Raw genomic sequence first — 423,617 nt, 5'->3', positions numbered from 1 at the left:
AAATTCCGAAACCCCTATCTGCTGATGCAGGTAGGGGTTTTGTTTTGCCCGTAGGAAAAGTTTGTAGGAAAGTTCGTTACGAATTTGCACGGTTATTTTCGAGCCGGAGCACTAGAATAGCCTCACCTTAGCTGAGCCAGAGCTCTTTATGTCAGATCCGTTGGACACTCGCGAGTTGTCAGATCTCCCCCTGAATGATCTGGTGGCTTGCCATGAATGCGATCTGTTGATGCGCAAGCCTCAATTGGCCCATGGTGAAAAAGCCGAATGTCCCCGTTGTGGTTATGAGCTCTACGCCCACCGTCATAATGTGGTCGAACGCAGTCTTGCCTTGGTCATCGCCGCTCTGTTGTTGTATGTGCCGGCGAACTTTTTACCCATCATGCAACTCCATCTGCTCGGACAATCCTCTCAGGACACCGTCTGGAGCGGTGTGGTTGGTCTGTACGATACCGGCATGCAAGGCATAGCCGTGGTGGTATTCCTGTGCAGCATGGGCATACCGTTGCTCAAGCTGCTTTGTCAGCTGACGGTGTTGCTGACCATTCGCTGTAATGTCGGCCGTAGTTATGGGTTATTGCTCTACCGCATTTATCACCATCTACGGGATTGGGGGATGCTTGAGGTTTACCTCATGGGCGTACTGGTGGCCATCGTCAAGCTGGCGGACATGGCGGCTATCACCGTAGGTCTTGGCCTGGTGTGCTTTATCAGTTTACTGCTGGTTCAAGTCTGGCTGGAGGTGGTGATGTCACCCCATCAGATTTGGCAAGCATTATCAGGAGAGGACGATCATGCGGGCGATTGATGCAGGGATTCTGATCTGTACCGAATGCCACGAATTGAATCGGTTGAACGCCGATGCCCACGGACAGACCTGCACCCGTTGTGGCGCGCTGGTTCATCCCCGCCGCCCCAACAGCCTCATGCGCACCTGGGCCTTGTTGATCACCGCCGCGATTCTCTACATACCCGCCAATATGTTGCCGATCATGACGATCAACTCACTGGGCCAAGGTGCCCCGAGTACCATCATGGCCGGTGTGATCGAGTTGGTGCAGCATGGCATGATTCCCATTGCCGCTGTGGTGTTCATCGCCAGTATCCTGGTGCCGACTTTCAAGCTGGTGGGCATTGCCTTGTTGCTGATCTCCATACAGCGACACCAGCCCATGTCCGCACGGCAACGCATCCTCATGTACCGCTTTATCGAGTTCATCGGTCGCTGGTCGATGCTCGATATTTTCGTGATCGCCATTTTGGTGGCAGTGGTGAATTTCGGACGACTCGCCAGTGTCGAAGCCGGGCTCGGCGCGATCGCTTTTGCCAGCGTAGTGATTATGACAATGATTGCCGCAGTAACCTTCGATCCCCGACTGATTTGGGATAACACGGAGTCGGATAACGACCATGACTGATTTGCCAACCGCTAAAACCCGACCGGCCTCCAATTGGTCGGCCATTTGGGTCTTGCCGCTGATTGCCCTGATCATTGGGGGCTGGCTCGCCTGGCGGGCTTATAACGAAACCGGGATTGAAATCAGCGTGCGCTTTGAAAGCGGCGAAGGTATCCAGGTCAACAAGACCGAAGTTGTCTACAAAGGTATGACGGTCGGTAAAGTGAAGGACCTTACGCTCGATGACGAAGGCAGCTCCAAGGGCGTGGTTGCGACCGTCGAGATGAACAAAGACGTCGAGCAGTACCTCAAGACGGGTACACGTTTCTGGCTGGTCAAGCCAAGCGTTACCCTGGCAGGGATCACTGGCCTGGAAACCCTGGTATCGGGTAACTACGTGGCGATCAGTCCGGGTGAAGGAGAGTCCAGTCGCAAGTTCAAGGCCTTGGCCGAGGAGCCGCCGCTGTCGGATGCCAAGCCAGGTTTGCATTTGACCATCAAGGCTGACCGCCTGGGCTCGCTGGACCGGGGCAGCCCCGTGTTCTACAAGCAGATTCAGGTCGGACAAGTGAAAAGCTATCAGCTGTCCGAAGATCAGAATACGGTCGAAATAAAGGTTTTCATCGAACCGACCTATGCCAGCCTGGTGCGCAAACACACGCGCTTCTGGAATGCCAGCGGCATCAGCATCGATGCCAACCTTTCGGGTGTGAAGGTGCGCAGCGAATCCCTGGCCAGTATCGTGGCCGGTGGTATTGCATTCGCCACGCCGGAGAGCCGCAAGGACAGCCCTCCGACGGACCCGAGCCTGCCGTTTCGTCTCTACGAAGACTTTGACGCAGCGGCCGCCGGCATTCGGGTGAAGGTCAAACTCAGTGACTTCGAAGGCTTGCAGGCCGGTCGGACGCCGGTGATGTACAAAGGCATTCAGGTAGGTAGCCTGAAGACCCTCAAGGTCGATCCAGACCTCTCCAGCGCCACCGCCGAATTGACGATGGACCCGTTGGCCGAAGATTACCTGGTGACGGGAACCCAGTTCTGGGTAGTCAAACCTTCGATCTCCCTGGCCGGTATTACGGGCCTGGAAGCGTTGGTCAAGGGGAATTACATTGCCGTGCGCCCAGGGGACAAGGGCAGCGCACCACAGCGCGAGTTCGAAGCCCGGGCCAAGGCGCCGCCGCTGGACTTGCGTTCGCCGGGCTTGCACTTGGTGCTGCTCACCGAGAATCTCGGATCACTGGAGGTCGGCAGTCCGGTTCTCTACAAGCAGGTCAAAGTCGGGTCGGTGCAGAGCTACCAGTTCTCTCGCAAGAAGAAGCAATTGATTATTGGCGTGCACATCGAGAAGGAGTACGAAGGGCTGGTCAACGGTTCGACGCGATTCTGGAACGCCAGCGGCGTCACTCTCACGGGCGGCTTGACGGGGGGCATCCAGGTCAAGAGCGAATCGCTGCAAAGCCTGATGGCCGGTGGTATCGCTTTCGAGACGCCGGAGCCGAATGTACCGTTGAAAAGACGTATTCCGCGCTTCCGCTTGTTTGAAGACCGCGAGGCCGCGCAGCAAAAGGGAACCGTGGTCACGATCAAGGTCGATCGTGCCGACGGTTTGCGCAGCGGTACTCCGATTCGCTTCAAAGGACTGGATGTGGGCAAGGTCGAGGACGTGGACCTTAGCCCCGACCTGCAATCGGTGCTGCTCACCGCACGTATCACCGAAGTCCCTGAGCGTATCGCCCGGATCGGCAGTCAGTTCTGGGTAGTCAAGCCCGAGCTGGGCTTGATCAAGACGTCGAACCTGGAGACGCTGGTGACCGGTCAATACCTCGAGGTGCAGCCTTCGACGAAGAATCTGGGACCGCAGAAAAACTTCGTGGCCCTTGCCAGCCCACCGGAAACCGCTGTGCCCGAGGCTGGTTTGAGCCTGGTATTGAGCGCGGCCCGCCGAGGCTCGTTGAAGACGGGCGTGCCGGTGACGTATCGCGAAATTACCGTGGGCAAGGTTACGGGTTATGAATTGGGGCAGACGGCGGATCGGGTATTGATCCATATCCTGATCGAGCCCAAGTACGCGCCGCTGGTGCGCAGTGGCACGCGCTTCTGGAACACCAGTGGATTTGGCCTGGACTTCGGTCTGTTCAAGGGCGCAACGGTGAGGACCGAGTCGCTGGAGACGTTGATCCAGGGCGGTGTTGCTTTCGCAACACCGGATGGCGAGAGCATGGGCAGTCCGGCCCGGCCGGAGCAGACCTTCCCCCTGTTCGATAAGTTTGAAGATGAATGGCTGACCTGGGCGCCGAAGATCAAGCTCGGTAAGTGACGGGTCTGGCGTTTCGACGCCATCGCGAGCCTGCTCGCGATAGGGCCATCAGACCACAGGCGATAAAAAGGCCGCGATCCAATGGATCGCGGCCTTTTTTCATTCCCGGCTCTTCACCTTACACCGGATCCAGCTCCGGCTCGTCGGCTTCTACGTTCACCGTGGCCTTCACCGCATCACGACGACGGATGTACTTCCAGTCCGCTTCGTCGATGTAGATACCGTTCGGGCCACTGCCGCCTTCCAGGTCGATGGCGACACTGGCGCAGACCTGCGGCTTCACGCTGGCGAGAATCGGTACGAAGCCCAATTGGAGGCTGGTTTCCAGCAGGGCTGCCTGGTTCTTCTCGTCGATGTCCGCCGCCTCGTCCAGGTAATACGGCAAGCGCACGCGGCCGGCTTGTTCGCGGTCCATCAGGTGCAGCAACAGGTACATGTTGGTCAGCGCCTTGATGGTCATGGTCGTGCCGTTGGACGCTGCGCCGTCGATGTCGGTGTGGATCACCGGCTGGCCGTTGACCTTGGTGATCTCGAACGCCAGTTCGAACAGGTCTTTGAGACCGAGCTGGTTGTGGTTCGCCGCCACCAGCCGCGCCAGGTATTCCTTGGCTTCTTCGTTCTTGTTGTCCTGCTCGGCACTCTGGCTGAGATCGAACACCGACAGGGTTTCGCCTTCTTCGTACTGGCCGGCGCTGTGGATGATCTGGTCGATGTGCTTTAGGGCTTCCTTGTTCGGCGCCAGGACGATGCGGAAGCTCTGCAGGTTGGACACCTGGCGTTTGTTGATCTCGCGGTTGAACAGCGCCAGTTGATGTTCAAGGCTGTCGTAGTCGCTGCGAATGTTGCGCAAGGTCCGGGCGATGTCGGTCACCGCTGCACGGCGAGCCTTGCCCAGGGTCAGGGCTTCGTCGGTGCGGTGGGCATAGGCGTTGATCAACAGCTGCAGGCGCCGCTCCATGTCGTCTTCGCTGTCGAACTTGGCCACGCCCTTGAGGCGCACCTGGGCGTACAGCGCTTCGATCTGGCCGTCGATGCGCAACAGGCCCTGCCAGCTGTCCTGATAGTCATTGAGCAGTGGCAACAGGTTGTCCATGGAATCATCGACCGGGTCCATGAACGGCGTGCCGAACGGCAGGTCCGCCGGCAACAGGTGGCGACGGCGCAGGGCATCGTCGAGGGTGCGTTGCTTGGCTTCCAAGTCGGCGATCTGCCGGCCCACCAGTTGCAACTTGGCCGACAACTGCTGGACGCGTTCGGTGAAGGCGTCGCTGGAGCGCTTGAGTTCGTCCTGGGCCGCTTCCATCTGCGCCAATTGCTCGAGCTTCTCGCCTTCTTCGGCGCTCAGGGTCTGGGTGCGGCGGAAGTCCTCGAGGGCTTTCTGTGCGTCCAGGACCTGCTGGTACAGCGCCTCGGTCTGGGTCTTGCTAGCGGCACGGTCGGCGGCCACGGCTTGCTGGGTCTTGAGCTGCTTGAGCTCTTTCTCCAGGCGTTCCTTTTGATCCCGCAGCGCGGCGCGGTCGGCCAGGGCCTGCAATGCTGGCGGCTCGATGTGGGACAGGTCAATGGACAGGCCCGGCACTTCGAAACGCTCGCCCTTGAAGCCGTCGAGGATCAGTTCCACGGATTTGACCCAGTCGCCGTTCTCATCCAGGGCGATGCCATGCTCGCCCAGCGGCAGGCTGAACAGGGCACTGTTGAACAGGCGCATCAGACGCTCGACGTCCTGTTGTGAGAATTCTTCCCGCAGGCGGGCATAGCTGTTGTTGTCGGCGTGATCGAGTTGCTGCTTGACCGACTTCAAGCGCTTTTCCAGGTCCCGCAGGCGTTCTTCCAGGTCTTCAGCGCTGAACTGCCGGGACTGGGCCAGGGCGCCGGCCAGCTCATCGTGGGCGTCCTTGGCGGCGAGCAGTTGCTGCTCCAGCACCTTGACGTCATCCACCAGGGCAAAGCGATGCTTGAGCACCGACAGCTCGCCGAGCCAGCGTTGGATGCCTGTGATCTCACGCTCCAGGCGCATCAGCTCCTGGGTGCTGCCGCGCTGGTCGTTCTGCAGCGAGTCCTGTTCGTTGCGGTAGTGTTCGGCCTGGATGGTCAGCTCTTCCTTGCGTGCACTGGCGTAATCCGACCAGGTGCCGAGCAGCGAGTCGAGCAAGGGAGAGAGGCGATGCAACTTGCCGCGCAGGATGTCGCGCTGCTTCACGCCGCTGGCCAGGGCCTCCACCAGCGGACCAGCCGCCACCAGAGAGTTGTAGTCCTGCTCCATGCGTCGTACGTCGCGGAAGGCCTCTTCGCACGCGGCGATGTAATCCACGCTGCCGGAACGCAGGCTGTGTTCGAACGCATCGAGGAACAATTGCTTGAGCTTGGCCGCGGTGATTTCACGCATGTGCAACAGGTTGATGAACAGTGCGCGGAAGGTCTTGAGGCTTTGTTCGCTGGTGGAGCGCAGTGGGATCAGCGTCAGGTCCAGGGGAATGGATGTGTGACCACCCACCAGCAGGCGCCGCAGTTCATCCGGTTTGAGCTCGTAGGCCTTGAGGCCTTCGCGCTCCAGGTTGGTGAACAGCTCTTTCTGCCGCAGGCACGTGTCATTTTTTTGATAGTGGGCCAGGTCCAGTTTGCCGGCATAGGCAAAGAACTGGTGCCCGAAACCGCCGCCGGGGCCGCGACCGACCACGCCAATCACGTGCGGGCCATGGGGCAGGGCGACTTCCACCAGGATGTAGCTGGTGTCCGAGGCGAAGTAGAAACGCCGGGATTGTTCCAGGCTGTACTTGCCGAAGCTCATGTCCGACATGCGCGCCAGGATCGGGAACTGCAAGGCGTTGATCGAGGCGGATTTACCTAGGTTGTTCGCGCCGTACACCGACAGCGGTTCTTCCAGCGGGAACAAGCCAAGGCTGTAGCCGGCGGTGTTCAAAAGGGCAAAGCGGCGGATGCCGTAGCGTTCCTTGCTCATGCGTCGGTCTCCTGTTCTTCGGCAATGGCGCGGGCCAGTGCGTCTTCTTCGCTTTCACCTTCGAATTCGCTGAGGTCCAGCGGATCATCGGTTTGCAGCAGTTTTTCGTCGCTGTCTTCGTCGACCAATACCGGTACCGGTAACGGCAACACACTGTGCAGGCTGGCGGCCAAGTCGCGGTCCTGCTGGACCGACAGGCAGACGTCGAGGAACCGATGCATCGGCGGCAGGAAGCGATACACGCCGTTTTCCTCGCTGGCGAAGCCCAGTTGAGTCATGCGGCGCATGATTTTTTCTTCCAGCTCTTCCTGGGTCTGCACTTCGGCCTGGATAAACAGGTCGCGGTACTTTTCCAGCAGCGACGGCAATTCGTCGCGGCCCAGGCTGCCACCGTCGAGCACGGCGATCGGGTCGCGGCCCTGGTCGGCCAGGTGCTCGACCAGGATGAAGGTGAACAGGGCCAGGCGCTGGGCGGTCTTGTTCACCGCAGCGGCGGCCAGGTCCGGTACGAAGTAGTAGAAGCCACGGGTGTCGCACACCAGCTCGAAGCCCAGGGCCTTGAACAGCGTGCGGTACTGGTCCTGGAAGTTCGACAGTTGGGCGTACAGCTCCGGGTCGCGGCGGCTGATGTGATAACCCTTGAACAGCTCGCGGAAGATCGGCGCCAGCTGGGACAGTTCGGATAGATCAAGATGCATTTGGGATGCTCGCAGAATCCTCGGCGGCGTCGCCGGCCGAGAGCAGGGCGAAGGAGCGCAGGCTGACCTGATGCTCGTGTGTGTGGTATTCGCGGCGTTCCAGACGCTCGCGCTTGAAACGTTTTTCCCGCGACAGGCGCGAGAACCAGTACAGCAATTCGTCGGTGGCGCCGTCCGGCTCCTGCTCCAGCAACCAGGTCATCAGGTCCGGCATCGGCAGGGCCTCTTCGCAACGTTCGACCATTTCGCGAACGGTGCGTGGCGCGCGTGGTGCTTCGCCACCCTTGTGGGTCTTGTGGGATTTGGGGAAGCGCGCCGGTTTCGGCTCGAAGCGGGCCAGGGCATAGACATAGGCTTCGACCTGGCTGGCACTGCCCAGGAAGGTGCTTTGCGGCCGGGTGAACAACGGCATGGCGGCTTGCGGCACGGCGTCGATGCCTTTGCGGCGAATGGCGGCCAGGGCCAGTGCGGCGCCACGGGTGACAGCGTTGTGGCGGCGGGCTTCTTCGCGCAGCGGCAGGAGCAGCTCGCGGGCATGGCGCAGGGTCAACTGGGCGCTGGTCTGCATCTCCAGGATGCGCGCGTGGGTGCGCAGCAGCATGTCGTCATCGACGAGGTGACCGAGACGCTGCTGTTCGGTGAGCATGCGCAACAGCACGTTCTCGACCTTGCGCACGCCTTGCTCGAACGCGCCGTCGGCGTTCACCAGTTGGATCATCGGCTCGACGTATTCGTCCCAGGTCGCCAGGACTTCGGCGTAGCGCTGGCGCAGAGGAATCTGCCGGTCGCTGGTCTTGGCGCGTTCGGCGACCGACACCAGCGCCTGCTCATCGTTGGCGAGTTTTTTGAGTACGTCGCGCACGCGCATGTCCAGCAGGCGCAGCTGGCGGGCCAGGTCGTTGCCGTCGCGCACGTCGAAGGCGTCCTGGATGTAGCCGGCCAGGCGTTCGAGGTGGCGCAGGTAGGCTTCGATCTCCAGGCACAGGCCCAGGCGGTGCTCGCGGCGCAGGTACGCAAGGAAATCATGGATCTGGGCGTTGAGCTCGAAGCGGTTCGGGCTTTTCGCCACCGGTACGAGGATATCCAGGCGGATCCACACGTCCAGCAGGTTGGTGATGTCCTGGGGCGTGCTGTCCAGTTGTTGGGCGGCCAATTGTGAACGCAATTCGTTGAGGCTCAGGGTGCCCTGGTCGAAGTGCTCGCACAAAGGTTCAAGCAATGCCCAGTGTTCGGCAAGGGCGCGCAAGACGCGCTTGGGTTCGATCATCGCAATGGCCGTCGGGTTGGCAATTAAAAGCGGTAATTGTACTGCATCGGACCGGTTGCGATTCACCCCTGAGACGGACTGTCGTTTTGTATCGTTCGACGATTGAATCAACGGGGAAGCGATTCGCGTCGAAGGGCGGTAGAATCCCTCCCACTTTCAGTTATCCACAAGTGGCCGACCCTTGCTTATCGAGTCCCGTCGCCGCGCCTATCTGACCGCCATGCAGGTGGTCACCTGGCTGCCGCGTACCGAATTGCCATTTGCCGCCCCGTCGCGGCTCGAGCTGCTGGAAGCGCTCGAGCCGGCGCACGCCGAGCCGGCCGTGACGACGCCTGTCGCCAAGACCGTTGCCGAACCGCCGCCATCGGTCGAACGGCCGAAAATCGAGGTTCCTCGCCCCTCGGCTGCCGCCCGTGCGCCTGTCAAACCGGCAGAGGAGGTACAAGAGACGCCTGTCCCGGTCAGGGTCGCCCCGGTCCCGCCACCGCGCTTCAGCCTGCAATTGCTGCGGGCCGGGCGTTGCCTGCTGTTGGTGGAGCTGCCCACGGGGGAGCCGTTCCAAAGCCGTGATCCGGCCTACCTGCTGCTCAAGGACATGCTGCGCGCCGCCGGCCTGCCGGACAGCCCGCAGATCGTCGGCGAACCGGTGCGCTGGCCGTTGTTGTCCCGTGGGACGATGGACCAGGGACCGGAGGCGGCGCGGGATTTCGTCCAGGGCTTCGTGTCGGCGCGGCTCGAAGACGCGCCCTGTGTATGTCTTTGGTTGATCGGCCTGCCGGCGGTGAAATTTGCCGGGGAGGCAGATGCCGAAGCGTTCAACCGCGAACTGCAGATCGAGGGGCTGGGCTCGGCTTGGGCACTGCCTGGATTGGAACTGTTAATGGAAACGCCACAGCGCAAGGCTGAAGTCTGGCAAGCCATGCGCCGGCTGATGGCGCGCTGGAAAGAATCGAATGAGTGACGCTGTATCGTTCCGCCCGATGACCGAGGCGGACCTCGACGCTGTGCTGAAAATCGAATACGCGGCTTATAGCCACCCTTGGACCCGAGGGATCTTTCTCGACGGGTTGGGCAAATACCAGATCTGGTTGATGTTCGAAGGCCAGCAGCAGGTAGGCCATGGTGTCGTGCAGATCATTCTCGACGAAGCGCACCTGCTCAACATCACCGTCAAGCCGGAAAACCAGGGCCGGGGACTGGGCTTGCGCCTGCTGGAGCATTTGATGTCGATTGCCTGCAAGGCCGAGGCCCGGGAGTGCTTCCTGGAGGTGCGCGACAGCAATCGCACGGCGTTCCGCCTATATGAGCGCTATGGCTTCAACGAGATCGGCCGGCGGCGCGATTACTACCCGGCGGTGGGTGGGCGTGAAGATGCGGTGGTGATGGCCTGCACATTGGTGGAGTGATGCCCCAACGGCATGAAGCGAGCCCCTGTGGGAGCGGGCTTGCTCGCGAAAGCGGTGGGTCAGCTTGCATCTTTGCAACATGTGACGCCGCTTTCGCGAGCAAGCCCGCTTGCACAAGGGATTTACGGTGACTGTCGGTATTTAGCGCTTGCCATCCAGCGGATCGACCTGCGCCATCTCCGCCTCGTCCAACCCATCGCCCCCGCCGATGTCATTTTCACCCACCACGCTCAGATCCCAGTCAGCCTGTTCGTCTTCGCCGGCCTCGTGGGCATCCCGGGCGCCGTCTTCGCGGATGAGGGTTTCGGGGCTCATGTCATCGTCGGTCGGTTGGCGATCGTCCATGGACGCGCCCGTCAGGCCTGCTTCGCGTACGCGTTCAGGGGGGATCAGCTGTTCGCGCTCGTCTTCCGGCAGTTCGTCACCGATTCTCGCACTGGGCTGTTCGTCATCGAACTCCAGCTCATGCATCGAGCCCATGCGGTCTTCGTTGTCGTCGATGGGTTCCGGTTGCGCCGCATCGAAAGGACGTCGTGAATCATTCATGGCTATTCCTCATGCTGTGGGCCTCTAATGGGTGGACCCGCAGCCAGGCCGGGAATTCCAACGACATTAATGAAGTGACCTCGACCGGCGGTGTGGTGTCCAACATGCGGACTATTCTCGAGGGCTGGATAGCATGAACGAACTACAAGATCTGATTGATAACAACGCGCGCTGGGCCGATGCGATCAAGCAGGAGGATCCTGACTTCTTCGCCAAGCTGGCCCGTCAGCAGACCCCGGAATACCTGTGGATCGGCTGTTCCGATGCGCGAGTGCCGGCCAACGAGATCGTCGGCATGCTGCCGGGCGATCTGTTCGTGCACCGTAACGTGGCCAACGTGGTGCTGCACACCGACCTCAACTGCCTGTCGGTGATCCAGTACGCGGTTGACGTGCTCAAGGTCAAACACATCCTGGTCACCGGCCACTACGGTTGTGGCGGCGTTCGCGCCTCGATGCAGGACCGGCAACTGGGCCTGATCGATGGTTGGCTGCGCTCGATCCGCGACCTGTACTACGAACATCGCGAGGCATTGGCGCAATTGCCAACCGAAGAGGAACGCGTCGACCGTCTGTGCGAACTCAACGTGATCCAGCAGGTGGCCAACGTCGGCCATACCAGCATCGTCCAGAACGCATGGCACCGTGGACAGAAACTGTCGATTCACGGTTGCATCTACGGCATCAAGGACGGGCGCTGGAAAAGCCTGGACACCACGATCAGCGGTTTCGAGCAATTGCCGCCGCAGTATCGCCTGCGTCCGGTGGGCGCGCCCTGATCCCAGGTTCCGTGGCAGCAGGCGTCAGTCGCGATGGCAGCGACGGCGCCAGCGCTTGAGGAACTTCATGCCTTGCTCGTTGGGTGGTTCGTCATAACCGGTGATCCACCCGTGGCAGTTGGAGGAACCGCACCGGCAGGCAAACTGCCGGTACAGTTTCGGCTCCGTGCTGGCGTAGTCCATGCTCAGGCTGTCGCCTTCCTGTATGGGCGTCAGGGACCATAGCCATAATTCGCTCATGTCCAAAAAGACATTCGGATTGCAGGAGTGTGCCAGCAATCCGGCGAAGCGTGGGTCATACATGTGGATTTCCGGCAGGATCTGCAGGGTGTGCAGGCGTCGTCGCCCCAACAGAAGCCCTGATACACGACACATTCGTTCCATGGGGGCGAAGCGCTTGAGTGAGACGATTCCGCTGCCGCGCCCGTTGGCGGTGCGTAGCACTTCGAAATCGCGCGCAGACGGATAACCCAGGCGAGTGCTGAGTTCTTTTTCCGGGTAGATACAGTCCCGGTTCTGTGAACTGGCTCTATCGGTCACAAAAATGCTCATGACGGTCCTTGTCGGTGCGCAACACCCGACTTACTGGCGCTGGATCCTTCCAGCGTCGTGATTGACCCGAATAGTGTCGCCCCGATCAAGGGCGCTATCTACTGTCAACTCTGACAGGTGCCCATAGGGCTTTTCCCGCATGAGCGCAGGCTGATGCGGGAAAGCCATGAGATTTACACCGGTTCGGACGGCAATGGCATCGGCGTTTTCAACTGCGGGAGCTGCGATTTGATCGCCGGCGTCTCGCATTTCTGGGCCGCTTCAGCCGGCGTCAATTTGCGAACCGAGGTGTAGAACAACTCGCAGGTCTTCTCCTTTTGCGTGACTTGCCAGGTCTGGGTGCATTGGTTCAGCAACGTGGTCGGATCGGTGCCCGGCTTGCTGCCCATCCCGGCCTGCCAGCACGCTGCGCTCAAATCCTGACCCATGACCTTCAGGCCCGCCGCATCCGCCTTGGCCTGGTCCCCGTCATAGCTCTCCGGATCGGCGGCGTACCAGATGTAGCTGGGGTGGTTGGAGCCTAGCACCGGCACCTTCAGCCCCGCCGCCGGGGTGATGGTCGCCAGGCCAAGCACGCCGACCGTCGGGCCGTATTGTGTCTTGATCCAGTTTCGCACCGGGGCACCGAAGGCCACCATTGGCAACGCGGCTCCGCTGGTGCCCTGGCTGACTTGCTTGACCATGGTGGTCTGGTAGTCAGTGAAATAGTCGTAGACACCTTCCAGCGCCGAACCGGCATTGGACGGGGCGGCAATCGGCGCGATGTCGATGATGGTCTGGTAGGCCGGTGTCTGGTCGGCGGCGATGCCGTTGACGGTGAGCAGCGTGGCCCAGCGATCCGTGGTGGCCGATTCCAGGTAGTCCTGGGCCTGGGTCAGGGAGTAATCCGGCGGGAAGTGCAGCAGCTCGACACTCTTGCGGTTTTCCAGGGCCATGCCCAGCGGGAGGAACAGGTACCAGTTGTAGGCCCATTTCTTGTCGCCGTTGAGCTTGGTGGCGCCCGTGTAGGCCAGGTCACCGGCGTTTAGCAATGCGGTCAATGGCTGGCCGTAGCTTTTCGGCACGCCGGCTATGTGGGCGTAGACCGTATCATTGTCGCGTTTGACGCTGACCTTGGCCGTGCCGTAGCCGTCGCGTTGCACGCTTTGGGTCAGGTAATGCTCGACGGTCTGTTCCAGGGTCCAGTCGCGAAAGCAGATGACATTGCAGTTGTTGGGATAAGCGAAGAGGCGGGTCACGCGTTCTGTGCTGCCAAGCTGTACATCGATGTCGGCGTGGGCGGTGGCGCTCATGGCCAGGGTGGCAAGAGGAAGCACTGCGAGTTTGAACATGCTCAGATCCTTTTCAGCGTATGGGCCCCTCGAAACAGGGCGCCCCCATACTGAAACAGACCGGGCCGAAGAAAAAGTGGGCCGATGTAAATATCGGCCCTTTTTTATGGCCTTATGGCATCACTGGTGGCAAATAGGTCAAAGTCGTTCCCAGCGCCCACAGCAATACCAGCACCAGAGGGGTGTGGACCAGCAACTGCACGAAGGAAAACCCGATCAGATCCCGAGCCTTCAACCCTAGTACCCCCAACAGCGGCAACATGTAGAACGGGTTGATCAGGTTCGGCAGCGCCTCGGCGGCGTTGTAGATCTGCACCGCCCAACCCAGGTGATAGTTCAAGTCGTTGGCCACCTGCATCACATAGGGCGCTTCGATGATCCATTTACCGCCGCCGGATGGAATGAAGAAGCCCAATACCGCCGAATAGATACCCATCAACAAGGCGTAAGTGTCATGGGAGGCGATCTGGACGAAAAAGGTCGAGATATGGTGGGCCAGGGTCTGGGCATCACTGCCCTTGACCGTGGTCAGCAGCGCGGCGATCGAACCGTAGAGTGGGAATTGGATCAAGACGCCGGTAGTCGTCGGGACAGCCCGGGCCACCGCGTCCAGGAAACTGCGCGGACGCCAATGCAACAGCGCGCCAAGCATCAGGAACAAGAAGTTGTAGGTGTTGAGCCCGGAAATCGCGCTAATGGCGGGCTTGCTCGAAAACTCGTGAAACAGCCATCCGGAGGCCAGCAATACCAGGGCAATGGTCAGCAATGGGCTGTGTTCCAGCCATTCGCCCGGACGGGTGCGCGGTTGCAGGGCCGGCATGCTGAAGCTTGGGTCGATTCCACAGGCGGCGGCATCACGGGCGCTGTTCGGGCCTGGGGCGGTCGCGTAGGCAACGATCAACGAGATCACGATCAATGCCAGCAACATCACTCCGGACTGCCACAGGAAAATGGTCTGGGTGAAAGGTATGACACCAGTGATCGACAGGATCGATGGCGGCAGGCTGGCCGGGTTGGCCTGCAATTGCGCCGCCGATGAGGACAGGCCCAGGGCCCATACCGCGCCCAGGCCCAGGTAGGCGGCGGCGCCGGCGGCGCGATAGTCCATCTTGAGGTCGGTTCGACGGGCAAGGGCTCGTACCAGCAGGCCGCCGAACACCAGCGACAGGCCCCAGTTGAGCAACGACGCAACCATGGAGATCAGCGCCACCCAGGCCACCGCCGAACGGCCGTTCTTCGGAATCCGTGCCAGCCGGTCGATCAGCTTGACGGCGGGCGGCGAGCTGGCAACCACATACCCGCCGATCACGACGAAGGCCATTTGCATGGTGAACGGGATCAGGCTCCAGAAACCGTCGCCGAACGCCATGGCGGCGGCCGTGGGCGTGGCGCCAATGAATTGCGTTGCCACCGCGACGACCAGCACTGCCAGCGCGACGAAGACCCAGGAGTCGGGAAACCAGCGCTCGGCAAAGCTGGAACAGCGCAAGGCGAAGCGGGCGGAGCGGCTGTCTTCAATGTCGGTGGTCACGGTAGTTACCTCGGTTTTATGGTTGGTTTTATGGAGGAGGGTATCTGGAGCGGTAGGGCCCCGGCGATCAGCGGCAACAGTAGAACAATCCCAATGACCTTGGGAGGGAGGACAGGGTTCGCAAGGGGCCTGGAATTTTTGCAGGCCGACCAACGGCACTCTTTAGAAAAAAAATGTCAAGCCGATGGCAAGGGATGGATCCATTCACTTTTCCTGCCTGTCGGAGCATGCCTATGTTCAATCAACGTTTGAAACAGGAGTTGTCGGCTCTTCGCCAAGAACTGTCCAGTCTCATGCAGGTAAAGGAAAGTCTGGACCGCGAAATGCTGGCGTTGACCTTCGACGCAGAGGGGCGTGTGAAAACGGTCAACCAGAAGTTCCTGGATGAAATGCATTACAAGGGCCAGGACCTTATCGGCCGGTCTATCGAAGAGCTTGTTCCGGCCTATTTGAAATCCAATGAACACCAGCGTCGCTTCACGTCGGCGCTGACTCGTGGCGAGCATTTCTCCGGTGCCGTTCGTCTGCTGCGCGGCAATGGAAAGGAAGCGTGGCTGCGTTCGATCCTTCAGCCGGTACGGACCGTCGATGGCCGGATTCGCTATTTCTCCATGTATTCCAACGATCTGACCCGCACCATCGAGGGCTCTCGCGAGCATGAAAACCTCATTGGTGCATTGGTGCGTTCGACGGCTGTGATCGAATTCGACCTGAACGGCCAGGTGCTGACAGCCAATGATCGTTTTCTCAGTGCCATGGGTTACAGCCTGGCGCAGATCAAGGGCAAGCACCACCGCATGTTCTGCGGACCGGAAGAATGCAACAGCCCGGAGTACCAACAGTTCTGGAAGCGCCTGAACAGTGGCGAATTCGTCGCCGGTCGTTTCAAACGCATCGACAGCAACGGCCGTGAGGTGTGGCTGGAGGCGTCCTATAACCCGGTGGTCGATGCCAACGACCGGCTCTATAAAGTGGTCAAGTTCGCTACGGACATCACCGATCAGGTCAATCAGGAAAAAGCCGTCGCCGAGGCGGCAAATATCGCTTACAGCACTTCGCTGCATACCGACAACAGCGCACAGCGCGGTACTACCGTGGTGACTCAGGCCGTGGAAGTGATGCGCGAGCTGGCCCGGCACATGCAGACCGCCGGCGAGGGCATTGAGGCCCTGAATGAGCAATCCCTGGTGATCGGCACCATCGTCAAGACCATCAGCGGCATCGCCGAACAGACCAACCTGCTGGCGCTCAACGCAGCCATCGAGGCTGCTCGGGCCGGTGAGCAAGGCCGTGGTTTCGCGGTGGTGGCCGATGAAGTACGGCAACTGGCGTCGCGCACCAGCCAGGCGACCGATGAGATCGTTGGCGTAGTCCGCCAGAACCAGGACATGGCGCGTAATGCCGTATCGCTGATGAACGACGGCCAGCACCAGGCCGAACAGGGTCTGGCCCTGGCAGCCGAGGCGGGAAGTGTGATCGTCGAGATTCAGGACGGGGCGAAGAAAGTGGTGGATGCGGTGAGCCAGTTTGCCAATCAGCTGTCGACCTGAGGGGCGAACTGAAGACTCCGAACCAGCATCGGATTCCCCGAACAACGGTGGTGAATCCTGCGCCGTCGTTTGTACAAATCGCAATCGCAAGCAGGCCCGCCCACAGAGGATGACGTCAACAACTCCCCGTGTTCACGCCGGATAGATGTGGGGGCGAGCCGGCTCGCGATGATGACGACTCGGTATCAGTCCATTCCGAATTTCAATCCCCCAGCGCTTCACCCTCGCGCCGTGGATCCGCCCCACCGGCCAATGAGGTTTTCCCCTGCGCGTCGCGTACCCGGACAATCGCCTGGGTCCCGCTGGTCATGTCGATTTCGCTGACCGCATGGCCCTTGTCTTTCAGCGCCTTGATCAGAGCCGGGCTGAACTGGCCCTTTTCCAGTTCGGTGGGGCCGTTGCGGCTGCCGAAGTTCGGCAGGTTGATGGCGGTTTGTGGGTCCAGGTTCCAGTCCAGCAAGCCGACAACTGACTTGGCGACGTATTCGATGATCTGCGAGCCCCCCGGCGAGCCGACGGCCGCCAGCAGCTTACCGCTCTGGCGATCGAAGATCAGGGTCGGCGCCATGGACGAGCGCGGGCGCTTGCCGGGCTCGACACGGTTGGCAACTTTTTGTCCGTTCTCTTCGGGGATGAACGAAAAGTCGGTCATCTGGTTGTTGAGCATGAAGCCTTGAACCATCAGGTGCGAGCCGAACGCCGATTCCACTGTGGTGGTCATCGACACGGCGCCGCCCTGGTCATCCACCGCCACCACCTGCGAGGTGGAGATGCGCAACGGCGAACGGTCCGGCGCATAGGCCACTTGCACACCCGGTGGCGTGCCTGGCTTGGCGACGCCCATGCTGCGCGGCCCGACCAGGGCGGCGCGGCTGGCCAAGTAACCGGCGTCGACCAAACCTTTGACTGGAACGGGCACATAATCCGCATCGGCGACGTATTGGGCGCGGTCGGCGTAGGCCAACCGCTGCGCTTCGGCAATCAGGTGAACCGCTTCGGGCGCGGGTTCCAGGCCGGCGGGTTTATCGCTCTTCCGCGGTTTCAAGGGCGCGAGGGCCATATGGCTGTCGCGTTGCTCCAGGGCCTGCAGCGTGCCAAGAATCTGCGCCACGGCGATGCCTCCGGAAGAGGGCGGCGCCATGCCGCAGACCTGCCAGCGTTTATAGTCGGTGCACAGCGGCGCTCGCTCCCGGGCGGTATAGCCCTTGAGGTCGTTCAAAGAAAGGCTGCCCGGGTTGGCATGGCCCTGCACCTTGGCGACGATCTCCCTGGCAACGGGCCCCTCGTACAACGCATCCGGGCCTTCGCTGGCGATGCGCTTGAGAACACCGGCCAATGCAGGATTCTTCAGCCGCGTGCCGACCGCTTTCGGGCTGCCATCGCTATTGAGGAAGTAGGCGGCCATGTCCGGTGAGCCCGACAGAGACGGATCGCTGGCGATCATGGAATGCAATCGTGGCGAGATAGCGAAACCGTTCTGCGCCAGGGCGATGGCCGGTTCGAACAGCGTGGCCCATTTCAAGCGACCGTGTTTACGGTGGGCCAGTTCAAGCGCACGTAACACACCCGGCGTACCGACCGAACGACCGCCGATCTGGGCGGCAGTAAACGGCATGGGTTTGCCGTCGGCCTGCAGGAAAAGCTTCTCGGTGGCGCCGGCCGGTGCCGTTTCGCGGCCATCGTAGGTGCGTACGGCCTTGCCATCCCACAGCACAATGAATGCTCCGCCGCCGATGCCGGAAGATTGCGGCTCCACGAGTGTCAGTACCGCTTGCATCGCAATCGCCGCGTCGATGGCCGAGCCCCCGCGTCGCAACATCTCCCGTCCGGCCTCGGCGGCCAGCGGATTTGCCGCCGCGGCCATGTGCTTACCGGCGTGTCGGGTCTGCAGGTCGGTGCGGTAGCCTGAAGCGTTCTCCGGTGCGGTGGGTAATGGCGCAGTGGCGGTAGAGGAGGTGGGAGTCTTACAGGCAACGAGAGAGAGAGCGACAGCCAGCAGCGAAACGGCTGAGAAACGATGAAGATTCGAACTGAAATTTGTAAGCACGTGTCGCTCCATCCGTGGCGGGGGATAGAGATCGACTGTAGCGATGCGAGGCGCGGGGTGCAATCGACGGGAACGGCACGGGAAATTCCGCGCTGTTTTCTTGAGACATAAAAAAACGGCTTATCTTTCGATAAGCCGTTTTTAGTACTTGGTGGCTACACAGGGACTTGAACCCCGGACCCCAGCATTATGAATGCTATGCTCTAACCAACTGAGCTATGTAGCCAAGTGGCGCGCATTATTCGCCGGTAGCGAGGATGTGTCAAGCGTAAATCTGAAATATTTCTCTGCGCTTTCAACCGCTTATCCATCCTCGCCGCAAATGCCCCTCAACCGAGTTGAAATCTTCCTGTGTTTGCGCTCAAGGCCTGGCTTCCCTGGCTCAGGGTGTCCGCCGCGAGGTTAACGGCCCGTGCGCCATCGAGCAGGCGCATCGCCGCCTGGTCGACCTGCTGGATATTGCCGCTCACCTCATCGGCGGTGCTGGCTTGTTCGTCCACCGCCGTGGCGATTTGCGCGAGGGTATCGGTCACGCTCTGCACGGCGTTGGCGATTTCTCCCAATCGTTCGCCCAGGCTGGTGACGGCTTGTGCATCGGTCTGTGCCTGTTCGCAGGCGGCTTCCATCAGGCTGACAGCCTCGTTGACCGTGGCGCGCAGGCTGTCGACGGTGCCGGCGATCTGCTGCGTGGAGGACTGGGTGCGTTGTGACAGGCTGCGCACCTCGTCGGCCACCACCGCGAAGCCTCGACCCTGTTCTCCGGCACGAGCGGCTTCGATGGCGGCGTTGAGGGCCAGCAGGTTGGTTTGTTCGGCCACGCCACGGATGGTGTCGACCACCATCTGGATCTGTTGCCCCTGTTCACTCACTCGGCCCAGTGCGGCGGCGGTGTCGTTGAGCCGCTGGTTGAGTTGCTGGATGCTGGCCGTGGTCCGTTGGCTGTCTCGGCTGCTGTCCGCGGCGATGCGCCGGGTCTGCTGGGCGCTGCCGGCAGCCTGTTCGCAGCTTTTTGCTACGCCCTGTGAGGTAGCGGCCAGTTGTGTTGCGGCGGCGGCAATCTGGCTGATCTGCATCTGCTGGGCTTCGACTTCTCCCAGTGCATCGCTGGAATGGACATTGAGGGTGCGCACAGCGTTGCTCACCTGAGACGTCTCGTGATCCACACCCAGCAGGCTGTTGCGCAATTGCACCACGGCGACGTTCAGGGCGGTGCTGATGGCCGCCAATTCATCACGCCCTTGCACTGGCACTTGCAGGCTGAGGTTGCCATCACGCAAGGCTTCGGCCAGCAGGGTGATGCCGCTGGCGCTGCGACGGATGGAGGCTTGCAGGCAGATGAACAGATAGAGCGCTGCCAGCACCAGGCAGCCCAGCACCGTTGCCACCAGGATGAATTGGCGGACCGCTGTGCCGTGATAATGGTCCAGGCGGGTATCCAGGGCCACCAGGGATTGCTGGCGCAGGGAGGCCAGGTCCGTCAGGAGGGTGTCCATGTGTTTCTCGAAGTCTTCCGGCTTGAGACTGATGGAGCCGCCGAACACACCGTCGTCCAGTACCTTCAGTTCGGCATCCAAATGCTTGAGGCTGCCCTGATATTGTCCGGCCCAGCCTTGCAACTCGCTGGGCAGGCGAGCCTCGAGGAGTCCGCCGGTCTTGAGCAATTGATCCCGGGAATCGCCGATCCGGCTGCGCAGGTCTCGCAGTTGCAGGCGGCTTTGCAAACTGAATTGACCCGACACAACCGAAGCCTGGCCGACGCTGGCCAGGCGGCCGACCCGTTCGATCAGGTCGGGTGTCTGCTGGGTCGAGATCTGGGTCAGCAAATAGGTTTCCAGCCAGGAGGCGAGGGTCAGGCGATTGTCCATGACGATCTGCTCGCGCAGGGATTGCAGGGCATTGAGCGATGCAGTGAAGCGGTCGTAGCCATCCGGCCACCAACCCACGGAACCCAGGCTTTTCGAATCCAGGACCTTGAGGCTGTCTTGCAGGGCTTGATAGCGGGCGAGGGTGGCGCCTTCGGCCCCTTCGGTCTGCAAGGCTGTGCCTAGCTCGCTGGCTGCCTGGTTGAGGGCCGGTTGCACGGCGTCGAAAGAAGCCATCGCCGCCAGCGTGGCGGGGGTGGGTTGGCGATTGGTTTCCGTGGCTCGCCAACGGGCCGCGCGGTTGCGCTGGGCGGTGAGCAGATTGTCCAGGTTGTCCAGCGCCAGCAATTGACGCACCCCGGCGCGCTCACCGGAGATCAGGCTTAATTTGTCACGATAGTCCTGGCCAATGATCCACAGACTACCCATGAGCGGCAGAATGAAAAGCAGGAACAGCAACTGGAATTTACGGGCGAAACCAAAACGTCCCAGCCATCTGATGCCCGGTGATAGAAAAGCGTGCATGCCCATACTCCCCTGAACACCTTGCACTGTTTTTGTGCGTTTCTACACAAGTGCTGAAACAGGTGTTCTTTTAAAAGGCCTCGAAAGTTCGTTCAGATCCGCTCTGTGGGCGGGTTTTGTAGCGAAACTTCCCATTCTCGGTCCCCTTTGTAAGGGGCCGCATCGTAGGTGATAAGCAAGGCAAGATTCAGACCATGGCGTTGAGCTATCACCTTGTTCAGCGAGAATTTTTACGGTCGATAGCAAGCTAAGGGGATAGCTTTGCTGCACCGAAAAATGGCACATTGACGCACCTGCCCGTGCGCACCCATCCGTTGTATGGAAACTTCCCATGGCTCTCAGCAATACCCAGGCTGGCACCTCGTCCACTCCGGCCGCAGCCCAAAGCAGCCCATTGGTCATGCGCATCATTGGCGCCGTGGCACTGGCGCATTTGATCAATGACTTGATCCAGGCAGTGCTGCCCTCGATCTACCCGATGCTCAAGGACAGTTATGGCCTGACCTTCACCCAGGTGGGCCTGATCACGTTGACCTTCCAACTCACTGCTTCTCTGTTGCAACCCTGGGTCGGCTACCACACCGACCGGCATCCCAAGCCCTGGCTGCTGCCGGCCGGTACGGTGTGCACGTTGGTCGGCATCGTAATGATGTCCATGGTTGGCAACTTTGCCTTGATCCTGCTGGCCGCCGCGCTGATCGGTATCGGCTCCTCGACCTTCCACCCGGAAGCTTCGCGAGTCGCCCGGCTCGCCTCGGGCGGTCGTTATGGTCTGGCGCAATCGACATTCCAGGTCGGCGGCAACGCCGGTTCGGCATTCGGTCCTTTGCTGGCGGCGGCGATCATCATTCCCTATGGGCAAGGCAACGTAGCCTGGTTCGGTGTGTTCGCGCTGTTTGCATTGTTCGTGCTGTACCGGATCAGTCGCTGGTACGCCAACCACCTGAACTTGTTCAAGCTCAAGCAGGGCCAGGCGGCCACCCATGGTTTGTCCAGGGGCAGGGTCCTGGGTGCGCTGGTGGTGCTGGGCTTGCTGGTGTTTTCCAAGTATTTCTACATGGCCAGTTTCACCAGTTACTTCACGTTCTACCTGATCGAGAAATTCGACCTGTCGGTGGCCTCCTCGCAGTTGCACCTGTTCCTGTTCCTCGGCGCGGTGGCGGCGGGCACGTTCTTCGGTGGCCCGATTGGCGACCGGATCGGGCGTAAGGCCGTGATCTGGTTCTCGATTCTTGGCGTGGCGCCGTTCACCCTGGTCCTGCCTTATGTCGATCTGCTGTGGACCAGCATTCTCAGCATGGTGATCGGCTTCGTCCTGGCCTCGGCATTCTCGGCCATCGTGGTGTACGCCCAGGAACTGGTGCCGGGCAACGTCGGGATGATCGCCGGCGTGTTCTTCGGACTGATGTTCGGCTTCGGCGGGATCGGTGCGGCGCTGCTGGGGCACTTGGCGGACATACGCGGCATTGAGTACGTGTATTGGTTGTGCTCGTTCCTGCCGTTGTTCGGGGTGTTGGCGATTTTTCTGCCGAGAACTAAAAAAGCCTGAGCCGAGCCGTGAGTGCTGCGAAGGCCAGCGGGACTGCGTGATGGCGCTGTCTCTGCTGGCTGCGCAGCAACTGCGTTTACCAGAATGTCTTCCTCGTCCTTGCGACTAAAGTACTGCCTCGTCTAAGCCTCAAGTTGATAGGGTCGAAATATGTCCCATGTTAATTTGCTGCCGTGGTTATTGGTTTGAATGGATTCTGCGGCCGTATTCAAGGGTGACCCTGTGGTTACAGCAAAAGCGGGCTTCACATTCTTTCCATCGATTGCCCTTATCCCCAGGGAGCAGCCTGCTCTGGATGAGGCCCTCTGTTTTTGATTCGAATATCTCTTCTTCTTTCCGAGCGGAAAGAGATGGATTTGTGCCCCCAACCCGCCACGTTTCAACGCTTTGAAGCTGTATCGCCATGCCCTTGAAGGCGTTCGCCCGGGGACCGCGTAAGCAGCAGTGATCGATTGTTACTCGCCGAGTCGTGCACCCGTTGGAAGGCCGTCGTCGTTGACGCTGGCAATAAATAGAATCAGGCAGGGGTTGATATGAAGTTCAAGTCATTGCAGGCACGTATTTGTGTCACGGCAGGCGTATGCCTGTTTGTTTCGTCCATCAGCCTGGTGGTTTACGGGCTCTTCAGCGCTCGCTCCAATGAACATTACGTTTCCAAGGAAGTTTCCGCGCTGGTTGAGAAGGCAACGATCCGGGAAATTCAAAACCTGGCCGAATCCCGCGCCAATGCCATCCAGGCCAAACTGCAAAATGCACTGGATGCGGCGCGCACCATGGCCAATACCTTTGCCGCCAGCAAGGCTTCGCAAAGTCACCTGGCGTTGGGACGGGACCAGATCAACAGCGTGTTGCTCAGCGTGCTCAAGGATAACCCTGACTTCAACGGCACCTATTCCTGCTGGGAGCCGGATGCCTTGGATGGGCAGGACCTTGCGTTTCGTAATGCCCCGGACGGCAGCAATCCGTTGACGGGACGTTTCACCCCCTACTGGACACGCGGCGCTGACGGCCATGTTGCGGTGCAACCATTGGTTGAGTACGACTCTGCGGACCGCCATCCTAACGGGGTGCTCAAGGGCGGTTGGTACAGTGGTCCACGCGATACGTTGAAGGAAAGCGTATTGGACCCCATTCCCTATGTGGTCCAGGGGAAAAACGTATGGTTGACCACGTTGTCGGTCCCCATCGTGTCCAATGGCAAGTTCTATGGTGTGGTCGGGGCTGACTTCGATATCGCCTTCATTCAGAAACTCAGCGAGCAGATGTCTGCCGATCTGTACGGCGGCCAAGGCACAGTGTCCATCCTGAGCAACCAGGGGCTGGTGGTCGCGGACAGTCGACGTACCGATCTGATCGGCCAACCTCTCAAGGCCTTGCTGCCTGACGCCTGGGAAAAAGTGCTCCAGGATATCCAGGGGGCACGTGGTAACGGTCTGCTCAACGCGCAAACGCAGGACATCGAAGTGTTGATGCCCATCACGCTCGGTCGCACCGGTAAGCCCTGGGCGGTGTTGATTCGTTTGCCCAAGGCCGTGGTCATGAGTCAGGCCATTGCATTGGAGCAGGAGCTGCAGGCGCGCAGCATCGACAACAGCATCTGGCAGGTGTCGGTAGGGTTGGCTATCTCGCTGCTGGCCCTGGTCGCCCTTTGGTTTGCCAGCGCGAAAATCGTCGGGCCGATCCGCGAAGCCGCTGCCTTGGCCGCCAACATCAGCCGGGGGGATCTTTCCCGTCGCCTGGTGCAGAAATCGGAGGACGAAGTCGGACAATTGTCCGTGGCGCTCAACGATATGTCTGACAGCCTGCAACGGCAGGTCATCGTGGCCGAGCGCATTTCCGAAGGCGACCTGGACCTGGAGGTCCGGCTCTCCTCACCTCACGATACGCTGGGCAAGGCGCTGGAGAAGATGGTCAGCAACCTCAATCAATTGATTTCGGAGGTCCAGACCAGCGCCACGCGGATCACCGGCAGCTCGGCGCAAGTCACTGACCTGAGCCAGTCGTTATCAGAGGGAGCGTCCAATTCAGCGTCGTCCATCACGGAAATCAGTGCGGTGATGACGCAAATGGCCGCCCAGACCCGGGACAACGCCGCCAACGCCAGAAAAGCCGATGAGCAATCCCAGGCGTCGAGGGCGGATGCGGGGGAGAGCGACAAATTGATGAGCGAACTGATTGCCGCCATGGCCGAGATCGACAGCTCGGGCAAGGACATCACGGCGATCATCACTACCATCGACAACATTGCCGCGCAAACGAACCTGTTGGCCCTGAACGCAGCCATCGAAGCGGCCCGGGCGGGTGAACTTGGGCGTGGTTTTGCCGTAGTGGCCGATGAAGTGCGCAGCCTGGCCGCCCGCAGCGCCGAAGCCGCCCAGCAAACGGCCACGCTGATTGCCGACTCTTCGAGCAAGACACAGCGCGGCATGGTCATCGCGGCCCGGACTGCCGAGTCGCTCAAGAACATCGTCAGCGGAACCAGTTCGGTGTCCAATCTGGTTTCGCTGATCTATCAAGCCTCCAGCGAGCAGGCTTCGGGCTTGCAGCAAGCGAGCATCGGGCTTGAGCAGATCGATGAAGTGACGCAGAAGAACCAGTCGAACTCACAGGAATGCGCGGTGGCGGCAAAGGATCTTTCAGAGCGGGCTTCATTAATGCAACGGGTGCTGAGTCGCTTCAAGGTCAAAAGGGTTTAGCCCCTCCAGGCTGGAGTCCCCGCGTCGGTGAATTTGAGCGCGCATCCAGTCGATAAACACCTGCGTTTCAGCGGCGGTGTCTTGGGCGACGCCGTAGTAATAACGGGTCAATGGCAGGCGCAAGGAGGGAAACGGGCAGGTCAGTCGCCCTGTGGATAAGTCCCTGCCCAGCAACGATGCGGGACACAGGGCGACACCCAGGCCGTCGACGGCGGCTTGCAGCACCAGATGCATGTGATCGAATTGCAAAGTGGGTTGAGTGTGTCGCTGAGTGATACCCGCGTGTCTGGCCCAGTCCTGCCAGTCACTGCTGCGGGTCCTGCCAGCCAGCAGCGTGTGTTGGATCAGGTCGCCGGGGCTGTCCAGCGGCTGGCTTTGCAGCAGTGACGGTGCGGCGACCAATACCAGATCATCTTCCAGTAATGCGTGAGGTTGGACGTTGGCTGACCATCCAGCCTTTGCGCGGCGTATCACGACATCAAATGTCTCACGCGCGTGATCCGGCGGCAGGGTGCTGGTGACCACTTCAGGTTGGATATCCGGATACAACGCCATGAAGTTCGGCAAGCGCGGGATCAACCAGCGCTCCGCAAAGGAAGGGCGCACGTTGATTCTGACTTTGCGCAGCGAAGCGCCTCGGGTCAGGGCGGTTGTGGCATTGGCGATCTGCGCCAGGGCCACGCTGACCTGCTCATAAAATGTCCGGCCAGCCGGCGTCAGCAGTGATTGCCGGGTTCGACGCTCGAAAAGCAGCACCCCCAGGCGTTCCTCCAGCAACTTGATATGACGGCTGACCGCGCTGTGGCTGACATGCAACTCTTCGGCCGCACGGCTGAAGCTCTGGTGGCGAGCGGCAGCGGCGAAGGCGCGAACGGCGTTCAAAGGGGGCAGGTTGGAAATCATGTGTCTAATTTAGTCACATCCCTGGTGCAATTAAAGCGTTTGTCAGCGATGCCAGTTCACAACACTCTGAGCCCCGCCGCTTTGATGGAGTGATTCATGGTCAATTACGAACTGTTTCTGATTCTGGCTACCCTGACCGTGCTCAGCCCCGGACCAGGGGTCGTGCTGACAGTTTCCAACGCCTTGCGCCATGGTTGGACCGGTTCGCTGCCCGGCATCTGCGGTATCGCGCTGGGTGCTTTTGTCGTGGCGGGTATCAGCGCCAGTAGCGTCGGGCTGATCCTTGCCACGTCGGCTACGGCGTTCACGTTTCTCAAATATGCCGGTGCCCTGTATTTGTTGTACCTGGGGGGCAAGATGTGGCGGACGAAGCGTTTTCTCCCCGAGCTCAACGCCACCTCGTCGCGACCGTGTCGACGATTTGTCGAGGCACTGTCAATCCAGCTGTTGAACCCCAAGGCGGGATTCTTCTTTCTCGCTGTGTTTCCTCAGTTCATCAAGCCGGGGGCTGACTATTTCGACCAGTTTTTCCTGCTGATCTCTTCCTATGGCTTGCTCGTCGTATTGGTTCATAGCGGCTACGCCCTCATGGCCAATGGTGCAAGGCGCTGGCTCTCCACCAACAGGGCAGCCGGGATTGTAGGCAAGCTGTCGGGCATTACTTTTTTCTGCTTTGGCGTGTTGATGGCTACCGCAAGTAAATGAAGGAGGTGTGTATCGCAGGTGGGAGACGGCGAAACATCTTGTTATCCTGAGCCCCCTTTTTCATGGACGAATATCGAGACCTGCCATGGTTAACGACACCCGTCACCCATCGGGAAGATACTGCTGGGCCTGCTTTTCGCCCTGATCGGTATTGGCTTGTTGGGCATTGCCCTCAATCTCACCCTGGATCGCCGCGAGTTCCTGACTCGCGCAGAGGTCGCCGATGGCATCGTCAGTCACTTGAATGCCGGTGGATCGCATCCTGAAATCGCCTTTACCACGGCTACTGGCGAAAAAATATCTTATCCCCAGGGGCGGTTCGATCATCCTGCGTTCACCCGAAGGCAAGGACGTCAGCTATCGCTAAGGCGGCGTCGGCGTCGGGGCTGGATTCGGCGCGCGACTGCCGCGTTTCGGCAAGGTCAATATCCAGATCAAGGGCAAGAGCGTGGGAGCGGCCGGCGCGGCAGAGGCTTTCCCCAGCTTCGGCAAGGTGTTTGTCAGCGACGCGCTGGTCAGCCGTGACCTGACCGAAGACGACATCACCGGCCCTTGCATGTACACCGAAGTGGGCGGTGGCCTGGTGGTGGGCGGTTCGGCCACGGCCCTGTTGTTCGGGCTCGATCCCAAGCTGCTGGCATTGTCGGTGGCCTTGAACGCCAGCCCGGCGGCTTCTCATTGCTGCCGGCACAGTCAACCGGCAACTGCTGCAGTCGGCCAAAGGAGCGGTAGTGATGGCGGGTATGAATGCTGACGCGCAGGCCGGTGGTGGTGCGGCGATCTACATGGAGTATCTGTTCTAGCGACGTACCACAAGGGGCATCTCTCAGGATTGAGCAAGCCCGCAGGTCGCAATTGGTGGGAACGATGGGAAAGCGAGCAAGTCCCAATTGCTCTACTGGAGCGATGGATCCAGGACTTCTTAAAGGACTATCCCATGGCAAACACCGACAGCACGACGGCAAGTACCCATACCGTAAGAACCGGCCCTGGCACTGTCCAAGTCGACCTCACCGGTCAATTCGACGAGAACCAGAGCATCATTATCCAGCCGGACGGCAAGATACTGGTTGGCGGCTATACCGAGTACCTTGCATGGGGGTACCCCGGGGCGCCGGGCGAGGAAAGCTACGGCTACGAACAAAACCATTCAATTATCCGCTTGAACGCCGATGGCAGTCTGGACACCACCTTCCATGAAGGTGGTGTCGACATGGTTCCTGCCGCGATAGCCCCGGCGTCTCGCTACGAGCTGACGGCAGTGCAGTCCGATGGCAAGGTGCTTGTTGCCGTCGCCCTGGATACGGGCGTACAGGTGGAGCGCTACAACAGCGATGGGACTCGCGATGCCGCCTTCGGTCAGAATGGTGTCGTTACGGTCGACATCAACCACAGCTTCAAGAACATTGACCTGACGGCCAATACCGATGGCACCTTCCAGGTCAGCGCCCGAGGGTTTGACCAGGCAACAGTGACCAGGCTCGGCAATAACGGCTCTTTGGTCGAAGGCTTCGGCGACGGTGGCGTGCTGACGGTCAGCATTCCCGCCGACGAACACTACAACGGCGCAATTTCGACTGCGGTGCATGCAGATGGAAGCGTGGTCGTCGGGGCTGCATACAATGCCGCTGGCATGGGCGATCCGACATATGTCCTGCAGCGCTTCACCCCCGATGGTCAACCCGATACCCGCTTTGGTGACGACGGTGCCCTTTACTTGGACCCCGCCATGGGCTTTGGCGAAGATTCGGTGGTTACCCTGCAAGCCGACGGCAAGATCATCGTCATGGGCCATGGTGACGGCGACACCCGCACTACCGTAGCGCGCTTTAATGCCGACGGCTCCTTCGATACCACTTTTGGCGCCAATGGTACGGTGACTTTCGAGACCGGCACACCTGTGGCTTTGACGGTGCAAGCCGATGGCAAGATCCTGGCGGCCGGCACGAACAACGGCGATTTCAGCATCATCCGCCTGAACGCCGATGGCAGTATCGATACCGGCTTCGGCAGCCAGGACGGCAAGCTACACGTGGACGGATACGCCGGCAATGAGATCTTGCAAGGTACTGACGCCAGCGAAATCATCCACGGCCTGGGGGGAGATGATGTGCTGCAAGGCAATGGCGGGCGTGACGTCCTGCAAGGTGGCACGGGCGCTGACATCTTTCGCTTCACCGAACTCGGCGACAGTTTCCGCACGGCGACACACAGCAGCAGCGACCGGATCCTGGACTTCGACGTCTCCCAGGACCGCATCGACCTGACTGCCTTGGGCTTCACCGGGATTGGCAACGGCCATGACGGCACCTTGGCTATCCAGGCCAGTGCCGATGGTTCCCATACTTATCTCAAGAGTTACGACGTCGATGCTTCCGGGCATCGGTTTGAACTGGCTTTGGACGGCAATCTGGTGGGGCAGTTGAACAACACCAACCTGGTGCTCGCCGCGCCTACCGTTGAGGGTACGTCTGCCAACGATACGATTACCGGTTCTGCGTTGTCGGAAGTCATTTATGGGCTGGACGGCAATGATCGTATCAACGGTGGCGCCGGAGCTGATGTCATCGTTGGTGGTGGTGGCGCTGATCGCCTGAATGGTGGAGACAGAGCCGACATTTCGTTGTGGACAGATAATCGGCAGAACGCCGATGTGTTCCGCTACACCTCAGTAGAGGACAGCTACCGGACGGACAGCCATGGCGCGGTCGACCTTATCGAAGGTTTTACGGTCGATGACAAGATCGATGTATCGGCCTTGGGGTATACCGGCTTCGGAGACGGCACGGACACTACGCTGAAGATGATTTACAACCAGGCGCTGGATCGCACCTATGTGACGAATGTGGAAGCAGACACACAAGGCCACAGGTTCCAGATTGCGCTGGCGGGGGACTGGCGGGAAAACCTGGATGACGACAACTTGATCGTGGCGCCCGACGCTGGGGTAGGGCTGATCGGGGTCGCGCCCGAGGTCGATCCAGGGCATCTGTTGGGCTGATCGTCGCCCACAAAAAAGCCGCGAATCATCGCGGCTTTTTCGTTTTCAGCAGAGTCAGACGTTAAAGCGGAAGTGCATCACATCGCCATCCTTGACGATGTAGTCCTTGCCTTCCAGGCGCCATTTACCGGCTTCCTTGGCACCGGCTTCACCTTTGTACTGGATGAAGTCGTTGTAGGCGATGACTTCGGCACGGATAAAGCCTTTTTCGAAGTCGGTGTGGATCACGCCGGCGGCTTGCGGGGCGGTGGCGCCGACGCGGACGGTCCAGGCGCGGACTTCTTCGACACCGGCGGTGAAGTAAGTCTGCAGGTTGAGCATTTCGTAACCGGCGCGGATCACGCGGTTCAGGCCAGGCTCTTCCAGGCCCAGGGCCTCCAGGAACATGTCCTTTTCTTCGCCGTCGTCCAGTTCGGCGATTTCCGCTTCGATCTTGTTGCAGACCGGAACCACCATGGCGCCTTCTTCTTCGGCGATGGCCTTGACCACGTCCAGGTGCGGGTTGTTCTCGAAACCGTCTTCAGCGACGTTGGCGATGTACATGACCGGCTTGGTGGTCAGCAGGTGGAAGCCCTTGATCACCAGCTTCTCTTCGGTGCTCATGTTTTTCATCAGGCTGCGCGCCGGCTTGCCTTCGGTGAAATGGGCGATCAGCTGCTCCAGCAGGCCTTTCTGGACGACGGCGTCCTTGTCGCCACCCTTGGCGTTGCGGGCGACTTTCTGCAGTTGTTTCTCGCAGCTGTCGAGGTCGGCGAAAATCAGTTCCAGGTCGATGATCTCGATGTCGCGTTTCGGGTCGACGCTGTTGGAGACGTGAATCACGTTCTCGTCTTCAAAGCAGCGGACCACGTGGGCGATGGCATCGGTCTCGCGGATGTTGGCGAGGAATTTGTTGCCCAGACCCTCGCCCTTCGACGCGCCAGCCACGAGGCCCGCGATGTCGACGAATTCCATGGTGGTCGGCAGGATACGCTTGGGATTGACGATGGCCGCCAGGGCATCCAGGCGCGCATCCGGCATCGGCACGATGCCGCTGTTCGGCTCGATGGTGCAGAAGGGGAAGTTCTCGGCCGCGATGCCGGATTTGGTCAGGGCGTTGAACAGGGTGGACTTGCCGACGTTAGGCAGGCCGACGATGCCGCAATTGAATCCCATGGTGTTTCCCCTCGGTAAGAGTCAGGCCTTCTGGCTGTGCAGGTTCTTCATCGCGCGGTTCCATTCACCGGCGAGAATATCCGGCAGCACGCCGAGGGCAAAGTCGATGCTGGCATCGAGTTTTTCCTGTTCGGCGCGAGGCGCACGACCCAGGACGAAATTCGACACCATACTGGCAACGCCCGGGTGGCCGATGCCGAGCCGCAGGCGGTGAAAGGTATTCTGGTTACCCAGCTGCGCAATGATGTCGCGCAACCCGTTGTGACCGCCATGGCCGCCGCCCTGTTTGAGCTTGGCAACGCCCGGAGGCAGGTCGAGTTCGTCGTGGGCCACCAGGATTTCTTCGGGCTTGATGCGGAAGAAACCGGCCAATGCCGCCACGGCCTGGCCGCTGCGGTTCATGTAGGTGGTGGGGATCAGCAGACGAACATCCTGACCCTGATGCGAAAAGCGCCCGGTCAGGCCGAAATACTTGCGATCGGCCGCCAGGCTGACGCCTTGTGCGTGCGCGATGCGCTCAACAAAAAGGGCCCCTGCGTTATGCCGGGTCTGTTCGTATTCGGTGCCTGGATTTCCCAGGCCAACGATCAGTTTGATGGCAGTCACGATAGGGGCCCTTCCTGGAGTGTGGATAACAAGTCGCGGTCAGGTACTTTGGCGACAGTGGACGAAAATTGCGGATCTACCCTTGAGTAAACTTCGCGTTCCCGCCCGCTGCCTCGCTACGTTCCAGTCCGCGATGTTACCGGTCACTCCGGCGACAGAGTGAAATTACTCTGCTGCGCCTTCTTCGGTAGCTTCTGGAGCAACACGTGGAGCGTGGACGTTGGCAACAGCCTTGTCGTCGCCGTGTGCCAGGGCCACGAACTCAACGCCTTTAGGCGCTTTCAGGTCGGACAGGTGAATGATCGTGCCGATTTCGGCGTTAGCCAGGTCGACTTCGATGAATTCAGGCAGGTCTTTCGGCAGGCAGGAAACTTCCAGCTCGGAAGTGACGTGCGAGATCTCGCCGCCTTTCTTGATCGGAGCAGCTTCGTTGATGAAGTGCACTGGAACGGTTGCGGTCAGTTTCTGGCCAGCCACGACGCGAATGAAGTCAGCGTGCATGATGAATTGCTTGGCCGGGTGACGCTGCATCGCTTTAACGATAACGTTTTGCTTCTTGCCATCGACGTTCAGCTCGATCACGTGGCTGAAGGCAGCCTCGTCTTCGAACAGCTTGGCCACTTCTTTGGCCAGCATGGTGATGGACTCAGGGGCCTTGTCACCACCGTAGACAACGGCAGGAACCTGGTTGGCGAGACGACGCAGGCGGCGGCTCGCACCTTTCCCCAGGTCGGTACGCGCTTGGGCGTTCAGGATGAAATCAGTCATTTTGTATCTCCAAAATAGCCATTCCGGGTGACGTCTGCGACCGACGTCAAAGCGGATGGGCAAAAAAGCCCCGCCCCAACATGAGTGTTGGGGCGGGGCGCTTTTCGTCAACGGGATGTCATGGCAAGGGCAGGGCCCTTAACGGAACATCGCGCTGATCGATTCTTCATTGCTGATGCGGCGAACCGCTTCGGCAACCACCGGTGCGATATCCAGTTGGCGGATACGCGCACAGGCTTGTGCTGCTGCGGACAGCGGGATGGTGTTAGTGACCACCAGCTCGTCCAGCACGGAATTTTCAATGTTCTCGATCGCCCGACCCGACAGCACAGGGTGTGTGCAGTAGGCAAAGACCTTGGCCGCGCCGTGCTCTTTCAGAGCCTTGGCCGCATGGCACAGGGTGCCGGCGGTATCGACCATATCATCGACAAGGATACAGGTACGGCCTTCGACGTCGCCGATGATATGCATCACTTCGGAGTGATTGGCTTTCTCGCGGCGTTTGTCGATGATACCCAGATCCACGCCCAGGGATTTGGCAACGGCCCGTGCACGCACGACGCCACCAATGTCCGGGGACACGATCATCAGGTTCTCGAAGCGCTGATCTTCGATGTCATCCACCAGGACCGGGGAGCCGTAGATGTTATCCACGGGAATATCGAAGAAGCCCTGAATCTGGTCAGCGTGCAGGTCAACCGTGAGGACACGGTCGATGCCGACAACGGTCAGCATGTCGGCGACGACTTTTGCGCTGATCGCCACGCGCGCGGAACGCGGGCGGCGATCCTGGCGGGCATAACCAAAGTAAGGAATAACAGCAGTGATACGAGTAGCCGAGGAACGGCGGAAGGCATCAGCCATCACGACGAGTTCCATCAGGTTATCGTTGGTCGGAGCGCAGGTCGGCTGAATAATGAAGACGTCTTTACCGCGAACGTTTTCATTGATCTCGGCAGTGATCTCGCCGTCGGAAAACTTACCGACAGAAATGTCACCGAGAGGGATATGCAGCTGACGTACGACACGCCGAGCCAGATCGGGGTTGGCGTTCCCCGTAAAGACCATCATCTTGGACACGCGCAGTACCTGGAGGCTGAGGGTATGCCTGGATGAGTATAGGAAAATGGCAGGGGCGGCTGGATTCGAACCAACGCATGGCAGGATCAAAACCTGCTGCCTTACCGCTTGGCGACGCCCCTGTATCTGTTGCTGCGAGTGCCTAACACTCGATTCCTTTTAGAGCAGGCTTTGTAGCTTGCGATGCAACATCGAAACGTTGCTTCCTTTTGCCACAAACCCTGTAAGGGTCTCTGTAAGAAGGGCCGAGACTTTATCAGCTTCAGCTTTGCTTGGGAAGCCCCCAAACACACAACTTCCAGTTCCGGTGAGTTTTGCTTCGGTAAATTTACCTAGCAAATTCAAAGCGTTACGAACATCTGGGTAACGCCTCGCTACCACCGGTAAGCAGTCATTTCGACTGTTTCCCTTGGGAACGGGGCGCACTTTAATGGGAGGAGAGTTACGTGTCAACAGCGGATCTGAAAAAATTTCTGCTGTACTTACAGATACTTGCGGCACCAGCACGAGGTACCAGGGTTCCTCGGGTTCTACCGGAGTGAGTTTTTCCCCTACGCCTTCGGCAAAAGCCGCGTGGCCACGTACGAAAACCGGTACATCGGCCCCCAGCGTCAGGCCCAGGGCGGCGAGGCGATCCGCGTCCCAATCCAGCTGCCACAAATGGTTGAGCCCGAGCAGCGTGGTCGCCGCATTCGAACTGCCGCCACCGATACCGCCGCCCATGGGCAGGATTTTTTCGATCCAGATGTCGACGCCCAGCGAACAACCGGATTGCTCCTGGAGTTTTTTCGCGGCTCTGACGATCAGGTTGCTGTCGTGGGGGACGCCTTCGAATTCGGTGTGCAACTGAATCACGCCGTCGTCGCGCACGGCAAAGGTGATTTCATCGCCGTAGTCCAGGAACTGAAAGATCGTCTGCAGCTCGTGATAGCCGTCCGGGCGACGACCGAGAATATGCAGCATCAAGTTGAGCTTGGCCGGGGAGGGCAGGGTCAGGCGCGGGGCGGTCATGTCATTGCCCCAGCTTGCGCGGCTGCCATTGCTTGATCACCAGCGTGACGTCGAGATCGCTGCCGTGCAGTTTGATGCGTTCGGGCAGCCAGTAGCCGTTCTGCTGGGCATAACTGAGGTATTCGATCTGCCAGTCGTCCTGCTCCAGGTTGGACAGACGACTGTCGGCGTCGAGGGTCAGGCGGCTCTTGCTGTCCGGTGCCGGCAGCCCACGAACCCACCAGGTCAGATGCGAGACCGGCAGTTTCCAACCCAATTGTTCTTCCAGCAGGGCTTCGGGCGAGGGCGCGTCGTAGCGCCCCTGGTTGGCGACTTCCAGCGAGACCTGGCCGGGGCGTCCGGTCAGTCGCGCCGCGCCGCGACCCAGCGGGCCGGAGAGGCGAATGTCGTAATAGTCCTGGCGTTGCAGCCAGAACAGCGTGCCGCTGCCGGAGTCTTTCGGGGCGCGAATGCCGATCTTGCCGTCGATCTGCCAGCCGTCGAGGCCGCTCAGTTGTGCCTTGTGCTCACGCCATTGGGTCGGGTTGCCGTGGCCCTGGACGGATTCACGGGCGCCGAAGCCCGCGCAACCGGCGAGCAGGGCAATGAAGCTGAAAACGATGAAGTGGCGCAAAAACATGGTCTTAAAGGGTCTCTGATCCGGTCAGGCGTTTGATGGTGCCGCGCAGGATGGGGCTGTCAGGCTGTTCCTTGAGGAATTTGTTCCAGATCTGCCGGGCTTCGCGTTGCTTGCCCTTGGCCCACAGGACTTCGCCCAGGTGAGCAGCGACTTCCTGGTCGGGAAAGCGCTCCAGGGCCTGGCGCAGCAGGCGTTCGGCTTCGTCGAGGTTGCCCAGGCGATAATTCACCCAGCCCAGGCTGTCGAGCACCGCCGGGTCTTCCGGGTTGATCTGGTGGGCCTTCTCGATCAGTACCTTGGCCTCGTCATAGCGCGTGGTACGGTCCGACAGGGTGTAGCCGAGGGCATTGAGGGCCATGGCGTTGTCGGGATCGCGCTGGATGATCAGGCGCAGGTCTTTTTCCATCTGCGCCAGGTCATTGCGTTTTTCCGCCTGCATGGCCCGGGTGTAGAGCAGGTTCAGGTCGTCCGGGTATTGTTTCAGGGCTTGCTGCAGCACACCCCAGGCCTTGTCGCCCTGATTGTTGCTCGACAGGGTCTCCGCTTCGATGAGGTATAACTGGATTCCGTAGTCGGGTTGGGCGTCGCGCTGAACGGACAGGCGGCTCTGGGCCTCGGCTGTCTTGCCATTACTCATCAGGATATCGGCCTGGCGCAGCTGCGCCGGCAGGTAGTCATTCCCCGGACCGACCTGGGCGTACTCGATCAGCGCGGTCTCCGGGTCGTCGCGTTCCTCGGCGATGCGCCCCAGGTTCAGGTGGGCCGAATCGACGTGGCTCTCCCGGGCGATCAGGTCTTCCAGATAACCCTTGGCTTCTTCCCAGGCCTTGGCTTCCAGGCAAACCAAGGCCAGGGAGTAACGCAGTTCGTCGTCTTCGGGGTATTGCTGGACCAGGCTGGAAAACTCCACCTTGGCGTCGTCCATGCGGTTGTTTTCCACCAGCATGCGGGCGTAGGTGAGGCGCAGGCGCTTGTCGTCCGGATATTTCTTGATACTTTTTTCCAGCAGCGGCAGGGCTTCGTCACCCCGGTTCATGCCTTGCAGCAGGCGCGCCCGCAGCAGGATCGGCGCTACTTCGCCGGCTTCCGGCGGGTTGTCCTCGAGCAACGTGAGGGCACCCTTGGAATCGCCGTCCTGCTGCAGCAACAGCGCCTTGCCGAAAATCAGCTGGCCGTTGTTCGGATGGCGTTGCAGCAGGCGGTCGAAGCTTTTCATCAGGCCGCTGCGGGTTTCCTGGTCGGTATCGGCAGCAGACAATGCAAGGAAATCGAAGTGGGTGTCACCCTTGCCCAGCAGCACTTTCTCCATATACATCATGGAGTCGTCATAACGGCCGGCCCGTGCCAGCTGTACGGCGGCGGCGCGCTGCGCTTCAAGGTCATCCGGCGCATTCTTCGCCCAGATCATGGCGGTATCCAGCGCCGCCTGGTCGGCCCCCAGGTATTCGGCAATGCGAAACGCCCGCTCGGAGATGCCAGGGTCCTGGGTATTGATGGCCTGGGTCACGTAGTTATCCAGCGCAATGTCGAAGCGGTTGCGCTGGCCTGCCAGTTCGGCGCTCAACAGGCTGAAGATGGTTTCTTCGCTGAACGAGCCGTAGACCTTGGGCTTTTCAGGGGCCTGCGTGCTGTCTTCGACCGGCGGCGAACCGTCCGTCGATACGGGGGCCATGGACTGGCAGCCGCTGAGCAGGGCAAGAGCGAGGAGCAACGCGGAAGATCTATTCATATAGGAAGAGGACGACTAACCTGCGGTCGGATCATCATGACACAAGCCTTCGACCAAACATAACCGCCCCGTCGATTTACGCTGTCAGGCGAGGCGATAGAGATCGAGTGGTTGTCCTGAATCTGGCGAAGTAGGACAATTGCCGGCTTCACGTCACCATCAGCGACCTTGAATGGCCTTCCTTGCACTTGGTATTAACCACAAGACTGCTTCAGTAGACGTCCGCGAGCGCGTGGCCTTTACGCCTGAGCAGCTGGTTGAGGCCCTGCAGCAGCTCTGCCGGCTCACCGAGAGCCGCGAGGCTGCGATCCTCTCCACCTGCAATCGCAGCGAGCTTTATATAGAACAGGATCACGTTTCGGCCGATGCGGTGCTGCGCTGGCTGGCCGAATACCATGATCTGAGCCTCGAAGAGCTGCGCGCCAGCGCCTATGTGCACGAAGACGATGCGGCCGTTCGTCACATGATGCGCGTCGCGTCCGGGCTCGATTCCCTGGTACTGGGCGAACCGCAGATTCTCGGCCAGATGAAATCGGCCTACGCCGTGGCCCGCGAAGCCGGCACCGTCGGGCCGCTGCTGGGGCGGCTGTTCCAGGCCACGTTCAACGCCGCCAAACAGGTGCGCACCGACACGGCTATCGGTGAAAACCCAGTGTCCGTGGCGTTTGCCGCTGTCAGCCTGGCGAAGCAGATTTTCAGTGACTTGCAACGCAGCCAGGCCCTGTTGATCGGTGCCGGCGAGACCATCACCCTGGTCGCTCGTCACCTTCATGACCTGGGTGTGAAGCGCATCGTGGTCGCCAACCGGACCCTGGAGCGCGCCAGCACCCTGGCCGAACAGTTCGGAGCCCATGCAGTGTTGCTGTCGGACATTCCGGCGGAGCTGGTGCATAGCGACATCGTCATCAGTTCCACCGCCAGCCAATTGCCGATTCTGGGCAAGGGCGCGGTGGAAAGCGCCCTGAAGCTGCGCAAGCACAAGCCGATCTTCATGGTGGACATCGCCGTTCCCCGGGACATCGAGCCGGAAGTCGGCGAGCTGGATGACGTTTATCTCTACAGCGTCGACGACCTGCACGAAGTGGTCGCCGAGAACCTCAAGAGCCGGCAGGGCGCGGCCCAGGCGGCGGAAGAGATGATCAGCGTCGGCGCCGAGGACTTCATGGTGCGCCTGCGCGAGCTGGCAGCCGTGGATGTACTCAAGGCGTATCGTCAGCAGAGCGAGCGCCTGCGCGACGAAGAGCTGCAAAAGGCCCAGCGTCTGCTGGCCAACGGTGGCAACGCTGAAGATGTGCTGGCGCAACTGGCTCGCGGCCTGACCAACAAACTGCTCCACGCCCCCAGTGTCCAGCTCAAGAAGCTGACCGCCGAAGGCCGCCTCGATGCGCTGGCCATGGCCCAGGAACTCTTTGCCCTCGGTGAGGGTTCACCGGATAGCTTTTCGGATAAGAAATCGTAATGAAAGCGTCACTGCTCAATAAACTGGACGTTCTCCAGGACCGTTTCGAGGAACTGACCGCCTTGCTGGGCGATGGCGAAGTCATTTCCGACCAGAACAAGTTCCGCACCTACTCCAAGGAGTACGCGGAAGTCGAGCCGATTGTCGCGACATATAAACAGCTGCTCAAAGTGCAGGAAGACCTTGCCGGTGCCCAGGCGCTGCTCAAGGACAGCGACCCGGACCTGCGTGAAATGGCCGTCGAGGAAGTCCGCGAAGCCAAGGAACAGCTGGTTGAGCTGGAGAGCAACCTGCAGCGCATGCTGTTGCCCAAGGACCCGAACGACGGGCGCAACGTTTTCCTCGAGATACGTGCCGGTACGGGGGGCGACGAGGCGGCGATTTTCTCCGGCGACCTGTTCCGCATGTATTCGCGTTACGCCGAGCGTCGCGGCTGGCGCGTGGAAATTCTGTCCGAGAACGAAGGCGAACACGGCGGCTTCAAGGAAGTCATTGCCCGGGTCGAAGGCGAGAACGTTTACGGCAAGCTGAAATTCGAGTCCGGTGCCCACCGTGTGCAGCGCGTGCCGGCCACTGAATCCCAGGGCCGCATCCATACCTCGGCCTGCACCGTGGCGGTATTGCCCGAGCCGGACGAGCAGGAAGCCATCGAAATCAACCCGGCGGATCTGCGGATCGACACCTACCGCTCCTCCGGCGCCGGCGGCCAGCACGTCAACAAGACCGATTCGGCGATCCGTATCACTCACTTGCCTTCGGGCATCGTGGTCGAATGCCAGGAAGAACGTTCCCAGCACAAGAACCGTGCACGGGCCATGGCCTGGCTGTCGGCCAAGCTCAACGACCAGCAGACCAGCGCCGCGGCCAATGCCATTGCCAGCGAGCGAAAATTGCTGGTGGGTTCGGGCGACCGCTCCGAGCGGATCCGTACCTACAATTTCGCCCAGGGTCGGGTCACCGATCATCGAATCAACCTGACGCTGTATTCCCTCGACGAGATCCTTGCCGGTGGCGTCGAGGCCGTGATCGAGCCGTTGCTGGCCGAATACCAGGCCGATCAACTGGCCGCGATTGGCGAGTAAGCAGAGGTGACTCCATGACCATCATCGCCAGTGTATTACGCGCCGCCCAGCTGCCGGATTCGCCGACACCACGCCTGGATGCCGAGTTGCTGCTGGCGGCAGCCCTGGGCAAGCCCCGCAGCTTCCTGCACACCTGGCCCGAGCGGATCGTGCCGAGCGAAGCGGCGCTGTTGTTCTCCGAGTACCTGCGTCGTCGTCGCTCCGGCGAGCCGGTGGCTTATATCCTGGGGCAACAGGGGTTCTGGAAGCTCGACCTGGAAGTCGCGCCCCACACCCTGATTCCCCGTCCGGACACCGAGCTGCTGGTGGAAACCGCGCTGCAATTGCTGCCGGCCACCCCGGTCAGGGTTCTGGACCTGGGCACCGGCAGCGGTGCGATTGCCCTTGCGTTGGCCAGTGAACGCCCGGCCTGGACGGTTACCGCGGTTGATCGTGTGCTCGAGGCTGTGGCCCTGGCCGAACGCAATCGCCAGCGCCTTGACCTGGGCAATGTCACGGTGATGAACAGTCATTGGTTCAGCGCCCTGGCCGACCGGCGTTTCGAGTTGATCATCAGTAATCCACCTTATATCGCTGCCACCGATCCGCACCTGGCCGAAGGCGACGTGCGTTTCGAGCCGGCCAGTGCGCTGGTGGCGGGCCAGGATGGGCTCGATGACCTGCGCACGATCATCGCCCAAGCGCCGGATCATCTTGCTCCGGGTGGATGGCTGATGCTCGAACATGGATACGACCAGGCCAATGCGGTGCGTGACCTGCTTCAAACCCAGGGATTTGCCGAAGTCCACAGTCGCAAGGACCTGGGCGGCCATGAACGCATCAGCCTGGGGTGTCTGCCGTGCTGAATGACCAGGAGCTGTTGCGCTACAGCCGGCAGATCCTGCTGCAGCACGTCGACATCGACGGCCAGGTACGGCTCAAGCAGAGCCGCGCATTGATCGTCGGTCTTGGCGGCCTCGGCGCCCCGGTGGCGTTGTACCTGGCCGCCGCCGGCGTCGGCGAGTTGCATCTGGCGGATTTCGACACGGTTGACCTCACTAACCTGCAACGCCAGATCATCCACGACACTGGCAGCGTGGGGTTGAGCAAGGTCGATTCGGCGATGCGTCGCCTGGCAGCGCTGAACCCGGAGATCGGGTTGGTCCCTCATCCAACCGCCATGGACGAAGACAGCCTGGCCGTCGCAGTCGGAGCCGTGGACGTGGTGCTGGACTGCTCCGACAATTTTTCTACCCGCGAAGCGGTGAATGCAGCGTGCGTCGCAGCGGGTAAACCGCTGGTCAGCGGCGCGGCGATCCGCCTGGAAGGGCAACTGTCGGTATTCGACCCGCGCCGCGCCGACAGCCCTTGCTATCACTGTCTCTACGGCCATGGCAGCGAAGCCGAGCTGACCTGCAGCGAAGCGGGCGTGCTCGGTCCGGTGGTGGGGGTGGTAGGAAGCCTGCAAGCCCTCGAGGCGCTGAAGCTATTGGCGGTGTTCGGTGAACCTCTGGTAGGACGTCTGCTGTTGATCGATGCCCTGGGTTCACGTTTCCGCGAACTGAGGGTCAAGCGCGACCCGGGCTGCAGCGTGTGTGGTGACAGGCATGAATAACGCGCCGGTCGGGGTGCTTGACTCAGGGGTCGGCGGGCTTTCGGTGCTGGCAGAGATCCGTCATCTGCTGCCCAATGAATCGCTGCTGTACGTCGCCGATTGCGGGCATATTCCCTATGGCGAGAAAACACCGGAATACATTCGGCAGCGCAGCTCCATCATCGCCGACTTTCTTTTGGGGCAGGGCGCCAAAGCCCTGGTGGTCGCTTGCAATACCGCAACGGTGGCTGCCGTGGCCGATCTGCGCCGTGACTTCCCCGATTGGCCCATTGTCGGCATGGAGCCGGCGGTCAAGCCGGCGGCTGCCGCTACCCGTAGCGGCATCGTCGGGGTACTGGCCACCACCGGCACCTTGCAGAGCGCCAAGTTCGCCGCGCTGCTCGATCGCTTCGCCACCGATGTGCGAGTCATCACCCAGCCGTGTCCCGGATTGGTGGAGCTGATCGAAACGGGGGATTTGCACAGCCCGGCCTTGTATGAACTGTTGCGTCAGTATGTCGACCCCTTGTTGGCCGCCGGTTGCGACACGCTGATCCTGGGCTGCACCCACTATCCGTTTCTCAAACCCATGCTCAAGCAGATGATTCCGGCGCATATCAGCCTGATCGACACTGGCGCCGCCGTGGCTCGCCAGCTGCAGCGGTTGTTGGCTGAGCGGGGAGCGTTGGCGGAGGGGCCTGTCAGCGAAACTCAGTTCTGGAGTAGCGCGGATCCGATACATTTAGGAAAAATCCTACCAATGTTGTGGCAATCGTCTGGCATTGTGCGAAGCTTCGATCTGTAAAAAAACGTGAAAATTGCGTAAATGGGGCTGAACTTCTGTTTCAACGGAGATTTCTATAGCTCTGTCTGGTTGTAAGAAAAAACTAACTAAGTCTGTTCGGAAAAGGATGTTTCTAATGAAGCGCTTATTCTGTTTTGCCGCCATTGCGGCTGCGTTGCTGGGGCACACTTACACTGCGCAAGCGGCGGGTGTGGAGTTCGGGATCGGTCAGACCAGCGATTCGACCATGACCTATCGCTTGGGCATGCAGTTCGATTGGGACAAGAGCTGGCTGCAAAGCGATGTGGGTCGTCTGACGGGCTACTGGAGCGGTGCCTACACCTATTGGGAAGGGGATGAGACTTCGAGTAACCACAGCTTGTCGTTCTCGCCGGTCTTCGTGTATGAATTTTCCGGCCAGAACGTGAAGCCTTACATCGAGGCGGGTATCGGCGTTGCGTTGTTTGCCAACACTGAGTTGGAAGATAACAAGCTGGGCAGTGCGTTCCAGTTCGAAGATCGAATTGGTTTCGGCCTGCGCTTCAATGGTGGACATGAAGTGGGCATTCGCGCCACCCATTATTCCAACGCGGGTATCGCGTCGGACAATGACGGTGTGGAGAGCTACGCGCTGCATTACACGATGCCGCTGTAATTCCCGACAGCCCTGTGGGGGCCGGCCCCTACGTGCTACGTGAGCAAGCCTGCTCCCACAAGTCTGTCGAGGCTCCCCGCAACGGGACCTCGCCTGAATTCCATGTGGGAGCGAGCCTGCTCGCGATAGCGCCCGTTCAGCATCAGCAAGATCGATCCCGCCGCCCATCTCGGCGAGCTGGGCCTCATCAAGGGCGTGCTGTTCTTTATCGATACACCGTCGCAATGCCTTGGCGTTCTTCAACGCATTCTGGCGCACCCATTTCGAACTCCCGGCAAATCAACGGACGCTTTTCGTAGATCGTGCACCTCATGCTGTCGCGATCCAGCGCCGCGCACCAGCCATCATCCAGCCGCAACATGGCTTCTGCGCCCCAATCGTCCACGGCGATGAATCGTTGCGGGACGCCGGTGTCGGTGATCAACAACACTTCCAGTCGGCAGCAGCATGCCGCACAGCTCGAACAGGTAACGGCCGGCGCAGGGAGATCTACAAGAGGGATGTTTTTCATGGCCGGCAGTGTAAGGCAACCGGGTCCTTCAAGGGCGACCCTTGATCGGTGACCAAGTATCGGGCTGGCAAGGGGCGATGTCCGTCTGCCCGGTCCGGGCCGATTCGGGCAGCGGCCAGAGCGCTGCCAGGGCGGCGACCGGGAGGATCAGCTCAGGGGGTCTTTCGGCCAGGTTGGCCAGAATGTAGGTCGCTGCTTCGTCTGTCGAGCAGACAGTAGGCAACACACCATCCTCGAGGCACAGCGAGACATGGTCGAACCCCGGGCGGACCAGCGTCACGTCGATGCCCCTGGGGGCGAGCCTCACGCGAGTCGATTCAAACAGAGAGCCCATGGTGCTGCCGCTGGCCTCGGTGTGTGATGGAGACAAGTAAGTCGCCGGGCTGGCAATCCCTGTCAGATGGGGGAGGACGCCTGCCTGTAACAGCGGCAAAGCCGTTTCGATGCAAAAACTGGCCGCCAGCAGATTACTGCGTACCAGCTGTTCGATGAATGCCTGGGGGGTAGGATGGGCGCCGGCGTATTCGGTGGTTCCGGCATTCAGGATGACGGTGTCCAGGGCGCCCCACTGCTGGGCGATTCGCTCGCCGATCTCGCGCACAGTCTGGCTGTCGGTCAGATCGCCGGGCACGATCAGTAGCTGGTCCGGATATCGTGCACAAAGGGCTTCGCAGGGTTGGGCCGAGCGCGAACTGATCGCCAGGTGCGCACCGCTTTCAAGCAGCTTTACGGCAAGCGAAGCGGCAACGCCGTCACCCGCCCCTGTCAGCCAGTATCGCCGTGGCGGTTTCACACCCATTCCTTGCTCCTTCCGCTAGGGTTGCGCCGTGTCTGCTACAAGGCTTTACGGCTAATCCATGATTAAGTAAGACTATATCCCGAGTGGTGGAAAGTGCATCCGCATTCAATCAATTTCATGTTCGTTGATCGCCCAACGGTTCGGCGGCGCGGCGTTGTTGCGTTGGCAGCTGTCTGAAAGCGGCCAGCGCACGCGCTCGTGATCGGCCGAGGTCGACGATCGGAGCGGGATAATCCACACGGTCAAACAATCCACAGGGGGCTTTGGGGTTATGGACCTGTTGCCTGTCCAGATCGTTCAGTTCCGTTAACCAGTGTTTGATGAACGATCCTGTGGGGTCGAATTTTTCCGATTGACTCAATGGATTGAAAATCCGGAACCAGGGCGCCGCGTCCGTGCCGGTGGAGGCGCTCCACTGCCAACCGCCATTGTTGGCGGCCAGATCGCCGTCGATCAGGTGCTGCATGAAAAAGCGCTCGCCTTCGCGCCAGTCGATCAGCAGGTTCTTGGTGAGGAACATTGCCACAACCATCCGCAAGCGGTTGTGCATCCATCCTGTCTCCAGCAGTTGGCGCATGGCCGCGTCAATGATTGGCAGGCCGGTGCGGGCCTCTTTCCAAGCGGCCAGTTCTTCAGGGGCATCGCGCCATGCCATCGCCTCGGTTTCCGGGCGGAATGCCCGGTGACGGGATACCCGGGGATAGCCCACCAGAATGTGTTTATAGAACTCACGCCAGAGCAATTCATTGATCCAGGTCACAGCCCCGACATTACCGCTTTCGAATTCGCCCTGGTTGGCTTGCAGTGCGGCGTGCAGGCACTGGCGCGGCGACACCACGCCGGCCAGCAGGTAAGCCGAGAGTTGGCTGGTGCCGGGTTTGGCCGGAAAATCCCGATCGGTCTGGTAATGGTCGAGGTGCTGCTCGACGAACGTCTCCAGGCGTCGTCGGGCTTCGCTTTCGCCGGCGGGCCAAAGGGCACGCAGGGCTTCGCCGGAGGGCGCAAAGCCTTCGATGTGCAACGGCACCGGATCGCTGGCGATGCCGGTGTGTGCCTGCCGGGCCGGTGCGCGAACCAGGCTTGGCAATGAGACGTGCAGCCGGCCGTAGCAGACTTTGCGAAACTGGCTGAACACCTGGAAATAGTTGCCGGTTTTGGTCAACACGCTGCCGGGCTTGAACAGCAACTGATCGAGGTAGCTGTGAAACGCGATGCCCTGATCGTCCAGCGTGCGAGCGACTTCAGCGTCGCGCCGGGTTTCGTTCAGGCCATATTCTTCATTGACATGGACTGCATCGATCTTCAATTCGCGGCATACCTTGAGCAGCACTTGCGGTGCCTCGTCCCAGCGTGGCGCCGGACGGATCAGTAATGGGATGTTCAGTTCGCCCAGGGCCGCGCTCAAGGAAGCCACGTTGCGTAGCCAGAAATCGATCTTGCACGGCGCATCGTCGTGGCTGCGCCATTGTTCCGGACTTGGCAGGTACACCGCCACGCAGGGCCCACGTGCTGCGGCAGCGGCCAGGGCGGTGTTGTCGTGCAGGCGCAAGTCGCTGCGCAGCCAGATCAGTTGCATTGGGTTTTCCATTCAGAGAAGGGCTCTGCGGCTCAATTCACGGTAGGCCGTCAAGGGATCTTCGGCCCAGGTGATGTTCATCATCGCTGCGCCGGTGGATAACCTGGCGTGGTGAATCGATGCGGGAGTACCGGCGATAACGACCGGGCAGTCGATACCGCTCAGCAGCCTGGGCAGTTGGGACAGGTTCAGGGCGTGACTGGAATACAACAGCACGCCGCGAGCCTTGAGGCGTTCGACGGCCACCGCCAGTTCACCCGCCGGTATCGGCCCATCGAATACCTCCACCGGGCAATCGGCGTTGCTGGCCAGCCAGGCGGTGAGCCACAGGAGGGGTTCCAGGGGCTCGTCCGAATGGTTGACCAGTAGCAACGGCGCGCCGCGTAGCTGGCGGTTGTTGTGGTAGATCCGGCTGCCAAATTTGCTGCGTAGCCAGGAGTACAGGAACACCCGTTCCAACTGCGCCCCGAACTGCCCCTGCCAACGCAACTGCAGATCGCTCAGCAAGGGCAGCAGTAACTGTTCGCACACTGTCAGGGGCGGGTAGAGCGCCATGGCCTGGTTCACCCGCTCATCGACCTGGCGCTCGGCCAGTTGCGTGACAGCCACGATGAGGGCGTTGCGCTGGCGATGCCAATCATTTTCCACAGGCTCGGCTGGCGGTTGCGGTGCATCGAGCAAGGGCTTGATCTTGCTCACCGCCATCCCTCGGTTGATCCAGGTGAGGATGGTCTGGATACGTTGTACATGTTCGGCGCTGAACAACCGGTGGCCCTTGGGCGTGCGGTGCGGCACGATCAAGCCATAACGGCGTTCCCAGGCCCGCAGCGTGACGGCGTTGACACCGGTCCGGCGCGCGACCTCGCGTATCGGAAGCCACCCCTGTGCCAAAGCCTCGGCGAAGTCCGCACCGAGGTCTTCTCGTGCGCTCGAATCCGGCTCGCGCGCCATCAGATAGCGTTCCGCAAGCTGAGGTTTTCCGGGTGCGGTTGCAGGTAGGCCTGCTGCGCCAGATAGGGATCGGGATGCTGGCGCAAATGGTGCTTGAGCAAGGTCAGCGGTACCACCAGCGGTACGATGCCGCGCCGATATTGACCGATGAGGTGCTGGACTTCCTGCTTGTCTTCACTGTCGATGACATGCTTGAGGTAACCGCTCAGGTGTTGCAAGACGTTGGTGTGGGTGCCTCGGGTGGCGCATTTTTTCAACGCGGCCATCAGCGCACTGAAATAGCGTGGCCCCAGTTCGTTTGGATCGGTCTTGCCCATGCTGCCCAGCAGGTTGCCCAGCGCCTTGTACTGCACCGGATTGTGGGCCATCAGCAGATATTTGTAGCGGGAGTGAAATTCAATCAGATCCCGGCGGGTCAGGTGCTTCTGGCGCAACGGTTGCCAGGCTGCGTAGGCGAAAACCCGGGTCAGGAAATTCTCCCGCAGCACTGGATCGTTGAGGCGGCCATCCTCTTCCACCGGCAGGTCCGGATGACGGTTACAGAACGCCTGTGCATACAGGCCGCGTCCACCACCGCCCTGCGGCACGCCGTTATGATCGTAGACCTTGACCCGCTCCAGCCCACAGGACGGTGACTTCTGCATGAAGATGTAGCCGCAGATGTCACCCAGTGTGTCAGCCATTTGCTGACCGTATTCGGCCAGCGGCCGTGTCACGTTCAGGTCAGGCGTCACCGTGCCGACCGCTTCGGGATGCAGCGGGTTACCCACCAGCCGGATCGCTTCTCTCGGAATGCCCAGCCCGATGGCGACTTCCGGGCACACCGGTACGAAATCGAAATGCTCCGCCAGCAGTTGGCTGCACAGTTGCGACTGTTTATGCCCGCCATTGAAGCGGACTTGTGCGCCCATCAGGCAGGCGCTGATAGCGATCTTCGGCTTGGCGACGGTTTCGTTGGACATGGGCACCTCTGATTCCATGATCTTGTACAAATTTATATTTCTGTACAATTATTTCATCATAGATTTGCCAGCGCGCAAGTCAACCGGTTTCAGCGTGCAGGGGAGAAGCGGCGTGTTCGCAGACAGGCTGCTGTCTGTTGCGACAGCAGCGGTAGTGCGGGGTGAAGCGAATTACTGCAGGCTGGCGTGCAGGCGGCGGGCGGCATCCTGGCCGCTGAGCCATGCACCTTCGACCCGGCCGGACAGGCACCAGTCGCCACAGACATACAACCCCAGGTCGGCATCGGCCAGAGCGCCCCATTCGTGGTTGCCGGCGGGACGGGCGTACAGCCAGCGATGGGCCACGCTGAAGCTGGGAGCAGGCATTGCGCTGTGCAGCAGTTCGGCGAATGCACCGTGCAGATGTTCAATCACCGCTTCCTTGGACAGGTCGATGTGCTGCCGGCTCCAGTCGCTGGTGGCGTGCAGCACCCAAGTGTCGAGCCGGCTGTCGCGTCCCGGCTTGCTGCGGTTGCGCGCCAGCCAGTCGAGGGGACTGTCTTGTACGAAGCAGCCCTCCAGGGGAGTGTCCAGCGGTTTTTCGAAGGCCAGGGCCACGGCCCAGGTCGGGTCCATTTTCACTCCGGCCGCCACGCTGGCCAGCTTTGGCACGGCTGCCAGCAATGCAGTGGCCTGGGGGGCGGGCGTGGCAATGACAACCTGGCCGAAAGGGCCGTGGGTGAAGCCTTCCGCATCCTGCAGGTGCCAATGCTCCTGGCCGCGGTACACCTCGGTGATCCGGCAGGAGAACTGCACTTGCAATTTGCCGAGCAAGGCGCGGGTGATGGCGCTCATGCGCGGAGTGCCGACCCAGCGGGTCTGTTCATCCGGCGAGGGCGTCAGTTGCCCACCCTGGGAGTTGTATAGCTGCGGGTTCCATTCCGCCGCCCAGCCATTGGCCTGCCAGCGCTGCACTTCGGTCACGAAGCGGCGATCGCGGGCGGTGAAATATTGCGCGCCCATGTCCAGTGAACCGGCGTCGCTGCGTTTGCTGGACATGCGTCCGCCGCTGCCATGGCTTTTATCGAAGAGTTGAACGACATGCCCGGCCTCCGTCAGGGCCTGGGCGGCTGAGAGTCCGGCGATGCCGGTGCCGATGATTGCGATAGGTACAGTCATGAGGGCCTCGTTTACCTTTCTGTACAGACTACGCCGTCGTTTAAACCTGTACAATTCGGGTTTTTGGTATAAGTTTTTACCGTTCGCGTTCGACAGGTTGTCCTATTGTTAAAACAGACCCTGTCCGATACGAAAAATCCCTGCTTATAAAAATAGACTAATGGGCCGGGTAAAACGCGATGAGAGGATCACCTCATGCACATATTGCTGACCGGCGGTACTGGTTTAATCGGACGCGCGCTTTGCCGTCACTGGCTGGCGAAGGGGCATCGCCTGACGGTGTGGAGTCGTCGGCCCGAACAGGTGGCGGAGCTCTGTGGAGCGCAGGTGAGGGGGATCGCCAAGCTCGACGAGATCGACGATCCGGTGGACGCTGTGATCAATCTCGCCGGCGCGCCGATTGCCGACCGACCCTGGAGCCACAAGCGCAAGTTGCTCTTGTGGAGCAGCCGCATCACCCTGACGGAAGTGTTGCTGGCCTGGTTGGAGCGTTGCGAACAGAAACCCCGGGTGTTGATTTCCGGTTCGGCGGTGGGCTGGTACGGTGACGGTGGCGAGCGTGAGCTGACCGAAGAATCGGGGCCGGTGAGCGAAGATTTTGCCAGTCAACTGTGCATCGCCTGGGAAGAGACCGCGCAACGGGCCGAGGCCATGGGGGTGCGTGTCGTGCTGGTGCGTACCGGCCTGGTCCTGTCCGCCGACGGCGGCTTTTTGTCGCGGCTGCTACTGCCCTTCAAACTGGCGCTGGGCGGGCGTATCGGCAATGGTCGGCAATGGATGCCGTGGATTCATATCGACGATCAAATCGCCCTGATTGATTTTCTTCTGCACCGCGATGATGCCAGCGGTCCTTATAATGCCTGCGCGCCGAACCCGGTGCGCAATCGCGACTTCGCCAAGGCCTTGGGTGAGGTATTGAACCGGCCTGCGGTGGTGCCGGTGCCGGAGCTGGTGTTGAAAGTCGCGTTGGGAGAAATGTCATTGCTGTTGCTGGGCGGGCAGCGTGCCATGCCGGCCCGATTGCAGGCGGCGGGTTTCATTTTCCGGTTCACTGATTTGCCCGCGGCGCTGGACGACTTGTCCCCCCGCTTTTGAAATAGGACATTGCATGACCGATCACGCGTTGCTTCTGGTGAATCTGGGTTCGCCTGCTTCCACCTCGGTGGCCGATGTGCGCCGCTACCTCAATCAATTCCTGATGGACCCTTACGTCATCGACTTGCCCTGGCCGGTGCGGCGGTTGCTGGTGTCGCTGATCCTGATCAAGCGCCCCGAGCAATCGGCTCACGCCTATGCGTCGATCTGGTGGGAGGAAGGGTCGCCGCTGGTGGTGCTCAGCCGCCGGTTGCAACAGGCGATGACCGCACAATGGACCCAGGGCCCGGTGGAATTGGCGATGCGCTATGGCCAGCCGTCCATTGAGTCGGCGCTGGTGCGCCTGGCGAGCCAGGGCCACAAGAAAATCACGTTGGCACCTCTGTATCCGCAGTTCGCCGACAGCACCGTGACCACGGTGGTCGAGGAAGCCAGGCGTGTCGTACGGGAGAAGGGGCTCGATGTGCAGTTCTCGATACTTCAGCCATTCTACGATCAGCCGGAATACCTCGACGCGCTGGTTGCCAGCGCCAAGCCCTATCTGGCGCAAGACTACGATCACCTGTTGCTCAGCTTCCATGGCCTGCCGGAACGGCACCTGACCAAGCTCGATCCAACGGGTTTTCACTGCTTCAAGGATGCCGACTGCTGCAAGAACGCGCCGCCTCAAGTCATGGCCACCTGTTACCGCGCCCAGTGCATTCGCAGCGCCGAATTGTTCGCCAAGCGCCTGGGGCTGGCGGATGGTCAATGGTCGGTGTCATTCCAGTCGCGATTGGGCCGCGCCAAGTGGATCGAGCCTTATACCGAAGCACGGCTGGATGAGCTGGCCAAAAGCGGGGTGAAGAAGGTGCTGGTGATGTGTCCGGCATTCGTGGCGGACTGCATCGAAACCCTGGAGGAAATCGGCGACCGTGGGCGTGAACAGTTTCGCGAGGCGGGTGGGGAGGAACTGGTGTTGGTGCCGTGTCTCAATGATCAGCCGCAGTGGGTAAAGGCATTGAGCACATTATGCGAGCGGGCACCGATCGCTCTATAGAGTTCAAGGGTCCTTTCGCGGGCAAGCCCGCTCCCACATGGGGTCTCTGGTGTACACAAGTCCTGTGACCACCCAAGATCCACTGTGGGAGCGGGCTTGCTCGCGAAGAGGCCCCGTCAGATAACACACCTATCAGATCAGCGGTTCATCCGCCTTCTTGTGCTTCCAGCTGTCATTGCCCGGCAGGATCAGGTTCAACCCTATCGCCACCACCGCGCACAGTGCGATGCCCTTGAGGCCGAAGTCGTCCGGGCCGTTGCCGGTGCCGATCAGCACGCCGCCGATACCGAACACCAACGTCACCGAAACGATCACCAGGTTGCGTGCCTCGCCCAGGTCGATCTTGTGGCGGATCAGGGTGTTCATGCCCACCGCTGCAATCGAACCGAACAACAGGCACAGGATCCCGCCCATCACGGGTACCGGGATGCTTTGCAGCAGCGCGCCGAACTTGCCGATGAATGCCAGGGCGATGGCGAAGATCGCTGCCCAGGTCATGATCTTCGGGTTGTAGTTCTTGGTCAGCATCACCGCGCCGGTGACTTCGGCGTAAGTGGTATTGGGCGGGCCACCGAACAGGCCGGCGGCGGTGGTGGCGATGCCATCTCCGAACAGGGTGCGGTGCAGGCCAGGTTTTTTCAGGTAGTCGCGACCGGTCACGCTACCCACGGCGATCACGCCGCCGATGTGCTCGATGGCCGGGGCCAGGGCCACCGGTACGATGAACAGGATGGCCTGCCAGTTGAACGCCGGCGCGGTGAAGTTCGGCAGCGCGAACCATGGCGCGGCGGCGATCTTCGCGGTGTCCACCACGCCGAAGAAGAACGACATGGCGAAGCCCACCAGTACGCCGGAAATGATCGGTACCAGACGAAAAATGCCTTTGCCGAATACCGCGACGATCAGAGTAGTGAGCAGGGCCGGCATGGAGATCATCATCGCGGTCTGATAGTGAATCAGCTCGGTGCCGTCACCAGCTTTGCCCATGGCCATGTTCGCGGCAATCGGCGCCATCGCCAGGCCAATGGAAATGATCACCGGACCGATCACCACAGGCGGCAGCAGTCGGTCGATGAAACCGGTGCCCTTGATCTTCACCGCCAGGCCCAGGAAGGTATAGACGAAACCGGCCGCCATCACGCCGCCCATGGTCTCCGCCAGGCCGAACTGGCCCTTGGCGAGAATGATCGGGGTGATGAATGCAAAGCTGGAGGCCAGAAACACCGGCACCTGGCGCCCGGTCACCACCTGGAACAGGATCGTGCCCAGGCCGGCGGTGAACAGTGCCACGTTGGGGTCCAGCCCGGTGATCAGCGGCATCAGCACCAGCGCGCCAAAGGCGACGAACAACATCTGGGCACCGGACACCACCTGCCGCCAGAGCGGATCGTTGAACTCATCCTGCATGTTCAAGCGTCCTTCTGCTTGGTGCCGAAGATCTTGTCACCGGCATCGCCCAGGCCCGGGATGATGTAGCCATGCTCGTTGAGCTTCTGGTCGATGGAGGCGGTATAGATGGTCACGTCGGGGTGGGCGTCTTCCACAGCCTTGATGCCTTCAGGCGCGGCCACCAGCACCATGGCGCGGATGTCCCGGCAACCGGCTTTTTTCAGCAGGTCGATGGTGGCGACCATGGAGCTGCCCGTGGCGAGCATCGGGTCGATGATCATCGCCAGGCGCTCGTCGATTTCCGGCACCAGTTTTTCCAGGTAGGTATGGGCTTGCAACGTTTCTTCATTACGGGCCACGCCCACCGCGCTGACCTTGGCACCCGGGATCAGGCTCAGCACGCCTTCGAGCATGCCGATGCCGGCACGCAGGATCGGCACCACGGTGATCTTCTTGCCGGCGATTTTTTCCACCTGGACCGCTCCGGCCCAACCGTCGATGCTGTAGGTTTCCAGCGGCAGGTCCTTGGTGGCTTCGTAGGTGAGCAGCGCACCGACTTCCTGAGCGAGCTCGCGGAAGTTCTTCGTGCTGATGTCGGCGCGGCGCATCAGGCCGAGTTTGTGTCTGATCAGCGGATGGCGGATCTCGAGGATGGGCATGGGAAGGCTCCGGCGGCGGGCAAAAAAACCGGGCTAGATTAATCTATCCGGGGATGTTGTCCTATAGACAATACAGAACGTTAGTCCACAAACGCTTGATCTGGCCTCGCTTGATGCGTACCTTTGCCGGCTTTTCCGAACCCGTCCCTCCCCTCAAACGCCACTGGAGAGCGCCATGTCCGCTGATCTCGAGCATATCCGTCAAATCATGCGAGAGGCTGACTGCCTGTACACCGAAGCCGAAGTCGAAGCGGCCATCGCCCGTGTCGGTGCGCAAATCAACGACCAATTGGCCGATAGCAACCCTGTGGTGTTCTGTGTCATGAACGGCGGGCTGATTTTCTCCGGCAAGCTGCTGACTTATCTGAACTTCCCGCTGGAAGCGTCTTACCTTCACGCCACCCGCTACCGCAACGAAACCAGCGGTGGCGACCTGTTCTGGAAAGCCAAGCCGGAAGTCTCGTTCATCGACCGCGATGTCTTGATCATCGACGACATCCTGGACGAAGGTCACACCCTGGGCGCGATCATTGACTTCTGCCGGCATGCCGGTGCCCGCGCGGTGCACACCGCCGTACTGATCGACAAGGATCATGACCGCAAGGCCCGTCCAGACCTGAAGGCCGATTTCGTGGGCCTGCCCTGCGAGGACCGTTACATCTTCGGCTATGGCATGGACTACAAGGGCTACTGGCGCAACGCCAACGGTATTTTCGCCGTCAAGGGGATGTAATCGATGAACCAGCCGAGCTTTCTGGATGAGGCGCTGTTCGGTGCGTTAGCCGAGAAAGCGGCGGCCAATCCCCGCGGGCGACAACACCACAATTTCCACCAGATGGACGAGCCGTGCCACCGCATGGCGGTGGGGTTGCAGCCGTCCACGTACATCCCGCCTCATCGACATCTGAGCGCCGACAAGGCTGAAACCCTGCTGGTCCTGCGGGGGCGTCTCGGTGTGTTGATCTTCGACGAGGCGGGTGCCGTGATCGACAAGCGCGTTCTGCAAGCCGGGGGCGATTGCCTCGGTGTCGACTTGCCGGCGGGTGTGTATCACGGTCTGGTGGTGCTGGAGGCCGATAGCCTGATGTTCGAATGCAAGGCCGGTCCTTACCGGCCTGTGGGCGAGGGTGAACTGGCTCATTGGGCGCCTCGCGAAGGCGAAGCGGGCGTGGCCGAATATCACGCCTGGATGCGCGCCCAGTTCGACTAAAGGTGCGGTTCATCCCGTGGGAGCAAAGCTTGCTCGCGATGAATGATTACGCGATCTTCTGACCGAGCGAGGTGTTTTCATCGCGAGCAAGCTTTGCTCCCACAGCCTTGCTCTCAAGCCTCAAGCCTCAAGCCTCAAGCCTCAAGCCTCAAGCCACTGCTCACTCTTGACCCGTGCCTGTTCCAACGTCTGCACATACGCTAATTGGCGCTGCTCGCGATGGACACCGGCGCGGCGCAGTTTCAGGCGCACCCGTGGGGCGGTCGCCACCAGGATCAGGCCGATGCCCTGCCTGCGGTAATCCTTGAGGATGTTGTCAAATGCGGCCAATGCGGTCATGTCCAGCATCGGCACGGCACTCATTTCCACGACCACCACCCGGACACCTGGATCGAACTTGCGTAGTACGTCCAGGGCTTTTTCCGCCGCGCCGAAAAACAGCGGGCCGCGAATGGCGTAGCAGCGTACATGTTCTGGCATGTCCAGCAACGCTTGATGAAACTGGCGCGGCAATTCGGCACTGTCGGTCAGTTCGCTCATGCGCTTGATGAACAACCCGGCGGCCAGCAGCAGGCCGACAGCAACGGCCAGGACCATGTCGAACAATACCGTCAGGCTCAGGCAGGTCAGCAACACCAGTACGTCGCTGCGTGGGGCAATGCGCAGGGTGTGCAGCACATGCCCGGCCTCGCTCATGTTCCAGGCCACCATCACCAGCAATGCGGCCAGCGCGGCCATGGGCAGGTAGCTGAAGAGCGGCGCCAGCAGCAACATCGCCAGCAGCACTACGAGGCTGTGGATGATCGCGGCCAGCGGAGAAGACGCGCCGCTGCGCACATTGGTGGCGCTACGGGCAATCGCCGCCGTGGCGGTAATGCCACCGAAGAGCGGCGCGACCAGGTTGCCCAGGCCCTGGCCCATCAGCTCGGCATTGGGATCGTGCTTGTTGCCGGTCATGCCGTCCGCCACCACGGCGCACAACAGCGATTCGATGGCGCCGAGCATGGCGATGGCGAATGCGGGCGCCATCAGCTGGCGAATCAGGTCGTAGGAAAGCTGCAACGGTCGACCGTTGCTGTCCGGCAGGTTCCAGGGCCAGTCGAAGGTCGGCAAGAATGGCGGAATACCTGGGTGGCTGACGCCATCGACCATATAGCTGAAGCGTTCGCCCAGCGTCGCGATCGGCCAGCCAGCGAGCTCCAGCGCTACACCCAACAAAGCCCCGACGAGCAGCGCGACCAGATGCCCCGGAACGCGAGGGACCCAGCGTGGCCAGGCAATCAGCACCGCCAGGCAAGTGACGCCGACGACGCCATCGCCCAATCGGGCGCTGGGCAGCGCCACGATCAACGCGCCCAACTGTTCGATGTAGTGCTGGGCCTGGCCTGCGGTGCTCAGGCCGAGCAGATCCTTCAACTGCAATGTGGCGATGACCACGCCGATGCCGGCGGTGAAACCGAGGATGACCGGATAGGGGATGTACTGGATCAACCGTCCGGCGCGCATCAGCCCCAGGGCGATCAGGATCAGGCCGGCCAGCATCGTGCACAACAGCAGGCCGCCCACTCCATATTGCTGGGTAATCGGGAGCAGGATCACCACGAACGCGGCGGTCGGCCCACTCACGTTGAACCGCGAGCCGCCAGTCAGGGCAATCAGCGGCGCGGCCACCAGCACCGTGTACAAGCCATGTTGCGGCGGTACGCCGACGGCGATTGCCAGGGCCATGGCCAGGGGAATGGCAATGATGCCGACGGTCAGCCCGGCCACCAGGTCGCCGCGCAGGCGTTCCAGGGTGTAACCGGCGCGCCAGGATTGGCGAAAGGCGGCGAACAGAGGCAGGGCGGAGAAGGACATGGGCACTCCACACAGAGGATTGGGCAAACGCCTGACCCGTGGCGAGGGAGCAGGCTCCCTCGCCACAAAAGCCATCACCACATCTTGCGCAATGATGGCCCTTTGAGTATGCCGCGCTCGGGGCCCGGATGTATTGATCCGGATCGTTTATTTTCAACGACCATGCCCATGCTAGAGTGCCAGACCAAGATTCCGGAGCCTGCCAATGAGTGTATCGACCCGCCGCCGCACCGCTTTGCTGTTGCTATCCAGCCTGACCCTTGCGGTCGAAGCCGCGCCGATGCACAGCCAGTTCCTGCCACCCGATGACCTGACGGTGCGCCAGGAGCAACCTGATCAGCAGCAACTGCTGCAAGTCACCGAATATTCGGTGGTGCTGGGTAACCAGCGCCAGTCCAACCAGCAACCGATCCCGGTCACGTCGCCTTTGCTGGTACGCCTCAAAGGCAAGCCCCTGAACAAGGGCGCCACCATCAGCCAAGTGATCCTCAACTTCGATGGTGAAAGTAAAAGCCTGAAGAAGCCGGTCTTCGACGAGACGAGCAAAACCCTGACATTGTCTTATCCACAGGCCCATTACCGGGCAGTCATCGATTTATTGCGTAACGACACGGTGTATGTGCAGTTTCTCAGTTACCCCAACGGCCACATCTGGGCCGACCTGCATACCGGGGCCGTACGCCCGCGTTGAGCCCCGGGCCCTGCCGGGGGTAAACTGCCCGCCCCCGTGAACTGTGCGAGTTGGAGCCGGCAATGCGTAAAGACAAGAAACAGGTGATTGGCGATGAAATTGGCGATGAACAGATCAAGCTGTTCCTCAATTTCGAACCGGCCGATGCTACCTCGCCGTCGCTGCACAAACTGATCAAGGGCTACCGTGGCCTGCGGGTCGACGATTTCGAACGGTTCCTGACGTTTTTCGTCGAAGCCGGCTATGACCTCAACGGCAAGGATGAGCACGGTAACGATTTCGTTGCGCTGATCCAGGACCAGCGTAATGCCGAAGAGTACATCGAACTGTTCAACAAGGCGCGTGGTTGATTGATCCCGGGCCTGTGCAGCAGGCCAGCGGGAGCGAGTGTCCTCGCCTCGGCGCAATGTCCAGATAAAAAAACGCCCCGCTCTCGGAAAAGAGCGGGGCGTTTTTCATGGGGGGGCGAATCAAGCGTAGCTCGGGGTCTCGCTGCTTTCTTCAACCAGGCCCAGCGCAATGTTGTTCTGCGCATTGATCTTGCGATACAGCGCCGCATCGGTTTCCAGCACCTTTTCCCGGGCCGGGAAGATTTCCGCGAGCTTGGCGGCCCATTCACCCTTGGCCTTGTCCGGGAAGCAGCGCTCGATCAGCTCGAGCATGATCGAAACGGTGACCGAAGCGCCTGGCGATGCGCCGAGCAGGGCGGCGAGGGTGCCGTCCTTGGCTGCCACCAGTTCGGTGCCGAATTGCAGGACACCGCCTTTCTTCGGGTCTTTCTTGATGATCTGCACCCGTTGGCCGGCCACTTCCAGGCGCCAGTCCTCGGCTTTCGCCTCGGGGTAGAAGCGACGAAGCGATTCCAGGCGTTGCTCCATGGACTGCATCACTTCGCTGATCAGGTATTTGGTCAGGTCCATGTTGTCGCGGGCCACGGCCAGCATCGGGCCGATGTTGCCGGCGCGTACCGACAGCGGCAGGTCCATGATCGAGCCGTGCTTGAGGAATTTGGTGGTGAAACCGGCGTACGGCCCGAACAGCAGAGATTTTTTGCCATCGACCACGCGGGTGTCCAGGTGCGGTACCGACATGGGCGGCGAACCCACCGCGGCCTGGCTGTAGACCTTGGCCTGGTGATGCTTGACCACGTCCGGGTTGTCACAACGCAGCCACTGGCCGCTGACCGGGAAGCCGCCGAAGCCCTTGCTCTCCTCGATGCCCGAAGCTTGCAGCAATGGCAATGCCGCGCCGCCGGCACCCAGGAATACGAACTTGGCGTCTACATCACGGCTGGAGCCGGAGTTGACGTCCTTGATGCTCACGGTCCAGCCACTGCCGTTGCGCTTGAGGCCGGTGACGCGCTTGCAGTACTTGACCTGGGTATCCGGGGCGCTGGTCAGGTGCTTTAGCAATTGATTGGTCAGGGCGCCGAAGTTGACGTCGGTACCGTTCATGACGCGGGTGGCGGCGATGACTTCATCGGCCGGTCGGCCTGGCATCATCAGCGGCATCCACTCGGCCATCTTGCCTTTGTCTTCGGTGTATTCCATCTCGGAAAAAGCGTGATGCCGGCTCAGCAGTTCGAAACGCTTCTTCAGGAACGACACGCCTTTCTCGCCCTGTACGAAACTCAGGTGTGGCACCGGGGCGATAAAGGATTTGGATGAGCCGAACGTGCTTTTCCTGGTCAGGTACGTCCAGAACTGCTTCGACACCTCGAACTGGGTGTTGATGTGCACAGCTTTCTTGATATCGACAGTGCCGTCGGCCGCCTGGGGCGTGTAGTTCAGTTCACACAGCCCGGCGTGGCCGGTACCGGCGTTGTTCCACGGGTTGGAACTCTCCGCGGCACCGGAATCCATCAGCTCGACGACTTCCAGCGAAATCGCGGGGTCGAGCTCCTTGAGCAGCACGGCCAGGGTGGCACTCATGATGCCGGCCCCTACCAGAACTACGTCGACTGCTTCGTTATGCGCCATTTAACGCGTCTCCAAAATCTGCAGCACCAAATTGTCGGCATGGCGGCCAGGATTGGCGGGGCAGGTCGGTTGCGCCCCAGGTTCCCATGGCCAGTTACGCCATGTCCGAATCTTCGCAATTTTTCGCAACACTGCGGATGCATGCAGCCTGGCCTCAAGAGTCCCATGAACTCATTTAAGCGCCGGGCGGGCAATTCGACTTATGGCCGAGACATCCGTTCGTGCAACCAAATCCGTAGCGGACAGGCTTCAGGCGACGGTTCTTGAGCGATATCCGGTCCTGTGTCGTTGGGCTGTTCCAGACGCCAATGGTGCTTGTTCAGACGCAAAACTATTCATTTGCTCGCCACACTCTTGTGAAGTTGTGAAAACCCGTTTTTTCACGCTCTTTTGAAGACGTGAACCTCAAAAAAGGGCTGTCCCAGCCTGGCACCGCGCCCGGTTGACTCGCCCCCATGTAGTACATGACAGGCAAAACGGGCAGACAGCTCAGTGACCGAGCGTAATGACAGCTCTGCAGATTCGCGAAAAGTGGTGACTTGCCCGGAAACAGGGGGCGCGCCAGCTTCACTCGATCTGTGTGGGCGGCTCTCTGTGGGCGATGCGGGGTGCCGATGACAGTGCATCAGCGGTGTTGCGAGGCCCGATCAGGAGACGTCCTTATAATCGGGGGGAGATTGTAACGAAGAAACGCAGGGAAATGGTCGTGTTTTATGACTTTTATTAGCCGTCCGGTCAGATGGCCAACAGTTGGCGGTTGCGGGCACGGGCACGAAGCGGTTGTACCCGAGCGCTGGCAGGCAACGGCTGGTTCAGCCAGTTGAGGCGAATTTCGTCGATTTCCACCCAGCCTTCGCCCATGGGTTGCAGGCTGCATTGCTTGAACGCTTGGCAGCGGCCGTCGCGGTCCAGCAGGGCGAAGCTGCGGTGTTGCGGGCGTGGGGTGAACAGCGAAATGAAAAAACGCATGATCGAATACCGTATAGGGGAGCTTGGAGTCAGCCTGACAGCGGGCCATGACATGTCGGTGTAAGGACCGTGACAATGGAGTGACAGGAACCGGAATTGGCGGTTCATGTCATAGATTTCGGTATTCGTCGGCTAGTTCGCCGCCCTGGCGCACCGCTATACTGCGGGCCTGTCAGTGCCCGATTCTGGAGAGAAGAGCATGTTGCAACGCCTGTTGTTCGGTTTGATCGCTGTGACCAGTCTGACCCTCGTCGGCTGTGCCCACAGCCCGCAACAACTTAACCCGGAACCCAAGCTCAACGCCCAATTGGCGCCTGTGGGGCGCGGCCAGCCGGTGGTGGTGCGGGTGGTGGACGGTCGTCCGTCGCCGACCCTTGGCACCCGTGGTGGCCTGTACCCGGAAACCAGCGTGATCACGGTGCAAGGCGCACAGATCCTGCCCAAGCTGCAGGCCCAGGCCGAAGCGGCGGTGCGTTTGCTCGGCTTCACCCCGACCCCGAATGCGATGAACGCACCGCAACTGACGGTCACCCTGGCCGAGCTGAAATATCAATCGCCCAAGGAAGGCATGTACGTGACCGAAGCCACCATCGGCGCGACCTTCCGATCCGATGTGCAGAATGCCAACCGTCGCTATAGCGGTCGGTATGGCGCTTCGCTGGACCAGCGCTTCGGCATGGCACCCAACCAGGACACGAACACCAAGCTGGTCAGCGACGTATTGAGCGACGCTCTGACCCGACTGTTCAAGGATCCGACCATTGGCCAGGTGCTGGCTGAGTAGGATTTCCCGGTCTTCCAGGCAATTCCACCCGGTGGGAGCGAGCCTGCTCGCGATGGCGATGGCACATTCGAAATCAATGTGACCGATAAATCGCTATCGCGAGCAGGCTCGCTCCCACAGTCGTTTTCATGCAGCCTGCGAGTACAACTCCAGCACACTGATGCCGGTCAGCAGGTCGGTCTCGGGCAGGTCGGCATGTTGATGGCCGCCAAGGGCGCAATACACCAGCCAGTGCCGATCCTGTACGTTGAAGGACAGGCTTCCGACAAGGTTCTGTTGTTCCTCGCTCGGGGTGATGAGGTAGAGACGATCCTGGTTTTCAGCGTGGAGCATGGTGGGGTCCGTGCAGGTTTTTGACGGGCGACAGAGTGGCCTGCTCAGATGACGAAATCGTGACGGCTGAAATTAATCTGTGGCTCAGTCCAGCGGCAAGCGAGCCTTGCTCCACAGGTCGGAAAAAACAGGGCAGGGCTGCGTGCTTTCGGTAGAATCCCCGCCCCGTTCGTCTGGTCGCGCTCTTTGAGGTTTTCGATGTCGCTGCATCTGCTTTCGCTGTTCGCCAATCATCCTGCCAAGCTGATCAACCTGATCGCCCTGCTGTTTGCCTGCCCTGGCGGTTGGTTGCTGCACGCCACGCGCCGTCGTGAACTGCGGGCGCGGGCCAGCCTCGAAGCGCGCAATGGCAATGGCGAAGAACGGTTCGAAGCGCTGCTGGACCTGGCGACCCAGCGCATGAACCGATTCTTCTACCGATTCGGTTTCGGCTGCCTGGCGCTGGCGTTGTTGGTTTCCTGGATCAGCACGCAGATCCGTTGAGGCAGCATTTGGCGCCTTACAGCGCCAACCCCGCCTTGACCCGATATTGATTACGCACCGGTGTCGCATATTGCAGCACCAGGAATGGACGGTGTTCCGCCGGGCAGGCGTCCAGCCGGCGTTGCCATTCTTCCTGGGCCTTGGCCAATTCCTCGGCGCCAAATACCTCGGCCGCTTTCGGAACCTCCAGTTGCGGGTCGGCGTCGGCCCACTGGGCGTAAGCCAGGTAATGCACCGGGAACAGGCGATAGCCACCGAGAATCTGCCGGTCCATTTCCTGGGCCAATTGCTTGGTGTCTTCGAACAGCTCGGTGATCGGCGCGGCAAAGTTCACGTGTACCCGACCCTTGTAGCCGGTGATGCCCTTGGCGATGCTCACGTCATCTTCGCCCGGGGCCTTGGTGTAGGTGCCGGTGGTGGCGCGGATATACAGCTCCCGCGCCTTGGCCTGGTCGCACGGGTCGTATTCATAGCTGATGGACACGGGAGTGAGGTTCAGCGATTGGATGACCTCACCGAACGGCTCGTCCTTGCGACTCATATGGAACATCTTGAGGATCGCCGACTCGGTACGGTCGTCGCCGTCCTTGGCCCGGCCCTCGGCCTGGGCGATCCAGATCGAAGCGCAGTCGTTGCGGATCGAGTGGTTGATGTAGGCCGAAAGCAATTGATACGCCGCCAGCTTCTCCTTCCGCCCGGTGAGGGAGCGGTGCACGATGAAGCTCTTGTTCAGGCGCATCAGGTCGCTGACGAAGGGTTTTTGCAGCAGGTTGTCGCCAATGGCAATGCGTGGGGTCGGCAGGCCAGCGTGGTAGACGGCGTAGTTGACGAAGGCCGGGTCCATGACGATGTCGCGGTGGTTGGCGATGAACAGGTAAGCACTGCCTGACTTGAATTGCTCCACCCCGGTGTAGGTCACGCCATCGGTGGCGCGTTCGATGGTGTGGTCGACGTAGAACTCCACTTTATCCTGCAAGGTGGCGACCGAGGTCACGCCGGCGAACTCTCGACGCAATCTTTGCGCTATAAGAGGTTTGAGCATCCAGCCGAAAGCACCGGCCAGGCGCGGAAAGCGGAAGTGGGTGAGGATATCTAGAAACGCCTTGTCGCCGAGCAACCGTGCCAGCACCGCTGGGACTTCGCTGTCGTCGTAAGGTCGGATGGCATCGAATTCGCCCATCATGCTCTCTTGTTGGAAACGGCTAAGGTAAGTTAAGGGTTCGATCAAAAAAACGACAGGGCACGGCCTGGAAAACAAGCCAGACGAAAATAGCCCTGCAAATAGACCGGCGATTATACGCACAAGTCACCTGGGAGACCGCGATGCTGGAATCTGCTCTTTACGATTGTCCCTATTGTGGTGAAGAGGTTGAGACGACCGTGGACCTGTCCGGTGGTGACCAGACCTATATCGAGGACTGCCAGGTTTGTTGCAAGCCCATCACCTTCGTCTTGCAGGTTCACGAAGAGGAGTGGCATCTCACGGTCTACAGCGAAAACGAATGACGGGGGCGCCGATGCAGCGAATCTACGAACTGGAAAACCTGATGGAGGGCGAGCTGCTGCAAGGCATGCTCGCCAGCGAAGGCATTACGGCGTATCTGGTGGGGCGTGATTTGGTCGGCGGGATCGGTGAGTTGCCGGTGCAGGGCCTGCTGGGGCTGGCGGTGGAGGACGACCAGGCGCAACGCGCCAGGGAATTGATCGCTGTCTACAATGTCGCGCTGCCATTGCCTGGCGATGAACCCGACAGTTATCCCGGCACGCTGGTCTGTTAGGCTCTGTACGAAAAGTCTTGATACTCGTTCATGCTGCGTTGAATACAGCCTCGCAATGCTCATGTACTCCAGTACACTGCGCTCGCTCGGCTGTTTTCGCCTCGCCTGACCTGCGTCTCAAGGCTTTTCGTACAAAGCCTAGGCTGGCGGCCCGTTTGATCAAGAGTTGTGTTGCCCCATGTGTGGACGTTATGCCCTGTTTCGCTGGAACCCCGCTTTCGCGGCCTTGCCCGGCTTCCCCGCCGACCAGAAGGCCCAATGGAATATTTCGCCCAATGACTCGGTGCTGATGCTGCGGGCCGACGCCGAAGGCCGGCGCGAACTGGCGCGGGCGCGTTGGGGGCTGACGCCGCCATGGTTGACCGACTTGTCGCGCACGCCCGCCCATGCCCGGGCCGAAACCGTGGCCGAGCAACCAATGTTCCGTGAAGCCTTGCGCCTGCGCCGCTGCCTGTTGCCGGCGAACGGTTTTTATGAGTGGCGTGGTGGCACGCGCAAGCGGCCTTTCTGGCTGACGCCCGGAGAAGGTTCGTCGCTGTTCTTTGCCGCGATCTGGGAAGCGTACCCGGTGCAGGAACAGGTGTGGCTGAGCACCGCGGTTATCACCCAGCCGGCGGCGGGGCAACGCCGGCCGTTGATTCTGAATGAAGAGGGGCAGCGGATATGGCTCGACCCCGAGACGCCGTTGCATGCCTTGCAAGGGCTGCTGGCGAGCGAGCCGGCGCAACTGCGCGAGCGGGTGCTGGCGAACCTGGTCAACGATCCGAAGCTCAACGGGCCGGAGTGCCTGACTCCGGCTTGAGTATGCGGTGCCTGGGCTGGTCCCATCGCGAGCCTGCTCGCGATGGGACCCTGGATCAGACCCTGAACTGATTGATCAACCGCCGCTGCTGTTCCGCCAACTTGGTCAAACCCGCACTGGCTTCACTGGACTCATCCGCGCCGCCCGCCACTTCGTTCGCCACCTGCCCGATGTTGATCACGTTGCGGTTGATGTCGTCGGCCACGGCGCTTTGCTCTTCGGCGGCGCTGGCGATCTGGGTGTTCATGTCATTGATCACCGATACGGCCTGGGTGATGGTTTCCAGGGCCTGGGCTGCTTTTGACGCGTGTCGCACACTCTCATCGGTACGGTGCTGGCTGTCTTCCATCACCCGCACGACGTCTCGTGTGCCCTGTTGCAGTTGCTGGATCATCGATTGTATTTCTTCCGTGGCCTGTTGTGTCTTCTGCGCCAGGTTGCGTACCTCGTCGGCTACTACCGCGAAGCCGCGACCCTGTTCGCCGGCCCGGGCTGCCTCGATGGCCGCGTTGAGGGCCAGCAGGTTGGTCTGCTCGGCGATCCCGCGGATCGCGGTGAGAATCGCATTGATGTTCTCGCTGTCCTTGGCCAGGTTTTGCACCACGCCCACCGCCCGGCCGATTTCCACGGCCAGGGCGCCGATGGCGGTGGAGGTGTCCCGCACGATCTGCATGCCCTGGCTTGCGGCCTGATCCGCGTGGCTGGCGGCCTGGGCGGCCTGGGTCGCGTTGCGCGCCACGTCCTGGGCGGTGGCGGTCATTTCCTGCACGGCAGTGGCGACCTGATCGATCTCCGACATTTGCTTGTGCACGCCCTGGTTGGTGCGGATCGCGATGTCGGCGGTGTGCTCCGAGGAATCGCTGACGCTTTGCACTGAAATCACCACTTGGCTGATCATGCCCTGCAACTTGCTCAGGAAAGTGTTGAAGCCTCTGGCGATTGCGCCCAGTTCATCGGCACGGTCGCTGACCAGGCGACGGGTCAGGTCGCCTTCGCCCTGGGCGATGTCATCGAGCATCGCCACCATCTGCTTGAGTGGCCGGGCGATGCCATGACCCACCAGCCAGATCACCAAGAGGCCAATACCGGCAATCACCAGCCCCACCATGGCCATGCCGAAGATGTCGGTTTCGCGTTGTTGGTCGAGGTCATGCTGCAAGGCTTGCAGGTCGGCCATCACTGCATTCAGTGGCAGCTGCAGCATCAGCGTCCAGCGAGCGCTGGTCTCGCCGATGCCGAACGGCATGTACACCTCGATGTGCCCGTGTTCTTCATCGATGTCGTAGCGCACTTCACCGACGCCGAGCCGGGCCAGGTTGTCCAGCTCACTGGCGTCCAGCAGGTCGCTGGCCTTCTCTCCGAGTTTGCTCGGATCCTTGGTGAACGCCACCAGCCGGTTATTGCTGGACAGCAGCGCCATTTCCCCTGCGCCGTTGTACAGTTTGCCATCAGCGGCAACGAGCATGTCCTGGATGAAGTTCACCGACAGGTCGGCCCCGACGATGCCCTGAAACTTGCCATCGACCATGATCGGTTCGATGAACGAGGCGAGCATGGTCATGGTGCTGCCGACGCGATAGGGCGCCGGGTCGATGACGCAGGCTTTCCTGCTTTCCTGGGAGCACAGGTAGTACTCGCTGGCGCGGATACCCGTGGACAGCATTTTCTGGTCGGTCACGTCGGCGAGTTTTTCCAGGCCCAGGGTGCCGTCCTGGTTGCGGAACCACCACGGCAGGAAACGGCCGTTGGTTTCCATGCCCACCACCTGGCTGTTCACGTAGCTGGCGTCGTTGTGGTCGATGGCGTTCGGTTCCCAGGCGATGTAGGCGCCCAGGACTTTCGGATTGCGCACCACGGTTTCGCGCAACAGACTGATCATCTGTTCACGGGGAATCTTCAATTGCGGGTTGCCGTCCGTGCCGTTCATGCCCATCAAGGCATTCGTAGTGGCCACGCCTTTGGCAAGCAGCAGTGGCGCTTCCAGTTCCCGCTGGATCAGGCTGGCCTGGGTATGGGCCAGGGCGCTTAGGCGTTGCTCGATGAGTTGCTCGAACTGCGCCTTCGTACGCTGCTGCACCATCTCCTGGGTGCGGGCGCCGGCAAACAGCGCGTACAGCACCAGGGCACCGACCACGCTGAGTACGATGGCACCGGCCAGGGCTGCGACGGAAAATTGGATCGATTTGAATTTCATAAAGGCTCCGGACGCGGGAATGACGTCTGAAGCTTGTATCGGCATCTTCGGGGCCCGGCATGAGAGGCTGCTCGTCGGATGGCTTTTTTGCGATTGTGGATGTCGTAAATGACGCGAGGTGAGATCTGTCTGAAATAGCTGTAATCCCTCGCTGTGTATCTGGCGCGGATACAAAACCCCGAATAGGATACGCCCACGATTCCAGGGAGCTTCCTTTCATATGAACAAGACATTGATGGTAAGTGCGCTGAGCGCGGGCCTGTTGCTTGCCGGTTGCCAATCGGTCAATACCACCAGCGGCGGAGCCGTGGGCGTGGAGCGCAAGCAGTACATGTTCAGCATGCTGTCCAGCGCCGAGGTCAACCAGATGTACGCCCAGTCCTATCAGAAGACCATGGGCGAGGCGAGCGCCAAGGGCGTGCTGGACAAGACCAGCGCCGATGCCAAGCGCGTTCAGGTCATTGCCGACCGGCTGATTGCCCAGGCCCCGGTGTTCCGCCCGGATGCGGCGCAATGGAACTGGGAAGTGAACCTCATCAAGAGTGACGAGCTCAACGCCAACTGTGGCCCCGGCGGCAAGATCATGTTCTACACCGGGCTGATCGACCAGTTGAAGCTGACCGACGCTGAAATCGCCGCGATCATGGGCCATGAAATCGCCCACGCCCTGCGTGAGCACGGCCGTGAAGCGATGTCCAAGGCCTACGGTATCGAGATGGCCAAGCAGGGCGCCGGTGCGTTGTTCGGCCTGGGCCAGGACAGCCTGGCGTTGGCCGACACCGTGGCGAACTATGGCATGACCTTGCCCAACAGTCGTGGCAACGAGAACGAAGCCGACTTGATCGGCCTCGAGCTGGCCGCCCGTGCGGGCTACGATCCGAATGCCGCGATCACCTTGTGGAACAAGATGAGCAAGGCCTCGGAGGGCGCGCCGCCGGAGTTCATGAGCACCCACCCATCGTCGTCCAGCCGGATCGCCTCGTTGCAGGCGGCGATTCCGAAGGTGATGCCGTTGTATCAGCAGGCCAGGAAGTAACCATTCTTATGTGGTGAGGCTGCTGACGCTATCGCGAGCGGCCTCGCTCCCACATTGGCCGCGGGTGCTCACAAAAAAAGTGGTCACTGCAAATCCCCTGTGGGAGCGAGCCTGCTCGCGATGAACGATGACACGGAATTACTGGCTTACCAGTCAAACCCACCCACTGCTCTGCATCGCCTTGTACCCCGCCACGACCGCCAGGATGAAAAAGGCCGAGGCGGCCAGGCGGCGGATCAGCGTCAGGGGCAGTTTCTCGGCGGCAAAGTTGCCCGCCAATACCACCGGCACGTTGGCAATCAGCATGCCCACGGTGGTGCCAATGATGACCAGCCACAACTCCGGGTATTGAGCGGCGAGCATCACGGTGGCGATCTGGGTCTTGTCACCGATTTCTGCCAGGAAGAACGCGATCAGCGTGGTCACGAACGGCCCGAACTTGCGGGCGGTGGTGGTTTCTTCATCGTCCAGCTTATCCGGGACCAGGGTCCACAACGCCGTGGCGGCGAAGCTGGCGGCCAGAATCCAATGCAGCACCGCGTCCGAGAAAATGCTGCCGACCCATGCGCCCACCGCTCCGGCGGCCGCGTGGTTGGCGAGGGTCGCGGCGACGATACCGGCAATGATCGGCCACGGCTTGCGAAAGCGAGCCGCCAGAACGAGTGCGAGCAACTGCGTCTTGTCGCCGATTTCGGCCAGCGCAACGATGGCGGTTGGTACGAGGAAAGAATCCAGCATCAGGGTTCCTAAAGGGGCGGGTCGACACGGCTATGACACGTACAGCCTTCCCGCCCCGGGTAAGGTGTGCGTGTCATAGGTCTTGTCAAACCCAGCATCCCTCTACGTGGACGCTTGGGTCGCATACGCCATGGCCTGCTGACCAAGTATGTTGACGTACGCCGGGCGAGCAGGGCGCTCGCGGGAGACTACTCCCCTAGGACGGAGCGGATTCTGCCTAGGCAAATCCGATAGGGCAAGTGCTGTCTCTGAAAAAGCTTCAGCCGCGCTTGGCCCGATAGATGCGAAACCCCTGGCCTTCGGCCTTGATGGCGCACACGCCCAGATGCTCTTCGATCAGTGGTTGGTACTTGAGGAAGCTGTTCGCCACCAAGCGCAATTCACCGCCATTTTTCAGATGTCTGGCTGCTTTTCGCAGCAGGTCCTCCGTGGCCTGGTAATCGGTGTGTACTCCGGTATGGAACGGTGGGTTGCTCAAAATCGCGTTCAGCCCCGTGGGCGCGGCATCGATACCGTCGCCTGTCAGCACCTCGGCTTCCAGGCCGTTGGCGGCCAGGGTCAGGCGGCTGCTGGCGGCGGCGAAGGCGTCCACGTCCAGCAGGGTCACCGTGGTATGCGGATAGCGACGCTTGACGGCTGCGCCCAACACGCCGGCACCGCAGCCGAAGTCCAATAGATGCCCACTGGGCAATTTATCCAGATGTTCGAGCAGCAGCGCACTGCCGCGATCCAGTCGACCGTGGCTGAACACGCCTGGCAGGCTGACGATTTTCAATGGGCCTTCGGCCAGGGGCAGTTCATAGGTCTGGGCCAGGCTTTCCAGGGATTTGACTTGCGGCGCTTCGGCAACGGTGACCTGCCACAGCTGGCAGTGCCGGGCGCTGTCGAGTTTGCGCGGCTTGCCAAACGGGTTGAGTTGCTTGGATGCACCCTCGATGCCGCTGCGTTTCTCGCCCACCAGATACACCTCCCGACCGGCCAGGCGCGAAGCCACGGCATTGAGAAGGTAGTCGGTGAGGTCCTTGGCCTTGGGCAAGAACACCACGGCCGTGTCGAATGCCCGTTCGGGTACGTTCACGCCAAAATGGCTGCGCCCTGGGAAGCGAGCCTCCAGCGCGGCCTGATCGCCCGCGTGCCAACACCAGCCATGGGCCTCCGGCAGGCGTCCGAGCAGGTCGTCGGCAGGCAGGCCGGTCAGCAGGACCTCGCCCTGGAATAATTCGGCCTGACGAAGCAGTACTTCACTGCGCGGATCCATGGTCTGCTCCTTGAAAAAGTGCGGCAGTTTATCAATTGACGACTCGTTGCGCTGTACCACCGAAAAAGGCCCGAGCGTTTTCGGTCAGTTGGCCGACGATCCGCTGGCGGGCCTCCCGACTGCCCCAGGCGTTGTGGGGCGTGACGATCAGGCGGGGAATATCCGCGGCCAGCAGAGGGTTGCCCTGGGCGGGTGGTTCCACGCTCAGCACGTCGGTTGCGGCACCGCCCAGATGACCGCTGCGCAGTGCATCGGCCAAGGCCTGTTCGTCGATCAGGCCGCCTCTGGCGGTATTGACCACGAAGGCGCCGGGCTTGAGCAGCGCCAGTTCCCCAGGGCCGATGAAATGGCGGGTGTGCTCGTTGAGCGGGCAGTGCAGGGTCAGGGCATCGACTTGCGGCAACAGTCGATCCAGTGGCAAACGGTCGGGGCGGGCGGGGCGTCCGGGGATCTGCCCCAGCAACACACGCATGCCAAAGGCTTCGGCCAGTCGTCCGACGGCGCTGCCCAGCTCGCCATGACCGAGCAAGCCCAGGGTTTTGCCCTCCAGTTCGACGATGGGATAGTCCAGCAGGCAGAACTGTGACGCCTTTTGCCAACGCCCTTCGCCCACCGCTCGTTGATAATCGGTCAGTCTTGTCGCCAGGTTCAGCAACAGCATGAGGGTGTGCTGGGCCACAGACGGCGTGCCGTAGCCCTGGCAGTTGCAGACGGTGATGCCGTGGCGGCGAGCGGCCTGCAGGTCGACATTGTTGGTGCCGGTGGCGCTGATCAGGATGAGCCTGAGGTCAGGGCTGGCGGCGATGGCGGCTGCATCGATCACGACTTTGTTGGTGATCGCCACGGTGGCGCCCTTGAGTCGCTCGATCACCACGTCCGGTGTGGTTCGGGCAAACAACTGCAGCTCGGTGAAACAGCTGCGCAGTGGATCCAGGTCGAGGTCGCCGAGGTCCAGGGAAGGATGATCGAGGAAAACTGCGCGGCCGGTGTTCGTCATCAGCTGTACCTGTTCGATGGGGGCTTGAAGGCGTAATGTGGCGAGCCTATCAGATGAACTGTGGTTGTGGCCTGGCTCGGTGAGTCCTCATGGACAGAACCTGTGGCGAGGGGATTTATCTCCGTTGTACCGCGCGGCAGTCCTGCAGTGGTCGGGGTTGCTTCGCAACCCAGCGGGGATAAATCCCCTCGCCACAAATAACTTCCCTTGCACCATGAATTGATGTTTCGAGATTGAGTTAAAAGGAGCCCTCATGTACCTCGCCGAATTCCTCACCGTTGTCCTGATCCATCTGCTGGCGGTGGCCAGCCCCGGGCCGGATTTTGCCGTGGTGGTGCGTGAAAGCGTGACCCATGGTCGACGCGCCGGAACCTGGACGGCGCTGGGCGTCGGCACGGCGATTTTCCTGCACGTCGGGTATTCGCTGTTGGGCATCGGCCTGATCGTGTCGCAATCGATCGTGCTGTTCAACGCACTGAAGTGGGCTGCCGCGGCGTACTTGCTGTACATCGGCTTCAAGGCGTTGCGGGCGCAGCCGGCCAAACCGACCGAAGACAACCTGCACAAGGAGGCCGGCGAACGTACTGCTCGCGGCGCGTTTGTTTCCGGCTTCGTCACCAACGGCCTGAACCCCAAGGCAACGCTGTTTTTCCTGTCGCTGTTCACCGTCGTCATCAATCCCCATACCCCGCTGGCGATCCAGGCCGGTTACGGGGTTTACCTGGCGGTCGCGACGGCCGCCTGGTTCTGCATGGTGGCCCTGTTGTTCAGTCATCAACGCGTGCGCGCCGGCTTTGCCCGCATGGGGCACTGGTTCGACCGGACCATGGGCGCGCTACTGGTCGCCATTGGCGTGAAGCTGGCGCTCACGGAGATGCGCTGACGGCAACGGGCCGTGGTTGACACCAGCGGCAGGGTTGGCGGAACGACGTGCCGGCAAGGTCCGGCACGCAATCGCCGGCAGGTGGCTTATGGCTAGTATTTGCAAGCTGAATAAATCATTCCTTTGGCTGATTTGATCCGTGTATAAGCGCTCTAGAGTGCTTACCTCCACTCACGACCATGCAGTCAGAAAAAGGGATTCTTATGTTGCAGACTCGCGTTATTCCTCCAGCCGAAGGCGCTTATCAATATCCGCTCTTGATCAAGCGACTGTTGATGTCCGGTGTGCGTTACGAGAAAACCCGCGAGATCGTCTATCGAGACCAGTTGCGCTACAGCTATCCGACGCTGATCGAACGGGTCGCTCGGTTGGCCAACGTGCTGACCGAGGCCGGGGTCAAGGCGGGCGATACCGTGGCGGTGATGGACTGGGACAGCCATCGCTACCTGGAGTGCATGTTCGCGATACCCATGATCGGTGCGGTGATCCATACGATCAACGTGCGCCTGTCGCCGGAGCAGATCCTCTACACCATGAACCATGCCGAGGACCGCTTCGTGCTGGTCAACAGCGAGTTCGTCGGGTTGTACCAGGCCATTGCCGGCCACCTGACCACGGTGGAAAAGACGCTGCTGCTGACCGACTTGCCGGAAAAGACCGCCGACCTGCCGAACCTGGTGGGTGAATACGAGCAACTGCTGGCTGCGGCGAGCCCCGTCTACGACTTCCAGGACTTCGACGAGAACTCCGTCGCAACCACCTTCTACACCACCGGCACCACGGGCAACCCCAAGGGGGTGTACTTCACTCACCGGCAGTTGGTGCTGCATACCCTGGGCGAGGCGACCATCATGGGGGCCATCGACAGTGTGCGGCTGCTGGGCTCCAATGATGTGTACATGCCCATCACGCCGATGTTCCATGTGCATGCCTGGGGCTTGCCGTACGTGGCGACCATGCTCGGGCTCAAGCAGGTCTATCCCGGCCGGTACGATCCGGAGTTCCTGGTCCAGTTGTGGCGCAATGAGAAGGTCACGTTCTCCCACTGCGTGCCCACCATCCTGCAAATGGTCCTCAACGCCAAGAGCGCCCAGGGCGCCGATTTCGGTGGCTGGAAAATCGTCATCGGCGGCAGTGCCCTGAACCGTAGCCTGTATGAAGCCGCCAAGGCCAAGGGCATCCAGCTCACCGCCGCCTACGGTATGTCGGAAACCGGTCCGCTGGTGTCCTGTGCCCACCTGAACGAAGAACTGATGGCCGGCAGTGAAGACGAACGCATCACCTATCGCATCAAGGCCGGCGTACCGGGGCCGTTGGTGGAGGCAGCGATTGTCGATGCCGAGGGCCGCTTCCTGCCCGCCGACGGCGAGACCCAGGGGGAGCTGGTGCTGCGCGCGCCCTGGCTTACCGAGGGCTATTTCAACGAACCGCACAAAGGCGCCGAACTCTGGGCCGGTGGCTGGCTGCACACCGGTGACGTCGCCACGCTGGACGGCATGGGTTTCATCGACATCCGCGACCGTATCAAGGACGTGATCAAGACTGGCGGTGAGTGGATCTCTTCCCTGGACCTGGAAGACCTCATCAGCCGTCACGCGGCGGTACGTGAAGTAGCAGTGGTGGGTATTCCCGATCCACAGTGGGGCGAGCGTCCGTTTGCCTTGCTGGTGATTCACGAAGGGCACCAGATCGGGGCTCGGGAGCTCAAGGATCACCTCAAGCCGTTCGTCGAGCAGGGGCACCTGAGCAAGTGGGCGATCCCGAGCCAGATCGCCCTTGTTACGGAAATTCCCAAGACCAGCGTCGGCAAGCTCGACAAGAAGCGTATACGGGTCGACATCGCCGAATGGCAGAGTAACAACAGCACCTTCCTTTCGACGCTTTGAAGCGTTCCTGCCGTGCCCGAAAGGGCACGGCAGCCCCACCAAGCAAGCGCTTGCCTTGTCAAACCGGAAAAATCAGCCATCCTTGCGGTGCCGATATCTGTCGGCCTGGCGAAAGGACTGTTCCAGAGTGGTCGAAGGCTGCAAATCACACTTTAGAGGGATCAAGCCGTACTACCTGCTGGCTATAGTCCGTTCACGGATTTTTCAGGAACGGGGCGCACGCACGAAAGAGCGATGCGACTTCCACGGAGTATCGGGGCGTTGCCGCGTCCGCGCCGTCGAAGTGTTCCTGGAGCATTCACTGCCATAACAATAAGCACATGGAGTAGCGTCGATGACCACAGCAACCACGTTCTGGCGCCGGGCAAAATTGCCTCTGGCGGTCAGTCTCGCCTCTTCGCTCGCCGGGCCGGCATTCGGCGTCAGCTTCAATATCGGTGAAATCGAAGGCCAGTTCGACTCATCCCTGTCGGTGGGGGCAAGCTGGTCCACGGCCAAGCCCAACCGCGACCTGATCGGCGTCAACAACGGTGGCAAGGGGTTGTCGCAGACCTCCGATGACGGGCACTTGAATTTCAAGCGTGGCGAAACCTTCTCGAAGATCTTCAAGGGCATCCATGACCTTGAGCTGAAGTATGGCGATACCGGCGTGTTCGTGCGCGGCAAGTACTGGTACGACTTCGAGCTGAAGGACGAACACCGCCTGTACAAGGACATCAGTGACAGCAACCGCAAGGAAGGCGCCAAGTCTTCCGGCGGGCAGATCCTCGATGCGTTCGTCTACCACAACTACGCCATCGCCGATCAACCGGGCTCGGTGCGCCTGGGCAAGCAAGTGGTCAGCTGGGGTGAAAGCACCTTCATCCAGGGCGGCATCAACTCCATCAACCCGGTCGACGTGTCCGCGTTCCGCCGTCCCGGTGCCGAGATCAAGGAAGGCCTGATTCCGGTCAACATGTTCTACGTGTCCCAGAGCCTGACCGATAATCTTTCGGCCGAAGCGTTCTATCAGATTGAATGGGACCAGACCGTGGTGGATAACTGCGGTACGTTCTTCTCCCAGCCGGATGTGATTGCTGACGGTTGCACCGACAATCTTCGGGTGCTGAACAAGCGTTCGAGCATTCCGTTCCCGGGCCTCATTCTTCCGATATTGGAAGGCCAGGGTGTCGATATCAACGAAGAAGGCGTGCTGGTACGCCGTGGCCCGGACCGCGATGCCCGCGACAGTGGCCAATGGGGCGCGTCGTTGAAGTACATGTTCGAACCGCTGGACACCGAGTTCGGTGCGTACTTCATGAACTACCACAGTCGTGCGCCGATCTTCAGTGCCACCGGTGCGCCTCAGTCAGTCTACGACGCGGTCAATGGCTCGCCGCTGGCGCCACTGATCGTCGCGGGTAATTCCCAATATTTCGTCGAATATCCGGAAGATATCCGTCTCTACGGCTTGAGTTTCTCCACCACCCTGCCAACCGGTACGGCGTGGAGCGGCGAGATCAGCTATCGGCCGAACGCGCCGGTGCAGTTGAGCACCACCGATATCCTATTCGCCGGCGTTCGCCCGCTCGGTGGTACTACGTTGGGCAATGCTTCGCTGCTCCCGGGAGTGCCAGGCCAGGATCTGCATGGTTATCGCCGCAAGGAAGTCACTCAGTTCCAGACCACCTTCACTCACTTCTTGGATCAGGTCATGGGCGCCAGTCGCCTCACACTGGTAGGTGAAGTCGGCGTTACTCATGTTGGAGGCTTGGAAAGCAAGTCGGACGTTCGCTACGGTCGTGACCCTGTCTTTGGTCCGGGTCAACTGCCCGACGGAGCCTGTAACAGGCTCAACGGCTCTACTGCCGCAGGCGGCGGCCAGACCATCAACGACGTGAACAGCAACTGCAACAACGACGGCTTCACCACCTCCACCTCGTGGGGCTACCGCGCACGGGCCATCTGGGAATACCCGGATGTCTTCGCCGGTGTGAACCTCAAGCCCAACGTGGCCTGGTCCCATGACGTCAAAGGTTACTCGCCGGGCCCTGGCGGCAACTTCGAGGAAGGCCGCAAGGCCGTCAGCCTCGGGCTGGATGCCGAATACCAGAACACTTACAACGCGAGCCTGGCCTACACCAACTTCTTTGGTGGCGACTTCAGCACCGTGGACGACCGCGATTTCCTGGCGCTCAGCGTCGGCGTGACCTTCTAAGCACCGTATTTCAGGATGAGCACTATGAAAATAACAAAGAATCTGTTGCAGGTCGGTGCGCTGGGGTTCTCCCTGCTGGCCACCAGCGTCATGGCAGCGGTGCCTGCCGCCGAAGCCGACAAACTGGGCAAGAGCCTGACGCCGATGGGCGCCGAGATGGCCGGCAATGCCGACGGTTCGATCCCGGCTTGGAAACCCATGGCCAAGAACGCCGGTAGTGTGGACAGCAAGGGTTTCCTGTCCGACCCGTTTGCCAGTGAAAAACCGCTGTTCACCATCACTGCCCAGAACGTCGACCAGTACAAGGACAAACTCGCGCCGGGTCAGTACGCGATGTTCAAGCGCTACCCGGAAACCTTCAAGATGCCGGTCTATCCGTCCCATCGTGGCGCCACGATACCGGATGAGGTGTACGCCTCCATCAAGAAAAACGCGGTCAACACCAAGCTGGTGTCCGGTGGCAACGGTCTGGAAAACTTCGAAACGGCCATCCCGTTCCCGATTCCCCAGAGTGGTGTCGAGGTGATCTGGAACCATATCACCCGCTATCGTGGCGGCAGCGTGACCCGCCTGGTGACCCAGGCCACTCCGCAGCCCAATGGCTCCTACAGCCTGGTGTACTTCCGCGACCAGTTCGTGTTCCGCGACAAGATGAAGGATTTCGATCCGGCCAACCCCGGCAACATCCTGTTCTACTTCAAGCAGCAAGTGACCGCGCCGGCACGGCTGGCCGGTGGCGTGCTGCTGGTGCACGAAACCCTCGACCAAGTGAAGGAGCCACGTTCGGCCTGGGTCTACAACGCCGGCCAGCGCCGTGTGCGCCGCGCACCGCAAGTGTCCTATGACGGCCCGGGTACCGCCGCCGACGGCCTGCGTACGTCCGACAACCTGGACATGTACAACGGTGCCCCGGATCGCTACGACTGGAAGCTGGAAGGCAAGAAGGAACTGTACATCGCCGCCAACAGCTACAGGATCGATTCGCCACAACTCAAGTACGCCGACATCCTCAAGGCTGGCCACATCAACCAGGACCTGACTCGCTACGAGTTGCGTCGTGTCTGGCACGTGACCGCGACCCTCAAGGAAGGGCAGCGCCACATCTACGCCAAGCGTGACTTCTTCATCGATGAAGACACCTGGCAAGCTGCAGTGATCGATCACTACGACGGTCGCGGCCAACTGTGGCGTGTCGCCGAGGCCCATGCCGAGAACTACTACGACAAGCAAGTGCCGTGGTACGCCCTGGAAACCCTCTATGACCTGCAATCCGGCCGCTACCTGGCGCTGGGCATGAAGAACGAAGAGAAACAGGCCTACGACTTCGGCTTCACCGCCAGCACCGCCGACTTCACCCCGAACGCCTTGCGCCAGGACGGCATCCGCTAAACCGCCTTACCCCGAGGCCGCATCCTCGAATAAACGCCCCGACTGGTTCGGGGCGTTTATTATTTGAAGGCGGTTCACCCCATAGAAGCAAAGCTGTAGTCTTTTTGTAGCCATTTGTAGCACTCCCTTCAATACCTCCCCGTTTAACGCTAGTCTGCGGACATCTGCAACGCCGCCATTGCCATTCAACAAGAGCCGGCCATGACTGATCTGTCTGCACTTGCGCACCCTGACCGCGCAGCCATCGCGGTACGGGACGGGCGCTTCTACCGACCGCCTTTGCCTGACGGCCATGTCATGCGGCCTCGTTTGTGCGAGCGTTTGAGTGCGGGGCTGGGTGGTCGGTTGCTGCTGGTGAGTGCGCCCGCGGGGTTCGGAAAAAGCTCCCTGGCGGTGGAGTTCTGCCAGAGCCTGCCGGCGCATTGGCAAAGCCTCTGGCTGGGACTCAACACCCGGGACAGTGACCCGGGGCGTTTCCTGGAGCGATTGCTTGAAGGGCTCCAGGCGTTCTATCCCCAGCTGGGAGGCCGGGCGCTGGGGTTGCTGAAGATGCGGCAGCGCCACCAACCCTTTGCGTTCGAAGAATGGCTCGATGGCTTGCTGGATGAACTGAGCTCACACCTGTCACCCCGCTTTCCCCTGCTGCTGGTGCTCGACGATTACCACCTGGCCCAGGGCGCGGTGCTGGATCGCTGCCTGCAATTTTTCCTCAATCACCTGCCCGACGGTTTGCTGGTGCTGGTCACCAGTCGTCAGCGGCCGGATTGGCATCTGGCGCGTTTGCGCCTGTCGCGGCAACTGCTCGAACTGAATGAGCAGGACCTGCGCCTGACCCATGACGAAGCCCAGATACTGCTCGAGCATCACAGTATTTCGTTGCGCGGCGAAGCCCTGGAAAACCTCATCCTGCGTAGCGAGGGTTGGGTGGCCGGGCTGCGTTTCTGGCTGCTGGCGGCCTCCGAAGCCGGTACCGAAGGCCGGTTGCCCCAGACCCTTCATGGCGGGGAAGGGTTGATTCGGGATTATTTGCTGGAGGAAGTCATCGACTGCCTGCCCGCCGAAGTGCAGGCGTTTCTCTACGATACCGCCCCACAGGATCGCTTCTGCAGCGACCTGTGCGATGCCGTGCGTGAAGCCCATGACAGTGCCGAGATCCTGAGTTACCTGGCCGCGCATCAGGTCTTCCTGGTGCCGCTGGACGAGCATGGTCGCTGGTATCGCTATCACCACCTGTTTTCCGATCTGTTGCGCAGTCGTCCCAACGAGTCGGCCATGGTGCCCGCGGCCACCTTGCACCTGCGGGCCTGTCGTTGGTTCAACGCCCAGGGCCTGATCGACGAAGCCGTGGAGCAGGCGTTGCGGGCGGGGCATCTGGATGTGGCAGCGAACCTGGTGCAAAACCTCTCGGAAGAGCAATTGCTGGCCGAGCAGAACGTCGGCATGTTGCTGCGCTGGAAAATGGACTTGCCGGACAGTCTGCTCATCAGCACGCCTCGGTTGATCGTGCTTTACAGCTGGGCGTTGGGGCTGGCCTGCCAACTGGATGCGGCCGAAGAACTGGCCGCCCACTTGAGCCGCTTCCTGCCCGCGCCATCGGCCACCGCGCAAAAATCCATGCTTGCCCAATGGTTGGCCTTGAGTGGGATCGTTGCCCGTGGCCGTGGTGATCGCGAGGCTACGGTGCGTTATTGCACCGAAGCCCTGGAAAGTCTGCCGCAAAAACGCTATGGCCAGCGCTTGATGTGCCTGTCCACGCTGTCGAACCTGGCGATTGCCGACGGTGACTTGTGGCGCGCCCGAAACCTGAATCGCGATTCCCTGGAGTTGGCACAGCGGGTCGGCAATCCCTTGTTCGAAGCGCTGGCCCACTATGATCGCGCCCGGGTGCTGCAGGCACGGGGGGAAATCGTGCGGGCGCTGGATGAGGTGCACCTGGGGCAGCAGCGCCTGCACAAATTGTCACCGCAACGGCTTTATGCGGTGCGGGCGCGATTGACGCTCTACGAGGGATTTCTCTTGACCTTGCGCCTGCAACCGGAAGCCGGGTTGGCGCGGTTGCAGGCGGGCCTGACCGAAGCTCGTGCCTGTCGTGATATCAGTGTCCTGATTGGCCATTGCGTGATCGCGCGCATCGAGGGCCAGAATGACGAATTTGCCCGAGCCTTCGCCGAACTGGCCGAAGCCGAACGCCTGATGCATATCTGGGACGTCCCACCGGTCTATTACCTGGCGATGATTACCCTGGTCAAATGCGAACTCTGGTTGGCCCAGGGGCGCACCGATCTGGCCGAAGCCTGGTTGCTGCGGTTGGGCAGGACCTACACGGGCGAACAGGCTGCCGCGCCGCCGGAGTTCCACCCGCAATTACCGCTGCATGTCGAGTTGCAACAGGCGGTGCTGGAGTCCATGCAGGGCCAGCCGATGCTGGCCGAGGGGCGGCTCGATGCCTTGCTTGAACACGGGCAGCAAACCGGCCGGCAGATGCTCAGCGTGATGGCGCTCAACCAGAAGGTGGCGCTGCTGTTGAGTATCGGCCGTGAGTCGGCTGCTCGCAGTGCCCTGGCCCAGGCCTTCGAGGCCGCCGCCGGCGGAGTGCTGCAACCTTTTCAATGGTTGTTGGGAGACGCGCATCGGGAATGGCTGCGCGAGCAACTGCTGCAAGCGCCGGCCACGCCCTTGTGCCAGAATCTGCTCGAACGCATGCCGTCGACAACGGCGCAACCTGCCGATGCCCAGGCGCCTTTCGAAGCCCTCAGCAGCCGCGAATGCGCTGTATTGCAACTGATTGCCCAAGGCTGTTCGAACCAGGAAATCAGTGAACAGCTGTTCATCTCGCTGCACACCGTCAAGACCCACGCCAGCCATATCAACAGCAAGCTCGGTGTCGAGCGCCGTACCCAGGCCGTGGCGCGGGCGAAGGAGCTGGGGTTGTTGGGCTGAGGACGTTTAATTGAGTCGAAAGGCTCCGTGGTGATCGCCAGCCGGGGCCGTAGAGGAATGACCTGATGTTACCCCGCTACAAGAGCATTCAATCTCCGGTGGGCCAACTGATTCTCGTGGCTCGGGAGGCGAAACTGGCCGCCATCCTGTGGGAAAACGAGCGGCTCAACCGGGTGCGCCTGGGGCCTTTGGAAGAAGACTCGCGGCACCCTGTTCTCAACGAGACCGAACGTCAACTCATGGAATATTTCGCCGGCAAGCGCCGCCGTTTCGAGCTGGAGCTGGATTTTGTCGGCACGGCGTTCCAGGTCCGGGTCTGGCAGGCTCTGTTGGGCATTCCCTTCGGTGAAACCCGCAGCTACCGCGACATCGCGATCCAGATCGGACAACCCACAGCGGTACGGGCGGTGGGCGCGGCCAACGGTCGGAATCCCATCTCGATCATCGCGCCTTGCCACCGTGTGATCGGTACTTCCGGCAGCCTTACCGGTTTCGCCGGCGGGCTGGCAGCCAAGCAGTTCCTGTTGAGTCTTGAAGGCCAGCAAAGCCTGCAGTTGATGTTCTGAGGGGCATCGCGGGCAAGCCTTGCTCCCACAGGGTGGAATACCCTCAGTCATGAAAAAGCCCGCCGGATCATGTGATCGGGCGGGCTTTTTCGTAGCGCTTGTAAACGTTTACTTTTTCAAACCGTAATGCTCATCGAGCATGCCGGGAGAATTCGGTGCCTTGGGCGCGTAGTCCCGTGGCGGTTCCTGGACCTCCCGTGGCGGGGTCAGGCGTTCCCGTGGCGCCTGTCCTGCGTCGGCGTGCAGGGCGGCCAGCAGGCGTTGACGAGTCTGCTCATCCAGGGCCAGGCGATTGGCGCCGTCGGACAGGTGATCCTGAACGTCCTGGTAGCTTTGGGTGAGTTTTTTCACCAGGGCGGCAGTGCTGTTGAAGTGAGTGACCACTTCATTCTGGTAGCTGTCGAAACGTTCCTGGATGTCGTCCAGCTGGCGTTGCGTGCTGTTGGGCACCGCGTTGGGCAGCAGTCGGGCAAGCAGGAATCCAATGGCGACACCGGCGACCAGGGCAAGAGTCGGCAACAACCAAACTAAGAGCGAGTGTTCCACGAGTCCTTCCTCTATAAACGGCTTTGCTTTACGTTAACGGCTCGGACCTGCGCTGTATACCGCGAAGAACATCGCAATCATGCCAGGCACAGACTTTTAGCTAGACGAGTCGACCCTATTCGGGGTCACGGAGTTCTTTCCCTTGCTTATGCGCGAAACCCCTGTAGTCATCGATGGCCCGGTGGGCCCACTGGAAGCCTTGTACCTGGACAGCGAGGCCCCCCGTGGCCTGGCGCTGATCTGTCACCCGAACCCGGTGCAGGGCGGGACCATGCTCAATAAAGTGGTTTCGACCCTGCAGCGCACCGCCCGGGACGCCGGCCTGGTTACGTTGCGTTTCAATTATCGTGGCGTCGGCGCCAGCGCCGGCAATCATGACATGGGCACCGGCGAAGTGGACGACGCCCAGGCAGCAGCGGCGTGGTTGCGGGAAAAGTACCCGCAGTTACCCCTGACCCTGTTCGGTTTCTCGTTTGGTGGCTTCGTCGCTGCCAGTCTGGGCGGACGGCTCGAAGCCCAGGGCCAATCGCTCAAGCACTTGTTCATGGTGGCGCCTGCGGTGATGCGCCTGAACGAACAGTCACCCTTGCCGACTGGCGGCGCGCTGACGGTGATCCAGCCGGAAAACGACGAAGTGGTCGAGCCAAGGCTTGTCTACGAATGGTCCGATGCGCTCCAACGCCCCCATGAGCTGCTGAAAGTGGCAGAATGCGGACACTTTTTTCATGGCAAGCTGACCGATCTCAAGGATCTGCTCCTGCCGCGCCTCTCGAATTGACAGCAGTCTGACAAGCGATAACCCATGACGACTCGTACCCGCATCCTGACCGGCATCACCACCACTGGCACCCCGCACCTGGGTAACTACGCCGGCGCCATCCGTCCGGCGATCCTCGCCAGCCGCGACAGCAACGCCGATTCGTTCTACTTCCTGGCGGACTACCACGCCCTGATCAAGTGCGATGATCCGCTGCGCATCCAGCGTTCGCGCCTGGAAATCGCCGCGACCTGGCTGGCCGGCGGCCTGGATGTGGAACGCGTGACGTTCTATCGCCAGTCCGATATTCCCGAAATTCCAGAGTTGACCTGGCTGCTGACCTGCGTCGCCGCCAAGGGCCTGCTCAACCGCGCCCATGCCTACAAGGCCTCGGTGGACAAGAATGTCGAGGCCGGCGAAGACCCGGACGCCGGCATCACCATGGGCCTGTACAGCTACCCGGTGCTGATGGCCGCCGATATTCTGATGTTCAACGCCCACAAAGTGCCGGTCGGTCGCGACCAGATCCAGCATGTGGAAATGGCACGGGACATCGGCCAGCGTTTCAACCATCTGTTCGGCCAGGGGAAGGAGTTTTTCACCCTGCCCGAGGCGCTGATCGAAGAAACCGTCGCCACGCTGCCGGGCCTCGATGGGCGCAAGATGTCCAAGAGCTACGACAACACCATCCCATTGTTCAGCAGCGCCAAGGACATGAAGGACGCGATTTCGCGGATCGTCACGGACTCCCGTGCGCCGGGTGAAGCCAAGGATCCGGACAATTCGCACCTGTTCACACTGTTCCAGGCCTTCGCTACCCCGTCGCAGTCCGCTGAGTTCCGTAGCGAACTGCTGCAAGGCCTGGGTTGGGGTGAGGCCAAGAACCGCCTGTTCCAGTTGCTCGACAACCAGTTGGGTGAAGCCCGCGAACGCTACCACCAATTGATCGAGCGCCCTGCGGACCTGGAAGATCTGCTGCAACTGGGCGCGAAAAAAGCCCGGGCCGTGGCGACACCGTTCCTCAACGAACTGCGCGAGGCCGTTGGCCTGCGTTCGTTCGTGAGCCAGGTCCAGGTGGCCGCCAGCACGAAAAAGAAGACGGCGAAGGCCGCGCGCTTCGTCAGCTTCCGCGAAGACGATGGCAGTTTCCGCTTCCGTTTGCTGGCCGCCGATGGCGAGCAGTTGCTGTTGTCTCGCCATTTTGCCGACGGCAAGACGGCCGGCCAGGTGACCAAGCAATTGCAATCCGGCCAACCCCTCGATGTGCGCAGCGAAGCGCTGTCTTTCAGCGTCTGGCTCGAAGGCGAATGCGTGGCGGACAGCCCGGACTTCGCTGACGCTGCCGCTCGAGACGCGGCGATCGAGGCGTTGCGCGTTGCACTGAGACCTGCACAGGATTGATCCGAAGCTTCACCCGACCATCGGCCCGAATAAGGGCCGATTGCCATTCCTCTGGGGCGTCGCTACAGTGACCGCCCGTTTTTGTTGCCTTGCTAACGAATATGACACCCCTAGAACGATATCAAGCTGATCTGAAACGCCCGGAGTTCTTCCACGACGCAGCCCAGGAAACGGCAGTGCGGCATTTGCAGCGCCTGTACGACGACCTGATCGCCGCTTCGAACAACAAGCCGGGCTTGTTGGGCAAACTGTTCGGCAAGAAGGACCTGGCGCCGGTCAAGGGCCTGTACTTCTGGGGTGGCGTGGGCCGTGGCAAGACCTACCTGGTGGACACCTTCTTCGAAGCGTTGCCCTTCAAGGAAAAGACCCGGACGCACTTCCACCGCTTCATGAAGCGTGTGCATGAAGAGATGAAGACCCTGGGTGGCGAGAAGAACCCGTTGACGATCATCGCCAAGCGTTTCGCCAGCGAGACGCGGGTGATCTGCTTCGATGAGTTCTTCGTGTCCGATATCACCGATGCCATGATTCTCGGCACTTTGATGGAAGAGTTGTTCAGGAACGGCGTGACCCTGGTCGCCACCTCGAACATCGTGCCGGACGGTCTGTACAAGGACGGTCTGCAACGGGCGCGCTTCCTGCCGGCCATCGCGTTGATCAAGGAACACACCGAAATCGTCAACGTCGACAGTGGCGTCGACTATCGCCTGCGTCATCTCGAGCAAGCGGAGCTGTTCCATTTTCCGCTCGACGCTGCCGCCGAAGAAAGCCTGCGCAAGAGCTTCCGTGCCCTCACGCCGGAATGCACCCAGGCGGTCGAGAACGACGTGCTGATCATCGAAAATCGCGAGATCCGTGCCATCCGCACCTGTGACGACGTGGCCTGGTTCGATTTCCGCGAGCTGTGCGACGGCCCTCGCAGCCAGAACGACTACATCGAACTGGGCAAGATCTTTCACGCCGTGTTGCTCAGTGGCGTCGAACAGATGAGCGTCACCACCGACGACATCGCTCGCCGCTTCATCAACATGGTGGACGAGTTCTACGACCGCAACGTGAAGCTGATCATCTCGGCCGAAGTCGAGCTCAAGGACCTCTACACCGGTGGTCGCCTGACCTTCGAGTTCCAGCGGACGCTGAGCCGCCTGCTGGAAATGCAGTCCCATGAGTTCCTGGCGCGGGCGCACAAGCCGTAAGCGTTTCCAAACCTGAAAAGAGCCTGCAATTGCAGGCTTTTTTGTGGGAGCGGGCTTGCTCGCGAAAGCGGTTTGTCAGGCAATACATGCCTAACTGATATACCGCTTTCGCGAGCAAGCCCGCTCCCACATTGGGTTGTGTGTAATTTTCTGTCCTACGCCGCCTGCTGAAACTGCTGACGATACTGGTTCGGCGACAGATCGGTATGTTGCCGGAACAGCCGTGCGAAAAAGCTCGCATCGTCGTAGCCGACTTCATAGCTGATGGTCTTGATGCTCTTACGGCTGCCGGATAGCAGGCCCTTGGCCGTTTCGATGCGCAGTCGCTGCAGGTAATGCAGGGGCTTGTCTCCCGTGGCGGTCTGGAAGCGGCGCATGAAATTGCGGATGCTCATGCCATGTTCCCGGGCGACGTCCTCGAAGCGGAACTTGTCGGCGAAGTGCTCTTCGAGCCATTGCTGGATCTGCAGGATGATCACGTCCTGATGCAGCTTCTGGCCGCCGAAGCCGATTCGGCCCGGCGAATAGTTGCGCTGTACTTCATACAGGATGTCCCGCGCCACCGCCTGGGCCACGTTGGCGCCGCAGAAGCGTTCGATGAGGTAAATGTACAGGTCGCAGGCCGAGGTGGTGCCACCGGCACAGAACAGGTTGTCGGCGTCGGTCAGGTGCTTGTCCTGATTCAGGTGAACCTTCGGAAAACGCTCCTTGAACGCGTTGAAGAAGCGCCAATAGGTGGTTGCTTCCTTGCCGTCGAGCAATCCGGCCTCGGCCAGCCAGAACACACCGGTGGCTTCGCCGCACAGCACCGCACCGCGGGCATGCTGGTCTCGCAGCCAGGGCAGGATTTGGGGATAGCGCAGGCAAAGGGCGGGGAAATCATCCCAGAACGCCGGCAGGATAATCACATCGGTATCTTCCAGACCGCTGTCTACCGGCATGATCACGTCGCTGAAGCTGTTCACCGGTTTGCCATCGGGGCTGACAAGGCGGGTTTCGAACGCCGGCGTCAGGCCATGGCCCAGTTGTTTGCCATAGCGCAGACTGGCGAGATGGAAAAAATCCTTGGCTTGCATGAGGGTGGAAGCGAAGACCCGATCGATTGCCAGGATGCTGACGCGCCGCAAGGGCGTGGAGACGTGCTTGGACATAATTCAACTTTTATTTTTATAAGGGATAGTGGTCACCAGACGGCTGGATCGTCTTATTTTTTGTCGGATGTGTCCAGTGTCCCGTCACGCCTCCCGAGCTTAGGCTCTGTTGGATAACCACCCCCAACAATAATGAATGGTGCGTCATGATCCCAAGAACCCTGTTCAGTCCCGAACACGAATTGTTCCGTGACAGCGTACGAACCTTCCTTGAAAAAGAAGCCGTGCCGTACCACAGCCAGTGGGAAAAACAGGGGCATGTCGACCGCCAGCTCTGGAACAAGGCAGGGGAGGCGGGCATGTTGTGCTCCCATTTGCCGCAGGCTTACGGCGGGTTGGAAGCAGACTTTCTCTACAGCGCCGTGGTGATCGAGGAAATCGGTCGCCTTGGGCTGACGGGTATCGGCTTTTCGTTGCACTCCGACATTGTTGCGCCCTACATCCTGCATTACGGCAGCGAAGCACTGAAGCACAAGTACCTGCCCAAGTTGATCTCCGGTGAAATGGTCACAGCCATTGCCATGACCGAGCCGGGTGCCGGTTCCGATCTGCAAGGCGTGAAGACCACGGCGGTACTGGACGGGGATGACTATGTCATCAACGGTTCGAAGACCTTCATCACCAATGGCTACCTGGCCGACCTGGTCATCGTGGTGGCCAAGACCGACCCGAAAGCCGGCGCCAAGGGCACCAGTCTGTTCCTGGTGGAATCGGGCACGCCCGGCTTCGAAAAAGGCAAGCGCCTGGAAAAGGTCGGCATGAAAGCCCAGGACACCTCGGAGTTGTTCTTTCAGGATGTTCGCGTGCCAAAGGAAAATCTTCTGGGGCAGGCCGGAATGGGATTTGCCTACCTGATGCAGGAGCTGCCTCAGGAACGCTTGACTGTGGCCATCGGCGGCCTGGCCTCGGCCGAGGCGGCGCTACAGTGGACGCTGGATTACACCCGTGATCGCAAGGCATTCGGCAAGTCCATCGCGGACTTCCAGAACACCCGCTTCAAGCTGGCGGAGATGGCCACCGAAATCCAGATCGGTCGGGTCTTCGTCGACCGCTGTCTGGAACTGCACCTGCAAGGCAAACTCGACGTGCCGACGGCGGCGATGGCGAAGTACTGGGGCACTGACTTGCAATGCAAGGTGCTCGACGAGTGCGTGCAACTGCACGGCGGCTATGGCTTCATGTGGGAATACCCGATTGCCCGGGCATGGGCCGATGCGCGGGTGCAGCGGATCTATGCCGGGACCAATGAGATCATGAAGGAGATCGTTGCGCGGTCGCTTTGAATTCGGCGCGAACCTGAGATCGCTATCGCGAGCAGGCTCGCTCCCACATTGGATCGCCGTCTAATGACAGAGCGCGGTCTACCGTGGGAGCGAGCCTGCTTGCGATTGGGTCTGTCAGGCGATCAAGGCGCCGGGTTCGGATGATCTTTGTGGATCGCCTCGATTCCCGCCAGAACCTCATTCGACAGCTTCAGGTCGAGGCTGGCGATGTTGCTGTCCAGTTGTTCCAGCGTCGTGGCGCCAATGATGTTGCTGGTCACGAACGGCTGCCGGGTGACGAACGCCAGGGCCATCTGCGCCGGGTCCAGGCCATGTTCGCGAGCCAGCGCTACATAACGGCTGCACGCCGCTTCCGACTGCGGATTGAAGTAACGCGCGAAGCGGCTGTAGAGCGTCAGGCGGCCCTTGGGAGGTCGGGCACCGCCTTCATATTTGCCCGACAGGAAGCCGAACGCCAAGGGGGAGTAGGCCAGCAGCCCGCACTGTTCACGGATCGCGATTTCCGACAGGCCGATTTCAAAGCTGCGGTTGAGCAGGTTGTACGGATTCTGGATCGAGACGGCTCGCGGCCAGCCACGGGCTTCGGCCAGGGCGAGGAATTTCATGGTGCCCCATGGCGTCTCGTTGGACAGACCGATGTGGCGGATCTTGCCGGCGCGGACTTGTTCGTCCAGGGCTTCGAGGGTTTCCTCCAGCGGAGTGAAATCTTCATCGGCTTTGTGCTGATAGCCCAGCTGTCCGAAGAAATTGGTGCTGCGCTCCGGCCAATGCAGTTGATAGAGATCGATCCAGTCGGTCTGCAGGCGCTTGAGGCTGGCGTCCAGCGCCTCGGTGATATGACGGCGGTTGTGCTTGAGGTTCTTGTCGCGAATGTAGTCGATGGTGTTGCCGGGGCCTGCGATCTTGCTCGCCAGGATCCAGTCGGCGCGGTCGCCACGGCTCTTGAAGTAGTTGCCGATGTAGCGTTCGGTGGTGGCATAGGTCTCGGCCTTCGGCGGGACCGGGTACATTTCGGCGGTGTCGATGAAATTGATGCCTGCACCCTTGGCGCGTTCGATCTGGGCGAAGGCCTCGGCCTCGCTGTTCTGCTCGCCCCAGGTCATGGTTCCAAGACACAGGGCGCTCACGTTGAGATCGGTACGGCCTAGCTGGCGATAGTCCATCGGGGACTCCTTGGGCAAAGCAATCATAAAAGCAGGTTGAATTATTTTTCGCAATCTGCATAATTGCGCACCTCTTTCTGCAGTGGAAGTGATGCCCCGCCGCCGAAGAATCTTGCCGTTGAACGGACGCGCCGACCCGAGCCCCCGAAAGCGTCTGTATCCGGCTGCCTTTGACTTGTCAAAGTACGCACTATTCAGTAAGATCCGCCGTCTAATTTACAGGGCGGCCCCTGAGGCTATAAAGAATGAAAACTTTTACTGCTAAACCGGAAACAGTAAAGCGCGACTGGTTCGTCGTCGACGCTGCTGGTCAGACCCTGGGTCGTCTGGCCACCGAAATCGCGAGCCGTCTGCGTGGCAAGCACAAGCCTGAGTACACTCCTCACGTCGACACCGGTGATTACATCGTTGTGATCAACGCCGAGCAGGTACGTGTGACGGGTGCCAAGACCTCTGACAAGATGTACTACTCCCACTCCGGTTTTCCTGGTGGCATCAAGTCGATCAACTTTGAAAAGCTGATCGCCAAAGCCCCTGAGCGCGTGATCGAGACCGCGGTTAAAGGCATGCTGCCTAAGAACCCGCTGGGTCGCGACATGTATCGTAAGCTGAAGGTTTATGCGGGCGCTGCTCACCCTCATACTGCTCAGCAGCCCCAAGAACTGAAGTTTTAACGGAATAGTTCATTATGTCGGCGACTCAAAATTACGGCACTGGCCGTCGCAAGACTGCAACCGCACGCGTTTTCCTGCGTCCGGGCACTGGTAACATCTCCATCAACAATCGTTCCCTGGATAGCTTCTTCGGCCGCGAAACCGCTCGCATGGTTGTTCGCCAGCCACTGGAGCTGACCGAGACCGTCGAGAAGTTCGACATCTACGTCACCGTTATCGGTGGTGGTGTAAGTGGTCAGGCTGGCGCAATCCGCCACGGCATCACTCGCGCCCTGATGGACTACGACGAGACTCTGCGCAGCCCGCTGCGTAAAGCTGGCTTCGTGACTCGCGATGCTCGTGAAGTTGAACGTAAGAAAGTCGGTCTGCGTAAAGCGCGTAAGCGTCCACAGTACTCGAAGCGTTAATTCGCTCTCGCGTTCAAAAGAACGCCCAGTTCCTCACGGAACCGGGCGTTTTTTTATGGGCAAAATAATTTACTGTGACAACTTGCCACATCCGTGGAGCCCCTATACTACAAGGCTTGGCGGTATCGCCGCTCGGTAATTACCTTGTCAGAATTGGGGGTTTTCATTACCATTCGGCAAAATTTTTATAAGTTCAGATTTTTACTTAGTAGACGCCTGGTTCAACAGGCCACAAAGCTGATGGGAGAGGACTGAATGAGCAATGACGGCGTGAATGCAGGCCGGCGTCGCTTCCTGGTAGCAGCCACATCCGTGGTGGGTGCTGCAGGGGCGGTGGGGGCTGCGGTCCCGTTCGTGGGGTCATGGTTTCCCAGTGCCAAGGCGAAAGCTGCAGGTGCACCGGTGAAAGTGAATGTCAGCAAGATCGAGCCAGGCCAGCAGATGATTGCTGAATGGCGCGGCCAGCCGGTGTTCATCGTCCGCCGTACAGAAGAAATTCTGGGGAATCTGAAAAAGATCGAGGGGCAGTTGTCCGACCCCGACTCCAAGAGCTCGACGCAACCAACCTACGTGGACCCGAAGACCCGTTCGATCAAGCCAGATGTTCTGCTGTTGATCGGCATCTGCACGCACTTGGGGTGCTCGCCGACGTTCCGTCCCGAAGTGGCCCCTGCCGATCTGGGCAAGGATTGGGTCGGTGGTTATTTCTGCCCTTGCCACGGCTCCCACTATGACCTGGCCGGTCGCGTCTACAAGTCGCAGCCTGCACCTCTGAACCTGCCAGTTCCCCCGCATTCCTATGAGTCGGACGATATCATTGTCGTTGGCGTCGATATGGAGAAAGCGTGATGAGCAAATTAATGGACTGGTTTGATGCGCGCTTTCCCGCGACCAAAATGTGGGAAGACCATCTCAGCAAGTATTACGCTCCAAAGAACTTCAACTTCTTCTATTTCTTCGGCTCCCTGGCACTGCTCGTTCTGGTCAACCAGATCGTAACCGGTGTCTGGCTGACCATGAGCTACACCCCGTCGGCGGAAGAAGCGTTCGCTTCCGTCGAGTACATCATGCGCGACGTCGAGTACGGCTCGATCCTGCGCCTGCTGCACTCCACCGGTGCCTCGGCGTTCTTTATCGTGGTTTACCTGCATATGTTCCGTGGCCTGCTCTACGGTTCGTATCAGAAACCCCGCGAGCTGGTATGGGTCTTCGGCATGCTGATCTACCTGGCGCTGATGGCCGAAGCCTTCATGGGTTACCTGCTGCCATGGGGCCAGATGTCCTACTGGGGTGCCCAGGTGATCATCTCGCTGTTCGGTGCGATTCCCGTCATCGGCGACGACCTGACCCAGTGGATCCGTGGTGACTACCTGATCTCCGGTATTACCCTGAACCGCTTCTTCGCCCTGCATGTAGTGGCCCTGCCGATCGTGATCCTCGGCCTGGTGGTGCTGCACATCCTGGCGTTGCACGAAGTGGGTTCGAACAACCCGGACGGCGTGGACATCAAGAAGCTCAAGGACGAAAACGGCGTACCGCTGGATGGCATCGCCTTCCACCCGTACTACACCGTGAAAGACATCGTTGGCGTAGTGGTCTTCCTGTTCATCTTCTGCTCCATCGTGTTCTTCTTCCCTGAGATGGGTGGCTACTTCCTCGAGAAGCCGAACTTCGAGCAGGCGAACGCGTTCAAGACCCCTGAGCACATCGCCCCAGTGTGGTACTTCACACCGTTCTACGCGATCCTGCGTGCGGTTCCGGACAAGCTGCTGGGTGTCATCGCCATGGGCGCGGCCATCGCCGTACTGTTCGTGCTGCCATGGCTGGACCGCAGTCCCGTCAAGTCCATGCGCTACAAGGGCTGGCTGAGCCGGATCTGGCTGGTGGTGTTCTGCATCTCGTTCGTGATCCTGGGTGTGCTGGGCGTACTGGCACCTACGCCGGGTCGTACGTTGCTGTCGCAGGTCTGCACCTTCCTGTACTTCGCCTACTTCATTCTGATGCCGTTCTATACCCGGCTCGAGAAGACAAAACCGGTTCCGGAAAGGGTGACTGGCTGATGAAAAAACTATTCGCTGCACTGATTCTTGCTGCTCTGCCTGTCCTGTCCTTCGCGGCCGAACACGGTGGTCCAGAACTGGAAAAAGTCGACATCGACGTGTCCGATAAAGCCGCCATGCAGGACGGTGCCCGGACGTTCGCCAACTATTGCATGGGTTGCCACAGTGCCAAGTTCCAGCGTTACGAGCGCGTGGCCAATGACCTGGGCATTCCCCCTGACATGATGCTCGAGAAGCTGGTGTTCACCGGTGCCAAGCTGGGCGACCACATGAACATCGGCATGCAGCCGGCAGATGCCAAGACCTGGTTCGGCGCCGCGCCGCCTGACCTGACCCTGGTTGCCCGTGTGCGTGGAACCGACTGGCTCTACGGTTACCTGCGTTCGTTCTATGAAGACCCTGCGCGTCCATGGGGCGTGAATAACAAGGTCTTCCCGAACGTCGGCATGCCCAACGTCCTGGCCAACCTGCAAGGTCGCCAGGTGGTAGGCTGCAAGCAGGTTCAGATCGTCGAAAACGGCAAGAAGCAATTCGATCCGCTGACCGGCACGGCTTTGACCCATGAAGCCTGCGACCAGTTGACCATCGTGCCAAATACCGGCAGCCTGACGCCCGAGCAGTTCGATGAGAAGGTCAAGAACCTGGTGACCTTCCTGGCCTACTCGGCCAACCCGGTGAAGCTGGAGCATCAGCGCATCGGTACTTATGTATTGCTGTACCTGGCGTTCTTCTTCGTATTCGCTTACCTGCTCAAGCGTGAATACTGGAAAGACGTCCATTGATAAAGCTGTAAGCCGTTGCTGTTAATCGCGCGCGCCCAAGGGCGTCTCTGAAAGTGTAACGAGCCTGGTCGACCAGGTGTTACGGGAGGCGCCCTCTGGGCGCGCTCGTTTTTCCGTTTTTCCAAAAATTCTACAAGCGAGGAGGATCGCCATGGGCGTGACCAATCGGTTGGCCTGTTACTCCGACCCCGCCGACCACTATTCCCACCGGGTACGTATCGTACTGGCAGAGAAAGGTGTCAGCGCCGAGATCATTTACGTCGAGGCAGGCCGCCAACCGCCGAAGCTGATCGAAGTGAACCCTTATGGCAGCCTGCCCACGCTGGTCGACCGCGACCTGGCATTGTGGGAGTCGACCGTGGTGATGGAATATCTGGATGAGCGCTATCCGCATCCGCCCTTGCTGCCGGTGTACCCTGTCGCCCGAGCGAACAGTCGTTTGCTGATCCATCGCATTCAGCGCGACTGGTGCGGCCTGGTTGACCTGATCCTGGACCCGCGGTCCAAAGAGTCAGAGCGGGCAGTCGCACGCAAGGAGTTGCGCGAAAGCCTGACCGGCGTGTCGCCGCTGTTCATCGACAAGCCGTTTTTCCTCAGTGAGGAACAAAGTCTGGTGGATTGCTGCCTATTGCCCATACTCTGGCGTTTGCCGATCCTGGGTATCGAACTGCCGCGGCCCGCCAAGCCGCTGCTTGATTATATGGAGCGCCAATTTGCGCGTGAGACTTTCCAGGCGAGTCTGTCTGGTGTCGAACGCGACATGCGCTAAGGCTTAGGGAGCCGCTATGAACTCCAGTCGACCTTATCTGGTCCGCGCGCTCTACGAGTGGATTGTGGACAACGATTGCACCCCGCATATGCTGGTCAATGCCGAATACCCGTCGGTACAGGTGCCACAGGGGTTTGCCAGTGACGGGCAGATTGTCCTGAACGTTTCGCCGGCTGCCGTGCGCCATTTGCACATGGATAACGATGCCGTGAGCTTCGAAGGGCGTTTCGGTGGTGTGCCGCATACGCTGTATGTGCCTATTGCTTCGATCCTCGGGATCTATGCTCGGGAGAACGGGCAGGGCATGGTTTTCGAGCTTGAAACTCCGTTGGATGGCGAGGATGAGTACGAGGTGGATGATGATTTGCCGCCGGATGACGAGCCGCCGCGGCCTAGTGGGCGGCCTAGTCTTAAGGTAGTGAAGTAGGGATTGAGGGCATATCCATTCCTGCGGTAACGGCTGCTTACGGTTCCGCCCTGACGGCGGGTTACTTTTGGCAAACGCCCCAAAAGTAACCAAAAGGTCTGTGCCCCACCACTGGGCACCTCGCTTACGCGAGGTGTTCCCTCACTCCGGCATTGCTCCGTGGGCCCGCCGCGAAGGGCCATCCATGGCCCAGCGCGGCTAACCCGGCATCCATGCCGGGTTGCCCACTACGCAACGCCTGCGTTCGGCCCTTGTGGTTAACGGGGCGTCCAAGATCAAAAGCCAAAGCCAAAGCCAAAGCGAGGCGGCCTGACGGCCGACCTGACTCTTCCGGTCCTGACCCGATCAAACTGTGGGAGCGAGCCTGCTCGCGATGGCGGCCTAACAGCTGACGCATCTCTCAGGGCTGTTCCCCTATGCCTTGAGATAAATGTTCAACCTGATCATTTTGCCCGCGCAACCCCACACATCCTTGCGCCTTTGCCTACAACTACGCCAGAATCCGCCCGCTTGTGCGCCTTGTCCCTGGGTTCTATTGTCTTGCCTGCCACTGCTCATCAGTGGTCGGGTTTAGTAGCCCGGTAATTGCAACGGTTGCATGAGTCTCATCAGTCAGGCCTTCGCCTGCACCTGATGGTGGCTGTGCGCATGGCGCCTTCGGGCGCGCCGGGTTTTCCGTTGCCTTACCGGTCTACTAACTTGCGCACAGCTGCCTCCTTTCGTTTAGTAGCGAGACGGTAGCTGCCTACTGAACTTAAGGGAACGTAAAAATGTACAAAATAACTCCGAATCCCCCAGAAGCAGACTCCACCGCTCAATCCGCAAAATCCAAAGACAAGCAGCAAGACAAAACCACCAAACGCGTGCTCGATCACTATTTGCTGCCGAAGCCGGATAAATCCCAAGGCGAACCAAAACCGGGCCAGGTATTCACCGTTGTAAAAGGCCTCGACAACGAATGCCTGCTCGCCAATCTGAGCGAAACCCTGTCCTCGGCGGACGCCATGGTCAACGATCTCGCATTTGATCTGGACGGTTCACGGCGTCATTTGGCGCTGGGTATCCAGCAACTGATAGAACTGAGTTCATTACTGGCGAACCAGATGCTGGATAACGTTGACCCACGATAGTCATTAACAACAAAGGACGTTTGCGCCAAGCCCCGGCCTTCTGTGGGAGCGAGCCTGCTCGCGATGGCGTCAAGTCAGCAGCATCGATGTTGGCTGATACACCGCAATCGCGAGCAGGCTCGCTCCCACAGTTGGATTGAAGTACAGCCGGAGATACAGGCCAGCCGTCAGGCCGCCTCGCTTTCGCTCTGGCTTTTGCTTTTGCTTTTGCTTTTGCTTTTGCTTTTGATCTTGATCTTGATCTTGGACGCCCCGTTAACCACAAGGGCCGAACGCAGGCATTGCGTAGTGGGTATCCCGGCATGGATGCCGGGATAGCCGCGCTGGGCCATGGATGGCCCTTCGCGGCGGGCCCACGGAGCAATGCCGGAGTGAGGGAACACCTCGCCTTGGCGAGGTGCCCAGTGGTGGGGCAAAGCGCTTTTGGTTACTTTTGGCGCTTTCCAAAAGTGACCCGCCGTAAGGGCGGAACCCTAAGTAGCCGTTACCAAAGAAACGGATATGCACACAAAAAACGGCACTTCCCCATCTGAAGAAGTACCGTTTTTCAGCCAAGCCAAGCCAAGCCAAGCCAAGCCAAGCCAAGCCAAGCGCAGCATCAAGAACCGCAACTACCCTCAGTCAATATACTCAAACAACTTCACGATCTTCTGCACCCCGGAAACCCCCTGCACCAGATTGGTCGCCTGGGCGGCCTCCTGCTTGGTCAGCAGACCCAGCAGATAGACGATGCCATTCTCCGTCACAACCTTGATTCGCGAACCCGGAATGCTGGGATCGGTGAGCATCTGGGTCTTGATCTTGGTGGTCAGCCAGGCATCGTTCTGGCGCGCCAGCAGAGAGGAGGGCTGCAACACCTGCAATTCGTTATGCACGGTCTTGACCCGTTGTACGGCGCTGGCAGCCTGCTCGGCCTTGGCCTTGAGGTCTTCCCGTGGGGTCTGGCCGGCCAGCAGCACGACACCGTTGAAGCTGGTAACGACGATGTGAGAGTTGTTGTCCAGGGCCGGGTCGGCCTTGGCGATGTTCACGCCGGCCTTGGTTTCGATCAGGGAGTCGTCGATCTTGCTGCCGAAGGTGCGGGTGCCGCGGTCGTCTTCGATCGGCGCTTCCCGGCTGGCGTTAACCACCGAGGTGCAGCCGCTGATGCCGAGGCACAGGGTCAGGGCCAGAAGGCCCGCGCGATTAGGGGTCATTCTTCACTCCCGAACAGTTGGCTGTCGATCAAGTCGCAAAGACAGTGGATCGCCAGCAGGTGGACTTCCTGGATACGTGCGGTGACGTTGGCCGGCACGCGAATCTCGACGTCTTCAGGCAACAGCAATGAGGCCATGCCGCCGCCATCGCGCCCGGTCAATGCTACGACAATCATTTCGCGATCATGTGCGGCCTGGATCGCCTGAATAATATTGGCCGAGTTGCCGCTGGTGGAAATCGCCAGCAGTACATCGCCGGGCTGGCCCAGGGCGCGAATCTGTTTGGAGAAGACTTCGTTGTAGCTGTAGTCATTGGCGATCGAGGTGATCGTCGAGCTGTCCGTGGTCAGTGCGATGGCGGGCAGGCTCGGACGCTCGCGCTCGAAGCGGTTGAGCAGCTCGGACGAGAAGTGCTGGGCATCGCCGGCGGAGCCGCCGTTGCCGCACGATAGCATCTTGCCCTCGTTGAGCAGGGCATTGACCATCACTTGGCTGGCTTGCTCGATGTGCGGTGCAAGTACGTCCATCGCCTGCTGCTTGGTGTCGATACTGGCCTGGAAAAGCTGGCGGATTCGCGATTGCATGTCCATCTGTGTGACCTTAAGTAGCGCGGCTTATCGGCACAGGCATGTGCGGCGCGCAAAGCAAAGAGCAAAAATTGGGTAAAAGGGTCCGGCCCGCCGTTCAACCGTCGAAGGCGTTCTGCAGCCAGTTCAACTGATCGGCGTTGCTGTCGATGGCAACTACATCGAAGCGGCAGGGGTGATCGGCCCAGCGAGATTCGCTTTGCAGAAAATACTGCGCGGCAAAAATCAGCTTCTGGCGTTTGCGCGAGTCGATGCTGTCGAGGGCGCCACCCCATTGGGTATTTTTTCTGTAGCGGACTTCGACAAATACTACTGTATCGCCGTCAAGCATGACCAGATCAAGCTCGCCGCGTTTACACAGCCAGTTCTGCGCCACCAGACGCAGACCCTGTTGCTGGAGGTGCGCGAGGGCCAGGCCCTCGGCATCCCGTCCGCTCTGCTGGCGCGATCGCTCGGGCATCAGCGCTGGGTGTCCGGCAGGCGCTGCACCTGTCCGTTGACGAACTCGGCCCAAGGCAATTGCCGCTGGACGCGCTGGGATTGCGATACGGCCAGGCTGCCCGACAAGCCTTCGATACGGCTGTCCGGCAAAGTCTTGAGCTGACCCAGGCGGGGGGCCAGGCGGTAGGCGTCCGCGCCCATCGCGTACAACCGGCCCAGGCTGCCACCGGCCTGAGGCCACTGGGCGCTGACCTGCTGGCGCAGCGGGTCGTTGGCATCGAGCAGCCAAGGGGTTTCGCAGAAGCGAATCCCGTTCATGTCGTTGTACTGGTTCTGGTCACCGCTGGCGCTGAACACCGAAGAAGTCGCATAGACCGGTACGTCGCCGGCGTATTGGAAATTCAGGGTCGGCTTGATCTGCTGAGCCTGTTGCGGAGTCGACGCCAGGAAGATGAATTCGATGTCCTGGCGGCGGGACGGCTGGGCTGCAACCGTGGTGCCTACGGTGTTCTGCAGGCTCTTGGCGCGAGCCTCGCTCTGGCGCAGTTGGAACATGTCGGCGATTTGTTGCGCCAGTTGCACCGGCTGGTCGACACGCTCGATGGCGATGATCGTGCCGCCGTTGGCCTGCCAGTCCTGGCTGAAGGCTTTCAGGACGCGATCACCCCATTCGCCCTTTGGCACCATGACGGCTGCGCGATGCAGGCCATCGGCGCGTGCGCGACGAGCGACTTCGCGGGCTTCGTCCTCGGGCGCCAGGCCGAACTGGAAGAGTTGGGGTGGGCCTTGTTCACCTTCGCTGTAGTTCAGCGCCAGGGTGGTGATCGGCAGCTGCGGGCGCGTGCTGATCTGCTTGACCAGCGGTTTTTCCAGCGGTCCGACCACCAGCTGCACGCCATCGGCCTGGGCCTTGCGGTAGAAGTCGTCCATGGAGGTCAGGCTGGAGCTGTCGTAGAACTGGATGCTCGGCGGCTTCTGCCCGGCCTGTTGAGCCTGGTAGTGCGCGGCAATGAAGCCTTCGCGCAGGGCCTTGGCAACTGAGGCCAGTTGGCCGTTCTGAGGCAGTAGCAGGGCGATCTTGCTCAGCGGCTGGCTTGCCAGCTCCTTGAGCTTGACCAGGGGCGTCGGCAGTTGGATCGCGGCCGGATGCTTGGGGTTCTGTTCGCGCCAGCTGTCGATGGCGGCCTGTTGCTGTTCCAGGGTGCCGGCGGTTTTCACTGCGCGGGCCAGGCTCAGCCAGCCGCCGAGATCGTCGGTGGTGGTCGGTTGCAGCTGGTCGGTAGGCAGGGAGGCGATCAGGGACCAGATCGCTTCATGGTTTTTCGCTGCCGCTTCTTTTTCAAGCAGCGGCGCGATGAAGATTCGCTCCTTGGCAGCCGCCAGCGTCTGGCCATCGGCCTCGAGGGCGCGGGCACGGATGGTTCCGGTGCGGACCTGCTGCTCCACCGGCATCTCGCTCAAGTGTTGCAGGCTAGGGTGGCTCAGGGCGGTCAGGGCCGCCTTGGGCTGGTTGCGCGTCATGGCCAGTTCCGCCGACAGCGTGCTGGCGAAGATCTGCTGGCCGGGCTTGAGCTGCTCCATCGGCACCTGTTGCAGGATCTGTGCGGATTGGCCGGCATTGCCCTGGCGGTAGGCCAGGTCGGCGGCGCTCAGGCGCAGCAGGGCGGCTTTTTCCGGCGTTTTGCTTTGGGCGGCCTGTTCGAGCAGTTGCTCGATACTGGCATCCGGGGTCCGTGGAAGCTCGCCAAGACTGGACGAGGGCGAGCTGGCGCAGGCCGCCAGGAGGGCAGCGAGGCAGAGAGCGGAAAACAGCCGCAGACAAGCGATCATGTAAATGTTCCTGATACGAGATCAAATTAGCGTCGAATTGTACCCAAGCACCGGCCGGGGTGCGATGTCAGTGGCGTGAATCGAACGATTTAGGTATTTCAAATGTTGCGGTGCAGCACAAAAGGCCGGCATGCAACACCGCGCTACAAACAGCCGCGATGTCCGCTACGCGCTACAATGGCGGTTTTCACCGATCATGAGGTATGCGCTTTGACTGCTCCAGGTGCTTTGAATTCCGCCGCCGGCTCGCTTTATGTGGTGGCGACGCCCATCGGCAACCTGGACGATATCAGCGCCCGGGCGTTGAAGATTCTTCGGGAGGTTGCCTTGATCGCCGCCGAAGACACCCGTCACTCCCAGCGCTTGCTGCAGCATTTCGGTATCTCCACTGCGCTGGCGGCCTGCCACGAACATAACGAGCGGGACGAGGGTAGCCGGTTTATCACTCGCCTGCTGGCGGGCGAAAACGTCGCGCTGATCTCCGACGCGGGCACGCCGCTGATTTCCGATCCGGGCTACCATTTGGTGCGCCAGGCCCGGGCGGCCGGTATCGACGTGGTGCCTGTGCCGGGGGCTTGCGCCCTGATCGCAGCGTTGTCCGCGGCCGGCTTGCCATCGGACCGTTTCATTTTCGAAGGTTTCCTGCCAGCCAAGGCCGTGGGGCGCCGGGCACGCCTGGAGGCTATAAAGGAAGAGCCTCGCACATTGATCTTCTATGAGGCGCCGCATCGCATCCTGGAATGCCTGCAGGACATGGAGCAGGTGTTCGGCCCGGAGCGTCCGGCACTGCTGGCCCGCGAGTTGACCAAGACCTTCGAAACCCTCAAGGGCCTGCCGTTGGCGCAGTTGCGTGCCTTCGTCGAGAGCGACAGCAACCAGCAGCGCGGCGAGTGTGTCGTGTTGGTGGCGGGCTGGGCGGCGCCGGAAAATGACGAGGCTGTCAGCGGCGAAGCGATGCGCATCCTGGACCTGCTGCTCGAGGAAATGCCACTCAAGCGCGCCGCCGCGCTTGCAGCGCAGATCACCGGCGAGCGCAAGAATGTGTTGTATCAGGTCGCGCTGGACAAACAGAAGGCCCGGTAAAACCGGACAGATGAAGTGGCCAAAGGCTTTTAGCGCTTGTCCTTCGGGCGCTCTGCCGTTAACCTTCGCGGCGGAGAGTCGATCGGACAGTCGCTGCCTTCCATGAAAATTGGAAGGGGGAGGAAAGTCCGGGCTCCATAGGGCGAAGTGCCAGGTAATGCCTGGGAGGCGCGAGCCTACGGAAAGTGCCACAGAAAATAACCGCCTAAGCGCTTCGGCGCCGGTAAGGGTGAAAAGGTGCGGTAAGAGCGCACCGCACGGCTGGCAACAGTTCGTGGCTAGGTAAACCCCACTTGGAGCAAGACCAAATAGGGTCCCAAGGCGTGGCCCGCGCTGGGACCGGGTAGGTTGCTAAAGATGTCCAGTGATGGCCATCGTAGACGAATGACTGTTCAAGACAGAACCCGGCTTACAGATCGACTCTCCACCTTATTCCCTCCTTGCCAGAATCGCTGGCAGCAGCAATTCCTAAGACCAAAAAAATCTTACTCTTAACAAATCACTTTAACTTGTGAGCGCAGCTTCCTGTGTTCATTTGAGTTGTGGTGAAAAATCCTACGCCAGATTCCCGTTGGTCTCCAAAAAACGCTCCTAAATCTCCGATCTATAAGGCTTTTCCTTCAATACGCGCCTTGACGGTGCGGTGGGCGCATTCCTATAGTGTGCGCAAGTGGAGGAAAGTGGCATGAAGTGGGTTTTTTGAGCGTAAAACGCTAAATTTTGGAGAAACGCTGACGTGTTTCGCGGAGCTAACGCCATCAGTCTCGATGCTAAGGGCCGTCTCGCTATGCCGAGCCGGTATCGTGACGAGCTCGTTTCGCGTAGTTCCGGTCAATTAATCGTCACAATCGATGCCGTTGACCCATGCCTGTGTGTTTACCCGCTCGATGAGTGGGAGATCATCGAAACCAAACTGCGCGCGCTGCCTTCGCTACGAGAAGAAAACCGTCGTTTGCAACGTCTGCTGATCGGTAATGCCGTTGACCTGGAGCTCGACGGCAGTGGCCGTTTTCTGGTTCCGCCGCGCCTGCGCGAGTACGCGAAGCTGGACAAGCGCGCGATGCTGGTGGGCCAACTGAACAAGTTCCAGCTGTGGGACGAAGATGCCTGGAATGCGGTTTCCGCCGCGGACCTGGCTGCTATTCAACAACCGGGTGCCATGCCCGATGAACTGCGTGATCTGATCCTGTGACTATTGATAGCGGCTTCAAACACATCACCGTACTGCTTGACGAGGCCGTCGAGGCACTCGCCGTACGTCCTGATGGCTGCTATCTGGACGGCACGTTCGGGCGCGGCGGCCACAGCCGGCTCATCCTCAGCCAGCTCGGTCCGGACGGCCGGCTGCTGGGGTTCGACAAGGATCCTCAAGCGATTGCCACCGGGCAAGCGCTGGCGGCCGAAGACGGCCGCTTTGTCGTTGTGCAGCGCAGCTTTGCAGAGCTGGGTTCTGAAGTCGCCGAGCGTGGCCTGGCCGGCAAGATCAGTGGTGTCCTGCTCGACCTGGGCGTGTCTTCGCCGCAACTGGACGACCCTGAGCGTGGTTTCAGTTTTCTCAACGATGGCCCGCTGGATATGCGCATGGACCCGTCCCGTGGTATCAGTGCGGCCGAGTTCGTCAACACCGCCCCGGTGGAAGAAATTGCCCGTGTATTCAAGGAATACGGTGAAGAACGTTTCTCCGGGCGCATGGCGCGCGCCGTGGTCGAGCGTCGTGACGTCAAGCCATTCGAGCGCACCGGCGACCTGGCCGAGGTGCTGAAAGTCGCCAACCCGGCATGGGAAAAGGGCAAGAACCCTGCGACCCGTGCTTTCCAAGGGCTGCGTATCCACGTCAATAACGAACTGGGCGATCTCGAAACCGGCCTCGAAGCAGCGCTCGACGCGCTGGAGATCGGCGGTCGCCTGGTGGTGATCAGCTTCCATTCCCTGGAAGACCGTATCGTCAAGCTGTTCATGCGCAAGCTGACCAAGGGGGAAGCCGATAACCTGCCGCGTAACCTGCCGGTGCGGTTCGAAGCCTTCGTACCGAAGATCAAGATCCACGGCAAGGCACAGTTCGCCTCCGAGGCTGAACTCAAGGCCAATCCGCGCGCCCGTAGCGCGGTCATGCGTGTCGCGGAGAAGTTGCGGTGAGCCGGCTCTTCGCCAAGCCCCTGCCAGGCGGCAGCTTTTTTATGCTGTTGCTGTTTATCGGCGTGCTCGTGTCGGCTATCGCCGTGTCTTACAGCGCCCACTGGAACCGGCAGTTGCTCAATACCCTTTACAACGAGCTGAGCGTGCGCGACAAGGCGCAGGCCGAATGGGGCCGGCTGATCCTGGAGCAGAGCACCTGGACGGCCCACAGTCGTATCGAAGTGCTGGCCACCGAACAACTGAAAATGCGCATCCCGGGCGCTGCCGAAGTGCAGATGGTGGCGCCATGATGAAGCTCGAAGGGGCACTGTTCCCGTGGCGGTTCCGTCTGGTCCTTGGATTGCTCGGGATCATGGTGGCTGCTATTTCGTGGCGTATCATCGACCTGCAGGTCGTCGACCGTGATTTCCTCAAGGGGCAAGGCGACGCCCGCAGTGTGCGTCATATTCCGATTCCGGCTCACCGTGGCCTGATCACCGACCGCAATGGTGAACCCCTGGCCGTGAGTACACCGGTGACCACTTTGTGGGCCAACGCCAAGGAAATGCAGTTGGCCAAGGACAAGTGGCCCGCCTTGGCGGCCGCCCTCGGACAGGATCCCAAGGCGTTGGCCGAGCGCCTCGAAGCTCAGGCCAATAAGGAATTCATCTATCTGGTTCGCGGCCTGACGCCGGAACAGGGCCAGAGCGTGCTCGACCTGAAGGTGCCCGGCGTCTATGGCATCGAGGAATTCCGGCGTTTCTATCCGGCGGGAGAGGTCACGGCCCACATGGTCGGGTTTACCGACATTGACGATCGAGGCAGGGAAGGCGTCGAACTGGCCTACGACGAATGGCTCGCCGGGGTCGCCGGTAAGCGACAAGTCATCAAGGATCGGCGCGGCAGGCTGATCAAGGATGTCCAGGTCACCAAAAACGCCAAGGCCGGAAAGCCCTTGGCGTTGTCCATTGATCTACGCCTGCAGTACCTGGCCAACCGCGAGTTGCGCAATGCCATCGTCGAGAACGGTGCGAAGGCTGGCAGCCTGGTGATCATGGACGTGAAGACTGGCGAAATCCTCGCCATGGTCAACCAGCCGACCTACAACCCGAACAACCGTCGCAACCTGCAACCGGCGATGATGCGTAACCGTGCAATGATCGATGTGTTCGAGCCCGGTTCCACCATGAAGGCCGTGTCCATGGCTGCCGCCCTGGAGACCGGACGCTGGAAGCCGAGCGACACGGTCGAGGTGTATCCGGGGACTTTGCAGATCGGCAAATACACCATTCGTGACGTCTCCAAGACCGAAGGGCCGGTGCTCGACCTGACCGGTATTCTGATCAATTCCAGTAACGTCGGCATGAGCAAGATCGCCTTCGACATCGGCGGCGAAACGATCTACCGACTGGCCCAGAAGATCGGCCTCGGCCAGGACACCGGCCTGGGGTTCCCGGGCGAGCGGGTTGGCAATCTGCCGAACTACAGGGAATGGCGCAAGGCTGAAACGGCCACGCTGTCCTACGGCTACGGTGTTTCCGTGACGGCGATCCAGCTGGTACACGCGTTTTCGGCGTTGGCGAACAACGGTCGTATTGCACCGCTGACCCTGATCAAAACCGACAAACCGCCGCAGACGACCCAAGTAATACCGGAGAATGTCGCCAAGACCATGCAGGGCATGCTGCAGCAGGTGATCGAGGCGCCGCGTGGGGTTTATCGCGCCCAGGTGCCGGCCTATCACGTCGCGGGCAAGTCGGGTACGGCCCGCAAGACCTCCGTGGGCACCAAGGGCTACGCCGAGAATTCCTATCGTTCGCTGTTTGCCGGCTTCGGTCCGATGAGCGATCCGCGCTACGCCATCGTGGTGGTCATCGACGAACCGAGCAAGGCTGGCTATTTCGGTGGCCTGGTATCGGCGCCGGTCTTCAGCAAGGTCATGTCCGGCACCCTGCGCCTGATGAACATTACGCCGGATAACCTGCCGCCGACCCAACAGGCGAGCACCGCACCGGTCGTCCCCTTGAAAGCCGATGGAGGGCGTGGCTGATGTCCCTGAGCCTGAACAAGATATTCGCCCACGCCGGTCACGATCTGCTGATTCGCGAGCTGGCCCTCGACAGTCGCAATGTGCGCGCCGGGGATCTGTTCCTGGCCGTGCCGGGTGGCCGCTTCGATGGCCGTGCCCACATCGCCGACGCCTTGCAGCGCGGCGCGGCCGCCGTGGCCTATGAGGTGGAAGGCGCAACCGTGTTGCCGATCACCGATGTTCCGCTGATTCCGGTCAAGGGGCTTGCGGCGCAGTTGTCGGACATTGCCGGGCGTTTCTATGGCGAGCCGAGTCGCCACCTGAACCTGATTGGCGTGACCGGCACCAACGGCAAGACCAGTGTCACCCAGCTTGTGGCCCAGGCATTGGACCTGTTGGGCCAGCACTGCGGCATTGTCGGGACGCTGGGCAACGGTTTTCATGGCGCGCTGGAAAGCGGCTCGCACACGACGCCGAACCCGATTGCCGTTCAGGCGACCCTGGCCGATCTGAAGAAGGCCGGTGCCAAGGCCGTTGCAATGGAAGTTTCCTCCCACGGCCTGGACCAGGGGCGCGTGAGCGCGCTGGCGTTCGATGTCGCCGTGTTGACTAACCTGTCCCGCGACCACCTGGATTATCACGGCACCATGCAGGCTTATGGCGAAGCCAAGGCCAAGCTGTTTGCCTGGAATGACTTGAAGTGCAGGGTCATCAACCTCGATGACGAATTCGGCCGGCGATTGGCCGCCGATAAACGTGAGTCCCGGTTGATCACCTACAGCCTGGAAGATGCCAGTGCCTACCTTTATGTACGCCAGGCGCAATTCGATGACGAAGGCGTGCGCGCCACGCTGGTCACCCCCCAGGGCGAACACCATCTGCGCAGCACTTTGCTGGGCCGCTTCAACCTGAGCAACGTGTTGGCTGCCATCGGCGCCTTGCTCGGCCTGGATTATCCGCTGGATGAAATCCTCAAGGTCCTGCCGAAGCTCGAAGGTCCGTCCGGCCGCATGCAGCGCCTGGGCGGCGGGACTCAACCGCTGGTGGTCGTCGATTACGCCCATACCCCGGATGCCCTGGAAAAAGTCCTGTTGGCCCTTCGGCCCCATGCCAAGGGCAAGCTGCTGTGCCTGTTCGGCTGCGGTGGCGATCGCGATCGTGGCAAGCGTCCGCTCATGGCCGAGGTGGTGGAGCGCTTGGCCGACGGTGTGCTGGTCACCGACGACAATCCGCGCACCGAAGATCCGCTGCGGATTTTCGACGATATCCGCGCCGGTTTCTCCGACGTGGAGAACGTGACGTTCGTGGCTGGTCGCGGCCAGGCGATTGCCCAGCTGATCGCCGGCGCATCGGCCGACGATGTCATCGTCCTGGCTGGCAAGGGCCACGAGGACTATCAAGAGATCAACGGCGAACGCCATGCGTTCTCCGACCTGGTGGAAGCCGATCATGCCCTGACCGCGTGGGAGGTGGCTCATGCTTAAGGCCTTGAAACTCAGCGAGCTGAGCAACGCCCTGAATGCGCGCCTCGTTGCGGCTGACGCCAGTTTCGACGGGGTCAGCATCGACAGCCGGGCCATTTCTGCGGGTCAATTATTCGTCGCCCTGGCCGGGCCGCGTTTTGATGGCCACGATTACCTCAACGAAGTGGCCGCCAAAGGCGCGGTCGCTGCGCTGGTCGAGCGGGAAGTGAGCAACAGCACGTTGCCGCAGTTGCTGGTCAATGACACCCGCCAGGCCCTCGGCCGGCTGGGCGCATTGAATCGTGCGGCGTTCGACAAGCCGGTCGCCGCGATCACCGGCTCCAGTGGCAAGACCACCGTCAAGGAAATGCTCGCCAGCATCCTGCGCACCCGCGGTCCGGTTCTGGCAACCCGTGGCAACCTGAACAACGACCTCGGCGTGCCGCTGACTTTGTTGGAGCTGGCTGCGGAACACACCGCTGCCGTTATTGAACTCGGTGCGTCGCGGCTCGGCGAGATCGCCTACACCGTGGGCCTGACCAAACCTCACGTAGCTGTGCTCAACAACGCCGGCACCGCCCACGTCGGCGAGTTCGGCGGACCGGAAAAAATCGTCGAGGCCAAGGGCGAGATCATCGAGGGGCTGGATGCCGATGGCATCGCCGTGCTGAATCTCGACGACAAGGCATTCGATATCTGGAAGGCCCGGGCGGGCGAGCGCAAGGTGTTGACCTTCGCCCTGAGCAATCTCGCCGCGAATTTCTACGCCAGCGACCTGGATCGCGATGCCCGCGGTTGCCCGGCGTTCAATCTGCACAGCCCGGACGGTGCGGAGCGGGTCCAATTGAACCTGCTCGGCACCCATAACGTCGCCAATGCCCTGGCCGCAGCGGCTGCCGCCCACGCACTGGGCGTGTCGTTGGCCAACATCGTCGCCGGGCTGAACGCGGTGCAACCGGTCAAGGGACGCAGTGTTGCCCAGCTGGCCACCAACGGCATGCGGGTGATCGACGACACGTACAACGCCAACCCGACTTCCATGTGCGCAGCGGTGGATATCCTGGCCGGCTTTTCCGGTCGGACTGTGCTGGTCCTTGGGGACATCGGCGAGCTGGGCGAGTGGGCGCAACAGGGGCATCACGACGTCGGGGCCTATGCCCGTGGCAAGGTCGACGCGCTGTATGCCGTCGGCCCGATGATGGCTCATGCCGTCGCCGCGTTCGGCGAGCACGCCCAGCATTTCACCACTCAGGCCGAGCTGATCCAGGCCCTGGGTGCCGAGCAAGACCCGAACACCACTTTATTGATCAAGGGCTCTCGTAGCGCAGCGATGGAAAACATCGTCGCGGCGCTGTGCGGCACCCGTACGGAGACACATTAATGCTGCTGCTGCTAGCGGAGTACCTGCAACAGTTCCACAAAGGCTTCGCGGTCTTCCAGTACCTGACCCTGCGCGGGATCCTGGGTGTGCTGACCGCGTTGTCGTTGTCGCTGTTCCTGGGCCCGTGGATGATTCGTACCCTGCAGAACCTGCAGATCGGCCAGGCAGTGCGTAATGACGGCCCGCAGTCGCATCTGTCCAAGTCCGGCACCCCGACCATGGGCGGTGCACTGATCCTGTCTTCCATCGGCATCAGCACTTTGCTCTGGGCCGATCTGGCGAACCGCTACGTCTGGGTCGTGCTGCTGGTGACCCTGCTGTTCGGTGCCATCGGCTGGGTTGACGATTACCGCAAGGTCATCGAGAAGAATTCGCGAGGTCTGCCGAGCCGCTGGAAATACTTCTGGCAGTCGGTGTTCGGCCTGTGTGCCGCGATCTTTCTCTACAAGACCGCTGCTTCGCCGGTAGAGACCACCCTGATCCTGCCAATGCTCAAGGACTACAGCATCCCGTTGGGCGCCGGCTTCATCGTATTGACCTACCTGGTGATCGTCGGTTCGAGCAACGCAGTCAACCTCACCGACGGCCTCGATGGCCTGGCAATCATGCCGACGGTCATGGTTGGCGGCGCACTGGGGATCTTCTGCTACCTGTCGGGTAACGTGAAGTTCGCCGAGTACCTGCTGATCCCTTACGTGCCGGGCGCGGGTGAGCTGATCGTGTTCTGCGGCGCACTGATCGGCGCGGGCCTGGGGTTCCTGTGGTTCAACACCTACCCGGCGCAGGTCTTCATGGGCGATGTCGGGGCGCTGGCGCTGGGCGCGGCCCTGGGCACCATCGCCGTCATCGTTCGTCAGGAGATCGTCCTGTTCATCATGGGCGGCGTGTTCGTGATGGAAACCCTGTCAGTCGTCATTCAGGTTGCTTCCTTTAAATTGACCGGCCGCCGCGTATTCCGCATGGCGCCGATCCACCACCACTTTGAACTCAAGGGCTGGCCCGAGCCACGTGTGATCGTCCGATTCTGGATCATCACCGTGATTCTGGTGCTGATCGGCCTTGCCACCCTGAAGCTGAGGTAGAACGAGTGTCCCTGATCGCTTCTGACCACTTCCGCATCGTTGTCGGCCTCGGCAAGAGCGGCATGTCCCTGGTTCGCTTCCTGGCGAACCGGGGTGTGTCGTTTGCCGTGGCCGATACGCGGGAAAATCCGCCTGAGCTTGCGACGCTGCGTCGCGACTATCCGCAGGTGGACGTGCGTTGTGGCGAGCTGGACGTCGAGTTCCTGTGCCGCGCCGATGAGCTCTACGTGAGCCCCGGCCTGGCCCTGGCGACGCCGGCCCTGCAGGCGGCCGCGGCCCGCGGCGTGAAATTGTCCGGTGACGTCGAGCTGTTCGCCCGCAACGCCAAGGCCCCGATCGTTGCCATCAGCGGTTCCAATGCGAAAAGCACCGTTACCACCCTGGTGGGCGAGATGGCCGCGGCCGCGGGTAAGCGGGTTGCCGTCGGTGGCAACCTGGGGACTCCGGCACTGGACCTGCTCAGCGACGACGTCGAGCTGTATGTGATGGAGCTGTCCAGCTTCCAGCTTGAAACCACCGATCATCTGGGCGCCGAAGTGGCGACCGTGCTCAACATCAGCGAAGACCACATGGACCGCTACAGCGGCCTGCCGGCTTATCACCTGGCCAAGCACCGGATCTTCCGGGGCGCCCGGCAGGTGGTGTTCAACCGTCAGGATGCCCTGACCCGGCCGTTGCTGAGCGAAGGTCTGCCGTGCTGGTCCTTCGGCTTGGGCGTACCGGATTTCAAGGGCTTCGGGTTGCGGGAAGAGAACGGCGAAAAATACCTGGCTTTCGAATTCCAGAACCTGATGCCTGTGCGTGAGTTGAAGATCCGCGGTGCCCATAACCAGGCCAATGCCCTGGCGGCCCTGGCCCTGGGGCATGCGGTCGGCCTGCCGTTCGACGCCATGCTCTCGGCCCTGCGTACTTTCGCCGGTCTTGAACACCGCTGCCAGTGGGTGCGCGACCTCGATGGCGTGGCCTGGTACAACGATTCCAAGGCCACCAATGTCGGCGCCGCGCTGGCCGCCATCGAAGGCCTGGGTGCGGATATTCAGGGCAAACTCGTTTTGATCGCCGGAGGCGACGGCAAGGGCGCCGACTTCAAGGACCTGCGTGGTCCGGTGGCGGCCAACTGCCGCGCCGTGGTGCTGATGGGCCGTGACCGCGAACTGATCGCCCAGGCGCTCGGCGATGCCGTGCCGCTGGTGCGCGTGGCTTCGCTGGACGAAGCCGTGCAGCAATGTCGCGCCCTGGCTCAACCGGGCGATGCCGTCCTGTTGTCGCCGGCCTGTGCCAGCTTCGACATGTTCAAGAACTACGAAGAGCGCGGGCAGCTGTTCGCTCGGGCGACGGAGGACTTGGCATGAGCCTCATGAATATCATCAAGCCGTACCCGTCGCCGTTGATCACCGGACGTGGCATCGACCTGGATTTCCCGATGCTTGCCGGATGTCTGGCGCTGCTGGGCCTGGGCCTGGTAATGATCACCTCCGCGTCGTCGGAAGTGGCGGCCGTGCAGTCGGGCAACACCCTTTATCACATGATCCGACACCTGATTTACCTGGTGATCGGCCTGGGTGCGTGTGTTGTCACCATGATGATACCGATCGCCACCTGGCAACGCCTGGGCTGGATGATGCTGCTCGGTGCCTTCGGCCTGTTGGTCATGGTGCTGGTTCCGGGTATCGGTCGCGAAGTGAACGGCTCGATGCGCTGGATCGGCTTCAGCTTCTTCAACGTGCAGCCTTCGGAAATCGCCAAGGTTTTCGTGGTGATCTTCCTGGCCGGCTACCTGGTGCGGCGCCAGAAGGAAGTGCGCGAGAGCTGGATGGGCTTCTTCAAGCCGTTCATCGTCCTGCTGCCCATGGCGGGCCTGTTGCTGATGGAGCCGGACTTCGGCGCCACGGTGGTAATGATGGGCGCGGCGGCGGCGATGCTGTTCCTGGGCGGCGTCGGGCTGTTCCGCTTCATCCTGATGGTGGCCCTGGCCGTGGCGGCCGTGACCGTGCTTGTGCAGGCGCAACCGTACCGGATGGCGCGCCTGATCACTTTCACCGACCCGTGGGCCGACCAGTTCGGTTCCGGCTATCAACTGACCCAGGCACTGATCGCGTTCGGGCGTGGCGAATGGCTGGGTGTCGGCCTGGGCAACAGCGTGCAGAAACAGTTCTACCTGCCGGAAGCCCACACCGACTTCGTGTTTTCGGTGTTGGCCGAAGAGCTTGGCGTCGTTGGGTCGTTGTGCACGCTGGCCCTGTTCGTCTTCGTCTGCGTGCGCGGCATGTACATCGGTCTGTGGGCGGAGAAGGCCAAGCAATTCTTCGCAGCCTACGTGGCGTATGGCCTGTCGTTCCTTTGGATCGGCCAGTTCCTGATCAACATCGGCGTGAACGTCGGCCTGCTGCCGACCAAGGGGCTGACGTTGCCGTTCCTCAGTTACGGCGGCAGTTCCCTGGTGATCTGCTGTGCCTGCCTCGGTTTGTTGCTGCGCATCGAATGGGAGAGTCGAACCCACCTGGGCAGCGAAGAGATGGAGTTCCATGAGAGCGACTTTGCCGAGGAGCCGATCCATGGGCGCTAACGTGCTGATCATGGCGGGTGGCACCGGCGGGCATGTGTTCCCGGCGCTGGCCTGTGCCCGGGAGTTCCAGGCACGGGGCTACACCGTGCACTGGCTGGGTACGCCTCGGGGTATCGAAAACGAACTGGTGCCCGGCGCGGGCCTGGAACTGCACCGGATCGAGGCCAGCGGCCTGCGGGGCAAAGGCAAGTTGTCGTTGCTCAAGGCGCCACTGATGTTGCTCAAGTCGGTTTGGCAGGCCCGGACGATCATCCGTCGGCTGCGGCCGGTGTGCGTGGTGGGGTTTGGCGGTTATGTGACCGGTCCTGGCGGGGTTGCGGCGAAACTGGCCGGCGTGCCGGTGATCGTTCATGAGCAGAACGCCGTGGCCGGTACCGCCAATCGGTTACTGGTGCCGTTGGCCGCCCGGGTCTGTGAAGCCTTTCCCGACACCTTTACCCTGTCGGGCAGCCGGCGCACCACCGGTAATCCGGTGCGTACCGAGCTGTTTCTCGATACACCGCGCCCGGCCCTGGCCGGACGCAAGGCACGTCTGCTGGTCCTGGGCGGAAGCCTGGGAGCGGAGCCGTTGAACAAATTGCTGCCCGAAGCCTTGTCGCAGGTCGCCCCCGATCTGCGGCCGGAAGTGTTTCATCAGGCTGGCAAGAACCACGATGAAGTGACCGCCGAGCGCTACCGCGCCGTCGGCGTCGAGGCGCAAGTACAGCCTTTCATCAAAGACATGGCCCAAGCCTATGGCTGGGCCGACCTGGTGATCTGTCGCGCAGGCGCGCTGACCATCAGTGAACTGGCTGCCGCCGGTCTGCCCTCGATGCTGGTGCCTTTGCCCCATGCCATCGACGACCACCAGACCCGCAACGCCGATTATTTGGCCCGCGAAGGCGCTGCCTTCCTGATGCCGCAAAGAACGACGGGCGCCGCGGACCTCGCCGCCCGCCTGACAGAGGTTTTGATGCAGCCGCAACGACTTGAAGACATGGCCCGCGCCGCCCGCCGCCTGGCCAAACCCGACGCTACGGCCCAAGTGGTCGATACCTGCCTGGAGGTGGCCCATGGTTGAGAATCGCAAAGCCATGCCGCAGCCGGAAATGCGCCGTATTCGCCGCATCCACTTCGTCGGTATTGGCGGCGTGGGCATGTGCGGGATCGCTGAAGTGCTGCTGAACCTGGGCTATCAGGTCTCGGGTTCTGACCTGAAGGCATCTCCAGTCACCGAGCGCCTGGAATCGTTCGGCGCGAAGATCTTCATCGGTCACCGTGCCGAGAACGCTGCCAACGCTGATGTACTGGTGGTTTCCAGCGCTGTGAACACGTCCAACCCGGAAGTCGCTACCGCCCTGGAGCGCCGCATTCCGGTAGTGCCGCGAGCCGAGATGCTGGCCGAGCTGATGCGCTACCGTCACGGCATCGCCGTGGCCGGTACCCATGGCAAGACCACCACCACCAGCCTGATCGCCTCGGTGTTCGCCGCCGGCGGCCTGGACCCGACTTTCGTGATCGGTGGTCGTCTCAATGCTGCGGGCACCAATGCCCAGTTGGGCACCAGCCGCTACCTCATCGCCGAAGCCGACGAAAGCGATGCGAGTTTCCTGCACTTGCAACCGCTGGTGGCCGTGGTCACCAATATCGATGCCGACCACATGGCGACCTACGACGGTGACTTCAACAAGCTGAAGAAAACCTTCGTCGAGTTTCTCCACAACCTGCCGTTCTACGGGCTGGCGGTGGTGTGCCTGGACGACCCGGTGGTGCGCGAGATTCTGCCATCGATCAAGCGTCCGACCGTGACCTATGGGTTCGGCGAAGAAGCCGACGTACGCGCCATCAATGTACGCCAGCAGGGCATGCAGACCTTCTTCACCGTGCTGCGCCCCGACCGCGAACCATTGGATGTGTCGGTGAACATGCCGGGCAATCACAACGTGCTGAACGCGCTGGCGACTATTTGCATCGCTACCGACGAAGGCGTCAGCGACGAAGCCATTGTCCAGGGCCTGTCGGGGTTCCAGGGGGTCGGCCGACGCTTCCAGGTCTATGGCGAACTGCCGGTGGATGGCGGCAACGTGATGCTGGTGGACGACTACGGCCACCATCCGACCGAAGTCGCGGCGGTGATCAAGGCCGTGCGCGGTGGCTGGCCGGAGCGGCGCCTGGTGATGGTCTACCAGCCGCACCGCTACAGCCGTACCCGCGACCTGTACGACGATTTCGTCCAGGTGCTGGCCGATGCCAACGTGCTGCTGTTGATGGAAGTCTATCCGGCCGGCGAAGAGCCGATTCCCGGTGCCGACAGCCGCCAGTTGTGCCACAGCATCCGTCAACGCGGCCAATTGGACCCGATCTACATCGAGCGCGGTGTGGACCTGGCGCCGCTGGTCAAGCCGCTGCTGCGCGCCGGTGACATCCTGCTGTGCCAGGGCGCCGGCGACATCGGCGGGCTCGCTCCGAAACTGTTGAAAAGTCCGTTATTCGCCGGGGCCATCGTGGCGCCCAGCGAGGGGAAACTGAAATGACTGCTGCCTACGCCAACCTGGTCTCGACCCTTGACCCGAAAGCCTTCGGCCGTGTCGCCGTGCTGTTCGGCGGCAAGAGTGCCGAGCGCGAGGTTTCCCTCAAGTCCGGCAAAGCCGTACTCGAAGCCCTGCAAAGCGCTGGTGTCGATGCGTTCGGCATCGACGTGGGCGACGACTTCCTGCAACGCCTGCTGAGCGAAAAGATCGACCGCGCGTTCATCATTCTCCACGGCCGCGGCGGTGAAGACGGCAGCATGCAGGGCCTGCTCGAATGCCTGGGTATTCCTTACACCGGTAGCGGCATCCTGGCCTCGGCCCTGGCGATGGACAAGCTGCGCACCAAGCAGGTCTGGCATAGCCTTGGCATTCCGACGCCGCGTCATGCCGTGCTGGCGAGCGAGGCCGATTGTATTTCGGCGGCCACGGAACTGGGCTTCCCTTTGATCGTCAAACCGGCCCATGAAGGTTCAAGTATCGGCATGGCGAAAGTGAATTCGTTGCCTGAGTTGACCGCGGCATGGAAAGACGCCAGTTCCTATGATTCGCAAGTGTTGGTCGAGCAGTGGATCACCGGTCCAGAGTTCACCATCGCCATTCTGCGTGACCAGGTGTTGCCCCCGATTGCGCTGGGCACCCCGCACACGTTCTACGACTACGACGCCAAGTACCTGGCCAACGATACCCAGTATCGGATCCCCTGTGGCCTGGACAGCACCAAGGAAAAAGAACTGATGGACCTCACGGCCAAGGCCTGTGAGGCGTTGGGTATCGCCGGCTGGGCAAGGGCGGACGTGATGCAGGACGCCGACGGGCAGTTCTGGTTCCTGGAGGTCAATACCGCCCCGGGCATGACCGATCACAGCCTGGTACCGATGGCGGCCCGCGCCGCCGGTCTGGATTTCCAGCAACTGGTGCTGTCGATCCTGGCGGCCAGTGTCGGCTCTCAAGAGCCAAGAGGTTAAGCCATGCAAGGCGCATCGCTTCGTCATCAGCCCTCCGCACCCGGTCGCAAGCCGGTGCCCCGGGGTGCCAGCCGAATGGTGGCCAAGGAGCCGATGTCGGCGCGCCTGCCGAAAGCCAATTTTGGTTTTCTCAAGAGCCTGTTCTGGCCGGTGATGCTGGTGGCAGTGGGGTTCGGTACGTACGAAGGCGCCCAGCGGTTATTGCCTTATGCGGACCGGCCGATTGCGCGGATCAACGTTCAGGGTGACCTGAGCTATATCAGCCAGCAGGCGGTGCAGCAGCGGATCGCCCCGTTCGTGGCGTCCAGCTTCTTCACCATCGACCTGGCGGGCATGCGCACGGAACTGGAGCAGATGCCCTGGATTGCTCACGCCGAGGTCCGTCGAGTATGGCCTGACCAGGTGTCGATTCGCCTGGAAGAGCAATTGCCGGTGGCCCGTTGGGGCGATGAGTCGCTGCTGAACAACCAGGGCCAGGCGTTTACCCCGCGGGAACTGGCCAACTATGAACATTTACCACAACTGTTCGGTCCACAGCGGGCCCAGCAGCAAGTGATGCAGCAGTACCAGGTGCTGAGCCAGATGTTGCGGCCATTGGGCTTCTCCATCGCGCGCCTGGAACTGCGCGAGCGCGGCAGCTGGTTCCTGACCACTGGCGCGGGTAGCTCGGGACCGGGCATCGAGCTGTTGCTCGGTCGCGGCAACCTGGTGGAAAAGATGCGCCGCTTCATCGCCATCTATGACAAGACGCTCAAAGAACAGATTACGAACATCGCGCGCATCGATCTGCGCTACGCCAACGGCTTGGCCGTCGGCTGGCGGGAACCTGTAGCGCCCACGACGGCCGAACCCGCCGTCGCGAAGAATTAAGAAGAGGCAGGACCCATGGCAAACGTGCAAAGCGGAAAAATGATCGTCGGGCTGGATATCGGCACTTCCAAGGTGGTTGCGCTGGTAGGTGAGGTCGCGGACGACGGCACGCTGGTCATCGTCGGGATCGGTACTCACCCGTCCCGCGGCTTGAAGAAAGGCGTGGTGGTGAACATCGAGTCCACCGTGCAATCGATCCAGCGCGCCATCGAAGAAGCGCAATTGATGGCCGGTTGCCGGATTCACTCGGCGTTCGTCGGCGTGGCGGGCAATCACATCCGCAGCCTGAACTCCCACGGCATCGTGGCGATCCGTGATCGCGAAGTCAGCTCCGCCGACCTCGAGCGCGTGCTCGACGCGGCCCAGGCCGTGGCGATCCCGGCCGACCAGCGCGTGCTGCACACCCTGCCGCAGGATTATGTGATCGATAACCAGGAAGGCGTGCGCGAGCCCCTGGGCATGTCCGGTGTGCGCTTGGAAGCCAAGGTCCACGTGGTGACCTGCGCCGTGAACGCTGCGCAGAACATCGAGAAATGCGTGCGCCGCTGCGGCCTGGAAATCGACGACATCATCCTCGAACAACTGGCCTCGGCCTACTCGGTGCTGACCGACGACGAGAAAGAACTGGGCGTATGCCTGGTGGACATCGGTGGAGGTACCACCGACATCGCGATCTTCACCGAGGGCGCCATCCGCCACACGGCGGTGATCCCGATTGCCGGCGACCAGGTGACCAACGACATCGCCATGGCATTGCGCACCCCGACCCAGTACGCCGAGGAAATCAAGATCCGCTACGCCTGCGCCCTGGCGAAACTGGCCGGTGCCGGTGAAACCATCAAGGTGCCCAGCGTTGGCGACCGTCCGCCGCGTGAGCTGTCGCGCCAGGCCCTGGCCGAAGTGGTCGAGCCGCGTTACGACGAGTTGTTCACCTTGATCCAGGCCGAGCTGCGTCGCAGCGGCTACGAAGACCTGATCCCGGCCGGCATCGTGCTGACCGGTGGTACGTCGAAGATGGAAGGCGCGGTCGAGCTGGCCGAAGAAATATTCCACATGCCGGTGCGCCTGGGCGTTCCCCATGGCATCAAGGGCCTGGACGACGTGGTGCGCAACCCGATTTATTCCACAGGCGTGGGCCTGTTGATGTACGGCTTGCAGAAACAGTCCGACGGGATCTCGTTCTCGGGGATAGGCAGCCGCGACAGCTACAGCAGCGACGAGCCGAAGGCTCCGCTGTTCGAGCGGCTCCAGGCATGGGTCAAAGGCAATTTCTGATACAGGTTCAAAGCTTCAGGCACCGGGTTTCAAGCCTGGTGCAGGAAGGCGGCAACAAACGCAGTAGGCGAAAAAAAACTAGAGAATGTAAGGAGAGGGAAAATGTTCGAACTCGTAGACAACATCCCCGCTAGCCCGGTTATCAAGGTGATCGGTGTCGGCGGTGGCGGCGGCAACGCTGTCAACCACATGGTCAAGAGCAACATCGAAGGCGTCGAGTTCATTTGCGCCAACACCGATGCTCAGGCGCTGAAGAACATCGGCGCGCGGACCATCCTTCAACTGGGTACCGGCGTGACCAAGGGCCTGGGTGCCGGCGCGAATCCCGAGGTTGGCCGTCAGGCTGCCCTGGAAGACCGCGAGCGCATCGCTGAAGTCCTGGCCGGCACCAACATGGTGTTCATCACCACCGGCATGGGCGGCGGTACCGGTACCGGTGCAGCGCCGATCATTGCCGAAGTGGCCAAGGAAATGGGCATCCTCACCGTTGCGGTGGTGACCCGTCCGTTCCCGTTCGAAGGCCGCAAGCGCATGCAGATCGCCGACGAAGGCATCCGCGCGCTGAGCGACAGCGTCGACTCGTTGATCACCATCCCCAACGAGAAGCTGCTGACCATCCTCGGTAAGGACGCCAGCCTGCTGTCGGCTTTCGCCAAGGCCGATGACGTACTGGCCGGTGCCGTTCGCGGTATCTCCGACATCATCAAGCGTCCGGGCATGATCAACGTCGACTTCGCCGACGTACGCACCGTGATGTCCGAAATGGGCATGGCGATGATGGGTACTGGCTGCGCCAGCGGTCCGAACCGTGCTCGTGAAGCCACCGAAGCGGCCATCCGCAACCCGTTGCTCGAAGACGTCAACCTGCAAGGTGCTCGCGGCATCCTGGTGAACATCACCGCAGGTCCGGACCTGTCCCTGGGCGAGTACTCCGACGTGGGTAGCATCATCGAAGCGTTTGCCTCCGACCACGCAATGGTCAAGGTCGGCACCGTGATCGATCCGGACATGCGCGACGAGCTGCACGTGACCGTGGTTGCCACCGGACTGGGCGCAAAGATCGAGAAGCCGATGAAGGTGATCGACAACACCGTTCAAACCGCCATGGCCTCGCAGCCTCAGCAACAAGCTCCCGTTCGTCAGGAACAGCCTGCGGTCAACTACCGCGACCTGGACCGTCCGACCGTCATGCGCAACCAGGCTCAGGCCGGTGCTGCGACTGCCGCGAAGATGAATCCGCAAGACGATCTGGATTACCTGGACATCCCGGCATTCCTACGTCGTCAGGCCGATTGATGAAATGTATCAGGGGTATTCGGGTGATTGGTGTTCAGCAAAGGTCTGGTCTGCTATCATCGCCAGCCTTTGTTGATACCAGTTCGCAATTTGCGCTGAAGCGGCCCATGCCATGATTAAACAACGCACCCTGAAGAATATTATCCGTGCCACAGGTGTCGGCCTGCACTCCGGCGAGAAGGTCTACCTGACCCTCAAGCCAGCGCCTGTCGACACCGGCATCGTGTTTTGTCGTGCCGACCTCGACCCTGTGGTGCAGATTCCTGCTCGCGCGGAAAATGTTGGTGAAACCACCATGTCGACCACGCTGGTCAACGGTGACACCAAAGTGGACACGGTGGAGCATTTGCTCTCGGCCATGGCTGGCCTGGGCATCGATAACGCCTACGTCGAGCTCTCCGCGTCCGAAGTCCCGATCATGGATGGCAGCGCCGGACCCTTCGTATTCCTGATTCAATCGGCTGGCCTGGAAGAGCAGGACGCGGCCAAGAAGTTCATCCGCATCCTGCGGGAAGTGACAGTACAGGATGGCGACAAGCGCGCCACTTTTGTCCCTTTCGACGGTTTCAAGGTGAGCTTCGAGATCGATTTCGATCACCCGGTTTTCCGTGACCGCACCCAGAGTGCAAGCGTGGATTTTTCCAGCACTTCGTTCGTAAAAGAAGTCAGCCGCGCCCGTACCTTTGGTTTCATGAGTGACATCGAGTACCTGCGCAAGCACAACCTCGCACTCGGCGGCAGTGTTGAAAACGCGATCGTGGTCGATTCCGATGGCGTGTTGAACGAAGACGGCCTTCGTTATGAAGACGAATTCGTCAAGCACAAGATCCTCGATGCAATCGGCGACCTCTACCTGCTGGGCAATAGCCTGATTGGTGAGTTCAAGGGCTTCAAGTCCGGCCATGCACTGAACAACCAGCTGCTGCGCAAGTTGATTGAGCAGAAAGACGCTTGGGAAGTCGTGACGTTCGAAGATGCCAGCACCGCACCAATCTCTTACATGCGCCCTGTAGCGGCCGTGTAAGCAAAAAACCTCTCTAGTTTTTAAAGGCTGCCTTCGGGTGGCCTTTTTTTATGGGCCGCTTTTGTGTGTATATCCGTTTCTTAGGTAACAGCGGCTGGCGGTTTCGCCCTTACGGCGACTCACTTTTTTTCAAACGCCAAAAAAAGTAAGCAAAAAAGGCTTCGGGTATGACTCACCCACATAGGTTACAAATCAGTTCACTCATTCCGGCATTGCTCCGTGGGCCCGCCGCGAAGGGCCATCCATGGCCCAGCGCGGCTATCCCGGCATCCATGCCGGGATGCCCACTACACAATGCCTGCGTTTGGCCCTTGTGGTTAACGGGGCGCCCAAGATCAAAAACAAAAGCAAAAGCAAAAGCAAAAGCCAAAGCGAGGCGGCCTTACAGCCGACCTATTCCCCGGCAATACTCGGGAACACCACCTGTAGGAGCAAAGCTTGCTCGCGATGGCGCCAGGTCAGCAGTATTGATATTGGCTGACCCACTGCAATCGCGAGCAAGCTTTGCTCCCACAGAGATTTTCAGTAAACACAAATCTTGTACCCACCTGCGATCCCCTGTGGGAGCGAGCCTGCTCGCGATGGCGTCAGGTCAGTAGCATTGATACTGGCTGACACACTGCAATCGCGAGCAAGCTTTGCTCCCACAGGGATCTGGGGAACATCACATTGCACAAACCACCCGATTACGCCCACTTGCCTTGGCCTGGTACAGCGCTTTGTCCGCAGCGTGCAGCAGTTGTTGGACTTCGCCATAGGGCCCCTGTGCCCAGGTCGCGATGCCAATGCTGACAGTCATCGGCGTGTCACCGGCTATGGTGGCTGGCAGTTGCTCCACCGCTTCGCGAATATGTTGGGCCATGGCGAATGCACCGGCGGTAGTCGTCTCAGGAAGAACCACCGAGAACTCCTCACCCCCGTAGCGAGCCGCCAGGTCGGCGGGGCGGCGGACGTGTCGGTTGATGACCTCGGCCAAGGCTCGCAAGGCCGCGTCACCGCGTGGGTGGCCATAGCGGTCGTTGAATGCCTTGAAATGGTCTGCATCGACCATCAATACCGACAGCGGTTGGCCCGAACGCTGGGCCCGCAACCATTCCTGTCGCAGGGTTTCATCCAGGGCACGGCGGTTTGCCAGGCCGGTCAGTGCGTCAACGGATGCCAAGTGAGCCAATTCTCGCTCGGCACGGTGGCGGCGGCGCAATTCGCGGCGCAGCAGCCAGGTCAGCCAGAGCAAGCCGATACACAGCGCGCCCGTGGCGCCGCTGACCAGCAGTGCAGTGCGTTGCCATGACGCGAATACTTCCTGGGCGGAAAGCGCCACCACGACGATCAATGGCAGGTCGCCCACCTGAGAGAAAGTGTACAGGCGTTGCGTCTGATCGATGCTGGATACGCTGGTGAAACTTCCGTTGCCTTCACGCAGGATGCGCATGAAGTTGGGCCGGTTACTGAAGTCCTTGCCAATCATGTCCTCGGCCAGGGCGGGCTCCTGTGCCAGCAGGATGCCGTCGCGACTGACCAGGTTGACCGTACCGCCATGGCCGATGTTCAAGCTCTTGAATAGTTGGCTGAAGTAGTTCAAGCGCATCGCGGCCTCGGCCACGCCTATAAACTCACCTCGCTCGTCATTCATCCGATAGCTGAAACTGATGCGCCAATCGTGGGCGGCACTTCTGGAACGGAACGGGCGGCTGATCATCATGCCCAGGCTCGGGTTCTGGAGATGGGATTGGAAATATTCCCGGTCGGCGTAGTTGCCTTTACGCGGTTCGACCGAGGCGGAATCGGCAATTACATCGCCATGCTTGTCGAGCAGCAGGATATCGCCCTTGTAAGGCGCGGCGGTGGCGCGGTCGAACAGAGCCAGGTGGCGGACCGTTGGCGAAACGTCCTTCAGGTCGTCGCGTTTTGCCGTGGCGATCAAGCCTTGCAGTGACAGGTCATAAAGCTCGACGTTACGCAGCACGTCGGCATCGATCAGTTGCACGATATTGGTCGCTGCACGCGTGGCCGCCTGTTGGGCGCTGGCGTGTTCGCGGATCAGCAGGAATGTGACGATGCTGAGGATGGCGATGACGACCAATGAGCTGGCCAGTACGAGTACCCTTTCTGAACGTCTCGATGGCGGGGTGTTGCCGGGTGTCGCACTGCTTGCGCTCATGGTTCCAATGTCTGCATGGTCATGTGGCAGGGATCCTTCCCAATGGATTGCACGGGCAATGAACCAGATACTGGCCTTCTGCTGATTGTGCTTGGATCGGTGTAAGCGGGCAATCGGTGTTCGTGGAATAGCCCATGGGAATTGGCGGAGCCTGGTCGGCGATTTTGATCGAGTTGGCTTTCGCCCAGCATTCAATGGGGCAAAAGGCAACCTTCGAACGCAACCGGGACCTTTGGGAGAGTGTCAGGCCGGCAGGCGAATCCCGAACGTATTGGCGCCCCGGTCGCTGCGCACGAACACGTCCCCGCCATGCATCAACGCGATCGCCTTGACGATGGCCAACCCCAACCCATGGTTCGCGCCGCTGTTGCTGCGGGAGGCGTCGACCCGATAGAAACGTTCGAACAGGCGCGGCAGATGTTCACCGGCAATCGGTTCGCCAGGGTTGGTGACGGCGAGGGTGATCTGCTCGCCGAGGGCTTCGATGCGCACATCGATCACCTCTCCCGGGGCAGTGTGCCGCACGGCATTGCTCAACAGGTTGATCAGCGCCCGGCGCAGGTGGGCAATTTCGATATTGGCCTGGGCATCGCCGCTGACCCGGACCTGGACCTGGGCGTCTTCGAGAATGAAGTCCAGGTAATCGAGGGTAGTGGCCACTTCGTCGGCCAGGGACGCGTTGGTCAGCTTGGTGGCCTTGCTGCCCTGGTCGGCGCAGGCCAGGAACAACATGTCATTGATGATCGAGCGCAGGCGCTCCAGCTCCTCGAGGTTCGATTGCAACACTTCAAAGTAATGCTCGGCCGAACGCCCACGGGTCAGCGCCACCTGGGTCTGGCCGATCAGGTTGGTCAGGGGCGAGCGCAGTTCATGGGCGACGTCGGCGTTGAATGATTCCAGTCGCGAATAAGCCTGTTCGACCCGGTCGAGGGTGGCGTTGAAAGAACTGACGAACTGGTTGAGCTCCGGCGGCAGCGGCGACAGCTGCAAGCGCCCGGAGAGGCGTGGAGGGGCCAGGCGCCGGGCCTCCTCGGACAGCTTGATCAGCGGCTTGAGTCCGATCCGCGCCACCCAATAACCCAGCGCCGAGGCCAGCAACACGCCGACAATCGCCAGGCTCACCAGTGCCACCAGCAAACGGTGCTGGGTCTGGTAGAACGTCTCGGTGTCGATGCCGATCATGAAGCGTAGTGGCGGTCGCTGGTCCTTGGCCGGGAACTGGCTCACCAGCACCTTCATCGGAGAGTGCCGGTCGGGCAACTGCAGGTCGTGCTTGCCCGGTGGTCCGTTAGTAACGGCCCGTATCTGTGGATCGGGATTGCCATATTCGAAGCGGGGATCGCCGCTGGTGATCCAGAAGTGAATGCGCTTGTCTTCTTCCGCCAGCAATCGCAACTTGTTATTGATCTTCACCCAGTGCTCGGGTGTACCGTAACGGCCGATGGTGGATTCGAGTACGCTGTAGCGGGCATCGAGCTCGGCTTCGGGCAACAGGCCCAGGCCTGTTTCGACCTGTTGATACAACGCGCCGCCGATCAGCAGGAACACCAGGGCCGCCACCAGCGTGAACAGGCCACTGAGCCGCAGCGCGATGCTGTTACTCACCGCGATTTTCCAGGACATAACCCATCCCGCGAATGGTGTGCAGCAATTTCTGTTCGAACGGCCCGTCGAGCTTGGCGCGCAAGCGTTTGATCGCCACTTCCACCACGTTGGCGTCGCTGTCGAAATTAATGTCCCAGACCATCTCCGCAATGGCGGTTTTCGAAAGGATTTCTCCCTGGCGGCGGGCCAATACGCTGAGCAGGGAAAACTCCTTGGCGGTCAGGTCCAGGCGCTGACCTGCGCGGGTGGCCTTGCGACTGATCAGGTCGATCCACAGGTCGGCGATGCTCACCTGCACCGGTTCATGGCCGCCGCTGCGGCGGGTCAGCGCTTGCAGGCGCGCCACCAGTTCGAGGAAGGAGAACGGCTTGCCCAGGTAATCGTCGGCGCCGTCGCGCAATCCCTTGATGCGATCCTCGACCCGTTCGCGCGCGGTGAGCATGATCACCGGCGTCTGCTTGCGGGCTCGCAGGGCTCGCAGCACGCCGAACCCGTCCAGGCCTGGCAGCATCACGTCGAGCACGATCACGGCGTATTCGCTTTCCAGGGCCAGGTGCAGGCCCTCGACGCCGTCAGGCGCCACGTCCACGGTGTAACCCTGTTCCGTCAGGCCGCGATGCAGGTAATCGGCGGTTTTCTCTTCGTCTTCGATGATCAGAACGCGCATGGCCCCGCCTCAGTCTGTGGTCGTCAGCGCCGCTGTCGACGCGGGCTCAGGTGGAAGGGGGCGCCGATGGAACAGTCGCTCGAGCCACAAGTATATGACCGGTGTCGTGAACAGCGTCAGCGCCTGGCTCACCAGCAGGCCGCCGACCACCGCGATGCCCAGGGGCTGGCGTAACTCGGCTCCGGCGCCATAGCCGAGCATCAACGGCAGGGCACCCAGCAGGGCGGCCAGGGTGGTCATGATGATCGGGCGGAACCGGGTCAGGCACGCCTGGAAAATCGCCTCCTGGGGCGCAAGCCCGCCGTTGCGCTGGGCATCGAGGGCGAAGTCGATCATCAGGATACCGTTCTTCTTGACGATCCCGATCAGCAGCACCAGTCCGATCAAGGCCATGATGGAAAAATCCTGGCCCAGCAGCCAGAGCATGATCAGTGCACCAAGGCCAGCCGAGGGCAGGGTGGAGATGATGGTCAGCGGATGCACGAAGCTCTCGTAGAGCACGCCCAGAATGATATACACCGCCACCAGTGCAGCGAGGATCAGCCACGGCTGGCTCGCCAGCGAGCTCTGGAAGGCCTGTGCCGCGCCCTGGAAGCTGCCGGTGATGGCGGCGGGCATGCCGATCTCGTTCTTGGTCTGTTCGAGGATGCGCACCGCGTCCCCCAATGCCACGCCGGGCGCCAGGTTGAACGAGAGGTTGGCCGCCGGGAACATGCCGTCATGGGCAATGGACAGCGGACCGTTGGTGGGCGCATCGAAGCGCGCCAGCGCCGAGAGCGGCACCATTTCTCCGCTCAGCGGCGAACGCAGGTAGAAGTACGCCAGGCTCTCGGCCTTGCCCCGTTGCCGGGTGTCCAGTTCCAGGATGACGTTGTATTGGTTGGTCTCTGTCTGGAACTCGTTGATCTGCCTCTGGCCGAACGCGTCGTACAGGGCCTGGTCGACATCGCTGGCGGTCAGGCCGAAGCGCGCCGCCGCGCTACGGTCGATGTCGATATGAGTGATGCTGCCGCCCAGTTGCAGATCGTTGGAGATGTCGCGCAATGCCGGGTTGGCGCGCAGTTTTTCGGTGAGCTTCTGTGTCCAGGCAGTGAGCGTCGGCCCATCGTTGCTCTTGAGCACGTATTGGTACTGGGCGCGGCTGGGGCCTGAGCTGAGGTTGATGTCTTGCCCGGCCCTGAGGTAGAGCACCACGCCAGGGATCTTCTGCAATTGAGGGCGAATCCGGTCGATGAAACCACTGGCTGACACATCGCGCTCGCCCCGGGGCTTGAGGGCGATCCAGAAGCGGCCGTTGGCGATGGTCTGGTTGTTGCCTGAAACGCCTACGGAATGAGAAAAGGTCTGCACTGCAGGGTCGGCGGCGACGATTTCGGCCAGGGCCTTGTGCTTGTCCACCATGTCGGGAAAGGACACATCGGCCGCCGCTTCGCTGGTGCCCAGCACCAGGCCGGTGTCCTGCACGGGGAAGAAGCCCTTGGGGATGAAGATGTAACCCACCACGGCCAGCGCCAGGGTCAGGCCGAATACACCGATCATCAGGGACTGGTGGGCCAATGCCCGGCGCAGGCCCCGTTCGTACCAGCCCAGCAGCCGTTCGCCTAATCCCGGCTGGCGGTGTGCCTGGTGCACCGGGGCACGCATGAACAGAGCGGCCAGGGTGGGCGCCAGTGTGAGTGACACCACCACCGATATCAGGATGGTCGAGGTGGCGGTGAGGGCGAACTCCTTGAACAGGCGCCCGACCACGCCACCCATGAACAACAGTGGTATGAATGCGGCCACCAGCGAGAAGCTGATGGAAACCACCGTGAAGCCAATTTCCCCGGCGCCCTTGATTGCCGCCTCGCGCATGCCGTCGCCGGCTTCCAGGTGCCGGTGGATGTTCTCCACCACCACGATCGCATCGTCCACCACGAACCCTACCGAGATGACGATCGCCACCAGGGTCAGGTTGTTCAGGCTGAAGCCCATGATGTACATCAGGGCGAAACTGGCGGTCAGCGACACCCCCAGTACCGCCGAGACGATCAGAGTCGCCGAAAGCTGGCGCAGGAACAGCGCCATCACCGCCACCACCAGCAACACTGCGATCAGCAGGGTGATTTCCACTTCGTGCAGCGAGGCGCGGATAGTCTGGGTCCGGTCGATCATCACCTTGACCTGGACGGCGGCGGGCAGCATGGCTTCCAGGGTGGGCAGGGCTGCCTGGATACGGTCGACGGTCTCGACGATGTTCGCTCCCGGCTGCCGGAAGATCACCAGGTTGACGCCGGGCTCCTGGTCGGACCAGGCCTGGACGTAGGCGTTTTCCGAACCGTTGACGACATTGGCGATGTCCCTGAGGTGAACCGGTGCGCCGTTCTTGTAAGAGACGATCAGATCACCGTATTCCTCTGGCTGGAACAGCTGGTCGTTGGTGGACAGGGTGGAAATGCTGGACTCGCCGTAAAGCGCGCCCTTGGCGAGGTTGAGGCTGGCCTGCTGGAGTGTCACGCGGATATCGGCCAGGGTCAGGCCGATGGCGGCGAGACGATCGGCCCAAGCCTGGACCCGGATCGCGGGACGCTGCTGGCCGGTGATGTAGATCTGGCCCACGCCGTCGATCTGGCTGATCTGCCGGGCGAGCAGCGTTTCGACATAGTCGCTCAGTTCCGTGCCGGGCATCAGGCTGGAGCTGATGCTGAGGATGAGCACGGGACTGTCGGCCGGGTTGACCTTGCGCCAGGTGGGCAGGTTCGGCATGTCATTGGGCAGTTTGCCGGCGGCGGTGTTGATGGCCGCCTGCACTTCCTGGGCGGCGGTGTCGATGCTCTTGTCGAGGCTGAATTGCAGAGTCAGGTTGGTCGAGCCCAGGGCACTGCTGGATGTCATCTGGGTGATGCCGGGGATGGCGCTGAATTGGACTTCCAGCGGCGTCGCCACCGAGGACGCCATGGTTTCGGGGCTGGCGCCAGGCAACTGGGCATTGACCTGGATCGTCGGGAATTCCGCCTCCGGCAACGGCGCGACGGGCAGGCGAGGAAAGGCGATGCACCCCAGTAGCACCAGGGCAAACGTCAACAGTACCGTGGCGACAGGATGATCGATGCACCATGCCGAGACCGAGCCACGGCCCTTCATGGCTGCGACTCCGATGTCCTGGCAAGCGCCGGCGGATCGCTGAGCACCTGGATGCTGGCTCCCGGCTTGAGCCGTGACTGCCCATCACTGACCAACAGGTCACCGGCGTGGACCCCCTTGATGATGTGCATGTCGCTGTCCTGGTAGACCATCTCTACCGGTACGCTCTGCACTTTGTTGCCCTCGACCCGGTACACGAAGTGCTGCTCCAGTCCACGCTGGACCACGGTGGGCGGTACCACCAGGGCATCCTTGTCGAGGGCGGTCTGGATCTTGAGCGTGACCAGTTGCCCGGGCCACAAGCGTTGCCCGGCGTTGTTGAATTCGGCCTTGGCCCGCAGGGTGCCGGTATTGGCGTTGATCTGATTGTCGATGAGGCTCAGGCGCCCCTCGCCCAACAATTCGCCCGGGTTGGCATCGGCGCCGATATAAGCCTTGACCAGGGCCGGTTCGGGGGCGGCGATCAGCCGTTGCAACGTCGGTAGCATCTGTTGGGGCAAGGAGAATTCCACCGCGATCGGATCGATCTGGGTCACGGTGAACAGGCCTTCGGCATCACTGGTGCGCAGGAAATTGCCTTCGTCCACGTTGCGGATGCCGACGCGCCCGGTCACCGGAGAGCGGATCCGGGTGTAGGACAACTGGACCTCGGCGGCATCGATGGACGCCTGGTTGCCTTGGGCGGTGGCCTTGAGCTGATTGACCAGGGCCTGTTGCTGGTCGTAGGTCTGTTTCGATACGCCGTCGTCGACGCTCAATGCCTTGTAGCGCTTGAGATTGACCTGGGCCACCGCCAGCTGCGCCTGGCTTTCGCCGAGCTGGGCCCGGGCCTGGTCGAGGCTGGCGCGGATGGAGCGGTCGTCGATGGTCGCCAGCAGGTCGCCCTTTTGTACCCGTTGCCCCTCCTTGACCAGCAAGCGGGTCAGGATGCCGTCGATTTGTGGACGGATCACCACGCTGTGCAGGGACAGCACCGTGCCGATGCCGCTGACGAAGCGGGGTACGTCCTTCTGTTGCACGCTGACCACACGAACCGGAACGGCGGCGGGAGCGCCCGGCGGGGTGGTGACGGGTTTCATGGCAAACCAGAGGACGAGGGTCGCCAGGGCGGCCAGCAGTGCGACAAGCAGGACGGTTTTTTTCTGGATGTGCATGAATAGGGAAGGCCGGTTCGGACGAAGGAATTTTTATGTTTCTTATATAGCGTTGCGAGACGGTCAGGAAGGTGACGGCTAACTGACGGGCGTGTCAGTTTTGTCCCTTAACATTGTCAGAGGAGTCGCCACAGGAAGTCATCTGCCCAACGCACCGCCGGAGCGGGCAGGTATACTGGCACCTTTCGTGGCCCGCTCACCGGGCCCGGCTTGCATGCATTGCCCGGAGCTTTCGACATGACTTCCCCGACTTCTGCGCCCACGGATGAACTTCCAAACGGTGACCAGGCTGCACGGCCGGCCGACACAGGGGAGGCCAAGGCGACAATTGCGCCGTTCAAATTTCCCTTCAAGCCCGGCGAACTGGCTGCTGCCAAAGGGACCGGCCAATTGCCGTGGTACAGGAACGGCGTGAAAGATGGCCATGCCAAGACCCCGGGCGCTGCGCCTCCCGGCACACGTCGCTCCATGGGCAAGCGCTGAGCAGCCGCCCGCCAGGGGCGCGGGCTGACGACTTCAACCCGTGACCCGTGCCCCGGTCAGACTGCCGCTCAACTCATACGCTGTCAGCTCGGCCTGATGCGCCGTGAGGATTTCCGGCAGCGAGCCTCGCAGATACTCCACCCAAGTCTTGATCTTCGCATCCAGGTACTGGCGCGAAGGGTAGATGGCGTAGAGGTTCAGTTCCTGGGAACGGTAATTGGGCATCACCCGCACCAAGGTGCCGTTGCGCAGGCCTTCGATGGCCGCGTAGACCGGCAGTACCCCCACCCCCATTCCGCTGGTGATGGCGGTTTTCATGGCGTCGGCGGAGTTCACCAGGAACGGCGACTGGTTGATCGTAACCATCTCCTGGCCTTCCGGACCATCGAACACCCATTTCTCCAGCGGGATGACCGGGCTGACCAGGCGCAGGCAGGCGTGATTGAGCAACTCGCCGGGCTTCTGCGGGCAGCCGTTGGCTTTCACGTAGGCGGGCGAGGCACACACGATGCTGTAGGTGATGCCCAGGCGTTGGGAGACGAAGCCTGAATCCGGCAGTTCACTGGCCAGTACGATGGAGACGTCGTAACCCTCGTCGAGGATGTCCGGCACCCGGTTGGCCAGGGTCAGGTCGAAGGTCACGTCCGGATGGGTCTTTCGATAACGGGCGATGGCATCGATGACGAAATGCTGGCCGATGCCGGTCATGGTGTGGACCTTCAACTGTCCGGCCGGGCGAGCGTGGGCATCGCTGGCCTCGGCTTCGGCCTCTTCGACGTAGGCCAGGATCTGCTCGCAGCGCAGCAGATAGCGCTTGCCGGCTTCGGTCAGGGCGATACGACGGGTGGTGCGGTTGAGCAGGCGGGTTTGCAGATGGGCTTCCAGATTGGAAACCGCACGCGAGACGTTGGCTGTGGTGGTGTCGAGTTGCACGGCGGCGGCGGTGAAACTGCCGGCTTCGGCAACACAGCAGAACGCACGCATGTTTTGCAAAGTGTCCATGAACGGTTCTCTTGAGAGGTGGCAAATTGTGACACGAAGTTACAGCGCTACGGGACCCCGACTTATGGATTATCGCGTTAACGGTAACAAAGAATCGCAGAAAGGTCGGCTTATCGCCGGTGAGTGGCGTACCTAGAATTGCCGGCATTGCAGTCGTGACCTGTCTAGCGCTGACTTTTGTGGGAGCGAGCCTGCTCGCGCAGGATTGTGTTAACAGGCAAGCACGCTCATCACCTCCCCGTGCCCACCTCAGGAAATTGTCGCAAGTGCCGCGTTGCATCAGCAGAGAGCTGAAGACTCTCAGTGTTTGGGTTTTGACGTCAGCCATCAGCGGTTGCATCGGGACAGGAGGGATTGCGCCGCAAGACAAGGCGTTGCCGGCCAATCAACTGGCCACTGACGCCGCGATCCGCGAGGCTGCCTACGACGCTCACTGGCCCATCCGTCAATGGTGGACAGCCTATGGCGATCCGCAACTGGATCGTTGGATCGACCTGGCCGTGCAAGACAGCCCGACCCTCGCCATGGCGGCAGCCCGGGTGCGTCAGGCCAAGGCTCTGGCCGGCATGGCCGAGGCGGCCGAGTCGTTGCAAGTCAACGCTGACACGACGCTCAGGCGCCACAACTGGCCCACCGATCAGTTCTATGGACCCGGCGAGCTGGCTAATACCACCACGTGGGACAATAACGCGGGCCTGGGCCTGAGCTATGCCCTGGATCTCTGGGGCCGCGAACGCAACGCCAGTGAGCGGGCCGTGGATCTGGCGCACATGAGCGTGGCGCAAGGGCGCCAGGCGCAGCTGGAGTTGCAGAACAACATCGTGCAGGCCTACATCCAGTTTTCGCTGCACTATGCCCAGCGCGATATCGTCGCGGCGACGCTGCGTCAGCAGGAGCAGATTCTCGACCTGGCGCAAAAGCGCCTGGACGGTGGCATCGGCACTCACTTCGAGGTCAGCCAGGCCCAGGCGCCACTGCCTGAAACCCATCGTCAACTCGACGCCCTCGACGAAGCCATTGCCTTGAGCCGCAATCAGCTGGCGGCGCTGGCGGGCAAGGGACCGGGGGAGGGGGCGCGGTTGCAACGGCCGACCCTGGCCCTCGGCGCACCGTTGAAGTTGCCCTCGGCATTGCCCGCCGAACTGCTTGGCCAGCGTCCGGACGTGGTTGCCGGACGTTGGCAAGTGGCAGCCCAGGCCCGGGGTATCGATGTGGCGCGTGCCGGTTTCTATCCCAACGTCGATCTGGTGGGCAGCATCGGCTATATGGCGACCGGCGGTGGCGCGCTGGAGTTTCTGACTGGCAAGAAGCTGACCTACAGTGCCGGACCGGCGATCTCATTGCCGATTTTCGACGGTGGCCGCCTGCGTTCGCAGTTGGGTGAGGCGGCGGCCGGTTATGACGCCGCGGTCGCGCATTACAACCAGACCCTGGTGAATGCGCTCAAGAGCATTTCAGATCAATTGATCCGTCGCCAATCCATGGACAAGCAACAGGCCTTCGCCGCCGAATCGGTGGCCGCCGCCCAGCGTACGTACGACATTTCATTGGTGGCCTTCCAACGCGGATTGACGGACTACCTCAACGTACTCAACGCCCAGAGTCTGTTGTTCAAACAGCAACAAGTGCAGCAGCAGATCGAGGCGGCGCGCCTGAGTGCCCATGCGGACCTCGTGACGGCGCTGGGTGGCGGGCTGGAGGCGGGCGGCGACGTGCCGGCCGTCCTGTCTGCCCTCGATCATTGAGTCTGTGCCGATGACGTTCTTGCTTGCTCCCTGGCGCTGGCTGTACCGGCTCGAATGGCGCCGCGGTTTTTTCGACTGGGTCCGCAGCGACGGCGTGACGTGGGTCTACATGTTCAAGGTACTGTCAGCCGCCTTCCTGACGCTGTGGCTGGCGATGCGCCTGGAACTGCCGCAGCCGCGCACAGCCATGATCACCGTGTTCATTGTCATGCAGCCCCAGAGCGGCCAGGTGTTCGCCAAAAGCTTCTACCGCTTCCTCGGGACCCTGGCCGGTTCGGCGGTGATGGTGGCGTTGATCGCATTGTTTGCTCAAAACACAGAATGGTTTCTGGGTTGCCTGACGATCTGGGTCGGTTTCTGTACGGCGGGAGCGACACGTTCGCGCAATTTCAAGGCCTACGGTTTCGTACTGGCCGGTTACACCGCAGCGATGATCGGCCTGCCAGCGCTGGCCCATCCGGAAGGTGCCTTCATGGCGGCGGTCTGGCGAGTGCTGGAAATTTCCCTGGGCATTCTCTGTTCCACCCTGGTCAGTGCCGCGATCCTGCCGCAAACCGCCAGTGCCGCGATGCGCAACGCTCTGTACCAGCGCTTCGGGGTGTTCGCCCTGTTCGTCACCGACGGGTTGCGCGGACGGAGCCGGCGGGAGGCGTTCGAGGCCGGCAACGTGCGCTTCATCGCCGAGGCGGTGGGGCTTGAAAGCCTGCGCAGCGTCACCGTATTCGAAGACCCGCACATGCGTCGGCGCAACGGTCGGCTCAGTCGCCTGAACAGCGAGTTCATGGGCATCACCACGCGCTTCAACGCCTTGCACCAGTTGCTTGAACGTCTGCGCGGTAGCGCGGCGGACCACGTCGTCAACGCCATCAAACCCGGTTTGTACACCTTGGCCGAGTTGCTCGACGGTTTCAGTAACCGGGGGCTGACCGACGCCGATGCGGCGCGCCTGGGGGCGGCGCTGGCCGAGTACAAAGCCGCGCTGCCGGCCCAGGTGCGGCGACTGCGGGCGTCGTTCCAGGACACTCAACCCAGCGACGCGCAACAGCTGGACTTCCACACCGCCTACGAGTTGCTCTATCGCTTTGTCGACGACCTGCACGGCTACGCACTGACTCATGCCTCGTTGGCCGACCACCGCCACGAACGGGAGCGCTGGGACGAGCCGTTCGTGCCCCAGACCAACTGGCTGGCGGCTGCGGCGTCGGGATTTCGCGCCGCGTTCATTCTGTTGGTGCTGGGCAGTTACTGGGTCGCCACGGCGTGGCCGAGCGGCGCGACCATGACCATGATTGCCGCGGCCACTGTGGGCTTGTCCGCAGCGACGCCGAACCCCAAGCGCATGGCGTTCCAGATGGCATGTGGCACCTTGTTCGGCGCGCTGGTCGGTTTCGTCGAGATGTTTTTCATCTTCCCGCTGATCGATGGCTTTCCCTTGCTTTGCGTGATGCTGGCGCCAGTGATCATGTTCGGCTCGTTTCTCAGCTCGCGGCCGAAATACGCCGGGGTCGGGTTGGGGTTGCTTATTTTTTTCTGCACCGGCTCGGTGCCGGACAACCTGACGGTGTACGACCCCTACACCTTCATCAACGATTACCTCGCAATGATTCTCGGCATGCTGGTGTGTGCCGCCGCCGGGGCGATCATCCTGCCGCCCAACAGCCGCTGGCTGTGGCGCCGGCTCGAACAGGATCTGCGCGAGCAGGTGGTGTTCGCCATCAGCGGAAGGCTCAAGGGGCTGGCATCGGGCTTCGAAAGCCGCACCCGGGATCTGCTGCACCAGGCCTATGGGCTGGCAGCGGGGCAGCCTCAGGTGCAGCGGGACTTGCTGCGCTGGATGCTGGTGGTGCTGGAGGTCGGGCACGCGATCATCGAATTACGCAAGGAGCAAGCGATCCTGCCGGTGCATCCGGCCTATGCCGAAAGCCAGCCGTGGCGCCAGGCGATCCGCGTGATGGGACGGTCGCTGGTGCGGCTGTTCCGTCAGCCTGGACAGCACAATCTGGAGCGTGCCCTGGTGGCCGTGGACCAGGCCATCGGCCGCGTCCAGGCGACCGATGAACCTTTCGCCCCGCACTTCGACACGTCGGCCCTGCGCCGAGTGAAGAGCTACCTGCATTTCATCCGCACTTCGTTGCTTGACCCGCAATCGCCATTCGCTGCCCCAGGACCCTGAACATGCCCCGTGAAATCGCCTTCCATGGCGTGTACATGCCCACCATGACCCTGATGTTTTTCATCGCCGCCGCGTTGGCCTGGGCCTTGGACCGCTTCCTCGCGGGGTTGGATCTGTACCGCTTCTTCTGGCACCCGGCGCTGCTGCGCCTGAGTCTGTTTACCTGCCTGTTTGGCGCGCTGGCGCTGACGGTCTACCGTTGAGATCGATGTGATGAAAAAGTTCTTCAGCTTGTTGGCGACGTTGTTGGTGCTGGCGCTTGCGTTGTGGATCGGCCGTACCCTGTGGGTCCATTACATGAATACACCCTGGACCCGCGATGGCCGGGTGCGGGCCGACATCATCAACGTGGCCGCCGACGTCAGCGGCGAGGTGGTGGAGGTCCCCGTGCGTGACAACCAGACGGTCAAGAAAGGCGATCTGCTGATGCGCATCGACCCCGAGCACTACCGCATCGCCGTCAAGCAGGCCCGTTCACTGGTGGCATCGCGCAAGGCTACCTGGGAAATGCGCAAGCTCAACGCCCATCGCCGCGCGGATATGGACAGCCTGGTGATCTCCCGGGAAAACCGTGACGACGCCAGCAATATCGCTGATTCGGCCCTGGCCGACTACCAGCAGGCCCAGGCACAACTGGAGGCTGCCGAATTGAACCTGTCGCGCACCGAAGTCCGGGCGGCGGTAGACGGATATGTCACCAACCTCAACGTGCACCGGGGCGACTATGCCCGTATCGGCGAAGCGAAGATGGCCGTGGTGGATATGCATTCGTTCTGGGTCTATGGCTTTTTCGAAGAAACCAAGCTGCCCAAGGTCCGGGTCGGCGATTCGGCCCAATTGCAGTTGATGAGCGGGGAGGTGCTCAAGGGGCATGTGGAAAGCATCTCCCGCGGCATCTACGACCGCGACAACCCGGCAAGCCGCGAACTGGTGGCCGACGTCAACCCGACCTTCAACTGGGTGCGCCTGGCCCAGCGGGTACCGGTGCGGATTCATCTCGATGAAGTGCCGGAAGGGGTGCTGTTGGCGGCGGGTATGACGTGTACGGTGGTGGTAGACACCGAGCGCTGAAGCCAGCCGATGACTTGTGGGAGCTGGGCTTGCCCGCGATAGCGGTGGATCAGTCGACGAAGATATTGGCTGTACCGCCGTCATCGCGGGCAAGCCTTGCTCCCACAGCCTTGCTTGCACCGTTAAAACGACCTGTTCAAGCCAAACCGCTTCATCAAACCCTTCTCCAACAGCCCCTTGGGCAGCCAGCCGGCCATCAGCGGCAGGGTCCGGCTGCCGTTGCCCAGGCGCAGCAGGCGCGGTGGCCTGGGTTGTTGGATGGCCTTGAGCAGGCCGGCGGCAAAGTCGCTGGCCGGGGTGGGGTTGTCCTGGGACGCCCTGGCCCGGGCGCGGATACCGTCGCGCAGGGGCCACCAGGGCGACTGTTCGCCGATCAACTGTTCGGCTTCATGGCCGGCATTTTTCGCGAAGCTGGAGGCGATGGCGCCGGGTTGAACCTCCATCACGCGGATGCCGAACGGCGCCAGCTCCATGCGCAGTGCATCGCTCAAGGCATGCACCGCGGCCTTGGAGGCGCAATAGGCGCCGGCGAACGGTGTGACCAGCACACCGGAAACACTGCCGATATTCACCACCAGCCCCCTGGCCCGGCGCAGCACCGGGAACAGCGCACGGGTCACTCCGACAATGGCGAACACGTTCGTTTCAAACTGGCGCTGCATGGCCGGTACGCCGCCGTCCAGCAGCGGGCCCATGGCGCCGTAGCCGGCATTGTTGACCAGCACATCGAGGCCGCCGTGTTGCTGGTTGATCCGTTCGCTCAATTGTTCCAGGGCCGGGCCGTCATTCACGTCCAACTGTACGGCGGTGAACCCGGCGGCGCTGAGCACCGCGACGTCCTCGGCCTTGCGGGCACTGGCCCAGACCTGATAACCGGCGGACTTCAAGGCGTCGGCGAGGGCGCGGCCGATGCCGCTGGAACAACCGGTAATCAACGCAACGGGCATGGCGCGTTCCTTGTGTAAAAAAGTCAGAGACGTCAGTCGGAGAAACTACCGTGCAACCGCTCTGCGCGAAACTCCAGTGTTTGCGGGCGGTAGCCGGGACGCAGGGGTGGCAGGGGCAGGCAATCCTGCCATTGGGCGCCGGCCTGCAACTGGCCGGGGCCACGATAGCGCGGTGCGTTGTAGGGGGTGTCGGCCAGGTTGATGGTGTCACCGGGCGCGTACGCCGTGACCCGCCAGCTCAGGTCGACCAGCGGCACATCGTTTGTGTTGCTCAGGTTCAGCAGCAGCGGTCGGTCGGCGGGGCAGTGGTCGGGAGCATAGGTCATGCGCAGTTCCAGGCGCGCCAGTTGCCGGGTTTCGCGGTTTTCCTGCCAGATCACCCACGCGGCCACCAGCCCCAGCCCGACGAACGCCGCCATTGACACTGGCAGCGCCTTGGCCGGGTAGCGCAGCAGCAGAATCAGCCAGGTGATGACCAGCAAGACGCCGATAAGCATGTTCGAAGCCTCCGATACCGTCGCCACATCCTACCGAAGGGCGCGGTCCATGGATATTCTCGTCGATCCTGCTCCGTCGGTCGTCACTGTTATATCTGACAGTAGGCATCGGTGTCCGCCCCTTGTTAGATGTTGCTGAGACGGAGGCGACGCGATGATCAAGAGAGCCGGATGATGAGCATGGAGCACGCTACCCCGAGGCTGACGGTCGTCGATCCCCGCTACCTGCCGGTCCGCTCGGTCGATTATTGCCGCATCGGGAGTGGCCCCACCCAGCGGCGGATCAATCGCAGCCTTTTCGATGCGGCGGGACGGACCACCAGGCAATGGGATCCGCGCTTGTGGCGTCTGTACCAGGAAGATGAGTCCGTCCCCGCCAACCTTTCGATGGTGTATTCGTTATCCGATGTCAGGCTCTTTACCCTCAGCGTCGACGCTGGCCGCCGGATCGATCTGCCAGGGCTCGCGAGTGAAGGCTTGCGCAGTTGGGACGGCCGTGGAACGAGAAAGGAAGCGGCCTATGATGACTTGCTCCGTCCCGTAGCGGTGTTCGAGCAGGGTACCGGGCAGCCGTACCGATGTGTGGAACGCATGAAGTACGGTTATCCGGGCCAGGGCAATCGCGACCATAACCAGTTCGGGCAGTTGATCCGTCACGATGATCCGGCGGGCAGCGTGTTGCTGACGTCCTTTTCCCTCCTCGGGCACAACCTCGATCAGCAACGTCGCTTCGTCCTTGACGCGGCCATACCCGACTGGCCGGCACCTGAAGGCGACCGCGAGCCCTTGCTCGAGCCAGGCGAGGGGGCCCGCTCGAGCTGGCGCCTGGGCCCGCAAGGCAATGTGCTGGAGCAGCTCGATGCCAGGGACAATCGGCAACGCCACACGCTGACGCTCGATGGCCGGCTGGCAAGCAGCCAATTGTTGTTGCAGGGCCAGAGTCAGTGGCAGCCGCTGGTGATTGATATCGGTTACAACGCCGAGGGCCGGATCGAACGGGAAACGGCTGGCAACGGTGTGCAGACCAGGCTGACCTACAGCCCCGAGGACGGTCGATTGACGCAGCGTCATGCCCGTCGGGGCGATCAAGTGTTGCAGCACTTGGTCTATGCCTACGACCCCATGGGCAATGTACTGGGCATCGAGGACAGGGTGCTGCCGGTGCGCTACTTCGCCAATCAGCGGATCGAGCCCGTCAGTCGTTTTACCTACGACACGCTCTATCAACTGATCGAGGCCACCGGCTGGGAAGCTGGCAGTGCGAACCAGGGACCCGAGTCCGTTGGCCGTAACGATCCGGCAGCGGTCAGCAACTATCGGCAGACCTATCGCTACGATGAGAGCGGCAATCTGTTGGAGCTGACCCACGTCGGTGTTCAGCATCATGGGCATCGAATGAAGGCGGCCCGCTACAGCAATCGTTGCCTGTCGTACCGTGACGATGCGCCGCCAACGGAGGAGGAAATCGACGCAGCATTCGATGCGCAGGGTAACTGCCTGGAATTGGAAGGTGGGCGGCTGGTGGTCTGGGACCTGCGTAATCAGCTGAGCTCGGTTACCTCGATCGAACGCGCCTCGGGGCGCAACGACAGCGAAGTTTATGTCTACGATGGCAGTGGTCTGCGCGTGCGCAAGCTTCGCACGCTGCAAGCCGCAACCCGGACGTTGGCTGCCGAGGTGCGTTATCTGCCAGGGTTGAAGCTGCGCGCCGACAGTGCCACCGGCGAATCACTGCAGGTCATTACGGCCCGGGGCGGGCTCAACAGCGTTCAGGTATTGCGCTGGGAAAGAACACCCCCTTCGGGGGTGAACGATCATTATCGATACAGCTTTTCCGATCATTTGGGCTCGGTCGGCCTGGAGTTGGATCATGATGGGCGAATCATCAGTCGAGAGCATTTCTACCCCTTCGGCGAGACCGCTTACCTGGCCGGGGAGGATGTGATCGAAGTCAGCTATAAAACGGTTCGTTACTCTGGCAAGGAGCGGGATGCGACGGGGCTCTATTACTACGGTTTCAGGTATTACGCGCCATGGCTGCAACGCTGGATGAGTCCGGATCCGGCGGGTGAAGTGGATGGGCTCAATGTCTATCGAATGGTGCTCAATAACCCATTGACGTTTTTCGACGAGCAGGGCGAAGGGGCTCTGTCGGATACTTCATTGACGAGCGCGATTGGCATTTATGCCACCTATAAGGATCGCTACAGCGACACGGACAGGCAGCTGCCCTTTACGATGATGGCCGATATCACCGGTAATGCATTGAATTTTAAAAATAGTAAGGCGCCACCCTCGATGCTGGAAAAGGCCAAGGAAAAGCGTTTCACGTTGAGGCACTACACGTCGGGCGAGGGAGGCAAGGCCCCGGCCTTCGAGACGATCGCGCCCTTCTTTTCGCTGATCTACCAAGAGATAAAAAAATTGGGTGGCAAGGGTGGCAATACTGCCGAGAAAGACTGGACGAAAGCGGGAAACATCGCGTTTACTTTTTTTCTTCTGGCCGTGGATGGTCAGGTAAACGAACGCAGGTTCCTCCAATCCACGACCCATTTTGCCGAATACGACCTGGAGGATGACAAGGCGCTGGAGGCTGCGTTGGGGGTGGGCTTTGAACAGGTCGAGTTTTTCGCCTCCCCTGACGTGTTGCATCCCGAGCATGCTGCGAACCTGGGCGCCGTGCCGGCGGTGAAAGGTCGCTTGAAAGACCTGAAGGCGTTGCTGTTGGGCAATTCAGGCCTCTCACCCGTACAAGTCAAGACGATGGATTCAGCCGCGTTGCTCGAGCAGATCGACCGGGCCTTTGGCGGCAGCCTCGAAATCAAGATTCCAGGCTCGGTGAACGTCAAAAGCTGGTACAAAAAGCCGATGAATACCGCCGCCCGGAAGCTTGCGGCATGATCCTGTAAAAAAAGCCCCCACCCAACCCACTGCGGATAGGGACGCAGTGGGCTGGATGGGGGCTTCGTTTGGGGCCGAACGTTACTGCGCTATGGTTTTCACCGACACGCCGCGTTCGATCGGGGTGGAGCGACCGTAGATGTCTTCGAAGCGTTCGATGTCGTCTTCGCCCAGGTAGCTGCCGGACTGCACTTCGATGATTTCCAACGGGATCTTGCCTGGGTTGCGCAGACGGTGAACCGACGCGATCGGGATGTAGGTCGACTGGTTTTCGGTGAGCAGGAACACGTTCTCGTCACAGGTCACTTCGGCGGTGCCGCTGACCACGATCCAGTGTTCGGCGCGGTGGTGGTGCATCTGCAACGACAGGCATGCGCCCGGCTTGACCGAGATGTGCTTGACCTGGAAGCGCCCGCCCATATCCACCGAGTCGTAGGAACCCCACGGACGGTAGACTTCGCAATGGTTCTGGGTTTCGTTGCGCCCCTGTGCGTTGAGGGTGTTGACCAGTTGCTTGACGCCTTGGACCTTGTCCTTGTGGGCGATCATCATGGCGTCCTTGGTTTCGACCACCACGATGTTTTCCAGGCCGATCACCGACACCAACTTGCCGTTGCCGTGGATCATGCAGTTGCGGCTGTCCTGGATCACCACATCGCCCTTGGTGACGTTGCCGTTGGGGTCTTTTGCGTTGACTTCCCACAGCGACGCCCAGCAGCCGACATCACTCCAGCCGGCCGACAGCGGTACGACGCAGGCGCGCTGGGTTTTTTCCATCACCGCGTAGTCGATGGAGTTGTCCGGGCAGCAGGCGAAGGTGGCTTCGTCCAGGGTGATGGTGTCCGGCGTCTGTTCACTGCGCTCCAGGGTCAGCAGGCAGGTGTCGTAGATGTCCGGATCGTGTTTCTTGAGCTCCTCGAGGAAGCGGCTGGCGCGGAACAGGAACATGCCGCTGTTCCAGAAATAGCCGCCCGCTTCGAGGTATTCCGCGGCGCGTTTGGCGTCGGGTTTTTCAACGAAGTGCGAAACGCGACTCACGCCTTCCGGCAGCAGTGCATCGTTGGTCGACTTGATGTAGCCGTAGCCGGTTTCCGGCTTGGTGGGCGGTACGCCGAACAGCACCATTTCGCCACGCTCGGCGGCCACGGTGGCCAGGGCCAGGGCACGTTGCAGGGCTTTCTGGTCTTCGATGACGTGGTCGGCAGGCAGCACCAGCATCAGCTCATCGCGACCTTCATTGACCAGCATCATCGCCGTCAGCGCCACGGCCGGCGCGGTGTTGCGCCCGAACGGTTCCATGAGGATGCGCTGGGCTTCCAGATTGCGGCTGCTCAACTGCTCGTTGACGATGAAACGGTGGTCTTTGTTGCAAACCACGATGGGCGTGTCCATGCCTTCGAACACCAGGCGTTCGATGGTCTGCTGGAACAGGGTGTGTTCCCCGGTCAGGGCCAGGAACTGTTTAGGGAATTGCTTGCGCGAAAGCGGCCAAAGACGTGAGCCGCTACCACCTGACAAGATCACCGGAATCATGTGTGTTACTCCTTTGAAGCGAAATGGTTATAGAGCTACTGCGTTCTGTCGTTTCACTCTTGTTTTTATTCCGTGCCCGAATGACGCCTTGAACTGGGTGGGAGCGGGCTTGCTCGCGAATGCGGTGGATCAGTCGACATTGATGTTGAATGTCAGACCGCTTTCGCGAACAAGCCCGTTCCCACAGGGGGACTGCGTCAATCGAGCGAATCCATCAGCGGGTTGAAACTGGACGCTTTACCCAGACCGGCGACAAGCTGCTTCCGGAGCCGGTGACGTACAGCACGGCGGCTTCGCCGCGCTCCAGGGCCACGGGCTTGAGATCGCCGACTTTCTTGTCGCCTTCGAACAGCGCCAGGCTGACTTTCACCGGGTTGATTTCACGTTCGCCACGGCCTTTGGCCGCCACGTTCGGCACCACTTCGGTCTTGCCGTCGGCGGTCTTGAGGGTCAGTGCCTTGTCGGTGAGGTTCTGCACGCGCACCAGGGACTTCTGCTTGTTCTTGAACGGCGGTTCTTCGATCAGTTGAGGTTGGCCGCTGGCGTTGTTGACCAGGGTGTAATAGTGATCGGGGGCCAGCTTCACCGGCACGGTCTGGCTGCCGACTTTGGCGCTGTAGTCGCCACCGGGCATGAAGCTGAAGTCAGTGCTGGCCAGCGGTGCCACGTCGTTGAGGTTGGTGCTGCCGACGGTGGCGCTGACTTCGGCATTGCTGGCGTTGTAGATGCGCACGAAACTCGAACCTTTTGGCGCGACAGGGCCGTACAGGGCCGAGTCCCCGGCGAAGGCGGACAGTGAAAGGGCGCTCATGCTGGCGACCAGGGCAACGGCCTTGAAGGAGCGAGCAGCGAGACGACGAGGAGTAGTGTTGAAAGTCATGGTGGACCTCTCTTTCAGTTTTGCGCCCGGTCGGGCGTCTCGGATGGGGTGTTGGCGGCTACGTTCTGTTGACGTGCACCGGCCTGTTTGAGCTCTGCCACCCACTGCGGGTCGGCGTCGCCGATTTCGTTGTTCACGGGCAGATAACGTTCAGGAAACTCCCAGATCAGCACTTGTGGCGGGCTGTTCTTGAAAGCGTCGCTCTTGAGGTAGCTGAGCATCGGCAGAATCGGGCCATGGCCGTCTTCGGCGTAGTTCACGACATCGCTGTGCAGGGCTTGCTTGAGTGCACCGACGAAGTTCCAGTTGGGGTTGGCGCTGTAGCTGGTGCCGATCAGGGCCACGGGCACCTGAGCGTCGGCAAACAAGGCGTCGTCGCCGGCCGGTTTGTCGTCGGCTTCGCGGGTGTTGCGTTTGACCAGTGGCTCCTGGGCCGGCATCAGGTTTTCAAACAGCGGATCCAGGGGCAGGAACTGGCGCAGGTCACCCTTGTGGATGATTTTTTCCGCCGGCTCGGTGACGAAGCGTTGCGGTTCACCGTTGAGCGGAGCGCGCTCGGCGATGGCCTTGGCCAGATGCTCGGCGGCGACCTGTGCACCTTCCGGGGTCCAGTGGGTGTCGGTGCGCAGGAACACTTGCTGGCCGCTTTGCTTGGCCTGTTGCAGCGGGCCGAGCAGGTCGGGTGCGAGGATCTTGTCCGCCGCCACGCGGGCGTGGAAATCCTGGTAGAGGTTGGCGTGAATACGCGATGGCTTCACTTCACCCAGATGCTCCGGATACAGGCGCGCCTTGGCCGGCACGATGGCCATGACCAGGGTGATGCCTTGCTCCTTGAGCTTCTGGCGCACGCCTTCGACCAGCGCGTAGTTGCCTTGCAGGTTCAGCTCTTCATTGACGATCGGGTTGAACTCTTCGTCGCTGTACAGCCATTGGTCGCGGCCCAGGACCACGCCTTTGCGGCCTTCATTGAACAGCTTGTAGTCCAGCGCGGCCCAGATGTTGGTGCCCAGGCGCTTGATCGGGAACTCGTCATCGTAGTGAGTTTCCACGGCCTTGGCCCAGCGTCCGTTAAGCACGGTGGCGTCGGGATTGGTACTGAAGCCGAAGAAACTGCGCATCGACCACAGGCCCAGGACCGTCAGGATCAGCAGGAACAGCGCGATGTAAAGGATGCGTAATGAACGGGTCATGTTCGGATCCCTCAGAACTGGAAGTAAAGGAACGGCGAGAAGCTTTGCGCCGAGAGTTTGAGAATCGAGGCGACGAACAGCAGCAGCACCAGGGCGCGCATCACGTAGCGTGACCAGTCCACGGTCCAGTAGGCCGGTTGCACTTGAGCTTCGACGCCCACGGTGTAGCCCGGTTCGTGGATCTTCGCTGGGTCCTCGCCCGGAACGGCCTTGATCATCCCCGGTTGTGCGGTTGCCGGGCCGTCGGCCTGGGTGTTCACTTCAGGCTTGGTCTTGACCGGCGGACGGTTGGTATAGAAGTCCCGCAGGCCGAAGAAGGCGAGGGTGACGTAGGCCACTACCAGTGTGGCGATCTGCAGGCCGGTGAGGTTGGCGCGGGTCAGCTCCGACAGCGACCAGTCGCTGAAGCTGAACATGGCGCTGTACATGCGACCGGCCACGTGCAGGTTCTCGGCACGGAAGATTACCCAGCCCATCACCACCAGCAGGAAGGTCAGTGCCCAGCGGATCGGATTGATGGTGCGTGGCGTGGTGTTGATGCCCACGGCCTTTTCGATGGCCAGCCAGATACCGTGCCAGGCACCCCAGATCACGTAGGTGAAGTTCGCGCCGTGCCACAGACCACCGAGCAGCATGGTCAGGAACAGGTTGCGATAGGTCATCAACGTGCCTTTGCGGTTACCGCCCAGGGTGATGTAGAGGTAGTCACGCAGCCACGTGGACAAGCTGATGTGCCAGCGGCGCCAGAACTCGGTGATCGACTGGCTGATGTAGGGCTGCTTGAAGTTTTCCATGAAGCGGAAACCCATCATCAGGCCCAGGCCGATGGCCATGTCGCTATAGCCGGAGAAGTCGAAGTACAGCTGCGCGGTATAGGCCAGGGCGCCGAGCCAGGCATCGCCGGTGGTCGGGTTCTGCAAGGCGAAGCAATGGTCGGCGACCACCGCCAGGGTGTCGGCGATGAACACTTTCTTGATGAAGCCCTGCATGAAACGGGTGCAGCCTTCGGAGAACTTGTCCAGGGTATGCGTGCGGTTGTTGAACTGGTCGGCCAGATCGCGGAAACGCAGCACGGGCCCGGCGATCAGGTGCGGGAAAATTGCCACGAACGCCGCGAAGTCGATCAGGTTGCGGGTAGCCGGAGTGTCACCGCGATAGACGTCGATGATGTAGCTGATGGACTCGAAAATGTAGAACGAGATTCCGATCGGCAACAGCACATGGGTCAGGATGAACGGTTCGAGACCGAAGCTGGTCATGATCGCGTTGAGGCTGTCCACCCCGAAATTGGCGTACTTGAAGTAGCCCAGGATGCACAGGTCCACGCCTACGCCAAGCAACAGCCAGCGCTGGGCCGGTTTGGTGCGCACGCCGGCGGCGCCGACTTTCAGGCCGATCCAGTAGTTCCACAGGGTCACGGCGGCGAACAGCGCCAGGAAGTCCACGCGCCACCAGGCATAGAACACGTAGCTGGCGATCAGCAGCAGCAGGTTGCGATAGCGTTGCCCGCTCAAGTAGTACAAGCCGAGAAAGATCGGCAAGAACAGGAACAGGAACACATTGGATGAAAATACCATCCCGATCTCTCCATGTTGAATCAGCATTCAAGGGCCAGAGCCCCCCCAAACCCCCCCATCCAAACCGGGAGGTTTCATTACCTTCAAACCAAGCCACATTCCCTGTGGGAGCGAGCCCTGCTCGCGATGACGGAGTGTCAGTCGACATCAATGTTGAATGTCAGACCGCTATCGCGAGCAGGGCTCGCTCCCACAGGGATTCCGAGTGTGGCTAGGATCCTCTGCCTTTCTCGTTCGCCGGGTCGTACACCCGGGTCAAGTCCCCGCCGAGGCGGAAGGTCTTGAACGGTTGCATTTCATGCTTGCGCTCCAGCACATCCTCGGAACAGCTGTAGAGGCTGCAGAACGGCTCGAGCCAGGCGAATTTCGAATCGATCTTGAGATCCTTCATGTCCTGTTTTTCGCCGTTCTTCTCTTCGAAGATGTCCGGGTCTTCCACCCCGGCCAGTACCCGCTCGCCCAGACGCTTGAGGGCGCCATTGTTTTCCTGGCGCAGGTCCACGCCGTTGACCTGGGCGAAACTGGCGATCATCGCCAGGGGCGGCAGGGCATAGTTGTGGTACGACAGCGCCCGTTGCTTGCGCTTGAGTTCGTTAGGCAGGAAGCCTTCGGCGTCGATCTGGTTGACGCCGACCTTGTATTCCTTGACGGCCCAGTCGAACAGGTCGCGGCGGTTGGTCGCCACGGCAGTGGCCATGACTGACCAGGCGGCCCAGTAGGAGTGGTTGTTGGTCTGCTCCAGCGGCAGGTTGTCCCAATCGCTGACCACCTGGTCGGCCATCTTGCTGAACCAGTTTTCGATCAGTTGCGCCTGTTCCTGGTGGTTGGCCAGTGGGCGGGACTCGGAGAACTTCAGGCGCACATAGGCCGACGCCATACTGCCCAGGGCCCATTTGCGCATGGACTTGCCGGTGTGGTTGAAGTCCTTGGACATCAGCGCGTCGGCCTGTGCCCAGGCGGTCAGCCAGTTCAGTGTGCACTCCAGTTGCTCGGGGCGGCCGTCGCGCATGAACTGCATGACTTGCTTGCTGACGCCGCGCTCGATCTTGGTGATGTCGGCCGTACTGTCGCGGAAGGCTTTTTCCGATTGCACGTTCAGGGTCGCACGGGCCTTGTCGGAACCCTCGTACTTGCTGCGAAATTGCAGCGCGCCGGTGTAGGGCGTCGGTGTGGCATCGCAGCCTTGTGCGGCATCGCCCACCTTGACCTTTTCAATGGGCGCGAAATAGCCCTGTGGTGGTCGCAACGGAGCCGCGGCCTGCGTGGCCCCGGCGAACATCGCCAGGGTCAGCAGGGACGGCGCCAGCAGCGCTTTCAAGGTTCTGGGTCGCATGTTTCTGGTCATAAAGCGAGACCTCATTGTCCGATTTGAGCCGTTTGTTCGGCTTGCGGAGAGACATTGCGTTTGCAGACTTTCGCTTCGATTTGCTGTGCTGCCGCACCGGCTTCGGGGCCCTGGACTTCAACGGCCAGCAGGTTCTGCGAAGCCCAGTCCTCATCGGTGCGCAACTGGAAGGCGAAACGCCCGTCGGTTTCCGAGGTGTTCGGTTTCTCGATCTTGATGTCCTCGTGGCGCCCATTCATGTACCAGAGGGTGGCTTGCAACGTTTTCACCGACGTATCGGCGAAACGGATATCGACCTGGTGGCTGCCGTTACGCAGATCCATGTTCTTGCTATTGACCATCAATTCGTTCTTGCCGGGCTTGAGGGCTGTCTTGCTGCTCATGACGGCCGGCTTGCCTTCGCAACCGTTGTTGTCCAGCAACGCAAACATCTGGCGGTAGATGGTTTCCTGGTCCAGGCGATACAGCGGCGAGAATTCCCAGATCAGGATCTTCGGCGGGTTCTTCTGGAACTCTTCGCTACCCAGGTACTGGATCATCGCACCCTCGAAACCGCCGCCGGGGAAGGCCACGTTGAGGATGTCGGCGCCGATGGCCTCTTCCAGGAAACCGGCGAAGTTGTAGTTCTTGCCGCTGTGGCTGGTGCCCACGAGCGTGATCTGCGGGTTGCCGGAATCACCGAACAGGTCGCCGTCGCCGGCCTCGCCCTTGGGCTCGGTGGTGAACTGGTCCATGTACTGGATGGCGTAGCTGGTGCCACACAGTTGCCCGGCCATGTTGTGCAGGGTGCCGGTCTTGCCCATGCGGCCGGACTTCTTGGTCTCGAATTCACGCTTGGGAATGTCGGCGAAGGCCGGGATCTGCTTGACCTTCTCGGCAACGATTTTCGCCGTGCGCTGGGCGCCATATGGCGTCCAGTGCTGGTCGCCACGGAAGTAGAAGTCGTGGGCCGGCAGGGTTTCAGGCAGGTTTTCGTTGGTTAACGGCGACAGGTCCGGTACCACATACCCCATCTGTGCGAAACGGCCGAGCATGGTCTTGTAGTTGGTCAGGGCTTTTTCGTAGTTGAAGTTGGCCTTGTCCTGCGGGTTGAGCTTGTTGCGGTTCACCAGACCACGGGTCGGCTGGTAGACGATCACCAGTTCGACGCCTTTCTTCTTGAAGGCGTCGTGCAGTTGTTGCATGCGCTGGTAGCCCACTGGCGTGGTGGTGAATTCGGTGCGCAGGTCTTCCTGGGTACGGAACAGCCAATCGCCCTGGGCCTGGATCAGCGTGGTGAAGTTCTGCTGATAGCGCGTGGTGTAGTTTTTCGCGTCGTGAGCGGCCGGGCACAGGTTGCAGCAAGGTTCGGCGGTGAAAGTCGGCGCCTTGATTTCGTCGGCGCGCGCACCGCTGGTGGCGGCAAGGATGCCGGCCGTGAGGGCAGACAGGCCCAGAAGTTTGATCATCTGTGGGTTCATAAAGGTCATCCTCAGTCCCGCATTTCGGTCTGGCGTTCGACAGGGTCGATCAGTACGGCTTTCTGCTGGCGCACCAGCAGGTCAAGAATTTCATCCTGGCGCTCACCCAGAATCCCCGTGAAGCTGATACCGCTGGATTTGGTTGGCGCGAGCATCGACACGCGATACAGCTCGACGCTCAGGGGGGAGTCGATGGACAGTGGGCCACTGCCGTTGCCGGCCAGTTCGCCACCGACCACGATCAGCGACACCTCGGCGTCGAACGGGTCGAGCTTGATGTCCCGGTCGGTGTTGGACAGGTCCTTGATGTGGCCGTAGAGACCGGTCAGGCCGTTGGCCATGGACAGGTTTTCATACAGGCGGATGTTCACGCTGTTACGGATCCGGATGCCGTGGCGCTGGTTGCTGATAACTTTGTTGCCCCACAACAGGTTGTCACCACTTTCATAAAGCGTGATGCCGTCGGTGTGGTTCTTGTAGATCTCGTTGTAGGCGATCAGGTTGTTCACGCTGTTACGGTCGATCACCACGCCCGAGAGCTTGTTGTCGTAGCTGCGGTTGTTGATGATGAAGCTGTCGTTGACTTCGCGGGAAATAATGATCCCGTGCTTCTTCTTGGTTCCGTAGACGGTATTGTCGGCAATGATCAGCCGATGGGAACGGTCGTGCGGGTCAATGCCGTAGACGATGTTGTCCTTGTAGGTGTTGCCCTTGATGACGAAGTCCCGCGTCTCATAGCAGTAGAAGCCGTACCACATGTCCGAGAACTCGGAACCGATGATCCAGCCGGTCGGTTCCGGGCGCTTGAGGACCTTGGCCATGTTGGGCGTGTACTGGGAAATACTCACCCCGTACGACTTACTGTTGGCGTAGCCGAAGCTGGCCATCTTGGTATTGACGATGTAAGTCTCGGTGCCGCCCCACGACAGCAGGAACGGGCGGAATTCCTTGGGCGAGCGGAACGTGGCGGGGCCATTTTCCTTTTCACGCCAACCGGTGACCTTGGTGTCGCGGATGAACATCTGGCCATCGTTGACCAGGAACGAGCCGCCCTCCTGGGACAGGCGCAATTCCTGGGTCTGTTTGTCGATCTCCAGGATGCCTTTCTGGCCCACCACGATCGGGATCTTCGCCAGGTAGACACCCGGCGAAGTCTCGATGACGTACTTGGGCACCTTCTTGACCAGGTCCTTGAGGTTCATGTAACCATCGTCGAGGAAAATGGCCTGTGGGATACCGTGCTGGCGCACGACCCATTCGGCCATCTTGTTGTCCCCGCCGATGAAGTCCTTCAAGGCATTTTCCTGCATCATCCGGCGCACGCTGACCTTGCCGGTCTTGGTCCGCACGATCTTGGCCGCGACCGCCTCGGCGGTGTAGCCCTTGAGATCTGGCAAGGTCGGCGCGGCCAGCTCCAGCGGGGCGGTCGGCGCACTGCTGACGGTGTAGGTCTTGGCCCGTTGCAGTTCCTTGACCACGTTGCCCGGCTTGACCGCCGGTTCAACGTTGGCGAACGCCGGCGAGCCGGCCAGCAGCATCGCTGCGACCAACAGGCTGATCGAACCTTTCATCGCCTGGCTGTTCCTGAGGTAGCGGTTCATATCGGGCACTCCCATGGTCATTCGCATCAGAAGCGCCAGATCACGTCGACAAAGGCGCGATGCATGTACGAATCGACCTCTTTGCCGTAGGCGTCGCCTGGCTTGAACACACCGCCACGCAGGCGCACCAGCGCCGACGGCTCATCGATGGACTGGCTCAGCGCGGCTGGCAACAGTCCTTGCTTGAAGTACTTGGTGACCACCAGGTCGACTTCCTGGCCCAGGTCCTTGTCGCCATCGCGCAGCGGCAGGGTGGAGGTGGACAGGATGGCGCCGGTCACGTCGTCGGTGTTGTTCTGCACGGCGTTGATGCCGTTGCTGCCCACCGGCTTGTTGCCGTCCACGCGCCAGAACTTGTGGTACACCAGGCTGGCGTCGTATTCGTCACGCAGTTGCCAGGAACCGAACAGACTGGCGCTCTGGGTGTTGGCCATTTCGCCACGGAACGCTTCGCCGAAACGGTGCACTCGCGAACGGGTACCGGTGAAGTTCGAGCGGTTGCTTTGCAGGCCGTTCTGTTCGTAGTCCTCGCTGGCGCGGGCATAGGCCGCACCGACTTGCCATTGCGGGTCGAGGCGCAGGCGGATACCCAAGTCGGTCGCCCAGCCGTCCACATCGTCGCTGCGCTTGGCTTCTGTCGGGCGCGTGCCGTCGGCATTGAGCGGGTTGACGGTGTCGCGGTCGCCGGTCATGCCGGTGATGCTGGCCCAGTAGTTGACGGTGTTGGTGTTGCGCCAGTTGTAGGCGTCGCTGTTGGCTTCCAGGCCGAGCCAGGTCAAGTCGCCGTTCTGCGTCTTGTCCAGGGTGTCGGTGGGCTCGCCCGGGGTCGGGTAGTCGAGGCTGCCGTTGTCATGGGAGTGGTGGGCGCGGATACCGGCCCACTGGCCTGGCATCCACTGGTAGCCCACGTCGCCGTAGACGTGCAGGCGGTCCTTGTCCTTGGGGGACAATTCCTTGAGGTCGGTGCGGTATTCGCTGAAGCGTTCGGCGACGCCGACGTTGGCTCGCAGCAACGTGGTGTCGAAAGTCCAGTTCAGGGCTTCGATGTTGGTATCGCGCCATTGGCCGTCGTCGTTGCGCAGGCGCTGGCGACCGAACTTCAAGAGCTCTCCCGGATACTGGGTAAACCCGCTGTAGCCAATCCAGAACTCGCGCATGGCCAGGTAGCTTTTCTCGGCTTCGCGATCGCCACTGTCGGTCTGTTGGGTAGCGCCATCGGACTGTTGCAGGGTGTCGGTCTCGATGATGTCGGTGGAGGTCACGGCCTGTGCCATGGCGTAGGCGCTCCAGTCGCCGCTTTCGCCATAGACCCATGGGCGCAGGTCCAGGCCCACGCCGTTGACGTCGCCGCCGCTCTGGGTGCCCAGGTCACGGTCGTCTTCGGATTGGCCGGTGATCTTCACCTCCAGGCCGAAGTTCTTGGTTTCGGTCAGGGCCGCCAGGGTCGGGCAGGACCACAGTAGGGCACAGGTCAGGCCAATTCCGGCCTGCACAAAAGGATTGAGCTTCAAAGGCTTCATAGTTTTTCCTCGCCGTCATCTTCTTTTAGGGCTTGCAGTTCCAGCGTATCGGGGGTCATGACGCCCCGAATGGCCTGCTCTTGTTGTAGCAGGCGTTTGGCTTCTGCAAGCTGCTGCGGCGGTAATTGTGCTTCGAGGGTCTGGGCAAGCTCGTTGGCTTGCGGGGTGTTCTGGGCCTTGGCCAACTGGCTGAACACATAGGCGTTGACCGGATTGGGCTTGGTGCCCTTGCCCTGGGAGAACAGTTGGGCAATGGCATAGTCGGCGCTGTTCTGGCCGTTGCGGGCGGCCTTGAGCAGGTGATCCAGGGCTTTTTGCGAGTAGACCTGACCCAGGTATCCACGGCGGTAGATCTGGCCGAGGTAGTAATCGGCGGCCACTTCGCGGCCCACGGCTTTCTGGAAATGCGCTTCGGCAAGTTTGGCGTCGGCGGGGACCCATTTGCCTTCGTAGTAGAGCTTGCCCAACAGCAATTCGGCACGAGGCTGATCGGCAGCGCGACCGTTTTCCAGGTACTGCATCATTTTGTCGACGTCACCCAACTCGGGGAAGTCGTAGAGCAATTGCGCCAGGCTGACCCAGGCGGCGGGGTAGCCGGGAGCGATGCCTTCGAGCAGCGACTGGGCAGTCTTCTCGTCGGTCTTGCCCAGGCTGGAATCGGCCAGGACGCGAGCGACGCTGTCGACGCGCTGGGCCGACACGACGCCACGGGCATGACCGTCCTGCATTTGCTTGAGCAATGCCGCTTGCTGTTCTGCCTGGCCGCGTTTCTGGTAGACCGTGGCCAGCTCGACGTAGCAGATGTCGGTGGTGGCGAGGGCGGCCTTGCAGACCTTCTCCACTTCGTCCAGGTGCTGGTCGTAGGTGCCTTGTGTGCGGTAGAGCAGAATCTGCGCCAGGCCCGCTTCGGGGTAGCCGGCGCTGCGCCATTGGCTGATTTGCTGCTGGGCGTTGACGTTCGGAAAGCTGTGAGGGTATTGCAGGTACAGCATCGCCAGCGGAATCAGGGTATTGCCTTCACCGTTGGCGAAGGCTTTTTTCAACAGGCCTTCGGCTTCGTGTTTTTCCGCTTCGGTGGAACCGGGCTTGGCCACCAGCAGGCGACCCAGGCGCGCCTGGGCCCGTGGCGAGATGTCGGCGGCGGCACGGTAGGTGGCCTCGGCCTTTTTCATCTGCTCGGGGTCGCGGCTGTCTACCTGGATATCGGCCAGGCCCACCTGGGCCTCGCTGTAGCCCAGGTCTGCCAGTTGCTGATAGTTCTGCTGCGCCAGCGCCGTGTCGCCGCGCTTGAGCGCTTCATTGGCCAGGCGCTGGTCGGGCAGGCCCGCGCAGCCGGCCAGGCTTACAGCCAAAGCCAGTGCACAGTATGCCGAGCGAATGTGTGGAATGGTCACGGGCATGTCCTCCGCTTACTTACCGACAGCCATGGCTTTGTCGATCAGCCAGTTCAGGTTCGGACCACGGTCGCTGTTGACCTCCACGGGACGACCGGCCAGGGCGCTGTCCAGCGGTTCGTCGGGCTTGATCATCACGCGGATATCGGAGGACAGGTCCTCGCTTTTCAGGCTGGTGCTGCTGATGATTTTGCCGGTGCGGGTGACGTCTTCGCCGGCCACCTGGAAGTTGACGGTGGTGCCTGGACGTACTTCGCCGAACTGGCGATAGGAGAAACGCGCCTCGACGTTGGCTTCGCTGCCGCGAGGAACCAGTTTGAAGATCACGTCGCCCTTGCTGGCGTACTGACCGTCGGACACCAGTTGCTGGGCCACGATGCAGTCGCAAGGGGAGGTCAGGGTGCCGGTCATTTGCTTGCCGAACAGTTCTTCGACCTTGGCCGGTTGCAGCTGATTGTCGTCCAGGTGGCCCTTGAGTACGTCGAGCATGCTGGTGCTGAAAGTCGCCAGCGGGGCGCCCTTGGCGGCCACGCCGTCAGCCTTGACCAGGCTCTGTACCGTGCCGTCGCGCGGCATGGTAATGGCCATGCCCGGTACGTTCACCAGACCAGCCTGGGCATGGCTGACGAAGTACATGCCATACACCGACTTGAAGATGAAGCCGAACGCCGCCAGGCCGACCACGAAGACGCCCAGGCTGAAGGTCACGGCCCGCAGGCGACCGAAGGCGCTCATGCCGCTGCTGTCATCCTTCTGCTTGCGCGCCTTGGTGAAGTTGTCGCGTTGCAGGGTCGCCAGCACATCGCCGACGCCGACGATGTCGCCCGCCAGGTGCGAGGTGATGATGTGACGCAGTGTCGAGATGTCACGTGGCTCAAGGTTCTGGAACTGGCAGCCGGTGCGGCCGGTCTGGCGGTCATGGGAGCGGATTTGCAACTCCACATCCATGGCAAGGCCAAGGTTGTCGATCACGAACTGCAGGCGAGCCTTGTAGGCCTCGCCAACCTTGAGCGGCATCTGGCCGGCGTTGAAGCACAGGCCACCGGCGGACAGATCCAGTACCTTGACTTCCATGGGCGTACGGTCAGGACCGAAGAAGCGCAGCTTGGCCGGGATTTTCACCCGGGCGTGTTGGCGCTGGGCTTCGGATTCATGCACTACGTTGACATTCACGGCGGTATTCATAAGGGCGATTTCCTGGTTAATTCATTCAAGTCCGGTCAGACCATCGTCAGCAGCACGGCAACGAAGATGCTGCCGGCAGAGAAGGTCATGGTCCGAGACGACCAAGTGTTGAACCAACGTTGAAAGCTGGCGAGATCACGAGTCAGTGAAGTGGGCTGGCGGGTCCAGGACTGTTGGTCGAGGCGGAAGAACACGTAGATCTTCACCAGCGCGCCGACGATCTGGTTGTAATAGAGGATCAACGGGTAGGCCGGGCCGATCCGGTGTCCGGAGCACGACAGCAGCAGGGTCAGGATCAACCGGGTGATGCCGATCCACAGCAGGTACACCAGGATGAACGCGGTGCCGTACTTGAAGCTGGCGATCAGTGCCACGGTCAGGCCCAGCAGGGAGGTCCACATCGATACGCGCTGGTCGAACAGCACCACGGAAGTGAACAGGCCCAGACGCCGCATGCCCAGGCCCAGTGCCCGGGAGTTCTGCCGCAGGTTGTTGCCGTACCAACGGAACATCAACTTGCGACTGGCCTTGATAAAGCTCTTTTCCGGCGGATGCTCGACGGTATTGATCGCCGCGTCGGGCACGTAGAAGGTGTCGTAACCCAGGCGCATCAGGCTGAACCAGCTGGACTTGTCGTCGCCGGTCAGGAACTTGAAGCGGCCCAGGCGCCAGTGTTGCAGCGAGTCGCTTTCCACATCGGCGATGAATTCCGGGTTGGTGACCACGGTGGCGCGGAATACCGACATGCGCCCGGTCATGGTCAGTACGCGCTTGGACAGGGCCATGGAGCACATGTTGATGTGACGCTGGGCGAAACGCAGCTTGTGCCATTCGCTCATGATGTAGCCGCCGCGCACTTCGCAGAACTCGTTGGTGGTCAGGCCGCCGACGTTGCCGAACAGCTGGAACCACGGCACGGTCTTGCGCACCACGCCCTCGGCCAGCACGGTGTCGCCATCGATCACGGCGACCACGGCGCGGTCGTCCGGCAGGTGGCGGGAGATGGCGCGGAAACCGTAGGCCAGGCCGTCGCGCTTGCCGGTGCCGGGAATGCGCACGAAGTCCAGCTTGACCCGCTCTGGCGGGTTAAGGCGGGCCCAGAGGCTCTTGACCAACAGTTCGTCGGACATTTCCACGATGGAGCAGACCACGGTAGTGGGCAGGCCACAGTCGATGGCTTCGCGGATCACCGAGCCATACACCTGGGCGGTGGTCAACGCATCGATTCGGAAGCTGGTGACCATCAGGAACACGTGCGACGGGTCCGCGGCCTTGCCCAGCTTGCGTACCTTGCGGCGCAGGTGAGGGTAGACGATGTACAGAAAGATCATGCCGCGCACGAAATGCGTCGCGCCCATGGAGTAACGCCAGATGCCCACGGCGCCGATCAGGAAAATGAAATCCTTGGATTCGGAGTCGAACGTGGACGTGGGCAGCACCGCGGCGATGCCCAGCAATAAACTCAAGTAAAACAGCCAACCGGCGGCCTGAAGCAGGCCGTGCTTTAGCCTGTGCATAATCTGCATCCGTCTCTATCTCGGGCGGGCCTTGTGGGCGGCCCGATGGGTTAAGGCAGGCGAAAGGCCGGCCGGGGCGAGCCCCGGCCGGCAAACAGACTTACCAGCAGATGCCTTCGGCCCGGCCACTTTCGTGAGTGGTCTTGGACATGAAACCGACCAGGTCGATGACCTGCTTGCCCTCGGGTACGTTCTCGGTCAGTGCACGGAATCGCTCATCGCGGTTGCCCAGGATGATGATGTCGGAGCTGTCGATCACCGAGTCGAAGTCGGAGTTGAGCAAGGACGAGACGTGAGGGATCTTCGACTCGATGTAGTCCTTGTTCGCACCGTGGACGCGGGCGTACTCGACGTTGCTGTCGTAGATGCGCAGGTCATAGCCCTTGCCGATCAGCATTTCCGCCAGTTCAACCAGCGGGCTCTCGCGCAGGTCGTCAGTGCCGGCCTTGAAGCTCAAGCCCAACAGGGCGACTTTGCGTTTGTCATGGGCGGAAACGATGTCGAAGGCGTTCTGCACCTGGGACTCGTTACTGCGCATCAGCGAGTTGAGCAGCGGAGCTTCCACGTCCAGGGAGCTGGCGCGGTAGGTCAGGGCGCGAACGTCTTTTGGCAGGCAGGAGCCGCCGAAGGCGAAGCCAGGGCGCATGTAGTACTGGGACAGGTTCAGGGCCTTGTCCTGGCAGACCACGTCCATCACTTCACGGCCATCGACGCCGACGGCCTTGGCGATGTTGCCGATTTCGTTGGCGAAGGTCACCTTGGTGGCGTGCCAGACGTTGCAGGTGTACTTGATCATCTCGGCGACGGCGATGTCCTTGCGGATGATCGGCGCATCGAGCTCTTCGTACAGCGACTGCAGGACGTCGCCGGAGGCTTTGTCGAACTCGCCGATCACGGTCATCGGCGGCTGGTCGTAGTCCTTGATCGCGGTGCTTTCACGCAGGAACTCAGGGTTGACCGCAACGCCGAAATCGACACCGGCCTTTTTGCCGGAGCAGTCTTCGAGGATCGGGATCACCACGTTGGCCACGGTGCCTGGCAGAACGGTACTGCGAACCACGATGGTGTGACGGGTGGTCTTGTCACGCAGCACAAAACCGATTTCGCGGCAAACGGCTTCGATGTAGTTCAGTTCCAGATCGCCGTTTTTCTTGCTCGGTGTACCGACGCAAATCATCGACAGATCGGTGTCGCGAATAGCTTCCGCGAAGTTGGTAGTACCGCGCAAACGGCCCGTTTGAATACCCTGTGCCAGCAACTCTCCAAGACCCGGTTCAACGATCGGCGATTTACCGGCGTTGATCATATCGATCTTGTCCTTGGCGACATCCACGCCAACCACATCATGGCCCCGTGCAGACAGGCAACCGGCACATACTGCACCGACGTAACCCAAACCAAATATGCTAATGCGCATCGCATTTACCTCTGTTTTCACGCCATCAAATGGCCGGAGTTAATAGTGTTCAGCGGTCATCGCGCACTCGGAAGTGTGGAATGCAGGCGCCACAATGCCGTGTGCAGGCATACTAAGTTCCGAGTGTCTAAATAATTGCACTCAAGTTGTGCGCAAAGCGGCCTAGTTGTTATGACCTGCCCTGTTATGCAGCCGGTCCTCGTTGTCGGGGACGTTCGTGCAAAGGTCTTACACTTCTGATCTCTGGCAAAAAGCCCACAAAATCAGAAGGTTGTGTGTTCGGGTGAACACGTTAATAGGGGCGCAGCCTTGGCCTTAGTAGGGGATAGTGATGGTGCGTTATCTCCTGTCCTTTCATCTTGGATCCCATTAGGCGACCGTTTCGCTTAGTTGTCGTGACAACTTGGTTACTTCAGTCGACCTCCTGCGTAAGTTATCTCGTACACGCTCGGCGAGAATCGTTACGGGTGGTATGAGCCGTGCATTTGGACATAGTTCCGATCCGCTCATCGCGATTTTCGAAATTTTTCGAAATATCTGCTGAGATGGCACTGCTTTCAAATTGATAGCACTCGCGATTTCGGCCTTTAGTTACGGGGAGTTAAAAGGCCTGGATAGTTTTGTGCCACTATCGTTGAAATTTTTCCGTGCCACTACGGAAAAAACTGACATTTGTCGAGTGAAAGAAAAGTTAGCGCCGGGGGTGTATTGAAAGTTGGCGTCAGGAAAGTGACGAATTGAGCGAGGAACCGAGATGACATATCCGAAGTTGATCGAGGCCCCTGATCAGGGGCCCGGAGAGTCGTTGCGTTATTGCGGTGCGTGATCGCGCAGGAAAACCAGTTTTTGCGGGGACGACTGTTCAGTGCTGAAGCGATAGCCCTGCACATCGAACTGCTTGAGCATTTCCGGATCGTTGATGCGCTCTTGAATGACAAACCGGCTCATCAGGCCGCGGGCCTTTTTGGCGTAGAAACTGATGATTTTGTACTGGCCGTTCTTCAGGTCCTTGAATTCGGTGTCGATGACGCGCGCTTTCAAGGCGTTGCGCTTGACCGCCGAAAAGTATTCGTTGGAGGCCAGGTTCAACAGCACGTCATCGCCCTGGTCGGCCAAGGCTTCGTTCAACCACTCGCTGATGAGGGTGCCCCAGAAGGCGTACAGATCCTTGCCTCGGGCATTGGCCAGCTTCGTGCCCATCTCCAGGCGATAGGGTTGCATCAGGTCCAACGGTCGCAACAGGCCATACAATCCGGAGAGCATGCGCAGATGTTGCTGGGCATGATCGAAATCGGCGTCGCTGAAACTTTGCGCATCAAGGCCGGTATACACGTCGCCTTTGAAGGCCAGCAGCGCTTGCTTGGCGTTGGCGGTTGTGAACGCCGGGGTCCAGCTGCCGAACCGCGCGGCATTGAGGCCGCCGATCTTGTCGGAGACGTGCATCAGTTCACTGATCTGTGCCGGCGAGAATCCGCGCAATTGCTCGATCAGTTCCTGCGAGTGGTCCAGGTATTGCGGCTGGGTGAAGCGCGAGGTGGCCGGCGGTGTTTCATAATCAAGGGTCTTGGCGGGGGAAATCACCATCAGCATGCAATCGTCTCCTTTAAAGGTGCGGCGATTCTAGGAGGTTGTCCGGGTTGACTCCAGCTATTGGGGTGATAGGAGATGGATGGCATCCGGGCTGCCCTCGCCACAGGAATTAATACCAGCATGAGATCCAGGGGGCGGAGTCCCAGGATCGGCTATGATGCGGCGCGGGTTTCGTTATGGAGACATCCCTTTTGCGCATTGCTCTTCTTTTGTCGGCCTGGCTGTTGAGCCTCGGGGCCTGGGCCGCGCCCAACGACATCGCCACCCTGGATCGCAGCACCTGGCCGGAGCAACTCACCAGTGCGACGTTGTTCGATGTGGCGTCCCGGGCCGAGATCCTGATGTTCTCCCGGGTCCTGCTCGACACCGATGCCATGGACGAAATCGCCCTCAAGCAGTACCTGGGCCTGCGCTCGATCAACATGGTGGCGATCGATAACCTCCGGGCACGGCTGTGGCAGCGCTTGTTGAGCAGCTACAACTTCGCCCAGCGCAGCTGTGACCAGGATGCTTCCTTCTGTTATCTGGTGGAGGACATGGCTTCGCTGCGCCAGGAGGCGGGCCGCTTCCATCTCGATGACAATTCCTTCTACATCAAGTGGGCCGGACCGAGCCGGATCTTCCATACCCAATACCGGGACGAGCTGTTGCGCAAGGCTGCGCTGTTTCCGCAGACCAGTAGCGAGATCGAGCGTTTCGGCGATTACGAGCGCAACGGCGAAGACATGCATGACCGGCTGTTTCTGCTGACCTTCGACAGCGGTGCCAACGTTGCGCCGGATAACACGCCCTGGCTGACCGAGTACCTGCGCAAGTCGAACATGAGCGGTACTTTTTTCGTCCTCGGCAAGGATATCCAGGCGCGGCTGGCGGATCGCTCGGTCAACGGTCTCCAGGCGTTGTATTCCGGCCAATGCGTGGGCGTGCAGGGGTGGGAGTTCCGCTCCCACAGCTATTGGCAAGACTGGCAGGATTCAGTGCGACGCAGCGTCGAACTGGTCAAAAGCAAGCTGCCGGAAAACTTCGTTCCGTTGTTCCGCCCGCCCCAGGGGCAGCGGCGTGGCGATGCCGAAGCCTTTTTCCGCAAACAGGGCCTGCAGGTGGCGCTGTGGGACATCGACCCCCAGGACGGCAGCAACCGACTCAAGCCCGAGCAAAGCGCCCATCGGGCGTTGACCCTGATGCTGCTCTGGCGCCACGGGGTGATCAACTTCAACGCCAAGCAGGATGCAGTGAAAACGGCAATGCCCTGGCTCATCGCGCAAACGGCGCAAAGCGGGATCGGCTGGGAAGATTGTCAGGACGCGTTTCACTGAAAACCGCAAGGGCCCGGAAACATTGGGGAAGAGGCAAATTCCGGTGTGCATTCATGGCGACCGGACTTCCGACTTTAACGGGGCGGCGGTGGTACGCCAAGGGCTTTTCGTCACTCTGAAAAATAAACTTCAAAAAAGCGTCAAAGTGCTTTTTCCTGTCATGGTTTTTGGAGTATCAAGAAGTCAGACCGCCGAAACCTGCAACACAGGTGGCGTCTTCCAAGACCCAGTTTGTGTGCAGTTCACCTCAATCCCCGCGGGTGAATTCGGTGGCTACCTCGAGGCGCAGCACTGTCATGGTATTGCGTCGAATGGCCCCCACAAAGGTGACCGAGTATGGATGACCACGGACGTAGCCCTTCCTCCAACCAGCCAATCCTCTATGTACTCGATACCAACGTATTGATCCACGATCCAAACGCACTTCTGAACTTCGAAGAACACCACGTTGCCATCCCCATGACCGTGCTCGAAGAGCTGGACAAGCTCAAGAGCGGGCATCACAGCGTGGCGGCCGAGTGTCGGCAGGCGATTCGCCTGATCGACAAGACCCTGGGGGATGCTTCTCCCGAGGATGTCGAACTGGGTGTACCGATCCAGCGCGGCAAAAGCGGTCCCAAGGGGCTGCTCTCGATCCTGATGAGCAAGCGCACCGAACCCAATCTGGTGCTGCCCGAACACTTGAACGACAACATCATCATCAACCAATTGATCGACCTGCACGCGCGCAACAAGGATCAGGCCGTGGTGCTGGTGACCAAAGACATCAATATGCGCCTCAAGGCCCGCGCCTGCGGGATTGCGGCGGAGGACTACAGCACCGACCAACTGGTGGACGACGTTTCGCTGCTGCCCAACGGCTACCACACCATGACCGGTTCCTTCTGGGACCGTGTGAGCAAGGTCGATACCCGTCAGGACCATGGGCGCACCTGGCACCAGGTGCAACTGATCGACAACCTGCCGGCGGTGCACATCAACGAGTTCATCATCGATGAGCAGGGGTTCGTTGGCTGGATCAAGGAGATCGAAGACGACAAGCTGCTGATTCTCGACTTGCACCAGGAGCCCTTGCTGCATCAGGAGGCCTGGGGGCTCAAACCGCGCGATATCTACCAGAGCCTGGCCCTGTTCGCCTTGCTCGACCCGGATATCCATCTGGTCAACCTGTCCGGCGCCGCCGGTTCCGGCAAGACCATCCTGGCCCTGGCTGCGGCCATCGAGCAGACCATGGTCAGTAAACGCTACCGGCGCATCATCGCCACCCGCAGCGTGCAGGGCCTGGACCAGGAGATCGGTTTCCTGCCCGGTACCGAAGCGGAAAAAATGGAGCCCTGGCTGGGAGCGATCACCGACAACCTCGAGGCCTTGCACATGGATGACGAAAGCACCCATGGCAGCGTCGACTACATCCTCAGCAAAGTGCCGTTGCAGTTCAAATCCCTCAACTACATTCGAGGCCGCAGCTTCCAGCAGAGCTTGATCCTGATCGACGAATGCCAGAACCTCACCCCGCACCAGATGAAGACCATCATCACCCGTGCCGGCGCCGGTTCGAAAGTGGTGTGCCTGGGTAACCTGGCACAGATCGACACGCCTTACCTGTCCGCGACCAGCTCCGGACTGACCTACCTGACCGAACGCTTCAAGGACTTCCCCAACGGAGTCCACATTACCCTGCAAGGCGTACCGCGCTCGATCCTGGCCGAATACGCCGAATCGCACCTGTAACCCCACCAAACCGGGCGGCCTTAAGGCCGCCCGGTCTTTTTGCCTCGCAAATAACCCACAAGGGGATGTGGGGTGCATGGGAAATTGTTGTTCTATCCAGGTGCGACAATCAGGCCTGCCGGAATCTGACCCACGGGTTTACAATCGACGCTCCTGATCAGGAGTATCCCTGTGCTGACCCATCTCGATTCCCAAGGTCGCGCCAATATGGTCGACGTGACCGACAAGGCTGTGACGTTCCGTGAGGCCACGGCCGAAGCCTTTGTGCGCATGCTGCCCGATACATTGCAAATGATCGTCAGCGGGGGCCACCCCAAAGGGGATGTGTTCGCCGTGGCGCGCATTGCCGGCATCCAGGCGGCCAAAAAGACCAGCGATCTGATTCCGCTCTGCCATCCGCTGATGCTCACCAGTGTCAAGGTCGAGCTCGATGCGGCCGGGGACGATCTGGTGCGCATCGTTGCTCGCTGCAAACTGTCGGGGCAGACCGGTGTGGAGATGGAAGCCCTGACCGCCGCCAGTGTTGCCGCACTGACCCTCTATGACATGTGCAAGGCCGTGGACCGCGGCATGACGATTGAAGGCGTGCGGGTGCTGGAAAAGCTCGGCGGCAAGAGTGGCCATTTTCAGGCGGATGCAACATGAGCATTACCGTGAAGTTTTTTGCGCGTTATCGCGAGGCACTGGGTCTGGACTCCGAGAGGATCGACGGCAACTTTCACACCGTGGAAGACGTTCGTGCGTTTCTGGCTGCTCGCGAAGGGTTCGACGTATTGAGCGAGCAGAACCTGATGTGTGCTCGCAATGAAGAGTTATGCCAGCTCGACGAACCGCTGGCCGACGGTGACGAGGTCGCGTTCTTTCCCACCGTGACCGGAGGCTGAGCCATGGCGATTCGTGTGCAGGCCGATCCATTCGACCCGGGCGCCGAAGTCAACGCAATGCACGCGGCCAATGTCGGCGTGGGGGCGGTGGTGAGTTTTGTCGGCTACGTACGTGACTTCAACGACGGCCTGGATGTGTCCGGGATGTTCCTCGAGCATTATCCGGGCATGACTGAAAAGGCCTTGGGCAAGATTGCGACCGAGGCCGAGCAGCGCTGGCCGTTGTTGAAGCTGGAAGTGTTGCACCGCATCGGCGTCCTGGAGCCGGGCGAGCCGATTGTCTTCGTAGGAGCTGCCAGTGCCCATCGTCAGGCGGCGTTCGACGCCTGCGCCTTCGTCATGGACTACCTCAAGACCCGTGCTCCGTTCTGGAAGAAAGAAAACACCGTCGATGGCCCGCGTTGGGTCGAAGGACGGGACAGCGATCATGCGGCGGCGGATCGCTGGAAGCAGTAACCCGCCTGTTGTTCCTCCGACAGCCGTCAGCCCGCTATCGCGAGCAGGCTAGCTTCCACACGCGGTCTGCGTTGATACAGGACTTGTGATCGACACAGGTTCCGTGGGAGCGGGCTTGCTCGCGAAGGAGCCCTCAGCCTCACATCTGATTCCCCTGACTGACTCATTGACGATGTGTACATTTAAGTCCAGTATGGATTTATAAGTACATAAAGCTGTCGCGCTCATTTTTCTCTGCCAAACCAACAACAATCCGCGAGAGAACGATCATGAAGAAGCTCCCCCTCATCACCGGCGTAGCCCTGAGCCTACTGGCCTCCAGTAGCCTGTTTGCCGCCGAGAAAACCTTGCGCATCGGCATCGAAGCGGCTTATCCACCGTTTGCTTCGAAGAACTCGGAAGGGAAAATCGTGGGTTTCGACTATGACATCGGCAACGCACTGTGCGCGCAGATGAAGGTTGAGTGCGAATGGATCGAGGGAGAATTCGACGGTCTGATCCCGTCGCTGAAGGTGAAAAAGATCGACATGGCGCTGTCCTCCATGACCATCACGCAAGAGCGCAAGAAGTCAGTGGATTTCACCCACAAGTACTATTTCACCTCGTCGCGGCTGGTCATGAAGGAGGGCGCGGTGGTGGATGACCAGTACGTCAGCCTCAAGGGCAAGACCGTAGGCGTACAGCGGGCCACCACTACGGATCGCTATGCCACTGAGGTTCTTGAACCCAAGGGCGTGATCATCAAGCGCTACAGCAACAATGAGGAAATCTACATGGACCTGGCGTCCGGCCGCCTGGATGCGATATTCGCCGACACCATCCCGCTGGAGGACTTCCTATCGATGCCTCGCGGCAAGGGCTATGGGTTTGTCGGCCCGGAACTCAAGGACCCGAAATACGTCGGTGAAGGCGCCGGCATTGCAGTGCGCAAGGGTAACAGCCAACTGGTGGCGGATTTGAACAAGGCCATCGATGGGATTCGGGCCAGTGGGGAGTATCAGAAGATTCAGGCCAGGTACTTCAAGTCGGATATTTATGGCGATTGACTAACCGCTATCGCGAGCAGGCTCGCTCCCACAGGGAAGCGCGTCGAACACAAGTCCTGTGTACAACGCAGATCCCTTGTGGGAGCGAGCCTGCTCGCGATGGCGTCAAGCCAGGCAACACAAAACCTAGCCCCTCAAGTCCTTCAAATGCTTGTAAACCGTCGCCCGCCCCATGTTCAGCACATTGGCCACATAGTTGGAAGCGCTTTTGCCCTTGAAGGCTCCCTCGGCGTGAAGCGCCAGGACCAGCTCGCGCTTATGGTCGCGGGTCAGCAGGTTCAGGCTCAATTGACGCTCGCGCATCCAGGCGTGCAGGAAGGTGTTGATCCGTTCCTGCCAGTCGTCGCGAAACAGTGAGTCCGGCTGGGGAATCAATTTGCCCGGCGACAGAAACAGGTCCAACGCGGCCTTGGCATTCTCGAACAGCGAAATATTCAGGTTGATGCACAGCACCGCCAGCGGCTGCCCGTCGGCGTCGCGCAGGACGCTGCTGAGGCTGCGGATCTTCTGTCCGTCCCAATTGAGCTTCTCGTACGGCCCGATGTTACGTTCGCTGATGTCTTCGCTGAGCATGTCCTCCAGGGCCGACTCATCGCCAATCTCGCGTTTGGACAGGTTATTGGCGATGTAATCGACCTTTTGCGTGCGCAGGTCATGCAGCACTACTTCGGCATGGGGGTAGAACAGCGTGGCGATGGCGTCGGCGATGACGCGGAAGTTATCCAGCGCCGGATCGGTTTGCGGGGCGTTCATGACAGGGCTCCAGGCAGCGTCAGCGCCCCGTGAAACAGGGGCGCTGGGAGTTTGCCGCAATCGTGGCGATGCGTCACCTCAAGGAGGATCAACCCAGGCGCGAGGGTGACAGCATCGCGCTGTCGAGGCCGAAGCGGGCCAGGGCCTCCGGCAGCGGTTCGCCGCGCACCAGGGCCGCGCTGGCTTGGCCCATGGCGGGGGAGGTCTGGATGCCGTAGCCGCCCTGGGCCGCGACCCAGAACAGGCCAGGGACCTTCGGGTCGAAACCACTGATCAGGTCTCCATCGTGCACAAAACTGCGCAACCCGGCCCAGGTGCGAGTCGGACGGCGAATGGTCAATGTGGTGGCTTCTTCGATCTGGTAGATACCCATGGCGATGTCCAGCTCTTCGGGCTGTACGTCGTGGGGCTCCACCGGGTCGGCGTTCGCCGGCGAGCCGAGGAACATGCCGGCATCGGGCTTCATATAGAATGATTCGTCCAGGCTCACCAGCATCGGCCAATCATGGATGTCCATGCCTTCGGGGCCGGCGAAGATGAACGCGGCGCGGCGCTTGGGTTGCAGGCCCAGTTTTGGGGCGCCGGCCATCTGCCCGATCTCGTCGGCCCAGGCCCCGGCCGCGTTGATCAGCACGGGCGTTGTAAAGGTCCGGTTCGCGGTTCGAACCTGCCACATCCCCTGGGCGTCGCGACACAGGTCCAGCACCTCACTGTCGGTGTGCACTTCACCACCGCTGCGGCGTATACCGCGCAGATAGCCTTGGTGCAGTGCATCGGTGTCGATGTCGGCGGCAGTCGGGTCGTAAATGGCGCCATAGACTTTTTCCCGCCGTAGGATCGGCAATCGCACGCAGGCTTCTTGGGCGCTGAGCAGCTGCATCTGCGGCACCGTGGCCTTGGCGCTGAGGTACTGATTGTTCAGTTCGGCCGGATCGCCGGTGAAGTCCACGGTCATTTCGCCCCGCGGAGTGAGCAGGGGGTGTTCGCAGAACCCGGGCGGCGGCGCATCGAAGAAGTCGCGGCTGGCCTGGGTCAGTGCCCGTACCTGAGGGGTGCCGTAGGCCGCGGTATACAGAGCCGCCGAGCGTCCGGTGGAGTGATAGGCCGGGTGGGATTCGCGTTCGAGCACGATGACCCGGCCGTGGGGCGCGAGCCAGTAGCCGGTGGAGGCACCGGCGATACCGCCACCGATGATGATGAAATCTGCTGGGGTCATGAAGTTCTCCTGTGGAGACGGTACAGGGCGTTCGGAGGACCTGTGGGAGCGGGCTTGCTCGCGAAGGCGTCAACGCATTCAACATGGATGTGGCTGACACACCGCTTCGCGGGCAAGCCCGCTCCCACAGGGATCGAGTGGTGTCAGTCTTGGACGCATAACCGGTAAAGCGCATTCGCCAGCGCAACATCCTCCAGTCCCAGGCCGATGGAGCGGAAGAACACATGGCGTTCATAGTTCGGAAGCGCAACCCGTTCGCTGAGCAGCTCCGGCAAGTCGCCGACGATGTGCGATGCATCCCAGCCATGCTGCTCGCCGGCGATCAGCATTTCTCCGGCCGAAGCCGGCGTGGTCTGACGATAGTCGCAGAACACATCCATGTCATTGAGGCTTTGTGGCGGCACCTCATGGGCCCGCGGGGCGTTGGTGCTGATGGACGTGATCAGTGCCGGTTTGCCCAGTGTTCTCGGATCAAGCACTGCATTGGCCGAGGAGGTGCAGAGCATCACTACATCGGCGTCACGCACCGCCGCTTCGAGAGAGTCGGTAATTTCCAGGCGTGGGTCCAAATCAGCGATCAAACTCATCTCCTGCGCTGTTTTCGTCTTCAGGCCCGGCGAGTAAAGGCGTATGCCTTCCCAGTCCCGCAGTCCCTGGACGTAACGCACATGAGCCCGCGCCACCGCGCCGCTGCCGATAACAGCCAGGCGCCGGGCCTGCCTCGGGGCGAGGGCATCGACCGCGACGGCCGTGGTGGCGGCGGTGCGGGCAGTTGTCAGCTCGGCGGCATCGCACAGCAGCAGCGGCTGCCCGGTCTGCATTGACATCAGCAAGGTCCACGCAGTGACCAGCGGACCTTGTTCGCCGACGATATAGGGCGAGGTCTTGACCCCGTACACCTGATCTTCTGACAACACGCCCAGATAATTGATGAAATCCCCGGCGCCCTTGGGAAACACAACCAGCTGTTGGGGCGGTTGAACCGCCAGCCCGGCGGCGAGGTCACGGAACAGCTTGCGCAGGATCTGCGGTACATCGACGTGTACGAGCAGTTCTCGGGCTTGGGCGTGGATCATCACAACGGGTGTGCTGGGCATCGTGGACTCCGGGATGCATTTTAAACTTATTTGTCCATTATGGACTTTTAGTTTAATCGGGCAATATCCCGGGCAAAAAAAACGCAGCCAGAGTGGCTGCGCTTTTGAGACGTGCGGCGAGCGTCAGGAACGCTTGCGTTCGACCGGCCGCAAAAGGTGGGTAGGCGGCATTTCGCAGCTGATTTTGCGACCCAGCAACGCCTCGATGGACGGGAGCTGATAGGAGTCGTCCTCACCGGCGAAGCTGATGGACACGCCCTCGGCGCCTGCGCGACCGGTTCGACCGATGCGGTGCACGTAGTCGTCGGGGACTTCCGGCAGGGTGAAGTTGATCACATGGCTGATACCATCGATGTGAATGCCGCGACCGGCGACATCGGTAGCCACCAGCACGCGGATCTTGCCTTCACGAAAGCCTTCCAGCGTCTTGATGCGCTTGTGCTGTGGCACGTCGCCCGACAGTTGCGCCGCGTTGACGCCATCGCGTACCAGGCGCTCCTCGATGCGTCGCACCTCGTCCTTGCGGTTGGCAAACACCATTACCCGCTCCCAACCGTTGTCGTTGATCAGGTTGTAGAGCAGCTTGTATTTGTCGGCACCGGCCACTGCATAGATGTGTTGCTCGACGTTTTCACTGGCGACGTTCTCGGCTTCGATTTCGACGATGGCCGGGTCGGTGGTCCATTGCTTGGCGAGGTTCATCACGTCGTCGGTGAAGGTGGCGGAGAACAGCAACGTCTGGCGTTCGCTTTTGGGTGGCGTCTGGCGAATGATCTGGCGAACCTGCGGGATGAAGCCCATGTCGAGCATGCGGTCGGCTTCGTCCAGCACCATCACTTCGACCATGTCCAGGTGCACATCGCCGCGCTGATTGAAATCCAGCAGGCGGCCCGGCGTCGCGACCAGGATGTCGCAGTGACGGGCTTCAAGCTGCTTGAGCTGTTTGTCGAAGTCCATGCCGCCGACGAAGGTCATGACATTGAGGCCGGTGTACTTGGTCAGGTCGACGGCGTCCTTGGCGATCTGCACCACCAGCTCGCGGGTCGGGGCGATGATCAAGGCTCTCGGCTCGCCCATGTAGCGCTCCTTGGGCGGAGGCGTCTGCAGCAATTGGGTGATGGTGGAAATCAGGAACGCGGCGGTCTTGCCGGTCCCGGTCTGGGCACGGCCGATCGCGTCCTTGCCCGCCAAGGTGTAACCCAGCACCTGCGCCTGGATCGGCGTGCAGTAGGGGAAGCCGAGGTCCTGGATGGCATGCATCAGTTCCGGGGCGAGCTTGAAATCATGGAAGCGCGTCTTGCCTTCCTGAGGTTCTACGACGAAGTCCTCGAGCTTCCACGCGACGACCGGCGGCTTGGGCGCGCGTTCGCGGCGTGGCTTGGAGGGTTCACTGCGTGGCTTTTGCGACGCCTTGGCGGTGACAGGCTGGGCTGCGGGCTCTTTCGTCTCTGCAACAGGTGCGGGCCGACGCGATTGCTGTGGCGCTTCGGTGCGGCTCGGGCCGGGGACGGGAGCGCTGGGTGCGAGCTGCTCGGCCTCGCTTTTACCGAACATCTTCTTGAGTGCTTTGAGCACGGTCATCTCATCGATTGGTTAAGGAATGTACGCCGGCCAGTGTAATGCAAGAAACGGGCGCGGCGTAGTGTGTTCATCAACAGCTGGGCATAGTGAACTGCCGCTCAGCGCAACCGCTCGGTCAGCCAGGTGCCGATGTCGCGAATCTCTTCGGGTAACACTTCGTGCCCCATTGGGTATTCCTGCCATGTCACGGTGACACCATGCTGCTTCAGATACTCCTTCGCGGTCCGTCCCATGGGGTTGAGCACCACTTCGTCGTATTGTCCATGCAGTGCCAGCACCGGAATGCGCTGCTGGCTGGCTGACAACTGTAACTGCTCACTGAACGTCGGTGCATAAGTAGACAGGGCGATCACACCTCCCAATGGTCCCTCCCATTTCAGGAATGCCGTGTGATAGACCACTGCGCCGCCTTGGGAGAAGCCCGCCAGGAAAATCCGCGAGGCGTCTATTCCGCTGGCTCGCTGGGTTTCGACCAGGTCGATGACCCGCTGGGCCGACACTTCCAACTGTTGTTCGTCAATAGCGCGCGCCGGGCTCAGCGCCCGGATGTCGTACCAGCTGGGCATGGCATAACCGCCATTGATCGTTACCGGCTGGGTCGGTGCCTGAGGTAGAACGAAACGTGTGGTGAGCAGACTTTGCTGCAGCATTTCGGCTACCGGCAGAAAGTCAAAACGATCGGCACCCAGGCCGTGGAGCCAGATAACACACGCATCGGCAGTGCCGCTGGGCTCGAGAATCAAGGGGTCGGTCATGGTTGTGCTCCAAATCTGTGCGGGTGCGCCCAATCAGTGCGTGATTGCGGTGCAAGTCCGGTGCCTCAGTTAATTAGATGTCGCAAAGTTGAAAGTTTTTGTCTTGACGACTTTTACAAGGGCCAAGCGCAGCGCTCTGGTACGGGCTTTGCTATGGGGTAGCTGAGTGATGATTCTTAGGCTACGCGGTAACACTATCAGTTCGACGCGACGCATGGGATATCAGAAATCCGGTGATGGATGTTCGCCAATAGCCGCTACGGGCTTCGCGAACGTGAAGGGCTACAGCCCGTTCGGCCGATTGGTGAGAAATGAGCATGGCCGTTTGATTGCGGGCATCTCATCAATAGACTCATAGCGAAGGTCCAGACGTCGGTTGACCCTAGAAAAAGCCAACAAGGGTCGGCAATGCCCCAAAAGGGTGCGACAGGACTCGAGCTCCGACACAACAAGAGCAAAACTGGAGGTTTGAATGAAGTTACTGAAATCCACCCTGGCTGTCGTGACCGCAGCAGCAGTGCTCGGTGTCAGCGGGTTCGCACAGGCGGGTGCGACCCTGGACGCCGTGAAGAAAAGAGGCGAAGTGCGCTGCGGCGTGAGTGATGGCCTGCCGGGTTTCTCGGTGCCTGATTCCAACGGCAAGATTGTCGGTATCGATGCTGACTTCTGCCGTGCCGTGGCCGCCGCGGTATTCGGCGATGCGACCAAGGTCAAGTTCAGCCAGTTGAACGCCAAGGAGCGCTTCACCGCGCTGCAGTCCGGCGAAATCGACGTGCTCTCGCGCAACTCCACCATGACCAGCTCCCGTGACGCGGGCATGGGCCTGAAATTCCCGGGCTTCATTACTTATTACGATGGCATCGGTTTCCTGGCCAACAGCAAGCTGGGCGTCAAGAGCGCCAAGGAACTGGACGGTGCGACCATCTGTATCCAGGCCGGTACCACCACCGAGCTGAACGTTTCCGACTACTTCCGCGCCAATGGCCTGAAGTACACCCCGATCACCTTCGACACTTCCGATGAAAGCGCCAAGTCGCTGGAATCCGGTCGTTGCGACGTGCTGACCTCCGACAAGTCCCAACTGTTCGCCCAGCGCAGCAAGCTGGCCTCGCCGAAGGACTACGTGGTGCTGCCGGAAACCATTTCCAAGGAGCCTCTGGGCCCGGTCGTGCGTAATGGCGACGACGAGTGGCTGGCCATCGTGCGCTGGACCGGCTACGCCCTGCTCAACGCTGAAGAAGCTGGCGTGACTTCGAAGAACGTCGAAGCTGAAGCCAAGTCCACCAAGAACCCTGACGTCGCTCGTATGCTGGGCGCCGACGGTGAATACGGCAAGGACCTGAAACTGCCGAAAGACTGGGTCGTTCAGATCGTCAAGCAAGTCGGCAACTACGGTGAAATGTTCGAGCGCAACCTCGGCAAGAGCACTCCGCTGGAAATCGATCGCGGCCTGAACGCGCTGTGGAACGCTGGCGGCATCCAATACGCACCACCAGTGCGCTGATGGTTCTATCACCCGGTGGGCCAACCACCGGGTGATGTTCTGTTCCATTTCTTGCGGGGCACTTCATGCAAAATTCAGTCGGCGCACCTAAGCAGAGGCTCAGCCTCAGCGATCCACGAGTGCGTGCGTGGGTATTTCAGATCGTCACGGTCGTGGCGGTTATTTCGCTGGGCTGGTATCTGTTCGATAACACACAGACCAACCTTCAGCACCGGGGCATTACCTCCGGTTTCGGCTTCCTGGAGCGCAGTGCCGGGTTCGGCATCGCTCAACACCTGATCGATTACACCGAGGCGGACAGTTATGCCCGCGTCTTTGTCATCGGGTTGCTCAATACACTGCTGGTGACGTTCATCGGCGTAATACTGGCAACCATCCTGGGGTTCATCATCGGCGTTGCCCGCTTGTCGCAGAACTGGATCATCTCCAAGCTGGCAACCGTTTATGTAGAGGTTTTCCGTAACATTCCGCCGCTGCTGCAAATCCTGTTCTGGTATTTCGCAGTCTTCCTGAGCATGCCGGGACCGCGTGCCGCTCACAATATCGGCGACACCTTCTTTGTCAGCAGCCGGGGCCTGAACATGCCGGCGGCGATGGTGACCGACGGGTTCTGGCCGTTCGTGATCAGCATCGTGCTGGCGATTGTCGCCATCGTGCTGATGAGCCGCTGGGCCACCAAGCGCTTCGAGGAAACCGGCGAACCGTTTCACAAATTCTGGGTCGGCCTGGCCTTGTTCCTGGTCATCCCGGCGCTGTGCGCGCTGATGTTCGGTGCCCCGGTGCACTGGGAAGTTCCGCAGCTCAAGGGCTTCAACTTTGTCGGCGGCTGGGTGTTGATTCCCGAACTGCTGGCCTTGACCCTGGCACTGACGGTGTACACCGCGGCGTTCATCGCCGAGATCGTGCGGTCGGGCATCAAGTCGGTCAGCCATGGCCAGACCGAAGCGGCGCGCTCCCTGGGGCTGCGCAATGGTCCGACGCTGCGCAAGGTGATCATTCCGCAGGCCCTGAGGGTGATCATCCCGCCGCTGACCAGCCAATACCTGAACCTGGCGAAAAACTCTTCCCTGGCAGCCGGTATCGGTTACCCGGAAATGGTGTCGTTGTTCGCCGGCACGGTGTTGAACCAGACCGGCCAGGCCATCGAGGTGATCGCGATCACCATGAGCGTGTACCTGGCGATCAGTATCAGCATTTCCTTGCTGATGAACTGGTACAACAAGCGCATTGCGCTGATCGAGCGGTGAGGAAACGCGCATGACATCCCATACTTTCAAACCTGACATGCCTCCACCGAGCAGTAGCATCGGTGTGGTGGCGTGGATGCGCGCGAACATGTTCTCCAGCTGGATCAACACGCTGTTGACGCTGTTCGCGTTCTACCTGATCTACTTGATCGTTCCGCCGTTGGTGCAATGGGCGATCCTGGATGCCAACTGGGTGGGCACCACCCGGGCCGATTGCACCAAGGAAGGCGCCTGCTGGGTGTTCATCCAGCAACGTTTCGGCCAGTTCATGTACGGCTACTACCCGGCGGACCTGCGCTGGCGCGTGGACCTCACCGTATGGCTGGCCGTGATCGGCGTGGCCCCGCTGTTCATCTCGCGCTTCCCGCGCAAGGCGATCTACGGCCTGAGCTTCCTGGTGTTGTACCCGATCACTGCCTGGTGCCTGCTGCATGGCGGCGTGTTTGGTCTGGACACCGTGGCGACCAGCCAATGGGGCGGCCTGATGCTGACCCTGGTAATTGCCACGGTCGGTATCGTCGGCGCCCTGCCGCTGGGTATCGTCCTGGCCTTGGGCCGTCGCTCGAATCTGCCGGCTATCCGCGTGGTCTGCGTGACGTTCATCGAGTTCTGGCGTGGCGTGCCGTTGATCACGGTGCTGTTCATGTCGTCGGTGATGCTGCCGTTGTTCCTGCCCGAGGGCATGAACTTTGACAAGCTGCTGCGGGCGCTGATCGGGGTGATCCTGTTCCAGTCCGCCTACATCGCCGAAGTGGTGCGTGGTGGTCTGCAAGCCATTCCCAAAGGGCAGTACGAAGCGGCCGCGGCGATGGGCCTGGGTTACTGGCGCAGTATGGGCCTGGTGATTCTGCCGCAAGCCCTGAAGCTGGTGATCCCGGGGATCGTCAACACCTTCATTGCGTTGTTCAAGGACACGAGTCTGGTGATCATCATCGGCCTGTTCGACCTGCTCAACAGCGTGAAACAAGCTGCCGCCGACCCCAAATGGCTGGGCATGGCCACTGAAGGCTATGTATTCGCCGCCCTGGTGTTCTGGATTTTCTGTTTTGGTATGTCGCGCTATTCCATGCATCTGGAACGCAAGCTCGACACAGGCCACAAGCGTTAGGAGTTGACTCATGAGTGAAGCAATCAAAAAGCCTGTGGGCCCTGAAGGCATTATTCAGATGCAGGGCGTAAACAAGTGGTACGGCCAGTTCCACGTGTTGAAAGACATCAACCTGAACGTCACCCAGGGCGAGCGTATCGTGCTGTGCGGTCCGTCGGGTTCGGGCAAGTCCACCACCATCCGCTGCCTCAACCGTCTGGAAGAGCACCAGCAGGGCCGCATCGTGGTCGATGGTGTGGAACTGACCAACGACCTCAAGCAGATCGAAGCGATCCGCCGCGAAGTCGGCATGGTGTTCCAGCACTTCAACCTGTTCCCGCATCTGACCATTCTGCAGAACTGCACCCTGGCGCCGATGTGGGTACGCAAGATGCCCAAGCGCAAGGCCGAGGAAATCGCCATGCATTACCTGGAACGCGTGCGCATTCCAGAGCAGGCACACAAGTACCCAGGGCAGCTTTCCGGTGGTCAGCAGCAGCGCGTGGCGATCGCTCGTGCCCTGTGCATGAAGCCGAAAATCATGCTGTTCGATGAGCCGACCTCGGCGCTTGACCCGGAGATGGTGAAAGAAGTACTCGACACCATGATCGGCCTGGCCGAAGACGGCATGACCATGCTGTGCGTGACCCACGAAATGGGCTTCGCCCGCACCGTGGCCAACCGCGTGATCTTTATGGACAAGGGCGAAATCGTCGAGCAGGCCGCGCCGAACGACTTCTTCGACAACCCGCAGAGTGATCGGACCAAGCTGTTCCTGAGCCAGATCCTGCATTGATCGGCAGGTCATGAAAAATAAACCCGGACTTGTCCGGGTTTGTTTTTTGTATGTTTCGCTTCAAGGCGCCAACACGGTTTCCCGTTCCGGGTAACGTTCAAGCAACAATTGCCGCAAGTCGGCCCCTTCGTTCAACACCTGGATCTCGGCCAGCAGATGGGGGTGGCGATCCAGCAGGCGCATCAGCGTGAGCAACGGCTGGGGTGGGGACACTTCCCCTCGCTCGTAGCGGGAAAAGGCATTGTGTCCAGCGCCGGACAGCAGTTTGACGGCCTCTTTCTGCGTGAGGTGCAGTTTGCGGCGGATACGCTTGATCTCGGCGGCCACTGCTTGGACACAGTCTTCGAGCAATTGATCGCTGGCCTTGGCGTAGCGTTGTGCGCTGTCAGTGTCATGATCGAATTCGATCTCGCCGCAGGCCTGGCATTCCCACCCGGAGATGTCGTGCACCTGCCGCGCCACCTGCTTGTAGTCGACGGTAAAGCTACGGCCTTCGAAATGGTGCATCGCATCATGGGCGCCGCAGCTGACGCATTGTTGTTTTTTCATGGGTTTCTCTCCTTGAAGGAGACTACAGGGTGTCCACCGCCGGGGCGGTACGTCACCTTGATGTAAATCTCCAGGTCCTGAAATGTCGTGTGGTAAACGTCCTGCCAGATTCGGTGAGCGGCATAGGTCGTCATCGATTTTTGAAGCATTCGAGGGGCCAGCCCTTCGATGATTCGTAGCATCCGAGTCAGGTTCAAACCCATTCTCCGAGCGCCTTCCCATGCGCTCATCGTGAAGGCCTTGTATCCCAGCCTGCTGACTTCTGCCTTGACCACCGCCAAGTCGTAATGGGGTGTGTTCTTTTCCATAAGAAATCGATGCCTTGTTTTATAAATTACCCATATGGGGTGGTTTTGCCAATCTAAAAATGACGCTCCTTTTGCTGCCTTCCAAACCTAGGCCCTTGTTCGCTCAGAAGAACCTGACTAACATGTCAGAAATTTCATCCCTTAAACGGGTGAAAGAACGAGCCTCATGTCTGATATTTCTCCGCTACCTCAGCGCTGGCCGGCCAGCCGCTGGAGCGGTTCAACGCCTGCAACGGTGCATCACCGCTGGTTTTCGCCATGCGGTTGCCTTCAAGCCCCAGAGTTTTCCATGTCCCGCGATTTGCTTGACCACACTGCCTCGACGGCGCCCAAGCGCGCTGCCGAACTCGAAGAACTGTTGATCGATGCCGAAGCCGATGACGAGCAGGTCCAGGCGCATCCGCAGGTGCAGCGGCCCTGGTTGCTGCTGCTCGGGTTGATTCTGGTGGCGCTGAACCTGCGTCCAGCGCTATCGAGCATGGCGCCGTTGCTCAGCGAGGTCTCGAAAAGCCTTGGCCTGTCGGCCGCCCAGGCCGGTTTGCTGACGACGCTGCCGGTGCTTTGCCTCGGCCTGTTCGCGCCGCTGGCCCCAGTGCTGGCGCGGCGCTTCGGTGCCGAACGTGTGGTGCTGGGGATTTTATTGACGCTTGCTGGCGGGATCGTCCTGCGCAGTTCGTTCGGCCAGGTGGGACTGTTCGCCGGCAGCATCCTGGCCGGCGCCAGTATTGGCGTGATCGGCGTACTGTTGCCAGGTATCGTCAAGCGCGACTTCGCCCGGCAGGCTGGCACCATGACCGGCGTCTACACCATGGCGTTGTGCCTGGGCGCCGCGATGGCTGCCGGGGCGACGGTGCCGTTGAGCGAGCAGTTGAACCATAGTTGGAACCTGGGCCTGGGTTTCTGGATGGTGCCGGCGTTGTTGGCGGTAGTGTGCTGGTTGCCCCAGGTGGGCCAGAAGCAGGGCGCCCATCAGGCGGCCTATCGGGTACGCGGCCTGTTGCGTGATCCGCTGGCCTGGCAGGTGACGTTGTACATGGGGCTGCAATCGTCCCTGGCCTATATCGTGTTCGGCTGGCTGCCGTCGATTCTCATCGGCCGTGGTCTGACCCCGACCCAGGCCGGACTGGTGCTGTCGGGCTCGGTCATCGTTCAGTTGGTAAGTTCACTGGCCGCACCCTGGCTGGCGACTCGTGGCCAGGACCAGCGGCTGGCCATTGTCACGGTCATGGTCATGGTGTTGGGTGGACTGTTTGGCTGCCTCTACGCGCCCCTCGAAGGTTTGTGGGGCTGGGCGGTCCTGCTTGGCCTGGGACAGGGCGCGACGTTCAGCCTGGCGCTAACGCTGATTGTGCTGCGCTCACGGGACGCCCATGTGGCTGCGAACCTCTCCAGCATGGCCCAGGGCTTTGGTTATACGTTGGCGTCCCTGGGACCGTTCGCCGTCGGCGTGGTGCACGACTGGACCGGTGGATGGCAAGCCCTGGGTTGGATTTTCGGTCTCATCGGCCTGGGCGCAATCATCGCTGGCATCGGTGCGGGCCGGGCGGTGTATGTCGGGGTCAGCAGTGAGAAAGTCACCGACCTTCGCTGATGTTATTTTCATGGCTAATGACAGTAGTGTTCCTCGTGGCGGCAGATTATTGTGCCGGGTCTACAGGAACATTTTCGGAGTCTGTCTATGAGTGACGCCCATAACGCCTTGATCACCCGGTTCTACCAGGCCTTCCAGCGCCTGGACGCCGAAGCCATGAGTGCCTGCTATACCGACGACGTGGTATTCAGCGATCCGGCGTTCGGCGAACTGCGCGGGCGCGATGCGGGCGATATGTGGCGCATGCTCACCACCCGCGCCAAGGACTTCTCGCTGACCTTCGATAACGTGCGCAGCGACGAGCGTTCCGGTGGCGCTCATTGGGTGGCGACCTACCTCTTCAGCCAGACCGGTAACATCGTGATCAACGATATCCAGGCTCGCTTCGTTTTTCGCGACGGCAAGATCTGCGAGCACCACGACAGCTTTGATTTGTGGCGCTGGTCCCGCCAGGCATTGGGCACCAAAGGCTTGTTGCTGGGCTGGACGCCGCTGGTGCGCAATGCCGTCCGGGCACAGGCACTCAAGGGGCTACGGGCGTTCCAGGCCAGTCGCTGATAAGATCGCGGCTTGTTTCCTTCGTGCCTGTAGATGTATTCGTGACGACTGACGACTCATCCTCCGCGCAGCCTGTGCAAGCCATGGCCGAGCCGGGCAAGCCCTGGTTCGTCTATCTGGTACGGGCCGCCAATGGCTCGCTGTATTGCGGTATCAGCGATGATCCTGTGCGGCGTTTCGCCAAACATCAGAGTGGCAAAGGCGCACGTTTCTTTCTTTCCAGCCCGGCGGTGGCGCTGGTGTACACCGAAGCCTGTCGCGACAAGGGCGAAGCGTTGCGCCAGGAGCGCTTGATCAAGAAGCTCAAGAAAAGCGCCAAGGAATGTCTGGTGGCGAGTGCGCCGTTGCTTCATCAGCCGCGCTGATACACCTTCATCAGGCGGGTAGGCTTATCCATGGGGGGCGCGCTAAGCTGCAGGACCTCATTCTTGCAGCGGCCAATCCCATGTCAGAACTGATTCTCCACCATTACCCGACGTCCCCTTTCGCCGAAAAAGCCCGCTTGTTGCTGGGTTTCAAAGGCCTGTCCTGGCGTTCGGTCAATATCCCGCCAATGATGCCAAAACCCGATCTGACGGCGTTGACCGGCGGCTACCGCAAGACGCCGGTTTTGCAGATCGGCGCGGATATTTATTGCGACACGGCTCTGATCGCTCGACGACTGGAGCAGGAAAAGGCCACGCCGTCGCTGTTTCCCGAAGGTCGGGAAATGATCGCGGTATCTTTTGCGGCCTGGGCAGATTCGGTGGTGTTCCAGCATGCGGTAAGCCTGGTGTTCCAGCCTGAGTCCATGGCCGTGCGTTTCGCCAAGTTGTCGCCTGAGGCGATCAAGGCGTTCATCGCTGACCGCGCTGGACTATTCAGCGGTGGCTCGGCCTCGCGCTTGTCTGCCGAGCAGGCCAAGCATCAGTGGCCGACGATCATGGCGCGGCTCGAGCAGCAGTTGCAGCGCGAAGAGGGCGATTTCCTGCTGGGCGATCCGTCGATTGCCGATTTCGCCATGGCTCATCCGCTGTGGTTCCTCAAAGGCACGCCGGTGACTTCGCCATTGGTGGATGCGTATCCGGCCGTCTCGGCCTGGCTGGCGCGGGTGTTGGCTTTCGGCCATGGTGCGTCGAGTGCGATGAGTTCCGAAGAGGCCCTTGAAGTGGCTCGGAGCGCCACACCGGCAGTGCTCCCGGATGAACTGTTCAATGACCCGAATGGTTTTTTGGCGGGGCAACAGGTGACCATTTCAGCGACTGATTACGGCGTTGATCCTGTAGCCGGGGAATTGTTGTTTGCCGGGAATGAAGAACTGATCCTGCGCCGTGAAGACGCGCGTAGCGGGAGGGTGCATGTGCACTTTCCAAGGATAGGGTTCAAAATTTTTGCGAAAACTTGAATATGAGTTAAATGACGGGAGGCCCTTGTTTCTAAGGGCGCCCCTGAGTATTTATTGTTCAAATATAGAACAATAGATCTTGGCCGTAACCTGACGAATCCGTGGGGTTCGAACAGATTCCGCCTATTATTAACACTGCGCCGGAATTTTGGTGGCTTGCCTGATTGAGATTTAATGTGGTGGCAAAATTTCCATCGGAATCGCATATGGCGGTTCCAAGAATGGCGGTTTTGTTGTTGGTTTCCCAAATGGTTACTGCGCTGTTTGGGTGACCTCTGCCAGTGACGTAAGGAGGGTTGTTTCCTGTGCTATTTGGCGCAGGGCTAGTAAAGACGGGGGCTTGAAGAGTCATTTCTTTCTCCGATTGCTCTGGGTTTAATATTAAGAGGGCTTTAATTCCTCTAACTATTAGGTTATGCAGTAGCTTGGATGCGGAGTACTGTCAGAGTTGACAGTTTTTTATAATGGATCGCGATTAAGCCATCTGGCGCTGTATTGTTCAAACATCCCGCTCATGCCTCGATGTTGTGTTCACACAATAGAGCAGGTTGCGTAGTGCCAGCGCCCAGCACTACTTCGGCAAAAAAATGCTCAGTTACGGCGCTTGAGCTGATCAGTCAAGGACGTCGGCAGCCCCTTGATGATCAACGTGCCGGCTTCTTCGTCATATTCGATTTTGGAGCCCAGCAGGTGAGCCTCGAAGCTGATGGACAAGCCTTCGGCACGGCCGGTGAAGCGGCGGAATTGGTTGAGGGTACGTTTATCCGCCGGGATCTCGGGCGACAGGCCGTAGTCCTTGTTGCGGATATGATCGTAAAACGCTTTCGGACGGTCTTCGTCGATCAGCCCGGAGAGTTCTTCCAGGCCCACCGGCTCGCCTAGCTTGGCCTGGCTGCTGGCGTAATCCACCAGGGCCTTGGTCTTTTCCCGGGCGTCGTCTTCAGGCAGGTCTTCGCTTTCGACGAAGTCGCTGAAGGCCTTGAGTAACGTGCGAGTCTCGCCGGGGCCGTCGACGCCTTCCTGGCAGCCGATGAAGTCGCGGAAATACTCGGAAACCTTTTTGCCGTTCTTGCCCTTGATGAAAGAAATGTACTGCCTGGATTGTTTGTTGTTCTGCCACTCTGACACGTTGATCCGCGCCGCCAGGTGCAACTGGCCCAGGTCCAGGTGACGGGACGGGGTGACGTCCAGCTCGTCGGTCACCGCCACGCCTTCGCTGTGGTGCAGCAGGGCGATCGCCAGGTAGTCGGTCATGCCCTGTTGGTAATGGGCGAACAACACGTGGCCGCCCACTGACAGGTTGGACTCTTCCATCAGCTTCTGCAGGTGTTCCACCGCCACGCGGCTGAACGCCGTGAAATCCTTGCCACCGTCCAGGTACTCCTTCAGCCAGCCGCTGAACGGATGCGCCCCGGACTCGGCATGGAAAAAACCCCAGGCCTTGCCTTGCTTGGCGTTGTAGCTCTCGTTGAGGTCGGCAAGCATGTTCTCGATGGCCGTGGACTCTGCCAGCTCGGAGTCTCGGGCGTGGAGCACTGCGGGGGTGCCGTCGGGTTTTTTGTCGATCAGGTGGACGATGCAATGACGGATCGGCATGGGCTTCTCGGCTGTTGAAAAGAGAGGAGGGCGTGCTCCCCGAAAAAGCCGCAGTGTACCGCAACCGCTGGTTTTGGCGCGCCGCGAAGGGACTTTCGGACCCATCCGACACGCCATATGCATTTTTTTACCGATTTAGCGCAATAAAGCTGACCAAATGGGTAGCTAAGGGCGGATATTTCACAGGCGTTGTGCTAGTTTTGCCCGGTCTTACGCGAAGGCACAGCGTAAAGCGTGCATTCAGCATGTGTCAGGTCGAACCAAACCCGGATTTCGGCATCTATTACCCCGACCCGTCGTGGTGATGACCGAGGGCGCCTGATCCGAGGAATCGGGCTCGATGGCTGACATTGCACACTGCAATCCATATGAATTTGATAGGGAAGGAACACTACATGGCTCTTACTAAAGACCAACTGATCAATGATATCGCCGAAAGCTCCGGCGCATCGAAAGCCGTTGCGCGTAACGCCCTGGAGCAACTGAGCCAAATCGTTGCTGATCAGCTGGAAAATGGCAGTGAAATCACCTTGCCAGGCATCGGCAAGCTGAAAGTCACCGAGCGTCCTGCCCGTACCGGCCGCAACCCTTCGACTGGCGCTGCCATCGAAATCGCCGCCAAGAAAGTGGTCAAGTTCGTTCCAGCCAAAGCGCTGAACGACAGCATCAACAAGTAAGACTTCGTTTCAAGGAAAGCCGTGCTGCGGAGCGATCCGGGCACGGTTTTTTGTTGCCTTGCAAAAGCTGGTCGGCCTGATATGCCCCCCTGTAGGAGCGAGCCTGCTCGCGATGACGGCGGGTACATTCAACATTGATGCAGGCTGACCCACCGCTATCGCGAGCAGGCTCGCTCCCACAGCGGGCATTGTTTTACATCAGGGCCGTCATTGCTTGCTGATCCAACGCACCTGCCGCCAGGCTTGCTGATGCGCCTCGGTGTGAAACGTCCAGGCCACGAAGCGGCTTTGCTTCTGCCCCTGGGACATCTCCACCACCTGGCTGTGTTGCGCGCCGGCTTTTTTCAGCGCCGCCTGGATCGCCGGCAGGTTCGACGCCTTCGACACCAGTGTGCTGAACCACAGCACCTGTCGGGCGACCTGTGCGCTCTCGGCGATCAATTGCGTCACGAAGCGGGCTTCTCCACCCTCGCACCATAGTTCGGCCGCCTGGCCGCCGAAGTTCAACACCGGCAGTTTGCGTTTCGGATCGGCCTTGCCCAAGGCGCGCCATTTGCGCTGGCTGCCCTTGGTAGCTTCCTCCAGGGACGCATGGAAGGGCGGATTGCACATCGTCAGGTCGAACCGCTCGGTTTCGTCCAGCAGCCCCAGCAGGATCTGCTTGCGATCAGTCTGTTGGCGCAGTTGGATAGCCTTGTTCAACCCGTTTGACTGGACAATCGCCTTGGCCGAGGCGATGGCCGTCGGATCGATGTCCGAACCCAGGAAGTGCCAGCGGTAATCGCTGTAGCCAATCAGCGGATACACACAATTGGCGCCGGTGCCGATGTCCAACACCTTCACTGCCGCACCCCGCGGAATTTCTCCTTCGTTGTGGCTGGCGAGCAGATCGGCAAGAAAATGCACATAGTCCGCACGGCCAGGCACGGGAGGGCACAGGTAGTTGGTTGGAATGTCCCAATGGGCGATGCCATAGAAGGACTTGAGCAGCGCTCGGTTGAACACACGCACCGCCTCGGGGCTGGCGAAATCGATGCTTTCCTTGCCATACGGGTTGATGATCACGAACTTGGCCAGTTCCGGCGTGCTCTTGATCAGTGCCGGGAAATCATAGCGACCCTGGTGGCGGTTGCGCGGGTGCAGGCTGGCCTTTTCACGCTGAGCTGCGGGGGCGGGAGCGGGCTTCTTGCGTGCAGGTTTGGGTGTGCGGGGGGCGGTCATGGGCGGGTCGATTCGGGCGGTTCAGGAAGTGGCGGGCATTGTCCCATATCCAGACGGCCCTTGAGGCTTGCGCTGTTCAAATGTGGTAGCGGGCTTGCTCGCGAAAGCGGTATGCCAGTTAGTCAATGAGCTGACTGATCCAGCGTTTTCGCGAGCAAGCCCGCTCCCACAGGGGATTTTCGGTGATCGGGAGAAAGTGTCAGGCAGAAAAAAAGAGGCCACCAGGGCCTCCTTCTTTCGACGACGAATCGCCCTTACAGGCTAGAGATCCGCGCATGCTGCTCAGCCAGTTTGCCCAGGGCCTGTTCAGCCTCGGCCAGTTTGGCGCGTTCCTTCTCGATGACTTCAGCCGGCGCCTTATCGACGAAGCCGGCGTTGGACAGCTTGCCGCCCACACGCTGTACTTCACCCTTCAAGCGCAGGATTTCCTTGTCCAGACGGGCGAGTTCCGCCGTCTTGTCGATCAGGCCGGCCATCGGTACCAGCACTTCCATTTCCCCGACCAGAGCCGTGGCGGACAGAGGCGCTTCCTCGCCTGCTGACAGGACCGTCACCGACTCGAGCTTGGCGAGCTTCTTGAGCAGTGCTTCGTTTGCTTCCAGGCGACGCAGGTCTTCGGCGTTGGCGTTCTTGAGGAACAACGCCAGCGGCTTGCCCGGGCCGATGTTCATTTCGGCGCGGATGTTGCGCAGGCCCAGCATGAAGGTCTTGAGCCATTCGATGTCGTCTTCGGCAGCCGGATCGATGCGGGTTTCATTGGCCACAGGCCAAGGTTGCAGCATGATCGTCTTGCCTTGGACACCTGCCAGCGGTGCGACGCGCTGCCAGATTTCCTCGGTGATGAACGGCATGAACGGATGCGCCAGGCGCAGGGCCACTTCCAGGACTCTGACCAGGGTGCGGCGGGTGCCGCGCTGGCGCTCGAGCGGTGCATTTTCGTCCCACAGTACGGGCTTGGACAGTTCCAGGTACCAGTCGCAGTACTGGTTCCAGATGAACTCGTACAAGGCTTGTGCGGCCAGGTCGAAGCGGAACTGATCCAGCTGACGGGTCACTTCGGCTTCGGTACGTTGCAGCTGGGAGATAATCCAGCGATCCGCCAGGGTCAGTTCGTAAGCTTCGCCGTTCTGACCGCAGTCTTCGCCTTTGTCCAGCACGTAGCGCGCCGCGTTCCAGATCTTGTTGCAGAAGTTGCGGTAGCCTTCGACGCGGCCCATGTCGAACTTGATGTCGCGACCGGTGGACGCCAGCGAGCAGAAGGTGAAACGCAGGGCGTCGGTGCCATAGCTGGCGATGCCGTCGGCGAACTCTTCGCGGGTGGCTTTCTCGATCTTCTTCGCCAGTTTTGGCTGCATCAGGCCGGAGGTGCGCTTCTGGACCAGGGTTTCCAGATCGATACCGTCGATGATGTCCAGCGGGTCCAGGACGTTACCCTTGGACTTGGACATCTTCTGGCCCTGGCCGTCGCGCACCAGACCGTGCACGTAGACAGTCTTGAACGGTACCTGCGGCGTGCCGTCTTCGTTCTTCACCAGGTGCATGGTCAGCATGATCATCCGGGCGACCCAGAAGAAAATGATGTCGAAGCCGGTGACCAGCACGTCGGTGGAGTGGAATTTCTTCAGGAACTCGGTCTGCTGCGGCCAGCCCAGGGTCGAGAAGGTCCACAGGCCGGAGCTGAACCAGGTGTCGAGTACGTCGTTGTCCTGTTGCAGTGCAATGTCAGGGCCCAGGTTGTGCTTGGCGCGCACCTCGGCTTCATCGCGGCCGACATAGACCTTACCCGATTCGTCGTACCAGGCCGGAATGCGGTGGCCCCACCACAGCTGGCGGCTGATGCACCAGTCCTGGATGTCGCGCATCCACGAGAAGTACATGTTTTCGTATTGCTTGGGCACGAACTGGATGCGGCCATCTTCCACCGCAGCAATTGCCGGCTCGGCCAGGGGCTTGGTGGATACATACCATTGGTCGGTCAGCCACGGCTCGATGACGGTGCCGGAACGGTCGCCTTTCGGGACTTTCAGGCCGTGGTCGTCAACGCTGACCAGCAGGCCGGCGGCATCGAATGCGGCGACGATCTGCTTGCGTGCTTCGAAACGGTCCAGGCCGGAATATTCGGCCGGGATCTTGCCGTCGATGCTTTCGTTCAGGGTGCCGTCGAGATTGAACACCTGGGCGGCCGGCAAGACGTTGGCGTTCTTGTCGAAGATGTTCAGCAGCGGCAGGTTGTGGCGCTTGCCGACTTCGTAGTCGTTGAAATCGTGGGCCGGTGTGATCTTCACGCAGCCGGTGCCGAATTCAGGGTCGCAGTAGTCATCGGCGATGATCGGGATGCGGCGACCCACCAGCGGCAGCTCGACGAACTGGCCGATCAGGGCTTTGTAGCGCTCGTCGTTCGGGTTTACCGCCACGGCCGCGTCGCCGAGCATGGTTTCCGGACGCGTGGTGGCAACGATCAGGTAATCCTTGCCTTCGGCGGTCTTGGCGCCGTCGGCCAGCGGGTACTTCAGGTTCCAGAGGAAACCTTTTTCGTCGTGGTTTTCCACTTCGAGGTCGGAAATCGCGGTGTGCAGCTTGGTATCCCAGTTGACCAGGCGCTTGCCGCGATAAATCAAACCATCTTCGTGCAGGCGCACGAAAGCTTCCTTCACTGCTTCCGAGAGGCCGTCGTCCATGGTGAAGCGCTCGCGGCTCCAGTCCACGGACGAGCCCAGGCGACGGATCTGACGGCTGATATTGCCGCCGGACTCGTCTTTCCATTCCCAGACTTTTTCGAGGAATTTTTCGCGACCCAGGTCATGGCGATTCTGGCCCTGGGCTTCGAGGCGGCGCTCCACCAGCATCTGCGTGGCGATACCGGCGTGGTCGGTGCCCGGCTGCCACAGGGTGTCGCGACCCTGCATGCGGCGGAAACGGATCAGGGCGTCCATGATCGCGTTGTTGAAGCCGTGGCCCATGTGCAGGCTGCCGGTGACGTTCGGCGGCGGAATCATGATGGTGTAGGAATCGCCCGCGCCTTGCGGAGCGAAATAATTCTCGGACTCCCAGGTGTTGTACCAGGAAGTTTCAATGGCGTGCGGCTGGTAGGTCTTATCCATGCGCGGCGGGACCCTATTGGCATTTATTCAGGAAAAGCCGGGAAGTATAGCGGGCGGGGGAGATGCAAGCCACAGGCGCAGAGAGTGTGAACACTGCCCCCCTTGTGGGAGCCGAGCTTGCTCGCGATGACGGCGGCACATCCAGGATTGATGCAGGCTGGCCCGCCGCCATCGCGAGCAAGCTCGGCTCCCACAAGGGGTTACTCGTACTGGCTCAGCAGTCGCTCCATCCGCGCATCCAGCCGACGCTTGATTTCGGTTTCGATATGCGGGGCGAAGTCATCGATGACATCTTGCATGATCAACTGTGCGGCGGCGCGTAATTCGCGATCCAGGTGCAGCAGGGCGTCGGGGCCCTTGGGCTCGGCCCTGGGGACGGGTTTGGGTTCGGGCTGACCGTTGATTGGCTCGAACAGCAGGGGAATCTGTTCCTCGTGCACTGGAGGCTGTTCCACCGTCTCGGTCAGCAGTGGCGGCTGCAGATTATCGTCACCGAGCAGTTGGCGGATCGACTCTAGGTCATCCAACAGGTGCGGAGGCTTTTGCGGTGTCTTTGGAGTATCCATCGTAGGCTCAGAGTCGCTGTAAACGGTGGTCTTGCAGAGAATAGCCCTGTTCGCGGTAGAAACGGAAACTCTCCCGCGCGGCTTGCCGGATGGCCGGGTCTTCCACCACCACCTCCGCCACGCGGGCGAAGCGCTGAACGAAGGCCGGTACTTTCAGGTCAAGGTTGACCAGCAGGTCCTGGTGCTGGACGCAGTCGTCTCCCAGCCCCAACACGATCAGCCCGTCGGGTTCGTCTTCAGCGAGCCCGTGGGGAACGAAGCTTTCGCCTTTGAAAGACCATAGACGTGCGTCCAGCGCCTCGCGCTGGGCGGCATCGCTGCAATACAGGTAGATGCGATGACCCATGCGCCAGGCCTTTTCGGTGAGCTTGCAGGCAAAATCCAGCCGAGCCGCCGGGTCGGCGCTGGGCAGGATATAGAAATCGACTTTGGTCATTGCGGTTCCTGAGCCGCCGGGGACGCCGCCCGAAGGCGACGCCGGCGGTCATTGGTGTCAGGCCTTGGCGCGGTCCAGCAGGTACTGAGTCAGCAGGGGGACCGGACGACCGGTGGCGCCCTTGTCCTTGCCGCCACTGGTCCATGCCGTGCCGGCGATGTCCAGGTGCGCCCAGTTAAGGTTCTTGGTGAAGCGCGACAGGAAGCAGGCCGCCGTGATGGTCCCGGCTTTCGGGCCACCGATGTTGGCGATGTCGGCGAATGGGCTGTCCAGCTGTTCCTGGTACTCGTCGAACAGCGGCAATTGCCAGGCGCGGTCATCGGCTTGCTGGCCGGCGCTGAGCAGTTGGCCGATCAGTTCGTCGTTGTTACCCAACAGGCCAGAGGTGTGGGCACCCAGGGCCACCACGCAGGCACCGGTCAAGGTCGCGATGTCGATCACCGCTTGCGGCTTGAAACGCTCGGAGTAGGTGAGGGCGTCGCACAGCACCAGGCGACCTTCGGCGTCGGTGTTGAGGATCTCGACGGTCTGGCCGCTCATGGTGGTCACGATGTCGCCCGGGCGGGAAGCCGTGCCGCTGGGCATGTTCTCGGCGCAGGCCAGGATGCCCACCACGTTGATCGGCAATTGCAGCTCGAGCACGGCACGCAGGGTACCCAGCACGCTGGCGGCGCCCCCCATGTCGTATTTCATTTCATCCATGCCGGCGCCGGGCTTGAGGCTGATGCCACCGGTGTCGAAAGTGATGCCCTTGCCGACCAGCACATACGGCTTCTCGGATTTCTTGCCACCGTTGTATTGCATGACGATCAGGCGTGGCGGCTGGGCGCTGCCCTGGCCCACGGCGTAGAACGAGCCCATGCCGAGGTCCTTGATTTTCTTCTCGTCGAAGACTTCGACTTTCAGGCTCTTGAACGCTTTGCCCAGGGCCTTGGCCTGCTCACCCATGAACGTCGGATGGCAGATGTTCGGTGGCAGGTTGCCCAGGTCGCGGGTGAATGCCATGCCATTGGCGATTGCGGTGGCGTGGGTCACCGCGCGCTGGACTTCGGCCTGTGCGGCCTTGATGGTCAGCAGAGTGATTTTCTTCAGGGCGCGAGGTTCGGCTTTCTGACTCTTGAAACGGTCGAACTGGTATTCGCCGTCCAGCAGGGTTTCGGCCAGCAGCCGGGTCTTGCCATAGCTGTCGCGGCCCTTGACCACCAGCTCATCCAGCGCCAGGGCGGCGTCGCCACCGCCCAGACTCTTGAGGGTAGCCAGCACGCCGGCAATGATTTTGCGCAATGGCCGGTCGCCCAGCTCCGCCTCCTTGCCTACGCCCACCAGCAGTACACGCTCGGCTTTGAGGTTAGGCAGATTGTGCAGCAACAGGCTCTGGCCGACCTTGCCCGCGAGGTCGCCGCGCTTGAGCACGGCACTGATGGCGCCGCCACACAGGGCATCGAGCTGGGTGGCAACGGCACCGAGCTTGCGCTCCTCGCCGACGGCGACTACCAGCGTGGCGGTTTTCAACGTTTCTGGGCTGACGCTTTTTACAACCAGTTCCATGTCCGGATCCCTGAGTGAATGGTCAAGATGCCCGGCGCCGAGACAGTGGCGCGCAGAGCGAGCTTTTCTTTATTAGGCTCTGTACGAAAAGCCTTGATACTCGTTCATGCTGCGTTGAAAACAGCCTCGCAATGCTCATGTACTCCAGTACACTGCGCTTGCTCGGCTGTTTTCGCCTTGCCTGACCTTCGTCTCAAGACTTTTCATACAGAGCCTAGGAAGACGCCGGACTCGCCGGCGACAAAGGCCGCAGTTTGAACCCCCACGCCCGAGGCTGACAACCCTCGTCGGCCCTGACTTTACGGCTTTGAGCGCCGGTTTAAAGCGTGTGCAGTGACAGGCGCCTCCAATCACAGGATAATGCGGCTCTTTTTTCGGCGGCTTGCCGATAGGTTTGCTTGTTTGGCCCCTAGCCTGACAACCCTGGAGTGTCTGGTTTGATCGTCTTCCGTTATCTGTCCCGTGAAGTCCTGCTGACCCTGAGCGCGGTCAGCGCCGTGCTGCTGGTCATCATCATGAGCGGGCGCTTCATCAAGTATCTCGCCCAGGCCGCTTCCGGCGCCCTGGACCCAGGTTCCCTGTTCCTGATCATGGGATTCCGTCTGCCGGGCTTTTTGCAGTTGATCCTGCCGCTGGGGCTTTTCCTGGGGATCCTGTTGGCCTACGGTCGCCTGTACCTGGACAGCGAAATGACCGTGCTGTCGGCTACGGGCATGAGCCAGCAACGCCTGTTTCGCATCACCTTGTTCCCGGCAGCGCTGGTGGCGCTGCTGGTGGCCTGGTTGAGCCTGAGTCTGGCGCCCCAGGGGGCCAACCAGTTCCAGTTGCTGATCAATCAACAGGACGCCTTGACCGAGTTCGATACCCTGGTGCCAGGACGTTTCCAGGCCCTGCGCGACGGTACCCGTGTTACCTACACCGAACAGCTTTCCGATGACCGGGTCAACCTGGCCGGCGTCTTCATTACACAAAAGAACCTGTCTTCGGACACCAAGAAAGATCGCGGCATTTCCGTACTGGTGGCCGAGAAAGGGCGCCAGGAAATCAGGCCCGACGGCAACCGTTACCTGATCCTGGAAAACGGCTACCGCTACGACGGCAAGCCGGGGCAGGCCGATTACCGGGCCATCCAGTACGACACCTATGGTGTGCTGCTGCCCAAACCCGAGGTCAGCGAGGAAGTCACCGACCGTGACGCCATGCCGACCGCCAGCCTTCTGGGGAGCAATGACATCCGCGCCCGCACCGAGCTGCAATGGCGCCTGTCGCTGCCATTGCTGGTGTTTATCGTGACCCTCATGGCGGTTCCGCTGGCTCGGGTCAACCCGCGCCAGGGCCGTTTCCTCAAGCTGTTGCCGGCGATTCTTCTTTATATGGCTTACCTGACCATTTTGATTTCCGCCCGCAGCGCCCTGGAAAAAGGCAAGATCCCGCCGGCGCTGGGCCTGTGGTGGGTGCATTCGATTTTCCTGGTGATCGGCCTGGGGCTGCTCTACTGGGAGCCACTGCGCCTGAAGCTGGCCAGTCGCCGCAGCGCGCTGGAGGTGGCCCGTGGTTAAGCTCGACCGTTATATCGGCAGCAGCGTGTTCATGGCGATCCTCGCCGTGCTGGGGATTATCCTGGGCCTGGCGACCTTGTTTGCCTTCATCGATGAAATGAGCGATGTCAGCGATACCTATACCCTGGCTGACGTGGCCAGTTATGTGCTGCTGACCGCCCCGCGGCGTCTGTACGACATGCTGCCGATGGCGGCATTGATCGGCTGTCTGATCGGTCTGGGCAGCCTGGCCAGCAACAGTGAGCTGACCATCATGCGCGCCGCCGGCGTGTCCATCGGTCGGATCGTCTGGGCGGTCATGAAGCCGATGCTGATTCTGATGCTGGTAGGGGTGCTGATTGGCGAGTACATCGCTCCGGCTACCGAGAACACTGCCCAGGCCAACCGTTCCCTGGCCCAGGGTGGCGGCGATGCCCAGAGTGCCAAGCACGGTCTTTGGCACCGCCAGGGCGACGAGTTCATCCACATCAACTCGGTCCAGCCCAACGGCATCCTGTACGGTGTCACCCGTTATCGCTTCGACGATCAGCGACACATGCTGTCGTCGAGCTTCGCCAAGCGGGCCACTTTCGTCGAAGATCACTGGCAACTGAGCGGTGTCACCACCACCTTGTTCCATGACAAGCGTACCGAGGTGGTCGCGGCTCCCCAGGAACGCTGGGATGTGGCGCTCAGTCCACAGTTGCTCAGCACCGTGGTGATGGCACCGGAGTCCCTGTCGATTACCGGTTTGTGGGGGTACATCCACTACCTGGCCGACCAGGGATTGAACAACGGCCGCTACTGGCTGGCGTTTTGGGTCAAGGTGTTGCAACCGTTGGTCACCGCTGCCCTGGTGCTGATGGCGATTTCGTTCATCTTCGGCCCGCTGCGTTCGGTGACCCTCGGACAGCGGGTGTTCACCGGTGTGCTGGTGGGTTTCACCTTCCGTATTGCCCAGGACCTGCTGGGGCCATCGAGCCTGGTGTTCGGTTTTCCGCCTCTGTTGGCGGTGCTGGTGCCAGCCGGTGTCTGTGCGTTGGCGGGGCTGTGGTTGCTGCGCCGGGCGGGTTGATCCCAATTTCCGTGGCGAGCAGGCTTGTGGCGAGGGAATAAATCCCCTCGCCACAACGGCGGCTGTATCAGGTACAATTCCCGGCTATTTTTCGGCGGGCCCTGCCTGCAGCCTTTTTGAGTGTTGATCCGTGAGTGATTTGAGTCATATCCGCAATTTCTCCATCATCGCCCACATTGACCATGGCAAGTCGACGCTGGCTGATCGTTTCATCCAGATGTGCGGCGGCCTGACCGAGCGCGAAATGGAAGCCCAGGTCCTGGACTCCATGGACCTCGAGCGTGAGCGCGGGATTACCATCAAGGCCCACAGCGTCACCCTCTATTACAAGGCCAAAGACGGCAACACCTATCAACTGAACTTCATTGATACCCCTGGCCACGTCGACTTCACCTATGAAGTCAGCCGGTCGCTGGCGGCCTGTGAAGGTGCGCTGCTGGTGGTCGATGCCGGCCAGGGCGTCGAGGCCCAATCGGTTGCCAACTGCTACACCGCCATCGAGCAGGGCCTGGAAGTCATGCCGGTCCTGAACAAGATCGACCTGCCCCAGGCCGAGCCTGAGCGCGTCAAGGAAGAGATCGAGAAAATCATCGGGATCGACGCTACCGACGCAGTCACTTGCAGCGCCAAGACCGGTCTGGGCGTGGACGAAGTGCTCGAGCGCCTGGTGAGCACCATTCCCGCGCCGACCGGCAACATCGAAGATCCGCTGCAAGCGTTGATCATCGATTCCTGGTTCGACAACTACCTGGGCGTTGTTTCCCTGGTTCGCGTGCGCCATGGCCGCGTGAAGAAGGGCGACAAGATCCTGGTCAAGTCCACCGGCAAGGTCCACCTGGTGGACAGCGTCGGTGTCTTCAACCCGAAACACACCGCCACCGCCGACCTCAAGGCCGGTGAAGTGGGCTTCATCATCGCCGGCATCAAGGACATTCACGGGGCGCCGGTGGGCGATACCCTGACCTTGAGTTCCACGCCCGATGTCGACGTGCTGCCCGGTTTCAAGCGGATCCAGCCCCAGGTCTATGCCGGCCTGTTCCCGGTCAGTTCCGACGACTTCGAGGACTTCCGCGAAGCCCTGCAGAAACTGACTCTCAACGACTCTTCGCTGCAGTACACCCCGGAAAGCTCCGACGCCCTGGGCTTCGGCTTCCGTTGCGGGTTCCTGGGCATGCTGCACATGGAAATTATCCAGGAGCGCCTGGAGCGCGAGTACGACCTGGACCTGATCACCACGGCTCCGACCGTAATCTTCGAGTTGTTGCTCAAGACCGGCGAAACCATTTACGTCGATAACCCGTCCAAGCTACCGGACCTGTCGTCGATCGAAGACATGCGCGAACCGATCGTGCGGGCCAACATCCTTGTGCCTCAAGAGCACCTGGGCAACGTCATTACGCTGTGCATCGAGAAGCGTGGTGTTCAGCACGACATGCTGTTCCTCGGTACGCAGGTCCAGGTGACTTATGACCTGCCGATGAACGAAGTGGTACTCGATTTCTTCGATCGCCTGAAATCCACCAGTCGCGGTTACGCTTCGCTGGACTATCATTTCGATCGTTACCAATCGGCTAATCTGGTGAAGCTGGATGTGCTGATCAACGGCGACAAGGTCGATGCCCTGGCATTGATCGTGCACCGTGACAACGCGCATTACAAAGGTCGTGCATTGACCGAGAAGATGAAGGATCTGATTCCGCGGCAGATGTTCGACGTGGCAATCCAGGCCGCCATTGGTGGGCAGATTGTGGCGCGTACAACCGTCAAGGCGCTCAGAAAGAACGTATTGGCCAAATGCTACGGTGGCGACGTCAGCCGTAAGCGCAAGCTGTTGGAAAAGCAGAAGGCCGGTAAAAAACGCATGAAGCAGGTCGGTAACGTGGAAATTCCACAAGAAGCCTTCCTTGCGGTGCTCAGGTTGGATAGTTAGGTCCTATGTCGCTAAATTTCCCGCTGTTACTGGTTATTGCCGTGTTCGTCTGCGGCTTGTTGGCGTTGCTCGATCTGTTGTTCCTGGCGCCTCGGCGCCGGGCTGCCATCGCCTCCTATCAGGGCAGCGTCAGCCAGCCTGATGGCGTGGTGCTCGAAAAGCTCAACAAAGAGCCGCTGCTGGTCGAATACGGCAAGTCGTTTTTCCCGGTGCTGTTCATCGTGCTGGTGCTGCGCTCGTTCCTGGTGGAACCCTTCCAGATCCCATCGGGCTCGATGAAACCGACCCTGGACGTGGGGGATTTCATCCTGGTGAACAAGTTCTCGTACGGCATCCGCCTGCCGGTGATCGACAAGAAGATCATCGAGGTCGGTGACCCGAAACGCGGCGACGTGATGGTGTTCCGCTTCCCGAGTGACCCGAACGTCAACTACATCAAGCGCGTGGTTGGTCTGCCGGGTGACAAGGTCCGCTACACCGCCGACAAGCGTCTGTTCGTTAACGGCGAGCTGGTGGCCGAGCAACTGCTTGGCTCCGAGCCGGGCACCCTGGGCAGCGCCGAGCTCTATCGGGAAAAGCTTGGCGAGGCCGAACACCTGATCCGCAAGGAAATGAGCCGCTACCGTGCCACCCCGGACCATTCGTGGACCGTGCCGGCCGGGCACTATTTCATGATGGGCGACAACCGCGACAACTCGAACGACAGTCGCTACTGGGATGACCCTAACATTCCCAAGGACATGCTGGGCATGGTCCCCGATCGGAATATCGTCGGCAAGGCCTTTGCGGTCTGGATGAGCTGGCCGGAACCCAAACTCAGCCACCTGCCGAATTTCTCGCGGGTCGGGTTGATCAAGTAAACACAACGGCGCTGTTGAACACAGCGCCGAATGCATTTCTGGAGCCTGCATAAGGCGCCAACGATCGTCAGGACGTTATTTTTGAACACAGCGTTAATTGTCCCAAGCCAGTGGTGCCTTGCCGCCATGGCGGTGGAATCCAGCCACGAACTCAGCGTGGGTAAACCGTGAGCGTTTCTCTAAGCCGCCTCGAGCGTCAGCTCGGCTACACCTTCAAGGACCAGGAACTGATGCTCCTGGCGCTCACTCATCGCAGTTTTGCCGGGCGCAACAACGAGCGCCTGGAATTCCTCGGCGATGCCATCCTCAACTTTGTCGCCGGCGAAGCGCTGTTCGAACGTTTCCCGCTGGCTCGTGAAGGCCAGTTGTCGCGTTTGCGCGCACGTTTGGTAAAAGGTGAGACCCTGGCCGTGCTGGCCCGTGGTTTCGACCTGGGTGATTACCTGCGCCTGGGCTCCGGTGAGTTGAAGAGCGGCGGTTTCCGTCGCGAGTCGATCCTGGCTGACGCCCTTGAAGCCCTGATCGGTGCCATCTACCTGGATTCGGGTATTGAAACGGCCCGCGAGCGTGTGTTGGCCTGGTTGACCTCCGAGATCGACAGCCTGACGCTGGTGGACACCAACAAGGATCCGAAGACCCGTTTGCAGGAATTCCTGCAATCGCGCAGTTGCGAATTGCCCCGTTACGAAGTCGTGGATATCCAGGGTGAACCGCATTGCCGAACCTTCTTCGTCGAGTGCGAGGTTGTCCTGTTGAATGAAAAAAGTCGGGGCCAGGGCGTGAGCCGCCGTATTGCCGAGCAGGTAGCGGCCGCCGCAGCACTGATCGCCCTGGGCGTGGAGAATGGCAATGACTGATACAACTGTTACCCGTTGCGGCTATGTCGCCATTGTCGGTCGGCCAAACGTGGGCAAATCCACATTGCTGAACCACATCCTGGGCCAGAAACTGGCGATCACCTCGCGCAAGCCCCAGACCACCCGCCACAACATGCTGGGCATCAAGACCGAAGGCGACGTGCAGGCGATCTATGTCGACACCCCCGGCATGCACAAGGGTGGCGAAAAGGCCCTGAACCGCTACATGAACAAGACCGCTTCGGCGGCGCTGAAAGACGTCGATGTAGTGATCTTCGTGGTCGACCGCACCAAATGGACCGAAGAAGACCAGATGGTCCTCGAACGCGTCCAGTACGTGACCGGTCCCCTGATCGTGGCGCTGAACAAGACCGACCGCATCGAGGACAAGGCTGAGTTGATGCCGCACCTGACTTGGTTGCAGGAGCAACTGCCGAATGCCCAGATCATTCCGATTTCGGCCCAGCATGGTCATAACCTCGATGCGCTGGAGCGGGTTATCGCCGACCAACTGCCGGAAAACGATCACTTCTTTCCTGAAGACCAGATTACCGACCGCAGCAGCCGTTTCCTCGCTGCCGAGCTGGTGCGCGAGAAAATCATGCGCCAGATGGGCGCCGAGCTGCCGTACCAGATCACCGTGGAAATCGAAGAGTTCAAGCAACAAGGCAAGACCCTGCACATCCATGCGCTGATCCTCGTCGAACGTGACGGCCAGAAGAAAATCATCATTGGCGACAAAGGCGAGCGCATCAAGCGCATCGGCACCGAAGCGCGCAAGGACATGGAGCTGCTGTTCGATGCCAAGGTCATGCTCAACCTGTGGGTCAAGGTGAAGGGCGGCTGGTCCGATGACGAGCGGGCGTTGCGTTCGTTGGGTTACGGCGACCTGTAATTCATCCAGCGGTACAACACGGACCTTGTGGGAGCGGGCTTGCTCGCGAAGGCGGCTTGTCAGTCGATTCATCGATAACTGACACACCGCTTTCGCGAGCAAGCCCGCTCCACATTGGTTTGGGTCGTTTATAAAATTGTGCTCCGTCAGCGAGACTTCATTTCCATGTCCCCCACCCAACCCACCGCCCAATCCGCCTACGTCCTGCACTCACGCGCCTACCGCGAGACCAGTGCCCTGGTGGATTTCCTCACCCCCCAGGGCCGGTTGCGAGCGGTGTTGCGCGGGGCACGGGGCAAGGCGGGAACGCTGGCCCGACCGTTCGTGCCGCTGGAAGTGGAATTCCGTGGCCGGGGCGAACTGAAGAACGTCGGGCGCATGGAGAGCAATGGCGTCGCGGCCTGGCTCAACGGCGAAGCGCTGTTCAGTGGCCTGTACCTCAATGAACTGTTGATCCGCCTTCTGCCCCCCGAAGATCCCCATCCCACGGTCTTCGACCACTACACCGCGACGCTGCTTGCCCTGGCCGAAGGCCGTCCGCTGGAACCCTTGCTGCGCTCGTTCGAATGGCGCTTGTTGGATGACCTGGGCTATGGCTTTGCCCTGGACACCGATCTGCATGGTGAGCCCATCGTTGCGGACGGCCTGTATCGCTTGCAGGTGGACGCCGGCCTGGAGCAGGTCCATTTGTTGCAACCCGGTCTGTTCAACGGCACGGAGCTGTTGGCCATGGCCGAAGCCGACTGGAGCGCGCCGGGCGCATTGCCAGCGGCCAAGCGCCTGATGCGCCAGGCCCTGGCGGTTCACCTGGGGGGCAAGCCCCTGGTCAGTCGCGAGCTGTTTCGCAAGCCCTGATCAACCCGTATGCTGTGGGCCGACTATCTGCCCATTCAGGAGCGCTTTTTCGTGAGCACCAGCAATCGCATTCTTCTCGGCGTGAATATTGACCATGTCGCCACCCTGCGCCAGGCCCGTGGTACCCGCTACCCGGATCCGGTCAAGGCCGCACTGGACGCCGAAGAGGCGGGCGCCGACGGCATCACCGTGCATTTGCGCGAGGACCGCCGCCACATCCAGGAGCGCGACGTGTTGCTGCTCAAGGATGTGCTGCAGACCCGCATGAATTTCGAAATGGGCGTGACCGAGGAAATGATGGCGTTTGCCGAACGCATCCGTCCGGCGCATATCTGCCTGGTACCGGAGACGCGTCAGGAGCTGACCACCGAAGGTGGCCTGGATGTGGCGGGGCAGGAAGCACGGATCAGGGCCGCGGTGGAGCGGCTGTCGAAGACCGGTGCCGAGGTGTCGCTGTTCATCGACGCCGACGAGCGCCAGATCGAAGCCTCCAAGCGTGTCGGTGCCCCGGCCATCGAACTGCACACCGGTCGCTACGCCGATGCCGAGACGCCCACTGATGTAGCCGATGAGCTGCAGCGCGTGGCCGATGGCGTCACTTTCGGCCTGGCCCAGGGGCTGATCGTCAACGCCGGCCATGGTCTGCATTACCACAACGTCGAAGCCGTGGCGGCCATCAAAGGCATCAACGAACTCAACATCGGCCATGCGCTGGTGGCCCATGCGTTGTTCGTTGGGTTCAAGTCGGCGGTGGCGGAGATGAAGGCGCTGATCCTGGCGGCTGCCAGAACCTGAGCCTTGCCTCATCCCTGTGGGAGCGGGCTTGCCCGCGAAAGCGATAGATCAGCCAGTAAAGATATTGACTGACACTCTGCTATCGGGAGCAAGCTCGCTTCCACATTTGGGAGGGGGAGGCGTTAAAGCGGCGGCGTTTCCTGGTTCGGTTTGCTCTTGTCGACGCCCGGTACGTGCAGGTTGCCCTCGGCCACCTGGTCGCCTTCCAGTTGTGGTTGCGTCACCCAGGTCAGGATGTCGTAGTAGCGACGGATGTTCGCCACGAAGTGTACCGGCTCGCCGCCCCGGGCGTAGCCGTAGCGGGTCTTGCTGTACCACTGTTTCTGGGACAGGCGCGGCAGGATCTTCTTCACGTCCAGCCACTTGTTGGGATTCAGCCCTTCCTTGGCCGCCAGTTTGCGGGCATCGTCCAGGTGTCCGCTGCCGACGTTATAGGCGGCGAGGGCGAACCAGGTGCGGTCCGGCTCCTGAATGCTTTCGTCCAGTTGGTCCTTCATGTAGGCCAGGTACTTGGCGCCGCCCATGATGCTCTGCTTCGGATCCAGGCGGTTGGACACGCCCATGGCCTGGGCAGTGTTCTGGGTCAGCATCATCAGGCCACGCACCCCGGTCTTGGAAGTGACCGCCGGTTGCCAGAGCGATTCCTGGTAGCCGATAGCGGCCAACAGGCGCCAATCGACCTTTTCCTGCTTGGCATAGGTCTTGAAATGTTGCTCGTACTTGGGCAGCCGTTGCTGCAAATGCTGGGCGAAGGTAGTGGCGCCCATGTAGCCGAGGACATCGACGTGGCCGTAATAACGATCCTTCAACCGCTGCAGGGTGCCATTCTTCTGCACCTTATCCAGATAACTGTTGATTTCGTTGAGCAGGCTATTGTCTTCGCCGAGGGCCACCGCCCAGCTCTGGCTGCGAGCGTCGCCCAGATCGAAGGCTACGCGTACGTTGGGAAAGTACACCTGGTTCATCGCCACTTCGTTGGAGTCCACCAGGGTCAGGTCGATCTGGCCTTCATCGACCATGCGCAGCAGGTCGACCACCTCGACCGCGTCGGACTCTTCGTACTCGATGCCCGGGTATTGCTGTTTCAGTTGCGCCAGCTGTTCGGCGTGGGTGCTGCCCTTGAGCACCATGATCTTCTTGCCCGCCAGGCCAGCGGCGTCGGTGGGGCGCGACTGGCCGTTACGGTAGATGACCTGCGGCGTCACTTCCAGGTAAGAGTGAGAAAACCGCACCTGTTTCTTGCGCGCCTCGCTGCTGACCAGGCCGGCGGCGGCCAGGACCGGGCCGGTGGGCTTGCCGATCTGGCTGAACAGGTCATCGAGGTTGTCGGCGGTCTCGATCTTCAGCTCCACCCCCAAATCGTCGGCGAAGCGCTTCACCAGCTCGTATTCGAAGCCGGTTTCACCATTGCGATCCTGGAAGTAGGTGGCAGGGCTGTTTCGGGTGATCACCCGCAGCACGCCATCCTCCTTTACGCGCTCCAGTGTGTTGGGTTTCTCAACACAACCACTGAGCACCAGGAAGAGTCCGGTTGCGATCAGCCATCTGGCGTACCGCGGACGCAAAGCCGTTGGGGAAAACATCTGCGCAGTATACGCAAACGGCCCTTGGCGCCATATCTCGACAGTGACAGGCCAGTCTGGTAGCGGTTGCAAAACATGTCTGCAACACACGCCGGCCGCGGGGGCGAAGGGGATCGGACCGATAAAAAATATATCTGCGCGATGCCGGCAATGGCGCCATCGGCACAAAGACCGACATCCGGCGAGCATCGGGCATGCCGTTTCGGGTGCCGTTGGCGGCGGTTTAGGCTAGAATGCACGGCCTCAAAGCACACCCCCTTCCCGAGGCTGTCCCGAAGATGTTGATCCTGCGCGGCGCTCCTGCCCTTTCTGCCTTTCGCCACAGCAAACTCCTTGAGCAACTGAGCCAGAAGGTCCCGGCTGTCAGTGGCTTGTATGCTGAGTTCGCTCACTTCGCCGAAGTCACCGGCGGTTTGACCGGCGACGAACAGCAGGTGCTCGCGCGCCTTCTGAAGTACGGTCCCAGTGTTCCCGTCCAGGAACCGACCGGTCGTCTGTTCCTGGTCCTGCCGCGTTTCGGCACCATTTCGCCATGGTCGAGCAAGGCCAGCGACATCGCCCGCAACTGCGGCCTGTCGAAAATCCAGCGCCTGGAGCGCGGCATTGCCTTTTATGTCGCCGGTGAGTTCAGCGAGGCCGAGGCCCAACTGATCGCCGACGGCCTGCATGACCGCATGACCCAAGTGGTGCTGGGCAACCTGGAACAGGCCGCCGGTCTGTTCAGCCACGCCGAACCCAAGCCGCTGACCGCCATCGACGTGCTGGGCGGCGGCCGCGCCGCGCTGGAAAAGGCCAACGTCGAGCTGGGCCTGGCCCTGGCCGAAGACGAGATCGATTACCTGGTCAATGCCTTCCAGGGCCTCAAGCGCAACCCCCACGACATCGAACTGATGATGTTCGCCCAGGCCAACTCCGAACACTGCCGCCACAAGATCTTCAACGCCAGTTGGGACATTGACGGCCAGAGCCAGGAAAAAAGCCTGTTCGGCATGATCAAGAACACCTATCAGATGCACAACGAAGGCGTGCTGTCGGCCTATAAGGACAACGCCGCGGTCATCGTCGGCAACGTCGCCGGCCGGTTCTTCCCGAACCCCGAGACCCGCCAGTACGGTGCAGTCCAGGAGCCGGTGCACATCCTGATGAAGGTCGAGACTCACAACCACCCGACCGCGATTGCCCCGTTCCCGGGTGCGTCCACCGGTTCCGGTGGTGAGATTCGCGACGAAGGCGCCACCGGTCGCGGTGCCAAGCCCAAGGCCGGCCTGACCGGCTTCACGGTGTCGAACCTGCAGATCCCGGGCTTCGAACAGCCATGGGAAAAGCCGTACGGCAAGCCTGAGCGCATCGTCAACGCCCTGGACATCATGATCGAAGGCCCCCTGGGTGGCGCGGCGTTCAACAATGAATTCGGCCGTCCGGCCCTGACCGGCTATTTCCGGACCTTCGAACAGTCCATCGACACCCCGCGCGGTGAGGAAGTTCGTGGCTACCACAAGCCGATCATGCTCGCTGGCGGCATGGGTAACATCCGCGCCGAACACGTGCAGAAGGGCGAGATCGTGGTTGGCTCCAAGCTGATCGTCCTCGGCGGCCCGGCGATGCTGATCGGCCTTGGTGGCGGTGCTGCGTCCTCCATGGCCACCGGCACCAGCTCGGCGGACCTGGACTTTGCCTCGGTCCAGCGGGAAAACCCGGAAATGGAACGCCGCTGCCAGGAAGTCATCGACCGTTGCTGGCAGTTGGGCGACCAGAACCCCATCAGCTTCATCCACGACGTCGGCGCGGGTGGCCTGTCCAACGCCTTCCCGGAACTGGTCAACGACGGTGGCCGTGGTGGCCGCTTCGAACTGCGCAACATTCCGAACGACGAACCGGGCATGGCTCCGCACGAAATCTGGAGTAACGAATCCCAGGAGCGTTACGTCCTGGCGGTTGGCCCGGCCGACTTCGAGCGCTTCCAGGCCATCTGCGAGCGCGAGCGTTGCCCGTTCGCCGTGGTCGGCGAAGCCACTGCCGAGCCGCAACTGACCGTCACCGACAGCCACTTCGGTAACAGCCCGGTGGACATGCCGCTGGAAGTGCTGTTGGGCAAGGCCCCGCGCATGCACCGTTCGGCCGTACGCGAAACCGAGCTGGGCGACGATTTCGATCCGTCCACCCTCGATATCGCCGACGCCATCGAGCGCGTGCTGCACCATCCGGCCGTGGCGAGCAAAAGCTTCCTGATCACCATCGGCGACCGCACCATCACAGGCCTCGTGGCCCGTGACCAGATGGTCGGTCCATGGCAAGTGCCGGTGGCCGACGTCGCCGTGACCGCCACCAGTTTCGACGTCTACACCGGTGAAGCCATGGCCATGGGCGAGCGCACGCCGCTGGCGCTGCTGGACGCCCCGGCGTCGGGCCGCATGGCGATCGGCGAGACCCTGACCAACCTCGCGGCCTCGCGCATCGGCAAGATTTCCGACATCAAGCTGTCGGCCAACTGGATGTCCGCCGCCGGTCACCCCGGTGAAGATGCCCGCCTGTACGACACCGTCAAGGCCGTCGGCATGGAACTGTGCCCGGAACTGGGCATCACCATTCCGGTGGGCAAGGACTCCATGTCCATGGCCACGCGCTGGAAAGACGAGGGTCAGGACAAGAGCGTGACCTCGCCGCTGTCGCTGATTGTCACCGGTTTCGCTCCGGTCACCGACATACGCCAGACCCTGACCCCGCAACTGCGCATGGACAAGGGCACCACGGATCTGATCCTGATCGACCTGGGCCGTGGCCAGAACCGCATGGGCGCCTCGATCCTGGCCCAGGTGCATGGCAAGCTCGGCAAGCAGGCGCCGGATGTCGATGACGCGGAAGACCTGAAGGCCTTCTTCGCCGTGATCCAGGGCCTCAACGCCGACGGCCACCTGCTGGCCTACCACGACCGTTCCGACGGTGGTTTGCTGACTACCGTGGTGGAAATGGCTTTCGCCGGTCACTGCGGCCTGAGCCTGACCCTCGACAGCGTGGCCGAGTCCGCCGCTGAAATCCCGGCCATCCTGTTCAACGAAGAGCTGGGTGCGGTGATCCAGGTTCGCCAGGACGCCACCCCGGACATCCTCGCCCAGTTCAGCGCTGCCGGCCTGGCCGATTGCGTCTCGGTGATCGGCCAGCCGATCAACAACGCCCACATCAATATCACCTTCAACGGCGACACTGTCTTTGAAGGCCAGCGCCGACTGTTGCAGCGCCAGTGGGCTGAAACCAGCTACCAGATCCAGCGCCTGCGGGACAACGCCGAGTGCGCCGACCAGGAATTCGACGCCCTGCTGGAAGAAGACAACCCGGGCCTGAGCGCCAAGCTCAGCTACGACGTCAACCTGGACGTGGCCGCGCCTTACATCAAGAAAGGCGTTCGCCCACAAGTGGCGGTCCTGCGTGAGCAGGGCGTCAACGGTCAGGTGGAAATGGCTGCGGCGTTCGACCGTGCCGGCTTCAACGCGATCGACGTGCACATGAGCGACATCCTGGCCGGTCGTGTCGACCTGAACGACTTCAAGGGCATGGTCGCCTGCGGCGGCTTCTCTTACGGCGACGTGCTGGGTGCCGGTGAAGGCTGGGCCAAGTCGGCGCTGTTCAACAGCCGCGCCCGCGACGCGTTCCAGGGCTTCTTCGAGCGCACCGACAGCTTCACCCTCGGCGTGTGCAACGGGTGCCAGATGATGTCCAACCTGCACGAGCTGATTCCGGGCAGCGAGTACTGGCCGCACTTCGTGCGTAACCGCTCCGAGCAGTTCGAAGCGCGCGTGGCGATGGTCCAGGTGCAGGAATCGAATTCGATCTTCCTGCAGGGCATGGCCGGTTCGCGCATGCCGATCGCCATCGCCCACGGCGAAGGCCACGCGGAATTCGAAAGCGAGGAAGCGCTGCTCGAAGCCGACCTGTCCGGTTGCGTGGCGCTGCGTTTCGTCGACAACCATGGCAAGGTCACCGAAACCTACCCGGCCAACCCGAACGGTTCGCCACGCGGGATCACTGGTCTGACCAGCCGCGACGGCCGCGTCACGATCATGATGCCGCACCCGGAGCGCGTGTTCCGCGCGGTGCAGAACTCGTGGCGTTCGGACGACTGGAACGAAGATGCTCCTTGGATGCGCATGTTCCGCAACGCACGTGTCTGGGTGAACTAAAGGCGTGTACAAGCTCTGCTTCTTCGTCCCGACCAGCCACGTGGACGAGGTCAAAAGCGCCGTATTCGCCGCCGGTGGCGGACGAATCGGCGACTATGACCACTGTGCCTGGCAAGTGCTGGGCCTGGGCCAGTTTCGCCCGCTGGACGGCAGCCAGCCGTTCATCGGCGAGGCGGGGCAGGTCGAGCAGGTCGAGGAGTGGAAAGTGGAGCTCGTCGTTGCCGATGAGCTGATTCGTGGCGTGGTGGACGCGCTGAAACAGAGCCATCCCTACGAGACGCCGGCGTATGAAGTGTGGCGACTGGAGGATTTCTGATCCTTCGCTCGTCGAATGAGGAACCCGCTGATTCAATCAGCGGGTTTTTTGTTTAAGAGCTAACATATTGCCCGCCAGCGCAAGCCGATTCCCACATGGGACCTGCAGTGGGCCCGAAATATGTGCTTGACGCCAATCAACTGTGGGAGCGGGCTTACCCGCAAAGGCGTCGGGTCAGCTTGCATTGATGTTGGACGTACTGGCCTCTTCGGGAGCAAGCCCGCTCCCACGGAGGCTCTCCCTGGCTTGTCTATTGATGTCGGTTTTCGAGGCGGCAGGCTTCTTTTTCGATGCCAATGCATTCGACCGGTTCGCTCACACCTTTCTCGAACCGACGGGCATTCATCAACAGCCCGCCCTTGATACCGCCGATGAACGCGTACGCGCCTTCACGCGTACCTACGTTACGTACCGATAAATCCACTGCCATGCTGTTGGGCCTGACTTCATAGACCCAGCCGCCGTTAGTGGCTTGCTGGGTGGCCCAGAGTTTGGCTTCGCTATAGTCGCGAAATGCGACAACGACCGATTGAGCCAGGGGAGACTCCGGCACCGTCGCCAATCTCAGGTTCGGTGGCAGAGAATTCCAGGCTTTCAGTCCCTGGCTCAGCGCATCCGCTCCCTGCACGGGGTTGATTCTCGTAGAGCCGACTGCCCAGACGGATTGCTTGTTTGTTACCCACGCCAGGCCCTCTGGAGGCACCACTCGGTTCCAATCGATGGAAATCGCAGCGATCTCTTGCATCGTTTCATGGCCGGTGGGTTCACGGTAGTCTGGGTTTGTCACGCAATTGGTAAAATCGAGCGCCCTGCAGGCCCTTTTGATGAACTGCCCCTTTACTCCGCCCGGGAAGCTGATTTCCTCCTCTCGGGGGAAAGGCCCACCCGATTGCACCTGATCGATGCCATGGGGGGCGGTGAGCTCGTAAAGCCACTCACTGGCGTAGTGTTCACCGATGAGTCGGTTGCGTGTTGTGCTACTGAATACCGTCCCCTCCGACCCACCGGCGTGGTTGTACCAATCGTATACCCATTCGTTCTCGGGAACGCCCACAGCCTTGGGCAACAGCCCGTCCCGGAAGGCATTCAGGCCTTGGCCCGTCGTATCGCCCCGGTAGAGCGTGTCCATGTCGGTACGCCAACGCAACGAGGGTACGGTCTTGCGGATATCCACGCTTGAATCCGCAGTGACCTGAAGCCAGGCCTGGTACCAGGGGTCATCTTTCTGCGCTTGGTCCTGAGTTGCTGCCCACGCATCCGGGCCTGCTTGCCGCACGCCTGCCAATACCACGACGACAGTTGCCACCCGTACAAAACCGTTGCTTCTATTCATGATTTGGACACCTCAGCTGGAACGAGGACGCCAATCGAATCACATACTTCATTACGACCTATTCTTCGAATTGACAGTTTAACTACCCGTTGCGCAGTGCGAGGCCCCCGCTGGGGTGCGCCTCGGCTCACTGCATAAGAGTGAGCGTAGATGACTGTGGTGGGCCGTAATATTTGATTTGTAACAAGCCGCTCTATTGAGTGCAGTCGCGGATGATCAGGTTATGTTTATTGGCTGTAACGACTTGTAGTTCTGCATAACCTGTGATTTCTGACAGCGGCGAGCTCTTGCTCGATGGTCTTTAATCGAAGATTTTGTCGAGGGGCGCTGTAGATAAGCCTCAGGCCGGGTACCGATTCGGACTTACTCCGGGCGGCGATCCGGCGAAAGCGGACTGTCGGTTGATAGATGTAGCTGGCCCAACGCTTTCGCGAGCAGGCTCGCCCCCACAGGTACAGCGCAGCTCCCTCGCCAAGGAGCTAGGCCCCTGTATCGACCTTGCGACCATGCGCCAGACCATCCAAGGCCTGCCATAACCTCGGCGCCTTTTCCCCCAGCAGTAAGTGCCAGACGCCACCTTCCAGCGGGCTTATACCCTGACACCCTAACCTTTGGAGCTGAATTTCCGACAAGCCCTTGTCGTCGGCCAGTCGCACCCGTAGCCGGCTCGTCGCCACGCAATCGAGTTGCAGGAGGTTGTCCTGGCCTCCGAGGGCGTCCAGCCATTGTTGCGCTTCGGTGCTGGAGAGGGCAGCTGGCGTCGTCTGCACAGCGACATTCGGTACCGATGCGGTGACCGGACGAATGGCGCAAGGCACTGCCAGGCGGATTTCATCGGCAATGCTGTCGGCCATCGGCCCCACCACCACCTGCAGGCTCCCGCCGTTACCGGGGCGCACCACGGCCATGGCGCCGAGGGCTTTGAGCTGGGCATCGGACGCCTTGTTGCGATCCACCATGTCCAGCCGCAAGCGCGTAGTGCAGGCACCGATGGTGATCAGGTTGTCAGCACCACCCAACGCCTGGATGTAGGCCGCAGCTCGCTGGTTTTCGGCGATGACCGGTTTGTCGCCTGTCGGCACCTCTTCACGTCCCGGAGTCTTCAGGTCGAAGCGGCGGATGCAGAAGTCGAACACGGTGTAGTAGATCACCGCGTAGGCCAGGCCCACCGGCACCACCAGCCAACCGTTGTTCGATTTGCCCCAGCCCAGGACCATGTCGATGAAGCCGCCGGAGAAGGTAAAGCCCAGGCGGATGTTCAGCCAATCGGTGATCGCCATCGACAAGCCGGTGAGCAGGGCATGCAGCAGGAACAACAGCGGCGCCAGGAACATGAAGGCGAATTCCACCGGTTCGGTGACTCCGGTGAGGAACGAGGTCAGCGCCATGGATAACAGGATCCCGCCCATGACTTTTCGCCGCTGGGGCAGGGTGTTGCGGTACATCGCCAGACACGCGGCGGGCAGGCCGAACAGCATCACCGGGAACATGCCGGTCATGAACTGGCCGCCATTGGGGTCGCCGGCGAAGTAACGGGTCAGGTCGCCGGTGACTACCGCACCCGTCTGCGGGTCGGTGAAACTGCCAAAGATGAACCAGGCCATGTTGTTGAGGATGTGATGCAGGCCGGTGACGATCAACAGCCGGTTGAACACGCCGAACACGAAGGCGCCGAAGCTGCCGCTTTCCATCAGCAGGGCGCCGAAACTGTTGATGCCCTGCTGGACAGGCGGCCAGATCAGGCCGAACACCACCCCCAGACCAACGGCGCTGAAACCGGTGACGATCGGCACGAAGCGTCGACCGCCGAAGAACGCCAGGTATTCCGGCAGCTTGATGTCCTTGAAGCGGTTGTACAGCGCACCGGCCAGCAGACCGCTGATGATCCCGGCCAACATGCCCATGTTGATAGTGGCGTCGAGGACCTTCAGCGTGGCGATCAGGACCAGGTAGCCGATGGCTCCGGCCAACCCCGCCGTGCCATTGTTGTCCCGGGCGAAGCCCACGGCGATGCCGATGGCGAAGATCATCGCCAGGTTGGTGAAAATCGCCTGCCCGGCATCATGGATGATGGCGATGTTCAACAGGTCGGTGTCGCCCAAGCGCAGCAACAGGCCGGCAATCGGCAGGATCGCGATAGGCAGCATCAGTGCCCGGCCGAGGCGTTGCAATCCTTCGATGAAATGCTGATACATGGCGCTTCTCCTTTTATTGTTCTTCGACCGGACTCAGCCCAGGGGCCAGTGTTGGTGACAGGCGCGGCGCACCGCGGCCGCGCTGCCCAGGTTCAGCAATTCGGCGCTGAGGCATGCGCACTTGACGGTGTCGAGGTGGCGCACGCGCGCCTTGATCTCGCCGATCTGCGACGGGCTGACCGATAACTCCCGCACCCCCAGCCCGACCAGTACCGGCGTCGCCAGCGGATCGGAAGCCAGGGCGCCGCACACGCCGACCCCGCGCCCATGCTTTGCGGCGCCGGTACAGGTCTGGGCGATCAGCCGCAGCAGCGCCGGGTGCAGCGCGTCGACACGGGCGGCGAGGCCAGCATGATCGCGGTCCATGGCAAGGGTGTACTGCGACAGATCGTTGGTGCCGATGGACAGGAAGTCGGCATGCTCGGCCAGTTGTTCGGCCAGTAACGCGGCGGCCGGTACTTCGATCATCACCCCCAGTTGCGGGCGTTCCTTCACGCCCAGTTCCGCCGCCAAGGCATCGAGGCGCTGGCGGATGTGCAGCAGTTCGTCGACCTCCGTCACCATCGGCAACAGAATCCGGCAACGTTCCAGCGGGCGGGTTTGCAGCAAGGCCCGCAGTTGCTGATCGAGCAGTTCCGGTCGCGCCTGAGCGAGACGAATGCCCCGCAACCCCAGCACCGGGTTGGCTTCGGCCGGCAGCGGCAGATAATCCAGCTGTTTGTCGCCGCCCACGTCGATGGTGCGGATGATTACCGGTTTGTCGCCCATGGCGTCGAGCACGGCTTGGTAGGCCTGGCATTGTTCCGCTTCGTCGGGGGCGGTGTGACGGTCGACGAACAGGAACTCGGTGCGCAGCAGTCCCACGCCATCGGCGCCGTTTGCCAAGGCCTGGGCTGCCTCAGTGCTGGAGGCAACGTTGGCGGCGACCTCGATATGCACGTCGTCGAGCGTCCGTGCCGGGGTGTGGGCGAGGATCTGCTGCCGGGCACGGCGGGCCGCATGCTGGCTTTGGGCTTGCTGCACCCGTGCCAGGCGTTCGGCGGTGGGCGCCAGTTCGAGACGACCGCCGTCTGCGTCGAGCACGACCGTTTGCCCGGATGCCTGGGTCAGCAGCTGCGGGCCGAGTGCCACCAGGCAAGGCAGGCCTTTGCCCCGCGCCAGGATCGCCACATGGGAGGTTGCGCCGCCTTCGGCCATGCAGACGCCGGCCACACCCTGGGCACTGAGTTGCAGCAGGTCCGACGGGGTCAGCTCCTGTGCGGCGACAATGCTTCCCGCCGCGACGTCGAATGAGCAGGCTTCACCCAGCAAGGCCCGCAGCACCCGCTGGCGCAAGTCGCGCAGATCGTTGGCGCGCTCCGCCAACAGAGCGCTGCCCAGTTGCTGCAACACTTGGCATTGCGCCTCGATGGATTGGCTCCAGGCGTGGGGCGCGCCGTGGCCCTGGTCAATAGCGAGATGGGCGGCATCCAACAAGATCGGGTCTTCCAGCAACGCCAGATGAGCATCGAAAATCGCCTCCTCGTTGTGATCGCCTCGGATTCTGGCGTGGTCGAGGGTGCGCCGGATCTCGTCGCTGACCTGTTCGAGGGCCACCTCCAGCCGCTGGTGCTGTGCCTGGATGTCATGGCCACCCACGTCGTCCGGCAACTCAATGGCACCCAGCCGGACCAGCGGTCCGGCCACCAGGCCAGGCGCGGCCAAGACACCTTGCAGCACACCGTCCTCGGCGGGATGACGTTGCGGTCTTGCCACGGGCGCAGCCGCCTGGGTTTCCTCGGCCAGGGCTGTGGATAAGGTTGCCAGCAAGGCTTGCAGTGCGGCTTCGGCATCGCTGCCACGGCAACTGACGTGAACCTCCGCCTGCTCGGCGATGGCCAGGCCCATCAACCCCATGACGCTGTCGCAGGCTGCCGATCGGCCGTCGAAATGCAGATGCGAGCGGCTTTTGAAACGTCGGGCGGTCTGGCGAACCAGCGCCGCTGGCCGGGCGTGCAGGCCGCCGCGATGAGCGATGCGGATCTGGCCGCGGACTTCGATGCCGCCGTCCTGTTCACTGTCTTGTGTTCCACCTGGCGTCGTGGCGATGAGGTGCATCAGCGGCTCGCCGACGTTCACCCCTTTGAGGGTGATGGGGCGCGCCTGGAAATGCTCGCCATTGGTGATGACCAGCAGACTCACCAGGCTCTTGCAGCGCCGCGCCACCTTGTCCAGGTCGTAGCGCAGCAGCGGCTGGCCGTTGCTGACCCGGGCGCCTACTTTGACCAGCATGGAAAACCCGTCGCCCTGTAGCTCGACAGTGTCCAGCCCCAGGTGCAGCAACAGTTCGGCGCCGTTGTCGGCGCGCAGGGTCACGGCGTGGCCCGTACGGGCGACGTGAATCACTTCGCCGTCGCAAGGCGCATGGAGTGTGTCGTTCAGCGGGTCGATGGCGATGCCGTCGCCCATGGCGCCGCTGGCGAACACCGCATCCGGGACACTGGCGAGGGTGAGCACCGGGCCGCTGAGCGGGGCGCTGAGGATCAGCTCTTTATTGTTCTTGGACATGGCGCTCTCTCATCGGGCTGTCATGGATCAGTGCGTACGGGTGACTTTGCTCAAGTGCCGGGGGTGGTCCGGATCCAGGCCTCGGGCGACGGAAAGATGGGCGGCCATCCCGTAGAAGCTCTGGATCGCCAGGATCGGATCGAGGGCCGGGTGCTCAGCGCGGGTCAGCGTCAGGTCGCGCTCGGCGATGTCATCGGGCGCCGCCAACACGACCCGTGCGCCGCGCTGGCGCATCTCGGCGGCCAGGCTCAGCACGCCAGCCTGCTCGGCGCCGCGCGGGGCGAATATCAGCAGCGAGTAGTCCTGGTCGATCAGCGCCATCGGCCCGTGGCGGACTTCGGCGCTGCTGAAGGCCTCGGCCTGGATCGCCGAGGTTTCCTTGAATTTGAGCGCCGCTTCCTGGGCGATGGCGAAGCCGGCGCCACGGCCGATGACCATCAGGCGTTGGCAGTCGCGCAGGACGTCGATGGCGGGAGACCAGTCCTGGCGGGCGGCGTCGCGCAAACCTTCGGGCAGCGCCGCGCCGGCCTCCAGCAGTTCGGCGTCGTCTTTCCACTGAGCCACCAATCGCGCACTGGCGCTGAGGGTGGCGATGAAACTCTTGGTGGCAGCGACACTGCTCTCGACGCCCGCGCACAACGGCACGCTGAATTCACAGGCCGCTTCCAGGGGCGAATCGCTGGCGTTGACCAGAGCCACGCTCAAGGCGCCGCGCTTGCGCAACAGACGCAGGCTATTGACCAGATCCGGACTCTGCCCCGATTGGGAGAAGCCGAACGCCACCTGCCCGCTGACCTTGAGCGGTGCCTGTTGCATGGTCACCACCGACATCGGCAGCGAGGCCACTGGCAAACCCAATTGCTGCATGGTCAGGTAGGCGAAGTAGCTGGCGGCATGGTCGGAACTGCCGCGGGCGACGGTCATTGCCACCTGCGGCGGCTGGCGACGCAAGCGCCCGGCGATCTCCTGCAAGGCCGGGTCCAGTTGCTGCAACTGGCGCTCGACGGCTTCGAACGAGGCCAAGGCCTCTTCAAGCATTTTTAAGGTCAATGGCTTCTCCTTCGACCATCACATCGGTCAGGGTCAGGGAACGGTCGAGGCGAACGCAGTCGGCCCATGCGTCGGGTTGCAAGCGGCCGCGCTCGGGCAGGCCGAGATAGTCGGCGGGGAACTGCGACAGGCGCTGGGAGGCTTCGGCGAGGGGCAGACCGATCTTCACCAGGTTGCGCAGGGCCTGGTCCATGGTCAGGGTGCTGCCGGCGAGAGTGCCGTCGGCCAGTCGCACACCACCCAGACACTTGGTCACGGTGTGACAGCCCAATTTGTATTCGCCGTCGGGCATGCCGGCGGCGGCCGTCGAATCGGTGACGCAATACAGACACGGAATCGAACGCAGGGCCACGCGCATGGCGCCGGGGTGCACATGCAGCAGGTCGGGAATCAGCTCGGCATATTGCGCATGGGCCAGCGCCGCGCCGACGATGCCCGGCTCGCGGTGGTGCAGCGGACTCATGGCGTTGTACAGGTGGGTAAAGCTGGTGGCCCCGGCGGCCAGCGCGGCGACGCCTTCTTCATAACTGCCCAGGGTATGACCGATCTGCATGCGCACGCCCCGGGCGCTGAGGGCGCGGATCAAGGCATCGTGGCCGGCGATTTCCGGTGCGATGGTGATCACCCGGATCGGCGCCAGCGCCAGATACGCCTCCACCTCGGCCATCAACGCCGTGTGGGCGAAGTTCGGTTGGGCGCCCAGTTTGCCGGGATTGATGAAGGGACCTTCCAGGTGCACGCCCAGCATTCGGGCGCTGCCGTTCGGGCGCTGCTCGCAGAATTCGCCAAGGGCCTGGAGCACGCGGGTGATCTCTTCGCTGGGCGCGGTCATGGTGGTTGCCAGCAGCGAGGTCGTGCCGAAACGCACGTGGGTCCGGACAATGGTTTCGAACGCCGGAGCACCTTGCATGATGTCCATGCCGCCACCACCGTGGACGTGCAGGTCGATGAAACCGGGCAGCAGATAGGGCAGGTCGTTATCGGCTGGATCGCAGGGCAGGCCTTCGATGGACACGATTTTGCCGTGTTCATGGAGCAGGCGACCGCGAACCCAGCCGTTGGGGGTGAGGATATTCTCTTCGGACATGGAAACTCTCTGCTCGCTAGCGCCGCAGTTCTGCGACAAAGTCGTAGTAATCGTTGCGGCAATAGGTGTCGGTGACTTCGATGGGGGTGTTGTCTTCCAGGTAGCCGACCCGTGTCATCAACAACATCGCGGTACCGGGGGCGATGCCTACCAGGGCGGCGAAGTCGTCCGAGGCGTTGATCGCCTGGATGTGCTGTAAGGCGCGCACCACGGGCTTGCCGATGCCGTCGAGGAATTCGTAGAGCGAATCACCGACCGCTTGCGGCTTGGAAATGATGGAAGCGGGCAGGGTGCTCATCTCAATCGCCATGACCGTGTCGTCGGCCTTGCGCAGGCGCTTGAGCCGCGCGACCTTGTCGGTGGGCGACAGGCCCAGGCGGATCAGTTCTTCGTGGGTCGGCGGCGTGATTTCCCGTTCCAGCCATTGGGAGCCGGGCACGAAGCCTTTGAGTCGCAGCATCTCGCTGAAGCCACTCAAGCGTGACAGCGGCTGCTCCAGGCGCGGGGTGATGAAGGTGCCCGAACCCTGGTTGCGGCGGATCAGGCCCTGTTCGAACAACACTTCCAAGGCCTTGCGGGCGGTGACCCGGGAAATGCCCAGTTGCTCGCTCAAACTGCGCTCCGATGGCATCGCCTGCTCGGCCTTCCACTGGCCGGCATGGATCGCCGCTTCCAGATTGCGCGCCAATTGCAGGTACAGCGGCGTGGGTTGGGTGTCGTCGGGGCGCAGGGCCAGGATGTCGTTCATTGGGTGTGTCCGATGCGGTTATGAGTTGTTGTCGCCCGGTAAGTGGGTTGGAAGCTAATACCACTTGAATACCATGTCAACGACGCTTCTGGCGCGTGCTTGCATCGTAAAGGGAGATTTTAATATGGCCGGTCTAAAGTGGTATTAGAGGGTGGGGCTTTTAACCGCGAAAATCGCCGTCTTCGGCGGCGCCGAAAGGATGAAGTGGTATTCGCTGGCAGGAGCGGTCGAGTGCTATGGGCTTTTGAGTTTATTTTTTCAATGCCGACCAGTGGTTGCCTAAGGCAAAAAATCTGTGGGGTTGTGCAGACCATGGCTGGTACAGGCCTATCAGACGCACCGAAGTTTCCTACAAGGTTTTAGGGTTGTCCCTCGGAAGTGGGGGCTCTAGTTTTCGGAGACTTCTCCCATCCAAGCTCTGGATGGGGGCCCACATCTCCGGCGCGAACAACGCTGTCGCTTCCTCAAGCCAAGTGACAACGCTGTGCTTCAAGGAGCAACATCTGCATCTGAGGGTTTCCAACGATGGAACTGCCGGACATGATCTCTCCTCGCCTTAATACGAACACTGCGCTGGGACAGGCCTTGATTTCCATGTTCAAATCCGTTGAGGCGGAATTGATGCTTGAAAATGCACGGTCTGGAGCAGTGAAAGTTATTGTGTTTGGTGGGTGTGCAGTACACCTCTACACCAATCATCGGGTTTCCACGGACGTTGATGCCGAAATTTACGAGGCCGTTCTACCTGAGGGGTTTCATCTTCGAACGTTGCTGGCGGAAGTACCTGAGCAATTTTTCGACGAAAAGTCTGGTCGATTGATGGAGCTGAACTATGACCTTCAATACAACACCAGCTTTGGCCCCATCCACGAGGATAACTGGGCCCGAAGCCTTCCCCTTGATGAGTTTCCTGTGGAATCCCCGCTGCAGGTCCACATAGCTGCCCCCGTCGATATTGCTATTTCAAAATTAGGCAGGGCAACAGAGCAGGATATCGGGGATATCATGGCGCTTTTGAGGGCGGGCTTCATATTGACCACTGAGCTGCGTCGACTGGCATTGCAGGCAATTGATGTATATGTTGGCAACAAAGAGCCTCCAACCTCTGTCCTTACCCAAGTTCTGCAAGATTACCTGGAGACGACTGATGGCGAAGCCCATTAGTGATCAAGTCCTCTCAACTGCATTGGATACCTTGGTCAAAAGCCCGCTGAATCATGCCGACGACGCCGCGCTTGAGTGTGCAGCCAAAGCCGTCTGGTACTCCAATGCGGATGTGATAAACGCAGCCCAGGTTTTTCTGAGCCAACACAGCGATGAAGTCGAGGTTCGTCGCGCCGGTTATTTGCTCGAACGATTTACCCGTTTTTCCTGCGTAACGGATAGCCGTGTGTCGGAGGTCTTCAAGGCCCTTGAGCTGTTCTTGCGCTCAACACCCAAACACGAAATGCCTTCACAGACTGCTGTAGCACTTCGCAAGCGCCGTGATGAACTTGCCCTCTCTTGGGGGTTGAGCGAAGGTCTGGGTCTGAAGGTTCAAACGCTCATGCCTTTTCAGACCCGTCATTACGAGGCTGAGCAGCGCGCATCGCTTGTTTGAACCCACTCTCTCATTATCCAAACCGGCCGGTTTATCGTCGGATCGCCGCCAGGAGCAGGCTTGCTCCCACAAGGGACGGTGTCGATCACAAGTCCTGAGAACAGTACAAACCCACTGTGGGAGCGAGCCTGCTCGCGATAAATCGGAAGATGAACACAAAAGCACCCCTGTTGAGCACAGGACCCGTTGCGGGTTTACGGCCGGATCTCGATCATCGTCCCATCCGGCACCAGGTTCCACACCTCGCGCATGTCGACATTGCGCATGGCGATGCAGCCGTCGGTCCAGTCCAGGGTGTGGAACAGTTGTTCAGGGTTCTCCTCGGTATCCGGGGTGCCATGGATCATGATCATGCCTCCCGGTTCCACGCCTTCGCGGCGGGCGCGGGCGGCGTCGCTGATGTTGGGGTAGGAAATGTGCATGGACAGGTAGAAGCGTTCGCTGGTCTTGCGCCAGTCGATCCAGTAGAAACCTTCGGGGGTGCGCTTGTCGCCTTCGATCAGCTTGGGGCCTTTCTTGGCGCCCTTGCCCAGGGAAATACGGTAGGTCTTGAGCGGCTTGCCGTCATGGATCAATTGCAATTGATGGGCTGACTTGAGCACCAACACTTTTTCGATGACCTTGCCGTCGTAGGTACCCACTGCAGAAGCCTGGGACACAGCGGTGAACATCAAGCAAAACAACACAAGCAACCAACGCATTGAAACGATATCCCTAGAAGTGTCGCGGCTAAATTATTGTCAGGTATTGGCAGGTTGGGCCAGTGGCGGGATCGACTCGGACCGCACCGGGTAATCCTCGGCTCTTCGGTCAGCATAGAAGTATTCCAGGGTGCGGCCCACTGTGCGGAAGGCCAGTTCGTCCCAGGGAATATCTGCTTCTTCGAACAGCTTCACTTCAAGGCTTTCCGGCCCGGCAGCAAAATCTTCATCCACCAGTTCGGCGCGGAAGAATACATGCACCTGGCTGATATGCGGTACGTCAATCAGCGTATAGATGCTCAAATTGCGTACCCGGGCGCAGGCTTCCTCGGCGGTTTCGCGCACGGCGGCCTGTTCGACGGTTTCGCCGTTCTCCATGAAGCCCGCCGGCAGCGTCCAGTACCCGCGTCGCGGCTCGATGGCACGCCGGCACAGCAGGACCTTGCTGCCCCAGGTCGGTACGCAGCCGGCCACGATGTTGGGGTTCTGGTAGTGAATGGTATGGCAGGTGTCGCAAACGAAGCGCAGGCGCGAGTCGCCTTCGGGTATGCGCTGGATCACCGGGTTACCGCACTGGCTGCAGAATTTCATGCTTGGATTCCTGAATGCTGCGCCTATCTTGGCTTGCACGGGCCGGTGCGGCAAGTTGTCGTTTCGCGACACGATGCGGTGCGGGGGTTGGGCCGCTTGAATGATTGGTGCATCATGCAAGGTAGCGAACAAATCGAGAAGTCTCATGCTGGACGAGTTACTGCATCGAGTAAGCAACCATACCCCGCGTCAATTGGAGGTGGACCGACGTTTCCCTGAGGCTGCGGTGCTGGTCCCGATCACCCGTAGTGATGAGCCGGAACTGTTGCTGACCCTGCGCGCCAGCGGGCTCTCGACCCATGGCGGCGAGGTGGCGTTTCCCGGCGGTCGACGTGACCCGGAGGACCCGGACCTGATCTTTACGGCCCTGCGCGAAGCCGAAGAGGAAGTCGGCCTGCCCCCCGGCCTGGTGGAAGTGATCGGTCCCCTCAGTCCGTTGATTTCGCTCCATGGCATCAAGGTCACGCCTTATGTCGGGGTGATTCCGGACTACGTCGAGTACCAGGCCAACGATGCCGAAATCGCTGCGGTGTTCAGTGTGCCGCTGGATTTTTTCCGCAAGGATCCTCGTGAGCACACCCATCGCATCGATTACCAGGGCTGCAGTTGGTATGTCCCCAGTTATCGTTTTGGCGAATACAAGATCTGGGGTCTGACGGCGATCATGATCGTCGAACTGGTGAACCTGCTGTTCGACGCGGGCATTGACCTGCACAAACCGCCCAGAACCTTTATCAATACCTGAAGCCCGAGGATCGTCATGAAATACCGCCTGGGCGATGCCCGTGTCGAAGCCCATCCACAAAGCTGGGTCGCGCCCAACGCGACACTGGTGGGCAAGGTTCGTCTCGAAGAGGGCGCCAATGTCTGGTTCAACGCCGTGCTGCGCGGCGACAACGAATTGATCCTGATCGGCAAGAACAGCAACGTGCAGGACGGCACGGTGATGCACACTGACATGGGCTTTCCGCTGACCATCGGTACCGGCGTGACCATCGGCCACAACGCCATGCTCCATGGCTGCACGGTGGGGGATTACAGCCTTATCGGTATCAATGCGGTGATTCTCAATGGCGCGAAGATCGGCAAGAACTGCATCATCGGCGCCAATTCGCTGATCGGCGAAAACAAGGAAATTCCTGACGGTTCGCTGGTCATGGGCTCGCCCGGCAAGGTCGTGCGGGAACTGACCGACGCCCAGAAGACAATGCTCCAGGCCAGCGCGGCCCATTACGTGCACAACGCCCAGCGCTACGCCCGCGACCTGGCGGAGCAGGAAGAATGACCACCCCCGAACGCCCGGTGCCTTCGCCCTGCGTGAGCATCTGTTCGCTGGACGATGATGATATCTGTATCGGCTGCCAACGGAGCGTGGCGGAGATCACCCGCTGGAGCCGGATGAACAATGACGAGCGGCGCAGCGTGCTTGCGTTGTGCCATGAGCGGGCGAAGGCCAGTGGGATGGTGTGGACACTGCCTGCACGGTCTGGAAGTTGAAACAACCCCCTGTGGTGAGGGGATAAATCCCCGCCACAAAGGTCTGTTCAGTGACGCCCCTTCCACCGATCCAACCCCACCACTCCCAGCGCAATCACCACAAACCCCGCCAATATCCCCCCGGCATTGATGAACACCTGTCGATAACCCAGGCTCGCCACGTCGATGAACGGGTAAGGGTAGGTCGCAAGCCAATCACCGCGCAACAGTAGATAGGCGAAATACACCACGGGATAAACTACCCATAACCCGATATGTCTCAGGCGCAGGGTGCCCTTGGGTACGCACAGCCACCAATAGACGACGTACAACAACGGCACCACGTCGTGCAGCAACTCGTCGGCCACGAACTGCAAGCCGTCAGGCTGCCAGAGATGGCGCAGCAGCAGGTTGTAGGCCAGGCCGACCAGGGCGATGCTGACGGCGATACCGCTGCGCACGCTCGGCAGCAGGAACCAGCGCCGCACGACGGAGGGTCGTTCGGTCAGTTCCCAGGTCAGCACCACCGCTACCAGGATGTTGGTCAGTACCGTGAAGAAGCTGAAGGTGTTCACCAGTCCGCCCAGCAGGCTTGCGCCCAATTCCCACCGGCCCAGCAGGATCAGATACAGCTGGATGCTCAACCCCACCCAGCCCAGCAGCGCAGTCACCGACACGAAGCGCTGGCGCAGCGTGCGCTGACAACCCGGATCGAAGCCCACGACTCAGACCGGCCGTTTGGTACGCATCAACTTGATGTACAAACGCTCGACCTTCTCCCGCGCCCACGGCGTCTTGCGCAAGAACGTCAGGCTCGACTTGATGCTCGGGTCGCTTTTGAAGCAGCGGATATCGATGCGCTCGGCCAGCCCCGACCACTCGTAATGCTGGACCAGGGCATTGAGGATCTGCTCCAGCGTCACGCCGTGCAGCGGGTTGTTGTTTTGTTCGTTCATGGAGGGCCTTTGCGCGAATGAGACGGTAAAGCGGCGCACCTTAGCCGAGGTGCCCTCAAGGTGGAAGCCTAGTTGCGTCTCGACGCGCTTGCCTTGTGCCCACTGTTACCGAAAGCGAAACGATCCATGTCAACAAAAGCGCTTTCTCTATGTGTAACAGAACATTATCCTTGCGCGGCTTACTGAAACGTTTCTTGTTGCGTGACAGAGCCTTTTCGCTGTTCTCGATGTTCTACTTCCAATCTTGAAAGACAGCGCTGTCTCTGTATCTGCCGCGAACAACTTTTGCTGTGGGAGCGGGCTTGCTCGCGAAAGCGATTTCATACTCAGCCTCATTAGTCGAATGATCCACCGCTTTCGCGAGCAAGCCCGCTCCCACAGGGGATTCGTAACATCCGGACACTTTTAACTGAACCATGCCCCCAAAGGATCGTCATCTACAGTGACACTTTGCGCGGGACTCTTTAAAACCTCACGGAGATCACACTATGAGCACTGAGGGTGCTTTGAGTCGAAGCCGTCTGCTACCGAGCCTGCTCGGCATGCTGCTTCTATTGATGGGCCTGGCCCTGTTGGCGGGCGGGGTCAAGCTGAGCACGCTTGGCGGCTCGTGGTATTACCTGCTGGCGGGTATCGGCCTGGTCTTGACCGGCGTACTGCTGTTCATGGCCCATCGTGCTGCCCTGGGCTTGTACGCACTGGTGCTGTTCGCCAGCACCGTGTGGGCGTTGTGGGAAGTGGGCCTGGACTGGTGGCAACTGGTACCGCGCCTGGCGATGTTGTTTGCCTTGGGCATTGTCCTGCTGCTGCCGTGGTTTCGGCGCCCGTTGCTGACGACCGACGCCTCGCCGATGGGCACCCGCGCATTGGGCGCCTCCGTGGTCATCGCCGGTGTTGTCGCACTGGCCAGCCAGTTCACCAATCCCGGTGAAATCAAGGGCCAACTGGACCGGGACAGCGTACCGGGCATGACCAACACCGCACCGGCCATGCCCGACGGCGACTGGAATTCCTACGGCCGTAGCGCTCATGGCGATCGTTACTCGCCGTTGGCACAGATCACCCCGCAGAATGTCAGTAAGCTGGAGCAGGCTTGGAGCTATCGCACCGGCGACCTGCCAGGGCCGGGTGACCCGGGTGAGACCACCGCGGAAAATACCCCGCTGAAAGTCAACGGCATGCTTTACGTGTGCACGCCCCACAGTCAGGTCATCGCGCTGGAACCGGAAACCGGCAAGGAAATCTGGCGTTTCGATCCGAAGCTTTCCACGCAAAAAGCGGAAAACTTCAAGGGTTGGGCCCACATGACCTGCCGTGGCGTGACCTACCACGACGACGCGGTATACGCCTCGGCCGAGCAGAGCCCGACCGGTACTGCCAGCAATACACCGGCCAGCACCGTTTGCCCTCGGCGGATTTTCCTGCCGACCGCCGACACCCGCTTGATCGCTCTGAACGCCGATACCGGCAAGATGTGTGAAGACTTCGGTGACAAGGGTCAGGTTGACCTGACCGCCAACATCGGTGGCTTCACGGCCGGCGGTTACTACTCCACTTCGCCACCGGCGGTCACCCAGAACCTGGTGGTGATCGGCGGCCACGTCACGGATAACGTCTCCACCGACGAGCCCAGCGGCGTGATCCGCGCCTACGACGTGCACACCGGCAAGCTGGTGTGGAACTGGGACAGCGGTAACCCGGACGAGACCACGCCGATTGCCGAAGGCCAGACCTACACCCGCAACTCGCCGAACATGTGGTCCATGTTCAGCGTCGACGAAAAACTTGGCATGCTTTACCTGCCGATGGGCAACCAGACCCCCGACCAGTTCGGTGGCATGCGTACGCCTGAGTCGGAAAAATACGCCGCCGGCCTGACGGCGCTGGACATCGCCACCGGCAAGGTGCGCTGGTACTTCCAGTTCACCCACCACGACCTGTGGGACATGGATGTCGGCGGTCAACCGACTCTGATGGACCTGAAGACCGCCGACGGCGTGAAGCCGGCCGTACTGGCGTCGACCAAGCAGGGCAGCATCTACGTGCTCGACCGCAGCAACGGCCAGCCGATTGTCCCGATCAAGGAAATCCCGGTGCCGCAAGGTGCGGTGGAAGGCGACTACACTTCGCCGACCCAACCGATGTCCGACCTGAACTTTGTGCCGCCGGTCCTCAAGGAACGCGACATGTGGGGCGTGACCCCGTTCGACCAGATGCTCTGCCGGATAGAGTTCAAGTCGCTGCGATACGAGGGCATGTTCACACCGCCGTCGCTGCAAGGCTCGATCGTTTATCCAGGCAACTTCGGCGTGTTTGACTGGGGCGGTATCTCGGTCGATCCGGTGCGCCAGATCGCGTTCGTCAACCCGAGCTACATGGCGTTCAAGTCCAAACTGGTACCGGCGGCGGAAGTGGCTGGTGGTCCGGGGCGCAAGAGCGAAACCGAAGGCGTGCAGCCGAACAAAGGCGCGCCGTACGGCGTGATCCTCGAAGCTCTGCTGTCGCCTATGGGCCTGCCGTGCCAGGCACCGGCCTGGGGTTACGTGGCGGCGGTGGACCTGACCAACAACAAGACCCTGTGGAAACACAAGAACGGCACCGTGCGTGACAGCTCGCCGGTACCGATTCCGCTGAGCATGGGCGTACCGAGCCTGGGCGGCACGTTCACCACCGCCAGTGGCCTGGCGTTCCTCAGTGGTACCCTCGACCAGTACCTGCGTGCCTACGACGTGAAGAACGGCAAGCAATTGTGGGAAGGCCGCCTGCCGGCCGGTGCCCAGACCACGCCGATGACCTACACCGGCAAGGACGGCAAGCAATATGTGCTGGTCGTCGCCGGCGGCCACGGTTCGCTGGGTACGAAGCAGGGTGACTATGTGATTGCCTACAAACTGCCGGACTAAGCGACACCGGCGTTCATGAAAAAGGCGACACCTTTGCGGGTGTCGCCTTTTTTTGAGCTTGTCTCTGTGGCAAGAAATCCCCTCGCCACAAGGTTTATTGCAGCCTTACAACTCGACCGTGATCGCCTGGGAGGCGCGGGTTGCCTTGGCGCGGGCCGCTTCGATGGATTCGTCACGGGCCAGGGCCACGCCCAGGCGGCGCTGGCCGTTGACTTCCGGCTTGCCGAACAGGCGCAGGGCAGTGTCCGGTTCGCTCAGGGCGGCGCCGAGGTTGGCGAAAGCGGTCTGGGTCGACTGGCCTTCCACCAGCAGCACCGCCGAAGCCGACGGGCCGAACTGACGGATCAGCGGAATCGGCAGGCCGAGGATGGCGCGGGCGTGCAACGCGAATTGCGACAGGTCTTGCGAGATCAGCGTCACCAGGCCAGTGTCATGCGGGCGTGGCGAGACTTCACTGAACCACACCTGATCGCCCTTGATGAACAGCTCGACACCAAACAGACCGCGACCGCCCAGGGCCTCGGTCACTGCCTTGGCGACGCGCTCGGATTCGGCCAGGGCCACCGGGCTCATGGCCTGGGGCTGCCAGGATTCCTGGTAGTCGCCTTTTTCCTGGCGATGGCCGACCGGCGCGCAGAAGGTAGTGCCGCCGACATGGCGCACGGTGAGCAAGGTGATTTCGTAATCAAAGTCGATGAAGCCTTCGATGATGACCCGACCCTTGCCGGCACGACCGCCTTCCTGGGCGTAGTCCCAGGCTTTCTGCACGTCGTCGGCGCTGCGCAGCAGGCTCTGTCCCTTGCCCGACGAACTCATGACCGGCTTGACCACACACGGGAAACCCAGGGTGTGCACAGCCTTGCGGTAATCTTCCACGGTGTCGGCGAAGAAGTACGGCGAGGTCGGTAGACCCAGTTCTTCGGCGGCCAGGCGACGGATGCCTTCACGGTTCATGGTCAGTTGCGCGGCACGGGCGGTGGGGATCACGGTGAAGCCTTCGGCCTCCAGTTCCACCAATGTCGCGGTGGCGATGGCTTCGATTTCCGGCACGATGAAGTGAGGCTTCTCGGCTTCGATCACGGCACGCAGCGCCGCGCCGTCGAGCATGTTGATCACATGGCTGCGATGGGCCACTTGCATGGCCGGCGCGTTGGCGTAGCGATCCACGGCAATCACCTCGACGCCCAGGCGCTGCAGTTCGATTACCACTTCCTTGCCCAGCTCACCGCTGCCACACAGCAATACGCGGGTCGCGGTGGGCGACAATGGAGTTCCGATACGGGTCATCTGAAGGTCCTCAAACAGGAGCGGATCATCGAGGGTTGCGCGCCGGGCGAGCTTCCCGTGGAGAGAAAACGCGGCATTTTACATGAACCGCGGGGTTTGGCTTCAATTGGCCATGACTTGTCGACGCAAGCGCCAGGCCATGATCAGCCAGACAGCCGTAACCCCGGCGAATTTCGAGGCCAGGGCGGTGATCACCACGCCAGGCGTCAGGGCGTCGATCAGGCCGAAGAAAATAAAGGTGTCCAGGGGAATGCTCAGGGCCGAGCTGATCCAGAGCCGGTCATGCAGTGGGCGCCTGGTGATGGTGAAAACCAGCCAATCGATGCACTCGGACACCGCAAACGCTGTGGCGCTGGCCAGGGCGATGGTCGGATCCGAAGTCACGTAGGACAACACCAGCGCCGCCAGCATCGCCACAATGGCGCCATGGCCAAAGCGGGTCTGGACCATGTCCCGCAGGATAAACACCAGCCCGCCCCAGGCCGACCAGATGATGTCCAGGTGTGGCGCGGCGGAAAAGGCGTAGTTGATCAGCACGACGCTGCTGATGTAGGCGAGCAGGAAAAGCATGGAGTCAGTCCTCGTCGCTGTCATCCGCCTTCCAATAACCCACGGCCTTGACGAAGTCCGGGTCCAGCCGTTTTTCATCCAGCAACACCCGGCGGATCTGCCGCGACACTTTGCTTTCGGTGGCGACCCAGGCGTACAGCTTGCCGTCGGGCATGTCCAGATGTTGCACGGTGGTCAGCAGGCTGTCATGGCGGCCCTCGCGTAGCACCCAGATCACATGCACCTGCGCCGGGCTGTGGAGTAATTGCTGTTCGGCGCCGTTTTCCACTTCTACCACCACCAGTGCGCGCCGGTTCGGCGACAGGCCTTCGAGCCGCCGGGCGATGGCGGGCAGGGCGGTTTCATCGCCGATGAGCAGGTAGTTCTCGAAAATGTCCGGCACGATCATCGAGCCCCGTGGCCCGCCGATATCCAGGTATTGGCCGGGTGTCGCCTGGGCCGCCCAGGTCGCGGCCGGGCCGTCGCCGTGGAGCACGAAGTCGAGGTCCAGTTCCAGGGCGTCCGGATCGTAACGGCGCGGGGTGTAGTCGCGCATGGGGGGCAGCGGGCCTTGGGCCTTTCCGGCGCTGGGGTCGTAGGTTGCCAGGGCTGCTCGTTCCTCGGCGTTCTGTGGGAAGAACACCTTCACATGATCATCCGTGCCCAGGCTGACGAACCCGGCCAGTTCCGGCCCGCCGACCGTGATACGGCGCATGCGTGGGGTCAGATCCACCACCCGCAATACTTGCAGGTGCCGACGCTTGATCTCGTGGCTGACACGGTGAATGGTGTTTGGATCGATGTCTGTCATTGGCTAGGTTCCGCAAGGGGTAGACGGTCATGGCCGTCGATGATGGCTTTGGCGGTGTCGTTGAGCAGGTCACGCACCCGCATGATTTCTTCCGGGCTCCAGCGGCCATGGTGCTTGCGCAGCGCATGACGCAAGTTATACACCGCTTCGTGAATCTCCGGGGGCCGGTCATGGCCGCGCAACGTGCGCTTGCTCACCTCGATACGCACCCGCACGGCTTCCAGCGCGCTCGCCTGCTCTTCAAGCAATAGACGTCCGGCGTCGGTGACGCTGTAGCTTTTTTTTCCGCCCTCGGTGCCGCCATGGATCATCGCGCGCCCTTCAAGGAACGTCAGGGTCGGGTAGATCACGCCGGGGCTGGGACTGTAGGCGCCATCGAACATGTTTTCGATGCGACGGATCAAGTCATAGCCGTGGCAGGGCTGTTCGGCGATCAATGCCAAAACCAGCAGCTTCAGCTCACCGGAAGCAAAGATCCGGGGCCCCCGGTTGCCACGCTCACGAACGGGTGCAAGTTGTTCGAAGCGGTCTTGTCCACGTTCGGCCTGAAAATAAGAGTCTGTCATATGCCTGTTCTCCGTGCTGCATAAGATAGAGTTCAGATATATCTTTTATCCTGAGATATATCTTCGAGCTTGGCGATGTCCTGAAACTAAGATATATCTAATGGCGTCGCGCGATAGTTATCCTGCGCACGACCTTACCCCAATAGTTGAAATAGGCGGATAACGCTATTTTGCGTCGGTTTTGCTTGACATGTGGCAATGGCGCGGCGCGACTGCAAGTGTGGGTTGTTTCTGACATCCAAACTTGTTTTTTATATGGATCCGAGTATTTTTCGCTCTTTCGTGTGCTGGTTTTACTACACGATTGTGCGAATTTGCCTGCTTTTTTTTAATTGAAGAGAGCCGATCATGCCCGGCGTTGGAGGTGTCGCAAAAGTTAATGTCGGGCGGCAACTCCAATCCTTCTCTTTATGCCAAGAACAGGTGTTAACAACATGCTCAAACAATTCGTATCCGGTACTGCTGTGGTTGCTGCTGCGCTGGGTTCTTCGGCGGCGTTCGCCCTCGATGACGCTCGCTCCTCGATCCACATCACGGCGAACATCCCGACCCAGCAATTCCATGTGATGCCACGTGATCCGAACTTCGGTAAAGATGAAATCATGAGCTACAACACGGTCAGCGGCACGCTGACCTCGTTGCGCCAGACCTTTGACGTGAAGAACACCGACGGTTCGGTCCATGCCTACATCGAAGGTGGCCCTGCGGCACTGTACAACGGGCGCGATGCTATCGCCCTGACCACCAGCTTCAACGGCGTAACCCTCACCGCGCTTTCCCAGGAAGTGGTGGATGACGCGACGTCCACTCCGGGGACACAGGCTGACATGACCATCGTCCCGGCCAAGCCTTTGGATACCCAGAACGGTCTGTACACCGCCGACATGACCGTGATTTTCGACGCCGTGCCGCGCGTTACCCCGTGATGTCGTTCGATGCCCCGTGAGCTTCACCTCTTTGGGCATTCGCAAGTCGCCTGGCGATCCCGAGCCGGGCGGCTTGCACCCGAAACACCCTGATCATTCGTTGATTATGAGAATCCGTTGATGTTTCCGATGACACCCATCGCGGGTGCCCTCGCGCTATTGCTGTGCGCGAGTGCATTGGCTGCGCCGACTGCCCCGGGTACGACGCCCAGAAGCCTGCTCGCCCAGGCCAAGGGACTACCGGCCGAGTTTGAATCGCACTTTTTCGATGTGCCTCTGGCGGTTCGTGTCGAACTCAATCAACAGTATCTCGGTGAGGCCATGGTGGTCTTGTCCCGGGATGATCGCATTACCCTGCTCGAATTCAACGACACGCAGGACAGCACGGTAAAAGCTGTCCTGCGCGAGCAATGGGAACAGCTTCTCAAGCAAGGCCAAAGGTTGGGGGCTTGTGAAGGCAACTGCCCGGCCGGGTTGTTGGCTGTGCATTACAGCCTGGAGAACTCATTGGTGTCGATCCTGACCAGGGATGTGGAGCGCGCCAACGAAACCAAGCGTTATCACGATCAGCCAGAAGGCGGCAGTCTCGGCTTGATTCTCAACAACCAACTGAATATCAATGGTGGCCAGGAGCAGGACACGGGCGGACGCTATGGCCTCAACGCCAGTTCCAGCGTCGGCAACTGGAGCCAGTCAATGGATCTCCAGCTTTCGCGTCTTGGTGGCCCGGACGACAAGGTGTACCACGCCGTCCACGAGCTTTACACCCAACGGGAAATGGAAGGGAGTTTTTTTCGCCTGGGTTATTTCACGCCCAGTTCCGATGGCTTGAACCGTCAGATCCGTTCGTTCGGTGCCAACCCGGACACGGCGCTTGGGGTGATGTACGGCAGTTCCGACAGCTTGGTGGTCGAAAATCCCAAGCCCAGCGTCTACCCCATTTATGTCACCGCCAGCCGCCAGGCTTCGGTGGAAATTTATCGCAGCGGTCTATTGATCAATACCCAGGCGGTCAGCGCCGGCTTGCAGAGCCTGGACACCCGGCCCTTGCCCGGCGGTATCTATGAAGTGGAAGTGCGGTTGATCGAGGATGGGCAAACCACCGCCACCAGCCAGGAGCTGGTCTACAAACCCAATAACTGGAGCAATTCAGAGGACCGCTGGCGCTACAACCTGTTCGCCGGGCGCGAAACCAGGCTGTGGAGCAACTGGGAAGACCAGCCCTCGGGCTTCACCACCGCGGGGGTGGGCCTCAACTACCTGTTGCATCCCCGGGTGATCCTGGGTGCCTCCACGCGTCAAGTGCAGGACAAACTGCAAGTGGGCACCTCGGTGGATTGGTCGCTGGGCAGCAACACCAGCCTGTACGCCAACATCTATGAGACGCAGCAGTATGGCACCGGCATGGATATGCAAGGCCTGTACAGTTATGGTCAGGGTAGCATCGTGGCGAGCCACAACCGCAGCTGGCTGGACACCCGTAATACCTATGAAACCCTGCCCGATGGCACTCGCATCCGCCAACGCAACGTGTTTGTCGGCCAGACCAGCAATTCCTCGCTGTCGGTCAACCATCGTTTGAGCAACAAGACCTCTATCAATGGACGCCTGGCCTACAGTGAAGGCAATGTCCAGGGCACCGGACTGGACCTGGGCTGGACCCAGCGCGGCAAGCTGCGCGGCAGCGATGCCAACTGGCGGGTATCGGTGTTCGACCGCCCTGGTACCTCGAGTACCGCCGACCGACGCAATCGCGGCGTCGACCTGAGCGTCAGTGTCGCGTTGGGTGGGCCGGGCGAGTACTGGTCCGGCAGCGTCGGCACCCGCACATCACGGGAAGGGGACCGCGACCACAATGCCTCGCTGACCTACCGCCGGGACCTGCAGGATCACGTCTTGCAAAGCGTCTCCGCCACGGCGTTGGCCGACACCTATGGCATGGGCCTGTCCGGTATCGCCAGCTTCATGACCGATTCGCTTTATGGCGACGGTTTCGTCCAGCGCTCCTCCTATAACGACAACCTGACCGGCGGCTTGAACCTGAGCAGCACCGTGGCCTTGGGCGGTCAGAAAACCGCCTTCACCGGGCTGCCCCAAGGGCGCGGCGCGGGCATGATCGTCGACGTGGAAACCGATCTGGACGATGTCGCCCTGCGTGCCGACGATTTGACCGGTGGCAGTACTGTCTTGCGTCCGGGCCGCAACTTCATCCCCATCACGGCCTACAAGAACAGCATGGTGACCTTCGACTTCGACGGCGTGCACCCGCCGGCGGCGAACATCGAGCCTGCGCGGACCCGCTATCACCTGAACAAAGGAGGGGTGGACTACCGCAAAGTCCAGGTGATGAGAACCGTGACGGTGCTCGGTCGCCTGGTGGACGAACACGGCCAGCCGCTTCGGGGCCATCACGTGATCAACCACGCCAGTCGCGGCGTTAGTGAAGCGGATGGGTTCTTCTCCATGGAAATGAATGCCAGCTCACCGACCCTGGAAGTGCGCTACGGCAGCGAACTGTTTTGCCGGTTCCGCCTCGACCCGGACAACGCCGACCGCGAAGGCGATGTGTTGATGATCGGTGACTTGCGCTGTACGCCGGATACCCTGGCCGATACTTCGACTGTCGCGGCTGCCCCGAGCAAGCAGCGCTCATGAACAGTGGGAGCAAGGCGTATTCGCGATGGATAACGCAACTCACGCCACGAGCGAGGCGCCTGCATCGCGGGCAGTCCTTGCTCCCATAGACGATTGCTCATCGCATGTTTGTAGTGATTGGTTTTGAGGTTGTATTAATGAAATTTTCATCGGTTGCAGTGCGCGGCGTCGTTTCGGTGTTGCTGTTTACGTGCGTGCCCGTGGCCAATGCCGTGAGCCGGGATATAACAGCAATATTCAGGCCCGATGCTTCGAAGCCAAACCTGAATCAATTTACCAATACCACGCCGATCTCCGGCTATTGCACCTACTTCCCAGCGGATTGCGCCGCGACGAAGATTTTCAGCATTCAGTTGCCTATCACATTCAATTCGGTCAGCCCTATCCAGGCGAATCATACCGACTATCGGCAAGGGGCGACGTTCAAGGTGCCCGCCAATTGGCGTACCGCACAAGTGACTCATGTGGGGACGGGGGAAACCGAAACCGTTGAAGTACGCTTTTCAGGGGTCGGCTCGAGATATCGACTTCCAACGAACGTGCTGAATCTCATAGGTAATCCGGACATCAGTATCACCTTGGCACATAACCGGTTATGGGGTGGGTATGGGAATAGCTGGGTGAATCCCCCTTCACCTTGCGGATATTCCGGTCATGGAGGGTTGGATGCGACGACATACCGTTTTTTCTGGAAAACCCGGGTCGATGCCGCGTGCTCCAAAAAAGCCAGTTTTCTGATACCGAGCTTTACCTACGAATATCTGGATTTTGCCTACGAGTTGCGGACCCCAAACCCTTTGAAAATGTCGAGCGGCCTCTACACGGGGTCGTTGACCTACAACGTCGGACCGGGCCAGGACCTCGATATGGGGGACGTCATGATTCCTTCCGATCCGATACTCACCCTGGATTTCAAGCTGACTGTTGAGCACACCCTCAAGATCGAAGTCCCCCCCGGCGGCAATCGGGTCGACCTGGTGCCCCAGGAAGGTTGGCAAGCCTGGGTGAACAGCGGTCGCAAACCGACCCGGCTGTTTCGTGACCAACGCTTCCATATCTCGGCCTCCTCACGATTCAAGATGGGGCTCGAATGCCAATACGTCAGCGGCAATACCTGCGCGATCGCCGAAAACGACACTGGCCATGCCGTGCCGGTGGACATCAGCGTCAGCCTGCCCGACGGCCTGACCGACACCGCCGGGCAGCCGGTCAACCATCGTCGGCTACTGCTTGATGGCAGTGGCACCGAGATGTTTCAGCCGGGTTTTTACGTCGATCGTCGTTCGGGGACCCTGCACTTCGACGTTGCCCGCCCCCAGGTCGAAGCGATGTTGGACACCGGCGCCAAGGCTTATAGCGGCAATGTCACGGTGATCTGGGATTCGGAAGTTTAAAAAATCTATTCAGCGGATTTTGAATATGAGGTCATCGCATGAAAGGAACACGGGTATTAGCGAACTGTGTAGTTTCAACATTTTTGTTTGCCTGTCTGCCGGCGACTCATGCCTTGACCCGGGATATCACCGCGGTATTCAGGCCTGATCCCTCGAAGCCCCAGGAAAATATATTCCTCAACACTACTCCGGTCAGCGGTTATTGCCAGCGATACCCGGAGCAATGCAGGGCGTCAGGGATGTTCAGCCTCATGCTGCCCATCGTCGTCAATTTGAGCAGGCCTATCCAGGCGAATCATGAAGATCCCCGGCAAGGCGCGATGTTTAACGTGCCCGCCAACTGGCGCCAGTTACAAGTCACCCATTCCGGTACGGGCGAAACCGAGACCCTTGAAGTGCGTTGGTCGGGTATTGGGGCGCAACAACGACTCCCTGACGGAGTCGGCAACCTGGTAGGTGGAGAGCCTAATTCCGCGGTGGCTCACAGGATGTTATGGGGCGGTGCGGCCTGGGACGAAGCCCCTTCACCCTGTCGATACAGCGGTCTTGGTTTTTACTCTGATGTGACCTACGACTTTTTCTGGAGGGCGCCGGTAGTCGGCGTGTGTGCCAAGACGGCACGTTATGCGATCCCCAGGATGAGTTACCACAGCATTGACTTTGCCTACGAGTTGCGCACGCCAAACCCGTTGAAAATGTCGGCCGGCCAGTACACGGGAACGCTGACCTACAGCATCGGGCCGGGTCAGGACCTCGACCTGGGTGATGTGATGGTCGCGGATGATTCGGCGCTCACACTCAACTTTACCCTTCAAGTTGATCATGCACTCAAGATTGAGGTGCCCCCCGGCGGGAACCGGGTGGAACTGGTTCCTCAGGAAGGATGGCAAGCCTGGCTGAACAGCGGACGCAAGCCGACGCGGTTGTTACGGGATCAGCGCTTCCATATCTCCACGTCCTCTCGTTTCAAGATGCTGCTTGAGTGCCAATACCCCAACGGCAATACCTGTGCGGTCTCGCAAGTCGGTTCCGGTCATGCGGTACCGGTGGATATCAGCGTGACCTTGCCTGAGGGGGTGACCGACGCCGCAGGGCAACCGGTCAATCGTCGCCGCTTGTTCCTTGACGGCAATGGCACCGAGTTGTTTCAACCGGGTATTTACATCGATCGCAGGTCGGGAACTCTGCACTTCGAAGTTGCACGCGCCAGCGTTGAGGAAATGCTGGATGGTCGCGCCGAATCCTATACCGGCAACGTCACGGTGATCTGGGATTCGGAAGTCTGAGCGGCCTGAGGGCCAATGATATTCAGTGAATTGCGTTTAATGCATGAGGTTATGAAGTGATGAAGCATCTATTGGCATGGGTTGGGTTTCTTCTGTTTTGCAGCCTGGCCCAGGCCGGGCCGCAGATTGGTGTCGGGGTGGTCTACGACTATCTCGATGGCGACAAAAGCACTTACATGAAGCGGGTATTCAACGGCGGAACGTCCACGGCATTCGTCAAGGTCAACATCCTGGAGATCGTCTACAACGAGGACGGCAGCTACCAGGAATTGCCCATCCAGAGTCAGCCCGACTCCACGGCCAAGGATGGCCTGATGGCCAGCCCGGCGCGCCTGATCGTGCCGGCCAATGGCATGCAGGGCACCCGGTTGCTGTTCATGGGCAACCGAGACAAGGAACGCTATTTCCGGGTGCGTTTTGTGCCGGTGGTGCCGGAGGCCGAGGATGAGTTTGCCGTCAGCGCCGAGGAGCGCGAAGCGTACAAGAAGGAGCGCGTGGCGGCGGGAGTCAAGGTCCTGGCGGGCTACGGCACGGTGTTTTTCGTAAGGCCCAAGGACACCCGCTTCGAGACCGTGATCGACGACAACGCCAATCGTTACCTGATGCGCAACAACGGCAACAGCGTCGTGGTGATCGATGAGTTCAAGGATTGCGACGCGCAGAAAGACAACGACTGCCGGCCGACGACCAAGCACCACATCATGGCAGGGCGCACGTTTTCGTTCGACAAGGAATCGGGGCGTGAATACCGCTTCACGCTGATCGAGGGCGACAAGAGCCAAGCCGTCGAGATCAAGGGTTGACGGTCTCCGTCGACGAACCGTCGCAGACGCCACAGGTAATCATTATGTTCAAGCCATTGCTACACCCTCTTGCGTTGACCGCCTTGATGCTGCCTTGGGTCTTGGCCTGGGGAGCGGTCGAGCGGGAAACCTTCGAGCTCCACGTGACCATTCCGACGATCGATTTTTACGTGCTGCCCCTCGACCCGCAGTTGGTACAACGTGAGCAACGCTTGCCGTTCAGCTCTATCACCAGCGAGCTCAGCCCGCTGCGGGCGGTTTACGAGGTGAAGAACAGCAACGGTGCCATCGGTGCACGCCTGGGTGAAGAAGCCTACTTGTCCAATGGCCGTGACCGTATCGATTTGAGGGTGAAGTTCAACAATGTCGAGCTGACCCTGGACTCGACCCAGGTCGTGACGGCTCTGGAGGCCAGGCCTGGACGCCAGGTGCCGTTGGAAATCGCCGCGATCAAGCCCGGTGATGGATACAGGGCGGGGGATTACTACGGCACGGTGCATATGGTCTTCGATGCTGTTGCGCCGTGAGCACCGTGGCTAAAACACCGGGCGAAATGAGGCCCCGTGGCGAGGCGTGTAATTTGCGTTTTATTACTCAGAAAGAGGTATCAAGCATGTTAAAGAAAATGATGGCCGCGACCTTGGTTGTTGCAGGCCTGAATCCTTCGTGGGTGCTGGCGGCTGATGATGCGCGTACATCCATCCATATCACGGCGAATGTTCCGAACAAGCAGTTCCATGTGCAGCCACGCAATCCAGATTTCGGCAGAGACGAGGTCATGCATTACAACCCCGCGAATAATTCCTTGAGCGCCGTACGCCAGACCTTCGACGTGAAGAATACCGACGGATCGGTCCATGCCTATATTCAAGAGGGCAGGGCCTATCTGGACAATGGCAGGGATCGTATTCCTCTGACCGTTAAGTTCAACGATGTATTCCTCAATGGCGTGCCTCAGGAAGTCGTCGATGATGCCTCCTCCACGCCAGGCACTCAGGCCGAAATGCTCATCCAATATAACGGCATATCGGTCGAACGTAATCCGGGCTTGTACACCGGCCAATTCACGGTGATTTACGATGCGGTCCCTCGGGTTACCCTCTGATTTTGGGTGAGGGATTTGGCGACATGTCGCACCATCCCGTTGGGCTGCATCCCCTCTCGCCGCAATGAGTCTGCCGTCACTCACTGTCGTGCCATCAACGGCTTGCACTGGGTGTGACTGCCTGGTTGCAGATAGGCCGAGAGAAACGGCGCCATGCCTTTGAGCACCTGCACCGGCAGAGCCGAGGTGAACTTGAAGTTTTGCGCCGAGGCCCCCGGGACATAGGCGGTGAGGGTGCCGAAATGGCTGTCGCCAATGTAGAACACGAAGGTGGCGGTGCGGTTGATCGACTTGGAACTGATCACCCGTCCACCGGGACCGATGGCTTCGATGCGGTTGTCGCCGGTACCGGTCTTGCCGCCCATTTGTAATGGCGTGCCGTCCGCCAGTTTGAAACTTCCGGCCACCCGTTTCGCGGTACCGGCATCGACTACTTGGGACAACGCCCCGCGCAAGGCCCGCGCCACTTCGACGGGCATTACCCGCTTGCCGTTGTCCGGGTCGTTGATCAATTGCGTTTCATAGGGTGTGTTGGCGGCGAAATGCAGGCTGTCGATTCGCAGCGCCGGCTGCCGGACCCCGTCGTTGAGGATGGTGCCCACCAGCTCCGCCAGCGCCGCGGGGCGGTCGCCGGAACTGCCAATGGCGGTGGCCAGCGACGGTACGAGATGGTCGAACGGGTAACCGACTTTCTGCCAGCGCTGGTGGATATCCAGGAACGCTTCGATCTCCAGCATGGTACGGATGCGACTGTCCCGTGCGCTTTTGTGCCTGCTTTTGAACAGCCAGCTGTAGACCTCCTGGCGTTCGAACTGGCTGGCCTTGACGATTTCACTGAATTTGGCGTCGGGGTTGTTCAATAAATACCCCATCAACCACAGGTCCAGCGGATGGACTTTCGCGATGAAGCCCTGGTCCGGCAGGTCGTAAGCGCCCGGGCCGTAGCTCTGGTAGAGCCGCTCCAGACGTTCATCGGTGAGTTTTTCGACGCTTTTGGCCGATTTCAGATGCGAGCGCACGAAGCGGTTGAAGCTTTCCTGGCTGTCGTTGGGGAAGAAATAGCGGTGCACCGCGGCCAGACGGATTGCGGTGGGGTGCATGCTGTCGAGAAAGGTCTCGAGACGCTGGCTGGTGTCCTTCTTCTGGTACTTCTTCCAGAACTTGAGCAGGAACGAAGTGCCTTCGCGGTCGGCGAACTGGGCCAGGTACTCCTGGCGCCGCGGGTCCCTGTCGTCCTTGAGCAGTTCGGCGCTGTTGTTGGGGCCGGCGTAGGTGGCGTAGCGCACCAGATCGCGCATCAGGCGGATGAACGGCAGGTTGATCGATTCGCGCAGGGAGTCGCGCAGGGTAGGGTTGCGGCCGTTGTCTTCGTTGCGGAAGTTATGGAAGGTGTGCAGCCCACCACCGGTGAAGAACGCCTCGCCGGGGCTGGCGGAATAGGTGCGGTCCAGGGCCGCTTCAAGCATCTTCGGCAGACTGCGGTCGCTGTTCTGAATCAGGTAGTCGACGGCCCAGCGGGACAGGCGGTCCTGGTCAGCGATGTCGGCTTTCTTCAGCTCGGCCGGCGTTTGCTGGCCGTAGCGCTCATGCAATTCGGCGATGATTTGCAGGTAGGTGGTGAGCACCCTCAACTTGGCGGTGGAACCCAGTTCCAGCTTGCTGCCTTCGTTGATATCGAAGGGCTGGTCGGTGCTGTCGGTCTGTACCCGTACCCGCGAGCCGTCCGGGGTCAGTTCCAGCAGGGTGAAGCTGTAGCGTACCTGAGTGGTGCTGGTCGGGGTCAGCAGGCGTTCGCCCATCAGGCCGATCTCGGTCGCGAAAGTCGGGTCCGCCAGGCGCTTGAGGTACTCGGTAGCCTGGGCCTGCAAGTCGTTTTGCAATGTGCTGGTGGCCGACAGGTCCAGGCGGTCGAGATCGTACAGCGGGCGGTTGAGCAATGTGGCGAGGCGACTGCGAGCTGCGCTGATACCTTTATTGGTTTCGATGGGCTGGATCGTCGGGTCCAGGACCCAGTCACGATAACTGACCTTGCTCGCCAGGGCTGCATCGGCCAGGGCTCCATCGATCACACCGTTCTGTGCCAGCAGCCGGAGATGGCTATCGGTCAGGCTCGCCAGCTCGTCGCGGCCCTTGGACAGGTAATGGGAAGGGCGGCGCTGGGCGATCATCAGCGACAGCATCTCCCGCAGGGCCAGGCCTTTTTCAGCCAGGCTCCGTGGGTCGGTAGCGTCGTTGAACAGCCGTTCGTTGGCGCGTTTGAAGTCGGCGCCGTACCAGACCCGCAAGCCTTCAGCCATGCCGTGTACTTCACCATGACCCGGAACGGCGGAGAGCGGCACGCTGTTGAGGTAGTCGCGGATGATCCGTTGCCGCGCCTCGAGGGTTTGCGGGCCGGCCTGGTAGGCGCGCACGCTGGCGGACACCATCTGGCGGATTTTCTCCGCGCCGGAAACGGTGAGTCCATCGGGGGAATGGCGGTACTTTTCCAGCTGAGTCGCCAACGTACTGCCCCCGGCGGATTGCCCAGGCAGGCTCAACATCTTGGCCACTTGTGACCACGCCGCCATGCCGAAGCGCGGCCAGTCCACTGCCGGGTTGGCCTCGGGGTAGCGGGGATCGAGCAGGAAGCGGTTCTCGATGAACAGCAGGCTTTGTACCACCACCGGCGGGATGGCGTCGAAACTCGCATACAACTGTTGCGGGTACTTGAACTGATACAGCGGTGCTGCGCGGCAATCGGTGATGGTCAGGCCGGCCTGGATCTTTTCCGGGTAGGGGACGAACAGCCCTTTGTCGACATAGTCCATCAACGCCGGCGAAAACCGCGCCTGGGCCTGGATCACGTAATTGCGCTTGAGCAATCGCGGCAGGAACTCCCCCAGGGCGCTGTAGCCCAACCGCCGGTCGAACGGCCCGTCGCCGGGATAGACGATAGCATCGCTGGGGCCTGGCTGCACCGAATAGCTCAGGGATCCGGCGTACCGGCTCAGTTCACTGGCCTGGAACCTTGAAGTGCGCATCTCCTTGGCGGCCGCCAGGCCGACCACCACCGCGATAATCAGCAGCAACAACCAGAAAGCCCGCCAGCCATGCCGGGCACGGCGATTTTTTTGGGGTAAAGGCGCTTCTTCCATACGTTCAGTCGGGACCACAGGTTTACTCGAATCGGTTTGCCACAAAGCGCCCATAGTCACTGATCCACTCACGCAGATTGATCGGACTTGCTTGAAGCTTAGACGGTGGTTGGCGCGGGGGGAGGGGAAATTGTGGGTACGGTCTGTCATGACTTCCACTCGCCGCTCTTTGTGGCGAGCGGATAAAACCCCTCATCACAGATAAGTCCCTCACACAGATAAATCCCTCGTACAGATAGTCCCCATAACGGGTAGCGGTGTCCGGAAAGCCTCGTGCCAGAGCCATCACCCTACGCCAAAACATGACGCTGTACCGTCACTGTGCAATACTCGGCGGCGTTTTCGAATGACCTGAATCTCAGATAACACCTCTCCAAAAGCTGATTCTGGCGGAGGCTTATCCCTGAAATTTCCAGGTTTTACAGTGAATCTCTCTATCCCTGGCTTTTTATACTGCACGACCCGCTGATCCTGAGGTTGTCGTTCCACAGGACGGTCTGCCCACAAGACAGACCCGGTTTCGGCAAGGCGGCAGGCTTACCGGTCTGCGGCCTTGGACACTCGGTGGCTAATCCAATAACAAAACGAGGTTGTATCCCTATGCCTGTCGGCAATCATCTGCCCCATGGCGAGACCGCTCAGGGTGGTCCGCTCAAACGTGAGCTCGGCGAGCGACACATCCGCCTGATGGCGCTTGGCGCCTGCATCGGTGTCGGGCTGTTCCTCGGTTCGGCCAAAGCCATCGAAATGGCCGGCCCGGCGATCATGCTGTCCTACATCATCGGCGGCCTGGCGATCCTGGTAATCATGCGCGCCCTCGGCGAGATGGCCGTGCACAATCCGGTGGCCGGTTCGTTCAGCCGTTATGCCCAGGACTATCTCGGCCCGCTGGCCGGTTTCCTGACCGGCTGGAACTACTGGTTCCTGTGGCTGGTGACCTGCGTGGCGGAGATCACCGCGGTGGCGGTGTACATGGGCGTCTGGTTTCCCGACGTGCCCCGCTGGATCTGGGCCTTGGCGGCACTGGTCAGCATGGGCTCGATCAACCTGATCGCGGTCAAGGCCTTCGGCGAATTCGAATTCTGGTTCGCCCTGATCAAGATCGTCACCATCATCGCCATGGTCATTGGCGGCGTGGGCATCATCGCCTTCGGGTTCGGTAACGATGGCGTGGCGTTGGGCATTTCCAACCTCTGGACCCATGGCGGTTTCATGCCCAACGGCGTGCAGGGCGTGTTGATGTCGCTGCAAATGGTGATGTTCGCCTACCTGGGCGTGGAGATGATCGGCCTGACCGCCGGTGAGGCGAAGAACCCGCAGAAAACCATCCCCGACGCCATCGGTTCGGTGTTCTGGCGGATTCTGCTGTTTTATGTCGGTGCGTTGTTCGTGATCCTGTCGATCTATCCGTGGAACGAGATCGGCACCCAGGGCAGCCCCTTCGTGATGACCTTCGAGCGCCTGGGCATCAAGACCGCCGCCGGCATCATCAACTTCGTGGTGATCACCGCCGCGCTGTCCTCCTGCAACGGCGGTATCTTCAGCACCGGGCGGATGCTCTACAGCCTGGCGCAGAACGGCCAGGCCCCGGCCGGTTTCGCCAAGACCTCGACCAACGGCGTCCCGCGTCGCGCGTTGCTGCTGTCCATCGCCGCATTGCTGTTGGGCGTGCTGCTCAACTATCTGGTGCCGGAAAAAGTCTTCGTCTGGGTGACCTCCATCGCCACCTTCGGCGCGATCTGGACCTGGGCGATGATCCTGCTGGCCCAGCTCAAGTTCCGCAAAGGGCTAAGCGCTTGCGAGCGTGCCGCGTTGAAATACCGCATGTGGCTGTACCCGGTCAGCTCGTACCTGGCGCTGGCATTCCTGGTGCTGGTGGTGGGGCTGATGGCGTACTTCCCGGATACGCGCGTGGCGCTGTATGTGGGGCCGGCGTTCCTGGTGGTGTTGACAATGTTGTTTTATGGTTTGAAGTTGCAGCCGACGGGGGAGGGGCAGGAGGCGGTGAATTCGGCTTCTTAGGTCCAGCCTTGTGAAAGAGGGCCCCGGTCCGATGGTCGGGGCTTTTTCTTATGCACGGTGTCGTCCTTCCGACAAGGCTTTCCGGGGCCGGTTGTCTACTGTCAGAGCTGACAGTAGACCGTAGACTTGAATGGGGCTTAACGTCAGTCATCCATCCTGGCCCAAGGAAACTTCTATGGGATGTACAGACAGTTCAACGACATTCAAGTTTTCTGTTAAACCCCAAAAGAAATCATGGTGTGCAGCGTGCCTTGTGGCGTTTTCTGCGTTATCGACCGGATGCACAAGAGCGGCTGAGGGCGACGATTGGGTAACCGCTATTAATGCATCATATCCAACGCGCTGTGCCGAAGAAGATAATGTTTATGTGAAGCTGATGAGTCGTGATATCCAGAGGTTTCGGATTGAAGCGCTGCACCCTGGCTACATCGAATCGCTGGTGTCGGACCGCTCGGCACCTGATTTTTCGGATTGTTCATTTGACGGTAGCGGCAATGCCCAGGATCCGGTGTTCAGATTCACCCCCAGGCGAATGGTGTTGTGGGAGTCGAATGAACTTTTGGTGATGGGCAATACGCTGGAGCGATTCTGGCGGTCCAGCGTTGTGGATGTCAGTGTCAGCGGTGTTCACCGAAGCAATATTCATTTGATTCAGGTTTACCTCAAGGACGCTCGCCAATCTGAACATCCTCCCGAGGAGTTTCTGGTACTTTACCCAACGGATGGGTACTGGCGTCTCAAACCGCTCCCGGTGTCTCATTTGGGTTCCGGTGCCTATGGCAGTTCTTTTCTGGTAGGACCCATTAAAGAAACATCGCGACCTGTGGTCGACTTGTTGAAAGTCCAGTTCAATCCCGCCAGCCGGACCTTTGAGCTGAACTACCAAGACGGTTCACATGGCAGCATGAAAATCGTCGAGATCAACCAACAGCGCGCCGTCTTGGACTATTCCCACAGCCGCCCATCGCCAGCCGATGCGCCAATCGTCGCCATTCGCTCGATGTATGTTGCCCCCGACAATGCGGACGCCTCGCAAGTTTTTTTTCACCGACGAGGCGAGCGCGGATTGGTCAGTGAGGATCTTATGGCGTTTGTTCGCTCGGAGGTGAAGGACATCCGGGTCGGACGCTCGACTCTTTCGAAACACAATGCCTCGGCGCCGGATATGTGGTTTGGTGGTTTCGAGTCGCGATGACCGTTCAATCAGCGTTGGGCACTTTCGTGCGGCAAGTGTGGAATGGCTGGGTAGCGCTCCGGCAGTTGCGCACTCGTCATGACTTCAAAGCTGGCCCCATTGTCAGTGCTGGAGTTGCCGCCGACGAATACCTGGTACGTGCCCATTTCAACGAACCGTAGAAGTTTATCGCCCAGTAATGCCAGATCATCCTGATCCAACAGAAATTTAACGGTCTTCGTTTCACCCGGAGCGAGTCGAACCTTGGAAAAACCGCGCAGTGTCCGAACCGGACGAGTGATGGTCGCAACATCTTGGCGTAAGTACAGCTGGACTGTTTCATCACCGGTTCGTTGGCCGCTGTTGTGGACTTCCACCTCGACGGTAAGCGTTTCATCGAAGGTCAACTGCCGCTGACTGAGCTTCGGCACTCCATAAGTGAACGTGGTGTAACTCAAACCGTAACCAAATGGGTAGAGGGGGGTCCATTCTTCGTCAAGGTACTTGGAGGTATAAACATTGGCCTTATCCGGTGGTCTCCCGGTGTTTTTATGCGCATGGTAAAGGGGGATCTGTCCGACCGTGCGCGGAAACGTGATAGGAAGCTTGCCACTGGGGTTAACGTCCCCAAACAACACATCGGCCACGGCATGCCCCATTTCGGATCCCAGGAACCAGGCCTCGAGGATGGCGGGCACCTGTTTGTCCACCGTCGGTATAGCCAGCGGGCGGCCGTTCATGAGGATGACGACTATCGGTTTGCCGGTACTGTGCAACTGGGCCACAAGTGCGTTCTGTGCGCCAGGCAGGTCGAGGGAGGCACGGCTACGCGCCTCCCCGCTCATGTCAGCCGTTTCACCGAGTACGGCAACCACTGCGTCGGCATCGTTGACGGCACGTCGCGCCTCGTCGATTCCGGAGGTATCGAGGCTTTCGGGAGAAGCACCAGAGACGTAGACAACGTGGGTTCCGGGCGCTACGGCACGTTTTATTCCCTCCAGTACCGTAATCGATTCCTCGGCACGACCGGCGGCGGACCAGAAGCTTAGAGTGGATTGAGCGTCGTTCGCCAGGGCCCCGACCACGACGAGCTTGCGCAGATTCTTTGGCAGCGGGAGCAATGCACCTTCGTTTTTCAATAGCACGATGGATTTTTGTCCGGCTTCTCGTGCCAGGGCACGCGTTCGAGGCATCGATGTCAGAGCTTTCTCGCGGGTTGTATCGCTGTAACGATACGGGTCATCGAACAAGCCCAACCGCTGCTTGGTCTGAAGCACACGTCGCACCGCATCGTCGATAAGCGACTGCGGTAATTGGCCGCTACGCACCAGGGCAGGTAATTCGGTGGCATAGTCTGCGCTGGCCATGTTGATATCGATCGTGGCGTTAAAGGCCCGTCGAGTGGCCTCTTGAGTGGTGGAGGCCACGCCGTGCTGCATGAGTTCGCTGACGCCGTTGAAGTCGCTGATGATCGGTCCCTGGAATCCCCACTCGTCGCGTAATTTGTCCTTGAGTAACATTCGGTTGGCGTGCATCGGGGTGCTGTCTATTTCATTGAAGCCGGCCATGATCGTGTCTACGCCGGCTTCTACGGCGGCACGAAAGGGTGGCAGGTAGACTTCCTCCAAGGTTCGCTGGGACATCTCCGATATGTTGTAGTCACGGCCTCCTTCCGCAGCGCCGTAACCGACAAAGTGCTTTGCGGTAGACAGAATTGTCGAGGTGTCGGGAAAACCCTTGCCATGAAAACCGCGCACTCGGGCGGCCGCCAATGTCGCGCCGAGAAAAGGGTCCTCGCCCGATCCTTCGATGACCCGTCCCCAGCGCGGATCCCGTGCGATATCAACCATTGGGGCGTAGGTCCAATGCAAGCCGCTGGCAGTTGCCTCAACGGCTGCAGCCCTGGCGGTTCGTTGTGACAGATCCGTATCCCAGGCCGACGCCTCTGCCAACGGTGTGGGAAACACCGTACGAAAGCCATGAATCACGTCGTGGGAGAACAAGAGTGGAATATGCAGGCGTGAACCCTGTATGGCTTCGCGTTGCAGCCTGCGGGTGACTTCGGCGCCATATACACCCAGCAGGGAGCCGACTTCAGCAATACCGATGGGTTTCTGACCTTTATTGTCCACGACTGGCCCGGTAGGGGTGACTAGCATGCCCAACTGCGTCAACTGTCCAGCCTTTTCCTCGAGAGTCATTTGGCCGATCAGTCGTTCGATAAAAGCGGCATCTTCCTGCTGTTTCCCGGATTGCTCGCCAGCTCGAGCCGTGGAGTGAAACCAGCAAACGGCGATCAATGTACCCAGCATCGCTGCTGTGGTAACGCGCACAAAGTCCATTGCATCAAGCCTTCGATACCGACGTTGAGCGGTGAGGGGCGGGCTGTGCCAAGGCGCCTGGTACTGGGTTGAAAGGGTGGTATTGATAGAGCCAGGATTCGGAGAGCGTCATTTCCCCCTGGCGCAGATACAGGCGCATTTCGACAGGCTCATTCCCCTCGGCGGTCAAATCGAATTGAGCACGCCAGTGGCCCGCGACGTCATTGGGTACAGGCTCGGTAAACACATTCGAAAACGTGCCCCTGGACGACCAGAGCACGGCCTCGGGTCGCACGCCGAAGGCGAGCTTCTCCAGAGGCGCGCCGGTGAATTCCACAACGAATTTACGTACACCCTTGGGACGTGGCTGGCCCGGAAGGCCTCCGTTCCCAAGGCGGGTCGCTACGCAGCGCGCCAGATCCGTGGGGTAAGGCTCGTCGCTGAGCCAGTGCAACCGATATTTCAGACGGTACTGCTGACCTGCCTCGGCAGGTTCCTTGGGCACCCACATCGCGACGATGTTGTCATGTATTTCATCGTCGGTCGGGATTTCCACCAGTTGAACACTGCCTTCGCCCCAGTTTTCCAAAGGCTCGACCCATACGCTGGGGCGGCGCTGATAATTGACTCCGTCCAGGTAGTGGTCGAAGGATCTGTCCCGTTGAAGCAGTCCGAAACCTCGTGGGTTGTTGTCTGAGAATGCCGAGGCCATGGTTCGCGGGGGATTGTTGAGCGGCCGCCAGATGCGCTCACCTGTTCCTGTCCACAGGGCTAATCCATCGGAATCATGAACCTCCGGGCGCCAGTCGATAGCCGTACGCTTGGCTGTTTCGTCGAACCAATGCATGGACGTCAGCGGGGCGATACCGAAGCGGTCAACGCCTTGGCGTAGAAACAATGCGGCCTCGATATCCATCACCACTCCCTTGGTGCGGTTGACCACAAAGCGATAAGCACCGCACAAGCTGCGACCGTCGAGCAACGCATACAGCGTCATGGTTGGCTGTCGGTTATCAATCGGCGTCTCGAACCAGAAGTGGGTGAAGTCCGGAAACTCTTCAGCCTTGTCCGCCTGGGCCACGTCTAGCGCTATACCCCGCGCTGAAATGCCGTACTGGTACTGTTCGCCAATGGCTCGAAAATAGGAGGCGCCTAAAAAAGCTACCCAGTCATTTTGCTTCCAATCGAGTTTCTTCTGATCCTCCAGGCGGTTTTCCTGCAGGCGAAACCCGGCAAAGCCGCTGTCGGGCGCGAGTGCCTGGGCCGGGCTGTCGGCAGGCATGGTGAACAGTGTCTTGTCGTAAATGATCGGATGGGCGATGCCTTTGGTGATGACATGCATCTTGACCGGGACGCGAAAGAATTTGCCCATATGGAAGAATGTGATGGGGTATTTGCCTGGGCCGTTGGAGAAAAGGGCACGAGTGGGGTCGAACCGGATATGGCCCAAGGCTTCGTAGTCGATTTTCGATAGAGAGGCATCAGTCGGTGTAGTGGGGCGCACGTACGGCTTCAATGCCGTCTCTTCGGCAAGCGAGACCAGGGTGTCGAACGTTAAGCGAACGCCCTCGTTGGATGTTGCAGCATTGGCCACAACCGCTGCAGGAACGTTCAACGAGGCGAGTGCCGCGTAAAGCGATGCAAAACTGACCAGTTCCCGCCGATTCAACATAACGACCGCCCTGAATAGTGAACAATCTGCCAGGGATGTTCAATCGACGGGGAATTGTCGTCTACTGTCAGACTTGACAGGTGCTGACAGTCGTTTGAGGTTCAGTCACCTTCCATGATAGGGCAGCTGGGCGCTCTGGCTAATGGTCGAGAGACTTGAGTGTGAGTGCGTGCTCAAGCCAAGTTCATCAATTCGATGGGGGCGGAAAACGCGCTGTGGCGCGACAAAACGCTGGGCGACTGTTGAGGAGCGCAACGAGGGAGTTTACCTGGCTGAGGGATCTAATCTGTGGCGAGGGAGCCTTGCTGCAAAATGATCCTCGTCCAGGCTCACCCCGCCAATTTCATCTGTCGAATCGGCAACTCCACACGGAACGTCGTCCCCACGCCCACTTCGCTGCGCACGGTGATCTCGCCGTTATGCTTCTTCACGATCCCATAAGACAGCGAAAGCCCAAGCCCCGTCCCTTGGCCGATGGGCTTGGTGGTGAAGAACGGGTCGAAGATCTTTTGCAGCGTTTCCGGCGGTATGCCCGAGCCGGTGTCGGCCACTTCGATCCACACCTTGTCACCTTCCACGCCATTGCGCAGGGTAATGGTGCCACGCTCCGGGCCGATGGCCTGGGCGGCATTGACGATCAGGTTCATGATTACCTGGTTGATCTGCGAGGGCAGGCATTCGACTTCCGGCAATGGCGAGTATTCCTTGATCACGTCGGCCTTGTACTTGATCTCGTTGGCGACGATGTTCAGGGTCGAATCCATGCCCTGTTGCAAATTCGCCATCTGCCATTCCTGATTGGAGTCGACGCGGGAGAAGTCCTTCAAGTCCTTCACGATCTGCCCGACCCGGGCGATGCCGTCCTTGGATTCCTTGATCAGCACGGGAATGTCCTCGACCAGGAAGTCCAGTTCGACCTGTTCGCGCAGCTTCGTCAGGCGCACCACCGTTTCCGGCGAGGCGATGGCTTCTTCGGCACTGCCGTAAGCCTCGAGCATTTCTCCCAGTTTTCCGAAATAGCCGTCCAGCGCCCCCAGGTTGGAAGAAATGAAACCGATCGGGTTATTGATTTCATGGGCGACCCCGGCTGCCAGCTGGCCCAGGGAGGCGAGTTTTTCCGATTGCACCAACTGGGTTTCCAACATCTTGCGTTCGTCGATTTCCATCTGCAGCAGGGAGCTGGCCTGCTTGAACGCCTGGGTCCGTTGTTCCACCAGCTCTTCGAGCTTGTTCATCTTCAGCTGGGCGCGGAAGGTCATTTCCCATTTGGTGGTCAGGGTATTGGCCATTTGCTGGACTTCGATGTTGTCGAAGGGCTTCTTCAGAATCAGCAGCCGGTCATGACCCTTCAAGCGGTCCAGCAATTCATCCCAGGAATAATCCGAATAGGCGGTGCAGACCACTACCTGTAATTGCGGATCGCGCTTCCAGAGTTCTTCGATGGTCCGGGCGCCGTCCCAGCCTTCGGGCATGCGCATGTCGACGAAGGCCAGGGCATAAGGACGGTCCTTGTCGAGCGCTTCAAGCAGTTTGCTCAGGCCTTCCTGGCCGCCATAGGCCGAGTCGAGCTCGAATACCGGCCCGGAAGGCTTCGGTGCCTCGCCGAACAGGGCGCTTTCCATGTCTTGCAGGTCTGTATTGCTATCCTCCTCCGGGGTGAGGATCTTGCGGAAATCATCATGGATGGCAGGTGTATCGTCGATCAGCAGGATGCGCCGATTGCTCAGGTTGTTCATGGCTCACCTTCCGCGAGTTTCAGCGGCACTTGCAGCACGAACGTTGCCCCCGTGCCCGGCCCGTCACTGTGAGCGGTGAGGTGGCCGTTCATTTCAATGGCGGCCAATGCGCAGCTGTGCAGGCCGAACCCATGGCCTTCCTTGCGAGTGGTAAAACCATGGGCGAAGATGCGGGTCATGTTTTCCGCCGGGATGCCTTCACCTTCGTCCTTGACGCTGATCTGCAGGGTCTCGCTATCTACGACCGCGGCGCTGAGGGTCATGTTCCGTGCATGATTGGACACGCCGGCCATGGCGTACTTGGCGTTGCTGATCAGGTTGATCAGGATCAGCAGCAGGCGGTGCTTGTCGCCCATGATCCTGGGAATGTCGCCGTATTCCTTGATCACCGTCACATGGTGACGGGTCAGGGCGCCGGAGTTCATGCGCAGGGCGTCCTCGAGCAGTTCGCTGACCGTCAGCGGCTCCATCAGCGAGTTGGCGCCGGCATAGGATTGCTGCGTGGAGACGATGTCCTTGATGTGATCCACGCTTTTGCTCAACTGCGCCAGCTCGTCGATCAGGCCCTGTTGCTCGACTGCCATGGCTTCCACCAGTTGATTGAGGTATCCGGGCAGCAGCTTGCCTTTTTCGTCCTCGGTGAGGAAACGCCCCAGGTCGCTGGTGTGTTCGTTGATCAATTGCATCGCCTTGCCCAACCCCTGGCTTTTGCTGCTGCGCAGTTTACGACTGACCAGGTCGGCGGAGATGTTCACGCTGTTGAGTACGTTGCCGACGTTGTGCAACACATTGGTCGCGATTTCCGCCATACCGGCCTGGCGGGCGGTATCCATCAATTCGCTCTGGGTATCCTTGAGCTGGCGGGTGCGCTCTTCGACTCGTTGCTCCAGTTCATCGTTGGCAGTCTGCAGGGCGTTGTTGACCCGCTTGATCTCGGCGAAGCTACGCACCAGCCGGATCGCCAGCCAGATCAACAACAGCGCCAGGAGAGTGGCGAATACCAACAGGTAAATGTGGTTGCGTTGGTATTTGCTGGCCGCTATTTCCTGATCTTTCTCCAACAGGTTGGTGATGGTATCCAGGTGATCCGACACGGGGACTGCCTCGATGGCTGCCAGCAAGTCGTTGACCTGCGGTTGTTCGCGCAAGATCAGAGCGATGTGCCGGCTGAGGATGTTGATAGGACCGTGAAGTCCCAATGGCAAGCGCTCCCTGTTGACATCGAGCCGGTTCAGGCCCAAGAGCACTTCCGCCGCTGTTTCGCGAGTGGTGAGCTGGGAGAACTCCATGCTGCTGAGCAGCAGGTCGTAAGTGTCGATGGCGACGCTTTGCAATTGCAGTTTGTCGTCGTCGGACAGTCGTGCGAACTCAGCCTGGATATCGTCCTCGGCGGTCGGCAGGAACGCCAGGGAGTTACGCAGCACTGCATTGTGGGATTTGAATTGCTCCACCAGTCGGGTCTTTTCCTTGACCGCCTTGAGGTATTCATCGCGCCGGGCCTCCCACAACGTTGGCGCGTGGCGACCCGGCTCCGATTCAATGGCATCGAGTCGCTGCCACAGGCGCGCCATTTCATGCAGGGGGGAAACCAGCGGATCGTAGTTGTGGCTCAGGGCGATCCGCGACTTGAGCACTTCGTTGTCCCAGATGGCGTCCTGCTGTTTGAGCAGGCGGATCAGGTCCCGGGATTCAATGTACGAGGCGGCCTGCTGCTGGCTGGAGTTGACGTACATGAACAACAGGACCGAGGCGAGCAGGAGGCCGACGAGCAGCAGGCCGAAGCGACGAAGGGCGCTCATAATGGCTTGCCCTCCCATTCGCCAGTGAGGGTCTTGAGGAATTCGACGATCAGCTCGGTATCGTTCTTCAAGGGCTCACGCCCCAACTGGTACCTGAACATCACCTCCACCGCGCGCTCCAGGGTCGGCGCCGACCCGCCATGGAAATACGGTGCGGTGAGGGCCACGTTGCGCAGGCTCGGCACCTTGAAGACCTGGCGGTCGGCCTCATCGCCCGTAACGTTGAAACGGCCTTCGTCGGCCCGGGTCGGGTTGCCCCGGTCGCCAATGTAGTCGCCCATGACGCCGAATTTCTGAAACATGTTGCCGCCGATGTTCACGCCCTGGTGGCAAGCGATACAGCCGTACTCCTTGAAACGCTGGTAACCAAATTTTTCCCGGGGCGTCAGGATGTCGGTGTTACCCAGCAGGTATTGGTCGAAGCGCGAGTTGGGCGTCAGCAGGGTACGTTCGAAATCGGCCAGGGCGCCCTGGATATTGGGCTTGGTGACCCCGTCGGGGTAGGCGGCGGAGAAATCCTTGGCATAACCCGGATCATCGGCGATGCGCTTGACCACGGTTTCCCAGGTGCTGCCCATCTCCGTGGGGCTGGTGACGACCACGTGCACTTGTTCTTCCAGGGTGTCGGCGCGGCCATCCCAGAACTGGTGGAAGTTCAGGCTGGCATTGAATACGGTAGGCGTGTTGACTTCGACCGGCTTGCCATCGAAGCCCAGGGAAAAGGCTTTGTCGTCGGCACCGCCCTTGTCCAGGCGATGGCAACTGGCGCAGGACAGGGTGTTATTGACCGACAGCCGTGGGTCGAAAAACAGCCGCTGGCCCAACTGGACACGCTTGGGGTCCAGGGCCGGAACGGCTGGCAGCGGTTTGAGGGGTTCGTCCAGTGGCGCGGCGTGAGCGGTCACGCTTAACCCGATGAACAGGCCTAGAGCCAATAACAGTCCTGATGACGCCATTGGATGCTTCCTTGAATCTTTTGGTTGATAGGGCCTGGCAGTTCACGAAAACGGGTTTGGACGTTGTTCCCACTCGGTCATCCATTGGACAAAAGCCTGCGGCTCCACGGCCTTGCTGAAGTAATACCCTTGGGCCTCCTCGCATTGATGAAGCTTGAGGAATTCCAGCTGCTCCAGGGTTTCCACACCTTCGGCGATGATATGCAGGTTCAGGCTCTTGCCCAGGCTGATGATGGTGCTTACCAGTTTGGCGTCGTTGCTGTCGATGCTCAGGTCACCGACGAACGACTGGTCGATCTTCAAAACATCCACTGGAAACTTCTGCAAGTAGCTCAAGCTCGAATAACCGGTGCCGAAATCGTCGATGGCCAACCGTATGCCCAGTTGCTTGATGGCCTTGAGGACGGCAACGGTGGTGTCGATGTTCTGCATCAGCACGCTTTCAGTAATCTCCAGTTCTAACTGTGTCGGGTCCAACCCGGTTTCCTTGAGGGTGCGGGCGATGCCTTCGACGAAGCCGCGTTGACGGAAGTCGATGGCCGAGATGTTCACCGACAGGTACAGCGCTCGCATGCCCTGGGCCTGCCAGCTACGGGCCTGCTGGCAGGCTTCCTGGAGCACCCATTGGCTCAGCGGTACGATCAGACCGCTGTCCTCGGCCACGGGGATGAAGTCCGAGGGATAGACCAGTCCGTGACCGGGCCGGTCCCAGCGCACCAGCGCCTCGACGCCCACTACTTTGCCGCTGCGCAGGTCCAGCTTGGGCTGGTAATGCAGCACGAATTCCTTGCGTTGCAGGGCTAGTCGCAGGCCGGACTCGATGGTCTGTTGCTGCCGGGCCCGCCGGTTCATGTCTTCGGTGAAGAAACGGTAATCGTTGGGGCCGTTTTCCTTGACGTTACGCATCGCCGTCTCGGCTTTCTTGATCAGCGCCACCGCGTCGAAACCGTCGGTCGGATACATGCTCACGCCCAGGCTGGCGGTGACGGTCAGGTCATGGCCGTCGATCGGTTGGGGGGAGCTGACGGCTGCCAGCAGTTTTTCCGCCACGCCTTTTGTTTGCTGCGGATCGATGATGTCTCCGAGCACGACCACGAACTCATCGGAACCATAACGAAACACCGAGTCGGATTCTCGAACCACCGTCGCCAATGCCCGGGCCACGCGCTTGAGCATTTCATCGCCGACCGGGTGACCCAGCGCGTTGTTGATGCGCTTGAAGCGATCCAGGCCGAGGAACATCACCGCCAGTTGTCGATCATGCCGACGGCACTGGGCCATGGCCTGCGTCAGTCGATCACCCAGCAACATGCTGTTGGGCAGTTCGGTGAGCACGTCGTACTGCAGCAGGTGGGACACCTTGAGCAGTTCCTGAACCCGCTCTTCGATTGTGCGCTCCAGGCTGCGCATTTTTCTCGCCGCGTCCTGAGCCAGTTGCCATTTCCAGGTCATGGCGCTGGCCATCTGGCGGATTTCCAGCGTGTCGAACGGTTTCTTGAGAATCAGCAACTGGTCGTCGAACTCGATGCGTTCGGACATGGTTTCCCACGTGTAGTCCGAGAAGGCTGTGCACAAGGCGATCTGCAGTCGCGGATCGACCTTCCACAGCCGCTCGATGGTTTGCAGGCCGTCCCAGCCCGGCGGCATGCGCATATCGGCGAACACCATCGCATAGGGCTGGCCTTCGGCCTGGGCGCGCTTGACCAGTTCCAACGCTTCTTCGCCCTGATAGGCCGAGTCGATCTGAAATTGCAACCGACTGACCTGGGGGGTACCGAACAGCAGGCTCTCGGTGTCGTCCAGCGAGTCATCGCTGCCGGCACTGGGGCTGAGGATCTTGCGAAAATCCTGGTGGATCGCCGGTGTGTCGTCCACCACCAGAATTCTTCGGTTGGCAGGTACCGACATGGGGTTCATGGGTTACTCTCCGATAGCTGGCTAGCGGGGCGGGTCCAGTGATCCGTCACGGGCACGATGGTCCCGGCCTTGAGCAGTTCGGCGGCCTGGCCGCTATCGACCGCCGTGCTGAAGTAATGTCCCTGGGCCAATATCGGTGCGCCGCTGCCGCTGGACATCAGTGTGGCGCGCTGCTCATGGGTCTCGACCCCTTCGGCGATGATGCCAATGCCCACGTCCCGGGCAAAGTTGATGATCGCCCGCAACGTCGTGGCGTTGTCGGGGTCGTCATTGGCACTGTCGAGCAGGCGCTGAGCGAGCTTGAGATGGTTGACCCGATAGGTCTTGAGATAATCGAACGAGGAATATTCGGTTCCGAAATCGTCGATGGCAACCTGGACGCCCAATTCACACAGGCGTGGCAGCACGTCGTTGTGGGTCCATTTGGTCTGGGCCAGGGTGGCTTCGGTCACGTCGAAGCGCAGGTCCCAGGGGGCCAGTTCCCAGCGGGCGGTGGTGCGCAAGACATCGTAGATCAGTTCCGGCCCGGTCTTGAGTTGGGTCAGGGACAGGTCGATAGCGATTACCGGGGGCGCCATGCCTTGGTCGCGCCATTGGCGCATCTGCTGGCAGGCCTTGTCCAGGACCCAGTGACCAAGGGCAATGATAAGCCCGGTTTTTTCCGCCGCCGGCATGAACGCCGGCTGGTCCAGCCAGCCCCGTTCGGGGTGCTTCCAGCGTACCTGTACACCCATGCCCAGAATCTTCCCGGTACCCAGGTCGACTTCCGGCAGGTAATGCAATTGCAGTTCATTGTTCTCGATGGCCTGGCGCAGGTCGTTGGTGAGGGCGACCCGGTCCGTGACTTCCTGGTTGATCTCCTCGTTGTGGAAATGGTACTGGTTGCGACCTTTTTCCTTGGATCGGTACAGGGCCATGTCCGATTGCGCCATCAGGCTGTCGGCGCTCAGGCTTTGGGGGGTATACAGGGCGATGCCGATGCTCACGGAGATCCGCACGTCGTTACCGTCCAGGGAGTAGGGCGCCACGAGGGTGTCGCGGATCTTGGCCGCCAGCGCGGCGCATTGAGTCGGTTCGTGGACATCCAGTTGCAGGATCGCGAACTCGTCGCCGCCCAGGCGCGCCACCACGTCGTTTTCCCGGGTGCAGCCCTTGATGCGCGCAGCGACCTCCTGCAATAAGAGGTCGCCGATGGGATGGCCCAGGGTGTCATTGATCCGCTTGAAGTGGTCCAGGTCCAGGTAAAACATTGCGAAGGGCGCCGCCCCCCGGCGCGCAGCGGCGAACGCCTGGTGCAGGCGCTCGATCACGGTAGCGCGGTTGGCCAGCCCGGTCAGGCCGTCGGTGCGGGCCAGTTGGGCGATCTTCTCCTCGGCCAGCTTGCGTTCGGTGATGTCGAGGATGATGCCTTCCACCTCCAGTAGCAGACCGTGCTCGTTGCGCACCGGAATGTAGCGGTTCTCCACCCAACGGAACGAACCGTCGCCGGTGCGCATGCGAAACTCGATGGAGGCTCCCGCCATGTCACGGTCCAGCACGCGAATCATGGCCTCGTCGACCTTGGGCTGGTCGTCGGGGTGGATCAGCACTTGTGCCCAGTCCGGCGAATTGACCAGTTCTGCCGCAACATGACCGAACTTGGTGATGTTGTGGGAGATGTACATCAGCGGGAACGGTGGCTCGCCCCGCAGGCGATACAGGATCGTCGGGCTGTTCTGCACGATAATGTTGGCGTCCGCCAGCTCGCGGGTGCGTTCTTCCACCGCCTGTTCGAGCATGTCCATCTTCAGCGCGGCATCTTCGGTCATCTGCCATTTGACAGTCAGGGTACTGGCCATCTGGCGGATCTCGATGGCATCGAAGGGTTTTTTCAGGATGAGCAGGCGGTCGCCCAATTCGAGGCGATCGGCGATGTCTTCCCAGGAATAATCCGAATAAGCGGTGCACAGCGCCACTTGCAGCTTGGGATCGACGCGCCATAGCCGTTCGATGGTCTCCAGGCCATCCCAGCCGGGGGGCATGCGCATGTCGATAAAGGCCATGGCATAAGGCTGCCCCTGTTCCAGCGCCGTCTCTACCTTGTTCAGAGCTTCCATGCCCTGGAAGGCCGAATCGAGTTCGAAACTCTGGCTGGAGACGGCAACCGGTGCGCCGAACAGGGCCTCTTCGGCGCTGCTCAAGCCATCTTCGGGGGGCGCATGGGGACAGAGGATCTTGCGAAAATCCTCATGGATCGTCTGGGTGTCGTCGACGATCAGAATTCGCCGATTGGCTTTGTCCAGGGGCAGGCTCATGGCCGTGCACCGGGGCGATGCTGACTACGCAACCGTGGGTACATCTGATATCCCTTTCGCTGGCATGAGTATTCCGGCCTGTACTTGGCCCTTCATGGGGTACAGCATAGTCGTCTCATCGGGATGCGCTCGGTCAGTGATGGCAAATCGTGCCTAAATATTTGCAATCTACTAGCCTGTCTTTACGGAGGTGAGGTAGAACGGTTGTCGTTTAGAGGAGGGGGTAGTAATGGAAGATAAAACGCCGGACGTTCCGGTCACTAAGCCGACAGTGCTGCTGGTCGACGACGAGGAGCCGATTCTCAACAGCCTGCGTCGTTTGTTACGCAGCCAGCCCTATGAAATCCTGGTGGCCGACAGCGGGGCCAAGGCCCTGGAAATCCTCAAGGAGCGGCCAGTCGATCTGGTGATGACCGATGCGCGCATGCCCAACATGGATGGCGCCACGCTGCTGGCACAGATTCGCAAGCTGTATCCCTCGACCCTGCGCATCCTGCTCACTGGTTATGCCGATGTGGACATGATGACCAAGGCCATCAACGAGGGGCAGCTTTATCGCTACCTCAGCAAACCCTGGAACGACGAGGAACTGGTACAGGCGCTGCGTCAGGCCCTGGCCCACCAGCATTCGGAAAACGAGCGCCAGCGTCTCGAAGCGCTCAATCGCGAGCAGAATCAACAGCTCAAGACTCTCAATGCGACTCTGGAAAAACGCGTGGCATCGCGTACCGCCGAGCTGCAGCAGACCGCAGACATGCTCGACCTGGCCTATGAGGAACTCAAGCGCAGTTATGTGACCGGTACCGAGGTGTTCTCGCTGATCGCCAACCTGCGCCTGCCCAAGGCCAAGCAGACCAACCGGCAGATCATCGAGCTTATCCGGGTCTACAGCCGGCTGCATTTCCTCGACGAGTCCACCGACCGCGACTTGACCATGGCGGCGGCGCTGTACAACATCGGTAAGTTGAGCTGGACCGACAACATGATGACCACGCCGGCCGACATGCTGCACCACAGCGAGCTCGAGCTGTATCGCGGGTATCCGAAGCAGAGCGAATCGCTGCTGATGACCCTGGACCCGATGAAAGATGCGGCGCGCATCATTCTCCATCACCAGGAGCGCTGGGACGGCAGCGGTTTCCCCGATCACCTCAAGGGCGAGGCCATTCCGTTCGGGTCGCGGCTGTTGAAACTGGCAGTGGACTTCATCGAGCTGCAGCGGGGTTTGATTCTCGAACGGCAGATGAACAGCGACGAAGCGCTGGTCTATATCCGCAAATATGCCGGCAAGCTGTATGACCCGGACATGGTGGAGGACTTCATCAAGGCCTGTGGCGAATACCTGGAAGACGTGACTCTGTCCGACCCGACGGTGAAGGTCATGAACACCCGCGAACTGGCTGCAGGCATGGTCCTGGCCCGCAACCTCAACGCCGACAACGGCATGCTGCTGCTCAATGCCGGCAAGATCCTGAGCGGCCCGCTGGTGGAAAAACTCATCGCCTTCGAAGCGATGGAAGGTGCCCGGTACAGCGTGTTCGTCAAGATTCCGGAAGAGGAACAGGACCCTTCGGCGCCGAAGCCGATGTTGGGGTGAGAGCTGTTTGACAGACATTGCAGTCCCTGTGGGAGCCTTGTGGGAGCAAGGCTTGCCCGCGATACAACGCGGTCTTGTTGAAACCGAGTCGCTTGTATCGCGAGCAAGCTTTGCTCCCACAAGGCTCCCACAGGGATATGTGCGGGCCTTGAGGCTTTGCGCCAGCCGGTCCGGTCTGTAATCTCTCCGGCATTTTCCACCATGACGTTGGCCCTTCATGACCACTTCCCTCATCCACATCGCCGCCGCCCTGTTGATCGGGCCGGACGGTCGCACCCTGCTGGTGCGCAAGCGCGGCACCCGGGCTTTCATGCAACCGGGTGGCAAGATCGAGCCCCATGAACAACCGGTGCAGGCCCTGGCCCGTGAACTGGACGAAGAACTCGGGCTGCTGATCGATCCGGCCCAGGCCCGCTATCTAGGCGCATTCAGCGCGCCGGCCGCCAACGAGCCGGGTTTTATCGTGCAGGCTGAAGTGTTTCTGCTGAACATCGACGTCTCGGTTTCTCCCGCCGCTGAAATTGAAGAAGTCCGCTGGATCGACCCGACCGGTGACGGCGGTCTTTTCCTGGCGCCGTTGACAGGTGAGGTGATCCTGCCGTTCTATCGAGCCACCTGCCTCGATTCAAGGCTCAAGGACTGTTGCCCATGATTCCATTGCCGGACCTGTTGATTTTCGCCGCCGCCGCGTTGTTGATGGTGCTCACGCCCGGCCCGAACATGATCTATCTGATCTCCCGTTCGATCTGCCAGGGCCGCAAGGCCGGCGTTACCTCCCTGCTGGGCGTGGTGGCGGGGTTCTTCGTGCATATGTTCGCCGCCGCCGCGGGGTTGACGGCGGTGTTCCTGGCGGTGCCCATGGCCTATGAAATCCTCAAGTGGGCCGGTGCGCTGTACCTGTTGTGGCTGGCGTGGCAAGCGGTGAAACCGGGTGCGCGCTCGCCGTTCCAGGCCCAACAGTTGCCCGCGGACTCGACACGCAAGTTGATCACCATGGGCTTTCTCACCAGCGCCTTGAACCCGAAGATCGCGGTGTTCTACCTGTCGGTGTTCCCGCAGTTCATCAGCCCGGAGCACGGCTCGCTGTTCACCCAGAGCATCATCCTGGGGCTGACCCAGATCAGCGTCAGTTTCAGCGTCAACCTGCTGATTGCCCTGTTTGCCGCCGGCATCGCTTCGTGGTTCGTGCATAACCCCACCTGGCTGGCGGCCCAGCGCTATTTCATGGGGTTGGTGCTCGGTGGGCTGGCGTTGCGGCTGATGCTTGAGCAACGGCGGGCCGCGTGAATATCCGACGGCTGCGCGCTGGCGATGTGCAGGCCTATCGTGAGTTGATGCTGCAGGCGTATGAGCATCATCCGCAGGCCTTCACGTCCAGCGTCAGGGAGCGTGCGGTCATGCCCATGAACTGGTGGGAATCTCGCCTGACCAGCCGTCTCGACGTGGTATTGGGCGCATTCGAGGCGAATCAACTGGCGGGTATCGTCGGCCTGGCCCTGGATCCTCGGGAAAAGGCCCGGCACAAGGCGACCCTGTTCGGCATGTATGTCGTCGATGCCCATCGTCACCGTGGGCTTGGCCAGCAACTGCTGGAGGCCGCGCTGGCCGAGGCCCGGCGCCATGCCTTCCTGCGATTGGTGCAACTGACCGTCACCGCCGGCAACGACCCGGCCATCAGGCTCTACCAGCGCTGTGGTTTCGCACTCTACGGCCTGGAGCCCCAGGCGATTCGCGTGGGGGATGAGTACTTCGACAAGGTCCTTATGTGGCGCGAGCTTTAATCCTTGCGCCGTACTCTGTGGGAGCGGGCTTGCTCGCGAAGGCGGTGGGTCAGATATTTATATCGTTGACACTCCCTCTTCGCGAGCAAGCCCGCTCCCACGGTCTTACCGAACCGCACTGACCCCATCCAGCGTCGAGAACGACGTGTCCTTGGCCGTGAGCAGGAAATCGCGCATATACGGCGCGTCGAGCATGTCGGTCCGCACCGCCGCGTACAGTGTGGCGAATAACCCTTTTTCTCCCAGTCGCTTGGCTTTCACATAACCACGCGAGCTGTATTCATGCAGGGCCCAGTGGGGCATGCCACAGACGCCACGACCGCTGGCCACCAACTGCATCATCATGACCGTCAGCTCGGACGTGCGGACCTGGGCCGGTTCGATGTCGGCCGGTTCCAGGAAGCGGGTGAAGATGTCCAATCGATCCCGTTCCACCGGATAGGTGATCAGGGTTTCGCTGACCAGGTCTTCGGGGACGATGTACGGTTTGCCCGCCAGCCGATGCTGGTTGGCGACGGCGAGCATGGCTTCGTAAGTGAACAGCGGCACGTAAGTGATGCCCGTCAGGTCCAGTGGATCGGATGTCACCACCAGGTCCAGGTCGCCACGGGCCAGGGCCGGCAACGGGGCGAAGGCGAAACCCGACGCCAGGTCCAGTTCGACTTCCGGCCACGCATCGCGAAACTGATCGATGGTGGGCATCAGCCATTGGAAGCAACTGTGGCACTCGATCGCCATGTGCAAGCGCCCGGCGGTGCCGCCGGCCAGCCGTGCAATGTCACGCTCGGCGCTGCGCAGCAACGGCAAGGTGGCGTCGGCCAGTTGTAGCAGGCGCAGGCCGGCGCTGGTGAACCGAACTGGCTTGGTCTTGCGCACGAACAACGGCATACCCAGGCGTTCTTCCAGTTCCTTGAACTGGTGAGAAAGTGCGGACTGGGTCAGGTGCAGCCGTTCGGCGGCTTCGACCAGGCTGTCGGCTTCGCGCAGGGCGTGCAGGGTCTTGAGGTGACGGAGTTCAAGCACCGGGGTCTCCATGAGCAAAACTTGTGATCAACACGAAAACGTTGAGTTTGTCTCATGTGGTGCAGGCTGTCGACAATGGCGTCATCTTTTACAGGAGGACGCATACCATGGCCCTGGCCCACACCCTCGGTTTTCCTCGCATCGGCGCCGATCGCGAACTGAAAAAAGCCCTCGAAGCCTATTGGAAGGGCGATCTGTCGGCGGCCGCGTTACAAGCGGTGGGCCGCGAGCTGCGGGCCCGGCACTGGCAATTGCAGAAAGACGCCGGCATCGACCTGCTGCCGGTGGGGGATTTCGCCTGGTACGACCAGGTGCTCAGCCATACGCTGGCCCTGGGTGCCGTCCCTGAGCGCTTTCGCAATACATTGAATGCCCAGGGCCAACCGACCCTTGAAACCCTGTTCGCCATGGCCCGTGGCGCCACGGTCGCCTGCTGCAACGCCGATCACGGCCAGGCCCGGCATGCCCAGGAACTGACCAAGTGGTTCGACACCAACTACCACTACCTGGTCCCGGAGTTTTCCGTCGGTCAGACCTTTGCCCTGAGTTGGGAGCAGTTGTTTGAGGAAGTGGATGAGGCCCATGCCTTGGGGCATCAGGTCAAACCGGTGATCATCGGTCCGTTGACGTACTTGTGGCTGGGCAAGGCCAAGGGGCAGGAATTCGACAAACTCGATCTGTTGGAGCGCCTGTTGCCGGTCTATGGCGAAATCCTCAATCGCCTGAAGGCCCAGGGTGTGGAGTGGGTGCAGATCGACGAGCCGATCCTCACCCTCGATCTGCCCCAGGCCTGGAAAAACGCCTTCGAGCGGGCTTATCACATCCTCCAGTATTCGCCGCTGAAAAAACTCGTGGCGACCTACTTCAGCGGCCTGCAAGACAACCTCGGTCTGGCTGTGAGCCTGCCGGTGGACGGTTTGCACATCGACGCCGTGCGTGCCCCGGAGCAACTGGGCCAGGTGCTGGATCGGCTGCCGACCTACAAGATCCTGTCGGTGGGCCTGGTCAATGGCCGCAACGTCTGGCGTTGCGAACTGGAACAGGCGCTGGCGCAGTTGCAGCCGGCCCAGGAACGCTTTGGCGATAATCTTTGGGTCAGCACGTCTTGCTCGCTGTTGCACAGCCCGGTGGATCTGGAACGTGAAGACCGCCTCGACCCCGAACTCAAGAGTTGGCTGGCCTTTGCCGTGCAGAAGTGCGGTGAAGTGGCGGTGCTGCGCGATGCGTTGAACGACCCGCAGGCCCCCGGCGTGCGCCGGGTTCTGGCTGAAAGTCGCGACGTGCGAGCCCGTCGTGCCGGTTCGACGCGTATTCACAAACCCGAAGTCCAGGCCCGTCTCGAGGCAATCGGCCCCCAGGACACCCAGCGACGCTCGCCGTTTGCCCAACGCATCGAACAGCAGCGTGCGCGGCTGAAACTGCCGGCCTTTCCTACCACCACCATCGGCTCCTTCCCACAGACACCGGCCATTCGCCTGGCGCGTCAGGCCTACAAGCAGGGCAAGCTGTCGGCCAATGACTACCAGGACGCCATGCACACCGAGATTCGCCACGCCGTGCAGATCCAGGAACGCCTGGGCCTGGATGTGCTGGTCCATGGCGAAGCCGAGCGCAATGACATGGTGGAATACTTCGCCGAGCAATTGGACGGCTACGCCTTCACCCGTTTCGGTTGGGTCCAGAGCTATGGCTCGCGTTGTGTGAAGCCGGCGATCATCTATGGCGACATCAGTCGGCCGAAAGCCATGACCGTCGACTGGATCCGCTACGCCCAAAGCCAGACCGACAAGGTCATGAAGGGCATGCTCACCGGTCCCGTGACCATGCTGATGTGGTCGTTCCCTCGGGAAGACGTGCCGCGGCGGGTCCAGGCGCTGCAACTGGCCCTGGCCCTGCGCGACGAGGTGCTGGACCTGGAGGCCGCTGGAATCGGCATCGTGCAGATCGACGAGGCTGCATTCCGCGAAGGGTTGCCGCTGCGTCGCGGGCAATGGCAGGACTACCTCGACTGGGCGGTGCAAGCCTTCCGCCTGAGCGCATCGGGGGTGCGCGACGAAACCCAGATCCACACCCATATGTGCTACAGCGAGTTCAATGACGTGATCCAGGCCATCGCCGACATGGACGCCGATGTCATCACCCTCGAAACCTCCCGTTCGGACATGGAACTGCTCGATGCCTTCGAGGCGTTCGACTACCCCAACGACATCGGCCCGGGCGTCTACGACATCCACTCGCCACGGGTACCGGACACGGCCGAGATGGTTGCGTTGATGAGCAAGGCGGTGAAACGGATTCCTGCCGAACAGTTGTGGGTCAACCCCGACTGTGGATTGAAGACCCGTGGCTGGCCGGAAACCGAGGCGGCGCTGGTGAACATGGTGGCGGCGGCAAGGCAGTTGCGGGCTCAACTGGCCTGAGCCCGCCTCTAAGCGGGCTTCAGCTGGAATTGGATTGCATCTGTGGGAGCAAGCTTTGCTCCTACAGCCGTCCCCTTCGGGAAACCACTCGGCAATCTTCATCAAACTGTCACGCAACTGTGGCAGCGCGCTTGAGCGAATTTCATCAGACTCGCGCTCTACTGGGGTTCTGCGTTTTGGTGTTTCTTCATGCGTGTGTTCATTTTCCTGGCCGTCTTGATGTTCGGCCTGCCGTCCTTGGCGGCGTCTCGTTGTGATGTGAATGTCACGACCCAACGGGTCGATCTGGATCAGGTGAGCCTGGCGTACCAGAGCATCGGGCGTGCTTCCGATCCGGCGTTGTTGCTGGTGATGGGCTTGGGGGGGCAATTGATCCATTGGCCCGACGAGGTGGTGGTTGCCTTGTGCGAGCAAGGTTTCCGGGTGATTCGCTACGACAATCGGGACGTAGGCCTGTCCACCTGGCGCCAGGCGCCCGGCAGCGCCAACCTGACCTTCGAAGCCTTGCGCTACAAGTTGGGCCTGCCCGTGGCGGCGCCTTATACCTTGACCGACATGGCCGACGATGGACTGGAACTGATGGACGCGTTGCAGGTGCAACGCTTTCATGTGCTGGGGGCGAGCATGGGCGGCATGATTGCCCAACACATGGCGGCCATGGCGCCGCGGCGGGTCGAAAGCCTGACCCTGATCATGACCAGCTCCAGTGCCCAAGGTTTGCCGGCGCCCAGCGAGGCGCTGGTGCAATTGCTGTCCCGTCGCAGCGCGCCGAATCGTGAAATGGCCCTGGAGCAGCAGGCCGATCTGTTGGCCGCCCTGGGCAGCCCCATGGTCATCGACGATCGCCAGGCGCTACTGCATCAGGCCGCCGTGGCCTATGACCGGGCTTTCAATCCAGAGGGCGTGAAGCGGCAGATCATGGCGATCATGGCGGAGCCGAGCCGCGTGGCGTTGCTCAACCAACTGCAAGTGCCGACCCTCGTGGTCCATGGCACCGCCGACCCTTTATTACCGGTCATGCACGGCGTGCATCTGGCGGCGCATATCCGGGGCAGCCGGTTGAAACTGATACCGGGTCTGGCCCATCGCTTCCAGGAAGCGTTCAAGGAACCATTGTTGGGGGCGGTGTTGCCCTATTTGCGCGAGCATCGCGAAGACACGTCGCACTGGGCGCAGGTCGAGCCGGCGCAAGTGCCTAATCTGCTCTAGCTCACATCGATGGCGAGGTGATTGGTGGGAGCAAAGCTTGCTCGAGATGCAGACGATTCAGAGGCTTGCATGTGGCAGCTACCGCATATGGGCCTGCGCCACCAGCCACTCGATGAGTTCCCGCAACGGGCTTGTGATCGGGGCGTTATGAGGATAGACGAGGTGATAGCCCATCCCGGTCCGAACCTTCAGTTCGAACGGCATCACCAACCGTCCGGCGTTCAGGTCTTCGCCGATCAGCGACCAGTCGCCAATCGCCACGCCCATGCCCTGGGACGCCATGGACATCGCCAGGTCCAGGGTTTCGAAGTGCTGGCCCTTGCCGATGTTCGTCAGTTTTACTTGGGCAGCGTCCAGCCAGGTAGTCCAGTCACGCTCATCCGTCGTGGGGTGCAGCAGCAGGTGCTGTTGCAGGTCGGCGGCTGAGCACAGCGGCACAGGGCCTTCCAGATAAGGACGGGAGCAGACGGGCGTCAGTTGTTCATCGAACAGATGCACCGACCCCAGGGACACAGCCGGCGGCGGCCCATAGACCACCGCGGCGTCGAAGGCTTCGCGTTGGAAGTCGACGCCATGCTTGATCGTGGTGGTCAGCGCCACGGGCACATCCGGCCGTTCCTTCTGCCATTGCACCAGGCACGGCAGCAACCAGCGCAGCACACAGGTCGGGGCCTTGAGTTGCAGCACCTGACGTTCCTCGCCGATCTGTTCCACCGCCTCGTCGATCAAACCGAACACCTGCTGGACCCGTGGCAGCCATGCCTGGCCCTCGGCCGTCAGGCTCAAGCCCCGTGCGTGGCGCTGGAACAGCGTATAGCCCAGATGAGCCTCCAGCCCGGCAATTTGCCGGCTTACCGCGCCCTGGGTGATGTGCAAATGTTCAGCCGCCCGAGTGAAATTGCAGCACTGGGCCGTAATCAGGAAGGTATGCAGCGCCGGCAGTGGGGGAAGGCGTTTCATTGTGCGGTCGAGCCATGACGTGAAGACATGGCAAGTATGACTTTTTATCGATTGTTGCGGCTATGGCCTGCCCGTTCCAATAAAGCCGATCCGAGGCAGGGGAAGGCAATCACAATGGCAACGTGCGGCGAAGTGTTGGTCAAGTTACTTGAAGGTTATGGCGTCGAGCAGGTATTCGGCATTCCCGGCGTGCACACGGTCGAGTTGTACCGCGGGCTGGCCCGCTCCAGCATCCGTCACGTGACACCGCGCCATGAGCAGGGCGCCGGTTTCATGGCCGACGGATACGCCCGGGTCAGCGGCAAGCCGGGTGTGTGTTTCATTATCACCGGTCCTGGCATGACCAATATTGCCACCGCGATGGGCCAGGCCTATGCCGATTCGATCCCGATGCTGGTGATCTCCAGTGTTCAATCCCGCAGTCAATTGGGCGGCGGTCGGGGCAAGTTGCATGAATTGCCGAACCAGAGCGCACTGGTGGGGGGCGTTGCGGCTTTTTCCCACACCCTGATGTCTGCCGCCGAGCTGCCGGTTGTGTTGGCCAGGGCGTTCGCCTTGTTCCAGGCCGGACGGCCGCGACCGGTGCATATCGAGATTCCGCTCGACGTGCTGGTCGAAGAGGCAGATGCCTTGCTTGCCAGTACGCCGGTGACTGTCAGTCGTGCCGGCGCCGCGCCGGCTGCCGTCGCATCCATGGCTAACCTGCTGGCAAGCGCCCGGCGTCCGTTGATCCTGGCCGGTGGCGGCGCCATCGACGCGGCGGCTGAACTGACCCGACTGGCCGAGCATCTGGGCGCACCGGTGGCCCTGACCATCAACGCCAAGGGCCTGTTGCCATCCCGTCATCCGCTATTGATCGGCTCTACCCAAAGCCTGGTCGCCACCCGTGCGCTGGTGGCCGAGGCCGATGTGGTGCTGGCCATCGGCACCGAGCTGGCCGAGACCGACTATGACGTCACCTTCGCCGGTGGCTTCGAGATTCCCGGTGCGCTGCTGCGCATCGACATCGACCCGGACCAGACCGTGCGCAATTATCCGCCTCACTTGGCGCTGGTGGCAGATTCCCGCGCCGCCGCCCAGGCCTTGTTGGCCGAGCTGAACCGCCTGCCATTGCCGGTGCGTCAAGGCGATTGGGGAAGCACTCGCGTGGCGCGATTGCGCACCGGGCTCGAACGGGATTGGGATGCTCCGACCCGTGCCCAGACCCTGTTGCTCGACACCGTTCTACAAACGCTGCCCGACGCCGTATTCGTCGGTGATTCCACCCAACCGGTGTACACCGGCAACCTGACTTTCAACCTTGAGCGGCCCCGCCGCTGGTTCAATGCGTCAACCGGCTACGGCACCCTGGGCTACGCGTTGCCGGCCGCCATCGGTGCCTGGCTCGGCGGCACGGACCAGGGCCAGGGGCGTCCCCCAGTCGTGTGCCTGATCGGCGACGGCGGCCTGCAATTCACCCTGCCGGAACTGGCCAGTGCCGTGGAGGCACGCACGCCGGTGATTGTGCTGCTCTGGAATAACCAGGGCTACGAAGAAATCAGGAAGTACATGGTCAACCGCGCCATCGAACCGGTCGGTGTAGACATCTACACCCCGGATTTCATTGGCGTGGCGAAGGCCCTGGGATGTGCGGCCCAAGCCGTTGACGACGCGGAGCACCTGCGCGTTGCCCTACTTGCCGCCAGCGACCGCCAGGGGCCGACCTTGATTGAAATCGATCAGGGGAGATGGATGGCGGCGATCCGACGATGAGGCAGGTCAATGCAAAAAAACCAGGTCAAACCGTCAACCGCAACCGCGCCAGATCCCGCAACGGTGGAGCTCCGAACAACCGGCTGTACTCGCGGCTGAACTGCGAAGGGCTTTCATAACCCACCCGATATCCGGCCGCCGAGGCTTCCAGTCCCTCGGCCAGCATCAGCCGTCGGGCCTCTTGCAGTCGCAGTTGTTTCTGGTATTGCAGCGGGCTCATGGCCGTCATGGCCTTGAAGCGGTGGTGCAGGGTCGAGACGCTGAGGTTCACTTCCCGGGCCAGGTCATCGATGCGCAGGGGTTGTTCGAAATGGCTGTTGAGCCATTTGATCGCCTGGCTGATGCGATGGCTCTGGCTGTTGGCGATGGCGATCTCATACAGACGGTAGCCCTGGGGACTGCGCAGCAGACGGTAGAGAATCTCACGGCGTACCAACGGCGCGAGCATAGCGATGTCTTTCGGCGTATCCAGTAATCGCGCCAGCCGCAGTACGGCATCGAGCATCGGCGTGTCCAGGCGTTCGACATACAAGGCACGGCCGGCGGGACGGGTCGGCACGCCCATGGGGCCGGCATCGGCGATCAACGCGGTGATCTCCGCCGGGTCGATGTCGATGCGCAAAGCCAGGACCGGACGCTCGGGCGAGACGTCGGCCATGCAGCCGCTCAATGGCATCGACACCGAGACCACCAGGTAATGAAGCGGATCGTAGTTGAACAGTTCATCCGCCAACCGTACCTGCTTGCTGCCCTGGGCCATGATGCACAGCGCCGGTTGGGCCAGCACCGGAGCGAAGTCGCGGGGGCGGGTGTGGCGGGAAAGGTTCAATGAGCCGATGGCCGTGGAGTAATTGCCATCTTCACCGGTATTTCGGTCGATGATCGACGCCAGTTCAGCGCGCTGCTGTTCCAGATAGGTGTCCAGCGGGACGTGGGCGTGGTCAAGTGGTGACATGCCGGAATCCTCGGGTGATAGGGAAGCCATGGACAAAGCTTATGTTTGTGCAAGGCGCAGCGGTAGTCACATCCTGTTGAAAGCTTGCCTGATCCTGCACGGCTCGCTGTGCTGCAACATCGAATGTCGCTGAAACTTGCTTGAAACCTTTTGTCTCAAATTGCCGGCTGACGGAGAGCCCCTGGCCTCCTTGTGAATGCCTGGCGCGCAGAATTGTGCAAGTGGTCGGCAGAAATCGACTAACGACCCTGGTCTCGCGGCGCTTAACCTTTGATCGTGTCGCAGCCTGTCCCGGGCTGCACAACGGACTACCTGGGAGGTTGAACATGTCTACACAGATCCCCGTCAGTCACATGGCTTTCGTGCGGGCCCGCGCCGGTTGCTCCAAACCGCTGGGGGCGCGCTTGAGCACACTGATCGCGCCATCGCGCCAGGCCCCCGGTTGCATGCACTTTGCCTTGCAACAATCGCAATGCGATGCCGATCTATGGCTGGTGTCCGGGCTGTGGGCCAACCAACAATCGATGGATGCGTACTTCAACTCGCCGGCCATGGGTATTTTTTCCGAGCTGGTGCAGGACCTTGTGGTCAGCAGCCTGGATTTCCACACCTTCAAGGACGTGTCCGCCGCCCAGGCGACCGAAGGGAGCCTGGCGACGGTACACAAACTGGCCGGATGAAGGTTTAATGACGTCATTTTTCATCGCCCGGATGCGCAGACATGGCACTTAAAGCCTTTGAAACCTTCGAAGCTGTTTCCGCTGTCGTTCCCAAGGAAGGAGGTGGCTATTACGCCGCCATTGCCACCAAGGCCATTGGCGGCCCAGGTGCACCGCGCTTTAACAAGGTGCTTGAAGAACAGACTTTCGAAACCGCGGCCAAGGCCGATGAGGCGGCAGCGGTGCAGCTGACTCATCTCAAGGGCGTCGATGACGAGGGCGGGCTGCTCTGGTAACTCCCACAGTTATTTGGGGCGGTGCATCCTGAACAATGCCTCTGGTCCCAACTGGAAATAATCCGCCGGCCCACCGCCGCGCAGAATCGGCTCGGCGGCCGCCGTGTCGTAGACCCCGTCTTTCAATAGCCATTTGGCGATGTGCACGGCAACCACTTCGCCGAGGATCAGCCAGCTCGGCACCGGCGACTTGTCCGCACGCTGCAACTGAATGATCTGGGTGACCTTGCATTCGAAGGACACCGGGCTTTCGGCTACCCGCGGTACCTGGATGATCCGTGAGGCTACGGTTTTCAGCCCCGCCAGTTCGAACTCGTTGACCTCAGGCGCAACCATCGCGCAGCTCTGGTTCATCTGCTCGGCCAGCGGGCGTGTGGCCAGGTTCCAAGCGAATTCGCCGGTCTGTTCGATGTTGTTCAGGCTGTCTTTGCGACCGACGCTGGAGAAACCGATGATTGGCGGGACGTAATTGAACGCATTGAAGAAACTGTAGGGTGCCAGGTTCAGGCGGCCCTCGGCGTCCTGCGAAGAAATCCAGCCAATGGGACGCGGGCCGACGATAGCGTTGAACGGATCGTGGGGCAGGCCGTGGCCGTGGGCGGGCTCATAGAAATGGATGTCATCGGACATTAGCGGGTGTTCCCTGAGGAAGGCATTGATAGGCCGCTAATAGTGCTAGGCCGCGGTTTTAATTTCCAGAGAAGCAAAAGATCGCAGCCCTCGGCAGCGCCACGGTCATTCCGTCAGGCGCCTCGAGGGCTGCGATCTTTTCATTATCAATCAACTGATCGCTTCGGCGGTGCCGGTTTTGTCGAAACCATCGGCTGCAATGGCATCGGCGGTGCCGGTCTTGTCGAAGCCATCGGCAGCAATGGCGTCGGCGGTGCCGGTCTTGTCGAAACCATCGGCTGCAATGGCGTCGGCGGTGCCCGTCTTGTCGAAACCGTCGGCGGCGTAGCTGCCGGAATGGTTGCGCTCGATGGCAGCGCTGGCCTCGGAGCCAAAGGCGGCAGAGCCGGTTTTGTCGAAACCGTCGGCGGCGAAGGTGTTAGCAGCCAGTACGGACAGGGTCAGAGCGAGGATCAGTTTGGTTTTCATGGTGTGTACTCCGGGTTCGTTGGCGATGTGTCTTGCATGGGTTGAATATTACGCCAATTAAGTTGATTGAAAATCTCAAAATAATGCTGAATATGATCGATTAAGTAGATATTAAGGGCGGCGCATTGACCATTTCGCGAATGGGAGCGAACGTCGCGCGGGATAATCGATCAGGTGGACTCAGGGTGCAGGGCAGGGATTAACGGGTGATTAATCGCTGTTTCGAGGCTTGAGACGAGTTGCTTTCAATCGCGAGCAGGGCTCGCCCCCACAAGGACTTGCACTAACCCTGTGGGAGCGAGCCCTGCTCGCGATGCGGCCATCAGTCACCGTTGCAGTGACTGCAAGTACATCAATCAGTCGGTCAGAATCCGCGAATGTTTGCGGGTGTCTTTCATCGTGATGTACACCAGCAGCGACACGGCGATGCAGGCTGTCACGTACCAGTAGTAGCCGGTTTCCATGCCGATGCTCTTGAACCACAGGGCGATGTATTCGGCGGTGCCGCCGAAGATCGATACGGTCAAGGCATAAGGCAGGCCGACGCCCAAGGCGCGGATTTCGGTGGGGAACAGTTCGGCTTTCACCACGGCGTTGATCGAGGTGTAGCCGCTGACGATGATCAGCGCCGCCATGATCAGGAAGAACGCGCCCCACCAGGTCTGGATAGTGTGCAGGGTGGTCAGGATCGGCACGGTGAACAGCGTACCCAGGATGCCGAAGGCGATCAGGATCGGCCGGCGCCCGATTTTGTCCGACAACCCGCCGATCACCGGCTGCAGGCACATGAACAGAAACAGCGTGGCGGCGGAAATGGTGGTGGAGTCGGAAATGCTCATGCCGACCGTGTTCACCAGGTATTTCTGCATGTAGGTGGTATAGGTGTAGAACGCCAGCGTGCCGCCCATGGTCAGGCCGACCACGGTCATCAATTCCTTGGGATGGCGCAGCAGGGTGCGCATGGTGCTTTCCTTGGATTTTTCCTTCTTGGTGAACGACTCGGTTTCTTCCATGCCGCGACGCAGGTACAGCGCCACGATTGCGCACAACGCGCCGATGGCGAACGGAATGCGCCAGCCCCAGGCGTACAACTGGTCACTGGTGAGGAACTGTTGCAATACGATCAGCACGCCGAGGGCGATGAGTTGGCCAGAGATCAGGGTCACGTACTGGAAGCTGGAGTAGAAACCGCGGCGTTCCTTGGTGGCCATCTCGCTCAGATAGGTCGCCGAGGTGCCGTACTCGCCACCCACCGACAGGCCTTGGAGCAACCGGGCCAGCACCAGCAGGATCGGCGCACCGACGCCGATGGTTTCGTAGCCAGGGCTCAGGGCGATGATCAGCGAGCCAAAGCACATCAAGTACACCGAAGCCATCAACGCACGTTTGCGTCCGGCGCGGTCGGCATAGAGGCCCATCAACCAGCCACCGATGGGGCGCATCAAAAAGCCCACGGCGAAGATCGCGGCGGTGTTGAGCAGTTGGGCGGTGGTGTCGCCCTTGGGGAAGAAGACCTTGGCGAAGTACAGCGAGAAAGCGGCGTAGACGTACCAGTCATACCACTCGACCATGTTGCCGACCGAACCGCTGAAGATCGATTTGATCCGGTTGGCGGTAGTTCTTTCACGGGCGGGCACGGCAGCCGACCCGAGGGGCAGGGCGTTGGAGTTATCCATTGAAGGATCCTTCGTTTAATTGTTTTTGTGGAGCGCGTGGAGACGCGGCCTGACAGGGCTATAGCAGGAGCTGTGCCAGACGGTGGAGGGCCGGTTTAGAGGGGGTGGCAGGGCGGGGTGAGCGGAAATCCGCTTATTGTTGCCATGGTGGTAAGCAGGAATCCGCTTATCAATGGAGGATGTGTTGTGGGTGCTGGCCTCATCGCGAGCAGGCTCGCTCCCACAGGGATTTGCGCTAACCCTGTGGGAGCGAGCCCTGCTCGCGATGAGGCCCTTTCATTCACCACAAAAACTCAGGGCGAAGTCGTCGAAGGCGTGAACTCCAGCTTCAGCTCCCCCCGGTACTGACCGGTGTTCTTGTCGATCTGGTTGAAGGCTGGTGTGTCCAGGGTGATGGGCCATGGCGTGCACACCACCGGGAAGGGCACGTTGGGCAAGCGCACGGCGCGGATGTCGGCGTTGTGAATGCCGGTATGGGTCACTGTCTGCCCCGACACATGCTGCGTTTCGCCCAGGTTGGCGGTGCGGGTGCGCACCTGGTATTCGATGCGGTTGCGCTCGCCCGTGCCGCCGGCGGTGTGGTGCACGAAGAAGCGGCCCTCCATGCCGGGAACGGGATTGGCGCCGGTGATGCGCACCTCGTAGCGCTGGCTGTTGGCGTTATAGCCGTCGTACAGACAGGCATCGACCACGGACTGGCCAGAAACCACGCCGCCGGGTCCGTTGCTCAAGGGCCGGGTGCGCAGGTTCAGGTCCACTTGCGGGGTGCTGATGCCGTAGGCAGGGAGGTAGATCTGCACGTTGTTGTGGTCGGTGACGTCCAGTTTGAAGTCGACGGTGTAGGTATGCGCGGCTCCGATAGGTTGTGAATAGTACCTTCGGAGCCTCATGACCAATTGCGCCGTCCAAACGCCACCGGCGGGCAACTTGGCGAGTTCCGACCGAGGAATCCAGAGGGTGGAGGCCGTGCCTGTCGCATCCACTCCCTCGCAGTTGCCATGTGATGTCGAAGTCAGCATCCAGGTGCTGGACCCCCACATTCCACAGGGGCTGTGGATCGGGAGTCTGCGCGTAATGTTGCCGTTGACGGTCAGAACCACGGACAGTCGGCTGCGTTTCTCCGTGAAACGTAACTTTATCTCGGTGGTGCCGTATCTGCCTCCGGCGGTGGTCAGGCACTGGCCTGTCGCGGGATCGGTGTTGGACAGACAGACAAAATGCATTGTCTTATAGCCTGCGCCTTCCACCGGCTGTTCGTGCCAGCCGTGGGTCATCCGCGTCCAGATGTAATGATCGGCGGGCGGAGCCGAACGGTCGAAGGCGAGCGTCTCGGATTGATAGTGGTTGCCGGGATGGATGTCCCCGAGCGCAGGGAGCGTCGCTAACGCGCCAATCAGCGCGCCCAGGCGGCGAGCCCAACGGTGAAGGATCGAAGTCATGGCTGGTTTCCCTTGTCTGGCGATAACGCGGCGCTACGGCGCGCCGTCCAGCGTCCGAGGCGGTCGGGGTCATGGAGGTTTTTCGGCAGCGCGTCCAGGGTGGTGCTCTGGCAGGTGAGCGTGCCAACCCGCCGCAGGCTGCTGCGAGCGGTCGCCGATTGCACGGCGCAGGCATGCACGCCGTTGAGGTCCAGGGCGAACAGCGGGGCTGGGTGGTGGTCGAGGTCAACGACGAAGCTGCCGTCTTCGCCCGTTTCGAGCATCGCGGCGTTGAGGATGGCGGCTTGTGCCAGCGGTTTTCCCCGGGCGTCCACCAGGCGGCCGACGTAGGTGTAGCTGACGCTGGATTCGATGCGTTGTACCGCCAGTTTGCCAGGGGGCAGGAACCAGTCGCGACTGCCGTTGCCGACATTCACCGAACTCAGATTCTGGCGCGAGGCATCGGCGTCGCTGATGCGGGTTTGCGAGGCCTGGAAGCCATTGATGGGAATCAGCCGTTTCTCGCCGAAGCCGATGCTGGTCTGGGCGCCGTAGCCACCGCTGACCTTGGCGGCCGCGCCGCTGGCGTTTTCCGCCGGTGCCGCGACGATGCCGACGGCGGCGCCCGGGCCGGTGCCACCCTGGCCCGGTCCCCAGAAGAAGCCTTCGTCTCCCAGTGCCAGGGAGGAAGCATGATTGCCGCTCAGCCCAGGACGTGAATGCTGGCGGTCACCGCCGCGCTGCGACACGGCCAGGCTTGTCTCGCCCCAGTTGCGCTCCAGGCGCCCGGCCAGTTCAGCATCCCAGCGGCCAAGATCATCGTAGCCAACCCCGGTGTTCATTTCGTTGCGTCCGCGTTCGCCTTCCCAGACCCGGGTGTGGGCCAGGCTGGTCCGTACGCTGTCGCTGGCATTCTGTTCGCGGCGCGCATCCAGGCCGACGCTGGTGTGGCGGAAGCCGCCGGAGGTGGAGCGCTCGTTCTGGGACAGGCTGAGGCTCAGGTATAGACCGTGATCGGTCGGTCGGTTGCCGCTCTGATTACGAAACGCGCCCACGCGGTGGATGAGGTGGAGCGGGCCCAGGGAATGCCCGCGGGAAAAACCCACTTGCAGGGTGCGGGCCCAGGTGGCGGTCGTCAGGTCTTCGGTCAGGTCTGGCTCGCCGGGCAATGTATTCCAGTAGTACGACGGGCTCACCTGGGCGTAGCGGTTGTAGCTGTAGCCAGCGCTCAGGGCGCCGCCGGCCAGGGGCAGGGAAGCGCTGGCGCTCAGGGATTCGTTGCAGCCACTCTGCCGGTAGGCACGGCGGGTGTGTTCGCAGGACGGGCTGCGCAGCGAGTAGCGATAGAGATTCCAGGACAGGCCATGATTGAAGGTGAATTGTTGGCTGTTGCCGCTCGCCCCGTCATTGCCTTCCAGGAGGGCGGCCGACAGCGACCAACTGCTGGCACCCAGCGTGCCGGCCCAGTCCAGGCGGCTTTCGTTGAAGAACGCCGTGTCGAGCCAAGTGATGCCGCTGGTCAGCGCCAGGTTGTCCAGCAAGGGGATCCGCAGGCCGGTCTGGGCCACGGCCGCCGGGTCCTGATCGTAAAGGGAGTGCTCGGCCGTGCGTCCACCCTGCAAGAACCACTGCACGGTGTCATCGCCCAGGCCATTGCCGTCGGTGCGGCTGAAGGGCACGGTTTCGGTGCGGGTCACCTGGCCGTTTTCGATCACCCGCAGGGTCACCGGATAGCTGCCGTTGGGGAAGGTCCGGGTGTCGACGTTCTGCACGCCGGCATCGAGGTACGAGGTGGACAGCAATTCTTCGCCACGAAAGGCATCGACGCGGGCGCGTTGGGTCAGGATCAGGGAGACGGGGGTGCCCTGCCCGACGACGTCGCGATTGAGGTAGGCCAGGGTGGTGCCTACGCGGGCGCCGTCGATGCGGCCCAAGGGCAACAGGCTGAAATTGAAGTTACCGCCTTCTGCGCTGGACAGGTTGCTCATGTCCATGCGTCCCGCCTGGGCGTAGTGCTCCCGGTCGAAGTCCTGCCGGTAGTAGGCGTTGTTGAATTCCAGATTGCTGTCGCTGCCGCGCCTGTTCTGGTTGGCCTGGTAGATCCAGGTGAACCCCAGATGGCTGCTTTCCCCCAGACCGAGTGCGCCGAGGCCGCTGGCTCCCAGGGCGCGGTAGCTGTCGGACTGGGCGATGTTGATGTTCTGTCGATGGACGAGGGCATTCCGGGCCTCGCTCGGTGTGTGCAGTCGAGGGGCCGAGGCCTCGTTTTCCGGCAGCCAGTCCTTGCGCAAGAGCACCTGCAGCCGGGCGCCTGCCTCATCGAGGATCACGGCCACCGCCTCGGTTTCCAGATAGCCGCAACTCGCCTCGCTGGCCAAACCGTAGGAGCAGGCCAGTTGGCTGTTGCTGGGCAAGGGCTGTGACAGCAAGGGCAGCAGCTCTTGGGCAGACACCAACGCGCCAGCTTCGACCAACAAGGCAGCGATCCGCTCGGGTTGTTGAAATTCGATCCGGCCAGGTCGCACCAGCACCGGATGCAGGCCGAGATTGCGATTGAACAGGTGCAGCTCGAGTTGTTCCACCTGACCCTCGACCAGGGCTTCGAAACCGGCCGGTACTCGGGTCAGGTCGGCGGGAGCGGCCGATACGGCATCGGCCAACGCCCACGCAAGGCAGATGGAGAGTGCGGTGAGATGGAGTTTCATACGTGGCCTTGACGAAGAAAAAGGGGAGGTACGACAGCGCCGTACCCCCCCTCCCGGGGAGAACCGGCGGTTTACGGCTGCTGGGTCAGGACCAGGCTGACAATGCCTTCGTAACGGCCAGCGTTGGTGATGGCGCCGGCAGTGGTCTGGCGGATGTCCAGCATCTGCTCGATGGAGCCGCTGGTCGGGTCACCGCCGGGGAACAGGTCGGCCGCCGACAGGGATACGCCGGTGGTATTCAACGCCCGTCCGCCGAAACTGATGGACAGGGGCACGCCAGTGGCGGCGGGATTGGTCATGTTGGCCAGCACCGGGTTGGTGATCAGCCGCAGGGTCATGTCCTTTTCCGTGTCGTTGCTGAAGATCCGCGTGCCCAGGCGGGTGGGCTGCAGGCCGGCACCCGGCAGGTAGGCCATCTCCATGGACGCTGGCAGCGGGCTGCCATCGGACTGGAGCAGTTCGATCGTCGGATCGACATCGGCATAGACCAGGATGCTTTTTTCCACCGCCACGGCGGGCAGCGAAACCAGGGCAGCCAGTGCCAGGGGTGCGAGTTGGAGCAGTTTCATGGGGTGTTGCCTCTTTGCTATGGATGAACGGGGGCCCAACCACGTGCGGGGGCACGTAGCTCAGGTCAAAAGAAATTCGTTGGGACGTCGGGTTTTAAGGCAGCACGGCGAGGGTGCGGGGCTGCTTATCGTCGCTGGTGACGAAGCGCATCAGGACATTGCCGCTGACGCCGGGAGCCGAGACGGGAAGAGTGTGGCCGGGGTACAGGCTGCGATTGACGTCATTCCAGACGCAGTCCTTCTCGCCTTTGACATCGGCGCAGCGGCCAACTTGCAGCACGCCGACGCGCAGGGTGCCGTCGTTGCGCAACGCTCCGCCGTTCTGTTGCAGGCTGATGCTGGTGCGTCGTTCGTCCGGCAGCAGGCGCACCAGCGCGCCCCAGATCAGGTTGACACCAATCCTGGGCTGCACGCCTTGGTCCGAAGCGGTTTCATCCACCAGGTCCGGTGCGGCCACAGGTTCGAAATAGACGCGGTAGACGGTTTCCTCGCTGGGGATCGCCTGGGCGATAATACGTACTGTGCGACTGGCACCGGGAGCGAGTACCGTGCGTTGCGGCGACACGACGATGCCCTGGGTATCGGCGGGAGACAGGGGGCTTTCGTGTTCGTCCGGTGTGCCGGGGCGCTGGATCCGGGTCACGCTGACCTTGATGTACTGGACCTTGTCCGACTTGGAGTGCAATTGGATCTGGCCCACACCGTCCTGCTCGGCGCCGATGGTACTGGTCATCGGATACACCACCATGTTGGCGGCCGCTGGCGTTGACGCACCCAGGACCAGCGTCAAGAGTGCAAGCTTGCTCGAGACCATCCAGCGAGTGGTAAATGTTTGATACAAATGCATGTTCGACCTCAAGTAAGTGAGAAAACCTCAACGTTTTCAGTACGCTTGGTGAAGTGCCTGGCCTCGACCCCTGGACCGGTGGCGATGAAGAAAAAACCTTCGTCCTGGGGCGAGCTATATTTGTGATACTTCCTTTTGTGCTACAGATGCTTCCCTATTTCGTGTAGGAAGTTTCCAAAGTAGATCCAGATCCAACGCTCCCGACACGCTGATGATCGTCAATGAGGTGACTTCTCGGACGTTCAGCGCTGACACGGGCATGGTGGCAATTCCTGTGAGGCATAGATGATCGCTGTTTGTCCAAAATATTTTGGTGGGATAGTTACACCATGTCAATAGATTTGGTGGATTATATCCACGTTCGCCTGCGCGAAGAGATTGATCGTTGCGGCATGTCATTGGCGGCGGCGTCCCGTGCCGCGGGGGAATCCAGCCCGCAGCGCTTGAAGGAAGTGGTGTCGGGACGGCAGAAATGCCCGGCCGATCTGGTGGCGAAACTGGCGGTGATTGGCGTGGACGCGCAGTACGTTCTGATTGGCGAGCGTGGGCAAGGCGCAAGGCCGCCGTCGTTGGCGCCCGATGAGGAACTGTTGCTGGATGGCTATCGGGCCCTGGATGCGGCGAGCAAGAAAAGGATGCTTGCCAGTCTGATCTCGGGCTAGGGGGTATCAGCTCTCCTGCAAAAACATCTCCCGGCTCAACCCATGGCGCTGCATTTTTTCATTGAAGGTGCGGCGCGGCAGTTGCAGTTCTTCGAGCACCGCCTTCACATCGCCTTTGTGCCGCGTCAGGGCGGCGCGCAGGCATTGGGCTTCGAACGCCTCTTGCTGGGCGGCCAGGGATTGACCGGGATCCGTCTGCAAGACGTGGGGTTGATCCAGTCCCAATAGCTGGCGTTCGGCGACATTCGCCAGTTCACGTACGTTGCCCGGCCAGTCGTGGCTCAGCAGGTGGCTCAGTTGCGGGCCGCTCAGAGGGGCGGCGGGGCGGCCGAGGCGTTCGGCGGCGCGGTGGGTGAAGTGTTCGAACAACAGCGGAATGTCTTCGCGCCGCTCACGCAATGGCGGCAGGCGCAGCTCGGCGATGTTCAGGCGATAAGCCAGGTCTTCGCGAAAGCGCCCGGCCCGGGCTTCGTCCAGCAGGTCCGGCTTGGTGGCGGCGACGATACGCAGGTCCACGGCAATGCTCTGGTTCGAGCCCAGGCGTTCGAGCTTTTGCTCCTGCAATACCCGTAACAGCTTGACCTGCTGGGCCAGAGGCATGCTCTCGATCTCATCGAGAAACAGCGTGCCACCGTCGGCATATTCGAGCTTGCCGATGCGCTTGCCCTGGGCGCCGGTGAACGCGCCGCTTTCATGGCCGAACAGTTCCGCTTCGAATAGCGGTTCGGGGATGGCCGCGCAGTTCAGGGCCACGAACGGCTTGTTCGCCCGAGGCCCGAAGTCATGCAGGCAGCGGGCGACCAACTCCTTGCCGCTGCCCGTTTCGCCGCGGATCAACACATTGACCGGCAGTGACGCCAGGTCCAGCACCTGGCGCCGCAGGTTTTGCAGCGCACGGGACACCCCCAGCAGCGTGCCGTCGAGCCGGGCCCTGGCATCGGCCTGTTCGTGCAGTCGGCGGTTTTCCAGGATCAGGGAGCGCTTGTCCAGGGCGCGGCGCAGGCTGCCGAGCAGGGCTTCGGGACTGAAGGGTTTTTCCAGGAAGTCATAAGCGCCGTCGCGCATGGCTTCCACCGCCATCGGCACATCGCCGTGGCCGGTCAACAGGATCACCGGCAGGTCCGGGTCGCGTCGCCGCACTTCAGCCAGCAGTTCCAGACCGCTGAGCCCGGGCATGCGCACGTCACTGAGGATCACCCCGGCAAAATGCTCGGGCAGTTTCGCCAGGCATTCTTCGGCGCGACTGAACAATTGCACCTCGAATCCCGACAGGCTCAGCCATTGCTCGACAGCGCTGCGGATGCTGGCTTCGTCGTCCACCACCATCACATTCTTCAGCTGGGATTGGCTAGGCATGCAACTGCGCCTCCTGGTCGATGGGCAAGGTCACGCAGAATACCGCGCCGCTTTCATGGTTGTCCGCGGTCAGGCGTCCGCCGGATTCATGGATGATGGCGAACGAAACCGCCAGCCCCAGGCCCAGGCCGTCGCCCACTGCCTTGGTGGTGAAGAAAGGATCGAACACCTGGGCCAGGTGTTCTTCGGCGATCCCCGTGCCGCTGTCGCGCACCGTCAGGCGCCACAATAGCTCGTCGGCTTCCAGGCATATTTCCAGGCGCCTGGCGGGTCGTCCGGCCATGGCATCGAGGGCGTTGCGCAGCAGATTGATCAACACCTGCTCGAGGCGGATCGCATCGCCGCGCACCCATGCCGGGCGGGTGAGGTGCAGCACGGTGTCGACCTGTTCGTCCCGCAGGCGCGTGTCCAGCAATTGCAGTGCCTGGTCCACCACTGCCGCCAGGTCCAGGCGTTCGCGCAGGCCGCTGGGGCTTTTGCGGGCGAAGGTTTTCAAGTGGCCGGTGAGGGCAGCCATGCGGGTCAGCATGTCATCCACCGGTTTGAGGGCTTTGTAGGCGTCATCGACCCGGCCGTGGTCCAGCAGCAGGCGCAGGGTCGCCAGTTGCATGCGCTGGGCGGTCAGCGGCTGGTTGATTTCATGAGCCAGGGCCGCCGACATCTGCCCCAGGGCCGCCAGTTTGGCCGACTGTACCAACCCTTCCTGGGCGGTGCGCAATTCCCGGGTGCGTTCTTCCACCAGGCGTTCGAGTTCGGCGCGGCTACGCTGGCGCAGTTTTGCCAGGCGCCAGCGCTGGTTGAGGAACAACAGCAGGAACACCAGCGCCAGCCACGATCCGGCGGCGGCGAGCCCGGCGTTGCGACGGTCCTCGAAGGCGATCTGAGGCGGGCGCAGCAGGTGTAGCGTCCAGCCTTCGGCAGGCAGGGGCAGGGATTCCCACAAATAATCCGCAGCGCCCTCGGGGGCTTCGACCCGGCTCAGATGGCTGTTGTCGTCAAAGCGCCGCAACGGCTCGAAGGACAGCGGTTGCAGCGGCTGCTTGTCGTATTGGCGGGTGGCCTTGAGTTCGGCGCGATCGCTGTCGGTCAGCGGTCGCAGATGGCGATAGCGCCAGCCCGGTCGGTTGGCAATGAAGATGATGCCCCGGGCATCGCTGACCAACAGGGTGTCACTGCCCTGGCGCCATTCACGCTCAAGCTCGGGAAACTCCAGCTTCACCACCATCGCCCCGAGGAATTCGCCGTTGTCGCCGGTCACCGCGCTGGACAGGAAGTAACCTGGAATTCCGCTGGTCACGCCCACTGCATAAAAGCGCCCGGTGCCCTGGGTTCGGGTCTGGAGGAAATAGGGTCGAAATCCATAGTTATGCCCGACGTAACTGCTGGGCAATCGCCAGTTACTGGCAGCCACGGCCAGTCCGGTGTGGTCGAGCAATTCCAGGGTGGACGACCGCGCCGCGCCGTTGATCTTCTCCAGCTTGCGATTCAGCGCCTCCTGTTGCGCCGCGCTGATCGGGCCCTGGAGGGCGGCGCGCAACTCGGGGTCCAGGGCCAGCACGGCGGGCAGGGCACGGTAGCGGTCGATCAGGGTGTGCAGGGAATTGGCGTATAGCGCCAATTGCTGGTTAGCACGGCTGGCGTCTTCCTCCAGCGCCTCGCGTTCGGCGTGGCGCACGGCCAGCGTCGCGGCGACGACGGCACCGGCGAGGATCAGCAAGGTGTACAACGACAGACGCAAGGTACGGGAAGTCGGCAGCATGCTGGCGCAAACCGGTAGCAAGTCGGGCGGGCACCATAGCATGCCGCCCGCTGTCAGGGCCAAGGGCGGCCGCCTGCGCATCAGACAGCGGTGATTTTGCGGGGCACCGGAGTCCGATTCGGGCCTTTCCTGTAGAACACTCCATCACCCAGGGAGCTCATGGATGTTTCAGACCCACGCCTCGATACTGCCTCATGGGTGTCAGGTTTTCCTGGCCTCAGCAGGCTGATTTTTTCGAGCATGTTCATCGTCTGCCAGGTAATGCCGATCATCGCTTCTATTTCCAATACCTGATCGCGCAACGAACCCTGAACCTTTTCCGGCACCTCTTCCAGCAATCGCTGTTCGGCGATGAGCCTGTCCACGGTGTCGATCCACTTGCCGGCCAGGGCCTTTCGCTCGGCCTTGCCCTTGGTATCCCTGAGCTCGTCGACGTAACCGCCCACGACCGGTCCCAGAATGGCGCCGGTTATCGCTCCAGTGGTACTGATGGCGGCGTTGGTCATGTTGAATATACGGTTGGCGCCCTGAGTGACGTCCATGGGTGGCAATGAACCTCCGCCCGAGGGATCCCAGGAACCGGGCGGAGACCAGCCGGGGTTGAACAGGGTGGCGTGTATCGTCAGTTGTGCGGCGGCGGTAATCAGAGTCGACACGATGGCGGCATTGGCGGGGCTCGATGTGCCGACTGGAAGCAACGCCAACCCGACCCTTGAATTCACTGCATCCAGAGCCAGCTGCCTGGCCCAGGCTTGCCACGTCTGTGTGGTTTTGGGCAACGGTGGAGGACTAGGACTCTTGCGTGGGTCGGATATCTGTGTGAGTAAGACTGCACCTTCCCCCTGGTTGGCAGGGGATGCGGTAGTTGCAGAAGCCGGGGTGATCTGGATGGCTGTTTGTGCCGATTGTGCCGCCGTCGAAGGCGGTGGTTGTTTTGTCGTTCCTTGCACATCGATGAAGCTGACCGGGTTATTACCGACCATCGCGTATCGATTCAGCCCATCCACATTGCCCAGCGGGTCCGGGCCGATCCAGTGCCGCAGCCACGGCGCGTAATAGCGCAGACCGTAGTAGTAAAGGCCGCTGGCATCCATCGGCCGGGCACAATAGCGGATGCTCTTGTAGTCGGCCTCCATGATCGAACGGCTTGCCCAAGAAGCGGTGGTCCCAAATGGATGGAATCGTTCGCGGCTGATCAGCAGGCCCCGACTGTCGGTTTCCAGTGTGCAGGAGCCCAGGTGATCACCATGACTGTAGCGCACCTGATAATCCTCTATCCCGGGGTTGCCGCTTGCCCAATGCAGACAACGGACAGGGCCCGGCGCCCATTCGATCACGATGACTTCCAGGTTCCGGTCGGTATTGTCGTGCAGCTCCAACCCTGGCAGATATCGGCGCTGATCGATCAGGACGGTTCTGTTTGCATGGGTCGTGCGGGTCGTTCTCAAACGCTTACCATCGGCCCCATAGACAAAGTGCTCATGATCACTGGCGGCGGGCAGTGGGCGGGCCACGGTCGTGCAGCGCTCGAGCTGATTGCGCAAGTTGTACAGCAGCGGTTGGCCGCCGCGCTGCAACAGGTGCTGGTTGCCGCAGGCATCGAAACTGCCGGCAAAGTCGGGTTCGCTCTCGTCCCTGGACAGTGCCCGGTTGCTTTGAGGAGCAATCACCATTTCCAGTGTCCTGGACTGGCCTGCATGGTCGCTGCGGTGGATCAGGCTGAGCAGGCCGCCGCTGTCGTTATAAGCCATCGTCTGTGAGTAATTGAGCAGCAGGCTGTCATCGATCGGGCTCAGTTCCGGCAGCCCGGGATGACCTGGGTCCACTTGCGCTTCGCATCCGGTGGCACCCGTCAGCCGATACAGGCTGTCGTAGGTGAACGCCTGGTCCGCCGTGACACGTCGATTGGCAAAATAGCGGGCGGTAAAGGTCGGGTCGACGATGTTCAGTACGTTACCCATCGGATCGTAGCGGTAGCGAGCATGTCGCAGCGTAGTGCCGGTATCCGTTTGCGTCTTGAGCTCGACCACACGCCCGTCGGCCGGATCGTAAGTCGCCGTGTCGACCACGCCATTGCCGCCCACTTGGCGTTCCAGCTGGCTGTCGGCGTTATACAGGAGACTGTGATAAAGCATGGCCTCGGGCCTGCCTGCAGGTTTCAAGGCAATACCGTCCAGTTGACCCGCAATGTTGTAGTAGAAGGTCTGAAGATGTTGGCGTGCGTCGAGTTGACTGAGCAGGTTGCCGGTGCTGTCGTAGGTGCGGCGTGTGGTCAATCGTTCGGGCTCGAGCTGCAGCTCGTTGTCTGCCTCCTCATGGGACCAGTCCGGCGAGTTGGCGGTATTGATGAATCGTCGGGTTTCGATCAAGGACTGGCCGTTGAGGTTGTAATCGCCCATGGTGAGTTGGCCGGCGGGATCGAGGTGTTCGATGATCCGGCCACAGGCATTGCGGGCGGCGGCTTCGGAGGATGAGTCTGCACGGAACAGCCGTTCGGTAGCCTGTTCGCCGGCACCCTCGGCCCGTTCGTACACGGCGATCAATCGCCGCTGCGAGTCGTATTCGTTGCGCAGCCGCGTGCCGCGTCCGTCCCATGTCAGAAGTCCCTCACCCATAAGACCGATCAATTGAACGCGACGGCCCGCATCCACATGGTGGCTGGACAGGGGGGCACCCGACAGCGAGTAGACATCGATCTGGACTGCAACCGTCAACCGGGCATCCCACTGTTGTGTCACGCGACCGGCGAGGTCCTGGTGATAACGGGTGATGATGCCGCGTACTGGCTGATCGAGCGCGGAACGCAGGTAATGAGTGTGTCGTACCGTCTGGCCTCGTGGCCCTCGTGCGACAGTCGTCGGCGTGCCAAAGTGAACATTGTTCATCGTTGGACGGCCTCCAGGGTATTCACCGCTTTGATCCTTGATCGAGATCGGGTACCGAGGGGGCAATATAGCAGCCGGAAAACGGCACCGAACCTGTCATGTCTGACAGGGCGACCGGTTCGTAAAGGCGCGAGCCGGTCATTGGGTCATCTTCGCGCGGCGTTCGACATGAGTTGGGATTGCTTCATCAGGAACCGATGGTCCGTGGTGCTCACCTTTTTGTACCAGGTCATGCCTTTCTGCGCTCGATCGATGTAGTCCAGCGTGACCACGGTTTTTCTGTGCAAAACCGATCGGTGGATCGGTGCCAAGGTTTGCGGTGTCGTCATGTAGTTGACGTTGGGCAGCACGTCACCTGGATAAATAGTGGATTTGCCCAGGGCTTTGAAGGTGGCATCAGTCTCGGCCCAACGCTGCTGCACGGTGCTTTTCCATTCGGCGAGCATTGCATCGATCTTCTGGATCTTTACGGGCGTCAGCCCCGTCTTGATGTCTTCGGCTTCCTGCGCCCGGGAGCCCAGGTTCAACAGGTTGATGCCTGGGACCACCGAGCCTACGACTCGATTCAGGAAAGAACTCGAAAACGCCTGGACCGAGGTGCTCATGGAGGTGTCCCAGGCGAGCCCCAGCCTGCTGTCGATCGCCTTGATCGACATGGCCGATGTCTGTGGAATGAGCGGCCGAAGCAGGCGAGCGGTCGGCAGGCTGGCATCGGCCGTTGCGCTGGCCATGTCGGCGCCTATGTTTCCACCGGCGAGTCCTCCCAGATAAGGAATTTCATTGAGTCGTGGCGCCACCGAGCCGAACGCCTCCGCGCCCATGTAGCCACCCGCAAAACCGACCATGGCGCCAATGGTTTCACCCACCAGGTTTTTCAGCAGCTCGTTTGCGATGTTCGTCTTGTGAATGATGTTATCGATCTGCGCCAGCGCCGTCGCAGACTCCGTCCCGAGTTCGGAAATGAAGTCCGAATAGTTCATGATCCGCCACTCGGTCCTGTTCGTCCCGCTGTCGACATAGCGCAACGGGTTATTCCCCACGAACCCGTACAGGTTCAACCCATCCACGTCCCCTGCTGGATCGGCTCCGATCCAACGCTGCAGCCACGGTGCGTAGTAACGCTCGCTGTAGGTATACAAGCCACTGACATCCATCTCACGGCCCGAGTAACGCACAGTCTTGTACCCGACCTCCAGGACCGATCGCGCGGTCATCCATGCCGTGGCCCCGTACGGGTAATAACCTTCGTGACTGATCAACCGGGCTTGTTGGTCGAGCTCCATTACGCTCGAGCCCAGATGATCCGGCAGGCTGTAGCGCAGCTGGTTGGCGGCAATCCCCTCCGGCTTGCCGGTAACCCAGTGCAGGCAACGTATGCTGACGGGGCCGGCGGCGAGAAGAATGACGTGTAATTGCTCGCCGCAGTCGCGGGTGCGGATTTCCAGGCCAGGCAGGTAATGTACCGCGTGGAAATGGCGGGTAGTCGCGGTGTAGGCGTCGTGGCGTTTATAAACCCGCTGGCCCTGGCTGTAGTGGTAATGCTCTTCGTCATCGGGGGCGACGTCACGCTTGACCAATGTCACCGATGCCAGTTGGTCACGGGCGTTCCACTTGAGGTCACGGCCAGGTTGCAGTGTCTGCAGGTTACCGTGACGGTCGTACAACTCGTCGAATGACGGGGTCGGATCACCCGGTGTCCAGCGCGTACCTCGGTTGCTGTGCGGGTCGATGTACATCTGGCGGGTGTGGCAGGCTCCGTCGCGTGTGTGGATGAGCTTGATCAGATTGCCGCCGTGATCATATTCATAGGTTTGAAGGTAGTTGCGCCGGTCGTTGGGATCGCTCGGCTGTGGGAGAGCGGGAGTGTCCGAGGGCGGGCTATCGTCATAACCGCTGGCGCTGAGCAGACGATACAACGAGTCGTAGCTGAAACCGCGATGCCCATCGACCCGCTGGTTGGCGAAATAACGGGGCGTGAAGGCATGATCGAGAATGCGGGTCATGTTACCCACAAGGTCATATTCGTATTCGTAATCCTGTACGACAGTCTGGTCGCTCTGCGTCCATTGACGCTGCAAGCCGGCATTGGCCGGGTCATAGACCCAGTGGCTGACCAGGCCATTACCGAGCCGTTGTTCGATAATCTGCCCGGCGGCGTTATACCGGGCGCTTTCCAGAACCGATAGCCATTGGGTCTGCCCATTGATCTGCAACCGGGCCTGCGTCAGTTGCCCGGTCTGGTCGTAGCGCAACTGTTGCCAATGCAGACCAGCGTCTGTCCGCTCCAGAATGGTTCCCAGCGGACCGTAGAGGTATCGGCTGGTGAAGGCCTGGCCATCCTCGAAGGTGCGCGTTTCGCACAACGGCAGGCGCAGCAGGCCGTAGCTGTCCGGGCGCAAGCTGCCCGAAGGGTCGGTCTGCTGGAGCAACTGTCCGCGCAGGTTATGACCGACGTCCGCCGTGGCGTCGGCGTAGAGGAACGTATCGATCCCGGCCTGCCCGTTTTCCTCCACAGCCACCGGACGCAGTTGCTCATCGTAGGTCATTCGCCAGTGACTGCCACGCTCATCCCAGCGCTGCCGGATCTCACCCGCCAGGCCCGGCAATACCAGGCGCCAACCGGCATCGACGCTGTCGTAGCGCAACGAACTGCTACTGAGTGTAAAGAGGGCGGCCTGGTTGGGTTTGGGCGCCTGGCTGAAAAGACGCGGGTCCCATTGCTCGATCAGATGGCCGGCGGTGTCATAGCGCTGGCGGGATATCAGTGCCGTGGCGGGGGTTGCGACCTGGCTGCGTAGATAAACATTTTGGCGTACCGGCAGGCCTCGGCCATCGATGGCGACGACGTTTGGAGTACGGTAATGGACGGTACTCATGGGTCGAAGACCTCCAGGGGTGTCGCTTCGATCCTTAATCGAGGTCGGATACTGAGAAGGCAATATACCGGTGAAAAGACAGCGCCGAACCTGTCAGGTCTGACAGGCTCGAAGACGTGCAGTGCAGTCAAAGGTAGGACTGGACCGCGTTGTTCCACTGCCGATGAGTCATGTTCACCCTGGCGGTCAACACATTGAAGGGCGCGGAGCCATCCTGGGATTCCATCAGGATGTTGGCGCAGTTGAAGCAGGCGGGAAAGGCCGACGCGTCCCTGGCACCCTTGAGCTTTTGCGTCACCACGAGAATCTGCGACGGATCGGTTTCACCCGTCATGGCTTTCTGAAACGCCAGCGCAACGTGCCCGCCGGCACTCTCGGCATGCATCCCCGGAAGGCCGGCGGACTTGGGCAAATAGTGATCACCGGCGACGATGTGCGCCTTGAGCCGTTTCTGGAGAAGGGGCTGCAGCGTGGGCACTTCGTATTCCAGGCCGGCCAGATTGATCGGTTCGGCGTTCGTGCCTTTGTAGACCTTGATGGGGCGTTGCGTGTCCTGGTACATGGCGATGAGTTTCTCTTTCAGGAAACCTTCGTAACGGTCGATGTCGCCGAACTTGAAGATACCGCCCGAGACGGGATTGTCTTTTTCCAGGCCTTGATCGGCGGGTCGGTACTCCACGACGCCATGGCGCTCGACCGTCAACTGGGCGGGTAGCGGAATGTTGAAGAAGTCGGTGAGACGGATGGTTTCTTCAGGTGTTGCGCCCGGTATTTCGAAGCCTGCGTGAGCGACCAGGTTTTCGTCCCGGTTCTTCTTGAGAAACAGCTCGGCTTCCGGATTGCCGCTGAAGTGCATTTCCCGCATTTTCTTCACTTTTGCGGGCGAACCGGAAATGGCCGGCAGCGGGTTCGCGCCGCCCTGCAGGATGAGACGCGTGCGGTCGCTCATCAGGGCCGTGAGCCCATTGCCTTCGGCCAGCGTCTTGTTGCTTTTGTTCAGGCCCAGGAGGTCGGAGAAGCGCATCGGGTTGTTTGCCACCATCGCATAGAGGTTCAAACCGTCCTCCGGCCCCGCCGGGTCCGGGTTGATCCAGCGCATCGTCCATGGTGCGTAATAGCGCAGTCCATAGTAGTAAAGGCCATGCGTGTCGCGCTCCTTCCCGGAATAACGGACGGTCTTGTAGCTGGCCTGTCGCTCGGAGTCGGCGGCCCACCACGCGGTGCCGCCGAAAGGGTAATAACCTTCATGGCTGATGAGCCTTGCGTCCTGGTCCAGTTCCTTCACCAGGGAACCCAAGTGATCATCCAGGCTGTAGCGCAACTGACCCTGTTCGATTTCATCCGGCCGGCCTTTTTTCCAGTAAAGGCCGCGTACATTGAAACCCAGACCTTGCAGTGTGCAGACGTGCAGCGTTTCGCTGTCGTCCAGGGTGCGGATTTCCAGGCCGGGCAAATAGCGCACGTCACGTACATGGCTGACGGAAGCCGCCCGGGTACGCTGGCATTTGCGCGTGCGGATGCCCTGGGCGTCGTAGACGTATTGTTCCACATCGTCATCGGTGTCCTGGCGATGCACCTGCGTTACGCTGTGCAACTGGTTACGCAGGTTCCAATTCAGTTGCTTTCCCGACCCCGGCAGTGTCAGCAGATTGCCGGCGGCATCGAAACCCAGATCGTCGCCAGGCGCGGCATCTCCCTTGCGCCACTGGATGCAGCGATTGCTCGTCGGGTCCATCGTCAGGTGCAGCGTATGGCCCTGGCCCGGTGTCGCGCTGCTGTGGACCAGGGTGTGCAGATTACCGCCCCGGTCATAGTGATAATGCTGGGTATAAGGCGTGCGCAGCGAAAGGTCCGCCGGTGGGATCAGCCCCGGCAGTTGGGGTTGGGTACCGGCGTCGCGAACTTCCAGGCCCGTGGCGCTTTCCAGGCGATACAGGCTGTCATGGGTAAACCGACGCTCGCCGTCGATACGCAGGTTGGCATGGTAGCGGGTGACATGGGTGTGATCGGTCAGGGACGTCAGGTTGCCCACTCGATCGTATCGATAGCTGAAATGCTGGTGAATGTCGTCGCCTTTCACGGCTTTGCATTCGCACAGTCGGCCATCGGCCGGGTCGCGGCTGTAGGAGATCATGACGCCGTTACCGGCGGTGTACCCCTGGAGGCTGCCGTCGGCGTTGTACTGCACCTGCTCGACGATGACCTGCGAGGTCGGGCTGCCTGTCCATTGCAGGCGGCAGGCCTTGAGTTGGCCGGCAATGTCCAGGTCCACGTGTTGCAAGTGACCTCCGGCATCCGTCTGACCGAGCATCTGCGCCATTGCGCTGTAATGCCAGCGCGTGTCGTAGCCAGTGCGCTCGAGCAGGGTGTCGCGTTCGGCCTCATCGGCGGGCCAATCCGGCGGTGCCAGCGTATCGGGAAAGTGCCTGGACTGCTGCAACGGCGCCCCGGCCATTGAATAGTCATCTGTCGTCAACCGTCCGGCCGTGTCGTAGTGCGCCACCAACCGGCCGCGTTGATTGTGCCGGGCGCGGTCGCGGGTGTTTTCGCCGTAGTGCAGGTATTCGACGGTGGCCCATGCCTGGTCCTGGCTTCGTTCACGGATGACCAGGGGACGTAACCGGTTGTCGTAGTCGATTCGCTGCTCGCTGCCGCGGCCATCCCAACCCTGTAGGCGCTGCCCGGCTACGCCGAAGAGCTCCCGGCGCATTCCGCCGTCGACGTTCTCGGTGAGCAGCGGTGTTCCCGACAAGCTGTAGACACTGTACAGATTGGCCGTTTCCGTGCCGTGCAGCCGAGGGTCCCACTGGAAGATGATGCGGCCGGCCACGTCGAACGCCTGGGCCGTGACCAGCCGTTCTATCTCGCCACCGGTGGAGCCGCGCAGGTAATCCACGCGCCGGACCGGTCCGCCACGCCCGTCGAACACCGCCAGGCGCGGTGTGTTTGCATGGGCCTGCCTGCTCACCTGTCAGGCCCCTGGATCCGTATCGTTGTAATCGAAGTCGCATTGGTACCAGGGATGGTGGACATGCCAGGCCTCGTGCCCCTTGGCATTGATGACCTTGATCAAGCGTCCCGGCGGGTCGTAGAACTGCTGGTCGTGATAGCCGTGCACCCGCAGCGAGGTGTCGTTGATGTAGCGCCAGGCATCGGCGAAATAAGGCCGATAGACCCGCGTGACCAACCCCTTGTTGTCGTACTCGACCCGTTCGCTCACCCGCCAGCGCTGTTCAGCGTGATGCTGGAGCGGCTTGCCGTCCTCCAGCACCAGCGAGCCGTCCTCGGCCACGGCATAGGCTTGCCCGGCTTCGACCCGCTGCTTGGTTTGCAGAGGACGACCGAATCCATCGACGGCGCTGAGGGCGATGCGGATCTGTTGCAGCGGATCGTCCGGGTAACGATCGGCGCTCAGTACGACACTGTGGACAGGCTCCCGGGCCGTGGCCTGTATCAGCATCCACAGCAATTCCTCGGCGACAGAACGCTGGCCCAGGCTTGCCAGGCGAGCGCGGGCCGAAGCGCGGACGTGGCCGTCGGGCAGCACGTAGCGTGCGCCGATCCACTCGGCGCGCTGGGTGGAGAGCACCAGCGTGACATCGATGGCGCCCATCCAACTGAGCGTGTCGGTGCGTACCGCGCTGGCGATTCTGCCCAGGGTTTCCTGCGGATGCTCGATGGCGTGGCCGGGTGTCAGGTCTTCGGGCGGCCGATACGTGGCGATGTCATCGAAGCCGGCGGGGACGCCGTTTTCAGTACCATGAAAGGTGACGCCCAACGGAACGCCGCCCGGACCGTACGCCGCCTGTTGGGGATTGTCGTTGGCGTCGATGATCTGCCGTGGCAGCAGCCAGTGATAGTCGTAGTCGAGCCGAGTGGTGCAGCCATCCGGCAGGGTTACGGTGGTGGTCATGAAGTAATAGGGGTCGTACCCGACGGTTGTTTCACCATGGCTCTGGGTTTCTTGCAGTGCGCTTAGCTGGAAGAACCCCGAAAGGGGCAGATAGGTGGCAAATCCGACTTTTTTCGACCAGAGATTTTCGGCTTCGTCTTCGTCCGGGTCATCCGGCAGGAACAGCTTCATGGGCTCGAAGCCAATGGTCTCCAGCTGTTCGCGAATGTCGAAGGGGGGCGGCACGGCCTCGTAGGCGTCAAGCGCCTGTTCATCGAATTCAGCCACTTCCAGCGGGCCGCGCAGGGCCTGGAAGGCGATGTCGTCGTGTTCGTCCAGCAGATAGTTCTGCTCCTGAAGCGCGATCAACTGTCGGGCCGCCAACCATTGCTGGGAGTCCTGATGTTCGAGGAAAGTCTCATAGTTGACCTGTCGGGGGGTGAGCCCTTGTGGCAATTCGCCTTTGGGGCGTTGCAGTCCGTTGGCCCTGGAACGCCATGGCAGGCCCAGGCGCTGGCGCAGCCCCGTATTGTCGATCAGATGCAGGTACTCGTCCCGTTTCTCGATGATGTGGAACACCTGTTGCTGATCGTCATGGGCATCGCGCCACCAGCCGTTTTCGACTTCATCGTCGAAGGGCGGCGTATCGAGCGCGGTAAGACGCCGGGCATAGTGAACGGCAAAACTGTGGGTAAGCTGGCCGAAGCGGTTCCATTTCAGGTTGATGCCGTGTTCGGTTTGCGGGTCGTCGGTAAAACCGTCGTATTGGTGGCTGAGGGTTTCCAGCGCCAGCACCAACAGACTTTTGTGATGGGCATGGGGATGGCGCAGCAGATAGCGTTGTTGCGTCACCGTGTAGGGCTTGGGCGTATCGGCCGGTTCGGCGGGGTGGGTTTCACTGCGTAATACGCGGCCGCCCAGGGCGTAGGCCATGTCCCGTGCGGTGTCCGGGTCGGGGGTAATGATTTCGTTGGCTTCGTCGCTTTCGTGGAAGCGGGTCAGCAGCGTCGGGCCCAACGGCACCGCGTCGGTGTCGCCTTCGAAACAGTCCTTTAGCGGTTGATCGACGGCGCGGCCGGTGTGGAACCAGGTCTTGACCAGCAACGGCGCGGTGAAACCGCCAGGTGTCTCGCCGTCGGGCACCTCGCTGTCCACCTGGTACAAGCGGCCGAACCCCCGGAATTCGCGGTGATAGCCGTCATAGTTGCCTTCGAAGTAGGTGAAGCATTGGGTCAGACAATTGCCGGTGATTTCATCCAGTTGCTGTTGCCGTGCCAACAGTGGCAAGGCCAGAGGCAGGTAGCAGGGCGGCTTTTCCTCTTTCGCCACCCGCTGCTGCTTTTCATCCAGCCAGAATTGCGCACTGCTGCGGTACGCCAGGGCGGTGCTACAGCCCATGTTGTTGTTCGTGCCGTTGAGCAGATAGGGCCGCGCCGCGACGAAGTCATAGCGCCAGTGCCTGGGTTTTTCCATCTCGGGCGTCATGTGCGGCGTGCTCAGGATCAGGCTGGCACAGCCCAGGCCTTGCAGGTCGGCCAGGGTGACCTGGCACACATTGTCGTAGCGCACGCCCGTGGGCCAGGGCACCCGGACAGGGGTTTGCTCAAGGCCATTGCCGCCGCGGTTGAGGTAGATGTCAAAACAGTCGCTGTTGAGGTAGATCAGCGCGGGCGCCCCGGACCCATCCAGGTCGGCAATCCGCACCCGGTCGGCATCGAACTGGCCATAGCTGAAGGGCAGGGCGCTCATGACGAAACCTTCGCCAAAACGGCCATGGCCGAGGTTCGGCCAGCATCTGATTTCATCGAAGCGAATGCGGTACAGCTCGGTACTGTCGCTGCCCAGCAGGTTGCCGAACAACACCAGCTCACTGCGCAAGCCGTTGAACAAGGGCAAGTCGCTGTCCGGTTCATGGGGCACATCGACGCCGGGGGCGAAACCCTGCTCGCGGAGATTGGCGTACAACCGGACGCTTCTGGGGCCGATCATGGCCAGGGAGCGCGAGCCGTCGCCAGTCAGGTCGCCCAGTTGCGCGGCCGGGTGCAGGAACTCCGTCGGGTACTGTTCGAAGCTCGTGAAGCCTGACCAACTGCGATCCGGGTTGAGGGTGTAGAAGCCACTCATGCCGGGCTGGCTGATGATCCAGTTGAGGCGACCGCTGCCGGTCAGGTCGGTCAGCACTTGCATCACCGCCGGATTGTCGGTGGCGACCGGCAGGCTCTCCAGCAGCGACCACGGGCCGTAAGCGATCTCGTCACTGTCGGCGCCGCGCTCGGGTTCGCGGTAATACCAGCCGTCGGTGTAGCGACACAGAAAGCCCGGCACCCCTTCACCGTAGAGGTCGACACATTGATAGCGCCGGCCGTCTTCGAGGGCGGGCATGGTTTCGAGTTCGAAGAAGGGAGCGGCGCTGAGATTGGGTTCAAAACCGCTGTATTGCAGCTCGACGGGAGGGCGGTATTGGACTCGGTCCTCGGCATCCCAGGCCTGGTAGTGGGCTGCGGTCAGCAGGCTGTAGCCCAGCGCGGTGGCGGTGTATTCCAGCAAGAGCCGCTGTACCAGGGCGGGTTCGTTGCCGGCTTCGGCGGGGAACTGATGGAACATCAGCACCTGATGACACAAGCGCCGCGTACCGACTTCGAAGCCATACCGGTACGTATGGAGGGGGTCGCTGCGCATCGGCCAGGGCGCGTCTGCGGACGCTTGCCAGGAAGGTTTTTGCGCGAGATCGAGGGTGCGTTGACCGTAGTCGAACAGCAGATGGAAATGCCAGTTCCGGTTGGCCGGGTCTTCGTCTTCGAAACAGTACAGGGTCTCGCTGGCCGTGGCGTTGCCATAACACACCCGGCGCAGGTAGCGCTGGGAACGATACTCGTGAGGACCGTCGAACGGGCCGGGATCGGCCGCGTATTCGTAATAGATGTGTTCGCCCAAGGGGCTGACTTCTTCCAGCAACAGCCATTCAGCGATGCGTATGGAGCGTTCGGGGTCGGCATCGGACTTGGGTTCGGCGATACGCGACGCTTCGCTGTAGCCGTAGCAATACACATGACCGTTGCTGCCCTGGACGCGCCAGAACGGCGCTCGCCCGTCGCTGGGCGTCCAGAGTTCATACACATCGAACGCGCTTTCGACCCTGGGGTAATAGCGCACCACCGAGCAGGTAACGTTGCCGGATCCTGGCAAGGCGTGAATGACCGGCACGTCCTCGTTCAGCTCCGGCCAACGCTCCACCCCGTCGGCATCGATCATCACATCCTCATTGTCGTAGCGGGGCACGCCATCGCTGGTGCGGCGGGTGATGCTGGCGACGGACAACCGCATGCCGATGCCGAAGGCGCCATTGCCACTCTGGCTGTCGTAGTGCAGCGCCAGCGCCGGTGTCAGGTGGCGAGCGCTGGACAGAGGCAGGGGCAATTCGAAGGAGGCGGCCCCTCGGGTGCCGACCGGGCCGATCCGGTGGCCAATCGTGGCAATGGACGCGCTATTGGCGATGGTGGGGGTCACAATCTGGAGGGGTGTGTGCTCTGCCATCGGGGATCATCTCGTTAGGCAACGCCAGGGCAATGCCCGGCAAAAACATGAGGATGCCAAGAGATAGCCGATGGGTAACCTGTCAGATCCGACAGGTGCGCAGAGAGGCCGATAAGTGGTAGGTGCCGGCAGCGGACATGAAAAAGGCCGGTGGGTTTGTCGCCCACCGGCCTTTCTTGCGATTCAAAATGCTGTTACTGCACTTCTACCGCCAGGTTTTCGCTGATCTTCTTCTGCCAGATCGCCGGGCCGGTGATGTGCACCGACTCGCCTTTGCTGTCGACCGCAACGGTCACCGGCATGTCCTTGACCTCGAACTCGTAGATCGCTTCCATGCCCAGTTCGGCGAACGCCAGGACCTTGGATTTACGGATCGCCTGGGCCACCAGGTAGGCAGCACCACCCACGGCCATCAGGTACACCGCCTTGTTGTCCTTGATCGCTTCGATGGCGGTCGGGCCGCGCTCGGACTTGCCGATCATGCCCAACAGACCGGTCTGCTCCAGGATCTGGCGGGTGAACTTGTCCATCCGCGTTGCGGTGGTCGGGCCGGCCGGGCCGACCACTTCGTCACCGACCGGATCGACCGGGCCGACGTAGTAGATAAAGCGGCCCTTGAGGTCCACCGGCAGGGTTTCGCCCTTGTTCAGCATCTCGACCATGCGCTTGTGCGCCGCGTCGCGGCCGGTGAGCATCTTGCCGTTGAGCAGTACGGTTTCACCCGGTTTCCAGCTCTGGACTTCTTCCGGGGTCAGGGTGTCGAGGTTCACGCGGCGGGCCGATGGGCCGGCTTCCCAGACGATTTCCGGGTAGGCGTCCAGGGGCGGCGCTTCCAGCGATGCCGGGCCGCTGCCATCCAGCACGAAGTGGGCGTGGCGGGTGGCGGCGCAGTTGGGGATCATGCACACCGGCAACGAAGCGGCGTGGGTCGGGTAATCCATGATCTTCACGTCGAGCACGGTAGTCAGACCGCCCAGGCCCTGGGCGCCGATGCCCAGTTGGTTGACCTTCTCGAACAGCTCCAGGCGCATCTCTTCGATACGGTTCTGTGGGCCGCGGGCCTTGAGCTCATGAATGTCGATGGACTCCATCAACACTTCTTTCGCCATGACGGCCGCTTTCTCGGCGGTACCGCCAATGCCGATGCCGAGCATGCCCGGTGGGCACCAGCCAGCGCCCATGGTCGGAACGGTCTTGAGTACCCAGTCGACGATGGAGTCGGACGGGTTGAGCATCGCCATCTTCGACTTGTTCTCGGAACCGCCGCCCTTGGCCGCCACGTCCACTTCCACGGTGTTGCCCGGGACGATGGAGTAGTGGATGACTGCCGGGGTGTTGTCCTTGGTGTTTTTACGCGCACCTGCCGGGTCGGCGAGGATCGACGCCCGCAGGACGTTCTCCGGCAGGTTGTAGGCGCGACGCACGCCCTCGTTGATCATGTCGTCCAGGCTCATGGTCGCGCCATCCCAGCGCACGTCCATGCCCACGCGCACGAACACGGTCACGATGCCGGTGTCCTGGCAGATCGGCCGGTGGCCGGTGGCGCACATGCGCGAGTTGATCAGGATCTGGGCCATGGAGTCACGGGCCGCTGGCGATTCTTCGCGCAGGTAGGCCTCATGCATCGCCTGGATGAAATCCACGGGGTGGTAATAGGAAATGAACTGCAGGGCGTCGGCAACGCTCTGAATCAGGTCGTCTTGCTTGATCACGGTCATGAGTCGCGCTCCTCTCTAAAACGGGAACCTTCAATAAGGTGCAGCTCGCTTGGGTGCATCGGTCGACGAGCGACACCTTTTAAGACACGCCGGGCATGCTGGCGCGACGCTGAAAAGGCGCGGCAGTATATCGCAGGCGGGCTGGAAAGGATCAGCTTTTGTCGGAGCAAAGCCGGGTGGAAGCAAGGCTGGGCAGGAGCAAACCACTGTCGGAGCAAGGCTTGCCCGCGATGAAGCGGATGCGATCCTTGGGACCGAGGCGCCTGAATCGCGGGCAAGCCTTGCTCCCACAGAGCTTTGCTTCTGCGGCAATGTTGGCCATTGCTTTGACGCCATTTTTCTGCTCCAGAATTGAATGGTCATTTGTCGAACACGCCACTAAAGTGGCGTCTGGCCTGCAGTGTAGGACTGATTTTTCAGTTTCATTTCCAACGGTGAGTCAACGATTGACCCATAACGCCATTCAACGTCTCCTGCTCAAACGCTTCGCCCTGGCGGCTGCGACCTACGCGCTGGCACTGGTGTTGTTGTGGCTGGCATATCTAAGTGGTCATTACCTCGATTCGTTGCGTAACGTCATCGTCGGCAGCGCGTTGGTGGTGCTGTGCCAGGGGGCGCTCTTCGTGCTGTTCATCACGGATCGCAACCTGCGTTTCGCCGATCCCAGCCTCACCGAAATACAAGTCCTGATCGGCCTGGGCTGGCAGACCTGGATGATGATGCACCTGGACCAGGCCCGAGGCGTGTTCCTGGTGTTCTATATGCTGATTCTGCTGTTCGGGCTGTTTCACCTGTCCCGGCGGGCTTTCGTGCGGTGTGCGGCGCTGGTGTTCATCAGCTTCACCGGTATAACCCTCTGGGATGCCTACTTCTTTCGGCTGTCCGACCCGACGCTGGCCGGCTTGCAGGTGTGCGTGCTGTTTATTGTGTTGGTGTGGCTGGTGTTCTATGCCCGTTATGTCCAGACCTCACGCCAACGCATGCGTCAGCGACGGTTCGCCCTCCAGGCGCACCAGGACACCCTGCGCGGCATGATGCGCCAGCTCGAAGACCTGGTGGCCACCGATGAGCTGACCGGGCTGTTCAACCGCCGGCACTTCCTTCGCCTCGCGACCCGGGAACTCAATGCCCTCAAGCCCGGCGTCGCCCATGGCCTGGCCTTGATCGACCTCGATCATTTCAAGCGCATCAACGATCTGCACGGCCATGCCGCCGGCGATCAGGTGCTCCAGGCGTTTGCCGGCGTCGCCACGGCCTGCCTGCGTGAAGGGGATGTGCTGGCCCGTTATGGCGGCGAAGAGTTCGTGATGCTGCTGCCTGACTGCGATCCCGCGCGCCTGACTGCCTGTTGCGAACGACTGCGACGGGCGTTCAGCGAGGTCGAGCTGGCCGGCTTGCGACTAGGATCGCTCAGCCTGTCGGTGGGCATGACCCTGCTGGAAATCGACGACGACCTGGACGGCGCCTTGCAGCGTGCCGATCAGGCCTTGTACCGTGCCAAGCGCGACGGGCGTAACCGATGCGCGGCGGCCTGGGAGAATGTCGATGCCTGAAGTGACAGTCGCCGACCGGCATTTTACGGTGGCGGTGGGCAGCAACCTGCTGGACGCGTTGAATCAGTCCGGCGTAGCGGTGCCCTACAGTTGCCGTGCCGGCAGTTGCCATGCGTGCCTGGTGCAATGCGTGGCCGGCGATGTGCGCGACAGCCGGCCCGATGCCCTGAGCCCGACGCAGCGTGACCAGGGCTGGCGTCTGGCTTGCCAATGCCAGGTGGTCGAGGATGTACGGATCCACACGTTCGACCCGCAGCGCGACGGCCAGGCGGCCCGAGTGGCGGCGGCGGACTGGCTGGGGCCCAACATATTGCGTTTGCGCATCACCCCGGAACGGGCACTGCGTTACCGGGCCGGCCAGCACATGGTGCTGTGGCTGGGCGAGATCGCTCGGCCGTATTCCCTGGCGAGCTTGCCCGAGGAGGACCGGTTCCTGGAGTTTCACCTGGATTGTCGCCAGGCCGGTCAGTTCGTCGATGCCGCGCGGTCCCTGGGAGCGGGCGACCCCATTCGGCTGGGCGAGCTGCGTGGCGGCGCCTTGCATTACGACCCCGACTGGCGCGACCGACCGCTCTGGCTGCTGGCCGCTGGTACCGGGCTGGGACCGTTGTTCGGCATCCTGCGCGAAGCGCTGCGTCAGCAGCATCAAGGGGTGATTCATCTCGTTCATGTGGCTCATGACGCGGCCGGGCATTACCTGGACAAGCCCTTGGCGGCGCTGGCGGCCAAGCACCGGAACCTCACCGTCGAGTTACTGACCTCGGCTCAAGCGCCGTCGGCGCTGGCGAAACTGCGACTGGCGTCCCGGCAGACCCTGGCCCTGGCCTGCGGCCATCCCGAGCGGGTCGAGGCTTTTGCCAAGCGTTTGTATCTGGCGGGGTTGCCGCGTAACCAACTGTTGGCGGATGTGTTTCTTAGCCGGGGTTGAGTTTGTGTGGTGGCCGTTCGGGCCTCTTCGCGGGCAAGCCCGCTCCCACAAAATTTTGTGTCGAACCCAAGCTTAACGAACACCTCAACCCGCTGTGGGAGCGGGCTTGCCCGCGAAGAGGCCCGAACAGGCACCCACCGTGAAGCAGCAGAAACAAAAAAGCCCCACCATCCACATGGCAGGGCTTTTTGTATTTCAACAACCGGTCACTCAGACCATCGGGTCGCCCACGTGCAGGATCTTCATCCCGTTGGTGCCGCCAATGGTGTGGTAGCTGTCGCCCTTGGTCAGGATGACCCAGTCGCCGGTCTGCACCACGCCGCGCTTGACCAGTTCATCCACCGCCGCCTGGCTGACTTCGCCCGGTTGCAGGGCGGCCGGGTCGAATGGCACGGTGTAGACGCCGCGGAACAGCGCCGCACGGGCTTGGGTTTCACGGTGGGGGGAGAACGCGTAGATCGGTACCGAGGAACGGATGCGCGACATGATCAGCGGCGTGTAGCCACTTTCGGTCAGGGCGATGATCGCCTTCACACCGGGGAAGTGGTTGGCGGTGTACATCGTCGCCAGCGCGATGCTCTCGTCGCAGCGCTCGAAGGTTTTGCCAATGCGGTGGCTGGAGGTCTTGCTGGTCGGGTGCTTTTCAGCGCCGATGCAAATGCGTGCCATGGCCTGCACCGCTTCGAGCGGGTAGAGGCCGGCGGCGCTTTCGGCCGAGAGCATCACCGCGTCGGTGTAGTCGAGTACGGCGTTGGCTACGTCGGACACTTCGGCGCGGGTCGGCATGGGGTTCTGGATCATCGACTCCATCATCTGGGTCGCGACGATCACCGCTTTGTTATGGCGGCGTGCGTGCAGGATGATCTTCTTCTGGATACCCACCAGCTCGGCATCGCCGATTTCCACGCCCAGGTCGCCACGGGCCACCATCACGGCATCGGACGCCTTGATCAGGCCGTCCAGGGTTTCGTCGTCGGCCACGGCTTCGGCGCGTTCGATCTTGGCCACCAGCCAGGCGGTACCGCCGGCTTCGTCGCGCAATTGACGGGCGTATTCCATGTCGGCGGCGTCACGGGGGAAGGACACCGCGAGGTAGTCGACTTCCATCTCGGCAGCCAGCTTGATATCGGCCTTGTCTTTGTCGGTCAGGGCCGGTGCCGTCAGGCCACCACCGCGACGGTTGATACCCTTGTGGTCCGACAGCGGGCCGCCAATGGTCACGACACAGTTCAGTTCAGTGGCGCTGGCGGTTTCGACACGCATCACCACGCGGCCATCGTCCAGCAACAGCTCGTCGCCCACGCCGCAGTCCTTGACCAGGTCCGGGTAGTCGATCCCCACCACCTGCTGGTTGCCTTCGGTCAGCGGATGGCTGGTGGAGAAGGTGAACTTGTCACCAATCTTCAGTTCGATGCGCTTGTTGGCGAATTTGGCGATACGGATCTTCGGGCCTTGCAGATCGCCCAACAGGGCCACGAAACGGCCGTGCTTGGCCGCGAGGTCGCGTACCAGCCTGGCGCGAGCCTTGTGTTCTTCGGGCGTGCCATGGGAAAAGTTCAGGCGGGCAACGTCCAGGCCAGCCAGAATCAGCTGTTCGAGAACTTCCGGCGAGTGACTGGCCGGGCCTAGGGTAGCAACGATTTTGGTGCGACGGACGGACATGCAAGACTCCTCAAGTTCAAGCGCCAGCGAAGGCTACTATGGTCTTTGGGTGTAGTCATTGTTCATATGCACTACTTATTCGTTTCTTTTTCGAAATGAACATTCCCGAAGATTTTCACGCTTACTTGTGCGCCTACAGATTTCTCCACCCAGGCCGATACAGCACTCAAGACAGGAGACCCTCCCCATGCGATTCGTGCTTTTTATTGCCCTGGCCCTGAGCATCACGGGCTGCACCCGTTGGTCGATGAACCATCACATGAACCTGGCCTACAAGGCTTATGACCGTGGCAATTGCGAGCAGGTGATGCTCGAACTGTCCCAAGTCGACCGCGCCAGCCGCGCCCGCCGCTACATGCAGCCGGAAGTATCGATGCTGCGCGGGCAGTGCCTGGAACGCCAGAAGTTGTTCATCGATGCCGCGCAAACCTACCAGTTCATCCTTACGCAATACCCCACCAGTGAATACGCCTTCCGCGCCCGCGCCCGCCTGGAAACCCTGCAGAGCCTGGGCCATTACCCGACTCGCAGCGCTTCGGCAGCCCGTCCGACGGCTTTCTGACCGTTCGTCAAAAGGGTGGTCACGGGGAGCCATCGACCATCCGTCAGCGTGTTTTTTCTTCAGGTGAAAGATCTTTTACCCGCTAGCCATACCTGAATCGTCAGCTATATTTGTACAAGTCGTGGTTAGGGCTGAGTCTCTAATGACGAGGCGTCACCTGTGACCGGCAGAAGTAGGGCCAAGAAGCTTGGAAGCGTCTGGCACCGGGATCGGGGAGAGCGGGCTGGCTTGGGCTCGTTCCGAAATACTGTGTGGGCTCCCTGTTGGGAGCCCGGAAAAAGCGATACAGGACATGTACAAAAAGCGTCGGATCGAGCGGCAGGACCTGCCGTGCTTCTTGAAAGTGTTCAACGGTGTCAACGACAGGCTTATCGGTTATCTGGGCAACGTATCGGCCGATGGCCTGATGTTGATCAGCACGTTGCCGTTGATGGTCGGCGCAGACTTTGATCTGCATTTGAGAATCCCCGGCGATGAAGGCCCGCAAATGGACATCGAGCTGAAGGCCACCTGTCTGTGGTGCCACGAAGACGTGACGCCACAGCACTTCGACGCTGGCTTCAGCCTGGAAGCGGCGCCGCCGGAATACGCGCAACTGGTGAGCGCACTGCGGCAATATTTCAGTTTTCATTCGTTGCCGGAATCCGCCTGAACGCGCCGGTTCCTGATCAGATCGGCCACAGTCCTATGGAACATTACTCTGTGGGAGCGGGCTTGCTCGCGAAGGAGCCTCTTATCCAACATGGGGGCCAACTGACCCACCGCTTTCGCGAGCAAGCCCGCTCCCACAAAGGCTTTACAGCCTTTGTATCTGAGCGATGGCCGTCGACTCGTCTTTAGCGCTGAACCTTCCCTTCGCTATCCAGCAACCGCTCCAGCAACAACACCCCCATCTCACCCATCTGGTGAATCGCCAGCGCCATATTGCGCGGGGCGCCTTCCAGATCTTCCGACAAATCCAGCAGCAATGTGCTCACCGAGCAGAAGGTTTCGTAGCTGTGCACCAGCAACCCTTCGGGGTCGGCATCGGGCGCGACGATGAAGTAATCCAGGTGCCTTTCGGGCTTGGCTGGCGTGTCGGGCTTGAGGTAGTGGTCCAGGGCTTTTTTGGCGGCTTTGTCGAGTTTTCTGGCGTCGAGGGGTTTGGAGAGCGGGTTGGTTTTTGGGGGATTGGGTGTGGGTTTGATCATCATCGTTTTTCCATGATTGAGGCTGCCACCCGGTTCGCGACTAAACGAGGGGTGGCGGCTGGACGCAGGTTAGTCGACCGGTGGAAAAACGAAGCCCGGCGCGCCCGAGGGCGCCCTGCGAACAGCCACCATCAAGTGCGGGGATAGGGTTACCCGACTGGATGACGCTTGTGCACATCGTTCTACACCACCGGGCGACTAAACCCGACCGCTGATTATCAGCGGCGCAAATCAAGTTACGGGGCAAGGCCAAGGCGCACAAGCCGGCGGATTCTGGCGGATCTGTAGTCCGTTGCGCAAGGCGGTGTAGTCAGTTGGTTATGGCCTTACATTTCGGCCATTTGTCGGCACTGTCAAAGTCGACAGGTGTGCGGAAAGAAATTTCTGTCATTTACTGGATTCCTGCGACCAGTGTTGCTAATCGGATTCTATTTGAGATACCGAGGTGATTATGGACAGTAATGAAAGGGGTACCCAGATTACAGTTACGGCAAAAAAAGACGGGGTGGAGGCAGAGTTAAAGCTAGAGTATTTTTGGTTGGATAATGGCAAGTTTATGGTGTCTACAATCAGTTATACAGCATACGATAATAAGCGCTCGAAGGGTAATATAAAGTTGGGCCTCGTATCCAAAGGAAATACGGGTTGGAAAGAGCTTACGAAAAATGGTGTTCAAGATGGTAAGTGGCATACGCTTGAGGCTGACGTTGTTGTCGAGGGAAATGGCAAAACTGCAGATATACATTTCAACTGGGTGTATGACCAGCAATGGCCGAGACCTGAAATAAATATGACGGGAATGAAGACAGTGTCCCATCCATCTGCTGCCACAACGCCCCCCAGCGAAGTCGATGCTACCGAATGAGCAGTAGGCAGCGTTACGCATAGCTTGCCGGCGATGTATTTGATTTTGTTATCGCCAGCAAGCGCTTGCACCTGTAAACTCCCGTATCGAGTACCGTAATGTCAGCTGTCATAAGTGTGGTACCGGTCAAAGATCTTTTACATACGCCAGTTTGAATTTCTGGTTGGCTGACCCCCCATAAGGATAAACGATGATATTGGTGTTGTTCGATGTGCCGCCGCCTCTTACATCCAGCATGCCGTAGTTCCATTGATTCTCTAAATAAACATAACCATTTCCCGCGTCATGCAGAAGCCAGAGTTGACTACTTCGCCAGTTGTTGGTCGAGGCAATTGCATTTCCATCATCATCGTAATAAGTAGACATTCCCAGGGACAGGTTGTTATGTCCGTTTGTGATCAAGTAAACGGACAAGTCGCGTGTTATTTGTATGGAATAGAATTTCCAGGTGGATTCGGCGGCGCTGTTGTTGCTGTACAGCTTGACATTGTGGGTGTAGGCGCTGCTTTCAGTCAGGGACATATCGACAATCATGGAGTTACTCAGGCCGCTATGTATCTTATAGACGGCGTTTGGAACGCTCACGATCACGCGGGGGGCGCCATCAGTTGTCTGGCCAGAGGCTTGGGGATTATCAAGTGTCGGTTCATTTTGCATGGTAATTTCTCCCAACTATTAGGGGCGGCGGCGTTGTATTGACGTCAAGGCCCCGGAAACCCGCAAGTTGATGGGTAGGGTGCACAGCGCTTACAGAGCCGTCTACTGTCAGGAATGACAGGTTCTTAGATCAGTTTCGATCGTGAGCAATGCTTCAGGCATCGAAATGGAATGGATGAGACAAGCCTGTCGTTCTTGTCGTCTAGGCCGTCATTGTTCGTCTCGGCATTGCCGCTTGTCGGCACTGTCATAACTAACAGGTGCCAGAGAGCGCCGTGTCATCATTTACTTCTCATGAATACTCCTGGCGATGTTGCCAGCCGAAACGTCTTTCCAGATGAGGAAAAGTCATGGGCAGTGAGGGTGACGCCGAAGACAGCCTATTTGCGGGCTCGTCAGGCACGAAGGACGAAGGTATCACTGCCGTTGGCGATAGCGGTGAAGTCAGTGAGAACCGTGCAAACCTCACAATAAGAGCGACTGAGTCAGGTCATAGCGAGTGGGCAGACCTTGAAGTGGAATATACCTGGTCAACCGACGGAAGGTCCCTCAGTGTGAAGACATTGCGATACCGAGCGCAAAGTAATGGTCGTAATAAGGGGAACATCAAGCTGAAACTTGTTTCCAAAAGCGATACGGGATGGGATCAACTTTTGAATGATGGTGCCATTCAAGATGGTCAATGGCATTCTTTTATTCACACCCGTTCCGTAGAGGGTGATATTAAAGGCGCTTTCATACATTTCAATTTTGTTTACGACAGGAAAAATGACGGCGATCTCAATATGACAGGCAACGTCACTGTCTTGTATCGGCCACATGCTCCCTACATTACAAATCAGTCGAATGATATTCCAGATACTTCTCTTACTGTCACGGGGACGGGCGGGATGTCCGGCCTTGGCACCCTTATAGTTTATGACGTCAGGAACTACTCCTCTCTGGGGCTTGCCACGATCGAGAGTAATGGCAACTGGAAAACAGCGTTCGACATGCCGAGCGGATCGAGCACGTTGACGTTCTTCGCCATCCAGTGGAGAGGCGCGACGGGGGCCGATTCGAACCAGGTCACCGTCAAGGTGGTTCCGATGACGCTCAGGATACCCACGGCGGAGTCCGTCGTGCGCGCCGACCAGCTGGTATTCAAAGGAGACGGCGCTCCTGGCGTGCAGGTATGGACGGTCGTTCCTCTCGTGGGGCGCGAACTGTCCGAAACTGTCACGGTAAGAACGGATAAAACCTGGGAGGCCCAGGGTAAGCCATTGACCAGTGGACGTCACACCGCCCAGGTTGCCTATCGAGTGGGGAGCGGCCCCGTTAAGTATGCCCAGGAGCACCGCTCTTTTATCGTTCTGGACAAACTGACTATTACCTCGCCTTCAGCCTCGTCCTCCCAAGACATGAGCTTCACGCTACAGGGAACCGGTGGGATGGAGGGGGCTACCGTCGATGTCCGACTTGACTGGAATGAGACCCGCGTGGGTGGAGGGACGGTTGGGGCAGGGGGAGCCTGGAGCGCTGCGATTCGTATGCCAACGGCAGGCCCCACTTCATTGGTGGCCGAGCAGACCTATCGAGGCGTCACCTCGCAACGCAGCATCGCCCGAGCCTTCAAGATCAAACCTCCGAAACTGACCAATATTCAAGTGACCTACCCCAGCCCCGGCGTAGTGAGGTTTTCAGGGACGGGGTACGAAAACGGTACCCGGGTGGAGATTTTTATCGCCAATGGCGCCCTTCAGATTTTCACCAATGTGGTTGACCGCTCATGGTCCGTCGACTGGCCCGATCAACCGCCTGGACCCGCGCTTCAGATGAATGCCCAGCAAGGCGTAACCGATGGTGGCGGCTGGATTTACTCTGATCGCAGCGACAATTTCACCGTCACCATCCCTGTCCCGATTCCCACCCTTACGGTGGACGTCGGCCCCGACCGTAAACCGGCATTCTCCGGCACCGGCCACAGTTGGACGGGCCAGCCGGCCGCGCGGATCGAGGTGCGGCGGGTCGGGGAGTCGACGCCTGCCGCGCCCCTTGCCACTGTCGGCAACAACACCTGGTCAACCGTCGCGACCGACGCCTGGAACCCAGGAAGTTATTCCGTCGAGGCTCGACAACTGTTCGACGACATCCCGTCCGAACCCACCCAACCCCGATCCTTCGTCATCCGCGCCCCGGTGCCCACGGTGGAATTCCGTCACGACGGCTTGACGCCGCACTTTTCCGGCACCTGTCTGGACGGTGGACAGGTGCAGCTGTGGTTCGACGGCGACCCGGATTCGCCTTATGACGCGGTGATGAGCGGCACCACTTGGACGTTCACCCGAGCAGAACCGTTCATGCCGGGCGCGTATACCGCCAGGGTGAAACAGTCCTTCGGCGGCCAGACTTCCGACGAGGTGCCCCAGCCGTTCGATATCGTCGTGTTGAAACCGGTCATCACTTCACCCATCAATGAAGATGTGGATCACAACCCCATCATCCGGGGCACCGGTGGCATTCCTGGGGCGACGATGCGGGTGCATGAATTCGTGACGGAAAAGCTGCTCGACGAAGCCCCGGTCACGGAAAACGAATGGTCGGTGCCCATTCGGGAAGACCTTTTATTTGGCGATCACAAGGTTTACGCCATCCAGCAGTATGGCCAGTTTCCTTCCGAGAAAAGCGAACCGGTCAGCTTCAAGGTCATCCTGTTCCCGCCCACCATCGAGTATCCCCAGCCGGGCGATGTCATGGCCCGCGTCTCGATCATCGACGGCTATGCCCGCAAAGCGTCCGGGGTGGACACGGCGACGGTCGAGTTGTGGCTCGACGGCGCGGACGAGCCGCTGGCCACGGTGCGGGCCAGGGGCGTCGATGGCTACTGGTCCTATGAAACCCACTTGCCGGTGGGCGACTACACGGTGCGGGCCAGACAGGTCTTCCAGGGTAAGTACTCCGATTTCGGTCCCGACCACGAATTCACCGCCGTGCCGGCCATTCCGCTCATCGAGTCGCCGGCGCTGCAACAACACCTTGGCGCGACGGCCACGATCTCCGGCCATGGTTATGTCGGCGATTGGGTGGAGGTGGCCTGGAGCGACGCGCCCGACACGCTGTTGGGCCGGGCGCAGGTACAAGCGAACCGCACCTGGTCGATCCCCCTGGACATCACCCGCCCGGCCGGTAGCCATTCATTGATGGTGCAACAGGAATGCGAAGGCTATCGCTCCGGCTGGAGCGCTGCTCACGAGGTGTTGTTGCTGTCTCCGGCACCGACGTTCACGACCCCCGAGGCCGGTCGCTGGTTTGCAGGCCAGGTGCGTTTCGAAGGCACCGGCGAGGCTGGCAAAGGCGTGGACGTGTCCCACTGGTTCGATGCCCGGCAGTTGATCGCACGGGACCGTCCGGTGTCCGGCGGCGCCTGGACCGGCTCGCCCGAAGGGCCATTGGCGCCAGGTTCGCATTGGGTGAGGGCTCGGCAGAGTGGGACGGACTGGGGTGATAGCCCGCGTTTCGAAGTGGTCCAAGTTGATGAAAGTCCGGACGATACTACTTAGAAAAGTGCTACCTATAATTACGTCGGTTGTTTATAGACTGTGGGTTAATGTGAATATTGCCATTCGTCGTCACTGTCAGAACTAACAGGTGGCAAGCAGACCGTTTTGTTATTCACTGGACCCAAGCGGCTTTCTGAAGGTGCACCGCCCCGTCCGCAATAATTTTTTATGCATGATTGATTATTGAGTTTCTTAGAAGCTTAACGTGCTGATATTGGCACGGATAAAAATGTCAGTTGTTGGCGTAGCGATTTGCATAAGGCAAGCCAACCACTGGGGAGATGAGTCATGGAGTTTGATGATGACGAAAAAGATGAATCAGGTGAAGCATCAAAGGATATTACTAGCAATTTGATTGAAATTACATTGCCCGAGCACGGGTATGTACCTGCGACGTTCAACGTGTCGGGAGTCAATGCTATACCGAGATCCTATCCCGTGACTGTCTGGCGAGCTCACCAAACCACCTATTTAGGTTCCGGCCCCGTTAATGAAGATGGAACTTGGAAGGTGAGTGTCACCATGCCAAGTGGGGTAGAAAGCATGGAGATATATGCCAATCAGCCTGACAACCGTAACCCAGATAGCTACAGAAGGGTCCATAGGTTTCTTACAACACTGATAAAGCCTGTTTCGAATACCATAGTGCGCGCCAATGAAGTTGTTTTCGGGGGGGAACGGTTTCCAGACACCAAAATTTGGGTATATGAGGGTAGGCTTTTGCTGGCTTACCTAGAAGACGTAATGCCAGAGAGGACATGGGAAATCAGACCAACTGAGGTGCTGTCCAACGGCGTTCACTTGGTGAAAGCTATATATAAAGTAGGGGACCTAACTGGAAATAGCGTTACGCCTGAAGTATCGTTTACCGTCGTAGGCCAGTTGGTTATAAACCCCGTCTCAGCTATCCAGGAGATGCATTTCAATTTAACCGGAACCAACGGCATGGCGGGTGCCACCATCGATGTGAAGATCGATTGGAGCGACATCAGCGTCGGCACAGGAAATATAATGGCGGACGGTGCCTGGAGTGCCACCATTCATATGCCGACAGCAGGCCCTACGTCGCTGATAGCCGAGCAGACTTACCAAGGCGTCACTTCGCAACGCAGCATCGCCCGAGCCTTCAAGATCAAACCCCCGAAACTGACCAGTATCCAAGTGACCTACCCCAGCCCCGGCGTAGTGAGGTTTTCGGGGACCGGTTATGAAAACGGTACCCGGGTGGAGATTTTTATCGCCAATGGCGCCCTTCAGATTTTCACCAATGTGGTTGACCGCTCATGGTCCGTCGACTGGCCCGATCAACCGCCTGGACCCGCGCTTCAGATGAATGCCCAGCAAGGCGTAACCGATGGTGGCGGCTGGATTTACTCTGATCGCAGCGACAATTTCACCGTCACCATCCCTGTCCCGATTCCCACCCTTACGGTGGACGTCGGCCCCGACCGTAAACCGGCATTCTCCGGCACCGGCCACAGTTGGACGGGCCAGCCGGCCGCGCGGATCGAGGTGCGGCGGGTCGGGGAGTCGACGCCTGCCGCGCCCCTTGCCACTGTCAGCAACAACACCTGGTCAACCGTCGCGACCGACGCCTGGAACCCAGGAAGTTATTCCGTCGAGGCTCGACAACTGTTCGACGACATCCCGTCCGAACCCACCCAACCCCGATCCTTCGTCATCCGCGCCCCGGTGCCCACGGTGGAATTCCGTCACGACGGCTTGACGCCGCACTTTTCCGGCACCTGTCTGGACGGTGGACAGGTGCAGCTGTGGTTCGACGGCGACCCGGATTCGCCTTATGACGCGGTGATGAGCGGCACCACCTGGACGTTCACCCGAGCAGAACCGTTCATGCCGGGCACGTATACCGCCAGGGTGAAACAGTCCTTCGGCGGCCAGACTTCCGACGAGGTGCCCCAGCCGTTCGATATCGTCGTGTTGAAACCGGTCATCACTTCACCCATCAATGAAGACGTGGATCACAACCCCATCATCCGGGGCACCGGTGGCATTCCTGGGGCGACGATGCGGGTGCATGAATTCGTGACGGAAAAGCTGCTCGACGAAGCCCCGGTCACGGAAAACGAATGGTCGGTGCCGATTCTGGAGGATCTCTCGTTCGGCGATCATAAGATTTACGCCGTCCAGCAGTATGGCCAGTTTCCTTCCGAGAAAAGCGAACCGGTCAGCTTCAAGGTCATCCTGTTCCCGCCCACCATCGAGTATCCCCAGCCGGGCGATGCCATGGCCCGCGTCTCGATCATCGACGGCTATGCCCGCAAAGCGTCCGGGGTGGACACGGCGACGGTCGAGTTGTGGCTCGACGGCGCGGACGAGCCGCTGGCCACGGTGCGGGCCAGGGGCGTCGATGGCTACTGGTCCTATGAAACCCACTTGCCGGTGGGCGACTACACGGTGCGGGCCAGACAGGTCTTCCAGGGCAAGTACTCCGATTTCGGTCCCGATCACGAATTCACCGCCGTGCCGGCCATTCCGCTCATCGAGTCGCCGGCGCTGCAACAACACCTTGGCGCGACGGCCACGATCTCCGGCCATGGTTATGTCGGCGATTGGGTGGAGGTGGCCTGGAGCGACGCGCCCGACACGCTGTTGGGCCGGGCGCAGGTACAAGCGAATCGCACCTGGTCGATCCCCCTGGACATCACCCGCCCGGCCGGTAGCCATTCATTGATGGTGCAACAGGAATGCGAAGGCTATCGCTCCGGCTGGAGCGCTGCTCACGAGGTGTTGTTGCTGTCTCCGGCACCGACGTTCACGACCCCCGAGGCCGGTCGCTGGTTTGCAGGCCAGGTGCGTTTCGAAGGCACCGGCGAGGCTGGTAAAGGCGTGGACGTGTCCCACTGGTTCGATGCCCGGCAGTTGATCGCACGGGACCGTCCGGTGAGCGGCGGCGCCTGGACGGGCTCGCCCGAAGAGCCGTTGGCCCCCGGTTCGCACTGGGCGAGGGCGCGGCAGAGTGGGACGGGCTGGGGCGACAGCCCGCGTTTTGAAGTGGCCCAGGTAGAGGAAAGCCCCACGGCTCGTGCCGTTTCCAATCTTTAAAGCGGAGCACTGTGATGAAAGATTCTCCGGCTCGAATCGCCAGTCGTTTCTGCGAACAACTGCTGGCTGGGCGACAGTCCGAACCACTGTCCGACCTTGAGCAGTATTTTGCAGCGGGTGGTTCGGTCTGTGCGTTGGCACGCAAAGGCGTGGCCGGGCTGATGAGCGAGTACGAGTTGGAACGCGAAGACGCCGAGGCGCTCGCCTTGCGTCTCAACGGGCTGGCGACGAGGGTGCTCAGGAGCTTCATCGAGGACCAACTGACCCGCCACGAGCCGCTGCCCTCACACCTGCGCCAAGGCTTGCTGGCGTTGGTTGACGGACCCACTTATGAAGGGCTGTTCAAACCCAATTTCGGCAATAAATGCCCATCGGACGCAATCGAAGCCATCCATTCACCGGTGGCCTACGCGGTGTGGCTCAAGCACTGGTCGCAACGGCGCCTCGTGCCGTCGGAAGCCAACGACGCCTATGCGCTGACCTTGCGGCGCAAGGACCTGGACCTGCTGCGCATCGATCCGGTGACGACCCACCGCGTGGTGTCGTCGGTCGAGGTGGTCAGCGCCGTGTTGGAGAAATCCATCGCGGACTCCCTCGGCGGGGGCGGCAACCTGGACGAGAAACTGAGCCGGCGACGTTATCCCAACGGGCTGCCTTACCATCATCCCTGGACCACGCTGGATGAGTTGACCCGGGACCTGGAGATCTCTCTGGGCACGGTGGTGCGCTGGTGCGATCCGGCATTTCCCTATTTCCTGCGCTCGCTGCCCTGGGGAGACACCAGCGGCCACGCACTCACCCAGGCGGCCCGGCTGAGTCCGGCCTTGCGACAGCTCATGCTGGAGGCATCGCCTTTCCCGGGGGGCGATCAGGAAAGCTATTTCAAGGAAAATTTCGCGGCGCGCACGGATATTGAATCGCAAAACCTGAACCAGACGTTCTTTTTCAACCAGCGGACCCAGCTGACTCAATCCGGACTGGAAGCGTTGCTCTCCGTCGAATCGTTTGCCCCCACCCTGTCCGAGCATGCGCTGATGCTCGATGCCCGGTTCACGCCCGGGCATTCGGGTTCGGTGTTCGTCAACAATGGGCTGGCAGAGCCGTCGATGTTCATCAGGTATGGCGGCGACGAAACGACCAACAGGATCATCAAGCTTATTTCCGAAGAAGGTATCTACACAACCGACAGGATCGATCGTCTCAACCGCAAGATCCGCTTGGACAAAGCACTGCGGCTGCCCAGCCACGAAACCGATGCGCTGCTGAGCGCGATCATCGGTGCCGAATTGAATGCCGCTGCGTTGGGCAGTGGTTCGTCGCAAACGCAACCGCCGGATTATTGGATGACGGACAGTACCGTCCGGGCATTGGGGCTGTTCCGGATGCTCCAGGAGAATTATCAGTGCACGGCAGAGGCGTTCGCGGTCTTCGTGGGCGATATTTCGGTGTTCGGTCGTGGCAGCGAGCTTTCGCAATTCGACCGGGTGTTCAACCGCGACACACTCTCGACCCCTGCGTTGCTGATGGACGACGGTGCGTTCGCACTGGTGCCGGAAACCGAAGCCGATGCGTTGACGGTGGCACAGATTTGCGGCGGCCTGAACATCGACCTGGCCACCTATTTCAACCTGGCCCCGCTGATCGCCAACGCCCAGGAGCTGACCGAACTCAAACGCAGCCTGTCGGTATTGTCCAGTTTCTACCGCATGGCCAGGTTGCCGCAGCTATTGGGGATCGCGCCGAATGTGGCGGTGGAAATTCTCAAGCGGTTGAGTGGAGAGTCAGGGTTCGGTGCGTTGCTTGGCCAGCCGGTGATCAGCGCGGACGGCCAGGCAGCGGACGTCCTGGCGGCGATTCAACGCCTGGAAGGTTGGGTTCGTTGGTGCGCCGACAATAAACTGGACGTGGCCTGGACCGTTGAGCACACCCAGTCCGTGTCCGCTCCCACCGAGCCTTCCCAGGCACAGATCCGGCTCTTCGATCAGATCCGTTCGCAGCTTGCGCCCGCGTTGTTTACCGAGGCCGCGCTGCGGATGGCCGGTGTCGCGCCATTGTCCAACGACCGGCAATGGACCCAGCAGTTGTACGAGCTGGCCGATCTGCACGGGCTGGTAATCCACCGCAACGACTCCGCCGATCTGCCTTACGAGGACTATGCGCGGGAAATGGTCGAGCGCATTGTGCGGCAAGTGATCGATCGGGACGATCCACAGACCGTCGAGCAGATCGTCGGCGTATTGCTGAGCAGCCGCGCCAGCCAGCGTAGCGTGGTCCAGGAAAGCCTGGGCGTGTACGGCGAGCTGTCTTCCCCCTTGGCGTTACCAGTGCTGACCTGGTCAGGCAGTACGGTCCATGAGGTGCTTTCCTACGTAGCGGGCGGTCCGACGACGGTCGAATCGACCAGGGATGATCGGCGGGACGACGAGTCTGGCGATCCTTTCCTGGGCATGCTGGTGGGTTTCAGCTACCGCAGCGACGTGGTGAAAACCCTCAAGCTGAGCGCGGAATTCCTGGCGCTTTACCTTGCCATCGGTGACGGTGTCGAGCCGGTGCCCGCCAACGCGCCCTTCACGCCAAGCGCGTTGTACTACCTGACGGTCTACAACCGTGCCGTGGCCCTCAGCCAGAAACCCGAGTCGCAGTTGCTCGATTACCTGCAGGTGGTCAACGGACTGCCCAATGACTTGTCCGGCGACGGGCTGAGGCTGGTGCAGGCCCACGCCGCCGAGCTGCTGGCCGAGCTTTTCGACTGGAGCGCCGAGGAAGTGCGTGCCTGCGCCGACCGGGTCAATCCCGGGCAAGGTTACATCCGCAGCTTGCAGCACCTGGACCTGTTCACGCGCCTGCGTGGGTTTTCGCAGCAGAGCACATTGGACGCGTCGACGATCCTGAAGATGGGCCTGTTGCCTCCGGATGCGTCCTTCAGTGCCTACCAGGCCCTGGCCGATCAGGTTACCGCTCAGTTGGCCGATCCCCAGCGGACGTCACCCCTGTACGGCCTTCATGCCGCCGGTGATCGGGTCGAGGTTCAAACCACGATAGATCGCACCGAGCTGGTCGCCAACAGCAATCAAACGGTGCAACTGACCCTCAAGGTCACCTTGGCAGGGGTGGCGCAGAAGAACGTGAATATCTACTGGACATCCAGGTCGTGCCGTATCGATCCGCCGAAGTCCACGACCACTGATCAGGGTGAGGCCATCGTCACCGTGCATGCCGGCACCACGATGGGACGCGACCTGATCAGCTACCGGCTCGACGCTCGGGAGCCACAGCCGGCGGTGACGATCACCCTGGGGAACGATCCTTCCACGTTCGAGTTTGCCAGCGTGGAGGGTGATTTCGTTGTCACAAAGGAAAAAGTCGGCACCGACGTTACTTTGCGGGCGCACTTGCACGACCGCTACGGCAACCCGGTTGCCCATGAGCCGGTGAGCTGGGAGCTCGAACCGCTTTACGACATCCCTGTCCTGGGCACCACCAACGCCGAGGGGATAACCGACGTGACGTTCACCAGCACGGCACCGCTTAAGGTCGACGCACCGATAGTCAGGAGGGATGACCTGAGCCTGCTGTTTATGCCCGTCGAATTCATCTCATGAAGCACGCTTCTCCAGCACCACGGTACTCGTTGCCTTGACGAGTGCCCCCCACTCACAGGAGAGGGCAATGGCCACGCAAAACATCACCCGGGCGACCGCCCTGCGCCGCGATGCGTTGATCGAATGTGCCTTGGGTATCAAGCAGATCGAAGACCAGGACGACAACAAGGGATACCCGACGATTCAAACCGCGGACGATCTGCTGGAGTGGCTGCGCACCGACCCACTGGATAACCATCAGGTCAAGACCACCTGGGTCGCCGAAGCGGTCAGCTGTTTCCAGCAGTACATCCATGCCGTCTACCAGAAGCTCGAACCGGGCTATACCCAGCGGGAATTCGACAGCAAGGACCTGAAAGACTGGGACATCGCCAGCCAATACCCGCTTTGGGCTGCCAGCCAATTGCTCAAGTGCATGCCCGAGGACTACATCACCCCTTATGCGCGCATCCGCAAGACCAGCCTGTTCAGGGCGCTGGAAAACAACCTCAACCAGACCCGGCTGACGACCGATTCCGTGCAATCGGGTATCCAGCAGTACCTGCGTGCCTTCGAAGAGGTGTGCAACCTGGATGTGCTCAACGGCTATGTCGACGGTGCCGATGCCCGTCGTGCCGACTATTACTTGGTGGGCCGGGAGCGAATCGCGCCCTATCGTTATTTCTGGCGCAAGGCCGACGTCCAGCTGGACGCCGACACCCAGGCGATCAATCCGGCGGCCTGGAGCGAATGGCAACCCGTCGATATTCCCGCCGATGTGCAAGTGCTCGACAACCGGCTGGTCTTCTGGGGAGGGCGCTTGTGCATGGTCTGGGCCGAGTGGCGCCAGGCGCTGTTCGATGGCGACGGTGGTTTGCAAAAGCCCTATGAGCTTGAGCTGAAGGTGGCCTTCATCACGCTGGACGGCAAGTGGTCGCCGCCGATACGGCTGAACCTGTCGGAGTTCGACAAGGACGTCAGCCCGAACTGCCGGCTGGTGGCGGTGATGCTGCGCGATGATGTGGACCCGTTGTACCCCAAGGGGCGGTTGGCGGTGCATTTGACCAATGCGGTGACCCCTCCGGTGTTCTTGGGGTCACGATCCGGTCCGGTGGACATCTATGAAACGCGCGACGCGCTGTTTCGCAAAGTGGGCGACGAAAAGCCGATCATGGATCACTTGGCCATGGTTCGCTTCTCCAATCCATCAACGCTTCAGCAGCGAGTGGGGGCCGCGGGATTTTCCAGAATGACAGAAACGGTATCGGTGGGCGCGAATCCGCTGGTAGAAAAATTCACGCTCAAAACAGTGGTGACAACGAGCGCAGGCAAACAACAACTGCGTTTCCAACCGCACTGTGCCCTTCTGGTGCCCGGGAGGGAAGGCGAATCGAAGGCTTTCACGATATCGGTGCAATTCCCCTCGGGTGGTGACCCGCCATCCGCTACCGAGTCGCATTCCGACAACGGCGGCTGGTCATTTGCTTGGAATAAATATGAGCGCGATAGTTTTGCCGGTTTGACCGCGACATTCATCCTGGAAGGTCCGACGGGCTTTGGTAGCAAGACCTTCGTGCTGGAGCTCAAGGGCCTGCCTGTCGAACCTCGCCTGCCCTCGGTGCACAAGACCAACGCACGGGGAGCCCAATTCCTGCACCTCAACGACCCGGCCCTGACCCTCAAGTACGCTCGCCTGAATACCCTGATCGGTGCTGAGCTGGTGACGCGCGCCAATGTGTCGACCGATGCCGTACTCGATTGGGACACCCAGTTTCCCGACGAGCCTCCACTGCCCGACGGAGCGGCCGAGCCCAATGGACCTTTCGACGGGGCCAACGGGCTGTTTTTCTGGGAGCTGTTCTTTCATCTGCCCCACTTGGTGGCGACGCGGCTCAAGGATGAAGAGCGTTTTGTCGAAGCCCAGCAATGGTTGCATTTCATCTTCGATCCCCAGGCGCCCGCCGATGCGGATGCCGGCAGGGCGAATCCGAAGCCGCGCTATTGGCGTTGCCGACCGCTGAATGTGTCCAGTGCCGAAGGCGACGTGGGATGCGAAGCCGACAGTCCGACCGATCCCGACGCGATAGCGTACTCGACGCCCCGGCATTACCAGATACTGATCTTCCTCGATTATGTTGCCAACCTCGTGGCGTGGGGTGACTGGCTCTATCGGCAACTGACACGGGACAGCCTGGCGGCGGCGAAGATGCAATACCTGCGAGCCAAGAACCTGATGGGCGCCGCACCCGACATGCAGACCCTCAGCCAGTGGACGCCCGCCACGCTGGCGGAACTGGTGGAGGAACTGGAAGACAGTGCCGCACTCAAGGCATTCGAGCAGGCGCTGGTGCTGGAGTCGGGATCGCTGCCGGTCAGGACCCGTTTTTTCGAAGACCCCGGCGTCATCGGCACCGGACGTTTCCGCCTGCCGGTCAGCCAGCGGCTGGTGCAGCTGTATGAGTTACCGGCCCAGCGCCTGTACAACCTGCGCAATAACCTGACCATCGACGGTAAACCGCTCTCCATCGAAATGTTCAGCACGATCAACCCTTCGGATTTGCTCAACAACCTGGCGGCCGGCGGTGGCGGTCCCGTACGTCCCTTGGGCGGTCCCTTGCGGGTTGCGGCGTTTCGCTGGCGCCCGCTGTTCGATACCGCCATCCGGGCCACCCAGTACTTGCAGGATTGCGGCAATCAGGTGATGCGCCTGCTGGAGGAGCAGGACCGGGGCGAGCAGGAGCTGTTGCAGCAGCGCCACCTGACCGAGCTGAGTACCTTCGTCAGGACGGTGCAGGAAGAAAACCTCGCTCAATTGCGCGACACCCTGGCGGCCCTGCACAGCAGTCGCACCTTGACCGAGGAGCGGCAAACCCATTTCGCGAGACTGTATGTCGAGAACATTTCCAACAGTGAATACCAGGTCATGGCGGCTCTCGACACCACTAAACTGCTGACGTCGCTGAGTACTGCCATGCAAATGGCCGGTGCGGTCGTCGACGCCTTTCCCAATGTGTTCGGCCTGGCTAACGGCGGGCACCAGCCGGGTAGCCTGCCGAGAGCCGTCGGTTATGGATTCCAGGTCGCGGCCGAGGTCGTGCGCAACGATGCCGAGAAGGATGCCACCTCAGAAAGCTATCGGCGGCGCCGTCAGGACTGGGGATTGGTTCGCGATCAGGCCACCGCGGAGCTGGCGATGATCAATGAACAGATCAAGGCCCAGGAACATGCGGTCTATGCCGCCGAGGCCAGTCTGGACCAGACCCTCAGGATGAATGCGCAGAATCAGGCGCTCTATGATTTCCTGCTCACCCGCGCCACCCGTGTCGAGCTGTACCGCTGGTATCTGGGGCAATGCAAGACCCTGCACTATCAGGCCTATGATCAAGTCGTCAGCCTGTGCTTGAGTGCCCAAAGCGCACTGCAACTGGAAACCGCCGAGTTCGATCTCACCCACATACGCACCGATGCGTGGCTGGACAATTATTACGGCCTGACCGCCGGAGACGCGTTGCGCCTCGATCTGTTGCGCATGGAAGCCGATTACCTGCTGCGGTACGAGCGACGCCTGGAAATGGTCAAGACCATATCCCTGCGCCGATTGTTCGATGACGGTATCGATTCAGAGTCGGATTACCCGAACTGGGCCGAAGCGCGAGATGACTTGATAAACACCGGCACCCTGAATTTCCGACTGTCCCAACTGCTGTTCGATCGCGATTACCACAACCACTACTGCCGCCAGATCAGCGCCGTGGATGTCACGTTGCCGACCCTGCTCGGCCCTTATGAAAACATCTGTGCAACGCTGACGCAGGTCGGCAGCGCCACGGCGATCAAGCCCTCCCTCGAGTCGCTGGACTACCTGTACGGGGCCAGTTCCCTGCCACCGGCCGATGTGCTGCTCAATATCAGCAGCGGTGAACAGATGGCCATTTCCATCGGCCTGGACGATTTTGGCGCAGCGGCGCTGAAACCCGATGAGGGCTTGCGAAATACGTTCGAGAACACTGGCGCGGTGTCCCGTTGGACGCTGTCCTTCCCCTGGTTCGATGGCGAGCAGCACCGGCAGAAGAGGCAACTGGAGGCCCTGAACGACGTCATCGTGAAGGTGCGCTACACGGCCAAGGTGGGGGGGGCGGCGTTTTCCCGGTATGTCCAGGACAAAGTGAGAGCAGCCAACCTTTCAGCGCTCCAGAGGTTGCAACGATGAACAGAGAACCTGTCAACACCAGGACCAATATCCTCCTCAACGGGCATTTCGACCTGGGTTTTTCCCACTGGGAGAGCGCCGGTGCGCCAGGATACAACTACAGCCGCAAGCAAGGCGAATGGGAAGGGCAGCCCATCTTCTACATGTCTCTTTACAAAGGTTCGGGGATTACCCAGACAGTGCCTGCGCCGGCCCCGCAATCAGCCGGGGCGCGCTACCGTTTGAGTTTTCTTTACGACAACCGCCATGCAGATCCGGGGGTTTTCATCCTGCGCCGGCGCGGAACTGAAGACCAGCTGGAAATACCGTTGCCTGCAACGGGGAACCGGGGGGGGCCTGAAGCCCAGGCATTGAGCCTCACACCCATCACGGCGTCGATCGAGTTCGATGTCGAGGGCGAGGATCTTTTCGAGTTCGTCATCCTCAGCCCGGCTCAAGCCTCGACGACCGTGGACCTGATTGTCGCCCGGATCGATTTGCACCTTGAGCTGGAGCCGCTGGTGCTGGCGCGCATCGTCAATGATGGCCAGGCGTTCACCCCGACCGGGGAGCCCTTGCTTTACCTGTGTCATGGAGCGACCGGCAGCAAGCGCCACCAAGTGTCCTTCCAACCCGCGCCGGACAGCCCCTGGACCGGCACCGACGCCTTGTTGTGGAGCCAGGACAACCCGCTGGAGGCGGTGGTGATTTCGCCCGAATGGGGAGAGAACCAAACGATCGAAACGGCGTGGCAGGTGGATTGCCCTGAACCGGTCTCGGATGACACCCAGCAGTTCAACCTGTCCATCTACAGCAAGTACCATGCGGAGGTTTATCCGGTTGCCGTTTCGCCCGGGCATCATCGACTCGTGGTCGAAACCATTCTGGACCCGGCTTACCAACCGGTGGTCGAGTACGCTCAATCGGTCAGACTGGGCGTCCGGGTGAAGTCTTATTACCTGGACCTGCCGATGCGCGAGCGCGAAGTGACCTGGCTGTTGGGCGAGGACGTGCTTGCCGTCGACAAGACCGACGAAGGCGGCGAGGCGTGGTTCGATTTCACCCCCGAGCGCGATGGCACGCTCGCGGTGAAGGCCCGGGTCGAGAGCCCGTTCTATGCACAGGGCAACACGGCACACACCTTCAATGTCAAGGCTCATGCCACGGACCCGTTGAAGACGGCACGAGTCAAATTCCCCAACATGGACGCGGCGCCGTGGGGGGAGAACACCGGTTATCCCGACCGTGGTGCGTCGTATCGGCTGGAGGTTTCTTTCGCCGCCGACAGCCCGTTGCTCAACCGTCATGTCTGGTTGGCCTGGGAAGGCAACCCCCCCGAGGACATGGGCGTGACGGTCCAGCCGGCCTTGATGCAGCCGGTTCCGGTTACCAGCACCCCTTTGGTCTGGCGCCTCGATTGCCAGGACCTGACCGATGGCCAGTTCAATTTGCGGTTGGGGAGCGCCGATTTGTTGAGGCCGACCGTGGTCAATCCCATGTCGCTGGCCCGCCACAGCCTCAAGATTGGCGAGGTGCGTGGGCCCAACCGGGTGCCGGTGGTGGACGAGGGGGATTATGTCTGGTGTATGTTGCGGGTGGTGACCCAGGCAGGTGACCAGCCGGTTGCCGGAGCGCCGGTGGAGTGGGACGCCTCCGGGGGGCTCCAGCGGACCTTCACCGGCGTGGACGGCTGGGCCAGTGTGATCGATCGACCCACGGTGCATGGGGATTACACCCTCGCGGCGCGGGTCAACCCTCGGGAAGGTGCACCGCAGCTCAAGCACGACTTCGAGATCCAGACACTGCCCACCAGCGTCTGGAAGACGGGCAGTTTTACCTTGGATGAAGCAGCGGTCGATCGGGTGGGGGCGGGTGCGGTGTGCCGCATGGGGCAGACGTATGCGTTTCGTCTCGCGGTGGCGTCCGGCAGCCCATTGATCGGCAAGGAGGTTTCCCTGCGCTGGCGTGATCCGGCCGCCGTCCGTTCAATCGTCATCGCCAATATGGAATCCCCGGTCACCCTCACCGCGAGCGGCGCGCAATGGAATGTCGACGCACTGGCGGTCGACACCAGCGGCGTATTTGACCTGCAGGTGATCTCCACGGGGATGGAGCCACGCGACCTGGCGTTTCGTTCGCTGCCCCAGGACCTGTCCACCGAGATCGGGTTGGTCTTCGACCAGGTGCAGAAGCCCTGGGCGGACGATGTCGCGTTGTACCCGTGCATCGGCGCGACCCACGAGCTCACGGTCCAACCGACGAACAACCTCGGAGGCCTGCATGGGCTGCTGCTGGAAACCGTCATGGCGCCGGATTTGCCGCCGCAATGGGTCATCACCCCGTCCTTGGCGCAGCCTGCTCCCATGATGGCGGGTGGCGTTCGCTATCGCTGTGATCTGACGGCAACGACCGAAACCGCGGAGCGTTGGTGGAATGCCACTTTCCGGGATGTCGATGGCTTTACCCAACCGTCGGCCTTCGGGTTCAAGCTGGCCCACAACAAAGTGGTGATCGGTACGCCGTACGACGTGGCGACCGACCCGGTGTTGAGCAAGGGCGAAAGCGCACGGTTGGCCGTGCGATACCTGTCGGCGTTCACCGGCAGGCCGGCAAACGATGTCAGCGTGGAATGGGACGACGGGGAGGTGTCCTTGAGCGCCGTGGACGGTATCGCCCAGCGCAGTTACCAACCGACGAACGCGGGAAGCCAGGAGGTCCAGGCGTCCGTCATCAACCCCTATGATGCGACCCAGATCGAACATACATTTTCGGTGTTTGCCTATCAGGAAGACCCCTGGCTCGATCTGAACGTCAGCGTCGGTACCGGCGCAGAACAGCGCTGGGGCGAGCGTACTTTCTTTCCCCGGCGCGAAGGCCGGTTGGACTTGACACTCTCGGCCCCGCCGGACAGTCCGTTGCTCAACCAGGCGCTGACGCTGGGGCTCGATGGCGCCTATGAATTGGACACGGGATTGTCGTTCGGGCCGGTAGGGCTGGGCGTATCGCGCCCATTGGGCGCTGCCGGCCTGCCGCTCAGTATGTTGGCCGCTGACCGGACCGATGCGGCGTTTTACCTGCAACTGTCCGCTTCGCGCCTGTTGGCCCGCTCGCCGCTGAACGCGTTTTCCCTGGGCAGCCACCTGCCTGTGGATGTCATGGCCGCAACGAACCAGGAGCCGACGGTGGTCGACTGGGGCGAAGGGTTGTTCTTTGAAATCACCTTGACCGATGCGTTGTCCGGCCAACCTGCCCGAAATGTTCAGGTGTCCTGGAACAGCACCGACGAGGCCATGGAGGAGGCAACGACATTCACCGATTTCTACGGTGTAGCGCGTTTCGGTTTCACGGCAACGGCGCCCGGGCCTGGCACCGTGACTGCCCGTGCCGTCGGTGGAACCGAGGTCGTTGAGTTTACCTATTTCGTACATGAGGCCTGTGTGATACAGGAGCTGACCGGTTCGGGCCTGGAGAATGCGCCGGGCGAAGAAATCAGCGCCGAGGCCACGGTGGTCAGTGCCGCCAGCGGCGAGCCGGTAGAGGGGGTACGGGTGCACTGGTTCTACAAGGGCGTTGTGCTCGAGCCGGTCGCCACCGATGCGGCTGGCAAGGCGCGGATCACATTCGAATTACCGCCGAGGATTGGGCGTTATGTCTTGAGTGCATCCGTCAGGGGCGTGCAGGGGTGGGAGGCAGCCCGGTTGGAGTCCAGGGTCACGGGAACACAGGATTCCTGGGTTCAGGAATTCACGCTTCGGCTGGACGAGCGGCCGATCGACATGGACGATCTGGTCAACTGGAAAATGATCATCAAGGATACGGCGCCCAGCACGCTGGAATTGAAAGTCAGGAAAGACAGTAACCTGATTCACGAAACCAGTGTTTCGTTGTATGGCTTCCCTCCTGAAGCCCTCGGGCTGCGGTTTGAGCCAGAGTTGCACGTCCCACGGTCCGTCACCACGGTGCCCTTGTCCTGGTCGATCATTCCACGGGAAGGCGCTTTCGGCGAATTCGAGCTGGAGTTTCGAAGCCCTGACCTGCCGCCTCGCTGGCTACCGTTCAAGGTGGAGCATTGATCCTATAGATTTCCGGCTTTTTTCCACCCCAGGTACAACGTCACCAGCTCGGCCCCCAGCTCCCCAGGCCGGGCTTGCAACACCACCACGCCATGGGCGTTCAGGCGCTCGTGCAGTTCATTGCGTGCATTCAAATACTCGACGGCCCCGCAATAGGCCAGGGCTTCGGGTAAGGTCTGCACCGGCGCTTCGCGCAGTCGGTCCAATGCCTCTTCCCGCAGGCTGGCCACCAGCACCCGATGCTGCTGGCCCAGTCGTTTGACGGCCGTCAGCAGGTCTTCGTCGTCTTCATCGCGCAGGTTGGTGACCAGTACCACGAGAGCCCGACGTTTTTGCCGGGCCAGCAGTTCGGTGACGGCGGCCTGATAGTCGGCGGGGCGGGAAGTGCTGTCCAAGTCGTACACGCTGTTAAGCAGCACATTGAGCTGGCCGGTGCCCTTGACCGGGGCGAGGTAGCGCGGTTGCTCGCTGGCGAACGCGCTCAGGCCCACGGCATCGCCCTGGCGCAGCGCCGTATAGCTGAGCAGCAGGCAGGCGTTGAGCGCCTGATCGAAATGCGACAGCTCGCCGTCCTGGCTGCGCATGCGCCGGCCACAATCGAGCATGAAAATGATTTGTTGGTCACGTTCGTCTTCGTATTCGCGGGCAATGGGCGTGCGATGGCGGGCGGTGGCTTTCCAGTCGATCTGGCGCAGGCTGTCGCCTTCGCGAAACTCGCGCAACTGATGGAAATCCTGCCCCTGGCCTCGCCGTTGACGCTGGCGGACGCCGAGCTGGCTGAGCCAGTTGTCCACTGCCAGAAGCTGGCCGTCGTAGAGCCTGGCGAAGTCGGGATAAACCCGGATCTCGTCGGCCGCGGCCAGCAGGCGCTTGTCGGACCACAGGCCCAAGGGGCTTGGCAGGTTGACCTCGCAGTATTGGAAGATGAAGTGGCCGCGCTTGAGTGGGCGCAGGCGATAGCCGGCCTGGCTGGGCTGGCCCGGTTGAAGCACCACTGGCAGCGGAAGGTGTTCGAAGGCCAGTCCGTCTGGGACATGATCGAAGACCAGGATGTCCAGCGGCTGGGGGAAATCGTGGGTGATGCCCAGGTGGACTTCGCTCCAGCGACCCAGGGCCAGGCTACCCGGCATCTGCCGTTGCACTCGCGGCGAAGGCATACGCTTGAGGCGCACGGCGTCGAGAATCGCCAGGGCCAACAAGGCCAGCAGCAAGCCCCAACTGATCGATTGGGCCGACGCTGGCAACGCAATGCCCAACGCTCGCAACGCCCCCAGCACGATATCGACGGCCAGCAGGATCGCCAGCCACGCCAATAGCAGGCGCGAGGGCTTCATCGACGCGTCCCCGCGACCGTGGGAGCAAGGCTCGACGCGGTCGATCCGACAGCGATGTTCATCTTCACAACCGCGGCGCCGGCACTTGATCGAGCAGTTGGCCCAGCACTTGATCCACCGACAGCCCTTCGATGTCCAGCTCCGGCGCCAGCCGCACCCGATGGCGCAGCACGGCCAGGGCGCAGCCCTTGATGTCGTCCGGCACGACGAATTCGCCGCCGCGCAACAGGGCACGCGCCCGGGCGCAACGCACCAGCGCAATCGAGGCGCGAGGGCCGGCGCCCAGGGTCAGGCCTGGCCAGCTGCGGGTGGTGCGGGCCAGGCGCACGGCGTAGTCGAGCACCTGGTCGTCCATCGGCAGGTCGCTGGCAATGCGCTGCAGCGCCTGCACGTCCTTGGCCTGCAACACCGTGCGCAGGGGTTGTACGTCAAGCATGTCGGCCCGGGTCGAACGGCTGACCTGACGCACCATGTTCAATTCCTGATCGGCGTCCGGGTAGTCCATGCGCACCTTGAGCATGAAGCGATCGAGCTCGGCTTCCGGCAGTGGGTAGGTGCCTTCCTGTTCGATAGGGTTCTGGGTGGCGAGCACCATGAACGGCTGGGCGATGGGCAGGGCACGGCCTTCAAGGGTGACCTGGCGTTCCTGCATGGCTTCGAGCAACGCGGCTTGGGTCTTGGCCGGTGCGCGGTTGATCTCGTCGGCCAGCAGCAGGTTGGTGAAGACGGGGCCCTTGCGCAACTTGAACTGCTCGGTCTGCAGGTCATACACCGCATGGCCGGTGACGTCGCTGGGCATCAGGTCGGGGGTGAACTGGATACGGGCGAACTCGCCATTGAAACAGCGGGCCATGGCGCGCACCAGCAGTGTCTTGCCCAATCCGGGAACCCCTTCGAGCAGGACGTGACCGCCGGCGATCAACGCCGTGAGTACATCGTCGATCACCGCAGCCTGGCCGACCACCGCCTTGTGCAGCTCGGTACGGATGGCCTGGGCCAGCTGACTGGCGCGCTGGCGCTGTTGGGCGGCGTGAGCCTGGCTGTCGACCGGTTCGTTCTGTTCAGTCATAAGGCATTCCTGAGGGTTTGCAGATGGGCGACCTGGCGGCAGAACTCTGCGCTGGACAGGCGCTGTTTCGGCCGGGGGGCGAGGGCGTGGCTGATGGACTTGGTGGATTGGCGCGTCAGGCGCGAGAGCACCTGCCATTGCTCGGCCACGGCCAGTTGTTCGAAGCCGGGATGACGATGTCGAGCCCGGCGCATCACGTCCTGTTGCAGGCTGTGCAGCAGGTGTTGCTGGCCGGCATGGCGCAGATGGAACACCGCACTGGCCTGCACATGCTCCTCCAGTTGGCGCCGGGCCTTGGGGGCCGGCTGTTGCAGCGGACCATGGCGGATCGCCGAATGCCAGAGCCACAGGGCGACCAAGGCTGCCAGCGCCACCAGGGCCTGAGGAAAATAACGCAGCAGCAAGGTCAGCAGGCTGTCGTGATCGATGTTGAACAGCAGCGTCACGTCCGTGTCGGCGCTCAGGTACCAGAGCAGCCAGGCATTGTCATACTGGTCGATTCGATCGTTCTTCCACAGCTCGGCATCGGTGATCACCGTGATCGAGCCCAGGCCATGGTTCAGTTGCATCATGTGGGTGGCCTTGGCGCTGTTGGCCCAGGCCTGGGCAAGGTTGTGGGGGTCTTCGAGGTGGAAGTCGGTGTCGAAACCGACATACGCAGGCGCCTCTTCATCCTCCAGGTACAACTTGGTCAGCTCGGGGTAGTGGTCCTCGGTGGGAGCCGGCTCCGGGTCCTTGAGGTCCTCGCTCAGGAGTTGGTGCAGGCTCACGCGGTCCAGCAGCAGATCGCCGCTGCTGTTGGTCCGCTCATCCCACAGGGCTTCGGCAACGAACAGCAATCGCCCGCCGGCCCGGGTCCAGTTCATCACCTGCTCGACTTCCCGCGGCGTCATGTCGGTGCGTTCCCCCAGCAACAACAGGCTGTGCTGGCGCGGTTCCAGGGTGGGCAGGATGTCCAGGCTATTGGCGTGTTCGATATTGATGCCTTGCCGGCGCAGGAAATGCTCGGCGGCCAGGTAGGGGTTGGCCTGGGCTTCGGGGGAGGGGCCGTGGTCGACGGTCTCCTGATAGGGCACCGCCTTGACGTTCACGTAGGCGAACAAGGCCAGCACCAACGCGGCCACCAACACTCCGACCAGCAGTCCGACGCGCCGGCTCATCGCGCCACTCCCGGACCGAACAGCCCGCGCCAACCGTCGCACAGCGTTTGTTGCAGAGGGGGCGGTGGCGTGCGATGCCCATACGCGACATTCTGCCAGTGCAGGGTCAGGAGCTTGCTGAACGCCAACAGGTTCTCCTGCTGGAGCTGTTCGATACGCTGCAGTACCTGGCCTTCGGTATCGGCCGCTTTCAGGGCAACACCGAATTCATGATGCAGGCGGCTGAGCAGGGCCCGGTACAACAGGCCCAGGGCGTCACGTGGGGCTGTGGCCCACAGTTGCTCAGCGCTGGCCGCTACATCGTCCGGCAAGCTTTCTTCCCGTATGTCCAGGCCGAACATGCGGGCCGGCACCGGTGGTTCTGTGGACGGGCGCCTGGTCCGTCGGCGACCGGGCAGGGCCTGGAACCGATCACGGTAGTGCCAGGCCAGCCAGACGATCGCTCCCGCCAGGCAAGCCCAGAGCAGGACCTGGATGGTCGCGGCGGCGGTCTCGAAGTGCAGGCCACCGAGCCACTTGAAGAATGCCTTGAGCCAGCCCGAGGGTTCCTCGGCCTCGGTGGATTCTTCCGAGTCCTCGCCAAAACGGTAACGGGTCACGGTCTCCGGATTCTTGAACGGTGGAGCCTCAAGGATCGCTTCGATGCTGTTTCGGGACGCCTCGCTGGTGAGGGGCTGATTGAGCAGTCGGGGGCTGTCGGGCGCGGCGTTGTCTTCGGCGGCCCAGGTCACAGGCGTCAGTGGCAGCAGCGTCAGGGCCAGCAGCATCAGCACCGGGGCAACGCCGCTCAGGCGCTGGCGCAGGCGTCGGAACACCAGCTCGATGTCCCAGGCTTCCAGGATCGTGCGCCGATTCAGGTACAGGCTGAAGCCGCAGGCGACATACACCGGTTCCCAGAGAATCAGCAGCAGGGGATACAGGAAGTTGATCAGATGTTCGAACCACAGCCAGCCGTTCTCGGCGACGGCGATCAATGCCTGCCAGTCCCATTCCAGTTCCACCTGCTGCGGCACGAACAGGTAGAACAGGGCCATCAGTCCGAACCACAGGGCCATCTCCAGATGCACGCCGATCACGGTCAGCCACTGCGCTGCGCCGCCGCTGCGTTGCAGCAACACTCGCAAGCGCTGTGCCCGCGCTTCACCGGCAAGCCCTTCAAGTTGCACCACCGGCATCAGGAAACTGCGGCTCAGGCTCAGCCGTCGCCAGGTCAGGCTGGCGAACAATTGGGGTTTGAGCAGCGTGAGCCACTGGCGCAAGGCTTGTTTCAACGTGGGCGTTTCGCCAAACAATGCCTTGGAAAGAATGTACAGCGGCAGACGGTCGAAGGCTGGCTTCAACCACCAGAACACCAGCACCACCAGGGACGGCGAATCCCATAGCAGCAAGGACAGCAGCGCATAGACCGGAAGCGTGACGATGGCCCAGCTGAGCATCAGCAGACGTCGATGCTGCTGGCTCATCAGGATGCCCAGGTCCATGGCTTCCCAAGCGGTGCGCGGGCGAATGGCTACGGTGGCGTCACTCAGCCGCATGGCGTACCCGTCCGGCAAACAGCAGGTAGCTCAACACCAGCAACCACAACAAGGCGCCGACCGTGTATTTGGTGGCGGGCGTCACGGTGCTGGAGGACCAGTAGGCTTCGATGAAGGCGGCGATGAGCAGGAACAACGTCACCCCCGCGATCATCGATATGCTTTTGCGTGCGGCGAGCCGCAGGGCTTCGCCCCGGGTGAGGCGCCCCGGGGCGATCAATGCCCAGCCCAGTTGCAGGCCAGCGGCGCCGGCCAGGGTAATGGCAGTGAGTTCGAAGGCCCCGTGACCGATCACGAACGACCAGAACGTCCCCCCCGAGCCAATCTGGGTCAGGTGTCCGGCCACCGCACCGATGGTCAGGCCATTGAAGAAAAGAAAGAATGCACTGCCCAGGCCGAACATCATGCCGCTGGCGAACGTCTGAAAGGCGATGCCGATGTTATGCATGATGTAATAGCCGAACATGACCCAGTCCTCGCTGGCGGCCCGTTCGATCGAGCGCCCCAGGTGGCCGGCGGCCGGATCGTACATGCTGCGAATCTGGCTGACTTCCTCGGCACCCAGAACGCTGTAGACCAGATCGGGGAACAGATAAACCAGCAGCCCGATGCCGACCAGGCTGCCAAGGAACATCACGCAGGCGGCCAGCACGAAGCGCCATTGCTCTCGAACCAGTTGTGGGAAACCGACCAGGATAAACATCGCGAGGCCGGCCGATGGCCTGCTGCGGTCGCGGTAGAGTTGCTGGTGCCCACGCAGCGCCAGTTGCTGCAGCGTATCGACTAGCAGGCTGCTGTAGCCTCGCGCCTGGGCCAATGACAGGTGCTGGCAGAGCCGGCGGTAGGCGTGGGGAAAGTCGCTGCTCTGGGGGACGTTGCGGCTGCGCTCCAATTGATCGAGCAGTCGGGACAGGCGCTCCCATTCTTCCTGGTGACGGTTTTCGAACAGACTTTGCTTCATAGTGGCCCCAACAGGCCGCGGGCGATGCCATTGAGTTCGGCCACGGCGCGGGCGGGTGGCACGTGCAGCGGCGCGGCGAGGATGCTCGCCAGTTCATTGACCCTGGCATCGGAAAGTTCGGCCTGGCGTTCGGCGAACCCCAGCACGGCACGCTGTTCGTTGAGACTCAAGGCAAAAGGTGGCCGCAAGGGCGGCGCCTGCGGCAGGGCGGGGCGCTTGACCGGCTGCTCGCGATACACCACCAGCGTGCCGGCCGCCAGGTCTCCCAGGCGCTTGAAGGCCGGATGCTGCAGGCAACAGACGGCGCCGAAGGCATAGCCAAAGGGCAGCAGGTCGACGAAGCGCAACAGGTTGCGGATCAGCGAGGCCGACCAACCGATCGGCCGGCCGTCGTCCTGGACCACACGCAGACCCATCATCTGCTTGCCGGGGGAACGCCCTTGTCTCAGCACTTCGAACAGCACCATGTACCACCAGCTGACCACGAACAACAGGATGGCGCCCAGGCCGATCCCCAGTTCGCCAAAAAATGCCAGGATGAAGAACAGGCATCCCAGGGTCAGACCTCGTATGCCCAGATCGATGGCGAAGGCCAGCGCACGAGGCATCAGCCCCGCCGGGCGCAGCGGCAGGTCGATGCCTTCGGGCGTTTCGACCTGATATCGCGTGTCCAGGGGCGGGGGTAGCGACGCGTTCCTTTGCAGTGCTGGTGTCTCGAGCATGGGCTACCTGAGTGATGGGCCGGTTCGAACGTCCGCAGATGCTAGCAGTCTTCGTGCGCGCAAACGATATGACGATGCCTGTCATTTAATGCTTTGCCCACAAGGGGGGAGCAAAAGGATTTCAAAAGTTGCAGGAACACTGGTCGGGCCCGGGTCAGGGCGCCTAGACTTCGCCAGTCTTCAATTCAGGAACAGGCCGTGACTTCCATCTTCTGGTACGACTACGAAACCACCGGTATCGACCCGAGGAGCGATCGCCCCTTGCAGGTGGCGGGTATCCGTACCGATTTTGAACTCAATGAAATCGACGAACCGGTGAATCTGTATTGCCGGCCCAGCGATGACATCCTGCCTCATCCGGCTGCCTGTGCGATCACCGGCATCACCCCGGCGCGCCTCGCGGAGCAAGGGTTGAGCGAAGCCGATTTCATGACCCGTGTCCACGCGCAACTGGCCATGCCGGGCACTTGTGGAGCCGGTTACAACACACTGCGTTTCGATGACGAAATGACCCGCTACAGCCTGTATCGGAATTTTTTCGACCCGTACGCCCGCGAATGGCAGGGGGGGAACAGCCGCTGGGACCTGATTGACCTGGTGCGCGCCGCTTACGCACTGCGCCCGCAAGGCATTGTCTGGCCACAGGAAGATGGCCGCGTCAGCCTCAAGCTCGAACGCCTGACCGCCGCCAATGGCATCGATCACGGCCAGGCGCACGATGCGTTGTCGGATGTGCGGGCGACCATTGCACTGGCCCGTCTGATCCGCCAGAAACAGCCACGGCTCTACGACTGGCTGTTCCAGTTGCGTGCCAAGCAGAAAGTGCTGGACCAGATCCGTCTGTTGCAACCGCTGGTACATGTCTCCGGGCGTTTCTCCGCTGCGCGAAACTACATCGGTGTGGTCCTGCCGCTGGCCTGGCACCCGAAAAACCGTAACGCCCTGATCGTCTGCGACTTGCATCTGGATCCTCAGGGCTTGCTGGAGCTGGAAGCTGAGACGTTGCGCCAACGTTTGTATACCCGTCGCGAAGAGTTGCTCGAAAGTGAGCTGCCGGTGCCTCTCAAGCTCATCCATGTCAACAAATGCCCGGTGGTCGCGCCCCTGTCGGTGCTACGCGCCGAAGACCTGGAACGGTTGCAACTGGATATGAATGGTCTGCGGCAGCGGGCATCGCGGCTAAATGACGCACAGCAGATCTGGCAGGAAAAACTTCAGACTATTTATGGCCGCGAGGATTTCACGGCCAGTGAAGATCCGGAACAACAGTTGTACAGCGGTTTTTTCGGTGATCGTGATCGTCGCTTATGCGAACAAGTCCGCTTGGCGGACCCGACGCAATTGGCGCGAGAGCGGTGGCTATTCGATGATGAGCGCCTGCCGGAATTGCTGTTTCGATATCGTGCGCGTAACTTCCCGGACACCTTGAATCCCGAAGAGCAGGAACGCTGGAAACAGTTCTGTCGACAGCGCCTGTCATCTGCGCAATGGGGGGCGCCAAACACTCTGGAAACTTTTGACAGGGCGATGGGAGAGTGGATGGCCCTGGCCACACCCTTGCAGCGAGAGGCCCTCGTGGAATGGCAAGGTTATAGTCAGCAATTGCGCAAGCGTTTAAGCCTTTGAGCGGCCATTATTAAAGTAAACGCCATAAAAAACGCCAGCGATCGCTGGCGTTGTTTTGCCCGGGGAGAGCAGCTCGGGGCTTAGCCCAGCAGCTTGGCCCAGCTTTCAACCACGTCACCGCCCCACTTGGCTTTCCACTCTTTCAGGGTCTTGTGGTTGCCACCTTTGGTTTCGATGACATCGCCGGTGTGCGGGTTTTTGTATTGCTTAACTTTGCGAGCGCGTTTGGTGCCGGTAGTTTTCACGGTACCACGAGTTGCTTTGCCCGACTTGGCTTCTGGATCCAACAGGGCAATGATGTCGCGCAGGGACTTGGAGTATTCGCCCATCAAAGTGCGCAATTTGCCTTCGAATTCCAGTTCTTTTTGCAGTTTGTCGTCTTTTGACAGGTCTGCCAGACGTTGTTGCAATTCTTCAATGGCTTGTTTTGTGGCGTTGTATTCGGTGAGGATCATGGACATGAGGACTACCTTATGTAGGACGCTGGTGACAAGGAGACAGTGTGGCAATAGTAATCAGACAGTTTCATCAAGTAAACATTTAAGCGGGTTTTATTTAATTAACTAGTGCCAGACCACAAAAACTGCGGTTGCAGTTAAATACGCAGGCAGGCTTTTCACATCTGTTCACACATATAGCACGCGGCCCCGTCCCGGTACGGCGCTGCCGTGAGGGGGCGGAGGGGCCAGGTGCGTCATCGATACTGCAGTTTTGCCGCGCAATGGCTAGAATGGCCGCCTTTGCGAAGTTCTGGAGTTTCCCTAATGCGCACTTTTCGGCTGGTGATCGCTTGCCCGGACCGCGTCGGTATCGTTGCTAAAGTCAGTAACTTTCTGGCGTCTCATAACGGCTGGATCACTGAAGCAAGCCATCATTCGGACAACCAAAGTGGCTGGTTTTTCATGCGTCACGAGATCCGCGCCGACTCGCTGCCCTTCGGCATCGAGGCCTTTCGCGAGGCCTTTGCACCGATTGCCGAAGAGTTCTCGATGGACTGGCGCATCACCGACACCGCGCAGAAAAAACGCGTGGTGCTGATGGCCAGCCGCGAGTCTCACTGTCTGGCTGATCTGTTGCACCGCTGGCACAGCGATGAACTCGACTGTGACATCGCCTGCGTCATTTCCAACCATGACGATCTGCGCAGCATGGTGGAATGGCACGGTATTCCGTACTACCACGTACCGGTCAATCCGCAGGACAAGCAACCGGCGTTCGCCGAAGTGTCGCGGCTGGTCAAGCAGCACGACGCCGAAGTAGTGGTACTGGCCCGCTACATGCAGATCCTGCCGCCATCCCTGTGCAGCGAATACGCTCACAAGGTGATCAACATCCATCACAGCTTCCTGCCGTCATTCGTCGGGGCCAAGCCGTACCACCAGGCCTCGATGCGTGGGGTGAAGCTGATTGGCGCTACCTGCCACTACGTGACCGAAGAGCTGGACGCCGGCCCGATCATCGAGCAGGACGTGGTGCGCGTCAGTCACAGCGACAGCATCGAAGACATGGTGCGTTTCGGCCGGGACGTCGAGAAGATGGTGCTGGCGCGTGGCCTGCGTTATCACCTTGAAGACCGAGTGCTTGTACACGGCAACAAGACCGTGGTGTTCTGATCCATCCTGTGGGAGCGAGCACGCTCGGCTCCCACCGTATTTGCTGGCAAGATGGGGCTGTCCGGCCCCTTTTTTGTGAGGCACGCCATGAACGACCCATTGGACAAAGCCACCTCCAAGGCACCCGCGACCCTCGGCGAAGGTTGCTTGAGCCGCTACGACCCTGAAGAACTAAGCCCGGAAGACGGCACGGACTTTCCCGACGCCGCCGAGCTATGGAAACAAACCCATCCAGAGGACGAGCCCGAACCCCGGTAGGGACCTGCGAATTCAGGCTTGCCTGAGTTTTATCAGCTTCTTGATCAGCGGTCGGCCCACCATCAGGAAGAATACCGGCCCGCCGGCCACCAGATAGAAGTAGTAGGTCACCGCCCGCCAGATCAGGATGGCCGCCGCCGCGGTGGATTTGCCCACCATGGGCGCCAGCAGCGCCGCCGACGTTACCTCCGCCGCTCCGGCACCCCCCGGCAGCAGACTGAATTGCCCTGCGCTCAGGGACAGCATCTGGATGAGGAAGCTCCAGGCCCATTGCAGATCCGCCCCCAATCCTTTCAGCGCCAGGTACAACACGCTGTAGCGCAAGGCCCAGTGCACACAGGTCAGGCCGAAGACCTGGAAAAGTATCTGGCGTGGCAGTTTCAGGGTGTCGGTAAACGCGGCGAGGAAATGCAGGATCTTGCGACCCCAGCGTCGACGGGTGGTCGCTTTCACACGCAAATGCCGTAACAGGCGGGCGCCCAGCAGGATCAGGCGGCGATGGTAACGGGCCGCCAGCACACAGCCGAACAGCCCGCCAAACAGGGAAATCGCGCTCAGTGCCAGCATCCATTCCATGCGCTGGCTCAGGTTCTGGAACACGGCGTATATCAGGATCCCCAGCAAGGCGCAGAGGAAGAACAGCAGGTCGCTCAATTGATCCATGGCGAACACTGCACTGGCGTGGGCAGGTCGAACGCCGTTACGCGCCAGCAGCGCCATCAGTGTCAATGGGCCCCCGCTGCCGCCGGGGGTGGCGCACATGGCGAACTCGGTGGACATCACCACGCCGATGCTGTTGAGCCTGCCCAGGCGTGCCCGGTGTTCGCCCAGCAGCAAGCGCAGGCGCAATGCGTTCAGACACCAACAAAGCCCGATCATGCCGAGCATGGCCAACAGCAACGACAACGGGAAACGTTGCACACGTGACCACATTTCTCCGCCACCCACCAACAATGGCACCAGCAATGCGGTGAGCAGTGCGGCGATCAGCCAGATCAGCCTCTTCATGCGGCGCTGCTGACCCGCGGATCCCGGGCGGCCAGCCAACCGGCCTTGGTCATCGGCACGCGTCCCTCGTTGAGTAACCGCTCAAGGGTGCGCAGCCAATAATCCCGGGAAAAACCGTGACGCATATCCACCGGATGCAGGCCCAGGCGGATCACCTGTGCCTTGCGCCAGCGCTGTTCGCGCTGATCGCTGACCACTTTCGACAACCCTCGGCGCCAGGCACTGCGGGCGCTCCAGACCAGCCCGGGGGCGTCGATCGCCGAGAAGTCCGGCAGCCGGTATAGATGCTGCGTGTCACTGGTGTAGCTCAGAGGCAACTGGCGCAAGGCTTGGCGGGTGCCTTCGCTCATCAGCCACGCCGGGGCGACGAAACCTTCCAGCGGCCATTGATAGCGCTGGAAGAGCTCGATACCGGCTCGCAGTCGGGTGAGGGCTGCTTCCTCGGACAGCTGGTAAAACTCGCCTTCATGGGTATAGACCCGACGCATGAACCAGTCCCTGGGGTGGAGGGGCGATGGACCGTCGTCGCAATGGTAATAACCGTGCAGCACCAGTTCGTCGCCGCGTTCAACCCGGTGGTCGAGCAGGCGCCTGAAGGCCGGATGGTGGTCCAGGGCATTGGTGTGGTGGAAGTCCGGCACCACCAGCCAGGTCATCGGTATCGGGCCGAGGGCGTCGACGGCTTCGACGAAGGGGCGATAGTCAGGCCAGGTTTGCGGCGCCACGTCGTGCAACACCAGCAGCAGGCTGGGCGTCTGATTCATGGACACACCCTCGCCCTATCCATTGGCCAGCAGCGGCATCTGCTCGCCAAGCACGGCGTAGTAGTGCCCCAGCAGGCTGTCGACCACGCAATCCCAGGCGTAGTGACGCTCCACATGACGACGTGCCAGCGCCCCGCGTCGTTGGCAGCCTTCGCTGAAGAGCTGACGCACGGCGTTGGCCATCGCTTGTGGATTGTTGGGCATGCACAGCAGGCCGCAGTCTTCGTGAACGATTTCGGTGAAGGCTCCGGCCGCGACCGCCACCACAGGGATACCGCTGGCCATGGCTTCGAGGATCACCAGGCCGAAGGTCTCCTGGTCGCCGGCATGGAGCAGGGCGTCGGCACTGGCCATCAACCGTGCGACCTGTGGTGCCGGGCAGAACTCGTCGATGACGGTGACGTTGTCCGGAACCAGGGCGGGCATCGAGGAGCCCACCAACAACAGGTGATAACGCTCGCCCAGGCGTTTCATGCACTTGAGCAACACCGGCAGGTTCTTTTCCTTGGAGCCGCGCCCGGCAAAAATCAACAGGCGGGCGTCTTCGGCGATTCCCAGCTCGGCGCGCAGTTCCGGGTCCCGGGCGGCCGGGTTGAAGGTTTGCAGGTCGACACCCAGGGGCTGTACGAAGACATTCCTGACGCCCAGGCCGGTCAGTTTGTCCGCCATGACCTGACTCGGCGCCAGGACGCGGTCGAAATTGCCATACAACTTGCTGACATAGGCTTCGATGTTGGGGGTGAACCAGTTGCCCATGCGGTTGCTCACCAATAATGGCAAGTCGGAGTGATAGAAGCCGATGACGGGCACGTCGAGCTGACGCCGGGCATCCAGGGCGGCCCAGGCGGTGAGGTAGGGGTCGCCGACCTCGATCAGGTCCGGCTGCAGATCGCGCAGCGCATTGCGCCAGGGCGCCAGGCGAAGTGGAAAGCGGTAGCCCTTGCCGAAGGGAAGAGGAGGGGCCGGTACCTTGTAGATCCCGTCCTGCTCGCTCAAGTGTGCACCGGGTATCAACAGACTGTGGCGAATTCCGGGCCGGTTCGCCAGGCGCCGGTGCTTGGCATCCAGGTAAGTGCGCACCCCTCCACTGGCGGGGGCGTAGAACATGGTTATGTCCGCTATATGCACGATGAACATCCCTCCGGTCTGTGTTCTCCTTTGTTGACCTTTATGAAGAATAGATGTTCGGTTTGGGTTGTGGTGGGGTGTCAGTGAGTCATGCAGCGTGAGATGGGCCTCTTCGCGAGCAAGCCCGCTCTTACAGTGGATCTGCTTTGGACACAAAGTGTGCGTCCACTGAAAATCCCTGTGGGAGCGGGCTTGCTCGCGAAAGGCCCTAAAGAGCGCTAAATCCTGAAACTGCCCACCAACTGCTTCAACCGCGCCGCCTGCCGCTCCAGATCGGAGCAGGCCCGCAGTGTGGCGTGCAGGTTTTCCACGCCTTCCTGGTTCAAGGTATTGATCTCGTTGATGTCCACGTTGATCGATTCCACCACGGCAGTCTGTTCCTCCGTGGCCGTGGCCACTGATTGGTTCATGCCGTCGATCTCACCGATGCGCTGGGTCACGCTGGTCAGGCGTTCGCCCGCCAGGTTGGCGATCTCCACACTTTCCTGGCTATGGCGTTGGCTGTCGTTCATGGTGGTGACCGAGTCCCGGGCGCCGACCTGCAATTCCTCGATCATGGTCTGCACCTGTTGTGCCGACTCCTGGGTGCGATGGGCCAGGTTGCGCACTTCATCGGCCACCACGGCGAACCCGCGTCCGGCCTCGCCGGCCCGGGCTGCCTCGATGGCCGCGTTGAGAGCCAGAAGGTTGGTCTGCTGGGAGATGCTGGTGATCACTTCCAGGATCTGCCCGATGTTCACGGTTTTGCTGTTCAGGGTTTCGACATTGGTACTGGAGGCGCTCAGCAGGTCGGACAAACGGTTCATCGCGGCAATGCTTCGTTCCACCACTTGCTGGCCATCCTCGGCCAGGCCGCGGGCATCGCTGGCCTGATGGGAGGCCTGGGCGGCGTTACGGGCAATTTCCTGGGCGGCGGCACCCAACTGGTTGATAGCTGCGGCCACGCTGTTGGTGCGACTGGACTGTTCGTCGGAGTTGACCATCGACGAGTTCGACGCGCTCACCACGCGCAGGGCGACTTCATTGACATGCTCGGTGGCGGAGGACACTTCACGGATCGAACCATGGATCCGCTCCACGAATCGGTTGAACGCGGTCCCCAGGATGCCGAATTCGTCCTGGTTCTGGATCGCCAGGCGTTTGGTCAGGTCACCCTCGCCGTCGGCGATGTCTTCCATGGCACGGGTCATCACATGCAGCGGCTGGATCAGCAGGCGGATCAACATGCTCAGCAGGGCGATGATGAACACCACGGCGATGACCGTTGCCACCACGGCCGAGGTACGGAAATCGCTGAGCATGGCGTAGGCCATGTCTTTATCCACCGACACACCGACATACCAGTTCATCGACGGCAGACCTTTGATCGGCGTGAAGGTGACGATGCGCGTGTGGCCGTCTACATCGACTTCCGAAATTTTGTCACTGATTGCCGGAGTGCTCTTCGGAAAAGCTTCGGCCAGGGTTTTCATGACCAGGTTCTTGTCGGGATGCACCAGGATCTTGCCGTCGGCGCTGACCAGGTAGGCGTAGCCCATGCCGTCGAAGTCCACGGTTTTCAAGGTGTCTATAATGGTTTGCAGGCTCAGGTCGCCGCCCACCACGCCGACAGTTTGCCCGGCGTTCCGAGAGGCCGTGGCGATGGAAATGATCAGCCCGCCGCTGGCGGCATCGATGTAGGGCTCGGTCAGGGTCGCGGTACTGCTGCTTTGCGCGCCTTGGTACCAGGGCCGTACGCGTGGATCGAAGCCGTCGGGCATTTTTGTGTCGGGGCGGATGGTGAAGTGACCCTGGGCATCGCCCAGATAGGACGCCATGAAGGTGGATGTCAGCGCTTTCTGTTCCAGCAAACGGGCAACACTGGCCTGGTCCGGGGTGCCTGCGATGTTCTGGGCCAGGTTTTCGATCAGCAGGATGCGACCGCTCAGCCAGGTCTGGATGTTGCTTGCGGTGACGTCCCCCATTTCATGCAAATAGCTGTCGAGGTCGTCACGAATGGCGTTGCGCTGCAAATAGTCGTTGTAGGCCGTGAACAGAGCAAAGGCGGCCATCACGATGAGTGCGGCAGCGATGAGGATTTTGTGGCTGAAACGCAGGTTTTTCTTCATGGCTCGGGGTTCCGCTGGGTCTTATAGCTCTGGGCATGCTTTTATAGGAAAGTTCGAATAAAGACGCCGTATTGAAAGTTCTGATATTTCCTTCTCTCCCTGGGGAATTATCCGATCGTGTTTTCAGTGGGGCCTGTCATTTCATATATCGGCCTGCTCGATCAAATATTAATCACAGGTGACCAAATGCCTGACTCAATGCAACTCACCATCGGCGCCGACCTTGCCGGCCAGCCCATTGCCCAGGCCATGCGCCTGGCGAACCGTCATGGCTTGGTGGCGGGTGCCACCGGCACCGGCAAGACTGTCACCTTGCAGCGTCTGGCCGAGGCGTTCAGCGATGCCGGCGTGGCTGTATTTGCAGCCGATATCAAGGGCGATCTGTGCGGCCTCGGTGCCGCCGGTGCGCCCCAGGGCAAGATCGCCGAGCGCATTGCCAGCATGCCGTGGCTCGACCACAAGCCTCAGGCTTATCCGGTGACCTTGTGGGACATCCATGGGCAATCGGGTCATCCATTGCGCACCACCCTTAGCGAAATGGGGCCGTTGCTGCTCGGCAGCCTGCTGGAACTGACTGACAGTCAGCAGTCGGCACTGTATGCCGCGTTCAAGGTCGCCGACCGTGAGGGGCTGTTGCTGTTGGACCTGAAGGACTTGAAGGCACTGCTCAATCACCTCAAGGACAACCCCGAACTGCTGGGGGACGACGCGGCCTTGATGACCAGCGGTTCCAGCCAAGCGCTGCTGCGGCGCCTTTCCACGCTGGAGCAGCAGGGCGCGGATGCGTTATTCGGTGAGCCCGCGCTGCAGCTCGAGGACATCCTGCAGCCCGGCAGCGACGGCCGTGGCCGTATTCATTTGCTGGACGCCAGTCGTCTGGTTCATGAGGCGCCGAAGGTCTACGCGACGTTCCTCCTATGGTTATTGGCCGAACTGTTCGAGCAACTGCCCGAGCGCGGCGACGCGGACAAACCGCTGCTGGCCCTGTTCTTCGACGAGGCGCACTTGTTGTTCGCCGGCACGCCCAAGGCGTTGCAGGAGCGGTTGGAGCAAGTGGTGCGGCTGATCCGTTCCAAGGGCGTCGGGGTGTATTTCGTGACCCAGTCGCCGGGCGACTTGCCGGACGATGTGCTGGCGCAGTTGGGGTTACGCATCCAGCATGGCTTGCGGGCCTTTACCGCCAAGGAGCAGAAATCCCTGCGGGCGGTGGCGGACGGTTTCCGGCCGAACCCACAGTTCGACGCCCTGACGGTGCTCACCGAACTGGGCATCGGTGAAGCGCTGGTAGGCACCTTGCAGGAGAAAGGCACGCCGGAAATGGTCAGGCGCGTGCTGGTGGCCCCGCCGCAGTCGCGCATCGGACCGTTGACGGAATCCGAACGCGCCAGCCTGATCGCCGCTTCACCCTTGCAGGGGCGCTATGACAAACCCATCGACCGCGAATCGGCTTATGAAGTGCTGATGGGGCGCAAGGGGCTTGAGCCTCAGGTCGAAGCGGCTCCGGGCAATCCGTCGGCAGAGCAACCGAGCTTCGCCGATAAGGCCGGCGAATTTCTCGGTACCGCGGCCGGCCAGGCACTTAAATCAGCGATGCGCCAGGCGGCCAATCAGCTGGGACGGCAACTGGTGCGCGGATTGATGGGGTCGTTGCTGGGGGGCAGTAAGCGCCGTTAGGCGGGGGACCGAGTCGCTGCCATCGCGAGCAGGCTCGCTCCCACAAGGGGTTGTTGTTTCTGAAGTAATGCGGTCCCTGTGGGAGCGAGCCCTGCTCGCGATGGCGGTGGAACAGGCTACGAAAATTTCAAGACTTGGTCCTGGCATGCGCCGCCAACCGCTCCAGCGCCGCCCGCAGGTTGGGGTCGCTGATGCCGTCCGCCGTGGCCTGGATAGTCGCGGCTGCGTCGGTGGACAGGTCCAGCATATGGCCTTTGGCGCTTACCTGGACCGTGGGCGGTTGGACCTTGAACAGAATCCGGGTCAGCCCGGCAAACTCCTCGAACGCCTGCAATTGACGCAGCAGGCGCTTTTGCTGGTAGCGCAGGCGCGTGGCCCAGTGACCGTCGGTGACGATCAGCAGCAGACAGCCTTCGCGCCAGGACGCCACGTGGCAATGCTCTCGTGCGGCTGGCTGCAACTGGCTGTCCAGCAGGCGTTGCAAATGACCCAGGCGCCTGGCGTGGCCAAAGAGGGCTTTCAGCGGTTTGGCTTCGCGTAGCAGAACGGCGGGAGCCTTGGCTGGAAGGGGGCGAAAGGCCATGGATGCAATACCGCAAGGGACAGAGGCGCCATGGTAGCAGAAAGTGCCCGGCGCGCCTTGGTCATGTCCCCGTGGGCGCCTACCGGCCGAAACCCTGATAACTTCTACTTTTGTGGGTTGAACTTCGTGTAAAAGCCCTTATTTTATGAAGGCCCCGTCACAGCGCTGTGCCAGCATCGTGGAATAACGCCACTTTCCTCACCATCGTTTCCGGGTAGAATGCTCGTTCGCATGCGGCCATGAGGGCTGCACGGGCGACTCACGGGGCCGCCCTCCATCCCTTTAGTGTGGAAGATCCTGCCGATATGTTTGCGCCTTTGTTAAAGAAACTCTTTGGAAGCAAGAACGAGCGTGAAGTCAAGCGCATGCTCAAGACGGTACAGATCGTCAATGCCTTCGAAGAGCAGATGGTGGCCCTTTCGGACGATCAGTTACGCGCCAAGACTGCCGAATTCAAGGAACGCATCGCCAAGGGGGAAACCCTGGACCAACTGCTGCCTGAAGCCTTTGCGGTCGCCCGCGAAGCCGGCAAGCGGATCATGGGCATGCGCCACTTCGACGTTCAGTTGATCGGCGGCATGACCTTGCACGAAGGCAAGATCGCCGAAATGCGCACCGGTGAGGGCAAGACCCTCGTGGCCACCCTGGCGGTGTACCTCAACGCGCTGTCCGGCAAGGGCGTGCACGTGGTGACGGTCAACGACTACCTGGCCCGCCGCGACGCCAACTGGATGCGCCCGCTCTACGAATTCCTCGGGCTGTCCGTCGGCGTCGTCACGCCGTTCCAGCCGCCGGAGGAGAAGCGCGCCGCCTACGCCGCGGACATCACCTACGGCACCAACAACGAATTCGGCTTCGACTACCTGCGCGACAACATGGCGTTCAGCCTGGAAGAAAAATTCCAGCGCGAACTCAATTTCGCCGTGATCGACGAAGTCGACTCCATCCTCATCGACGAAGCCCGTACTCCGCTGATCATTTCCGGTCAGGCCGAGGACAGCTCCAAGCTGTACACCGAGATCAACAAACTGATCCCGCAGCTCAAATTGCACGTCGAGGAAGTCGAAGGCGAAGTGACCCAGGCGGGGCACTACACGGTCGACGAAAAGACCCGCCAGGTGGAACTCAACGAAGCCGGTCACCAGTTCATCGAGGAAATGCTCACCCGCGTCGGCCTGCTGGCCGAAGGCGAGAGCCTGTACTCGGCCCATAACCTGGGCCTGTTGACCCACGTCTATGCTGGCTTGCGTGCCCACAAACTGTTCCATCGCAACGTCGAATACATCGTGCAGGATGGCCAGGTCGTACTGGTGGACGAACACACCGGCCGTACCATGCCGGGCCGTCGCCTGTCCGAAGGCCTGCACCAGGCCATCGAAGCCAAGGAAGGCCTGAACATCCAGGCCGAGAGCCAGACCCTGGCCTCGACCACCTTCCAGAACTACTTCCGCCTGTACAACAAGCTGTCCGGCATGACCGGTACCGCCGACACCGAGGCTTTCGAGTTCCATCAGATCTACGGCCTGCAAGTGGTGGTGATTCCGACCAACAAGCCGCTGGCGCGCAAGGACTACAACGACCTGGTGTTCCTGACCGCCGAAGAGAAGTACGCAGCGATCATCAATGACATCAAGGAAGGCATGGCCCAGGGCCGTCCGATCCTGGTGGGTACCGCCACCATCGAGACGTCCGAGCACATGTCCGCGTTGCTGACCAAGGAAGGCATCGAGCACAAGGTCCTCAACGCCAAGTTCCACGAGAAGGAAGCCGAGATCATCGCCCAGGCCGGTCGCCCGGGTGCGCTGACCATCGCCACCAACATGGCCGGTCGTGGTACCGACATCCTGTTGGGCGGCAACTGGGAAGTGGAAGTGGCTTCCCTGGAAAACCCGACGCCCGAGCAGATCGCGCAGATCAAGGCCGACTGGCAGAAGCGTCACCAGCAGGTCCTGGAGTCCGGCGGTTTGCAGGTGATCGCTTCCGAGCGTCACGAATCTCGCCGTATCGACAACCAGTTGCGTGGTCGTGCCGGTCGTCAGGGCGACGCCGGTTCCAGCCGCTTCTACCTGTCTCTGGAAGACAGCCTGATGCGCATCTTCGCCTCCGACCGGGTGAAGAACTTCATGAAGGCCCTGGGTATGCAGCCTGGCGAAGCGATCGAGCATCGCATGGTGACCAACGCCATCGAGAAGGCCCAGCGCAAGGTCGAAGGTCGCAACTTCGACATCCGCAAGCAATTGCTGGAGTTCGACGACGTCAACAACGAACAGCGTAAAGTGATCTATCACATGCGTAACAGTTTGTTGGCTGCCGACGACATTGGCGAAACCATCGCCGATTTCCGCCAGGAAGTGCTCAACGCCACCGTCAGCGCGCACATTCCGCCGCAATCGTTGCCCGAACAATGGGACATTGCCGGTCTGGAAGCCTCGTTGCGCAGCGACTTTGGCGTGTCGTTGCCGGTCCAGCAGTGGCTGGACGAAGACGATCACCTGTACGAAGAGACCCTGCGCGAGCGGCTGCTGGCCGAGCTGATCGCCGCGTACAACGAGAAAGAAGACCAGGCCGGTGCCGAGGCACTGCGCTCCTTCGAGAAACAGATCGTGCTGCGGGTGCTGGACGACCTGTGGAAAGACCACTTGTCGACCATGGATCACCTGCGCCACGGTATCCACCTGCGCGGTTATGCCCAGAAGAACCCGAAGCAGGAATACAAGCGCGAGTCGTACACGCTGTTCTCCGAGCTGCTGGATTCGATCAAGCGCGATTCGATCCGTGTGCTGTCCCACGTTCAGGTTCGCCGCGAAGATCCGGCCGAAGAAGAAGCCCGTTTGCGTCAGGAGGCCGAGGCCCTGGCGGCGCGCATGCAGTTCCAGCACGCCGAAGCCCCTGGGTTGGAAGCGACCCAGGCCACTGAAGAAGGTGTTGACGTTGATGTCGCCCTGGCGACCGCGCCGGTGCGCAACGAGCAGAAGCTGGGCCGTAACGAACTGTGCTACTGCGGTTCGGGCAAGAAATACAAGCATTGCCACGGGCAGATTCAATAACGCCCGTTTCAAACGCTGAATGACCTGCGCCGCGACCGGTTAACACCGTCGCGGCGTTTTGCCATTTGATTCTCCGTCTCGACGAAGACGGTACAGACATAAATTATTAAGGAGCGCATTCATGGCTGTTGGTCTTGGTCCGTTGCCAACGTTGCACCCGGTTGCCGGTTTTGAACTCGGTATTGCCTCTGCGGGCATCAAGCGTCCGGGACGCAAGGATGTGGTTGTCATGCGCTGTGCCGAGGGTTCGACGGTGGCCGGCGTGTTCACCCTCAATGCCTTCTGCGCCGCTCCGGTCATCCTGGCCAAACAACGTGTGCAAGGACCGGTGCGTTATCTGCTGACCAACACCGGCAATGCCAATGCCGGCACCGGTGCGCCAGGTCTGGCCGCCGCCGAGCGTACGTGCGCCAAGCTGGCTGAACTGACCGGTGTCGACGCGGCCCAGGTGCTGCCGTATTCCACTGGCGTGATCGGTGAGCCACTGCCGGTCGAGAAGATCGAAGGCGCGTTGCAGGCCGCTCTCGATGACCTGTCGGAGAACAACTGGGCGGCTGCCGCTACCGGCATCATGACCACCGACACCCTGCCCAAGGGCGCGAGCCGCCAGTTCCAGCACGATGGCGTGACCGTTACCGTTACGGGCATCAGCAAGGGTGCCGGCATGATTCGCCCGAACATGGCGACCATGCTCGGCTATATCGCCACCGACGCCAAGGTGTCCCGCCAGGTGTTGCAGGACCTGATGCTCGACGGCGCCAACAAGTCGTTCAACCGCATCACCATCGACGGTGATACCTCCACCAACGACTGCTGCATGCTGATCGCCACCGGCAAGGCCAACCTGCCGGAGATCACCGAAGCCAGCGGCCCACTGTTTGCGGCCCTGAAGCAGGCCGTGTTCGAGGTGTGCATGGAAGTGGCACAGGCCATCGTCCGTGACGGTGAAGGTGCGACAAAATTCGTGACCGTGCAGGTCAACGGGGGTGGCAACCACCAGGAATGCCTGGACGTCGGCTACACCGTGGCGCATTCGCCGCTGATCAAGACGGCACTGTTCGCTTCCGACCCGAACTGGGGTCGCATCCTCGCAGCCGTCGGCCGTGCCGGCGTGCCGGACCTGGACGTAAGCAAGATCGACGTTTTCCTGGGGGAAGTCTGCATTGCCAGCCAGGGGGCGCGTGCGGCCACCTACACCGAGGCCCAGGGCGCGGCGGTGATGCAGCAGGAAGAGATCACCATCCGTATCGAGTTGGGACGGGGTGATTGCAGCGAGACGATCTGGACCACTGACCTGTCCCATGAGTACGTCAAGATCAACGCTGAGTATCGGACTTAACAGGGCTTGGGACCGAGGTGCGCCTATCGCGAGCAGGCTCGCTCCCACAGGGAGTCGGTGGTGTGAATACTATTTAAGCCACTCAACAAGTCCCTTGTGGGAGCGAGCCTGCTCGCGATGGCGGCGGTGCGGTTGCACACTTTTCAGGTGGAACTGCCCGAGGTGAATGCGGCCCAAGTCGAAACCCGTTATCAATGGCCGGCGCTCAAGGTGTGGCAGGCGGCCGGCCTGGAGGACACTGCGCGGTGAAACGAGTACATGTAGCGGCAGCGGTCATTCGTGACGCTGCCGGCAAGATCCTGATCGCCCGGCGTGCCGATACTCAGCACCAGGGGGGGCTATGGGAGTTTCCCGGTGGCAAGGTGGAGGCGCACGAGTCTGTCCAGACGGCCCTGGCTCGGGAGCTTCGGGAAGAACTGGGCATCCTGGTCACTGCCGCCCGTCCCTTGATCAAGGTGCGTCACGATTACCCGGACAAGCAGGTGTTGCTGGATGTCTGGGAGGTATCGGCGTTTACCGGCGAGCCTCATGGCGCCGAGGGGCAACCGTTGGCCTGGGTCACGGCCCGTGATCTGTCCAGCTATGAATTCCCGGCGGCCAACCAGCCGATTGTCGCGGCGGCGCGTTTGCCCGGCGATTATCTGATTACCCCGGAAGGTCTTGAAACGCCGGCCCTGTTGCGAGGTATCCAGAAGGCTATCGCGGGTGGGATCAAACTGGTCCAACTGCGCGCGCCCAACGGCTACGACCCGCAATACCGCGACCTGGCGGTGGATGCGGTGGGGTTATGTGCCGGCAAGGCCCAACTGATGCTCAAGGGACCCTTCGAATGGCTGGGGGATTTCCCCTCCGCCGGTTGGCACATCACCGCCGCGCAACTGCGCAAGCACGCGGGGGCTGGTCGACCCTTCGGCAAGGAGCGCTGGTTGGCGGCGTCCTGCCACAACGCCGAAGAGCTGTCCCTGGCGCAACAGATGGACGTGGACTTCGTAACGCTCTCGCCCGTTCAGCCGACGCAGACCCATCCCGAGGCCCTGCCGTTGGGGTGGGAAGAGGCTTCGCGGTTGATCGAGGGGTTCAACAAGCCGGTCTATCTGCTGGGTGGGGTGGGGCCGGGTGAGCGGCAACAAGCCTGGGAGGCCGGAGCTCAGGGTGTGGCGGGGATTCGGGCGTTTTGGCCTGAGGGATGATCTACCGCGTGGCTGATGAACTCTTCGCGAGCAAGCCCGCTCCCACAGTTGACTGAGTTCTTCAGGAAGAACGCGCTTCAACTGTGGGAGCGGGCTTGCTCGCGAAGACGGCCTGACAGGTAATGGATTTCAGTGATCAATCTCCAGGCCTGGCCGCCGCCTCCCAAAGTACCTCGGCAACACCCTGGCGTCGGGCAATCACCCTGGCCGCCACGAACAATAAGTCCGACAACCGATTGATATAAGCCAACCCCGGCCCCGCCAGCGGTTCGACGGCATTCAATTGCTGACAACGGCGCTCGGCGCTGCGGGCCAGGCTGCGGCAGACATGAGCCTGGGCCACCAGGACCGAGCCGCCGGGCAGGATGAAATTCTCCAGCGGCCCCAGCTCTTCATTCCATACATCGATCGCCGCTTCCAGGCGCTCGACCTCCGTCGTGTTCAGGGCTTGATAGGCTGGCATGGCCAGTTCACCGCCCAGGTCGAACAGCCGGTGCTGGCAGGGGGCGAGCACTTCGCTGACTTCATTCAGTGCCGGGCAGCGGGCTGATTCGGTGGCAAGTCCGGCCAGCAACAATCCCAACTGACTGTTGAGCGTATCCACTTCGCCGATGGCCTCGATCCGTGGATGATCCTTGGTCACGCGACGGCCATCGCCCAGCCCGGTTTCACCCTTGTCGCCGGTGCGGGTGTATATCTTCGACAGGCGAAACCCCATGTTCAGCGCTCCAGTAGCTTGTTTTCTTGCGGCACCACCGAAGTACCCGCCAAGGGCAGGCGCAGGGTGAAGCAGGTGCCCTGGCCCGGCGCCGACTGTACTTCCATCTGGCCCTTGTGGTTGTTGGTGATGATGAAATACGACACGGACAAGCCCAGGCCGGTGCCCTGGCCGACTTCCTTGGTGGTGAAGAACGGCTCGAAGGTGCGCTTGCGCACGTTTTCGCTCATGCCGATTCCGTTGTCCTCGACCTGGATTTCCGCCCAGGGCGGATTCAACCGGGTGCGCAGGATGATGCGCCCGGGTTCGCTGTTGTCCTGGCGCTGATGGATCGCCTGGGCAGCATTTTTCAACAGATTGAGCAGTACCTGTTCCAGCTCGTTGGCCGTGCCGGGCACAGGCCCCAGGTTCGGGTCGAACTGGCGGATGATCGCCTGGCCCTTGAAGTCGAAGCCGATGGTCAGGTCGAAGTCGTTTCCGGCGATCTCCACCGCCTGGTCAATCAGCGCCGGCAGGTCGCAGGGGGCCATCTGTCGGGTGCTGCGACGGCTGAAACTGAGCATATGGGTGACGATTTTCGCCGCCCGGGCACCGGCCTGCTGGATGCCATCGAGCAGGTGCGGAATGTCCCGGCCTTCGAGGTAGCGGTTGACCACTTGCAATTCGATACCCAATTGTTCGGCCTGTTCGAGGTTCTTGGGCAGCTCAGGCGAAAGGCGGCGACGAATGTTCTGCACGTTGTGCAGGATCGCCCCCAGCGGGTTGTTGATCTCATGGGCCATGCCGGCGGCGAGGCCGCCGACGGAGAGCATCTTTTCCGACTGCACCATCATTTCTTCCAGCGACAGGCGCTGGGTGATGTCATCGATGCGGATCACCACCCCGCGCCCGGCGCCACCCATCAGTGGGTAGAAGGTCAGGGCGTAATGCCGGGCTTCATCGTCCTTGGTCCAGGTGACGCGTTCGATCTTGGCGACCGTGTGCTGCTCGACCGTCTGCTTGAGTTGCGGCAGGTAGGGCTTGAGCGGTTCGAAGGCGAGGAAGATCGGTTGATTCAATGCTTCGTCCAGCCGCGTACCGGAGAGGGCGCTGGCTTCCTGGTTCCACTGGGTCACGTAGAGCTGTTCATCCAGGGCGATCAGCGCCGACGGCATGGAGTCGATGATGCTGTTGAGGTAATTCTGGAAGCCCGTGAGCTTTTTCTCGATCTTGCTGCGTACCTGGACTTCCAGCTCCAGCTTGCGATTGGTGTGCCGGGTTTCTTCCGCAAGACCCTGGGCCTGGTCATAGGCGGCCTGGGAATCGTCCCGTGCGCGTTTGAGCTGCTGCTCCCGAGCCTCGATCCGTGACAGCATGGTGTTGAACGCTTCGGCCAGGCTGCCGATTTCGTCATGGTTGCCCCGGGCGGCGCGCAGGGAATAGTTCTCCTCGCGGGTGACCTGGCGGGACAGTTCTTCAAGTTGATGAATCGGCTGGGTAATCAGGCGCTTGATCTGCTGGGCGATGACCAGCCACAGCAGCACGCTGAAAATGAGGATGCCCAGACTTGCGGTCAGGGTGCCGGTGTAGAACGCCGTGGGCAGTTCGCTGCTGGCGACCAGCAGCAAGTGCCCCGGCGCCTTGCCAGGGCGAGGTAGGGTAATGACCTGGTTGCTGCGGAATTCGCCGGCCTGCCAGGCCTGCATATTGCGGAAATGGTCCGGTAGCTTGAGCTTTTCGCCCTGTTGCAGTTGCGCCAGGCGATCGCCTTCGCCGTCATACAGGGCCGCCGCTCGCAGGGGCGCGTAATTGTTGAGTTCATCGAGCAGACGCCTGGCGTTTTGTGGCGATTTCAGGGCATCGGAGATCAGGCTCGGGTTGGCGATCAACCTGCCGATGGTCTGCAAGGCCTGAGGGGCCATGCTTTCCTGGGAAATGTAATAGGCGGCGCTGATAAAGGTCAGGTTGGCCACCAGCAGGACGGTGGTCAGCAATACCAACAGGGCGGCCAGCAGTTTCTGGCCGACCGGCAGGTTTTCAAGGCGTTGGCGCAATGGCATCAGACTCGTCGCAAAAAAGGAATACGAGGCCAGCGTAGCCGCTGCTCAGTCGCTGGGCAATCCGAGGTTATCCAGGTAAGCGACCAGCCGCTGGCGCAGTTGCTCCAGGTGAGGCACGGCCAGCTGGTGTCGTTGGGCGACCTTGCAGGCGTGGCCGAGCAGGTAGCTGATTTCGGTGCGGCGCTGTCGGGCGACGTCTTGGTACATCGACGAGTAATTGGCGGCGGTGGCCTGGATCACTCGCTCGACTTCCGGCTGCAGTTCTTCGGCGGCGGCTGGCTGGCCGCAGCGTTCGAGCAGATCGGTCAGTTCCGCGCACAGGGTCGCCACTTCGCAGCGATGGTCCTGCAAGCCGCCATTTTTGCACTGATGCAGCACAGTCAGCGGATTGATCGCACAGTTGAGGGCCAGTTTGCGCCAGAGTCGGGTGAGGATATCGGCGCTCCATTCGTGGGGGATGCCGGCGGCGGTCAGGTCCTCCAGCCAGATCGGCGCGACGGGGCGGGTGGGGTCCCCCAGCCACGTATAACCATGACCGGCGAACACGACGCGCCAATCGCCGTCACGAAAGGCGCCCTCGGTGCTGGAGGCACTGATGCAACGCGCCAGTGGGACGCGGTTTGCCACCGCGTCCTGGCTACCGAGACCGTTCTGCAGCAGGATCAGCTCCGAGTCCGCGTCGAGGCGGTGGGCCACAGAGTTCACGGCTTCCACTGCATCATAGGCCTTGCAGGCCAGCAGCAGACGCTTGATCGGTTCGGGGCTCTCTGCCGTTTCGCCTGGAACCGGATAGCACTGTGATTGGCCCTGTTCCACCAATGTCAGGCCTCCGGCGGCTCGATAGGCCTGCAATCGGTCTTCATTGCGCAACACCAGTCGCACCGGCAGCCCGGCCCGAGCCAGGCGCGCCGCCCATAACGTACCGAGGCTGCCGGCCCCCAGGACATGCCAGGTCGTGGACATCAGTTTTTCACTCGGTTTGGCAAAGGCATCTGAGGGCTCGCGGTATGGGTTGAAAAGACTCGTTATAATGAGCGCGATTTTAACCACAAGCCAAGCGCGCGCCGCCCGCCCGCCTTTATTACTGAGTACTGGGTACTGAGTTACTGGGCTACTGGCGCGCCTTTTCATTATTGGAGAACACTACATGCCGTCATTCGACGTGGTATCCGAACTCGACAAACACGAGGTCACCAACGCGGTGGAAAACGCCGTCAAGGAACTCGACCGTCGTTATGACCTCAAGGGCAAGGGCAGCTTCGAGTTCAAGGACAAGGAATTGACCGTCAACCTCACCGCCGAAGCCGAGTTCCAGCTCGAGGCGATGATCGACATCCTCAAGCTTGCGTTGGTCAAGCGCAAGATCGACGTGCAGTGCCTCGAGGTCAAGGACGCCTATGCTTCGGGCAAAGTCATGAAGCAGGAAGCCGTGCTCAAGGAAGGCATCGACAAGGAACTGGCGAAGAAAATCGTCGCCCATATCAAGGACGCCAAACTCAAGGTACAGGCCGCCATCCAGGGCGAGCAGGTGCGGGTGACCGGCAAGAAGCGTGACGACTTGCAGGAAGCCATCGCTGCCTTGCGCGGCAAGGAGTTCGGCATGCCGCTGCAATTCAATAACTTCCGCGACTGATATCAATTGTTCGCATGACCGTGGCGAGGGGGCGTGCACCCACGCCACGAACGGGAAAAGGAGAACACGATGGACTTGAACGCTGAAGTTGACCACCTAGTGAAGGTTTCCCAGGCCTGGATACCGATGATCATGGAATACGGCAGCCGTGTGTTGCTGGCGATCATCACCCTGGCCATTGGCTGGTGGCTGATCAACAAGGTGACACAGAAACTGGGCGCGTTGCTGGCGCTGCGTAATGCTGACCTGGCGCTGCAAGGGTTTATCAGTACCCTGGCGAACATCATTCTGAAGATACTGCTGGTCGTCAGCGTCGCTTCGATGATCGGTGTGGAGACCACCTCGTTCGTCGCTGCCATCGGTGCCGCCGGCCTGGCGATTGGCCTGGCCTTGCAGGGCAGCCTCGCGAATTTCGCCGGTGGCGTGTTGATCCTGTTGTTCCGCCCGTTCCGCATTGGCGACTGGATCGAAGCCCAAGGCGTTGCCGGTACGGTGGACAGCATCCAGATCTTCCACACCGTGCTGCGCACCGGTGACAACAAGACCGTAATCGTGCCCAACGGCAATCTGTCGAACGGCATCATCACCAACACCAACCGCCAACCGACCCGCAAAGTGGTGTTCGATGTGGGCGTGGATTACCAGGCCGACCTGCAAAAGGCCCGGCAGGTATTGCTGGACCTTGCAAAGGATGAGCGCGTATTGGCCGATCCGGCGCCCGAGGCGGTGATTTCCACCCTGGGCGACAGTTCGATCACGGTATCGTTGCGTATCTGGGTCAAGACGGCGGATTACTGGAACGTGATGTTCATGCTCAATGAACAGGCGCGGGACCGTTTGAAGGATGCGGGAATCGATATTCCGTTTCCGCAGCGAGTGATTCGCGTGGTTCAGGACGGGCCACAGGCATAATCCTCTCGCAATGAAAAAGGCCCATCCGAAGATGGGCCTTTTTTTGATTACCGCAAACTGACTTTCGGCAATTACAGAACCGAAATCGGGTAGTCGACGATCAGGCGGAACTCTTTGATGTCGCCTTCACCTTCGTCAGCGTTAGCGTAGTGCCAGGCTTGACGAATACGGAAGGAAAGATCTTTGGCTGGACCGGACTGAACAACGTACTTGGCTTCCAAGTTGGTTTCGTTGTGTTTGCCGTCTTCGCCATACAGGCCGGCGTAAGGGCTGCCTGTTGGAGTGTTGGTACCGTCGATGTCCCAACCTTTGACGTAACGGGTCATGAAGCTCAGACCAGGAACGCCGTACTCGGCCATCTTCAGGTCGTAACGAACCTGGGCAGACTTCTCGTTAGGACCGTTAAAGTCGGAGTACTGGATGGAGTTGGCGAGGAAGATCGAGTCGCCGCCACGGTTGTTCTTGCCTACACCGATGTAATCGAACGGAGTGTCGCCGTTGATTTTCTGGAAGGCCACGGTGATGGTGTGGGCTTTCAGGAACGAGAACGCTGCTGCCAGGGAGAACGCAGTGTTGCTGATGTCACCGGCTTTGGCGCTGCCAGTGTCGGTGGTGCGGTAGATGTTACCGTCCAGGTTCAGCGACTGATCGCCACCCATTGGGATGGTGTAGTTCAGGTTACCGTAGTACTGGTTCCAGATGTCTTCCAGCTGGGCGCCGTAGATCGATGCGCTCAGGTTGTCGGTGATGGAATACTTGCCGCCAGCGTAATCGATGGTGTTGGCCTCTACGCCAGCGTAGGTTGCAAACAGACCGCCGTCACGGGCGTTGCGGTCCTGGCTGGTGGCCGAGTAGAAGTGACCGGCTTCGAGGTCCAGGTCTTTGATTTCGCTGCTCTGCAGTTCAAAACCGCTGGCAGTTTGCGGCAGGACGCGGGAACCACCGATAGCAAACACTGGAGCGGTGCTTGGCTGCTGGTCACCGATTTTCAGTTGGGTCTTGGAGACGCGGAACTTAACGGCTGCGCCAGCTTTGCCCTGGCTGTCGTTGACTTCGCCATCGGCGTCGCGGCTCATGTTGCCAGTGCCGCCGGTGCCGTCGCCACCGTCCAGTTTGACTGCCAGGTAACCGAATGCGTCAATGCCAACGCCAACGGTACCTTGGGTGTAACCAGAGTTGAAGTTACCCCAGATACCCTGGGTCCAGTCTTTTTGATCGGTAGCGCCATCTTTCCGATCACGGTTGAAGTAATAGTTGCGCAACAGCAGTTTGGCGTCAGCGTCTTCAACAAAGCCTTTGGCTTCAGCCTGGTCACTTACAAACGGTGCGGCCGTAGCCATTTGAGTACTGGCTGCTGCAGCAACGGCCAGTGCGATCATGCTCCACTTCATCACGCGCATCGTGATTTGCTCCTTTGGTTTTAGAAGAGTACTGCCGTCCCACCTGTTTTTTTATCTGGGCGGCTCTTTCTTTTTGTGTCGGCGCAAACTTATATCACGCCGACCCTATTGGCGATACTTGCCCATCCAACCTTTCAGCTTCTTTACGACCATGTCGCCAATGGCTCGATCCATGTCGCAATGGGGCTGTTCCGACGCGATCGGAATCGCAACTTGAATGTCGCTTCTTTTTCTTCGGCGTCGGTGTAAAGAGTCCTTGGTTACTGCGCTTGGAGCTCCTTATGGGCAACCCTGCCACGTTATTCATCGGCCTACAGGTTTTCGTTCCGACGGCCCCCTGCAGGCAATGGTTGAGTGAATGCAACAAGCGTGCACAAATCCAAATTTCATTTACATTTTTTTCACATTTTGCGTCTCGGTGTCGTGAAACCTCATGAAAACGGGCCCCAAAAGCCTTGTTTTAAATAGGGTTGACTACCGAGGTGCTCTCGTGTTTCAGGTCTACAAACTCCTCGCGACAACAAAAAACGTTACCGGTTCACCCCGCCGGTGAGTAGATCCCGGATGCTATGTGCACTGAGCGTAGACGCATTGTGCGGTTTTGGTGCAAAAAAAAATCAATGAAATCGCTCAAGATCGGCGCTTGGAAGGTTCATGAAGCGCTCTCCTGTGTTTTTTGGGTGCTGATGCACTGGTTTGGTGCTATCGGGCGATCGGATGTGCAATTCTTCAAGCAGTGCGTGATAGCCGGTTGTTACGCGGTGAACGTTCCGCCATTCGCGGGTATGCTGCGAATATATGTCCTACCCGGGGCTCCTGGCCTCGTGGAACCGGACGGAATCGATAACGAGCGAGGAGTAGGTGCGGTGTTTGCCTTAGATCCACAATTGCAACAAGACACGGTGCCCATCGGCGATTTCCCACTGTGCCGGCTGCTTTTGTCCAACGATTCGAATTACCCGTGGTTCATCCTCGTGCCGCGACGGGAAAATATCAGTGAATTATTTCAGTTGGATGACACTGATCAGCGGCAACTGTGGAAAGAGACAACGGGGTTGGCTGAAACTCTCAAGGATTGCTTTGACGCCGACAAACTGAATGTGGCGACGCTGGGTAATGTCGTCAGCCAGTTGCACATGCATGTTATCGTGCGAAAAAAGGATGATGCGGCCTGGCCGGCGCCAGTCTGGGGCAAGCACCCGGCGCGGCCCTATAATGCAGAACAGGTGATCGCTATCCGTGAACGCTTGCGGGTGGCTCTGACCGATGATTTCAAGTTTATGGAGGGCTGAACCATGAATCTTGAAGAGCGTGTGACCGATCTGGAAACTCGCCTGGCATTTCAGGATGACACTATCCAGGCATTGAACGATGTGCTGGTGGAGCAGCAGCGGGTGGTCGAGCGGCTGCAACTGCAGATGGCGGCCTTGCTCAAGCGACAGGAAGAAATGGCCGGGCAATTCGAATCCGTCGAAGAAGAGGCCCCGCCGCCCCACTATTGATGATCCGGCCGGATGGCAGGCAAAAAAAACCGCGAGCAGCCAGGCTGCATCGCGGTTTTTTTACGCCTGGAATCAGCGGCGCGGTAACGCTGCGATCACATCTTCGGCCTGCAGGCCCTTGTCGCGGTGCATCACGGAGAACTCCACGCGCTGGCCCTCGACCAGTACGCGGTGACCTTCGCCACGAATGGCCCGGAAATGCACGAAGATATCATCGCCGGAGTCACGGGAAATAAAGCCGAACCCCTTGGAGGTGTTGAACCATTTAACAGTGCCGGTATCGCGGTTCGACATGTCGTAATGCTGTGGCGCGGCAGCCGGCGACGACTTCTTGTAGAAGCTGACGGCCAGTTGCAATGCCACCGCGAGCAGCGCCGCGGTGAGGCTGAACAGAATAGCCGGATGACCGGCGATTTCCGGCAGAGGCGCGAGCAGGCTCAGGGTTTGCAGGGCGACGGCCAGTACCAGCAATGCACTGACCAGGTTTTGCAGTTGATGGCGTGGACCTTTGTGCCAATGGGGGATGACAGGTGCGAGGATCAGGTTGAGCAGGCCGAAAAAGGCCAGGTAAAGCGCGTCAGGGTGTTGCAGGTAGGGTGTGGCTTCGGAACCCAGGCTAGGAATGAAGGACAGCAGCAAGGCAGCTGCGCCCATTAGCAAGTGGACGATTTTCAACATTTTGATTGGCTCACGGTTTAGACAGATCACAAGGAAGAGCTGCTCGGGGACGGTTCGCTTCGGAACGATGAGAGGCGTTGGACACGTACCCGAATCAGCCTATGCGCCACACCCGGGAAAATAAGCGTGGCGACACACTGCCTATTTAACAGTAAAGCCGGGGCCTTCTCAAACTCGTTGCGGGCGGGGGCTGCGCTGTTCGTCGGCCCGAAAGCCGGGCGGGTTCTTGAAGGTCTCTGTCAAAGGGCGTTGAATTTCCCGGTACCCCGGCGTGTCAGTTCAGGGAGTGCAGGCGATTTGTCGCAGGGGGCGGGCGGTAACACCCGCTAAAGTGACAGAACAGCTGTTCTATTTATCCCGTCAGGAGATCAATCAACATGGCAATAGATATCGGTATCAGTGAAGAAGATCGCAAATCCATTGTCGACGGACTGTCACGTCTGCTATCGGACACCTATGTGTTGTATCTGAAGACTCACAATTTTCACTGGAACGTCACGGGCCCCATGTTCCGGACCCTGCATTTGATGTTCGAGGAGCAATACAACGAGCTGGCGCTGGCGGTGGATCTCATTGCCGAGCGAATCCGTGCCCTCGGCTTTCCCGCGCCGGGAGCCTATTCCGTGTATGCGCGCCTGTCGTCCATCAAGGAGGAGGAGGGCGTGCCGAGCGCCGAAGACATGATCCGGCAATTGGTGGAGGGCCAGGAAGCAGTGACACGCACCGCTCGCGGTATTTTCCCTTTGCTGGACAAGGTCAGCGACGAGCCTACCGCCGATCTGTTGACCCAGCGTATGCAGGTGCATGAAAAAACGGCGTGGATGTTGCGTTCGCTGCTGGACGAACGGTGAGCGTTGCGCGGGCGATGATGTGCTGCTCGGCATCATCGTCCGCCTGGGGTGGCTGCTGGTTTCCTTCGTATCAGGCTTTTCGATCAGTCGACAGGCTTCCTCTGGGGTAACCCATCGTGTGTAGGACGACGTAAATCCTCGCCGGCTTGCTGTTGGCTTGTCCTACGTTGATGGTCATAAAGTCATCTGGATCTTACGACCCCCATTGAGCTTCCATGGGCTGACAGATTGATTGTTGTGACTGAGAGGTTCGTATGGCAAAGGAGTGTCAGCGGTATGATTCAAGGAAAAGAAACCAGGGAGGGTGCGCAGGGGCGCTACCAGGCCATTCATGTCGACCCGTTCGTCAGCGGCTTCGACATGCAGCTGGCCCGGCCTCTGTCCCGCTCCATCCGCCTGAACGGATTCGCCACCTGCCTGCGGCTGGAGCAGGTCTACTGGGACATCCTCCGGGATATGGCGCAGCTCAACAATTGCTCGATCAGTACCCTGTTATCCCACGTGGACAGGGAGGTGCACCTGCGTCATGGCGGAGTGCGCAACTTCAGCGGGTTGGTGCGTGTGGTCTGCGTCGTACACAGCCTGAAGGAGGCAGGGATGGAGGTTGTAGAACGCCACTGGCGTGGTACGCCGCCCGCTGGTGACTGAGCAGGAAAGCAGATGAATGCTTGCGGGGGTGTTCCCGATACGTTTGCCCTTTCCAGGAAAACGAATCGGGAACACCCCCTACGGCTGCACAGGCTGCATTTAATGGATATAATCCCGCTCTTTGCCGCAAAGCCCAGCTTTTGCGTGAGTAACCTGATCGCCGAGACAACCTCCCATGCCGATGTACGACTATCAATGTGCTTCCTGTGGTCATCAGATGGAAGTCATTCAAAAGATCAGCGAGGCACCGCTGGTCGACTGCCCTGCCTGCCAGGCGCCGGAACTGAAAAAGATGCTGTCCATGCCGGGGTTTCGCCTTGGCGGCACTGGCTGGTATGAAACCGACTTCAAGACCGGCGCCAAGAAGAACCTGGCCGGTGGCGACAAAGCTGACTGAGTTGAACACGCGCGGGTCCCTGCACGGGCAGGGCCTCCAACCGAATGTCGAATTACGAGAAGTGAAACCACTACCATGATGCGCAGCCATTATTGCGGCCAACTGAACGAAAGCCTGGAAGGTCAGGAAGTTACTCTTTGCGGATGGGTCCATCGTCGCCGTGACCATGGCGGGGTGATTTTCCTCGATATCCGTGATCGTGAAGGCCTGGCCCAGGTGGTGTTCGACCCGGACCGCGCTGAAACCTTCGCCACGGCCGACCGCGTGCGCAGTGAGTACGTCGTCAAGATCACCGGCAAGGTGCGTCTGCGCCCGGCTGGCGCTGGCAACGCCAACATGGCGTCCGGCATGATCGAAGTGCTGGGCTATGAGTTGCAGGTGCTCAACGAAGCGGAAACCCCGCCGTTCCCGCTCAACGAATATTCCGACGTAGGCGAGGAAACCCGCCTGCGCTATCGCTTCATCGACCTGCGTCGTCCGGAAATGGCCGAGAAGCTGCGTCTGCGTTCGCGCATGACCACCAGCATCCGTCGCTACCTGGACGAGAACGGCTTCCTCGACGTCGAAACGCCGATCCTGACCCGCGCCACGCCGGAAGGCGCCCGTGACTACCTGGTGCCGAGCCGTACCCACCCCGGCAGCTTCTTCGCCTTGCCGCAATCGCCGCAGCTGTTCAAGCAATTGCTGATGGTGGCTGGCTTCGACCGTTACTACCAGATCGCCAAGTGCTTCCGCGACGAAGACCTGCGTGCCGACCGTCAGCCTGAGTTCACTCAGATCGACATCGAGACCAGCTTCCTCGACGAAAAAGACATCATGGGCCTGACCGAGGGCATGATCCGCAACCTGTTCAAGGAAGTGCTGGGCCTGGAATTCGGTGAGTTCCCGCACATGACCTTCGAGGAGGCCATGCGCCGCTATGGTTCCGACAAGCCGGACCTGCGTATTCCGCTGGAACTGGTGGACGTGGCCGACCAGCTCAAGGAAGTCGAATTCAAGGTCTTCAGCGGCCCGGCCAACGATCCGAAAAGCCGCGTGGCCGCCTTGCGCGTGCCGGGCGGGGCAAGCATGCCGCGCAGCAAGATCGACGACTACACCAAGTTCGTCGGCATCTACGGTGCCAAGGGCCTGGCGTACATCAAGGTCAACGAGCGCGCCAAAGGCGTCGAAGGCTTGCAGTCGCCGATCGTCAAGAACATCCCCGAAGCCAACCTGAACGTGATCCTCGATCGCGTCGGCGCGGTCGATGGCGACATCGTGTTCTTCGGTGCCGACAAGGCCAAGATCGTCAGCGAAGCCTTGGGCGCGCTGCGTATCAAGGTCGGTCATGATCTGGAGCTGTTGACCTGCGAGTGGGCGCCGATGTGGGTCGTTGACTTCCCGATGTTCGAAGAAAATGACGACGGCAGCTTCTCCGCGCTGCACCACCCGTTCACCGCACCCAAATGCTCGCCTGAAGAGCTGGAAGCCAGTCCGGCGACTGCCTTGTCCCGTGCATACGACATGGTCCTGAACGGCACCGAGCTGGGTGGCGGTTCGATCCGTATCCATCGCAAGGAAATGCAACAGGCGGTCTTCCGTCTGCTGGGTATCGACGAAGCGGAACAGGAAGAGAAATTCGGCTTCCTGCTCGATGCGCTGAAGTACGGTGCACCGCCCCACGGTGGCCTGGCCTTCGGCCTGGACCGCCTGGTGATGCTGATGACCGGCGCCCAGTCGATCCGTGAAGTGATCGCGTTCCCTAAAACCCAGAGCGCGGCCGATGTCATGACCCAGGCGCCGGGTGAGGTGGATGCCAAGGCTCTGCGCGAGCTGCACATTCGCCTGCGTGAACAGCCAAAGGCTGAGTAAGGCTGGCACCTGAGGGCGCATCTTCGGATGCGCCTTTTCATTGGTGTCGATATTTCCGATTGCCGGCGGCTGCGCAAGGGCAGGGCCGGCAATGTTTCAAGAAAACGGAGCGAGTTATGGCAGGTCATTCCAAGTGGGCGAACATCAAGCACCGCAAAGAACGTCAGGATGCCAAGAGGGGCAAGATCTTTACCAAGTGGATCCGTGAGCTGACGGTCGCGGCCCGCCAGGGTGGCGGTGATCCGGGTTCCAACCCGCGCTTGCGTCTGGCCCTGGACAAGGCGCTGGGTGCGAACATGAGCCGCGACATCATCGACCGGGCCATTGCCAGGGGAGCGGGTGCGACCGAGGCTGACAACGTTGAAGAGCTGACCTACGAAGGTTACGGTCCGGGCGGCGTGGCAGTGATGGTCGAATGCATGACCGACAACCGGAACCGTACCGCGGCGGCCGTGCGTCATGCCTTCAGCAAATGCGGCGGCAACCTGGGCACTGACGGTTCGGTGGCCTATCTGTTCGAGCGCAAGGGGCAGATCAGCTTCGCGCCAGGCCTCGATGAGGACGCCCTGACGGAGGCAGCCCTTGAAGCCGACGCAGACGACGTGGTCGGCCACGAAGACGGCTCGTTCGACGTGTTCACATCGTTCGCCAGTTTCTATGCCGTGCGCAACGCGCTGGAGGCTGCCGGGTTCAAGCCGGCCGATGCGGAAATCGTCATGCAGCCGACCACCAGCGCCGAACTGGATCTGGAAGGCGCTGAAAAGGTGCTCAAGCTGATCGACATGCTTGAAGACCTGGATGATGTACAGAACGTCTACTCGAACGCCGATATTCCTCAGTCGGTGGCTGAACAGCTAGGATGATTTGTAGTCGCCACGTTCAAATGTGAGAGCGAGCCTGCTCGCGATAGCGATAGAACTGCCTGCAAAAATGTTGCAGGGAGGCCGCCATCGCGAGCAGGCTCGCTCCCACAGATTCCTCACAGGCTTCAGCCATTTCTCTTCAACCTGCAGGCGCTATGACTCTAATCCTTGGCATCGATCCCGGTTCGCGCATCACTGGCTATGGCGTGGTTCGCGACACCGGACGCGGTTGCGTGTACGTGGCCTCCGGCTGTATCCGTACCGGCGCCGGTGAATTGCATGAGCGCCTGCAGATCGTTTATCGCGGCGTGCGCGAAGTCATCCAGACCTACGGCCCGGTCACCATGGGCATCGAAAAGGTTTTCATGGCCCGCAACGCCGATTCGGCTCTGAAGCTGGGGCAGGCCCGGGGCGCGGCGATTGTTGCCGGTGCCGAGGAAAGCCTGGAAATTGCCGAGTACACCGCTACCCAGGTCAAGCAGGCAGTCGTCGGAACGGGGGCGGCGAACAAGGAGCAGGTGCAGATGATGGTGATGCATTTGCTGAAGTTGGTCAGCAAGCCGCAGATCGACGCTTCCGATGCTCTGGCGATTGCCATTTGTCATGCGCATACGCGGTCCAGCCTCATGCCTCACGGCTTGGGGACTGCACGCAGTCGTGGCGGGCGCCTGCGTCTCTGATAGCATCGGCGCAATCATTCATGAGCCTGGGCATCGAACACCTGTATTGTTGGCGTTCTGTCCAGGTTTTCACTTTGCCAGCCGGCGGCTGGCCAACGCCCAAGGATCTGAAACGTGATTGGACGCTTGCGCGGCACTCTGGCTGAAAAGCAGCCGCCGCACCTGATTCTGGATGTAAACGGGCTGGGCTATGAGCTGGAAGTGCCCATGACCACGCTGTACCGTCTGCCGTCGGTCGGCGAGCCGCTGACACTGCACACCCATCTGGTCGTACGAGAAGATGCGCAGTTACTGTACGGTTTCGTCGGCAAGCGCGAGCGAGACTTTTTTCGTGAACTGATCCGTCTCAATGGTGTGGGGCCGAAACTGGCCCTGGCCTTGATGTCGAGCCTGGAAGTCGACGAGCTGGTGCGTTGCGTTCAGTCCCAGGACACCTCCGCATTGACCAAGGTACCGGGCGTGGGCAAGAAAACCGCCGAACGCCTGCTGGTCGAGCTCAAGGATCGGTTCAAGGCCTGGGAGGCTGTGCCGGCCATGTTTGCCCTGGTGCCGAACCAGCCGGACGCGCCCGCGCCTGTCATCAGTGCCGAGAGCGATGCGGTCAGTGCGCTGATCTCCCTGGGCTACAAGCCGCAGGAAGCCAGCAAGGCCGTTTCCGCCATCAAGGAAAAGGGCCTGAGCAGCGAGGAAATGATTCGTCGCGCCCTGAAGGGGATGATTTAAGTGATTGAAGCCGATCGTCTGATCGCCGCCACGGGTGGCCCCCGTGACCGCGAGGAAATCCAGGACCGTGCGATTCGCCCTGTCAGCCTGGCCGATTACATCGGCCAACCGACCGTGCGCGAGCAGATGGAACTGTTCATCCAGGCGGCCCGTGGGCGCAGCGAATCGCTGGACCACACCCTGATCTTCGGCCCACCGGGCCTGGGCAAGACCACCCTGGCAAACATCATCGCTCAGGAAATGGGCGTGTCGATCAAGAGCACATCGGGACCTGTCCTCGAGCGACCGGGGGACCTGGCGGCACTACTGACCAACCTCGAGCCGCATGACGTGCTGTTCATCGACGAGATCCACCGGCTGTCGCCCATCGTCGAGGAAGTGCTGTACCCGGCCATGGAGGATTTTCAGCTCGACATCATGATCGGCGAGGGGCCGGCGGCGCGTTCCATCAAGCTGGACCTGCCACCTTTCACCCTGGTGGGCGCCACCACCCGAGCCGGCATGCTGACCAACCCGCTGCGTGACCGTTTCGGCATCGTCCAGCGGCTGGAGTTCTACAGCAATGCGGACCTGGCGACGATTGTCAGTCGCTCGGCGGGCATTCTCGGGTTGCCGCTGGATCCGGAGGGGGCCTATGAGGTGGCCCGTCGCGCCCGAGGGACGCCGCGGATCGCCAACCGTTTGTTGCGCCGGGTGCGGGATTTTGCCGAGGTCCGCGCCAAGGGTCATATCACCAAGTCGATTGCCGACCTGGCGTTGAACCTGCTGGACATCGACGAACGGGGTTTCGATCATCAGGACCGGCGCCTTCTGCTGACCATGATCGAGAAATTCGACGGTGGGCCGGTGGGCGTGGACAGCCTCGCGGCAGCCATCAGCGAAGAGCGCCATACCATCGAGGATGTGCTGGAACCTTATCTGATCCAGCAAGGCTATATCATGCGTACCCCGCGCGGGCGTGTGGTGACGCGGCATGCCTATCTGCACTTTGGTTTAAACATCCCGACACGAATGGGTGAGATGCCGACGGTAGACGAATTCCTCGATGCCGTGGACGATTGACCGACCTCCGTGCAGCGACTTTTTTGCGGTTCGTGCTGTCCCAGATCACGCCCGGAGCGTCAATGCACTCGAGAATGAAAAAACAGTTGCCTGGCCGGATTGGCAACCTGAGGAGTAAGCACTAGAGTATGCGCGCGCAAAACGGGCTTGAGTCGTTCGCACATCGCTGTCGCGTTTATTACGAGGACACCGATGCCGGCGGCATCGTTTACTACGTCAATTACCTCAAGTTTATGGAACGGGCTCGAACCGAACGGCTGCGGGGACTGGGTTTCGCCCAATCCGCACTGGCAGGGGAGGACCTGTTATTCGTCGTGCATTCCAGCGAAGCGCGTTATCACGCGCCGGCGCGATTGGACGATGAGCTTCTGGTAACGGCCGATGTCATCGAATTGAACCGTGTCAGCCTGCGCTTCAAGCAGCAAGTGAGGCGGACAACGGATAATGCACTGCTCTGTGAAGGGCAGTTTTTGGTGGCCTGTGTGCGCACCCATAGTTTGAAACCCCGGGCCATTCCCGAAGCTCTACGTACGGCCTTTGCCGGCGTGAGCGGCGCGGGTACACACTCAGAGCAGGAGATAAAGCGTGGAAGCTAACGTCGTCGACCATACCTCCATGTGGAGCCTGGTCAGCAATGCCAGTGTCGTGGTGCAACTGGTAATGCTGACCCTGGTAGCCGCATCGGTGACCTCATGGATCATGATTTTTCAGCGTGGCAACCTGTTGCGCGCCGGTCGCCGTGCCCTGGAGAGCTTTGAAGAGCGCTTCTGGTCCGGTATCGACCTGTCCAAGCTCTACCGCCAGGCGGGCAGCAACCCGGATCCGGACTCGGGCGTCGAGCAGATCTTCCGCGCTGGCTTCAAGGAGTTCTCCCGCTTGCGCCAGCAGCCGGGCGTCGACCCCGAAGCCGTGATGGAAGGCGTGGCCCGCGCCATGCGCGTGGCCATTTCCCGCGAGGAAGAAAAGCTCGAACAGAGCCTGCCATTCCTGGCCACCGTCGGTTCGGTCAGCCCGTACATCGGTCTGTTCGGTACCGTCTGGGGGATCATGAACTCCTTCCGTGGCCTGGCTTCCGCCCAACAAGCGACCCTGGCTACCGTGGCTCCTGGTATCGCCGAGGCACTCGTCGCGACTGCCATTGGCCTGTTCGCGGCCATCCCGGCCGTTATCGCCTACAACCGTTTCGCTGCGCGCAGCGAAACGCTGATCGGCCGCTACTACACCTTCGCCGATGAATTCCAGGCGATCCTGCACCGCAAAGTGCACACCAGCGAAGAATAAGCAGGTATTTCCCGATGGCTTTAATCGCTCGAGCCCGAAACAAGCGCAAGCCGGTCGCCGAGATGAACGTGGTGCCCTACATCGACGTGATGCTGGTGCTGCTGGTCATCTTCATGGTGACCGCGCCCATGCTCAACCAGGGCGTGAAGGTCGATCTGCCCAAGGTTTCCAGCGAAGCCTTGCCGCAGGACAACAACACCCAGGTACTGACCATTTCGATCAAGGCTGACAAGACCTATTACTGGAACCTTGGCAGTGAAGTCGACACCGAGAAGCAGCAGGACCGGGCCATGACCTTGCCGCAGATGACCGATGCGGTGACCAAGATCATCAATAATGGCAACCAGAACGGCAAGCGCACCCAGGTCTTCATCCGCGGTGACAAGACGGTCGACTACGGTGCCGTGATGGGCGCCATGGGAGGCCTGCAGAAAGCCGGGGTCGGTAATGTTGGCTTGATCACCGAGGCCCCCTGATGCAGCAACAGCGAGAGCCGTCCGCCTCGGAAAGCTACTTCTGGCCCAGTGTTTGGGCAATTGGCTTGCATGTGCTGGTGTTCGGCATGCTCTTCGTCAGTTTTTCCATGACACCGGAGCTGCCGCCGGCCAAACCGATCGTGCAGGCGACCCTGTACCAGCTCAAATCCAAGAGCCAGGCCACCACACAGACCAACCAGAAGATCGCCGGTGAGGCGAAGAAGTCTGCCGCACGCCAGACCGAAGTCGAGCAGATGGAGCAGAAAAAGGTCGAGCAGGAAGCGATAAAGGCCGCGGAACAAAAGAAAGAGGAAGCTGCTCAAAAGGCCGAAGAAGCGAAGAAGGCCGACGAGGCCAAGAAAGCTGACGAGGCCCGGAAAGCCGATGAGGCGAAAAAAGCCGCCGAGGCCAAGAAGGCAGAAGAGAAACAATTGGCTGATATAGCCAAGAAGAAAGCCGAAGAAGAAGCCAAGAAAGCCGCGGAAGAAGAGGCCAAGAAGGCGGCCGCTGAAGAGGCGAAGAAGAAGATCGTCGAGGACGCGAAGAAGAAAGCGGCCGAAGACGCCAAGAAGAAAGCTGAAGCTGACGAGGCGAAAAAGAAAATCGCCGAAGACGCGAAGAAGAAAGCCGCCGCCGACGCCGCCAAGAAAAAGGCCCAGGACGCAGCGCGTAAATCCGCCGAAGAGAAAAAGGCCCAGGCCCTGGCAGATTTGCTTTCCGACACGCCGGAGCGCCAGCAGGCCTTGGCCGATGAGCAGGGCGATGAAGTCGCCGGCAGTTTCGATGATCTGATTCGTGCCCGGGCGGCGGAAGGCTGGGCTCGCCCACCTTCGGCGCGCCAAGGCATGACGGTGGTCTTGCAGATCGGCATGTTGCCGGACGGTACGGTGGCCTCGGTCAGCGTGGCCAAGTCCAGTGGCGATGGACCTTTCGATGCTTCGGCGGTTGCAGCGGTCAAGAACATTGGACGATTGACGGAAATGCAAGGAATGAAGCCGAGCGATTTCGCTCCCTATCGTTCATTCAAGATGACATTCACACCTGAGGATCTAGCCTTGTGAGAAACCTTCTTCGATCAATGCTTGTCGTTATCTGCTGCCTGGCAGGGATAGCGATGGCAGAGGAAAAGAACATTCTGGTCACCAGCGGCAGCGACCGGGCCACCCCGATCGCCGTCGTACCGTTCGGCTGGCAGGGCGGCAGTGTCCTGCCGGACGACATGGCGGAAATCATCGGCAACGACCTGCGCAACTCGGGTTACTACGCGCCGATTCCGAAGCAGAACATGATCAGCCTGCCGACCCAGGCCAGCGAAGTCATCTACCGTGACTGGAAGGCCCTGGGCGCCCAGTACATCATGGTCGGCAGCATCGTTCCGGCCGGTGGTCGCCTGCAAGTGCAGTACGCCCTGTTCAATGTCGCCACCGAGCAGCAAGTGCTGACCGGAAGCGTGTCGGGCAGCGTCGACCAACTGCGCGACATGGCGCACTACATTTCCGACCAGTCGTTCGAAAAGCTCACCGGCATCAAGGGCGCGTTCTCTACCCGCATGCTCTATGTGACGGCCGAGCGTTTCTCGGAAAACAACACCCGCTACACGCTGCAACGCTCTGACTACGACGGCGCCCGTGCGGTAACCCTGCTGCAATCCCGTGAGCCGATCCTGTCGCCACGTTTCGCCCCCGATGGCAAGCGTATCGCCTACGTGTCGTTCGAGCAGAAGCGTCCGCGTATCTTCGTGCAGCACATCGATACCGGTCGTCGTGAGCAGATCACCAACTTCGAAGGCCTGAACGGTGCGCCGTCCTGGTCGCCGGACGGTTCGCGCCTGGCGTTCGTACTGTCCAAGGACGGTAACCCGGACGTCTACGTGATGAATCTGGCGTCTCGTTCGATCTCCCGCGTTACCAACGGCCCGGGCATCAACACTGAGCCGTTCTGGGGCAAGGATGGCTCGACCATCTACTTCACCTCCGACCGTGGTGGCAAGCCACAGATCTACAAGACCAGTGCCGGTGGCGGCGGTGCCGAGCGCGTGACTTTCGTCGGTAACTACAATGCCAACCCGAAACTGTCGGCGGATGAAAAGACCCTGGTGATGATCCATCGCCAGGATGGTTTCACTAATTTCAAGGTGGCGGCTCAGGATTTGCAGCGCGGCAGCGTAAAAATCCTAACTGATAGCACTCTGGACGAGTCGCCTACTGTTGCGCCCAACGGCACCATGGTAATCTACGCCACCCGCCAGCAGGGCCGGGGAGTGCTGATGCTCGTGTCCATCAATGGACGCGTGAGGCTCCCGCTTCCTACCGCACAAGGCGAAGTCAGAGAACCGTCCTGGTCCCCTTACCTGAACTGACGCGGCGCAATACGTTTTACTTAACACACTGGGGTTCATTAGGAGTTTCACGATGGAAATGCTGAAGTTTGGTAAATTTGCTGCGCTGGCTCTGGCCATGGCCGTAGCTGTAGGTTGCTCGTCCAAAGGCGGCGACAACGCCGGTGAAGGCGCTGTTGATCCGAACGCTGGTTACGGCGCTAACACTGGTGCAGTTGACGGCTCCCTGAGCGAAGAAGCTGCTCTGCGCGCAATCACCACCTTCTACTTCGAATACGACAGTTCGGACCTGAAGCCAGAAGCCATGCGCTCTCTGGACGTTCACGCCAAAGACCTGAAAGCAAACGGCGCTCGCGTTGTTCTGGAAGGCAACACCGACGAACGTGGTACTCGTGAGTACAACATGGCACTGGGCGAGCGTCGTGCGAAAGCCGTTCAACGCTACCTGGTACTGCAAGGTGTTTCCCCAGCTCAGCTGGAACTGGTTTCCTACGGCGAAGAGCGTCCAGTTGCCACTGGCAACGACGAGCAGTCCTGGGCTCAAAACCGTCGCGTCGAACTGCGTAAGAACTGATTCGTCATGCGAACGTGCCGTCGTGCTGTAACTGTTCTGGCTCTCAGCCTCGCGCCATTCATGGCGTGGGCTGCGGTTCCTGTGGTCGATAACGATTCCGGCTATAACAATAGCGGGGGCAGCTATCCGCCTGCGGGTTACGGTACGAACGGCGCCTATGCCGGGGGAGGAGTTTCGGCTCCTGTCTCGGCACAGGGCGAGCTGTTCAACCAACTGCAGCAAATGCAGGATCAGATTTCACGCCAGCAAGGCGCGATTGAAGTGCTGCAAAACGAAGTATCGCGCATGAAACAGGAGAACCTGGAACGTTACCAGGATCTTGATCGGCGCATAGGAACCGGCGTTGCACCCGCCGCGACTCCTGAGAATTCTCCAGCCGGTGGCGACTTGAACGCCCCCGGTGCCGCAGCGGGCGCAGGGGCAGCCGCTCCGGCAGCACCTGCCGCCAGCGGCGAACCGGCCGATCCGGCGAAGGAAAAGCTCTATTACGATGCCGCCTTCGACCTGATCAAGGCCAAGGATTTCGACAAGGCCAGCCAGGCCTTCGCCGCTTTCCTGCGTAAATACCCGAACAGTCAGTACGCGGGCAATGCCCAATACTGGCTGGGCGAAGTGAACCTGGCAAAGGGCGACCTGCAAGGCGCCGGACAGGCGTTCGCCAAGGTCTCCCAGTTGTACCCAAAGCATGCCAAGGTACCGGATTCGCTGTACAAGCTTGCTGATGTAGAGCGTCGTCTGGGTCATACCGATAAGGTCAAGGGGATCCTGCAGCAAGTCGTGGCCCAGTATCCGGGCACATCCGCTGCTCAGTTGGCTCAGCGTGACTTGCAACGCATGTAGACCGACCCGTTTGTGAAGAAACCCGCGCTTGTCGCGGGTTTTTTCGTTAGAATTCACGCCCTTTTCATGAAACACGCTTTTTGGGGCCTGCGCGTTGGCGGGGTTCCTTGAAGTGCCTGACGGAGGCGGACGGCCTGTTTAGCTGTTACGCCCGTGGCGACTATGCAAGACACATTGAGAATCACCGAAGTTTTTTACTCGTTGCAGGGTGAAACGCGAACGGCCGGGTTGCCCACTGTATTCGTGCGGCTCACCGGCTGTCCGTTGCGCTGCCAATACTGCGACAGTGCCTACGCTTTCAGCGGCGGCACTCTGCGAACCCTCGACGATATCCTCGAGCAAGTGGCCGGTTATCGTCCGCGCTATGTCTGCGTCACGGGCGGCGAGCCGCTGGCGCAACCCAATGCCATTCCCTTGATTGAACGGCTGTGTGATGCCGGTTACGAGGTCTCGCTGGAAACCAGCGGCGCTTTGGATATCTCGGCGGTCGATACGCGGGTCAGTCGCGTCCTGGACCTGAAAACCCCAGGCTCCAAGGAGGCGCATCGCAACCGTTACGAAAACATCGAGCTGCTGACACGCAACGATCAGGTCAAATTCGTGATCTGCTCGCGTGAGGATTACGACTGGGCCGTGTCCAAGCTCATTCAGTACGGGCTCGACCAGCGAGCGGGGGAGGTATTGTTTTCCCCGAGCCATCACGACTTGAACGCTCGCGATCTGGCGGATTGGGTGGTGGCGGATAACCTGCCGGTGCGCCTGCAATTGCAGCTGCATAAATATCTTTGGAACGACGAGCCGGGGCGCTGATATGACAGAGCAATCGAACACAGTGGAAAAACGTGCGGTCATCCTGTTGTCCGGCGGCCTGGATTCGGCAACGGTCGTGGCCATGGCCCGCGCCGAAGGCTATCGTTGCTACACCATGAGCTTCGACTACGGTCAGCGCCATCGTGCTGAACTGCAGGCCGCCGAGCGGGTAGCCCGTGATCTGGGCGTGGTGGAGCATAAGGTGATCGGTCTGAACCTCAACGGCATTGGCGGCTCGGCCTTGACCGACAGTTCCATCGATGTGCCAGAGGCCCCGAGCGAAGGTATCCCGGTGACTTATGTGCCGGCTCGCAATACGGTGTTCCTGTCTCTGGCGCTGGGTTGGGCCGAAGTGTTGGGCGCCCAGGATATTTTTATCGGCGTCAATGCCGTGGATTATTCGGGTTACCCGGACTGCCGTCCGGAATTCGTCGAAGCCTTCGAGCGCATGGCCAACCTGGCGACCAAGGCCGGCGTGGAAGGCCAGGGTTTTCGTATCCAGGCGCCGCTGCAAAATCTCAGCAAGGCGCAAATCATCACGGCTGGTGTGAAGCTGGGCGTGGATTATGGACTGACGGTTTCCTGCTATCAGGCGGATGAGCAGGGCCGTGCATGCGGCAAATGCGACAGCTGCCGCCTGCGTGCCGAGGGCTTCAAAGCGGCGGGCGTGGGCGATCCGACCCCATATTTTTGATTTTTTTCAAATTGGGTGTTGAATAGTCCTTAAAAATCAGTATTATACGCGCCACCACGAAGCGGGTCGTTAGCTCAGTTGGTAGAGCAGTTGGCTTTTAACCAATTGGTCGTAGGTTCGAATCCTACACGACCCACCATTTTTAGAAGATTTTGAAAATCTGGAAGGCCCACGAAAGTGAGGATTTCCAGATTTTTTTTTGCCTGCAGAAAAGCCTCGGCGGGGGAACCACGAGCAATTCCCATGGTTCCCCGGCAGTTACAGCAAGCCGTCCTCGGCGCAGACTTTCACAATCTGTTCGCGAAACCAGATGTTGGCGTTGTCTTGGCCGGGCTTCTCGCTCCACACCATATCTAGCGTGAAATTCGGTAGCCCAGTGGGCGGTTTGCGATGGCTGAATCTCTCCTCGTCGCAGGTCAAGGCCTGGATGCGTCGAGGCAGGGTCAGCACGAAGTCGGTCCCGGGGATCATGTTGAGTGCCGCCACGTAACTGTTGGCCCGGGCCACGATTTGGCGGCTATGGCCCTGGCGGGCGAGCCAGCCGTCGACCATGTTGGTGTCGGACGTCCAGGGTGTCGGAAAAACATGCTGACATGCGACAAACGTCTCCAGGCTGAGCACCTCGTCCGGCAAGTCGGCATGCTTGTCGAACACACAAACTAATTCATCTTCCAGCAGTACTTGCGAGCGCAGTCCCTTTGCGCCACGGTGGAAGTTCGGTCCAAAACAAATAACCAGGTCGAAACGCCCATCCATCAATTCATCGACCGGAATATCTTTATGGAGTTTCGTTATATTGACAATGATGGGGAAACGACTGCCGGCAAAACATTTGATCAGTTTTGGGAGTATCAAGAGTTCAAAGTATTCGGGCGCGCAAATGTTGAAAGTGATTTCTTTCTGGGTGGGGTCGAATGTTTGAATGCCTGAATGGCAGATGTTGATCGTGTGAAGAATCTTGACGATATGGCTGTACATCGCACTGGCTTTGTTTGTAGGCCGCATGCCGCTGCGAGTGTTAATGAATAATTCATCTTCGAAGCTTGTGCGCAGCTTTTTCAGGCAGTAGCTGACGGTGGATTGGCTGACACAAAGGGCTTCGGAGACCTCGGTAACGCTGCTCTGTTCGTACACCGCTACGAACACCATGAGGTCCTGCATGTCCAGCTTTCTAAGCAAATTACTATTGAGCATAAGTTCCTTCTAGGCGCATTCCATGGGCTAGCGTCTCTTGTTTTTATGACAAAGACGTTTATTTATATATTAGCGGATGCAATTTATTTTTTAAATGGCTTGTAGGAAATTTCTTAAATATGCTCGCCTCGCTTTTTTTGGAAATCCTGCACAAGGACGGAGGAGGACGAAATGCAAATACGTGTCGCAGAAACCCAAACGCCGTTATGGGTACAAGCCACTGAAGTAGTGAAAGAGAAGTTTCGAAGTTCTTATTCGGCATCGGTTGAACCAAACCCACAATACTTTGCAGTCACTCAGGATCAGGCGGATCGTATTCTCGCGTGTGCCGGAATTACATTTGCCGACCACCGCACGCTGTTTTCCGAGCAATACCTGACGCAGCCGATCGATGAGATTCTGTCCGAACGTTTCGAGAAAACCATCGAGCGTTCAAACATTGTCGAGATTGGGAACCTTATTTCGCATCATCTGACAGCGGGAATGATTCTCGTTAATATGATTCCGTTGTTGTCGTGGTGCATGGGTGGGCATTACCTGTTGTGCACGGTGACGCCCCGAGTCCGGCAAATGATGGAAAGTTGCCAGATTCATTTCGAGCCGTTGTTGACGGCAGACCCCACTCGCCTGGCTGACGACGGCGGCAAGAACTGGGGGACCTATTATTCCAAGGCGCCGGTGACCGGTTTTATTCAGGTCGATCCGAAGCGTTCCCGCTTTGCGGCCATGACCCTCAACACCTCGTTCACTCAACTGCCCAGCGATTCGCTGGCGAGGGCGCAACCATGAGTGGCGGGTTCATCGATCAGTTGCAACTGGCGCTGCAGGTCAACCGCCAGGCGGTCTGCGCGGTCGACTGGTTGTCGGGCAGTGAGTCGGTAGAGCTGACCTACGGGGAGCTTGAGCACCGGGCCATTAATCTGGCCGCGGAACTGCAACGGCGTTTCGCAAGCCCGGCCAACGGCGATCAGGTGGTGTTGGGTATCGCCACGCGCAATAGCAGTGACTGGCTGGTGGCCGACCTGGCTTGCCTGTTCGCCGGGATCACCGCGCTGCCATTACCGTTGGCGTTCAGCCAATCCCAGGCCGAACACTTGGCAGAACGCTGCGACGGGTTTCTGGTGGATGCCGCCGGGCAGCAAACGTTGGCACAACGCTGGAAGCTGAATTTCCCCGACAGCCGCCTGCGGCGTATCAGCGAGCCCGTGATCGAGCAGCCGTTGCTGTACGCGCCGAACGGTAACGATGACTGGATCTGCAAGATCATCCACACCTCGGGAACCACCAGTCGGCCCAAAGGTGTGCGCTTGAGCACCCGTGCTGTCGGTGCGGTGTTGACTTCCCTGCGCCAGCGCATGCCCGCCGATGCCCATCGTCGTTACTTGTCGCTGGTGCCTTTGAGCCTGCTGCTCGAACAGGTGACGGCCGCCTACCTGCCGCTGCTGGCTGGCGGGACTGTGCATTTCCTCCCTCCGAGCGAAGCGCTGCTCGGCGAGCCGGGCGCGTCGCCACAGCGGCTGGTCGATTGGATCCTGCAAGTCCAGCCAACAGCCCTGACGGTACCGCCAGTCATGATCAATCGCTTCCTGGAGCAATTGAAAGAAGGTGGCGAGCCAGGTGAGCGTCTGGCCCGTTATCTCAAGTCCGGTGCGCACATTACCTGCGGAGGCGCGGCGGTGAGCATCGATGCACTGCACGCTTTGGCGGAGCAGGGTATCGAGGTGTACCAAGGTTACGGGCTTTCCGAGAACGCGTCGGTGGTCAGCATGAACACGGCCCAGGAACAGCGCCTGGGCAGTGTCGGCAAGCCGCTTCCCCATGTCCAGGTACGGATCGGCGCGGATCAGACCATCGAGGTCAAGAGCAGCTCACTGTTCAGCGGTTATTCGGGGACGGACCCCAGCGCGTGTTCCATGTCCGTCGACGGCTGGATGGACACCGGCGACCTGGGGATGCTCGACGAAGAGGGTTACCTCTATGTCCATGGGCGCAAGAAGAACGTGATCTGCCTGCCCAACGGCCGCAACGTCAGCCCTGAGCAGGTCGAGCTGGAGTATCGCAAATACCCTGGCGTGAACGACGCCGCGGTGTTTTTCGACGAGCAGCACGGTCTGGTGGCGTTGTTGTGCGTCGAGTCGACTCCGGCCAGCGATGAGCTGGTGAGCTGGTCGACCGGACACTTCTCCGACATCGAACGACCGAGCCGGCTCTGGCTGCTGGCCAAGGACGATCCGCTGATCGAACAACTTTACACCGTTACCGGTCGGCCAAAACGCGCCGATATCGCCACTGTTTTTTCCACTCTGCAAGGGAACGCATCCAATGAGCACACCTGCCTTTCACTTTGAAAACCCGGACATCTCCATCGTCGAATCGCACCACTTCGCCAGCCTGGGCAAGGCTGAGTTGTATGAGCTACTGGGACATTATGGGGTCGTGCTGTTTCGCAACTGCATCCACAGTGCCGAGCAGTTCAGCGCCTACGTCAGGCAGAACAGTTCCCGGCTGAGCCTGGACCCGGCCCGGATCATGGTGGGTGGCGCCGCACAGTTGGTGGATGCCGGCCACCAGGCGGTGGGCCTGCATTGCGAAAACGGCAACTCGCCGTTCTGGCCGGACATCACCTGGTTCTATTGCCAGGAGGCACCACGCAAGGGCTCGCAAACCACGATCTGCGACGGAGAAAAGGTGCTGGCGAAGCTGTCCCCGGCCTGCCGCAGCTTCTTCGAAGAGAATCCGATCCGCTACAGTCGTACCGTGGCCGGGGAGAAGTGGCGCCGGCTGGTTTGCCATTACTCGACCACCTTGTCGGATCCGGCGGCGGTCGTCATCGATGATCTGTTGCAGATCATCGGCGATGATCCGCAGACCCATATCTCTTACAACCCGACCGACGATTCGATTCATTACGCCTTCAGCACGTCGGCCATTCTCACCTCCTCCTTCAGTCAGCGCCCGGCGTTTGCCAATAGCATCCTGGGGCCTTCGTACAACTACGAGGTGCCGGTGATCGACACGGTGAGCGGGCAGGCGATTCCCGCCGAATTCCTCGCCGAGATCGCTGAAGTGTCGGCCCAGTACACCGTTCCGGTGGGCTGGCGTGACCATGACATGGTGATGATCGACAACCGTCGGGTCATGCACGGCCGCGAAACCATCGTCGATGAGCGTCGGCGCATTTTCAATGCCTTGAGCTACCGCTGAGAGATCCCATGAATAACGACAAATATATTATCGGCGGGCAGTACGAGACCTACCTCGACGGCGATAGCCGGCAGATTATCGATCTGACCGGCGGGTTTGGCTTCCAGGTGCCGGCGGTGATCGAAGCGGTCACACGCCAGGCGCAGATCATGGGCCTGTCCAATCGGGTACTGATGTCTGAACCGCTGATTGCCTTGTGCCGCCGTCTGGCGGAGGTGTTGCCAGCGCCGCTGGTCAGCTCCTATGTGTGCAGTTCGGGTGACGAGGCGTTCGAAGGCGCCTTGAAGCTATGCAAGGGCCTCAAGCCAAAGGGCAACACCATCGTGTTTGTACAGGGTGGCGATTACGGTTCGCTGACTTACGGGCGTTGCCTCAATGCCACCCAGGGCGACCTGGGTGTGCAGGCTTTCCTCGGCTTCAAGCGGGCGGCGATTCGTCATCTCGCCGACCTGGACACGGTGGACTGGAACGATTGCTTCGCGGTGTGTCACAGCAATACCCGTCTTGATGCCAATGGCCGGTTGCAAATGCTCGAACCCGCGCTGGTCGAGCGCCTGCACGCCCGCGCGGCGCAGGCTTCGGTGCCGGTCATCGCGGTCGATACGCAAACTTGCCTCGGTAGCCTGGGCACACTGTTCGGCTTCCAGCATTTTCGCCCCGTGCCGGATATCGTCGTGTTGGGGGGAGCCCTGGGCGGTAGCGCGATTCCCATTGGCACTTACACCTGCAGCGAACACATGGCCTGGCAGGTCTACGGCCGCAGCAGTCCGGCCAAGCATGGCAGCACCACGGCTGGCAACCCGATGGCCTGTGTCGCAGCCCTGGCCGCGCTGGATTATGCGCAGGTCAACGACTCGCCCCGGCAATGCCGGGACAACGGCCAGCGACTGGCGCAGACCCTGGCGTCATTTGGTGCCGTGGCCGAAGGCGCCTGGGTCAGTCTGCCGCTGGCCGACGACCTGCAACCGAGCGCGGTGTGCGAGGCGCTCTATGAAAAAGGCGTCTATGTCAGCGTTCCTCGCGGTCGCGAGTTGATCCTGCGTTGCCCGATCACCGCTCGTCCCGAACCTATCCAACGTGCCGCAAACATCATCAAGGAGACGCTGAGCCATGTCCTTACTCAGGCCGCATGAACAACTGCTGGACGATTGCCAGCGGCACTGGAGCGCATCGGCAGCCAAGCTGTATCGCCTGGGCAAGACCACCGTCGAGCAACAGGCCGATGGCATCCACGTCACTGACCACAACGGCAAGCGTTTCATCGATTGCGCGTGCAGCTATGGCGTGTTCATCGTCGGGCATCGCAACCCGATGGTACGCGAGCAGGTGCAGGCGCAACTGAATCAATTGGCCTGGGTGCCGGAAGGTCGGCGTCATCCGCTGCAGGACAAACTGTCCGAGCGCCTGTGCCAGTTGGTGCCGGGGGAGTGGGGCGATGTGCAGTACATGGTGTCCGGCGCCGAAGCGGTGGAGCAGAGCCTGCGCTATGCCTTGCGGATCCAGCCGCACCGGCGCGGCATCGTGGTGATGAGCGGCTCCTACCATGGCAAGACCCTGGCAGCGATGAGCATCCTTGGGCAGCGACAGAACCACAGCAGCTATGGCATCGCGCCGTCCGACGTCACCTGCGTGCCCTACGGTGATTTTGCCGCTCTGCAAAAGGCCGTGGGCGAGGGCGTGTGCGCGGTCTACGTCGAGCCGATCCTGGGCGGTGCCCATCTGCAAGTGCCGCCGGTGGGCTATATGGCCAACCTGCGGGCCTTGTGCGATGCCACTGGCACCCTGTTGGTGGCGGATGAGATCCAGACCGGTTTCGGTCGCTGCGGCAAGTGGTTCGCCGTGCAGTATGACGATGTCGTGCCCGACATCATGATCCTCTCCAAGGGTCTGACCGGTGGCTACACATCGTTTGCCTGCGCCATGTACAGCCAGCGCCTGGCCAGCCAGTACCCGCTCAGCGAAATCGAGCCCGACACACGCACCAACGGTGGTCATCCGGTGGCGTGTGCCTCGGCGCTCGCCGCCATCGACTACATCGAGCAACACAACCTGGTGGAACAGTCGCGGATCAACGGCGGATTGCTGCGCCATGGCTTGCAACGTCTGGCGCTGCGCTATCCGCACATCGTCGAGGACGTGCCAGGGGTGGGCCTGATGACGGGCCTGCGTTTGCGCGGGTCGGTTTATGAGGCCTTGATGAGCATGGAGTTGGGCAAGCGCGGCATTCATGCCGGGCACTCGATGAATGAAAAGGCCGAACGCCCGGTGTTGCGCTTCTATCCGCCGCTGAACATTTCTCCCGATGCGTTGCGCCATGTCCTGACGATGATCGAAGAAGCTCTGGAAGCCATCGACCGGCGACCGAAGCTGGCGGTCAAGGCGTTCTCCCTGGTGGTGCGCAACATGTACCAGTTGCCCAACAAATGGCTGCGCAGCAAGGAGGCGTCGTGAGCATGTTCAACCCCGACACCCTGACCCTGCGAGAAATGGCCGGCCTGCTGCGGCGGGGCGTGCTGACCAGTGTCACGTTGCTGGAGTTCTACTTGCAGCGCATCGCCGAGCGAAATCGGCAGATCAATGCACTGATCCAACTGGCGCCCGTGGAGGAACTGCGGCGCCAGGCCCGCGAGGCTGACGAGATGGCACGCATCGGGCAAATCAGCGGTCCGCTGCATGGCATCCCGATCACCGTCAAGGATGTGCTCCATGTCCGTGGGTTCAAAATGTCCCGCGGGCTGGAGGAGCTGCTGGGCGAGACCAGCCAGCAGGACGCAACGGCGGTCGCCCGGCTCCGACAGGCCGGCGCGATCATCCTGGGCATCAGCAATGTGCCTGAACTGTGCATGGCCTTCGAGACCGAAAACCTGATCTACGGCCGTACCCTCAACCCCCACGACTTACAGCGCTCGGCCGGCGGCAGCAGTGGCGGTGAGGCCGCCGCGATCGCCGCCGGGTGCTCGCCGGCGGGCCTGGCTTCCGATGCCTGCGGCAGCGTGCGCATACCGGCGCATTTCAACGGCATCTGTGGCCTCAAGCTGACCCAGGGCCGCGTGCCCTTGACCGGCCAGTTCCCCAACGACCGTTCCGGGCTGTTTCACCTGACTTCGGCGTTTGGGGTGATGGGGCGGTATGTCGATGACCTGGCGCTGCTCGGGCCGTTGATCAGCGGTGCCGACGGCCTCGACCCGGACACGGTCGACGTACCGTTCGCCGACAGCGAGCCGCTGGCCGACCTGCGTATCGCGCTGTTCTCGGAGTCGGGTCGCACGCCGGTCAGCGCGTCGGTGCGCCAGGTGTTGCAACAGGTCGAGCATTGCCTTGAGTCGGTGGTGGCGCAGGTGAGCCAGCTGGCGCCGTCGATGCTCGAAGAGGCTTGCGATGTGCTGTGGCGGGTGTTCATCACCGGTGCCGATGCCGGACGAGGCTGGCGGCAGATGTTCGAGACCATGAACAAGCGCCGCTTCACCCCGGCCATCGCTCAGTTGATGGACATGAGCGAGGCCGTGGAGTTGACCGTGGATGAAGTCAAGCGCGACTGGATCGCCATCGACACCTTCCGCTATCAACTGGCGAAGTTCTTCAAGCAGCATGATCTGCTCATTTGCCCTGTGTTCCCGGACGTCGCCTTCCGTCATGGGGAGTCCCTGGAGGACCGCGACCGCTATGCCTTCGTCTTCCCCTTCAGCCTCAGCGGTTCGCCGGCGGTGGTGATCCGCGCCGGCACCGACCCCGTCACCGGGATGCCTATCGGCATCCAGATTGTCGGGCCTCATTGGCAGGAAGAGCGCTTGCTGGCGGTGGCGGCTTTTCTGGAGCGGGAACTGGAGCGTTGGAGTCCGGTTGCCCCACGCCCGGTATCGACTTGATGACCGGCTCTCAGGCCGTAACGGTCTTCGCGTTACGGCTTGAGATCACCAGTGCCAGCATCCCCACGCCCACCAGCGCAGCGCCGGTGATCTCCAGGGGCAGGGGGGGCTGTCTGAACCAGAACCAGTGGAGCAGCGTCACGAAGAGTGTATTGAGGTACACGTAGGAAATCACCGTGGACGGTGCGATTACCCCGATTGCCCGATGCAATAGCCAGAACGTAGCGAGGGTACCGAACAGAGCCAGATACACCAGCCAACCGATATCCAGCGTCGACAGTTGCAGGGCGCTGCGCCAGCCTCCACTGAACAGGCAGAACACCAACAGGAACAGTGAACCGAACAGCATGTTCCAGAAGGTCATCGCCACCGGATCCCGTCCCTTGAGCGCCTTGGCCTTGAATCGCTGGCTGAGAGGTGAATACAGCGCCATCGCCAGGCAACCGGCACCGAATACCAGCACCGGATAGAGCGCAGGCATTTGCCCGGGCGCCGAACCTTTGAGCGTCAGCAGCACGGCGCCGGCCGCGGCGATCAGCATGGGCAGCAGGCGGGTCTTGAGATTCGGACTGGGCAGCAGGAAAACCTCGAAGAACAGCGTCATCAAGGGCACGAGTGTGTACAGCGTCGCGGTATTGACCGCCGAGGTGTAACGCAAGGCTTCGAACAGCGAACCGAAGTAGGTCGCCAGCAACAAGCCAAGGACCGCGTGCGCCAACAAGCCTTGGGTGGAGATGGGCGAGCTTTTTTTCAGCAGCAGTAGCGGAAGAAACATCAAGGCGGAAAACAGCAATCGCAAGCCCGTGAGCAGAATTGGATCGATCGCCTGGCTGACCTGAGCCGCCGCAAAGAACGACGAAGCAATCAGCATTGCCCAGATGAGCATGCCCCAGTGAGCGGCTGCAAAACCGACGTTTTTCATCAAGGTCTGATTCCTGCGTTTGAGTACCGGAACGTCATGATGGGCAAATCCGTCGGCCGTCATGGGTAGGTTTGAATAAAACAGGGCCGCAATCATTGCAGCCCTTCAAGCACACGAGCCGAACAGGCACTAGCTGATGTGACGTGCGTACTGCTTGGGATTGAAGCGCAACACCATCAGGATCATCAGTGCCATCACCGCGGTGAGCGACCACCAGGCCCATTCGAAGCTGCCCAGCTGATCCCGGATCATCCCGGCGATCAACGGTGAAAGCCCGGCGATCAGATAGCCGATGCCTTGCACGAACGCCGTCAGGCCACCGGCCCGGCGCGGGTTGTCCAGGTGATCGAGGGAGACGATCAGGCTCATGGGGAACAGGCCGCCGATACCCAATCCCAGCAAACAAGGCCACAACAGGCTCAAGCGTTCCGGGCTGAGGATCAGACCGCAGAACCCTGCCATGATCAAGGCCAGCAGGACGGCCAGAACCAGGCGTTTATCCTGGCTGCGGTTGGCAATCGCCGGGGTGACGAGGCCGGACAGCACTTCCATTGCCGTGAGGAAGCCCAGCAACAGGCCTGCATGTTGTTCGCTCCAGCCTTTTTCCACGTAGTACGGCGCCAGCCAGGCCAGCACGCAGGTATAGGACGCAGTGCCCAGGCCAAAGAAAATCGCCAGCAACCAGGCCCGGCCATTGGCGAAGAATGACTCTTGCTGCCGGTTCGGGGCGTCGGGCAGAGGCGTGACCGCCGAACGCTGGGCGTACCAGCAACCGAGGGCGACCAGTGCCAGGATCGCCCAGATGGCCAGGCCGATACGCCAGCTGCCGGTCTGGGTCAGGACGAAGGGTGAAAACGATGCCGCGAGCGCCGCTCCACCCATGATCGATGTGACGTACAACCCCATGAACAGCGAGACGTTGTCACTGAAGCGTGATTTGATCAGAGCCGGCATCACCGCCTGGATCAGGGCGATCCCTATCCCGGCCACTACCGCGCTGACGATCAACTCGACGGCGCTGTCCAGGTACAAGCGCGACGCTGTGGCGAGGCCGATGATCAACAGCGACAGCACGATGGTACGGTGTTCGCCGATGCGCAAGGCGATGCGCATGCCCAGGAACATCGCCAGGCCCATGGCCATGACCGGCAGCATGGTCAGCAGCGAAGCGGCGCTGAAGCTCAACGGCACCTCGCCACGAATGGCTGACAACAATGGCCCGACGGCAGCCATGGAGGGCCGCAGGTTCAGCGCCACCAATACCACGCTGACCATCAGCCAGACGGCGTGGGTACTTGAAGTTCGAACGTTTTCCATAACAGAGCCTTGGCCGAATAAAAATGCCATTTAGGCCGGGAAGCGAGGCGTGGGGCAAATTGAAAACTTGGCAGGGCTATTGAAAGATTAAATGCGCTGGAAACCGCTGCGGGAGCAGGACTGTCCGCGATAGCGAACTGCCTGGGCCGTGATGTTGGATGTGCCGCCGTCATCGCGAGCAGCTCGCTCTCACAGTGGTTTGCGGTGCGGTTTTTGGCTGCTACTCCATGGTGGGGCTCAATGTTCCCAGCCAGGCCACCAGCGCAAGGATGGTCACTGCTACCGACAACTCGAGCACCATGCTTCTGCGCAAGGCCTTGATGGCGATGCTTTGCTCGCCGGTTTGCCTGGCCTGCTCCAGTAACGGGCTCAGATGGAAACGGTTCAGCGCGGCGAACACCAGCATGGCCGCAAACAGGGCAAGTTTGAGGACCAGCAACTGACCATAGGTGCTGTCGAGCAGCCCGTCGACGTTTGGGCCGACGATAAACAGATAGTTTGCCACGCCCGTCACGCTGATCAGCACCACAATCACTGCTCCGATGGTTTCAAAGCCGGTCAGTGCCCGGCTCATGAGCGACAGTGGCGGTGTAGTCTGGTGGAGCAGCAGGGCGAACGCGGCCAAGGCACCCACCCAGGCACCCGCTGCCCACAAGTGCAAGAAGTCAGTGGTGAAGTGCCAGGTACGGCGTTCGCCTTCGTCCATGGCACCGTGTCCTGTCCAGGCCAGGGTAGCCAACGCGGCGAGCCCGCTCAGCGCGACCAGCCACAAGCTGACGCCGGGCCAACGATGATTGAGCGTTACGGCAATGGCGGCCACTGCCAGCGTCGCGATCCGCAGGCTCCAGCTCCAACCCACGTCTGTACCCGACACCATTATCTCAATATGGGGCCACAGCTCCTCCCAGTCAGCTGCACCGCTCATGGCCCAGGCCATGCACACCATGGAAGCCACCGACAACGCCAGGCCGAGCAGCGCGGTGATTGTCAGCAGCGACTTGAAGTCCAACACCGCGCCGGAGATCCGTTCCTGGCCTCGCAGGCTGTAGAGGCCGAAGGCGGCGATGCCGAACAACAACATCAAATCCAGATACAGGGCCAGGCGCAGGGCAACGTTGATCGACTCGTTCAAGTCACTTCACCTTGAACGAGACGTTACCGGTGATCGGGTGAGTATCGGACGATACCGCGCGCCACTGGACCTGATAAGTGCCGGCCGCGAGCGGGGCGTTCGGGGTGATAACCATGGTTTTGGGATCCTGACTGCCTGACACCTTTGCCGGCATTGGCATCGGTGAGTGCGCCGCCATGCCGGGCATCGCCGTCATCATCAGCTTGGCGCCGGAGAATTGGGTCATCAGGTTTTCGGAAAAATGCAGTTCGATCTTTTCCGGCGCGGCACCTTCCGCGCCTTCGGCGGGGGTGGAGGACACCAGTTTCGGATGCGCCTGGGCCAACCCGCTGATCAACAGACCGGTGGACAGCGCGACAGCGACAACAGCGTTTTTGATGGACGACATGCAAGGACTCCTACAGCTCGGTTTTTGATTTTTTGGGTCAATCGGTTTCAAGCGTGTTCAGAACCACATCCGCAGGCCCAGTACCAGGCGTGCCTCACTGCGGTCTTCATCTTCCTCACGGGCATAGTCGGCGGTGTTGCCATAGGTGCGATTCCAGGTGACACCGATATAGGGGGCGAATTCACGGCGGATTTCATACCGCAACCGCAAGCCTATTTTGGTATCCGAAAGCCCTGAGCCGATCCCACGGGAAGGGTCGTTCCTGCCATAGAAGTTGGCTTCTGCGGTGGGTTGAAGGATCAGGCGATTGGTCAACAGAATGTCGTAATCGCCTTCCAGGCGCGCCGCGCTCTGGCCGCCTTCGCCAATGAACGCCGTGGCTTCGGCTTCGAAGTTATACAGCGCCATGCCCTGGATACCAAAGGCTGCCCAGGTTTGCGGATCGCCCGGTTTGAAGTCCTGGCGCACGCCGGCTACCACGTCCCACCAGGGACTGACGGCGTGGCCCCACAGGGCCTGGAGTTCGGCTTCTTCAGTCTTGCCGTTGGTGCGTTCACCTTCGGTGCGCAGCCACAAGCGATCGATGTCTCCACCGATCCAGCCTGAAGCATCCCAGCTCAGCGCGCTGCCCTTATCGGCGTCCTGCCATTCCAGTTGATCGATGAGAAAAAAAGAGTTGATGGCGCTGTCATGTACCGCATGGCCGCCATGGTCTTCATAAACGGCGGCACGGTCGGCGTCGGTCAGTGTCGGGATAGGCGTACGGCTGGTGGTCGGTGCCGATTGCATGGGCTCCATGCCTTGCATCGAGTCCATGCCTTGCATCTGGCTGTGGTCCATCCCAGGCATCTGGCTGTGATCCATGCCTTGCATGTCAGTGCTCGCGGCCCAGGCTGGAACAGCCGTGCCGAGGGTGAGGGAGGCAACGATGGCGCCAGACAAAACGCGATATTTGGTCGTTGTGGTCATGGTCGGCTCCTTACTCCTGCACCCGAACTTCACGGAACATCCCCATCTCCATATGAAAGAGCAGATGGCAGTGATACGCCCAGCGCCCTAGGGCGTCGGCGGTGACGCGGTAGCTGCGCCGGGAGCCCGGGGGCATATCGATGGTGTGTTTGCGCACCATGAACCGGCCGTTCTCGTCCTCCAGATCGCTCCACATCCCATGCAGGTGAATCGGGTGGGTCATCATGGTGTCGTTGATCAGCACGATACGCAGGCGCTCGCCGTATTTGAGCAGCAGCGGCGCGGCGTTGGAGAATTTCACGCCGTTGAACGACCAGACGAATTTCTCCATGTGCCCGGTCAGGTGCAGCTCGATCGTGCGGCCCGGTTCGCGGCCGTCCGGGTCGGGGAAGGTGCTGCGCAGGTCCGAGTACGTCAGGACCTTGCGACCGTTATTGCGCAGTCCTATACCCGGATCGTCGAGCTTTGCAGTGACCCCCATGGCCTGCATGTCCACCAGCGGGTTGTCCCGCTCGGTATCGGGATGGGACAACGGCGCGGACATGCCTTGCATGGCACTGTGGTCCATGCCGGACATGCTTTGCATGGAACCGTCCATGCCGGCCATGTCGCCCATGCCTTGCATCTGGCTATGGTCCATGCCCTGCATCTGGCTGTGATCCATGCCCGACATGCCCGACATGGATCCATGGTCCATACCGCCCATGCCCATGTCGTCCATGGTGAGCAGCGGCCGGGGATCAAGCGCCGGCACCGGTGCCGACAGACCGGCCCTCGCCGCGAGGGTGCCACGGGCGAATCCGCTGCGGTCCATCGACTGGGCGAAAAGGGTGTAGGCCTCTGCGGTGGGCTCGATGATGACATCATAGGTTTCGGCCACGGCGATCCGCAGTTCATCGACGCTCACCGGTTGGACGTATTGGCCGTCGGCGGCCACTACGGTCATCTTCAGACCGGGGATGCGCAGGTCGAAGTACGTCATGGACGAGCCGTTGATAAAGCGCAGGCGAAGGCGCTCGCCGGGCTTGAACAGGCCTGTCCAGTTCATGTCCGGTGCCTGGCCGTTCATCAGGTAGGTGTAGGTCGCGCCACTGACATCGGCCAGATCGGTGGGATTCATCTTCATCTCGGCCCACATCTTGCGATCGGCCACGGTGGCATCCCAGCCTTTGCTGGCCACATCGTCGATGAAATCGCCGACGGTGCGTTTGTTGTAGTTGTAGTAGTCCGACCGCTTCTTGAGCTTGCGGATGACGTCGGCGGGATCCTCGTCGGTCCAGTCGGTGAGCATCACTACGTAGTCCCGTTCGTACTGGAAAGGCTCGGGTTCCCGGGCATCGATGACCAGGGGGCCGTAGACCCCGGATTGCTCTTGGAAACCGGAGTGGCTGTGGTACCAGTACGTGCCGTTCTGGCGGACCTTGAATTGATAGACGTACATGCCGTCGGGTTCGATGCCCTTGAAACTCAATCCTGGAACGCCGTCCATGTTGGCCGGCAGGATGATGCCGTGCCAGTGGATGGACGTGGTGTCCTTCAAGCGGTTGCGTACCCGCAAGGTCACCGTATCGCCTTCGCGCCAGCGCAGCAGTGGGCCAGGGACGCCGCCATTGATGGTCTGGGCGATACGCGGATGACCGGTGAAATTGACCGGGCTTTCGCCAATGGACAGGTCGAATTCGGTGCCGCTCAATACATGGGGTTGGCCAGGACCGGTCACCGCCCAGACGGGCGCGCGCCACAGACCCAGGCCACCCAGGATGCCGCCAGCGGTCAGACCCTTTACGAAAGTTCGCCGGGAGGTTTTTGTTTGCATTGATAAAGTCCGTCGTCGATTCATCACGTAACAGGGGCATTCCCCGTGCAGATTTGAACGTACGATGACATAGGCGAGCGCGGCAGGTGATTACATTTCAGTCAGGTTGCTGGCGGCGTTGGCCGCCAACGGCGAGAGGTTTGGAGGGCGTCGAAGCGCACCGGCCGGACGCCGATCAGAATGATCTTTTGCATCGACGGGATATTCTGTAGCCTTGCCGGCTTCATGCTGTCCCGTGCCTGATTGAATCCACTTTCCCGGCGGTACCCGAGTGGTACGGAGCCGGGTGTATACTCGACTTTCGCGCAAACGCGCCTGCAGGTCTTGCGAACATGACGCAAATTTCCGAACGCCTTCTGGTCCAGGCTCACCTCGACGCCAAGCAGCCCAAGCCGCTGAGTGCCGAGCAAGAGGCCTGGTACCGCGCCGCCATCGCCGCCGAGCTCAAGGCTCAGGACGCGGTGCTGGTCGCGCACTTCTACTGCGACCCGATCATCCAGGCCCTGGCCGAGGAAACCGGGGGCTGCGTCTCCGACTCCCTGGAAATGGCCCGCTTCGGCAACGCCCATCCGGCCAAGACCGTGGTGGTGGCCGGGGTCCGGTTCATGGGCGAGACCGCCAAGATTCTCAACCCGGAAAAACGCGTACTGATGCCGACCCTGGAAGCCACCTGCTCCCTGGATCTCGGTTGCCCGGTAGACGAATTCTCGGCGTTCTGCGACCAGCACCCGGAGCGTACCGTGGTGGTGTATGCCAACACGTCGGCGGCGGTCAAGGCCCGGGCCGACTGGGTCGTGACGTCCAGCTGCGCGCTGGAAATCGTCGAGAGCCTGATGGACAACGGCGAGACGATCCTCTGGGGACCGGACAAGCACCTGGGAACCTACATCCAGCGCAAGACCGGCGCCGATATGCTGCTCTGGGATGGTGCCTGCATCGTCCATGAAGAGTTCAAGTCCAAACAGTTGGAGGACATGAAGGCGTTGTATCCGGACGCCGCGATCCTGGTACACCCGGAGTCGCCGTCCTCGGTCATCGAGCTGGCGGATGCCGTGGGGTCCACCAGCCAATTGATCGCCGCTGCCCAGAGCCTGCCGAACAAGACGCTGATCGTTGCCACTGATCGCGGCATCTTCTACAAGATGCAGCAGTTGTGCCCGGACAAGGTCTTCATCGAGGCCCCTACCGCGGGCAATGGCGCGGCCTGCCGCAGTTGCGCCCATTGTCCCTGGATGGCAATGAATACCCTGGAACGTACCCTCAAGAGCCTGCAGGAAGGCGCCAACGAGATCTTCGTCGATCCGGCGTTGATTCCCCAGGCCATTCGCCCGCTCAAGCGCATGCTGGACTTCACCCAGGCGGCGCGGATGAAGCTGGCGGGGAATGCCTGACGGTAGCCTCAAGCTTCAAGCTACAAGCTACAAGCGGATCCTGCTTTAGCTTGAAGCTTATTTCTTCCCTTTAGGGATCCGCACCAACTGCGTTTGCGAGTAGATGTCATGCCAGCTGCGCTTGCGCTTGTCGAACAACGACCAGATAAAGCCCAGCCCCACCACCAGCCATGAAGCGATCGACACCACGAACCTCAACAAGGCCTGCCACAGGCTGATGGCGGTGCCGTCGGCGTTCTGTACGCGAACGCCCCACACCTGCATGCCCAGGGTCTGGCCGTTATGGGTCCAGAATTTCGCAAAGAAGCCAAACAGCACGAACAGCAGCACGGTGGATAGCAACGGGTCGCCATCCAGCGCACCGGCTTCGGTGAGGGCGCGCATTTTTTCTTCGCCGATGATGCTCATCTGGATCATCTTGTAGATGCCGCTGGTGACAATCAGCAGTGCAGTGCACAGCAGGAAGTCGTAGAACATCGCGGCCAGGCGACGGCCGAGGCCGACGGGGGGGAAGTCGCCCTGAGGGGTGAGCAGGTGTTTCGCCATGATGGTCTCGACAAAAAAGAAGCCATTCTACGGATTTACGCCCATAAAAAAGCCCCTGATATCAATCAGGGGCTTTTTGGTTCGCGGAAGACTCAGCCTTCAGCTTCTACTTCGTCGGCCTGCATGCCTTTCTGGCCCTGCACTGCAACGAAACTGACTTTCTGGCCTTCTTTCAGGCTCTTGAAGCCGTTGCCCTTAATGGCGCGGAAATGTACGAACAGATCCGGACCGCTTTCAGGAGTGATAAAACCAAAACCTTTTTCGTCGTTGAACCACTTGACGGTACCGTTCTGACGCTCAGCCATTTTCTTATTTCCTTTGACGCTAAAATTGATGACAGCCTCTTTCACATGAAAGAGTACTGGGGCTGGGTTGCAGGAAAGTAAGAGACGTCGAACGGGATGTAGCGAACTTCATAAGCTACTGCCCAGGTCACGATTCCAAGCGACCCATGCAAACACAGTGACCAAACTCTACGCCAACTACCAATGAAAAAACAACCCCCTCTGAGAGCCCCGTATTTCCTGAGCTTGCCGCCATTTAATCGTTTCGCTGGCCTGGGCTTAATCGATAGGCTGGTTCAATTGTTTATGGCGTTATAAATCCCGTTCATTCAGGAATAAATGCACCTTTTTATGGCGGTTGCGTTACACATTAGTGCATGCACAACGCAACCGCGTTACTTATAGAAACAGTCAATCAGCCGCGATAGTAGCGCTGTGGCACAAATGGCATTTTGCTTACAAGCATAGGCACCTTTTTCCCCCGGACCATGGCCCAGACCGGCGTGTCCAGTGCGGTATGAGCGCTGTCCAGGTACCCCATTGCCAACGGGCCGCCCAGAGTCGGGCCGAAGCCGCCACTGCATACCGTTCCGATATTTTCGCCCGCTTCGTTGACGATCTCGGCCCCTTCGCGCACAGGTGTGCGTTCTTGGGGCAGCAGGCCGACGCGTTTGCGGCTCACGCCGTTCTGTTGCTGGGCGAACACGGTTTGCGCGCCCGGAAAGCCTCCGGCGCGAGCACCATCGGCACGCCGGATCTTGGAAACAGCCCAGAGCAGGCTGGCTTCGACCGGTGTCGTCTCGGTGTTCATGTCGTGGCCGTAGAGGCACAGGCCGGCTTCCAGGCGCAGGGAGTCACGAGCGCCGAGGCCGATGGCGGCCACTTCCGGCTCGGCCAGCAGGGCGCGAGCGAGTTTCTCCGATTCGGTGGCAGGCACGGAGATTTCAAAACCGTCTTCGCCGGTGTAGCCCGAACGGCTGACAAAGCAGTCCACGCCCAGCAACGTGACGCGCTGGAATTGCATGAAGGTCATCTTCGTCACTGCCGGCGCCAGGCGCGCCAGTACCGTGACGGCCGCAGGTCCTTGCAGGGCGAGCAGGGCACGGGCTTCGAACAATGGCTCGATGCTGCACTGGTCACCGATGTGGGCACGCAAGTGGGCCAGGTCCTGCTCCTTGCACGCCGCGTTGACCACCAGGAACAACTCATCGTTACCCAGGTTGGCAACCATCAGGTCGTCGAGGATGCCGCCATTCTCGTTGGTAAACATGGCGTAACGCTGCATGCCCACCGGCAGATCGATGATGTCCACCGGCACCAGGGTTTCCAGGGCTTGCGCAGCGCCTGCGCCAGTGAGACGGATCTGGCCCATGTGGGACACGTCGAACAGCCCGGCCTGGTCACGGGTGTGCTGGTGTTCCTTCATCACACCCAGTGGGTATTGCACGGGCATGTCGTAGCCGGCGAACGGCACCATGCGGGCACCGAGTTCGAGGTGCAGCGCGTGCAGCGGGGTTTTCAACAGTTGTTCGGTGGACATATCGACTCCTGGGAAAATGAAGAGAGGCGCATCAGCATTCGATGATGTTGACGGCCAGACCGCCGCGGGCGGTCTCCTTGTATTTGCTTTTCATGTCGGCGCCGGTCTGGCGCATGGTGCGGATGACTTTGTCGAGGGAGACGAAGTGATGCCCGTCACCGCGCATGGCCATGCGTACCGCGTTGATGGCTTTCACCGAGCCCATGGCGTTGCGCTCGATGCAGGGCACCTGGACCAGGCCGCCGATGGGGTCGCAGGTCAGGCCGAGATTGTGTTCCATGCCGATTTCCGCGGCGTTCTCCACTTGCTGCACCGTACCGCCCAGCACTTCGCACAGGGCACCGGCCGCCATCGAGCAGGCCACGCCGACTTCACCCTGGCAGCCGACTTCGGCGCCGGAGATCGAGGCGTTTTCCTTGTACAGGATGCCGATGGCGGCGGCGGTCAGCAGGAACCGCACCACGCCATCCTCGTTGGCCCCGGGGATGAAGCGCATGTAGTAATGCAGCACAGCCGGGATGATCCCCGCCGCGCCGTTGGTCGGGGCGGTGACGACGCGCCCGCCGTAGGCGTTTTCTTCGTTGACGGCCAAGGCATACAGGTTGACCCAGTCCAGCACCGACAGCGGATCGCGCAACGAGGCTTCCGGGTTCTTGCACAACTGGCGATGCAGCGCCGCCGCCCGTCGCTTGACTTTCAGCCCGCCCGGCAAAATGCCTTCGTTGCGGCACCCGGCCGCTACGCAATCCTGCATGACCTGCCAGATCTTCAGCAGGCCGGCGCGGGTTTCGGCCTCGGGGCGCCAGGCACTTTCATTGGTCAGCATGACCTGACTGATAGACAAGCCATAGGTGCTGCAATGACCCAGCAGGTCCTTGGCGCTTTTGAACGGGAAGGTCAGGGGCGTGGCGTCTTCGACGATGCGGTCGGCGCCAGCGGCGTCTTCATCGACGACGAAACCGCCGCCTACCGAGTAATACTCGCGGCTGCGCACTTGCAGGCCGGCGGCGTCGAAAGCGCGGAAGATCATGCCATTGGGATGATAAGCCAGAGGCTTGCGAATCATCGCCAAGTGCAGTTTTTCATTGAATTCAATAGGGTGTCGGCCCAGCAGGTTCAGGCGACCATTGCTGCGAATGTCCTGCAGGCGGGCGGTCACGGTCTCGGTGTCGACGGTGTCCGGGTGTTCACCTTCCAGGCCCAGCAGCACGGCCTTGTCACTGCCGTGGCCCTTGCCGGTGGCGCCGAGGGAGCCATATAACTCCACCTTGACGCTGGTGATGGTTTCGAGCAATTCATCACGACGCAGCCCTTCGACGAAACGGGCGGCGGCACGCATCGGGCCGACGGTATGGGAGCTGGAAGGGCCAATACCGATCTTGAACAGGTCGAACACGCTTAACGACATGGTGTTTCTCCGGTTTCTTTTTATGATCGAGAGCTGTACAGGGCCCCTGTAGGAGCGGGCTTGCTCGCGAAGGCGGTGTGTCAGTCGATATCAATTGGCTGATACACCGCCTTCGCGAGCAAGCCCGCTCCCACAAGGGATATGCGGTGTTGTTGGGCGAGGGGTGGGCAATCCCACCCCTCCTACAGGTCAAGCGTAGCTTTCGATCGACGGGCAGGCGCAGACCAGGTTGCGATCACCGAACACGTTGTCGACCCGGCCCACTGGCGGCCAGTACTTGCCTTCGATCAACGACGCCACCGGGTATACAGCCTGTTCGCGGCTGTAGGAGTGGGTCCAGTCGCCGACGAGTTCCGCCGCGGTGTGCGGGGCGTTTTTCAACGGGTTGTCGTCCTTGTCCAGGCTGCCGTTTTCCACCGCGCGGATTTCTTCACGGATGCAGATCATCGCGTCGCAGAAGCGATCCAGTTCTTCCTTGGACTCGCTTTCGGTCGGTTCGATCATCAGCGTGCCGGCCACCGGGAACGACATGGTCGGGGCGTGGAAACCGAAGTCGATCAGGCGCTTGGCCACGTCATCGACGCTGATGCCGCTGCTGTCCTTGAGTGGGCGCAGGTCGAGGATGCATTCGTGGGCCACCAGGCCGTTGCTGCCGGTGTAGAGCACCGGGTAGTGCTCTTCCAGGCGACGGGCGATGTAGTTGGCATTGAGGATCGCCAGCTGGGAGGCACGCTTGAGGCCCGCGCCGCCCATCATGCGGATGTACATCCAGGTGATCGGCAGGATGCTCGCGCTGCCGAACGGCGCCGCGCACACCGCGCCTTCCTTGCGTTCCATGTTGGCGTGGCCCGGCAGGAAAGGCGCCAGGTGCGACTTGACGCCAATCGGGCCGACGCCCGGGCCGCCACCGCCGTGGGGAATGCAGAAGGTCTTGTGCAGGTTCAGGTGCGACACGTCGCCGCCGAACTTGCCCGGGGCGCAGAGGCCGACCATGGCGTTCATGTTGGCGCCGTCGATGTACACCTGGCCGCCGTTGTCATGAATGATGCCGCAGATTTCGCGGATGCCTTCCTCGAACACACCGTGGGTGGACGGGTAGGTGATCATCAGCGCGGCGAGGTGTTCGCGGTGCTCGATGGCCTTGGCCCGCAGGTCTTCGATGTCGACGTTGCCACGGGCATCGCAGGCGGTGACCACCACGCGCATACCGGCCATGTTGGCGGTGGCCGGGTTGGTGCCATGGGCCGAGGAGGGGATCAGGCAGATGTCGCGACGGTCTTCGCCACGGCTCTGATGGTAGGCACGGATCGCCAGCAGGCCGGCGTATTCGCCCTGGGAACCGGCGTTGGGTTGCAGCGACACCGCGTCGTAGCCGGTGGCGGCGCAGAGCATGGCCTCAAGCTCAGTGGTCAACTGCTGGTAGCCGGCGCTCTGCTCGGCGGGCGCGAACGGGTGCAGTGCGCCGAACTCGGCCCAGGTCACCGGGATCATTTCGCTGGCGGCGTTGAGCTTCATGGTGCAGGAGCCCAGCGGGATCATGGTGCGATCCAGGGCCAGGTCCTTGTCGGCGAGCTTGCGCAGGTAGCGCATCAGCTCGGTTTCGGAATGGTAGCGGTTGAACACCGGATGGCCGAGGATCGACGACTGGCGCTGCAGCGCGGCCGGAATGCGCGTCTGCACGTTGGCGGCGAGCGCAGCGAAGTCCGGCAGGGGCTTGCCGTCGGCCAACAGTGCCCACAGGGTTTCGACGTCGGCCTGGACGGTGGTTTCGTCCAGGGACAGGCCCAGGCGTTCAGCGTCCACTACGCGCAGGTTGATGCGCTGGGCGCGGGCCTTGTCGTGGAGGGCGGCGGTTTGCGCGCCGGTGTGCAGGGTCAGGGTGTCGAAGAAACTGTCTTGCTCGACGTTCAAGCCCAATGCGCCCAGGCCCTTGGCGAGGATCGCGGTCAGGTGATGGATGCGGTTGGCGATTTGCACCAGGCCCTTGGGCCCGTGGTACACGGCGTACATGCTGGCGATGTTGGCCAGCAGGACTTGGGCGGTGCAGATGTTGCTGGTGGCTTTCTCGCGGCGGATGTGTTGCTCGCGGGTCTGCATCGCCAGGCGCAGGGCCGGCTTGCCGAAGCGGTCCACGGAAACGCCTACCAGGCGGCCCGGCATATCGCGCTTGAAGGCGTCCTTGGTGGAGAAATAGGCCGCGTGCGGGCCACCAAAGCCCAGCGGCACGCCAAAGCGCTGGGCGCTGCCGATGGCCACGTCGGCGCCGAATTCACCCGGCGCGGTCAACACGGTCAGAGCCAGCAAGTCGGCCGCGACCGCCACCAGGGCGTTGGCGGCGTGGAAGCGGTCGGTCAGTTCGCGATAGTCGAACAGGTCACCGTTGCTGGCGGGGTATTGCAACAGCGCGCCGAAGAAGGCGCTGACATCGCTCAGCTCGCGCTCGTCGCCCACCACCACGTCGATGCCCAGGGGCTCGGCACGGGTGCGCAGCACGTCGAGGGTCTGCGGATGGCAGTGACGGGAGGCGAAGAAGGCATTGCTGCCCTTGTTCTTGCTCAGGCGCTTACAGAAGGTCATGGCCTCGGCGGCGGCGGTGGCTTCGTCCAGCAGCGAGGCGTTGGCGATCGGCAGGCCGGTGAGGTCGCTGATCAGGGTCTGGAAGTTCAGCAATGCTTCGAGACGGCCCTGGGAGATCTCCGGCTGGTACGGGGTATAGGCGGTGTACCAGGCCGGGTTTTCCAGCAGGTTGCGCAGGATCGGAGCAGGGGTATGGCAGTTGTAGTAGCCCTGGCCGATGTAGGTCTTGAACAGCTGGTTCTTGCCGGCGATGGCCTTGATCGAGGCCAGTGCATCGGCTTCGCTCTGGCCGTCGCCCATGTCCAGCACGCTGGTGCCCTTGATGCTTTCCGGAATGACGCTGGCGCTCAAGGCTTCCAGGGAGTCGTAGCCCAGGCGTTCGAGCATGGCCTGCTCGTCGCTGGCACGAGGGCCGATGTGGCGGGCGATGAATTCGTTGGCAGTGCCCAGATTAACGGTCATTTGGCGCTCCTCAGGCTTCGGCGTTGGCTTTGATCAGGCGGTCGTAGGCGTCCTGATCCAGCAATTGGCCAACTTTGGCGGCGTCGGCGGGCTTGAAGCGGAAAAACCAGCCTTCGCCCAACGGGTCTTCGTTGACCAGCTCGGGATTGCTCTCCAGGGCCGGGTTGGTTTCGATCACTTCCCCGTCCAGTGGCATGTAGACACCGCTGGCGGCTTTAACCGATTCCACGGTAGAGGCTTCGTCACCCTTGGCGTAGGTTTGCAGTTCCGGTAACTGAACATAGACCACATCGCCCAAGGCGTTCTGTGCAAATGCGGTAATGCCGACGGTAACGCTGCCATCGGCTTCGGCACGCAGCCATTCGTGATCTTCAGTGAAACGCAACTCGCTCATGGAAACTCCTGGGGCCAGACTCGTCTGGTGGACGCGATGAAAGGCGCGGGGCTTGGCCCGGCCGAATGGAATACCCATAGCAAGAACGCGGCCAATGTTTATAAAGGCTTGTAGATCAATGTTTTATGAGGCTGCGCAGCAGGCGGGAGAGAGGCAGCTGTAGCGAAATCGCTACAGCTTGAGGGCTGGATAAAATCGTTGTGGGATCAAAGCCTTATCCGGCGCTGTCTGGAATGGTCTGTAGCGATATCGTTCCGCTGTAGCGCTTTCAGTACAGGTGGAGGTCGTTTTTGAACCGTTTCTCTAGCCCAGCTCGCTCCCACAGGGGACTGCGCAGGGCTTACGGTTTGTTGGGAATCCCATACTTGCGCAACCGGTGGGCAATCGCGGTGTGGGAGGTTTGCAGGCGGCTGGCGAGCTGGCGGGTGGAGGGGTAGTTAACGTAGAGGCTTTCCAGCAGCTGTTTCTCGAAGGCGTCCACGGCCTGTTCCAGACTTTCGACTTCCACATCGCTCTGGCGAGCCACGGAAGTGCCGGCGATGTCCAGGTCGCCAATATCCACCAGGCTACTCTCGCAAATGGCCGCGGCGCGGAAGATCACGTTCTGCAATTGCCGTACGTTGCCCGGCCAGCGGTTACCCAGCAACGCGGGGTAGGTGCCCGGGGCCAGGCGACAGACCGGGCGCTGGATCTGCGCACAGGCCTGCTGCATGAAATACCGTGCCAGCAATAGGATGTCCTGGCCGCGCTCACGTAACGGCGGGACTTCGACGTTGAGCACGTTCAGGCGGTAGAACAGGTCTTCGCGGAAGGAGCCTTCGCTGACCATTTTCTCCAGGTTGCGGTGGGTGGCGCTGAGGATCCGCACGTTGACCTTGATTTCCCGGTCGCCGCCGACCCGGCGGAAACTGCCGTCGTTCAGGAACCGCAGTAATTTGGCCTGCAGATAAGGTGACATTTCGCCGATCTCATCCAGAAACACCGTGCCCTGGTTCGCCAGTTCCATCAGTCCCGGCTTGCCGCCCCGTTGTGCCCCGGTGAAGGCGCCGGGGGCATAGCCGAACAGCTCGCTTTCGGCCAGGTTTTCCGGCAGCGCGGCACAGTTCAGGGCCAGGAACGGAGCGCCGTGGCGAGCACTGATGGCGTGGCAAGCACGAGCCACCAGCTCCTTGCCGGTACCGGTTTCGCCCTGGATCAACAGCGGTGCGTCGAGTGCCGCCACCCGCTGGGCCCGGGCCTTGAGGGTACGGATCGCCGGGGATTCGCCCAGCAGCGCGTCAAACCCCTCGGCATGGTCGTGGTGCAGCGCCGACAGGCGTTCGCCGATGCGGTTGGGCTGATAGAGCGTCAGCAACGCACCCGCATCGGTGATGGGCGTGGCGTCCAGCAGCAACGTCTGGCCATTGAGGGTGACTTCCCGCAGTGGCAGGCGGAAACCGTTTTCCAGCAGAGTGCTTAACAGCGCGTCGTCGCCGAACAGCCCGGCCACGCTTTCGCCGGTCGGTTCACGACCGTACAGGGCGATCAGCGCCGGGTTGGCGAGCAGTACGTTGCCGGCACTGTCCAGCGCCAGCACCGGGTCGGTCATGGCGGCCAGCAAGGCGTCGAGCTGCAGATGCCGACGCTGGCCCGGCAGAATGTCCACCACGGTGACCGCTTGCACGCCGCGCACGCTGAACAATGCCTCGCGCAATTCATCCAGCACTTGCGGGCTCAGGGTAGGGGCGTCGATGTAGACGTTGGGTGGCACCATCTCCACCGCATCCAGATTGAGATTGCGCCCCCCCAGCAACGCCAGGACTTCCTGGGTGATACCAACGCGGTCGATGAAGCTGACGTGGATACGCATGGGGCGGTTTCGGGATTCTGGGATATGAAGGGTGGCAAGTATGCCTTGGGGCGGGCTTTTGGTGAAATCCTGGCGCAGTTCTTGAACATCACTGTTTACCCCACAAAAGCCCTGGGTTTACAACCCGATATCCCACGCCGGCGTTTCGGGAAACTTCACCACAAGGAAATCCACCAGGCTGCGCAGCGCCGTCGGCATGTGCTTGCGTGAGGCATACACCGCGTACATGTTCATCCGCCTGGGTTCGGCATGGGGCAACAGCCGGATCAGCTCGCCGCTCCTGATGTGGGCGCCGGCCTGATAGCTGGGTAGCATCGCCACGCCCGCGCCGGCAATGGTCGCCTGCAACAGGGTACTGGCCTCGTTGGCGCTGATGTTGCCCTGCACCGGCACCGAAACCTGCTCGCCATCCTGTTCGAAATGCCAGACGTTCTTGCCGACATAGGAGTGGGTCAGGCAGTTATGGCGGCTCAGGTCTTCCACCTGCTGCGGTGTTGGATGGTCACGCAAGTAGGCGGGCGACGCGCAGATTACCGAACGGCAGACCGAGAGGCGTCGGGCGATCAGGTTGGGGTCCAGGTCGTTGCTCATGCGGATCGCCAGGTCAATGCGTTCGTCCACCAGGTTCACGGTGCGATCGAGCATTTGCAGGTCGATGGTCACGCCAGGGTAACGCTTGACGTATTCGGCGATGGCGGTCGTCAGTTGAGCCTGGCCGAACGAAATGCTGGAACTGATGCGCAGCATGCCCCGTGGTGCGTCGTCCCGCGTGCTGACCGCCGCTTGCATGTCGCCGGACAACTCCAGCATCTGTCGACAACGTGGCAGGATCTCCATGCCGGCGGCCGTCAGGCTCAGCTTGCGCGTAGTGCGGTGCATCAACCGGGCGCCGACCCAGTCTTCCAACTCCGCCAGGTAGCGCGACACCACCGGCCGGGACAGGTCCAGGTGCTCGGCCGCCGCCGATTGGCTGCCCAGGTCCACCACCGTGACGAACACCCGCATTGCTTGGAGACGATCCATGATTTGCCCGCTTTCAGAAACAAACTATGTTCGAGCATCGCATTTTTTGGAACTTGTCAGGTAACTAAGCTTGGTTCATCGACATCGCTGACATTTCAAGCATCGTTAACCACTGGAGAACACCATGAGCAAAATCGCAATCATCGGCGCCACCGGGCGTGCCGGCAGCCAGCTGTTGGAAGAAGCCCTGCGTCGCGGCCACAGCGTGACGGCCATCGCCCGGAACACAGCCAGGATCGGTGAGCGGGCCGGGGTGGTCAGCAAGCCGCTGGACGTGTTGGACAGCGAAGCGTTGATCGAGGCGATCACCGGGCACGACGTTGTGATCAGCGCCGCGCATTTCTCCACCGTGCCGGCCGACAAGGTCATCGCTCCGGTGAAGGCCGCCGGGGTCAAACGCTTGCTGGTGGTGGGTGGCGCCGGTTCGTTGTTGCTGCCGGATAACAGCCGGGTGATCGACAGCGACGGTTTCCCCGAGGAATACCTCGCCGAAGCCACGGCGGGTGCGTTGTTCCTGGATGTGCTGCGCAAGGAGCCGGAGCTGGACTGGACCTTCCTGTCGCCGTCGGCGGAATTTGTCGAAACCGAGCGCACCGGTCGCTTCCGTGTCGGCAAGGATCACCTGTTGTTCGACGACGCAGGGCGTAGCTGGATCAGTTTCGCCGACTACGCCATTGCGTTGATCGATGAAGTGGAGACGCCGCAATTTTCGCGTGCACGGTTCACCGTGGGTTACTGATCCGACGCCATCGCGAGTAGGCTCGCCCACAACGATGTTGCGGTGTGCTCCGTTTTTTGATCACCGCCAGACCTGTGGGAGCGGGCTTGCTCGCGAAAGCGGTGTGTCAGCCAAGTGAATGTCGACTGACACGCCGCATTCGCGAGCAAGCCCGCTCCCACAGAGATTCTCAAAACTCAGCCATGAACCCTTACCCAGACGCTCACCAGCACCGTCGCCGCCAGCAACCACGCCACTGCCGCCACCGCCAACGACGCCTCCAGCCGCATGCGCTCGACCATCACATACAACGTCGCCAGGTACACGAAATACGGAATGATCGACCACATGCCAAAGACGATGGTGGTCTTCAGGTCGTCCACCGAACGGCCCTTGCCGACGATGTAATGGGCGATGAGGGCAAAGGTCGGGAACAGCGGTACCAGCCCGGCGATGTAATAATTCCGGGTCTTGGCGAGCATCGCCAGGATTACCACCACGGCCGCCCCGAGCGCCGCCTTGAAAATCAGGTCCACAGGTTCATCGCCCTCGGTTAATGGCTCAGGCCATATTTTTTGACTTTGTCGAACAGCGTGGTCTTGGCCATGCCCAGTTCCAGGCTGGCCTGGGTCAGGTTGCCACCGCTGCGTTGCAGGGCGTCGGCGAGCAGGTTGCGCTCGAAGGCTTCCACTGCTTCGGCGAACGTCAGCCCTTGGCCGCCGCTGCTGGCGCCCGGCTTCTTGAAGGCCGGCAGGCCCAGGGCGAAGCGTTCGGCGACGTTGCGCAGTTCCCGCACGTTGCCCGGCCAGTCGTGACTCATCAGGTTCGACAGGGTCTGATTGTCCAGCGCCGGTGCCGTGCGGTCGAAGCGCAGGGAGGATTGCTGGAGAAAGTGCTCGAACAATTGCAGGATGTCTTCGCGGCGCTCGCGCAGGGGCGGCAGTTCCAGGGTCACCACGTTGAGGCGGTAATACAAGTCGCTGCGAAACTGTCCCGCCCGCCCCAGTTCATCCAGGTCGGATTTGGTGGCCGCGATCACCCGGCAATCCACAGCCACGCTCTGGTTCGAACCCAGGCGTTCGAGGGTGCGTTCCTGCAACACCCGCAATAGCTTGATCTGCAAGGGCAGGGGCATGCTTTCCACTTCGTCGAGAAACAGCGTGCCGCCATCGGCATGCTCGATCTTGCCGATGCGGCGCTTGCCGGCGCCAGTGAAAGCGTTGGCCTCGTGGCCGAAAATTTCGCTTTCGAACAGGTTTTCCGGCAAGCCGCCGCAGTTCAGCGCAACGAATTGTTTGTTATGGCGCCGGCTGAAGTCGTGCAGGCAGCGGGCGACCAGTTCCTTGCCCGTGCCGGTTTCGCCTTCGATCAACACGTTGGCGGAAGTGTCGGCGACGTTGGCTATCAACTCCCGCAGGTGCTGCATGGCGGGGGAGCGGCCAATGATCCGGCCTTCCAGGGAGTCGCGTTCGGCCAGTTGCCGGCGCAGCGAGGAAACCTCCCGGGCCAGACTGCGCTGCTCCAGGGCACGGCGGGCGACGTCCACCAGTCGCTCGGGGGAAAAGGGTTTTTCCATGAAGTCGTAGGCGCCTTTCTGCATGGCGCCCACGGCCATGGAGATGTCGCCGTGGCCGGTGATCAACACCACCGGCAGGCTGCGATCCCGTGCCTTGAGACGGGTCAGCAGCTCCAGGCCATCGATGCCCGGCAGGCGAATGTCGCTGATGACGATGCCGGCAAAGTCATCGCCAACCCGCTCCAGGGCTTCTTCTGCGCTGCCTACGCCGATGCAGGGGATGTCTTCCAGGGCCAGGGCCTGTTGGCAGCCCAGCAAGACATGGGGATCGTCCTCGACGATCAATACACTCAGGTCATTGTTCATAGTGGCTCGGCAGGTGAGGGGCTTACCAACGGCAAACTGAGGATGAACGTGGTGCCGCCTTCCTCGGGGTGCTCCACGCCCAGGTAACCGCCCGCGGCGGCGGCCAGGCTCGCCGAGAGGGTGAGGCCCAGGCCCAGGCCCTGTTCGCCGGGTTTGGTGGTGAAGAATGGTTCGAACAAATGCTTGCGCGCCTGCTCATCGATGCCGTGACCGTTGTCCCGTACCCGCAGGCGATACTTGCCTTCCAGGGGATCGCCCTCGAGCCACAAGCGTGGTTCGGTCCGGGTTTGCATGGCGTCCAGGGCATTGCCGAACAGGTTTACCAGGATCTGTTCCAGGCGCGTCTGGTCGATTTGCACCTGCACGTCATCGAAACGGCTGTGCACTTGGACAGACAGGCTTTCAAGGCGCCCCCCCAACAGCTGCAGAGCAGCCTCGACAGCCTTGCCGAGACTGGCCCGGCCCTGATCGTCGCCGCGTCGGGCAAAGGACCGCAGGCTGGCGGTGATCCGGCCCATGCGGTCGATCAGTTCATTGATGGTCTTGAGGTTGGCGTTGGCAATGTCCAGTTGGCCGCGTTCCAGAAAGCGCACGGTATTGCCGGACAGGGTACGCAGAGCCGCCAGCGGCTGATTCAGCTCATGGGCGATGCTGGTGGACATCTGGCCGATGGCTGCCAGTTTTCCGGCCTGTACCAGTTCGTCCTGGGCGCGGCGCAAGGTTTCCTCGGCCTGGCGTCGTTCGCGAATCTGGCCCTTGAGCCGCTCGTTGCTGGCCCGCAGGTCGCTGGTGCGTTCGGTAATCCGACGTTCGAGCTGGTTGTTGGCTTCCTGCAGGGCTTCGCGGGCGGCGAGGCGGGTGGCGATGACTTTGCGCCGCTCGTTCCAGGCAATCAGCAGGAACGCCACCAGGGCGAACGCCACGGCCACCAGAATGCCCTGGTTGATGGCTTGTCGACGCAGGTCTTCAAGCGGGGTGAGCAGGGTGAAGTTCCATGGCGTATCGCTCAAGGGCCGGGTTTGCGACAAGTAACGGATAGCCTGCTTGTCGGCCGCCACTTCGGTGTTGGCGGGAAAGGTCAGTTTCTCCATGCCCTCGGCCAGTCGCTCCCGGGCCAGGGGCACCAGCTCGTTCAGCGGGAACCAGTAATATTGCAGACTGCGGGCCAGGCGCTCCTTGGTTTCATCGCTGAGCGGCCGCACGGACTTGAGCCGTCGTGCCGGGTCGCTGGACAGGATGATGACGCCGTTTTCGTCGCTGACGAAGGCTTCCAGACGCGCCCGCTGCCAGCGCTCCTCCATGGCTTCGAGGCGCACTTTGACCACGGCCACGCCAATAATCTTGCCCTGTTGCTCCAGGCCGTGGGCCAGGTAATAGCCGGGTTCGCCGTTGGTGCTGCCAATGCCATAGAAACGTCCCGGCTGGCCGCGCACGGCGTTCTGGAAATAGGCGCGGAACGACAGGTCTTCACCCAGGTAACTGTCGACGTCACGCCAGTTGCTGGTGGCCATGACCCGGCCGGTGGTGTCCATCACATAGATGGCCCGGCTGCGGCTGCGCCGGTTGAGGCCTTCGAGGTATTCGTTGACGGTCTTGCGGTGTTCGGGCGTCGGGTCGTCGAGCAAGGCCGAGACGCTGGACTCCAGCTCCAGCAGGCTGGGCAGGTACGTGTACTTGCTGATCTCGCTCTCGACCGCGCGGGCGTGCAGCTCCAACTGGCGCTCGCCGTTTTCGGCAAGGCCACGGATGCCGTAGTGCTCGCTGATCCAGAAGCCGAGGTAGCCCAGGCCGATCGTCAGGGCGAGAATCAGCGGTGGCAGGAACAGGTGGCGGATCAGGCGGGGTTTCACGGCAAGTGATGGCGGCGCGGCGCGATAGAGGGTGGGGTCGCATTTCATCACAGTTGCCTTGGGTCAACCACAACACAAATCTACAGAGCAACTCCGGTCCCTTGTGGGAGCGGGCTTGCTCGTGAAGGCGGTGTGTCAGTCACATCGAGAGTGAATGTGCTGTCCTATTCGCGAGCAAGCCCGCTCCCACAGGGGAGTGGTGTTGTTTAGTGCTGCAGGATTTTCTCAAGGAAATGCTGCGCACGTTCGGAGCGGGCGCTGATGTCGCCGAAGAACTCTTCCTTCTTGCAGTCCTCGATGATCTGACCCTGGTCCATGAAGATCACCCGGTTCGCCACTTTGCGGGCGAAGCCCATCTCGTGGGTCACGCACATCATGGTCATGCCTTCGTGAGCCAGTTGCACCATCACATCGAGCACTTCGTTGACCATTTCCGGGTCGAGAGCCGAGGTCGGTTCGTCGAACAGCATCACCACCGGATCCATCGCCAGGGCCCGGGCAATCGCCACGCGCTGCTGCTGGCCGCCAGAGAGCTGGCCCGGATGCTTGTGGGCGTGGGCCGCGAGGCCGACCCGATCCAGCAGTTGCAGGCCTTTCTTGGTGGCCTCTTCCTTGCTGCGGCCCAACACCTTGATCTGCGCGATGGTCAGGTTTTCGGTGATGGTCAGGTGCGGGAACAGTTCGAAGTGCTGGAATACCATGCCCACCCGCGAGCGCAGTTGCGGCAGGTTGGTCTTCGGGTCGGCAATGGAGGTGCCGTCCACCACGATATCGCCTTTCTGGAACGGCTCCAGGGCGTTCACGCACTTGATCAGCGTGGACTTGCCCGAGCCCGACGGACCGCATACCACCACGACCTCACCTTTGCTGACCTCGGTGCTGCAATTGGTCAGTACCTGGAAGTCCCCATACCACTTGTTGATGTTCTTGATAGAGATCATATGGCGAACCTTTTTTGCAGACGCTTGACCAGCAGCGAGGCGGCAAAGCTGATTGTGAAGTACACGAGACCTGCGATGATCAGGAACTCATTGGAGCGGCCGATGATGTCGCCACTGGCCCGCGAAGCATTGAGGAAATCCACCAGGCCGACGGTGTAGACCAGCGAGGTGTCCTGGAACAGGATGATGCTCTGTTGCAGCAACAGCGGCGTCATCTTGCGGAACGCCTGGGGCAGGATGATCAGGCGCATGGTCTGGCCATAATTCATGCCCAGTGCCTGGGCGGCGCCCATCTGACCCTTGGGAATGGACTGCACGCCGGCCCGAACGATTTCGCAGAAGTACGCTGCTTCGAACATCATGAACGCCACGACGCAGGAACCGAACGCACCGATCGGGGTGTCTTCGCCGGTGATCCAGCGCAGCACGAACGGCACTGCCAGGTAGAACCAGGTGATCACCAACAGCAGTGGGATCGAGCGGAAATAGTTGACGTAGATGCCGGCGATGTTGGAGATCAGTTTGTTGTGGGACAGGCGCATGAGGGCCAGGATCGTTCCCAGAACAATCCCACCGATGACGCCCAGGGCCATCAGTTTGAGGGTCATCACCATGCCGTTCCACAAGCCGGGAATGGCCGGGACGATGCCCGTGAAATCGAATTCCATCATTTACCCCCCACGGAGATCAGGCCGGGCACCGCGACTTTCTTCTCGACCATGCGCATGAGCAGCATCAGGCTCATGTTCAGGGTGAAATAGATCAAGGTCGCCAGGGTGAAGGCTTCGAACAGGTTGGCGGAGAACTCGGCGGTCTGCTTGGTCTGCGCGAGCAGCTCCATCAGGCCGATCAGCGAGGCCACGGACGAGTTCTTGAAGACGTTGAGGAATTCCGACGTGAGCGGCGGAATGATGATCCGGTAGGCTTGGGGCAGCAGAACATTCCAATAGATCTGCGGCAGCTTGAAGCCCATGGCACGAGCAGCGGACTCCTGGCCCCGGGGCAGCGCCTGGATGCCGGTGCGCACTTGTTCGCAGACGCGAGCGGCAGTGAACAGGCCCAGGCACACGACGACGCTCAGGTAGGCCGAGGTGGTCGGGTTCAGGTCTTGTTTGTACCACTCCTGCAGGTTTTCCGGCAGCAGGTCCGGTACCAGGAAATACCAGATAAACAGCTGAACCAGCAGTGGCACGTTACGGAATAGCTCCACGTAGCAGGTGGCGATGCCCGACACCAGCCGGTTCGGCACGGTGCGCATCACGCCCAGGATCGAGCCCAGCAGCAGGGCGATGATCCAGGCGGCGACGGCGATGGCAATGGTCCAGCCCAGGCCGGCCACGTACCAGTCGAGATAAATCTCGCTGCCCACGCCGGTGGACTTGAAGAACACGCCCCAGTCCCAGTTGTAATTCATCAGGGTCTCCCCTCAGATCGTTCGATGTACAAATGCCCGCCTGGGGAAGCTCCGTTCCCGTCCAGCCATGACGGCCGGGCACACGCGTTCGGCTCGATAGCACCGGTTCGAGTGTTTCCTGAAAATTGCCAGCAGGGAGTGACCATCTCCTGAAAGGGCCGGGCCCCTTCAGGAGATAAGGTTAGTCAGAAAATCAAGACTTCTTGTCGTCAGCCGCTTTGTCGGTCGGATTGGCGATCAATGCCTTGAGCTCGTCGCTCATCGGGAAGTTCAGGTTCAGGTTTTTCGGCGGGATTGGCTGGGTGAACCACTTGTCGTAGATCTTGTTGATCTCGCCCGACTTGTAGGTCGCCACGATGGCGTCATCCACGGCCTTTTTGAACGGCGCGTCGCCTTTGCGCATCATGCAGCCATAGATTTCGTACGACTGTGGGGTACCGGTCACTTCCCAGTCGCTGGCTTTCTTGGCCTTGGCGGCTTCGCCGGCCAGCAGGGCGTCGTCCATCATGAACGCAACGGCACGGCCCGATTCCAGCATCTGGAAGGATTCGCCGTGGTCCTTGGCGGAAATGACGTTCATGCCCATCTGCTTGTCGGCGTTCATCGCCTTGAGCAGGCGCTCGGAGGTGGTGCCGGCGGTGGTCACGACGTTCTTGCCTTTCAGATCGTCGAAATCCTTGTACTTGGAGTCTTTCTTGGAGAGCAGGCGGGTGCCGATCTCGAAGATGCCGATGGAGAAATCAACCTGTTGCTGGCGTTCCACGTTGTTGGTGGTGGAACCGCACTCCAGGTCCACGGTGCCGTTCTGCACCAGCGGGATACGGGTTTGCGAGGTGACCAGGTTGTACTTGACCTGCAGGTTCGGCATGTCCAGGTCTTTTTTCAGGGCCTCGACGACTTTCAGCTGGATGTCGTGGGAATAGCCGACCGGTTTACCGGAAGCGTCCGCGATGTAGGAAAACGGAATGGAAGCGTCGCGATGCCCGAGTGTGATGACGCCGGACTCTTTGATCTTTTTCAGCGTGCCGGTCAGTTCGGCAGCGAAAGCTGGGGTGCTGATCAGAGCGGCAGCAATGGCTGCGCCCAGGAGATGGGGAACGATACGCATCGATGTTTCCTCGACATTGTTTTTTTTATTCCGGCCGGTTCGTCGGCCCTGAGTACTTGGAATGCCCGGTAGCTCCTGTTGTGTTGGCGCCCGGGCAAACGTCTCCACGAGTGTAGAGCATGACTCGTGCCAGGCCAGTTCAATATGGTTAAACCTTTGTTTTTAAAGACAATTAATGTTTTGTTTCGGATTTTGTATAACTTGTTTATCCGGTTTGCCGAATCGACTGTAGGGTCGCGTTCGGAAAACCGAATATTCGTTCCCGTAGGAGGGGAAGTGGTGGGGGAGGCAGTAAAAAGCCCCTGGACCATGGGGTCAGGGGCTTTAGTTGATCAGGTTGAGGATCAGGCCGCTTCGATCTTGCGGCGATTGTGCTCGACCTTGTCCAGATATTGCTGCAGTTTTTCCTGCTCGGCCGGCGTGGTGAACAAGCCCAGTTTGCTACGGCGCCACAAGATGTCCTGGGCGCTGACGGCCCATTCGTCGCTGCACAAGTAATCGACTTCCCGGGTATAAAGGCCGCCACCGATGTGTTCGCCCAGGTCGGTCAGGCTATGCACGCCTTCGAGCATGCGCCAGGTGCGGCTCCCATAAGTCGTGGCCCAGCGGCGAGCGAGATCGGTAGGTACCCAGTCGAACTTGTCGCGGATCGCCGAGCACAGCGCCTGCGGGGTGGTCATGTTTTCGCCACCGGGAAGTGGATCTACAGCCGTCCAGCTCGGGCGCATCTGGGTGAAATAGGGCGCCAGTTGCGCCATGGCCGATTCGGCCAGTTTGCGATAGGTGGTCAGCTTGCCGCCGAATACCGACAGCAATGGGGCTTCTTCGCCGCCGGCGGACAGTGCCAACGTGTAATCCCGGGTGACCGCCGACGGATTGTCCGATTCGTCGTTGCACAACGGGCGGACGCCGGAATAGCTGTGCAGGATGTCGTCGCGGCTGATCTGCTTCTTGAAGTGAGCGTTGACCACCTTCAGCAGGTAATCGGTTTCACCGTCGGTGATCGCGACTTTGGCCGGGTCGCCGGTGTATTCACGGTCGGTGGTGCCGATCAGGGTGAACTGGTTCAGATAAGGGATGGTGAACACAATGCGCTGGTCTTCGTTCTGAAGAATATGCGCGTGTTCGCCTTCATAGAGTTTTGGCACGATGATGTGGCTGCCCTGGATCAGGCGGATGCCGTAGGGCGATTCCATCTTCAGATCATCGCGGATGAACTTCGCGACCCATGGGCCAGCCGCGTTCACCAGTGCCTTGGCGCGGATCGAAAACAGACTGCCGTCGGCGCGTTCCAGATGCAGGTGCCACAAGCCTTTGCTGCGGCGGGCATTTACGCAACGGGTGCGGGTGTGGATGTGGGCGCCTTTTTCACGTGCTGCCATGGCGTTGAGCACCACCAATCGCGCGTCGTCGACCCAGCAGTCAGAGTATTCGAAGCCTTTGGTGATCTCGCTTTTCAGCGCACTGTCAGCGCCGAATTTCAGGCTTTTCGAGCCGGCAAGCTGCTCGCGCTTGCCCAGGTGATCGTAGAGGAACAGGCCGGCACGGATCATCCAGGCCGGACGCAGGTGTGGGCGATGGGGCAGTACGAAGCGCATCTGCTTGACGATGTGCGGGGCCTTGCTCAGCAACACCTCGCGTTCGGCCAAGGCTTCGCGTACCAGGCGGAATTCGTAATGTTCAAGATAGCGCAGGCCACCGTGGATCAGCTTGCTACTGGCCGAAGAGGTGTGGCTGGCCAGGTCGTCCTTTTCGCAAAGGAACACCGAAAGACCGCGACCGGCAGCGTCCGCGGCTATCCCCACGCCATTGATGCCACCGCCGATGACGGCGATGTCGTAGATCTCGGCGAGAGGGGGCGTAGGCAAGGTGGAAGTGGGCATCGGCTGGCCTCGGGTTCTTTTCGCAATATTTGAATTCGAACATTTATGTTCATTTGCGAAAATACTAGCTCATAAATGAGGGAGCGACCAGTCGACTTCGATTGAAAATACTGATCAAAGGAAACTGAAAGGAAAATTTTCGAACACGAAGATTGCGTGACGCAGGCAGGAGGTATTTGTGGCGAGGGGATAAATCCCCTCGCCAGAGGGTGCCGGGAGGGCGTCAGACCACTTCCAGCCGAATCTTGTGCTGGGTCAACAGTTGCGCCAAGGCCGGTACTGGTTGCTGGTCGGTCACCAGGCAATCGATCAGGCTGATGGGGCCCAGGCGGACCATGGCGTTGCGCCCGAATTTGCTGGAGTCTGCCGCCAGGATCACTTGCCGGGCATTGGCGATGATTGCCTGGGAAACCCGCACTTCCTGATAGTCGAAATCCAGCAGGCTGCCGTCTTCGTCGATACCGCTAATGCCCACCAGGGCGAAGTCCACCTTGAATTGGTTGATGAAGTCGACGCTGGCCTGGCCCACTACGCCGCCATCGCGCCGTACATTGCCGCCGGCGACCAGGACTTCGAAATCGTCCTTCGCGCTCAGAGTCGACGCCACGTGAAGGTTGTTGGTAATGACTTTGAGATGGTTGTGGTTGAGCAGTGCCCGGGCGATGGATTCGGTGGTGGTGCCGATGTTGATGAACAACGAGGCGTGGTCGGGAATCTGGGCGGCGATGGCTTCGGCGATGCGTTGTTTCTCATCGCGCATCTGATCGGCGCGCATGGCGTAGGCGGTGTTTTCGACGCTCGAGTCGTAGGCGGCGCCACCATGGTAGCGGCGCAGCAGGTTCGCCTCCGCCAATTGGTTGATGTCGCGGCGGATGGTTTGCGGGGTGACGACAAATAGTTGCGCCATTTCCTCGATGCTGACATAGCCGCGCTCGCGGACCAGCTCGAGGATTTGCTGCTGACGGGGAGGCAGATTCATGGGGCGTCCTTTGGGCTGCCATACAAAATTTGCCCATGATGCCGCAGGAATCCACTCCCGACCAGTTTCGGACTCTCAGCGACTTACTCAGCGTCTTCGTGAGGCTCCCAGTCACGGGTGCGGCTCACCGCTTTTTTCCAGCCGGCATAGAGGGCTTCCTTCGCCTGCTCGTCCAGTTGCGGTTCGAATTCGCGCTCGATCATCGCTTTACCGCGCAGCTCTTCCAGGCTGCCCCAGAAACCGCAGGCCAGGCCGGCCAGGTAAGCGGCGCCCAAGGCAGTGGTTTCGCGCATTTTCGGGCGTTCGACCGCAGTGCCCAGGATGTCGGCCTGAAATTGCATCAGGAAATTATTCGCCACCGCGCCGCCGTCAACGCGCAAGGCCTTCAGACGTTCGCCGGCATCCTGTTGCATGGCGTCGAGCACGTCGCGGGTCTGGTAGGCGATCGACTCCAGGGTCGCGCGAATGATGTGATCGACCCGTACGCCACGGGTCAGACCGAACAGCGCGCCGCGAGCATAGGGGTCCCAATAGGGCGCTCCCAGCCCGGTAAAGGCCGGCACGAGGTAAACGCCGTTGCTGTCCTTGACCTTGTTGGCGAAGTATTCGGTATCGAGGGCGTCGTTGATGATCTTCAGTTCATCGCGCAACCACTGCACGGTGGAACCGCCGTTGAACACCGCGCCTTCGAGGGCGTAGGCCACTTCGCCACGTGGACCGCAGGCGATGGTGGTCAGCATGCCGTGGTTGGATTTGACGGCTTTGTCGCCGGTGTTCATCAACAGGAAACAACCTGTGCCATAGGTGTTTTTCGCCTGTCCAGGCTCCACGCACATCTGGCCGAAAAGAGCGGCCTGCTGGTCTCCGGCAATGCCGCCAATGGCGATGCCACTCTTGGTGCGACCGTAGATTTCAGACGATGACTTCACTTCCGGCAACATTTCCCGGGGAATGTCGAGGATATCCAGCATCTTCGCGTCCCATTCCAGCGAGTGGATATTGAACAGCAGGGTGCGCGATGCGTTGGTGTAGTCGGTGACATGGACCTTGCCGCCGGTAAATTTCCAGATCAACCAGCTGTCGACGGTACCGAACAGCAATTCGCCGTTGCGTGCACGCTCGCGACTGCCTTCGACATTGTCCAGGATCCACTTGAGCTTGGTACCGGAAAAGTACGGGTCGGTAACAAGGCCGGTAGTGTCGCTGATGTACTGTTCATGGCCGTCGCGCTTGAGCTGCTGGCAGATTTCGGTGCTGCGCCGGCATTGCCAGACGATGGCGTTGTAAATCGGGCGCCCGGTGGTCTTGTCCCAGACCACCGTGGTTTCACGCTGGTTGGTGATGCCGATGGCGGCAACCTGATCATGGTGCAGGCCAGCCTGGGCCAGCGCTTCGACCATGACCGCGCTCTGGGTGGCAAAGATTTCCATCGGGTCGTGTTCGACCCAGCCGGGCTGCGGGTAATGCTGGACGAATTCGCGCTGGGCGGTGCCGACCACATTGGCGTCACGATCGAAGATGATCGCCCGCGAGCTGGTCGTACCCTGATCGAGGGCAATGATGTAGTTCTTGTTCTGGATATCGGTCATGTCGATTGCCTTGGGACGTAGATAGGGGTAAAGCACCACGGTGCACAGCAAGCGATGTGCACCTACTGTTTCAAGAGATTCTGGCCTTGCCGTCAATGGCAGCGATTGCGTCCTTTGTAGCATGGGTGGCGCTGGGCAGGTGTCGGGCAATGAGCCCGCGATAAGCGGCGGCGCCCAGGCATGCACCGGCAATGGGTGCAAAAATCGGAATCAGGAAGTACGGAATATCGCGTCCGCCCGTGAGGGAAATTTCACCCCAGCCGGCGAAGAAAGTCATCAACTTGGGGCCGAAGTCCCGTGCCGGGTTCATCGCGAAGCCGGTCAGCGGTCCCATCGAGCTGCCGATCACAGCGATCAGCAGGCCGATCAACAGCGGTGCCAGCGGGCCGCGAGGCAGGCCATTGTTATCGTCGGTCAGGGACATGATCACCCCCATCAGGATGGCGGTAATGATCGTTTCCACCAGGAAAGCCTGGCCGGTGGACAGCGCCGGATGCGGGTAGGTCGAGAACACCGAGGCCAGTTCGAGGCTGGTTTGCGTGCCACGGATCATCTGGCGCGATTGTTCGAAATCGAAGAACAGATTGCTGTACAGCAGGTAGACCAGGAACGCGCCGCAAAAGGCCCCGCCCACCTGGCTGACAATGTAAAGAGGCAGTTTTCGTTTTTCGAAGTCAGTGAAGATACACAGCGCGATGCTGACAGCGGGGTTCAGATGTGCACCGGAAATGCCTGCGCTGAGGTAGATCGCCATGCTGACGCCAATGCCCCAGATGATGCTGATCTCCCAAAGGCCGAAACTGGCACCCGCGACCTTGAGCGCTGCAACGCAGCCGGTTCCGAAAAAGATCAGCAGGGCAGTCCCCAGGAATTCGGCCAGGCATTGGCTGGAAAGGGACGGCTGTTGTAAATCGGTTGTCATGCAAAACCTCGGTCTTGTTGTTGTCCGCGCCCTGGAGAAGACTTCGATGACGCGTTTTTCACCGAGGCAGGATCCCCATCCTGAACTCGGGGTGTTGCTATAGACATGAATTGCTGCTTTCAGTTTCGAAAAAATATAGACAAGAAACGCGGCTGTCAAAGGTCGAAAATGAACCATTGGTCACATTTGTACTATTCGTGGCATGAATGGATCCTGCGCTGGCCGGCCCTGGCATGAACTGGCGGTACGCCCGAAGCCTTTTGGCTGTCGATCACTTAGAATCCTGCTCACTCTTCATTGATTTTTTGTCAGGAGCGGTCATGACCCCCGCATTGGATCTGCTTAAAAAAGTGCGCGCCGAGCATCGTATCCACAGCTATGAACACGATCCCAAGGCCGCCTCCTATGGCCTGGAGGCGGCGGAAAAACTGGCGCTGGATCCGGCGCGAGTGTTCAAGACGTTATTGGCGGCCAGCGAAAAAGGTGAGTTGCTGGTGGCAGTGGTTCCGGTGGCGGGCACCCTGGATCTGAAAGCGCTGGCCCATGCCGCCGGCGTGAAGAAAGTCGAGATGGCCGACCCGACCGCCGCGCAACGCTCGACTGGTTATCTGCTCGGCGGTATCAGCCCGCTCGGACAGAAGAAGCGCCTGCGCACGTTTATCGACAGTTCCGCCCAGCCGTTCCCCAGCATATTTGTCAGTGCAGGGCGACGTGGGTTGGAAGTGGAGCTGGCGCCTACGGTCTTGGCGGAGCATACCGGGGCGGCATTTGCGAGTATCGGCAGGGCCTGAAGTGGCCGGAAAGCTCTTCGGCACGAATAAGCAGGAGTGGCTGTCAGATATTTCATCCGCTGTAGGGTGAAATATTCGTCGATCTGTCACTGGATAACCGGCGTCCTTCCCCTTCATGCTGATACCTCTATAAGAAGGAGCAGTGCCATGCAGCTAGCGTTTCATCAGGTCGATGCGTTCAGTGACCGTCCCTTCGGCGGCAACCCGGCGATGGTCTACAGGCTCGACGCCTGGCTGGCCGATGACTTGATGCAGAACATCGCTGCGGAACATAACCTGGCCGAAACCGCCTTTCTGGTGCGCGAGGGCCTGCAATGGCATATCCGTTGGTTTACGCCGACCACTGAGGTCCCGTTATGCGGGCACGCCACGTTGGCCAGTGCCTATGTACTGTTTGAGATCTATCACGAACCCGTCGAGCGGCTGGATTTTATCTGCAAATCCGGGCAGTTGAGCGTTACCCGCGAGGGTGATCGATTGTGGCTGGATTTTCCTGCCAGGATGCCCGGCGAAGTAGGGGCTTCCCTGGCGGTCCAGAGTGCCCTGGGCGTCGAAGCGGTGGATGTGTTGGGTTTCAACGAGCTGTTCGTGGTGCTTGAATCTGAACAGGCGGTGCTCGATTGCAAGCCGGATATGGCGGCACTTGCAAAATTGCCGTGGCCCGGCGCCATCGTCACCGCGCCAGGCAGCCGGCATGATTTTGTCTCGCGTTACTTCGCCCCGGCGATCGGCATCAACGAAGACCCGGTGACCGGGTCGACCCATTGCAGCCTGATTCCTTACTGGTCCAAGCGCCTGGGCAAGCTGGGGCTGACGGCTTATCAATGTTCGGCCCGGGGTGGGACTTTGTTCTGCCGGTTGGAAGGGGAGCGGGTGAAGATCGGTGGGAATGCGACGCTGGTGGCCAGTGGGACCTTGTCGCTAGGCTCTGTTTGAAAAGTCTTGAGACGAAGGTCAGGCAAGGCGAAAAACGGCGAGGAACGGCCGGGGTCGCGTTCGACTTTACTGGAGTAAATGAGCATTCCGATCGGACTCGCGCACGAGCCGGTTTTCAACGCAGCATGAACGAGTATCAAGGCTTTTCAGACAGAGCCTAGGGTGACTGATCAAATCAATGAGGCCATTGTGGCAGCGAGCAGGCTCACTCCCACAAATGGCTTCGCATTCTCCGGTTTCAGCTGGCCGTGCTGTACCGCCGCACACCGCTTTCCACCGGTGGTAGATGCGCCGCTATGCTGCCCGAGGCCTGGAACAGCACCAAGTGCTCAGCCGCCACGCGGATGCCGACATCGGCCCCGACCTGATGATCGGCGTGGCTCGGGAAGATCGACTCCAGTTGCGCGCCCGTTGGCAGTTGCAGACGATACAGGGTCGACGCACCCAGGAAGGTCTTGCCAACTATCCTGGCGATAAGCGGGCTGTCTGGCGCATAGACGATATCGTCCGGCCGTAGCAGTACGTCCACTGCGCCACCGATGGGCCAGGTATACGCCCGATTGCCACGCAGCACGCCCAGCTCGGTCTTGACCGACTCCGGACTCTCGAGCTGGCCGCGAATGAAATAACCCTGGCCGATAAAGCTGGCGACGAAGGGGGTCAGCGGTTCGTGGTACAGATTGTAGGGCGTATCCCACTGTTCCAGCCGGCCCTCCTTGAATACGCCGACATGGTCGCTCACGGCGAAGGCTTCTTCCTGGTCGTGGGTCACCAGGATCGCGCTGGTGCCTCGGCCCTTGAGAATGTCCCGCACTTCATGGCTGAGCTTGCGTCGCAGCTCGCCGTCGAGGTTGGAGAAGGGCTCGTCAAGCAGCAGCAGTTGCGGCTCCGGTGCCAGTGCCCGGGCCAGCGCTACACGCTGTTGCTGGCCACCGGACAATTCATGGGGGAAGCGCTTGCCCAGGTTCTTCAGGTTGACCAGCTCCAGCAACTCCCCGACCACGCGGTCCTTGTCCGGATGCTTGCGAATGCCGAAGGCAATGTTCTCGGCCACGCTCAGGTGGGGAAACAAGGCGTAGTCCTGAAACACCATGCCAATGCGGCGTTTTTCCGGGGCGAGGGTGAAGCCGGGGCGGGAAATGGTTTCCCCGGCCAGCTGGATTTCCCCTTCGTGTACCGGCTCGAAGCCGGCAATCGCGCGCAATGTCGTGGTCTTGCCACACCCGGACGAGCCGAGCAGGCAACCGATATCACCAGCGTTGAGGTGCAGGTTGAGGTTCTGAACGACCCGTTGGTCCTGATAGCCGCAAGCCAGGTTGTGCAGGTTCAGCAGCAAGGAATGGCTCATGCGTGGCGGTACGCTGGCTCGACGAGGAACTCAAGCAGCGCCTTCTGCGCGTGAAGACGGTTCTCAGCCTGATCCCAGGCGACTGCGCGCGGATCTTCCAGGATATCGAAGCTGATCTCTTCGCCGCGGTGAGCCGGCAGGCAGTGCATGAATAGGACTTCAGGGTCCGCCAGGTCGAGCAGGGCCCGGTTGACCTGCAGCGGTGCGAACAGCTTGAGGCGTTTGGCGGTTTCCTCCTCCTGGCCCATGGAGGTCCAGACGTCGGTGCTCACCAGGTGCGCACCGGCCACGGCCAGTTTCGGGTCGCGGACGATGGTTACCCGATCCCCGGCCTGGGCGAGGAGCCCGGCGTTGGGATCGTAGCCTTCGGGGCAGGCGATGCGCAGTTGGAAATCGAACTGGATCGCCGCTTCTATATAGCTGTTGCACATGTTGTTGCCATCGCCGACCCAGGCAACGGTCTTGCCCTGAATCGAGCCGCGATGTTCGAGAAAAGTTTGCATGTCAGCCAGCAACTGGCAGGGGTGAAGATCATCGGACAGGCCGTTGATCACCGGCACGCGGGAGTGGGCAGCAAACTCGGTCAGGGTGCTGTGGGCGAACGTACGGATCATCACGGCATCGAGCATGCCCGACATGACGATGGCGCAATCGCTGATGGGTTCGCCGCGGCCCAGCTGGGTGTCGCGGGGGGACAGGAAAATCGCCTGGCCGCCGAGCTGGATCATGCCGGCTTCGAACGAAATACGGGTGCGGGTCGACGATTTTTCGAAAATCATCCCCAGTACACGGTTTTTCAAGGGCTCGAACAGTACACCGCGGTTACGCAGGTCCTTGAGCTCCACGCCTCGACGGATCACGCCAAGCAACTCATCGGGCGTGAAATCCATCAGGGAGAGAAAGTGCCTTGCGCTCATTATTGACTACCTTTTGTAACTGACCGCAGATACTCAAAGCCTTGTTCGACAAGAAAACGGGCGAGACCTGCGGCAAAAGCCGCACGGGGCGACGAAAATAGGGGAAGGCGCGATATTGACATTAAATGTCGCGTATTACCAATAGTGCCATGCTTAAGAGGCGTTCAGCGGAGCCGGTGTTTCCTTACGAGGGCATTTTGAAGCCGGTTTACTGGCAGTAGCCACCTCTTTGTACACTGGCGTTGTACGGCTTGGCAATCAAGCGGGACGGGCATGACGTCGGCGCCGGTTGGTTTTGGGCCGATCGGCTGGGGGCAGCAAGTTGTCGGACGTGTAGCATTTCCTAACGCAAGGGGCTGGGTTATAAAAGACTACCTAGAGGCAGGAGCGTCGAAATGGATTCGAAAGAGCAACAATTGATGGAATTGCTGGGGCTGACAGCACGCTCCCTGACACACCTCACCGCTGCGATAACCTCCATGTCGTTCGAGTTGTTGCGTAGCGATGATGAGGTCATCAAGGCCACCGGACGTCGCATGATCGATCGCATGGCGACCATCAGCGGTGGGCTCGACGAGCATTGGCGTTTGATCGGCGAGTTGACCGGCGTACCCATTGCCCAGGAACAGGTGGAAACCATCGAGGAAATCCAACTGCTGGAAGCTCCCGTCGAGCAGCCCTGAGGCCACTTCATCGGCAAGCCTGATGCCCGGCAATTCACGGGACGAACGTCGCTGGCGCGGTGGAGGTACAAGGGCCATAGTTTTGTTCCCGCGGCCAAAGTGCCCGCCACGAATAAAACAGAGGCTGGCCATGACCAAGACTCTTCATCACCGTGCATGCCATCTGTGTGAAGCCATTTGTGGCTTGACCCTGGAGACCACTGAAACCGACGGCCAAGGCCTGGTGATCACCTCGATCAAGGGCGATCCGCTGGACAGCTTCAGCCGGGGGCATATCTGCCCCAAGGCGGTGGCCTTGCAGGATATCCAGAACGATCCGGACCGGCTGCGCCAACCCATGCAACGGGTGGGCAGTGAGTGGCAACCCATCGCCTGGGAGGATGCCTTCGCGCTGGTTGCCGAACGCCTGGCGGATATCCAGGCGCGTCATGGTCAGAATGCGGTGGCGGTCTATCAGGGCAACCCCAGCGTGCATAACTATGGGCTGATGACCCACAGTAATTATTTCCTGGGCCTGCTAAAGACCCGCAGCCGCTTTTCTGCCACATCCGTGGACCAATTGCCCCATCACCTGACCAGCCACCTGATGTACGGCCACGGCCTGCTGCTGCCGATACCGGATATCGACCACACCGATTTCATGCTGATCCTGGGCGGTAATCCGTTGGCATCCAATGGCAGCATCATGACCGTGCCGGACGTTGAGAAGCGCCTCAAGGCCATCCAGGCCCGTGGCGGCAAGGTGGTGGTGGTCGATCCGCGTCGCAGCGAAACGGCCGCCATGGCGAGTCAGCATCTCTTTGTGCGCCCTGGCGGCGACGCTGCACTGTTGTTCGGCTTGCTCAACACACTGTTCAGTGAGGATCTGACCCGTGAGAGCCACTTGCCGGTAGATGGCCTGGAGGATGTGCGCCTGGCCGTGGCCCCCTTCACGGCCGAGGCCATGAGCCCGCTGTGTGCGGTGCCCGCCCCGCAGATCCGTCAGTTGGCCCGGGATTTCGCGGCGGCCCCTTCAGCTGTGTGCTATGGCCGGATGGGCGTTTCGACCCAGGCGTTCGGTACGCTGTGCCATTGGCTGATCCAGGTGATCAACCTGGTGACCGGCAATCTGGACCGGGTGGGTGGCGCACTGTGCACCGAGCCGGCGGTGGATCTGGTCGCCACCACTTCGGGTGGCCATTTCAACCGCTGGCAAAGCCGCGTGTCCGGCCGTCCCGAGTACGCCGGGGAGTTACCGGTGTCGACATTGGCCGAAGAGATGCTCACCGACGGCGAAGGGCAGATTCGTGCGTTGGTCACCGTGGCCGGCAACCCGGTGTTGTCCACGCCCAACGGACGGCAACTGGAGCAGGCGCTGGATGGCCTGGAATTCATGGTCAGCGTGGACCTCTACATCAACGAAACCACACGCTACGCCGACCTCATCCTGCCTTCGACTTCGGCATTGGAAAATGATCACTACGACACCACGTTCAATCTGTTCGCGGTGCGCAATGTGACCCGCTTCAACCGGGCCATCCTGCCCAAGCCTGAAGGGGCTCTGCATGATTGGGAAATCTTCGTTGGCCTGGCCGAGGCGTTCGCCGCGAGGACCGGTAAGGCGCTCAAACCCACCCTGCCACCGGCGCAGATGATCGATCTCGGCTTGCGGGCAGGGCCATACGGAGATGCCTCGCCACATAAACTGTCCCTGGCCACCCTGTTCGACCATCCCCATGGCATTGATCTCGGTGCGCTCAAGCCTAATCTGGCGTCGCGGTTGAAGACCGACAACCGGCGGGTACAGGCCGCTCCGGCAGTGATTCTCGCCGATCTGGGACGTTTCGCCGCGCTTGAGGCGCCCAAGGCGGATGAGCTGCTGCTGATTGGTCGCCGGCATGTGCGCAGCAACAATTCCTGGATGCACAATTTCCATCGGTTGGTGAAGGGCAAGCCGCGCCATCAACTGCTGATGCATCCGGATGATCTCGCCAGTCGTGGGCTGAACGATGGACAGCGGGTAAAAGTCAGCTCGCGGGTGGGCATGATTGAAGTCGAGGTGCAAGGCTGCCCCGACATGATGCAAGGCGTGGTCAGCCTGCCCCACGGTTGGGGGCACGCCCGTCCAGGGGTGCAGATGAGCATTGCCAGCGCCCAGCCTGGCACGAGCGCCAATGACCTGACCGATGATCGTCAGCTCGATGAGTTGTCCGGCAACGCGGCGCTCAATGGCGTACCGGTGACAGTGGCGGCTGCGTGAATTTGTCCCTGGAGGAGACCGAGCACCTTGCTCGGCTTTCCGTTACAATGCGCCACCGTGTCGACGACTTGAGTCGCGAAGTTTAAGCCGAGGTGCTCCATGGATATCATCGAAACCATCAAAGACCAGATTGCCAACAACACCGTCCTGCTCTACATGAAAGGCTCGCCGAACGCCCCACAGTGCGGTTTTTCGGCCAAGGCTGCCCAGGCGGTGATGGCATGTGGCGAGAAATTCGCCTACGTGGACATCCTGCAGAACCCGGAAATCCGTGCCAACCTGCCCAAGTACGCCAACTGGCCAACCTTTCCACAACTGTGGGTTGCCGGTGAGCTGGTTGGTGGCAGTGACATCATGGTTGAAATGGCTGCCGATGGTTCCCTGCAGACCACGATCAAGGAAGCAGTGGCCAAAGCGGCGGCCAAGACCGAAGCCTGATTTACCCCGAACAAATGTGGGAGCGAGCCTGCTCGCGATGAGGGCGTGTCGGTCAATGCAGTTGTGATTGATGCACCGCCATCGCGAGCAGGCTTGCTCCCACCATGGATTTGAGTTGTTCCTGAAATCCAGGCGATAAAAAGCCCCGCCTCTCGAAAGAGGGGCGGGGCTTTTTAGTGGCTCGCTTTCGAGGAAGTTATTCTTCGCCCATCTGCGACTGCAGGTAATTCTCAAGACCCACTTTGTCGATCAGGCCCAGTTGGGTTTCCAGCCAGTCGATATGCTCTTCCTCGGATTCGAGAATGTCTTCGAGCAGTTCGCGGCTACCGAAGTCGCCAACGCTTTCGCAGTGGGCGATGGCCGCTTTCAGGTCGGCATGGCCGGTTCGTTCGATACGCAGATCACACTCAAGCATTTCCCGGGTATGTTCGCCGATGTGCAACTTGCCAAGGTCCTGGACGTTGGGCAGGCCTTCGAGGAACAGGATGCGCTTGATCAGCTTGTCCGCGTGCTTCATCTCGTCGATGGATTCGTGGTACTCGTGCTTGCCCAGCTTGTTCAGGCCCCAATCTTCGTACATGCGAGCATGCAGGAAGTACTGGTTGATCGCGACCAGCTCATTGGCAAGGATCTTGTTGAGATGCTGGATGACTGTAATGTCGCCTTTCATGATGAGGCCTGCCCTGTAATAGCTGTGTATAAGGCAGAGTTTGAGCTGCGTATTTCCGAGTGTCAAACCTAAGTTATTGAATAATAAATGAAAATTAATCGGAATAAGAATGTTTGTGTTCCGCGTCTGGAAGCTAAGCTTTTGATTTTCAGACATAAAAAAACCGGACATGGAGTCCGGTTCTTTAAAAAGTCGTGTTCAGGCGGCGGTAAATTCTACTGGGTAGGGGATCGAAGCCTGGGCCGTTTGCACCTTGGCGAGGGTTTCACGTACCACTTCCTTGGCCAGGCACGCGCATTTGCCGCATTGGCTGGCTACGCCAGTGGCCTGGCGGACTTCGCGATAGCTGCAGCAACCTTCATAGATCGCTTCGCGGATCTGTCCGTCGGTGACGCCAGTGCAGAGGCAAACATACATAAGTAAGAACCGTCGCTGGTTGTGGCTTAAGTGCAATGGATCTTAATGTTAACGAGAATGATTGTCAAAGTGGTTTCCGAGATGCTCAGGCTAGAGCGGTGCCGAGCTGACGAACGGTTTTTTAGTGGCACTCTGGCGATTTTTTAATAATGCCCAAAATCCGTTGAGGACAGGCCAAACGTGCGGTGTATGATGGTCGGTCCTTGCGAAGTGGGTTCGTGTCACAGGGCTGTCGCTTGAGGGTGACAGGCTGGCGCGAACCTGAGTTTTTCACGTTATTACACCAGGAGATATCCAATGAGCGTACTCGTAGGCAAGCAAGCCCCTGACTTCACCGTTCCTGCCGTTCTCGGCAATGGCGAGATCGTCGACAGCTTTACCCTGTCCTCGGCCATCAAAGGCAAATACGGCCTGGTGTTCTTCTACCCACTGGATTTCACCTTTGTCTGCCCGTCCGAGCTGATCGCGCTGGATCACCGCATGGACGACTTCAAGGCTCGCAACGTTGAAGTGGTTGCCGTTTCGATCGACTCGCACTTCACTCACAACGCCTGGCGCAACACGCCGATCAACGGCGGCGGCATCGGCCCGGTGAAATACACCATGGCTGCCGACATGAAGCACGAAATCGCCAAGGCCTATGACGTTGAGTCCGAAGGCGGCGTGGCTTTCCGTGGCGCGTTCCTGATCGACGACAAAGGCGTGGTCCGTTCGCAGATCGTCAACGACCTGCCACTGGGCCGTAATATGGAAGAGCTGATCCGTCTGGTCGACGCGCTGCAATTCCACGAAGAGCACGGCGAAGTGTGCCCCGCCAACTGGAAAAAAGGCGACAAAGGCATGACCGCTTCCCCAGAAGGTGTTGCTGCCTATCTGGAACAGCACGGCGACAAGCTGTAAGCGAATCAGGCATAAAAAAACCGGCCCTCGATGGGCCGGTTTTTTTATGGGGAAAAATCTGCAGGAGCGCTGTGGATCAAGGCCTATGGGAGCCCTGTGGGAGCAAAGCTTGCTCGCGATGCGAGCGCCTCGTTTTCCTTGAAAGATCGCGTCGCTTTCATCGCGGGCAAGCCTTGCTCCCACAGGCCTTGCACCTACCGACTTCCGTCCTGTGGCCTCAGTCGTCGAAATCCTGCCAGCCGCCCATTTCCTTCCAGCGATTGACGATTCCGCAAAACAGCTCGGCGGTTTTTTCGGTGTCGTAGCGGGCCGAGTGCGCCTCACGACCGTCAAAATCGATGTCGGCCGCCTGACAGGCCTTGGCCAGCACGGTCTGGCCGTACGCCAGGCCGGCCAGCGTCGCGGTGTCGAAGCTGGAGAATGGGTGGAACGGGTTGCGCTTCATGTCCAGGCGAGCAACGGCTGCGTTGAGAAAACCCAGGTCGAAGCTGCTGTTATGACCCACCAGGATCGCACGCTTGCAGCCGTTGGCCTTGAGCGCCTTGCGTACGCCGCGGAAGATGTCGGTCAGTGCCGTTTCTTCACTCACCGCCATGCGCAACGGGTGGTCGAGCTTGATCCCGGTGAACTCCAGGGCCGCCGCTTCTATGTTGGCGCCTTCGAACGGCTCGACGCGGAAGAAGTAGGTGTGGTCGGGGAACACAAAGCCTTTTTCGTCCATGCCGATGGTGGTCGCCGCGATTTCCAACAACGCATCGGTGGCGGAGTTGAAGCCGCCGGTTTCTACGTCGACGACCACCGGCAGGTAACCCCGGAACCGGGCTGCCATGGGGTGACGGGCGCCGCCCGAACCCGCGTTGCCGTCCAGTTCGTCGTCGAAATGCTCTTCACTCACGCGGTTTCCTCCAACAGGCGCCAGCGCAGTTTTTCACCGGCGCGCAGCGGAATGACAGTCTGCTCGCCGAAGGGCAGGCTGGCGGGGGCGGTCCACTCATCGCGGACCAGGGTAATGCGATCGGTGTTCACTGGCAGACCATAGAAACGCGGCCCGTGCAGGCTGGCAAAGCCTTCGAGCTTGTCCAGTGCATTGCGCTGCTCGAACGCCTCGGCATACATCTCGATAGCAGCGTAAGCGGTGTAGCAACCGGCACAACCGCACGCGGCTTCCTTGGCATGGCGGGCGTGGGGCGCCGAGTCCGTCCCGAGGAAAAACTTGGCGCTGCCGCTGGTAGCAGCTTCGAGCAGGGCCTCTTGATGGGTGTTGCGCTTGAGGATCGGCAGGCAATAGAAATGTGGCCGGATCCCACCCACCAGCATGTGGTTGCGGTTGTACAGCAGGTGATGGGCGGTGATGGTCGCGCCGACGTTGGCCGGTGCCTCGTTGACGAACTGCACGGCATCGCCGGTGGTGATGTGTTCGAACACCACCTTGAGCGTCGGGAAGCGCTCGACAACGCGGCGCATATGCTCATCGATGAAGATCTTCTCGCGATCGAACACGTCGACTTCGCCGCGAGTGACTTCACCATGGATCAGCAAGGGCATCCCGACCTCGGCCATGGCCTCCAGTGCCGGGAAGATCTTGTCGATGCTGGTGACACCGGAATCCGAGTTCGTCGTGGCGCCGGCAGGGTACAGCTTGGCGGCATGGACGAAGCCGCTGGCCTTGGCGTCGCGGATCTCCTCTGGTTGGGTACGATCGGTGAGGTAGAGCACCATTAACGGCTCGAAGCGGCTGCCGGCCGGGCGTGCGGCGAGGATACGCTGGCGATAGCCATCGGCCTCGGTGGCGTTGCGCACGGGCGGAACCAGGTTAGGCATGATGATCGCGCGCCCGAAGGTGCGCGCGACATCGGCGACGGTATGGGTCAACACAGCACCATCGCGAAGATGAATATGCCAGTCGTCGGGACGCAGCAGGGTCAGGCGGTCGGACATGGGGGGCTTCCAGGCGGGTCAAACTGTGGGGAATGCTACCGGAAAAGACAGATACAGGCACCCGCTATCAAGTTTTGCCACAAGTTACCGATAGCCCTTCCAGGTATGTCATTAATTCGTGCAGTGTGCCGGCCCGGCCATGCCCTTAGCGTGTATCGATTTTGTATAAAAGCCAGTGGAGCCTCCCGTGCGCCAGCGTTATCTAGCCTTGCTCAGTGTGTTTGCCAGCCTTCCCGCCATGGCGCTCACTTTCCAGACTCGTCTGGAGAGCATTGAGTGGACGGTCGAAGGTGACAAGTTCGAGTGCCGGCTCAGCCAGCCGATCACCGATTTCGGCAGCGGCGAGTTCGTGCGCCGGGCTGGTGAACAGGCCACGTTCCGGCTCAAGGTCTATAACCCGATGCTCGGTGGCGGATCCGCGACCTTGCTGGCTGCCGCTGCGCCGTGGCAACCGGGACGAGGCGACATCAATCTCGGCTCGGTCAGGCTCGGCAGTGGCGATGTGCTGTTCAACAGTTCCCAGGTCCAGGCGGGTCGGCTGATCAGCGGGTTGATGGAAGGCCGTAGCCCAGTGGTGCGCCGTAACACCGAGGACGGGCGGGTATCGGAAGTCCGGTTGCTGCCGGTACGCTTCAACAAGGCTTTCAGCGACTATCAAGGCTGCGTGGCGAAGCTGCTGCCCAAGAACTTCGAGCAGATCAAGCAGACCCAGATCGGCTTTCCTGGCGAAGAAGTCGAACTCGATGCGCGTGCCAAGGCTCAGTTGCAGGTGATGCTCGATTTCATCAAGGCTGACCCGAGCGTCAATCACGTCGAGCTTGACGGTCATTCCGACAACAGTGGCAACCGCTTGACTAACCGTGAGCTGTCACGCCGCAGGGCTCTGGCCGTACAGGAGTTTTTCAAGGCCAATGGTTTCCAGGAATCGCAGATTACCGTGCGATTTCATGGCGAGCGCTATCCTCTGGTTCCCAATACCAATGCGGCTAACCGCGCCAAGAACCGCCGCGTGGTCGTCCAGTTGTCGCGCGTATCCCCGACCGAAGCGCTGACACCCCAACCGGCCGCTCAGCCTGCACCATCCGTGCCTGCCGCGCCTCCTGTCCAGAAACCCGCCCCCACGGCTGCTCCGACCAAGGCTCCGGCACCGGCCGCCGCTCCGGCCAAGACCGCGGCACCGGCGCCCGTTCCGGCAACTGCACGAACCTCCTGACTCAATAGGGTCGTCGCGCGCTCGACATAATCTGTCGCTTCGTCGTCATAAGCTGTCGCGCCTCTGTAAATTATCCGCGCCGGACGTTAGACTTCACGGCTTTCCGTACAACCCGTGGAGTGATGGCATGGCGGACGTAAACAAGGTCGTTCTGGCGTATTCCGGCGGCCTGGACACTTCGGTGATCCTCAAGTGGCTGCAGGACACTTATAACTGCGAAGTGGTGACTTTCACCGCTGACCTGGGGCAGGGCGAAGAAGTCGAACCTGCACGCGCCAAGGCTCAGGCCATGGGCGTCAAAGAGATCTACATCGATGACCTGCGCGAAGAGTTCGTCCGCGACTTCGTGTTCCCGATGTTCCGCGCCAACACCGTCTACGAAGGCGAGTACCTGCTTGGTACGTCCATCGCCCGTCCGCTGATCGCCAAGCGCCTGATCGAAATCGCCAACGAAACAGGCGCTGACGCCATTTCCCACGGTGCCACCGGCAAAGGCAACGACCAGGTGCGTTTCGAGCTGGGCGCATACGCTCTCAAGCCCGGCGTTAAAGTCATCGCTCCTTGGCGCGAATGGGACTTGCTGTCCCGTGAAAAACTGATGGACTACGCCGAGAAGCACGGGATTCCGATCGAGCGTCACGGCAAGAAAAAATCCCCGTACTCGATGGATGCGAACCTGCTGCACATCTCCTATGAAGGCGGCGTGCTGGAAGACACCTGGACCGAGCACGAAGAAGACATGTGGCGCTGGACCGTTTCCCCGGAAAAGGCCCCCGATACCCCGCAGTACCTGGAACTGACCTATCGCAACGGCGACATCGTCGCGCTGGACGGCGTGGAAATGAGCCCGGCCACCGTCCTGGCGACCCTGAACCGCATCGGCGGCGAACACGGTATCGGTCGTCTCGATATCGTCGAGAACCGGTATGTCGGCATGAAGTCCCGTGGCTGCTACGAAACCCCGGGCGGTACCATCATGTTGCGCGCTCACCGGGCAATCGAATCGATCACCCTGGATCGTGAAGTGGCTCACCTGAAAGACGAGCTGATGGCCAAGTACGCCAGCCTGATCTACACCGGTTACTGGTGGAGCCCGGAGCGTCTGATGCTGCAACAGATGATTGATGCCTCCCAGGTCAACGTGAATGGTGTCGTGCGCTTGAAGCTCTACAAGGGCAACGTGATCGTCACCGGGCGCAAGTCCGATGACTCGCTGTTCGATGCCAATATCGCGACGTTCGAAGAAGACGGTGGCGCCTATAACCAGGCCGACGCGGCCGGCTTCATCAAGCTCAATGCCTTGCGCATGCGCATTGCGGCGAACAAGGGCCGCAAGCTGTTCTGATCCAGAAAAAGGCCTGCCATGTGCAGGCCTTTTTTTACTTTCCTCTCCCTGATTCGTGTCGCGCGCCTGTCGCAGACGCTTCTGCGTGTCTCTCATTCCTCCTGTCCGCCTGCTCGGAGCGGTGGCTTATCGTGGCTGTAGACAACGTATAGGGTGATTTCCCCAGCCCTTGAGGCGTGCTTGGTTCGTTTTGACCGACGAGCCTCGACCCGAAGTTCCGGATGGCTGCACAGGAAGAACATCACACGTTGTGTCGGGGGGCTTTCTCTGTGCAGATGCATCAGCCAAACCCTCGTCTTGCGTGGCTGATGCCATACGCGTTTGTGTCGACCTGTCGAATCATCCATCGTCTTGACGAAGTGTTTGTTCTTGCGGAAATCTGAGGGTGAATATAACGAGCGGTAGTTGAAGTTGAGTGTAACGAAGAAGAGCAGCAGCAGATAAAAGGGAAAGCTGATCAGGAACCACAGATAATATTCGCGATCCTGATCATCCAGGAACGGCAAAGAGATGGCTGCGGAGGTCTCGGATAATGTCGCGAATATGGCAATCAATGTCATTGGGTTGGTAATGGTCTTCAAGGGTTTGTTCATGGTGGAGGCTCATGGAATATTTAGGCTCGGTGATAGATGTTGGATAAAGTTTTATAAAGTTTCGGAGTTGTCTGGGTTGACCGAACAAGGCCGTATCTTGTTATGTTCGTCGGAATGACTTTGGCGGGTCTTCTTATATAAATCCAGATGTATCGGTGCGCAATAGGCGTTGATTTATTGATAAATAATTCAGTAACTTTTTATGAGTCTCAGGCCGTTGCAGCCAAGGATCAAGCGTCTCGCTGAACTAAAGCCCAGCCGTTCTTGGGGGCGCTTGCTCTGTCGGAAAAGCGATCCTCTCCCGCTGGACAAATTCTTGGCACATTATTTCCAGGCTAATTTGTAGGAATTTTCTGTATTGCTTGTAGGTTGTGTCTTTCGGTGTGAGCGGTCAGGGGGGGCAGCATGCCAAGGTAGAAATGACTAGGCTATTGTGCGTGCTCTAAAAACTCGAACAGCGAAGTTGGATTTGCCCATGAATAAAGTGCTGATCGTGGATGATCATCCCGTCATTCGTCTTGCTGTACGTTTACTGATGGAGCGTCATGGATATGAAGTGGTTGCCGAAACGGATAACGGTGTCGATGCCCTTCAACTTGCCCGAGAGCAGTCACCGGATATCGTTATTCTCGATATTGGCATTCCTAAGCTGGATGGGCTGGAGGTTATTGCACGCCTGGCCTCCAATCCTTCGCCCCTTAAAGTATTGGTATTGACCTCCCAATCCCCCGGGCATTTTTCGATGCGTTGCATGCAGACGGGCGCGGCCGGTTATGTGTGCAAGCAACAGGACCTTACCGAGTTATTGAGTGCAATCAAGGCGGTATTGTCCGGCTACAGTTATTTTCCTAACCAGGCACTGCATACGGTTCGCTCAAGTCTGGGAAATGCCAGTGAGTCGGATATGGTGGACCGTCTGTCCGGGCGGGAAATGATGGTGCTGCAACAACTGGCGCGTGGAAAAACCAATAAGGAAATTGCAGATGGGATGTTCTTGAGCAACAAGACCGTCAGTACTTACAAGACCCGCTTGTTGTTGAAACTCAATGCCCGTTCGCTGGTCGATCTGATCGAGCTGGCGCAACGTAACGGGCTGGTGTGAGGCTTGCGGTGAGGCGTACTCGGTAAAAAGCCTCCATCAGGGAGGCTTTTACGTGTCAGAGATCAAAGTCGTAATCGGCCAATTGCTTCTGCAGGCGACGCTCGTCCAGCAGATTATCGATGGTGCGGCGTTTGCTCAGGTTGGTCTTGGGAACTTCCACCACCACCGGTTCGATGTCTTCGGCTTCAGCGGCGATGAAATCGTCTTCTACATCCAGCTGTTCTTTACCAGTACTCATGGGTTCGACTCCAGGCTAAGGCTGCCTTTGGCGCTCCTTATATCGATAAACAACCAGCGGGTAAAAAAGATTTTTTCAATCGGCGGATCAATAAAACTAATAGAGCTTCAATCGTCCGAGGTCTTGTGCTTGTACTCGCATAAGTCCTCGATCCTGCAACTGCCGCAGCGGGGCTTACGCGCCAGGCAGACATAGCGCCCGTGAAGGATCAGCCAATGATGGGAGTCGAGCAGGTACTCCTTGGGCACGAACTTCATCAGTTTCTTTTCCACCTCCACCACGTTTTTTCCGGGGGCCAGGCCAGTCCGGTTGCTGACACGGAAGATATGGGTGTCAACCGCCATGGTCAGCTGACGAAATGCTGTATTGAGCACCACGTTGGCGGTCTTGCGACCGACACCCGGAAGGGCTTCCAGGGCTTCGCGGGTCTGAGGAACGACGCTTCCATGGCGTTCGATCAGCAGGCGGCAGGTTTCAATCACGTTTTTTGCCTTGCTGTTGAACAGCCCGATGGTCTTGATGTATTCGGACAACCCTTCGACGCCCAAGGCGTAGATCGCCTCCGGGGTGTTGGCAACGGGGAACAGCTTGGCGGTAGCCTTGTTGACGCCGACATCGGTGGACTGGGCTGACAGAATCACCGCAATCAACAACTCGAACGGCGAAGAGTAGGCCAGTTCGGTTTTCGGTTCCGGGTTGTCTTCGTGAAAACGGCGAAATATTTCCAGGCGCTTTGCGGCATTCATGGGCGCGGCATTTCCTTGGGCGATGAGGGGGATTTCGCGGATTCCAGGGCCGCTAGCAGCAAGCCGAGCAGGAGGAACCCGCCTGGGGCCAGTTGGGCCAGTGGCGTGCCGTGGCCGATCAATTCGCGCAGGGCACCCAGGCCGACCATCAACAAGCCGAACAGTCCGGCGAGTCGAGCCAGGCCTGGTAAGCGAGACTCGACGAAGACGTGATCGTTTTCCAGCACCACGCAGCTCAGGGCTATCCAGCCGATGTACAGGCTTGATGGTTGATAGGCCGCCGGCGCCCAAGCTTGTGCGGCAAGGCTTGCGCAAGCGGTAAAGGTGGCGGCCAGCACGACGGAGGCCAGCCGCCGCTGCCAGGTCGTCAGGCGAGGTCGCAAAGGGGTTATGGCCAAGCCGTGGGCGATGCTGACCAACGTCCATGCCAGCCATAGGCCCAGCGCACTGCTCAACGCATGGCTGGCGCCGATCAGGGGAACCAGTAACAGGCCGCGTGCCAGTTGTGATGAGACGGTCATTGTGTAGCCCCGCCGGTCAATGCAGCCTTGTGCTCGTCAAAATAACGCAATGTGTCGTGCACCGCCTGGAGGACTGCCCGAGACGTCACCGTTGCGCCCGCCAATTGGTCGAATTGGCCCTGCTCTTTTTTCAACGCCCAGTCGCTGTCGAGGGTGGACTGGAGCGATCTGCCGTTGAAAGTCCGCAGCCAGGCATTGGGCCAATCGGCAATCGCCGCGCCCAGGCCAGGTGTTTCAGTCTGATGGAGGGTCTTGATGCCCAGCAACCGACCCGAAGTGTCGATGGCGATCATCAGCTCAAGGGTGCCTTCATAGCCCAACGCCTGAGTGCGAAACAGGATGGCAGAGGGTTGGCCGGAACGGGTCGCAAGGTAGCCACCCAGCAACGTGCTATGCGTCAGGGGGACGGGCTTCATCAAGACCGGTTGCGCCAATGGTTGATTGTCGTAAAGATCGGCTGGCAGTACGTCGAGCAAGGTTCTGTTGGCGTTGGCCTGGCGTCGGGCTTCGATGCGCTCGACGGTGCCGATCTGCATGAGGCAGGTAGCCCCGACGCCCAGCACGGTCAACAGGATCAGGATCGTAATACCACGGGAATTGTTCATGTCGCCTGCCGCCTTTGCCTTGCCTCGGCGAAACGCTCCAGCGCCGGCACGCCAAGATTCATCAGCAGCACTGCAAACGCTACGCCGTCGGGGTAGCCTCCCCAAGTGCGGATCAGGTAGACCAGCAGCCCCACGCCCGCACCAAACAGCAGACGGGCAAGCGGAGCCTTGGCCCCCGATACGGGTTCGGTCACGATAAAGAACGCACCCAGAAAAGTCGCACCGGTGAGCAAGTGAAACAGCGGCGAGCCATGGGATTGCGAGCCCGAACCGTTCCAGCACAGCAGGCTGATGATGAACAGGCTGGCCAGCATGCCAACCGGCGCATGCCAGCTGAACACGCGTTGCTGCAGTAAAAACAGGCCGCCTGCCAGGAAAGCCAGGTTGACCCATTCGATGCCTTTTCCACCAAAGCGTCCGAACGCCGGGTGGCTGGCGAACAGTTCGTCTATGGTCAGGCTGCTGTTGATGCGCAGGCTGTCCAGCGCTGTCGCGCCGGCCCACGCATCGGCTGGTGGATGAATGCCGAAGACCTGTTGCAGGCCCTCGAGCAAACCGATGCCGGGGGGCGTTGGCCATTGGCTCATATGGGAGGGAAACGCCACCAGTACCAGGGCATACCCGAGCATCGCCGGGTTGAACGGATTGTTGCCAACGCCGCCCCACAGGTGCTTGCCGAACAACAGGGCGCAGGCGGCCGCGATCACGGTCAGCCACCAAGGGCAGTACGCCGGCAGCGCCAATGCGAGCAGTGTGGCGCTGACCAGCGCGCTGCCATCATTGAGTTCGGGTGTGAGCGGTCGACGTCGCAAGCGCAGGACCAGTGCTTCGACGCCCATCGCGGTGAGCCCGGATAACAGCAGGTTGAGCGCAATGCCCCAACCGTAAACCCACATCAATGCCAGTATCCCGGGCAGGGTCGCCAGCAGCACGCGCCTCATCGCTTGTCGCAGCGCATGCTGCGAGGCGTCAGGACCGGGCATGAGCATCCACCTGGTGTTCGGCTTCCTTCACCGCTTTCTCCAGGACTTCCAGCTCCTGATCCGCGACGGCCGCCGCCCGGGCTTTGCTCAGCTCGGCACGCCGCATCGCCAATTGAATCTTCGCCCGTTTCAACTCCGCATCCGGTGCCGGTGCCAAGGGTGGCGCGGCATTCTCCAGTTGCGCCAGGGCCTGTTCCGCTGCTTCGAATTGACGTTGCAGCAGGATCAGCTGCGACTGCTGTTCAAAGGTCGGGGGATGACCGAACGCTTTCAGGGACTTGTTCAACTGCGCCCGGCTCATCGCCAGATCGATCTTGGCTTTTTTCAACGCAGCGTCGGCACTAGCGGCTTTTTGTGTACGCACCCGTTCAAGTGCGGCTTGCACAGGGTCAAGCGTCTGCTGCGCAACCTTTGTCGTGCGCTGGGTACGGGCCAGACGTTCGGCCTGACGCTGTTCTTCTTCGCGACGCAGGCGTGCGTTGCGCTGTTCGAAACGGTGCCTGGCGTGATTGCGCTTGGCGGTTCGCGCCAACCGTTCTTCGACGCTGAAAGCCAGGCCTCCAATGATCGGCAGCACGGTCGTGGCCGGCAGTGGTCGCATCTCGATGCAGTCGACCGGACAAGGCGCCACGCAAAGGTCGCAGCCGGTGCATTCCTCGACGAGCACGGTGTGCATCAGCTTGGCCGCCCCGACGATGGCATCTACCGGGCAAGCCTGGATGCATTTGGTGCAGCCGATGCATTCGGCCTCACGAATGAACGCAACTTGCGCCGGAGCTGTGCCGCGACTGGCGTCCAGTTCCACCACGGGCACGTTCATCAGTTCGGCCAGGGCCGAGATGGTTTCGGCTCCGCCGGGTGGGCATTTATTGATCGGCTCTCCGGCGGCGATGCCTTCGGCGTAGGGTTTGCAGCCCGGATGGCCGCACTTGCCACATTGGGTCTGTGGCAGCAGGGCGTCGATACGTTGAATCAGAGTCATGTCTTGACCAGCCCGCGCAATCCAAGGAATGCCACCGCCATCAGTCCGGCACCGATCAACTGAATCGGCAGGCCACGGAAGGGCAGGGGAATATCGTTATCGACAGTGCGCTGGCGCAAATCCTCGAACAGGCTCAACACCAGCCAGAACCCCAGCCCGGCGCCCAGGCTCAAGGCCATGGCGTGGAGCAGCCCTTGATCGTCCTGGCTCTTGAGCAGCGCGACGCCCAGTATACCGGCGTTGCCAAGCAGCAATGGCCAGAGGCCCTCGAACGACAGCGCTGGCAACCAGCCTGACAAGAGGCGCAGCAACGGCCCGATCAGCAGCACGCTCAAGGGTAGCCAGACGAACAGGCGCAGGAAGGTGAGGTTGGCCGGTACCAGCAACCAATGATCGATGGCATGACCCAGGGTGCCGACCGTCAGCATCAGGCAGGTCGACGCCAGGCCCAGTGCATGCACCTGCTTTCTTCCTTCCACCGCCAACAACGGATCGACGCCCAGCGACCAATGCAACACGAGGTTGTTGATCAGGGCAGTGCCGAGCAGTGTAAGGAAAAGGTCGGACATGGTATGTAGGGAACAAGGAGTCTGTTACAGGTATAAGCATTATCCGGCACGTGACCGAATACGAAAATCCCACAGCCGCCGGCAAGGCGACTGTGGGATCGGTTACAGCGCGCAGTCGCGTTTACTTGATTCGCTGACCCGGCTTGGCGCCGCTGTCGGGGCTCAGCAGGTAGATTTCTTCGCCGCCCGGGCCGGCCGCCATCACCATGCCTTCCGAGACACCGAAGCGCATTTTGCGAGGCTTGAGGTTGGCGATCATCATCGTCAACCGGCCTTCGAGCTTGGCGGGGTCCGGGTAGGCACTCTTGATACCGGAAAACACGTTGCGTTGCTCGTCGCCGATGTCCAGGGTCAGGCGCAGCAGTTTATCGGCACCTTCGACGGCTTCCGCCTTGACGATCAGGGCGACGCGCAGGTCGACGGCGGCAAAGGTGTCGAAGTCGATTTCCGGCGACAGCGGGTCCTTGGCCAGTTCGCCATTGCCGGCGGGAGCGCCGGTGTCGGTCTGGCTGGCGACCAGGTCTTCCTTGGAGGCGTCGATCATGGCTTGTACCTTGGCGGCGTCGATGCGGGTCATCAACGGCTTGAATTCGTTCAGTTGATGGTTGCTCAGCAGCGTCTGATGATCGTTCCAGGTCAACGGCGCAACGTTCAGGAACGCTTCTGCATCGGCGGCCAGCAGCGGCAGCACCGGCTTGAGGAAGATCACCAACTGGCGGAACAGGTTGATGCCCAGGGCGCAGATCGCCTGGACTTCGTCCTGCTTGCCTTCCTGCTTGTTCAACGACCAGGGCGCCTTGTCGGCGATCCAGGCGTTGGCGCGGTCGGCCAAGGCCATGATTTCACGCATTGCACGGGCAAAATCGCGGGATTCATAGGCTTCGGCGATGCTGGGTGCGGCCGCCAGGAAGGCGTCGGTCAGTTCCGGCGCGGCATTACCCGCCACCAGCAACCCGGCATTGCCCTTGTGGATGAACCCGGCGCAACGGCTGGCAATGTTGACCACCTTGCCCACCAGGTCGGAGTTGACCTTCTGCACGAAGTCTTCGAGGTTCAGGTCCAGGTCGTCGACGCCGCGGCCCAGCTTGGAGGCGTAGTAGTAGCGCAGGTATTCCGGCGACAGGTGGTCCAGGTAGGTCCGGGCCTTGATGAAGGTGCCGCGGGACTTGGACATTTTCTGGCCGTTGACGGTCAGGTAGCCGTGGACGTTGATGCCGGTTGGCTTGCGGAAGCCGGCGCCTTCGAGCATTGCGGGCCAGAACAGGGCGTGGAAATTGACGATGTCCTTGCCGATGAAGTGATACACCTCGGCCGTGGAGTCCTTGCCCCAGAACGCGTCGAAGTCCAGCTCAGGCGTGCGATCGCAAAGGTTCTTGAAGCTCGCCATGTAGCCGATAGGCGCATCCAGCCAAACGTAGAAATACTTGCCGGGCTCACCAGGGATTTCGAAGCCGAAGTACGGCGCATCGCGGGAAATGTCCCACTCTTGCAGGCCGGAGTCGAGCCATTCGGCGAGCTTGTTGGCCACCGCGTCGTGCAACGTGCCGCTGCGGGTCCAGGTTTGCAGCATCTCCTGAAAATCCGGCAGCTTGAAGAAGAAATGCTCCGAGTCCTTGAGCACCGGCGTCGCCCCGGAAATGGCTGACTTCGGGTCCTTCAGATCGGTCGGTGCGTAGGTGGCGCCGCATTTCTCGCAATTGTCACCATATTGATCTTCGGTGCCGCATTTCGGGCACGTGCCCTTGATGAAGCGGTCGGCCAGGAACATTTTCTTTTCCGGGTCGAAATACTGGGTGATGGAACGGGTGGCGATATGCCCGGCGTCACGCAGCTTCAGATAGATCTGACTCGACAGCTCACGGTTTTCTTCTGCGTGAGTGGAGTGGAAGTTGTCGAAGTCCACCAGGAACTCGGCAAAGTCGGCGCTGTGTTCGGCCTGGACGTTGGCGATCAGTTGTTCCGGGGTGATGCCTTCCTTTTCCGCGCGCAGCATGATGGCCGAACCGTGGGCGTCGTCGGCGCAGACATAGATGCACTGGTTGCCGCGATGTTTCTGGAAGCGCGTCCACATATCGGTCTGGATGTATTCCAGCATATGGCCGAGGTGAATCGAACCATTGGCATAGGGCAGGGCGCTGGTGACGAGGATCTTGCGTGGCTCGGACATGGGGCTCGGCTACTTGATGAAACGGAGGTCGGCCACTATAAAGCGCCAGCGGGTTTTTTTCACCCTTTGGGGCGCTCCGGGCCCAGCGGGGATAAATCCCCTTGCCACAAAAGTATTCACATGCGGGTAATCGGGTCTAGGATAGCGGCCTGTTTTCAAGTCCTGTCATCGGAGTTGCCCATGAGCGCCGTCAATCGCGCAACGGTGGAAGCCGTCCTTCGTCAATACACCGACCCCTACCTGAACCAGGATCCGGTCAGCGCCGGATGCGTGCGCGATATCGATATCCAGGGCGAGCGTGTCAGCGTCCAGCTGGAAATCGGCTACGCCGCCGACCTGTTCAAGAGCGGTTGGGCGCAGATGCTGCAAATGGCGATCGAAGCCCTGGACGGAGTGAGCGCCGCCAAAGTCGAGATCACCAGCGTGATCGCGCCCCACAAGGCCCAGGCGCAGGTCCCCGGCCTGGCAAACGTGAAGAACGTGATCGCCGTGGCGTCGGGCAAGGGCGGTGTGGGCAAGTCCACCACCGCCGCGAACCTCGCCCTGGCCCTGGCCCGCGAGGGCGCGAAGGTCGGGATGCTCGACGCGGACATCTACGGGCCGAGCCAGGGCATCATGTTCGGCATTGCCGAGGGCACCCGGCCGCAGGTCAAGGACCAGAAGTGGTTCGTGCCGATCCGTTCCCATGGCGTGGAAGTCATGTCCATGGCGTTTCTGACCGACGACAACACGCCGATGGTCTGGCGCGGGCCGATGGTATCCGGCGCCTTGCTGCAATTGGTCACGCAAACTGCCTGGGGCGACCTGGATTACCTGGTGATCGACATGCCGCCCGGCACCGGCGATATCCAACTGACCCTGGCGCAGAAGGTCCCGGTGGCCGGCGCGGTGATCGTCACTACGCCGCAGGACCTGGCGCTGCTGGACGCCCGCAAAGGGGTGGAAATGTTCCGCAAGGTGAACATCCCGGTATTGGGTGTAGTGGAGAACATGGCTGTTCACATCTGCTCGAACTGTGGCCATGCGGAACATCTGTTTGGCGAAGGGGGCGGGGAAAAACTGGCGAACCAGTACGGCGTCGAACTGCTGGCTTCGCTGCCACTGTCCATGCTGATCCGCGAGCAATCCGACGGCGGTAAGCCAACGGTCATCGCCGAGCCGGAAAGTCAGATCGCCATGGTCTACCAGGAACTGGCCCGTCATGTGGGCGCACGGATCGTCTTGCAGGAAGCCGCCGCGCCGGCGATGCCGAACATCACTGTCAGCGACGATTAAAAGCCAAGCGGTAACCCCTGTGGGAGCGAGCCTGCTCGCGATAGCGTCGGTTCAGTCAGCCTCGATGCGGCTGACATACCGCTATCGCGAGCAGGCTCGCTCCCACAAGGGGGGATGTGTGCAGGGTTTTACATCCGCAACCCGCCATCCATCTCAAGAATCCGTCCGGTGTAGTAGTCGTTCTCGAAAATATAAGCCGCCGAATGGGCGATCTCCTCGGCCCGGCCCATGCGCTTGAGCGGAATCGCGGAGGTCATTCTCTCCAGGGCCTCGGGTTTCATGCCCAGGGTCATCTCGGTTTCGATGAAGCCCGGAGCGATGCCGGCGACACGGATGCCATAGCGTGCCAGTTCCTTGGCCCAGGTCACGGTGGCGGCGGCCACGCCGGCCTTGGCGGCCGAGTAGTTGGTCTGGCCGATGTTGCCGGCGCGGGAAATGGAGGAGATGTTGATGATGGCACCGCTGTTTTTCAGCTCGACCATCTTCGCGGCCACTTCGCGGGTGCACAGGAACACGCCGGTCAGGTTCACATCGATCACCGCTTGCCACTGAGCCAGGCTCATCTTGGTCATCTCACCGTCCTTGACCTTGAGCAGCAGGCCGTCGCGCAGGATCCCGGCGTTGTTGATCAAACCGTGGATCGCCCCGAAATCTTCGGCTACCCGGGCAACCATATCGCTCACTTGTTCTTCATTGGCCACGTTACACACGTACGCCCGGGCCTCGACGCCCTTGGCCTTGCAAGCGGCGACCGCCTGATCGAGTTTTTCCTGGTTGAGGTCGACCAAGGCGAGCTTCGCGCCTTTGTCGGCGAAATACTCGGCCATGGAGCGGCCCAGGCCCTGGCAACCGCCGGTGATAATGATTACTTTGTCGGTGAGTTGCATTCGCATGTCCTGGTGACGGAACGGTTGAGGATGCTTGATCGTTTTTTAAACGGATCTCATCAAAGGAGTCATAAATTGAGCGCTGACGCTGCCAAGCATGCCCGAGAATTACTGCTCAAGGAATACCGTGGGATGCTCTCCACCCATTCCAAGTCCATGCCCGGTTTCCCATTCGGTTCCGTGGTGCCTTACTGCCTGGACGAGCAGGGCCGGCCGCTGATCCTGATCAGCCGTATCGCCCAGCACACCCATAATCTGCAGAAAGATCCCAAGTGCTCGATGCTGGTGGGCGAGCGGGGCGCCGAAGACGTGCAAGCCGTAGGCCGCCTCACTTACCTGGCCGAGGCGCGGAAACTGGAAGACAGTGACGCCATCGACGCTGCTGCCGAACGTTATTACCGCTACTTCCCCGAATCCCGGAACTACCACAAGGCCCACGATTTCGATTTCTGGGTGCTTGACCCGGTGCGTCATCGCTACATCGGTGGCTTCGGCGCCATTCATTGGATCGAGCGGATTACCCTGCCGAATCCCTTCGCCGGCAAGGCCGAGGCCAGCATGATCGAACACATGAACGTCGATCACGCCAAGGCCATTGCTCATTATGTGGAATTGGCCGACCTGCCCCGGACCGAGCCGGCGCAATTGGTGGGCATCGACAGCGAAGGCATGCACCTGCGTATCGGCCAGGGGCTGCACTGGCTGGCGTTCCAAGAGCCTTGCAACACTCCGACACAAGTGCGCGAAGCCTTGGTTTACCTGGCCCACGCCGAACAATGGCCGAAAAATACCGAGGTCGGCGCTTGAATTCACGAAAGGACGACGTCATTTAGGGTTTCATAGCAAGGCATTCTTGCGTTGAGGAACCCTTTGATGCGCCCTTTTTTGTTGCTCTTTCTGCTGTTTCCGGTGTTGGAGCTGTTCGTATTCGTCAAGGTTAGCGGTGCGATCGGTTTTTTCCCGGCCCTGCTGCTGATCATTCTCGGCTCCATGCTCGGCGTGTTCGTGCTGCGCATCGCCGGTCTCGCCACTGCACTGCGTGCCCGTGAAAGCCTCAGCCGTGGCGAGCTGCCTGCCCAGACCATGCTCGAAGGCCTGATGCTGGCCCTGGGCGGCGGTCTGTTGATCCTGCCAGGCTTTATCAGCGATGTGCTGGGGCTGGTCATGCTGTTGCCGTTCACCCGTCGCTTGCTGGCCAACAAGATGCGCCAGCGTGCCGAAGAGCAGGCCATGCGCCAGCGGGCCTTCGCGGATGATCTCCAGCCTCGTGGCGGCCCGGCCCCACGAGAGCCGCTTGGCCGAGAGCCCAATGTGATCGAAGGCGAGTTCGAGCACCGGGACTCCAAATGACACCACCGCACGGCACCTTCGGGTGCCGTGTTCGTTTTTGGGGCGGCTGAAGAAATTTTTTCGTCCCGGCCCTTGTAATCCACTTGTGTGCCCTTATGTATCGGTCACCGCAAGGTTACCGGTGGCAACACCGGACAGACTTCCGCGGTTCGACTGACGAACCGCACCCGGCTCTGCCGGCTTTTGTTAAACCCGCCGGGACTACACCGGCCGATGAAAACCATAATTAGGAGAGATCGACAATGAAGCTTCGTCCTCTGCATGACCGCGTCGTCATCCGTCGCAGCGAAGAAGAGAAGAAAACCGCTGGCGGTATCGTCCTGCCAGGTTCGGCTGCTGAAAAAGCCAACCACGGTGAAGTTCTCGCTGTAGGCCCAGGCAAGGCACTGGAAAACGGTGAAGTACGTGCGCTGGCCGTGAAAGTGGGTGACAAGGTTGTGTTCGGCCCTTACTCCGGCAGCAACACTGTAAAAGTCGACGGCGAAGACCTGCTGGTAATGGGCGAGAGCGAAATCCTCGCTGTTATCGAAGGCTGATTCCCCGCTCAATTTCCCGCTACTACACAGTATTTAAGGAATATCGATCATGGCTGCTAAAGAAGTTAAATTCGGCGATTCCGCCCGCAAGAAAATGCTCACCGGCGTCAACGTCCTGGCGGACGCGGTAAAAGC

362 protein-coding genes, 3 tRNA genes, 1 other RNA gene, 5 pseudogenes and 1 riboswitch (1 of these 372 only partly in view) are annotated in these 423,617 nt (G+C 60.7%); of the genes and pseudogenes, 185 read left to right on the top strand and 186 right to left on the bottom strand.

What is annotated here, in order from left to right:
• Positions 1 to 148: 148 nt before the first annotated feature.
• Genes LCU97_RS12385 through LCU97_RS12375 form a run of 3 tightly spaced genes read left to right on the top strand, consistent with a single transcriptional unit; the run spans position 149 to position 3,714 of the window.
• Positions 149 to 808 carry a paraquat-inducible protein A gene (locus LCU97_RS12385; protein ID WP_053146625.1) on the top strand — a complete coding sequence of 220 codons (660 nt, stop codon included), beginning with the start codon at positions 149 to 151 and terminating at the stop codon, positions 806 to 808.
• Complete coding sequence (locus LCU97_RS12380) at positions 795 to 1,418, top strand: paraquat-inducible protein A (RefSeq protein WP_053146623.1); 624 nt, start codon at positions 795 to 797, stop codon at positions 1,416 to 1,418. The genes LCU97_RS12385 and LCU97_RS12380 overlap by 14 nt, the downstream gene beginning before the upstream one ends.
• Positions 1,411 to 3,714, top strand: coding sequence for a PqiB family protein (locus LCU97_RS12375; RefSeq protein WP_053146621.1), 2,304 nt, complete (start codon positions 1,411 to 1,413; stop codon positions 3,712 to 3,714). The genes LCU97_RS12380 and LCU97_RS12375 overlap by 8 nt, the downstream gene beginning before the upstream one ends.
• Positions 3,715 to 3,832: 118 nt before the next feature.
• On the opposite strand, the gene mksF is transcribed toward LCU97_RS12375, so the two are convergent.
• From mksF to mksB, 3 genes are read right to left on the bottom strand one after another with little or no spacing between them, the layout of a single operon-like run.
• Positions 3,833 to 6,673 (bottom strand): Mks condensin complex protein MksF, encoded by a 2,841-nt coding sequence (mksF, locus tag LCU97_RS12370; protein ID WP_232776539.1) that lies wholly within the window; start codon positions 6,671 to 6,673, stop codon positions 3,833 to 3,835.
• Positions 6,670 to 7,371 carry an Mks condensin complex protein MksE gene (mksE, locus tag LCU97_RS12365; protein WP_053146617.1) on the bottom strand — a complete coding sequence of 234 codons (702 nt, stop codon included), beginning with the start codon at positions 7,369 to 7,371 and terminating at the stop codon, positions 6,670 to 6,672. The genes mksF and mksE overlap by 4 nt, the downstream gene beginning before the upstream one ends.
• Entirely contained in the window at positions 7,361 to 8,638 is a 1,278-nt protein-coding gene (gene mksB / locus LCU97_RS12360; RefSeq protein ID WP_232776536.1) for an Mks condensin complex protein MksB, read from the bottom strand. Before mksB ends, mksE begins: the two co-directional genes overlap by 11 nt.
• A gap of 181 nt (positions 8,639 to 8,819) precedes the next feature.
• On the opposite strand from mksB, the gene LCU97_RS12355 reads away from it, so the two are divergent.
• Together LCU97_RS12355 and rimI are read left to right on the top strand one after the other, a co-directional pair.
• Positions 8,820 to 9,599, top strand: coding sequence for an energy transducer TonB (locus LCU97_RS12355; protein ID WP_232776535.1), 780 nt, complete (start codon positions 8,820 to 8,822; stop codon positions 9,597 to 9,599).
• Entirely contained in the window at positions 9,592 to 10,044 is a 453-nt protein-coding gene (gene rimI / locus LCU97_RS12350) for a ribosomal protein S18-alanine N-acetyltransferase (protein WP_053146613.1), read from the top strand. The genes LCU97_RS12355 and rimI overlap by 8 nt, the downstream gene beginning before the upstream one ends.
• Positions 10,045 to 10,185: 141 nt before the next feature.
• Here the strand turns inward: rimI and LCU97_RS12345 are convergent, their stop codons facing one another.
• Entirely contained in the window at positions 10,186 to 10,590 is a 405-nt protein-coding gene (locus LCU97_RS12345; RefSeq protein WP_053146609.1) for a hypothetical protein, read from the bottom strand.
• Between the two features lie 133 nt (positions 10,591 to 10,723).
• On the opposite strand from LCU97_RS12345, the gene can reads away from it, so the two are divergent.
• Positions 10,724 to 11,368 (top strand): carbonate dehydratase, encoded by a 645-nt coding sequence (can, locus tag LCU97_RS12340; RefSeq protein ID WP_041023284.1) that lies wholly within the window; start codon positions 10,724 to 10,726, stop codon positions 11,366 to 11,368.
• Positions 11,369 to 11,392: 24 nt separating this feature from the next.
• On the opposite strand, the gene LCU97_RS12335 is transcribed toward can, so the two are convergent.
• The 3 genes from LCU97_RS12335 to LCU97_RS12325 all read right to left on the bottom strand — a co-directional run bounded on the left by LCU97_RS12335 (position 11,393) and on the right by LCU97_RS12325 (position 14,782).
• A complete protein-coding gene (locus tag LCU97_RS12335) occupies positions 11,393 to 11,920 on the bottom strand; it encodes an SET domain-containing protein (protein ID WP_053146607.1) in 528 nt (175 codons plus the stop codon).
• Between the two features lie 173 nt (positions 11,921 to 12,093).
• A complete protein-coding gene (locus tag LCU97_RS12330; protein ID WP_232776534.1) occupies positions 12,094 to 13,251 on the bottom strand; it encodes a hypothetical protein in 1,158 nt (385 codons plus the stop codon).
• Positions 13,252 to 13,363: 112 nt separating this feature from the next.
• A complete protein-coding gene (locus LCU97_RS12325; RefSeq protein WP_232776533.1) occupies positions 13,364 to 14,782 on the bottom strand; it encodes a short-chain fatty acid transporter in 1,419 nt (472 codons plus the stop codon).
• Positions 14,783 to 14,955: 173 nt separating this feature from the next.
• Here LCU97_RS12325 and LCU97_RS26845 point away from each other — a divergent pair.
• Positions 14,956 to 15,792, top strand: a pseudogene (locus LCU97_RS26845) (PAS domain-containing protein); the annotation flags it as partial.
• 108 nt (positions 15,793 to 15,900) lie between these two features.
• Complete coding sequence (locus tag LCU97_RS26840; RefSeq protein WP_232776565.1) at positions 15,901 to 16,332, top strand: methyl-accepting chemotaxis protein; 432 nt, start codon at positions 15,901 to 15,903, stop codon at positions 16,330 to 16,332.
• Between the two features lie 202 nt (positions 16,333 to 16,534).
• Here the strand turns inward: LCU97_RS26840 and ggt are convergent, their stop codons facing one another.
• The 3 genes from ggt to LCU97_RS12300 all read right to left on the bottom strand — a co-directional run bounded on the left by ggt (position 16,535) and on the right by LCU97_RS12300 (position 20,766).
• Complete coding sequence (ggt, locus tag LCU97_RS12310) at positions 16,535 to 18,391, bottom strand: gamma-glutamyltransferase (protein WP_232776532.1); 1,857 nt, start codon at positions 18,389 to 18,391, stop codon at positions 16,535 to 16,537.
• 137 nt (positions 18,392 to 18,528) lie between these two features.
• Positions 18,529 to 18,605, bottom strand: a tRNA-Met gene (locus tag LCU97_RS12305).
• Between the two features lie 103 nt (positions 18,606 to 18,708).
• A complete protein-coding gene (locus tag LCU97_RS12300) occupies positions 18,709 to 20,766 on the bottom strand; it encodes a methyl-accepting chemotaxis protein (protein ID WP_053146629.1) in 2,058 nt (685 codons plus the stop codon).
• Positions 20,767 to 21,097: 331 nt separating this feature from the next.
• Between LCU97_RS12300 and LCU97_RS12295 the strand changes: the two genes are divergently transcribed.
• The 3 genes and pseudogenes from LCU97_RS12295 (at position 21,098) to LCU97_RS26830 (ending at position 25,011) form a co-directional block, all read left to right on the top strand.
• On the top strand, positions 21,098 to 22,315 hold the full coding sequence (locus tag LCU97_RS12295; RefSeq protein ID WP_053146600.1) for an MFS transporter: 1,218 nt from the start codon (positions 21,098 to 21,100) through the stop codon (positions 22,313 to 22,315).
• A gap of 533 nt (positions 22,316 to 22,848) precedes the next feature.
• Positions 22,849 to 24,111 (top strand): annotated as a pseudogene (locus LCU97_RS26835) (PDC sensor domain-containing protein); the annotation flags it as partial.
• Positions 24,106 to 25,011, top strand: coding sequence for a methyl-accepting chemotaxis protein (locus LCU97_RS26830; RefSeq protein ID WP_408636388.1), 906 nt, complete (start codon positions 24,106 to 24,108; stop codon positions 25,009 to 25,011). The pseudogene LCU97_RS26835 and the gene LCU97_RS26830, both read left to right, overlap by 6 nt.
• On the opposite strand, the gene gcvA is transcribed toward LCU97_RS26830, so the two are convergent.
• A complete protein-coding gene (gene gcvA, locus LCU97_RS12285) occupies positions 24,967 to 25,914 on the bottom strand; it encodes a transcriptional regulator GcvA (protein ID WP_232776529.1) in 948 nt (315 codons plus the stop codon). The genes LCU97_RS26830 and gcvA overlap by 45 nt on opposite strands.
• Positions 25,915 to 26,010: 96 nt before the next feature.
• Between gcvA and LCU97_RS12280 the strand changes: the two genes are divergently transcribed.
• Positions 26,011 to 26,619, top strand: coding sequence for a LysE family translocator (locus LCU97_RS12280; RefSeq protein ID WP_053146593.1), 609 nt, complete (start codon positions 26,011 to 26,013; stop codon positions 26,617 to 26,619).
• Between the two features lie 102 nt (positions 26,620 to 26,721).
• Here LCU97_RS12280 and LCU97_RS26825 read toward each other — a convergent pair whose 3' ends face one another.
• On the bottom strand, positions 26,722 to 26,946 hold the full coding sequence (locus LCU97_RS26825) for a hypothetical protein (protein WP_232776567.1): 225 nt from the start codon (positions 26,944 to 26,946) through the stop codon (positions 26,722 to 26,724).
• Here LCU97_RS26825 and LCU97_RS12270 point away from each other — a divergent pair.
• Together LCU97_RS12270 and LCU97_RS12265 are read left to right on the top strand one after the other, a co-directional pair.
• Positions 26,864 to 27,422: pseudogene (locus tag LCU97_RS12270) on the top strand (hypothetical protein). The gene LCU97_RS26825 and the pseudogene LCU97_RS12270 sit on opposite strands and share 83 nt — an antisense overlap.
• 134 nt (positions 27,423 to 27,556) lie before the next feature.
• On the top strand, positions 27,557 to 29,620 hold the full coding sequence (locus LCU97_RS12265; protein WP_232776527.1) for a calcium-binding protein: 2,064 nt from the start codon (positions 27,557 to 27,559) through the stop codon (positions 29,618 to 29,620).
• Between the two features lie 54 nt (positions 29,621 to 29,674).
• Here LCU97_RS12265 and ychF read toward each other — a convergent pair whose 3' ends face one another.
• From ychF to LCU97_RS12225, 8 genes are all read right to left on the bottom strand, one after another.
• Positions 29,675 to 30,775, bottom strand: coding sequence for a redox-regulated ATPase YchF (ychF, locus tag LCU97_RS12260; protein ID WP_053146589.1), 1,101 nt, complete (start codon positions 30,773 to 30,775; stop codon positions 29,675 to 29,677).
• Between the two features lie 21 nt (positions 30,776 to 30,796).
• Positions 30,797 to 31,381, bottom strand: a complete 585-nt coding sequence (pth, locus tag LCU97_RS12255) for an aminoacyl-tRNA hydrolase (RefSeq protein ID WP_030138575.1) — start codon at positions 31,379 to 31,381, stop codon at positions 30,797 to 30,799.
• A gap of 165 nt (positions 31,382 to 31,546) precedes the next feature.
• Complete coding sequence (locus tag LCU97_RS12250; protein ID WP_053146587.1) at positions 31,547 to 32,149, bottom strand: 50S ribosomal protein L25/general stress protein Ctc; 603 nt, start codon at positions 32,147 to 32,149, stop codon at positions 31,547 to 31,549.
• A gap of 138 nt (positions 32,150 to 32,287) precedes the next feature.
• Positions 32,288 to 33,229 (bottom strand): ribose-phosphate pyrophosphokinase, encoded by a 942-nt coding sequence (locus LCU97_RS12245; protein ID WP_003171603.1) that lies wholly within the window; start codon positions 33,227 to 33,229, stop codon positions 32,288 to 32,290.
• 47 nt (positions 33,230 to 33,276) lie between these two features.
• Positions 33,277 to 33,351: transfer RNA gene (locus LCU97_RS12240), tRNA-Gln, on the bottom strand.
• A gap of 37 nt (positions 33,352 to 33,388) precedes the next feature.
• The gene (gene ispE / locus LCU97_RS12235) at positions 33,389 to 34,240 is read right to left on the bottom strand and encodes a 4-(cytidine 5'-diphospho)-2-C-methyl-D-erythritol kinase (RefSeq protein ID WP_232776526.1); all 852 of its coding nucleotides are present in this window, start codon (positions 34,238 to 34,240) and stop codon (positions 33,389 to 33,391) included.
• 1 nt (position 34,241) lies between these two features.
• A complete protein-coding gene (gene lolB, locus LCU97_RS12230) occupies positions 34,242 to 34,859 on the bottom strand; it encodes a lipoprotein insertase outer membrane protein LolB (RefSeq protein ID WP_053146583.1) in 618 nt (205 codons plus the stop codon).
• A 4-nt stretch (positions 34,860 to 34,863) separates the two neighbouring features.
• Entirely contained in the window at positions 34,864 to 36,588 is a 1,725-nt protein-coding gene (locus LCU97_RS12225) for a tetratricopeptide repeat protein (protein ID WP_053146579.1), read from the bottom strand.
• A 172-nt stretch (positions 36,589 to 36,760) separates the two neighbouring features.
• On the opposite strand from LCU97_RS12225, the gene hemA reads away from it, so the two are divergent.
• The 6 genes from hemA to LCU97_RS12195 all read left to right on the top strand — a co-directional run bounded on the left by hemA (position 36,761) and on the right by LCU97_RS12195 (position 42,141).
• The gene (gene hemA / locus LCU97_RS12220; protein ID WP_232776524.1) at positions 36,761 to 38,047 is read left to right on the top strand and encodes a glutamyl-tRNA reductase; all 1,287 of its coding nucleotides are present in this window, start codon (positions 36,761 to 36,763) and stop codon (positions 38,045 to 38,047) included.
• The gene (gene prfA, locus LCU97_RS12215) at positions 38,047 to 39,129 is read left to right on the top strand and encodes a peptide chain release factor 1 (RefSeq protein ID WP_232776522.1); all 1,083 of its coding nucleotides are present in this window, start codon (positions 38,047 to 38,049) and stop codon (positions 39,127 to 39,129) included. Before hemA ends, prfA begins: the two co-directional genes overlap by 1 nt.
• Before the next feature lie 14 nt (positions 39,130 to 39,143).
• Entirely contained in the window at positions 39,144 to 39,974 is an 831-nt protein-coding gene (gene prmC / locus LCU97_RS12210) for a peptide chain release factor N(5)-glutamine methyltransferase (RefSeq protein ID WP_232776521.1), read from the top strand.
• Entirely contained in the window at positions 39,968 to 40,723 is a 756-nt protein-coding gene (locus LCU97_RS12205) for a molybdopterin-synthase adenylyltransferase MoeB (protein ID WP_053146570.1), read from the top strand. Before prmC ends, LCU97_RS12205 begins: the two co-directional genes overlap by 7 nt.
• Positions 40,716 to 41,507, top strand: a complete 792-nt coding sequence (gene murI / locus LCU97_RS12200; RefSeq protein WP_053146568.1) for a glutamate racemase — start codon at positions 40,716 to 40,718, stop codon at positions 41,505 to 41,507. The genes LCU97_RS12205 and murI overlap by 8 nt, the downstream gene beginning before the upstream one ends.
• A 115-nt stretch (positions 41,508 to 41,622) precedes the next feature.
• Positions 41,623 to 42,141: an acyloxyacyl hydrolase gene (locus LCU97_RS12195; protein WP_053146566.1), complete on the top strand. Its 519-nt coding sequence runs from the start codon at positions 41,623 to 41,625 to the stop codon at positions 42,139 to 42,141.
• Between the two features lie 205 nt (positions 42,142 to 42,346).
• Here LCU97_RS12195 and LCU97_RS12190 read toward each other — a convergent pair whose 3' ends face one another.
• The 6 genes from LCU97_RS12190 to LCU97_RS12165 all read right to left on the bottom strand — a co-directional run bounded on the left by LCU97_RS12190 (position 42,347) and on the right by LCU97_RS12165 (position 48,098).
• Positions 42,347 to 42,652: a YkgJ family cysteine cluster protein gene (locus LCU97_RS12190; protein ID WP_232776520.1), complete on the bottom strand. Its 306-nt coding sequence runs from the start codon at positions 42,650 to 42,652 to the stop codon at positions 42,347 to 42,349.
• A 28-nt stretch (positions 42,653 to 42,680) separates the two neighbouring features.
• Complete coding sequence (locus LCU97_RS12185; RefSeq protein WP_232776519.1) at positions 42,681 to 43,451, bottom strand: SDR family NAD(P)-dependent oxidoreductase; 771 nt, start codon at positions 43,449 to 43,451, stop codon at positions 42,681 to 42,683.
• 115 nt (positions 43,452 to 43,566) lie between these two features.
• Entirely contained in the window at positions 43,567 to 45,027 is a 1,461-nt protein-coding gene (gene phrB, locus LCU97_RS12180; protein ID WP_232776518.1) for a deoxyribodipyrimidine photo-lyase, read from the bottom strand.
• A gap of 12 nt (positions 45,028 to 45,039) precedes the next feature.
• On the bottom strand, positions 45,040 to 45,978 hold the full coding sequence (locus tag LCU97_RS12175) for a MerR family transcriptional regulator (RefSeq protein WP_232776516.1): 939 nt from the start codon (positions 45,976 to 45,978) through the stop codon (positions 45,040 to 45,042).
• Positions 45,978 to 46,940 (bottom strand): YbgA family protein, encoded by a 963-nt coding sequence (locus LCU97_RS12170; protein ID WP_053146555.1) that lies wholly within the window; start codon positions 46,938 to 46,940, stop codon positions 45,978 to 45,980. The genes LCU97_RS12175 and LCU97_RS12170 overlap by 1 nt, the downstream gene beginning before the upstream one ends.
• Positions 46,941 to 47,111: 171 nt before the next feature.
• Positions 47,112 to 48,098, bottom strand: a complete 987-nt coding sequence (locus LCU97_RS12165) for an NAD(P)/FAD-dependent oxidoreductase (RefSeq protein ID WP_053146554.1) — start codon at positions 48,096 to 48,098, stop codon at positions 47,112 to 47,114.
• Between the two features lie 195 nt (positions 48,099 to 48,293).
• Between LCU97_RS12165 and LCU97_RS12160 the strand changes: the two genes are divergently transcribed.
• Together LCU97_RS12160 and hemH are read left to right on the top strand one after the other, a co-directional pair.
• Positions 48,294 to 49,193: a TIGR01777 family oxidoreductase gene (locus tag LCU97_RS12160; protein ID WP_232776513.1), complete on the top strand. Its 900-nt coding sequence runs from the start codon at positions 48,294 to 48,296 to the stop codon at positions 49,191 to 49,193.
• A 13-nt stretch (positions 49,194 to 49,206) separates the two neighbouring features.
• Entirely contained in the window at positions 49,207 to 50,232 is a 1,026-nt protein-coding gene (gene hemH / locus LCU97_RS12155; RefSeq protein ID WP_053146547.1) for a ferrochelatase, read from the top strand.
• A 132-nt stretch (positions 50,233 to 50,364) separates the two neighbouring features.
• Here the strand turns inward: hemH and LCU97_RS12150 are convergent, their stop codons facing one another.
• Positions 50,365 to 51,639, bottom strand: a complete 1,275-nt coding sequence (locus LCU97_RS12150; RefSeq protein WP_053146546.1) for a uracil-xanthine permease family protein — start codon at positions 51,637 to 51,639, stop codon at positions 50,365 to 50,367.
• A 2-nt stretch (positions 51,640 to 51,641) separates the two neighbouring features.
• On the bottom strand, positions 51,642 to 52,280 hold the full coding sequence (gene upp, locus LCU97_RS12145; protein WP_053146541.1) for a uracil phosphoribosyltransferase: 639 nt from the start codon (positions 52,278 to 52,280) through the stop codon (positions 51,642 to 51,644).
• A gap of 175 nt (positions 52,281 to 52,455) precedes the next feature.
• Here upp and LCU97_RS12140 point away from each other — a divergent pair, with 175 nt between their 5' ends.
• Positions 52,456 to 53,013 carry a hypoxanthine-guanine phosphoribosyltransferase gene (locus LCU97_RS12140; protein ID WP_053146539.1) on the top strand — a complete coding sequence of 186 codons (558 nt, stop codon included), beginning with the start codon at positions 52,456 to 52,458 and terminating at the stop codon, positions 53,011 to 53,013.
• A 3-nt stretch (positions 53,014 to 53,016) separates the two neighbouring features.
• Complete coding sequence (locus LCU97_RS12135) at positions 53,017 to 53,490, top strand: WbuC family cupin fold metalloprotein (protein ID WP_053146537.1); 474 nt, start codon at positions 53,017 to 53,019, stop codon at positions 53,488 to 53,490.
• A gap of 141 nt (positions 53,491 to 53,631) precedes the next feature.
• Here LCU97_RS12135 and dauA read toward each other — a convergent pair whose 3' ends face one another.
• Complete coding sequence (gene dauA / locus LCU97_RS12130; protein WP_232776512.1) at positions 53,632 to 55,347, bottom strand: C4-dicarboxylic acid transporter DauA; 1,716 nt, start codon at positions 55,345 to 55,347, stop codon at positions 53,632 to 53,634.
• 205 nt (positions 55,348 to 55,552) lie between these two features.
• Between dauA and LCU97_RS12125 the strand changes: the two genes are divergently transcribed.
• Both LCU97_RS12125 and LCU97_RS12120 read left to right on the top strand, forming a co-directional pair.
• Positions 55,553 to 56,038 carry a hypothetical protein gene (locus LCU97_RS12125; RefSeq protein WP_232776510.1) on the top strand — a complete coding sequence of 162 codons (486 nt, stop codon included), beginning with the start codon at positions 55,553 to 55,555 and terminating at the stop codon, positions 56,036 to 56,038.
• 62 nt (positions 56,039 to 56,100) lie between these two features.
• Positions 56,101 to 56,388 (top strand): PA4642 family protein, encoded by a 288-nt coding sequence (locus LCU97_RS12120; protein WP_053146530.1) that lies wholly within the window; start codon positions 56,101 to 56,103, stop codon positions 56,386 to 56,388.
• Positions 56,389 to 56,508: 120 nt separating this feature from the next.
• On the opposite strand, the gene mqo is transcribed toward LCU97_RS12120, so the two are convergent.
• The gene (mqo, locus tag LCU97_RS12115; RefSeq protein WP_053146528.1) at positions 56,509 to 58,017 is read right to left on the bottom strand and encodes a malate dehydrogenase (quinone); all 1,509 of its coding nucleotides are present in this window, start codon (positions 58,015 to 58,017) and stop codon (positions 56,509 to 56,511) included.
• A gap of 735 nt (positions 58,018 to 58,752) precedes the next feature.
• A complete protein-coding gene (locus LCU97_RS12110; RefSeq protein WP_053146525.1) occupies positions 58,753 to 58,986 on the bottom strand; it encodes a hypothetical protein in 234 nt (77 codons plus the stop codon).
• Positions 58,987 to 59,185: 199 nt separating this feature from the next.
• Between LCU97_RS12110 and LCU97_RS12105 the strand changes: the two genes are divergently transcribed.
• Positions 59,186 to 59,770: a YajG family lipoprotein gene (locus LCU97_RS12105; protein WP_053146523.1), complete on the top strand. Its 585-nt coding sequence runs from the start codon at positions 59,186 to 59,188 to the stop codon at positions 59,768 to 59,770.
• A gap of 126 nt (positions 59,771 to 59,896) precedes the next feature.
• Here LCU97_RS12105 and LCU97_RS12100 read toward each other — a convergent pair whose 3' ends face one another.
• A complete protein-coding gene (locus tag LCU97_RS12100; protein WP_053146519.1) occupies positions 59,897 to 60,103 on the bottom strand; it encodes a hypothetical protein in 207 nt (68 codons plus the stop codon).
• 198 nt (positions 60,104 to 60,301) lie between these two features.
• Here LCU97_RS12100 and LCU97_RS12095 point away from each other — a divergent pair, with 198 nt between their 5' ends.
• Positions 60,302 to 60,586 (top strand): hypothetical protein, encoded by a 285-nt coding sequence (locus tag LCU97_RS12095; protein ID WP_232776509.1) that lies wholly within the window; start codon positions 60,302 to 60,304, stop codon positions 60,584 to 60,586.
• 16 nt (positions 60,587 to 60,602) lie between these two features.
• Here the strand turns inward: LCU97_RS12095 and LCU97_RS12090 are convergent, their stop codons facing one another.
• Complete coding sequence (locus LCU97_RS12090) at positions 60,603 to 61,769, bottom strand: 1-acyl-sn-glycerol-3-phosphate acyltransferase (protein ID WP_053146515.1); 1,167 nt, start codon at positions 61,767 to 61,769, stop codon at positions 60,603 to 60,605.
• A 140-nt stretch (positions 61,770 to 61,909) separates the two neighbouring features.
• Between LCU97_RS12090 and LCU97_RS12085 the strand changes: the two genes are divergently transcribed.
• The 3 genes from LCU97_RS12085 to LCU97_RS12075 all read left to right on the top strand — a co-directional run bounded on the left by LCU97_RS12085 (position 61,910) and on the right by LCU97_RS12075 (position 63,166).
• A complete protein-coding gene (locus tag LCU97_RS12085) occupies positions 61,910 to 62,092 on the top strand; it encodes a CPXCG motif-containing cysteine-rich protein (protein ID WP_232776507.1) in 183 nt (60 codons plus the stop codon).
• A gap of 11 nt (positions 62,093 to 62,103) precedes the next feature.
• Positions 62,104 to 62,364 (top strand): putative signal transducing protein, encoded by a 261-nt coding sequence (locus tag LCU97_RS12080; protein WP_232776506.1) that lies wholly within the window; start codon positions 62,104 to 62,106, stop codon positions 62,362 to 62,364.
• A gap of 178 nt (positions 62,365 to 62,542) precedes the next feature.
• A complete protein-coding gene (locus LCU97_RS12075; protein ID WP_232776504.1) occupies positions 62,543 to 63,166 on the top strand; it encodes an SOS response-associated peptidase in 624 nt (207 codons plus the stop codon).
• A 55-nt stretch (positions 63,167 to 63,221) separates the two neighbouring features.
• On the opposite strand, the gene LCU97_RS26980 is transcribed toward LCU97_RS12075, so the two are convergent.
• Positions 63,222 to 65,360 carry a methyl-accepting chemotaxis protein gene (locus LCU97_RS26980; RefSeq protein ID WP_053146508.1) on the bottom strand — a complete coding sequence of 713 codons (2,139 nt, stop codon included), beginning with the start codon at positions 65,358 to 65,360 and terminating at the stop codon, positions 63,222 to 63,224.
• A 220-nt stretch (positions 65,361 to 65,580) separates the two neighbouring features.
• On the opposite strand from LCU97_RS26980, the gene LCU97_RS12065 reads away from it, so the two are divergent.
• On the top strand, positions 65,581 to 66,396 hold the full coding sequence (locus tag LCU97_RS12065; RefSeq protein ID WP_053146507.1) for a M48 family metallopeptidase: 816 nt from the start codon (positions 65,581 to 65,583) through the stop codon (positions 66,394 to 66,396).
• Positions 66,397 to 66,549: 153 nt separating this feature from the next.
• On the opposite strand, the gene LCU97_RS12060 is transcribed toward LCU97_RS12065, so the two are convergent.
• The 3 genes from LCU97_RS12060 to LCU97_RS12050 form a co-directional block, all read right to left on the bottom strand.
• Positions 66,550 to 67,134, bottom strand: coding sequence for a TMEM165/GDT1 family protein (locus LCU97_RS12060; protein WP_053146505.1), 585 nt, complete (start codon positions 67,132 to 67,134; stop codon positions 66,550 to 66,552).
• A gap of 87 nt (positions 67,135 to 67,221) precedes the next feature.
• Positions 67,222 to 67,344: riboswitch (yybP-ykoY riboswitch) on the bottom strand.
• A gap of 49 nt (positions 67,345 to 67,393) precedes the next feature.
• Positions 67,394 to 68,392, bottom strand: coding sequence for a class I SAM-dependent methyltransferase (locus tag LCU97_RS12055; RefSeq protein WP_232776502.1), 999 nt, complete (start codon positions 68,390 to 68,392; stop codon positions 67,394 to 67,396).
• 31 nt (positions 68,393 to 68,423) lie between these two features.
• On the bottom strand, positions 68,424 to 69,389 hold the full coding sequence (locus LCU97_RS12050; protein WP_232776500.1) for a 2-hydroxyacid dehydrogenase: 966 nt from the start codon (positions 69,387 to 69,389) through the stop codon (positions 68,424 to 68,426).
• Between the two features lie 253 nt (positions 69,390 to 69,642).
• On the opposite strand from LCU97_RS12050, the gene LCU97_RS12045 reads away from it, so the two are divergent.
• The 6 genes from LCU97_RS12045 (at position 69,643) to LCU97_RS12020 (ending at position 79,250) form a co-directional block, all read left to right on the top strand.
• Positions 69,643 to 70,272 carry a LysE family translocator gene (locus LCU97_RS12045; protein WP_232776499.1) on the top strand — a complete coding sequence of 210 codons (630 nt, stop codon included), beginning with the start codon at positions 69,643 to 69,645 and terminating at the stop codon, positions 70,270 to 70,272.
• 203 nt (positions 70,273 to 70,475) lie between these two features.
• Positions 70,476 to 72,158, top strand: a complete 1,683-nt coding sequence (locus tag LCU97_RS12040) for a fatty acid--CoA ligase (protein ID WP_232776498.1) — start codon at positions 70,476 to 70,478, stop codon at positions 72,156 to 72,158.
• Positions 72,159 to 72,492: 334 nt separating this feature from the next.
• The gene (locus LCU97_RS12035) at positions 72,493 to 74,355 is read left to right on the top strand and encodes a DUF1302 domain-containing protein (RefSeq protein WP_053146494.1); all 1,863 of its coding nucleotides are present in this window, start codon (positions 72,493 to 72,495) and stop codon (positions 74,353 to 74,355) included.
• A gap of 24 nt (positions 74,356 to 74,379) precedes the next feature.
• Positions 74,380 to 75,744: a DUF1329 domain-containing protein gene (locus tag LCU97_RS12030; protein WP_053146493.1), complete on the top strand. Its 1,365-nt coding sequence runs from the start codon at positions 74,380 to 74,382 to the stop codon at positions 75,742 to 75,744.
• A gap of 201 nt (positions 75,745 to 75,945) precedes the next feature.
• On the top strand, positions 75,946 to 78,684 hold the full coding sequence (locus LCU97_RS12025; protein ID WP_232776497.1) for a LuxR C-terminal-related transcriptional regulator: 2,739 nt from the start codon (positions 75,946 to 75,948) through the stop codon (positions 78,682 to 78,684).
• Between the two features lie 65 nt (positions 78,685 to 78,749).
• Positions 78,750 to 79,250, top strand: a complete 501-nt coding sequence (locus LCU97_RS12020) for a methylated-DNA--[protein]-cysteine S-methyltransferase (RefSeq protein ID WP_232776496.1) — start codon at positions 78,750 to 78,752, stop codon at positions 79,248 to 79,250.
• A gap of 108 nt (positions 79,251 to 79,358) precedes the next feature.
• On the opposite strand, the gene LCU97_RS12015 is transcribed toward LCU97_RS12020, so the two are convergent.
• Positions 79,359 to 79,796 (bottom strand): YhcB family protein, encoded by a 438-nt coding sequence (locus LCU97_RS12015; protein WP_053146487.1) that lies wholly within the window; start codon positions 79,794 to 79,796, stop codon positions 79,359 to 79,361.
• Between the two features lie 148 nt (positions 79,797 to 79,944).
• Between LCU97_RS12015 and LCU97_RS12010 the strand changes: the two genes are divergently transcribed.
• From LCU97_RS12010 to zapE, 3 genes are all read left to right on the top strand, one after another.
• Entirely contained in the window at positions 79,945 to 80,574 is a 630-nt protein-coding gene (locus LCU97_RS12010) for an alpha/beta hydrolase (RefSeq protein WP_232776564.1), read from the top strand.
• 24 nt (positions 80,575 to 80,598) lie between these two features.
• Complete coding sequence (locus tag LCU97_RS12005; RefSeq protein WP_232776495.1) at positions 80,599 to 81,954, top strand: tryptophan--tRNA ligase; 1,356 nt, start codon at positions 80,599 to 80,601, stop codon at positions 81,952 to 81,954.
• Between the two features lie 101 nt (positions 81,955 to 82,055).
• Positions 82,056 to 83,150 (top strand): cell division protein ZapE, encoded by a 1,095-nt coding sequence (gene zapE / locus LCU97_RS12000; RefSeq protein WP_053146481.1) that lies wholly within the window; start codon positions 82,056 to 82,058, stop codon positions 83,148 to 83,150.
• Between the two features lie 155 nt (positions 83,151 to 83,305).
• Here zapE and LCU97_RS11995 read toward each other — a convergent pair whose 3' ends face one another.
• Positions 83,306 to 84,226 (bottom strand): GlxA family transcriptional regulator, encoded by a 921-nt coding sequence (locus tag LCU97_RS11995; RefSeq protein WP_232776563.1) that lies wholly within the window; start codon positions 84,224 to 84,226, stop codon positions 83,306 to 83,308.
• Between the two features lie 221 nt (positions 84,227 to 84,447).
• Here LCU97_RS11995 and LCU97_RS11990 point away from each other — a divergent pair, with 221 nt between their 5' ends.
• A complete protein-coding gene (locus tag LCU97_RS11990; RefSeq protein WP_232776494.1) occupies positions 84,448 to 85,584 on the top strand; it encodes an acyl-CoA dehydrogenase family protein in 1,137 nt (378 codons plus the stop codon).
• A 122-nt stretch (positions 85,585 to 85,706) separates the two neighbouring features.
• Here LCU97_RS11990 and LCU97_RS11985 read toward each other — a convergent pair whose 3' ends face one another.
• The gene (locus tag LCU97_RS11985; RefSeq protein ID WP_053146476.1) at positions 85,707 to 86,747 is read right to left on the bottom strand and encodes an NADP(H)-dependent aldo-keto reductase; all 1,041 of its coding nucleotides are present in this window, start codon (positions 86,745 to 86,747) and stop codon (positions 85,707 to 85,709) included.
• A 245-nt stretch (positions 86,748 to 86,992) separates the two neighbouring features.
• Here LCU97_RS11985 and rplM point away from each other — a divergent pair, with 245 nt between their 5' ends.
• The 8 genes from rplM (at position 86,993) to LCU97_RS11945 (ending at position 92,996) form a co-directional block, all read left to right on the top strand.
• Positions 86,993 to 87,421: a 50S ribosomal protein L13 gene (gene rplM, locus LCU97_RS11980; protein WP_053146474.1), complete on the top strand. Its 429-nt coding sequence runs from the start codon at positions 86,993 to 86,995 to the stop codon at positions 87,419 to 87,421.
• Positions 87,422 to 87,435: 14 nt separating this feature from the next.
• On the top strand, positions 87,436 to 87,828 hold the full coding sequence (gene rpsI / locus LCU97_RS11975; protein ID WP_053146472.1) for a 30S ribosomal protein S9: 393 nt from the start codon (positions 87,436 to 87,438) through the stop codon (positions 87,826 to 87,828).
• A 255-nt stretch (positions 87,829 to 88,083) separates the two neighbouring features.
• A complete protein-coding gene (petA, locus tag LCU97_RS11970) occupies positions 88,084 to 88,677 on the top strand; it encodes a ubiquinol-cytochrome c reductase iron-sulfur subunit (RefSeq protein ID WP_053146470.1) in 594 nt (197 codons plus the stop codon).
• Entirely contained in the window at positions 88,677 to 89,888 is a 1,212-nt protein-coding gene (locus tag LCU97_RS11965) for a cytochrome b (RefSeq protein ID WP_053146468.1), read from the top strand. The genes petA and LCU97_RS11965 overlap by 1 nt, the downstream gene beginning before the upstream one ends.
• On the top strand, positions 89,888 to 90,670 hold the full coding sequence (locus LCU97_RS11960; RefSeq protein ID WP_053146466.1) for a cytochrome c1: 783 nt from the start codon (positions 89,888 to 89,890) through the stop codon (positions 90,668 to 90,670). The genes LCU97_RS11965 and LCU97_RS11960 overlap by 1 nt, the downstream gene beginning before the upstream one ends.
• A gap of 151 nt (positions 90,671 to 90,821) precedes the next feature.
• Entirely contained in the window at positions 90,822 to 91,439 is a 618-nt protein-coding gene (locus LCU97_RS11955) for a glutathione S-transferase N-terminal domain-containing protein (protein WP_232776493.1), read from the top strand.
• 16 nt (positions 91,440 to 91,455) lie between these two features.
• On the top strand, positions 91,456 to 91,866 hold the full coding sequence (locus tag LCU97_RS11950; protein WP_053146462.1) for a ClpXP protease specificity-enhancing factor: 411 nt from the start codon (positions 91,456 to 91,458) through the stop codon (positions 91,864 to 91,866).
• 770 nt (positions 91,867 to 92,636) lie between these two features.
• Complete coding sequence (locus LCU97_RS11945) at positions 92,637 to 92,996, top strand: DUF6124 family protein (RefSeq protein WP_232776492.1); 360 nt, start codon at positions 92,637 to 92,639, stop codon at positions 92,994 to 92,996.
• A 167-nt stretch (positions 92,997 to 93,163) separates the two neighbouring features.
• On the opposite strand, the gene LCU97_RS11940 is transcribed toward LCU97_RS11945, so the two are convergent.
• The 5 genes from LCU97_RS11940 to LCU97_RS11920 all read right to left on the bottom strand — a co-directional run bounded on the left by LCU97_RS11940 (position 93,164) and on the right by LCU97_RS11920 (position 97,050).
• Positions 93,164 to 93,328, bottom strand: a complete 165-nt coding sequence (locus tag LCU97_RS11940; protein WP_232776491.1) for a hypothetical protein — start codon at positions 93,326 to 93,328, stop codon at positions 93,164 to 93,166.
• Positions 93,329 to 93,613: 285 nt separating this feature from the next.
• Complete coding sequence (locus tag LCU97_RS11935) at positions 93,614 to 94,192, bottom strand: BON domain-containing protein (RefSeq protein WP_053146456.1); 579 nt, start codon at positions 94,190 to 94,192, stop codon at positions 93,614 to 93,616.
• Entirely contained in the window at positions 94,189 to 94,782 is a 594-nt protein-coding gene (locus LCU97_RS11930; RefSeq protein WP_007928463.1) for a phosphoheptose isomerase, read from the bottom strand. The genes LCU97_RS11935 and LCU97_RS11930 overlap by 4 nt, the downstream gene beginning before the upstream one ends.
• A 94-nt stretch (positions 94,783 to 94,876) precedes the next feature.
• Positions 94,877 to 95,239, bottom strand: coding sequence for a YraN family protein (locus tag LCU97_RS11925; protein WP_053146454.1), 363 nt, complete (start codon positions 95,237 to 95,239; stop codon positions 94,877 to 94,879).
• The gene (locus LCU97_RS11920; protein ID WP_053146451.1) at positions 95,239 to 97,050 is read right to left on the bottom strand and encodes a penicillin-binding protein activator; all 1,812 of its coding nucleotides are present in this window, start codon (positions 97,048 to 97,050) and stop codon (positions 95,239 to 95,241) included. The genes LCU97_RS11925 and LCU97_RS11920 overlap by 1 nt, the downstream gene beginning before the upstream one ends.
• Before the next feature lie 177 nt (positions 97,051 to 97,227).
• Here LCU97_RS11920 and rsmI point away from each other — a divergent pair, with 177 nt between their 5' ends.
• The 18 genes from rsmI (at position 97,228) to lpxC (ending at position 116,709) form a co-directional block, all read left to right on the top strand.
• On the top strand, positions 97,228 to 98,133 hold the full coding sequence (rsmI, locus tag LCU97_RS11915; protein ID WP_232776490.1) for a 16S rRNA (cytidine(1402)-2'-O)-methyltransferase: 906 nt from the start codon (positions 97,228 to 97,230) through the stop codon (positions 98,131 to 98,133).
• Between the two features lie 74 nt (positions 98,134 to 98,207).
• An RNA gene (gene rnpB / locus LCU97_RS11910) (RNase P RNA component class A) lies at positions 98,208 to 98,561 on the top strand.
• Between the two features lie 308 nt (positions 98,562 to 98,869).
• Complete coding sequence (gene mraZ / locus LCU97_RS11905) at positions 98,870 to 99,325, top strand: division/cell wall cluster transcriptional repressor MraZ (RefSeq protein ID WP_003205355.1); 456 nt, start codon at positions 98,870 to 98,872, stop codon at positions 99,323 to 99,325.
• Positions 99,322 to 100,269 (top strand): 16S rRNA (cytosine(1402)-N(4))-methyltransferase RsmH, encoded by a 948-nt coding sequence (gene rsmH / locus LCU97_RS11900; RefSeq protein ID WP_408636377.1) that lies wholly within the window; start codon positions 99,322 to 99,324, stop codon positions 100,267 to 100,269. Before mraZ ends, rsmH begins: the two co-directional genes overlap by 4 nt.
• On the top strand, positions 100,266 to 100,559 hold the full coding sequence (gene ftsL / locus LCU97_RS11895) for a cell division protein FtsL (RefSeq protein ID WP_053146444.1): 294 nt from the start codon (positions 100,266 to 100,268) through the stop codon (positions 100,557 to 100,559). Before rsmH ends, ftsL begins: the two co-directional genes overlap by 4 nt.
• Entirely contained in the window at positions 100,559 to 102,298 is a 1,740-nt protein-coding gene (locus LCU97_RS11890; RefSeq protein WP_172679573.1) for a peptidoglycan D,D-transpeptidase FtsI family protein, read from the top strand. Before ftsL ends, LCU97_RS11890 begins: the two co-directional genes overlap by 1 nt.
• Positions 102,298 to 103,761, top strand: coding sequence for a UDP-N-acetylmuramoyl-L-alanyl-D-glutamate--2,6-diaminopimelate ligase (locus tag LCU97_RS11885; RefSeq protein ID WP_053146438.1), 1,464 nt, complete (start codon positions 102,298 to 102,300; stop codon positions 103,759 to 103,761). The genes LCU97_RS11890 and LCU97_RS11885 overlap by 1 nt, the downstream gene beginning before the upstream one ends.
• The gene (locus tag LCU97_RS11880; RefSeq protein ID WP_053146435.1) at positions 103,754 to 105,121 is read left to right on the top strand and encodes a UDP-N-acetylmuramoyl-tripeptide--D-alanyl-D-alanine ligase; all 1,368 of its coding nucleotides are present in this window, start codon (positions 103,754 to 103,756) and stop codon (positions 105,119 to 105,121) included. Before LCU97_RS11885 ends, LCU97_RS11880 begins: the two co-directional genes overlap by 8 nt.
• Positions 105,121 to 106,203 (top strand): phospho-N-acetylmuramoyl-pentapeptide-transferase, encoded by a 1,083-nt coding sequence (mraY, locus tag LCU97_RS11875; protein WP_053146432.1) that lies wholly within the window; start codon positions 105,121 to 105,123, stop codon positions 106,201 to 106,203. Before LCU97_RS11880 ends, mraY begins: the two co-directional genes overlap by 1 nt.
• 5 nt (positions 106,204 to 106,208) lie before the next feature.
• Positions 106,209 to 107,555 carry a UDP-N-acetylmuramoyl-L-alanine--D-glutamate ligase gene (gene murD / locus LCU97_RS11870; protein ID WP_053146428.1) on the top strand — a complete coding sequence of 449 codons (1,347 nt, stop codon included), beginning with the start codon at positions 106,209 to 106,211 and terminating at the stop codon, positions 107,553 to 107,555.
• Positions 107,552 to 108,769 (top strand): putative lipid II flippase FtsW, encoded by a 1,218-nt coding sequence (gene ftsW / locus LCU97_RS11865; protein WP_232776489.1) that lies wholly within the window; start codon positions 107,552 to 107,554, stop codon positions 108,767 to 108,769. Before murD ends, ftsW begins: the two co-directional genes overlap by 4 nt.
• The gene (gene murG / locus LCU97_RS11860) at positions 108,759 to 109,829 is read left to right on the top strand and encodes an undecaprenyldiphospho-muramoylpentapeptide beta-N-acetylglucosaminyltransferase (RefSeq protein WP_053149745.1); all 1,071 of its coding nucleotides are present in this window, start codon (positions 108,759 to 108,761) and stop codon (positions 109,827 to 109,829) included. The genes ftsW and murG overlap by 11 nt, the downstream gene beginning before the upstream one ends.
• Positions 109,822 to 111,282, top strand: coding sequence for a UDP-N-acetylmuramate--L-alanine ligase (murC, locus tag LCU97_RS11855; protein ID WP_232776488.1), 1,461 nt, complete (start codon positions 109,822 to 109,824; stop codon positions 111,280 to 111,282). Before murG ends, murC begins: the two co-directional genes overlap by 8 nt.
• Positions 111,279 to 112,244 carry a D-alanine--D-alanine ligase gene (locus LCU97_RS11850; RefSeq protein WP_053149742.1) on the top strand — a complete coding sequence of 322 codons (966 nt, stop codon included), beginning with the start codon at positions 111,279 to 111,281 and terminating at the stop codon, positions 112,242 to 112,244. Before murC ends, LCU97_RS11850 begins: the two co-directional genes overlap by 4 nt.
• A 3-nt stretch (positions 112,245 to 112,247) precedes the next feature.
• On the top strand, positions 112,248 to 113,114 hold the full coding sequence (locus tag LCU97_RS11845; protein WP_053149740.1) for a cell division protein FtsQ/DivIB: 867 nt from the start codon (positions 112,248 to 112,250) through the stop codon (positions 113,112 to 113,114).
• A gap of 15 nt (positions 113,115 to 113,129) precedes the next feature.
• A complete protein-coding gene (ftsA, locus tag LCU97_RS11840) occupies positions 113,130 to 114,389 on the top strand; it encodes a cell division protein FtsA (protein WP_053149737.1) in 1,260 nt (419 codons plus the stop codon).
• Positions 114,390 to 114,491: 102 nt separating this feature from the next.
• The gene (gene ftsZ, locus LCU97_RS11835) at positions 114,492 to 115,685 is read left to right on the top strand and encodes a cell division protein FtsZ (protein WP_053149736.1); all 1,194 of its coding nucleotides are present in this window, start codon (positions 114,492 to 114,494) and stop codon (positions 115,683 to 115,685) included.
• A 112-nt stretch (positions 115,686 to 115,797) separates the two neighbouring features.
• Complete coding sequence (gene lpxC / locus LCU97_RS11830; RefSeq protein ID WP_053149734.1) at positions 115,798 to 116,709, top strand: UDP-3-O-acyl-N-acetylglucosamine deacetylase; 912 nt, start codon at positions 115,798 to 115,800, stop codon at positions 116,707 to 116,709.
• Positions 116,710 to 117,373: 664 nt separating this feature from the next.
• Here the strand turns inward: lpxC and LCU97_RS11825 are convergent.
• From LCU97_RS11825 to LCU97_RS11805, 5 genes are all read right to left on the bottom strand, one after another.
• Positions 117,374 to 118,870, bottom strand: a complete 1,497-nt coding sequence (locus tag LCU97_RS11825; protein WP_053146631.1) for a sensor domain-containing diguanylate cyclase — start codon at positions 118,868 to 118,870, stop codon at positions 117,374 to 117,376.
• Between the two features lie 243 nt (positions 118,871 to 119,113).
• On the bottom strand, positions 119,114 to 120,493 hold the full coding sequence (locus LCU97_RS11820; protein WP_232776487.1) for a heavy metal sensor histidine kinase: 1,380 nt from the start codon (positions 120,491 to 120,493) through the stop codon (positions 119,114 to 119,116).
• A complete protein-coding gene (locus LCU97_RS11815; protein WP_053146635.1) occupies positions 120,468 to 121,142 on the bottom strand; it encodes a heavy metal response regulator transcription factor in 675 nt (224 codons plus the stop codon). The genes LCU97_RS11820 and LCU97_RS11815 overlap by 26 nt, the downstream gene beginning before the upstream one ends.
• Positions 121,143 to 121,151: 9 nt before the next feature.
• Positions 121,152 to 124,265: a multidrug efflux RND transporter permease subunit gene (locus LCU97_RS11810; protein ID WP_232776486.1), complete on the bottom strand. Its 3,114-nt coding sequence runs from the start codon at positions 124,263 to 124,265 to the stop codon at positions 121,152 to 121,154.
• Positions 124,262 to 125,419 carry an efflux RND transporter periplasmic adaptor subunit gene (locus LCU97_RS11805; protein WP_232776484.1) on the bottom strand — a complete coding sequence of 386 codons (1,158 nt, stop codon included), beginning with the start codon at positions 125,417 to 125,419 and terminating at the stop codon, positions 124,262 to 124,264. Before LCU97_RS11805 ends, LCU97_RS11810 begins: the two co-directional genes overlap by 4 nt.
• Positions 125,420 to 125,656: 237 nt before the next feature.
• On the opposite strand from LCU97_RS11805, the gene LCU97_RS11800 reads away from it, so the two are divergent.
• Positions 125,657 to 125,902, top strand: coding sequence for a hypothetical protein (locus LCU97_RS11800; RefSeq protein WP_053146644.1), 246 nt, complete (start codon positions 125,657 to 125,659; stop codon positions 125,900 to 125,902).
• Between the two features lie 33 nt (positions 125,903 to 125,935).
• On the opposite strand, the gene LCU97_RS11795 is transcribed toward LCU97_RS11800, so the two are convergent.
• On the bottom strand, positions 125,936 to 126,904 hold the full coding sequence (locus LCU97_RS11795) for a LysR family transcriptional regulator (protein WP_053146646.1): 969 nt from the start codon (positions 126,902 to 126,904) through the stop codon (positions 125,936 to 125,938).
• Between the two features lie 266 nt (positions 126,905 to 127,170).
• Here LCU97_RS11795 and LCU97_RS11790 point away from each other — a divergent pair, with 266 nt between their 5' ends.
• The 4 genes from LCU97_RS11790 to LCU97_RS11775 are packed head-to-tail and all read left to right on the top strand — an operon-like array spanning position 127,171 to position 131,893.
• Positions 127,171 to 128,649 carry an efflux transporter outer membrane subunit gene (locus LCU97_RS11790; RefSeq protein WP_232776482.1) on the top strand — a complete coding sequence of 493 codons (1,479 nt, stop codon included), beginning with the start codon at positions 127,171 to 127,173 and terminating at the stop codon, positions 128,647 to 128,649.
• A 10-nt stretch (positions 128,650 to 128,659) separates the two neighbouring features.
• The gene (locus LCU97_RS11785; RefSeq protein WP_232776480.1) at positions 128,660 to 130,822 is read left to right on the top strand and encodes an FUSC family protein; all 2,163 of its coding nucleotides are present in this window, start codon (positions 128,660 to 128,662) and stop codon (positions 130,820 to 130,822) included.
• Between the two features lie 2 nt (positions 130,823 to 130,824).
• Positions 130,825 to 131,025, top strand: a complete 201-nt coding sequence (locus tag LCU97_RS11780; protein WP_053146651.1) for a DUF1656 domain-containing protein — start codon at positions 130,825 to 130,827, stop codon at positions 131,023 to 131,025.
• Positions 131,026 to 131,035: 10 nt separating this feature from the next.
• On the top strand, positions 131,036 to 131,893 hold the full coding sequence (locus LCU97_RS11775) for an efflux RND transporter periplasmic adaptor subunit (protein WP_232776478.1): 858 nt from the start codon (positions 131,036 to 131,038) through the stop codon (positions 131,891 to 131,893).
• Positions 131,894 to 132,015: 122 nt separating this feature from the next.
• Here the strand turns inward: LCU97_RS11775 and LCU97_RS11770 are convergent, their stop codons facing one another.
• A complete protein-coding gene (locus tag LCU97_RS11770) occupies positions 132,016 to 132,840 on the bottom strand; it encodes an SDR family oxidoreductase (protein ID WP_232776477.1) in 825 nt (274 codons plus the stop codon).
• A 32-nt stretch (positions 132,841 to 132,872) separates the two neighbouring features.
• Positions 132,873 to 133,337 carry a hypothetical protein gene (locus LCU97_RS11765; RefSeq protein WP_053146656.1) on the bottom strand — a complete coding sequence of 155 codons (465 nt, stop codon included), beginning with the start codon at positions 133,335 to 133,337 and terminating at the stop codon, positions 132,873 to 132,875.
• Between the two features lie 174 nt (positions 133,338 to 133,511).
• Between LCU97_RS11765 and LCU97_RS11760 the strand changes: the two genes are divergently transcribed.
• Positions 133,512 to 136,238: an RHS repeat domain-containing protein gene (locus LCU97_RS11760; RefSeq protein WP_232776560.1), complete on the top strand. Its 2,727-nt coding sequence runs from the start codon at positions 133,512 to 133,514 to the stop codon at positions 136,236 to 136,238.
• A gap of 81 nt (positions 136,239 to 136,319) precedes the next feature.
• Here LCU97_RS11760 and LCU97_RS11755 read toward each other — a convergent pair whose 3' ends face one another.
• The 13 genes from LCU97_RS11755 to yaaA form a co-directional block, all read right to left on the bottom strand.
• Positions 136,320 to 137,771: a mannose-1-phosphate guanylyltransferase/mannose-6-phosphate isomerase gene (locus LCU97_RS11755; protein WP_053146658.1), complete on the bottom strand. Its 1,452-nt coding sequence runs from the start codon at positions 137,769 to 137,771 to the stop codon at positions 136,320 to 136,322.
• A gap of 214 nt (positions 137,772 to 137,985) precedes the next feature.
• Complete coding sequence (locus tag LCU97_RS11750) at positions 137,986 to 138,651, bottom strand: alginate O-acetyltransferase AlgF (RefSeq protein ID WP_053146660.1); 666 nt, start codon at positions 138,649 to 138,651, stop codon at positions 137,986 to 137,988.
• Between the two features lie 14 nt (positions 138,652 to 138,665).
• Positions 138,666 to 139,841, bottom strand: coding sequence for an alginate O-acetyltransferase (locus LCU97_RS11745; protein ID WP_053146661.1), 1,176 nt, complete (start codon positions 139,839 to 139,841; stop codon positions 138,666 to 138,668).
• A gap of 11 nt (positions 139,842 to 139,852) precedes the next feature.
• Entirely contained in the window at positions 139,853 to 141,418 is a 1,566-nt protein-coding gene (locus tag LCU97_RS11740; protein WP_053146663.1) for an MBOAT family O-acyltransferase, read from the bottom strand.
• Between the two features lie 211 nt (positions 141,419 to 141,629).
• Positions 141,630 to 142,751 (bottom strand): mannuronate-specific alginate lyase, encoded by a 1,122-nt coding sequence (locus LCU97_RS11735; RefSeq protein ID WP_172679575.1) that lies wholly within the window; start codon positions 142,749 to 142,751, stop codon positions 141,630 to 141,632.
• Between the two features lie 23 nt (positions 142,752 to 142,774).
• On the bottom strand, positions 142,775 to 144,223 hold the full coding sequence (locus LCU97_RS11730) for an alginate O-acetyltransferase (RefSeq protein WP_053146668.1): 1,449 nt from the start codon (positions 144,221 to 144,223) through the stop codon (positions 142,775 to 142,777).
• 11 nt (positions 144,224 to 144,234) lie between these two features.
• Positions 144,235 to 145,824 (bottom strand): mannuronan 5-epimerase AlgG, encoded by a 1,590-nt coding sequence (algG, locus tag LCU97_RS11725; protein WP_053146670.1) that lies wholly within the window; start codon positions 145,822 to 145,824, stop codon positions 144,235 to 144,237.
• 26 nt (positions 145,825 to 145,850) lie between these two features.
• The gene (locus tag LCU97_RS11720) at positions 145,851 to 147,335 is read right to left on the bottom strand and encodes an alginate export family protein (protein WP_053147427.1); all 1,485 of its coding nucleotides are present in this window, start codon (positions 147,333 to 147,335) and stop codon (positions 145,851 to 145,853) included.
• Positions 147,336 to 147,340: 5 nt separating this feature from the next.
• The gene (gene algK, locus LCU97_RS11715) at positions 147,341 to 148,744 is read right to left on the bottom strand and encodes an alginate biosynthesis TPR repeat lipoprotein AlgK (RefSeq protein WP_053146673.1); all 1,404 of its coding nucleotides are present in this window, start codon (positions 148,742 to 148,744) and stop codon (positions 147,341 to 147,343) included.
• Positions 148,745 to 148,753: 9 nt separating this feature from the next.
• Positions 148,754 to 149,923, bottom strand: coding sequence for an alginate biosynthesis protein Alg44 (locus tag LCU97_RS11710; RefSeq protein WP_053146675.1), 1,170 nt, complete (start codon positions 149,921 to 149,923; stop codon positions 148,754 to 148,756).
• A gap of 35 nt (positions 149,924 to 149,958) precedes the next feature.
• Positions 149,959 to 151,440: a mannuronan synthase gene (gene alg8 / locus LCU97_RS11705; RefSeq protein WP_371259558.1), complete on the bottom strand. Its 1,482-nt coding sequence runs from the start codon at positions 151,438 to 151,440 to the stop codon at positions 149,959 to 149,961.
• A 100-nt stretch (positions 151,441 to 151,540) separates the two neighbouring features.
• Positions 151,541 to 152,857, bottom strand: a complete 1,317-nt coding sequence (locus LCU97_RS11700) for a nucleotide sugar dehydrogenase (RefSeq protein ID WP_053146679.1) — start codon at positions 152,855 to 152,857, stop codon at positions 151,541 to 151,543.
• Positions 152,858 to 153,667: 810 nt separating this feature from the next.
• The gene (gene yaaA, locus LCU97_RS11695) at positions 153,668 to 154,447 is read right to left on the bottom strand and encodes a peroxide stress protein YaaA (protein WP_232776473.1); all 780 of its coding nucleotides are present in this window, start codon (positions 154,445 to 154,447) and stop codon (positions 153,668 to 153,670) included.
• A gap of 191 nt (positions 154,448 to 154,638) precedes the next feature.
• On the opposite strand from yaaA, the gene LCU97_RS11690 reads away from it, so the two are divergent.
• From LCU97_RS11690 to LCU97_RS11665, 6 genes are all read left to right on the top strand, one after another.
• A complete protein-coding gene (locus LCU97_RS11690) occupies positions 154,639 to 155,763 on the top strand; it encodes a polysaccharide deacetylase family protein (RefSeq protein ID WP_232776471.1) in 1,125 nt (374 codons plus the stop codon).
• 336 nt (positions 155,764 to 156,099) lie between these two features.
• The gene (locus tag LCU97_RS11685; protein ID WP_053146685.1) at positions 156,100 to 157,494 is read left to right on the top strand and encodes a PhoH family protein; all 1,395 of its coding nucleotides are present in this window, start codon (positions 156,100 to 156,102) and stop codon (positions 157,492 to 157,494) included.
• Positions 157,495 to 157,665: 171 nt separating this feature from the next.
• The gene (gene moaC, locus LCU97_RS11680; RefSeq protein WP_053146686.1) at positions 157,666 to 158,139 is read left to right on the top strand and encodes a cyclic pyranopterin monophosphate synthase MoaC; all 474 of its coding nucleotides are present in this window, start codon (positions 157,666 to 157,668) and stop codon (positions 158,137 to 158,139) included.
• Entirely contained in the window at positions 158,136 to 158,378 is a 243-nt protein-coding gene (locus LCU97_RS11675; RefSeq protein ID WP_053146688.1) for a MoaD/ThiS family protein, read from the top strand. The genes moaC and LCU97_RS11675 overlap by 4 nt, the downstream gene beginning before the upstream one ends.
• A 3-nt stretch (positions 158,379 to 158,381) precedes the next feature.
• Positions 158,382 to 158,834 carry a molybdopterin synthase catalytic subunit MoaE gene (moaE, locus tag LCU97_RS11670; RefSeq protein ID WP_232776469.1) on the top strand — a complete coding sequence of 151 codons (453 nt, stop codon included), beginning with the start codon at positions 158,382 to 158,384 and terminating at the stop codon, positions 158,832 to 158,834.
• 269 nt (positions 158,835 to 159,103) lie between these two features.
• On the top strand, positions 159,104 to 159,880 hold the full coding sequence (locus tag LCU97_RS11665) for an ABC transporter substrate-binding protein (RefSeq protein ID WP_053146692.1): 777 nt from the start codon (positions 159,104 to 159,106) through the stop codon (positions 159,878 to 159,880).
• Between the two features lie 126 nt (positions 159,881 to 160,006).
• Here LCU97_RS11665 and LCU97_RS11660 read toward each other — a convergent pair whose 3' ends face one another.
• The 5 genes from LCU97_RS11660 to LCU97_RS11640 form a co-directional block, all read right to left on the bottom strand.
• Positions 160,007 to 160,633: a helix-turn-helix transcriptional regulator gene (locus LCU97_RS11660; protein WP_053146694.1), complete on the bottom strand. Its 627-nt coding sequence runs from the start codon at positions 160,631 to 160,633 to the stop codon at positions 160,007 to 160,009.
• Between the two features lie 88 nt (positions 160,634 to 160,721).
• Positions 160,722 to 161,849, bottom strand: a complete 1,128-nt coding sequence (locus tag LCU97_RS11655; RefSeq protein ID WP_053146695.1) for an NAD(P)/FAD-dependent oxidoreductase — start codon at positions 161,847 to 161,849, stop codon at positions 160,722 to 160,724.
• A 143-nt stretch (positions 161,850 to 161,992) separates the two neighbouring features.
• Positions 161,993 to 162,946: an ornithine cyclodeaminase family protein gene (locus LCU97_RS11650; RefSeq protein WP_232776467.1), complete on the bottom strand. Its 954-nt coding sequence runs from the start codon at positions 162,944 to 162,946 to the stop codon at positions 161,993 to 161,995.
• A gap of 123 nt (positions 162,947 to 163,069) precedes the next feature.
• On the bottom strand, positions 163,070 to 164,527 hold the full coding sequence (gene rhlB / locus LCU97_RS11645) for an ATP-dependent RNA helicase RhlB (RefSeq protein ID WP_232776465.1): 1,458 nt from the start codon (positions 164,525 to 164,527) through the stop codon (positions 163,070 to 163,072).
• Between the two features lie 98 nt (positions 164,528 to 164,625).
• Complete coding sequence (locus LCU97_RS11640) at positions 164,626 to 165,282, bottom strand: alpha/beta hydrolase (RefSeq protein WP_053146701.1); 657 nt, start codon at positions 165,280 to 165,282, stop codon at positions 164,626 to 164,628.
• A gap of 472 nt (positions 165,283 to 165,754) precedes the next feature.
• Between LCU97_RS11640 and LCU97_RS11635 the strand changes: the two genes are divergently transcribed.
• From LCU97_RS11635 to LCU97_RS11620, 4 genes are all read left to right on the top strand, one after another.
• On the top strand, positions 165,755 to 166,786 hold the full coding sequence (locus LCU97_RS11635) for an amino acid ABC transporter substrate-binding protein (RefSeq protein ID WP_053146703.1): 1,032 nt from the start codon (positions 165,755 to 165,757) through the stop codon (positions 166,784 to 166,786).
• Positions 166,787 to 166,851: 65 nt separating this feature from the next.
• Positions 166,852 to 168,033: an amino acid ABC transporter permease gene (locus tag LCU97_RS11630; protein ID WP_053146704.1), complete on the top strand. Its 1,182-nt coding sequence runs from the start codon at positions 166,852 to 166,854 to the stop codon at positions 168,031 to 168,033.
• Between the two features lie 10 nt (positions 168,034 to 168,043).
• Positions 168,044 to 169,141 (top strand): amino acid ABC transporter permease, encoded by a 1,098-nt coding sequence (locus tag LCU97_RS11625; protein WP_053146706.1) that lies wholly within the window; start codon positions 168,044 to 168,046, stop codon positions 169,139 to 169,141.
• 10 nt (positions 169,142 to 169,151) lie between these two features.
• Positions 169,152 to 169,916, top strand: coding sequence for an amino acid ABC transporter ATP-binding protein (locus LCU97_RS11620; RefSeq protein ID WP_053146708.1), 765 nt, complete (start codon positions 169,152 to 169,154; stop codon positions 169,914 to 169,916).
• A gap of 60 nt (positions 169,917 to 169,976) precedes the next feature.
• Here the strand turns inward: LCU97_RS11620 and LCU97_RS11615 are convergent, their stop codons facing one another.
• Positions 169,977 to 170,465 (bottom strand): type II toxin-antitoxin system MqsA family antitoxin, encoded by a 489-nt coding sequence (locus LCU97_RS11615; RefSeq protein ID WP_232776464.1) that lies wholly within the window; start codon positions 170,463 to 170,465, stop codon positions 169,977 to 169,979.
• Complete coding sequence (locus LCU97_RS11610; protein ID WP_232776462.1) at positions 170,462 to 170,773, bottom strand: type II toxin-antitoxin system MqsR family toxin; 312 nt, start codon at positions 170,771 to 170,773, stop codon at positions 170,462 to 170,464. The genes LCU97_RS11615 and LCU97_RS11610 overlap by 4 nt, the downstream gene beginning before the upstream one ends.
• 289 nt (positions 170,774 to 171,062) lie before the next feature.
• On the opposite strand from LCU97_RS11610, the gene LCU97_RS11605 reads away from it, so the two are divergent.
• The 4 genes from LCU97_RS11605 to LCU97_RS11590 all read left to right on the top strand — a co-directional run bounded on the left by LCU97_RS11605 (position 171,063) and on the right by LCU97_RS11590 (position 174,306).
• A complete protein-coding gene (locus LCU97_RS11605; protein WP_232776460.1) occupies positions 171,063 to 172,364 on the top strand; it encodes a CynX/NimT family MFS transporter in 1,302 nt (433 codons plus the stop codon).
• 87 nt (positions 172,365 to 172,451) lie between these two features.
• Positions 172,452 to 172,922 (top strand): nuclear transport factor 2 family protein, encoded by a 471-nt coding sequence (locus LCU97_RS11600; RefSeq protein WP_217861316.1) that lies wholly within the window; start codon positions 172,452 to 172,454, stop codon positions 172,920 to 172,922.
• Between the two features lie 83 nt (positions 172,923 to 173,005).
• Positions 173,006 to 173,287: a GIY-YIG nuclease family protein gene (locus LCU97_RS11595; RefSeq protein ID WP_082339623.1), complete on the top strand. Its 282-nt coding sequence runs from the start codon at positions 173,006 to 173,008 to the stop codon at positions 173,285 to 173,287.
• 80 nt (positions 173,288 to 173,367) lie between these two features.
• Complete coding sequence (locus LCU97_RS11590) at positions 173,368 to 174,306, top strand: glutathione S-transferase family protein (protein ID WP_232776458.1); 939 nt, start codon at positions 173,368 to 173,370, stop codon at positions 174,304 to 174,306.
• 58 nt (positions 174,307 to 174,364) lie between these two features.
• Here LCU97_RS11590 and LCU97_RS26810 read toward each other — a convergent pair whose 3' ends face one another.
• Entirely contained in the window at positions 174,365 to 174,658 is a 294-nt protein-coding gene (locus LCU97_RS26810) for an Ig-like domain-containing protein (protein WP_408636375.1), read from the bottom strand.
• Positions 174,659 to 174,897: 239 nt separating this feature from the next.
• Positions 174,898 to 175,902, bottom strand: a complete 1,005-nt coding sequence (yejK, locus tag LCU97_RS11585; RefSeq protein WP_053146725.1) for a nucleoid-associated protein YejK — start codon at positions 175,900 to 175,902, stop codon at positions 174,898 to 174,900.
• Between the two features lie 395 nt (positions 175,903 to 176,297).
• On the opposite strand from yejK, the gene LCU97_RS11580 reads away from it, so the two are divergent.
• Positions 176,298 to 176,579, top strand: a complete 282-nt coding sequence (locus LCU97_RS11580; RefSeq protein WP_053146727.1) for an HU family DNA-binding protein — start codon at positions 176,298 to 176,300, stop codon at positions 176,577 to 176,579.
• A gap of 207 nt (positions 176,580 to 176,786) precedes the next feature.
• On the opposite strand, the gene rlmF is transcribed toward LCU97_RS11580, so the two are convergent.
• From rlmF to LCU97_RS11555, 5 genes are all read right to left on the bottom strand, one after another.
• On the bottom strand, positions 176,787 to 177,800 hold the full coding sequence (gene rlmF, locus LCU97_RS11575; protein ID WP_232776457.1) for a 23S rRNA (adenine(1618)-N(6))-methyltransferase RlmF: 1,014 nt from the start codon (positions 177,798 to 177,800) through the stop codon (positions 176,787 to 176,789).
• A gap of 254 nt (positions 177,801 to 178,054) precedes the next feature.
• A complete protein-coding gene (locus LCU97_RS11570) occupies positions 178,055 to 180,901 on the bottom strand; it encodes a valine--tRNA ligase (protein ID WP_232776455.1) in 2,847 nt (948 codons plus the stop codon).
• Between the two features lie 200 nt (positions 180,902 to 181,101).
• Positions 181,102 to 181,467 carry a hypothetical protein gene (locus tag LCU97_RS11565; protein ID WP_053146733.1) on the bottom strand — a complete coding sequence of 122 codons (366 nt, stop codon included), beginning with the start codon at positions 181,465 to 181,467 and terminating at the stop codon, positions 181,102 to 181,104.
• 7 nt (positions 181,468 to 181,474) lie between these two features.
• Positions 181,475 to 181,903, bottom strand: a complete 429-nt coding sequence (locus LCU97_RS11560; RefSeq protein WP_232776453.1) for a DNA polymerase III subunit chi — start codon at positions 181,901 to 181,903, stop codon at positions 181,475 to 181,477.
• A gap of 57 nt (positions 181,904 to 181,960) precedes the next feature.
• Positions 181,961 to 183,451 (bottom strand): leucyl aminopeptidase, encoded by a 1,491-nt coding sequence (locus LCU97_RS11555; RefSeq protein WP_232776451.1) that lies wholly within the window; start codon positions 183,449 to 183,451, stop codon positions 181,961 to 181,963.
• Positions 183,452 to 183,888: 437 nt separating this feature from the next.
• Between LCU97_RS11555 and lptF the strand changes: the two genes are divergently transcribed.
• The 8 genes from lptF (at position 183,889) to pdxJ (ending at position 192,256) form a co-directional block, all read left to right on the top strand.
• Positions 183,889 to 185,010 (top strand): LPS export ABC transporter permease LptF, encoded by a 1,122-nt coding sequence (gene lptF / locus LCU97_RS11550; RefSeq protein WP_053146739.1) that lies wholly within the window; start codon positions 183,889 to 183,891, stop codon positions 185,008 to 185,010.
• Positions 185,003 to 186,064, top strand: coding sequence for an LPS export ABC transporter permease LptG (gene lptG / locus LCU97_RS11545; protein ID WP_053146741.1), 1,062 nt, complete (start codon positions 185,003 to 185,005; stop codon positions 186,062 to 186,064). The genes lptF and lptG overlap by 8 nt, the downstream gene beginning before the upstream one ends.
• A 130-nt stretch (positions 186,065 to 186,194) precedes the next feature.
• A complete protein-coding gene (gene lepA / locus LCU97_RS11540) occupies positions 186,195 to 187,994 on the top strand; it encodes a translation elongation factor 4 (RefSeq protein ID WP_053146744.1) in 1,800 nt (599 codons plus the stop codon).
• Between the two features lie 5 nt (positions 187,995 to 187,999).
• Positions 188,000 to 188,854, top strand: coding sequence for a signal peptidase I (gene lepB, locus LCU97_RS11535; protein ID WP_232776450.1), 855 nt, complete (start codon positions 188,000 to 188,002; stop codon positions 188,852 to 188,854).
• 167 nt (positions 188,855 to 189,021) lie between these two features.
• A complete protein-coding gene (rnc, locus tag LCU97_RS11530; protein WP_053146749.1) occupies positions 189,022 to 189,711 on the top strand; it encodes a ribonuclease III in 690 nt (229 codons plus the stop codon).
• Positions 189,704 to 190,606, top strand: a complete 903-nt coding sequence (gene era, locus LCU97_RS11525) for a GTPase Era (RefSeq protein WP_053146750.1) — start codon at positions 189,704 to 189,706, stop codon at positions 190,604 to 190,606. Before rnc ends, era begins: the two co-directional genes overlap by 8 nt.
• 165 nt (positions 190,607 to 190,771) lie before the next feature.
• Positions 190,772 to 191,461, top strand: coding sequence for a DNA repair protein RecO (recO, locus tag LCU97_RS11520; protein ID WP_053146752.1), 690 nt, complete (start codon positions 190,772 to 190,774; stop codon positions 191,459 to 191,461).
• A 51-nt stretch (positions 191,462 to 191,512) separates the two neighbouring features.
• Positions 191,513 to 192,256, top strand: a complete 744-nt coding sequence (gene pdxJ, locus LCU97_RS11515) for a pyridoxine 5'-phosphate synthase (protein ID WP_053147429.1) — start codon at positions 191,513 to 191,515, stop codon at positions 192,254 to 192,256.
• A 122-nt stretch (positions 192,257 to 192,378) separates the two neighbouring features.
• Here the strand turns inward: pdxJ and mltF are convergent, their stop codons facing one another.
• Positions 192,379 to 193,839, bottom strand: coding sequence for a membrane-bound lytic murein transglycosylase MltF (gene mltF, locus LCU97_RS11510; RefSeq protein WP_082339626.1), 1,461 nt, complete (start codon positions 193,837 to 193,839; stop codon positions 192,379 to 192,381).
• A gap of 278 nt (positions 193,840 to 194,117) precedes the next feature.
• On the opposite strand from mltF, the gene purL reads away from it, so the two are divergent.
• Together purL and LCU97_RS11500 are read left to right on the top strand one after the other, a co-directional pair.
• Entirely contained in the window at positions 194,118 to 198,014 is a 3,897-nt protein-coding gene (gene purL, locus LCU97_RS11505; RefSeq protein ID WP_053146756.1) for a phosphoribosylformylglycinamidine synthase, read from the top strand.
• A 4-nt stretch (positions 198,015 to 198,018) separates the two neighbouring features.
• On the top strand, positions 198,019 to 198,330 hold the full coding sequence (locus LCU97_RS11500) for a Nif3-like dinuclear metal center hexameric protein (RefSeq protein WP_053146757.1): 312 nt from the start codon (positions 198,019 to 198,021) through the stop codon (positions 198,328 to 198,330).
• 250 nt (positions 198,331 to 198,580) lie between these two features.
• Here the strand turns inward: LCU97_RS11500 and LCU97_RS11495 are convergent, their stop codons facing one another.
• From LCU97_RS11495 to LCU97_RS11470, 6 genes are all read right to left on the bottom strand, one after another.
• Positions 198,581 to 199,663 carry a scabin-related ADP-ribosyltransferase gene (locus LCU97_RS11495; RefSeq protein ID WP_232776448.1) on the bottom strand — a complete coding sequence of 361 codons (1,083 nt, stop codon included), beginning with the start codon at positions 199,661 to 199,663 and terminating at the stop codon, positions 198,581 to 198,583.
• A 479-nt stretch (positions 199,664 to 200,142) separates the two neighbouring features.
• Positions 200,143 to 201,858: an N-acetylglucosamine-specific PTS transporter subunit IIBC gene (gene nagE, locus LCU97_RS11490; RefSeq protein ID WP_053146761.1), complete on the bottom strand. Its 1,716-nt coding sequence runs from the start codon at positions 201,856 to 201,858 to the stop codon at positions 200,143 to 200,145.
• 33 nt (positions 201,859 to 201,891) lie between these two features.
• Positions 201,892 to 204,405 (bottom strand): phosphoenolpyruvate--protein phosphotransferase, encoded by a 2,514-nt coding sequence (ptsP, locus tag LCU97_RS11485; protein ID WP_232776446.1) that lies wholly within the window; start codon positions 204,403 to 204,405, stop codon positions 201,892 to 201,894.
• A gap of 27 nt (positions 204,406 to 204,432) precedes the next feature.
• A complete protein-coding gene (locus LCU97_RS11480; RefSeq protein ID WP_156315902.1) occupies positions 204,433 to 205,455 on the bottom strand; it encodes an SIS domain-containing protein in 1,023 nt (340 codons plus the stop codon).
• Positions 205,436 to 206,542 carry an N-acetylglucosamine-6-phosphate deacetylase gene (gene nagA, locus LCU97_RS11475; RefSeq protein WP_053146767.1) on the bottom strand — a complete coding sequence of 369 codons (1,107 nt, stop codon included), beginning with the start codon at positions 206,540 to 206,542 and terminating at the stop codon, positions 205,436 to 205,438. The genes LCU97_RS11480 and nagA overlap by 20 nt, the downstream gene beginning before the upstream one ends.
• A gap of 16 nt (positions 206,543 to 206,558) precedes the next feature.
• On the bottom strand, positions 206,559 to 207,290 hold the full coding sequence (locus LCU97_RS11470; RefSeq protein WP_053146768.1) for a GntR family transcriptional regulator: 732 nt from the start codon (positions 207,288 to 207,290) through the stop codon (positions 206,559 to 206,561).
• Between the two features lie 525 nt (positions 207,291 to 207,815).
• On the opposite strand from LCU97_RS11470, the gene LCU97_RS11465 reads away from it, so the two are divergent.
• Positions 207,816 to 208,454 carry a DUF6036 family nucleotidyltransferase gene (locus tag LCU97_RS11465; RefSeq protein ID WP_232776444.1) on the top strand — a complete coding sequence of 213 codons (639 nt, stop codon included), beginning with the start codon at positions 207,816 to 207,818 and terminating at the stop codon, positions 208,452 to 208,454.
• Entirely contained in the window at positions 208,438 to 208,890 is a 453-nt protein-coding gene (locus tag LCU97_RS11460; protein ID WP_053146772.1) for a hypothetical protein, read from the top strand. Before LCU97_RS11465 ends, LCU97_RS11460 begins: the two co-directional genes overlap by 17 nt.
• A 194-nt stretch (positions 208,891 to 209,084) precedes the next feature.
• Here the strand turns inward: LCU97_RS11460 and LCU97_RS11455 are convergent, their stop codons facing one another.
• Both LCU97_RS11455 and LCU97_RS11450 read right to left on the bottom strand, forming a co-directional pair.
• Positions 209,085 to 209,591 (bottom strand): L,D-transpeptidase family protein, encoded by a 507-nt coding sequence (locus tag LCU97_RS11455; RefSeq protein WP_232776442.1) that lies wholly within the window; start codon positions 209,589 to 209,591, stop codon positions 209,085 to 209,087.
• Between the two features lie 39 nt (positions 209,592 to 209,630).
• Positions 209,631 to 210,182, bottom strand: coding sequence for an NUDIX hydrolase (locus tag LCU97_RS11450; protein WP_053146776.1), 552 nt, complete (start codon positions 210,180 to 210,182; stop codon positions 209,631 to 209,633).
• A 145-nt stretch (positions 210,183 to 210,327) separates the two neighbouring features.
• Between LCU97_RS11450 and LCU97_RS11445 the strand changes: the two genes are divergently transcribed.
• Genes LCU97_RS11445 through LCU97_RS11435 form a run of 3 tightly spaced genes read left to right on the top strand, consistent with a single transcriptional unit; the run spans position 210,328 to position 211,679 of the window.
• A complete protein-coding gene (locus LCU97_RS11445) occupies positions 210,328 to 210,927 on the top strand; it encodes a CoA pyrophosphatase (RefSeq protein WP_053146778.1) in 600 nt (199 codons plus the stop codon).
• A gap of 15 nt (positions 210,928 to 210,942) precedes the next feature.
• Positions 210,943 to 211,467: a gamma carbonic anhydrase family protein gene (locus LCU97_RS11440; RefSeq protein ID WP_053146779.1), complete on the top strand. Its 525-nt coding sequence runs from the start codon at positions 210,943 to 210,945 to the stop codon at positions 211,465 to 211,467.
• Positions 211,464 to 211,679: a DUF1289 domain-containing protein gene (locus tag LCU97_RS11435; protein ID WP_082339628.1), complete on the top strand. Its 216-nt coding sequence runs from the start codon at positions 211,464 to 211,466 to the stop codon at positions 211,677 to 211,679. The genes LCU97_RS11440 and LCU97_RS11435 overlap by 4 nt, the downstream gene beginning before the upstream one ends.
• Positions 211,680 to 211,726: 47 nt before the next feature.
• Here the strand turns inward: LCU97_RS11435 and LCU97_RS11430 are convergent, their stop codons facing one another.
• Both LCU97_RS11430 and LCU97_RS11425 read right to left on the bottom strand, forming a co-directional pair.
• A complete protein-coding gene (locus LCU97_RS11430; RefSeq protein ID WP_232776440.1) occupies positions 211,727 to 212,380 on the bottom strand; it encodes a Pr6Pr family membrane protein in 654 nt (217 codons plus the stop codon).
• 3 nt (positions 212,381 to 212,383) lie between these two features.
• Positions 212,384 to 212,614, bottom strand: coding sequence for a VF530 family protein (locus LCU97_RS11425; RefSeq protein WP_053146783.1), 231 nt, complete (start codon positions 212,612 to 212,614; stop codon positions 212,384 to 212,386).
• A gap of 488 nt (positions 212,615 to 213,102) precedes the next feature.
• Here LCU97_RS11425 and LCU97_RS11420 point away from each other — a divergent pair, with 488 nt between their 5' ends.
• Positions 213,103 to 215,517 (top strand): glucose/quinate/shikimate family membrane-bound PQQ-dependent dehydrogenase, encoded by a 2,415-nt coding sequence (locus LCU97_RS11420; RefSeq protein WP_053146785.1) that lies wholly within the window; start codon positions 213,103 to 213,105, stop codon positions 215,515 to 215,517.
• 105 nt (positions 215,518 to 215,622) lie between these two features.
• Here the strand turns inward: LCU97_RS11420 and purT are convergent, their stop codons facing one another.
• From purT to LCU97_RS11400, 4 genes are all read right to left on the bottom strand, one after another.
• On the bottom strand, positions 215,623 to 216,804 hold the full coding sequence (gene purT / locus LCU97_RS11415) for a formate-dependent phosphoribosylglycinamide formyltransferase (protein ID WP_232776438.1): 1,182 nt from the start codon (positions 216,802 to 216,804) through the stop codon (positions 215,623 to 215,625).
• 102 nt (positions 216,805 to 216,906) lie between these two features.
• A complete protein-coding gene (locus LCU97_RS11410; RefSeq protein WP_053146790.1) occupies positions 216,907 to 217,374 on the bottom strand; it encodes a preQ0 transporter in 468 nt (155 codons plus the stop codon).
• A 4-nt stretch (positions 217,375 to 217,378) separates the two neighbouring features.
• Positions 217,379 to 218,164, bottom strand: coding sequence for a siderophore-interacting protein (locus tag LCU97_RS11405; RefSeq protein WP_232776437.1), 786 nt, complete (start codon positions 218,162 to 218,164; stop codon positions 217,379 to 217,381).
• Positions 218,161 to 218,730 carry a PadR family transcriptional regulator gene (locus LCU97_RS11400; RefSeq protein WP_053146794.1) on the bottom strand — a complete coding sequence of 190 codons (570 nt, stop codon included), beginning with the start codon at positions 218,728 to 218,730 and terminating at the stop codon, positions 218,161 to 218,163. The genes LCU97_RS11405 and LCU97_RS11400 overlap by 4 nt, the downstream gene beginning before the upstream one ends.
• Before the next feature lie 434 nt (positions 218,731 to 219,164).
• On the opposite strand from LCU97_RS11400, the gene LCU97_RS11395 reads away from it, so the two are divergent.
• The 7 genes from LCU97_RS11395 (at position 219,165) to LCU97_RS11365 (ending at position 226,899) form a co-directional block, all read left to right on the top strand.
• The gene (locus LCU97_RS11395; protein WP_053146797.1) at positions 219,165 to 219,656 is read left to right on the top strand and encodes a CS1 type fimbrial major subunit; all 492 of its coding nucleotides are present in this window, start codon (positions 219,165 to 219,167) and stop codon (positions 219,654 to 219,656) included.
• A gap of 120 nt (positions 219,657 to 219,776) precedes the next feature.
• Entirely contained in the window at positions 219,777 to 222,311 is a 2,535-nt protein-coding gene (locus LCU97_RS11390) for a CS1-pili formation C-terminal domain-containing protein (RefSeq protein ID WP_053146799.1), read from the top strand.
• A 137-nt stretch (positions 222,312 to 222,448) separates the two neighbouring features.
• Entirely contained in the window at positions 222,449 to 223,705 is a 1,257-nt protein-coding gene (locus tag LCU97_RS11385) for a hypothetical protein (RefSeq protein ID WP_053146800.1), read from the top strand.
• A gap of 38 nt (positions 223,706 to 223,743) precedes the next feature.
• Positions 223,744 to 224,991, top strand: a complete 1,248-nt coding sequence (locus LCU97_RS11380) for a hypothetical protein (protein WP_053146802.1) — start codon at positions 223,744 to 223,746, stop codon at positions 224,989 to 224,991.
• A gap of 59 nt (positions 224,992 to 225,050) precedes the next feature.
• Entirely contained in the window at positions 225,051 to 225,794 is a 744-nt protein-coding gene (locus LCU97_RS11375) for a pilus assembly protein (protein WP_053146804.1), read from the top strand.
• A 44-nt stretch (positions 225,795 to 225,838) separates the two neighbouring features.
• Positions 225,839 to 226,321 (top strand): CS1 type fimbrial major subunit, encoded by a 483-nt coding sequence (locus LCU97_RS11370; RefSeq protein WP_232776434.1) that lies wholly within the window; start codon positions 225,839 to 225,841, stop codon positions 226,319 to 226,321.
• 86 nt (positions 226,322 to 226,407) lie between these two features.
• Entirely contained in the window at positions 226,408 to 226,899 is a 492-nt protein-coding gene (locus LCU97_RS11365; protein WP_232776432.1) for a CS1 type fimbrial major subunit, read from the top strand.
• 80 nt (positions 226,900 to 226,979) lie between these two features.
• Here LCU97_RS11365 and LCU97_RS11360 read toward each other — a convergent pair whose 3' ends face one another.
• Positions 226,980 to 230,087, bottom strand: a complete 3,108-nt coding sequence (locus LCU97_RS11360) for a transglycosylase domain-containing protein (RefSeq protein WP_232776430.1) — start codon at positions 230,085 to 230,087, stop codon at positions 226,980 to 226,982.
• A gap of 546 nt (positions 230,088 to 230,633) precedes the next feature.
• On the opposite strand from LCU97_RS11360, the gene LCU97_RS11355 reads away from it, so the two are divergent.
• Both LCU97_RS11355 and LCU97_RS11350 read left to right on the top strand, forming a co-directional pair.
• A complete protein-coding gene (locus tag LCU97_RS11355) occupies positions 230,634 to 232,055 on the top strand; it encodes an amino acid permease (protein ID WP_232776429.1) in 1,422 nt (473 codons plus the stop codon).
• A gap of 175 nt (positions 232,056 to 232,230) precedes the next feature.
• Positions 232,231 to 233,250: a hypothetical protein gene (locus tag LCU97_RS11350; protein ID WP_232776427.1), complete on the top strand. Its 1,020-nt coding sequence runs from the start codon at positions 232,231 to 232,233 to the stop codon at positions 233,248 to 233,250.
• Between the two features lie 8 nt (positions 233,251 to 233,258).
• Here the strand turns inward: LCU97_RS11350 and bglX are convergent, their stop codons facing one another.
• From bglX to LCU97_RS11315, 8 genes and pseudogenes are all read right to left on the bottom strand, one after another.
• Positions 233,259 to 235,571 carry a beta-glucosidase BglX gene (bglX, locus tag LCU97_RS11345; protein ID WP_232776425.1) on the bottom strand — a complete coding sequence of 771 codons (2,313 nt, stop codon included), beginning with the start codon at positions 235,569 to 235,571 and terminating at the stop codon, positions 233,259 to 233,261.
• Between the two features lie 4 nt (positions 235,572 to 235,575).
• Entirely contained in the window at positions 235,576 to 237,222 is a 1,647-nt protein-coding gene (locus LCU97_RS11340) for a glucan biosynthesis protein (RefSeq protein ID WP_232776423.1), read from the bottom strand.
• Positions 237,223 to 237,551: 329 nt separating this feature from the next.
• A complete protein-coding gene (locus LCU97_RS26805; RefSeq protein ID WP_408636387.1) occupies positions 237,552 to 237,986 on the bottom strand; it encodes a sensor histidine kinase in 435 nt (144 codons plus the stop codon).
• A gap of 291 nt (positions 237,987 to 238,277) precedes the next feature.
• Positions 238,278 to 238,364, bottom strand: a pseudogene (locus LCU97_RS26800) (hypothetical protein); the annotation flags it as partial.
• A 590-nt stretch (positions 238,365 to 238,954) separates the two neighbouring features.
• Positions 238,955 to 240,757, bottom strand: coding sequence for a DAHL domain-containing protein (locus LCU97_RS11330; protein WP_053146820.1), 1,803 nt, complete (start codon positions 240,755 to 240,757; stop codon positions 238,955 to 238,957).
• The gene (locus LCU97_RS11325) at positions 240,754 to 241,713 is read right to left on the bottom strand and encodes a cytochrome-c peroxidase (RefSeq protein ID WP_053146828.1); all 960 of its coding nucleotides are present in this window, start codon (positions 241,711 to 241,713) and stop codon (positions 240,754 to 240,756) included. Before LCU97_RS11325 ends, LCU97_RS11330 begins: the two co-directional genes overlap by 4 nt.
• A gap of 42 nt (positions 241,714 to 241,755) precedes the next feature.
• The gene (locus LCU97_RS11320; RefSeq protein ID WP_053146830.1) at positions 241,756 to 243,630 is read right to left on the bottom strand and encodes a GGDEF and EAL domain-containing protein; all 1,875 of its coding nucleotides are present in this window, start codon (positions 243,628 to 243,630) and stop codon (positions 241,756 to 241,758) included.
• Positions 243,627 to 245,924 (bottom strand): GGDEF/EAL domain-containing response regulator, encoded by a 2,298-nt coding sequence (locus LCU97_RS11315; RefSeq protein ID WP_232776422.1) that lies wholly within the window; start codon positions 245,922 to 245,924, stop codon positions 243,627 to 243,629. The genes LCU97_RS11320 and LCU97_RS11315 overlap by 4 nt, the downstream gene beginning before the upstream one ends.
• A 229-nt stretch (positions 245,925 to 246,153) precedes the next feature.
• On the opposite strand from LCU97_RS11315, the gene LCU97_RS11310 reads away from it, so the two are divergent.
• The 4 genes from LCU97_RS11310 to LCU97_RS11295 all read left to right on the top strand — a co-directional run bounded on the left by LCU97_RS11310 (position 246,154) and on the right by LCU97_RS11295 (position 249,302).
• Positions 246,154 to 247,521, top strand: coding sequence for an HD domain-containing phosphohydrolase (locus tag LCU97_RS11310; protein WP_053146835.1), 1,368 nt, complete (start codon positions 246,154 to 246,156; stop codon positions 247,519 to 247,521).
• Between the two features lie 217 nt (positions 247,522 to 247,738).
• On the top strand, positions 247,739 to 248,173 hold the full coding sequence (locus tag LCU97_RS11305) for an NUDIX hydrolase (protein WP_053146837.1): 435 nt from the start codon (positions 247,739 to 247,741) through the stop codon (positions 248,171 to 248,173).
• Positions 248,170 to 248,808 (top strand): LysE family translocator, encoded by a 639-nt coding sequence (locus LCU97_RS11300; RefSeq protein ID WP_232776421.1) that lies wholly within the window; start codon positions 248,170 to 248,172, stop codon positions 248,806 to 248,808. The genes LCU97_RS11305 and LCU97_RS11300 overlap by 4 nt, the downstream gene beginning before the upstream one ends.
• The gene (locus tag LCU97_RS11295) at positions 248,805 to 249,302 is read left to right on the top strand and encodes a GNAT family N-acetyltransferase (RefSeq protein WP_053146842.1); all 498 of its coding nucleotides are present in this window, start codon (positions 248,805 to 248,807) and stop codon (positions 249,300 to 249,302) included. The genes LCU97_RS11300 and LCU97_RS11295 overlap by 4 nt, the downstream gene beginning before the upstream one ends.
• A 105-nt stretch (positions 249,303 to 249,407) precedes the next feature.
• Here LCU97_RS11295 and metR read toward each other — a convergent pair whose 3' ends face one another.
• Positions 249,408 to 250,325 carry a transcriptional regulator MetR gene (metR, locus tag LCU97_RS11290; RefSeq protein WP_053146844.1) on the bottom strand — a complete coding sequence of 306 codons (918 nt, stop codon included), beginning with the start codon at positions 250,323 to 250,325 and terminating at the stop codon, positions 249,408 to 249,410.
• A gap of 107 nt (positions 250,326 to 250,432) precedes the next feature.
• Here metR and metE point away from each other — a divergent pair, with 107 nt between their 5' ends.
• On the top strand, positions 250,433 to 252,745 hold the full coding sequence (gene metE, locus LCU97_RS11285; protein WP_232776420.1) for a 5-methyltetrahydropteroyltriglutamate--homocysteine S-methyltransferase: 2,313 nt from the start codon (positions 250,433 to 250,435) through the stop codon (positions 252,743 to 252,745).
• A 189-nt stretch (positions 252,746 to 252,934) separates the two neighbouring features.
• Complete coding sequence (locus LCU97_RS11280) at positions 252,935 to 253,954, top strand: alpha/beta fold hydrolase (protein WP_232776419.1); 1,020 nt, start codon at positions 252,935 to 252,937, stop codon at positions 253,952 to 253,954.
• Positions 253,955 to 254,032: 78 nt separating this feature from the next.
• Here the strand turns inward: LCU97_RS11280 and LCU97_RS11275 are convergent, their stop codons facing one another.
• Positions 254,033 to 254,914, bottom strand: coding sequence for a LysR substrate-binding domain-containing protein (locus tag LCU97_RS11275; protein ID WP_053146849.1), 882 nt, complete (start codon positions 254,912 to 254,914; stop codon positions 254,033 to 254,035).
• Between the two features lie 114 nt (positions 254,915 to 255,028).
• On the opposite strand from LCU97_RS11275, the gene LCU97_RS11270 reads away from it, so the two are divergent.
• Positions 255,029 to 256,666, top strand: coding sequence for a 5-guanidino-2-oxopentanoate decarboxylase (locus LCU97_RS11270; protein WP_232776417.1), 1,638 nt, complete (start codon positions 255,029 to 255,031; stop codon positions 256,664 to 256,666).
• Between the two features lie 25 nt (positions 256,667 to 256,691).
• Here LCU97_RS11270 and LCU97_RS11265 read toward each other — a convergent pair whose 3' ends face one another.
• Positions 256,692 to 257,621, bottom strand: coding sequence for an AraC family transcriptional regulator (locus tag LCU97_RS11265; RefSeq protein WP_053146853.1), 930 nt, complete (start codon positions 257,619 to 257,621; stop codon positions 256,692 to 256,694).
• A 326-nt stretch (positions 257,622 to 257,947) separates the two neighbouring features.
• On the opposite strand from LCU97_RS11265, the gene LCU97_RS11260 reads away from it, so the two are divergent.
• Complete coding sequence (locus LCU97_RS11260) at positions 257,948 to 258,301, top strand: putative quinol monooxygenase (RefSeq protein ID WP_053146855.1); 354 nt, start codon at positions 257,948 to 257,950, stop codon at positions 258,299 to 258,301.
• 41 nt (positions 258,302 to 258,342) lie between these two features.
• Entirely contained in the window at positions 258,343 to 258,576 is a 234-nt protein-coding gene (locus LCU97_RS11255; RefSeq protein WP_053146857.1) for a hypothetical protein, read from the top strand.
• A 9-nt stretch (positions 258,577 to 258,585) separates the two neighbouring features.
• Here the strand turns inward: LCU97_RS11255 and LCU97_RS11250 are convergent, their stop codons facing one another.
• The 7 genes from LCU97_RS11250 to LCU97_RS11220 all read right to left on the bottom strand — a co-directional run bounded on the left by LCU97_RS11250 (position 258,586) and on the right by LCU97_RS11220 (position 266,889).
• The gene (locus tag LCU97_RS11250; protein WP_232776415.1) at positions 258,586 to 259,206 is read right to left on the bottom strand and encodes a flavin reductase family protein; all 621 of its coding nucleotides are present in this window, start codon (positions 259,204 to 259,206) and stop codon (positions 258,586 to 258,588) included.
• A gap of 150 nt (positions 259,207 to 259,356) precedes the next feature.
• Entirely contained in the window at positions 259,357 to 259,674 is a 318-nt protein-coding gene (locus tag LCU97_RS11245) for a hypothetical protein (RefSeq protein ID WP_053146862.1), read from the bottom strand.
• A 356-nt stretch (positions 259,675 to 260,030) separates the two neighbouring features.
• On the bottom strand, positions 260,031 to 261,350 hold the full coding sequence (locus LCU97_RS11240; protein WP_232776413.1) for an MFS transporter: 1,320 nt from the start codon (positions 261,348 to 261,350) through the stop codon (positions 260,031 to 260,033).
• 293 nt (positions 261,351 to 261,643) lie between these two features.
• Positions 261,644 to 262,789, bottom strand: coding sequence for a CfaE/CblD family pilus tip adhesin (locus LCU97_RS11235; RefSeq protein ID WP_053146866.1), 1,146 nt, complete (start codon positions 262,787 to 262,789; stop codon positions 261,644 to 261,646).
• Positions 262,786 to 265,473, bottom strand: coding sequence for a TcfC E-set like domain-containing protein (locus tag LCU97_RS11230; protein ID WP_232776411.1), 2,688 nt, complete (start codon positions 265,471 to 265,473; stop codon positions 262,786 to 262,788). Before LCU97_RS11230 ends, LCU97_RS11235 begins: the two co-directional genes overlap by 4 nt.
• Before the next feature lie 71 nt (positions 265,474 to 265,544).
• Positions 265,545 to 266,042 carry a CS1 type fimbrial major subunit gene (locus tag LCU97_RS11225; protein WP_082339632.1) on the bottom strand — a complete coding sequence of 166 codons (498 nt, stop codon included), beginning with the start codon at positions 266,040 to 266,042 and terminating at the stop codon, positions 265,545 to 265,547.
• Between the two features lie 94 nt (positions 266,043 to 266,136).
• Positions 266,137 to 266,889: a fimbrial protein TcfA gene (locus LCU97_RS11220; protein ID WP_053146870.1), complete on the bottom strand. Its 753-nt coding sequence runs from the start codon at positions 266,887 to 266,889 to the stop codon at positions 266,137 to 266,139.
• A 329-nt stretch (positions 266,890 to 267,218) separates the two neighbouring features.
• On the opposite strand from LCU97_RS11220, the gene LCU97_RS11215 reads away from it, so the two are divergent.
• A complete protein-coding gene (locus tag LCU97_RS11215; protein WP_232776410.1) occupies positions 267,219 to 267,551 on the top strand; it encodes a helix-turn-helix domain-containing protein in 333 nt (110 codons plus the stop codon).
• Positions 267,552 to 267,557: 6 nt separating this feature from the next.
• Here the strand turns inward: LCU97_RS11215 and LCU97_RS11210 are convergent, their stop codons facing one another.
• From LCU97_RS11210 to LCU97_RS11180, 7 genes are all read right to left on the bottom strand, one after another.
• Positions 267,558 to 268,907 (bottom strand): sigma-54-dependent transcriptional regulator, encoded by a 1,350-nt coding sequence (locus LCU97_RS11210; protein WP_232776409.1) that lies wholly within the window; start codon positions 268,905 to 268,907, stop codon positions 267,558 to 267,560.
• Positions 268,900 to 270,666: a sensor histidine kinase gene (locus LCU97_RS11205; protein ID WP_232776555.1), complete on the bottom strand. Its 1,767-nt coding sequence runs from the start codon at positions 270,664 to 270,666 to the stop codon at positions 268,900 to 268,902. The genes LCU97_RS11210 and LCU97_RS11205 overlap by 8 nt, the downstream gene beginning before the upstream one ends.
• 80 nt (positions 270,667 to 270,746) lie before the next feature.
• Positions 270,747 to 273,551 (bottom strand): RHS repeat domain-containing protein, encoded by a 2,805-nt coding sequence (locus tag LCU97_RS11200; protein WP_232776408.1) that lies wholly within the window; start codon positions 273,549 to 273,551, stop codon positions 270,747 to 270,749.
• A 146-nt stretch (positions 273,552 to 273,697) separates the two neighbouring features.
• Entirely contained in the window at positions 273,698 to 276,427 is a 2,730-nt protein-coding gene (locus LCU97_RS11195; RefSeq protein ID WP_232776407.1) for an RHS repeat-associated core domain-containing protein, read from the bottom strand.
• 127 nt (positions 276,428 to 276,554) lie between these two features.
• Entirely contained in the window at positions 276,555 to 279,395 is a 2,841-nt protein-coding gene (locus LCU97_RS26680) for an RHS repeat-associated core domain-containing protein (protein WP_232776406.1), read from the bottom strand.
• Positions 279,396 to 279,398: 3 nt separating this feature from the next.
• The gene (locus tag LCU97_RS11185; protein WP_232776405.1) at positions 279,399 to 283,853 is read right to left on the bottom strand and encodes a SpvB/TcaC N-terminal domain-containing protein; all 4,455 of its coding nucleotides are present in this window, start codon (positions 283,851 to 283,853) and stop codon (positions 279,399 to 279,401) included.
• A gap of 194 nt (positions 283,854 to 284,047) precedes the next feature.
• On the bottom strand, positions 284,048 to 285,571 hold the full coding sequence (locus LCU97_RS11180; protein WP_053146885.1) for a fumarate hydratase: 1,524 nt from the start codon (positions 285,569 to 285,571) through the stop codon (positions 284,048 to 284,050).
• A 446-nt stretch (positions 285,572 to 286,017) separates the two neighbouring features.
• Here LCU97_RS11180 and LCU97_RS11175 point away from each other — a divergent pair, with 446 nt between their 5' ends.
• Together LCU97_RS11175 and LCU97_RS11170 are read left to right on the top strand one after the other, a co-directional pair.
• Positions 286,018 to 287,124 carry a GGDEF domain-containing protein gene (locus LCU97_RS11175; RefSeq protein ID WP_232776403.1) on the top strand — a complete coding sequence of 369 codons (1,107 nt, stop codon included), beginning with the start codon at positions 286,018 to 286,020 and terminating at the stop codon, positions 287,122 to 287,124.
• Positions 287,117 to 288,052, top strand: coding sequence for an iron-sulfur-binding ferredoxin reductase (locus tag LCU97_RS11170; RefSeq protein WP_232776402.1), 936 nt, complete (start codon positions 287,117 to 287,119; stop codon positions 288,050 to 288,052). Before LCU97_RS11175 ends, LCU97_RS11170 begins: the two co-directional genes overlap by 8 nt.
• Positions 288,053 to 288,262: 210 nt before the next feature.
• Here LCU97_RS11170 and pyk read toward each other — a convergent pair whose 3' ends face one another.
• Positions 288,263 to 289,714: a pyruvate kinase gene (gene pyk / locus LCU97_RS11165; protein WP_053146892.1), complete on the bottom strand. Its 1,452-nt coding sequence runs from the start codon at positions 289,712 to 289,714 to the stop codon at positions 288,263 to 288,265.
• Between the two features lie 187 nt (positions 289,715 to 289,901).
• Between pyk and LCU97_RS11160 the strand changes: the two genes are divergently transcribed.
• Both LCU97_RS11160 and LCU97_RS11155 read left to right on the top strand, forming a co-directional pair.
• Complete coding sequence (locus tag LCU97_RS11160; RefSeq protein WP_232776401.1) at positions 289,902 to 290,276, top strand: tetratricopeptide repeat protein; 375 nt, start codon at positions 289,902 to 289,904, stop codon at positions 290,274 to 290,276.
• A gap of 292 nt (positions 290,277 to 290,568) precedes the next feature.
• The gene (locus tag LCU97_RS11155; RefSeq protein ID WP_232776400.1) at positions 290,569 to 290,928 is read left to right on the top strand and encodes a PilZ domain-containing protein; all 360 of its coding nucleotides are present in this window, start codon (positions 290,569 to 290,571) and stop codon (positions 290,926 to 290,928) included.
• A 184-nt stretch (positions 290,929 to 291,112) separates the two neighbouring features.
• Here the strand turns inward: LCU97_RS11155 and LCU97_RS11150 are convergent, their stop codons facing one another.
• Complete coding sequence (locus LCU97_RS11150) at positions 291,113 to 291,466, bottom strand: DUF6124 family protein (RefSeq protein WP_053146897.1); 354 nt, start codon at positions 291,464 to 291,466, stop codon at positions 291,113 to 291,115.
• Positions 291,467 to 291,917: 451 nt separating this feature from the next.
• Here LCU97_RS11150 and LCU97_RS11145 point away from each other — a divergent pair, with 451 nt between their 5' ends.
• A complete protein-coding gene (locus tag LCU97_RS11145) occupies positions 291,918 to 292,331 on the top strand; it encodes a hypothetical protein (protein ID WP_232776399.1) in 414 nt (137 codons plus the stop codon).
• Between the two features lie 126 nt (positions 292,332 to 292,457).
• Here LCU97_RS11145 and LCU97_RS11140 read toward each other — a convergent pair whose 3' ends face one another.
• From LCU97_RS11140 to LCU97_RS11130, 3 genes are all read right to left on the bottom strand, one after another.
• Positions 292,458 to 292,988: an RICIN domain-containing protein gene (locus LCU97_RS11140; protein WP_082339635.1), complete on the bottom strand. Its 531-nt coding sequence runs from the start codon at positions 292,986 to 292,988 to the stop codon at positions 292,458 to 292,460.
• Between the two features lie 530 nt (positions 292,989 to 293,518).
• A complete protein-coding gene (locus tag LCU97_RS11135) occupies positions 293,519 to 293,809 on the bottom strand; it encodes a hypothetical protein (RefSeq protein ID WP_232776398.1) in 291 nt (96 codons plus the stop codon).
• A 110-nt stretch (positions 293,810 to 293,919) separates the two neighbouring features.
• Entirely contained in the window at positions 293,920 to 294,135 is a 216-nt protein-coding gene (locus tag LCU97_RS11130; RefSeq protein WP_232776397.1) for a hypothetical protein, read from the bottom strand.
• Between the two features lie 382 nt (positions 294,136 to 294,517).
• On the opposite strand from LCU97_RS11130, the gene LCU97_RS11125 reads away from it, so the two are divergent.
• From LCU97_RS11125 to LCU97_RS11105, 5 genes are all read left to right on the top strand, one after another.
• Positions 294,518 to 296,527: a hypothetical protein gene (locus tag LCU97_RS11125; RefSeq protein ID WP_232776395.1), complete on the top strand. Its 2,010-nt coding sequence runs from the start codon at positions 294,518 to 294,520 to the stop codon at positions 296,525 to 296,527.
• Between the two features lie 915 nt (positions 296,528 to 297,442).
• The gene (locus tag LCU97_RS11120; RefSeq protein WP_232776394.1) at positions 297,443 to 299,593 is read left to right on the top strand and encodes a hypothetical protein; all 2,151 of its coding nucleotides are present in this window, start codon (positions 297,443 to 297,445) and stop codon (positions 299,591 to 299,593) included.
• A gap of 14 nt (positions 299,594 to 299,607) precedes the next feature.
• Positions 299,608 to 303,195 carry a Tc toxin subunit A gene (locus LCU97_RS11115; protein ID WP_232776392.1) on the top strand — a complete coding sequence of 1,196 codons (3,588 nt, stop codon included), beginning with the start codon at positions 299,608 to 299,610 and terminating at the stop codon, positions 303,193 to 303,195.
• 67 nt (positions 303,196 to 303,262) lie between these two features.
• Positions 303,263 to 307,384, top strand: coding sequence for a Tc toxin subunit A-related protein (locus LCU97_RS11110; protein WP_232776390.1), 4,122 nt, complete (start codon positions 303,263 to 303,265; stop codon positions 307,382 to 307,384).
• Positions 307,381 to 311,436: a hypothetical protein gene (locus LCU97_RS11105; protein ID WP_232776388.1), complete on the top strand. Its 4,056-nt coding sequence runs from the start codon at positions 307,381 to 307,383 to the stop codon at positions 311,434 to 311,436. Before LCU97_RS11110 ends, LCU97_RS11105 begins: the two co-directional genes overlap by 4 nt.
• Positions 311,437 to 311,438: 2 nt before the next feature.
• Here LCU97_RS11105 and LCU97_RS11100 read toward each other — a convergent pair whose 3' ends face one another.
• The 6 genes from LCU97_RS11100 to LCU97_RS11075 all read right to left on the bottom strand — a co-directional run bounded on the left by LCU97_RS11100 (position 311,439) and on the right by LCU97_RS11075 (position 318,217).
• Positions 311,439 to 312,770 (bottom strand): DUF58 domain-containing protein, encoded by a 1,332-nt coding sequence (locus LCU97_RS11100; protein WP_232776386.1) that lies wholly within the window; start codon positions 312,768 to 312,770, stop codon positions 311,439 to 311,441.
• A 64-nt stretch (positions 312,771 to 312,834) separates the two neighbouring features.
• On the bottom strand, positions 312,835 to 313,839 hold the full coding sequence (locus tag LCU97_RS11095; protein ID WP_053146917.1) for an AAA family ATPase: 1,005 nt from the start codon (positions 313,837 to 313,839) through the stop codon (positions 312,835 to 312,837).
• A complete protein-coding gene (locus LCU97_RS11090; protein ID WP_232776384.1) occupies positions 313,836 to 314,999 on the bottom strand; it encodes a DUF4350 domain-containing protein in 1,164 nt (387 codons plus the stop codon). The genes LCU97_RS11095 and LCU97_RS11090 overlap by 4 nt, the downstream gene beginning before the upstream one ends.
• Entirely contained in the window at positions 314,996 to 316,534 is a 1,539-nt protein-coding gene (locus LCU97_RS11085; protein ID WP_232776382.1) for a DUF4129 domain-containing protein, read from the bottom strand. Before LCU97_RS11085 ends, LCU97_RS11090 begins: the two co-directional genes overlap by 4 nt.
• Positions 316,521 to 317,495: a stage II sporulation protein M gene (locus LCU97_RS11080; protein ID WP_053146923.1), complete on the bottom strand. Its 975-nt coding sequence runs from the start codon at positions 317,493 to 317,495 to the stop codon at positions 316,521 to 316,523. The genes LCU97_RS11085 and LCU97_RS11080 overlap by 14 nt, the downstream gene beginning before the upstream one ends.
• Positions 317,492 to 318,217, bottom strand: coding sequence for an RDD family protein (locus LCU97_RS11075; protein WP_232776380.1), 726 nt, complete (start codon positions 318,215 to 318,217; stop codon positions 317,492 to 317,494). Before LCU97_RS11075 ends, LCU97_RS11080 begins: the two co-directional genes overlap by 4 nt.
• A 198-nt stretch (positions 318,218 to 318,415) precedes the next feature.
• Between LCU97_RS11075 and sbcB the strand changes: the two genes are divergently transcribed.
• Positions 318,416 to 319,843 (top strand): exodeoxyribonuclease I, encoded by a 1,428-nt coding sequence (gene sbcB / locus LCU97_RS11070; protein WP_053146927.1) that lies wholly within the window; start codon positions 318,416 to 318,418, stop codon positions 319,841 to 319,843.
• Between the two features lie 80 nt (positions 319,844 to 319,923).
• On the opposite strand, the gene mvaT is transcribed toward sbcB, so the two are convergent.
• The gene (mvaT, locus tag LCU97_RS11065; RefSeq protein WP_408636386.1) at positions 319,924 to 320,298 is read right to left on the bottom strand and encodes a histone-like nucleoid-structuring protein MvaT; all 375 of its coding nucleotides are present in this window, start codon (positions 320,296 to 320,298) and stop codon (positions 319,924 to 319,926) included.
• A 309-nt stretch (positions 320,299 to 320,607) separates the two neighbouring features.
• Between mvaT and purU the strand changes: the two genes are divergently transcribed.
• Positions 320,608 to 321,456, top strand: coding sequence for a formyltetrahydrofolate deformylase (gene purU / locus LCU97_RS11060; RefSeq protein WP_039591673.1), 849 nt, complete (start codon positions 320,608 to 320,610; stop codon positions 321,454 to 321,456).
• A gap of 87 nt (positions 321,457 to 321,543) precedes the next feature.
• Entirely contained in the window at positions 321,544 to 321,714 is a 171-nt protein-coding gene (locus LCU97_RS11055) for a hypothetical protein (RefSeq protein WP_232776377.1), read from the top strand.
• A gap of 12 nt (positions 321,715 to 321,726) precedes the next feature.
• Here the strand turns inward: LCU97_RS11055 and LCU97_RS11050 are convergent, their stop codons facing one another.
• The 5 genes and pseudogenes from LCU97_RS11050 to LCU97_RS26790 all read right to left on the bottom strand — a co-directional run.
• Positions 321,727 to 322,722, bottom strand: a complete 996-nt coding sequence (locus tag LCU97_RS11050; RefSeq protein ID WP_053146930.1) for a lysylphosphatidylglycerol synthase transmembrane domain-containing protein — start codon at positions 322,720 to 322,722, stop codon at positions 321,727 to 321,729.
• Positions 322,719 to 323,486 carry a DUF2334 domain-containing protein gene (locus LCU97_RS11045; RefSeq protein WP_232776376.1) on the bottom strand — a complete coding sequence of 256 codons (768 nt, stop codon included), beginning with the start codon at positions 323,484 to 323,486 and terminating at the stop codon, positions 322,719 to 322,721. The genes LCU97_RS11050 and LCU97_RS11045 overlap by 4 nt, the downstream gene beginning before the upstream one ends.
• 15 nt (positions 323,487 to 323,501) lie before the next feature.
• Positions 323,502 to 324,623 carry a glycosyltransferase family 4 protein gene (locus tag LCU97_RS11040; RefSeq protein WP_053146934.1) on the bottom strand — a complete coding sequence of 374 codons (1,122 nt, stop codon included), beginning with the start codon at positions 324,621 to 324,623 and terminating at the stop codon, positions 323,502 to 323,504.
• A gap of 209 nt (positions 324,624 to 324,832) precedes the next feature.
• Positions 324,833 to 325,597, bottom strand: coding sequence for a methyl-accepting chemotaxis protein (locus LCU97_RS26795; RefSeq protein ID WP_371259560.1), 765 nt, complete (start codon positions 325,595 to 325,597; stop codon positions 324,833 to 324,835).
• A 93-nt stretch (positions 325,598 to 325,690) separates the two neighbouring features.
• Positions 325,691 to 326,665, bottom strand: a pseudogene (locus LCU97_RS26790) (HAMP domain-containing protein); the annotation flags it as partial.
• 243 nt (positions 326,666 to 326,908) lie between these two features.
• On the opposite strand from LCU97_RS26790, the gene LCU97_RS11030 reads away from it, so the two are divergent.
• Positions 326,909 to 328,396, top strand: a complete 1,488-nt coding sequence (locus LCU97_RS11030; protein ID WP_053146938.1) for a helicase HerA-like domain-containing protein — start codon at positions 326,909 to 326,911, stop codon at positions 328,394 to 328,396.
• Positions 328,397 to 328,523: 127 nt separating this feature from the next.
• Here the strand turns inward: LCU97_RS11030 and LCU97_RS11025 are convergent, their stop codons facing one another.
• Entirely contained in the window at positions 328,524 to 328,979 is a 456-nt protein-coding gene (locus LCU97_RS11025) for a DUF721 domain-containing protein (RefSeq protein WP_053146939.1), read from the bottom strand.
• Positions 328,980 to 329,284: 305 nt separating this feature from the next.
• On the opposite strand from LCU97_RS11025, the gene secA reads away from it, so the two are divergent.
• From secA to LCU97_RS11005, 3 genes are all read left to right on the top strand, one after another.
• On the top strand, positions 329,285 to 332,026 hold the full coding sequence (gene secA / locus LCU97_RS11020) for a preprotein translocase subunit SecA (protein ID WP_053146941.1): 2,742 nt from the start codon (positions 329,285 to 329,287) through the stop codon (positions 332,024 to 332,026).
• Between the two features lie 121 nt (positions 332,027 to 332,147).
• On the top strand, positions 332,148 to 333,365 hold the full coding sequence (gene argJ, locus LCU97_RS11015) for a bifunctional glutamate N-acetyltransferase/amino-acid acetyltransferase ArgJ (RefSeq protein WP_053146943.1): 1,218 nt from the start codon (positions 332,148 to 332,150) through the stop codon (positions 333,363 to 333,365).
• A gap of 245 nt (positions 333,366 to 333,610) precedes the next feature.
• The gene (locus LCU97_RS11005; RefSeq protein WP_232776375.1) at positions 333,611 to 334,555 is read left to right on the top strand and encodes a Nudix family hydrolase; all 945 of its coding nucleotides are present in this window, start codon (positions 333,611 to 333,613) and stop codon (positions 334,553 to 334,555) included.
• 136 nt (positions 334,556 to 334,691) lie between these two features.
• On the opposite strand, the gene LCU97_RS11000 is transcribed toward LCU97_RS11005, so the two are convergent.
• The 3 genes from LCU97_RS11000 to LCU97_RS10990 are packed head-to-tail and all read right to left on the bottom strand — an operon-like array spanning position 334,692 to position 338,275.
• Complete coding sequence (locus LCU97_RS11000; protein WP_053146948.1) at positions 334,692 to 335,273, bottom strand: cob(I)yrinic acid a,c-diamide adenosyltransferase; 582 nt, start codon at positions 335,271 to 335,273, stop codon at positions 334,692 to 334,694.
• 2 nt (positions 335,274 to 335,275) lie between these two features.
• On the bottom strand, positions 335,276 to 337,312 hold the full coding sequence (locus LCU97_RS10995) for a sensor histidine kinase (RefSeq protein WP_053146950.1): 2,037 nt from the start codon (positions 337,310 to 337,312) through the stop codon (positions 335,276 to 335,278).
• Positions 337,313 to 337,357: 45 nt separating this feature from the next.
• Positions 337,358 to 338,275, bottom strand: a complete 918-nt coding sequence (locus LCU97_RS10990) for a putative 2-dehydropantoate 2-reductase (protein ID WP_053146952.1) — start codon at positions 338,273 to 338,275, stop codon at positions 337,358 to 337,360.
• A gap of 184 nt (positions 338,276 to 338,459) precedes the next feature.
• Here LCU97_RS10990 and LCU97_RS10985 point away from each other — a divergent pair, with 184 nt between their 5' ends.
• Positions 338,460 to 338,945: a YajQ family cyclic di-GMP-binding protein gene (locus LCU97_RS10985; RefSeq protein ID WP_053146954.1), complete on the top strand. Its 486-nt coding sequence runs from the start codon at positions 338,460 to 338,462 to the stop codon at positions 338,943 to 338,945.
• 69 nt (positions 338,946 to 339,014) lie between these two features.
• Complete coding sequence (locus tag LCU97_RS10980; protein WP_053146956.1) at positions 339,015 to 339,857, top strand: mechanosensitive ion channel family protein; 843 nt, start codon at positions 339,015 to 339,017, stop codon at positions 339,855 to 339,857.
• A gap of 71 nt (positions 339,858 to 339,928) precedes the next feature.
• Here LCU97_RS10980 and LCU97_RS10975 read toward each other — a convergent pair whose 3' ends face one another.
• On the bottom strand, positions 339,929 to 341,257 hold the full coding sequence (locus LCU97_RS10975; RefSeq protein ID WP_232776374.1) for an OprD family porin: 1,329 nt from the start codon (positions 341,255 to 341,257) through the stop codon (positions 339,929 to 339,931).
• A gap of 866 nt (positions 341,258 to 342,123) precedes the next feature.
• Here LCU97_RS10975 and LCU97_RS10970 point away from each other — a divergent pair.
• Entirely contained in the window at positions 342,124 to 342,549 is a 426-nt protein-coding gene (locus tag LCU97_RS10970; RefSeq protein ID WP_232776554.1) for an HIT domain-containing protein, read from the top strand.
• A gap of 3 nt (positions 342,550 to 342,552) precedes the next feature.
• A complete protein-coding gene (locus tag LCU97_RS10965; RefSeq protein ID WP_053146960.1) occupies positions 342,553 to 342,759 on the top strand; it encodes a SlyX family protein in 207 nt (68 codons plus the stop codon).
• Positions 342,760 to 342,831: 72 nt separating this feature from the next.
• Here LCU97_RS10965 and LCU97_RS26630 read toward each other — a convergent pair whose 3' ends face one another.
• The gene (locus LCU97_RS26630) at positions 342,832 to 343,437 is read right to left on the bottom strand and encodes a cold-shock protein (RefSeq protein WP_053146962.1); all 606 of its coding nucleotides are present in this window, start codon (positions 343,435 to 343,437) and stop codon (positions 342,832 to 342,834) included.
• A gap of 377 nt (positions 343,438 to 343,814) precedes the next feature.
• On the opposite strand from LCU97_RS26630, the gene LCU97_RS10955 reads away from it, so the two are divergent.
• The 18 genes from LCU97_RS10955 to LCU97_RS10870 all read left to right on the top strand — a co-directional run bounded on the left by LCU97_RS10955 (position 343,815) and on the right by LCU97_RS10870 (position 357,664).
• Positions 343,815 to 344,288, top strand: coding sequence for a Dps family protein (locus LCU97_RS10955; protein ID WP_053146964.1), 474 nt, complete (start codon positions 343,815 to 343,817; stop codon positions 344,286 to 344,288).
• Between the two features lie 276 nt (positions 344,289 to 344,564).
• Complete coding sequence (locus tag LCU97_RS10950; protein ID WP_053146966.1) at positions 344,565 to 344,936, top strand: ribbon-helix-helix domain-containing protein; 372 nt, start codon at positions 344,565 to 344,567, stop codon at positions 344,934 to 344,936.
• Positions 344,937 to 345,111: 175 nt separating this feature from the next.
• The gene (locus LCU97_RS10945; protein ID WP_042728755.1) at positions 345,112 to 345,333 is read left to right on the top strand and encodes an FmdB family zinc ribbon protein; all 222 of its coding nucleotides are present in this window, start codon (positions 345,112 to 345,114) and stop codon (positions 345,331 to 345,333) included.
• A gap of 75 nt (positions 345,334 to 345,408) precedes the next feature.
• Complete coding sequence (gene aspS / locus LCU97_RS10940; RefSeq protein ID WP_053146967.1) at positions 345,409 to 347,184, top strand: aspartate--tRNA ligase; 1,776 nt, start codon at positions 345,409 to 345,411, stop codon at positions 347,182 to 347,184.
• Positions 347,185 to 347,300: 116 nt separating this feature from the next.
• Positions 347,301 to 348,047: a YebC/PmpR family DNA-binding transcriptional regulator gene (locus LCU97_RS10935; protein ID WP_053146970.1), complete on the top strand. Its 747-nt coding sequence runs from the start codon at positions 347,301 to 347,303 to the stop codon at positions 348,045 to 348,047.
• 155 nt (positions 348,048 to 348,202) lie between these two features.
• Complete coding sequence (ruvC, locus tag LCU97_RS10930) at positions 348,203 to 348,727, top strand: crossover junction endodeoxyribonuclease RuvC (RefSeq protein WP_053146972.1); 525 nt, start codon at positions 348,203 to 348,205, stop codon at positions 348,725 to 348,727.
• 114 nt (positions 348,728 to 348,841) lie between these two features.
• A complete protein-coding gene (gene ruvA / locus LCU97_RS10925) occupies positions 348,842 to 349,450 on the top strand; it encodes a Holliday junction branch migration protein RuvA (protein ID WP_053146974.1) in 609 nt (202 codons plus the stop codon).
• On the top strand, positions 349,451 to 350,512 hold the full coding sequence (gene ruvB / locus LCU97_RS10920; RefSeq protein WP_053146976.1) for a Holliday junction branch migration DNA helicase RuvB: 1,062 nt from the start codon (positions 349,451 to 349,453) through the stop codon (positions 350,510 to 350,512).
• 128 nt (positions 350,513 to 350,640) lie between these two features.
• Positions 350,641 to 351,108, top strand: coding sequence for a tol-pal system-associated acyl-CoA thioesterase (gene ybgC / locus LCU97_RS10915; RefSeq protein ID WP_053146978.1), 468 nt, complete (start codon positions 350,641 to 350,643; stop codon positions 351,106 to 351,108).
• A complete protein-coding gene (tolQ, locus tag LCU97_RS10910; protein WP_053146980.1) occupies positions 351,098 to 351,793 on the top strand; it encodes a protein TolQ in 696 nt (231 codons plus the stop codon). Before ybgC ends, tolQ begins: the two co-directional genes overlap by 11 nt.
• Positions 351,794 to 351,816: 23 nt before the next feature.
• A complete protein-coding gene (gene tolR, locus LCU97_RS10905; protein WP_172679583.1) occupies positions 351,817 to 352,269 on the top strand; it encodes a protein TolR in 453 nt (150 codons plus the stop codon).
• Positions 352,269 to 353,330 carry a cell envelope integrity protein TolA gene (gene tolA, locus LCU97_RS10900; RefSeq protein ID WP_053146984.1) on the top strand — a complete coding sequence of 354 codons (1,062 nt, stop codon included), beginning with the start codon at positions 352,269 to 352,271 and terminating at the stop codon, positions 353,328 to 353,330. The genes tolR and tolA overlap by 1 nt, the downstream gene beginning before the upstream one ends.
• 53 nt (positions 353,331 to 353,383) lie before the next feature.
• On the top strand, positions 353,384 to 354,628 hold the full coding sequence (gene tolB, locus LCU97_RS10895) for a Tol-Pal system beta propeller repeat protein TolB (RefSeq protein WP_408636373.1): 1,245 nt from the start codon (positions 353,384 to 353,386) through the stop codon (positions 354,626 to 354,628).
• A 52-nt stretch (positions 354,629 to 354,680) separates the two neighbouring features.
• The gene (gene pal / locus LCU97_RS10890; protein WP_053146989.1) at positions 354,681 to 355,181 is read left to right on the top strand and encodes a peptidoglycan-associated lipoprotein Pal; all 501 of its coding nucleotides are present in this window, start codon (positions 354,681 to 354,683) and stop codon (positions 355,179 to 355,181) included.
• Between the two features lie 6 nt (positions 355,182 to 355,187).
• A complete protein-coding gene (gene ybgF / locus LCU97_RS10885; protein ID WP_053146991.1) occupies positions 355,188 to 356,021 on the top strand; it encodes a tol-pal system protein YbgF in 834 nt (277 codons plus the stop codon).
• 162 nt (positions 356,022 to 356,183) lie between these two features.
• Positions 356,184 to 356,831, top strand: coding sequence for a 7-carboxy-7-deazaguanine synthase QueE (gene queE, locus LCU97_RS10880; RefSeq protein ID WP_232776372.1), 648 nt, complete (start codon positions 356,184 to 356,186; stop codon positions 356,829 to 356,831).
• A 1-nt stretch (position 356,832) separates the two neighbouring features.
• On the top strand, positions 356,833 to 357,525 hold the full coding sequence (gene queC, locus LCU97_RS10875) for a 7-cyano-7-deazaguanine synthase QueC (protein ID WP_232776369.1): 693 nt from the start codon (positions 356,833 to 356,835) through the stop codon (positions 357,523 to 357,525).
• A 63-nt stretch (positions 357,526 to 357,588) separates the two neighbouring features.
• Positions 357,589 to 357,664: transfer RNA gene (locus LCU97_RS10870), tRNA-Lys, on the top strand.
• Positions 357,665 to 357,783: 119 nt separating this feature from the next.
• On the opposite strand, the gene LCU97_RS10865 is transcribed toward LCU97_RS10870, so the two are convergent.
• Positions 357,784 to 358,719 (bottom strand): LysR family transcriptional regulator, encoded by a 936-nt coding sequence (locus LCU97_RS10865; protein WP_053146997.1) that lies wholly within the window; start codon positions 358,717 to 358,719, stop codon positions 357,784 to 357,786.
• A 171-nt stretch (positions 358,720 to 358,890) separates the two neighbouring features.
• On the opposite strand from LCU97_RS10865, the gene LCU97_RS10860 reads away from it, so the two are divergent.
• Genes LCU97_RS10860 through LCU97_RS10835 form a run of 6 tightly spaced genes read left to right on the top strand, consistent with a single transcriptional unit; the run spans position 358,891 to position 365,789 of the window.
• Complete coding sequence (locus LCU97_RS10860; protein ID WP_053146999.1) at positions 358,891 to 359,508, top strand: thermostable hemolysin; 618 nt, start codon at positions 358,891 to 358,893, stop codon at positions 359,506 to 359,508.
• A complete protein-coding gene (locus LCU97_RS10855; RefSeq protein ID WP_232776367.1) occupies positions 359,505 to 361,067 on the top strand; it encodes an AMP-binding protein in 1,563 nt (520 codons plus the stop codon). Before LCU97_RS10860 ends, LCU97_RS10855 begins: the two co-directional genes overlap by 4 nt.
• On the top strand, positions 361,042 to 361,923 hold the full coding sequence (locus LCU97_RS10850) for a TauD/TfdA family dioxygenase (protein WP_232776366.1): 882 nt from the start codon (positions 361,042 to 361,044) through the stop codon (positions 361,921 to 361,923). The genes LCU97_RS10855 and LCU97_RS10850 overlap by 26 nt, the downstream gene beginning before the upstream one ends.
• 8 nt (positions 361,924 to 361,931) lie before the next feature.
• On the top strand, positions 361,932 to 363,056 hold the full coding sequence (locus tag LCU97_RS10845; protein WP_232776364.1) for an aminotransferase class III-fold pyridoxal phosphate-dependent enzyme: 1,125 nt from the start codon (positions 361,932 to 361,934) through the stop codon (positions 363,054 to 363,056).
• Positions 363,034 to 364,374, top strand: coding sequence for an aspartate aminotransferase family protein (locus LCU97_RS10840; RefSeq protein ID WP_053147008.1), 1,341 nt, complete (start codon positions 363,034 to 363,036; stop codon positions 364,372 to 364,374). The genes LCU97_RS10845 and LCU97_RS10840 overlap by 23 nt, the downstream gene beginning before the upstream one ends.
• Before the next feature lie 2 nt (positions 364,375 to 364,376).
• Entirely contained in the window at positions 364,377 to 365,789 is a 1,413-nt protein-coding gene (locus tag LCU97_RS10835) for an amidase (RefSeq protein ID WP_232776552.1), read from the top strand.
• A 10-nt stretch (positions 365,790 to 365,799) separates the two neighbouring features.
• On the opposite strand, the gene LCU97_RS10830 is transcribed toward LCU97_RS10835, so the two are convergent.
• The 6 genes from LCU97_RS10830 to LCU97_RS10805 form a co-directional block, all read right to left on the bottom strand.
• Complete coding sequence (locus LCU97_RS10830; RefSeq protein ID WP_053147437.1) at positions 365,800 to 366,711, bottom strand: DMT family transporter; 912 nt, start codon at positions 366,709 to 366,711, stop codon at positions 365,800 to 365,802.
• A 129-nt stretch (positions 366,712 to 366,840) separates the two neighbouring features.
• Positions 366,841 to 368,028: a cyanate transporter gene (locus LCU97_RS10825; RefSeq protein WP_232776362.1), complete on the bottom strand. Its 1,188-nt coding sequence runs from the start codon at positions 368,026 to 368,028 to the stop codon at positions 366,841 to 366,843.
• A 220-nt stretch (positions 368,029 to 368,248) separates the two neighbouring features.
• Positions 368,249 to 369,160 (bottom strand): copper homeostasis membrane protein CopD, encoded by a 912-nt coding sequence (copD, locus tag LCU97_RS10820; protein ID WP_232776360.1) that lies wholly within the window; start codon positions 369,158 to 369,160, stop codon positions 368,249 to 368,251.
• A gap of 1 nt (position 369,161) precedes the next feature.
• Positions 369,162 to 369,548, bottom strand: coding sequence for a copper homeostasis periplasmic binding protein CopC (gene copC / locus LCU97_RS10815; RefSeq protein ID WP_053147016.1), 387 nt, complete (start codon positions 369,546 to 369,548; stop codon positions 369,162 to 369,164).
• A 57-nt stretch (positions 369,549 to 369,605) separates the two neighbouring features.
• On the bottom strand, positions 369,606 to 370,517 hold the full coding sequence (locus LCU97_RS10810) for a copper resistance protein B (RefSeq protein ID WP_232776358.1): 912 nt from the start codon (positions 370,515 to 370,517) through the stop codon (positions 369,606 to 369,608).
• Positions 370,518 to 370,527: 10 nt separating this feature from the next.
• Entirely contained in the window at positions 370,528 to 372,333 is a 1,806-nt protein-coding gene (locus LCU97_RS10805) for a copper resistance system multicopper oxidase (RefSeq protein WP_232776356.1), read from the bottom strand.
• 332 nt (positions 372,334 to 372,665) lie between these two features.
• Between LCU97_RS10805 and nadA the strand changes: the two genes are divergently transcribed.
• Entirely contained in the window at positions 372,666 to 373,724 is a 1,059-nt protein-coding gene (gene nadA, locus LCU97_RS10800) for a quinolinate synthase NadA (protein ID WP_053147022.1), read from the top strand.
• A gap of 57 nt (positions 373,725 to 373,781) precedes the next feature.
• On the opposite strand, the gene LCU97_RS10795 is transcribed toward nadA, so the two are convergent.
• The 8 genes from LCU97_RS10795 to LCU97_RS10760 form a co-directional block, all read right to left on the bottom strand.
• Positions 373,782 to 374,270 carry an RDD family protein gene (locus tag LCU97_RS10795; protein WP_053147024.1) on the bottom strand — a complete coding sequence of 163 codons (489 nt, stop codon included), beginning with the start codon at positions 374,268 to 374,270 and terminating at the stop codon, positions 373,782 to 373,784.
• A gap of 92 nt (positions 374,271 to 374,362) precedes the next feature.
• Positions 374,363 to 374,575: a cold-shock protein gene (locus LCU97_RS10790; RefSeq protein ID WP_053147026.1), complete on the bottom strand. Its 213-nt coding sequence runs from the start codon at positions 374,573 to 374,575 to the stop codon at positions 374,363 to 374,365.
• 394 nt (positions 374,576 to 374,969) lie between these two features.
• On the bottom strand, positions 374,970 to 376,094 hold the full coding sequence (gene gcvT / locus LCU97_RS10785; protein WP_232776354.1) for a glycine cleavage system aminomethyltransferase GcvT: 1,125 nt from the start codon (positions 376,092 to 376,094) through the stop codon (positions 374,970 to 374,972).
• 31 nt (positions 376,095 to 376,125) lie between these two features.
• Positions 376,126 to 377,502, bottom strand: coding sequence for an L-serine ammonia-lyase (locus LCU97_RS10780; protein WP_053147031.1), 1,377 nt, complete (start codon positions 377,500 to 377,502; stop codon positions 376,126 to 376,128).
• A gap of 189 nt (positions 377,503 to 377,691) precedes the next feature.
• A complete protein-coding gene (gene gcvP, locus LCU97_RS10775; RefSeq protein WP_232776353.1) occupies positions 377,692 to 380,541 on the bottom strand; it encodes an aminomethyl-transferring glycine dehydrogenase in 2,850 nt (949 codons plus the stop codon).
• Between the two features lie 10 nt (positions 380,542 to 380,551).
• Positions 380,552 to 380,935 (bottom strand): glycine cleavage system protein GcvH, encoded by a 384-nt coding sequence (gene gcvH / locus LCU97_RS10770; protein WP_053147034.1) that lies wholly within the window; start codon positions 380,933 to 380,935, stop codon positions 380,552 to 380,554.
• Positions 380,936 to 381,275: 340 nt separating this feature from the next.
• Entirely contained in the window at positions 381,276 to 382,784 is a 1,509-nt protein-coding gene (locus LCU97_RS10765; RefSeq protein WP_053147036.1) for a sigma-54-dependent transcriptional regulator, read from the bottom strand.
• Between the two features lie 117 nt (positions 382,785 to 382,901).
• Positions 382,902 to 383,807 carry a LysR family transcriptional regulator gene (locus LCU97_RS10760; RefSeq protein ID WP_232776351.1) on the bottom strand — a complete coding sequence of 302 codons (906 nt, stop codon included), beginning with the start codon at positions 383,805 to 383,807 and terminating at the stop codon, positions 382,902 to 382,904.
• Between the two features lie 124 nt (positions 383,808 to 383,931).
• Here LCU97_RS10760 and LCU97_RS10755 point away from each other — a divergent pair, with 124 nt between their 5' ends.
• Positions 383,932 to 384,546 carry an NAD(P)-dependent oxidoreductase gene (locus tag LCU97_RS10755; protein WP_232776349.1) on the top strand — a complete coding sequence of 205 codons (615 nt, stop codon included), beginning with the start codon at positions 383,932 to 383,934 and terminating at the stop codon, positions 384,544 to 384,546.
• A gap of 176 nt (positions 384,547 to 384,722) precedes the next feature.
• Here the strand turns inward: LCU97_RS10755 and LCU97_RS10750 are convergent, their stop codons facing one another.
• From LCU97_RS10750 to LCU97_RS10700, 11 genes are all read right to left on the bottom strand, one after another.
• Complete coding sequence (locus LCU97_RS10750; RefSeq protein WP_232776550.1) at positions 384,723 to 385,052, bottom strand: GlpM family protein; 330 nt, start codon at positions 385,050 to 385,052, stop codon at positions 384,723 to 384,725.
• 26 nt (positions 385,053 to 385,078) lie between these two features.
• Complete coding sequence (gene aauR / locus LCU97_RS10745; RefSeq protein ID WP_053147044.1) at positions 385,079 to 386,407, bottom strand: two-component response regulator AauR; 1,329 nt, start codon at positions 386,405 to 386,407, stop codon at positions 385,079 to 385,081.
• Positions 386,404 to 388,305 (bottom strand): two-component sensor histidine kinase AauS, encoded by a 1,902-nt coding sequence (gene aauS, locus LCU97_RS10740; RefSeq protein ID WP_053147046.1) that lies wholly within the window; start codon positions 388,303 to 388,305, stop codon positions 386,404 to 386,406. The genes aauR and aauS overlap by 4 nt, the downstream gene beginning before the upstream one ends.
• A gap of 158 nt (positions 388,306 to 388,463) precedes the next feature.
• Positions 388,464 to 389,198: an amino acid ABC transporter ATP-binding protein gene (locus LCU97_RS10735; RefSeq protein WP_053147048.1), complete on the bottom strand. Its 735-nt coding sequence runs from the start codon at positions 389,196 to 389,198 to the stop codon at positions 388,464 to 388,466.
• A complete protein-coding gene (locus tag LCU97_RS10730) occupies positions 389,195 to 389,866 on the bottom strand; it encodes an amino acid ABC transporter permease (RefSeq protein WP_053147050.1) in 672 nt (223 codons plus the stop codon). Before LCU97_RS10730 ends, LCU97_RS10735 begins: the two co-directional genes overlap by 4 nt.
• Positions 389,866 to 390,612, bottom strand: a complete 747-nt coding sequence (locus tag LCU97_RS10725; protein ID WP_053147054.1) for an amino acid ABC transporter permease — start codon at positions 390,610 to 390,612, stop codon at positions 389,866 to 389,868. Before LCU97_RS10725 ends, LCU97_RS10730 begins: the two co-directional genes overlap by 1 nt.
• A 193-nt stretch (positions 390,613 to 390,805) precedes the next feature.
• Entirely contained in the window at positions 390,806 to 391,720 is a 915-nt protein-coding gene (locus LCU97_RS10720; RefSeq protein WP_232776347.1) for a glutamate/aspartate ABC transporter substrate-binding protein, read from the bottom strand.
• Between the two features lie 344 nt (positions 391,721 to 392,064).
• Positions 392,065 to 393,603 (bottom strand): glycerol-3-phosphate dehydrogenase, encoded by a 1,539-nt coding sequence (gene glpD / locus LCU97_RS10715; protein WP_232776346.1) that lies wholly within the window; start codon positions 393,601 to 393,603, stop codon positions 392,065 to 392,067.
• A gap of 223 nt (positions 393,604 to 393,826) precedes the next feature.
• On the bottom strand, positions 393,827 to 394,582 hold the full coding sequence (locus LCU97_RS10710) for a DeoR/GlpR family transcriptional regulator (protein ID WP_053147060.1): 756 nt from the start codon (positions 394,580 to 394,582) through the stop codon (positions 393,827 to 393,829).
• 83 nt (positions 394,583 to 394,665) lie between these two features.
• Entirely contained in the window at positions 394,666 to 396,171 is a 1,506-nt protein-coding gene (glpK, locus tag LCU97_RS10705; protein WP_053147062.1) for a glycerol kinase GlpK, read from the bottom strand.
• Between the two features lie 70 nt (positions 396,172 to 396,241).
• A complete protein-coding gene (locus LCU97_RS10700; protein ID WP_053147064.1) occupies positions 396,242 to 397,093 on the bottom strand; it encodes an MIP/aquaporin family protein in 852 nt (283 codons plus the stop codon).
• 320 nt (positions 397,094 to 397,413) lie between these two features.
• Between LCU97_RS10700 and ybaK the strand changes: the two genes are divergently transcribed.
• Entirely contained in the window at positions 397,414 to 397,884 is a 471-nt protein-coding gene (ybaK, locus tag LCU97_RS10695) for a Cys-tRNA(Pro) deacylase (protein ID WP_053147065.1), read from the top strand.
• A gap of 147 nt (positions 397,885 to 398,031) precedes the next feature.
• Complete coding sequence (locus LCU97_RS10690; RefSeq protein ID WP_053147068.1) at positions 398,032 to 398,820, top strand: PhzF family phenazine biosynthesis protein; 789 nt, start codon at positions 398,032 to 398,034, stop codon at positions 398,818 to 398,820.
• Positions 398,821 to 399,058: 238 nt separating this feature from the next.
• Here LCU97_RS10690 and LCU97_RS10685 read toward each other — a convergent pair whose 3' ends face one another.
• Positions 399,059 to 400,168, bottom strand: a complete 1,110-nt coding sequence (locus LCU97_RS10685; protein WP_232776345.1) for an ABC transporter ATP-binding protein — start codon at positions 400,166 to 400,168, stop codon at positions 399,059 to 399,061.
• Positions 400,165 to 401,085, bottom strand: a complete 921-nt coding sequence (gene argF, locus LCU97_RS10680) for an ornithine carbamoyltransferase (protein ID WP_053147072.1) — start codon at positions 401,083 to 401,085, stop codon at positions 400,165 to 400,167. The genes LCU97_RS10685 and argF overlap by 4 nt, the downstream gene beginning before the upstream one ends.
• A gap of 395 nt (positions 401,086 to 401,480) precedes the next feature.
• Here argF and LCU97_RS10675 point away from each other — a divergent pair, with 395 nt between their 5' ends.
• The 3 genes from LCU97_RS10675 to grxD all read left to right on the top strand — a co-directional run bounded on the left by LCU97_RS10675 (position 401,481) and on the right by grxD (position 404,445).
• Entirely contained in the window at positions 401,481 to 401,768 is a 288-nt protein-coding gene (locus tag LCU97_RS10675) for a hypothetical protein (protein ID WP_053147074.1), read from the top strand.
• Positions 401,769 to 401,898: 130 nt separating this feature from the next.
• Positions 401,899 to 404,007, top strand: a complete 2,109-nt coding sequence (locus tag LCU97_RS10670; RefSeq protein ID WP_232776344.1) for a molybdopterin oxidoreductase family protein — start codon at positions 401,899 to 401,901, stop codon at positions 404,005 to 404,007.
• A 99-nt stretch (positions 404,008 to 404,106) separates the two neighbouring features.
• Positions 404,107 to 404,445, top strand: coding sequence for a Grx4 family monothiol glutaredoxin (gene grxD / locus LCU97_RS10665; protein ID WP_232776343.1), 339 nt, complete (start codon positions 404,107 to 404,109; stop codon positions 404,443 to 404,445).
• 196 nt (positions 404,446 to 404,641) lie between these two features.
• Here the strand turns inward: grxD and bfr are convergent, their stop codons facing one another.
• Both bfr and LCU97_RS10655 read right to left on the bottom strand, forming a co-directional pair.
• Entirely contained in the window at positions 404,642 to 405,115 is a 474-nt protein-coding gene (bfr, locus tag LCU97_RS10660; protein ID WP_003178701.1) for a bacterioferritin, read from the bottom strand.
• 198 nt (positions 405,116 to 405,313) lie between these two features.
• Positions 405,314 to 405,532: a bacterioferritin-associated ferredoxin gene (locus tag LCU97_RS10655; protein ID WP_003178704.1), complete on the bottom strand. Its 219-nt coding sequence runs from the start codon at positions 405,530 to 405,532 to the stop codon at positions 405,314 to 405,316.
• Positions 405,533 to 405,829: 297 nt separating this feature from the next.
• On the opposite strand from LCU97_RS10655, the gene LCU97_RS10650 reads away from it, so the two are divergent.
• Complete coding sequence (locus LCU97_RS10650; RefSeq protein ID WP_053147080.1) at positions 405,830 to 406,432, top strand: peroxiredoxin; 603 nt, start codon at positions 405,830 to 405,832, stop codon at positions 406,430 to 406,432.
• Positions 406,433 to 406,649: 217 nt separating this feature from the next.
• Here LCU97_RS10650 and rnt read toward each other — a convergent pair whose 3' ends face one another.
• On the bottom strand, positions 406,650 to 407,327 hold the full coding sequence (rnt, locus tag LCU97_RS10645) for a ribonuclease T (protein ID WP_053147082.1): 678 nt from the start codon (positions 407,325 to 407,327) through the stop codon (positions 406,650 to 406,652).
• Positions 407,324 to 408,370 (bottom strand): dihydroorotase, encoded by a 1,047-nt coding sequence (gene pyrC, locus LCU97_RS10640; protein ID WP_053147084.1) that lies wholly within the window; start codon positions 408,368 to 408,370, stop codon positions 407,324 to 407,326. Before pyrC ends, rnt begins: the two co-directional genes overlap by 4 nt.
• A gap of 187 nt (positions 408,371 to 408,557) precedes the next feature.
• Between pyrC and LCU97_RS10635 the strand changes: the two genes are divergently transcribed.
• Together LCU97_RS10635 and LCU97_RS10630 are read left to right on the top strand one after the other, a co-directional pair.
• The gene (locus LCU97_RS10635) at positions 408,558 to 409,583 is read left to right on the top strand and encodes a flagellar protein MotY (protein WP_053147086.1); all 1,026 of its coding nucleotides are present in this window, start codon (positions 408,558 to 408,560) and stop codon (positions 409,581 to 409,583) included.
• Positions 409,584 to 409,710: 127 nt separating this feature from the next.
• A complete protein-coding gene (locus tag LCU97_RS10630) occupies positions 409,711 to 410,928 on the top strand; it encodes an argininosuccinate synthase (protein ID WP_053147088.1) in 1,218 nt (405 codons plus the stop codon).
• Positions 410,929 to 411,020: 92 nt separating this feature from the next.
• On the opposite strand, the gene LCU97_RS10625 is transcribed toward LCU97_RS10630, so the two are convergent.
• Entirely contained in the window at positions 411,021 to 411,521 is a 501-nt protein-coding gene (locus tag LCU97_RS10625; protein ID WP_053147090.1) for a hypothetical protein, read from the bottom strand.
• 475 nt (positions 411,522 to 411,996) lie between these two features.
• On the opposite strand from LCU97_RS10625, the gene LCU97_RS10620 reads away from it, so the two are divergent.
• A complete protein-coding gene (locus tag LCU97_RS10620; RefSeq protein WP_053147095.1) occupies positions 411,997 to 412,623 on the top strand; it encodes a response regulator transcription factor in 627 nt (208 codons plus the stop codon).
• Between the two features lie 55 nt (positions 412,624 to 412,678).
• On the opposite strand, the gene LCU97_RS10615 is transcribed toward LCU97_RS10620, so the two are convergent.
• From LCU97_RS10615 to metG, 8 genes are all read right to left on the bottom strand, one after another.
• Positions 412,679 to 412,861 carry a PA3496 family putative envelope integrity protein gene (locus tag LCU97_RS10615; RefSeq protein WP_053147098.1) on the bottom strand — a complete coding sequence of 61 codons (183 nt, stop codon included), beginning with the start codon at positions 412,859 to 412,861 and terminating at the stop codon, positions 412,679 to 412,681.
• Positions 412,862 to 412,968: 107 nt separating this feature from the next.
• On the bottom strand, positions 412,969 to 413,607 hold the full coding sequence (gene nth / locus LCU97_RS10610; RefSeq protein WP_053147100.1) for an endonuclease III: 639 nt from the start codon (positions 413,605 to 413,607) through the stop codon (positions 412,969 to 412,971).
• Positions 413,604 to 414,128 carry an Rnf-Nqr domain containing protein gene (locus LCU97_RS10605; RefSeq protein ID WP_232776342.1) on the bottom strand — a complete coding sequence of 175 codons (525 nt, stop codon included), beginning with the start codon at positions 414,126 to 414,128 and terminating at the stop codon, positions 413,604 to 413,606. Before LCU97_RS10605 ends, nth begins: the two co-directional genes overlap by 4 nt.
• Positions 414,125 to 414,733: an RnfABCDGE type electron transport complex subunit G gene (locus LCU97_RS10600; RefSeq protein ID WP_232776341.1), complete on the bottom strand. Its 609-nt coding sequence runs from the start codon at positions 414,731 to 414,733 to the stop codon at positions 414,125 to 414,127. Before LCU97_RS10600 ends, LCU97_RS10605 begins: the two co-directional genes overlap by 4 nt.
• On the bottom strand, positions 414,730 to 415,716 hold the full coding sequence (locus tag LCU97_RS10595; RefSeq protein WP_232776340.1) for an RnfABCDGE type electron transport complex subunit D: 987 nt from the start codon (positions 415,714 to 415,716) through the stop codon (positions 414,730 to 414,732). Before LCU97_RS10595 ends, LCU97_RS10600 begins: the two co-directional genes overlap by 4 nt.
• On the bottom strand, positions 415,703 to 416,698 hold the full coding sequence (gene rsxB / locus LCU97_RS10590) for an electron transport complex subunit RsxB (protein WP_232776338.1): 996 nt from the start codon (positions 416,696 to 416,698) through the stop codon (positions 415,703 to 415,705). Before rsxB ends, LCU97_RS10595 begins: the two co-directional genes overlap by 14 nt.
• The gene (locus LCU97_RS10585; RefSeq protein WP_232776337.1) at positions 416,695 to 417,267 is read right to left on the bottom strand and encodes an Rnf-Nqr domain containing protein; all 573 of its coding nucleotides are present in this window, start codon (positions 417,265 to 417,267) and stop codon (positions 416,695 to 416,697) included. The genes rsxB and LCU97_RS10585 overlap by 4 nt, the downstream gene beginning before the upstream one ends.
• A 121-nt stretch (positions 417,268 to 417,388) precedes the next feature.
• Positions 417,389 to 419,434, bottom strand: a complete 2,046-nt coding sequence (gene metG / locus LCU97_RS10580) for a methionine--tRNA ligase (RefSeq protein WP_053147109.1) — start codon at positions 419,432 to 419,434, stop codon at positions 417,389 to 417,391.
• A gap of 180 nt (positions 419,435 to 419,614) precedes the next feature.
• Between metG and apbC the strand changes: the two genes are divergently transcribed.
• A complete protein-coding gene (apbC, locus tag LCU97_RS10575; protein WP_232776336.1) occupies positions 419,615 to 420,709 on the top strand; it encodes an iron-sulfur cluster carrier protein ApbC in 1,095 nt (364 codons plus the stop codon).
• Positions 420,710 to 420,837: 128 nt separating this feature from the next.
• Here the strand turns inward: apbC and LCU97_RS10570 are convergent, their stop codons facing one another.
• Positions 420,838 to 421,596, bottom strand: a complete 759-nt coding sequence (locus LCU97_RS10570) for an SDR family oxidoreductase (RefSeq protein ID WP_232776334.1) — start codon at positions 421,594 to 421,596, stop codon at positions 420,838 to 420,840.
• A gap of 75 nt (positions 421,597 to 421,671) precedes the next feature.
• On the opposite strand from LCU97_RS10570, the gene LCU97_RS10565 reads away from it, so the two are divergent.
• From LCU97_RS10565 to groL, 4 genes are all read left to right on the top strand, one after another.
• The gene (locus tag LCU97_RS10565; RefSeq protein WP_232776333.1) at positions 421,672 to 422,403 is read left to right on the top strand and encodes a HugZ family pyridoxamine 5'-phosphate oxidase; all 732 of its coding nucleotides are present in this window, start codon (positions 421,672 to 421,674) and stop codon (positions 422,401 to 422,403) included.
• Positions 422,404 to 422,469: 66 nt separating this feature from the next.
• Positions 422,470 to 422,946 (top strand): FxsA family protein, encoded by a 477-nt coding sequence (locus tag LCU97_RS10560; protein WP_053147117.1) that lies wholly within the window; start codon positions 422,470 to 422,472, stop codon positions 422,944 to 422,946.
• A 242-nt stretch (positions 422,947 to 423,188) separates the two neighbouring features.
• Positions 423,189 to 423,482 (top strand): co-chaperone GroES, encoded by a 294-nt coding sequence (locus tag LCU97_RS10555; protein WP_053147119.1) that lies wholly within the window; start codon positions 423,189 to 423,191, stop codon positions 423,480 to 423,482.
• Positions 423,483 to 423,531: 49 nt separating this feature from the next.
• Positions 423,532 to 423,617: the beginning of a chaperonin GroEL gene (gene groL / locus LCU97_RS10550; protein ID WP_053147121.1), read on the top strand. The gene runs 1,561 nt beyond the window's last position; the window shows 86 of its 1,647 coding nt (coding positions 1-86); the start codon lies at positions 423,532 to 423,534; its stop codon lies off the right edge, out of view.

The organism is Pseudomonas uvaldensis, from assembly GCF_021271205.1.
GTDB lineage: Bacteria > Pseudomonadota > Gammaproteobacteria > Pseudomonadales > Pseudomonadaceae > Aquipseudomonas > Aquipseudomonas uvaldensis.
Note: the sequence above shows the minus strand (reverse complement) of the source record. Positions and strands in the feature narration are given on the sequence as shown.

What these genes read in the sequence shown, in the direction of transcription:
- LCU97_RS12385 (WP_053146625.1), top strand. Translation starts at nt 149, where the DNA reads ATGTCAGATCCGTTGGACACTCGCGAGTTGTCAGATCTCCCCCTGAAT.
- LCU97_RS12380 (WP_053146623.1), top strand. Translation starts at nt 795, where the DNA reads ATGCGGGCGATTGATGCAGGGATTCTGATCTGTACCGAATGCCACGAA.
- LCU97_RS12375 (WP_053146621.1), top strand. Translation starts at nt 1,411, where the DNA reads ATGACTGATTTGCCAACCGCTAAAACCCGACCGGCCTCCAATTGGTCG.
- mksF (WP_232776539.1), bottom strand. Translation starts at nt 6,673, where the DNA reads ATGAGCAAGGAACGCTACGGCATCCGCCGCTTTGCCCTTTTGAACACC.
- mksE (WP_053146617.1), bottom strand. Translation starts at nt 7,371, where the DNA reads ATGCATCTTGATCTATCCGAACTGTCCCAGCTGGCGCCGATCTTCCGC.
- mksB (WP_232776536.1), bottom strand. Translation starts at nt 8,638, where the DNA reads ATGATCGAACCCAAGCGCGTCTTGCGCGCCCTTGCCGAACACTGGGCA.
- rimI (WP_053146613.1), top strand. Translation starts at nt 9,592, where the DNA reads ATGAGTGACGCTGTATCGTTCCGCCCGATGACCGAGGCGGACCTCGAC.
- LCU97_RS12345 (WP_053146609.1), bottom strand. Translation starts at nt 10,590, where the DNA reads ATGAATGATTCACGACGTCCTTTCGATGCGGCGCAACCGGAACCCATC.
- can (WP_041023284.1), top strand. Translation starts at nt 10,724, where the DNA reads ATGAACGAACTACAAGATCTGATTGATAACAACGCGCGCTGGGCCGAT.
- LCU97_RS12335 (WP_053146607.1), bottom strand. Translation starts at nt 11,920, where the DNA reads ATGAGCATTTTTGTGACCGATAGAGCCAGTTCACAGAACCGGGACTGT.
- LCU97_RS12330 (WP_232776534.1), bottom strand. Translation starts at nt 13,251, where the DNA reads ATGTTCAAACTCGCAGTGCTTCCTCTTGCCACCCTGGCCATGAGCGCC.
- LCU97_RS26840 (WP_232776565.1), top strand. Translation starts at nt 15,901, where the DNA reads ATGCGCGAGCTGGCCCGGCACATGCAGACCGCCGGCGAGGGCATTGAG.
- ggt (WP_232776532.1), bottom strand. Translation starts at nt 18,391, where the DNA reads ATGGAGCGACACGTGCTTACAAATTTCAGTTCGAATCTTCATCGTTTC.
- LCU97_RS12300 (WP_053146629.1), bottom strand. Translation starts at nt 20,766, where the DNA reads ATGCACGCTTTTCTATCACCGGGCATCAGATGGCTGGGACGTTTTGGT.
- LCU97_RS12295 (WP_053146600.1), top strand. Translation starts at nt 21,098, where the DNA reads ATGGCTCTCAGCAATACCCAGGCTGGCACCTCGTCCACTCCGGCCGCA.
- LCU97_RS26830 (WP_408636388.1), top strand. Translation starts at nt 24,106, where the DNA reads ATGTCTGACAGCCTGCAACGGCAGGTCATCGTGGCCGAGCGCATTTCC.
- gcvA (WP_232776529.1), bottom strand. Translation starts at nt 25,914, where the DNA reads ATGATTTCCAACCTGCCCCCTTTGAACGCCGTTCGCGCCTTCGCCGCT.
- LCU97_RS12280 (WP_053146593.1), top strand. Translation starts at nt 26,011, where the DNA reads ATGGTCAATTACGAACTGTTTCTGATTCTGGCTACCCTGACCGTGCTC.
- LCU97_RS26825 (WP_232776567.1), bottom strand. Translation starts at nt 26,946, where the DNA reads ATGATCGAACCGCCCCTGGGGATAAGATATTTTTTCGCCAGTAGCCGT.
- LCU97_RS12265 (WP_232776527.1), top strand. Translation starts at nt 27,557, where the DNA reads ATGGCAAACACCGACAGCACGACGGCAAGTACCCATACCGTAAGAACC.
- ychF (WP_053146589.1), bottom strand. Translation starts at nt 30,775, where the DNA reads ATGGGATTCAATTGCGGCATCGTCGGCCTGCCTAACGTCGGCAAGTCC.
- LCU97_RS12250 (WP_053146587.1), bottom strand. Translation starts at nt 32,149, where the DNA reads ATGACTGATTTCATCCTGAACGCCCAAGCGCGTACCGACCTGGGGAAA.
- ispE (WP_232776526.1), bottom strand. Translation starts at nt 34,240, where the DNA reads ATGACCGCCCCGCGCCTGACCCTGCCCTCCCCGGCCAAGCTCAACTTG.
- lolB (WP_053146583.1), bottom strand. Translation starts at nt 34,859, where the DNA reads ATGTTTTTGCGCCACTTCATCGTTTTCAGCTTCATTGCCCTGCTCGCC.
- LCU97_RS12225 (WP_053146579.1), bottom strand. Translation starts at nt 36,588, where the DNA reads ATGAATAGATCTTCCGCGTTGCTCCTCGCTCTTGCCCTGCTCAGCGGC.
- hemA (WP_232776524.1), top strand. Translation starts at nt 36,761, where the DNA reads ATGGCCTTCCTTGCACTTGGTATTAACCACAAGACTGCTTCAGTAGAC.
- prfA (WP_232776522.1), top strand. Translation starts at nt 38,047, where the DNA reads ATGAAAGCGTCACTGCTCAATAAACTGGACGTTCTCCAGGACCGTTTC.
- prmC (WP_232776521.1), top strand. Translation starts at nt 39,144, where the DNA reads ATGACCATCATCGCCAGTGTATTACGCGCCGCCCAGCTGCCGGATTCG.
- murI (WP_053146568.1), top strand. Translation starts at nt 40,716, where the DNA reads ATGAATAACGCGCCGGTCGGGGTGCTTGACTCAGGGGTCGGCGGGCTT.
- LCU97_RS12195 (WP_053146566.1), top strand. Translation starts at nt 41,623, where the DNA reads ATGAAGCGCTTATTCTGTTTTGCCGCCATTGCGGCTGCGTTGCTGGGG.
- LCU97_RS12190 (WP_232776520.1), bottom strand. Translation starts at nt 42,652, where the DNA reads ATGAAAAACATCCCTCTTGTAGATCTCCCTGCGCCGGCCGTTACCTGT.
- LCU97_RS12185 (WP_232776519.1), bottom strand. Translation starts at nt 43,451, where the DNA reads ATGGGTGTGAAACCGCCACGGCGATACTGGCTGACAGGGGCGGGTGAC.
- phrB (WP_232776518.1), bottom strand. Translation starts at nt 45,027, where the DNA reads ATGCAACTGATCTGGCTGCGCAGCGACTTGCGCCTGCACGACAACACC.
- LCU97_RS12175 (WP_232776516.1), bottom strand. Translation starts at nt 45,978, where the DNA reads ATGGCGCGCGAGCCGGATTCGAGCGCACGAGAAGACCTCGGTGCGGAC.
- LCU97_RS12170 (WP_053146555.1), bottom strand. Translation starts at nt 46,940, where the DNA reads ATGTCCAACGAAACCGTCGCCAAGCCGAAGATCGCTATCAGCGCCTGC.
- LCU97_RS12165 (WP_053146554.1), bottom strand. Translation starts at nt 48,098, where the DNA reads ATGACTGTACCTATCGCAATCATCGGCACCGGCATCGCCGGACTCTCA.
- LCU97_RS12160 (WP_232776513.1), top strand. Translation starts at nt 48,294, where the DNA reads ATGCACATATTGCTGACCGGCGGTACTGGTTTAATCGGACGCGCGCTT.
- hemH (WP_053146547.1), top strand. Translation starts at nt 49,207, where the DNA reads ATGACCGATCACGCGTTGCTTCTGGTGAATCTGGGTTCGCCTGCTTCC.
- LCU97_RS12150 (WP_053146546.1), bottom strand. Translation starts at nt 51,639, where the DNA reads ATGCAGGATGAGTTCAACGATCCGCTCTGGCGGCAGGTGGTGTCCGGT.
- upp (WP_053146541.1), bottom strand. Translation starts at nt 52,280, where the DNA reads ATGCCCATCCTCGAGATCCGCCATCCGCTGATCAGACACAAACTCGGC.
- LCU97_RS12140 (WP_053146539.1), top strand. Translation starts at nt 52,456, where the DNA reads ATGTCCGCTGATCTCGAGCATATCCGTCAAATCATGCGAGAGGCTGAC.
- LCU97_RS12135 (WP_053146537.1), top strand. Translation starts at nt 53,017, where the DNA reads ATGAACCAGCCGAGCTTTCTGGATGAGGCGCTGTTCGGTGCGTTAGCC.
- dauA (WP_232776512.1), bottom strand. Translation starts at nt 55,347, where the DNA reads ATGTCCTTCTCCGCCCTGCCTCTGTTCGCCGCCTTTCGCCAATCCTGG.
- LCU97_RS12125 (WP_232776510.1), top strand. Translation starts at nt 55,553, where the DNA reads ATGAGTGTATCGACCCGCCGCCGCACCGCTTTGCTGTTGCTATCCAGC.
- LCU97_RS12120 (WP_053146530.1), top strand. Translation starts at nt 56,101, where the DNA reads ATGCGTAAAGACAAGAAACAGGTGATTGGCGATGAAATTGGCGATGAA.
- mqo (WP_053146528.1), bottom strand. Translation starts at nt 58,017, where the DNA reads ATGGCGCATAACGAAGCAGTCGACGTAGTTCTGGTAGGGGCCGGCATC.
- LCU97_RS12110 (WP_053146525.1), bottom strand. Translation starts at nt 58,986, where the DNA reads ATGCGTTTTTTCATTTCGCTGTTCACCCCACGCCCGCAACACCGCAGC.
- LCU97_RS12105 (WP_053146523.1), top strand. Translation starts at nt 59,186, where the DNA reads ATGTTGCAACGCCTGTTGTTCGGTTTGATCGCTGTGACCAGTCTGACC.
- LCU97_RS12100 (WP_053146519.1), bottom strand. Translation starts at nt 60,103, where the DNA reads ATGCTCCACGCTGAAAACCAGGATCGTCTCTACCTCATCACCCCGAGC.
- LCU97_RS12095 (WP_232776509.1), top strand. Translation starts at nt 60,302, where the DNA reads ATGTCGCTGCATCTGCTTTCGCTGTTCGCCAATCATCCTGCCAAGCTG.
- LCU97_RS12090 (WP_053146515.1), bottom strand. Translation starts at nt 61,769, where the DNA reads ATGATGGGCGAATTCGATGCCATCCGACCTTACGACGACAGCGAAGTC.
- LCU97_RS12085 (WP_232776507.1), top strand. Translation starts at nt 61,910, where the DNA reads ATGCTGGAATCTGCTCTTTACGATTGTCCCTATTGTGGTGAAGAGGTT.
- LCU97_RS12080 (WP_232776506.1), top strand. Translation starts at nt 62,104, where the DNA reads ATGCAGCGAATCTACGAACTGGAAAACCTGATGGAGGGCGAGCTGCTG.
- LCU97_RS12075 (WP_232776504.1), top strand. Translation starts at nt 62,543, where the DNA reads ATGTGTGGACGTTATGCCCTGTTTCGCTGGAACCCCGCTTTCGCGGCC.
- LCU97_RS26980 (WP_053146508.1), bottom strand. Translation starts at nt 65,360, where the DNA reads ATGAAATTCAAATCGATCCAATTTTCCGTCGCAGCCCTGGCCGGTGCC.
- LCU97_RS12065 (WP_053146507.1), top strand. Translation starts at nt 65,581, where the DNA reads ATGAACAAGACATTGATGGTAAGTGCGCTGAGCGCGGGCCTGTTGCTT.
- LCU97_RS12060 (WP_053146505.1), bottom strand. Translation starts at nt 67,134, where the DNA reads ATGCTGGATTCTTTCCTCGTACCAACCGCCATCGTTGCGCTGGCCGAA.
- LCU97_RS12055 (WP_232776502.1), bottom strand. Translation starts at nt 68,392, where the DNA reads ATGGATCCGCGCAGTGAAGTACTGCTTCGTCAGGCCGAATTATTCCAG.
- LCU97_RS12050 (WP_232776500.1), bottom strand. Translation starts at nt 69,389, where the DNA reads ATGACGAACACCGGCCGCGCAGTTTTCCTCGATCATCCTTCCCTGGAC.
- LCU97_RS12045 (WP_232776499.1), top strand. Translation starts at nt 69,643, where the DNA reads ATGTACCTCGCCGAATTCCTCACCGTTGTCCTGATCCATCTGCTGGCG.
- LCU97_RS12040 (WP_232776498.1), top strand. Translation starts at nt 70,476, where the DNA reads ATGTTGCAGACTCGCGTTATTCCTCCAGCCGAAGGCGCTTATCAATAT.
- LCU97_RS12035 (WP_053146494.1), top strand. Translation starts at nt 72,493, where the DNA reads ATGACCACAGCAACCACGTTCTGGCGCCGGGCAAAATTGCCTCTGGCG.
- LCU97_RS12030 (WP_053146493.1), top strand. Translation starts at nt 74,380, where the DNA reads ATGAAAATAACAAAGAATCTGTTGCAGGTCGGTGCGCTGGGGTTCTCC.
- LCU97_RS12025 (WP_232776497.1), top strand. Translation starts at nt 75,946, where the DNA reads ATGACTGATCTGTCTGCACTTGCGCACCCTGACCGCGCAGCCATCGCG.
- LCU97_RS12020 (WP_232776496.1), top strand. Translation starts at nt 78,750, where the DNA reads ATGTTACCCCGCTACAAGAGCATTCAATCTCCGGTGGGCCAACTGATT.
- LCU97_RS12010 (WP_232776564.1), top strand. Translation starts at nt 79,945, where the DNA reads ATGCGCGAAACCCCTGTAGTCATCGATGGCCCGGTGGGCCCACTGGAA.
- LCU97_RS12005 (WP_232776495.1), top strand. Translation starts at nt 80,599, where the DNA reads ATGACGACTCGTACCCGCATCCTGACCGGCATCACCACCACTGGCACC.
- zapE (WP_053146481.1), top strand. Translation starts at nt 82,056, where the DNA reads ATGACACCCCTAGAACGATATCAAGCTGATCTGAAACGCCCGGAGTTC.
- LCU97_RS11995 (WP_232776563.1), bottom strand. Translation starts at nt 84,226, where the DNA reads ATGCAAGCCAAGGATTTTTTCCATCTCGCCAGTCTGCGCTATGGCAAA.
- LCU97_RS11990 (WP_232776494.1), top strand. Translation starts at nt 84,448, where the DNA reads ATGATCCCAAGAACCCTGTTCAGTCCCGAACACGAATTGTTCCGTGAC.
- LCU97_RS11985 (WP_053146476.1), bottom strand. Translation starts at nt 86,747, where the DNA reads ATGGACTATCGCCAGCTAGGCCGTACCGATCTCAACGTGAGCGCCCTG.
- rplM (WP_053146474.1), top strand. Translation starts at nt 86,993, where the DNA reads ATGAAAACTTTTACTGCTAAACCGGAAACAGTAAAGCGCGACTGGTTC.
- rpsI (WP_053146472.1), top strand. Translation starts at nt 87,436, where the DNA reads ATGTCGGCGACTCAAAATTACGGCACTGGCCGTCGCAAGACTGCAACC.
- petA (WP_053146470.1), top strand. Translation starts at nt 88,084, where the DNA reads ATGAGCAATGACGGCGTGAATGCAGGCCGGCGTCGCTTCCTGGTAGCA.
- LCU97_RS11965 (WP_053146468.1), top strand. Translation starts at nt 88,677, where the DNA reads ATGAGCAAATTAATGGACTGGTTTGATGCGCGCTTTCCCGCGACCAAA.
- LCU97_RS11960 (WP_053146466.1), top strand. Translation starts at nt 89,888, where the DNA reads ATGAAAAAACTATTCGCTGCACTGATTCTTGCTGCTCTGCCTGTCCTG.
- LCU97_RS11955 (WP_232776493.1), top strand. Translation starts at nt 90,822, where the DNA reads ATGGGCGTGACCAATCGGTTGGCCTGTTACTCCGACCCCGCCGACCAC.
- LCU97_RS11950 (WP_053146462.1), top strand. Translation starts at nt 91,456, where the DNA reads ATGAACTCCAGTCGACCTTATCTGGTCCGCGCGCTCTACGAGTGGATT.
- LCU97_RS11945 (WP_232776492.1), top strand. Translation starts at nt 92,637, where the DNA reads ATGTACAAAATAACTCCGAATCCCCCAGAAGCAGACTCCACCGCTCAA.
- LCU97_RS11940 (WP_232776491.1), bottom strand. Translation starts at nt 93,328, where the DNA reads ATGGCCCAGCGCGGCTATCCCGGCATCCATGCCGGGATACCCACTACG.
- LCU97_RS11935 (WP_053146456.1), bottom strand. Translation starts at nt 94,192, where the DNA reads ATGACCCCTAATCGCGCGGGCCTTCTGGCCCTGACCCTGTGCCTCGGC.
- LCU97_RS11930 (WP_007928463.1), bottom strand. Translation starts at nt 94,782, where the DNA reads ATGGACATGCAATCGCGAATCCGCCAGCTTTTCCAGGCCAGTATCGAC.
- LCU97_RS11925 (WP_053146454.1), bottom strand. Translation starts at nt 95,239, where the DNA reads ATGCCCGAGCGATCGCGCCAGCAGAGCGGACGGGATGCCGAGGGCCTG.
- LCU97_RS11920 (WP_053146451.1), bottom strand. Translation starts at nt 97,050, where the DNA reads ATGATCGCTTGTCTGCGGCTGTTTTCCGCTCTCTGCCTCGCTGCCCTC.
- rsmI (WP_232776490.1), top strand. Translation starts at nt 97,228, where the DNA reads ATGGCGGTTTTCACCGATCATGAGGTATGCGCTTTGACTGCTCCAGGT.
- LCU97_RS11890 (WP_172679573.1), top strand. Translation starts at nt 100,559, where the DNA reads ATGAAGCTCGAAGGGGCACTGTTCCCGTGGCGGTTCCGTCTGGTCCTT.
- LCU97_RS11885 (WP_053146438.1), top strand. Translation starts at nt 102,298, where the DNA reads ATGTCCCTGAGCCTGAACAAGATATTCGCCCACGCCGGTCACGATCTG.
- LCU97_RS11880 (WP_053146435.1), top strand. Translation starts at nt 103,754, where the DNA reads ATGCTTAAGGCCTTGAAACTCAGCGAGCTGAGCAACGCCCTGAATGCG.
- mraY (WP_053146432.1), top strand. Translation starts at nt 105,121, where the DNA reads ATGCTGCTGCTGCTAGCGGAGTACCTGCAACAGTTCCACAAAGGCTTC.
- ftsW (WP_232776489.1), top strand. Translation starts at nt 107,552, where the DNA reads ATGAGCCTCATGAATATCATCAAGCCGTACCCGTCGCCGTTGATCACC.
- murG (WP_053149745.1), top strand. Translation starts at nt 108,759, where the DNA reads ATGGGCGCTAACGTGCTGATCATGGCGGGTGGCACCGGCGGGCATGTG.
- murC (WP_232776488.1), top strand. Translation starts at nt 109,822, where the DNA reads ATGGTTGAGAATCGCAAAGCCATGCCGCAGCCGGAAATGCGCCGTATT.
- LCU97_RS11850 (WP_053149742.1), top strand. Translation starts at nt 111,279, where the DNA reads ATGACTGCTGCCTACGCCAACCTGGTCTCGACCCTTGACCCGAAAGCC.
- LCU97_RS11845 (WP_053149740.1), top strand. Translation starts at nt 112,248, where the DNA reads ATGCAAGGCGCATCGCTTCGTCATCAGCCCTCCGCACCCGGTCGCAAG.
- ftsA (WP_053149737.1), top strand. Translation starts at nt 113,130, where the DNA reads ATGGCAAACGTGCAAAGCGGAAAAATGATCGTCGGGCTGGATATCGGC.
- ftsZ (WP_053149736.1), top strand. Translation starts at nt 114,492, where the DNA reads ATGTTCGAACTCGTAGACAACATCCCCGCTAGCCCGGTTATCAAGGTG.
- lpxC (WP_053149734.1), top strand. Translation starts at nt 115,798, where the DNA reads ATGATTAAACAACGCACCCTGAAGAATATTATCCGTGCCACAGGTGTC.
- LCU97_RS11825 (WP_053146631.1), bottom strand. Translation starts at nt 118,870, where the DNA reads ATGAGCGCAAGCAGTGCGACACCCGGCAACACCCCGCCATCGAGACGT.
- LCU97_RS11820 (WP_232776487.1), bottom strand. Translation starts at nt 120,493, where the DNA reads ATGTCCTGGAAAATCGCGGTGAGTAACAGCATCGCGCTGCGGCTCAGT.
- LCU97_RS11815 (WP_053146635.1), bottom strand. Translation starts at nt 121,142, where the DNA reads ATGCGCGTTCTGATCATCGAAGACGAAGAGAAAACCGCCGATTACCTG.
- LCU97_RS11810 (WP_232776486.1), bottom strand. Translation starts at nt 124,265, where the DNA reads ATGAAGGGCCGTGGCTCGGTCTCGGCATGGTGCATCGATCATCCTGTC.
- LCU97_RS11805 (WP_232776484.1), bottom strand. Translation starts at nt 125,419, where the DNA reads ATGCACATCCAGAAAAAAACCGTCCTGCTTGTCGCACTGCTGGCCGCC.
- LCU97_RS11800 (WP_053146644.1), top strand. Translation starts at nt 125,657, where the DNA reads ATGACTTCCCCGACTTCTGCGCCCACGGATGAACTTCCAAACGGTGAC.
- LCU97_RS11795 (WP_053146646.1), bottom strand. Translation starts at nt 126,904, where the DNA reads ATGGACACTTTGCAAAACATGCGTGCGTTCTGCTGTGTTGCCGAAGCC.
- LCU97_RS11785 (WP_232776480.1), top strand. Translation starts at nt 128,660, where the DNA reads ATGACGTTCTTGCTTGCTCCCTGGCGCTGGCTGTACCGGCTCGAATGG.
- LCU97_RS11780 (WP_053146651.1), top strand. Translation starts at nt 130,825, where the DNA reads ATGCCCCGTGAAATCGCCTTCCATGGCGTGTACATGCCCACCATGACC.
- LCU97_RS11775 (WP_232776478.1), top strand. Translation starts at nt 131,036, where the DNA reads ATGAAAAAGTTCTTCAGCTTGTTGGCGACGTTGTTGGTGCTGGCGCTT.
- LCU97_RS11770 (WP_232776477.1), bottom strand. Translation starts at nt 132,840, where the DNA reads ATGCCCGTTGCGTTGATTACCGGTTGTTCCAGCGGCATCGGCCGCGCC.
- LCU97_RS11765 (WP_053146656.1), bottom strand. Translation starts at nt 133,337, where the DNA reads ATGCTTATCGGCGTCTTGCTGGTCATCACCTGGCTGATTCTGCTGCTG.
- LCU97_RS11760 (WP_232776560.1), top strand. Translation starts at nt 133,512, where the DNA reads ATGAGCATGGAGCACGCTACCCCGAGGCTGACGGTCGTCGATCCCCGC.
- LCU97_RS11755 (WP_053146658.1), bottom strand. Translation starts at nt 137,771, where the DNA reads ATGATTCCGGTGATCTTGTCAGGTGGTAGCGGCTCACGTCTTTGGCCG.
- LCU97_RS11750 (WP_053146660.1), bottom strand. Translation starts at nt 138,651, where the DNA reads ATGACTTTCAACACTACTCCTCGTCGTCTCGCTGCTCGCTCCTTCAAG.
- LCU97_RS11745 (WP_053146661.1), bottom strand. Translation starts at nt 139,841, where the DNA reads ATGACCCGTTCATTACGCATCCTTTACATCGCGCTGTTCCTGCTGATC.
- LCU97_RS11740 (WP_053146663.1), bottom strand. Translation starts at nt 141,418, where the DNA reads ATGGTATTTTCATCCAATGTGTTCCTGTTCCTGTTCTTGCCGATCTTT.
- LCU97_RS11735 (WP_172679575.1), bottom strand. Translation starts at nt 142,751, where the DNA reads ATGCGACCCAGAACCTTGAAAGCGCTGCTGGCGCCGTCCCTGCTGACC.
- LCU97_RS11730 (WP_053146668.1), bottom strand. Translation starts at nt 144,223, where the DNA reads ATGAACCCACAGATGATCAAACTTCTGGGCCTGTCTGCCCTCACGGCC.
- algG (WP_053146670.1), bottom strand. Translation starts at nt 145,824, where the DNA reads ATGAACCGCTACCTCAGGAACAGCCAGGCGATGAAAGGTTCGATCAGC.
- algK (WP_053146673.1), bottom strand. Translation starts at nt 148,744, where the DNA reads ATGCCCGTGACCATTCCACACATTCGCTCGGCATACTGTGCACTGGCT.
- LCU97_RS11710 (WP_053146675.1), bottom strand. Translation starts at nt 149,923, where the DNA reads ATGAATACCGCCGTGAATGTCAACGTAGTGCATGAATCCGAAGCCCAG.
- alg8 (WP_371259558.1), bottom strand. Translation starts at nt 151,440, where the DNA reads ATGCACAGGCTAAAGCACGGCCTGCTTCAGGCCGCCGGTTGGCTGTTT.
- LCU97_RS11700 (WP_053146679.1), bottom strand. Translation starts at nt 152,857, where the DNA reads ATGCGCATTAGCATATTTGGTTTGGGTTACGTCGGTGCAGTATGTGCC.
- yaaA (WP_232776473.1), bottom strand. Translation starts at nt 154,447, where the DNA reads ATGCTGATGGTGATTTCCCCCGCCAAGACCCTTGATTATGAAACACCG.
- LCU97_RS11685 (WP_053146685.1), top strand. Translation starts at nt 156,100, where the DNA reads ATGGATGACCACGGACGTAGCCCTTCCTCCAACCAGCCAATCCTCTAT.
- LCU97_RS11675 (WP_053146688.1), top strand. Translation starts at nt 158,136, where the DNA reads ATGAGCATTACCGTGAAGTTTTTTGCGCGTTATCGCGAGGCACTGGGT.
- moaE (WP_232776469.1), top strand. Translation starts at nt 158,382, where the DNA reads ATGGCGATTCGTGTGCAGGCCGATCCATTCGACCCGGGCGCCGAAGTC.
- LCU97_RS11665 (WP_053146692.1), top strand. Translation starts at nt 159,104, where the DNA reads ATGAAGAAGCTCCCCCTCATCACCGGCGTAGCCCTGAGCCTACTGGCC.
- LCU97_RS11660 (WP_053146694.1), bottom strand. Translation starts at nt 160,633, where the DNA reads ATGAACGCCCCGCAAACCGATCCGGCGCTGGATAACTTCCGCGTCATC.
- LCU97_RS11655 (WP_053146695.1), bottom strand. Translation starts at nt 161,849, where the DNA reads ATGACCCCAGCAGATTTCATCATCATCGGTGGCGGTATCGCCGGTGCC.
- LCU97_RS11650 (WP_232776467.1), bottom strand. Translation starts at nt 162,946, where the DNA reads ATGCCCAGCACACCCGTTGTGATGATCCACGCCCAAGCCCGAGAACTG.
- rhlB (WP_232776465.1), bottom strand. Translation starts at nt 164,527, where the DNA reads ATGACCGTGCTCAAAGCACTCAAGAAGATGTTCGGTAAAAGCGAGGCC.
- LCU97_RS11640 (WP_053146701.1), bottom strand. Translation starts at nt 165,282, where the DNA reads ATGACCGACCCCTTGATTCTCGAGCCCAGCGGCACTGCCGATGCGTGT.
- LCU97_RS11635 (WP_053146703.1), top strand. Translation starts at nt 165,755, where the DNA reads ATGAAGTTACTGAAATCCACCCTGGCTGTCGTGACCGCAGCAGCAGTG.
- LCU97_RS11630 (WP_053146704.1), top strand. Translation starts at nt 166,852, where the DNA reads ATGCAAAATTCAGTCGGCGCACCTAAGCAGAGGCTCAGCCTCAGCGAT.
- LCU97_RS11625 (WP_053146706.1), top strand. Translation starts at nt 168,044, where the DNA reads ATGACATCCCATACTTTCAAACCTGACATGCCTCCACCGAGCAGTAGC.
- LCU97_RS11620 (WP_053146708.1), top strand. Translation starts at nt 169,152, where the DNA reads ATGAGTGAAGCAATCAAAAAGCCTGTGGGCCCTGAAGGCATTATTCAG.
- LCU97_RS11615 (WP_232776464.1), bottom strand. Translation starts at nt 170,465, where the DNA reads ATGAAAAAACAACAATGCGTCAGCTGCGGCGCCCATGATGCGATGCAC.
- LCU97_RS11610 (WP_232776462.1), bottom strand. Translation starts at nt 170,773, where the DNA reads ATGGAAAAGAACACACCCCATTACGACTTGGCGGTGGTCAAGGCAGAA.
- LCU97_RS11605 (WP_232776460.1), top strand. Translation starts at nt 171,063, where the DNA reads ATGTCCCGCGATTTGCTTGACCACACTGCCTCGACGGCGCCCAAGCGC.
- LCU97_RS11600 (WP_217861316.1), top strand. Translation starts at nt 172,452, where the DNA reads ATGAGTGACGCCCATAACGCCTTGATCACCCGGTTCTACCAGGCCTTC.
- LCU97_RS11595 (WP_082339623.1), top strand. Translation starts at nt 173,006, where the DNA reads ATGGCCGAGCCGGGCAAGCCCTGGTTCGTCTATCTGGTACGGGCCGCC.
- LCU97_RS11590 (WP_232776458.1), top strand. Translation starts at nt 173,368, where the DNA reads ATGTCAGAACTGATTCTCCACCATTACCCGACGTCCCCTTTCGCCGAA.
- LCU97_RS26810 (WP_408636375.1), bottom strand. Translation starts at nt 174,658, where the DNA reads ATGACTCTTCAAGCCCCCGTCTTTACTAGCCCTGCGCCAAATAGCACA.
- yejK (WP_053146725.1), bottom strand. Translation starts at nt 175,902, where the DNA reads ATGCCGATCCGTCATTGCATCGTCCACCTGATCGACAAAAAACCCGAC.
- LCU97_RS11580 (WP_053146727.1), top strand. Translation starts at nt 176,298, where the DNA reads ATGGCTCTTACTAAAGACCAACTGATCAATGATATCGCCGAAAGCTCC.
- rlmF (WP_232776457.1), bottom strand. Translation starts at nt 177,800, where the DNA reads ATGACCGCCCCCCGCACACCCAAACCTGCACGCAAGAAGCCCGCTCCC.
- LCU97_RS11570 (WP_232776455.1), bottom strand. Translation starts at nt 180,901, where the DNA reads ATGGATAAGACCTACCAGCCGCACGCCATTGAAACTTCCTGGTACAAC.
- LCU97_RS11565 (WP_053146733.1), bottom strand. Translation starts at nt 181,467, where the DNA reads ATGGATACTCCAAAGACACCGCAAAAGCCTCCGCACCTGTTGGATGAC.
- LCU97_RS11560 (WP_232776453.1), bottom strand. Translation starts at nt 181,903, where the DNA reads ATGACCAAAGTCGATTTCTATATCCTGCCCAGCGCCGACCCGGCGGCT.
- LCU97_RS11555 (WP_232776451.1), bottom strand. Translation starts at nt 183,451, where the DNA reads ATGGAACTGGTTGTAAAAAGCGTCAGCCCAGAAACGTTGAAAACCGCC.
- lepB (WP_232776450.1), top strand. Translation starts at nt 188,000, where the DNA reads ATGTCGCTAAATTTCCCGCTGTTACTGGTTATTGCCGTGTTCGTCTGC.
- era (WP_053146750.1), top strand. Translation starts at nt 189,704, where the DNA reads ATGACTGATACAACTGTTACCCGTTGCGGCTATGTCGCCATTGTCGGT.
- recO (WP_053146752.1), top strand. Translation starts at nt 190,772, where the DNA reads ATGTCCCCCACCCAACCCACCGCCCAATCCGCCTACGTCCTGCACTCA.
- mltF (WP_082339626.1), bottom strand. Translation starts at nt 193,839, where the DNA reads ATGTTTTCCCCAACGGCTTTGCGTCCGCGGTACGCCAGATGGCTGATC.
- purL (WP_053146756.1), top strand. Translation starts at nt 194,118, where the DNA reads ATGTTGATCCTGCGCGGCGCTCCTGCCCTTTCTGCCTTTCGCCACAGC.
- LCU97_RS11495 (WP_232776448.1), bottom strand. Translation starts at nt 199,663, where the DNA reads ATGAATAGAAGCAACGGTTTTGTACGGGTGGCAACTGTCGTCGTGGTA.
- nagE (WP_053146761.1), bottom strand. Translation starts at nt 201,858, where the DNA reads ATGTATCAGCATTTCATCGAAGGATTGCAACGCCTCGGCCGGGCACTG.
- ptsP (WP_232776446.1), bottom strand. Translation starts at nt 204,405, where the DNA reads ATGTCCAAGAACAATAAAGAGCTGATCCTCAGCGCCCCGCTCAGCGGC.
- nagA (WP_053146767.1), bottom strand. Translation starts at nt 206,542, where the DNA reads ATGTCCGAAGAGAATATCCTCACCCCCAACGGCTGGGTTCGCGGTCGC.
- LCU97_RS11470 (WP_053146768.1), bottom strand. Translation starts at nt 207,290, where the DNA reads ATGAACGACATCCTGGCCCTGCGCCCCGACGACACCCAACCCACGCCG.
- LCU97_RS11465 (WP_232776444.1), top strand. Translation starts at nt 207,816, where the DNA reads ATGGAACTGCCGGACATGATCTCTCCTCGCCTTAATACGAACACTGCG.
- LCU97_RS11460 (WP_053146772.1), top strand. Translation starts at nt 208,438, where the DNA reads ATGGCGAAGCCCATTAGTGATCAAGTCCTCTCAACTGCATTGGATACC.
- LCU97_RS11455 (WP_232776442.1), bottom strand. Translation starts at nt 209,591, where the DNA reads ATGCGTTGGTTGCTTGTGTTGTTTTGCTTGATGTTCACCGCTGTGTCC.
- LCU97_RS11450 (WP_053146776.1), bottom strand. Translation starts at nt 210,182, where the DNA reads ATGAAATTCTGCAGCCAGTGCGGTAACCCGGTGATCCAGCGCATACCC.
- LCU97_RS11445 (WP_053146778.1), top strand. Translation starts at nt 210,328, where the DNA reads ATGCTGGACGAGTTACTGCATCGAGTAAGCAACCATACCCCGCGTCAA.
- LCU97_RS11440 (WP_053146779.1), top strand. Translation starts at nt 210,943, where the DNA reads ATGAAATACCGCCTGGGCGATGCCCGTGTCGAAGCCCATCCACAAAGC.
- LCU97_RS11435 (WP_082339628.1), top strand. Translation starts at nt 211,464, where the DNA reads ATGACCACCCCCGAACGCCCGGTGCCTTCGCCCTGCGTGAGCATCTGT.
- LCU97_RS11425 (WP_053146783.1), bottom strand. Translation starts at nt 212,614, where the DNA reads ATGAACGAACAAAACAACAACCCGCTGCACGGCGTGACGCTGGAGCAG.
- LCU97_RS11420 (WP_053146785.1), top strand. Translation starts at nt 213,103, where the DNA reads ATGAGCACTGAGGGTGCTTTGAGTCGAAGCCGTCTGCTACCGAGCCTG.
- purT (WP_232776438.1), bottom strand. Translation starts at nt 216,804, where the DNA reads ATGACCCGTATCGGAACTCCATTGTCGCCCACCGCGACCCGCGTATTG.
- LCU97_RS11410 (WP_053146790.1), bottom strand. Translation starts at nt 217,374, where the DNA reads ATGCTTTTCCTGCTCGCCTACATCAGCAGCGTCGTGCTGATCAACTAC.
- LCU97_RS11405 (WP_232776437.1), bottom strand. Translation starts at nt 218,164, where the DNA reads ATGACAGACATCGATCCAAACACCATTCACCGTGTCAGCCACGAGATC.
- LCU97_RS11400 (WP_053146794.1), bottom strand. Translation starts at nt 218,730, where the DNA reads ATGACAGACTCTTATTTTCAGGCCGAACGTGGACAAGACCGCTTCGAA.
- LCU97_RS11395 (WP_053146797.1), top strand. Translation starts at nt 219,165, where the DNA reads ATGCTCAAACAATTCGTATCCGGTACTGCTGTGGTTGCTGCTGCGCTG.
- LCU97_RS11390 (WP_053146799.1), top strand. Translation starts at nt 219,777, where the DNA reads ATGTTTCCGATGACACCCATCGCGGGTGCCCTCGCGCTATTGCTGTGC.
- LCU97_RS11385 (WP_053146800.1), top strand. Translation starts at nt 222,449, where the DNA reads ATGAAATTTTCATCGGTTGCAGTGCGCGGCGTCGTTTCGGTGTTGCTG.
- LCU97_RS11380 (WP_053146802.1), top strand. Translation starts at nt 223,744, where the DNA reads ATGAAAGGAACACGGGTATTAGCGAACTGTGTAGTTTCAACATTTTTG.
- LCU97_RS11375 (WP_053146804.1), top strand. Translation starts at nt 225,051, where the DNA reads ATGAAGCATCTATTGGCATGGGTTGGGTTTCTTCTGTTTTGCAGCCTG.
- LCU97_RS11370 (WP_232776434.1), top strand. Translation starts at nt 225,839, where the DNA reads ATGTTCAAGCCATTGCTACACCCTCTTGCGTTGACCGCCTTGATGCTG.
- LCU97_RS11365 (WP_232776432.1), top strand. Translation starts at nt 226,408, where the DNA reads ATGTTAAAGAAAATGATGGCCGCGACCTTGGTTGTTGCAGGCCTGAAT.
- LCU97_RS11360 (WP_232776430.1), bottom strand. Translation starts at nt 230,087, where the DNA reads ATGGGCGCTTTGTGGCAAACCGATTCGAGTAAACCTGTGGTCCCGACT.
- LCU97_RS11355 (WP_232776429.1), top strand. Translation starts at nt 230,634, where the DNA reads ATGCCTGTCGGCAATCATCTGCCCCATGGCGAGACCGCTCAGGGTGGT.
- LCU97_RS11350 (WP_232776427.1), top strand. Translation starts at nt 232,231, where the DNA reads ATGGGATGTACAGACAGTTCAACGACATTCAAGTTTTCTGTTAAACCC.
- bglX (WP_232776425.1), bottom strand. Translation starts at nt 235,571, where the DNA reads ATGGACTTTGTGCGCGTTACCACAGCAGCGATGCTGGGTACATTGATC.
- LCU97_RS11340 (WP_232776423.1), bottom strand. Translation starts at nt 237,222, where the DNA reads ATGTTGAATCGGCGGGAACTGGTCAGTTTTGCATCGCTTTACGCGGCA.
- LCU97_RS26805 (WP_408636387.1), bottom strand. Translation starts at nt 237,986, where the DNA reads ATGGATTCGACCCTGAACATCGTCGCCAACGAGATCAAGTACAAGGCC.
- LCU97_RS11330 (WP_053146820.1), bottom strand. Translation starts at nt 240,757, where the DNA reads ATGAGCGCCCTTCGTCGCTTCGGCCTGCTGCTCGTCGGCCTCCTGCTC.
- LCU97_RS11325 (WP_053146828.1), bottom strand. Translation starts at nt 241,713, where the DNA reads ATGGCGTCATCAGGACTGTTATTGGCTCTAGGCCTGTTCATCGGGTTA.
- LCU97_RS11320 (WP_053146830.1), bottom strand. Translation starts at nt 243,630, where the DNA reads ATGAACCCCATGTCGGTACCTGCCAACCGAAGAATTCTGGTGGTGGAC.
- LCU97_RS11315 (WP_232776422.1), bottom strand. Translation starts at nt 245,924, where the DNA reads ATGAGCCTGCCCCTGGACAAAGCCAATCGGCGAATTCTGATCGTCGAC.
- LCU97_RS11310 (WP_053146835.1), top strand. Translation starts at nt 246,154, where the DNA reads ATGGAAGATAAAACGCCGGACGTTCCGGTCACTAAGCCGACAGTGCTG.
- LCU97_RS11305 (WP_053146837.1), top strand. Translation starts at nt 247,739, where the DNA reads ATGACCACTTCCCTCATCCACATCGCCGCCGCCCTGTTGATCGGGCCG.
- LCU97_RS11300 (WP_232776421.1), top strand. Translation starts at nt 248,170, where the DNA reads ATGATTCCATTGCCGGACCTGTTGATTTTCGCCGCCGCCGCGTTGTTG.
- metE (WP_232776420.1), top strand. Translation starts at nt 250,433, where the DNA reads ATGGCCCTGGCCCACACCCTCGGTTTTCCTCGCATCGGCGCCGATCGC.
- LCU97_RS11280 (WP_232776419.1), top strand. Translation starts at nt 252,935, where the DNA reads ATGCGTGTGTTCATTTTCCTGGCCGTCTTGATGTTCGGCCTGCCGTCC.
- LCU97_RS11275 (WP_053146849.1), bottom strand. Translation starts at nt 254,914, where the DNA reads ATGAAACGCCTTCCCCCACTGCCGGCGCTGCATACCTTCCTGATTACG.
- LCU97_RS11270 (WP_232776417.1), top strand. Translation starts at nt 255,029, where the DNA reads ATGGCAACGTGCGGCGAAGTGTTGGTCAAGTTACTTGAAGGTTATGGC.
- LCU97_RS11265 (WP_053146853.1), bottom strand. Translation starts at nt 257,621, where the DNA reads ATGTCACCACTTGACCACGCCCACGTCCCGCTGGACACCTATCTGGAA.
- LCU97_RS11260 (WP_053146855.1), top strand. Translation starts at nt 257,948, where the DNA reads ATGTCTACACAGATCCCCGTCAGTCACATGGCTTTCGTGCGGGCCCGC.
- LCU97_RS11255 (WP_053146857.1), top strand. Translation starts at nt 258,343, where the DNA reads ATGGCACTTAAAGCCTTTGAAACCTTCGAAGCTGTTTCCGCTGTCGTT.
- LCU97_RS11250 (WP_232776415.1), bottom strand. Translation starts at nt 259,206, where the DNA reads ATGTCCGATGACATCCATTTCTATGAGCCCGCCCACGGCCACGGCCTG.
- LCU97_RS11245 (WP_053146862.1), bottom strand. Translation starts at nt 259,674, where the DNA reads ATGAAAACCAAACTGATCCTCGCTCTGACCCTGTCCGTACTGGCTGCT.
- LCU97_RS11240 (WP_232776413.1), bottom strand. Translation starts at nt 261,350, where the DNA reads ATGGATAACTCCAACGCCCTGCCCCTCGGGTCGGCTGCCGTGCCCGCC.
- LCU97_RS11235 (WP_053146866.1), bottom strand. Translation starts at nt 262,789, where the DNA reads ATGACTTCGATCCTTCACCGTTGGGCTCGCCGCCTGGGCGCGCTGATT.
- LCU97_RS11230 (WP_232776411.1), bottom strand. Translation starts at nt 265,473, where the DNA reads ATGAAACTCCATCTCACCGCACTCTCCATCTGCCTTGCGTGGGCGTTG.
- LCU97_RS11225 (WP_082339632.1), bottom strand. Translation starts at nt 266,042, where the DNA reads ATGAAACTGCTCCAACTCGCACCCCTGGCACTGGCTGCCCTGGTTTCG.
- LCU97_RS11220 (WP_053146870.1), bottom strand. Translation starts at nt 266,889, where the DNA reads ATGCATTTGTATCAAACATTTACCACTCGCTGGATGGTCTCGAGCAAG.
- LCU97_RS11215 (WP_232776410.1), top strand. Translation starts at nt 267,219, where the DNA reads ATGTCAATAGATTTGGTGGATTATATCCACGTTCGCCTGCGCGAAGAG.
- LCU97_RS11210 (WP_232776409.1), bottom strand. Translation starts at nt 268,907, where the DNA reads ATGCCTAGCCAATCCCAGCTGAAGAATGTGATGGTGGTGGACGACGAA.
- LCU97_RS11205 (WP_232776555.1), bottom strand. Translation starts at nt 270,666, where the DNA reads ATGCTGCCGACTTCCCGTACCTTGCGTCTGTCGTTGTACACCTTGCTG.
- LCU97_RS11200 (WP_232776408.1), bottom strand. Translation starts at nt 273,551, where the DNA reads ATGAACAATGTTCACTTTGGCACGCCGACGACTGTCGCACGAGGGCCA.
- LCU97_RS11195 (WP_232776407.1), bottom strand. Translation starts at nt 276,427, where the DNA reads ATGAGTACCGTCCATTACCGTACTCCAAACGTCGTCGCCATCGATGGC.
- LCU97_RS11185 (WP_232776405.1), bottom strand. Translation starts at nt 283,853, where the DNA reads ATGGCAGAGCACACACCCCTCCAGATTGTGACCCCCACCATCGCCAAT.
- LCU97_RS11180 (WP_053146885.1), bottom strand. Translation starts at nt 285,571, where the DNA reads ATGACCGTGATCAAGCAAGACGACCTGATTCAGAGCGTTGCCGACGCC.
- LCU97_RS11170 (WP_232776402.1), top strand. Translation starts at nt 287,117, where the DNA reads ATGCCTGAAGTGACAGTCGCCGACCGGCATTTTACGGTGGCGGTGGGC.
- pyk (WP_053146892.1), bottom strand. Translation starts at nt 289,714, where the DNA reads ATGTCCGTCCGTCGCACCAAAATCGTTGCTACCCTAGGCCCGGCCAGT.
- LCU97_RS11160 (WP_232776401.1), top strand. Translation starts at nt 289,902, where the DNA reads ATGCGATTCGTGCTTTTTATTGCCCTGGCCCTGAGCATCACGGGCTGC.
- LCU97_RS11155 (WP_232776400.1), top strand. Translation starts at nt 290,569, where the DNA reads ATGTACAAAAAGCGTCGGATCGAGCGGCAGGACCTGCCGTGCTTCTTG.
- LCU97_RS11150 (WP_053146897.1), bottom strand. Translation starts at nt 291,466, where the DNA reads ATGATCAAACCCACACCCAATCCCCCAAAAACCAACCCGCTCTCCAAA.
- LCU97_RS11145 (WP_232776399.1), top strand. Translation starts at nt 291,918, where the DNA reads ATGGACAGTAATGAAAGGGGTACCCAGATTACAGTTACGGCAAAAAAA.
- LCU97_RS11140 (WP_082339635.1), bottom strand. Translation starts at nt 292,988, where the DNA reads ATGCAAAATGAACCGACACTTGATAATCCCCAAGCCTCTGGCCAGACA.
- LCU97_RS11135 (WP_232776398.1), bottom strand. Translation starts at nt 293,809, where the DNA reads ATGTGGCCGATACAAGACAGTGACGTTGCCTGTCATATTGAGATCGCC.
- LCU97_RS11125 (WP_232776395.1), top strand. Translation starts at nt 294,518, where the DNA reads ATGCCAACGGCAGGCCCCACTTCATTGGTGGCCGAGCAGACCTATCGA.
- LCU97_RS11120 (WP_232776394.1), top strand. Translation starts at nt 297,443, where the DNA reads ATGCATTTCAATTTAACCGGAACCAACGGCATGGCGGGTGCCACCATC.
- LCU97_RS11115 (WP_232776392.1), top strand. Translation starts at nt 299,608, where the DNA reads ATGAAAGATTCTCCGGCTCGAATCGCCAGTCGTTTCTGCGAACAACTG.
- LCU97_RS11110 (WP_232776390.1), top strand. Translation starts at nt 303,263, where the DNA reads ATGGCCACGCAAAACATCACCCGGGCGACCGCCCTGCGCCGCGATGCG.
- LCU97_RS11105 (WP_232776388.1), top strand. Translation starts at nt 307,381, where the DNA reads ATGAACAGAGAACCTGTCAACACCAGGACCAATATCCTCCTCAACGGG.
- LCU97_RS11100 (WP_232776386.1), bottom strand. Translation starts at nt 312,770, where the DNA reads ATGAAGCCCTCGCGCCTGCTATTGGCGTGGCTGGCGATCCTGCTGGCC.
- LCU97_RS11095 (WP_053146917.1), bottom strand. Translation starts at nt 313,839, where the DNA reads ATGACTGAACAGAACGAACCGGTCGACAGCCAGGCTCACGCCGCCCAA.
- LCU97_RS11090 (WP_232776384.1), bottom strand. Translation starts at nt 314,999, where the DNA reads ATGAGCCGGCGCGTCGGACTGCTGGTCGGAGTGTTGGTGGCCGCGTTG.
- LCU97_RS11085 (WP_232776382.1), bottom strand. Translation starts at nt 316,534, where the DNA reads ATGCGGCTGAGTGACGCCACCGTAGCCATTCGCCCGCGCACCGCTTGG.
- LCU97_RS11080 (WP_053146923.1), bottom strand. Translation starts at nt 317,495, where the DNA reads ATGAAGCAAAGTCTGTTCGAAAACCGTCACCAGGAAGAATGGGAGCGC.
- LCU97_RS11075 (WP_232776380.1), bottom strand. Translation starts at nt 318,217, where the DNA reads ATGCTCGAGACACCAGCACTGCAAAGGAACGCGTCGCTACCCCCGCCC.
- mvaT (WP_408636386.1), bottom strand. Translation starts at nt 320,298, where the DNA reads ATGATCCTCACCGAATACAACGCCACAAAACAAGCCATTGAAGAATTG.
- purU (WP_039591673.1), top strand. Translation starts at nt 320,608, where the DNA reads ATGCGCACTTTTCGGCTGGTGATCGCTTGCCCGGACCGCGTCGGTATC.
- LCU97_RS11055 (WP_232776377.1), top strand. Translation starts at nt 321,544, where the DNA reads ATGAACGACCCATTGGACAAAGCCACCTCCAAGGCACCCGCGACCCTC.
- LCU97_RS11050 (WP_053146930.1), bottom strand. Translation starts at nt 322,722, where the DNA reads ATGAAGAGGCTGATCTGGCTGATCGCCGCACTGCTCACCGCATTGCTG.
- LCU97_RS11045 (WP_232776376.1), bottom strand. Translation starts at nt 323,486, where the DNA reads ATGAATCAGACGCCCAGCCTGCTGCTGGTGTTGCACGACGTGGCGCCG.
- LCU97_RS11040 (WP_053146934.1), bottom strand. Translation starts at nt 324,623, where the DNA reads ATGTTCATCGTGCATATAGCGGACATAACCATGTTCTACGCCCCCGCC.
- LCU97_RS26795 (WP_371259560.1), bottom strand. Translation starts at nt 325,597, where the DNA reads ATGGTCAACTCCGACGAACAGTCCAGTCGCACCAACAGCGTGGCCGCA.
- LCU97_RS11030 (WP_053146938.1), top strand. Translation starts at nt 326,909, where the DNA reads ATGCCTGACTCAATGCAACTCACCATCGGCGCCGACCTTGCCGGCCAG.
- LCU97_RS11025 (WP_053146939.1), bottom strand. Translation starts at nt 328,979, where the DNA reads ATGGCCTTTCGCCCCCTTCCAGCCAAGGCTCCCGCCGTTCTGCTACGC.
- secA (WP_053146941.1), top strand. Translation starts at nt 329,285, where the DNA reads ATGTTTGCGCCTTTGTTAAAGAAACTCTTTGGAAGCAAGAACGAGCGT.
- argJ (WP_053146943.1), top strand. Translation starts at nt 332,148, where the DNA reads ATGGCTGTTGGTCTTGGTCCGTTGCCAACGTTGCACCCGGTTGCCGGT.
- LCU97_RS11000 (WP_053146948.1), bottom strand. Translation starts at nt 335,273, where the DNA reads ATGGGGTTTCGCCTGTCGAAGATATACACCCGCACCGGCGACAAGGGT.
- LCU97_RS10995 (WP_053146950.1), bottom strand. Translation starts at nt 337,312, where the DNA reads ATGCCATTGCGCCAACGCCTTGAAAACCTGCCGGTCGGCCAGAAACTG.
- LCU97_RS10990 (WP_053146952.1), bottom strand. Translation starts at nt 338,275, where the DNA reads ATGTCCACGACCTGGCATGTCCTGGGGGCCGGCAGCCTCGGTACGTTA.
- LCU97_RS10985 (WP_053146954.1), top strand. Translation starts at nt 338,460, where the DNA reads ATGCCGTCATTCGACGTGGTATCCGAACTCGACAAACACGAGGTCACC.
- LCU97_RS10980 (WP_053146956.1), top strand. Translation starts at nt 339,015, where the DNA reads ATGGACTTGAACGCTGAAGTTGACCACCTAGTGAAGGTTTCCCAGGCC.
- LCU97_RS10975 (WP_232776374.1), bottom strand. Translation starts at nt 341,257, where the DNA reads ATGCGCGTGATGAAGTGGAGCATGATCGCACTGGCCGTTGCTGCAGCA.
- LCU97_RS10965 (WP_053146960.1), top strand. Translation starts at nt 342,553, where the DNA reads ATGAATCTTGAAGAGCGTGTGACCGATCTGGAAACTCGCCTGGCATTT.
- LCU97_RS26630 (WP_053146962.1), bottom strand. Translation starts at nt 343,437, where the DNA reads ATGTTGAAAATCGTCCACTTGCTAATGGGCGCAGCTGCCTTGCTGCTG.
- LCU97_RS10955 (WP_053146964.1), top strand. Translation starts at nt 343,815, where the DNA reads ATGGCAATAGATATCGGTATCAGTGAAGAAGATCGCAAATCCATTGTC.
- LCU97_RS10950 (WP_053146966.1), top strand. Translation starts at nt 344,565, where the DNA reads ATGATTCAAGGAAAAGAAACCAGGGAGGGTGCGCAGGGGCGCTACCAG.
- LCU97_RS10945 (WP_042728755.1), top strand. Translation starts at nt 345,112, where the DNA reads ATGCCGATGTACGACTATCAATGTGCTTCCTGTGGTCATCAGATGGAA.
- aspS (WP_053146967.1), top strand. Translation starts at nt 345,409, where the DNA reads ATGATGCGCAGCCATTATTGCGGCCAACTGAACGAAAGCCTGGAAGGT.
- LCU97_RS10935 (WP_053146970.1), top strand. Translation starts at nt 347,301, where the DNA reads ATGGCAGGTCATTCCAAGTGGGCGAACATCAAGCACCGCAAAGAACGT.
- ruvC (WP_053146972.1), top strand. Translation starts at nt 348,203, where the DNA reads ATGACTCTAATCCTTGGCATCGATCCCGGTTCGCGCATCACTGGCTAT.
- ybgC (WP_053146978.1), top strand. Translation starts at nt 350,641, where the DNA reads ATGCGCGCGCAAAACGGGCTTGAGTCGTTCGCACATCGCTGTCGCGTT.
- tolA (WP_053146984.1), top strand. Translation starts at nt 352,269, where the DNA reads ATGCAGCAACAGCGAGAGCCGTCCGCCTCGGAAAGCTACTTCTGGCCC.
- tolB (WP_408636373.1), top strand. Translation starts at nt 353,384, where the DNA reads ATGGCAGAGGAAAAGAACATTCTGGTCACCAGCGGCAGCGACCGGGCC.
- pal (WP_053146989.1), top strand. Translation starts at nt 354,681, where the DNA reads ATGGAAATGCTGAAGTTTGGTAAATTTGCTGCGCTGGCTCTGGCCATG.
- ybgF (WP_053146991.1), top strand. Translation starts at nt 355,188, where the DNA reads ATGCGAACGTGCCGTCGTGCTGTAACTGTTCTGGCTCTCAGCCTCGCG.
- queE (WP_232776372.1), top strand. Translation starts at nt 356,184, where the DNA reads ATGCAAGACACATTGAGAATCACCGAAGTTTTTTACTCGTTGCAGGGT.
- queC (WP_232776369.1), top strand. Translation starts at nt 356,833, where the DNA reads ATGACAGAGCAATCGAACACAGTGGAAAAACGTGCGGTCATCCTGTTG.
- LCU97_RS10865 (WP_053146997.1), bottom strand. Translation starts at nt 358,719, where the DNA reads ATGCTCAATAGTAATTTGCTTAGAAAGCTGGACATGCAGGACCTCATG.
- LCU97_RS10860 (WP_053146999.1), top strand. Translation starts at nt 358,891, where the DNA reads ATGCAAATACGTGTCGCAGAAACCCAAACGCCGTTATGGGTACAAGCC.
- LCU97_RS10855 (WP_232776367.1), top strand. Translation starts at nt 359,505, where the DNA reads ATGAGTGGCGGGTTCATCGATCAGTTGCAACTGGCGCTGCAGGTCAAC.
- LCU97_RS10850 (WP_232776366.1), top strand. Translation starts at nt 361,042, where the DNA reads ATGAGCACACCTGCCTTTCACTTTGAAAACCCGGACATCTCCATCGTC.
- LCU97_RS10845 (WP_232776364.1), top strand. Translation starts at nt 361,932, where the DNA reads ATGAATAACGACAAATATATTATCGGCGGGCAGTACGAGACCTACCTC.
- LCU97_RS10840 (WP_053147008.1), top strand. Translation starts at nt 363,034, where the DNA reads ATGTCCTTACTCAGGCCGCATGAACAACTGCTGGACGATTGCCAGCGG.
- LCU97_RS10835 (WP_232776552.1), top strand. Translation starts at nt 364,377, where the DNA reads ATGTTCAACCCCGACACCCTGACCCTGCGAGAAATGGCCGGCCTGCTG.
- LCU97_RS10830 (WP_053147437.1), bottom strand. Translation starts at nt 366,711, where the DNA reads ATGAAAAACGTCGGTTTTGCAGCCGCTCACTGGGGCATGCTCATCTGG.
- LCU97_RS10825 (WP_232776362.1), bottom strand. Translation starts at nt 368,028, where the DNA reads ATGGAAAACGTTCGAACTTCAAGTACCCACGCCGTCTGGCTGATGGTC.
- copC (WP_053147016.1), bottom strand. Translation starts at nt 369,548, where the DNA reads ATGTCGTCCATCAAAAACGCTGTTGTCGCTGTCGCGCTGTCCACCGGT.
- LCU97_RS10810 (WP_232776358.1), bottom strand. Translation starts at nt 370,517, where the DNA reads ATGACCACAACGACCAAATATCGCGTTTTGTCTGGCGCCATCGTTGCC.
- LCU97_RS10805 (WP_232776356.1), bottom strand. Translation starts at nt 372,333, where the DNA reads ATGCAAACAAAAACCTCCCGGCGAACTTTCGTAAAGGGTCTGACCGCT.
- nadA (WP_053147022.1), top strand. Translation starts at nt 372,666, where the DNA reads ATGACGCAAATTTCCGAACGCCTTCTGGTCCAGGCTCACCTCGACGCC.
- LCU97_RS10795 (WP_053147024.1), bottom strand. Translation starts at nt 374,270, where the DNA reads ATGGCGAAACACCTGCTCACCCCTCAGGGCGACTTCCCCCCCGTCGGC.
- LCU97_RS10790 (WP_053147026.1), bottom strand. Translation starts at nt 374,575, where the DNA reads ATGGCTGAGCGTCAGAACGGTACCGTCAAGTGGTTCAACGACGAAAAA.
- gcvT (WP_232776354.1), bottom strand. Translation starts at nt 376,094, where the DNA reads ATGTCCACCGAACAACTGTTGAAAACCCCGCTGCACGCGCTGCACCTC.
- LCU97_RS10780 (WP_053147031.1), bottom strand. Translation starts at nt 377,502, where the DNA reads ATGTCGTTAAGCGTGTTCGACCTGTTCAAGATCGGTATTGGCCCTTCC.
- gcvP (WP_232776353.1), bottom strand. Translation starts at nt 380,541, where the DNA reads ATGACCGTTAATCTGGGCACTGCCAACGAATTCATCGCCCGCCACATC.
- gcvH (WP_053147034.1), bottom strand. Translation starts at nt 380,935, where the DNA reads ATGAGCGAGTTGCGTTTCACTGAAGATCACGAATGGCTGCGTGCCGAA.
- LCU97_RS10765 (WP_053147036.1), bottom strand. Translation starts at nt 382,784, where the DNA reads ATGCGTATCCACGTCAGCTTCATCGACCGCGTTGGTATCACCCAGGAA.
- LCU97_RS10760 (WP_232776351.1), bottom strand. Translation starts at nt 383,807, where the DNA reads ATGGATCGTCTCCAAGCAATGCGGGTGTTCGTCACGGTGGTGGACCTG.
- LCU97_RS10755 (WP_232776349.1), top strand. Translation starts at nt 383,932, where the DNA reads ATGAGCAAAATCGCAATCATCGGCGCCACCGGGCGTGCCGGCAGCCAG.
- aauR (WP_053147044.1), bottom strand. Translation starts at nt 386,407, where the DNA reads ATGAACAATGACCTGAGTGTATTGATCGTCGAGGACGATCCCCATGTC.
- aauS (WP_053147046.1), bottom strand. Translation starts at nt 388,305, where the DNA reads ATGAAATGCGACCCCACCCTCTATCGCGCCGCGCCGCCATCACTTGCC.
- LCU97_RS10735 (WP_053147048.1), bottom strand. Translation starts at nt 389,198, where the DNA reads ATGATCTCTATCAAGAACATCAACAAGTGGTATGGGGACTTCCAGGTA.
- LCU97_RS10730 (WP_053147050.1), bottom strand. Translation starts at nt 389,866, where the DNA reads ATGGAATTCGATTTCACGGGCATCGTCCCGGCCATTCCCGGCTTGTGG.
- LCU97_RS10725 (WP_053147054.1), bottom strand. Translation starts at nt 390,612, where the DNA reads ATGAATTACAACTGGGACTGGGGCGTGTTCTTCAAGTCCACCGGCGTG.
- LCU97_RS10720 (WP_232776347.1), bottom strand. Translation starts at nt 391,720, where the DNA reads ATGCGTATCGTTCCCCATCTCCTGGGCGCAGCCATTGCTGCCGCTCTG.
- glpD (WP_232776346.1), bottom strand. Translation starts at nt 393,603, where the DNA reads ATGCCCACTTCCACCTTGCCTACGCCCCCTCTCGCCGAGATCTACGAC.
- LCU97_RS10710 (WP_053147060.1), bottom strand. Translation starts at nt 394,582, where the DNA reads ATGAATCTGCCTCCCCGTCAGCAGCAAATCCTCGAGCTGGTCCGCGAG.
- glpK (WP_053147062.1), bottom strand. Translation starts at nt 396,171, where the DNA reads ATGACCGATATCCAGAACAAGAACTACATCATTGCCCTCGATCAGGGT.
- LCU97_RS10700 (WP_053147064.1), bottom strand. Translation starts at nt 397,093, where the DNA reads ATGACAACCGATTTACAACAGCCGTCCCTTTCCAGCCAATGCCTGGCC.
- ybaK (WP_053147065.1), top strand. Translation starts at nt 397,414, where the DNA reads ATGACCCCCGCATTGGATCTGCTTAAAAAAGTGCGCGCCGAGCATCGT.
- LCU97_RS10690 (WP_053147068.1), top strand. Translation starts at nt 398,032, where the DNA reads ATGCAGCTAGCGTTTCATCAGGTCGATGCGTTCAGTGACCGTCCCTTC.
- LCU97_RS10685 (WP_232776345.1), bottom strand. Translation starts at nt 400,168, where the DNA reads ATGAGCCATTCCTTGCTGCTGAACCTGCACAACCTGGCTTGCGGCTAT.
- argF (WP_053147072.1), bottom strand. Translation starts at nt 401,085, where the DNA reads ATGAGCGCAAGGCACTTTCTCTCCCTGATGGATTTCACGCCCGATGAG.
- LCU97_RS10675 (WP_053147074.1), top strand. Translation starts at nt 401,481, where the DNA reads ATGGATTCGAAAGAGCAACAATTGATGGAATTGCTGGGGCTGACAGCA.
- LCU97_RS10670 (WP_232776344.1), top strand. Translation starts at nt 401,899, where the DNA reads ATGACCAAGACTCTTCATCACCGTGCATGCCATCTGTGTGAAGCCATT.
- grxD (WP_232776343.1), top strand. Translation starts at nt 404,107, where the DNA reads ATGGATATCATCGAAACCATCAAAGACCAGATTGCCAACAACACCGTC.
- bfr (WP_003178701.1), bottom strand. Translation starts at nt 405,115, where the DNA reads ATGAAAGGCGACATTACAGTCATCCAGCATCTCAACAAGATCCTTGCC.
- LCU97_RS10655 (WP_003178704.1), bottom strand. Translation starts at nt 405,532, where the DNA reads ATGTATGTTTGCCTCTGCACTGGCGTCACCGACGGACAGATCCGCGAA.
- LCU97_RS10650 (WP_053147080.1), top strand. Translation starts at nt 405,830, where the DNA reads ATGAGCGTACTCGTAGGCAAGCAAGCCCCTGACTTCACCGTTCCTGCC.
- pyrC (WP_053147084.1), bottom strand. Translation starts at nt 408,370, where the DNA reads ATGTCCGACCGCCTGACCCTGCTGCGTCCCGACGACTGGCATATTCAT.
- LCU97_RS10630 (WP_053147088.1), top strand. Translation starts at nt 409,711, where the DNA reads ATGGCGGACGTAAACAAGGTCGTTCTGGCGTATTCCGGCGGCCTGGAC.
- LCU97_RS10625 (WP_053147090.1), bottom strand. Translation starts at nt 411,521, where the DNA reads ATGAACAAACCCTTGAAGACCATTACCAACCCAATGACATTGATTGCC.
- LCU97_RS10620 (WP_053147095.1), top strand. Translation starts at nt 411,997, where the DNA reads ATGAATAAAGTGCTGATCGTGGATGATCATCCCGTCATTCGTCTTGCT.
- LCU97_RS10615 (WP_053147098.1), bottom strand. Translation starts at nt 412,861, where the DNA reads ATGAGTACTGGTAAAGAACAGCTGGATGTAGAAGACGATTTCATCGCC.
- nth (WP_053147100.1), bottom strand. Translation starts at nt 413,607, where the DNA reads ATGAATGCCGCAAAGCGCCTGGAAATATTTCGCCGTTTTCACGAAGAC.
- LCU97_RS10605 (WP_232776342.1), bottom strand. Translation starts at nt 414,128, where the DNA reads ATGACCGTCTCATCACAACTGGCACGCGGCCTGTTACTGGTTCCCCTG.
- LCU97_RS10600 (WP_232776341.1), bottom strand. Translation starts at nt 414,733, where the DNA reads ATGAACAATTCCCGTGGTATTACGATCCTGATCCTGTTGACCGTGCTG.
- LCU97_RS10595 (WP_232776340.1), bottom strand. Translation starts at nt 415,716, where the DNA reads ATGCCCGGTCCTGACGCCTCGCAGCATGCGCTGCGACAAGCGATGAGG.
- rsxB (WP_232776338.1), bottom strand. Translation starts at nt 416,698, where the DNA reads ATGACTCTGATTCAACGTATCGACGCCCTGCTGCCACAGACCCAATGT.
- LCU97_RS10585 (WP_232776337.1), bottom strand. Translation starts at nt 417,267, where the DNA reads ATGTCCGACCTTTTCCTTACACTGCTCGGCACTGCCCTGATCAACAAC.
- metG (WP_053147109.1), bottom strand. Translation starts at nt 419,434, where the DNA reads ATGTCCGAGCCACGCAAGATCCTCGTCACCAGCGCCCTGCCCTATGCC.
- apbC (WP_232776336.1), top strand. Translation starts at nt 419,615, where the DNA reads ATGAGCGCCGTCAATCGCGCAACGGTGGAAGCCGTCCTTCGTCAATAC.
- LCU97_RS10570 (WP_232776334.1), bottom strand. Translation starts at nt 421,596, where the DNA reads ATGCAACTCACCGACAAAGTAATCATTATCACCGGCGGTTGCCAGGGC.
- LCU97_RS10560 (WP_053147117.1), top strand. Translation starts at nt 422,470, where the DNA reads ATGCGCCCTTTTTTGTTGCTCTTTCTGCTGTTTCCGGTGTTGGAGCTG.
- LCU97_RS10555 (WP_053147119.1), top strand. Translation starts at nt 423,189, where the DNA reads ATGAAGCTTCGTCCTCTGCATGACCGCGTCGTCATCCGTCGCAGCGAA.